Below are 461,373 nucleotides of genomic sequence, written 5' to 3'. Positions count from 1 at the left end.
GGTGGCGTCGGACGGTGACCTCATGGAGGGGGTCACTGCCGAGGCGGCATCCCTCGCCGGCCATCAGGAACTCGGAAACCTGATCGCCTTCTACGACTCCAACAGCATCTCGATCGAGGACGACACCGACATCTCCTTCAGCGAGGATGTCGCCGCCCGCTACGCCGCGTACGGATGGCAGGTGCACACGGTCGACTTCACCCGGACCGGCGCCTACGTCGAGGACGTGGACGGCGTCCTGGAGGCGGTCCGCGACGCCCAGCGGGACACGACGCGCCCCTCCTTGATCATCCTGCGTACGGTCATCGGCTGGCCGGCTCCCACCAAGCAGAACACCGGCAAGGCGCACGGCTCGGCGCTCGGCGACGAGGAGGTCGCGGGAATCAAGAGGGTGCTCGGCTTCGATCCCGGACAGACCTTCGCCGTGCAGGGCGAAGTCCTCGCGCACGCTCGCGAGGTCGGCGGCCGAGGCGCCGCGGCCCGCCGGGCCTGGGAGCCCGGCTACGAGAAGTGGCGGGCGGCCCATCCAGAGCGGGCGGAACTGCTCGACCGGCTGCGGGAGCAGCGCCTGCCGGAGGGCTGGGCCGGCCACCTGCCGGTGTTCCCCGCCGATTCCGGCCCGATGGCCACGCGCAAGGCCTCCGGCGAGGTGCTCACCGCGCTGGCGCCCGTCCTTCCGGAACTGTGGGGCGGCTCCGCCGACCTCGCGGAGAGCAACAACACGACGATGGAGGGCGAGCCCTCCTTCGTGCCGGCCGCCAAGCAGACCGAGATGTGGCCGGGCGGCCCCTATGGGCGCACGCTCCACTTCGGCATCCGGGAACACGCGATGGGGGCCGTGCTGAACGGCATCGCACTGCAGAGCCTCACCCGCCCCTACGGCGGCACCTTCCTGACCTTCAGCGACTACATGCGCCCGGCGGTGCGGCTGGCCGCCCTGATGCAGCTGCCCGCCATCTACGTGTGGACCCACGACTCCATCGGCCTGGGCGAGGACGGGCCCACCCATCAGCCCGTCGAGCATCTGGCCGCTCTCCGCGCGATCCCCGGCCTGGACGTCGTGCGTCCCGCCGACGCGAACGAGACAGCTGTCTGCTGGCGCACCGTGCTGGAGCACCGCGACCGGCCCGCCGGTTTCGCTCTCACCCGCCAGAAGCTGCCCGTCCTCGAAAGGGGGCCGGACGCCTGTGCCCCGGCGGAGGGTGCGTCACGCGGCGGGTACGTACTGGCCGACACGGCGCAGGACCGGGTGGACGTCATCCTCGTCGCCACCGGTTCGGAAGTGCCCATCGCGCTGGAGGCACGTGCACGGCTGGCGGCGCAGGGACATGCCGCACGCGTGGTCTCCATGCCGTGCCGTGAATGGTTCGCCGCGCAGCCGGCCGAGTACCAGGACACGGTGCTGCCGCCCGGGGTGCGAGCGCGGGTGAGCGTCGAGGCCGCGGTGGGACAGGGCTGGCGGGACGTGGTGGGTGACGCGGGCCGCATCGTCAGCCTTGAGCACTACGGCGCGTCGGCCGACTACGAGCGCCTCTACGAGGAGTTCGGACTGACGCCGGACGCTGTCGTGTCCGCCGCGCTGGCAAGCATGGAGACGGCACGCGGGAACGCCAGGCCGGGCGGCGAGCGGCCCGACGCCGCACCCACAGCCGGCGGCACGGGGGACGCGCCCGCCTGAGACGACAGGCTCCGGCTCGCGTGCGGCGGTGGGTGCCCGCAGGCTCGACCCGACAGGGGCGTTCACCGGGCGGCCGTGGCCCCGACACGGAGGACCCGCCCACCCGGTGACGCTCTGTTCGCACTGCCCTCCTCCTTGGTCGAGTCCGTGGTCGAGTCTCTGCGCGACAGCCTGATGAGCTGGTGCAATCGGTTGGCGGTGGCTTACTTCGTTTCCGGGCCCGGTGACTGCCGGCGCCGCCCGCAAGGGTCCGCGCCGTGGCTCCACGTCAGACCACCCGTATCCGGTCCCGTACCGCCGGCTGCGCCTCGAACCCGGCCGCCTTGTACGTGGCGATGCCGGCGACGTTGGAACTGTGCGTGCAGACGCGCACGCTCGACGAGCCCATCTCCCGCAGGGCGGCCGCCCCGGCCATGGTGATCGCGCGGCCGTAGCCGCGACCGCGGTGGTCCTCGTGTACGCCCATGGGCTCGACCAGCCCCGGCTTCCCCGGGCCGGCCGACCACACCGTCACCACCCCCGCCAGGTTGCCCCGGTCGTCATAGGCGCCCAAACAGCGGGCGTCGGCGTAGAACGGTCCCTCCGACATCGCGGGCCAGTAAGAGCGCCTGGGGCCGGAGGTGTTGAACGCCGACCGCAGGACGTCGGCGAAATCGTGCGCCTGCTCCGGACCGATCGCCCCGATCCGCACGCCGGGGTCCGCCACCGGCTCCGCGAGGCTGCGGAAGAGAGGCGTCCACGGCTCGTCGAGGCCCCAGCCCTCCCTGGTCAACAGCTCGTGAAGCAGCAGGCCCGGCGGCGCCTCGATCGACACCGCTCCATCCGGCAGCACGCCGCGCTCAGGCAGCGAGAAGTCTTCGACGAGCCGCCGCGCCAAGCCCTCGTCCCGGAAGGCGTCCGGAGCGACCGTCATCCGCACCACCGTCGGCGAGTCCAGCATCCCGACCGCGAGGATCCGTCCTTCCCGGCTCCAGGTCCGTACCGCCGCGGCCGTCTCGGCCGTCCCCAAGCGGTAGTTCCAGCCGATGTCCCCCGAGTGCAGTTGCATCGGCGCCCTGTCGTACTGCCATGCCCGCAGCGAGGCCATGGCCTCGCGCACCCCGCTGACCGCCGGCGACCGCAGCACAATCGTCATAGCCGGGATCAGATACCCCATCCCGAAGGGGCCGCAACCGATTAACCGGCCCATGAGCGCTGCCCCGACCGACCAGACCGAGACCCTCGCCCGGCCGAGTGGGCGCGCACAGGGTCTTGTCATGGCACTGCGACCTGTTCAGGTGAACATAAAGGCCGTTGACGACTCGGCCATCGGCCGATTCTGGGCGGACGCGCCCGGCTGGGAGCTGTCCAGTGAGGGACCGGGGGTGAGCAACGTCGAACCCGGCGGCGGCTTCGTCTGGCCGGACGCGTCCGCCGTCTGCATCGACGTCGTCATCGTCCCGGAACCCAAGACGGCCACGAAGAACCGTCTGCACCTCGATCTCGCCACGACATCCGCCGAGCACCAGGCGGAGCCGGCGACCCGCCTCAGGTCCCTCGGCGCGACCCCCGCCGACGTGGGACAGGGCGAGGTGCCGTGGATGGTCCTCGCGGATCCCTAGGGCCACGGGTTCTGCGTTCTGGGCCGGTCCTCCTGACGCGGAGCCGGTGGCCACGCACGGCCTCGAGCCCCGGCGGACGCAGGGGCGGCGCCGGGACGTATCGTCTCCCGGCGTGACCGACGCCGACGCCAACGCGCCCCGCACAGCCCGCGAGCAGCTCATGGGGGCGTGGGTTCTCGCGATCCCGGCGACCGGCGGATTCCTGCTCGCTCTCGGGCTGATGCTCTTCCCGCCGTCCTTCGACAACGACGGGAGCTTCCCGGAGCCGGTGTCGTGCGGTGCGCCCGCGCTCTTCGACCGGGAGGCGTTCACGAAGCGGGAGTACGGCTCCGACGCCGGGCCCGACGAACTCGCCACGACCGGCTGCGCCGAGGCCGTCGCCGTCCGGCAGCGCAGGGCCGTCGGCGCACTGGCCGCCGCCACCCCGCTCGGCCTGCTCGCCCTGGCTCTGCACCTGCACCGCCGGACCGCCCGGGGGCGCGATGCCGTGCCCGTACGGGAGAAGTGACCGCCCCGAAGCCCGCCGCACCGCCTCGGGCCGACGCGTTGCCGCGCGGGTCAGGCAGGGGAAGGCGCCGATTTCCGCACGACCGGGCGATCCGCGTCCAAAGTTGGGTGGGGCGTCCTCCGAGCTTGCCCTGCCGGCCGACACCCGGGTTGTACGGCGCCGCGGCCGGCAGCCCGCGGCCTGGCCGGTTCGGCGTCGCCCGGCCAACACATATCGGCCCGTGTCCGACCCGCCGGCAGCCGTATCCGTGAACCGATGCGTACTGCCGGCTCAGGGAGCGGTGCTCGTCCTGCTGCGCAGCAGGAGCGCTCCGCACAGACCGCCGAGCACGAACATGATGAGCAGTGCCAGGTACAGCGGCATGGTGACGACCGGGACGAGGAGGCGGATCGTCACCTCGCGGGTGTTCTCCGCGATGACGACGATCGCGGCGGCGGCCAGGACCAGCACCCCGATCCGGGCCGGGGACAGCCTCGGGCCCCGCCCGGTGTTCTTCGCCCCACCACTGCGACCTGACGGCTTGCGGGCTTCCTCTGGGCTCATGGCTCCAGGGTCGGTGAGCGCGTGGCGTAACGCCTCGACAGGCGCGGCCAGGCGGGTGAGCGGGGCCGGGCGGCGCGGTTCCCCCGGACGGCCTACACCCACTCGTGCGGCCATGCACGCCGGGTGAGGGTGGCACTGGCCGCGTCCCACGGGACACCGGCTCTCCGGTCCACCGCGTTGAGGGAGTTCGAGATGCCCCGGAACACCGACACGAAGCCCGCCGAGCGGGCCGTCGCACAGGCGAACGAGGCGGTCAGGCAGAACTACCCCTTCGGCGACACGCAGGACCTCCAGGACGCGCGGCGCGGATTCATGGGCACGGCAGAGGACCACGTGATCCGCGATGGTGAGGGCAGCGCGGTGTGGGACCTGGAGGCTTACGGGTTCCTCGGCCAGGAGTGCCCGGACACGGCCAACCCCAGCCTGTGGCGGCAGAGCCGGCTCTGTTCCGACCATGGGCTCTTCGAGGTGACCGACGGCATCTACCAGATCCGCGGCTTCGACCTGTCGAACATGACGATCGTCGAGGGCGAGCGCGGTGTCCTGATCATCGACCCCCTGGTGTGCGCCGCGACGGCCGCCGCCGGCCTCGCGCTGTACCGCAGTCACCGGGGTGAGCGGCCGGTGACCGGGATGCTGTACACGCACAGCCACGTCGACCACTTCGGCGGGGTGCGCGGCGTCCTGACCGACGAGGAGGTCGCGGGCGGGGTACCGGTGTTCGCCCCGCACGGCTTCGTGGAGCACGCCGTCAGCGAGAACGTGTACGCGGGTACGGCGATGGGCCGTCGCGCGGCCTACATGTACGGTGCCGCCCTGCCGAAGGGGCCACGCGGACAGATCGGCGCCGGGCTCGGGCAGACCGTCTCGACCGGTGAGGTCGGCCTGATCCCCCCGACGGTGGACATCACCCGCACCGGGCAGACGGAGACCGTCGACGGCATCCGCATGGTCTTCCAGCTCACCCCCGGCACCGAGGCACCGGCGGAACTGAACATCCACTTCCCCGACCGCTCGGCCCTGTGCATGGCGGAGAACGCGACCCACAACCTGCACAATCTGCTCACCCTGCGCGGCGCCGAGGTCCGCGACCCGCACGTCTGGTCCCGGTACCTCACAGAAGCCATCGACCTCTTCGGTGACTCCTCGGACCTGGCCTTCGCCTCCCACCACTGGCCCGTCTGGGGCCGCGAGCGTGTGGTCACCTTCCTGTCCGAGCAGCGGGACCTGTACGGGTACCTCCACGACCAGGTGGTGCGCATGCTCAACCTGGGCCTCACCTCGGCGGAGATCGCCGAGGAGATGGTGATGCCCCCGGCCCTCGAAAGGGCCTGGCACACGCACGGGTACTACGGCTCGGTCAGCCACAACAGCAAGGCCGTCTACCAGCGCTACCTCGGCTGGTTCGACGGCAACCCGGCCCATCTGTGGCAGCACCCGCCGACCGAGGCCGCCCGGCGGTACGTGGATTTCATGGGCGGCGCCGACGAGGTGCTGCGCCGCGCCCGCGAGTCCTTCGGTGAGGGAGACCTGCGCTGGGTCGTGGAGGTCGTCAACCACGTGCTGTTCGCGGACCCGGACAACGAGCAGGCGCGCGAACTGCAGGCCGACGCGCTGGAGCAGCTCGGATACGGCAGTGAGAACGGCACCTGGCGCAACTTCTACCTCATGGGCGCCCTGGAACTGCGGCACGGCTCGGTCGGCACGCCCACCAACACCGTCGCGCCCGACCTGCTCGCGGCCCTGACCCTGGACCAGCTGTGCGACGCCCTCGCCATCCGGGTGGACGGGCCGCGCAGCTGGGACGCGGACATCGCCGTGCGCTGGAAGCCGGTCGGCGGCGATGTCCTCACACTGCGGCTGCGCAACGGAGTCCTCACGCACGTCAAGGGCACCGGGCCGTCCGCGGCCGGCCCGGACGTCGAGATCTCGCTGACCGAGGCCGAGGTGCGGGCCGTCCTGCTCGGCGTCGTGTCCCCGGCCGACCTCGCGGCCCGCCCCGGAGTCGAGATCACCGGCGACATCGGCCGGCTGACCGAACTGCTCGGCCACCTCAGCGACCCGGACCCGGACTTCGCCATCGTCACCCCCTGACCCGGACGGCCGGAGGCCCGAGCCCCGCAGGCCGCAGCTGCCGCGCGACCTCGGCGGTCTGCAGCTTGTGGTTCACCGGCACCGGCGTGGCGCCCGCGTACCAGGCCCCGAACGCCGCGGACAGGAAGGCCGGGGCGTTGTACGTCATCACCGCCGGCCGGTCTCCCGGCCGCAGCCCGGCCTCCCGCAGCACGGACGCGGCACGGCGCGCGGCGTCGGTGGACTCGCGACAGGCCCAGTGCCGCTCACGGTAGACGACCGCTTCGCAGTCGCCGGCCGAAGGGACGGCGCTGTCCAGCAGGGTACTGAGGTGCATCACGTTCTCCTGACGGGCCGGGCCGGTGTAACCGATCGTGGCGGGAAACTCTGAATGGTGGTTCACTTCTTTTATGGCCTACCGCAAGACCCCAGCCGAACTCAGTCGCCTCGAAGCCGCCAGAGAGCACCTGATCACCTGCGCCACCTCGGTGATCACGGAAGTGGGCTGGTCACAGGCGTCCGTGACCGCCGTCGCCGACTCGGCGGGCATCGCGGCCGGGTCGGTGTACCAGCACTTCGCGTCCAAGACGGCCCTGGCCGTCGAGGTGTTCCGGCGCGCCGCCGGACGCGAGGCGGACGTACTGGGCGAAGTGCTCCAGGGGCCGGGAGACCCCGCCGGGCGCATCGGGCGCGGCGTCGAGGTCTTCGCCCGCCGCGCCCTGGAGAACCGCGGGCTGGCGTACGCGCTGCTCGCCGCCCCCGCCGAACCCGCTGTCGGCGCAGAACGCCTGGAGTTCCGCCGCCGCTACCGGGCCCTGTTCGCCGAGGTCGTCCACGAGGGCATCGAGTCCGGCCTGCTGCCCGCCCAGAACGGCGAGATCACCGCCGCCGCGCTCACCGGGGCGATCGGTGAAGTGCTCGTCGACCCGCTCGCCGCCCGCGACGAGAACGCCACCGAGGCACTCCTCGCCGAACTCGTCGCCATGGCACTGCGCTGCGCCGGCGCCGCGCCCGCACCCCAGCAGCCCTGACCGGCCCGAGCCGACTCCGGTCTCCCGCCCGCGCCCCGCCCGTCCCACTCGGAGGAAACCGTGCCCACGACCGACGCCCCCCGCAGCCACCCCACCGCACTGACCCACGAAGTGACTAACCAGGCACCGCCGTTGACCGGCCATGACGTCGCGGACGACGCCGTCCTGCTGGAGGGCGTGCGCCGTGAGGGCGCCCAGTGGCACATCGGGGAACTGCACCGCATCGGCCGTCTCGTCGGCGGCGAGGAGGCACAGGGCTGGGCCGACCAGGCCAATGACCACGAACCCGTACTGCGTACCCACGACCGCTACGGACACCGCGTCGACGAGGTCGAGTTCCACCCCGCCTACCACCACCTGATGGACACCTCCGTGGGCGCGGGCCTGGCCGGCGCGGCCTGGGCCGACGAGCGTCCGGGCGCCCACGTGGCCCGCGCCGCCGGCTTCATGCTGATGACCACGCTGGAGCCGGGGCACCTGTGCCCGGTCTCCATGACGTACGCGGTCGTCCCGGCGCTGCGCCACGCACCCGACCTGGCCAAGACGTACGAGCCGCTGCTCACGAGCCGGGTCTACGAGTCCGGCCTGCGCACCCCGGCCGAGAAGCCCGGCCTGCTCGCCGGGATGGGCATGACGGAGAAGCAGGGCGGCACCGACGTACGGGCCAACACCACGGCGGCCACCGAAGCGCCCGACGGGACCTGGCGGCTGCGCGGACACAAGTGGTTCACCAGCGCGCCGATGAACGACCTCTTCCTCGTGCTCGCCCAGTCGCCCGGCGGGCTCTCCTGCTTCCTGGTGCCACGCGTACTGCCGGACGGCAGCCGCAACACCTTCCGCATCCAGCGGCTCAAGGACAAGCTCGGCAACCGCGCCAACGCCAGCAGCGAGCCCGAGTTCGACGACACGGTGGCCTGGCTCGTCGGCGCCGAGGGCAAGGGCGTACGCACCATCATCGACATGGTCACCATGACGCGCCTGGACTGCGTCCTGGGCTCCGCCGCCGGCACCCGCGCCGCCCTCGCCCAGGCCGCCCACCACGCCCGCCACCGCTCGGTGTTCGGCGCGAAGCTGATCGACCAGCCCCTGATGCGCAACGTCCTCGGTGACCTCTCCGTGGAGTCCGAGGCCGCCACCACCCTGGCGCTGCGCCTGGCCGGCGCCGCCGACCGGGCGCAGCGGGGCGACAGCGGGGAGCGCGCGTTCCTGCGGCTCGCCACCGCCGTGGCCAAGTACTGGGTGTGCAAGCGCCAGCCCGTCGCGGTGGCCGAGGCGCTGGAATGCCTCGGCGGCAACGGATACGTCGAGGAGTCCGGGATGCCGCGCCTGTACCGGGAGGCCCCGCTCAACGGCATCTGGGAGGGCTCCGGCAACGTCAACGCCCTCGACCTGCTGCGGGCGCTGGCGCGGGAGCCCGAGTCCTTCGAGGCCTTCCACACCGAGATCGACGCCGCTGCCGGCGCCGACCGGCGACTGGACGCCGCCTGGCGGGAACTGCGCGGCGAGCTCGTCCTCACCGAGGACGCCCCGCTGCGCGCCCGCCGCCTCATCGAACGCGCCGCGCTCGTGCTCCAGGGCTCCCTCCTCGTCCGGCACGCACCGGCGCCGGTGGCGGACGCCTTCTGCGCGTCCAGGCTGGACGGGGACCGGGGCCTGGCGTTCGGCACCCTCGCGCCGGGCACGGACTTCGCCGCCCTGCTGGAGCGGCTCCCCGCCTGAGGCCGCCAGGGGTGAGCGCCGGGGCTCCCGGCTTCAGGCGGCCCTGTCCATCAGCCGCCGCGCGTCGGCCGCGTGACGGATCCCGGCCGGGTACGGCAGCGCCCGCACCAGTTCCTCGGCCCGGTCCAGGGCCTCGCGCGCGGCCTCGTGCTCCGCGAGCCGGAACAGGGCCACCGCGAGGGCGATCCGGGCGTCCGCCTCGGCGATCCGCTCACCGGTCCGTGCCGCGCGTTCGACCTCGGCGTGCGCGATCCGGCGCGCCGGACCGGGCTGCCCCGCCCGGAGCCGCCCCCAGGCGACCAGCACGGGCGCATCCTGCGCGAAGCCGTCCACCGCGTGGAGCGCGTCGCCCGGAAGGCCGGCGCGCAGGGCCAGTTCGGCGCGGGCCGTGCGGACCTCGTGGCCCGCCTGACGGTCCACCATCCCCACGGCGGAGCGCTCGGCCCGGTCCAGCAGCGCCGCCGCGTCCGAGGGCTCACCCGTGCGTATCCGGACCAGGGCCAGCGTCGCCAGGGTGTACGGCAGGCACCAGGCGTCGTCCGGTTCGGCGCCGGCCACCGCCGCTTCGGCGAGCTTCCGGGCGGCGGTGAACTCTTCGAGCAGCAGGAACAGTTCGGCGAGGTTGGCCCGCTCGAAGGCGGCCGCGATCGGATCGCCGGACTGTTCCGCGAGGTCGAGCGCGCGCTCGCCCATCGCGACGGCCTCGCGCAGTTGCCCGCCCCGCCGCCGGTTCTCCCGGAGCGTCGACAGGACCGAACCGAGCAGGGTCGGATCCCCGTACTCCTCGGCCGGAGCCAGCGCCCTCCCGGCGGCCGTACGCGCCTCGTCCAGCCTCCCGTTGAGGCCGAGGTTGCTGGCCTGCAGGGCGTGCGAGCGGGCCATGAGGCCCTGTCCCTGCTTTCCCGACACCCGCGACGCGACCGCGAGGGCCTGCTGGGCGGCGAGGAACCCCTCCTCGTACCGCCCCTGGATCTTGCAGATCATGGACAGGGCGAGGAAGTGCGCGGCGGCCGGTTCAGGGACGGTTTCCCCGGTCACCGGATGCTCGCCCAGCACCTGCCTGCCGGCCTCCGGGCCACCGGCCCGCGCCAGCGCGTCGGCGAGCCAGGCGGCGGTGAGCACCACGTCCTCGTGGTCGCCCCGGCGGGCGAACTCGTCCAGCGCCAGCCGCAGCACCTCGGCCGCCTCGCCGAAGTTGCCCATCCGGCTCAGCACCTGGCTGTGCGCGAGACGGGCACGGGCCGCGTCCACGTCGAGCCGCGCGACCAGGTCCCGGTAGTAGCGGTCCGCGGTGTCGTTGGCGAAGAGGGCCGCGGCCCGTGCGGCGGCCCTGCGCAGGTACTCGGCGGCGCGCGGGTCGTCGGCGTGCGCGAAATGGGAGGCGAGTGTGTCGACGGCGTCCGGGCGTCGGCGCAGCACCGCCTGGGCGAACGCGCCGTGCAGCTGCCTGCGCCGGACGGCGGAGAGCTCCTCGTAGCAGGTGAGACGCACCAGCGGGTGACGGAAGATCAGCCCGGCCTCGTGCTGCCCCGCCAGTACGATCTCGCGCTCCTCGACGAGGGATGCGCCGATGGCGTGCTCCAGCGCGTCGGTGGCGGCGCCGCCGGAGACCGGCGGGTGCAGTCCGTGCGCGGCGACGTCGAGCAGTTCGGACAGGGCCGTCTCGGGACCGGCGACGGAGAGTGCCTCGACGATGCGCCGCGTGTCGTGGTCGAGCCGTCCGAGCCGTTCCGCGACCAGCTGCCGGATTCCGTCCGGCGCCGGCACACCGGGCACGCCCTCGGCCGCCCCGCGGGCCAGTTCGACGGCGAACAGCGGGTTGCCGAGGGAGAGTTCCCACACCCGGTTCAGCCGTTGGTCCTGCGCGCCGGCACCGGCCGGGCCGACGGGTTCCGGGGCCGGGTGCCGTGCGGCGGGCAGCAGCACCGTGTCGCGCACCACCGCGAGGCAGGCCTCCTGGCTCAGGCGCCCCACCTCCTCGCGGGTGGCAAGGCCCTGACGCAGCAGCGAGGTCAGTCCGGAGCGGCGCGGGTCGCCCTCGGGTATCTCCTCCTCGCGGCACGTCACCAGGAACCGGGGGCCGCCCGTCTGCGCCGCTCTCCTGGCCAGATGGCTCAGCAGCTGGAACGAGCCCTCGTCTGCGGCGTGCAGGTCGTCGAGCACGATCAGCACCGGCTGCACCGACGACAGTTCGCCGAGCAGCCCGGCGGTGGCGCGGAACAGCCGGTCCCGCTCCTCCTCCGGGGACCGTTCCTCGTCCGCCCGCACCCGGCCGAGCGCCGGCAGGAACGCGGCCAGTTCCGGGTACTCCGCGCCGACCCCGGCCCGCTGGTCCGGGTCGCGTTCGGCCAGCCATCCGTCGAGCGCCTCCGCGAACGCGCCGTACGGCGTGTGCCCCTCCGCGTCGTGCCCGCCGCCCCACAGCACCGCGGTGCCGGACGCGGCGGCCCGACGCGCGACCTCGCCCACCAGCCGGGTCTTGCCCACCCCGGCCTCCCCGGTCAGCAGCCTGACGACGGCGGGTCCGTCCGCCGTGAGCAGCCGTTCGAGGACGGCCCCGCGCCCGCGCAACGGAGTCGCCACCGGGATGCGCAGGGCGGCCGGCAGCGACGGCGCGGACGGCACGAGCGGGAGCTCCGCCGCCAGCGCGACCCTGTGCAGGCGCTCGGTCTCCGCGCCCGGCCGCACCCCCAGCTCCGCGTCCAGCGCGGCCCGGCACACGTGGTACTGGCGCACCGCGCGCCGCCGCAGCCCCTGCCGGGTGTACACGTCGATGAGGATCCGGTGCGCCAGTTCCTCGGCGGGGCTGGATTCGAGGACCCGCCCGGCGGTGTCCGCCGCCTCCTGCGCCGCGCCCGCCGCCAGGTGCGCCGATGCGAGCCCGATGAGCACCCGCTCCTTCAGCTCCGCGAGCCGGACCCGGCGGCCCTCGGCCCAGCCGGCGTAACGGTCCTCCGGCAGCAGTTCGCCGGAGAACCACTCCAGGGCCCGTGCGAGCTCCGCCACGCCGCCGCTCGCCAGCGCGTCCCGTGCGTCGTGTTCGGCCTGGTCCGCGTCGATCCACACCGTCGCCGGGTCCAGGAACAGCAGCGCCCCCTCCGAGACCAGGTACGAGGACGTTGCGCGCGAGGCGAGTTCGGGTTCCAGGATCCGGCGGGCGGAGTGCAGCGCGACGCGCAGGCTGCCCTGCGCCGCGTGCGGATCGGCGCCGGGCCAGCAGATGTCGATGACCTGCTCGCGGTGCAGCCGGTGCTCGGGTACCACGGCGAGCAGTTTCACCAGGGCCTGTGCGGTCATTCTCGGCCAGCGCTCGGCAAGTGGAGCGCCGGATTCCCGGGTAACCCGAAAACCGCCGAAAAGGTGCAGGTTCAGGCGTGGCGCCATGGGATCGGTGCCGGTGGTACGTCGTGCGTTCATGAGGGCGCAACTGTAACCGAGCATGCTGAGGACCCCCGGCCGCCGCCGGGGGTCCTCAGTGGTCAGGCGCTTGCGGGCCGTCTCGGCATGGTGCCGCACGAACCCTGTGGAGCCGTCAGGACAGGGTGTACACCGCCAGTCGGCGGGCGGCGTCGTTCAGGGACAGCACCCCGCCGCCCAGTTCCTCCGCCATCCGGTTGTTGCCGTGGTCGTCGAAGTTCAGCGAGACCATGTCGTCCACGCCGTCGCCGTCGAGGTCGGCCGCGAGGTAGTTGCGGCCGCCCATCAGGGACGCGCTGCCGACACCGGACTGGAAGGACGCGTCCGAGGTGAGGACCGAGGGGTCCCACACGCCCACGCCGCCCTCCATGCCGCCGGCCACCAGCTTCCGGCCGCCGGGCCCGGTGATGAACTGGGCGGTTCGCAGCGGCGCCAGGATCGAGGCGCTGGTGTCCTGGCCGCCGGCGCCGTAGCCGCGGATGGTGGCGAAGCTGATGGCGTACAGCGGGTCGCCCTTGCCGTCGATGAAGAAGTTGCCGTGCGACCACGGGCTGCCGTTCACGGCGCTGTGCAGCAGCTCGCCGGTGCGCCCGTCACGGATCTCCGTGACGACGTGCGGGGTGGCGGTGGAGATGTCGCCCGACGTGGTGGGATCGGTCAGCGCCATCCAGGTGTAGACGACCGCGTGCCCGTCCGCGTAGGGGATCTTCGGCGATGCGAAGACGGCGTGGTCCAGGAGCGCGCCGTGCAGCTTCCCGTCGACGGCCTTGGCAGGGGCCTTCGGGTCGGCGGTCCAGCGCACGGTGCCCTTCGCGCCGTCGAGCGCGACACCGTTCTCGGCGGCGTCGGGCAGGGCCAGGGCGTTCTCGGAGGTGTACTGCGTGTACACCTGGCCGTCACCGGTCGTGGTGTCGGAGAAGTACACGTCGCCCGCGTCCGCGGGGCCGAGTACGTCCACAGCGCCTTGCCGTTGCCGTTGTAGACACGCAGCGCGTCGGTCGGCACCAGGATTTCGGCCTTGCCCTTGCCGTCGGTGTCCGCGACCGTGACGGAGCGTACGTACTGCCCGCCGCCGTCGATGGTCGTGAGGATCTTGCCGGTGGTGCCGTCGAGCACGACCACCGCCGTCTCCGCGGCGACGATGACCTCGGGCGTCTTGTCGCCGGTCACGTCACCGGTCTGGACGCTGAGCACGGCGCCCGGCACCGTGGTCTTCCAGAGCTGCTTGGGCGCGCCCTTGACCAGCGACGGGCCCGACCACGCCCACACACCGTCCGAGGTGCCGCCCGCGACCACGTCCGGCTTCTTGTCGCCGTCCAGGTCGGCGGCCTGGGCGTAGTTCAGGTCTGCCTGGAGCGGTGTCAGACTCTGCTGCTTGCCGTTGCCCACCTTGTACTCGTGGATGTTCTGCTGCGGGTCGATGGTCCGCACGTAGTCGGCGCCACCGGAGCGGTACGGCTGCTGGAACATCGGCGAGGCGTTCAGCCCTGCCTGCCGCCAGGCGATCTTCCCCTTGGCGTCGAACGCCGTCAGCGAGCCGTATCGCAGGCTGCCGATGTTCTCGGCCCGTTCGCTGTCCGTGTCGTCCTGCGCAGCGGCGATCAGTCTGCCGCCGACGACGTCCAGGTGCCAGGTGGCCGGCGCGTTCCTCGAGTTGCCGGGCGCCCGCTTGGTGGTGTGCGTCCACCGGACCGTGGCCCCGTCCGAGCCGCTCAGGACGCGGATGGTGCCGGCGTTCAGGAACAGGTCGTAGTCGAGGGTCGACTCGCTGACCGCGTACTCGGTGCCGCCGCCCGAGGTCACGTCACCGATGGCCATGGCGGTCGGGAACGCGTTGATCCGGGTGTCCAGGGTGATGCGCTTGCCGCTGACCAGGTCGTACGAGGCGATCTGGTACCGCACGGCGTCCGTGCTGTCCGCCTGCTCCAGGGCCACGATCCGTCCCCGGGCGGCGTCCAGGTGCAGCTGACGCCCGTACAGCTCGCTGTCCTTCTGCCAGACGACGGATCCGTCGGCGGTGTCCAGGACCAGGGTGCGGCCCCGGGCCGCGGCCGTGTCGCTCTTGTGCAGGTTCCAGGAGGCCGCGACCTCACCGTTGCCGGCGTCCTCGAGCGCGCCCCACGTGGCCTCCACTGTCTCCTTCGTGTCGTACGTCCACGTCGAGGACGGAGTCAGAGCGCCGTCGGCGTACGAGAAGCGGGTGCCGGACAGGGTGCCCGTCGCGCCGGCTGGCGGCCTGACGTTCAGCTGCGGGGAGTCCGCGACCAGCAGTGTCCCGTCGACGACCTTGATCTGACCGGCGTAGGCGTACACCTTCGACCAGAGCGTGTTCCCGGAGGCGCCGTCCAGGATGGTCACCACCGTGCCGGAGGTCAAGGTGGAGCCCGGGATGGTGACGCCGGTCGACGGGTTCATGCCCACGCTCGCCGAGAAGACGAGGTCCGGGACGCCGTCGCCGGTGAAGTCGCCGGTGTCGTAGCCCTGGTCGGAGTAGGGCGAGAACGGGCTGACCGCGTCGTAGCCCATCTGGACCCGGGCCGGGTAGAACTCGGTCTGCCAGGGCCGGAGGTTCTTGATCTTCCAGTCCGCGTACAGCGAGTCGCTGTTGCGGGACCAGGCGGTGGAGCCGTCGGCCTTGTGGAGCTGGATGGAGGCGAGGCTGTGCACGGTGAAGTAGCCGTGCGAGCCGGCCGGCACGGTGGCGCCCAGTCCGCGTACCCCGTCCAGCGCGGACTTCTTGGTGAAGGTGACGGGGGTGTCCGTGGCATCGGTGCCGCTCGCCGCCTTCGGCGCGGCCTTCGCGGGCGCGCCCTGGAGGGAGCTGCCGTGGCCCGTGGCGGCGTCGTCCGGTGTACTGTCCTGGGCCGCCGTCCCGTCGCCGTACACGTCGACGTTGGCGTGCGCGGCCAGCTGCTTCGCCTGGGCGGCGGTGAGGCGCATCGCCGGGGAGGAGCTGTCGGAGGCCAGCGCGTGCGGGGCCGCGGTCAGTGCGAGACCGGCCGCGACGAGGGTGGAGGCGAGCCGCAGGGCCCGCCGCGGGGCGTGGGTTCTCATTACTTGCCTTCCGGCGCGATACGAACGGCGGAACCGGCGGTCAGCACCGGCTGGTTGTACGAGTACTGGAGCGCGTCGACGCCGGTCTGGTTCTCGATGCCGACCGTCGCGCCGACGCCCCGGTCGTCGACCGTCTTGTACTGGAGCGTGATGGCGCCGGTGGTCTCGTCGAAGACGGCCTCGAAGGTGGCGCGGTCGCCCGAACCGTCCGCGTAGGCGGCGTTGTTCCACACGACGGCGAACGTACGGCGGCCCACATCGCCCTTGGTGGCGGTCTGAACGCTGGACTTCTTGTCCAGGATCAGGTCGTCCCAGAGGGCGGCGACGGTGCCGTTGGGCTTGGCGACGGACGGCAGCGCGACGTTGCTGTAATCACCGAGGCGCGGCTCCATGAAGTTGACCAGGCCGTTCGTGGTGACGGAGGCGCTGGTGTACGGAACGCCGTACAGCTCCACCGGGAACGGCAGCGAGATCGTCGTGGCGTCCTCGTCACCGCTGAGCGTCACGTTCTTGGTGCCCTTGACCCAGGAGTACGTGGCCGGGGTGCAGGTGTGGCCGTAGGCGTCGGTGCGGACGGGGAGCTTGATCTTCTCCGTCGTGTCGCCGGCCACCTCGACGGACTCGGCGTACACACCGTTGCAGAGCACCGGGGCGGCGGGCGTCACGGTCAGCGTGTAGCGGCCGACGGCGACCGCCGGCAGGGTGAACGTGCCGTCGGTGCCGGTGGTGACGGGCTTCACCGGCGTACCGGAGACCTCGACGGTGGCCTTGACCAGCGGGCGGCCCTGGACGTCCTTGACCGTGCCGGAGACCTGGTGCGAGGCGACGGCGTCGAGCCCGAAGTCCTGGGTGAGGTCCTCGCTCTCGGTGACCTCGACACCGGAGACGGTGGAGGTCGCGAAGCCGTAGCCGCTCACCGTGAAGGAGTACGTGCCGGCCGACAGGGTCAGGCGGTAGTCACCGCTCGTGGTGGTCTGCGTGGTGCGCGTGGTGCCCGCGGCGTCGGTGGCCTGGACGGAGAGGCCGGACAGAGCGGTGCCGGCGGCCTTGTCGGTGACCTTGCCGGTCACGGTGCCGGCGCTGTGCGGCGCCTTCTCGACGGAGGAGTAGATGTCGAGCTTGCCCTCGCCCCAGACGTTGTTGGCGCCGGCGGTGCCGCCGCAGTGCGTGTCGTCGACGTCGCTCGCACCCTCGTTGAGCAGGGCACGGGTGGCATCGATGTCACCGATGAGCGACGGGGCCGCCGACCACAGCAGCGCCACCGCCCCGGAGACGTGCGGAGTCGCCATCGACGTACCGGAGATGGTGTTGTACGTGCTGCCCGGCCAGGTGGAGCGGACGTCGACGCCCGGGGCCGAGATGTTCGGCTTCATGGAGCCGTCGACGAGCGAGGGGCCGAAGCCGGAGAACTTCGCGATCTTCCCGGCCGAGTCGTACGCGCCGACGCCGTAGGACGGAGCCTGCGCACCGGGTGCCTCCGAGGTCGAGCAGGTGGAGCCGTCACCGGCGTTGCCGGCCGCGAACGCCTCGAAGATGCCCGCCGCGTTCCACGCCTCGATTGTGTCCTGGTAGAACGTGGTGTTTCCGCCGCCCCAGGAGTTGTTGACGATGTTCGGGGCGAGGTCCGGGCGCGGGTTCTTGCCGTTGTGGTCGGTCGGCGCGAGGATCCACTGACCGGCCGCGAGCAGCGAGGCGTCCGAGCAGGAGTCGGTCTCGCAGCCCTTCGTGGCGATCCAGGTCGCGCCGGGGGCGACGCCGACGCCGCCCTTGCCGACCATCGTGCCCATGGTGTGCGTGCCGTGCCCGTTGTTGTCGCACGGGGCGCTCGTGGGGCACTGACCGCTGGCGTCGAACCAGTTGTAGTCGTGCGTGAAGGAGCCGTCGCCGTTGTTGCCCCGGTAGTTGCCTACCAGGTCCGGGTGGTCGTACTGAACGCCGGAGTCGAGGTCGGCGATGACTATGCCCTCGCCGCGGTCCTGGTACTCGTCCCAGACCTGGTCGGCCTTGATGTCCTTGACGCCCCACTCGGGCGCGCCGTCCTCGTCGGTGGCGGCGGCCTTCGAGGCCGCCTTGACGGCCGCGTTCGTCTCGGCCTCGGAGGGCCGGTTCTCGATGTCGTCGAGCTTGTAGTGCTGTTCCTTGACGATCTGCGCGACGTCGGAGCGCTTCGAGAGCTCCTCGACGAGGTTCTCGTCACCGGTGACCCTGACGGTGTTGGCGATCCAGAAGTCCTGGTGGCCGGCCTTCTTCTTGTCGAGGAAGGAGTTGAGCGAGCGCTGGCTGGTCTGCGCCTTCGCCTTCAGCTCGGTGAACGCCGACTTCGCCTTCGCCGCGTGGGCGCGCTTGCCCTTGGCGGGCGACAGGTCGGCCTTGTCCTTGAGGACGACGAAGAACGACGCCTCGCCGCCCCCGTCCACGGCGTTGAGCAGGGCGGCGTCGACCGGGGCGGTGGCCCCGGTGGCCGCGGCCGCGGACGGTGGACCGATCAGCAGGCCCGTGACGGTGAGCGCTGCGGCCGCCCATGCGGCGGTTCTGCGCCGGGGCGATCGGGACAGGTGCATCGGGATGCTCCTCCAGGAACGGTACGGGGGAGTCCGGACGCTAGAAGGGCGCCGTTACTTGGGCATTACAAGGTCCCGGGAAGGCGATCGGGAGCGGGTGCGCCGGGTGGCTCAGGGGCCGTCCGGCGAACCTTCGCCCGAGTGGCGGCCCGCCCAGCCGGGACACCGCCCGCGCGAACACGGCACGCATCGGCCTCACGACGCCGGACCGCTTCCCGCGTCCCCCACGTACCTGACGCCCGGAACGACCGGCGGTGTCGTCATGACGGCTGCGTTGTGAAGTGCCGTTGCCCCGAATGGTCCAGTCCCGCTCGCGCCCGCCGGTCGCAGACCGTTCCCTGACAGACAGACAGACAGACAGACAGACAGAGGGCGAGCCCGGCCGGGCAGGGGACTGGGACTGGGACGGGGGCAGGGTGGAGGACGGAAGCGCACGTGGCGACGACGGCTCCGGAGAGCCGGAGCGGTCGCAGCAGGCGGAACTCGAAGGCCTGCGTACGAGGGTGGCCGCACTCGAACGCGAGCGTGCCGGGCCGCCCCGGCACCGCGGCCGGTCCTTCCTCGCCGCGGTGCTCATCACGGTGGGATGTCTCCTCGCCCCACTGTCCGTCGTCGCAGCCTGGGCCGCCGACCAAGTGGGCGACACCGGCCGTTACGTGGACACGGTCGCGCCCCTGGCCGCCGACGCCGACGTCCAGGACGCCGTGGCCGGGCGGGTCACCGACGCGCTCATGACCAGGATCGACCTCTCGGCCCTCCTCGCGGACGTGGCACCCGCGGACCGGCCCCGCCTGGAAAAGGCGCTCGGACCGCTCGGCGACTCGCTGGAGGGCGCACTCCGCAGCTTCGTGCACGACAAGGCGCGGGCGGTCGTGGCCTCGGACGCCTTCGAGACGGTCTGGACCGAGGCCAACCGCCGGGCCCACAGCGCCGTGAACAAGGCGCTGACCGGCAAGGGCGGCGGAGCCGTCGAGCTGACCAACGACGCGGTCACGCTCGATCTCGCCCCCGTGGTCGACCGGGTCGAGCAACGCCTGGTCGACGCGGGTCTGACGGCGGCCGGACGGATCCCCGAGATCCACACCGACATCACGCTCATCAGGTCCGAGGACATCGGCAAGGTCAAGACGTATGTGCGGGTCCTGCAGTTCCTCGGCAACTGGCTCCCGGTGATCGCGGTCCTCCTCATCGCCGCCGGGGTACTGCTCGCGGTACGGCGCCGCCGGGCCCTGGTCGCGGGATGCCTCGGCGCCGCTGTCGCCGCCGGACTCCTCGGCATCGGCCTGCGGGTCTTCCGGGTGGTCTACCTGGACGCCCTGCCCGCCGACGTCTCGCAGGGCGCGGCGGGCGCCGTCTACGACGCCATGACCCACTTCCTGCAGACCACCGTCCGGATGGCCGTCGCCGTCGCCGTCGGCGTCGTCATCGCCCTGGCCGCCTGGCTCACGGGTCCGGGCCGGCGCGCCGGTCTTGTACGCGGACTGTGGGTCAACGGCATCACGGCCGTCCGCTCCACCGCCGACGGTGCGGGACTGCGCACCGGGCCCGTGGGCCCCTTCGTACGTCGCCGGCGCACCTGGATCACCTGGGTGCTGGTGGCCGCCTCGCTGCTCGTGTACCTGCTGTGGTCGCACCCCACCGGCTGGGTGGTCCTCGCCATCGCGTTGTGCCTGCTGTTCCTCCTGGCCGTGGTGGAGTTCCTGGCGGCCCGGCCGGCCACGGGGGACCGCGAACCGGTGGCGCCCCCTGCCTGACCGGACGCGGTCACCCGACAGAAAGGACCTCTGCCATGGCGGGAGTCGACGCGGACGCGGTCCGGCGGATGACCGGAACCCTGTTCATCGAGCGCGGAGTCCGCAGCCCCGGCTCGACCCGGTTCTGGGGCCTGCTCGTGCTCTCCGCCGCCATCGCCGGCGCCGGTGTGGTCGGGGACTCCACCGCCACCGTGATCGGCGCGATGATCGTCGCCCCGCTGATGACACCGATCCTCGGCTGCGCCCTGGCCCTCGTCCTGGCACGCCGCCGGCAGGTGACACGCTGCCTGCTGCTGATGCTGGGCGGCGCCCTCGCCGTGGTCGCGATCGGCATGCTGCTCGGCTGGATCGTCTCCCCGCCCGACGCCTACGCCTCCAACAGCCAGGTCGCCTCACGCATCAGCCCCCGCCTCATCGACCTGCTCGCGGCCCTGGCCACCGGCACCGTCGGCGCGTTCGCCCTCGTGCGCGCCGACATCTCCGACACCCTGCCCGGCGTCGCGATCGCCATCTCGCTGGTGCCGCCGCTCGCCGTCACCGGGCTGCTGCTCACCGCGCACCGCTACCACGACGCCGGGCAGTCGGCGCTGCTGTTCGCCACCAACGTCGCCGCCATCGTCGCCACCGGCACCGTGGTCTTCCTGGTCTACGGAGTCCGGGCGGGAGCCGAGCGGGCGGACATGCGTGTGGGGGAGTTCCGAGGCAGGACGCTCGCCGCCGTGGTGTGTGTGGTCGTGCTCGTCGCGGCCCCGCTCACCGCGGGCACCGTCACCGTCGCCCGGGACCGCTCGCTGGCCGCCGACGCCCGGCCGGTCGCGGAGAAGTGGGCCGCCACCGGGAAATGGCAGATCGCGTCCGTCGAGGCCCGCAACGGCATCGTCGTGATCGGCGTGCTCGGACTCCCGCCGCAGCCCGCGCCGACCGCGCTCCGTGCCGCCCTCGATGACCACGGCATGCGCGACGCCGACCTCGAACTCCATCTGGTCGGCGGGCGGACGCACTGGTGCCCGGCGGACACGGACACCTGCACGGTGCGCGAGGGCGGGCGCAGCTGACCGTCCCCGGCGGAACCGACTCAGTCCTCGTCCTCCTCCATGCTCTCGTACCCGGAGCGCATCAACGCGCAGAAGCTGGGGTACTTCGTCGGGTTGCCGTACTTCGGTGCGAACTCGTAGGCGGCCCACTCGCCGTCCGGCCCGACGTCGCTCGGATCGAGCAACCAGAAGTCCTCTCCCCGGGCGATCTCGATGGACCGGCGGAACAACTGAACATCGTCCTCGTTGCCGGGTATCGAGTCGTAGGTATCGGTCACGCGTCCGCCGGCCTCGCTGTCCCGCATCCACAAGACGCGACCGCAGGAATGAACACCGTCCACGTAGTCTTCGATGTGCGTCCACCCGTCGCTCGTCAGGAAGAATCCCCGCAGGCTGGGTGGGAACCTCACTCCGAGCCGCTCCTCGGATGCCACCAGAGCATCCTCCCGGGCAGGGGCTTCACCCAGCCACAGCTCGAGGCGCCCCCCTCGGTCCAGAACCTCCAGCTGATCGTCATCCAGCAGATCGGCCAGCTCGTCGTCGTCGGCACGGACCTTCACGTACAGCTCGCCGTACCGCTTCAGAAAGACACGCCACTCCTCCGGTGTGGTCAGAGCACCGGCAACTTCATTCTCTTCAGGCCCAGTTGTTTCGCTCATGCCGATCATGGTGCCAGGCGGCTCTGACAATGCCGATGGCCGGCGCCCGTATCCGGTGCGAGGACCAGCTCGTGATCAGTACACCCGTGCCGGACACCGCGAGCCCGGCCTGATCCAAACGAGAGGCCCTAGCTCTGCGGGACGTCCTTGACGAACACGAGCCCGTCGATCCGGTCCAGGTGGGCCGGGTCGAGCGGTGAGTAGCCGTAGTACGGGGAAACCCGAGGGGCGGGCCGTGTCCCACCGAGTGCGGCGGCCAGCCCGGCCGCGTCGACGACGCGGCTGTCGTCCGGGAGCGCGTACAGGAGCCCTTCGAGGCTGTCCGGCGGCGGGGTGCTCACCCCGTGGTGCGGCATCGTGCCCAGGACCGTGGCCAGGAAGGCGTACTCCTCGCCCAGGCGGGTGTCCACGAGCGCGCCGGCGCTCCACCACTCAAGCGGCCGGCCGCTCATCCGCGTCGTGCTCCGGTCCCGCTGGAGGTGCCCGTTGTGGGCGTTGACGAGCGCCGGTCCCTGTTCGGCGAGGGCGAGCAGGTTGGCGGCCATCATGGAGTCCCGCAGGCTCATCAGCCAGGGCAGGCGGCTCGGTGACGTGTCGGCCATCCAGAAGTGGTAGCGGAGCAGCCCGACGGCGGTACGCCCGTACAGGCGCGCCAGGTGCAGACCCTCATGCGAGTCCGATGCGATCAGCTGCGGTGTCCGGGCATCGAGCAGCGCCACGAGATCGTCGGTGAGCAGCCGCAGCTCCCTGGCCTCCGCCGACCGCCCGAAGGAGCGGGCCGGGTCCATCATCGCGGCGGGCTCGGCCCACTGCTCGTCGGAGCCGAGCAGCCGGTCGAGCGTGCCGGCGGCGCAGGGGAGCAGGTCCGTGTCCGTATGGGCCGAGAGATAGGCGTGCAGCGAGGTGAGGGCCTGCCGGGGGCTCGCGGCGCCGGTGATCTCCAACGGCCCGTCGAAACCGGAGAAGCGGACACGCTCGGACGCGGGCCGGTCCTCGTTGTGAGCCCGCATCCAGCGCACGAGCTCGCGGTTGCCCGCGAAGGCGCCCCACTCGTGGCTGAATCCGTGCTCCATGACCTCGTCGAGAGTGCCGGTGCCCGAGGTGACGTAGGCGTCCACGAGCAGGCCCATCAGACAGTCGCTCTCGATGGCGATCGTCCGGTAGCCCTCCTGCTCGACGAGCTGACGGAAGAGCTTGTTGCGTGCGTCGAGCACCGTGCCGGCGCCGTGGGTGGGCTCGCCCAGAGCGAGCAGCCGAGGCCGGCGGGGAAGCAGCTTCATGACCGCGCAGGCCTCGACGGCGTGCGTGGTGCCCTTGATGTCAGTAGCCATGCCTTCAACGGTATCGTTGAACCAACGGTGGAGACTTTCTCGGAAACGCGGCGGAGAAATGCCAGAGAAATGGCAGGGAAATGGCAGACCGGTGAAGCAAAACCTTCAAAGTGGTGAGCGGCTCAGGCCGGTCGATCTGGCACGCGGGCACGGTCTGTCCACGCAGGCGGTGCGGAACTACGAGGAGGCCGGCATCCTTCCGGCGGCCGACCGCACACCCAGCGGGTACCGCACCTACACGCCACTGCACGCGGGCGCGCTGCGCGCGTTTCTCGCCCTGGTGCCCGGCCACGGTCACCCGAGGGCGACGCTGATCATGCGGGCGGTCAACGAGGGCGCGGCCGAGCACGCGTTCCGCCTCATCGACGAGAGCCACGCCCAGCTCCTCGACGACCGCCGGACCCTCCGGGACGTGGAGAGCGCCCTGCGCGACCTGGAGCCCGGCACGGCGTCCGAGCCCCATCCCCCGGCCGGGGCGGGTGACGCCGGCGCGTTCATCGGGCCGCTCGCCGGGAAGCTGGGCATCCGGCCGGCGACGCTGCGGAAGTGGGAGGGTGCCGGACTGGTGAACCCGGGCCGTGACCCGCTGACGGGGTACCGCGTCTACGACGAGGCCGATGTCCGGGACGCCCGGCTGACCCATCAACTGCGGCGGGGCGGATACCTCCTGGAGCAGATCGCCCCGCTGATCGCCCAGGTGCGCTCGGCTGGCGGGCTCGAACCGATGGAGGCCGCACTGGACGACTGGCGCGGCCGGCTGTCCGCCCGCGGCCGGGCGATGCTGACCGGGGCCGCGGAGCTGGACGCCTACCTCCGCCGACGCGGCTGAGCCTCCGGGGCCGGTGCACCGTCCCCGGGGCCGGGGTCAGGAGAGCACGGCCGTGTCCTCCTCCTCGCCGCGGACGGGCCGTGGCACAGGCCCGTTGCCGGGCGGCGGGGGGTAGAACCGCCGGGCCCAGCGCCGGAACGGGCCGATCGGTCCGTCGCCCGAGGCCAGCCGGGGCGGCTGCTGGTACTGCTTGTGGTGCCAGATCGGGAAGTCGGCCGCCGTGAACTCGCAACTCGACCGGAAGATGGCGCGGTCCAGGAGCCGGGCGGCGGCGCGGCTGACCGCTCGCGCGAGCGGAGGCGGCAGCCGGCCCGGTTCGGTGAAGGCGATCCGGTTCAACTGCCGGAACTGCATCCGGTTGGGGCCGATCGCCGTCGGCATCACCATCGTGCACATCCGCAGCCCGAAACGCGGCGTGTACACATCGGCGTGCAGGCAGCCGAGCCCGTATCCGTCCACCTCGACGTCGACCGTGAAGCTGCCCACCAGCGGTGCCGTCTCGTGGGCCCGCATGGACACGTGGAACGCGGCGTCCTCGTACACCACCGGCCCGCCGATCTCGGCCCTGGCCCAGCCGTGCAGGGTGGCGAAGTGCCCGAGGTCCACCGAGTTCTCGATGACCTCCTGGACGTTTCCGGCCAGCTCCCAGGCGGCCGTGCGCGCGGGCCGGTGGCCGATCTCGTGCCAGCGGGGGACCGTCCAGTCCGGAGCGCGGCCGTCGTGGTGCCGCCAGACGAAGACGGCGCCGTTGACCTCGTGCACGGGCAGTTGCGTCAGCGCGGACCGCGGCGGCGGCGTGCCGTACCCCGTGCGCACACATGTGCCGTCCGGGCCGAACGCGAAGAAGTGGAAGGGACACGTGAGCTCGTCCCCGTCGACCTTCGCCAGCCCGAGATGGGCACCGAGGTGGGGACAGTACGGATGGACGGCCCGTAGCTCCCCGCTGCCCAGCCGGTACAGCACCACGTCCTGGCCCGCCAGCGGCCGGGTCAGTACGGTACCGGGCCGCAGTTCGCGGGAGAACGCCAGCGCGGACCAGCCGCTCGGGTAGGGCAGGGCGGGCGCACCGGCGGCGTCCGCCGGGGTCGGACCCTCGCTGATGGTGCGCCCGTACTCGGGTGACACTTCCAAGACTTCCCCTTCGACGGCTTTCCCTTCAGGATCTTTCGCCGGGAGGCTGCCCAGACCTACGCGCGATTCCCTCAACAGATCGCGTGCCACCCGAACGGGGTTCGTTGCGTGATGAGTTGACGACGAGGGGGCGGAGCGGCCAGGGAACGGGTGGCGGGCCGGGGCGCCCGCCGGCGCTCACCCTGCGGGTGCCCCGGCCCTCTCATCGCTTCCCGGTCAGGTGGCGGGAAGTTCGTCCCGGACGGTCCGGGCCGCGGTGACGAGGTTCTCCAGGGAGGCCCTGGTCTCGGTCCAGCCTCGGGTCTTCAGGCCGCAGTCGGGGTTGACCCACAGCCGTTCGGCGGGGATGGCCTCAAGTCCCGTGCGGAGCAGGGCGGCGGCCTCGTCGGTGCTGGGGATGCGGGGTGAGTGGATGTCGTAGACGCCGGGCCCGGCCTCGCGGGGGTAGCCGTGTCGGGCCAGTTCCCGGGCGATCTGCATGTGGGAGCGGGCGGCCTCCAGGCTGATGACATCGGCGTCGAGGTCGTCGATCGCCTGGACGATGTCGCCGAACTCGGCGTAGCACATGTGGGTGTGGATCTGGGTGTCCGGCCGCGCCCCGCCGGTGGTGAGCCGGAACGACTCGGTCGCCCAGTCCAGGTAGGCGGCGCGGTCCGCCGTCCGCAGCGGCAGGGTCTCGCGCAGCGCGGGTTCGTCCACCTGGATAACCGAAGTGCCGCCCGCTTCGAGGTCGTTGACCTCGTCGCGCAGGGCGAGGGCGACCTGCCTGGCGGTGTCGGCGAGTGGCTGGTCGTCGCGGACGAAGGACCAGGCGAGCATGGTGACCGGGCCGGTGAGCATGCCCTTGACGGGGCGGGCGGTGAGGGACTGGGCGTACGTCGTCCAGCGCACCGTCATCGGCTCGGGGCGGGAGATGTCGCCCGCCAGGACCGGTGGGCGGACGTAGCGGGTGCCGTAGGACTGGACCCAGCCGTGCCGGGTGGCGAGGTAGCCGGTGAGCTGTTCGGCGAAGTACTGCACCATGTCGTTGCGTTCGGGCTCGCCGTGCACCAGGACGTCGATGCCGGTCTTCTCCTGGAAGGAGATGACCTCCCGGATCTCGGCCCTGATCCGCTCCTCGTAGCCGGCGGTGTCGATGCGGCCGGCGCGCAGATCGGCCCGTGCGGTGCGCAGTTCGTCCGTCTGCGGGAAGGAGCCGATGGTCGTCGTGGGCAGCAGGGGCAGCCCGAGGTGGGCGCGCTGGGCGGCGGTCCGCTCAGCGTACGGCTGGGAGCGCCGCCCGTCCGCGTCGGTGACGGCCGCGGTCCTGGCCCGTACGGCGGGGTCACGGGTGATGGGGGAGTCCCGGCGGGAGGCGAGGGCGGCGCGGTTGGCGGCGATCTCGGTGGTGACGGCCCCGGTGCCCCGGGTCAGTGCCCTGGCCAGCGTGACGACCTCGGCGGTCTTCTGCCCGGCGAAGGCGAGCCAGCGCAGGATCCGGGGGTCGATGTCCTTCTCGGGCGCCGTGTCGAGCGGGACGTGCAGCAGGGAGCAGGACGCGGCCACGTCGACACTGTCGGCCAGGCCCAGGAGGGTGGCGAGGGTGGAGAGGGACTTCTCGTAGTCGTTGATCCAGATATTGCGGCCGTTGACGACGCCGGCGACGAGCCGCTTGCCCGGCAGTCCGCCCGCGGCGGCGAGGTCGCCGAGGTTGGCGGCCGCCGCGCCGGTGAAGTCCAGGGCCAGACCCTCCACCGGGGCCTTAGCCAGAACGGGCAGGGCCTCACCGAGCCGGTCGAAGTAGGAGGCGACGAGCAGCTTGGGGCGGTCGGTGAGGCTGCCGAGCTCACGGCAGGCGCGGGCCACCGCGTTCAGCTCGGCGGGGGAGCGGTCCTGGACGAGCGCGGGTTCGTCCAGTTGCACCCACTCCGCGCCGGCGGCACGCAGATCGGCGAGTACCTCCGCGTAGACCGGAAGCAGCCGGTCGAGCAGGGTGAGCGGCTCGAAGCCGTCCGGCACCCCAGGGGCCGGCTTGGCCAGCAGGAGATAGGTGACGGGGCCGACGAGCACCGGCCGGGCGGTGAGGCCGAGCGCGATGGCCTCCCCCAACTCCGTTACCTGCTTGGCGGAATCGGCGCTGAACACGGTGTCCGGGCCGAGTTCGGGGACGAGGTAGTGGTAGTTGGTGTCGAACCACTTGGTCATTTCCAGCGGCGCCACGTCCTGGGTGCCGCGGGCCATCGCGAAGTAGCCGCCCAGCGCGTCGGCATCGACGGCCGCTCGGTGGCGCTCGGGGATCGCGCCGACCATGACGCTGGTGTCCAGGACGTGGTCGTAGTACGAGAAGTCGCCGGTGGGCACCTCGTGGACGCCGGCGTCAGCCAGCCGCGTCCAGTTGGCGCGGCGCAGGCCGGCCGCGGTCTCCCGGAGGGCGCCGGCGGCGACACGGCCCTTCCAGTAGCCCTCGACGGCCTTCTTCAGTTCCCGGTCCGGGCCCTGGCGGGGGTAGCCGTACACGGTGGCTCGTGCTGCCGCGGCTGCGGGCTTGGCTGTCACGGAAATCTCCTTCGCGAGATGACTCCTGAACATCCCGGGGACGGGACGCGGACGCGAAGGGATGACGAACCGGACGAAGCGCACCGGCGATGTGCCGTGTGTGCTGTCCGATATATACGCCGACCCGCCCACGAGGTCACCGGAACAGCCGCACGCGAGGGTTCGCGTGCGGGCAACGGGCAGGTCTTCGGACTCGCGGGCACATCCGCCGAGGCGGACACCTACTGGCCGTCGCTTCCCAGATCCAACCGGACCCAGTGCGTATGACGGCGGTCGTTCCCACTCACCGCTGCGGGGCAGTCCCGGAATTCCACCGGGTTCCCTCTTGCGACGCGCCTGTCTGGCGGACAGGGCGAACCAGCTGCACGGACCACACTAGTCCGTCGTCCGGCGCCCCGGGCCAAGCCGTTCACATTGCGGAACGTCTGTCACCGGGTGGTGCGCACAGGCGCTCCGTCCCCGGGAGCCGGTCGTCAGAAGCGGCTCATCTCGTAGGTCTTCTGTCCCGTGGACGACTGGACGACGGCGCGGGCATCGTTGCGGAGTCGACCCGGTAGGTCGCCGTGTTCGGGCTCTGCGTCACGACGAACGCGTAGCGGCCGTCCTCGTCCCGTGGTGCTGGAGATGGAGCCGGTCATCGGGCCGCCGATGTCGAGCGGGGCGCCGATGTCGCAGCAGAAGCCCGAGCAGGTGCCGTCCTGGCCGAAGACCATGGGGTCGGCGGACCCGGAGGCCTTCCAGGTGCCGGCCAGCGCGGAGGGGCCCGGTGCCTCTTCGCCGCTGCCGGAAGGCGGGATCATCGCCCGTATGCCGAAGAAGGTCGCGACGAGCGCCCGCCTGGCCTTGCCCGCCGCCCACGTGATCAGCATGCCGGCCGCGACGTCCGCGCCCATGTGCTGCCCTTCCGTGGATGGCCCGTGCCGTGCTCCGTACCGTCCTTCGTGATGCTGCAAATCAGCACCTGAGCAACGCGGTTGAGGAGGGTTCGGAAGGGTCCACCAGGAACCTGCGGGCCCGCCATTGCGGTCCGGGTTCCGCCCGCCGCTGCCCGGCGGCGCCGGAGGGCTCGCGACCGCGCGGAGAACGGCCGCTCCGCTTCCCGCTCCCGCGTCCTCGGTGAGCGTGATGCCCGCTCCTGTGGGACGAATGGAGTGCCCACCCGGAGCGGGCCGTGCGTCGCCGGGTCCGGGCGCTGGCCGAAGACGTCCGGTGCCGAGGCTGCCATGCATCGTCGCCGGTCACCCGGGTACCCGCACCGGTGGACGCCTACGGGAGGAAGTGAGCACACCGTGAACGACGGTCACCCGAAAGACCAGGGGAGCAGCGCGGCCCCGATACCCCGCGACCCGCCCGATCAGCAGGCCAGGGCCGACGAGGACCCCCTGGACGTGGTCGGCGGTGCCAAGCGGCGGACGGCCGGCGAGCGGCCCGACCTGGAGATCCCCGATACCGACGAGGCGGGCACCGGCCGACGAGGCGCTCCGCACGCCGGTCATCACCCTCATCCCGAGCACCCCGTGCCCGACGAACCGTCCGGCTGAGCCCCGGCCCGGTACGGGGGCCGTCGGCAGGGGCGGCGAACGCGGTGCGGGCGCCGGGCCCGGAGCGTGCGGCCCGGCGGGCCCGCTCTTCTCAGACCGCTCCGAGGTCCGTGCCGAGCCAGCGCTGCGGCCTCATGTGGACGGCCACCTGCTCGCCGTGCTCCTTCCAGGCGAAGTCGACGTAACCCTCGACCTTCTCTGCGGGGAGGTAGCGCGACGACATCTCGACCAGCTGTTCGCGGGTGGCCGGGACGGTCGAGACGACGGGACCCTCGACCGAGACGTAGCGCACGGTCGGTGAGACGCGGTCGACCATCAGGCAGAACCGGCCCGCCTCCGCGATCGCCTTGCCCTTGCGGGAGTTGAGCCCCGTCATGATCCAGATGTCGCCGCCCGGCCGGTACTGGTACCAGATCGGGACCGTCAGCGGTGACCGGTCCGGCTCGGTGGCGTGCACGGCCAGTGCCGCGACGTGCGGCTCCGCCAGAAACTGCTCGCGCTCTTCACGGGTCAAAGCCACGGGGACTCCTTCGTGGTGGGTGTCGTGAGCTTCCGGTGCTGAATTATGCAACGTTCGTACCGTGTCGTCCTGGCATCCGCGGCGGCACGTCAGGGCGTCAGGACAATGCGCTGGCCGGGGGAGGTCTGCGTGTTCCACGCCTCCTCCACCTGGCTCAGCGGGATGAGCAGCGGGTCCACGGCCAGGGCTCCGGAAACGATCCGCTCGGCCAGGGACGGCAGCTCGGCGACGATACCGTCGGTGGTCACCGAGCCCTGGCCGCTGCCGATGACGTTCAGGTTCGCCGCGCGCAGCAGGGACGAGGGCAGGTCGATGTGCTGCCCGGCCATGGAACCGATCTGGATCCAGGTCAGCGGCTTCGCGCGGTCGGCACGGGCCGTCAGCAGTGCGGGCATGGCCTGCTGGGTGACGTGGCCCCAGAGGTAGTCGATGACCACGTCGACGTCCGCTGCCGCCTGCCCGAGCCGCTCGGCCACGGTCTCGTCGTCGCCGGTCAGGCTCACCGTCTCGTCGGCTCCGATGGCTTCCAGCAGCCTCAGCCGTTCGGGGGCCCGGCCCGCGCCGATCACCCGGCCGGCCCCCAGGTGCCCGGCGATCTGGACGGCCAGCTGTCCGGCGTTGCCCGTGGCGCCGAGGACGAGCACGGAACTGCCGGGCCGGAAGGAGATGCGCGAGCGCAGCGCCACCCACGAGGACATGCCGGGGTTCATGGCCGCGGCCACGTCGGCCGGGTCCGTCCCGGGCGGCAGGGCGATGGCCCGGCGGCGGTCGGCCACCGCCTTCTCCGCCATGGTGCCCGGGGCCGTGTCCGTGGCGACGAAGTAGAGCAGTTCGCCCTCCTCGGTGCGGCCGACCGCGTCGAAGCCGGGAATCAGGGGCAGCGTGCCGTCGGAGGTGTAGTGGCTGCCGTTCGCCGCCGAGCGGACCCGGGGGTGCAGGCCGGCGGCCAGGACGTCGACCAGGACCTCGTGTTCCCCGTTGGCGCGGGGAGTCGGGAAGCTCTCGAACCGGGGCGGCGAGCCGAAGGACCGTACGACTGCGGCGTGCATGGGATTCTCCCGTTCCGAGGGGACTGCCGCGAACATTTGGTTTGCGACACGTACTAAATCTGAAAATAGTTTGTGCCGCGTACTACGTCAAATAGGCTGGGCCCATGACCCTCGAATCCGACCCGTCCGGCCTTGCCGACGACGGGCCCCTGAACACGGTGGACGCGCTGGTGCAGCTGTCCTTCCTGATCCACCGCATCGTCTCCGCCGCCGGCGCGGAGCACGAGCTGTCGGTCATCCAGATCCGGCTGCTCGGCATCCTGCGCGACCGGCGGGCGGGCATGGTCGAGCTCGGACGCCACCTCGGCCTGGACAAGTCCTCGATGACCGGTCTGGTCGGCCGCGCGGAGAAGCGCGGCCTGGTCGAGCGCACACCCTCCCCGTACGACGGCCGCGCCGTCCTCGTCACCCTGACCCCCGGCGGGAGGCGGCTCGCCGGACAGTGCGCGGACGAGATCGGCCGCCGGGTGGGCGCGCTCACCGACGAGCTGCCCGCCGCCCGGCGTGCCCAGCTCACCGAGCTCGCCGCCTCCCTCCTGCGGGCGCGCCGGCCGGGGCCCGGTGCCGGGGAGCAGAGCCTGTGACGAGGGCGCGAAACCACGGGAGCGTCCGCACCTGCGGAGGTACCCTCGTCGCATGGACGACCAGCGCCTCGCCAACCTCGCGCACCTGCGCCGGGCCCGGGATCTCGTCGACCGGGAGTACGCGCGGCCGCTGGACGTGACGGCCATGGCGAGCCGCGCGCTGATGTCACCGGGCCACTTCTCCCGGGCATTCCGGGAGGCCTACGGCGAGACGCCGTACAGCTACCTCATGACCCGGCGGGTCGAGCGGGCGATGGCCCTGCTGCGCACGGGCATGAGCGTGACCGACGCGTGCATGACGGTCGGCTGTACCTCCCTCGGCTCGTTCAGCTCCCGGTTCACCGAACTCGTGGGGATGACGCCGAGCGCGTACCGGGCCGGCGACCACAGCGCCGTGCTGGCGTTGCCCGCGTGCCTGGCCAGGGCGCACACCCGGCCGGTCAGGGACCAGCCGGCCAGGATCGGCGAGCCGTCGGCCTGACGCACACGGGGCGCCGGGCCCCGGGCGTGGTCTTCGTCGCGACGGCGGTGCATGTGCGGGCCATCCTCCGTACCCACCGTGTTCATCCCGAACGATCATGATGCGAGCGCCCGACCGACGCATCCCGATCCGAACCGGTGAACCCATGCAGAAACGAACCGTCGCCGTCGCTCTGACGCTCACCGCATCCGCCCTGCTGTCGACGGCGGCGCCGGCCCAGGCGAGCCCCTCTCCCGGCCGCTACTACGGCACGAAGGCCCCGTACGCACCCCAACAGAACGTGCGGGCCTACCAGCAGGCCCCCGAGGGGTTCGTCCCGGTGTTCACCGAGAGCGTCTCCCGCCACGGATCCCGCGCGGCGTCCGACAGCGAGGACGGCGACCTGATCCTCGCGCTGTGGTCGAAGGCCGCGAGCGAGGGGCAACTCACCCGCGCGGGCGAGCGCTTCGGCGGCGAGGTGCGGTCTCTGCTCGCGGCCATGGACGAGGTCGGATACGGACAGCTCAGCGGCCGGGGTGAGCGCGAGCTCGTGGATACCGCGGCCCGGCTGGAGAAGCGGCTCCCCACGCTCTTCGGGCGGATCGTCAGGAACTCCGAGCGGATCGACATCGTCAACTCCGGCAAGGACCGCGCCGTCGACAGCGGCAATCTGTTCGCGACGGCCCTGGCTGACAACGACCCCGCCCTCGAGCCGCTCATCACGCCGGCCAGGACCGACGCCGACCTGCTCTACTTCCACAAGTCGGCCGGCGGCGAGGAGTACCGGGACTACGTCGACAACGACAAGCGACTGGCCGCCACGCTCAAGCGGATCACCGATCAGCCGGCCACCCGGACCGCCGCCCGCAACGTCCTGGAGAAGATCTTCAAGCCGGCCTTCGTCAAGCGGGTCTCGGCCGGTGAGTTCTCCGGGATCGGCACCGGCACGCAAGCCGCGCAGGCGGTCTACGCCCTCTACAGCATCGCTCCGGCCATGTCCGACGAGGGCAGTTGGAACATGGAGCGCTACATCGCGCCGCGTGACGCCCGGTGGTTCGCCTACCTGGGCGATGCCGAGGACTTCTACGAGAAGGGCCCGGGATTCTCCGACAGCGACATCACCTACAGGATGGCGAACGTCCTGCTCGATGACTTCTTCGAGAAGATCGACGCCAAGCGGGCCGGGACCGCGAACGTGGGCGCCGAGCTGCGCTTCACCCACGCGGAGGAGATCATCCCGCTGGCCGCGCTCATGGGTCTGCCCGGCAGCACGGAGCCGGCATCGCCGGCGAAGCCGTACACGTACGCCGACAACGCCTGGCGAGGCGCGTCGGTGGCGCCCATGGCCGCGAACATCCAGTGGGACCTGTACCGGAAGACGGGAAAGGGGAGCGGGGGAAGCCGGGGGAGCAGGTACCTGGTGCGGATGCTCTACAACGAGAGGCAGACCGCTTTCAAGCAGGGCTGTGAGCCGGTGTCGAAGGGGAGTTACTTCTACGACGCCGACGAGCTGAAGCGCTGCTTCGGCCGCGCCGCGTCCTGACAGCCCGCCAACCGAGCGGAACCGGGGGCGGCGACCGTGACAACGGCGCCTACCGCCGCCCGGGACATCTCCGGCGGCGGCACCGCCCGTCCCGGCCGCCGCGAGCATGGCGATCGGCCCGCGCACCTGCTCCCGGGTGTCGGGGGGTGCCGGGCCGGCCGGTCATCAGGAGGCGACGGGCGGGCGCGACGGAGGCGAGTGCCGCGGCGGTGCCGGTGCCCGCGCGAACGTGTCTGCGGCACCGGGTCCGGCCGTGCCTCGCTTGCGGGCGGGAGGCGGGGGCGGCAGGGTTCGGGGGTGTGGCCACTTTGCTGATCGTCCATCACACACCATCGCCGAACTGCCAGGCGCTGTTCGAAGCCGTCGTCTCCGGCGCGACGACGGAGGGGATCGAGGGCGTCCGGGTCGTGCGGCGCGCGGCACTCGCCGCCACGGCGTCCGACGTGCTCGCCGCCGACGGCCTGCTGCTGGGGACCCCGGCCAACCTCGGCTACATGTCCGGCGCCCTCAAGCACTTCTTCGACCAGGTGTACTACCCGTGCCTGGACGCGACGCGCGGCCGGCCCTTCGGGTACTACGTGCACGGCGGCAACGACGTCACCGGTGCCGTCCGGGCCATCGAGTCGATCACCACGGGCCTGGGATGGCGGCGGGCGGCCGACGCCGTGACGGTGACGGGCGAACCGGGCAAGGCCGACACGCAGGCGTGCTGGGAGCTGGGGGCGACGCTCGCAAGCGGCCTGATGGACTGACTCCTCGAGGCGCCCGCCTGCGACGACGTCACCCGCTTGCCGGTCCGGAGGTTGCCGCTAATGTCGATATGTAGGCCAAAAGCGCATTTTCGTCTCCGCGTCTCCCGGTTCGGAGGGACGGCGCCGTACGAGAAGGAGCCTCCCCATGACCCGTACATTGCGGGGCGCGATAGCCCTGGCCGGAGCGGCGGCCCTGTCCCTGGGCGCGGTGGCGACCAGCGGCGCGGCGCAGCCGGGAGCGGGCCGAGCGGCAGCGGACGACGTGAAGATCGGTCTGCTGCTGCCGGAGAGCAAGACCACGCGGTACGAGAAGTTCGACAAGCCGTACATCGAGAACAAGATCAAGGAACTGGCACCGGGCGCGCAGATCGACTACTACAACGCCGCCGAGAGTGCCACCACCCAGCAGCAGCAGGTGAACACCGCCCTCGCCAAGGGCGACAAGGTGCTCATCCTGGACGCCGTGGACTCCAAGTCGATCCAGTCGTCCGTGCAGAAGGCGCGGGCCGCAGGCGTGAAGGTCGTCGCGTACGACCGCCTCGCCCAGGGCCCCGTCGACAGCTACGTCTCGTACGACAACCGCAAGGTCGGTGAGTTGCAGGGCAAGGCGCTGCTCGCCGCCCTCGGGAGCAAGGCCGGCAGCGGCGAGATCGTGATGCAGAACGGTTCGCCGACCGACCCGAACGCCGCCGAGTTCAAGGCGGGTGCCCACTCCGTCCTCGACGGCAAGGTGAAGATCGGCAAGGAGTACGACACCCCGAACTGGGACCCGAACAACGCCAACCAGCAGATGGCGGGCGCCATCAGCGCCCTGGGCAAGAACAACATCATCGGCGTCTACTCGGCCAACGACGGCCTGGCCGCCGGTATCGCCACCGCTCTCAAGGCGGCCGGTATGAACGTGCCGTTGACCGGCCAGGACGCCCAGCTCGACGCGATCCAGCGGATCCTGCTCGGTACCCAGACCATCACCGTGGAGAAGCCGTACAAGCCGGAGGCGGACATCGCCGCCGAGATGGCGGTCGCGCTCGCCCAGGGCAAGGACATCCCCAAGTCCCTGACGCCCACCACGGTCACCAGCGGCAGCGGTGAGAAGGTCCCGGCCAGGCTGCTGACGCCGGTCGTGGTCGACAAGGACAACATCAAGGGCACCGTCGTCAAGGACGGCCTGTACACGGTCAAGGACATCTGCACTCCCGCCTACGCCGCCGCGTGCGCGAAGGCGGGCCTCCAGTAGTCCCGAGGCCTCAGTAGTCCCGAGGCCTCAAGCAGTTCCGGGCCTCCAGCAGTCCGGAGGCCGCGACCAGTTCCGAGTCCGCGAGTCCGGACGGGCCGCGCCGCGCGGCCCGTCCGGCGGGGCGCCAGACGGCCCGTGCGTGCGGGCGGAGGAGGCGGTTCCGTTGCCGGAAGCACCTGTGCTCACACTGCGGGGGATCTCCAAACGCTTCGGTGCCGTCCAGGCGCTGTCGGGCTTCGATCTGGACGTCCGCCCAGGCGAGGTCGTCGCGCTCGTCGGTGACAACGGCGCCGGGAAGTCCACCGCGGTCAAGACGATCGCGGGGGTCAACCGACCGGACGAGGGCGTCATCGAATGGCAGGGCCGCCGGGTGACCATCGACCGGCCGCACGACGCCCAGCACCTCGGTATCGCGACCGTCTACCAGGACCTGGCCCTGTGCGACAACCTCGACGTGGTCGGCAACCTCTTCCTCGGCCGCGAACTGCGCCGTTTCGGCGTGCTCGACGAGGTCCGCATGGACCGGCGCAGCAGAGAGCTGCTCGACACCCTGTCCATCCGCATCCCCAGTGTCCGCATCCCGGTCGCCTCCCTGTCCGGCGGGCAGCGCCAGACGGTGGCGATCGCCCGTTCCCTCATCGGTGAACCGAAGGTCGTTATCCTCGACGAGCCCACCGCGGCCCTGGGTGTGGAGCAGACGGCCGAGGTCCTCGACCTGGTCGAGCGGCTCCGGGACCGGGGCCTCGGGACCATTCTGGTCAGCCACAACATGGTGGACGTGATGGCGGTCGCGGACCGGATCGCGGTCATGCGGCTGGGACGCAACAACGGTTTCTTCGACCGGCGTTCCACCACCACCGAGGAGATCATCTCCGCCATCACGGGTGCTACCGACAGCGCCGTGACCCGCCGTCAGGCCCGTAAGGCGGAGGAGGAGCGATGACCAGGAACCGCTCCCGCGGCGACGACGCACAGGAACCGGCACGGGCCGCCACCCCCGCCGTCGACACCCGGCTGCTCGTGCGCGAGGAGGGACTCCGAGGCTACCTGCGGGAGTTCTGGCGAAAGCTGCGGAGCGGCGAGCTGGGTTCCCTGCCCGTCGTCCTTGCCGTGATCATCATCTGGACCGTGTTCGGCAGCCTCAACAGCACGTTCCTCTCGGCACAGAACCTCTCCGACCTCAGCCAGCAGATCGTCGGCACCGGCATGATCGCCGTCGGGATCGTCTTCGTCCTGCTCCTCGGCGAGATCGACCTCTCCGTCGGCTCCGTCAGCGGCCTGTGCGCCGCGATCTTCGCCGTACTGAACGTCCTGAACGGCATGAACGAGTGGCTGGCGCTCCTGATCGCCGTCCTCGGCGGAGCGGCTGTGGGCCTCATCCACGGCTTCTTCTTCGCGAAGGTCGGCGTGCCCGCGTTCGTCGTCACCCTGGCCGGCAACCTCGCCTGGAACGGGCTGATGCTCCAGGTGCTCGGCTCCAGCGGAACGGTCAACATCCCGAGCGACAGCATCGTCGCGGAGCTCTACTCGACCATCTACGGCAGCCCGGTCGCCGCCTACGCTGCGGCGGCCGCGGGGGTCGGGCTGTTCCTGGCGGCATCGCTCCTGGACGCCGGTCGCCGCAGGGCGGCCAAGGTACCGTCGCGGCCGGTCACCGAGATCGTGCTGCGTGCGGCTGTCCTCGCCGCGATCGCCTTCGCCACCGCGTACATCCTCAACCGGTACGAGGGCCTGCCGCTGGCTCTGCTGATCTTCCTGATCCTGCTGGTGCTACTGGACTTCGTGCTGCGCCGCACCACGTACGGGCGGAAGATCTTCGCCGTCGGCGGCAACGTCGAGGGCGCGCGGCGGGCCGGAATCGGCGTGGCGTCCATCCGGATGTCCGTCTTCTCGATCGCCGGCACCATGGCGGGGGTCGGCGGCATCTTCCTGGCCGGGCAGATCCAGTCCGCGAGCCAGACCTCGGGCGGCGGCAACCTGCTGATGAACGTCATCGCCGCGGCCGTCATCGGGGGTACGAGTCTCTTCGGCGGGCGGGGTTCGGTCTGGTCGGCCCTGCTCGGCGCCCTGGTGATCGGGTCCATCCAGTCGGGGATGAACATCATGGGGGTCAGCAACGCCGTCCAGTTCATGATCACGGGGGCCGTGCTGCTGGCGGCCGTGGTCGTCGACTCCCTCTCGCGCAGGAGCCAGAAGGCGGCGGGACGAGCCTGAGGGGCGGCCGCTCCGCGCCGGTCACCGAGCCGTCACCGGCTGCGGATCTTGGCCGGCAGCCGCCTGAGGAAGGGGATCCGGCCGCTGTCGGCGGGCAGGCGGCGAGGCAGTCGTCCAGCTCCTCGGACTGTCGGCCGGCTACAGGGCCACGACCGTCGTCTCGGTCGCCTTGACGCTGGTCCACACCGGGACGCCGTCGGCGAGGCCGAGTTCGGCCGCGGCCTGGGGGGTGATCTCCGCGACGAGATCCGGTGCCTGCGACGACGTGATGAGGACGCGCAGCCGGCTGCCGCTGGTGGTGATCTCCCGGACGGTGCCCGCCCAGATGTTGCGCGGGCTGCCACCCGGCTCGGCGCGGTGCACGGAGACCGCTTCGGGGGCGATGACCGCGAGCGCCGCGGTCCCGGCCGGCAGCGGGTCCGCGACGACCAGGAGGCCGCCGCCGACGAGCCGGAGGCCCTCGGCGGTCGCGGTGCCCGGCCAGGCGTTGCGGCCGAGCATGCGGGCGACCCAGGGGGAGTGGGGGTGCCGGGTCACCTCGCCGGGCGGGGCGTCCTGGAGCACGCGGCCGTCCTCCAGGACGAGGACGCGGTCCGCGAGGGACACGGCCTCCACCGGGTCATGGGTGACCATCAGGCAGACGCCGCCGAAGCCGTCGAGGTGGGTGCGCAGGGTGTGCCGGACATGTGCCCGGGTGGTCTGGTCGAGCGCTGCCAGGGGCTCGTCGAGCAGCAGCAGCCGGGGCCGGGTGGCGAGCGCCCTGGCCAGGGCGATGCGCTGGGCCTGTCCGCCGGAGACCTGGGACGGCCTGCGGCCGGCCAGGTGGCCCACGCCGAGGCGGTCCAGCCATTCCTGGGCCCTGCGGCGGGCCTCGGCGCGCGCCACGCCCTGGGCGCGCAGCCCGTAGGCGGTGTTCGCGAGCGCGCTGAGGTGCGGGAACAGCGCGCCGTCCTGCGGTACCCAGGCGACGCCCCGGCGGTGCGTGGGCAGGGTGCTGACGTCCATCTCCCCGAGCCGCAGGGCTGCGTGGGCGCGCGGGGTGAGACCGAGCAGGGCGCGCAGCAGGGTCGTCTTGCCCGCGCCGTTGGGCCCGACGACGGCGATGGTGGTCCCGGCGTCGGCGTCGAGCGTGAGCTGGTTGAAGCCGGTGACCTCGGCGTGCAGCGGCCAGCTGTCCTGGACGGCCGAGGCCGCGGATTCGGCTCCGGTCCCGGCGTGTTCCGGCACGGCCGGCCGGGCGTCCGGCACCGGGACGGCGGCCGGCTCGTCGGCCTGGGCGCGCGGCCCGGCGGTCGCCGCGCTCGGGGTGCCGGTCCACCGCCCGCGCAGCCCGATGAGGACGAGCATCGCGATCGCGAGCAGGAGCAGGGAGACCGAGGTGGCGGCCTCCGGGTTGTCCTGGAGGAGCAGGTAGACCTGGAGCGGCAGGGTCTGGGTGGTCCCGGGGAGGTTTCCGGCGAAGGTGATGGTGGCGCCGAACTCACCCAGTGCCCGCGCCCAGGTGAGCGCGGCTCCGGCGGCGAGGCCGGGGGCGACCATGGGCAGGGTGACGGTGAAGAACACCCGTACCGGCGAGGCCCCGAGGGAGGACGCCGTCTCCTCGTAACGGGGTCGCAGCCCGCCGAGCGCACCTTCGAGGCTGATGACCAGGAAGGGCATCGCGACGAACGTCGCCGCCAGGACGGCGCCGGAGGTGTGGAAGGGCAGCGTGATGCCGAAGGAGTCCTCGAGCCACGGCCCGAGCAGACCGCGCCGGCCGAAGGCGAGCAGCAGGGCCACGCCGCCCACCGTGGGCGGCAGCACCATCGGCAGGAGCACGAGGGAACGGACGAAGGTCTTGCCGGGGAACTCGGTACGGGCCAGCAGCCAGGCCAGCGGCACACCGAGTACGAGCGAGAGGCCGAGCGCCCAGAACGAGACGAGCAGCGACAGCTTCAGCGCCTGGGTGGTCTCGGGGCCGGTGAGATGGCCGCCCAGGTCGCCCCAGGAGGTGCGGGCGAGGATTCCGATCAGCGGCAGCAGCAGGAAGGCGATGGCCAGCAGCGCGGGGACCGCCAGGGCGATCGGTGCGCGGGGGCCGGTGGTGCGGCTGCGAAGGCGTCTCATCGAAAGTCCCTGGAGCTGGAAGTCCCTGAAGCTGGAAATGCCGTGCGGGCGGCCGGACCGGGGTGCGGCCGCCCGCACGGGGTGGTTACCCTACGGCTGCTGGAAGCCCGCGGCGGCGAGGATCTTCTGGGCCTCCGGGGTGGAGAGCCACGCGACGAACGCGTCAGCGGCCTCGCTGCTCTTCGTGGTCTTCAGTGTCGCGGCCGGGTACGAGGCGACGGCGTTCTGGGCATCGGGGATGTCGATGGCCTCGACCTTGTCCGTGGCGGTGGCGGCGTCCGTCTTGTAGACGAGACCGGCGTCCGCCTCACCGAGCTCGACCTTGCTGAGGACGGCGCGGACGTTGGGCTCCTGGGAGACCGGCTTCACGGAGATCTTCTGGGCGTCCAGGATCTGCTTGCTGTAGCGGCCCACCGGCACCTCGGGGGCGGCGAGCACCACCTTGAGCTCGGTGTCGGAGAGGTCCTTCAGGCTGTCGATCTTCTCCGGGTTGCCCTTGCCGGTGGCGATGACCAGACGGTTCTTCGCGATGACGGTCGGCGTGCCGGTGTCGGACCTGAGGCCGTCCATCGTCTTGGTGTCGGCGGTGACCAGGGCGTCGGCGGGCGCCCCCTGCTTGACCTGGGCGGCGAGCTCCTGCGAACCGGCGAAGGAGAACTTCACCTTGGTTCCGGGGTGCTCCTTCTCGTACGCGGCGCCGGCCGTCTTGAACACGTCGGTGAGGGACGAGGCGGCCAGCACCGTCAGGTCCGCCTTCGGCACCCCGGTCGAGGAGGCGGTCGCGTCGGCGCCCGAGTCCTTCTTGTCGTTGTCGCTGCCACAGGCTGCCAGCGGGACGAGGAGAGCCGCCGTGAGGATCGTGGCTGCGGTACGGCGTCTGGTGAAGGCGAGGGACATGAGGGTCGGGACTCCTTGGGAACGCGGCCGGCTGGTGCCGCCCGAGCGGGTGGTGGTGAGCCGCGCCGGGGACGGGCGACGCCGCTTGTGGAGCTGTGGGGATCGTGGGGTCGTGGGGCTCAGGTGCGGTCGGTGCGCACGCCGGGCGACGTGTGGCGGGTGGTGGTCACCCGGGCTGCGACATCACCCACGGCGGGGGACTGCATGTGCCACACGATAGGTCTTTTCGGTTTGCATTTACAACGCGTAATGCGAAGCTCCATAGCAGATGCGGTGTCGTTAGGAGGAAACTCCGAAGCGGCAGGCGCATGGATGTGCCCAGGTGAGGGGCGGTCCCTGAAGCTGTCTTCTCTCCTTTGCCGGGCAAGGTCGCGCGGCGCCCTCGGGCCTGCGGCGGCCCGTCTGCCGACCGTGCCGGAGATGTTGGGAGTGAGGAACGCAGACCGGGAAATACCTGGCATTTCACTCTGAATTCGAGGCGCCTCTCCATGAGTCTGAGCATGCGTAACCAGATCGCCGGCACCGTCACCGCCGTCACCGCGGGCGAAGTGACGGCCACCGTCGAGGCCCGCCTGGTGGGCGGGCAGGAGATCACGGCCGCGATCACGCTCGAAGCGGTGAAGGAGCTCGGACTCACCGACGGGAGCCCGGTCCGGACGCTGATCAAGTCCACCGAGGTCTCCCTCGCCGCGGCCTGAGCCACCGGCCGGGCGGGCGGCACAGACCGGCAGGAGGCGCGGACCGGGCCGGTTCGCCGACGAGCCGGTGTGCGGACGGGGGCGGTGAGGCGGAGGCCGGTTATACGGAGACCGGCCACGCTCCGACCCACACATGCGTGATGGCGCTGATGTAGCGCGCACCGCACCGGTCGGCGGGCACCACCAGCTGGCTTCCCGCAGCGTCCAGCCCCCGGCCGTCCATCCGCGTGGCCAGGAGGACCGGGACATCGCCGAAATCCGCGTCCAGCTCCGCCCATGACAGCACGGTGTGATGCCCGTCCCCGCCCGTGACCGCCACGAGGTAGCGGGACCGGTCCTTGCGCCTGCGGGCGTCGAACACCGGATGGGCGTCGAGAACCACCTCGCGGAGCAGGGGCCCCTCGAAGCTGTGGTGCTGCGGGCCGTTGGTGGCGCAGTCGAAGACCACGTCCGCCCGGTGCTGCTCCCACCCGCTGCGCAGGTCCTCCACGGTCAGCGCGGCCGGGCACTCCACGTCCCCGCGCAGCGCGAAGGGCGTGAAGGGCGGGGCGGGTGTACGGGGTTGCGCGCTGAGTCGGCTCATGGGGATCCCCACATCGGACGGCCCGCAGGGCGGCTGTCAGAAGGTATGCCCAGCAGTCGCCCCGCGAAATCGCGCGTACGAGGCAATCTCCGCCAAAAGCCTGGCGTTTGTGAACCGATACCGGAGATCCCACGTGTTTCTGCCGCATTCCCGGATCACTGGCCGCCCTGCCGGCCTGACCGGGCGCGGGCCTGTTCGTCCAGAGCCACCCAGACCCGGTCCCTGGTGAGGGGCAGTTCGGTGAACCGGACCCCGGTGGCGTCCCGCAGGGCGTTCGCGAACGCTGGCGCGACCGGGTTGAACGGGCTCTCACTCATCGACTTCGCGCCCAGCGGGCCGATCGAGTCGACGGTCTCCATGAAGTGGACCTCCGTGCGGGGGATGTCGGAGTACTGCGGCAGCCGGTACTGGCGGAACGCGGCGGTGGTGACCTTGCCCCACTCGTCCAGCCGGACGTTCTCGAAGAGCGTGGCGCCCAGGGCCTGGGCGATTCCGCCCTCCACCTGGCCCCGGCACTGCATCGGGTTCATGACCTTGCCCGCGTCCGCCGCGTGCACGCTGCGCAGGATCCTGATCTCGCCCGTGCCCGGATCGACGGCGAGCCTGAACCACTGGGCGTTGAAGGCGACGGAACGCGGCGTCCCGCCGAAGTGACCGTCCGCCGCGAGTTCCCGGCCCGCCGACTGCGCCGCGGCGTGCAGCTCCTTCAGCAGGATCCGCGTGTTCCGGTGCTCGACCGCGTCCTCCAGGAGGCGGCACTCGTCGCGGTGCACCCCGAGGTGCTGGGCCGCGAACGTGAGGAGGGTCTCCGCCAGGGCCTGGGAGGCTCGGAGGGTGGCCTTCCCGGCCACCACGGTCCCGGTCGATCCGAAGGCCCCGGTGTCGTGCTTCACGACGTCGGTGTCCGACTGGCGCACGGCGATCCGGTCGACGGTGGTGCCCAGCTCGCCCGCCGCGATCTGCCGGTGGACGGTGGTGGTGCCGTTGCCGAACTCCGCCGTCCCCACCGCCAGATCGAGGGTCCCGTCGGCCAGCAGGCTGATCCGGGCGTCGGCGATGTGCCCGCCGGGCGGCCCGGTCGCGATCATGGACAGCGCGGAGCCCTCGCCCACGAGCCACCCCTCGGGCGCCGCGTCCGGCGGCTCGGCCCGCGCGGTCCGGACAATGCCGAGGCACTGGTCGAGACCGTAGCTGGCGATGTGCAGGTCCTCCTCCTCGCCGCCAGGACTGATCATGGGCTCACCCGGGCCGATGATGTTGCGTTCGCGGAACTCCAGGGGATCCATGGAGAGCAGCCGGGCCAGCTCGTCCATGACCGACTCCATGGCGAAGACGACCTGCCCGAGCCCGTAGCCCCGGAACGCGCCCGCGGGCACGGCGTGGGTGTAGACGGCGTAGGCGTCCGCCTTCTTGTGCGGGGCGCGGTAGACGGCCATCGACTCACCGACGCTGTGGAACATCACGGCCGGCCCGTGGTTGCCGTACGCCCCGGTGTTGGACACCACCCGCAGCTGAAGCGCGGTCAGGATCCCGTCACGACTGGCCCCGGCCTTGACCCGTACGGTGAACGGGTGCCGGGTGGTCGCCCCGAAGAACTGCTCGGCGCGGGTGTACTCGAGTTTCACCGGACGGTGCAGACGCATCGCGGCGAGAACGACGATGTCCTCGACGATCATCTCCTGCTTGCCGCCGAAACCGCCGCCCACCCGCCCCGCCAGGACCCGCACCTTCTCCAGCGGCAGGTCGAACAGGGCGCAGAGCGCCCGCCGGGTGAGGAAGGGGGTCTGCGTGCTGGAGCGCACCACGACGCGCTCAGGCCCCTCCTCCGGCTGTTCGAACCAGGCGACCGCGCCGTGCGTCTCCAGGCTCGCGTGCTGGACCCGCTGGGTACGGAACGTTTCCTCGTACACCACGTCGGCCGAGGCGAAACCCTCCTCGACCGAGCCGATCTCACCGTGCGACTCGCCCACGACGTTGTCCAGCGGCCGGGCGATCCGGGCCTCCGCGGCGTCCTTGGCGTGCACGACCGGCGCCCCCGGCAGCATCGCCGCCTCCGGGTCCAGGACTGCCGGCAGCACCTCGTACGTCACCTCGACACGCCGGCAGCCCTCCTCGGCCGCCGCCTCGCTGTCGGCGACGACCGCGGCCACCCGCTGGCCGATGTAGCGCACGGTGTCGTCCAGCACCCGGGTGTCGTCGGGGTCCTCGGTGGGGTGCTCGTGCCGGGCGGTGGAGTAGTGCCGTTCGGGGGCGTCGTGGTGGGTGAGAACAAGGCGCACCCCCGGGACGCGCAGCGCGGCCGAGGTGTCGATCGCGGTGATCCTGGCGTGCGCGTGCGGGGAGCGCAGCAGCTTCATGTGCAGGAGGCCGGGAACGTCGATGTCGAAGGTGTACCGGGCGGTCCCGGTCACCACCTGGGGGCCCGCCGGGGCGGGCAGGTTGCGGCCGACCGCAGCGCCCGCGCACGGGGCCTCGACGTGCTTCACACCGCGTACCGCGTCCTCGATGGCGCGATAGCCGGTACAGCGGCACAGGTTTCCCTTGAACGCGCGGGGCAGGTCGGTGAGCTGGTCTTCGTCGAGGGCCGCGGTGGTCATCAGGTATCCGGCGGTGCAGAACCCGCACTGGAATCCCTGCGCGTCCAGGAACTTCTGCTGCACGGGGTGCAGTTCGCCGTCCGTCGCCAGACCCTCCACGGTGGTCACCGACCGGCCGCGTGCCCGCAGGGCCGGGTAGATGCAGCTGTGCACCGGCTCCCCGTCGACGTGGACGGTACAGGCCCCGCAGTCACCGGCGTCGCAGCCCTTCTTCACCCCGAACCAGCCCCGGTCGCGCAGATAGGTGCGCAGGCACTGTCCGGGCCGAGGCTCGGTGTCGAAGGGCTGCTCGTTGACATGGATACCGAAACTCATCGCACACCTTCCGTGGTCAGCTCGCGCCGGACCTCCTCGGCCAGGCGGAAGGCCATGTGCCGCCGCCAGGCGGGCAGTCCGTGGATGTCGTCGAACCAGTCGTCGTCGCCGATGGCCGCCTCCAGGGCGCCGCGCAGCCCCTTGCGGTCCGGTGGCAGCGGGAACCAGAACCGGAAGGGGCGCACGGTCGCCGCGGTGACCGTCACGGCCAGCGAACCGTCCTGCTCGTCGAGCACCCCGATGACCAGGGCGCCCGACCTGCCCAGTCCGTAGAGCGAGGCCTGCCGGAAGGCGGTGCGGGCGGCCAGCGTCCGGGCGGGCAGCGTGACGGAGCGCAGCAGTTCGCCCTCGCCCAGGTCCTTGCGCCCCGCGCCGGTGACGAAATCGGCCACCCGTACCCGGCGCAGGGAGCCGTCCTGGGCCTGGAGGAGACACACCCCGTCGAGGGCCGAGGTGAGGGAGATCATCGGCCCGGCCGGCAGGGCGTTGCAGAGGTTGCCGCCGACGGTGGCCATGTTCCAGATCTTGAAAGAGGCGAGGAAAGCCCGGCAGCACTGCTCGAACAGCGGCGCCGCCCGGACGCGGCTGCGCTTCCCGTGGCGGGACAGCTGGGCGATGGTGCAGGTCGCTGCGAACTCCACGGAACCGTCCGGGTGGTGGGTGACCGGCTCCCAGCCCATCCTGCTCAGATCCACCAGCCGCCGCAGCTGGGGCTGGGGCTCGGAGAACAGGTAGGTGCCCCCGCCCAGCCAGGCGTCACCGGGCCGCCAGGGCTCGTGGGAACGGGCGTCCCGCATGTCCCGCACGGTGTTGAGATCCATGTCGTTCTCCACTCCGGCCGCTGCGTCGTCGGCCATCGAGAACCTCAGTGAAGCAACGCCGCCGCCTCGCGCACGACTGGTGCACCACACGGAAAAACACCAGGCCCCGCGTCATGTCCTGGAGGATCCACCAAGAGGTGTATCTCTCACTTCACCTGGCATTTACGATGTCGGGACTCGCAGTCGCCTCGTGAATGTGAGATGTCGGGGCCCGGACCCGGCAGTCGCGCAAGGAGCCACACCATGCACGTCGAACACCTTCTCCAGCTCGAATCGCTCGGCCTCACCCTGCTGTGGGGCGAGGAACCCCTGCCGGTCCGGGAGATCAGCGGGGTCACCGCCACCGACCTGGAGGACCCGGCCCGCTTCCTCCAGCGGGGGGAGATCGTGCTCAGCGGCCTGGTGTGGTGGCGCCCCACCGACGAGCCCGAGAAGGCGGAACGGTTCGTCACCGCACTCCGGACGGCCGGAGCCGTAGCCCTGCTCGCGGGCGAGGAGACACACGGCACGGTGCCCGAGATCCTGGTCGACGCCTGCCGGACCCACGGCGTCACCCTCGTCGCCGTCCCGGCGCGCACCAGCTTCCGGTCCATCACCGAGGCGGTCTACCTGCGGCAGTGGGGCGATCTCAGCCGCCGCCCGACCCACCACTACGCGACCCCGGAGAACGTACGCAACGAACTCAGTGCCCTGCTCGCGGCCGGCGCGGACCCCGACACGCTGCTCGACCGGGCCTTCGCTCACCTGGGCACCCCGCCCGCCTACCTCCTCAGCGCGACCGGACGCACCCTCGCACGCACCCCGTCGGCCCCGCCGCTGACCGCGCGGCGCGGCGCGGAACGCCTGCACGGGCCCACCGGGGTGACCCTGCGCATCGAGTCGGACGGGTCCCCCTACGACGTCTGGTACCTCTACGTCCCCGACACGGCAGGGGCGCCGCCCCGCGTGCTGCACGAGATAGCCGACGTGCTCGCCCAGCACCGGCACCGCGCCGCCCCCGGCGAGAACGCGGCACGCCGTAGGGGCGACGAGCTCGTCTCGCTCGTCGAGGCCCCGCACACCGACGGGACGTCACTGCGCGTCGCGCTCCACGGCTGCGGCCTCTCCGGCACGGGGCCCTACCGGGTGATCGCCGCCCGGCCGGCCCCCGAGGACGACGCGGGCGCGGCGGCGGACGCCCTGGCCGAGGCCCTGCGCCACGACCCCGGCCGGCCCTTCGCCGTGGGCCGGCTCACGGGAGGGGTGGCCGTGGCCGTCGTCCAGGGCGAACCGGGAGACACCGAGGGCCGGTTGCGCGAGCTGTGGCCCGTCCTGGACGGCTGCCACCCCGGCGGGGCGCTCCACGGCGGGGTGGGCGCGGTGGCCGCCGGTCCCGAGGAACTGCACGGAAGTCTCGTACAGGCCCGCTACGCCCTCACGGCGTCCCGCGCCACCGGGCCCGCGGCGGCCGGGCTGACCTCGGTGGACGACCTCACCACCCTGCGCACCCTGCTCGCGGGACTCCCCGGGGAGGTGCGCGAGGTCTTCAGCGCCCGGACCCTGGGCCCGTTGATCGACGGGGACGGCGCCTCGCAGCGCATGATGCTGCACACCCTCGAAGTCTTCCTCGCCCACAACTGCTCCTGGGCCCGCGCCGCGGAAGCCCTGCACCTGCACGTCAACACCGTCCACTACCGGGTCCGGCGCATCGAGCAGCTCACCGGCCGCGATCTGTCGCGCCTCGATCACCGGCTCGATCTGCAGGCCGCCCTGATGTGCCGCTGACCGGGAGAGCGGGGGAAGGGGTCAGTCCCGGGTGCCCGGCCGGTCGATGTGCACGTTCGTCGACTTCACCCGGGCCGTGGCCATGACCCCGACCGCCAGGCCGAGTTCGTCCACCGACTCGCGGCTGATCAGGGACACCAGCCGGTGCGGCCCCGACTGGATCTCGACCTGCGCCACCACGTCGTCGGCCGTCACCGCGACGACGATTCCGGCGAAGGAGTTCCGGACCGACGTCAGCACCTCCCCGGGTACCGGATGCAGCCCGGCGGCACGCTCCATGGCGAAACCCGCGAGGCTCACACCGTCGATCACCCGGTTTCCCGAGCCGCCCCGGTCCATGGCGAGGTGGCCGCCGTCGGCCCAGCGGCGGACGGTCTCGGGACTGACGGCCAGCAGCTCCGCGGCCTGGCCAATGCTGTACGAGGGCACTTGCGCACTCTAGGGCCTCTCGGTTGGATCATGCTGGGCTCGCGACTGATCCAGACGAAAGGCCTTACGCCTCTGCGTTCGGATCACGCGCCGGGCGGCTCCCGCCGGACGCACCGGCCCGCAGCCCGTCCATCACGAGGTCCAGCAGCCGGCCGGCGCGCGGCTGCCAGTCGCTGTGCGGGTCGATCTGCCAGAGCCCGGCGATGGCGAGCAGGAAGTCCTCGGCGGTCAGCCCCGGACGGATGGTGCCTGCCCTCTCGTTGGCGTCCAGCAGGAGCGTGACCGCCCCGGTCACCGGGCCGTGGCCCAGCCTGGCCAGGCCGCCCTGCCGGCTGACCGTCATGCGCAGCGCCTCGGCCAGACCGGCCTTGGCCATGGCGAACTGCGCGAGCCGGTCCATCCACTCGCGCAGGGCCCGGTCGGGATCGTGGGTGAGGAGCAACTGGGCCGCGGAGCCGGCCACCTGCTGCATCTCGTAGCGGTAGACCTCCAGGACGAGCGCCTCCCGGTTGGGGAAGTTGCGGTAGAACGTCCCCTGCCCGACGCCGGCCTTCTTGGCGATCACGCTCACCGGTGCGTCCGCGGCCAGTGTCAGCTCGGCCAGCGCGACTTCCAGGATGCGTTCGCGATTGCGCTGTGCGTCCGGACGCAGCGGGGCGCTCTTACCGTCCTGCACACGTCCTCCTTCCGGGCCTGCGGCCGTGGCCGCCCTTGATAACCGGACAGCTGTCCACTAGGTTTGATCACTGGCGGACAGCTGTCCGCTTAGCCTTACCTTAGCGCCAATTCAAGCCAGTTCGGCCGACCGGTGTCCCGTCCTCACCTGCGCGATCGGCCCCGTATCTCCGCCCTCTCCCCCTCCCGGACCGTCCGCCGGGACACGTCTCGTTCGACGACGCGCATCAGCAACGCGAAAGAAGGCTGATCATGGCCCCATCGACGTCCAGTGCGATCACCCTGAACATCAATGGCGAAAAGTACACGCTGCCTGTCGACCATCGCACCACCCTGCTCGACGCCCTGCGCGAGCGTCTCGATCTGACCGGCACCAAGAAGGGCTGCGACCAGGGGCAGTGCGGTGCCTGCACGGTGCTGCTCGACGGACGCAGAGCCGTGTCCTGCCTGCAACTCGCGGTCGCGGCCGAGGGGCGCGAGATCACCACCATCGAAGGCGTCGCCGACGGGGACCGGCTGCACCCGGTCCAGCAGGCCTTCCTCGACCTCGACGGCTACCAGTGCGGCTACTGCACCCCGGGCCAGATCTGCTCCGCCCTCGCGGTGATCGAGGAACACGCGGCGGGCTGGCCGAGCGCCGTCACCGACGACGTCCGGCCGGAAGCGGGAGTGCCCGCGCTCACCGCCGAGGAGATCCGCGAGCGGATGAGCGGCAACCTCTGCCGCTGCGGCGCCTACGTGTCGATCGTACGAGCGGTCGCGAGCGCCGCGGCGGCCTCCGCCGACGGGGTCAAGGAGCCGGTCGCATGAGGGAATTCGGCTACGAGCGCGTCTTCGACGTCTCCGGGGCAATCGCGGTGCTCGGCACCGACCCGCAGGCTCGCTTTCTCGGCGGCGGCACCAACCTGGTGGACCTGATGAAGGCCGGTGTGGAGCGCCCGGCGCTCCTCGTCGACGTCCAGGAACTGCCGCTGGACACGATCGAGTTCACCCCGGAGGGCGGCCTGCGCATCGGTGCGACCGTCACCAACAGCGACCTCGCCGCCCACCCCGAGGTGCGGCGGCACTACCCGGCGCTGGCGCAGGCGCTCCTGGCCGGCGCCTCCGGACAGCTGCGCAACATGGCCACCGTCGGCGGGAACCTGCTCCAGCGGACCCGCTGCGGCTACTTCACCGACCTCGCCAAGCCGTGCAACAAGCGGGTTCCGGGCAGCGGTTGCCCGGCCGTCGCGGGCGAGCACCACAACCACGCGATCCTCGGCGCGTCCGAACACTGCGTGGCCACCCACCCCTCGGACATGGCCGTCGCGCTCGCCGCGTTCGACGCCGTCGTCTCCTACGAGACGGCCGACGGGCCCGGCGAACTGCCGATCGCCCGGTTCTACCTGCCGGTGGGCGGCACCCCGCACATCGAGACCGCCCTGCCGCCGGGCGCCCTCGTCACCGGAGTCACTCTGCCGCCGGCCGCCGTCGCCGCGCACTCCCGGTACCGCAAGGTGCGCGAACGCGCCTCTTACGCCTTCGCGGTCGGCTCCGTCGCCGCCGCGCTCGACGTCCGGGACGGCGTCGTGGCCGAGGTGCGCCTCGCGTTCGGGGCGGTCGCGTCCCGGCCGTGGCGGGCCCGCGCCGCCGAGCGGGCGCTGACCGGCGGACCGGCGAGCGCCGAGGCGTTCGCCTCGGCCGCGGACGCCGAGCTGGCAGCGGCCGAGGTGCTCCCGGAGAACGGGTACAAGGTGACACTGATCCGCAACCTGGTGGTGGCCGTGCTGAGCGAACTCGCCGAGGAGGCAGCCCGATGACCACGACGACCGACAGCGCGGCGTTCACCGGGGCCGTCGGCTCGGGCCGAACCCGGGTGGAGGGCCACGACAAGGTCACCGGAGCCGCCCGCTACGCGGGTGAGATCCCCTTCGCGGACCTCGCCCACGGCTGGCTGGTGCTCTCGACGGTGGCCCGCGGCCGGATCCGCGAGGTGCGGGACGCCGAGGTACTGGCCATGCCCGGAGTCCTCACGGTCCTGCACCACGGGAACGCGCCGCGCGTCGACACCGACTACGTCGGCATGCTGGGACGGCCCAACCCGGTCGTCGGCCTCTTCCAGCACGACCGGGTGCCCTTCGTGGGCTGGCCGGTGGCGATGGTCGTGGCCGAGACGTCCGAACAGGCCCGGGAGGCGGCAGAGGCGCTGGTCGTCCGCTACGACGAGGAGGAGCCGCACGACGTGGCGTTCTTCGCCGGACACTCCGGTGCCTACGTCCCGCCGAGCGGCGTGATGGCCGAGGCCGAGACGTCCAAGGGCGATCTGGAGGCCGAGCTGGCAGCGGCCGCCTTCGTCGTGGACGAGGACTACACCACGCCCGAGGAACACCACAGCTCGATGGAGCCGCACGCGGCGACGGCCCGCTGGGACGACGGCCGGCTCGACGTCGTCGACTCCAACCAGGGCAGCTCCTGGGTGGCCGCCGAGCTCGCACTGGTCTTCTCCCTCGACCCGTCAGCCGTCCGGGTGCGCTCCGAGCACATCGGAGGGGCCTTCGGCTCGAAGGGCCTGAGTCCCCATCAGGTGGCTGCGGTGATGGGCGCGACCGTCCTCCAGCGTCCCGTACGCGTCGTGCTGACCCGGCGCCAGATGTTCTCGCTGGTGGGGTTCCGCAGCCCCACGGCGCAGCGCGTCAGGCTCGGCGCCGACGCGGACGGCCGGCTGCGCGCGTTCGACCACCGGGCACAGAGCCTGACGTCGACCGTGCACGAGTTCGTCGAGACGAGCGCCGTGCTGGGGCGGGTCCTGTACGACGCCGACGCGCACCGTACCGGGCACACGCTGGTACGGCTCGACGTGCCGTCCCCGACGTGGATGCGCGCACCGGGCGAGGCGCCGGGGTCCTTCGCCGTCGAATCGGCGCTCGACGAACTGGCCGAGAAGTGCGGCGTGGACCCGGTCGCGCTGCGCATCCGCAACGACACCGCGGTGGGGCCCGTGTCGGGGCTGCCGTTCAGCAGCCGCAACCTGGTGGCCTGTTTCGAGGAGGGCGCCCGCAGGTTCGGCTGGGCGGACCGCGACCCGCGACCCGGTGTGCGCCGCGAGGGCCGCTGGCTGCTCGGGACCGGAACAGCCGCGGCCACCTACCCCTCGGGGGTCAGCCCCTCCACCGCCGCCGTGACCGCGGAGCAGGACGGCGGCTTCACCGTGCGGATCAACGCGGCGGACATCGGGACGGGTGCCAGGACCGCGATGACGCTGGTCGCCGCGGACGCCCTGGAGGTGTCCCCGGACCGGGTCCTGGTGCGGATCGGCGACAGCGATCTGGGCTCGGCGATGATCGCCGGCGGCTCGATGGGCACCCGCTCCTGGGCCTGGGCGGTCATGCTGGCGGCCCGCGAACTGCGGGAGCGGCTGGCCCTGGGCGGGGGTATTCCGCCGGAGGGGATCACCGCGAGGTCGAACACCGCCGAGGTCATCGGCACCCTCCCGCAGCTGGAACGGCACTCCTTCGGTGCGCAGTTCGCCGAGGCGGCCGTGGACGTCACCACCGGCGAGGTGCGGGTGCGCAGGCTGCTCGGCATCTACGCCGCGGGCACCATCGTCAATCCGCTGACCGCCCGCAGCCAGTTCATCGGCGGAATGACCTGGGGGCTGTCGATGGCCCTGCACGAGGAGGCGATCAGGGACCAGGCCTCCGGCGGCCACGTCGGGGCTGACCTCGCCGGCTACCACTTCGCCTCGCACGCCGATGTGCCGGTCATCGAGGCGGACTGGGTGGACGACCAGGTGCCCGGCGACCCCATCGGGATCAAGGGCATCGGCGAGATCGGAGTCGTCGGCGTCGCCGCGGCGATCGCCAACGCGGTGTGGCACGCCACCGGCGTCCGCCACCGGGAACTGCCGATCCGGCCCGACCGCGTCCTGCGCGCGGCGCAGGAGGCCCCGCGCGTCTGACCCGGCGGACCCCGGGGGCGGCGTGACCCGACAGGGCCCACGCCGCCCCCGGCCGTACCGGCTGCCGCGCCGGGGTCAGAACTTCCGCAGGGTGACCGAGCCGCCGGGCCGCAGTTCCACCCGCCGGGTCACGCCCTGCCAGCTCACCTCGGTGGTGCGGCCGCCGACACTGCGGATCCGCGCCTCGCGCACCTTCCCGTCGCGCCAGCTCAGGTCCACCACGAAGCCGCCGCGCGCGCCCAGTCCGGTGACCGAGCCCGAACCCGCCCACGCCGCCGGCAGGGCGGGCAGCAGCTCGATGTGGCCGGGCCGCGAGTAGAGGAGCATCTCGATCATGGCCGTCGGCGTACCGAAGTTGGCGTCGATCTGGAAGATCCCCCGGTCCGGCTCGGCCTGGTAGATGTCGAACAGGTTCATCGCGGAGCCGTTGCTGCTGCTGACCGAGGGCCGCAGGTTGTTGACGACGAGCTGGTAGGCGTTGTCGGCGTTCTTCAGCCGTGCCCAGCACATCGCACGCCAGGCATTGGCCCAGCCGAAGTTCTCCATGCCGCGGGCCTCCAGCAGCGCGGTGGCCCCCGCCAGCAGCTCGTCGGAGACCGCGCCCGGCCGGATCCGGTCCCCGGGGAAGAGGCTGATCAGCGGCGACAGATGGCGGTGTGTCGTCTCGCCCAGGTTGTCCGGGGACATCCACTCCTGGAGCCAGCCGGTCTTGGGGCTGACCTCGGGCAGGTACAGCCGCTCGCGCATCCTCGCCACCGCCGCGCCGTACCGCGCGTCGCGGCCGAGCAGCGCGCACGCCTCCTCGAAGTGCAGGAAGAGGTCCCGGACCACCTCCTGGGCGTAGGTGTTGCCCTTCGCGTCCTGCGGCCCGTGCTCCGGGGACCAGTCGCTGTCCGCGATCAGGACCTCCCGCCGTTCGCCCGTCGCGGCATCGGTGACGGTCGTGGTCAGCAGCCGCGCCTCCCAGAACTCGCAGGCACCCTTCAGCATCGGGAAGATGCGCGCCACGTGCGACCGGTCCTGGGTGAACTCGTAGTGCTCCCAGAGGGAGTTGCACAGCCAGGCGTTGCCCGCCGGGTGCCACCACCAGCCGAGACCGCCGTGGATGTTCGTGGAGAACGCCACGGTCCAGCCGGCGACCTTGCCACTGGAGTTGCGGAAGCGGTTGGCCGGGTCCTGGAAGTGACTGCCGGTCACCTCGGTCCAGGACGGGAGCTGCGCGAGACAGTAGTCCGTTAGCGCGTCGAAGCAGGGGGACAGCCCCGCGCGGTCGGCCATCCAGTAGTTCATCTGGATGTTGATGTCGGTGTGGTAATCACCCATCCAGTCGGGGTCGTTGCCGTCCAGCCAGAGGCCCTGGAGGGCGACCGGCAGCCCGCCCCGTGACCCGGAGATCATGAGGTACCGGCCGAACTGGAGGTACAGGGCCTCCAGTTCCGGATCGGGATCGCCCTGTGCGGTACGGGCCCGCAGCCGCTCCCAGGTGTCCAGGGAACGCTGCTGCGGCGTCGAGGCCCCCAGATCCAGGGCCATGCGGTCGAACAGGCCCCGGTGGTCGGCCACATGGGTGTGCAGCAGATCGGTGGCGGAGACGGCGGCCGCGTTGCGGGCCTTGGTGCGTGCGAGGGCGAGCGGGTCGAGCCCCGGGTCGCGGTAGCCCTCGGCCGCGTCGGGGGCGTAGTCGGTCCCGCCGCTGATCACCACGGTGAGGTCGGCGCACCGGGTGAAGGTGATCCGGCCGCCGTCCGTGGACACCTTGCCGCTGCGGCTCTGCGCCAGGACGACCGCCCCGTAGCGCAGCCCGTTGTCGAACGAGTCCGCCAGGGACAGCTCCGCACCGCGCCCGTCCGCCGAGGTGGTCTCGCCGTGCGTGCCCTCCAGCGCGAGCGTGCCGGTGTAGTGGCCGCCGCCGCGCTGGGTGAACCGGATGACCACGACGTCGTCCGGCCTGCTGGCGAAGACGCTGCGCTCGTACGTCACACCGGAGCGGGTGTAGTGGGAGGTGATGACGCCCTGGGCCAGGTCGAGGCCCCGGCGGTAGCCGGACACCGCGGACAGCTCGTGGTCCGGGATGTCGACCGTCACGTTGCCCAGCAGCGTGAAGCTTCCGAAGTCCGCACGTCCGTAAGGGAACTGGCCGTCCGCGTCCAGCTCGTCGTTGATCCCGCCGGTCCACAGGGTGGCGTCGGTGATGTGCAGCAGCTCGCGGGCGGGGTCGTTGCCGACGAGCGCGCCGAGCCGGCCGTTGCCCACCGGGAGGGCCTGCCCGATCATCGAGTCGGCGGATGCGGGGGCCCGGTACCACAGCTCGGTGGCCCGGCCGGGTGAGCGCGGCGGGGCCGCGGCGGGCCGCTCGGGGGCCGGCGCGGCGGCGAAGGCGGGCAGCGCGCCCAGGGCGGTGGCCGAACCGACGGCGGCTGCGAGCGTGAGCAGACGGCGGCGGCTGGGGTGTTCGGGACCGGGCTGCGCGGGCAGCTGCGGGTGCGGGTGCTGGTCGTTCACGGTGACTCCATTCCGGTGCGGATGACGGGCGGGGAGAAGCGCTGGGGCGGCTCGGGGCAGCGCCGGGCGTCAGCTCCGCTTGGGTACGTCGATCCGGTCGATGTCGGGCGAGTAGCCCGAGGCGCCGCTGTCGAAGGTGACGGTGTTGCGGCCGGCCCTGAGCGTGACGGGGACGCTGATGGTCCCGGCCGCGCCCCAGCCCCCGCTGGACGGGAAGATCCTCTTCGTGGCCGGCTTCCCGTTGGCCGAGACCTCGACGGACCGCTCGTCACCGGAGGTGTAGGCCACGTTGACGTAGTACGTTCCGGCCCGCGCCGCCTCGATGTTCCCGAAGCCCAGCGAGCCGCCCTCGTAGAGGTTGCCGACCTTCTTGCCGCCGGAGCAGTCGTCGCAGTCGGCGACCTCGGCGTGGCCGGAGAGCGTGTTGGCCGGGGACTCCGCCTCGTACGCCGTGGTCCGCAGCCCGGAGCCGTGCGGGGTGACGGTGAACAGCCGCGAACCGTGTGCGGGCAGGGCCTCGGTGATGGCGTCCTTGTGCTGTCCCAGGTTCTCCTTGTTCCACAGGTCGCGCACGGAGGCCTTGCCGCTGAAGCCGAGGGCCGACCAGCGGGCCGTCACCGGGGCGGGCGACGAGCCGAGGTTGAACAGCGCCACGGTGTAGCTGCCGTCGGTGTTCCTGGCCGCCCAGACCTGCTCGTCGCCCGCCGTCGTGACGGGGTGGGCCGGGGCGCCCGGCTGCTGGTTGACCCGGAGCACTTCGCGGTTGGTCAGCAGCGAGATGCCGTACGCGTCCAGCTTCGTCAGGTCGTCACCCGAGTAGAGCGGCGACTTGGCGATGGACCACAGCGTCATGTAGCTCTGCCGCTCGGCCTTCGTCAGTCCGTCCATCTCGCCGTTGCCGACGTCGATCGCGTCCAGGTCGTTCCAGCCGCCCGGACCCGCGTGCCGGGTCCAGGCGGGGGTGTCGCGCCAGCGGGCCTTGACCGAGCTGTCCCACGTCACCAGCGTCTCGCAGTAGCACTCCACGTCGGTGTCCACCCGCCAGCCGTCGGAGTTCTCCTTCCAGCTGTCGGCGTAGTCGACATCCAGCGACCAGGAGATCTCCAGGTGGACGGGGCGTCCGGCGCGCGCGATGGCCTTCTTCCAGGCGGCGACGTCCGCCCGGTTGTCGTAGTTGTCACCGCTCTTGAAGGAACCCGGGCCGACACCGTCGAGCTTGAGGAAGTCGTATCCCCAGTCGGCGATCAACTGGGCCTGGGAGTCGATGTACTTCTGGGCGCACGGCCGCGAGAAGTCGATCTTGTAGGAGCTGTCCCAGCCGTTCGTCGTGCGCAGATCGCTGTGGACGATGTCCCCGGTGGTGCAGCCCGGTGCGTTCCAGACCGGCAGCTTGCCGTCGCCGTACCCCTCCTTCTCCAGGCCGACCGGCAGGTAGATGCCGGCCTTGAGGCCCTTGCGGTGGAGATCGTCGGCGACCGGCTTCATTCCGCGCGGGAAACGTTCCGGGTCGGCCTGCTGGCGCCCGTGGCCGTCGAACTCCGGCGTCCAGTCCTGGTCGCGCCACCAGCCCGCGTCGATGTTGATGTACTCGTAGCCGAACCGCTTCAGCTTGGCGGCCATGGCGTCGGCCTGCTTGAGGACGTTCGCCTCGGTGAGGTAGCTGTACTGGCCGGTGGGGTTGAGGCCGGGGTACGAGCTGGTCTGCATCGACCAGCTGCTCCACCCCATGAACGGCTTTCGGGCCTGGCCCTGTTGGGCGGCGGGCGCCGGCGCGGCGGCCGCCGCCGTGGCCGGGGCGGTGTCGGGAGCGGCCTGCGCCGGAGGTACGGCGACGGCGACGGCGGCCGTGACGGCGAGGACCATCGCGGCGCGCGCGGCTCGTCTCGTGGTGCGGGCGGGGGAGGGCATGCGGGTGGTCTCCTGCTCTGGTCGGAGGGGGCGGTGAGGGAGAGGGGACAGGTCGGTGTTGGGTGCGGTGGCCGCGTACCGGAGGGCTCGTGGCCGGTCCGCCGTGCGCCCTTCAGCGCCGGCGGCCCCGGGAGGCGCCGCTCCTGGACGGTCCCGGTGTGCGGGCCTGCTCGGTCATCGCTGCTCCTGGAAGGTGTCGGGTCCGATGAAGGTCTGGATGGCGGTGGCCGCTGCGCCGCGCGCCCACTCCTCGAACGGCAGCGGGCGGGTGATCACCTCGCACCGCGCGGCCGTACTGAAAACGGTGGCGGCGAACGCGTCCCGGATCTGTGAGGCGAACTGGTCGTACGCGGCCAGCCCCTCGCCGGAGATGATCACGCGCTCGGGACCGAGCAGATTGGCGACCGCCCCGATGGCCCTGCCGATCGCGGCCCCGGCGCGGGCGAAGGCCTCGCGGGCCACCGGGTCCCCGGCCCTGGCCAGTTCCAGCGCGTGCGCCGGTCCGCCGACGGGCCGCCCCGTCCGCTCCTGGATGCTGCGCGCGATGGCGGAGTCCGAGGCGATCGCCTCGACACAGCCCCGGTTGCCGCAGTGGCAGAGCGGCCCGTCCGGGTCGATGGACAGATGGCCGATCTCACCGGCCACCCCGTGCGCCCCGGCCACCACCCGGCCGTGGACCACCAGTCCGCAGCCGATCCCGGCCCCCACCGTGACCAGCGCGAATCCGGAGCGCCCGGCCCCCGCGCCGAACCACTGCTCCGCCACGGTCAGGGCCCGGACGTCGTTGTCCACGGTGACGGGCAGACCGGTCGCCGCCCGCGCCGCCCCGGCCAGGCCGACCTCGCGCCAGCCCAGGAACGGGGAGTAGCGGACCACGCCCGCGGCCCGGTCCACATCGCCGGAGACCGCCACGGCCAGTCCGCGCACTCCGACGCCGAACCGCCTTGCCTCGATGAGCAGTTCGCCGGTGAGGGCTGCGATGACCGAGATCACCGAGGCGGGCGAGCGCTCGGACAGCGGCACATGGCGGGCCACCCTGATCCGGCAGCAGAGGTCCGTGAGCACCGCGATGACCTCGTCAGCGGTCACCTTGACCCCGATGAACAGGGCGCGCCCGCCGTTGACCCGGACCGGGTTGGCCGGCCGCCCGACCGTCGCGGGCGCGGCGCCGTCGCTCTCCTCGACGAAGTATCCGGTCGCCATCAACGGGCGTACGGCCTTGGTCACGGCCGCCGACGACAGCCCGGTCCTGCGCGCGATCTCCACCCGGGAGAGCGGCCCCTGGGACAGGGCTGTGGTGAACACCAGAGAGGCAGCCGGCGTGGGTGCCGGGAACGTCTCGACGAGGTTGGTCGATGACATGGCCGGAAACGTAGGGGAGTTAATTTCCTCTGTCAAGAAAAAAAGTCAACCTCGACAAGGTGCTGCGGCGGCGCCCCTGGCCGGCTGCGCCCGGTGCGCCGCCGGGCAGTTGGCCGAGTAGTCATCGCCGCGAAATCCCCCGTACCCGGCAGGACTTCAGGGTTCCCCGAGTATCGCCATGGGCATGACATCGCTTGGTTCGGCCCGACCCTTTCGACCAGGAGGAACCAGTGAAGAACAGACGACGGATCCGCAACGTGCCCCTCGTGCTGGCCGCGGCGGGGGTGTTGGTCCTGGCGTCGCCGGGCAGCGCCTTCGCCGACGTGCCGGGCGCGCTGCCGGCCAACGCGGACGGGCTGGAACAGACCTTCCAGCCGGCGTACGACTACGACGGCGACGGCTGCTATCCGACCCCCGCCATCGGCCCGGACGGCACCATAGCCCCCGGGCTGAAGACCACCGGAGCCGTCAACGGCAGCTGTCACGACTCCTGGGACCTGGACAACACCAACGGCTACGCGCGCTCCAAGTGCAACAACGGCTGGTGCGCCATCATTTACGGCCTCTACTTCGAGAAGGACCAGGCCGTGGCCGGAAGCGGCCTCGGCGGGCACCGCCACGACTGGGAGCACGTCGTGGTCTGGGTGCGGGACAACGAGGCGAAGTACGTCTCCACCTCGGCGCACGGCGGGTTCAGTGTCTACAGCCGGGACCAGATCCAGTGGGACGGCACCCACCCCAAGGCCGTCTACCACAAGGACGGGATCGGGACGCACTGCTTCCGTCCCGCGACCTCGGGCGACGAGCCGCCCGAGAACCACTACCACCAGTGGCAGTTCCCCGACCTCGTCGGCTGGAACGGATATCCCGAGGGCCTGCGGGACAAGCTGGTTCAGGCCGACTTCGGCAGCGCCGTCTTCGGCCTGAAGGACGGGAACCTCGCCGGGCACCTGCAGAAGGCGATGCCCGCCGGAATCCCCTTCGACCCCAACGCCTGACGGGGCCGGGCGTGAGCGGTCCGGCGGGGCGCGGCGGCGCAGGTCAGCGCCGCCCCGTCCCGCCGGACCGGCCGGGCAGCGGTGCGAAGAGGCGGTGGGCCGCCATCGCCGCGCCACCGCGCGCCCAGGTCTCGAACGGCAGCGGCCGCACCAGGAGTTCGCACCCGGCTGCGGCGCCGAAGGCCTGGGCGCCGAACGCCCGCCGGATCTCGTCGGAGAACAGGTCGTAGGCCGCCACGCCCTCGCCGGAGATGATGATGCGCTCCGGGCCGATGAGGTTGGCCACCGAGGCGATCGCCAGCCCCAGCGCCCGCCCCGCCCGGGTGAAGACGTCGCGCGCGGCGGCGTCCCCGGACCGGGCCAGGCGCACGGCGCCGGTGAGCGAGAGGGCCGCGTCGCCCGTCTGCTCCCGCACCTGGTCGACGATGGCCTGGGTGGACGCGACGGCCTCGACGCAGCCGGTGTTGCCGCAGGTGCAGACCCGGTCCGTGCCGCCGACGGGCAGATGTCCCAGTTCGCCGGAGACCCCGAACGCGCCCGAGACCACCCGCCCGTGGACGGACATCCCGCATCCCACCCCGGCGCCGACGGTGACCAGGGCGAACGAGGAGAGCCCGACCCCGGCGCCGAACCACTGCTCGGCGACCGTGAGCGCCCGTACGTCGTTGTCGATCACCGTCGCGATGCCGGTGGCCTCCTCGACCAGGGCGGCGAGCCGGACGCCGTGCCAGTCGAGGAAGGGCGAGTAGCGCACCGTGCCGCCGGGGCCGTCCACATCGCCGGAGACCGTCACGCCGACGCTGTGCACCGCAGGGCCGGCCCCGCCCGCCCCCTTTCCGGCCCGTCCGGAGAGCGAGCCGGCCAGCCGGGCGACGGCCGCGACCACCGTGCCGACGTCCCGCGAGCGCAGCGGGATCCGCTGGGTGGCAAGGGGGGTGGCCGTGAGGTCGACGAGCATGCCGATGAGCTCGTCCGAGGTGATCTTGATGCCGATGAACCCGGCCCGCTCGGGACGCACCGCCACCAGCGTGGCCGGGCGGCCGGGCTGCCGTTCGCCGGCCGGCCCGAGCTCGGTGATCCAGCCGTCGTCGAGTAGGGGCGCCGAGACCTTGGTGACGGCCCCCGAGGAGAGGCCGGTACGGCGTCCGAGCTCCGCCCGGGTCAACGGCCCCTGGGTCAGCAGGGCCTGGAGGACGAGGGCAGCGGACGGCGGCTGCCGGGAGAGGTTCACCCCGTGGAGATTACCTTCTGCCCGAAAGCAAGGGAGGCGGGACCGGGGGCGTGAAACGCCCAGGAACAGGGAAATGACCTTGGGCCTATGCAGAATATATTGACGATGGAAGGAAACTCTCGTTACTGTCGCCGCGCTCTCGAGAGGACATGCCATGACCCGCACCACCACCCGGATCGCGCACCTGCGGGCGGCCGGGGTGAGCTTCGTCGTCGAACTCCGCGCTCCGCTGCCCCGTGTCCTGCACTGGGGCGAGGATCTCGGTGAGCTGTCCGGCGAGGGTCTCGCGGCCCTCGGGCTGACCGCCGACGCCGCCGCGCTCAACAACTCGCTCGACGAACCCAGGCAGTTCACCGTGTGGCCCACCGAGGCCGACGGCTGGCTCGGCACCCCGGCCCAGCAGGGCCACCGCGCCGGCACGGCCACCGCGCCCAGGGTCGTGATGACCGGAGCCGAGGAACGCCCCGGCGAACTGCTCATCGCCCTCCACGACACGGACGCCGCCCTCGACATCACCCTCACCTACCGGCTGGACCCCTCCGGTGTCCTGGGCGTGCGCACCAGCCTCTCGTGCCCGGCCGGACCCGCACCCGGCCCCGCCGCAGGGCCGGGCGCGGACCCCGTTGCCGACGCCGTCCCGTACGACCTCGCCGCCACCACCGCGCTGCTCCCGCTGCCGAACCGCGCCCAGGAGATCCTGGACTTCACCGGGAAGTGGTGCCGCGAACGCACCCCGCAGCGCGGCCGGCTGGCGTTCGCCGGACATGTCCGTGAGGTGCGCCGGGGCAAGCCGGGGCTGGACGCCCCGCACCTCCTGACCGTGGGGGTGCCCGGATTCGGGTTCCGCACCGGTGAGGTCTGGGCCCTGCACGTGGGCTGGAGCGGCAACCAGCGCTGGCTCGCCGAGCGACTGCCCGAGGGCGCGGGGGTGCACGGGGGAGTCCTCGGCGGCGGCGAACTGCTGGTGCCCGGCGAGATCCGGCTGGCCCCGGGCGACCGGTACACCTCGCCCGAATGCTTCTTCGCCTGGTCCGGGGAGGGCCTGGACGGGCTGGCCGGCCGCTTCCACACGATGCTCCGCGCCCGGCCGGGCCATCCGTCCACACCTCGGCCGCTGACCCTGAACACCTGGGAGGCGGTGTACTTCGACCACCGCCCCGAGCGGCTGCTCGCGCTGGCCGACGACGCCGCAGCCGTCGGGGTGGAGCGCCTGGTCCTGGACGACGGCTGGTTCCTCGGCCGCCGGGACGACACGGCGGGGCTCGGTGACTGGACGGTGGACCCGCAGGTGTGGCCCGAGGGGCTGACGCCGCTGGCGGACCGGGTGCACGCGCACGGGATGCAGTTCGGGCTCTGGGTCGAACCGGAGATGGTGAACCTCGACTCGCGGATGGCCCGCGAGCACCCCGAGTGGATTCTCGGTCCGTCCGCCGGTGTGGGCCCGAGCTCCCGGCACCAGTACGTGGTCAACGTCGCCGACGAGCACGCCTTCGCCCACCTGCTGGAGCGGCTGGACGCCCTCGTGAACGAGTACGGCATCGACTACCTCAAGTGGGACCACAACCGGGAGCTGCACGAAGCGGTGCGGCGCGGCGCGCACGGCGCCGACCGGCCCGGCGTGCACGCCCAGACGGCGGCCCTGTACCGGCTGATGGACGCGCTCAGGGCGCGCCACCCCGCGCTGGAGATCGAGTCGTGCTCCAGCGGCGGCGGCCGCGTGGACCTCGGCGTGCTCGCCCGGACGGACCGGGTCTGGGCGTCCGACTGCAACGACCCGGTGGAGCGCCAGGCCATCCAGCGCTGGACCGGGCAGCTGCTGCCGCCCGAGCTGGTCGGCGCCCACGTCGGGGGTCCGCGCAGCCATACGACGGGGCGGGTCACCGATGACTCCTTCCGGTTGATCACCGCGTTGTTCGGCCACGCGGGCATCGAGGACGACCTGACGGCGCGCACCCCGGAGCAACGCGTGGCGCTGGGCCGGTGGGCGGCGCTCTACAAGGAGCTGCGCGGGCTCCTGCACAGCGGACGGGTGGTCAGGGCGGACCTCGACGACGAGGCGACCCAGCTGCACGGCGTGGTCGCGCCGGACGCCGGTTCCGCGCTGTACTGCTGGACGCGCACGGAGACGTCCGTGCCCGGTCAGTCCGGCCGGGTCCGGCTGCCCGGCCTCACCCCGGGCCGTCCCTACCGGGTCCGGATCCGTACGGAGGCGGGGCTGCCCGCCCTCCACCAGGTCGCCAGCCCGCCGTGGTGCACGGCGGCGCTCGACGGCTGGGTCCCGGTGCCGGGCGCCGTGCTGACCGGCGCCGGGCTGCCGATGCCGACGCTCAACCCGGGGCAGGCGCTGCTGATCGAGGTCGCGGCGCAGGTGTCCGGGGGCTGACCGGTGGCGCACCGGTCCGGCGCGCGCAGGACCGGTGCACCACCGGGTGGGGTCACGGGCTCGCGGCGTCGTAGCCGTAGCGCAGCGGCCCCTCGCCCGGGGGCAGGCCGAGCCGGTACACGTACAGGGCCTCGGCCCGGACGCCGCCCGGTGCGGCCTCCACCTCGCAGGGGCGGGTGATCTGCAGGATCGTCGGCCGGTCGGTGACGCGCAGGCGCAGGCCGTGGGCGGGGCCCCCGACGAGCACCGCGTGCTCCTCGCGTGTCGTGCAATCGGTATCCATGCCCATACTTTAACGGTTGCGCAATGGAAGGAGTCTTTACCTTCGCTCCTTCCGGTCCCCGGCCGCTGCCGCCGGGTCCGCCGAGGCCCCGGACGCGATGCCGAAGGCCGGCTCGGGTACCTCCGTCGGGCTGATGAGGGTGGAGGGCCTGCCGTCCGTGCCGACCGGGACGTCTCCGTCGACGGTCACGCGGCGCAGCTTGCGCTCGTGGGTGTCCGAGTCGTCCACTCCGTAGTGCTGGGTGGCGCGGTTGTCCCAGATGGCCACGTCACCGGCCTGCCACTGCCAGCGCACGGTGTTCTCCGGGCGCTCGATGTGGGACTGGAACAGCTCGACGAGAGCCCGCGAGTCGCGGCCGGTCAGTCCGCTGATGCGCTGGACGAAGTTGCCCAGGAGCAGCACCCGTTCGCCCGTCTCGGGGTGGACGCGGACCACCGGGTGCTCGGTGAGGAACTTCGTCGAGGTGAACACCTTCTGGTACTGGGCGAGCGCCTCGGGCAGCGCGTCCGGGCGCACCGAGATGTAGTCGTAGTCGTTGGAGTGGACGGCCCGCAGGCTGTCGGCCAGGGTGCGCAGCTGCTCGGGCAGCCCGGCGTACGCGGCGGCGGTGTTGGACCACAGCGTGTTGCCGCCGTAGGGCGGGACGGTGACCGCGCGCAGGATGGAGAAGGCCGGATAGGCGGGTACGAAGGTGACGTCGGTGTGCCACTGGTTGGCCCGGCCGCCGTGGTCGGAGTCGATGCCGAGCGAGTAGCGGCCGTCGGCCGAGGGGACGGTCGGGTGGGCGACCGGGGTGCCGAGCAGCCTGCCGAACGCCTCGTGGCTGTCCTCGTCCAGGTGGTCCTGGCCCCGGAAGAAGACGACCTTGTTGGCCAGGAGCGCGGCCCGCACGGCCGTGACCGTGCCCGGGTCCAGATCGCCCCCGAGGCGTACCCCGGAGATGACGGCGCCGATGCGGCCGCCGACCTTCTGGACCGTGACGGTGGTGGGGGCGGGAGCTGTGGTTGCCGAGGACATCGCGGGATTCCTTTCGATGGGCACGCCCGTCCGGGCGGGGAGACGCCCGCTGTCGGACGCGGCGGGGCCGGGTGCGGATACGTGGGAGGCGTGGAGCCGCAGGAAGCGGGGCTCCGTGCGACGGGGGTCGCTCAGGCAGCGCTACAGCGGCCCGGACACCCGGGCCGCGGTGCGGTGCGGCCGACGCGCGGGGCGGGCCGCGTATCGGCAGTGACCGTCGCGAACATGTTCCGGAGACTCGCAGCGCCCGCCGGGTACGTCAACCACGCACCGGCTCCCCGCAGGGTGCCCGCGCGCGGCCCGCCACCCAGCCGGGCGGACGCCGTCAAACCGCGTCTGACCTGCGGTTCACGGCCCGCTCCCGACCACCCGCTCCCGACCACCCGCGACCGGGTGCGAGGGCCCGCGCGATTTCACGCCGCCGTAATGTCGCGCCCGCCCCGCGCCGCCCGCCCCGGGCTTCCATCGATTGGCGGGGGCCGACGGGCAGGGCTAATCTCGTGTGAGTGAACGTATGCGTTCACTCAACGGCTTGAGTCTGCAAGCGATCCCATGACGGAATCCCACGCGACACCCCGGCACGCTGCCGAATCCCCGAAGGGGGCACACGGCAGCGGGATCGCCCTACTCGTCATCTGCTCCTGCCAGTTGATGGTGGTCCTCGACATCACCATCGTGAACATCGCCCTTCCGCACATCCAGACCGCGCTGGGCTTCTCCACCGAGAACCTCTCCTGGGTGGTCAACGCCTACACGCTGACGTTCGGCGGACTGCTGCTGCTGGGCGGGCGGCTCGGTGACATCCTCGGCCGCCGCAGAGTCTTCATGTTCGGCGTCGTGCTCTTCGCCTTCGCCTCGCTGCTCGGCGGTCTCTCTCAGGAATCCTGGCAGTTGCTCGCGGCGCGTTCGCTCCAGGGCGTCGGCGGCGCCATCGCCTCGCCGACCGCGCTCTCACTGATCACCACCACCTTCCGCGAGGGGCCCGACCGCAACCGGGCGTTCGGTGTCTTCGCCGCCGTCTCGGCAGGCGGCAGCGCCATCGGGCTGCTGGCCGGCGGACTGCTGGTGGAGTGGCTCGACTGGCGGTGGATCTTCTTCGTCAACGTCCCCATCGGGCTGCTGATCGTGCTCGCCACACCCCGCTTCATCCGGGAGTCCGAACGACACCCGGGCCACTTCGACGTCGTGGGCGCGCTGACGGCCACGGTGGGCATGGTGCTGCTCGTCTACGGCTTCATCCGCGCGTCCGAGGAGGGCTGGAGCGACAGCCTGACCCTGGGAGCCTTCGCCGCCGCCGTCGTACTGCTCGCCCTGTTCATCGCCATCGAGGGACGGTCGAGGCAGCCCATCACGCCGCTGTGGATGTTCCGCGACCGCAACCGCGCGGGTGTGTACGGGATGATGCTGTGCCTGTCCGCCGCGATGTTCGGAATGTTCTTCTTCCTGACCCTCTTCGTGCAGAACATCCTGAGTTTCAGCCCGCTCCGGGCCGGCCTGGCCTTCCTGCCGGTCAGCGCGATCATCGCCGTGGGAGCCGGCTTCACCTCCAGACTGCTGCCCAGATGGGGGCCGAAACCCTTCATGGTGACGGGATCCCTCCTGTGCGCCGCGGGGCTCGGCTGGCTGACGCAGGCGGACGCGGACAGTACGTACCTGGGCAGTCTGCTCGGACCGGTGCTCGTGTTCGGGCTCGGCATGGGGCTGCAGTTCGTGTCGCTGACGCTGATGGCCGTGTCCGGTGTGGAGTCGCGGGAGGCGGGCGCGGCGTCCGGCATCCTCAACACCATGCAGCAGGTGGGCGGTTCGCTCGGCCTGTCCATCCTGGTCACGGTCTTCGGTACGGCCAGCCGCGACGAGGCCACCCATCAGGTCCCGCGCTTCCTGTCGCAGGCGACCCCCGCCGAGGCGGCCCAGTTCCGCAGGACCGGTCAGCTGCCCGGCCCCTGGGGCGAGCAGGTGCTGGTGACGGGCATCTCCAGGGCCTTCGTCACCGCCGTCGTGTTCGCCGTCGTGGCCGCGCTGATCGCCCTGATCATCGTCAAGGTGCGCCCCTCGGACATCGAGCGCCTGCGAGGCGGCGGAGCGGCGATGCCCGGAGCGGCGGATGCCGGTGACGCCCCGCAGGAAGCGGTCGCCCCGGGCCGTCCGGACCCCGCGCGGCAGCCGCCGCGGCCGGGCGGCCAGGATCCCCCCGATCCAGGATGACGCCTCCCGTCCCCTGACGCACGCGCGCACTTCGCCGCGCCACTACGCCTCACGCGCCGCCGAATCCGCCTCGTGCCCCGCCGAACCGTCCTCGCGGGTCCAGGAAGAGCGAGGTGACCAGCACCGAGCCTCCTCGCGGATCCGCGTCGACAGGAAGACGTTGTAGTCGATGCCGAGGGCCACCAGGAACACGAAGACGAACAGTGGGAGGTCCGTCGGCTCGCCCGCGTAGCCGAAGACGAAGCGGAAGGCCGGCGCGCCGATGCCGAGCGCCGCCGCGAACGACAGCACCACCGTCGTGATCAGCGGCAACGGGGCTGTCCGGCGGCGCGGCGGGTGCCGGGCCCCGGGCGCCCGGCGGTGTACCGGGCGCCCGGGCGGCGCAGCCGTCAGCTCTTTACGGTGAACCCCGCGCGCAGCAGTGCCTCGTCGCGCGAGGACGGGCCGACGAGCAGTTCGAACGCGCCGGGCTCGACGACGCGGTTGCCCGCGGCGTCCACCAGGCTGCACTCCGCGACCGGCAGCTCGATGGCCACCTCGCGCGACTCGCCGGGTCCGAGGGTGATCTGGCGGTAGGCCTTGAGCTCCTTCTCGGCCCACGTCACCGACGTGACGGTGTCGCTCACGTACGCCTGCACGGTCTCCCGCACCGGCCGGTCGCCGGTGTTGCTGACCAGGACCCGGGCCCGCAGGATGTCGTCCGCGCCGAGGGCCTCGGTCAGCACCGTCAGACCGCTGTACTCGACACTCGTGTAGCTCAGGCCCTCACCGAACACGAACGCCGGACTCTGCGTCAGGTCGGCGTAGCGGGAGCCGTGCTGGCCGCGCACCTGGTTGTAGTACGTCGGCTGCTGGCCCGAGTGCCGGGCGAAGGAGACGGGCAGCCGGCCGGAGGGCTCGATGAGGCCGAGCGCCAGCTCCGCCACGGCCCGGCCGCCGAGCATGCCCGGGTTGAAGGCGTGCACGATCGCCGCCGCGCTGTGCGCGGAGGGCGGCAGCACGAGCGGCTTGGAGCTGATGACGACCACCACGAGCGGCTTGCCCGTCGCGGCCAGCGCGTCGAGCAGCGCGACCTGGCCGCCGATCAGCTCCAGGGTCGCGGTCGAGCGACCCTCACCGATCAGCTCGATGCGGTCGCCGACGACCGCGACGACGTAGTCGGCGGCCTCCGCCGCGGCGACGGCCTCGCTGATCAGCGCCTCGGAGGGCTCCGAGGGGACGACGACCTCCGGCCGGGGCTGCCCGTCGGGGAAGAACGCGCCCAGCGGGTCCGGTCCCACCGTGAGGATGTCGGCCCCGCGCGCGTGGGTGACGGTCCAGCCGTCCGGCACGTGCTCCCGGAATCCGTCCAGGACGGTGCGGATCATGTCGCGCGGATGGCCGTCCGGCAGCCAGTCCGCCTGGCCGGAGGAACCCGCCCAGTCGCCGAGCTGGGTCTGGGCGTCGTCGGCGTTGGGCCCGATGACCGCGACCGTGCGGGGCCCGGCGCCGGCCGGCGCGAGCGCGCGTCCGTCCGCCCCGGCCGTGAGACCGCCGGCCAGCGGCAGCGTGCCGTCGTTGGTGAGGAGCACCAGCGTGCGGCGGGCCGCTTCGAGGTTCACGTCCGCGTGCCCGGCGCTCCCGATGACCGCGGTCTGCTGAGCGCGGTCCGGGTGGCGCGGGTTCTCGAACAGGCCCAGCTCGAACTTGAGCGTGAGGATCCGGCGGACCGCCGCGTCGATCTCCGCCTCGTCGAGCGTGCCGCCCGCGACCGCCTCCTGCGCACCCTCGAAGAAGTCCGGCGTCGTCATCACCATGTCGTTGCCCGCGCGGACCGCCGCGGCGGCCGCCTGCGCGTGATCGGCGTAGACCCGCTGCTCCCACACCATGCGGCCGACGTTGTCCCAGTCGGTCACCAGCGTTCCGGTGTAGCCCCACTCACCGCGCAGCACCTCGTTCAGCAGCCAGTTGTTGACCGTGATCGGGACGCCGTCCATCGACTGGTACCCGAGCATGAACGTCCGGCAGCCCTCCTTGGCGACCCGCTCGAACGGCGGCAGGAACCACGAACGGAGCTTGCGCCGCGAGATGTCGGCCTCGCTCGCGTCCCGGCCGCCCTGGGTCTCGGAGTAGCCGGCGAAGTGCTTGGCGCACGCCAGGATCGCCGTCGGGTCGTCGAGACCGTCCCCCTGGTACCCGCGCACCATCGCGGAGGCGAGCTCACCGATGAGGAAGGGGTCCTCGCCGAACGTCTCGCTCACCCGGCCCCAGCGCAGGTCCCGGGTGATGCACAGGACCGGCGAGAACGTCCAGTGCACGCCGGTCGCGGCGACCTCGACGGCCGTCGCCCGCGCGATCCGCTCGACGAGTTCCGGGTCCCAGCTCGCGGCCATGCCGAGCTGGGTGGGGAAGATCGTGGCGCCTTCCCAGAACGAGTGACCGTGGATGCAGTCCTCGGCGACGAGCAGCGGAATGCGCAGCCGGGTCCGCTCGGTGAGGGCGGCGGCCTCCAGGACGCGTTCGGGGGAGGCGTGCAGGATCGAGCCCGCGTGCATGTCCTCGATGAGGTGGCGGACGCCTTCCTTCGCGTTCAACTGGAGCATCTGGCCGACCTTCTCGGGCAGCGTCATCCGCCCGGCCAGATCGGCGACGCGCTCGGAGACGGACAGCGCGGGGTCGAGATAGGGCAGTGAGGAGCCCACAGGAGTTCCTTTCACAACGTCGGTGACGTTCTCGTCGGGCGGATGCCCCGGGTGGCGGAAGGACCGGCCGGCCCAACTCGGCCACCCGGTCCCACCGTACGCCGAATCCCGACCGGGTGGTAAGTATGTGGGTATGCAACTGTACTCATTGACGCCGTCACGGACGGCCGGGGAGAGTGGCACATGACCGCCGACACACGTCGTGGCTACGCCAAGGGCCGGGCCAAACGCGTGGAGATCCTTGACCAGGCCATGGCCATGTTCGGTGAGGTCGGTTACCGGGGCGCGTCGTTGCGGGTGATCGCCACCCGCTGCGGGATCTCGCATCCCGGACTGCTGCACCACTTCCCGACCAAGCAGTCGCTGCTGCTCGCGGTGCTGGAACACCGCGACGAGGTGGACGCCGAATGGCTGGCCGTCGGCAGCCCGAAGGGCGTGGGCCGGCTGCGGCGGCTCGCCGACCTCGCCACGCTGAACGCCGAACGCCGGGGCATCGTCGAGCTGTTCTCCGTACTCGCGGCCGAGGCGACCTCCGCCGACCACCCGGCGCACGCCTACTTCGTGGAGCGCTACCGCACCTCGGTGCTCTCCACGGCCGTCTCCTACCGGGAGGCACAGGAAGAGGGCGCGCTGCGTCCCGGGATCGAGCCCGACGAGGCGGCGCAGCAGCTGATCGCGATGATGGACGGACTCCAGGTGCAGTGGCTCATCAGCGGCTGCGTGACGGACATGGCGGGCGTGCTGCGCGCCCATGTGCAGGCGCAGTTGACCGTGGCGCTGTGAAACAGGGAGCCCGTGCCGCCCGGAGGCGGCACGGGCGGGATCAGGCTTCCGGCGAACCGCTGCGGCCGGCCGCGAGCAGGGCGTCGCGGCCGATGAGGGCGGTCGAGCCGGGTGCCGTGCAGGCGTGGGCCCCCGCCACCGCACCCAGCCGGGCGCATGCGCGGTCGTCCCGGCCGTCGAGCCTCCCGAACAGGAAGCCGGTGACGAACGCGTCGCCGGCCCCGTTGGTGTCCACGACCGGTGCGGACGGCACGGTGGCCGGTACGTGGTACGGGTCCGGCCCGCCGTCGCGGGTGAGCAGATAGGAGCCCTCGGCGCCCGCCGTGGCCACCACCGTGCTCGCACGGCCCTCGCGCAGGATCCGCCGCATCAGCTCGGGGGCGCGGTCGCCCGTCGTCGCCGCGCTGAAGAAGACCAGATCGGAGCGGAGGGCGAACTCCCGCTGGTGCTCGGCGAGTCCGTCCCAGTCGTGCAGATCCGTGGAGACGGGGACCCCGAGGGCCTCGATGTCGTCGTACAGGAACCGGGTGAAGTGCATGATGGACAGGTGGACATGGCGGGCCCGCCGCAGCCGGGGCAGGTAGAAGTCCCTCGGCATCCGCAGGTCCTCCGGGTCCCGGGCGTCGTAGAACGACATCCGCCGGCCCTTCGCGTCCACCAGGTTCACCGCGCGCCGGGTGCCCGCCGGGGAGATCACCGGATGGAACTCCACGTCCCCCTCGGCCAGCCGCTCGCGCACCAGGGCGCCGACCGGATCGTCACCGATGCAGTCGAGCAGGGCCACGTCCAGACCGAGCGCCCGCGCACCGAGCGCCACATTGCCCCCGGTCTGCCCGGCCCACTCCTCGATCGGGCCGACCATGACGGAATCGGCGAGCGGGACCGGCAGGGCGTCGACGCGGACGATCGTGTCCACCCCGCTGCCGCCCACCACCACAACGTCGTATCCGGGCTGTTGTCGTATCACTGTGCCGCCTCTCTCATCCCGCCGAGGTCAGTATGGCGAACCGGCCGGGGGCGCCGGGGCCGTTCTCTGCGAGCGGTCCGCCGGCCCGCTGCCTATGATCGACCGGGGGCCCTGGACCTGATCTGTGGAGGCTTTTCGATGCTGTCGGTGCTCGAACCGCGAGACATTCCTCCGCGCCTGGCCACTGGCGCGTTCATCCTGAACTCCGGCCTGGGCAAGCTCAAGGCCGACGAGGAGACCGCGCAGAACCTGCACGGCATGGCCTGCACCGCCTACCCCTTCCTCGACCGGATCGAGGCCGGGCGGTTCACCCGACTGCTCGCCTGGTCCGAGATCACGGTCGGCAGCGCGCTGCTGGTCCCCGTCGTGCCGACCCGGCTCGCCGGACTGGCGCTGACCGGGTTCTCCGGCGGGCTGCTCGGCCTGTATCTGCGGGTCCCCGGAATGCGGGAGCAGGGCAGCCTGCGCCCCAGCCAGGCCGGCGTGCCGCTGGCCAAGGACGCCTGGATGTTCGGCATCGGTCTCGGCTTCCTCGGCGCGGGAGCGCGCCGGTGCGCCACTCCGGGCCGCCGTTGCCGCCGGCACCGCAGGTGCGGCCGCTGAACCACCCGGCAGCGGAAGGTGGCACGCATCCGGTGCCACCGCCCGTGTCAGTCGCGCACCCGGGCCATCAGCAACGCCACGTCGTCGTGGTGACTGGGGTCCCGCAGCTTGCGCAGCAGCCGGTCGCAGGACTCCTCCAGCGACGGATCGGGCTCGCGGAGCAACTCCCGCAGGGCGTCGAGGCGGGTGTCTATGTCCTGGTCACGGGTCTCCACCAGGCCGTCCGTGTACAGGACGAGCCGGTCACCCGGCCCGAGGTCGAACGTGACGTCGCTGAACGGCACACCGCCCACCCCGAGCGGCGCCCCGGCAGGCAGTTCGAGCAGCCGGGGCAGGCCCCCGGCCGGGATCAGCACCGGCGGGAGATGCCCGGCGGTGCTCACCCGGCAGATGTTGCGGTCCGGGTCGTACACGCCGTAGACGCAGGTGGCGAACCACGGGTCGAGGTCTGCGGTGATCTCGTCGAGGTGCGCGAGCACCTCGGCGGGCCGCAGGCCGATCCTGGACAGGGTCTGGGTGGCCGTCCGCAGCCGCCCCATCGTGGTGGCCGCGTTGATGCCGCTGCCCATGACATCACCGACCACCAGGGCGGTTCCGCCCTCCCGCAGCGGGATGACGTCGAACCAGTCCCCGCCGACCTCGTACCGCGAGGCGGCCGGCCGGTAGCGGGACGCCACCTCAAGGCCGGCCGGGGCGTGGTGGTTGTGAGGCAGCATGCTGCGCTGGAGGGTGAGCGCGGTCTCCCGCTGCTGCCGGAACAGCCGGGCGTTGTCGATGCAGACCGCCGCGCGGGCCGCCAGCTCGCAGGCCAGCACCTCGTCCTCCTCGGTGAACGGCAGCGGATTGTCCGTCCGGATGAGGTCGATGGCGCCCAGCACCTCGCCCCGGGCGATCAGCGGCACCGCCAGGTAGGAGTGCGCACCGGCCTCGGCCAGCAGCCCCGCCGAACGGCTGTCGCGGGCGACCTGCGCCAGTGACCGCGCGTCCAGGTACGCCACCCGGACCGGCTCGGCCGTACGCACACAGCGGGTGATCAGCCGGTCCGCTCCGTAGTGGGCCGCGTGGCCCGGTGGATCCGCCGCCTCCACGACCGGCGTCGGCCGGGCCGCGACGACGGCCAGCGCCTGGATCAGGGCCGGGCCCTCGGTCCGGCTGGGGCGTCCCTTCAGCACACTGTCCAGGACGTCGACCGCCGCGACGTCGGCCAGCTCCGGAACCGTGACCTCGGCCAGCTCCCGCGCGGTCTGCTCCAGGTCCAAGGTGGTCCCGATGCGCACCGATGCGTCCGCGACCAGTGCCAGCCGGTGCCTGGCCCGCTCCGCCTCGGCCTCCGCGCGGTGGTGGTCGGTCATGTCGATCAGCGAGACGGCGAGCCCCAGCACCTGACCGCCGGAGTCCTCCAGCCGGTACAGCGACATCGACCAGGCACGGTCGGTCTCCGGATCGGCCCCGGTACGGCCCTCCACCTGATGGCCCACCTGCGGCACACCGCTCTTGAGGACCTCACGCATCGCCGCCTCCACCGCTTCGGCGTCCAGGAAGGGCAGCGCCTCCCCGGCCCGGCGGCCCAGGTGCTCGGCCGCGCTCAGACCGTTCATCCGCTCCAGCGCGGGGTTGGCCGCCAGATACCGCAGATCGCTGCCCAGGACGGCCAGGCCGATCGGGGACTGGTCGACCAGGCGGACGGACAGCGCCAGATCGCGCTCCACCTGCCGCAGCGTCGCCCCGTCCGTGGCCAGGCCCAGCGCGTAGAAGCCGCCGCGGTCGTCCTGGAGCCGCATGTTGCGGAACTCCAGCAGCCGGGACGTGCCGTCCTTGCACCGTACGGGGAAGGTCCCCGCCCAGGTCTCACCGCTGCCCATCACCTCGGAGAACAGCCTCAGCACCAGCTCGAAGTGTTCGTCGTCGACCAGGAGACGGGCGGCGAACCGGCCCAGCGCCTCCTGCGGCGTGTACCCCAGCAGCCGCTCGGCCTGCGGGCTCCACAGCGCGATGCGGCCCTCGGTGTCCAGCACCATCGCGGCCGTCCCGAGGACGTCCACCAGACCGCCCTCGGGGGAGCGGCGCACCGCCGCCGCCCGGCGGGCGGCGCCCAAGCCGGTCCGCATGTCGCCAGTGCCGTCCACGGACCATCCTTCCCAAGCCGTCGCCGTGCCCGGACGCAAGGTTCGCTGTCTCCCATGGTCGCCCCGGACCCGCCGCCACCGCAGCTCCGGCGGTTCCGCGGATCTTGCCGAGGCGGCTCTCGGCGGTGCCGCAGCGGTCACTCGCAGCGTACTGACCCGAACAGCCGAGCACGACCGTCAGGAACGGGATCTGTCGCGACGAGCGCACCGTCACACCACCGGCGGACCCTCCGCGTGGTGATTCGCCGTCTGCCGGGTACACGATGAGGCATGGACACCACGGCCTGGCTCATCATCGGTGCGGCCCTCGCGCTGCTCACCATGGTTGTCGCCGGCGTCCTCCTGGTGCGGGTGTTCCGCGCCAGGAAACTGCTGGTCGACGCCGGAATCCCGCTGCGCAACAAGGCGCTGGTCTGGGCTGCGGTGATCTACACCGTGTCGCCCGTCGACCTGCTGCCCGACCCCGTGTACCTCGACGACATCGGCTTCCTCATGCTGGCGCTGCGCTCGCTGCACGCCGCCGCGCGGGCCGCAGGGGCGGGCGGCCGGGACGGGCGGGCCACCGAGACCCGGCACCTCGTGCCGTAGGCCGCGTACCCGGCCCCGCCGGGGTGTGTCGATGGCGGGGACGGGGCAGGGGAGCAGCCATGGTAAGGACATGAACGTCGCAGACATCCTGGTGGATGGATTCACCCGCATCCGGGAGACGGTGCACTCGGCCGTCGAGGGCCTCGGACCCGACGATCTCCACGCACGCCTCGACGGGGGCGCGAACTCGATCGCGTGGCTCGTCTGGCACCTGACCCGGGTCCAGGACGACCACATCGCGGACGCGGCAGGCGTCCAGCAGATCTGGACGGCCCAGGACTGGTCCGCCCGCTTCGATCTGCCGTTCGCCGAGGCGGCCACCGGTTACGGGCAGAGCAGCAAGCAGGTCGCGGCCGTGCGCGTCGGCTCGGCGGAGCTGCTGATCGGCTACTACGACGCCGTGCACCTGCAGACCGTCAGCTTCCTCCAGAGCCTCGACGGCCATGCGCTGGACCGCGTCGTGGACGAGGCCTGGTCGCCGCCGGTCACCCTGGGCGTACGGCTGATCAGCGTGCTGTCGGACGATCTCCAGCATGCCGGGCAGGCCGCCTTCGTCCGGGGCTCGCTGGAGCGCCGGTAGCCCGCCTCAGCCGGCCGGCGGGGCGAGCGGTCCGCGGGTGCGGGCGTAGTGCCCGGGGCTGGTGCCCACGACGCGCTTGAAGTGGCGGGCCAGATGGGACTGGTCGTAGAAACCCGCGGACGTCGCCACGTCGGGCCCCGGCAGCCCCTGGAGGAGCAGCCGGCGTGCGAGGTCGACCCGGCGCCCCGTCACGTACTGGTGCGGCGCCATCCCGAACTCCCGGCTGAAGGCACGCACCAGATGCGTGTGATGGGCGTGCAGGCGCAGCGCCGCCTCCTGGAGCGTGATGCCCGCCACGAACCGTTCGTCCAGCAGGTCGCGCAGCCGGTGGGCGATCCTGCGGTCGTGCACGTACCGGACGGGTTCCAGCCGGTCGCGCAGATGCCGGTCGAGCCGTTCGGCGACCAGGGCGAGCCGGCTCGCCGCCTCCAGTTCGTCGCCCGGCGTCGAGAGCGTCGTGTGCAGCCGGGCGATCCGGTTCCGCAGCGCGGGATCGTGCAGCACGGGCCGGTCGACGGCCATGCCGATCAGCCGCTCGTCGACCTGCGCGGTGTTGAGGTACAGCACGCGTTTGCGGAAGCCCCCGGCGGTCGCGGCGCCGCCGTTGTGCGGAACGTGCGGCGGCAGCAGCGTCACCACATGGGTGAGCACCCCGTGCTCGTGGCGGTCCAGGTCGTAGCGGACCATGCCCTCGTCCACGATGAGCAGGGTCCACGCGTCGTGCGTGTGCATCGGGTAGGAGTGGTCGATGAAGTGGGCGTGGAAGACCTCTTCGATCCCCTCCACCGGCGGACACCACGCGGTGATGTCCGGACGAGCTGCCATGCCCCGATCGTACGCCCGGCCGCGGGTCCGCCGGCTCCGGGCAGGCGGGCGGCCGCCGCCGGCATGCAAAGTTCGTACAAGACGCGCCGGGGGAGTGCCGGGCAGGCTCGGTGCCATGACAGACGAAACAGCCCCCGTCCGCTTCGACACCAAGATCGCCGTCCTGCTCAGGGACGACCTGCAGACCTGGCAGCGGCTGAACGTCACCGCGTTCCTGGTCAGCGGCCTCGGCACGGCGGTGCCCGAACTCGTCGGCGAACCGTACGCCGACGCCGACGGCACCCCCTACCTGCCGATGTTCCGGCAGCCGGTCCTGGTCCTCGAAGGAGGGAAGGAGGTGCTCACGACGGCCCACACCCGTGCGGTCGGCCGTGGCGTGACCCTGTCGGTGTTCACCTCCGACCTCTTCACGACGGGCAACGACCGGGACAACCGGGCCGCCGTGCGGGCGGTGCCCCGGGCCGCGATGGACCTGGTCGGGCTGGCCGTGCACGGTCCCCGCAACGCCGTGGACAAGATCCTCAAGGGCGCGTCCATGCACTCCTGAACGGGTCCGCCGCCGGCCGCACGCGCGGCGGGCCGGCGGCGGTGCGGACGGTGGCCGTCACACGGTGCGCTCGACGAAGTAGGGCAGCAGCGCGAGGAGTTCGCCGACCGCCTCCGTCTCCAGCGCGACGCTCTCCAGACAGGCGCGGGCGCTCTCCAGGTGACGGTGGGCCTCGGCCACGGCGGCCGAGCGCCCGCCGGCCTCCTCGACCAGACCGGCGGCCCGCGCGGCCGCCCCCTCGTCGAGCGGCTCGCCGGTACGCAACAGGGCGCCCAGCTCCAGGGCTGCCCGGTCGCCCGCCGCGAGGGCGGTGAGGACGGGGTAGGTCTTCTTCTGCCGGCGCAGATCGCCGTGCACCGGCTTGCCCGTCACCTCCGGGTCGCCCCAGATGCCGAGCACGTCGTCCATGACCTGGAAGGCGACTCCCAGATGGCGTCCCGCAGAGGTCAGCGCGTCGGCGGCCGTCCGTCCGGCCCCGCCGAGCACGGCGCCCAGACCCGCTGCGCAGCCCAGCAGCGAACCCGTCTTGTACTCGGCCATCAGCCGGTACTCGTGCGGCCGCACCGCATCGGGCCCGGTCCAGGGCCGGGACTCGAAGAGCAGGTCGTCGGCCTGGCCGCGGACCAGGTCGTTCAGGGTCGAGGACAGCAGCCGGACCGCCGGCACGCAGTGCGGGCCGGGGGCGTCCGCCAGGGTCTGCACGGCCAGCGCGAAGAGCGCGTCGCCCGCCAGGACGGCGGGCCCGGTCCCGTAGGCCTTCCAGGCGGTGGCGCGCTGCCTGCGGGTCTCGTCGCCGTCCATGATGTCGTCGTGGAGCAGGGAGAAGGTGTGGATCAGCTCGGCCGCGACGGCGCCCCGGACCGCGCTCTGCGCCTTCGCGCCGACGGCCTCGGCGCCGAGCACCGCGAGGGCCTGCCGGATCCCCTTGCCCTGCCCGCCGGGGACGGCCCGGCCGCCGGGCCAGTCCCAGCCGAGCGAGAACGCGGTGATCTCGGCATGCCACGGGTGCAGCTGCCGCACGGCGAGCTCCAGGCCGGGCCGGACGAGGGCGCGGCAGCGGGCGAGTACCTCCGACGCCGTGGCCTGCTGGGTCACGGGGGGTGTCATCGGCGGCCGGCTTCCCCGGCCACCGCGTCACCGGCCGGTGATACGCCGAGTTCCGCGTAGGCCTTGTCGACCATGTCGCGCGCGTTGAGCAGTCCTATCCGGTCGAGCGTGACGCGCAGCCCGTCCAGCTCCGCAGCGGTCTGCGTGCGGTCCCGGCCCAGCCGGGCGAGCGACTTCACCAGACCGAGGCGGGCCAGCGCCTCGCCCCGGGGCTCGGTCATTGCCCGGAACTCGCCGAGCGCCTCTTCGTACACCTCGCGGGCCTCCTCGTACCGACCGGCGCGGTAGAGCACGTTGGCGCGCATCTTGTGGTTGTAGGCGAGGGCGCTGGACAAGTTCATCTCACGGCAGGTCAGTTCGGCCTCCGCCAGCAGGGCGAGCGCGCGCTCCGGGTCGTTGTCCCGTACGGAGATGATGTCCGCCATACCGCGCAGCGCCCAGGCCCGGCCGCGCCGGTCGTCCGCGTTCCCGGCCAGCTGCGCCGCCTCCTCGAACATCTCCAGGGCGGTGTCGAACGAGCCGGTGTTGCGGTGGATCTGAGCGATGCCCTCCAGGGCCCAGACGGTGTGCCGTGCCTCGCCCCGGGCGCGTGCCTCGGCGAGCAGTTGCTCGTGCAGGGCGGCGACGGTCCGGTAGTCGCCCTGGATGCGCCCGGTCTCCGCGAGACCCGCGAGCGAGTAGCCCCGGGCGACCACGTCGCCGCCCTTCTTGCCCAGGTCGGCGGCCAGGCCCAGCAGGCGGAAGGCGAGGCGCAGTGCGCCCCGCTGGCGGGCGAGCGTGCCGCCGCTCCACAGCGCCCAGGCCATCGCCCCGGTGTCCTCGGCGGACCGGGCCGCGCGGTAGCTGGCCTTCCAGGCGCGGTCGGCGTCCTGTACGTGGCCCAGCCTGCGGTGCGCCTCGGCCACCGCGAGTCCGGCGCGGGCCACCTCCTGCTGGGAGCCGGCCAGTTGGGCCGCCCTCAAGTGGCTTTCTCCCTCGGCCAGTACGTCGGTGAGGGAGGCGTTCACGGACATCTTGGTGAGGGCGCCCTGGTACTCGGGCGCCAGTGCTTTGCTGTGCATGGGAGCCTTTCGCGCGCGGACGGGCCGGCCGTCGACTATGCATGCAATGTATACATTCAGTGCATAGCCGCTCGGTGCTCTGACCTGTGCGCTCATGGGGGGTCGGAGAGCTTGTCATGTGCGGCGTACCGCCTTGTTGTGGATCAAGACGGCTGATCGGCGTCCACGGTTGCTTCCCGACCGCGCAATCCGCACGGACATTCGCTCGACGGTGCCCGCCGGGCCTGCCGGCCCGGTCTCTCAGATGGCCGCCGAGCCGCTCCCGGGCCCCGTGAGGTGCTCGCGGAACCACTCCCGGGCTAGCCCGGCCACCTCGTCCAGCGCACCCGGCTCCTCGAAGAGGTGCGTCGCGCCGGCGACGACCTCCAGCCGGCTCTCGCAGCGCAGCTCCCGGCGCGCCTGCCGGTTCAGTTCCAGTACCCGGGGGTCGCGGCCGCCCACGACGAGGAGGGTCGGAGACCGGACATCACCGAGGCGGGCGCCCGCCAGGTCGGGCCGGCCGCCGCGCGAGACGACCGCGCCGATCCCCGTGTCGCGCCCGGCTCCGAGTGCGGCCGCCGCCCGCAGTGCGGCCGCTGCCCCGGTGCTGGCCCCGAAGACACCGACGGGAAGGGACTCGCGACGCCGCAGCCAGCCGGTGGCGCCGATCAGCCGTTCCGCCAGGGTCGCGATGTCGAAGACGGCCGAGCGGTCCGCCGCCTCGGCCGGTGTGAGCAGGTCGAACAGCAGGGTGCCGAGCCCCGCCCGGTGCAGGGCCGCCGCCACCGAGCGGTTGCGCGGGCTGTGCCGGCTGCTGCCGGATCCGTGGGCGAACACCACGAGGGCGCGGGCGGACCCGGCCGAGGTGAGCTCACCCGGCAGCACCACACCGCCCGCCTCCACGGCCACGTCGACGGGCGTGGGCGCGGACGGCCGGTCCGCGGCCCGCGCCAGCAGCGCGACGACCTCCTCGTCCGGGGTCTGGCCGAAGTCCCGGTACCACTCACCCACCGCGGCGAACCGGAGCGGCGTGGACAGGCACACCAGCTCGTCCACCCGGCCCCGGACCCGCTCGGCGGCGTCCGGCGGCGCCACCGGCACGGCCAGCACCACCCGTGCCGCTCCCTGCGCACGGGCCACCTCGCACGCGGCGAGAGCGGTCGCGCCGGTCGCGATGCCGTCGTCCACGACGATCACGCAGCGCCCTTCGAAGCGGATGCGCGGCCGGTCGCCTCGGAAGGTCCGGGCCCGGCGCAGCAGTTCGGCGCCCTCGGTGTGCTCCACGGCGGCGAGGTCCTCCGGGGACGCCCCGCTGCGGCGCAGGATGTCCTCGCTGATGACCCGCACCCCGCCCTCACCGATGGCGCCGAAGCCCAGTTCCGGGTGGCGCGGGACGCCGAGCTTGCGGACCACGATCACGTCGAGCGGCGCACCGAGCGCCTGGGCGACGCGGAAGGCGACCGGGACTCCGCCGCGCGGCAGGCCCAGTACGACGGGATCGCTTGCGGCCAGCGGGCGGAGAGCCTCCGCGAGCCGTTGTCCCGCGTCGGCGCGATCGGAGAACAGCACGGGGATTCACCCCAGACCGGGAGAGGGGAGGCGGCCATCTGCGCATCTGCTTCGAGTCGACACCGTGCACCACGGGTCCGCAAGCCGGCGACGGAGCTGCCACCGCCGGGAACGAGCGGCGCAGCGGCCTGCCGCGCCTTCGGGGCATCGCGCGACGTCACAGCACGGAACGTGCCACCCGGAACCCGGTGTCGTCGATCCGGAACGTCGGGTGGCTGCGGCGGCGCACCGAGGCCCGGCAGCTCCAGTGCTCGTCGAACCAGCCGCCGCCGCGCAGCACCCGGTAGCTGCCGTACACCTCGGCGTCGTAGACGTCCCAGCACCATTCCCAGACGTTGCCCAGCGTGTCGTACAGGCCCCAGGCGTTCGGCTCCCGGCCGCCCACCTCGTGCATCCGCTCCCGGGAGTTGCCCCGGTGCCAGGCGATGTCGTCGAGTTCTCCGTAGCGGGCGCCCGTCGTGCCGGCCCGGCAGGCGTGCTCCCACTCGGCCTCGGTGGGCAGCCGGAACCCGTCGGCGGCAGTGTCCAGGGCGACGCCTTCGGCGCTCTGCGTACCGTCGGGGCCGGCGGGCAGGCGGTAGACGGGGGTCAGGCCGGCTCGCAGTGACAGGGCGTTGCAGAACCGGACCGCGTCCAGCCAGGAAACGCTCTCCACGGGGAGCCGGCCGCCCTGGGCGGAGGCCGGGCGCTCGCCGGTGACCTGTGCGTACAGGTCCTGGGTGACCACGGACGCGCCGAGCAGGAAGGGGGTCAGGTCGACCGCCCAACTGCGTTGCGTACGACGGTCCGACAGGGTGACCCGGCCCGCCGGGACGGTGATCAGCTGGATCTCGGTGACTGCGTCCATGGAACGCCGAGCGTATCAACACCGCTGAGGACGGGGCCCGGTTCACGCCCCGGCCGGGTCAGCCCGCCGACGCCTCGCGGGCGATCGCCTCGAACCGCGCGCCCATGGCCTCCGCCAGTGCCTGCGCCCCGGACAGCGGCCGGACCATCACCATCATGTCGTCGATCTCGCCCGCCTCGTTCATGTGCAGGAAGTCGCAGCCGCTGATCTCCCGGTCGCCCACCTTCGCGACGAAGGCGAGCGCGTGGTCGCGCCCGTCCTCGCTCGACATCTCCCGGACGTACCGGAAGTCCGAGAACACCTCGATGACGGCACGCAGGATCGCGGCGGTGAGGGGCTTGCCGGGGTACGGCTTGAACGCCACCGGGCTGGTGAAGACGACGTCCTCGGCCAGCAGCGCCTCGACGGCGTCGAGATCGTGTGCCTCGACGGCCTCTCGGAAGGGGTGCATGCGCCACTCCATAGTCAATTTGTTGAATAGGTGTGAAAGAGGTTAATCACATCGGTGCTAGCGTGTCCAGATGTCTCTCAAGTACGCGGTCCTGGCCGCCCTGCTGGAAGGCGAGGCCTCCGGCTACGACCTGGCCAAGATCTTCGACGTCTCGGTGGCGGACTTCTGGTCCACCACCCCGCAGCAGCTCTACCGGGAGCTGGACCGGCTGGCGGGGAGCGGCCTGATCGAGGCACGGGTCGTCGAGCAGCAGCGCAGGCCGAACAAGCGGGTGTTCACGCTCACGGAGCCGGGCCGCGCCTCGCTCGCGGCGTTCACCGCCGAACCGCCCCGCCCCATCGCCATCAGGGACGAGCTCCTGGTCATGACCCAGGCGGTGGACGCCGGCGACCACGAAGCGGTGCGTGCCTCGGTCGCGGAACGCGTGGAGTGGGCGCGTGCCAAGCTCGCCCGCTACGAACGGCTCCGGGAACGTCTGCTGGACGGCCGCGACGAGGAGACCTTCATCGAGGAAACCGACCGCATCGGCCCCTACCTGACCCTGATGCGCGGACGGTCCTTCGAGGCGGAGAACCTGCGCTGGGGCGAGCAGGTGCTGCGCATCCTGGACCGGAGAGCGGCTCAACGGCGTTGTCAGACCCCTCGGTTAGGGTCTGCGCATGACTGAATTCGTACTGGTGGCAGGTGCCTGGCTGGGAGCGTCGGCATGGGACGAGGTGGTGCCGGGGCTGCGTGCGGCGGGACACGGCGCACACCCGGTGACCCTGAGCGGCGTCGGGGAGAAGCGGGAACTGCCGGCCGGCCCGCAGAGCCATGTGACCGACATCGTCGACGAGGTGGAGCGCCTCGGCCTGCGTGATGTCGTGCTGGTCGGCCACAGCTACTCGGGCATCCCGGTCGGCCAGGCCGCCGGCCGCATCGGTGACCGGCTCGCCCGCGTGGTCTACGTGGACGCCAGTGTTCCGGCCGAGGGCCAGTCCTTCGTCTCCACCTGGTGGCAGGGGCCGGCCGCGCTGGAGGCCGAGCTCGCGGGCAACGGCGGCTCCTGGGCGCCGCCGGCCCCGGCCGAGTTCGAGGGCCAGGGGCTCACCGACGAGCAGACCGCGCGCCTCCTGGCCGGCGCGACGCCGCACCCGGGCGCCTCGCTGAGCGACCCCGCCGTACTGAGCGCCCCGCTCGACGGCCTCCCGGTCACCTACGTCAAGTGCCTGCTCGACGGTCCCGAACCCAGCGACGACGTTGCCGCGTTGCTCACCGGGGACAGCTGGGACCTGGTCACGACGGACACCGGACACTGGCCGATGTACTCCCGGCCCGCAGAGCTCGTCCGGATCCTCACCGAGGCGGCCGCCAAGTAGGTCCGAGCGGGGGCCGGCCGCGCCACGGGTCCGAGCGGGGCCGGCCGCTCGCGCCCGGCGCCGTCCACCGGCCCCGCGCCGTCCCGCTCCACGAACAGTCGATCAGGACGCGCGCTCCCGCCCTGTTCCGGGCTGCAATGGACGGGTGACCGCGCCTCCGGACGACTGCCTCGCGCGCAACGAATGGATCTGCGGCGCCTACCTGAGCAGCCGCCGGCACATCCTGTGGGAGGCCGTGCTCCAGCACCTCCAGCTGACCGTGATCGCCGTACTGATCGGCCTGGCGCTCGCCCTGCCCCTCGCCCTCGCCGCCCGCCGCTGGCGCTGGGCGGCAGGACCGGTGCTCGGGGTGACCACCGTCCTGTACACCGTGCCCTCCCTCGCGATGTTCTCGCTGCTGCTGCCGGTGTACGGGCTCTCCGCCGCGCTCGTCGTCGCGGGGCTCGTCCTGTACTCCCTGACCCTGCTCGTACGGAACATCCTGGCCGGACTCCGAGCCGTACCTGAGGAGACCCGCCAGGCGGCTCGGGGCATGGGATACGGGCCCGTACGGCTGCTCGTCGCGGTGGAACTCCCACTCGCCCTGCCCGCCGCCATGGCGGGTCTGCGCATCGCCACCGTCTCCGCGGTCTCCCTGGTCACCATCGGCGCCATCGTCGGCTACGGCGGACTCGGCAACCTCATCTACTCCGGCATGAACACCTACTTCAAGGCGCAGGTGCTCACCGCGTCCGTGCTCTGCGTCGTCATCGCCGTCGCCGCCGACCTGCTCCTCCTCCTGATGCAACGCCTGCTGACGCCCTGGACCCGGAGGCAGTCGTGAACACCCTCACCAAGGCCTGGTCCTGGCTCACCACCTCCGCGCACTGGTACGGCGACGACGGCATCTGGACCAGGCTCGGCCAGCACCTCTACCTCACCGTCGTCTGCCTGCTGATCAGCTGCCTCATCGCGCTGCCGGTGGCGCTGGTCCTCGGCCACCTCGGCAAGGGTGGCGCCCTCGCCGTCAACATCTCCAACGTCGGTCGGGCCGTCCCCACCTTCGCCGTCCTGGTGCTGCTCCTGCTCACCCCGGTCGGCCGCTTCGGAGAGGGACCGACCATCGTCGCCCTCGTCCTGTTCGCCGTACCCCCGCTCCTCACCAACGCCTACGTCGGCATGCGCGAGGTCGATCAGGACGTCGTGCGGGCGGCCCGGGGCATGGGGATGACCGGCAGACAGCTGCTGTTCCAGGTCGAGGTGCCACTCGCCCTGCCGCTCATCCTCACCGGGGTAAGGGTCGCGGCCGTGCAGCTCGTCGCCACCGCCACCATCGCCGCCCTGGCGGGCGGCGGCGGCCTGGGCCGGATCATCACCGCCGGATTCAACCTCGCCTCGACCGCCCAGGTGGTCGCCGGAGCGGTCCTGGTCGCCGTGTTCGCCCTGATCGTCGAAGGGCTCTTCGAGCTGGCGCAGCGGCTCGCGCCGGACTGGGTCCGCGACGGGAACACCGGATGAGGGCCCGTCGCGCGCTCCCCGCGATCCTGCTGTTCGCACTGGCGGCGACCGCCTGCACCACCGGACCGGCGCTGGAGAACCAGGGCGAGGTCACCGCGCCGCCCGGCGACAGCAAGCACCTCACCATCGGCTCGGCGGGCTTCACCGAGAGCGATCTGCTCGCCCAGATGTACGCTCTGCTGCTCGACCGGGCCGGATACTCCACGAAGATCATCTCCGTCACCAACCGGGAGATCTACGAACCGGCACTGGAGAGCGGCCAGATCGACGTCGTACCGGAGTACGCCGCCACCTTTGCCGACTGGCTGAACGCCAAGAAGAACGGTGCCGACGCCGCACCCGTCGGCTCCCCGGATCTGTCCGCGACCATGAAGGCCCTGCGCGCCCTGGCCGCGCCACGCGGCCTCACCGTCCTGGACCCCGGCCGGGCCGTCGACCAGAACGCCTTCGCCGTCACCTCCGCGTACGCGAGGAAGCACCACCTGAAGTCGCTCAGCGACCTCGGCGGATCAGGGCTGCCCGTCCGGCTGGCGGCAGGTGACGAATGCGTGCAGCGCCCGTACTGCGCACCCGGCCTGAAGAAGACGTACGGCATCGACATCACCGCCGTCGACCCCAAGGGCGTCGGTACCACCCAGGCCAAGCAGGCGGTCCAGAGCGGCCGGGACCAGATGGTGCTGACCACCACCACCGACGCCACCCTGGACGAATTCGGGCTCGTGCTGCTCGCGGACGACAAGCACCTGCAGAACGCCGACTACCTCGTCCCCGTCGTCAACCGTGCCAGGGCGGGCAGCGCGGGCGTGCGCACGGCGCTGGGCAAGCTGAACACCGTACTGACCACGGCGGACCTGGCCCGGCTGAACGAACAGGTGGACAGCTGGCGGCGGCTCCCCGAGGACGTGGCCCGCGCCTATCTGCGGTCCGAGCACCTCATCCCGGCCGGCTGAGCGCACCGCGGGGCGGCGGGCGCGGCCCGATGAGTTCTGAGCACCGGTGGAGTCATCCTGTCGAACCCCACACCTGAGAAGGCGGAGCGATGAGCACCCTGCGCGAAGTACTGGAAACGCACGTACGTCACGGGTCGGTGCCGGGAGCGGTGGGACTGGTTGCCCGCGGCGAACGCATCGAGGTGGCGGCGGTCGGCTCCGCCTTCACGGACGGCGGCGTGCCGATGGCCCGGGACTCGGTCTTCCGGATCGCCTCGATCACCAAGCCGGTCACCGCGGCGGCGGCCATGATGCTGATCGACGACGGCCGGATGGCGGCGTCCGACCCGGTCGGGCCATGGCTGCCCGAACTGGCCGCGCCGATGGTCGTACGCACCCCGCAGAGTCCGGTCGACGACGTGGTCCCGGCCGCGCGGCCGATCACCGTGCTCGATCTGCTCACCTTCCGCGCCGGATACGGATTCCCGTCCGACTTCTCGCTGCCCGCGCTCGCGCCCCTGTTCAGTGAGCTGAACCAGGGCCCGCCGGAGCCGCAGGCCGTCGCCGCCCCGGACGAGTGGATGGCGGCGCTGGCCCGGGTCCCGATGCTCCACCAGCCGGGGGAGGCGTGGCTGTACAACACCTGCGCCGACATCCTGGGCGTGCTGATCGCCCGGGTTTCGGGCCAGCCGCTGCCGGAGTTCATGGCGGAGCGGCTGTTCGAGCCGCTCGGGATGACCGACACCGGATTCGCCGTCCCCCCGGACCGGCTCGACCGACTCACCGGTTACTACCGGGCGGACGCGGAGGGGGCCCTGGAACTGGTGGACGCACCCGACGGGCAGTGGAGCAGCCCGCCGGACTTCCCGTCCGGTGGCGGCGGGCTCGTCTCGACCGTCGACGACTGGTTCGCCTTCGCCCGGATGCTGCTCGACGACGGGTCCGTGGGCAGCCGCAGCCTCCTGACGCCCGAATCGGTGCGGCAGATGACGACCGACCACCTGACACCGGCTCAGCGCGCGGCCAGCGGGCTGTTCACCGAGGGACAGGGCTGGGGGTTCGGCGGCTCGGTCGACGTCGAGACGCTCGATCCCTGGAACGTGCCGGGGCGCTACGGCTGGGTCGGAGGCACCGGCACGACGGCGCACATCATCCCGGCCACCGGCACGGTCGCCGTCATGCTCAGCCAGGTCGCGATGGCCGGCCCCACCCCGCCGGTGCTGATGCGGGACTTCTGGCGGTACGCCGCGAGCGTCTGACCTCTGAGGACCGCCACGACGGGGAGAGGCTCTAGAGTCGCCCGCATGCCTGAGCTCTCCTACCTCGCCGCTGTCCGGGAGTCGTACGACACCGTCGCCGCCGACTATGTCGAACGGGTCAGGACCCCGGCGGAGCTGGACCCGCTGTCCCGGGGGATGCTGGACGTCTTCGCGGAGGTGGCACGGACGGCCGGCCTCGGACCGGTCGCAGACCTGGGGTGCGGGCCCGGCAGGGTCACGGCCCACCTCGCGGCGCGGCAGGTGGACGTGTTCGGGCTGGACCTGTCGCCCGCCATGGTCGAACTGGCCCGTGGCGCCCACCCGGAACTGCGCTTCGGTGTCGGCTCGATGACCGACCTCCCGATCGAGGACGCCGGACTCGGTGGCATCCTCGCGTACTACTCCACCCACCACACCCCGCCGGAGCTGCTGCCCGTGGTGTTCGGCGAGTTCCACCGCACTCTCGCGCCGGGCGGCTGTCTGATGCTGGCCGGCCACGTGGGGGCCGGCCAGCACCTGCGTCCCACACAGGCGTACGGCGGGCATCCGGTGTCCTACGAGTCCTACCTGCTGCCGCCCGACCGGATCGCCGGGCTCCTGAAGCAGGCCGGGTTCGCCCTCACCGCGCGCCTGGTGGAGGAACCCGGCGAAGGGGCCGAGCGGACCTACGCCACCTTCCTCGCCCTCAAGCCCGAACGGCCCTGAGAGCCGCGATCCGTGACGGCCGGCCTCGGCAGCGATGTGTCAGAGGGGCCTGGCAGGATCACGGGCATGAACGACATGGACGATCTCGTGCGAAGCGTCGCCGTCCGGGCCGCATCGGACAACGCGAGCCTGCCCGCGCCGCTCGACGATGCCCGGATCGCGGAGGCCGAGGCCGAACTGGGCTTCGCGCTGCACCCGCTGCTCGTCCGTCTGTACCGCGAGGTCGCCGACGGCGGCTTCGGCCCCGACTACCGACTGCTTCCGCTGTCCGGTCCGGACTGCGGCGTGACCGGCGAATACCTGACGCTGCGTGCGGCAGCCGCCGCGGCGGAGCACTCGGACTGGCCCGAAGGCGTCGTACCGATCCTGACCTGGGGCTGCGGCATGTACGCGGGTGTCGACTGCCGCAGTGAAGACGGCCAGGTCCTGCTCTTCGACCCGAACCCGTACGGCGGCGGATCGTGGGAGCGGTGCTGGTTCCTGGATTCCGCCGGCCTCGCGGGGTGGCTGGAGACCTGGCTCGCGGGGGCGGGCTGGTTCGAGGAGGACGCCCACGAGAGGGACGACGTCGCCGAACCCGAGCCGTGGGACGAGGCCGGAAGCCGGCTGTCCGCCGGCGTGTAGGCCGACACGAGGGGCACGCGCCCCCTCAGGCGTCCGCCACCGAATCGAACTCGACCTCGTCACGTCCCACGCCCTGCGCGTCCGCGTCCACCGACCGGCGAAGCGCCTCGTGCAGCTTCGCCGGGGTCAGGACGCCGAGGAACCGCGCTCCGTCGAGGACCGCCACCCACCCGGCGTCGTGCTGGAGCATCTCGCTGAACGCCTGCTTCAGGGGCGCGCCGACCGGCACCCACGCGTCCATCCGGCGGGCGAGTTCGCCCACCGTGCCGGACTCCCCGGCGATCCGCAACGCGTCCGCCGACACCCAGCCGTGCAGCTCGCCCGCACCGCTCAGGACGACCGCCCACCGTGAGCCCGCGGCGCCGAGCCGGGCCGCCGCCACCCGGACCGGCTCGTCCAGCCGGGCCACCGGGGGCTCCTCCAGGTCCTCGGGTTCGATCGTGGTGACCGAGAGCCGCTTGAGGCCCCGGTCGGCGCCGACGAACCGGGCCACGTACGGGGTGGCGGGGGAGCCGAGCACCGCCCCCGGACTGTCGAACTGCTCGATGCGGCCCTCCCCGTACACCGCGATCCGGTCGCCCATCCGCACCGCCTCCTCGATGTCGTGGGTGACCATCAGGACCGTCTTCCTGACCGTGGCCTGCAGGCTCAGGAACTCGTTCTGCAGCCGCTCCCGCACCACCGGGTCCACCGCGCCGAACGGTTCGTCCATCAGGAGCACCGGCGGATCGGCGGCCAGTGCCCGTGCCACGCCGACCCGCTGGCGCTGGCCGCCGGAGAGCTGCGCGGGGTAGCGGGAGCCGTACGTCGCCGGATCCAGGCCCACCAGATCCAGCAGTTCGGCCGCCCGCTCCCGGGCCCTGGACCGCTTCCAGCCGATCAGCGCCGGGACGGTGGCGGTGTTGTCGAGGACCGTGCGGTGCGGGAAGAGCCCGACCTGCTGGATGACGTAGCCGATACCCCGGCGCAGCTTCACGGGGTCGACCTTCGAGATGTCCTCGCCGTTCACCAGGATCCGTCCCGAGGTCGGCTCGATCAGCCGGTTGACCATCATCATCGTGGTGGTCTTGCCGCAGCCGGACGGGCCGACCAGGGTGACGAGCTCACCCTCGGCGACCTCGAAGGACAGTTCGTGGACGGCCTTCGTACCGTCCGGGTACACCTTGCCGACCTGCTCGAACCGGATCATGACTGCACGTTAGGAGGCGGCCGGTTCCACCGCACACGGGCCGGGACCGTCCGGGGCACACGGGTGTGCTGAACTGTCCGGGAAACATCGGATTCAGGAGCACCCTTGAACAGCTACCGGCAGCCCGGTCTCGTCCTCACCGACCGTCACTTCACCGTGCCGCTCGATCACACCGACCCGGGCGGTGAGCAGATCGAGATCTTCGGCCGGGAGGTGGTGGCCGCTTCCAGGGCCGCAGACGAGCTGCCGTGGCTGTTGTACCTGGAGGGCGGACCCGGCTTCGGCGCCCGCCGCTTCACCGGCACGGAGGCCTGGCTGGGCCGTGCCGTGCGGGAGTTCCGGGTGCTGCTCCTGGACCAGCGCGGCACCGGCCTGTCCACCCCGGCCAACCGGCAGACGCTGCCGCTGCGCGGCGGCCCCCGCGAGCAGGCCGACTACCTCACGCACTTCCGGTCCGACAGCATCGTGCGGGACTGCGAGCTGATCCGGCCGGCGCTGACCGGCGGCGCGCCCTGGACGGTGCTCGGCCAGTCCTTCGGCGGCTTCTGCGCCGTGCGCTACCTCTGCGCCGCGCCCGAGGGGCTCAGCACCGTCCTGATCACCGGCGGCCTGCCCTCGCTCGACGCCCACGCGGACGACATCTACCGGGCCGCGTACCCGAGGATCGAGCGGAAGGTCGCAGCGCACTACGCCCGCTACCCGCAGGATGTCGAGCGCGCCCGCGAGATCACCGCTCACCTCGCGGAGCACCGTCCCGAGAGCGCCGGACACCGGCTGACACCCGAGGGCTTCCAGTCGCTCGGCATCATGCTCGGCGGCGGCAGCGGCAGCCACCAGCTCCACTACCTGCTGGAGAACGCCTTCGTCCGCACCCCGCACGGCACCGAACTCTCCGACACCTTCCAGGAGGCCATGCGTACGGCCTGTTCGTTCGCCGGGCATCCGCTGTACGCGCTCCTGCACGAGGCGATCTACGGCCAGGGCGAACGCCCCACCGGCTGGGCGGCCGAGCGGGTGCGCGCCGAGTTCCCGCAGTTCGACGCGGCGGCGGCGCTCCGGGGCGAGGGCCCGGTCCTGTTCACCGGCGAGAGCATCCACCCCTGGCACTTCGACGTGGACCCGGTCCTGCGCCCGCTGCGCGAGACGGCCGAACTCCTCGCTGCCCGAGGCGGCTGGGAGCCGCTGTACGACACGGAGCGCCTGGCCGCCAACGAGGTACCGGTGGCCGCCGCCGTCTACCACGACGACATGTACGTGGACACGGCGCACGCGCTGCGCACGGCCGCCGCGATCCGGGGGCTGCGCACCTGGGTGACCGACGAGTACGAGCACGACGGCCTGCGCGCGGGCGGCCCGAAGGTACTGGACCGGCTGCTCGCCCTGGCCCGCGACGAGGCCTGAGGCGGCGACGGGGGGCCGAGGCCGCGACGGGGTCCGAGGCGGCGACGGGGTCCGAAACCGCCTCGGCGCCCGGATCCCGCTGTGCCGGCCGGCGGTCAGCCCTGGAGGGCGTCCAGCGTCGCGTTCAGGCTGGTCGCCGCCCGGGGGTCACGGTTGTGGGGGAGCCTGGACAGGGCGGCTGTGATGCCGCACCTGCCGGTCACCGCCGAGTACACGAGACCGGAGCCGATTCCGGCGGACAGCCAGCGCGCGGCCGGGTACCTGACCCCCGCCAGCAGACCGGCCACCACCAGCGAACCGGCGGCGAGCCGCATCTGCCGCTCCAGTGCCCAGCCGCCCCGGGAGCCGGCGGGGCGGTCCAGATCGCGGCCCTCGCCCTCCCAGGCGGAGGTGCCGCCGGACAGTGTGGCGGCGTCGATGTCGGCGGCCGAGAGGATGTCGCAGGCCCGGGTGGAGCGGACCCCGGAGGCGCAGACCACGAGCAGGGCGCCGCGTGCCGAGGCGGACTTGAGCGCGGGGACGGCCTCGGAGAGCCGGTCGAGCGGGATGTTGAGGGCGCCGGGAACATGCCCGGAGGCGTACTCGCCCGGGGCCCGCACATCGATGACGGTGAACTCCGTGAGGCGGGCCGCGGCCTGGGCTGGTGAGAGCGATACGGGGCTGGTCACGAGCGGTGTTTCCTTTCGTTCACCGGGCGGGGCGGGTTCTGGGTCTCTCCTGCCCCGGACCGGCCAGGGTACCCGTCGGGGTATCCGAAGCCGCGGTGAACCAAGTCCCGGGCGGGCCGCGCTCCGCCCGGCCGGGATCTCACCGAAGCATCCCGGCCGGGCGGATCCGTACGTCCCGGATCAGTCGGTGCCGAACTCCATGGCGGCGCGGTCGAGCATCTCGTCGGCGTCGCTCTCGGCCCGGTCGCGGGAGGCGATGACCTCGGCGCCGCCCTGCGGCATCGCACCGATCAGCCCGGTCGAGGCCGCCTGCGCGGCACCGATGAGGGTGGCGTGCGTGTTGCCGACGATGCCGAGATCGGCGTACTGCTCCAGCTTGGCGCGGGAGTCGGCGATGTCCAGGTTGCGCATGGTGAGCTGGCCGATCCGGTCCACCGGGCCGAACGCGGAGTTGTCGGTGCGCTCCATGGACAGCTTGTCCGGGTGGTAGCTGAACGCCGGACCGGAGGTGTTCATGATCGAGTAGTCCTCGCCGCGCCGCAGCCGCAGCGTCACCTCGCCGGTGACGGCGGCGCCGACCCAGCGCTGGAGGGACTCGCGGATCATCAGCGCCTGCGGGTCGAGCCAGCGGCCCTCGTACATGAGACGGCCCAGCCGGCGGCCCTCGTTGTGGTACTGCGCGACGGTGTCCTCATTGTGGATCGCGTTGACCAGCCGCTCGTAGGCGGCGTGCAGCAGGGCCAGGGCCGGGGCCTCGTAGATGCCTCGGCTCTTGGCCTCGATCACCCGGTTCTCGATCTGGTCGGACATGCCCATGCCGTGGCGGCCGCCGATGGCGTTGGCCTCCATCACCAGGTCGACGGCGGAGGCGAACTCCTTGCCGTTGATCGTCACCGGGCGGCCCTGGTCGAAGCCGATCGTGACGTCCTCGGTGGCGATCTCGACCGCCGGGTCCCAGAACCGCACACCCATGATCGGGTCGACGGTCTCGACGCCGGTGTCGAGGTGCTCCAGGGTCTTGGCCTCGTGGGTGGCGCCCCAGATGTTGGCGTCGGTGGAGTACGCCTTCTCGGTGCTGTCGCGGTAGGGGAGGTCGTGGGCGACCAGCCACTCCGACATCTCCTTGCGGCCGCCCAGCTCGTGGACGAAGTCCGCGTCGAGCCAGGGCTTGTAGATCCGCAGGTGGGGGTTGGCCAGCAGACCGTAGCGGTAGAACCGCTCGATGTCATTGCCCTTGAACGTCGAGCCGTCGCCCCAGATCTGTACGTTGTCCTCGAGCATCGCCCGGACCAGCAGGGTGCCGGTGACGGCGCGGCCGAGGGGCGTGGTGTTGAAGTAGGCACGCCCGCCCGAGCGGATGTGGAACGCTCCGCAGGTGAGCGCCGCCAGACCTTCCTCGACCAGCGCCGCGCGGCAGTCGACCAGGCGCGCGATCTCGGCGCCGTAGGCCGACGCGCGACCGGGCACCGACGCGATGTCGGGCTCGTCGTACTGGCCGATGTCGGCGGTGTAGGTGCACGGGACGGCACCCTTGTCGCGCATCCAGGCGACCGCGACGGAGGTGTCGAGGCCACCGGAGAAGGCGATGCCGACGCGCTCGCCGGCGGGCAGGGAGGTAAGAACCTTAGACATAGGAAGAGTATGCGCTATTACGCATGATCATGCAATGTGGGGGTTGTGGGCGTGCCGCCGGCGCGGTCCGGGGAGGGGCCGGAGAAAGCGCGCGAGGGCCCCGGGTATGTGCCGGCCGGCCGGGGCCGCCCGGTCCGGCTAGTGCGCTGACCGCGTTGGTTCGCCGGGTCGGTCGTGTGACTGAGCGGGTTCGTTGACTGCTGGGCGCTGTAGTTGGCCCGCAGCGTGGTCGGTGAGCGTGTGGCTGGAGCTGTCCCTGTGAAGCCCTGGTCGGGCGAATCGCCACCGCGAGGCGGCGGCCGGGATCTGGGGCGGGCCGGGAGTTCTCGTCCGGCGGTGGCATCGGCCCGGAAGGGCGCTGTGGGCTGGATCACGGTTGAGGTTGACCTTGGGGCAGGGTGCAGGCTCATCGCAACGGCGCGGCGCCGACCCGGGCGCAACCGATGTGAAGGAGCAGCATGTCCACCAGCCTTTCGGTCCAGGGGCAGGGTCGTCCGGATCTGCAGAAGGTGATCGAGGAGTTGGTCGAGTCCGGCTTCGTCGGGGTCCAGCTCCGGGTGAACGACGAGCAGGGCGAGTGGGTTGGCAGCGCCGGTGTGAGCAGGCTGGGTCAGAGCGCCGAGCCGTTGACGAACGGGCACTTCCGGATCGGCAGCAGCACCAAGAACTTCGTCGCCACGTCGGTGCTCCTGCTGGTGGCCGAGGGCAGGATCGGTCTGGACGCCCCGGCCGATGACTTCCTGCCCGAGTTCGGTCTCGACCGGCGGATCACTGTGCGGATGCTGCTGCAGCACACCAGCGGGATCTTCAATCACACCGGCGAGCTCTACGAGGACGGGACGATCGTGCTGGGGGTCCCCTGGCAGGGCAAGGAGTGGGTGGACAACCGGTTCAAGTCCTACCCGCCCGAAGAGCTGGTGCGGCTGTCGTTGTCCAAGCCGGCGCGGTTCGCGCCGGGTACGGGGTGGAGCTACGCGAACACCAACTACGTGCTGGCCCGGCTGGTGGTCGAGAAGGTCACCGGCCGTTCGTTCGCCGAGGAGTTGCAGCGGCTGATCCTGGGACCCCTGGGGATGACAGGCACCGTGGCGCCCGGCGCCTCGCCGGAGATCCCCGAGCCGCACAACCACGGCTACTACCGCTACGAGGACACCGGGCAGGAGCGGACGGTCGATGTCACCCGTCAGAACCCGTCCTGGGTCGGAGCAGGTGGTGACATGATCTCGACCACGCGGGACCTGCACATGTACTTCTCCGCGCTGATGGGCGGCAAGCTCCTGCCGGCCGAGCTGCTGGCCGAGATGCGCACCCCGGAAGCGACCGTCGGCTACGGCCTGGGGGTGTTCGCGCAGGAAACAGACGGTGGCACCGTCTTCCACCACAACGGCGCCACCATGGGCTCGGCGGCGATGATGTACGGCACACCCGACGGCAGCAGGACCCTGACCGCCGGGCTGACCTGGGTGGACGACGCCGGCATGTCGATCGCACCGGCCTTCCGGAGCGCCCAACAGCGTTTCGTCGATGAGGTGTTCTGCGGCAAGCTGGGCTGATGAGCAACGGAGTGACCATCGGGCAGGCGGCGGCGTTCGTCGGCGTCACGGTGAAGGCCGTGCGGCACTACCACAAGCTCGGCCTGGTGGCGGAGCCGGAACGGGACAGCTCCGGCTACCGGCGGTACGGATCCGGAGAGCTGCTGCAGCTGGTGCAGGTACGGACGCTGGCCGCCGCGGGCGTGCCGCTGGCCGAGGTCGGGCCCATGCTCGACGCCGACGCCCACGCCGACGCCGCGCGTTTCGGGTCCGCGCTCGCCGACGTCGAGCGGCAGCTCACCGAACGCATCGATGAGCTGGTCGCCCGCCGCGACACGCTGCACCGGCTCGCCGACGGCGACAGGGCCCTGCTGCCCGACCGTGCCTGTGCGGTCCTGGACCGGATGCCCGGCCTCGGCTTCGGGTCCGACTACGTGGCCGCGCAGCGCGAGGCCCTGGTGCTGGCCCGGGTGCTGGTGCCGGAGGGCTTCGACGGTTTCCTGAACCAGCTCGAACACGGCCTCGACGACCCCGAGTACGTGTACCTGGCCAAACGCGGCCGGGAGGCGGAGACCTGGGAACCGGACGACCCGAGGATCGAAGAACTCGCAGCCGCCATGGCTGACCACTACCTCGCCGGCCCCGCGCTGCAGGGAGATCACGCCGGCCTGCAGGCATGGGCCAAGGCTTCGGCCCAGTACGAGCTGATCAACAACCACCGCGAGGACCGAGCGCCGGTCGCGGCACGGCTGACTGCGCTCACCGAGGCCAAGCTCCGCGCCGCAGGCGTACCCATGCCGCACCGATGAGGTCTCGGTGCGCTGAAAGGTGACGCCGCGGCGCGCGAGCACGCACCGTAACGCCTCGCGGCCCGTCCGGATCACGAGGCCGTGCACTCTGCGCCGGTAGGCGGCGGTTCGCGGATGGACCAGCGGGTGAGGGGCCTGCCGAGCCCGGCCGGGCGGGTGGTGGCCGCCCGCACGACGTGGTCCTCGTCGTCCGGACCGAGCAGGCGGGGACGGCCTCCCGCCCATCGAGGGTCCAAGGCAGGCCAGGCCGTTCTCGTTCAACCGGTGGGTGACATCCCGCACCGTGTCCACGTCGGCCTGGACGGATGCCGGCCCGCATCCAACCGGTTCGGGCGCCGGCACCGTCACCGCCAACCCGGCGCACGCTGTCGGTCACCGCACTAGCCTGCCGATATGACCGAGCAACTGGAACCCATGCCCGAGGACTGGACGCGCGCGCTCGCCGTCGTGGCGCACCCCGACGATCTGGAGTACGGCTGCGCGGCGGCCGTAGCCGTGTGGACGGACGGCGGCCGCGAGGTCGGCTATCTGCTGGCGTCCCGGGGTGAGGCCGGCATCGACACCGTCGAACCGGCGAAGTGCGCACCGCTGCGCGAGCGGGAGCAGCGCGCGAGCGCGGAGGTCGTCGGTGTCTGCCGGGTGGAGTTCCTGGACCATCGCGACGGGGTGATCGAGTACGGCGTGGAGCTGCGCCGCGACATCGCCGCGGCCGTCCGCCGCTACCGGCCCGAGCTCGTCATCACGCTCAACCACCTCGACACCTGGGGCGGCGTCGCCTGGAACACCCCCGACCACCGCGCGGTCGGCCGCGCGGCCCTGGACGCGGTGGCCGACGCGGGCAACCGCTGGATCTTCCCGGAGCTGACCGAGCAGGGTCTCGATCCGTGGAACGGGGTGCGCTGGGTCGCCGTCGCCGGGTCGGCGACACCGACCCACGCCCTCGACGTGACGGCCGGACTCGAACGCTCCGTGCGTTCGCTGCTCGCCCACCGCACGTACATCGAGGTGCTCACGGACCAGGACCCGGAGGAGTACTGCCGCGCTTTCCTCACCGGCAACGCCGAGGCGTCGGGCGAACGTTTCGGCGGCCGGCCCGCCGTCGCCTTCGAGCTGTTCGCGCGCTGAGCGGGCCGGACCCTGGCCGCCCCTGGCGGGGCGTCGTACCCTGTGCCGCACAGCGCGTCCTGACGATGCGTCAGTTAAGGGAGGTGGCGGCGGTGCTCGACATCCTCGATCACGGCATTCCGCACGGCGAGGAGCGGATCACGCTCCGGGTCGAGGACGGCGTGGGTGTGCTGACCCTCTGCCGGCCCGACCGGCTCAACGGCTGGAGCTGGGAGTGCAGCAGACAGCTCGGCATCATGGCGGACCGGATCAGGTTCGACGGCTCGGTCCGGGCGGTGCTGCTGCGTGGCGAGGGCCGGGCCTTCTGCGCCGGGATCGACGTCACCGCGCCCGGTGGCGCCATCACCGGGCGCTCCCCGTCCGAGCGCACCCAGAACTACTACGAGGGCATCCGCTGGGTGCACGAACGCTTTGCCGCGTTCGCCGGGCTCCCGCAGCCGGTGATCGCCGCCGTCCAGGGCTACTGCCTGGGCTTCGGCTTCGAGCTGGCCCTCATGGCCGACATCCGGATCGCCGCCGACGACGCCGTGTTCGCGCTGCCGGAGGCCGGCATCGGGGTCGCGGTGGACGCGGGCGGCGACATGCGCATCGCCCGCGAGGCCGGGGCGGGCTGGGCGAAGTACCTCGCGCTCACCGGCCGGCGGATCGACGCGGCGACGGCCGAGCGGATCGGTCTGCTGCAGGGCGTCACGCCGCTCGCCGGACTGGAGGCCACCGCACGGTCGGTGGCCGAAGCGGTGGCGGCCAACGCACCCTTGGCCGTACGGCACATCAAGCGTTCGGTCGACGCCTTCGCGGACGCCGGGATGGCGGCCGCGCTCGACCGGACGGCGCTGGCGGCCGCGCTCACCCTCACCTCGCAGGACTGCGCCGAGGGCTACGCGGCCAAGGCCGCCCGCCGGACGCCACACTTCGAGGGCGGCTGACTCACCGCACGCCGGGGCCGGGCGGCGTGAACGGACCGCGCCCCAGCTGCTCGCGCACCGGCACCACCGGCGGGGCGACCAGGGAACGGCGCTGCCAGTTCGCGCCGTCCACCACGAGCGAGTGGCCGGAGATGAACCCGGCGTACGGCGAGGCCAGGAACGTGGCCGCCCAGCCCAGTTCGCGCGGCAGTCCGACCCGGAGCGCGGGCTGGCGCGCGTCGTGCTCGTGGTGTTCATCGCGTGAGCCGTGCCCGGCGCGCGAGCCCTGCCCGTCTGTTCCGTCGTGGCCGGGGTCCGCTTCTTCTGCCCGGTCCAGTTGGCCGCGGATGTCGGCGGTCATGTCCTCGTGCGGCATCAGCCCCGGCACCAGTCCGTTGATCCGGATTCCGTACGGGCCCCACTCCACGGCGAGCGTCTCGACCAGGTTCTTCACCCCGGCCTTGGCGGCGGCCGAGTGGGCGTATCCGGGGCCGCCGGTCCAGGCGTACGACGCGCCCACGCTGACGATCGAGCCCGCGGTGCCGGCCGCGAGGTGGCGGCGCCCGAACTCCCGTGTGGTGAACCAGGTGCCGGTCAGCGTGATGTCGAGCACCGCCCGCCAGGCGTTCGGCGACAGGTCCTCGGCCGGGGAGGGGAAGTTGGCGGCCGCGTTGTTGACCAGCACCTGGGGGAGCCCCAGTCGGGCCTCGGCCGCGTCGAACACGGCGGCGATCCGGCCGGGGTCGCGGATGTCGGCCGGTGCGGTCATGACCCGGCCGCCGGTCAGCGGGGCCAACTCGTCCCGGGCGGCGGCGAGCCGTTCGGCGTTCCGGCCCACCAGCACCAGATCCGCGCCGAGCCGGGCGAATTCGGCGGCGATCGCCTTGCCGAGCCCCGAGCCGCCGCCGGTCACCAGCACGACGGCACCGTCGTACGTGCCGGGTGGTAACGCGCTGGCGCCCAGCGCGGGCGGAGCGGCGAGGCCGGGCGTGTGCATGGGCTCTGTCATGGCGCATAACTACCGCTTCCGAAGGCAAAACTCCAGGTCCACGCAGTGATGTTGTCCAGACCATTGACATGTAAGCGCCAGGATGTTGAATTCGGTGCAGTTGTGTTGCGCGACTCTGATGACTTGAGTGATCAATGGAGGATCTGTGACGCCTCGCCCACCTCGTCTCACCGCCCTGGCCGCCTCGGCGGCCCTGCTCGTCGGCGGCCTGCTGGCCGCCGGTCCCTCCGCGCAGGCGGCCGGCAGCACCGGGGCCGGCGCCCCGACGAAGGCCCGGAACAGCAGCCAGGGGACCCCCGTCATCACCCCGACGCCGCAGTCGGCCGAGAGCCGGCCCGACCGGATCACCATCACCCCCACCGTCACCGTGGTGGCCGGCGAAACGGCCGACGAGTCCTCGCTCTCCGTGGTCGGGACCGCCCTGAAACAGGCCGGTGCGCAGCGCGTCGTCCGGAGCACCCGGGCCGCCACGAGCGGGCTCACCGTGCATGTCGGTGACGCCGCCGCGCTCGCCGCCCAGAAGCTCGAAGGCACCACCGGGCTGCCCGCCGACGGCTACGTCCTCGGCATCGGGGCGGGCCGCATCGTCCTCGCGGGCAAGGACACCACCGGCACCTACTACGCGGCACAGAGCCTGCGCCAGGTACTGCCGCACCGGAAGGGGGCGGGCGCCCGTGTCGGCGGACTCGCGGTGCGCGACTGGCCGGGCACCGCGCTGCGCGGCGTCATCGAGGGGTTCTACGGCACCCCCTGGTCGCAGCAGGCGCGGCTCGACCAGCTCGACTACTACGGCGAGCACAAGATGAACATCTACGTGTACTCGCCCAAGGACGACGCCTACCTCCGCGACAAGTGGGGCGACGCCTACCCGGCCGACCAGCTGGCGCAGATCGAGGAGCTCGCCGACCGGGCAGTCCAGCGGCACGTCGAGTTCACCTACGCGCTCTCTCCCGGCCTGTCGGTCTGCTACAGCTCGGAGGCGGACACCAAGGCCCTCGTCGACAAGTTCCAGACGATCTGGGACATCGGCGTACGGACCTTCGCCGTGCCGCTGGACGACATCAGCTACACCGACTGGAACTGCGACGCCGACAAGGAGAAGTGGGGGACCGGCGGCGGGGCCGCGGGAGCCGCGCAGGCGTACCTGCTGAACCGGGTCAACAAGGAGTTCATCGCCACCCACCCCGGTGCGCAGCCACTCCAGATGGTTCCCACCGAGTACTACAACATCAGCGAATCCCCGTACAAGAAGGCACTGTCCGGGCAACTCGACCCGGACGTGCTCGTCGAGTGGACGGGCGTCGGAGTCGTCGCACCGACCATGACGAACGCCCAGGCCGACGCCGCCCGCAAGGTGTTCGGGCACCCGATCCTGACCTGGGACAACTACCCGGTGAACGACTACGCGACCGACCGGCTGCTCCTCGGCCCGTTCAACGGGCGGGAGAAGGGGCTGCCCGGCAGGCTCGCCGGGATCACCGCCAACCCGATGATCCAGCCGTACGCCTCGAAGCTCTCGCTGTACACCGTCGCGGACTACTCCTGGAACGATGCCGCGTACGACCCGCGAACCTCGTGGGGCAAGGGGCTCAAGGAGTACGCGGGCGGCGACGCCCGCACCGAGCAGGCGCTGCGCGCCTTCGCCGACGTCAACTACAGCTCGGCGCTCAACACCGACAAGGCACCGGAACTGGCGGCCGAGGTCGCCCGCTACTGGAAGTCCGGCGACTCGAAGCGGCTCGCCACCGTGCTCGGAAACCTCGGCGCAGCCCCCGCCCGGCTGCGCGCGGCACTTCCGGACCGGGGTTTCATCGACGACTCCGGCCCCTGGCTGGACGCCACCGAGGCCTGGGCTACCGCGTCCCGCACGGCCCTGCGCATGGTCGAGGCGGCCCGCGCCGGGAACGGCGCACAGGCCTGGGAGCTCCGGCAGCAGCTGCCCGCCCAGGTCGAACGGGCCACGTCCTTCGTGTACACCGGCCTCGGCGGCGGCAAGGTGCCGGTCCACGTCGGTGACGGAGTGCTGGACGGGTTCGTCGACGCGGCCACCGCCGAGCACGACCGGATCCTCGGCGTGAGCGGCCGCCCCGCCGCTTCGACGAGCCTGGGCACGTACCAGGGCAACATCGCCGCCCGGATGCTCGACGGCGACGACGCCACGTACTTCTGGAGCGACGGGGCGCCCGCCGTCGACGATCAGTTCACCGTCGACCTGGGCGGGTCCAGGGACATCGGCGACATCACGCTCGCCATGGGCAAGCCCGGCAGCACCGACGACTACCTGCACGAGGGCGTGCTGGAGTACTCGGCCGACGGCACGAGCTGGCAGCCGCTGACCGCCTTTTCAGGCAAGCCCGACGTCGCGGCGACCGCGCCCGCCGGTACGAAGGCCCGCTACGTGCGGGCGCGGGCGACTGCGGCCCAGACCAGCTGGGTCGTCGTACGTGAGTTCCACGTCGCGACGACGGACGGCGCGGTCACCGGCAACCCGCCCGCGGCCACCGGATCCGCCATGGGCTCGGCGGCCGACGGGGACCCGGGCACGGTCTACCGCGCCGCGCGGGCCCCGCAGGCAGGCGAGTTCCTCGAGGTGGGGCTCGGCAGCGCGCGTGCGGTCGGCTCGGTGACGGTCCTGCGGCCGGCCGGTGCCGAGGGTGCGGCGGACATCCAGCTGCGGAGCGCGGACGGCGAATGGCGGACCGCCGGCAGGCTCGGCGGGGCGTACACGGACATCGACACGCACGGCCGGAGCGCCGACGCGGTGCGGCTGGCCTGGCGCGGGGGTGCCGGGGCGCCGCAGATCGCGGAGGTGGTGGTGGGCGAGTAGCGGGGCGGCCCGCAGTGCGCCCGGCGCCCGCGAGCGGGCGGGGCCGGGCGCACGGTCATGCCACGGCCCGGGGCCCCGTCGTCCGTCCTTCGCGGCCCGGCATGTCACCGTCCGGCGGAAGCGGTCACCCGCAGGTTGTTCCCAGAGGGGCAAGCGACCGCTTAGTATGCGCCGGAGCAGTGGTAATGCCGACAGTGTTGTGGAGGCCCCTCATGCAGGCATGGCGAGTGCACCGGAACGGCGAGCCGAGCGAGGTGATGCGGCTGGAGGAGACGGACCGGCCCACGCCCGGCGACGGGCAGGTGCTCGTCGAGGTGCTCGCGGCAAACATCAACTTCCCCGACGCGCTGCTCTGCCGAGGGCAGTACCAGGTGCGGCCCCCGCTGCCGTTCACGCCCGGCGTGGAGATCTGCGGCAGGACGCCGGACGGCCGCCGGGTGCTCGCCACCCCCGCGCTGCCGGACGGCGGGTTCGCCCAGTACGTCGTCGCGGACGAGGCGGCCCTGCTGCCGGCCCCGGAAACCCTGGACGACGCAGAGGCCGCCGCGCTGCACATCGGCTACCAGACCGGCTGGTTCGGGCTGCACCGGCGGGCACGGCTGCAGGCCGGTGAGACGCTGCTCGTCCACGCCGCAGCCGGCGGCGTCGGCAGCGCCGCGGTCCAGCTCGGAAAGGCCGCCGGCGCGACCGTCATCGGCGTCGTCGGCGGCGCGGAGAAGACCAAGGCGGCCACCGCCCTCGGCTGCGACCTGGTCATCGACCGGCGCACCGACGACATCGTCGCGGCCGTCAAGGACGCGACCGGCGGACGCGGCGCCGACGTCGTCTACGACCCGGTCGGCGGCGACGCGTACGCCAAGTCCGTGAAGTGCATCGCCTTCGAGGGCCGGGTGATCGTCGTCGGCTTCGCCAGCGGCGTGATCCCCACCCCGGGGCTCAACCACGCCCTGGTGAAGAACTACTCGGTCCTCGGACTCCACTGGGGCCTGTACAACACCAAGGACCCGCAGGCGGTCCGCGACTGTCACCGGGAGCTGACCCGGCTCGCCGCCGAGGGCGTCGTCAAGCCGCTGATCAGTGAGCGCGTCGCGATGGACGGCGCGGCGGCCGCGGTCCAGCGCGTCGCCGACGGCACCAGCACCGGCCGCATCGTCGTCCTCCCGTCAGGAGCCGCCCGATGACCGCCCCCGACGCCGCGCGACTGCGCCGCCTCACCCGGGAACTGCTGGCCACTCACCCCCCGGCCACCACCGACCGCACCGACTTCCTCAGGGCCCGCTTCGACGCCGGACTCGCCTGGGTGCACTACCCGGCCGGACTCGGCGGCCTCGACGCGCCGCGCTCCCTGCAGACCGTCGTCGACGCCGAACTCGCCGCGGCGGACGCGCCGGACAACGACCCGCGCCGTATCGGCATCGGCCTCGGCATGGCCGCCCCGACCGTCCTCGGCTACGGGACCGACGAGCAGAAGAAGCGGTTCCTGCGCCCCCTGTGGGTCGGGGACGAGGTGTGGTGCCAGCTGTTCAGCGAGCCGGGCGCCGGCTCCGACCTGGCCGCCCTCTCCACCCGCGCCGTCCGCGACGGGGAGGACTGGGTGGTCGACGGGCAGAAGGTCTGGACGTCCAGCGCCCATCTGGCGCGCTGGGCGATCCTCATCGCCCGTACCGACCCCGACGTGCCCAAGCACCGCGGCATCAGCTACTTCATCTGCGACATGACCGACCCCGGCGTAGAGGTGCGGCCGCTGCGGCAGATCACCGGCGAGGCCGAGTTCAACGAGGTCTTCCTCACCGGCGTTCGCATCCCCGACAGCCACCGGCTCGGGCCGGTCGGTGAGGGCTGGAAGGTCGCGCAGACGACGCTCATGAACGAGCGCGTCTCCATCGGTGGAGCGCGCATCCCGCGCGAGGGCGGCATGATCGGACCGGTCGCCGCGACCTGGCGCGAGCGCCCCGAACTGCGTACCCACGATCTGCACCAGAGCCTGCTCACCCTCTGGGTGGAGGCCGAGGTCGCCCGGCTCACCGGGGCGCGCCTGCGCCAGCAGCTCGTCGCCGGACAGCCGGGCCCCGAGGGCTCCGGGATGAAGCTGGCCTTCGCCCGGCTCAACCAGGAGATCAGCGCCCTGGAAGTTGAACTCCTGGGTGATGAGGGCCTGTTGTACAGCGACTGGACGATGCGCCGGCCCGAACTCGTCGACTTCACCGGCCGCGACGCCGGTTACCGCTACCTCCGCTCGAAGGGTAACTCCATCGAGGGCGGCACGAGCGAGGTACTGCTCAACATCGTCGCCGAACGCGTGCTCGGCCTGCCCGCCGAACCGCGCAACGACAAGGACGTCGCCTGGAAGGACCTGTCCCGATGACTGTACGGACCGAAGAGAGCCAGGCGCCCGATCTGCTGTACTCGGAGGCCGAGGACGACCTGCGCGCCGCCGTCCGCTCGCTCCTGGACGCCCGGTGCGACGCGCCGGCGGTGATCGCCCGCACCGAGTCCGGCACGCCGCAGGACCCGCAGCTCTGGAAGGCGCTCGCCACCGGCATCGGCGCTGCCGGACTCCTGGTGCCCGAGAAGCTCGGCGGACAGGGCGCCGGACACCGCGAGGCCGCCGTGGTCATGGAGGAACTCGGGCGCCGCGTCGCCCCCGCGCCCTACCTGACCAGTTCCGTCGTCGCCACCGAGACGCTGCTGGCGCTCGGTGCCCAGGACGGGCCGGTGGCCGCACTCCTCGCGGACCTGGCTTCGGGCCGCAAGGTCGCGGTACTCGCGGTGCCGTTCTCCGCAGCCGCGCCCGGCCCGCCCACCGTGACCGCGCAGCTCGACGGCACGCTCGGCCCGATTGCCGACGCGGCCGCCGCCGATGTGCTGCTGGTCCCGGCCGCCGACGGGCTGTACGCCGTCCCCGCGGACGCCGAGGGCGTCGCCGTCGAGCCGCTCGTCGCGCTCGACCTGACCCGCCCGCTCGCCACCGTCACCCTGGCCGGGGCCACCGGAACCCGCCTCGCGGACGCCCCGGCAGGCCGGGAAGCGGTGCGCGCGGGGCTGCTGGCCGGAGCCGGGCTCCTCGCCTCCGAACAGCTCGGGCTCGCCGAGTGGTGCCTGACCGAGACGGTCCGGTACACCCGCGAGCGCCGCCAGTTCAACCGCCCCGTCGGCTCGTTCCAGTCGCTCAAGCACCGCATGGCCCAGCTCTGGCTGCAGGTCGTCTCGGCGCGGGCGGCGGCGCGCAACGCGGCGGACGCGCTGGCCACCGGCAGCCCCGACGCGCCGCTGGCGGTGGCCGTCGCGCAGGCGTACTGCTCCGGGGTCGCCGTCCACGCGGCGGAGGAGTGCGTTCAGCTCCACGGCGGAATCGGGATGACCTGGGAGCACCCGGCGCACCTGTACCTCAAGCGCGCCAAGGCCGACTCGATCGCGTACGGCACGGCGGGCCGCCACCGAGGGACCGTCGCGGAACTGATGGAACTGCCCGCGCCGTGACGCGGCCGGGCGGCCCCGGCAGTTCCGGCTGACCGGGAGCCGCCCGGCACCCCGCGCGTGTTCGCCCAGCCCTACCCGTTTGGCGGACACGCCAGTGCGCCGGATGGCCTCTGCGCTACGCCAAACTGGCCGCCGAATGCCGCAATTCAGGCGCGGCGGAGGAGGTTGGCCATGGCCATTTCGATCTCACTGGTACTGCTTCTGCTGATCCTGGCGGTGATCTTCCTCCGCAACGGCGGACTGAAGATCTCACACGCGCTGGTCTGCGGCCTGCTGGGGTTCTTCCTCGCGGGGACGAGCATGGCGCCCACCATCCAGGAGGGCCTCACGGCCACCGCCGACGTGGTGAGCAGCATCCGGCCCTGACCCCGTCGCCGCCCCGGTGGCTCTACCCGGCGGGGCCGGGTCACCGGGCAGCGCCCGAAGCGCCTCGGCCAGCCGGTCCCGGGCCTCGGTCTGGGCGGCGATCCGCGCGTCGAGGACCGCGAGCCGCTCGCGGGCGATCCGCAGTCCGAGCGGCGAGGGCGGGGAGGCGACGACATCGCCGTCCAGGCAGGGCAGGAAGGCCCGGACGTCGTCCAGCGTGAGCCCGGCGGCCAGCAGATGGCGGATGTTGCGGACCCGGACGACCGCGCGCGCCTCGTACACCCGGTAGCCGTTGGCCGCCCGCCGGGAGGTGATCAGCCCGGCCTGCTCGTAGTGGCGCAGCGCACGCGCGGTCGTGCCGGTGGCCCCGGCCAGCTCGCCGATCAGCACCCCCACCACCTCCCCGTTCACTCTTATCACGCGACCACGGCACCGCCGTCGACCGGGAGAACCGCACCGGTGATGAACGAGGCGTCGGGCGAGGCGAGATACGTGATCGAGCGCGCCACCTCCTCGGGGGTGCCGCGCCGCCGCATCGGAGTGTGCGCCAGCTGCCACTCCCGCAGCGCCGCCAGCTGCTCCGGCGTCAGCCCCTGGTGCTTGCCGATCGGGGTACCGATCGCACCGGGCGCGACCGCCACCACGCGGATGCCGCGCGGCGCGAGTTCGACCGCCCAGGTGCGGGTGAACAGCTCCATGGCCATCTTGGTCGCGGCGTAGACGGAGCCGTTCGGCCAGCCCCGCTGCCCGATCGACGTACTGATGTTCACGATGACGCCGGCGGAGGCCTCCAGCAGGGGCAGCGCGGCCCGGGAGAGCAGGAGGGGTGCGACCAGGTTGGTGGCCAGCTGTGGCTCGATGATCTCGGTGGTCACGGCGTCGAGGGCGGCGCTGCGGACCACCGCGGCGTTGTTGACCAGTACGTCGAGCCGCCCGTACGTCTCCTGGGCGGTGCGGACGATCCGCTCGGGCTCGCCGGGGCCGGTGATGTCGGCCACCAGTGGCACGATCCGGTCGTGCCCGGCGGCGGTCTCTCCGAGGGGGCCGGGGCGCCGCCCGATGACGAGGACCGTGGCCCCCTCGGCGGCGAAGGCGTGGGCGGTGGCACGGCCGATGCCGGTCCCCGCACCGGTGATGGCGACGACGCGGTCGGCGGAAGGCCTGGAAGGTGCTGAGCTGCTGTTCATGCGGCAATCGTTCAACCCTGCCGCCAACGGCAAGGTCAAGCAGCGGCTCGTCACCGCACACGAATGATCCGGTATACAAGGGAACTTTCCTATTTCGGTCAGTTCATTGCCTTGTGCGGCTGTACGGGGGCCTCGGGCATTCGGGTATGAAACGGTCCGGTGGGGTGCGGGACACCGCGTACCGTATCCCCGTCCGGCACGGCAACGGCTGCCGGGCGCCGCACCGAGCGAGGGACCCGGAGAGCGCAGCCATGTCATTGCCCCCACTGGGACGCGAACCGGCCGCCGTGCACCACGAGCACTGCAACAGCAGCCGCTGCTGCCGCTGCCAGCAGCGGCCCTGGACGACGGCCGTCGGCTTCGAGCGGCTCTGCGGCCTGTGCGCCTCCTGCTGCCGCGAGTGCGGCCGGGCCCCCGCCCGGCACCTGGACGGACTCGACCACGGACTGTGCGGCGACTGCCGGGGCCTGTGCAGCCGCTGCCGCACCCCACTGTCGGCGGACGGGGATTGCCAGTGCCGCAAGTGGCAGCGGGCGGGCGCGGATCCCGTCGGCTACCTCCTGCACGCGCTTCCGCAGCCCCTCATGAGGGAGTTCGGCGGCCGCTACCCCGCCGAACTCGTCGAGATGATCCAGCGGGAGCTGGGCCGGCGCACCCCGGACCAGCTCCTGGACCGGGTGGAGCGCCGGTGGAACGCACGCTGGGCCCACACCCTCCAGGAGAAGGACGAGGACGGCCGGCGCCGCTGGCCGCCCCTGGAGATCGCCGGACACCTGCTGACCTCGGCACGCTGCGAGGACTCCCGGTGCGAGGACGGCAGGCTGCTCCACAACGACACCGCCTGCCCGCGCTGCGGGCAGGCGCTGCACCGGTTCGTGCCCGCCCAGGCGGACCGCAGGGCCACCTCGGACCGGGCCAGGAGCACGGCCGCCGAGATCCGCCGCGAACTCCTCGACCGGCGGACGAGCGCGCGGCGTGGACCCGGCGGTGCGCGCGGGCCCCGGGCCTGACGCCCGGCCCACGCGCATCCGGTCAGCCGCCCACGAGCCGCGACCGGATCAGGAACCGCACCCCCTCCGGGGCCTCCAGCGAGAAGCCGCTGCCGCGGCCCTCCACCACATCCACGATCAGCCGGGTGTGCGCCCACACCTCGGACTGGCTCCTCGACATCCAGAACGGAACGGTCTCCGCCATCCCGTCGACCTCCAGGGAGGCGAGCAGTACGTCGGAGCCGCCGGTGCGGAACTCCCCGTCCTGGTAGCACATCGGCGCGCTGCCGTCGCAGCAGCCGCCCGACTGGTGGAACATCAGCGGCCCGTGCAGCTCGCGCAGCCGCCGCAGCAGATCCGCGGCCGCGGGTGTGAGCTCCACCGGCGGCGCTTGCGCGGAGCTCATGGCCGCACACCCTCGCATCGGTTCACGGATCGGTCTCCTTCCGGGCACCGCGGGGATCGCGGTGCGTGCATGGCCCCCATGCAACCCGGCCGGACGTTGCAGAGAGGTTGCGCGCTTGCGGGGGAGCGGTCCCTCAGCCGGCCACCGCCCAGGCGTAGCGGTGCTCCGGGCGGCCGGTGTCCCCGTACTTCAGGGTCAGGCTGATCCGGCCCGCACCCTCCAGGTACTTGAGGTACCGCTGGGCGGTCGACCGGCTCAGACCGGCCCGCGCGGCGACCTCGTGCGCGGACAGCGGCTCACCGGCCGCGAGCAGCACCTGGCGGATGACATCGGCGGTCGGCGCCGAGTGCCCCTTCGGGAGCCCGGCCGCGACGACGGACTCCGAGGTGCGCAGCGCCCCGAAGATCTGGTCGACCTGCTCCTGACCGGCCTCGCCGCGACGGCTCTCCACACCGTCCAGGGTGCGGCGCAGCGTCGCGTAGCTCTCCAGCTTGGAGCGCAGGCCACCAAAACTGAACGGCTTGACCAGGTACTGCAGGGCGCCGTACCGCAGCGCGGTCCGCACCGTCACCACGTCGCGGGCGGCCGTCACCATGATCACGTCGGCGGGGTGGCCGAGCTGACGCAGCTGACGTACCAGCGTGAGCCCCGTGCGGTCGGGCAGATAGTGATCGAGCAGGATCAGATCGACATGTTCGCGCTCCAGGACGGACAGCGCCTGCGCGGCCGTGTGGGCGCGGGAGACGACCCGGAAACCGGGCACCTTGGTCACGTAGGCCGCGTTGATCTCCGCCACCCGGAAGTCGTCGTCCACCACCAGAACGTCAATCACTGCCACTCTCCCGCTTCGACTCGCTGCCGGACGGCGAGCGCCTCCGGCAGGACGACCGTGAAGACCGCGCCGCCACCGGCCCTGGCCGTGACCCGGGCCGCGCCGCCGTAGCGCTCCGCCAGGCGCCGCACCAGCGCCAGCCCGAGCCCGCGCTCCCGGTGGGCCGGGGACTCCTTGGTGGACCACCCCTCGGTGAAGATCTGTTCCCGCATGCCGACGGGCACTCCGGGGCCGTCGTCGCTGACCCGCAGGACGGCGGTGGTGCCCTCGGCGAGCAGCTCCACCTCGACCAGCGTGGCGACGTCCAGGGCGTTGTCGATGAGGTTGCCCAGTACGGTCACCAGGTCGCGCGGGTCCACCACGACGTCGGGCAGCCGGGTGGCGGGGGAGACCAGCAAGGACGCGCCGCGCTCGGCGGCGACGGCGGACTTGCCCACCAGCAGTGCCGAGAGCAGCGGATCGTTCACGCGCTCCGCGACCTGCTCGGCCGAGGCACGGCGGCCGTCGGACACCTCGGTGACGAAGTCCACCGCCGCCTCGTGCCTGCCCAGCTCCAGCAGGCCCAGCAGGGTGTGCAGCCGGTTGGCGTGCTCGTGGTCCTGGGCGCGGAGCGCGTCGAGCAGTCCGTGCGTGGAGTCCAGCTCGCGGCCGAGCAGTTCGAGTTCGGTGCGGTCGCGCAGCGTCACGACGGCGCCGCCGTCGCCGGTCGGCATCCGGTTCGCGATCAGCACCCGCCCCCGGGAGACGGTGAGCAGATTCGCGCCGTCGACCCGGCCCGCCAGCACCTCCGTCGTACGCCCCGGCGGCAGCACCTCGCCCAGCGTCCGGCCGACCGCGTCCGGGGTCAGCTCCAGCAGCCGCTGCGCCTCGTCGTTGAGCAGCCGGATCCGCCCGCGCGAATCGAGGGCGAGCACCGCCTCGCGGATGCTGTGCAGCATCGCCTCGCGCTCGTCCAGGAGCGCGGAGATGTCCGCGAAGGCCAGCCCGTGCGTGTTGCGCTGGACACGGCGGGAGACGACGAGGGCCGCCAGTACCCCCGCCGCGAGCGCGGCCCCCGCGTACTGCAGGAGCACCGGAATGGTGCCGAGCAGCCCCTGCCGGACGCTCGTGTACGCGATGCCCACCGAGACGGCCCCGACCACGGTGCCGGCCCGGTCGCGCAGCGGGACCTTCGCGCGGGCGGAGCGCCCCAGGGTCCCGATGTCGATCTGCATGACCTCGCGGCCGGCCAGCGCCGTACTCGGATCGGTCGAGACGCGTTCGCTGATCCGGTCGGTCTCGGTGTGCGACCAGCGCACTCCCCGGGTGTCCATCACCACGATGTACAGCGCCCCGGTGGCCCGCCGGATCCGCTCCGCCTCCGCCTGTACGGGCCCGGCCGGATCGGGCCGGGAGCTGAGCAGCTTCTCCACCAGGCCGGGTTCGGCGGCGGTGGTCTGGGCGATGGACAGCGCCCGCCGCATCGCCTGGTCGTCGAGCTCGTGGCTGAGCGGGGCGAGGAAGAGCCCGGTGACGAGCATGACCACCCCCGTCGTGATCACCACCTGGGTGAGCAGCACCTGGGCGAAGACACGGCGGGGCCAGTGAATGCGCATGTCCGTGTCCTCTGCTCTCCCGCGGTCCTCGAATCCGGTACTCCGATCCGCTCGGTGTTAACGCAAGGTAAACGGCTCTGACCTCGCTGCCTAGCCCTCGTCTCCGCTTCGTTGTACGGCAGTGAGCACAATGAGCAGAACCCCGGGTAACGGGCAGAACCCGGAGTTGTGGGCGCAAGGCTCCCGCCGGGCCCGGAGCGCCCCTAGCGTCCCGCCCCATGAACAGCGAAACGAGCCCCGCCATCGAGCTGCGGGGGGCGAGCAAAGCGTTCCGGACTCCGTCGGGGGCGCTCCACACCGCCGTACGGGATCTGGATCTGACGATCGGCAGGGGGGAGTTCGTCGCCGTCGTCGGTCCGACCGGATGCGGCAAGTCGACCACCCTGACCCTGATCAGCGGGCTGGAGGAGCCCACCGAGGGGGAGGTGTTGGTCTCCGGCGAGCCGGTGCGCGGCATCGGTGACAAGGTCGGCTTCGTCTTCCAGCAGGACGCGGTCTTCCCCTGGCGGACGGTTCTGTCCAACGTCATGGCGGGCCCCCGCTTCCGGGGCGTGCCGAAGGCGGAGGCGAAGGAACGTGCGCGGGCCTGGCTCGACCGGGTCGGTCTGTCCTCCTTCGAGGACCGCTATCCGCACCAGCTCTCCGGGGGGCAGCGCAAGCGGGTCGCACTCGCCGCGACCTTCGTCAACGACCCGGAGATCCTGCTGATGGACGAGCCGTTCTCGGCACTCGACGTGCAGACCCGGGCCCTGATGTCCGACGAGCTGCTGGAGCTGTGGGGAGGCACGGGAGCCTCCGTCGTCTTCGTCACACACGACCTGGAGGAGTCCATCGCACTCGCCGACAAGGTCGTCGTGATGACCGCCGGACCGGCCACGGTCAAGGAGGTCTTCGAGATCGGCCTGCCGCGTCCGCGCAAGGTCGAACAGGTGCGCCTGGAGCCCCGGTTCCTGGAGATCTACCGCGAGATCTGGTCCTCGCTCGGCGAAGAGGTCCGCATCACCCGCGAGAGGGGTGCGGCCGATGCTGCCTGAGACCGTCACCAAGACCGCCGCCGCGAGCGGCACCGGCCGGACCGAGGCCAGGGCGCGGGCCGCACGCAACCGCAGGATGCTGGTACTGGCCAGCCGGATCGCCGTCCTCGTCGCGGTCGTCGGACTGTGGGAGTGGCTGGCCAGGACGGCCGTCATCGATCCGTTCAACTTCTCCATGCCGTCGAAGATCTGGGAGCAGATCCGTACCTGGGTGACCGACGGCACCGCCCAGGGCTCCCTGTGGGAGCAGATCTGGTACACGCTCTACGAGGCGCTGCTCGGCTGGGTCATCGGCGTGATCGCCGGTGTGCTGTTCGGTATCGCGCTCGGCCGGGTCCGCTTCGCCGCCGATGTCCTCGGCCCGTACATCAAGGTCCTCAACGCCCTGCCGCGCATCGTGCTCGCCCCGATCTTCCTGATCTGGTTCGGCCTGGGCCCGGCGTCCAAGGTCGCCTCCGCGGTCGTCCTGGTGTTCTTCCCGGTCTTCTTCAACGCCTTCCAGGGCGCCAGGGAGGTCGACCGCAACCTGGTCGCCAACTCCCGGATCCTGGGCGCCAGCAACCGGCAGGTCACCCTTCAGGTGGTCATTCCCTCCGCCACCTCATGGATCTTCACCAGCCTCCATGTCAGCTTCGGCTTCGCCCTGATCGGCGCCATCGTCGGTGAGTACATCGGCGCCACCAAGGGACTCGGTCTGCTGGTCGCCGCCTCGCAGGGCACCTTCAACGCGGCCGGTGTGTACGCCGCCATGGCCATCCTCGCGGTCGTCGCGCTGCTCGCCGAGGGGCTGCTCACCTTCCTGGAGAAGAAGCTCTTCCGCTGGAAACCGGCCGACGCCGACACCGCGCGCTGACCCTCGCCACCCTCCCTCCCCTCAGGGGAACCCTCTTCACAAGGACGTGAACCAGATGCGTATGTCCCCCCGGATCCCGGCACTCGCCGTCGCCGGAGCCCTCGCCGCGGCGAGCCTGACCGCCTGCGGAGGCGACTCCACCTCCGCGTCCGGCGACAAGAACGACAGCGTGAAGATCATGGTGGGCGGCCTGGACAAGGTCATCTACCTGCCCGCGATGCTCACCGAGCGGCTCGGCTACTTCAAGGACGAGGGAGTCGCCGTCCAGCTGCTGACCGAGCCCGCCGGCGTCCAGGCGGAGACCGCGCTCGTCTCCGGCGACGTACAGGGAACCGTGGGCTTCTACGACCACACGCTCGATCTCCAGGTGAAGGGCAAGCACGTCGAGTCGGTGGTCCAGCTCTCCCAGGCGCCCGGCGAGGTCGAGATGGTCTCCAACAAGGCGGCCGGCGACATCGGCTCGGCCAAGGACTTCAAGGGCAAGAAGCTGGGCGTGACGGGACTCGGTTCCTCGACCGACTTCCTGACGAAGTACCTCGCCGTGAAGAACGGGGTGCAGACCAGCGAGTTCACCCCCGTAGCGGTCGGAGCCGGCCAAACGTTCATCTCCGCGCTCCAGCAGGGCTCCATCCAGGGCGGTATGACCACCGACCCGACCGTGGCCACCATCCTGGACAAGAAGCTCGGCAGCATCCTCATCGACATGCGGACCCCGGAGGGGTCCAAGAAGGCGCTCGGCGGGCTCTACCCGTCCTCCAGCCTCTACATGCAGACCGAGTGGGTCAACGCCCACAAGGCGACCGTGCAGAAGCTGGCCAACGCCTTCGTGAAGACCCTGAAGTGGATGTCGACGCACAGCGCGGACGAGATCGCCGCGAAGATGCCCGCCGACTACGCGCAGGGCGGCGGCGCCGCGCTCTACGCACAGTCCATCAAGAACACCCTGCCGATGTTCACCACCGACGGGGTGATGCCCCCGGACGGTCCGGCCACCGTCGAGCGGGTCCTGAAGGCCTTCAACCCCAACCTCAAGAACGCGGACGTCGACCTCTCCAAGACGTACACGACGGAGTTCGTGAAGAAGGCCCACTGACCGGTGGAGCGGGTCCGCCTAACCGCACCGGTTCCCGCCGCGCGCCCGTACGCCTTCGCGTGCGGGCGCTCCGCCGGGTACCGGCTCGGACGGGCCCCGTGGTCGTGGCTTACTCGGAGGCGGTTTCGCCGGTCCGCCCGTCCCGCTCCGGGCACGCGGCCGGCACGGTGGCCGCCGCACCCCGCCGGACGGCGTTCACCACGGCCTCGTGCAGGGTCCGGCTCTCCTCCTCGGAGGAGCAGGGGACGGGGCTGCCCGACATGGTGAACCAGTCGGCCGCGTCGGTGTACTGCACGGTTATCTGTGCCGTGTCATCGGCCCATGTGGTGTGCACGGTCAGATCGCCCGACAGCGGCCCGACCTCTTCGGTGAGCACGCCGCCGTGCCCCGAATACACTCCGCGTGTCGTCCAGGACGCCCAGGTCATGCATCCAGGCTCGCACCAAAACGCCCGGATCGCGACCCGCGGGAGCCAATATCGGAAGCCGATTTCCCGTGGCACACCAGGGAACCGGTCCTCTCGCCGTCGCCCGCCCCTCGCACCGGCTCGCTGCGCCGGGGACGGGCGGGTCCGGGCCGGAACACGGTTGATCGGGTGACTCCGACCCGTCACCCCACATGCCGGGGCCGCACGGCGGTTAGGCATGCCGGCATGACCTATCACCCCCGACCGAAGAACACCGGACTCCTCCGCGCCCACCGCCTCCGTGCGGCCGGCGCCGCCTGCGTCGTCCTGACCGCGGCCCTGCTCACCGGCTGCGGCCAGGACAGCGGCAGCGCGTCGACGGGGACGGAGACCTCCGAAGCCGCGCGCGCCGTCCCGGAAGGGACGACCAGCCCCACGCCCAGCCCGAGCGCCTCGCTGACCAAGGACCAGGAGAAGCGCAAGAAGCTGCTGGCCTCCACCAAGATCACCTTCGACAAGGCCCTCACCACGGCCGAGGGAGCCGTCGCGGGAAGCAAGGTGATCGAACTCGACCTGAAGGGCCCGGGGAAGTCCGACGACGACACCGACGCGTCCGCGAGTGCGAGCGCGACCGCCGGCGCGTCCGAGTCCGCGAGTGCGAGCGCCTCCCCGTCCGGTGCCAGTTCCTCACCGAGCGGTGCCGGCGCATCGCCCTCCGGAGCGAGCGCCTCCCCGTCCGCCAGCCCCGCCGCCAAGGGCCCGGAGTGGGTGGCGGCCGTCGTGGCGAAGGACGGCACCGAGCACACCGTGCGCATCGACGCCGTCTCCGGCAAGGTGCTCCAGTCCGTCGAGGACCCGGACCAGGACGCGCAGGAGAAGTCCCGCACCGCCGAGCGCATCGCCAAGGCCACGCAGACGCCGCAGCAGGCGGCCAAGGCCGCGACCGCCAAGGCCAAGGGCACCGTCACCTCCCTCGACCTGGACGACAACGACAAGAACGTCCTCGTCTGGTCCGTCGACGTCGTCGCCAAGGACTTCAAGGAGACGACGGTCGACATCGACGCGGCCAGTGGCTCCGTCACCGGCGAGCACGTCGACAACGACTGACCCGGCCACCCCACGGCCCCGCACACGAGGCGCCCCCCGGTCCGCACGGACCGGGGGGCGCCTCCCTCGTCATTCGGCCGGGACGGACTCCGGGCGCGCGCCGTTCGCCGCCGGCGACTCGAACTGCGTCCGGTACAGCTCCTCGTACCGCCCACCCGCGGCCAGCAGCTCGCTGTGCGTGCCGCGCTCGGCCACCCGGCCCTCCTCGATGACCAGGATCAGGTCGGCCGCCCGCACCGTCGAGAGCCGGTGGGCGATCACCACGGCGGTGCGTCCCTCCAGCGCCTCCGCCAGCGCCTCCTGCACGGCCGCCTCCGACGTCGAGTCGAGGTGCGCGGTCGCCTCGTCGAGGATCACGACGCGCTGCTGGGCCAGGAGCAGCCTGGCGATCGTCAGCCGCTGCCGTTCACCGCCCGAGAGCCGGTAGCCGCGCTCGCCCACGACCGTGTCGAGGCCGTCGGGCAGCGAGGCCACCAGCCCGTCGAGGCGGGAGCGGCGCAGGGCGTCCCAGATCTCCTCCTCGCTCGCTCCGGGCCTGGCCAGCGTGAGGTTGGCGCGGACCGACTCATGGAAGAGGTGCCCGTCCTGGGTGACCATGCCGAGGGTCTCGCGGATCGAGTCGGCGCTCAGATCGCGTACGTCGACGCCGTTCAGCCGCACCGCGCCGGCATCGGTGTCGTACAGCCGGGGCAGCAGCTGCGCGATCGTCGACTTGCCCGCGCCCGAGGAGCCGACCAGGGCGACCATCCGGCCGGGCTCGGCACGGAAGGAGACATCGTGCAGGACCTCCGTACCGCCCCGGGAATCGAGCGTCGCGACCTCTTCGAGAGAGGCGAGGGAGACCTTGTCGGCGGACGGGTAGCCGAAGGACACCCCGTCGAACTCCACCGACACCGGGCCGTCCGGCACCTTGCGGGCATCCGGCTTCTCGGCGATCAGCGGCTTCAGGTCCAGGATCTCGAAGACCCGCTCGAAGCTCACCAGGGCGCTCATCACCTCGACCCGGGCACCGGCAAGCGCGGTCAGCGGGGCGTAGAGCCGGGTCAGCAGCAGCGCGAGCGCCACGACCGCACCCGGCTCCAGGCTCCCGCGCAGCGCGTAGTAGCCGCCGAGCCCGTAGACCAGCGCGAGAGCCAGCGCGGACACCAGGGTGAGCGCCGTGATGAACGTCGACTGCGCCATGGCCGTACGGATCCCGATGTCCCGGACCCGGCCGGCGCGAGCGGCGAACTCGGCGGACTCGTCGGCCGGACGGCCGAACAGCTTGACCAGAGTCGCGCCGGGAGCCGAGAAACGCTCGGTCATCTGGGTGCCCATGGCGGCGTTGTGACCGGCCGCCTCACGCTGCATCCGGGCCATCCTGGAGCCCATCCGCCGCGCGGGCACGACGAACACCGGCAGCAGGACGAGCGCGAGCAGGGTGATCTGCCAGGAGATGGTGAGCATCACCGTGAGGGTCAGCAACAGGGTCACCAGGTTGGACACCACGCCGGACAGGGTGTTGCTGAACGCCCGCTGAGCCCCGATGACGTCGTTGTTGAGCCGGCTCACCAGGGCCCCGGTGCGGGTCCGGGTGAAGAAGGCGACCGGCATCCGCTGCACGTGGTCGAAGACCGCTGTGCGCAGATCCAGGATCAGACCCTCGCCCAGGGTGGCCGACAGCAGGCGGGTCAGCAGGCCGAGCCCCGCCTCGGCCACGGCGATCAGGGCGATCACCAGCGCCAGCCGGGTCACCGTGCCGTTCTCCTTGCCCTGCACGATCGCGTTGACCACCCGGCCGGCCAGTACCGGCGTGGCCACCGCCAGCAGGGCGGTGACCACGCTCAGCACGAGGAAGCGGTAGAGCTCACGGCGGCGCGGCCGGGCGAAGGCGGCGATCCGACGCACGGTGGCCCGGGAGAACGGCCGGCGGTCCTGCTGGGCGCTCATCGCACTGTGCAGCGATGACCAAGCCGTGACTTCCATACTCATGCGTGCCTCCGGGGCGAATCGATGCTCCCGTCGACCGGACACGGCCCGGGGCGCAGACAGAACGCTAAGATCTCAAGTTGACTTGAGGTCAACCGTTTTCTCCGCGCCCGGCGCAGGATCTCATGCCCCGTCCGGCCCCCGGGACGGCAAACACAGCCGAAACCGGGTATCGCCCGCAACGTCCACTCCCCGGTGCCGCCCGCGGCCCCGACGGCGGACCACGTAGAATCGGCCCCTGTTTCCGGCCGAACGATGGCATACCCAACCGATTGAGGCAGTTCGACGTGAGTTTCACAGACAGTTCCGAGGCACCGATCTACGCCGGTCTCGTGGAGGAACACGGGGACGTTCTGGCGGAGGTGCGCCGAGTGGCTGAGGAGACTCTGCGCGAGGCCGGCCAGGCCGTCGACTTCAGCGACGTACGCAGGTCTGCCGCGTACCGCTGACGGGCCGGCCCGCCCCGTTCGGGCGTCGGCCCACCGCCCTTTCCGTCCCTTCGGATTCCCGCGCCCCGGCGCCCCGCACGGCTCCGTGCACCGCGCCGTCACGCCCCCTCGCACTGCGGACCCGGCTCCACCGTCGGAGCATGGTACGAACAGTCGGCGACGGACATCGGACGAAGGGATGCCGGATGGGTGGTGAACGGCATGAACCGCCGCCGGAGGAGTTCGAGGCCGAGCTGGACCAGATCGCCGAGCTGAACCGGATGGACGCCCCGTCCCCGGCGCCGCGGGACGGCCGGGGGAGCCGGCCCGCCGCCGAGGGCGTCCCGCCCGGTGATGCGGTCAGACGCCGCGACTCGCTCCTGCTCTCGGCCGGTCACGCGATCGGCGAGTCCGACTCGCTCGACGAGGCGCTGAGACTGGTGGCCGGGCTGTACGCGCCGGACTTCCCGCTCGACGGCCAGTGCGTGTTCGGAATCGGCGACGGGCACCTCAGCGCGCTGGCCCAGCACGGATTCCGGCCCGGAGGCATGGTCGACCAGGGCTTCCGGATGCCGATGACGACCGAATACCCGGCCGCCGAGGTCGCCAGGACCGGCCGGGCGGTGTTCCTGGCCTCGACGCGGGAGTACCGCGCCGCGTTCCCGGCCACCTGGCACATGTCGGCCCGCAAGGGCCGCAACGCCTGGGCCTTCCTGCCGCTGGTGACCGCCGGGCGGGTCGTCGGAGTATGGCTCGCCGCCTTCCGCTCACCCGTCCCCTTCAGTACGAGCGAGCGCGCCCTGCTGACCGTCACCGGCCGGATGGTCGGCCAGGTCCTCGAACGCGCACGGGCCGGCAAGGCGGAACTGGCCCTCTCCCGCGGCCTGCGCCGGAGCATGCGCGCCGCAGGTCCCGCTATGACCGGCCTGAGCGTCGCCACCCGCTACGTGCCGACCGGGGGAGGGCTCATGGTCGGCGGGGACTGGTACGACAGCATCGACCTGCCCAGCGGCCGACTCGCCCTGGTCATCGGAGACGTACAGGGCCACGATGTGCACGCGGCGGGGCTGATGGCCCAGCTGCGCACGGCCGTGCACGCGTACGCCGCCGAGGGGCACGGCCCGGACGCCGTACTGGCACGGGCCTCCCGCTTCCTGACCACCCTGGACGAGGACCGGTTCGCCACCTGCCTCTACATCGAGGCCGACCCGTCCACCGGCAACCTGCACATCGCACGCGCAGGCCACCCGCACCCCGTCCTGCGGACTCCGGACGGCACCTGCCTGATCAAGCACATCAGCGGCGGACTGCCGCTCGGCCTGATGCCCGGCGAGGAGGACTACCCCGTCGACACCCTGCGCCTGCACGACGGCGAGGTCCTGATGCTGTGCACGGACGGCCTGATCGAGAACGGCGGCCACGACATGTACAGCGGCTGGGTGCGGGTGCGCGACGCGTTCTCGCCCGGCCCCGTCGAGGACCTCGAAGCGATGGCGGACCGGCTGATGTCGGCCGTCCTCAGCCCCGAACCCGGCGCCCGGGAGGGCGCCGCCCGCGACGGCGACGACATCGCGCTCCTGCTGGTGCGCCGCGACTCCGTGAAGCCGCGCGCCGAGGTCGACAAGCGCCGCCTGGTACTCACCATCGGCCAGGACCAGGGCGAGGGCCTGGCCGAGGCACGCGCCGAGCTGAAGGCGCTGCTGTACGACTGGGCGCGGCCCGACCAGGTGGACACCGCGGTCCTCCTGGCGACGGAACTGCTCGGCAACGTACTCGTGCACACCGACCAGGACGGCTCACTCACCGCCTACGTCACCGGGGAGACCGGCCGGCGCAGACTGCTCGTCGAGGTCATGGACCGGGGCGACGAACTGCCCCACCAGCGGACCCCGGTCGAACTCGCCTCGTCGGGACGGGGGCTGCTGCTCCTTGACATCCTGGCCGACCAATGGGGCGTACGGCCCGAACCCGAGGGCAAGACCGCCTGGTTCGCCCTCACCGAGGCGTCCCCGCCCGATGCCGCGGACGGCACCGCGGTCTGAGAACGGCATGGTGTCGAGCCCCACGGTGACCGTGCGGCTACCCTTTGTCACCTCACTGGTAGATCATCAGTACTTGAGGGGACACCCGAATGCACCGCATGCGCACGGTACTTGCCGCGCTGGGCATCACCGCCGGACTGATCGCGGCGCCCGCCGCGAGCGCCGCGGCGAAGCCGGAGAACCGGCCGGCCGGCAGCATCGCCCGGCACGAGCCCTGCACCGGCGAGTTCCACGACGACGCCCGGCTCGGCCCGCAGTGGCTGCCGAACAGGAACCGCGCCCCGGTGGGCCCGCTCCTGAAGGGCTACGAGCGGACCGGGGGCCTCTCGCCGCAGGCCTTCCTGAAGAAGTACTGGGAGGGGCCCGCCGACTCCGGCAGCTGGAAGTACCCGCCCAACGACGGCTTCGGCGTGGTCAACGGCCAGGTCGACAAGGAGCCCTCGAAGCTGCGCCCCGGTCAGCGCCTGGACCGGTTCGGATCCGAGTACGGCGGGTTCCTGGCCCCGGCCGGTGACTCGTACGCGGAGCGGGCACTGCCGCCGCAGAACCTCAACACCCGTGAAGCGGCCTTCCCCTGCGACTACCGGGTGTACAAGGTCGCCAAGCCCTTCTGGGTGTGGCAGGGGAGCATCGCCCCCTGGTTCGAGCAGTCCGGCGGAGGCCAGCAGATCAAGCTCGACGCGGTCTTCCTCGACCCGGGCGAGGGCCAGCGGCTGAACGTCAAGTGGCTGCTGGAACACGGCTACCTCGCTCCCGCCGCCTAGCACCGGCATGGACCGCCGGGAACTGCGGGCCGCGCTGGACGCCGCCGGAGTGGCCGACGGCTACTACCGCATCGAGGGAGTCCACGAACCGGCCCCCACCCCCACCGACTTCCTGTTCCTGCGGCGGGCCCCCGACGGGGCGTGGGAGACCGGGGCGTACGAACGCGGTACGTACGAGGTGATCGCCCGGCACCCGAGCGAATCGGCCGGCTGCGCCCACCTGCTCCGCCTGCTCGTTCCGTAGCGAGCGAGCGAGCGGGCAGGCGAGCACGGCGGACGGGCGGGCCGTCCGGACGGGGACCCGTCCGGCCGGCCCGCTGCGTCAGCGGGGGATCCAGGCCCGCCACGTCCGCTCGTTCTCGTCGGCCCACTTCTTCGCCGCGTCCTCGGGCGACAGCTTCTGATCGGCGATCATCAGGGCGACCTCGTTCTGGTCCTCGGTGCTCCAGGAGAAGTTCCTCAGGAACCGGGCGGCCTTCCCGCCGCTGCCCGAGAAGCGGGCGTTGAGGTACTTCTTCAGCGGTGTCTGCGGGTAGGCGCACTCGACCTTCTTGGCGTCGGCGTCGCAGCCGTCCTTGTACGGCGGCAGCTTCACCTCCGTCATCGGCACCTTCTCGAACAGCCACTGCGGCTTGTACCAGTAGGAGAGGAAGGGCTTCTTCTCCTTGGCGAACTGCTTGATCTGGGTGATCTGCGCGGCCTCCGACCCGGAGAACACGACCTGGTAGTCCAGGCCGAGATTCCGCACGAGTGCCTTGTCGTTGGTCACGTAGGACGGGGAGCCGTCCAGCAGCTGGCCCTTGCCACCGCTCTCCGGCGTGCGGAACTGTGCGGCGTACTTGTTGAGGTTGTGCCAGTCCGTGACGTCGGGATGCTCCTTGGCGAAGTACGTCGGTACGAACCAGCCGATGTGCCCGGTGACACCGAGCTCGCCGCCCGGACTGATCGTCTTCTTGTCCTTGACGTACCTGGCCTCCTGGTCGGGATGGCCCCAGTCCTCCAGGATGGCGTCCACCCGGCCCTGGCTGAGGGCGTCCCAGGCGGGCACCTCGTCGATCTGGACGGTGTCGACGCGGTAGCCCAGCTCGTGTTCGAGGAGGTACTGGGCGACCGCCACGTTCGCCTGGGCGCCGACCCACGACTGCACGGACAGGGTCACGGTCTTCGCGCCCTGCGCGTTGGCGAACGGCGAGGACTGCTGGGTCATGTCGGCCGCGCCGCAGCCGGCCACGGCGACCAGGGCCGTGGCGGAGAGGAGCGCGACGAGCGGGGTACGCGGGCGAGCCATCTCAGGCCCCCTTTCCGAAGCGGCGTGCGGTCGGCTGGGTGACCCGGTCGAGCATCAGCCCGAGCAGGACGATCGCCGCTCCGGCGACCAGCCCGGTCGCCAGGTCGCCCTGGGCGAGGCCGAACACCGCGGAGTAGCCGAGCGCCCCGCCACCGACGAGACCGCCGATGACCACGACGGCGAGCACCAGGACGACGCCCTGGTTGACGGCGAGCAGCAGCGCCGGCCGGGCCAGCGGAAGCTGCACCTTCAGCAGCTGCTGGACGCCGGTCGCGCCGAGCGAACGCGAGGACTCCATCGTGACCGGGTCGACGCCCTTCAGGGCCTGGGTGGTGATGCGGACGACGGCGGGCAGCGCGTAGATGACGGCGGCGGCCACCGCCGGCGCGCGGCCGACGCCGAACAGGGCGACGACGGGGATGAGGTAGACGAACTGCGGCATCGTCTGGAACACGTCGAGGACCGGGCGCAGCAGCCGCTCCACCCGTCCGCTGCGCGAGGCGGCGATCCCGACGGCGAAGCCGGTCACCAGGGTCACCGCGACGCCGGCCAGCACCTGGGAGAGCGTGTCCAGCGCCGGGTCCCAGACGCCGAGCACCCCGATGGCGGCCATCGCGAGGACCGCGGTCACCGTGGTGCGCCAGGTGCCGATCAGCATGGCGAGCACGGCGATCAGCAGCAGCACCGCCCACCAGGGCAGCCACTGCAGTCCGTCGCGCACCGGGTCCAGCACCCAGGTGGTGAAACGTCCGGCCCAGTCCGCCGTGCCGCCGACGACCGGGACACCTGAGTACAGGTGGTCGGTCATCCAGCCGACGGCCCGGTTGACGGGCTCGGCCACCGCGACCGTCCAGCCGTCCGGCCAGCCCGTCCCGGCGACGAGGCGGGCCCCGACGGCGACGGCCACGGTGCCGGCCGCGGCGACGGCCCAGCCCAGCCGGGCCGATCCGGCGCGGGGTGCGGTGTCGAGCCCGTTGCCGGCCGCGCCGGTGACCCGGTCGAGGATCACGGCGAGCAGCACGATCGGGATTCCGGCCGCCAGGGCGGCGCCGACGTCCACGGAGGCCAGGGCCTGGTAGACGCGGTCACCGAGACCGCCGGCGCCGATCACGGAGGCGATGACCGCCATCGAGAGGGCCATCATGATCGTCTGGTTGAGGCCGAGCAGCAGTTCCCTGCGGGCGAGCGGCAGCCGGGCCGTCAGCAGCCGCTGCCGTCCGGTGGCGCCGAGCGAAGCGGCCGCCTCCATGACGCCCGCGTCCGCGTCGCGCAGCCCGAGGGCGGTCAGCCGGGCCATCGGCGGCGCAGCGTAGACGACGGTCGCCAGCACGGCGGCCGGCACTCCGATGCCGAAGACGAGGACCACCGGCAGCAGATACGCGAAGGCCGGCATCACCTGCATGGTGTCGAGCACCGGCCGCAGCACGCGGAAGAACCGGTCCGACAGTCCCGCGGCCAGGCCGAGCAGCGCGCCGAGCGCCACGGACACCAGGACCGCGACCACCATCAGCGCCAGGGTCTGCATGGTCGGCACCCACATGCCGAGCAGCCCGCAGCAAAGCAGCGCCGCCACGGCGGACAGGGCGAGCCGCACACCCGCCACCCGCCACGCGATCAGCCCGACCGCCGCGGTGACCCCGGCCCAGCCGGCCGCGAGCAGCACCAGGTAGACGGCGCGCACCGAGAGGACGACGCCGTTGCTGATGTGCCCGAAGAAGTAGAGGAACAGCGGGTGCGTGTCGCGGTTGTCGATGATCCAGTCGCTGACGCTGCCGAGCGGACCGGTGAGGTCGACGGTGAGGTCTCCGGGCCAGGCGCCCCGGCCCGCCAGGACGGTGCCCAGCGCCAGCAGTACGACCGTCGCGGCCAGCACAAGTGCGGTGCGGTGCCGCGCGAGGGCGGCGGCGGCCCCGGACGAGCCGAGGCCGGTGGGGCGCGCGGGGGTGGCGGTCGCGGTCATCGCGGACACCTCCGGCTCGTGGGGGAGGGCGTCCCGTGCCCGGGGCGGCGGGCGCCGGTGCGGCCCGGTGGGGCCGTCGGACGGTTCGTCCGCATCACGCGGCCTCCCTCACGGCCGGAATCCCGGCCACGACGCCGAGCAGACACGCGTGGTCGACCACGCCCAGGCAGCGTCCCCCGTCGACCACACGTGCGGTCTCCCCGGTGCGGACGACCGCCTCGATCGCCTCCGAGACGGTGGTTTCCGGTGCCAGCGCCGGACCCGAGACACTCTCGGCGCCGTCCGCCGGACGCATCGCCGCCCGGACGGTCAGCACCTGTTCGCGCGGGACATCGCGCACGAAGTCCCGGACGTAGTCGTCGGCCGGCGACCCCACGATCTCCTCGGGGGTGCCCAGTTGCACGATCCGGCCGTCCCGCATCAGCGCGATCCGGTCACCGAGCTTCAGTGCCTCGTTCAGGTCGTGGGTGATGAAGACCATCGTGCGGCCCTCCTCGCGGTGCAGGCGCACGACCTCCTCCTGCATGTCCCGCCGGATGAGCGGGTCCAGGGCACTGAACGGCTCGTCGAACAGCAGCACTTCGGGGTCGACGGCCAGGGCCCGCGCCAGCCCGACGCGCTGCTGCTGCCCGCCGGAGAGCTCCCCGGGGCGCCGGTCCTCCAGGCCTTCGAGTCCGACCTTGGCGATGAACTCCGCAGCGCGGGAGCGCCGTTCGGCCCGGCCCATGCCCTGGATCTCCAGCCCGTAGGCGATGTTGTCGACGACCGAGCGGTGCGGCAGCAGACCGAAGTGCTGGAAGACCGTGGCGGCGCGGTGGCGGCGCAGTTCCCGCAGCCGTCCCGCGTTCATCGACAGCACGTCCTCGCCGTCCATGACGATCTCGCCGGACGTCGGTTCGACGAGCCGGGTGAGGCAGCGCACGAGGGTGGACTTGCCGGAACCGGACAGGCCCATCACGACGAACACCTCGCCCTTGCGGACATCGAAGGAGACGTCGCGCACGGCGGCGGTGCAGCCGGTCCGCTCACGCAGTCCGGCGCCGTCGAGCTCGGCGAGCTCGGGGTCGCCGGGCACCCGGTCGGCCTTCGGCCCGAAGACCTTCCAGAGGTTGTTCACGGAGAAGACGTGCGGTGGTGTGCTCATCGGACATGACCCCCATCAGTGGCGCCGAGCAGCTCGGCGCACTTCTCCCCGACCATCAGGACCCCGATCATCGGGTTGACGGCCGGCATCGTCGGGAAGACCGACGCGTCGGCTATCCGGACCGCGTCCAGACCGCGGATGCGCAGATCGGGTGCGACCACGGCGAGCGCGTCGTCGGCCGCGCCCATCCGGCACGTTCCCGCCGGGTGGTAGACGGTGTGCGCGACCCGGCGCGCGTACTCGCTCAGATCCTCGTCCGAGGTGACCTCGGGCCCCGGGCAGACCTCCCGCTTCAGCCAGCCCGCCAGCGGCTCCCGCGCGGCGATCTCGCGGGCGATCCTGATCCCGTCGACGAGCGTCCGGCCGTCGTAGTCCTCCGGATCGGTGAAGTAGCGGAAGTCCAGGGCGGGTTTGACCTCCGGGTCGGGGCTGGTCAGATAGAGCCGGCCGCGGCTCCTCGGCTTCGGGATGTTCGGCGTCATGGACACCCCGTGCTCGGGGCGCTCGTAGCCGAGCCGTTCCGGATTGTCCGTGAACGGGATCTGGTAGAAGTGGAACATCAGGTCGGGCCCCGGGCTCTGCGGGTCCCGGCGGACGAACAGCCCGGCGTCGCTGTCCATCGCGGAGTTCTCGGGTATCGGCCCGTGCGTCTCCCAGACGATGACCGACTCGGGGTGGTCGAGCAGGTTCTCACCCACGCCCGGCAGGTCGTGCACCACCGGTATGCCGAGCTTCTCCAGCTCCGCGCGATGGCCTATCCCGGAGTGCATCAGCAGCCGAGGGGTGTCCACCGCGCCCGCGCACAGCACCACTTCGCGCCGGGCGCGCACGAGCCGCTCGGCGCCGTCCGCGGTCCGCACCCGGACCCCGGTCGCCCGGTTGCCGTCGAGCTCCAGCCTGAACGCCCAGGTCTCCAGGGCGATATGGAGGTTGGGCCGGTCGAGGAAGGGGTGCAGATACGCCACCGAGGCCGAGGAGCGCTTGTTGTTCTCGGGGTGGTAGGCGAGGTCGAAGAACCCCACACCGTCCTGGAAGGCGGCCTTGTTGAACCCCTCGATGCGCGGCACCTCGAGCGTCGTCCGCGCCGTGTCGACGAAGTCACGGGCGATGGCGTTGCGGTCGGCCTCGCCGACGGGGACGATGTTGTTGCGCAGCCGGTCGAAGTACGGGGCCATCGACGGGGCGTCCCAGCCCTGCGCGCCGGCCGCCGCCCATTCGTCCCAGTCGGACGGCAGCGGCTTGAACGCGATCAGGGTGTTGTGGGACGAGCAGCCGCCGAGCACCCTGGCCCTGCTGTGCCGGATGTTGGAGTTGCCGCGGGGCTGCTCGGTCGTCGGGTAGTCGTAGTCCAGCTCACCGCCCAGGAGTCCCATCCAGCGGCGCAGGGTCAGGACGTCGTCGCGTCCCACGTCGCTGGGGCCGCCCTCGATGAGGGCGACGGTGATGCCGGGGTCCTCGGTCAGCCGGGAAGCGATCACCGAACCGGCCGTGCCGCCGCCGACGATGACGTAGTCGTAGTGGGTCAGGTTCTCCATCGCCTCTGCTCCTGTCAGCCCGCGAACCAGCGCACCGGGCGCGGGGCGAGGTTCTGGTAGATGTGCTTGGACTCGCGGTACTCGGCGAGACCCGTCGGACCCAGCTCCCGGCCGATGCCGGACTTGCCGAAGCCGCCCCACTCGGCCTGCGGCAGGTAGGGGTGGAAGTCGTTGATCCAGACGGTGCCGTGGCGCAGCCGGGCGGCGACCCGGCGGCCCCGGCCCGGATCGGCGGTCCACACGCCGCCGGCCAGCCCGTACTCCGTGTCGTTGGCGAGGGTCACGGCCTCGTCCTCGGTACGGAACGTCTCGACGGTCAGGACCGGTCCGAACACCTCCTCGCGCACCACGCGCATGGAGCGGTCGCAGTGGTCCAGCACCGTGGGCCGGTAGAAGTACCCGGGGCCCTCGGGGCGTTCGCCGCCGGCCTTCAGCACCGCGCCCTCGTGGAGCGCGGAGGCCACGAACTCCTCGGTCCTGGCGAGCTGTTGTGCGGAGACGAGCGGGCCGCACTCGACGCCCTCGTCGGTGCCCCGGCCGATCCTGATCAGTTCCGCGCGCCGGGCGAGCTCGGTGACGAACCGCTCGCGCACGGACTCCTCGACGATCAGCCGCGATCCGGCGGAGCAGACCTGACCGCTGTGGATGAACGCGGCGTTGAGCGCCTGGTCGACCGCGGTGTCGAAACCCTCCTCGGTGGCGCAGGCATCCGCGAACACCACGTTGGGGTTCTTGCCGCCGAGCTCGAGCGCGACCTTCTTGACCGAGTCGGCGGCGGCCCGCATCACCTTCGTCCCGCTGGTGAGCCCACCCGTGAAGGACACGAGATCGACCCCGGGGTGCTCCGCGAGCCGCGCGCCGACGGTGGCGCCGGGGCCCGTGACGATGTTGGCCACGCCGGCCGGCAGCCCGGCCTCGGCGAGCAGCGCGATCAGCGCGACCGTGGTCAGCGGTGTGATCTCGCTCGGCTTGATCACGAAGGTGTTGCCGGCGGCGAGGGCCGGGGCGATCTTCCAACTCGCCTGGAGGAGAGGATAGTTCCACGGGGTGATGAGCCCGCAGACACCGACGGGTTCGTGCACCACGACGCTGTGGATCTCCTCGGAGCCCGCGTCGACGACCCGCCCGCCGCTCTCGTTCATGACGAGGTCGGCGAAGTAACGGAAGGCGTCCCGGACGCAGTCGACGTCGACCCGGCCCTCTTCGAGCGTCTTCCCGGCGTCCCGGCACTCCAGAGCGCCGATCCGTTCCCGGTCGCGCTCCAGCAGACCGGCCACCCGCCTGAGCAGTGCGGCGCGCTCCGCGACCGGCGTGTGCGGCCAGGGACCCGCGTCGAATGCGGCCCTGGCCGCGGCGACGGCCGCGTCCGCGTCCGCCGCGTCGCCCTCGGAGACGACGGCGAAGGCGGTCGCGTCCACGGGATCGAGAACCTCGCGCGTGGCGCCGGATGCGGCGGCTCGCCACTCTCCCGCTACCTGGATCGTGTGTTGTGCCGACACGTCGTGTGCTGCCCTTTCGGTGGCCGTACGGATGGGACCGGGCGAACCCCGGCGGTCTGGCCCTCTTCCCCGGAAGCCCGAAGCCATGCGCGGCGGCCCTCGCTAAGTGACCCGGCTCACGGGATTCGCACGTCAGGGCGGGGGTGGCCGGTTCCGGCAGCCCCGGGAGCGCGGGACGCGGCAACCGCCGGTCCGTCCCGTCGTGGCGCCCGCCCCCGCGACCCATGCGTGGTCCGGGGTAAATAGCTGGAAAGTAGGAGTATGTAACTATTTGGGTAGCGTAAAAATGGCTCCGCCCGGCCGGGCGCCGACCTCAGGGAGTGGGAAAGCCATGGCGGACCAGCGGTACGAAGTGCCGGACAACACCGCGGTGCGGGTCGCGCTCTGGCGGGCGATGCACGTACAGATCGACGCCGCGCCACACGTGTTCGAGGACGAGATCGGCCTGCGGCTGGTGGCGCCCGACGAGGGATGGCGCAGCCGTCCGGACATGGACCCGGACGCCACCGCCGGCTTCCGCGCCTCCACCGTCTCCCGCGCCCGCTTCGTCGAGGACCTGGTGGCCGAGGAGGTCAGCCAGGGCATCGACCAGTACGTCATCCTCGGCGCCGGTCTGGACACCTACGCGCAGCGCCGGCCCGACACCGCCTCCCGGCTCCGGGTCTTCGAGATCGACCGGCCGGACACCCAGGCCTGGAAGCGCCGGCGGCTGATCGAGCTCGGCTACGGGATTCCCGACCGGCTCCGGCTGGTGCCGGTCGACTTCGAGGCGGGCGGGGACTGGCTGCCACGGCTGGTGGACGCCGGCTTCGACGCGCACAGGCCGGCACTCGTCGTCTGTGCCGGTGTCACGGTGTACCTCACGGCGCCGGCCATCGCGGCGACCCTGCGTACGCTCGGCGGGCTCGCCCCCGGCTCGACGCTCGCCATGACGTTCATGTTGCCGGCCGAACTCGTCGACGACGTGGACCGCGACCGGCTGGAGGAGACCAAGCCGAGGGCGCTCGCGTCCGGAACGCCCTTCATCAGCTTCCACACGCCGCAGGAGATGCTCGCACTGGCCCAAGCCGCCGGGTTCGGGGGCGCCCGGCACGTGTCGGGACCTCAGCTGGCCGGACGCTACTTCGCGAACCGGACCGACGGTCTTCGCCCGTCGAGCGGCGAGGACCTGCTGATCGCGACCGTCTGAGGCCCCGCCCGCCACACTGCCGGGGCACGGGGCGGAGAAAAACACGTGCACGTGGTCCTCGGTGCTGTCAGGCTGCGCCGGTGAACCGAGAAGAGATCTCCGGAATCGCCCATGCCCACCACCCCATCAAGTCCCCGCTGGACGACGATTCGGTCCGCGGGCTGCTGGACCACGGCACCCCGCGCGGCGACGAGCGCGTGCTCGACCTCGGCTGCGGCGCCGGGGAGTGGCTCCTGCGCGCACTGTCCGCCCGCCCGGAGCTGCGGGCCGAGGGCGTCGACATCTCCGAGGGCGCGTTGGCGGACGCCCGCACGCGTGCCGTCGCGCTCGGAGTGGGGGACCGCCTGACCCTGCACCAGGTGCCCGCCGCCGATTTCGTCTCGCCGCACGGGTTCGACCTGGTGCTGAGCGTCGGGGCCGCCCATGCCTTCGGCGGACTGCTGCCCACCCTGGCCGCGGCCCGCGAACACCTGGCTCCCGGCGGGCGGGTGCTGATCGGTGACGGGTTCTGGGAGCGGGAGCCGTCGCCGGAGGCCATCGAGATGCTCGGGGACTTCGCCGACCTGGCGACGACCGTGGACCGGGTCATGGCCGCCGGCTGGACGCCCGTCCACGGGCACGTGAGCACCCGGCAGGAGCTGGACGACTACGAATGGGCCTGCTGGGGGACGATGGCCGACTGGGCGCTGGACCACCCCGGCCACCCGGACGGCGCGGAGCTGCTCGCCCTGTCCGCCACCCGCCGCACCGAATGGCTGCGCGGCTACCGCGACACCTGGGGCTTCGTCAGCCTGGTCCTGCGCCGCACCACCGACTGAGCCCCGGGCCGGGAGCACCTGGCCGCGGCCGTCCCGCCCGGCGGTCAGGTCCCCGGCGGCGGCCTGAGCGCGGCGTACGTTCCCGCCCCCGCCGCCAGCAGCAGCACGCAGCCCGTGAAGACGAGCCCGGCCTCGCGCAGCCCGAGCCAGGTGGCGATGGCGCCGACCCCGACGACCGGTACCGAGATCCCGGTGTACGCGACGACGAAGAACGCCGAGATCGTCCCGCCGCGGTGCTCGGCCGGGGCCGCGCCGCTGACCAGGGTGAGCGCCGCGCGGAAGGCGAGGCCCTGGCCGGTGCCGCCGCACAGCGCTCCCAGGACCAGCAGTGGCAGGGACTCCGCGATGAGCGAGGACGCCACGAGCACCAGCCCGGCCATGAGGATGCCGCAGCCGGCCGGGAGCGCGCGGCGGGCCCCGAAACGCTGGGTCAGGGACTGTCCGAACGTCGAGGCCAGGAACACGGAGAACACCACGGCCCCGGTGACGGCCGCGTTGTGCACCCCGAGCGTCTGCGAGGCGAAGCTCGGCGCGACCGCGGTGAACAGCCCGAGCAGCGCGAAGCCGGCGAAGGCCGCGACGGAGGCGGGCACGAACACGCTCCGCACCTCGGGCGGGACCGCCATCCCCTGGGGCGCCGGGCGCGGCCACCGCTTCGGATCGGCCACGGTCTCCGGCAGGAACCAGGTGATCCCGGATGCCACGGCCACCAGCCCCAGATGGACCCAGAACGGCAGCGTCAGCGGCCAGGGCGTGTACTGCGCGAGGAGCCCCGACAGCAGCGGTCCGCAGCCCAGGCCGCCCATGTTCGCGGCGGTGGCGGCGAACCCGGCCCGCGCCTTCTGCGCGGGAGCGGCCAGCTCGATGACCGCCGCCGTCGCGGCGCCGCTCAGCAGCCCGGCGGCGAAACCGGACAGCAGCCGCCCCGTGAAGAGCAGCGGCAGTCCGCGCTCCAGGAGGAAGCATCCGGCACTCGCGGCCGACAGCCCCATCGCGCACAGGAGTACGGGTCTGCGGCCGACCTTGTCCGAGTAGTTGCCCGCCAGCAGCAGCACGGTGATGACCGCGAGGGCGTAAACGGCGAAGACGACGGTCACCATCAGCTCGGAGAAGCCGATCTGCTGCTGGTAGAGCCCGTACAGCGGCGTGGGCAGGGTGGTGCCGGCCATACCGATGGCGAACACCACCGCCGCAGCCAGATAGCCCGGGTGTCGGTCACTTGTGTTCAGCGCGCGCTCACGAACGATCACACTCGTCACCATATGATCGCCCGCCCGGCGGGACGGCGTTCGGCGCGAGGGTGCGATACCGGGACAAGAGCGCTGTACCCCTACCGGCCGCGTCTGTCTGCGTTTCAGGAATTTTTCTCCTGATCGAGTGATCGACCAATCCGCCGGGCGGTCGGCACCGAACCAGCTGCGTGACGATCCTCCGGAGCACCTCGATACCTGCCGCGCCAGACGGCCGAGCCGTCGGCCGGGCCGGTGGTGTCCGGACCGGACGCGCATCAAGACCTTTCCCGACCGTGCGAGCGATCAGCACCAGGCCGTCCTGACCGGCCGCTGCCGCCCGCACCCGTCGCAGACGCAGCCGCCGGCTGCGACTTCTGTCCCCCCGTATTTCCATCAAGGAGAACAACATGAACGCCCTTCGCTACCGTCGTGCAGCCGTCGCCGTCGCCGCAGCCGCCGTCCTTCCGCTGGCGCTGACCGCGTGCTCGGACGACAGCTCCGACAAGGCGTCGGACAGCAAGTCCAGTGCCGCAGCGGCCGCTCCGGACGCCTCGGACCCGGCCACGGCCGACTCCGCCTCGATGGACAAGCCGTTCGGCCCGGCCTGTGCCGGTGTCCCGAAGGAAGGCGCGGGCAGCTTCGACGGCATGTCCAAGGACCCGGTCGCCACGGCCGCCTCCAACAACCCGGACCTGTCGACCCTGGTGACCGCTGTCAAGAAGGCCGGTCTGGTGGACACGCTCAACAACGCCAAGAACATCACGGTGTTCGCGCCCACCAACGAGGCCTTCGCAAAGATCCCGAAGGCCGACCTGGACAAGGTCCTGAGCGACAAGGCGACGCTCACCAAGATCCTCACCTACCACGTGGTCGGGCAGAAGCTCACCCCGAAGCAGCTGGAGAACGGCAGCTTCGACACCCTCCAGAAGTCCAAGCTCACCACCTCCGGCTCCGGTGAGTCCTACAAGGTCAACGACAGCGCCAGTGTGGTGTGCGGCAACGTGCCCACCGCCAACGCCACGGTCTACATCATCGACACGGTCCTGATGCCCAAGTAGTCACGGCCGACGCCGGACAGCAGAGCCGCCCCGCCGCGTGCCCGACCGGAATCAGCCCCCCGGTCCGGGCTCGCGGCGGGGCTTTTTCTGCGCGTCCCGGGGGTCGCGGGCGCCGTGCGCCGCGCGCTCAGCGGAGCGTGCGGCGCCGCAGCCGCACGGCCGCCCGCCGGCCCATGTCGCTCATCCGCAGCCGCCACGGCGGCTGCCGGGGCGTGGCGCGGACGATGTCGAGCACGCGCCCCTTCAGGGCCGCGGGCGGAATCGTCGTCGACGCCATCCCCAGCCGGGCGGCGGTCGCCCTGAACTCCTCGCACTCGCGAAGGCAAGGGGGACATCCGGCGCAGTGGGCCTCCACCGCTGTGCGTTCCCGCTCCTGCAGTGCGTCCAGCGCGTACGCGCCTGTCAGCATATGAACGTCGGACACCAATTTCTCCTGTGTTTACGGGACGGGTGATTCCCGGGTTCATCGATTTCATGTGCGGACCGGAAGTCCTGGGCCGGAGCGGAATAGAAAAAGGCAACGCCGAACTGCGGCACCAGTCCTTCGGTCACCCGAATTACCGATCGCCGGATACGCGTTGACGGGCAATAAGGTATCTCTGTCCGAATTCCTCTCCGAAGCTGCCGCGAGTGACATCTGTCCGGCCGTTCTTGAGTGATCCGTAGCCGAGTCGGTCACGGATTGCCGTCCGGGCGCAATTAGTGAAGATGCACCAAAAATCTGCGGCGTTGAGGTGATTCAAGGGCTTCGGTGGAGGTCCGTACGGGTGAATGATCGTACTTCTGGCGCGCGTAAATGGCGGCGGCTTGATGCGAATGGTTCGCAATAAGTGGGTGGTGGCACTTATGGCCTACATCCGGAGTGTGTTCCCCGTTCATTTCGCGCAGTTCCGGCAGGGCTCAGTGGTGCGTTCATCTGCGGTTATGTCAGAAGTGGGGTCCACCGCCAGAATTCTTGCCGGGAAATACGTGAATCCTTGGCGGAGAAATGTGGTTCGCTGTCGCCCCGACGATCGGCGGCGGGCGCAGCCCCCGCGACAGGCGCACGGAATTCTTCCCGTGCGCGGGATCGTCGGCCCGTTCCGCCCATCCCACGTATCGCCCCGCACCCGCGCCTGCGCCCCGGCCAGGCGGTGCGGCGGTGATCCGTTGCCGAGAGGACCAGTCTTGACGTCCCCCACTCCGAGGCCGCGCAGCCGGCGCGTCCTCGACCACTCCCTCCTCGTCCTCGGCGCCGGTGCGCTGGCCACGGGGCTCGGCGTTCTCACGCTCGCACCCGGAATCAGTGCGGCCTCCAGCCACCGCGAGGCCCCGCTGATCGCCGGTGACCCGCGCGCGGACAACACCGACGTGTACGCCTTCACCAGCCCCGACCGCTCCGACACGGTGACGCTCGCCGCCAACTGGATCCCGTTCGAGGAGCCCAACGGGGGCCCGAACTTCTACCAGTTCGCCGACGACGCCCGGTACAACATCAAGATCGACAACACCGGCGACGGCAACGCGGACGTCACCTACACCTGGCGCTTTCGCACCCTCACCCGGGACGCGGGCGGACAGTTCCTCTACAACACCGGTCCGGTCACCTCGCTCAACGACCCGGACCTGAACATCCGGCAGGTCTACGACCTCACGGTGACCACCTCCCGCGGCACCTCCACGGTGCTGCGCGGGGCCCCCGTGGCGCCGTCGAACGTCGGCAAGGCGTCCATGCCGAACTACGCCACCCTGCGCGCCCAGGCGGTCCGCAACGCCCCGGGCGGCGGCAAGGCGTTCGCCGGCCAGGCGGAGGACCCGTTCTTCGCCGACCTGCGCGTCTTCGACCTGCTCTACGGCGGGAACCTCGGCGAACGCGGCCAGGACACCCTCGCCGGGTACAACGTCAACTCGGTCGCACTCCAGATCCCCAAGAAGGACCTGGCACTGCGGGGCAACGCCACCCGCAACCCGGTGGTCGGGATCTGGTCGACCACCGAGCGCCGCGGCGTCCAGGTCACCGACTCCCGTACCGCGAGCGCCCACACCGGGTGGAAGCAGGTCTCCCGCCTCGGCAACCCGCTCGTCAACGAGGTCGTCGTACCCCTCAAGTACAAGGACGCCTTCAACACCCTCAACCCCAGCCAGGACCGCACCGTCCAGCCGGTCGTGGACAAGGTGCTGGACCCGATCCTGCCGAAGCTGATCCAGAAGGTGTACGGCGTGCCGGCACCGAAGGCCCCGCGCAAGGACCTCGCGGAGATCTACCTCACCGGCATCTGCAAGGCCTGCGGGCCGGTCAAGGCCGATCTGAACGCCCACCGGCTGAACAAGGACGCCTCGCTCAAGAAGATCGTCCCGGCCGAGGAGCTGCGGCTGAACATGGCCGTGCCGCCGACCGCGAAGCCCAACAGGCTCGGCGTCCTCGCCGGGGACCTGGCCGGCTTCCCGAACGGCCGCCGCCTCACCGACGACGTCATCGACATCTCCCTCCAGGCCGTCGAAGGAGCCGCCCAGACCGGCAAGCTCGTCCCCGCGCTCGCGGACGGCGACAAGGTCGATGCCAATGAGGTGCCCTTCGGTACGCGCTTCCCGTACCTCGCGCTCCCGCACACCAAGAGCGTCAACAGCGGCCCGTCCGGCCGCGCCGGGAAGCCGGCGATGACGCCGTCGAACGCGGCCGCGATCGGCACCGCGGGCGTCGCCCTGCTGGGTGTCGGAGGACTGCGCCTGCGCCGGCGCCGCGCCACGAGCTGACCTGCCACCCCTGATCCAGGGGTGATCCCGGGTCACACCGGTGTCCGGGCCGGTCGGCCGGTCCGGACACCGCCGCCTCCCCCCGCCCGTCCCACACCACCGGGAGAACCAGTGCCAGCCGCGACCGACCGAGTCCCCGCGCCCCCCGCCCGAGCCGGCAGACGACGACTGCGCAGTACCGCGGTCACCATCGCCCTGGGAGGCACGCTGTTCACGGTCGGGGCGCTGGGCCTGGCCCCCCAGCAGGCGCCCACGCCCACGGCCGCCCCCGGCCAGGACGCGCCCCGGGGCAAGGACGCCACCGAAGCCCTGCGGACGCACGTACGCGAACTGCCCGCCGACCCCGGCGGCTGGTCCTCCCTCGGCATGGCCTACGTACAACAGGCCCGGAGCACGGCGGACGCGGCCACCTACGACCGGGCCCAGGCCGCCCTGCGCAAGTCCCTCGCCCTCCAGCCGGCCGGCAACTTCGCGGCGGAGACCGGGATGGGCGCCCTCGAATCCGCCCGCCACGACTTCGCCGGAGCCCTGACCTGGGCGCAGCGCGCCACCACCGACAACCCCTACAGTGCGCCCGCCCAGGGGGTCCTGGCCGACGCGCTCACCCAGCTCGGCCGCTACGAGGACTCCTACGCGGCGGTCCAGCGCATGACCGACCTCAGGCCCGACAGCAGCGCCCTCGCGCGCGCCTCGTACAGCTGGGAACTCCGTGGCGACACGGCGCGGGCCCGCGACCTGATGAACAAGTCCCTCCAGGCGGCCGGCACCCCGGCCGACAAGGCGTTCGCCCTCACCCACCTCGCCACCCTCGCCCTGGAGACCGGGGATCCGCGCACCGCCCTGGAACTGGCCGGCGCCGGACTTGCCGTACTCCCGGGCGACGCCGCCCTCCTGGAGGCACGGGCCCGCGCCCACACCGCGCTCGGCCACTCCGGGCAGGCCGTCACCGACTTCACCGCTGCCGTCGCCGCCGCGCCCCTGCCCCAGTACCTTCTCGGGCTCGGCGACCTCCAGCGGCTCCTCGGACACCGGGAGGCGGCCGAGGAGCAGTACGACGTACTCAGGGCGCAGGAAACCCTGCGGAAGGCGAGCGGCGGGGCGCCGGACGCGGACGCGGTGCTCTTCGAGGCCGACCACGGCAACCCGGAGACCGCTGTCGAGATGGGACGCGCCGCACTGCGCCGACGGCCCTTCATCGCGGTCCACGACGCGTACGCCTGGGCCCTGCACCGGGCCGGACGCGACACCGAGGCGATCGAACAGGCCGACCTCGCACTCGCACTGGGCACCGTGAGCGCACCGTTCCACTACCACCGGGCGCTGATCAACCAGGCGCTCGGCCGGACCGGGGCCGCCCGCACCGACCTCCGTCGCGCCCTGGACACCGACCCCCACTTCCATCCGGTGGACGCCCCACGGGCACGCACCGCGCTCAGCAGAATCGAAGCCGCCCGATGAACCGCACGCCCTCGCGCCTCCTCGCCTCCCTGACCCTCACGGGAACACTCACGGTCCTCCTGGCCGGCCTCGCCACCGCGGCGCACGCACACCCGCTGGGCAACTTCACGGTCAACCACCACACCGGGCTGACCTTCCGCGAGGACGCCGTCGACGCGCTCGTCGTGGTCGACCGCGCGGAGATCGCCACCGCACAGGAACGCCCGCGCGTCGACCGGGACCACAACGGCGACGTGGACGCGGCCGAGACACGGTCCTTCGCCGCCGGGGACTGCGCGCAGCTCACCCGGCAGCTGCGGCTGGACATCGCCGGCACACCGGTGCGCTGGAGGGCCGTGAGCAGCACGTTCGAGTTCCGGCCCGGCGAAGGGGGCCTGCGGACCAGCAGGCTCAGCTGTACCCTCGCCGCCCGTGCGGACCTGGGCGGGCCCGCGGACATCGACGTGCGCACGGAGTACGACGAACGGCGCGTCGGCTGGCAGGAGATGACCGCGCGCGGCCTCGGCGTCACGCTCACCCGGTCGGCGCTGCCCGCCACCTCGCCCACCGACGAGCTCCGGCACTACCCCAAGGATCCGCTGGCCACCACCCTGGACCAGCGCTCGGCCCGGCTGCACACCGAACCCGGCGAGGGCCGGCCCGCAGCCGTGGCGCGGACGATGCTGCCGGGGGCCGGCCCGGTCACCGCGGCGCTCGACAGGGTGTCCGGAGTCTTCGACGCACTGGTGGGGCGGCGCGAACTGACCGTTCCCGCAGGACTTCTGGCCCTGCTGCTCTCCCTCGTACTCGGCGCCTCGCACGCGGCCCTCCCGGGTCACGGAAAGACGATCATGGCCGCGTACCTGGCGGGCCGCCGCGGCTCCCCGAGGGACGCGGTCACGGTCGGAGTCACCGTCACCTTCACCCATACCGCAGGGGTGCTGGCGCTCGGTCTCGCCCTGCCGCTCGCCACGTCGCTGGCGGGAGAGACCGTGCTGACCTGGCTCGGGCTCATCAGCGGGCTGATGGTCACCGGGATCGGCATGTGGCTCCTGCGTGCAGCACTGACGAAACGCCCGGCCCACGGCCACCACCACGGTCATCACCACGGCCACGGTCATCACCACGGCCACGGTCATCACCACGACCAGGGTCACGACCACGACCACAGCGACGATCAGGGTCACCATCACGACCACGCCCCGGAACCGGCGCTCCCGTCCGGCCCGCCAGGCCCGCCCGTTCCGGCACGGTTCGTACCGAGGCGGCGCGGGGCGCAGCCGGTCGCGACCGAGCGGAGCGGCGCGGTCCTCGCCCCGGCCAGGGACCTTGACCACAGCCACGTTCCCCGTCCGGCCCCGGACCTCGCCCCGCACCGGGCCGGAACGTCACGCACCGGGCTGATCGGGATGGGGATCGCCGGAGGTCTCGTCCCCAGCCCCTCCGCCCTGGTCGTCCTGCTCGGTGCGATCGCTCTCGGGCGCACCGCCTTCGGGGTGCTGCTCGTCGTCGGATACGGCCTGGGAATGGCCGCGACGCTGACCCTCGCGGGCCTGCTGCTGGTGCGGCTGCGGGACAGGTTCGAGGCGCGGGCGGACAACTACGCCCGCCTGCGCGCCCCGTTCGCGCGGTTCGCGGGGGCCGGTCCGGCCGCCTCGGCCGTGCTCGTGCTGGCTGTCGGAGCGCTCCTGACCCTGCGGGCGGCGGCCGGCCCCTGGTAGGTCAGCCGAGCGTGATCCGCCGGAAGCGGGCGAGCGGGGCGGCCATGAACACTGCTGGCGCTCTGCACCGTACGGCCCTGACCCCGTGCCGGTGGCCCGGGAGGCCCGTGGACCTCCCGGGCCGCCGGTCCCCGTCGCGCCGCGCCCGGCCGGTCCCCGTCGTGCTCGCGGCACGGCGTCACGGGGCCGGGTGGCGCGTCACGGGCGAGCCGGCTGGAGCCCCGCGTACACGCCGTCCCTGTCCAGCAGTTCGCGGTGCGAGCCCATCTCCGCGATCCGGCCGCCCTCCATCGCCACGATGCGGTCCGCGTTCCGGATCGTCGAGAGACGGTGGGCGACGACGAACACGGTCCGGCCGTTCACCAGACGGGACAGGGCCTCCTGGACGAGGGCCTCCGAGTGGTTGTCGAGTGCGGAGGTGGCCTCGTCGAGCACCAGCACCCGGGGGTCGCGGATCAGCGCCCTGGCGATCGCGAGCCGCTGCCGCTGCCCGCCCGAGAGCCGCGCGCCGCGCTGGCCGACGACCGTGTCCAGGCCGAGCGGCAGATCCCGTACGAACTCCAGCGCGTTGGCGTCCTCCAGCGCGCGCGTCAGCGTGGCCTCGTCCGTGTCGCCCATCCCGTACGTCACGTTGTCGCGGATGCTCCCCTCGAACAGGATCGACTCCTGCGGCACCACCGAGAGGAAGCGCCGGTAGCTGCGCAGGTCGAGCCCGGCCATGTCGGTGCCATCCAGCATGATGCGGCCCGAGGTGGGCCGGATGAAGCCGATGAGCAGGTTGAGGACGGTCGACTTGCCCGCGCCCGAGGCGCCGACCAGGGCGATCGTCTCGCCCGGCCGTGCGGAGAGGGTGAACCCGTCGACCGCCGGGGCCGCGTCGTCGTAGGCGAATCCCACGTCCTCGAAGTCGATGCGGCCGGTGACCCGCTCCACCTGTGCCTTGCCGGCGTTCTGCTCCAGGTCCGGGGCCTGCAGCACCTCGCCCGCCGAACGCACGGACTCCAGGCCCTTGGTGAGGACGGGGGCCAGGCCGAGCAGCGTGGTCACGGAGCCGGTCAGTACGGTGAAGAAGGAGCTGAGCATCACCACGTCGCCCGCGGTGATCGGCATCCACCCGTGATAGGCGACCAGGGCCGAACCCGTCAGGCACAGCACACCGAGCGAGTTGAGGATCACCCACGCCAGCGAGCCGAAGCGGCCGTTCACGGTGTCCAGGCGGAGCCCGGCCGCGAACACCTGGCGCAGCGAGCCGTCGACCCGGCCGAGCGCCGTCCGCTCCAGGCCGTGGGCTCGGGTGATGGGGATGAGTGTGGTCATCTCGCCCACCCGCGAGGAGAGCTGCTCGACCTCGCGGCGGAAGGACTCGTTGTGGCTGCGCAGCCGTGCGCGCAGCTTCATCACCAGGAACCCGGCGGCCGGCACCACGACGAGGAAGACGGGCAGGAACGCAGGTACGCGGAGGCCGATGACGACCAGGCCGCCGACCAGGGTCACCACGGCGCCGAGACCCATGTCCGCGCTCTGCTGCATCATCTGTTCCACGGACTCCACGTCGCGGACCACCTTGGCCTGCAGCACGCTCGAACTGACCCGGGCGTGGTAGCCGATGGACAGCTGCTGCATCCGGCGGCACAGCGCGGAGCGCAGAGTGATGCCCATCCGGCGGATGCTGCCGCCGAGGAGCCGTACGTACCACTGGTGGAGCGGATAGTTGATGACGAGGATGAACAGCAGGATGCCGGTGGACTCCCAGATTCCGGACTCCGGGCCGTGCTGGACGACCACGTCGAGGACGGTCGCGGTGATCAGTGGGAGCAGCCAGATCGGGCTGTGCTTCACGACGAAGACGAGGACCGCCAGCGCCAGCCGGCCGCGGTCCGGGTGGAACAGATGGCCGAGGGTGCGTACCGGGTTCTCACCGCGGTAGCGGTGGTCCAGGTGGTCGAAGGGGGTGAGCGGTCCGGCGGGGACGGGCGCAAGCGCTTTCGGCATGGAGTCCATCCCACCGTGCTCGCGCCGTGCGCGGCAACCCAGTTCCACGGACAGGACAGCCGGCTGCCGCGCACCCGGCCGGCCCGCCGGGCAGGGCCCCGGCCGCTGTTACGGGACGCGCAGTTCGCGCGGCGATGCCTCGGGTCCGGGGGCCGGGGCGGGGGCATCGCGGCCAGGCCGCCCCAAGGAGGCGATCGCGCCGGTGATCAGGCCAGCCAGCAGCCCCCAGAACGCGGATCCGATGCCGAGGAGCGTCACCCCGGAGGCCGTGGCGAGGAAGGTCACGACGGCCGCCTCCCGGGAGGACTTGTCGGCCAGAGCCGTGGACAGGGAGGACTCGATGGTGGCGAGCAGGCCGATTCCGGCGATCGCCAGGACCAGCGCGTGCGGCATCGCGGTCAGGAGCGAGGCGACGGTCGCGCCGAGCAGGCCCACGCAGAGGTAGAAGACGCCTGCCCAGACCGCCGCCAGATAGCGCCTGTCGCGGTCGGGGTGGGCCTCCTCGCCCGTACAGATGGCGGCCGTGATGGCGGCGAGGTTGAGGCCGAACGCGCCGAACGGTGCCAGTACGGCGTTGGCCGCCCCGGTCCAGGTCATCAGCGGGGACACCGGTACGTCGTAGCCGGCGCCCCGGATCACGGCCACCCCGGGCAGGTTCTGGGAGGCCATCGTGACCACGAACAGCGGGGCGCCGACGCTGACGAGCACCTTCCAGTCGAACTCCGGGGTGACGAAGACCGGGGTGGCCAGCGCGAAGCGGACCTTGTCCGGCTGCCAGCCGCCGGTGAACACCGTGGCCACCACGCCCGCGCCGAGCGCCAGCAGCACCGCGTACCGGGGGAGCAGGCGCCGCCCCAGCAGATAGAGCACGAACATCGGGAAGGCGACGGCGAAGCTGCCGTGCATCGTGCTGAACAGCCCCGTGCCGAACCGCAGCAGGACCCCGGCCAGCAGCGCGGCCGCCAGCGGAACCGGGATCCGGCCCATGACACGGCTGAACCAGCCCGTCACCCCGCTGAGGAGGATGAGCAGCCCGGAGAAGACGAACGCGCCGACCGCCTGGGGCATGGACACACCACTCAGGCCGGTCGTGAGGAGCGCCGCTCCAGGCGTCGACCACGCGGTGACGACGGGGGCCCGGTAGCGCAGCGACAGCCCGACGCAGGTGCAGGCCAGGCCCACACCGAGCGCGAGCATCCAGGAGGAGATCTCGCGCGAGTCGGCCCCCGCCGCCCTCGCGGCCGTGAAGACCAGGGCCGCCGAACTGGTGACCCCGACCATGACGGCGATCAGTCCTGCGGCCACGGCCGAGAGCGGCGCGGCCGAGCGAATGCGGGCGAGCACGAACATGGTGAGCCACTTCCCCCGTGCGGTGCGGACGCCTTCGATCAGCACCGGGACCGGCGCACCGCGAGCATGTTCCGTATACGGAACGTTCTGTTTATGGAACACTAGAGAGGCGGGCTGACACCCGTCAACCGGGAATGCGGGGTGGCTGGACGCCGATGGGACCGAATGAGGACGTCGGGCGCCGACTGCGGGCGCTGCGGCACCAACAGGACCTGTCCCTCTCGGAGTTGTCCCGGCGCTCACGGGTGGGAAAGGGCACGCTCTCCGAGCTGGAGAGCGGCCGGCGCAACCCCACCCTGGAGACCCTCTACGCCCTCGCCACCGCCCTCGGCCGGCCACTCAGCGCCCTCCTCGGCGACCCGGCGCAGCAGGGCGGACCGGGTTCCGCCCCCGGCTGGACCGAAGGCCTTCCCGGGGTCTCGGGCAGCGCCGTCACCGCGGTCCTGCTGGAGCGGTACGAGGACGACGCGGCGGTCACCGATGTGTTCCGCGTGACGATCCGCGCCGGCGCCACCCAGGAATCCGAGGCGCACGTCCCGGGCACGGGGGAGAGCCTGATGGTGCTGTCGGGCACCGCCGTCGTCGGCCCGCCCCACGACACCCGGACGGTCGGCCCCGGTGCGTCCGCGCGGTGGCGGGCCGACGAGCCCCACATCTACAGCGCACCGGACGCCGACGTGCACGGCGTCCTCTTCGTCCGCTATCCGACGGCCCCCGGCTCCGGGTGAAGCCGGATGCCTCGGCCCTGCCACCGCTCGCGCAGCCAGCGGTCGTGGCTGGCCACCACGACGGCGCCGGGCCCCGGTCCGAGCGCCTCCTCCAGCTCGTCGCAGAGCCGGGGGGACAGGTGGTTGGTGGGCTCGTCGAGCAGCAGGAGCTGCGGAGGCCGGGCCGTCAGCAGGGCCAGCGCGAGCCTGCGCCGCTGGCCGGCCGACAGCCGCCCCACCTGCTTGTCCAGGTCTGCCTCGTGCATCAGGCCGAGTGAGGTCAGCGGCACCGCCTCGGCCCGGTCGGCACCCAGCGCGCGCTCGTAGGTGTCACGGACGGTACGGTCCGGCCGCGCGAACCGGGTGTCCTGCGCGAGCAGCCCGACCGTCAGCCCCGGGCGCCTGGTCACCTCGCCCTCCGGGGCAAGACGCCCCGCGAGCACGGCGAGCAGCGTCGACTTCCCCGCGCCGTTGCCGCCCGTGACCAGGAGCCGTTCGGCCGCCGCCACGTCGAGCCGGCCGACGGCCAGGCGTCCCGGCACGCGCACCCCGCGCAGGGACACGAGGGTGCCCTCGGGCGACGCTCCCGCGAGCCCCGAGTGCCCCGAGTGCCGGAACCGCAACGGCTGCGGAGGTTCGCCGGTCCGCCGCCGCTCCAGCTCCGCCAGCCGGCGCGAGGCGTTGCGGACCCGGCGGGCGATCTGGCTCTGCACCCGGCCCGCCCGCAGGCCGTACCCCATCTTCTCGCTGTCGCGCGGACCCCGGTCCGGCGCGACCTGCCGCGCCGTCACATCGGCCGAGCGGCGCAGCGCCTCGGCCTCCTCCCGCTCCTCGGCGTACTGCCGTTCCCAGCGCACCCGCTCCGCCCGCTTCACTGCCAGGTAGGCGCTGTAGCCACCGCCGTAGCGCACGGGGCCCTCGACGGCCGGATCCAGGTCGATCAGGTCGGTGCAGACCGCGTCGAGGAAGGCCCGGTCGTGACTGGCGATCACGACCGGGCCCGGCATCCCGCGCAGCTGCTCCTCGACGAAGGCGGCGGCCTCGTCGTCGAGGTGGTTGGTCGGCTCGTCCAGCAGGAGGGCCGAGGGCCGCCGCACCAGCAGCGCGGCCAGTGACAGCCGGCCGCGCTGCCCGCCGGAGAGCGAGCCGAGCGTCCGCCCGTACGGCAGGGCCGCGAGTCCGAGCCCGGTGAGCAGGACGGCGGCGCGCCGGTCGGCGTCCCAGGTCTGGCGCTCCTCGGCCAGTTCGAGCCGGTGGCCGTACGCCGCCAGCAGTCCGGCGTAACCGGGGGAGTCCTGCGGGGTGCGGGCCAGCTCCTCGGTGAGCCGGTCGATGGCCGCGAGGTCCTCCCGGGCCTCGCGCAGCGCGTCGTCCAGCACGTCGGCGATTGTCGCCGCGGCGTCGAACACCATCTCCTGGTGCAGGAAGCCCACGTCGGCGGGCCTGGTGACGCTGCCGCCGTCGGGCTCGTCCGTACCGGCGAGCAGGCGCAGCAGAGTCGACTTGCCGACACCGTTCTCACCGATCAGGCCGATGCGGTGGCCGGGCGCGGCGGTGAGGGACACCCCGTCGAGTACGCGCTTGGTGCCGAGGGTGCGGACGATGTCGTGTGCGAGCAGTGCGGTTGCGGGCATGGTGGCCTCTCCCACGTGATCGGTTCGCGGCCCGCCGGGCGTCCTGCCTCGGGCGCGGGCCAGGACGGCACGTCAGCGGTTCACATCTGCGGAGCCCCGGTCTCCACCAGCTCGCCGTCCGCCAGCCTCAGCCACCGGTCCACGCCGATCCTGCCGAGGAAGGACTCGTCGTGACTGACGACCACGAACGCTCCCCGGTACGAGCTCAGCGCGCCCTCCAGCTGATCCGCGCTCGTCAGGTCGAGGTTGTTGGTCGGCTCGTCCAGGAGCAGCAGCTGCGGGGCCGGTTCGGCGCACAGCACGCAGGCCAGGGTCGCCCGCAGGCGCTCGCCACCGGACAGCAGCCCGACCGGCAGGTGGGCGCTGTCGCCCCGGAAGAGGAAGCGCGCGAGCAGGTTCATCCGCTCCGCCTCCGGCCGGTGCGGGGCGGACTCGGCGAAGTTCTCCGCCACCGTACGGTCGAGGTCGAGCAGGTCGAGCCGCTGCGACAGATAGGCGATCCGCCCGTCCAGCCGCCTGATCTCGCCGCCCTCCGGCCGGAGTTCGCCGTTGATCAGCCGCAACAGGGTGCTCTTCCCTGCACCGTTGGCGCCCGTGAGCGCGATGCGCTCGGGGCCGCGGATCGTCAGACCGACGCCCTCACCGGCGAACTGCTCCCTACCACCGAGGCGTACCCGTACCCGCTCGGCGAGCAGGACGGTACGTCCGGCGGGGACGACGGTGTCCGGGAGTTCGAGGGTGATGCGCTGCTCGTCGCGCACCGCCCGGCCGGCCTCGTCCAGCCGGGCCCTGGCCTCACCCACCCGGGCGGCATGGGTCTGACCGGCCCGGCCCGCGGACTCCTGGGCGCCCCGCTTCATGTTCCCGGCGAAGATGCGCGGAAGGCCGGCGCTCTTGAGATTGCGCGCGGCGTTGCTCGCCCGGCGCTCGGCGCGCTCGCGGGCCTGCTGCAACTCCCGCTTCTCCCGCTTCAGTTCCTGTTCGGCGTTGCGCACGTTCTTCTCGGCAACCTCCTGCTCGGCCCGGACGGCTTCCTCATAGGCGGCGAAGTTCCCTCCGTAGAGGCGCAGTTCGTCGCTGCCGAGTTCGGCGATACGGTCCATGCGGCCGAGGAGCGCACGGTCGTGGCTGACGAGCAGCAGGGTGCCGCCCCACGCGTCGAGCGCGTCATGGAGCGAGTGCCGGGCTGCCAGGTCCAGGTTGTTGGTCGGCTCGTCGAGCAGCAGCACATCGGGCCGCTTCAGCAACTGGGCCGCCAGACCGAGCGAGACGACCTGTCCGCCGCTGAGCGTGCCGGTGCTCCGGTCGAGGGCGATGCCGGTCAGGCCGAGCCGGTCCAGTTGCGCGCGGGTGCGCTCCTCGATGTCCCAGTCGTCACCGATGACCGCGAAGTGGTCCTCGCCGACATCGCCGGACTCGACGGCGTCCAGGGCGCGGATCACCGCGTCGACCCCCAGGACCTCGGCCACCGTCAGGTCGCCGGTCAGCGGAAGGCTCTGCGGCAGATAGCCCAGCGTGCCGCCAACCGAGACGGTGCCCGAGGCGGGCCGGAGCTCACCGGCGATCAGCTTGAGCAGAGTGCTCTTGCCTGACCCGTTGGGGGCGACGAGACCCGTACGGCCGCTCCCCATGGCGAAGGACAGGTCATGGAAGACGGGGGTGTCGTCGGGCCAGGAGAAGGACAGGCCGGAGCAGATGACGGATGCGTCGGACATGCGGGGGACCTCGCGTGTGATCCGGGACGGCACGCAGTGCGGCCCCGGGGATATGGACAGAGGGAACAACGACATGGCCACATCGGCTGCGCTCCTGGGCGCCCGCCGGTGGCCGGTCAGCTCCGGGTATCACCCGGAGATGTCGTCGTCACCCGCCATGTCTGATCTCCTCCGTACACGCTGAACAGCGTCTCCACATTAGCAGGCGGGCCGCCCCGGGCCCTGCGGGCAACGCCGGACGGGCCCACCGGACAGGCCCCAGGACCTGTCTTCGAACTGCCGTCTGCCGGGCGACGACGGCAGTTCGAAGACAGGCCCTACCCGCAGGACGAGCCGATCTCGACCGTGCGCGCCCACGCGGGCGGCGAGTCCGGCACGTAGTCGGGATCGTCCTCGCTCCACGACCCGCGCGAGTGGCGCCGGGGAAACAGGCCCACCACCGTCCTGCATGCCGGCCGCGCCGCGGGCCACGGCGTCTGCCCGTCCGTGAGGACCACCACGACGTCAGGACGGGGCCGGGCCCGCAGCGCCCTGGCGAAACCCGAACGCAGGTCCGTACCCCCACCGCCGATCAGGGCAATGCCCTCGGCGCGGCACAGCGGGTGCGCGACTCCGGCCGCCGCGTCGCACGACAGGACGCTGACGAGGTCCCGGCGGCCGCCGACGGAGCGGGAGATGGCGGCGACCTCCAGGAGCGCGCTGCCCAGTTCGGCGTCACTGACCGAACCGGAGGTGTCGATGATCACGGTGACCCGGGGCGGCCGGCGGCGGAGGCTCGGCAGCACGGCGCCGGGCACCCCGGCCGAACGGCGGGACGGCCGGCCGTAGGTGTAGTCCTGGCCGGTCCCGGGGCCCGAGGCCGCCGAGCGCACGGCCGCCCCCAGCAACTCCCGCCACGCCTGCGGCGGGTGGAACGCCTCCTCCGCCCACCGCTGCCACCCCTGCGGAGCGTCTCCCGGGCGGCCGGTGATGCCCTGGGCCACCCGGAACCGGACCGCGTCCTGTTGCTGGGCACTCAGGCCGTGAGCGCCCTCCGGCCCCAGGTCCCACTCCCTCTCCAGCCCGTCGGCCCCGCTGCCGCAGTCCAGCCAGGCGAGGTCCTGCGTACGCGGCCCCAGGCGGAACTGCCGCAGGTAGTCCTCCATCAGCTCCCCCTCGGGGAGCCCGAGGCCGCGCGGGTCGACGGCCCCCTCCGGCCGGGCCAGCCCCTCGCCGAACACGTCGTCGTTGATCTCGCAGTCCGCGGCGATGTTCATCCGCAGACGTTCACCCGGGCCGGTCAGCCCGCGCTCCCGCGCGACCCGGTCACCGCGTCCGTGATGGTCGCGCAGCAGGTGCGAGATCTCGTGCACCCACACCCCGGCCAGTTCCTCCACCGGGGTGGCCGCCACGAACGCCGGGGAGACGTAGCACCGCCAGTGCCGGTCGACGGCCATCGTCGGCACCCGCCGCGATTCGACGGTGTGCAGCGCGAACAGCGCCGTCGCCAGGTAGGGGCGGACCCGGGCGGCGTGCAGCCGGGCGGCGAAGAGCTTGTCGACGTCCAGCGGCAGCGGCGCGGCCGGTGTCCGGCGCGATTCCTGCGTCCCGGCCGTCATCGGCGGGCCTGTGCGGCGGCTGCCGTACGGGCCGCCGCCCGGTCCGCGCGGCGGGACAGTGATACGACCCCGGCCAGCTGCTCGATGGCGGCGGGCACGTCCCAGTCCTCCTGGCGCAGCGAGGCGAGTGTGGTCGCGGGGACGACCACCAGATCGGGGGCCCCGGTCTCCAGCGCCCGGACCAGAAGCTCCCACGCGGCGTCCCAGCGGGGCCTTTCGGGGCGGTTGCGGACAGCGGCCACCACGCCGTCCAGCGCTGCCTGACGCAGGTCCCCGCGCTCGGGCAGGACGGCCGAGGCCGGGTCGGCCAGCAGGAGTTCGGGGTCGGGCAGGTCCATCCGGTCCAGGCTCGCCAGCAGCTCCAGCCCCGGGCCGTCCCCCACCGTGCCCCGGACCAGCGCGGAGAGCACTTCACGGGAGGAACCGGCCGCGGTCGCGAAGGCGGTCAGTGACAGCGTCATGTCCCAGGTCCGAGGCGAGGGCCAAGGGCCGCCCCGGCGGGCCTCGTTGCTGGGCAGCCGGTGCACGAGCGCGGGGCGCGCGGACAGCAGCCCGCACACCGCGCGGCGGGCGAACTCCACCGCCTGCGGCAGTGCGTCGGGGGAGAGCCGGGGCAGCGTCGCACGGGGCCAGGTCCCGCCGAGCCCGCGCACCACGACCTCGTGGTCGTGGGCCCACTGGAGGTGGACGAACCGGTTGGCCAGGGGCGGGCTCAGCTCCCAGCCGTCGGCGGCCGAGGACCGGGGATTGGCGGCCGCCACGATCCGTACCTCGGGTGGCAGCCGAAGGGAGCCGATCCGCCGTTCGAGCACGAGGCGGAGCAGGGCGGCCTGCACGGCCGGGGCCGCGGTGGACAGTTCGTCCAGGAACAGCAGCCCCCGGCCGGCCCGTACGAGCCGCACGGCCCAGTCCGGCGGGGCCATCGGCACCCCCTGTTCCGCAGGGTCGTCGCCGACGATGGGCAGCCCGGAGAAGTCGGACGGCTCGTGCACGCTGGCGATGACGGTGGTCAGCGGCAGCTCCAGGGACGCGGCGAGCTGGGTCAGGGCGGCGGTCTTGCCGATTCCGGGCTCGCCCCAGAGGATCACCGGCAGGTCGGCGGCCACGGCCAGGGTCAGCGCCTCCAGCTGTGTGTCGGGGCGCGGTTCGGTGCCGGTGTCGCGCAGCAGGGCGAGCAGCTCACCTGCGACGTCGAGCTGAGGGACATGGGCGGTGGCCGGTTCGGCCGGTCGGGCAGGGGCGTCGTGGGTCGCGAACGGTGCGTATGAGGGCATGTTTGATCACCTGTCGGTTGTGGGTTCGTGATGTGCGGATCGTGGCGCGCGGTTCTCGGCACGGCGGTCCTGACGCGCGCACGAGGCACGCGAGACGGGCGGGGCCCTCAGGTCAGCGGAAGGTCGCCAGGCGTGGGCGGGGGGTACGGTCACCGGAACGGGGACGGGGCAGGGAACGGGGACGAGCCGGGAAGAACCGGCCGGGCGCGGACCCCGGTCCGCCGCCGGTCAGGCCGGCCCTGAACAGGCCGTGGGTGAAACGCCGTTGGGCGGCGGCCTCCAGCTCGTCCCGCAGGGCGCCGCCCCGCAGCACCGCGTCGGGGCCGAGCAGACCCTCGACGACGGCCAGGGCGCCGCTGATGTCGCCGTGCAGGAGCCGTTCCCGTACCCCGCTGAGGCAGTGCGGGCGGCGGTGTGCCTCGTCGATGGCCCGCAGACAGGGGAGCGGATTGCCGGTCAGGGCGACCAGCAACTCCTCGCGGCGGATCTCGGCCGGATCGTGGTCGAGCGGCGCCAGCACCCCGTCGACCAGCCCGATCCGGTGCCGGGCGCCCCGGCACTCCACGAGGCGCGGTCCGCCCGGTGGGTCCGGATCACGGTGGTCGCTCGACGGCGCGTGCTCCGGTGCCAGGGCCGAGGCGACCAGCGGGTGCAGCCGTCCGGCCTCGATCGCACCGGCCCGGAGCAGCTCCAGGTCGGGCGGCATCCAGGCCGCCGCGTCGGGCAGGACCGGCAGCGCGGTGGCGCCCCCCTCGGCGGGCGCCGCCGAGATCCGCAGCGCGGGCGGCCCGGGGCCGTCCCCGTCCACGGCCGGGTCCAGAAGCAGCCGGTGCCCGGCCCCGCACCGCACGGTGACGGGACCGGCGGGCAGCCCCTCGGCCCGGAGCAGGATCCCGGCCTCGTCCGCCCACCGGTCGACGGCGAAACGGTACAGCCGCAGCGCCGGCACAGGACCCGGGAGCGGCAGGTCCGGTACGGGGCGCGGGCCGGCGGCCGGCCGGCCGGCCCCGGAGCGGCTCCGCAGCTCGCCGGCCCTGCGCGCGTCCCAGAGGTGGCGGTGCAGATCGAGCCGGAACCGCCGGCTGGGGTGGGGATGCGGGTGCCGTCGTGCAGCGGCGTCGCAGAGGGAACCGGCCCACAGCGCGAGGCTGATGCGCTGACCGCCGTCCGCCCAGGCCGGCGGCGTCCGGATCACGAGCTGCACCGGGTACGGGCCGTCCCGGCCCCCGGCCTGGTACCGGGCCAGTGCCATGGTCAGACCCGGGCGCAGCAGCCCGTCGGGAGCCGTTCGAGGCAGGTGCCAGCGCAGCAGGTCGGGCGCCAGATGCCGCAGATCGGCCCGGACACGGGCCGCGAGCTCGCGGCCGTGGGCGTCCGCCACGGAATGCAGGTTCAGATCGACGTCTACGCCGGCGGCGGCGCACGCGCCTGCCCAGTCCCCGGAGGAACGGCGGCCGGTCGCGGTCTCGATCATGGAGGGCGGCACGGCGAACTCGCGCACGCGCAGCCAGTAGGAAATACGGGAATCCCGGTTCGCGGTCTCGGTGAGCATCAGCACTCACCTTGCGCGGACGGGTCCCCCAATCTGTGAACAGAGTGAGTCATCATCGCGACGACCGTATCGCTCGCGACACCGGACCGCCACGGATTTTCTCGAACTGCCGGGAAACGGGGCGTGGTCGGGGACCGGCCCGGCCCATCCCGGGTCCTGCCGAGGCCCGGCGTGCGTCAGTCGGGCAGCGAGAGGCCCATGGTCACGCGCATCGCCGAGGACAGCAGTCCGGCCCGGACCCGGGTGGTCCGGTACATCCGGTCCGACCGGAAGGAGATGCCGAGCGAACCGATCTGGTCACCGCTGTACACGGGCACGGCTATGCAGGTCGTCCCGCGCGCGTACTCCTCCCGGTCCATGACGACCGGCGCCGCCGGCGTGGAGTCGAGCTGCCGCAGCAGCTCCTCCCGCCGTGTGATGGTGCGGGGGGTGAGATCGGTCAGCGGATGCCGGGAGAAGTACTCGGCGCGCGCCTGCTCGTCGAGCTCTCGCAGCACGCTCTTGCCGAGAGCCGTGGCGTGTCCGGCGTCCTGGAAACCGACCCAGAGATCCACCCGAGGGGCTCGGGCGCTGTCGACGATCTCCAGGACCCGGATCTCGCCCTCCTCGTACAGGGTCAGGTAGACCGCGGCCGAGAGGTCGTCGCGCAACGACTTCAGAACGGGCCTTACACGGGCCGGCAGCCCACGCCCGTCGCCCGCGGCGCCCGGCGACGAGCGCTCGGGGGAGAGGGCGAACGCGCCGTCGGCCGCCTCGGTCAGATAGCCGTCCCGTGCGAGCGCCCTCAGGAGCCGTTCGACGGTGGCCACGGGCAGACCCGCCTCCCGGGCCAGCTGCCGCACGGGGACATCCGCCGAGTGCGATCCTGCCGCCTCCATCACGCGGAGGGCACGCTCGACGTACGCGATGAGCTCGGGGCCGCCCTCGTCACCCATGCTCCCAAGCATGGACCCGGTGCCGGACGGCAGCAATACGACCGGTACACGGCCCTGACCTGGGGTGCGTGCCGAGGCGAAGGGGCGCAGCGCGTTCCGGGACCCCTGCGGGGACCGGTCAGGAATGGAGAAGCGCGGTCACCGGGCCGCAGCTAGCGTGATGGCCAGACACCGAGCGCCCGGACATCGGGCGCCGACCGCGACCGCCGGCTCCGTACCTCCGGGCCGGCCCGGCGCGACCGTCCGCATGGGGCCCCGCGCCTCACGAACCACAGGAGCGACCATGACCGGCTCTGCCGCCAAGGGAATCAAGACCGTCCTGCACCCCGTGTCCGACCTGACCGCCGCCAAGGCGGTGTACACGGCTCTGCTCGGCGTGGAGCCGCAGGCGGACGCGCCCTACTACGTCGGCTACGAGGCCGGTGGCCAGCACATCGGTCTCGTGCCGGACGGGGGAGGGCAGGGCGTGGCCTCGCCCGTGACCTACTGGGAGGTACCCGACATCGAGGCGAAGCTGGCCGAGGTGACGGCGGCGGGCGCCACCGTGAAGGAGCCCGCGCACGACGTCGGCGGCGGACGCCTGGTGGCCACCTTCACGGACCCGGACGGCAATGTGCTCGGGATCCTGCAGGACACCTGAGCAAGGCCGCTGAGCCGTCCCGCGCGCCCGGCACAGCGGGCGCGGGGACCAGCGGGGACGGCCGTCGCGCATCCCGGCCGGCACCGCCCGCCGGGATGCGTTGCCACGGACACGTCGGCCAAGTAGAACCATGCCCACAGTCCTCAGCCCGGCCGACGGAAGACAGCCGGCCGACGGAAGACAGTCGCCCGACGGAAGACAGCCGGCCGACAGCAGACAGATGGAGAACCGATAAGCATGGCCACGAGTAAGGACGCGCGGTCGTCGGCGCCGCACGCCGCCGACATCCACGATGTGATCCGCGTGCACGGCGCGCGCGTGAACAACCTCAAGGACGTCAGCATCGAGATCCCGAAGCGGCGGCTCACGGTCTTCACCGGTGTCTCGGGCTCGGGGAAGACCTCGCTGGTGTTCAACACGATCGCGGCGGAGTCGCAGCGGCTGATCAACGAGACCTACAGCGCCTTCGTGCAGGGCTTCATGCCCACGCTGTCGCGGCCCGAGGTCGACGTCCTGGACGGGCTGACCACCGCGATCATCGTGGACCAGCAGAAACTGGGCGCCGATCCGCGCTCCACGGTCGGCACGGCCACCGACGCGAACGCGATGCTGCGGATCCTCTTCAGCCGCCTCGGCAAGCCGCACATCGGCCCGCCGGGCGCGTACGCCTTCAACGTCCCCTCGGTCCGGGCCAGTGGTGCCATCACGGTGGAGCGCGGCGCCAAGAAGGCGGTGAAGGCGACCTTCAACCGCACCGGCGGCATGTGCACGCGCTGCGAGGGGCGGGGCACCGTCTCCGACATCGACCTCACCCAGCTCTACGACGACTCCAAGTCCCTCGCCGAGGGCGCCTTCACCATCCCCGGGTGGAAGTCCGACAGCTTCTGGACCGTCCGGGTCTACGCCGAATCGGGACTCCTCGACCCGCACAAGCCGATCCGCAAGTTCACCAAGAAGGAGATGCAGGACTTCCTCCACCGGGAGCCGACCAAGGTCAAGGTCGAGGGCGTGAACCTCACCTACGAGGGTCTGATCCCCAAGATCCAGAAGTCCTTCCTGTCCAAGGACAAGGAGGCCCTGCAGCCCCACATCCGCGCGTTCGTGGAGCGGGCCGTCACCTTCACCACCTGCCCCGAGTGCGACGGCACCCGCCTCAGCGAGGGCGCCCGGTCCTCGAAGATCAAGCGGATCAACATCGCCGAGGCCTGCGCGATGCAGACCAGCGACCTGGCCGACTGGGTCCGGGGTCGCGACGACTCCTCGGTCGCACCCCTGCTCACCGCGCTGGGGCAGACGCTCGACTCGTTCGTGGAGATCGGACTCGGCTACCTCTCGCTCGACCGGCCGACGGGCACGCTGTCGGGCGGCGAGGCCCAGCGCGTCAAGATGATCCGCCACCTCGGCTCCTCGCTCACCGACGTCACCTATGTCTTCGACGAGCCGACCGCCGGGCTGCACCCCCACGACATCCAGCGGATGAACCGGCTGCTGCTGCGCCTGCGCGACAAGGGCAACACGGTGCTCGTCGTGGAGCACAAGCCGGAGACGATCGCGATCGCGGACCATGTCGTCGACCTGGGCCCCGGGGCCGGTACGGCGGGCGGCACCGTCTGCTTCGAGGGCTCCGTCGAGGGTCTGCGGGCCGGCGACACCGTCACGGGGCGCCACTTCGACGACCGGGCCACTCTCAAGGAAGCGCCGCGCAAGCCCAGCGGCGCGCTGGAGGTCCGGGGAGCGGACGCGAACAACCTGCGCGGCGTCGACGTCGACATCCCGCTCGGGGTCCTCGCCGTGGTCACGGGCGTCGCCGGCTCCGGCAAGAGCTCACTGATCCACGGCTCGGTCTCCGGACTGGACGGGGTGGTGTCGATCGACCAGGGCGCGATCCGGGGCTCGCGACGGAGCAACCCCGCCACGTACACCGGGCTGCTCGACCCGATCCGCAAGGCGTTCGCCAAGGCCAACGACGTGAAGCCGGCCCTGTTCAGCGCCAACTCCGAGGGTGCCTGCCCCGGTTGCAACGGCGTCGGGGTCGTCTACACCGACCTGGCGATGATGGCCGGCGTCGCCACCGTCTGCGAGGAGTGCGAGGGGAAGCGGTTCCTGGCCTCGGTGCTCGAATACCGTCTCGGCGGCCGCGACATCAGCGAGGTGCTCGCGATGTCGGTGACCGAGGCCGAGGAGTTCTTCGGCGCCGGCGAGGCGCACACACCCGCCGCCCACCGCGTTCTCGGCAGGCTAGCCGACGTCGGGCTCGGCTACCTCAGCCTGGGCCAGCCGCTCACCACCCTGTCCGGCGGTGAGCGGCAACGGCTCAAGCTGGCCACGCACATGGGCGAGAAGGGCGGCGTCTACGTCCTCGACGAGCCGACCACCGGCCTGCACCTCGCGGACGTCGAGCAACTGCTCGGCCTGCTCGACCGGCTCGTGGACTCCGGGAAGTCCGTCATCGTGATCGAGCACCACCAAGCGGTCATGGCGCACGCCGACTGGATCATCGACCTCGGCCCCGGCGCCGGTCACGACGGCGGATCGCTCGTCTTCGAGGGCACCCCCGCCGATCTGGTCGAGGACCGCTCCACGCTCACCGGCGAACACCTCGCGGCCTACGTCGGAGCCTGAGGGGGAACGCCGAGGGCGGCCGCCCCGGCCGCCCCGGCCGACGCCGCCGGTGCGTTCAGCGCTCCGGCGGCTTCGGGAAGGCGGGGTGGCCGCCGAGGCGCTCCACGTACTCCTGGAGCCGGGGACGGGCGCCAAGAGTGCCGGCCGGGCCGAGATGGACGAGCGCCACCCACAGGTCCACATCCGCAGCGGTCAGTTCCTCGCCCAGCGCGTAGGGCCGCGGGGCGAGCGACCGCTCCAGCAGGTCCAGGGCCGCCGACCGCTGCGTACGACCCGCCCGGGGCGTGACATCCCGGTCCAGCAGCTCGCGAAGGGCCTCGATGTCCGCCGCCAGCTCCGGCGGCCGCAGCGCCGACGGACGGGCCTCGTCATGGCCCGAGAGCAGGCCCGCGAGATCGCGGAGGATGTCGGGCGTGTGGTTGCTGACGATGCGTCCGCTCCACCGGTCGCACAGCGCGGGCGCCGTCAGCGGACCGTCGTAGTGGTGCAACGTGGCCTCGTACGCGCTGCGCAGCGAGGCGAGCGCCTCGGGCGCCCCGGCGGGGTGCCCCAGGAAGGTGGTGGCGACCGAGTCCTGGAGACCGAGCAGGGCGAGAGTGATCGAGATACGCATCGACCGCGGACAACTCGCCGACAGGAAGAGCTCGTAGCGGTGCGGGGCCGGGTAGAAGCCGCCGGCCAGGCCGACCCCGATGCGGCTGTGGATGCGGGAGGACGGCACGGTCACCTTGGGACGGGGGTGCGGAACGCACGGACCCGGTCCGGACGGGATCGAGCCGCACGTGATCGAGTTGGCTGTGCTGGAACTGCGCGAAGCTGTCTCGGGCATGACTCTCCCTGTGGAGATCCCTGTGGGAACGAGGAAGCCACCGCCGCCTTGTGGGCACCGGCGACCGGATGGGGAACGACTGCGCTTCGGAAACCCGGCCCGAAAACGCGACAGCGCGGACCTGCCGTGCGGAGTGTCAGGTCCTAGTACGCGCTGGAGACACGCAACAGATCGATGTGCAGGCGCCTCGTCAAGCCGTTCCTGGACAAATCCCGCCCGTCCTGACTCCGGGGCTCGCGAGACGCGAGACCACGCTTGCCCCGCCACGCCGGCGGGACCCGGTCGTCACCCGGGGCACCCCGTCGCGGTGGAAGGGTTGCCTGCCAGCGGGCCGGGGCCGATGACCCCGTGAGCAGGACTGATCCCGCACGGGGGCGCTGACAATCGTGACCGTCCAGGCCAGTTTCCGTGCGCCACGTGACGCCGTCAAGGAGGCCACGGGGGGCATCTCGCCTGTTGGTCACCGGCGTTGACACTCCCCTTGACGCATGCATAACTTGCGGTGCGCAACGGCTCCGGTGCCGGCGAGAAGCCCGGATCATCCGGCCGGTGATACCCGCGCTGCGGGATGCCGCAGGAGATGACCGGACGGTGTCCGGCAGCCGCGAGGCCCCACGGGGCGGAATGGTGACGGTGAGAGCGATGCACGCAGCTGAAGGGATGGCTGCCTGGCGGTCCCGGGGCCGCGTCCTGCTCTGCGCGGACCGCGCCGTCGACCTGCAGCGTGTCAGCAGCGCGCTGTGTACCGCCGCCCGTCGCGTCCGCTGCCGAGGCTGACCGCCTTCCGGCGCTCTGACGCTCTGATGCTCTGACGCCCACCGCTGCCGCGGTGCGTCGTCCTCCCCTCCCTGGCCCCGCACCGTGCTGTGCGCCCGCGCTCCGTCGTGTCGTTCCCGACCGGCTCGTCGGCGCCCGGGGTCCGGGCCGGCTTCCGCCGTACGGTCGATCAGGAAGGCACCACCTCCGTGTCCTCGTCACCCTCTCCCCTGCATCTCGCCGTGGCCCTGGACGGCGCGGGCTGGCACCCCGCCGCCTGGCGCGAACCCACGGCCCGGCCCGGCGAACTGTTCACCGCCGCCTACTGGAGCGACCTGGTCACCGAGGCCGAACGCGGACTGCTCGACTTCGTGACCATCGAGGACGGACTCGGCCTCCAGTCCTCGTCCCGCACCGAGCCCGACGGGCGCACCGACCAGGTCCGGGGCCGGCTGGACGCCGTCCTCATCGCGGCGCGGATCGCCCCGCTGACCCGGCACATCGGTATCGTCCCGACGGTGGTGGCCACCCACACGGAGCCCTTCCACATATCCAAGGCCATCGCCACCCTCGACTACGTGAGCACCGGACGTGCGGGCCTGCGCCTGCAGGTCACGGCCCGGAGGCACGAGGCCGCGCACTTCGGCCGCCGCACCCTCCCCCCGTTCGGCGCCGGGGACTACTCCACCCCCGCCGGGCAGGAGCTGCTGAGCAGCCTGTTCGACGAGGCCGCCGACCACATCGAGGTGGTGCGACGGCTCTGGGACAGCTGGGAGGACGACGCCGAGATCCGGGACGTCGCCACCGGACGCTTCATCGACCGTACGAAGCTGCACTACATCGACTTCGAGGGCACGCACTTCCGGGTGAAGGGCCCCTCGGTCACGCCCCGGCCGCCCCAGGGCCAGCCCGTCGTCAGCGCCCTGGCGCACGCGACCGTCCCGTACCGTCTGGTGGCCCGCTCCGCCGACATCGGATACGTCACCCCGCACGACGCCGGCGAGGCCCGAGGCGTCGTGGAGGAGATCCGCACCGAACAGGCGGCGGCGGGCCGCGCCGAGGAGACCCTGCACGTCTTCGGCGACCTGGTGGTCTTCCTGGACGACGACCCCGCCGCGGCCGCCGCCCGCCGGGAACGGCTGGAGGACCTCGCGGGCGAGCCGTACACCAGCGACGCCCCGGTCTTCACCGGAACGCCCGCCGCACTCGCCGATCTCCTCCAGGACCTGGCGACGGCCGGACTGACCGGATTCCGGCTGCGCCCCGCCGTCGCGGGGCACGACCTCCCGGCGATCACCCGGGGCCTGGTCCCCGAACTGCGGCGCCGGGGCGTCTTCCGCCGGGAGTACGAGGCCGGCACCCTGCGCGGACTGCTTGGGCTCACCCGTCCGGCGAACCGCTACGCCGCCACCGCGACCTCGACCGCCTGAGCCGGAAGGACCCCCAGATCATGAGCAAGCCGCTCAAGCAGATCCATCTCGCGGCCCACTTCCCCGGAGTCAACAACACCACCGTGTGGAGTGACCCGAAGGCCGGCAGCCATATCGAGTTCAGTTCCTTCGCACACTTTGCCCGGACCTCCGAGCGCGCGAAGTTCGACTTCCTCTTCCTCGCCGAAGGCCTGCGGCTGCGCGAACAGGGAGGCGAGATATACGACCTGGACGTGGTCGGGCGGCCCGACACCTTCACCGTCCTCGCCGCGCTCGCCGCCGTCACCGAACACCTCGGCCTGACCGGCACGATCAACTCGACCTTCAACGAGCCGTACGAGGTGGCCCGCCAGTTCGCCAGCCTCGACCACCTCTCGGGCGGGCGCGCCGCCTGGAACGTGGTCACCTCCTGGGACGCCTTCACCGGGGAGAACTTCCGCCGAGGCGGCTTCCTCCCGCAGGACGAGCGCTACTCCAGGGCCAAGGAGTTCCTGTCCACCACGAACGAACTCTTCGACTCCTGGCACGGGGACGAGATCGTCGCGGACCGGCGGACGGGCACGTTCCTGAGCGACGCGAAGGCCGGAGCCTTCGTGCACAAGGGGCAGCACTTCGACATCGAGGGCCAGTTCAATGTCCCCCGCTCCCCGCAGGGACGGCCCGTCATCTTCCAGGCGGGTGACTCCGACGAAGGCCGTGAATTCGCCGCGTCGAGCGCGGACGCGATCTTCAGCCGCTACGCCACCCTGCAGGAAGGGCGGGCCTTCTACACGGACGTCAAGAGCCGCCTCGCCAGGTACGGCCGCCGCCCCGACCAGCTCCTGATCCTCCCGGCGGCCACCTTCGTCCTCGGCGACACCGACGCCGAGGCGGAGGAACAGGCCCGCGAGGTGCGCCGCCTGCAGGTCAGCGGCGCGACCGCGATCAAGCACCTGGAGTTCGTCTGGAACCGGGACCTGTCCGGCTACGACCCGGACGGTCCCCTCCCCGACATCGACCCCGACCCCGGCGAGCACACCGTCGCCCGAGGCCGCGCCCAGGTACGGATGTACCGCGACCCACTGGCCACCGCCCGCGAGTGGAGGGAGCGCGCGGCCGCCAACAAGTGGTCCATCCGCGACCTGGTCATCGAGACCGGAAACCGCCAGGCCTTCGTCGGATCCCCGGCCACCGTCGCCACCACGATCAACGAGTTCGTCCAGACCGACGCCGCCGACGGGATCATCCTCGCCCCGCACATCACCCCGGGCGGCCTCGACGAGTTCACCGACCGGGTCATCCCGCTGCTCCAGGAACGGGGCGTGTACCGGACGGAGTACGAGGGCGCCACCCTGCGCGACCACCTCGGCCTGGACCACCCCGACGACGCGCGCGGCGAGCGTGAGGCCTCATGAGGTTCCTCGCCGTCACCCTGATCGTGCACGGTCCGCACCCCGTGACAGGTGTGCGGAAGCCGACCACCGAGCGCTTCCGCGAGGTACTCGACAACGCGCTCCTCGCCGAGGAACTGGGCTTCGACGGCTTCGGCGTGGGGGAGCGGCACGAGCGGCCGTTCATCTCCTCCTCGCCACCGGTCGTACTCAGCCATATCGCCGCGCTCACCTCCCGGATCCGGCTGTTCACGGCCGTCACCACGCTCAGCCTCCTGGACCCGGTGCGCGCCTACGAGGACTACGCCACGCTGGACCACCTCTCCGGCGGCCGCCTCGAACTGATCATCGGCAAGGGCAACGGCGCCGCTCAGCGGGAGCTGTTCCGGGTCACCCCCGAGGACCAGTGGGACCGCAACGCCGAGAGCTACCAGGTGTTCCGGCAGCTCTGGCGCCAGGACAGGGTCACCGCCGCCACCCGCTTCCGTCCGGAGCTCAAGGACGCGCAGGTGTGGCCCCGGCCCCTCCAGCAGCCGGTCCGGGTCTGGCACGGCAGCGCGACCAGCAGGGAGTCGGTCGATCTCGCCGCCCGCTACGGCGATCCGCTCTTCTCCGCCAACGTCACCAACACCATCGAGCCCTACGCCGAGCTGATCCGCTACTACCGCGAACGCTGGGAGCACCACGGCCACGATCCGGCGGACATCGCGGTGGGCGCCGGAACAGCCGGCCTCTACGCGGCCCGGACCTCGCAGGAGGCGCTCGCCGCCTACCGGCCGGTGTTCGAAGGGAACCTCGCCTTCCAGGAACAGCTGGGCCTGGAACCGGTGTTCACCACCCTGGAGGACTTCGTGGAGCGCAGCTCGGCGCTGATCGGCAGTCCGCAGCAGATCATCGAGAAGGTGCACCGCTACCACGAGCGGTTCGGGCACACCGTCCTCCACCTCGGCGCGGACGCGGGCGGACTGTCGGACCGCCAACACCGGGACTCGCTCGCGCTCTTCCAGTCGGACGTCGCGCCCGTGCTGCGCCGGGAGATCCCCGATCCGCCGTTCGCCTGGGGCCCGGTCCTGGCCGGGGCGCCGGCCACAGCCGCACCCTCAGCCGCATCCGCGCCCCAGTCGGCTCTCGCGGCCCGTCAGGTGTCCGGCTCTCCGTCGTCTCCGTCGTGCCCGTGAAGCAGCGGCGGGCCGCCTCGCACGTCGGCCATGCTCCGCAGGAAGGCGGCGCTGTCGGCGTCCGCCGGGTAGTACGACTCGATCGAGAGCTCGTCGAGCGTGATGTCGTGCGGGGTACCGAACGTGGTGATCGTCGAGAACAGCCTCAGCTCACGTCCCCGGAACCGGAAGGTCATCGCAATCGCCACCTCCGACCCAGCTGCGGGGACCGGCTCGTCCGGCTCGTCCGGCTCACGCTCCGCGAAGAACTCGTCGTACAGTGCGCCGATCACCGGATCGCCGGTGCGGGCGAGCTGACGCGACAAGCGTGCGCGGAAGAACGAGCCGACTTCGGTGAGGTTGACGATCCGGGAGGCGAGCCCTCGCGGATCGAGCCCGAGCCGCACCATGTTGACCGGAGCGGCGAGCAGCGCGGGATCGACGCCTTCGAGGAAGAGCCCGACCGGTGCGTTGGCCAGCACGATGTTCCAATGCCGGTCGACGACCAGCGCCGGGTACGGTTCGTGCGCGTGCAGCACCTGGTTCAGGGCGTCCCGGACGGCTGACATGTCCGGCTCGTCGAGCGGCCGCTCGCCGTACCGGGGCGCGAACCCGGCTGCCACCAGCAGACGGTTGCGGTGCCGCAGCGGCACCTCCAGCTGCGCCGCGAGGCGGAGCACCATCCCGGCGCTCGGCCGGGACCTGCCGGTCTCCACGAGACTGACGTAGCGGGGTGAGACATCGGCGGCCAGCGCGAGATCGAGCTGGCTCAGCCGTCGGCTGTGACGCCACTCGCGCAACAGGGCGCCTACCGTCTCCACAACGCTGAGAGTACCGGCCGCGCCGGAGACGTTCCATGAACCGGGAGTTCATCGACACCGCCCGAACGCGGCGCGAAACTCGGCGGCATGAGCACTGACAACAGCGAACTGATCCTGAAATGCCTGGAGTTCTACGGCAGGGGCGACCTCGATGCCGTATCGCCGCTGCTGTGCGACGACTACGCCGATCACGGGCTGCCGTTCCGGACCTCCACGAAAGCCGAATGGATCGAGGCGGCGGGGAAGCTGCCCCACGCGGAGCTGCGCATCGACATCCGGAGCGTGGTGGCGCAGGGCGCCTTCGTGACGCTGTTCTCCCACCGGTGGCTGCCCGGAGGCGCGCTCGACATCGCGGTGGCCGACATCTTCCGCATCCAGGACGGCCTGATCGCGGAGCGCTGGGAGGTCGTCGAACAGATCCCGGTGGACGCTCCGAATCCTCTGGAGACCCTCTGACCGCGGCGGCGGGGCCGGCCGGGTGCCGGCGTCCTCGACGGTGAGGGGGGAACCGGCCCGGGTCAGGTGTCCTGGTTCCCCCGCAGCTCCTCCACCGCGGCCCGCGCCGCTGCCCCGATCACGGCGTCGGCGCGCGGCAGCCTGCTGTCGGCCCTGGCCGCCTGGGTGAACACCACCGCGGTGTAGATGCTGCCGTCCGCGAGTTCGACGACCCCGGCCTCGTGCCGGAGCGAACCGAAGGTGCCGGTCTTCCCGTAGACGGTGACGTCGTCGTAGGGAAACCCCGAGGCGAGGCGGTGCGTCCACGGCTGCCTGCGCATCACCTCCCGCATGAACGCGCAGCCCTCCGCCGAGGCGGCCTCGTCCGTCCAGACCGCCCGCAGCAGCCGTGCCAGGTCCGCCGGGGTGCCGGACGCCTTGAAGGCCGGGTCGTACACGCCCGCCGGTACGACGGTGTCGTTGTCGGCGACATGGGCCAGGGCCGCGTCCAGCGACGGCGCTCCCGTCTCCGCGACCAGCCGGCTGAACGTGCTGACGACACCGCCGCGGACATGGGTGTCGGGCATTCCCAGCAGGCGGCAGACGGCATCCACCGCATCGGCGCCGACGGCCCGCAGGACGGCGGCGGCCGCGGTGTTGTCGGAGACGGTCATCATCAGCGTCACCAGATCGCGCAGGGACATGGTGACGGGGTCCTGGAGGATGGAGACGCCCGTCGGGCCTGGGACCCGGTCGGCGGCATCCAGGGTCACCCGGTGGCAAGGGTCCAGCCGCCCCGCGTCCGCGAGGCGGCAGAAGGCGGCCATGAGCGGCAGCTTGTAGACCGAACCCAGGGGAAGCTCTTCGCCGGGATCGATGACCACGCGGGCGGCCGGGCGGCGCAGATCCGCCACGTGCAGCCAGCCCCGGACGCCCGCGTCGTCGAACATGTCGCGGATGGCGCGCTCCACACCGCCGCCCCGGCGCGACCGGCTCACGGTGCCACCTTCCGGGCCAGGGCGTCCTCCAGCAGCTGCGCCGTCCCGGCGGTCTCCAGCGCACCGGGACGGCGCGGGTCCCAGGCGACCCGCAGACGCAGGGGCAGCGGCGGGTCCGTCGCCGTCCGGCGCTCCACCCCGGACGCCGTCAGCGCCTCGTCCGCCGTGACGAGCACCGCCTGACCCGCCGCCACGAGGGCGAGGGCGGCGCGCTCGTCGGAGACCACCACGGTCTCCACGCGACGGCCCCGGCTGGCCAGGGTGTCGACGAACAGGTCGTGCGCGGCGGGCGCCTCGGCACGCGGACGCACCGCGACGGGCAGGCGTGGCGCGGCTCTGCCACCGCCCGCGTCGACCCCGGCGGGGGACAGCACCCAGGTCGGCAGCAGGATCACCCGGCCCGCGGCGAGACCGTGCAGCACGGACGGATGCCGGATCACGGCGATGTCGACCCGTCCGGCCGCGACGTCGGCGAGCAGTGTGGCCGTCGACGCCGTCACCATGGCGATCCTGGCACGCTCACCCGCCCGGACCGGGGCCGCCGCCGCCTCGGCGGCCAGCGGCGCCGGCACCTCCGGGGCAAGCCCGATCCGCAGCCGCCGGCCGTCGGCCTGCTCCCGGGCCCCGGTCTCGCGGAGCTCCGCGAGGGCGGCCAGGGCGCGGCGGGCGTGCGGAAGCAGCAGCGCCCCCTCCTCGGTGAGGAACACCCCCCGCTCACGGTCGAACAGACGCACCCCGAGCAGTGCCTCCAGTCTCCGCAGGCCCTGCGACAACGGCGGCTGGGTCATACCCACACGCTGGGCGGCCGCACCGAAGTGTTCCTCGTCCGCCAGGGCGACGAAGATTTCCAGGTGTCGTTCGGTGAGCAATCCGTACCTCCTGGCATGCGGTGATATGGCTTGTGAATGAGGGAGATGCCGAGATGGTATTCGACATGTGGCCCGGCGTCCGACTTGACTTCGGACAGCCACGTCCCCGGAACAGAAAGCCCGTATGCCATGCACACTCGAACTTCGCTGTCCCGTCGTGCCGTACTGGCCGGACTCGCCGCCCTGCCCCTCGCCGGATGCGCGGGCGCCCCGGACGACGCCTCGCCCGCCTCCTTCAGCTCGCCGGCCCCTTCGGGCCCGGCCTCCGCCGACCCCCGTACCGAACGGGCATTCCGTGACCTGGAGCGGAAGTTCGACGCCCGGCTCGGGGTCCACGCGCTCGACACCGGCAGCGGCCGGACCGTCACCCACCGGCCGGACGAGCGTTTCGCCTTCGCCTCCACCTGCAAGGCGCTGCTCGTCGGCGCCGTACTGGACAAGAACTCGCTGCGGCAGATGGACCGGCTCGTACGCTACGGCCGAGACGACCTCGTGAGCGCCTCGCCCATCACCGAGCGGCACGTCGACACCGGCATGACGTTGCGCGAGCTGTCCGACGCCGCCATCCGTTACAGCGACAACACCGCCGCCAACCTCCTCTTCCACGAACTCGGTTCCCCCTACGCCCTGCAGAAGGCCTTGCGCTCACTCGGTGACGAAGTCACCCGCTGCGACCGCTACGAGACCGCGCTCAGCGATGCCACCCCCGGCGACCCCCGCGACACCAGCACCCCCCGCGCCCTGGCCACCGACCTGCGCGCGTACGTCCTGGGCAGCACGCTTCCCGCCGACAAACGGGCCGTGCTGACCGACCTGCTCAGGCGCAACACCACCGGTGACCACACCATCCGCGCGGGAGTTCCCGACCACTGGCAGGTGGGCGACAAGACGGGCACGGGCGGCTACGGCACCCGGAACGACATCGCCGTCATCTGGCCCCCCGGCGCCGCCCCGATCACCCTGGCCGTCCTCTCGCGACGCTCCACCAAGGACGCCGAACGGGACGACGCCCTCATCGCCGGAGCCGCGAAGGTCGCCATCGGCGCGATCGGAGCGCTTGGTTAGCCGCCCGCAGGGCGGCCGGCCCCTGCTCGGCATGGGGCTAGGGCCTGTCTTCAAACTGCCGTCTGCCGTGCGACGCCATGCACGCACTCCCGCCGCACCGGCCCCGGACCCCGGTACGTCCAGTACAGGGGCCTGGGGCCCGCACGCCGAGAGCACGCACCTGACGCCGCCCGGCCGCCCTTCGGGCGACGACGGCAGTTTGAAGACAGGCCCTAGCATTGGCGCTTTCACCGACCGCTGGAGCAAGCCCCATGCCATTGCCACGCCTCGGAGTCGTCATCGTCACGATGGGCACCCGCCCCGTCGAGCTGGCCGCACTGCTCGCCTCGGTGGAGAAGCAGGACGTGCCGGCGGCGAGAGTGGTCCTGGTCGGCAACGCGGCGCCCCTCACCGACATCACGGCGGACGTGACCAGGATCCCGCTGGCGGAGAACCTGGGCTGCCCCGGTGGCCGCAACGTCGGACTCAGGGCGCTGAGCGAGTCGGGGGAGGTGGATGTCGTCGTCGAACTGGACGACGACGGCCTGCTCATCGCCGAAGACGTGTTCCGCCGGGTCCAGCGGCTGTTCGCCGACGACCCCGGGCTCGGCATCGTCGGGTTCCGGGTCGCTGACGAGCACGGGGTGACGGAGCGGCGCTGGGTGCCCCGGCTGCGCGCCGGGGACCCGATGCGGGGAGGCGCGGTGACCGCCTTCCTCGGCGGCGGACACGCCTTCTCGATGGCGATGCTCGACGGGATCGGCCGGTGGCCGGCGGAGTTCTTCTTCGGACACGAGGAGTCCGACCTGGCCTGGCGTGCGCTCGACGCGGGCTGGACGATCCGCTACGAACCCGAACTCGTGCTCCAGCACCCGAGGACGTCCCCGGCCCGGCACGCGACCCATTACCGCTTCACCGCCCGCAACCGGGTGTGGCTGGCCCGCCGGCGCCTCCCGGCCGCTCTGATCCCGGTCTACCTCGGGGTCTGGATCTCCCTGACCATGGCGCGGATGCGCTCGGCCGCCGGTCTGCGGGCCTGGTGGGGCGGGTTCGCCGAGGGACTGCGGACGCCGTGCGGGCCGCGCCGGCCGATGAAGTGGCGCACCGTGTGGCGCATGACCCGGCTCGGCCGCCCTCCGGTCCTCTGAACGGGCAGCGTCACGCGGTTCCGGCGGGGGAGTGCCGACCGCTGCGGGCGCCGTTCGGGCGCTCCCTCGGCCTTGATCGGGCAGGAGTCCGGGCGGACGCGACCCGTCCGTGCGGCTTGACCAGCCGATACGGCCTCGGCGAAACGGGCACGAACGGGCACAGGTGACGTTGTGAAGAGCCTGGTCGCAGCGGGTCCCTTGCTTGTACAAACGACCCATGAGCCCGAACGGGGCCTGAGTCGCAGCGAACGCAGGGAAGTGTGTCGTGGACACCGACGAGCGCCGACGAGAGATCCTCAAGATTGCCCGACGCGAAGGATCGGTGGACGTAACCGCACTGGCCGGGACGCTCCAGGTGGCCAAGGAAACCGTCCGGCGTGATCTGCACATCCTGGAGGAGCACGGACTGGTGCGCCGCACCCACGGCGGCGCCTATCCCGTGGAGAGCGCGGGCTTCGAGACGACGCTGGCTGCCCGCACCAGCCGTCTCGTCCCCCAGAAGTCCAGGATCGCGGCGGCCGCGGCCGACCTCCTCGGCGACGCGGAGACGGTCTTCGTCGACGAGGGCTACACGCCCATGCTCGTCGCGGAGGCACTGCCCAGGGACCGGCCCCTGACCGTGGTCACCGCCTCCCTCGCCGTCGCGACCGCTCTCGCCGACGCGGAGAAGACCACCGTGCTGCTCCTCGGCGGCAGGCTGCGGGGTTCCACGATGGCCACCGTCGACCACTGGACGACCCGGATGCTCGCCGGATTCGTCATCGACCTGGCCTACGTCGGGGCGAACGGCATCTCCCGCGAGTACGGGCTGACCACGCCCGACCCGGCCGTGAGCGAAGTGAAGGCCCAGGCCATGCGCAGCAGCCGGCGCCGGGTCTTCGCCGGCATCCACACCAAGTTCGGCGCCGTGAGCTTCTGCCGCTTCGCCGAGGTCGGTGACTTCGAGTCGATCGTCACCGATACGGGTCTGGCCTCCGCCGAGGCCCAGCGCTACTCACGTCTGGGCCCACAGGTCATCCGCGCCTGACGCACCCCCGCACGGTCGCGCACCGCCTCCGCCGGCCGGGCAGCCTGACATGTCTAGTACAACACGCAAGCAGTCCCTCGATGACGAGTGATCAGGAGAACCACATGCTCCACCTTCAGCAACGCCGAAGCAGGCTGAGTGTGCGACTGGGCACCGGAGCCGCCCTCACGGCCCTGCTCGCCGGGTGCAGCGGCGCGGGCGGCGGCAGTGCGTCCGGCGACAAAGACTCGATCAACGTACTCATGGTGAACAACCCGCAGATGGTGCAGCTGCAGAAGCTCACCGCGGCCAACTTCACCAAGGAGACCGGCATCGAGGTGCACTTCACGGTGCTGCCGGAGAACGACGTGCGCGACAAGATCACCCAGGACTTCTCCAACCAGGCGGGCCAGTACGACGTCGCCACCATCAGCAACTTCGAGGTGCCGTTCTACGCGAAGAACGGCTGGCTGCACCCGCTCGACGAGTACACGGCGAAGGACAAGGCCTTCGACCAGAAGGACATCCTGAAGCCGCTCCAGGAATCCCTCACCGCGCAGGACGGCAAGCTCTACGCCGAGCCGTTCTACGGAGAGTCCTCCTTCCTCATGTACCGCAAGGACGTCTTCGCCGAGAAGAACCTGAAGATGCCGGCCAAGCCCACCTGGCAGCAGGTCGCCGACCTGGCGGCCAAGGCGGATGGCGCCAAGAGCGGCATGAAGGGCATCTGCCTGCGCGGCCTGCCCGGCTGGGGCGAGGTCATCGCACCGCTGACCACCGTCGTCAACACCATGGGCGGCACCTGGTTCGACAAGGACTGGAACGCCAGGCTCGACTCTCCCGAGTTCAAGAAGGCCGTCCAGTTCTACGTCGACCTGGTGAAGAAGCACGGCGAAGCGGGCGCTCCCCAGTCCGGCTACGCCGAGTGCCTCAACAACATGACGCAGGGCAAGACGGCCATGTGGTACGACGCCACCGCAGGCGCCGGATCGCTGGAGGCCGCCGGCTCCCCGGTCAGGGGCAAGGTCGGATACGTCGCCGCGCCCGTCGAGAAGACCGACACCTCCGGCTGGCTCTACACCTGGGCCTGGGGCATGCAGAAGGCCTCCAAGAAGACCGACAGCGCCTGGAAGTTCATCTCCTGGGCCTCCGGCAAGGACTACGAGAACCTCGTCGGCAAGAAGGTCGGCTGGCCCGACGTCCCCGCGGGCAAGCGCGCCTCGACGTACTCCAACAAGGACTACCTGAAGGACGCCTCCGCGTTCGCGAGCGTCACCCAGCAGGCCATCGCCGGCGCGAACCCGCGTGACCCCGGAACCCAGCCCCGGCCGACCGTCGGCATCCAGTTCGTCGACATCCCGGAGTTCACCGATCTGGGCACCAAGGTCTCGCAGGAGATCAGCTCCGCGATCGCCGGCCGCCAGTCGGTGTCCGACGCCCTGAAGGCCTCGCAGGCACTCGCCGAAAAGGTCGGCAAGGAGCAGAAGTGAGTACCTCCGTATCCACCCCGGAAGTCTCGCCCGCCGGAGCACCCGCTGACGCCGCCGCACCCCGCAAGGCCCGAAAGGGCCCCGGCCGGGCCCGGGTCTGGGCCACCCGCGCCCCGCTGCTCCCCGCCCTGATCTTCCTGATCGCCGTGACCCAGCTGCCGTTCGTGGCAACGGTCGTGATCTCGTTCTTCGACTGGAACTCGCTCTCGCCCGACTCGCGCAGCTTCAACGCGTTCGCCAACTACGGCGAAGTGTTCAGCGACCCGAGCCTGCGCGACTCGGTGTTCACCACGGTCTGGCTCACGGCGGGCGTCGTGATCGTGAGCGTCGTGCTCGGGCTCCTCCTCGCCCTGCTGCTCGACCGCGCGTTCATCGGCCGGGGATTCGTGCGCACCCTGCTGATCACCCCGTTCCTCCTGGTGCCCGTCTCGGCGGCGCTGATGTGGAAGCACCTGCTGTACAACCCCGAGTACGGCCTGCTGAACGGGGGCTGGGCCTGGTTCACCGGACTGTTCGGCGTCGACACCCCCGCTCAGCCCGACTGGATCTCCGACATGCCGCTGGCCGCGGTCGCGGCCGCGCTGATCTGGCAGTGGACCCCGTTCATGATGCTCATCCTGCTCGCCGGACTGCAGAGCCGGTCCGCCGAGCAGATGGAGGCCGCACGGCTGGACGGTGCGAACGCCTGGCAGATGTTCTGCTACCTGACACTGCCGCACCTGCGCCGCTACCTGGAACTGGGCGTACTGCTCGGCTCCATCTACATCGTGCAGAACTTCGACGCCGTGTTCACCATCACCGCCGGCGGACTCGGCACCGCGAACCTCCCCTACACGATCTACCAGACCTTCTACCAAGCTCACGAATACGGACTGGCGTCCGCCGCAGGCGTGGTCGTGGTGATCGGCACCATCGTCGTCGCGACCTTCGCCCTGCGCGTGGTCTCGTCCCTCTTCAGTGAGGAGGCGAACCGCGCATGACTGCCCTGACCGCTCCGCAGGCCGCCCCGACCGTCCGCGCCGAGCACGCACGCACGGTACGCAGGGGCAGGCGACGCTCCACCGTCCTCGGGCTGGTCGCCTGGATCGTCGGCATCGCCTTCTGCGCCCCCGCACTCTGGATGCTGCTCACCTCGTTCCACTCGGAGGCCGACGCCGCGACCAACCCCCCGTCGCTCGGCGCGCCCCTCACCCTCGACGGCTACCGGGTCTTCTTCGGCGCCGGCGGAGGCGCCAGCCCCTGGCCGCCGCTGATCAACTCCGTGACCGCGTCGGTCTTCTCCACGCTCTTCGTGCTCGTACTCGCGCTCCCCGCCGCGTACGCGCTCTCCATCAGGCGGGTGGAGAAGTGGACGGACGTGATGTTCTTCTTCCTGTCCACGAAGATGCTGCCGGTCGTCGCGGGTCTGCTGCCGGTGTACCTGTTCGCCAAGAACACCGGGATGCTGGACAACATCTGGTTCCTCGTCATCCTCTACACGTCGATGAACCTGCCGATCGCGGTCTGGATGATGCAGTCGTTCCTGGCCGATGTGCCGGTGTCCATCATCGAGGCCGCACAGGTCGACGGGGCCCGGCTGCCCACCGTGCTGGCCAGGGTGGTGGCGCCGGTCGCGGCACCCGGCATCGCGGCCACCTCGCTCATCTGCTTCATCTTCAGCTGGAACGAACTGCTCTTCGCCCGGGTGCTCACCGGGGTGACGGCCCAGACCGCCCCCGTCTTCCTGACGAGCGTCGTCACCAGCCAGGGACTCTTCCTCGCCCAGCTGTGCGCCGCGTCCGTCGTCGTGTCCCTGCCGGTGCTCGCCGCCGGCTTCGCCGCCCAGGACAAACTCGTCCAGGGCCTTTCTCTTGGAGCTGTCAAATGAGGGCTGCGATCATCGAATCCGTCGGCAAGGTGTCGGTCGAGACCGTCCCCGACCCCACCCCCGGCCCCCGGGACGTCGTCGTCGCGGTCAAGGCCTGCGGACTCTGCGGCACCGATCTGCACATCCTCCAGGGCGAGTTCGCACCCGCGCTGCCGATCATTCCGGGGCACGAGTTCGCCGGTGAGATCGTGGAGACCGGCTCGGAGGTGACCGAGCTGGCCATCGGTGACAAGGTCGCCGTCGATCCGTCGCTGCACTGCCACGAGTGCCACTACTGCCGCAGCGGACGCGGGAACCTCTGCGACAACTGGAACGCGATCGGGGTCAGTAAGCCCGGCGGGGCCGCCGAGTTCGCCGTCGCCCCGGTGGCGAACTGCGTCAAGCTCCCCGACCACGTGGACGTGCGCACCGCGGCGCTGATCGAGCCGCTCTCCTGCGCGGTGCGCGGCTACGACGTGCTCAGCTCCACGCTGGGCGCCAAGGTGCTCATCTACGGTTCCGGCACCATGGGGCTGATGATGCTGGAGCTGGCCAAGCGCACCGGCGCCGCGTCCGTCGACATCCTGGACGTCAACCCGGACCGGCTGACCACCGCCGTCAAGCTCGGCGTCTCGCGTTCGGCCGCCTCGGCGGACGAGCTGGAGACGGTACGGGGCTGGGACGTCGTCGTCGACGCCACCGGTAACGCGGGCGCCATCCAGGACGGTCTCGGCCGGGTCGCCAAGGGCGGCACGTTCCTGCAGTTCGGCGTCGCGGACTACGCGACGACCGCCGTCATCGAGCCCTACCGGATCTACAACCAGGAGATCACGATCACCGGCTCGATGGCCGTGCTGCACAGCTACGAGCGGGCCGCCGCGCTGTTCGCCGGGGGAGTCATCGACCCCGCGGTCTTCATCAGCGACCGGCTGCCGCTGGAGCAGTACCCGGCAGCCCTGGAGCGGTTCAAGGCCGGCCAGGGCCGCAAGATCGTGGTCGAGCCGTGAGCGGTGGGCCCGATGCCGTCCTCGTGATGGGCGAGGCGCTCATCGACCTGGTGCCGTCCCCGGACGATCCGGGGACCCACCGGGCCCAGCCCGGCGGCGCACCCGCCAACGTCGCCGCCGGGCTGGCTCGGCTGGGCACTCCCAGCTGGTTCGCGGGAGGGCTCGGCGGTGACGGGTTCGCCCGCCTGATCGAGGAGCGGCTGGTCTCCGCGGGAACTCGGCTGGATCTGTGCGCCCGTTCGGAGCTGCCCACCGCACTCGCGGTCGCCGACCCGGGCCCGGACGGCACCGGCTACCACTTCCACCTGCAGGACACCGCCACCTTCCGGCTGCCGGAGCGCACGGCCGACGTGGGCCGCTTCGGCGCCGTGTACGCGGGCGGGCTCGCCGCGGTCGTCGCTCCCGCCGCCGAGGCCGTGGCCGCGACCGCGCGCGCCTCGGCCGGGCACGGCGTCCTGGTGGTCGACCCGAACGTGCGCGAGGACCGCACCCTGGACAGCGGCTCCGCCGTACGCCGGCTGCGGGAGCTGTGCGCACTGGCCGGGATCCTCAAGGTCAGCGACGAGGACGTGAGCGCGCTCTGGCCGGGCGCGGCCCCGGAGGACACCTGTGAGCGGCTTGCCGCGGAGAACCGGCTGGTGGTCCTCACCCGGGGCCCGGCGGGCAGTACCGCCTTCGGCCGGGAGTTCGGGCGGGTCTCGGTGCCCGCGGTGCGGGTGGAGGTGGTCAACACGATCGGGGCCGGCGACGCGTTCATGGCCGGGACGCTCAACTGGCTCGGCGATGCCAAGGCGTTCGGCGGCGGCGCGGTGCGGCTGTCGCGCGAGGGCGCCGCGGAGATGCTGACGTTCGCGTCGCGCGTGGCGGCCTCCGTCGTCGCGCGGTCGGGCACCGAGCCGTCGCGCCCCGGGGCCGGCCCCGGCCGCTGAGCCCGCACAGCACGTTCGGCGGGCGCGCGACTGCCGTCGCACACCCGCCGGTCACTCCCCGGACCTGCCGGAACGGCCCGAATGCCCGCTCCGGATCCCCGCCGTGGGGCTGAAGGCCGTCCTCGTACCGGAGGAACTCGACCGTGACGGGCAACTGCCGCTGCCCCGGGGCAAGGACCGGGCGAGCTGGGTCGGTTCCTCCGCCACACCGGGGGAGCGCGGGACCGCCGTCCTCGCGGGACACGTCGACACCACCTCCGGCCCCGCGGCGTTCTCCAACCGGGGCCCCGCCAAGCCCGGCATGGCGGTGTCCGTGGCCCGCCGTGACGGGACCACCGCGCACTTCACGATCGACGAGGTGGCCGTCTACCCGAAGGACGAGTTCCCTGACTCCGCCGTCTAGGGCCCCACCCCCGGCCCGAGCCTGCGCCTGCTGGCCTGCACCGGCTGGGACCCCGACGCGCGCGAGTACCGGGAGAACGTGGTCGTCTACGCCACCCCACGTCGAAAGCCCGCCCCCGAGTGACGTTCCGGACGGGGGCGGGCCTGGGGTGGTGGGTGTCGCTGCTCCGACGAGGACGGAGGCCGGGCGGTGGGGCGCGGTGCTGCCCACGGGCCGCGGATCAGCGCCTGCGCGACCTGCCGGCCCCCCATCCGGTGCCGACCCCGCCCACGTGCAACGCCAGGGCCGTCAGGCCGAGCAGCATCACGTTCACGGACGAGAAGACGTCGTTGGTCGCGATGTCGGCGGCATTGATCAGGAAGGCGATGAAGAAGAGGACGGCTGCGACTATTCCGAGCATCGGTGGAACTCCTGTTCTCGAGTGGTGAACCCCGTGTGCCCCCGTTCCCGGCTCCCATACGACAGATGTCGTGCTCAGACCAATCCGCTGTGCCGACGGCACCGAATAGACGACATCAGCGACCGAACGCGGTTCCGGTTCTGTGACCGGAAACGCCGGAAGGGGATGCGTCTTCGTGAATGCCCGCCGTTCAACCCGTCTCACCGCTCTGCTGGTTGTGCCCGCCGCGCTCACGCTCTGCGCGGCCGTGCCCGCCATGGCGCACGACGGCCATGTCGCAGGCAGCACGGCGAAAGCCGCCGACGGCGACACGTACCAGATCGACCTGAACCAGTTGAACAGCTCCGGCGCCGGCGGCACGGCCCTGGTGAGCGTGGAGGGCGACAGGCTCACGGTGAAGATCGAGGCCGAGGGACTGGTCCCCGGCCAGCCGCACGCGCAGCACATCCACGGCTCGACCGACGGCCATGACTTCCGCTGCCCGGACATGAGCGCCGACAAGGACGGTGACGGCATCGTCAGCACGGCCGAGGGTCTGCCGGTGTACGGGGACATCAACATCTCCCTCACGACCAAGGGCGACACGTCCAAGAACAGCGGCCTCGCCGTCGACCGGATGCCCGTCGCGGACAAGGACGGGAAGCTGAGCTACTCCCGGACGATTCCCGTCTCGCAGGCCGTGGCCGAGCACATCAAGGATCTGCACGTCGTCCAGCACGGCATCGACCCGAACAACAACGCCAAGTACGACTTCGGCAAGGGCAAGAGCGAACTCGACCCGAAGCTGCCGCAGGAGGCCACCGCCCCGGCGAGCTGCGGCATGGTCAAGGGCGCCGCGGTCGGCTCCATGCCCGTGGGCGGCGTCGAGACGGGGGGCGGGAGCACCGCGGGTGTGGAGTCGCCCGGTCTGTTCGCGGCAGGCGGTGCGGCACTCCTCGCGGCAGGCGGGCTGTTCGTCGTACGGCGCCGGACGCGCACGGCGGACGCCCGGCACGACGGCTGAGGCGCTCCGCACCGACGGAGGCGCCGTGCGATGCCCGTAACGGCCGGACGCAGGGACAGGTGAAGCGATGAATGGGACACCCGACGAAGGCGCGCACCGCACGAGGGCCCGGCGGCGCAACGTCACGCTCATCGCCCTCACCGCCGCCCTGCTCCTGACCGGTGGGCTGCTGCTGGCTCTGGGAACGAGCCGGCAGCAGCCCGCTCCGCCCCCCGCCGCAGACAGGGGCAGTCCGGCCGCCACCGGCCAGCCCCCGGTGCGGCAGGGGGCCGAGCCCGCGACGCCGTCCGGGAAACCGGACACCGCCCCGGCCTCCGAGGAGCCGTACACCGCGGCGCTGCCCGCGTCCCGGCCCGTCCGCATCACGATTCCCTCGCTCAAGGTGGCCTCCACCCTGGAGGAGCTCGGGCTCGGCAAGGACCGCGCCATGGAGACCCCTCGGGACCCGGACAAGGCGGGCTGGTACCGACCCGGGGCCACGCCCGGAGCGGTCGGCCCCGCCGTGATCGCGGGTCATGTCACCTGGAACGGCGCGCCCGGGGTGTTCTTCGGGCTCGGCAAGCTCCGTCCCGGTGACCGGATCAGCGTCCGGCGCGCGGACGGGCGGAGCGCCGACTTCACCGTCGACCGGACCGCCGTCTACCCCAAGGACCGGTTCCCCACCGTCGAGGTCTACCGCAACCTCGACCACGCCGGGCTCCGCCTGATCACCTGTGGCGGCGACTACTCCAGGAACGACAGCCGCTACGCCGACAACGTCGTCGTGTACGCCACCCTCACCGGCAGCCACGGTCCCGCCTAGGCGGGCACGGCATCGCGGCCGGGTGAGTGCGGCAGCCGGGCCCGTGCCGGTGCGGGCCCGGCTGCGGGCGGCTGCGGGCGGCGCTTCACCCGGACAGGTGATGCCGGCACCGAATCCGCTCCGGCTCCAATCCGCAGGCGCCCCGTCTCCGAATGACTGACGGAGCGGGGCTCACGGCGAGAGGTCCGCCTCAGCCGCCCGGGGCCCGGCCGGAAACCCGGCATGGCCCCGGGCGGGCGTCGCCCCACATACGCGCACCGGACCCGTCGACGGGGACGAAGCCACCGCACAGGACCGGGGTCCCGAGCCGACCCGGTCGGACCCGGACCCCGGGCCGAGGAGCCGGAACTCCTTCGGTGGCCCCGCGGTCCGGTGCGCAGGTCCCGTGCCGGCTCGACAACCTCCACTCGTGAGCCGGAGCGGGACAGGCGGTCCGCCGGTGCCTGCAGCCGGCGGACCGCACCCGCCCGTGAGGCCGGCGCCGATGAGGACGGCGGCGCCGATGTCCTCGTCCAGCACCCGCAGGACCGCGGCGGCCGAAGCGGCGTACAGCCGCACCTGCGGATCACCGGCCGGGCGCCCGATGCGGTCGTCGCTGATCACGCACATCTCCCGTTCCGTCCAGCACAGGCCACCAGCCAGGCGGTGCGGAGCGCCGGTTCGGTGTCGGCGAGCCGGATCATCCTCATCGCGAGCATCCCGTCCGCGATGTCGACGGGCGACCTCCCGTGACGGAGCCGGGTCAGTTCGGCGGCCAGATGGTCTTCGAGCGATCTCTCTCCCGGGGCCAGTCGCACAGCACGCTCAGCAGAGTGGCGACGCCCTGCGTGACGCCCGGCTCGGCGCAGTTCCTTGCTCCGGAAGTGCCGCCAGAGAGTGCGTGTGGAGAGGCCCACCGCCTCGGCCATCTGATCGCCGCTCCTCGCGGCCACTCCCTCTTCCCAAAAACAGGCGGGCCGCCTCCTGCGAGATCTCCAGGCGCAGCCGCAGCCGCAGCCGACGCCGCTCGCTCATCCCTCCCGTGCCGCCCGTCTTCGCCGGCATGGCAACGCAACACCCTCCCGCACCGCACTGGCGCGCTGTCCTCAAGAGACAGCGTGTCACTTAGTGACAGGAGCGGAAGGGTGCCGTGTCGAAGCGCTTGCGTCCGCGGTCCCGAACTGCCGCCCGGGACACGCGCGCTGTCACGGCGAAAGTCGGCCACTTTGCGATCCGCGCGGGTCGTTCGCGCCGCGTGAGTCGTGGGCGCCGTCATCGACGCGTGTGGGCCGGATCATCGGCCGTGGCACGGGGGGCGGTGGCGGATCACCGCTGGATGCGACACCCCGCTGCCCCGCCGCTGCCCCTCCGCCGGCCCGCGATCCTCGGCCGCGTGCGGTGTCGATTTTCAGACGAAACGATAAATCTCACGTTTCGGACGGCCCCGCGCTGGTCGATATTGTCCCGGAAGGCCTGGTTCATTGCTTGACGGGGCTGAGCACACCACTCACGTTCAGGACTTCGTGGCACTCCTGCGCCCGACGCCCGGTGGCCGGTGTACCCGGCTTCGCACAGGTCACGTTGACGGTCACGGTCTCGTTCTCGGTGATCTTGATAGGGGTGACCCAGTGGTAGTCCTGGTTGCGGAAGGTCTCCAGCGCGATCGTGGTGATCTTCCGCTTGCCGAACGTGATCGTGAGTACCCCCTCGTCGCCCTGGAAGTTGGCGACGACGATGTCCGTGATCCCGAAGGCGTGGTCCTCGGGCACCTTGTACGTACCCGCCGCGCTCCTCCCGCCGGACGTCTTCAGGTCGATGGTGGCCGAACTCTGCTGACCGCCGCCCGCCGAGGTGCCGTCGCCGCCCGTGCCCGGCGTCGCCCCGGGGCTCGCTCCGGGCTGCGCGCCCTTGTCCCCGCCGGACGGGTTGTCCTTGCCGCCGCCCGAACCGGTGCCCGGCGACTGGCTGTCCTGCGCCCCGCCCGGATTGGGGCGCGCCTGGACCTCCTTCGTGGCGGCCTCCTTCGCCGCGCTGCGCACGGCGGGACGCACCAGGGTGAACCAGGCCAGGAGCAGTGCGAGCAGCGCCGCGAGCACCGCGAGCAGCCACTTCGGGAAGATCGGGATCTGGACGAACTCGGCGTTCAGCGGCGGCCGTACGACGGACTCGTCACGCCGTGCCTCCTCCTGGGCGGCGGGCTCGACGGTCTCGGCGGCGTCCACGGTGAACGGCCACACCACCGGGGAGCCGAACCACACCGGCTTGCCGGTGCGGACCCGCAGCCGGACCTCCGCCGACTCGCCGGGCTCCAGCTTCGGCTTCGCCGGGCTGAAGGCGAACCGCAGCTCCTCACCCGCCTGACCGGGGGCGAAGCCCACCAGCGCCGAGGTGTTGCCGAGGTTGCGCACCGCGAGGCGGTAGCGGCCGCGCAGCCAGCCGCGCCGGCGACGCGGCGCCAGCTCGGTGTGCAGCTCGCGGAACTCCTCGACGGTCACGACGGTTTCGGGAACCCGTACCGACTCGGGGTGCTCGGCCGGCAGGACGCGCACGCCCAGCGGTGTGTCACCGGGGCGGATGTCCGGCGAACGCGGTGGGTCCAGACGGATCGTCACCGTCTCGGACGTGCCCGGATAGAGGGAGACCCGAGGGGGTTCCACGGTGGCCCAGGGCGCGCAGTCCCCGACGACCTCCAGGCTGTACGCCTCGACGATGTCGCTGTCGTTGTGGACGGTCAGGCTGGTGGTGGCGGTGCTGCCCGGTGCAACGGTCACCGCCGGGATGTCGAGGCCGGGCGCGCTGGGGCCGGAGGGGGATGCGGAAGGCGTCACACCGTCACGGTAGAAGCGCGCCGCGCCCGCCACGAGGAGCGCAAGGGCAAGACCCGGGCAGTCGCGGTGCCCGGGGAGTCAAGACCAACTCCGCCATTCCGGTGAGCTGTTGACCGGGCCGCCAGGTCCCGCAGCCGGCCGTCCGCGCCCTGACGGCCGTTGCCCGCCCCTCAGGTCACCCGCCCGTACGCCCTCGTGCCCACGACCCTCTGCTCACGAACCCTCCACACTCCCTCCGTTCACGAACCTCCTGCCCGCGAACTCTCACCTCATGACCGTCTTCTCACGCACCGTCTCCGCGCAAGCCCCCAGCTCACGAACCCTCAGCCCACGGACTCATGAAACAGGAACTGCACCCATGACCTGCCCAGAGCAGTACAGTCCGGCCGCGTCCGTCACCACACCACGTCTGTCCACCCAGGCACCGGCCGCGCACCGGACCTCCCAGACCGACCGCCCGGACCAGGTGACAGTCGCCGTGTACGCCGCCGATCCGGTCCTGCACGTCGGTGTCGTCCAGCAGTTACGCCGGCGGCCCGAGATAAGTCTGCTCGACGACGCCGATGCGGAACAGGCCCAGGCCTCGCTGGTCGTCGTCGACACCGTCGACGACGACGTGGCAGCCCTGTTGCACCGGCTGCGGCACAACACCGCCACCCGCACCGGCCTGGTGGTCGGCACCCTCGGCGCGGGCGCGCTGCAACGCGTCATAGAGTGCGGCGTCTCGGCGGTGCTGCGGCGTGCCGACGCCGACCAGGACCAGCTGCTCCACCTCGTCCTGGCGATGGCCAACGGCGAGGGCGTACTCCCCGGTGACCTGCTCGGCAAGCTGCTCACCCACGTGGGCAGCCTCCAGCGGTCGGCCCTCGACCCGCGGAGCCTGTCGCTGTCCACACTGACCACGCGCGAGGCGGACATGCTGCGCCTGGTGTCGGAAGGCCTGGACACCGTGGAGATCGCCCGCAAGACCGCGTACTCCGAACGGACCGTGAAGAACGTCCTGCACGAGATCATCACGCGGCTGCAACTGCGCAACCGGGCCCACGCGGTCGGCTACGCACTGCGCAACGGGCTCATCTGACGGCGGCCGGTACGCCGGCGCTGCCCGAAAGCGCACCGAACGTTTCCCCCGGGTACGTCTCCGCCGCCCTGCCGCACCGTACGCGGACCCGGCAGGGTGGCGGGGGACAGCCCGATACCGCACCAGACAGCGAGGTGGACCGTGATGCGCACCGCCGGCCCCGGTGGGCGGTTCCGCCCGGGAAGACTCGGGGCGTCGTTGCTGCTCCTGATCCCCCTGCTCGCGGTGACAACGGCCTCGGGGGAGGGCAGCGCCGAGCCCCGGGTGCAGGCGGCCGACGCCGCCGCCACCCGGATCGCCTACGCCGGCACCCGCCACCGCAGCCTCGGGCAGGTGGAGAGCGACACCCACAGCGCACCGCTGTTCGGCGAGGGCCCCGCACACTTCGACCTCCAGCCGTCCGCCCTCGGGGACCAGTTGGTCTTCGCGAGCCGCCGCGACGAGAAGGCGCCGCAGATCTACCTGCGGACCGCCGACGGTTCGGTGCGCAAGCTGACCAGCGGCCGTTACGCCGGGCACCCCCAGCTGACGCCCGACGGCAGGTCCGTCGTGTTCGACTCGGCCGAACCCGGTGGCGCGGACGGCCGCAAGCAGCGCGATCTGTGGACGGTGCGCACCGACGGCACCGGCCTCACCCGGCTCACCGACACACCCTGGGACGAGGAGTGCCCGACGGTCTCCCCGGACGGCCGGCGCCTGGCGTACTCCGGCGGCGACGACGCGGCGGCCGGCATGCAGATCTACGTACGGCCCCTGACGGGCGGCGCCGCGACCCGGGTCACCGACCCCGCCAACGGCGCGGCCACCGAACCGGCCTGGAACCCGCTCGACGATGCCGCGCACCGCGACCTGATCGCCTACACCTCGGCCGGGCCGCCCGGACCCCGGCTGCGGGTGACCGACGGGCGCACCGACGGGCCGCTGCTGGGGGGCGTACAGGCCGACTGGCGTACCCATGGGGCAGCGTGGCTGCCCGACGGGAACGACGTGCTGTTCCTGAGCCCCGACCGCACCTGCGACTGCGAGGGCGACTGGGACCATGTGTTCCGGGTGACGACGCATTCCGCCGGCACACCGGTGCTGAAGCTCAGCGAGGACCGCGAGGTCGAATCGCCCACCTGGACCGGCACGGTCGACGACGGCGGTGTGGTGGTCGAGCGCGTCTCGGCCGCCGGACCGCACGAGGTGACGCTCCAGGACGCCCGTTCGGACGGCTCCGACCCCCGCGACCTGGGGGTGACCATCCTCAACGAGGACCCGGCCGCCGACACCGACACCGATCCCACGCACGACCCGCTCTTCCGGCCCACCACCGGGGACCCGTGGACCGAGCGGCAGAACTACACGCCCGACGGCCGCAGGATCGTGGTGACCCGCTTCGAGGGCGAAGCCGGCAACCGTGTCGAGCGGATCTGGATGGTGGACGCAGACGGCTCCAACAAGGCGTACATGAAGCTCGACGAGCGCGGACCGAACGACTGGGACACCGACCCGACGTTCTCCCCGGACGGCAAGTACCTCGCCTTCACCCGTACGTCGCCCGGCGGCGTCGGCGACGCGGCGGGCCCCAGCAGCATCCTGATCGCGGACGTCGCGACCGGAGCCATCCGCGACCGGGTCACCGCGCCGGCCGGGCAGCCGCAGGGCGGTGACGCCCAGCCCACCTGGTCCTCCGACGGCACCACCCTGGCCTTCACCCGCAACCAGGTGATCGGCGGGGGCGGCGGCAACAAGCACATCTGGACCGTGCCGGTCAACGACCTGAACGCGCAGCGGGACCTCAGCGCCACGGCGTGCCCCGGCGACTGCGAGGTCATCGACGACAGCCCGGCGTTCTCGCCGGACGGGCTCAGCATCGCGTTCAACCGCAAGAACGGCGGCGGCCGGAGCGACCAGCGCAACGGCATCCTGCTGGCGACCCTGGCGGACGGCGGCTGCCAGGTGCTGCTGCCCGAGGCCGCCCACAACCTCCCCGACGGCTGCCGCCAAGAGCTGCCGGACACCTCGCTCACCGGCCCCTTCCAGCCGCGCGACGCCGCCTGGACGGCCGACGGCACGGGCCTGGTCATCAGCTCCCGCGAGGCCCTCCCGGCCAACAGCCCCGAGAAGCTCTACCTCCTGGACGTCGCGACCTGCGCCCTCAGCCCGCTGACCACCGGCCTGCCGGGAAGGCAGAAGGAACCCAGCGTCCAGCAGTCCGTGGACCTCGCGGTCCACGCACCCGGCAACATCCCGGCGGTGGCCGTCGGCCGCTCCAGGACGATCACCGTCGACGTGGTGAACAGCGGCCCCGCCGCGTCCCCCGGCACCCGGCTGACCATCGCCCCGCCGCCCGGCGCCCGGATCAGCAGGCTGACCTGGCCCGGAGGCACCTGCGACGCCGCCTCCCTCCAGTGCGACGTCGGAGTGGTGCGCCCCGGAGACACGGTGCCGGTGAGCGTCACCCTCGTCGGGGTCACCCCGGGCGACGCACCGTTCGACTGGTCGGTCACCGGCTCCGTAATCGATCCGCAGCCCACCGACAACACCGGCCGGACCGTGGTCCCGGTGCGCGAGGACACCCCGCCCCCGACGACGCCACCGCAACCGCCGACACCCACCCGGGCGCCTCCCACCACCGAGCCGCCCCCCACCACCGCACCGCCCACCGTGCCCCCGGCCCCGCCCGAGCCCGCAGCCGGACCCGGGGTAGGCGTCACGGCGCAGCCCAACCCCGGCTACGTCGGCGGCCGCGTCGTGGTGACGTACACCGTGCGCAACGGCCGCGAAGCACTGGCGACCGGGCTGCGCCTCAAGATCGGCCTGCCCCGGTCCGTCCCGGACAGCGGGCCCCCGGCGGGCTGCGACAGCTCCTGGGTGTGCGCGCTGCCCGACCTGGCCCCGGGCGCGAGCACGGTCGTCCGTGTCGTCCTCAGCCCCGACAAGGCGCTGACCGGCAGCGTCACCGGCCTGCTCACCACCACCGGCACCGACGCGGACAAGAGCGACAACACCGCCCGGCAGCCGCTGCGCATCCTCCAGCCGCGCATCGTCGCGGTCCCGCCGATCGGCAAGCCCGGCTTCGTCACCTCGGTGCGCGGCAAGGACTTCCCGCCGGGAGCGCCGGTGCGGTTCACCTGGAAGCCCGGCATCACCGCGGCGGCCGCGCCGACCGTCCCGAAGCCCGACGGCACCTTCATCGGTCAGCTCCTCATCCTCGCCAAGGACGAAACGGGGCCGCGCGTCATCACGGCCAGGGGCCCCGGCTTCTCGGCGGTGAAGACCGACTTCCTGGTGGTCATCGGCAACTGGCAGCCGCCCGGCGAGATGACCCGCCGGTGATCCACGAAGTCGACGAGGCGATGCGCCGGCTGCTCGGTGAGTCCGGACTGGAGGCATCGGGCGTCGAGGTGGTCTTCGACGCCCCCACCAAGGACTGGGCGGCCCGCCGCAACGCCCCCACGGTCTGCGTCTTCCTGTACGACATCCGGGAGGACGCCACCCGGCGCGGCAGCGGCGCGGGAGAGGTGTACGACGCGGAAGGACACCTGGTCGCGCGCCGCACCCCGCCGCGCTGGTTCGAGCTGACCTACCTGGTCACGGCGTGGGCGAGCCGCCCGCAGGACGAGCACCGGCTGCTCTCCCAGGTGCTCGCCTGCCTGGTGGCCACCGACACGCTGCCGGCCCGGCTGCTCACCGGCACCCTCGCCGAACTCGGCCTGACCGTGAGCCTGGACACCGCCGGGGGCAGGCTCGACGCACCGTCCGCGTCGGACGTCTGGTCGGCGCTCGGCGGAGAGCTGAAGGCCTCCCTCGGGGTACTGGTGCGGGCACCACTGGCCGGAGTGAGCACCGTCCTCGCACCCCCGGTCACCGAAGGGCTCGTCGTGCGCTCCGCCGCCCGCAGCCAGGAGGGGGAGGCCGTGCCGGGACGGCGGCTGCGCTATACGGGGACGAGCGAGGCGGGCCCGGACGGCTTCGCCGGACCGCGCGAGCGGCGCCCCGCCCCCGCGCGCCGCCGCAGGGGAGACCGCCAGCCGTGACCCGCAGCGCCGAACCCGCAGTCCTCGCCGAGCCTTCGAGCAGGCGCGGCACCGAGCCCCCCGCCCCCGCCGGAGAGGCCCACCTCTGGGCCCGGCTCCGCCTGGTCGAACAGCGGGTACGGCAGGCGGTGGAGGACCGCCGGGCCGTCGACCCCGACCCCGACGACCCCTACCGGGGCCAGTACTTCACCCCCGAGGCGATCACCCGCATCCTGGACGAACCGGGCGGCCTCGGCGTACCGGCGAAGGAGCCTTGGCAGCCGCCTCCCGGCTCCGTGCTCGAAGGCCTCGCCGTGCGGTTCGGCCTCTCGCCGCTGGACCTGGACCTGCTCCTGATCGCGGTGGCGCCCGACCTGGACGCGCGGTTCGAACGGTTCTACGGGTACCTCAACGACGACCTGACGCGCCGCCGCCCCACGGTCGGGCTCGCCCTGGAGCTGTGCGGGCTGGCCGGCGCGGCCGCCGCCCGCTTCCGGCTCGCCCCCGGAGCACCGCTCGTCGACGGCGGTCTGGTGCGGGTCACCGAGCCGGAACGGCCGCCGCTCTCCCGCGTCCTGGCGGTCCCCGACCGGGTGTCCGGGCACCTTCTGGGCAACGCACACCCCGACGTCGTGCTCGCCTCAGTGCTCGGCGAGACCGGTGAGGACCCGACCGCCGACGCGGCGGAGACCCGGCGGGCCGCGGCCGCCGCCCGCACCGGCTCCGGCCTCGTGCACCTGCGCAGCAGGGGCGGCGACGCCGAGGGCCTGGCCACCGCAGCCCTGCGCGCGGCCGGGCTGCGGCCGCTCGTCCTGGACGCGGTGGCGCTGGCCCGGCGCTCCGGCGAACTGCCGGAACTCGCCCGGGTCGCGGCCCGCGAAGCCCGGCTGACCGGCTCGGGGGTCGTACTCGGCCCGGTGGAGGCGCTGCCCGCCGAACCCGTCGAACGGGCCAGGACGCTGGGCGTGCTGTGCGCGGCGCTGCGGGGAATCCCGCTGCTCACGCACGGCACCACCGGCTGGGACCCGGCGTGGGCCGCCGACGCCCCCGTCGTCCTGACCGTGGCGGCGCCGTCTCCCGAACGGCAGGCGGCGCGCTGGCGGCACGCCCTGGACCGGGCTGCCGGTGAGGGCTCCATGACCGGCGACGCCGATGCGCTCGCCAGGGCCGTCTCCGCGCACCGTCTGGACTCCGGCCAGTTGCGCCGCGCCGCCGACGCCGCGGTGCGCACGGCCGCCCTGACCGGCGGGCCGGTCGGCCCCGACGATCTGCAGAGCGCCGTGCGGGCCCAGAACGGCGCCGGGCTCGAACGGCTCGCCCGCCGGGTGGAGCCGGGCGTCGGCTGGGACGACCTGGTGCTCCCGCCGCCCACCCACCGGCGGCTGCGCGAACTCGCCCTGCGGGCCCGCCACCGCGAACAGGTGCTGGGGCAGTGGGGGATGCGGCCCGGCGGCGGCCGGGGACGTGGCGTGATCGCCCTGTTCGCCGGCGAGTCCGGCACCGGCAAGACCATGTCCGCCGAGGTCGTCGCCGCCGACCTGGGCATGGACCTGTACGTGGTGGACCTGTCCACGGTCGTCGACAAGTACGTCGGGGAGACCGAGAAGAACCTGGAGCGGATCTTCACCGAGGCGTCCGCGGTCAACGCGGTCCTGCTCTTCGACGAGGCCGACGCGATCTTCGGAAAGCGTTCGGAGGTGAAGGACGCGCACGACCGGCACGCCAACATCGAGTCGGCGTACCTGCTCCAGCGCATGGAGTCCTTCGACGGGATCGCCGTCCTGACCACCAATCTGCGGGCCAACCTGGACGAGGCCTTCACCCGCCGCCTCGACGTGGTGGCGGACTTCCCGGTGCCCGACCCGGGCCAGCGCCTCGCCCTCTGGGACCGGTGCCTGGGCGGCCGGCTGCCCCGCGCCGACGACCTCGACCTCGCCTTCTGCGCCGACCGCTTCGAACTCGCCGGCGGCTCGATCCGGGCCTGCGCGGTGACCGCGGCGTACCTGGCGGCGGAGTCCGGCACGCCGCTCACCATGCGCCAGGTGGTGACCTCGGTCGTGCAGGAGTACCGCAAGCTCGGGCGGCTGGTCCTGGAGGGCGAGTTCGGCCCGTACATGACCGAGGCCGCCGGCGCCTGAGGCGCGCGTACCGCCTGGCCCGGACGGTACGCGCGGGGCGTCCCGGAAAGGCAGCGGCCTTGCCCCCGGCCAGGTCCGCGAGTCCCTGTCGCCGGGACGGGCCGGCAGCGAAGACTCGGCCTGGACACAGGTGACCCGTAAGGACGCGAAGGAGCGAGTATGCCGACGTACCTCACCCCGGGTGTGTACGTGGAGGAGGTGCAGTCCGGTGCCCGACCGATCGAAGGGGTCGGCACCGCCGTCGCCGCGTTCGTGGGGTTCGCCCGGAACGGGCCGTTCCACGCACCGACACTGGTCACCTCATGGGACCAGTACACCCAGCTTTTCGGCGGATTCGCCGAGGGCACCTACCTGCCCCACGCGGTCTACGGATACTTCGCCAACGGCGGGGGCGCGGCCTACGTGGTCCGGATCGGCGGACCCGCCGAGGGCGCATCGCCGGACGACGGCGCCCAGGGGGTGCAGGCCAGGGCGGCGGAGCCGGTCGAGCTCGGCGGCTTCCTGATCGCGGCCAGGCCCGGGATCACCGGGGTGTCGGTGGAGATCGCCGACGCGGACGGCGAGAACCCGCCCGAGGACCGCTTCAAGGTCCTGGTCCGCCAGGGCGACAAGGTCGTGGAGACCTACGAGGCCTCGACCCGCAAGAACGTCAAGGGATACCTGGTCACCCAGGCACGTTCCTCCAGCCTGATCGCGGTCACCGAGCAGCGCAACGCCACCCAGAGCCGGCCCGCGGGCCAGACCGTGGCAGTGCCCGACGCCCCGGCCGCGCCCGCCACGTCCGGCTCCGGCGAGGTCGAGCGCCTCGACGCGTCCGAATACGTCGGCGACGTCGCCGCCCGTACGGGGTTCGGCGGCCTGGAGGCCATCGACGAGATCACCATGGTCTCGGTCCCCGACCTGATGAGCGCCCACCAGCGCGGTGACATCGACGCGGAGGGCGTACGAACGGTGCAGCTCGCCGTGATCGCGCACTGCGAGCAGATGGGCGACCGGGTGGCCATCCTGGACAGCCCGCCCGGACTCTCCGCCCAGCAGGTGCGCGCCTGGCGCAACGACGAGGCGGGCTACGACTCCCGCTACGCCACCCTCTACTACCCGTGGGTGCGGGTCTTCGACCCGGCGGCCGGACGCAACACCACCGTCCCGCCCAGCGGTCACATCGCGGGCGTGTGGGCGCGCAGCGACGCCGAGCGGGGCGTGCACAAGGCGCCCGCCAACGAGGTGATCCGCGGCGCCGTGGATCTGGAACTCCGGCTCAGCAAGGGCGAGCAGGACCTGCTCAACCCGATCGGCGTGAACTGCGTGCGCGCCTTCTCCGGCCGGGGCGTCCGGGTGTGGGGCGCCCGCACCCTCTCCTCGGACCCGGCGTGGCGCTACCTGAACGTGCGCCGGCTGTTCAACTACCTGGAGGAGTCGATCCTCCTGGGCACCCAGTGGGTGGTCTTCGAGCCGAACGACGACCGCCTGTGGTCGAGCATCCGGCGCAACGTCACCGCGTTCCTCACCGAGGAGTGGCGCAGGGGCGCGCTGTTCGGCCGCACCGCCGAAGAGGCGTTCTACGTGCGGTGCGACCGCGACAACAACCCGCAGGAGTCCATCGACCAGGGCCGGGTCATCTGCGAGATCGGCGTCTCGCCGGTCAAGCCCGCGGAGTTCGTGGTGTTCCGGCTGGCTCAGTTCTCCGACACCACCAGCCTCATCGACGAGTGACCCGCGGGTCAGCAAAGAAAGGTGACAGACAGCCATGGCAGAGGGCGATGCTCTTTCCACCCACGTCTTCGGCGTGCAGCTCGGCGGCTACCTGGTCGAGTCGATTCAGGAGATCAGCGGGCTGACCGTCGAGGAGGAGGTCGTCGAGGTCCGTCAGGTCAGCGCGGAGGGCAAGCAGATCATCCGCAAGCAGCCCGGCGCCCGGCAGGCCGGTGAGGTCACGATCACCCGGGGACTCGACCAGAGCAGCGAGTTCACCTCGTGGATCAAGGAGACCCTGAACAAGGGCGCCGTGGACGCCGCACGGCAGAACCTCACGATCGAGATCAAGGACTCCGAGGGCAGCACGGTCCGTCGCATCCAGCTGATGCAGGGCTGGGCCTCGAAGTGGGAGGGCCCTTCGCTCAAGGCGGGCGAGTCCGCCGCGGCCACCGAGTCCGTCACGATCGTCTTCGAGGAGATCGTCGTCGAATGAGGCGTCGTACGGTGTCCGCGGGCAACCTGGAGGAGATCCTCCAGGCGACGGAGCCCGCCCCGGTGCCGGAGCAGGCGGCGGCCGCCCCCGCCGCCGCCCCGGCCCCCCGGGAGGACCACAGGCTGCGCACCGAGTTCGAGTTCGAGCTCCCGCGCGGATACGTGGACGAGGCGGGCACGGTGCACCGGCACGGCTCGATGCGCCTGGCGACCGCCCGTGACGAGCTGCGGCCCCAGATCGACCTGCGGGTCAAGGAGAACCCGGCGTACCTGAGCGTGGTCCTGCTCAGCCAGGTGATCACCCGGCTCGGCGCGATCACCGATGTGCACGCCGGGGTGGTGGAACGGATGTACGCCACCGATGTGGCGTTCCTCCAGGACTTCTACCGCCGCGTCAACAGCGAGGGCCACACCCGGGCGGCGGTGACCTGCCCGCACTGCGAGGGCGGCTTCGAGGTCGACCTCTCGGGTGGGCGCCTGGGGGAATCGTGACGTACGCCCTTCCCCGGCTCCGGGAGGAGATCGCGTACATCGCCTACCACTTCCACTGGCAACGCGAGGAGATCCTCGACCTGACGCACGGCGAGCGCCAGGAGTGGGTATCCGAGATAGCCCGAATCAACACCCGTGTGAACGAAGGCGGTTGAGCGCATGGCATGGCGCGACAGGCTGCGCCGCCGGACTGCCGGACCCGACACCGCGGCCCGCCCCCGGCCCGCGAAGCCCGCTGCGGCGGCCGGCCCCTCCGGCGACGGCCCGTACCGGGGCGCACCGGCCGGTCCGGCTGCCTCCGTGCCGGGCGACTGGGACGGCGGCTGGCGCAGCACCCCGCCGCAACAGCTGACGGTGGCCCGCGCCCCGCTCGGCGTCAGCGACGGCCTCGCCTTCCGCGACGGCCTCGCGGCCTGGCAGAACCCGTCGTTCGACGCCGGCCTCGGCCATGCCGTGCTGCCCACCGCCCCGACCGGCCTGGTGCGCGGCGTCACGCCCCCTGCCGCCCCGCAGCCCACCCGCACCGGCCGGGGCCCCCTGCTGCTCCGGGCCCTGCGCACGGAGCAGCCGAACGCGGCCGAAGGCAGCCCACCCGGGTCCGGTGCCCCGGACGCGGTGAGCGCGACCGGCGGTACGCGGGCCCCGGCCGCCCGGACACCGCAGATCTCGCGCCGGACCCGTCCGGGGGCGGCGACGAGATCAGCGAAGGCGACGGGAACCGCGACGTCAGGAACGGGCCCCGGCCCGGCGCCCGCAGCGGCGGCCCGTCCCGACGGCAGCATCCCTGCGGGGGACCGCCGTTCGGCTGAGCCGTCTCGCACCCGTGGCCTCACATCGATGGATTCCCCCGCCACACTCCTTCCGCCGCATCCACCTGGCCGGAGGGTGGCGGACCCGGCGGCCAGTCCGGTCGTGACGCCCACGGACACGGGTGCCACCCCGAGCCAGGCCGCTCCCCGCATCCCGCTGGTACGACGCGTGTCGGTGGTTCCGGGCGCGGTCGCGGATGCCGCCGCGGCCCGGCCCGCTTCCGGCGCACGCGCCTCGCGGACACCACCGGCAGTGTCCGGACCGGCTCCGGAGCGCGCGTCCCGGCCGACCGCCGGTTCCGGCAGCCGTACGTCACCGGGCCCGGCCGTCCAGCGCGCGGCACAGGGGACACCGGAGTCACCGGCCACGCGGCGAGGCGGACAGCCGCAGCCGTCCCGTGCCCCGGGGAGCGAGGTGTCCCACGAGGCCGTACGGCCCCGCCCGGTCGGGCCGCTGCCGACCGTCGCCCGGCGTCCGGCCGGGCCCGTGCGCCGGCTCCCGGCCCTGCGACCGGCCACCGTGCTGACTCCCGGGAACCGGGCCACCCCGCAGGCACCCGGGCCCGATGTCACCGCAGGCCCGCCCGCCGGGGCCGGGACGCACGCGGCGGACCCCGTACAGCGAGCCGTCGTTCGCGCACCACTCGGCGCACCGATGAGCGAACTGCCTGCCACGTCGAAGCCGTTGGCGGCGGACGCCGTGGCGGTTCCCCCGACCGGACCCACCCGGCCCACCGCACCCGCACCCACGGGCCCCACCGCACCCACGCCCGGTCCGGCGCTCCCCGTGGTCCAGCACCACTCGGAGACCACGCCCGGCAGCCCGGCCCCCGGCACACCGAGCGCCCCCGCGATGAAGGCCGATGCCACTGCCCGGACCCAGGCCCGTCGCCCCGGGGCACGAGCGCGCGGCGGCCTGGGCGCGCCGTTGTCCGAGCTGCCCCCCAGCGCGGGCCTGCCGGGCGCCACCGCGTCCGGTACGCGCCCTCCCCGTACGGCACCCGTTCCGGACGTTCAGCGTGCTCCGGCCCGACAGGACCGGGCGTCCGGGGCAACTCCGGCGCCGCCCACGACGGATCGGAACCGGTCCAACGCCGCTCAGGCGCCGCTGCTGGGTACAGGGGACGCTGCGCGGGCAGGTACACACGGCGGCGCTGCGGGAGCGGCGGGCTACGCAGGGAACACGCGCCGTCAGGAATCAGCCTCGGGCGGTTCCGGTTCCGGTTCTGGCCCCGGCTCCGCCTCTCGCCCCGACTCTGTCCCTGACCCCGCCTCCGGCCCCGGCCCCGGCCCTGTCGTCTCCCGTGCCCTCGCGGCAGAGGGCGTAAGCGCGACAAGCAACGCAGGCACCACAAGCAACCCAGGCACCACGAGTACCGCGAGTACTCCAAGTACCGCGAGCACTCCAAGCACCAGAAGTACCGACGGCACCACGAATAACGCCGCCTTCGCAGCTACCGGGCCCCTGACCACGGTCAGCCCGCGCCCCGTCACCGTGACCCGCACCGGAGCACACGCCACCCCGGTGGCCGCGCCCCGCACCCTCTCGCTGCTCGCCGCCCGCCCGCTCAGCCTGAACACCCGGGCCCCGCAAGGCGTGGCAGCCCCCGCCACCCCCCGCGTCGGCGGCCCTCCGGTGGTGGCGGCGCGCTGGCCCGGCGCACCGGCTCCGCAACGCAGCGGCCCCGGACAGCCGTCACCGGGTCCGTCCGCGACGACCCGTGCCACGCCGCACATCCAGCGGGCGGCCACCGGACGCTCCGGTGCGCGGCCGGCAGAAGAGGGGCGCGGCGTACGGAGCAGCGGCACTCCGGAGTCCGCCCGGCGCATCCCGGTCGTCCGTCCCGCGCCGTCCCTCCGGGGCCCGGCCGGGGGAGGGACACCGGCAGGCCCGGTTGCGGCAAGTGCCGCACCAGCGGGGCCCGTACCCGTACGCCCCCTGCCGGTGACCGCCCCCCAGGCGCAGGCGCTCGCCGGCCGCCCCCCGGTCGCACCGGCCCCGGCGCGGGCGTCCTCGGGCACCGTCCCCGTCGTCCGGCCCCGGGCCGCCACGCCGACGAGCCCGAGGCCTGCGACGGGCGGGCCCGGCCGGGCCGGGCCCCGGATCCAGCGCGACGTCGCCGGAGCGGGCGACGGCTTACCGCCCAACGGCTCCGTATCCCACAGCCCGGCGTCCAACAGTCCCGCACCCGGCAGCCCCGCGTCCAGCGGCCCCGTCTCCAACGGCACACCGGCCGGCCCGGAGCCGGAGCGGTCGGGCAAGGCACCGGCCGCCGTTGGCAGGGACGCGGCCGGGCACGCCGGGTTACCGCAGGGCTCCGGCGCCGAACTGGACGAGCTGGCGCGCCGCCTGCTCGACCCGCTGGCCCGGCTGCTGCGCACCGAACTGCGGCGTGGCCGGGACCGCACGGGACGCCCCTACGACGGACGCCGCTGAGACCCGAGAGCACCGAACGGATGACGGAGCAATGACAGACAGCATCTTCGCGACCAGCGTGTTCTTCCGGCTCGCGATCGCCGGGAACGACCTCGGGGCCTTCCACACCTGCTCCGGCATGGGCGCCGAGGTGGAGATGGAGAGCTATGCCGAAGGCGGCAACAACGGCTTCACCTGGCAACTGCCCGGACGCGTGACCTGGTCGAACATCACGCTCACCAGGCCGGTCACCGCCGACACGGCGAAGATCGGCCGCTGGCTCGACGAGACGCTGCGGCGGGTGGAGCCCAAGGACGGCGAGATCGTGGCGCTGAAACCTGACCTGACCAGGATCATCAGCTGGCAGGTGTTCGGGATCGTCCCGGTCCGCTGGCAAGGCCCGTCCTTCGATCCCGCCCGGTCGGAGGCCGCGGTGGAGACCCTGGAGATCGCCCATCAGGGGCTGCGTCCCTCCTGACCCGGCCCCCTTCCCCGCCAGCCCCCGTACCCGCACCGGAAAGGAACTCCAGGCATGTCGCCAGCGGTGCGCTCCAGCAGGGCCAGAGCTCAGTTGATCCTCAAGGAGCCCCCGGCCTCGGTCGGCGCGAAGCCCGGCGGGACGGTCGCGCAGCTCGACCTGCAGTTCAACCCCTCCACCCTGGAACTGCGCAAGACCGCCGAGTGGCGGCGCTCCCCGTCCCGGATGGCCGGGCAGTCGGCGCTGCCCGAGTTCGTCGGCAGCGGACCCCGCACGCTGAGCCTCGAAGTGTTCCTGGACGCCACCGCCACCCACGACAACTCCGTGGAGCAGGCGGTGGAGAAGCTGATGAAGGCGTGCGTGCCGACACCGGCCAGCCTGGGCCGCAAGAAGCCGGCCAGCCCGTGGGTCAGGTTCGAATGGGGCACGGCGCGGACGACCGCGTTCGACGGGGTTCTGTCGAGCCTGTCGGTGAGTTACACGCTGTTCGACGTGGACGGCAAGCCGCTGCGGGCCACCTGCGGGCTGTCCATCGAGGAGGCGAGCGTCGACACGGCGGGCCAGAACCCGACGTCCGGCGCCCGCACCGCCCGCAGTACGCACACGGTCGTGGCGGGCGACAGCCTCGCCATGCTGGCCTGGCGGGAGTACGGCGACCCGACGGCCTGGCGGGTCATCGCGGAGGCGAACGCGATCGACGACCCGATGGCTCTCGCGCCCGGCACCGAACTGGTGGTGCCGGCACTGCTGGACACGGACAGCCTGGAGGAACGGTGAGCACAACCGAGGCACAGGGCAGCCGGTCGTTCGCGGCGGACCCCGTCGTGGAGACGCCCGCCGAGCTCCCCAGGGTCTGGGCCGCCCAGCTGGTGAGCTGCGTGGTGGACGAGAACGTGGGCCTGCCCGACGCGGCGGTGCTCACCTTCCGCGACCCCGATCACGAGTTCCTCCAGGCGACCGGCATCACCATCGGCACCCCGCTGCGGGTCTCGGTGGTGACCGCCTCGGGGCAGGCGCGTGAGCGGCTGTTCGACGGCGAGGTGACGGCCCTGGAGCTGGACGGGGACCGCACCGGCTCGTTCACGGTGGTGCGCGGGTACTCCAAGGCGCACCGGCTCCAGCGGGGCCGCAAGGTGGTCGCGTACCGCAACATGACGGCGGCCGCGATCGTCCGCAAGGTGGCTGCCGGGGCCGGTCTGGCCTGCGGAACCGTGCAGGCCGCACCGGTCACCTACCAGCAGCTCTCGCAGGCGAACGTGTCCGACTGGGACTTCCTGCAGTACCTGGCCGGCGAGAGCGGCGCGCAGGTCCGCGTGGACGACAAGGGACTGCTCCAGTTCACCAGGCCGCAGAAGGCGTCCGGCGCGCCCGCGCCGTCGACCTCGGCCACCAAGAACCCGATGGTGCTCGAGTACGGCCGCAACCTCCTCGCGCTGCGGGCCTCGCTGTCGGCGGCGGACAGCGCTGCGTCGGTGGAGGTGCGCGGCTGGGACGTCACGACCAAGCGGCCCCTGGTGGCCCGGAACCCGTCGGTGGTCAGTGACACGGCGGTGCCCGGTCTGAGCCCGTCGGCGAACGCCCGCTTCGGCAAGGCCAAGGTGACCGTCACGGACACCCCGTACCGCACTCAGGCCGAGACGGCGGCGGTCGCGGATGCGACGGCCGCCCAGGTCAGCGCGGGCTTCGGGGAACTGGAGGCGCTGGCCGAGGGCAACCCCCGGCTGCGCGCAGGCAAACCGGTGGCTCTCGGTAACGTCGGGCAGGCGTTCTCGGGCCGGTACACGGCGACGGCCGTACAGCACGTACTGGAGCCGCACGAGGGCTACCGCACCACCGTCTGGGTCGGCGCGGGCCCGGACCGCTCGCTGACCGGCCTGGTGACCGGCGGGGCGGGCCGTGGTCCCCGGATGCCGGGTCTGGCGATCGGCGTGGTGACGGACGTACGCGAGCCGGCCGGGGCCGAGCGGGGGGCGGTACGGCTGAAGTTCCCCTGGCTGGACGACAGTTACGTGACCGACTGGGTGCGCACCGTGCAGTGGGGCGGCGTCGGAGGAGGAGGGATGGTGAGCGCGGAGGTCAACGACGAGGTCCTGGTCGGGTTCGAGCAGGGACTGCTGGACAGCCCGTACGTCATCGGGGGGCTGTACAACGGAGTGGACCAGCCCTCGCCCCACGACGTCCCGCTGATCGACCGGACCAGCGGCAAGGTCAACCGCCGTTCGGTGGTGTCGCGTTCGGGGCACCGGGTGGAACTCCTGGACGCGCGGGCACCCGGCCCGTCCGGACTGCGGCTGATGACCGCCGACGAGCGCCTCGAAGTACGCCTCGACGACCGCCGGGACCGGATCGAGCTGACCGTGTACGCGGGGCGCGGCCGCCCCCTCACCTCCGTCGTGCTCGACAAGGACGGCATCACCCTGGACGCCAAGCTGGGCAAGGTGAACGTGCGGGGCAGACAGGTGGACATCGACGGCACCGACGGAGTGCGGATCGGGGGCCGTTCCGTGCGGGTCAACGGCACTACGGACGTCACCGTCGACGGCGGACTGCTGGGCGTCCTCAAGGCCCGGCTCATCCGGATCAACTGAGACGCCGCCACCTGTACGGACCCACCGCAGCACCCGAAGCGCCGCCGGCACCCTCAGTACCCGGCCCGCCCGACCCGCCCCACTCACCTGACCGAATCCGCGACCGGCCTCCGGGCCCAGGACCTTCCGCAAGGAGTGCCGCATGCCAGCCGCAGCCCGTACCGGCGACCCCACCAGCCACGGCGGTGTGATCGCCACCGCGCCGCCCGGCGCCGCCGCCGCGGTGATGCGTGTACTGATCGGCGGCCGCCCCGCCGCCGTCGTGGGCAGCCTCCACACCTGTCCGATCCCCCCGCACGCACTGCTGGGGCCGGCCAACGTGATCCTGCCCGACCCGGCCGCGCTCGCCAACGGCACGGTACTGATCGGCGGGCTGCCGGCCGCGCGGGCCGGCGACCGTACGGCGTGCTCCGGGAACATCCTGACCGGCGCCCAGAACGTCCGCATCGGGGGCATGTGATGAGCGAGCGGTTCATCGGGCGCGGCTGGGCGTTCCCGCTGCGCGTCGGACCGACCGGCGGGATCGCCATGGTCGAACGCGAGCGGGAGATCGAGGAGGCGATCCGCCTGGTGCTCGGAACCGCGCCAGGCGAGCGCCCCATGCGCCCCGAGTTCGGCTGCGGCATCCACGACTACGTCTTCGCCCCCGGCAACGGCGCCACCGCCGGCCGCATCGCGCAGCAGACCCGCGAGGCCCTGGAGCGGTGGGAGCCGCGCATCGCGGTGGACGACGTGGTGGTCGCCTTCGACGCCGTCGAGGACGGCACCCTCTACATCGACGTGCACTACACCGTGCGCTCCACCAACGACCGGCGCAACCTGGTCTTCCCCTTCTACACGATCCCCTCCGAGGAGGAGACCGAGGAATTGGTGGCGGACTGATGGCTCTGGACTTCCCCAACCTGGACGACCGGCGGTTCCAGCAACTCGTCGACGAGGCGAAGCGGTACGTGCAGCAGCGCGCCCCGGAGTGGACCGACCACAACGTCTCCGACCCGGGCGTCACCCTCATCGAGACGTTCGCCTACCTCGTGGACCAGCTGCTCTACCGGCTGAACCGGGTCCCGGACAAGAACTACACAGCGTTCCTGGACCTGTTGGGCATCTGCCTGTTCCCGCCGGCCGCCGCCGGTGCCGACGTCGACTTCTGGCTGTCGGCCCCCCAGCCCGAGACGGTGACGCTCCCGGCAGGCACCGAGGTGACCACCGTGCGCGGCGAGACCGAGGAAGCCGTCGTCTTCACGACCACGGACGAACTCCACATCGTACCCAGCGAGTTGACCAAACTCGTCACCGCGCCCCGGACCGGTGAGCAGAGCGACCGGACCAGGACGCTCGCCGAGGGGCTCGACGTGCCCTGTTTCCAGGCGACCCCCGAGCCTGGCGACGCGCTCCTGTTCGGTCTGCCGGCGCCGGTGCCGCGCTGCGTGGTCGCGGTGCGCATGGACAGCCGGGTGGAGGGCATCGGCGTGGACCCGCGCCAGCCCCCGCTGGTCTGGGAGGCGTGGGACGGCGGCGGCTGGCGCGAGTGCGAGACCGGCGCGGACACCACCGGCGGACTGAACCGCCCCGGCGAGGTCATCGTCCACGTACCGGCCGGGCACACCGCCTCGGTGATCGGCGGGACCAGGGCCGGGTGGCTGCGCTGCCGCGTCACCGAGCCCGAACCGGGCCAGCCGTTCTACTCGGAGTCCCCGACGGTGCGCGAGGCGGCCGTGTTCACGGTCGGCGGCACCATGTACGTCGAACACGCGGAGACGGTGACCGACGTGCCGCTCGGCACCTCGGAGGGCGTCGCCGGCCAGACCTTCCGGCTCGGCCGCCCACCGGTCCTCCTCGACGGCGAGCCCCCGGTGGTGGAGGTGTCCTCGGGCCAGGGGTGGCGCCGCTGGGAGGTGGTGGAGCACTTCGGCCGCTCCGGCCCCGCCGACCAGCACGTCCGGGTGGATGCCACCACCGGCGAGTTCACCTTCCCCCCGGTGCTGCGCGAGCCGGACGGCACGCTGCGCCAGTGCGGCGCCGTACCGCCCAAGGGTGCCCAGCTGCGAGTGGCCCGCTACCGCACGGGTGGCGGCCCTGCCGGCAACGTCGCACGAGGCGTGATCTCCGTGCTGCGCAGCTCCGTGCCGTACGTGGCGCGGGTCGACAACAGGGAGGCGGCGCGCGGCGGCGTCGCCGGTGAGACCATCGCCAACGCCAAGCTCCGGGCGCCGGACGCGCTGCGGATGCAGGAGCGCGCGGTGACCGCCGAGGACTACGAGATCATCAGCCGCCGCGCCGCGCCCTCGGTGCGCCGGGTGCGCTGCATCCCCGCCGGGGACGGTGCGGGCGCGGTGCGGGTCCTGGTCGTTCCGGACGCGGTGGCCGACGACGGCGACCGGCTCCGCTTCGAGCAGCTCATCCCGTCGGACCAGGTACTGCGGGCGATCACCGAGGCCCTGGACGAGCGACGCCTGATCGGCACCCGCCTCGTGGTGGAGCCGCCCGTCTACCAGGGCGTCACCGTCGTGGCGAGGCTCGCGGCGGCGCCCGGGGACACGGACCGGGTGCGCGAGGCGGCGCTCGACGCGCTGTTCCGGCTCCTGAACCCGCTGCACGGCGGCCCGGACGGCACGGGGTGGCCGTTCGGGCGGCCGGTGCAGTACGGCGAGGTGTTCGGCGTACTGCAACGCGCCACCGGCAACGCGCTCGTGGAGGAGATCCGGCTGTTCGCCGCCGACCCGACGACAGGGCGCCGGGGCGCGCCTGCGGACCGCATCGACGTGGCCGCGGGCGCGCTGGTCTTCTCGTACCAGCACCAGGTGGTCGTCACCGCCATCGAACCGGAGGTACGGGGATGAGCCGCGCGGCCGTACCAGGTCTGCCCAGCAGGTACCCGATCGGCGAACAGCTCCCCGCCATGTACGCCGACGACGACTTCGCGCAGCGGTTCACCGGGGGGCTCGACACCGTGCTCGCCCCGGTGTTCGCGACCCTCGACAACCTGCCCTCGTACTTCGACCCCCGGGTGGCCCCGGCCGACTTCCTGGCCTGGCTGGCGTCGTGGGTGGGCGCGGTCGACGATCCGCGGTGGCCCGTGGAGCTGCGCCGTGAGGCGGTGGCCCACGCGGTCGAGCTGCACCGTCGGCGCGGTACCGGACGCGGCCTGGTGGACGGGCTGCGGCTCGGCCTCGGCGTGAACGCCGTGATCGCCGGGGACGGCGGTGCGGTGTGGTCGCGTACCGCCGGAGCCGAACTGCCGCCGGAACCGTCCGGCGAGATCGTGGTCCGGGTGTGGCCGGGCCGCGAGGCGGCGGTGGACGTGGACCGGGTCAACGAGATCGTCCGGGCGATGTGCCCGGTGCACACCGTCTGCCGGGTGGAGGTCCTGCCCGGCCCGCCCGCCGATGAAGGGAGGTGACGCCGTGCGCGCGTGTCCCACCTGCGGGGCGTCCAACGGTTCAGCGGACGACTTCTGCGGCAACTGCGGCGCCTACCTGGGCTGGTCGGAGACCGAACCGGCCCCGAGCACGCCGCCCGCGAACACCCAGGCCCCACCGGAACCCACCCCCGAGGAGACCACCGCCCCACCGAGCAACCCCACCCCACCCCCACCGAGCCCCACTGCCTCATCCACCACCCCACCACGCACCACGGTTCCACCCGCGCCCACGCCCGGACCAGGTCCGGCCCCGGCCGCACCCGCCCCCGAGGCGCCGGCGCGGGAACCCGTGCTGCCCGTGCTCCCCGCGAAGCCGGTCGCGCCACGCCCCGTCGTACGGCCCGTGGCGGCGCCGGAAGAGGCGGCCGGGGTGCCCTGTCCGGCCTGCGCCACGCCCAACCTGCCCGGCCGGCGGTTCTGCCGGCGCTGCGCCGCTCCGCTGAACCCCGCCGCGAAGCCCGCACCGCTGCCGTGGTGGCGGACCGTGTGGCCGTTCCGCCGCCGCCGGGCGCGGGCGAGTTCCGGCCGGGTGGTCCGGGGCCTGGTGATTCTCGCGGTGCTGCTGGCCCTGTGCGCGGGAGGGCTCCTGCTGCTGCCTGCCGGGCGCGCCCTCATCGAGGACACCAAGGACAAGATGGGCAAGGCCAAGGCGGTGACCCCGGTCGGCATCGCCGCGAGCGCGGAGATACCCCGGCACCCGGCGAAGAACACCACCGACGGACTGAACAACCGCTACTGGGGCGCACCCGGGCCGCGGGCCTCGGTGACGTACACCTTCGGCAAGCCGTTCCGGCTGGTCGACGTGCTCATCACCAACGGGGCGTCCAAGTCCGCGGAGGAGTACGCCCGCCAGGGGCGCGCACTCCGGATGGACCTGGAGGTGACCACGCAGGACGGCGACAAGCACACCAAGCAGATCACCCTCAGCGACAAGCCGGGGTCGCAGCCGGTGCCCACCGGGATCAGCGACGTGAAGACGGTGCGCCTGGTCCTGTCCTCGCCGGCCGGTCTGACGAAGGGCCGTCACCTGGCCCTGGCGGAGGTGGAGTTCTTCCAGCGGGGCTGAACCGGAGCCGGAGAGCGCCGCCCCGTACGCACCGGCGGCGGGGCGGCGCTCAGCCGACGCCGAGCTGTTCCGCCAGGTCGGCCAGGCTCTCGGCGTACAGGTCGAACCGGTCCGATCCGGCGGGCGGATCACCGACGGGACGGGCGACATAGGCGGTGCGCAGCCCCAGCGCCTGCGCACCGCGCAGGTCCCACGCATGGGCGGCGACCATCAGCAGCCGCTCCGGCGGCCGGCCGGACACGGTGACGGCCAGCCGGTAGACCTCGGGGTCCGGTTTGTAGCTCCGGGCGTCCTCGGCGGACAGGGCCTGGTGCCAGCGCAGTCCGGCGTGGGCGTTGAGCCCGAACAGGGCCGTCCGGCCGGCGTTCGACAGCCCGATCAGCGGGTACCGCCTCGCGAACCGGGCGAGGCCGGCCGCGGAGTCGGGCCAGGGCGGCACCCGGGTGCCCGACAGCGCCAGCTCCGCCACGGCGTCCGGATCGTCGCAACCGGCCGCGCCGGCGACCGCCTCGGCGGCCTCCCGGTCCAGGGCGTCGCTGGGCAGATAGGGCCGGCTGCCGTCGAGGACGCGGCGCTGTTCGCGCTCGATGTGCCGCTGCCACAGGGACAGGAGCCGCTCGACCCCGGAGTCGTCCAGCGACGGGTCCAGCCGGCGGATGCCCGCGCGGATCCCGGCGGGTTCGTCGACGAGTGTCCCGAGCACGTCGAAGACGAGGGCATCGATCTCTGGCACTGACATGAGGGGTCGTCTCCTGGAGGAAGTGGATGCGTGCGAGCGGCTGTTGGCCGAACAAGGCACGATGTCCCCTGATTCCCGGCCGGGACGATGGAGGCCTCACCGCTCCGGGGCGGCCTCGGGCAGCTCGGGCTCCAGGCCTTCGGCCATCCCGCTCCGGCGACGGCCGGAGTCGGCGCGCCAGGCTTCGAAGGCCCAGGCGGTCGACGCCACCACGGCGAGGCCGAGCAGCCAGCCGCCGACCACATCGCTGAACCAGTGGACACCGAGTGCGACCCGGGTGAAGCCCACTCCCAGCACCGAGAGCACCGCCACGCTCCAGCAGACGACCCGCCAGCCGCGCGGCACCAGCGGCAGCAGCACGAGCAGCAGGACGGCGAACGAGGTGGTCGCGGTCATCGCGTGGCCCGAGGGGAAGGAGAAGCCCGGCGCCTGGGCCACCGGGTCGGCCAGGGAGGGCCTGGCCCGTTCGACGACCGTCTTGACGAGCAGCCCCGTGAGCCCGCCGGCCACGGCTGTCACGGCGGACCAGGCGGCCAGCCGCCAGGCACGTCGCCGGAGCAGCCAGATCGTCAGCAGTGCGACCGCGCAGCGCAGCGTCGCGGGGTCCCAGACCCGGTCGGACAGGAAGCGAAGGGTGCTCGTCCACGCGGGGTGGGCGAGCGCCGTGCTGTGCAGCCGCCTGGCCGCGCCCGAGTCCACGGCGTGCAACGGGCTCCAGCGGCTCTCGACGAGCACGAGGAGAAGGGCGAAGGGGACTGCGGACACCGCGGCGACGGCGGCGGCGGCGAGCAGACGTACGCCGAACCTGCGGTCTGCGGCACGGCGCGGGTGTTCACGGAGCCGCACGGTACTGGCGCGCATCACATTCACGCTCCCGGATCGGATTTGACAGGGCCGGGCTGCCTGGCGCGGGCCGCCTCCAGCTGCGCGGCGAAGGACAGCCCGAGGAACAGGGCGATGGAGGTCAGATAGGCCCACAGGAGCAGCGACATGAAGGCACTCAGCGGGCCGTAGACGGTGTCGAAGGATCCGCTGAGCGAGAGGTAGAGGCTCAGCAGCCAGGTCAGCGTCGTCCACAGCACCAGGTAGAGGGCCGCCCCGAACGCCAGCCATGTGTAGCCGGGTTGCCGGCGACGCGGGGAGCGACGGAAGATCGCGCTCGCCGAGATGAGGGCGAGCAGCAGCCCGCACGGCCAGCGCAGCAGGTCCCAGGCGTGCCTGGCCCCGTCGCCGAGACCGTAGACGCTCACGGCGGCCGCGACGAGGTCGCCGCCGACCACCATCAGGACGAAGCCGAAACCGAGGGGGATACCGGCGGTCAGGGCCATCAACAGACCCCGGGAGTACTTCTGGTGGAAGGGGCGGTCGCGTTCGTTTCCGTAGATCCGGTTGGCCCCGCGTTCTATCTGGCACATCGCCGTCGTGACGTTCACCAGCGAGAAGGCCAGGCCGAGCCAGAGAGTGAGCTGGGAGCCGTCCCCGGCATGGCGCCGGCTCCGCTCAAGCGCGTCGTCGACCACTTCGGCACTCGGCCCGGCGGCGATGCGGTGAATGGTCAGTTCCGCCAGCTGGCCCACGTTCTCCGTGTGCAGTGAGGCGGACAGCCCGACGAAGGCGATGACGAGGGGAATCACGGAGAGGACGGTCTGCAGGGCGAGCGCGCGGGAGTGGCTGAAGCCGTCGGCGTAACGGAAGCGGATGAAGGAGTCCCGGACCAGCGGCCAGCGGCCGTAGCGGCGCAGGGCCGCCAGTGCCTCGTCGGCGGAGAGCTCGTCGCCCGTCATGTCGCGGGTCTGCGGGACCCGGGTCGCGGTGCCCATTCACTCGCTCCTCGTCGGCAGAAGCGCGCTCAGGGCTCCGGGCCTGACCTCGGCGATGAGCAGCCGGCCCGGTCGCACCGGGTCGCCGTCGAACTCGCGCGGCTGCGCCGACGCGAAGCGGAGTTCGGCACGGCGGAAGGTGAAGTACTCCACCGGGGTGCCGTGGCCCGTGCTGTCGGCGGCGGGGAAGCTGCCTTCCCCGGACGGGCGGGGCGGCTTCGACCGGCCGCGCAGCAGTATGCCGCCGGCGCGCAGCCAGCCGCCGGGGCCGCGCGGGTCGAAGACGGCGAGATCCAGCAGTCCGTCGTCGGGTTCGGCGGCCGGGACGAGGGCGGCGCCGCCCTGGACCCTGCCGATGTTGGCGAGGAGGACCATCCGGGCGGTGCGGTGCAGGACCGGTCCGTTGTCGAGCCGGATCGACACGGACATCCGGGGCGCTCGCAGGCTCCTGACACCGGCCACCACGTAGGCGGGCCAGCCGATGGCGGACTTGGCGGCGTCCCCGGTGTTCTCCAGCATCGCGGCGTCCAGGCCGGCGCCGGACATGGCGGTGAAGTGGGTGGCCGGGAGGGAGTCGCCCTCGATCCTTCCGAGGTCGACCGGGCGGACGCTGCCCGACAGCGCGGCGTCCAGGGCGGCCGCCGGAGTCAGGGGGAGGCCCAGGTTCCGGGCCAGCAGGTTGCCGGTGCCGCACGGCACCACGGCCAGCGGAACGCCGGTGCCGGCCAGCGCGTCCGCCGCCGCCCTGATGGTCCCGTCCCCGCCGCAGACCACGACCAGCGACGCGCCGTCCCGGACGGCGGCAGCGGCCTGCCCGCCGCCCGGGTCGGCCGCGGTCGTGGAGACGAACTCCACGCAGTGATGGCCGTGTTGCTCCAGGACCAGCCGCAGGGTCTCGCGCTGCGTGTCGTCGGTCACCGTCGGGTTGACGACCACGACGGTGTGGCCCGCGACGTGCTCCGTGCGTTCGGCGGTGGCCCGCAGTGCGATCTCGGCGGCGTTCGACGGCGGGGGAGTGGGAGCGCCGCCGCCGCTCATGAGGGTGCGCCCGACGATCAGCAGCGACAGCGTTCCGTTCAGCAGCCCGCCGAGTACGTCGGTGGGATGGTGCATCCCCCGGTAGAGGCGTGCGACCGCGACCACCAAGGGTATGAGCAGGAGCAGCCCGCCGACGGCCTTCCGCCAGGGGGCCCGCACCCGGGAGAGCACCAGCACGGCGAGACCGGCGTAGAGCGCGGTGGCGGCGCCCGTGTGCCCCGAGGTGTAACTGGACGTCGGCGGCGAGGAGTCGAGGCGCTCCACCTCCGGCCGCTCGCGGTCCACGGACACGCTGATGACCAGGAACACCAGTGCCTGGAGCGAGACGGAGACAGCGAGGAAGACCGCCTCGCGCCACCTCGGCAGCCGGGGCAGGAGGATCAGGCCCAGACAGGTGAGCGCGGTGAGAACGACCACCGTGGCGGTGTTGCCGGCCTCCGAAGCGATGAACGACACGTCGTTGAGGGGGCCGGTGCGCAGCCGCTCGAACCCCTCGTTGACCCGGTCCTCGGCGGTCAGGGGCCAGATCCCACTGGCGGGGCCGGTGATCAGGAGTCCCAGTCCGACCATCAGCGCGGCCTGGCAGACGGTCAGCGCGCCGATCCGGGCGGCGGCCTGGCCGCTGCCGCTGGTGAGAGCCGGTGAGTGTCCGGGCCGGGAGGGTGTGGGCGGTCTCGTGGTCCGGTCGACCGGTCTCTGCGGCAGGTTCGCAGGCATGGCACTCCCAGCGCTCGGCGTAGTGGGTCGGTGGTGACGGCGTCGGTGCCGGCCGGGGGCCCGGCCCTCCGCCGTCTGCCCAGAAATCCGTCGGTCAGCCATGCGTGCGGATTCCGCGCTCCGGGCGGTCGCCGTGCGGGCCGGTGCGCCGGGGCGGCGGATCGCGAGTGCGGCGGAGTCCGGGTGTGCGGCTCTTCGCAGGGGGTACCCGGGACGACGTACCGGAGACCCGATGCCGGTGGACAGGAGGACGGCCATGGCGGTCGCGAAGACGAGTGTGCTGGTGCTGGACTGCGCGGAGCCGAACGAACTCGCCGAGTTCTACGCCGCGTTGCTCAACGCTGAGGTCCAGGTCGGGCAGGAGTTCGACATCGTCGAGATCGTGGGGAACGACGGGGTGCGTCTAGCGATCCGCCGAGACCACGGCTATGCGCCTCCCAGCTGGCCGAGGCCCGACGACTCCCAGCAGGCTCATCTGCGCATCCTGGTGGCGCGCGAGGACATGGACGAGGCGGAGCGCGAGGCGGTCGGCCTCGGTGCGCGTCCCCTGGACACGAAGGACAACGGGGGCACCCGCGACACCCGCCTCTATTCCGATCCCGCCGGGCACCCCTTCACACTGGCCACCCGGAACACCTGAGGTCCGCCCCGCGCACCCGGCGTCCGTCCGTGTGACCGCGTCCCGGTCCTCGCGCCGTGCGGGACCGGACCCCGTGATCCCACCGGGGCCCGCGACCGGCCACCGGCGCCGTGCACACACGAACCCACCCGCTCACCAAGGAGTACGCATGTCTTCCTCGATCGTCGAGACCGTCGATATCAAGGCCTCGGTGGCCATCAGCTGGGCGCTCTGGAGCGATGTGGAGCGGTGGCCCAGGTTCCTGAGCCATGTGCAGCGTGTCGATCCCCTGGACGAGCGCCGCTTCGCCTGGCAGCTCGCACTGCCGGGGGTCGACAAGGTCTTCGTCGCCGAGCTCACCGAGGTCGTGCCGGAGGACCGGATCGCCTGGAGGACGACGGAGGGCGTCCATCACGCCGGCGTCGTCACCTTCCACCGGCTGGATCACGAGTCGAGCCGGGTGGCCCTGCAGATCGAGTACGACCCCAAGGGATTTGTGGAGCACCTGGGGGCTCTCACCAACCTCGACTCGGTCCTGGCCAACTACGACCTCGGCGAGTTCCAGAAGCTGGCCGAGCGGACCGCCTCCGGAGACTTCGAGTGAACGTCCCCTGACCGGCCGGAGTGAGGATGCGCGGGGGCGGCGGCGCGGTGGGAGATCTTCCCGGTGTCTGCCCGCAGGGCATGAATATCTGCGGCATGATGTGACGTGCACAGAACAATCGCGTACTCGTGTGGTACGTCCCGACGAAGGGTGCCGCCGTCATGAACAGATCCACCTCCCGGGGTCTCGTCCGGGTGAGTCTCGCGCTGGCTGCCGCGGTGGCGTCGACCGTGCTGGTCGCGCCCGCGAGCACAGCTGTGCCGGGGACCGCCGCGGAGGCCGGGCGGACGTCCGCCGCCGCCCCGGCCGGTACCGAACGCCGTTGCGCCGTCGTGTACTTCGACTTGGGGGAGACCCTGGTGCATACGGCCGACGACGGCAGCACGAGCTACCTGCCCGACGCGTCCGCCTACCTGCGCGCGCTGCGCGAACGCCACATCGAGGTGGGCCTGATCACGAACGTGCCGTCCTCCTGGGGCGAGAGCGACGCCGAGCGCGCGGCCAGGCTCAAGAAGGAGGTCGACGCGGGCTGGACGGGCTCCGCGCCCTTCGCCTGGGACGATTTCGGCGACCGGATCCTCACCCCGCGCACCGAGGCGGAGCGCAAACCGGCGCCCGTTCTCTGGGAGCGCGCCGGTGCCGGCTCGGACGGCTGCCGCCTCGTCTACGAGGCCGAGACCGGCGAGGAGACCGATGTCGCAGCCTCGCTCGGCTACCTGGCCTACCAGGTCGGGCGCCCCCACCGGCCCGCCTTCCTGCCGGTCCGGCTGATCGAGCTCCTCGCACACCTGCCCCGCTGACCTCCGCGGCCGCTGCCGCCCCCGCTCAGGCAGGCGGGTCCATCCTGCCCGCCGCTGCGGGCGTTCGGGTGCCGGGGGCGGCCCCGCCCGGGTCGGCGGGATCAGCCGCTTCCGTGCGGCCGGGGCTTCGCCCGACCGCCCCGCTGCGCAGGACGAGTTGGAACGCCCCGAGCAGCACCGCCGTCGCCAGGGCGCTGTGCCACAGCAGTGCGTCCAGATGCCCTGCGGAGAGATAGGCGCCGGCGGCAACGGCAGCCAGCGCGCACACCGCACGGTCCACGATGCTCTCGATCGACAGCAGCGTGGCTCGCGGGGCGTGGGCGGGCACCGCGTCGTTCATCAGTTTGCGCTGGACCGGATAGGCGAAGCCGGTGGCGGCGGCGAACAGACAGAGCAGGGCGACGACGAGCCACGGGCCGCCCAGGGTGAGGCCCGCCAGGCCGGCTGCGAGCACCAGGCTGAGAACCGACACCCAGGCCACCGGTGTCAGCCGGCGGCTCAGCCACTGGGGGCGGGCCGAGGCGACCGCCTCCGCCACCGTCATGGCGGCCAGCACTCCGCCGTGCGAGGCCTCTCCGATGCCGTGATCCAGCAGGATGGGCTGGAAGAGGTTGACCTGGCAGATCCGGGAGAGGGTGAACACGGCCACGCCCTGCACCATCACCAGGGCGAGCCATGGCGAGGAAGCGACGCAGCGCAGCGCGGAGCCCGCGTCACGCAGGGACGCCCCGCCCCTGCCCCGGCGCCCCCTCCCGGCCGCGGCCGCCTTCCCCGCGCCGCCGGTGCGCGACGGGGCGGCGAGCCGGGGGAGCGCCACCGCGCAGACCAGGGAGCCCGCGGCGCTCACCGCGCTCAGGACGTACGGGGCCGTGTGGGCGAGAGCCATCAGGGGGCCGACCAGCGGCCAGCACACCACCTTGGCCGCCAGCCCCAGGGCCCGTGCCGTGCCCTCCGCCCGCAGATAGTGCTCGTCGCACTTCTCGGCGCGCAGCCCGTCGTACAGGTAGGCGCTCGCCGCTCCCGAGGTGAGCGAGCGGCCCGCCGCGATGGCGAGGAAGTGGACGAGGAAGCCGGTGTACGAGGGGCTGAACACCGGGGCCAGGTTCGCCGCCGTCATCACGACGGCCCCGGCCCGCAGGCAGTTACGGGTGCCGATCCGGTCGGCGATCAGCCCGGTTGGGATCTCGAACAGGCAGAAGGCCACGTAGTAGATGCTCTGGATGCCGAAGATCTGCCCGTCCGAGAGCCCGGCCTCCTTCTGGAAGGCGTAGAACACCGGCATCCACCACAGCAGGTTGAACAGCAGCTGGAAGCCCTGGTTGAGCCTGATGACGCGGCGGGCGGTGGCTGTCAGACCGTTGGCCGCCGCGCCCGCGCCCGTCCCGGGCTGCCACGGGAGACGGGGCCTCACAGCGCGTAGGGGCGGATCTGGACCAGGCGGAGTTCGTCCCGGTCGGTCATCAGCCACTCGATGTCCAGGGGCCTGTCCACGTCGGACGCGCAGAAGTGGGACTGCAGAAGCCGTCCGGTCAGGGACAGATCGGCGAGCCGGGCGCGGGTGGCGGCGGGCAGCCCCTCGCTCCAGGAGCCGAGGGCGACGGTGCGGCCCCCTCCCTCCACCGTGTTGTACAGGTACTGCTGGGGCAGGACCGAGCCCTCGACGACCTGCTCGGGCGAGCCGGGGGAGCAGTTGAGGTAGACATTGCGGAAGTCCTCGCGCCGCGTCGGGTTGCAGGTCACGAGCACACCGCCGAGGGAGGCGGGTACGTACTCCTGAATGATCACGCCCATGTACGTGTCGTCGAGCGAGATGCCGGCCTGGTGGCGCAGCCGCACACTGCGTGGCGACACGAGGGAGGCCCAGACCTGGCGTACCGCGTCGAGGAGTTCGCCGGGACCGCGCACGGTGGTCACCGAGTCGTAGACGCCTGCTGCGGAGAAGCCCGGCAGGTCCTCGGCGTTGGAGGAGGAGCGCACCACCAGACGGCGGCCCGCAGTGGGGGGTGCAGAGAGGGCCTGCTCGATCTGGCGGGTGACGGAGTCGGGCATGGGCGCGTGGCGGATCAGGTGCTGGAGCTGAAGGCAGAGCGGGTCCAGCATGTCGCCCGCGTCGAGTTCGAGCGCCATCTTCAGTTTGCCGATGCCCTGTTGGAGCGCGGGCGACGAGGTGAGGAAGCGGTGCTGCAGTGCGAAGGGCAGGGCGACACCGTCCGGCGCCTCGACCGTGCCGGCCACGAAGGCGCCGGCTGCCGAGCGGAGTTCGGCGGCCGAGGGCGCGTCCAGCCCGAGCCGGGCCGCGAGGTGCCCGTAGAGGTCCTCGCGCGGCGGGCGGGGACGCCCGTAGAAGGCGGTGAGGTCGGCTGTGCGGCTGTCGAGTACGTGGTGCAGTTCGCCGAGGTTGGCGGCCTTGGTGCCGTACCGGTCGCGGTCGGCGCTGCGCAGCCGGTACAGGGACATGACGGGCGCGTCCTGGAGGAACGGTGGTTCGAGGCGGATGCGCTGCTGGTGCCAGGCCGGGGCCTGCAGCACCGGCTCCCCGTCCTGCCGTTCCAGGGTGATCTCGTCCTCGCGGACCCGGTAGCGGACCCAGGCGCCGTCCAGGCCGTCCCGCTCGACGAGCTGTTCCAGGTCGCGCACGACGGCGTTGGGTATGCCCCAGCCCGCGGCGAGGACGTTGGTGTGCGAGAGCGGCGTGATCGGCGCGGTGTTGAGGAATCCGGCGGTGCGGGGCACGTCGTCCGGGACGCAGGGCATGGCGACGATGTCCGCCCAGCCGAGCCCGGCCGCCGAGGCCGCGTACTCCTCGGTGGAGCGGAAGAAGCGCAGCCGCCCGGTGGCGTCGCCCGGGTTGAGGGGAGTCCGGGTCCTGTTGCCGAAGAGTTCGTGGCTGAGGATGCGGGGCACCCGGGTCGCGCTGATCGCCGTGAGCTCCTCCTCCTGGCCGTGGTTCGCGGGCTTGAGCAGGAGCGGCAGGCTGCTGTCGAGGCGCGCCCGGACGAACACGTAGAAGGATTCGAGCAGCGCGCCGTGCATGGTGTCGGCCTCGGTCGTCTCCAGGACGAGGAAGGTGCGCTCGTTGCCCTCCGTCTCCTGCTCGGTGTGCAGGGACAGCACCCCGAGCAGGAAGCGGCGCTCGGGGTCCATGTAGACGGAGGCGTTGAACTCGTCGAGAGAGGAGTCGAGTTCGGCCAGTTCCATGCCGAGGATGCGGGTGGCCGTGTAGTTGACGTGGAACGGGTGCGCGGCCGTGTCGAGCAGGTGCCAGGTGTTCTCGGCCAGGTCGACGACGACCTTGAGGTACGGGTGACCGGCCAGGACTCCGGAGAGCGTGCGGAACAGTGGCAGCGAGAGGTTCCCGCCGACGACCGTCCGGTCCGTGGCGGGTTCCGGGGCTCCGGTGGTGAGGAGGGCGCTCATGCGGAGACTTCCTCGGCCAGCGCTGCGGGCAGGACCTGGGGCAGGGCGTCCACCAGTGTCTCGAAGTCGCGGAGCACGGTCTGCGGGTCGCCGGCGGACAGGAGGCACAGCGCCGCCATGGTGTTGGCGCCTGCGGCCGGGTCGTAGACGGGCACCGCGCTGCCGTCGGGGAGCGAACACTCCGCCACCACCGACAGTGCGCTGCCCCTGTCGAGCGGCGCGCCCGCCAGGACGGCCGGGAAGTCCCAGACCCGCCGGTCCGGCCAGGCCGCGCCGTCGCCGTCGACGGCGAGGACGACGAGGGACCCGGCGGCGCCGCGCGCCCGGTCAGGGGTACGGGCGTCGGCGGGCCAGTCCACCGGGCGGCCCAGGAGGTGGTCGACCAGCATGCCGACGAGGTCCAGACCGAAGACCTCCTCGATCTGCGGGACAGTCATCGCGCCGCCGAACCGGGCGGCTGTCTCGATCAGCCACATACGCCCCCCGGCGCCTAGCTTGATCTCGGTGTGCGTCCCGCAGTTCTTCAGACCGAGGGCGTCCACGGCCTGCCGGGCGAGGGCCACGACGCGGTCCTGGAGGTCCTGCGGCAGGGGAGCGGGCGTGATCCCCGCGCGCTCGGTGAACGGCTCGACCGTCGGCATCCGGCCGCTGAGACAGACCGGGTGGAAGACGCCGTCCGCCACGACGCCCTCGACGCTGACGTAGTCGCCCCAGCCGGGCTCCGCGAACCAGTCCGAGGCGGTGCCGCTCACTATCTCCTCGACGACGAAGTCGGCCTCGGCCTCGGCCACATGGAGTTCCGAGTAGCCCAACCGGGCTGATGCGGACATCACTTCACGCGAACGGCGCCAGGCGGCGGACACCTCGTGCGGGGAGCGGATGATCTGGTGCGCGGTGGAGCCGGCGCTCCAGGCCGCCTTGAGTAGCAGCGGGAAGGACAGGGCGCCGGTGGCCTCGCGCAGACCGGCCTCGGTGGCGACCGGGCGGAACTCGGGCTGGGAGAGACCGTGTTCCTGCCAGGTGCGCCGCATGAGCCGCTTGTCGCGAGCCAGGGCGGAGGCGCCCCCGGCTCCGGCGAGACCGAGTTCCTCGCAGGCCTCGGCGACGGCGACGACCGCGTACTCGGAGAAGGTGAGCACCGCGTCGGCGCCCACGGCCCGCGCATGCGAGGCGATCAGGGAGACCAGGTCGGTGCGATCCGCGTCGGCGGGTGTCACGACCGAGGCGCACAGGCTCGCCGCGGCGTCGGCCGCCGAGGCAGGAAGATCGCTGAGCGCCAGCAGGTGTACGTGCGACTTCGCGGCCGCCCGGGACAGGACGTAGCCGAGCGGTGGACCACCCTTGGCATGCACCAACAGCACCGTGCTCACTGAAGTTCGTCTCCATTCGTTCGTGTCGTCAGAATTGCGCGGGCCGGACAGCGTGTCCGGAACCCGGCTGGGGCTCGCCCCGGCGGCCGACCGGGCGGGAATGCCGGCCCCGCCCGTGACATGGTGTGTTCGCCCGTACACACAAGGGAATCAGGCGGCGGAGGGCCGCAACGCCCCCGGGAGCACCTTCCGCTCAGGCAAATGCCAGAGTTGCGGGCCGCCTCGCACCGCCGTCCGGCCTCGCACGCACCGATCGGTCTCCCGCAGGGGCGGGCCCACCGTTTCCAGGTCGGCCGAGAACCGGGCATGCTCGCGCTCCGCACGGGATACGCATGGCGATGGCACCCCGCTTCAGTCGGACGACCAAGAACGGAAGGCCCCTGTGGACGATTCAGGTCTGAAGGAAATGCTTGAGCATCTACGCGTGTCCTGGTGGGAGGCTGACGGACAGTGGCGCGTTCTGGCACGGGGAGGAGGCGCCTTCGCCGACTTACCCACAGCACAGCGATTTCTCGACCGGATGCGCCAGGAACTGCCGGCCCCGGGGCGCACACCCGCGAACGGCTGCCGCCAGGCCCTGTTCGACGGCCGCACCTTCGACGTGAGCTGGCACCTGGACGAGAACCGCGGCCGGGGCCGCACACGCGGACTCGCGGTGGAGGTCGGCGCCCGGACCGAGGGCCCGCGCCGGTACGCCGCGTTCGCCGACTTCGCCGATCTCGCCCCGGCCGCCGCCTTCATCCGGGACCGCGACGGGCGCTACCTCTGGGCCAACCACGCCTACGCCCACCTGTACGGCACCACTCCGGAGCAAGTCGTCGGCAAGTACATCGAGGACTTCGACGCCCAGGGCGACGCCGTTCAGTTCCGCGCGCTCGACCAGGAGATCCTGGCCCGCGGCAGGCCGGTGCGCCACACGCTCGGCTACCAGCGCTCGGACGGCACCACCGGCCAGGCGGCGGGCCACCGCTTCCCCGTGCAGGAGAACGGCCAGACCTGCATCGCGGGCATCTACGTGGACATCACCGAACACACCCGGGCGATGGCGCAGCGCCGGGAGGCGGAGGAGAACCTGCAGGCGCTGCGCGACCACAGCGGCCTGCCCTGCGCCCTCCTGTCGGCGAACGGCCGCGTCGTACAGGCGAGCGCGGCGGCCGCCGAACTGCTGGAGACCCGCAGCTCCGACCTCGTCGGCCGGCGCGCGCACACCCTGCTCGCCCCGACGCCCGACCTCGCTCAGCTGCACCGGAGATGGAACGGCCTGATAGCCCGCCGTATCAGGCGGGTGGAGACGTCCGCCGTGCTCGTCGACGTCCGGGGGCGGCAGCGCCGCGCGCAGCTGCATCTGACGACGGTCGGCCGGTCCGCCGCCCGTGCCCGTAACGTCTGGGCCGTCGTCACGCACCAGAGCCTCGTCCACGAAGCCCATGCGCCGCTCACCGCCGCGCAGATCCGGATACTCGCCCTCCTCGCGGAGGGCAGCAGCAACGGTGAGATAGCCACCTCGATGAGGCTGTCCCGGCAGACGGTCGACTACCACCTCAGCCGGCTGCGGGAACTGCTCGGTGCCGCGACCAGACCCGCCCTCGTCGCCCGTGCCTACGTCCTCGGCATCCTGGCACCCCGCGCCTGGCCCCCGCGCTCCGCCACGGCCACCCATCCGCTCAGCCCCACCTGAGGCGCGGCCCGGCCCGGTGCCCGGGGGAGCCCGGTCAGTGGTGTGCGGTCCGGGTGTCCGTGTCGAGGCCCCAGCTGGCGAGCAGCCGCATCGACTCCTCGGACGCCGAACCGGGCGCGGGATGGAACGTGATCAGGGACATGTCCTGATCGGCGGGCAGCTTCAGCGTCTCGTAGGACAGGGTGAGGTCGCCCACCAGCGGATGGTGCAGCCGTTTGGTGCCGTACCCCTTCTCCTGGACCGTGTGCGCTGCCCACAGCTTCCTGAACTCCTCGCTCTTCACGGAGAGCTCCCCCACCAGTGCGGACAGCTGCTGATCGTCGGGCCAGCAGCCCGCGCACAGCCGCAGGGCGCTCACCAGCTCGATGGCCTTGCACTCCCAGTCCACGTACAGGTCACGGGAGTTCGGATCGAGGAAGACGATCCGCGCCATGTTCCGCTCCTCGGGCGGCAGCGCCGTCTCGTCACCGAGCAGCGCCCGTGCCATCCGGTTCGACGCGAGGATCTCCATCCGCCGGCCCAGGACATACGCGGGCACCGACTCCATGGCGTCGATCAGATGCTGGAGCTCCGCCCGCAGCCGCTGCGGGCGAGCGGCGGCCGCCCGCTTCTTCTTCGTCTTCGGGTTCGCCAGGTGGGTGAGGTGGGCGTGCTCGGTGTCCGACAGCCGCAGCGCCCGCGCGATCGCGTCCAGCACCTCGCCGGAGACGTTCCCGCTGTTCCCCTGCTCCAGACGTGTGTAGTACGCCACGGACACCCCGGCGAGCTGCGCCAGCTCCTCGCGGCGGAGCCCCGGCACCCGGCGGGCCCGCCCGAGGTTCGGCAGGCCCACGTCCTCGGGCTTGAGCCGGCCCCGGCGGATGCGGAGGAATTCGCTGAGTTCGGCGCGCTGGTCCATGTCCTCCAGTATCCGGGTACGGCGCAGTGCTCAGCATGACCCTGCCGGTAGTACGCACAGCAGGCGTAGGCACAGCAGTGACCTGGGTGTTTGCCGGGGCAGGAGGCAGACTGGAACGGCAACCCCCCACTTCTGAGGAGATCGCTTCCGGATGACTGTCACCACCGTCGCCGCATACGCCGCACCCGCTCCCAAGGCTCCGCTGGAGCGCACGACCGTGCCGCGCCGGCCGGTCGGCGAGCACGACGTCCTCATCGACATCAAGTACGCCGGGATCTGCCACTCGGACATCCACCAGGCCCGTGACGGCTGGGGCAAGGGCATCTTCCCGATGGTTCCCGGCCACGAGATCGCCGGCGTCGTCGCCGAGGTCGGTCCCGGAGTCACGAAGTTCGCGGTCGGCGACCGGGTCGGTGTCGGCTGCATGGTCGACTCGTGCCGTACGTGCGACAACTGCAAGGCCGGCCTGGAGCAGTACTGCTCCGAGGGCAACGTCGGCACGTACAACGCCGTGGGCAAGGACGGCGAGCCCACCTACGGCGGGTACTCCACGCACGTGGTCGTCGACGAGAACTACACGCTGCGCATACCCGAGGGCATCGCGCTGGACGAGGCCGCCCCGCTGCTCTGCGCCGGCATCACGACCTATTCGCCGCTCGCCCACTGGAACGCCGGCCCCGGCAAGAAGGTCGCCATCGTCGGCCTGGGCGGCCTCGGGCACATGGGTGTCAAGATCGCCCACGCGCTCGGCGCCGAGGTGACCGTGCTCAGCCAGTCGCTGCGCAAGGAGGCGGACGGACTGAAACTGGGCGCCGACCACTACTTCGCCACCAGCGACCCGGCGACGTTCGAGCAGCTCAAGGGCTCGTTCGACCTGATCATCTCCACGGTCTCGGCGCCGCTCCCGCTGGACGCGTATCTCGCGCTGCTGCGGACGGACGGCGCGATGGTCAACGTGGGCGCACCGGAGGAGCCGGTGTCGCTGAACCTGTTCTCCGTCATCGGCGGCCGGAAGACCCTGGCGGGCTCCGGGATCGGCGGGATCCGTGAGACGCAGGAGATGCTCGACTTCTGCGCGGAGCACTCCCTCGGCGCCGAGATCGAACTGATCAGCGCGGACCGGATCAACGAGGCGTACGAGCGGGTGCTCGCCAGTGACGTGCGCTACCGCTTCGTGATCGACACCGCCACCATCTGACGCCCGGCCCGCCCCCGAGCCCTGCCCGGCCCGCAGGCGCGGGACACGGGGGCGGGCGGATGCCGCCGGGCCGAGGGCCGGGCTGGCAAGCAGCCGGTCAGGGCTCGTGTACGGGCCGCGACCGGCCTGTACGCTGCGATCATGCAGCCGTCCGCCCCTTCCTCCCCGTCAGGTTCCGAATGGCCGGGCCCGGTCGCGGACCCCGCCCGGCGCGGGCTCCTCACCGAGAGCATCGCCCGTCAGCTGGAGCACGACATCAGGTCCGGAGAGATCGCCGTCGGGACCAAGCTCCCCTCGGAGCGCGAGCTCGCCGCCCACTTCGGCTCCAGCCGCAACGTCGTGCGCGAGGTGCTGCGGCGGCTCGAGGCCCAGCACCTGATCGAAGTCGCCCCGGGGCGGGGCTCCTTCGTCCGGGAGCAGTCATCCGGGCAGGCCAGGGGGTACGACGCGCTGTACCGGGCCGGCCGGCCCACCGTGCGTCAGCTCATCGAGGCCCGGATCCCGCTGGAGGTGGAGATGGTCCGGCTGGCGACCGAGCGGGCGACGGACGAGGACATCGCGGCCATGCGGTCCGCGCGGGACGCCCTGGAGGCGGCCACCGACGTCGTCGTCAAGGCCCAGGCGGACATGGACTTCCACGACGCCATCGCCGTGGCGAGCAAGAACCCCGTCCTGCGGATCATGCTGTCCTCGATCAGCGGGATGATGTTCGAGATGATGCTCCGCTCGAACTCCGACCCGTCGATCGCCGAGGCCGGCGTGCCGCACCATCCGGAGATCTTCGAAGCGGTCGAGGCGCGGGACGTCGACCTCGCCTGCGTACGGATGCGGGAGCACCTGACGCTGGGGCTGCGCACCTACGGGGCGGATCTCGACCTGCGGGTCGACACCATGGCCCGCAACCACATCGAGACGCTGCTCGACCAGGCGGAGGGCCGCCGGGGCGGCGGATCCGGCGAGTAGCCGCCCACCGGTTCACCAGGGCTTCCCCGCACCGGCAGTTCTCCCGTTCCCCCACGGACAATTCCCCTCAGGGGCTGGTCGGCACGGCTCTTCTGCTGTTACGGTCCCGTCTGAAACAACTGGTCCTACCAGTTGGACCAGACGGTCGGGGTGGTGCGGACCGGGACGCGACACGCAGTCCCCGGCACCACGAGACCCGGCACCACACCGCACAGAGACGAGGACAAGGATGTCCACGAGCAGCCAGCTCCTGAGCCGGCGCGCCTTCGGGAGGCTGGCGGCAGGAGTCGCGGGCGCCGCCGGGGCGGGGGCGCTGAGCGCCTGTTCGGCCGGTGGCGGGAAGCCCACGGCCGGTACGCCGCTGCGGATCATGGCCATCAACCACGTGTGGTCCCAGGCGATCAAGCGCCGCATCAAGGAGTTCGAGGACCGGATCGGACGGCGGGTCTCCATGACCCTGCTCACCGCCGACCAGTTGTCGAGCAGCTACAACGTCAAGCTGAACGCCTCGGGCACCGACGTCGACGTCATGATGGTCCGCGCACTCCAGGAACAGCTGGTCTTCGGCCACAACGGCTGGCTCGCCGACCTCAGCGACCGGGTCGAGGACGACGCGGAGTTCGACTGGCCGGACTTCCAGAAGGCCCCGCGCGAGGCGTCCGTGACCGCCGGAAAGGTGCTGAGCGTCCCGGTGGTGACCGAACGCCCCGCGCTCTACTACCGCAAGGACCTGGTCGAGGACCTCGGCGGGCCGCCGCGCACCCTGGACGCGCTGATGGACGCCGCCCGGGAGCTGACCCGGCGCGACAAAGGCTTCTACGGATACGTCGGCCGGGGCCAGCGCAGCGGCGCCGTCTCCCAGTGGTCGAGCTTCCTCTACTCGCACGGCGGGGACTTCGTCATCGACGGGAAGTCCGGCATCGGCAGCCCCGAGGCCCTGGCCGCGTACGAGTACTACGGCAGCCTGCTGGCCAAGGCCGGCCCGCCCGGCGCGACCAACATGAGCCTCGAACAGGCGATGCCGATCTTCGCCCAGGGCAAGGCGGCGTTCTACATCGACGCCGACGCGATCTACAGCAGCTTCCTCGACCCCAAGGTGTCCAAGGTGCGCGAGAGCGTCGGCTTCGCGCCCTTCCCGGCCGGACCGGCAGGCGCCAGACCCCACAACATCCCGTCCTGGAGCCTCGGCATCAACACCTTCTCCCTTCTGCGCGACGACGCCTGGGAGTTCATCAGGTGGGCCGCGGGGCCCGGGATGTCGGCCGCCCTGCAGTCCGACGGCATACCCGGCGCCCGCTCCTCGGTGTGGTCCGACCCGAAGACGCTGGCCTCCTTCCCGCCGGACCTCGCCGAAGCCATGCGGCTCAACGCCGAACGCGGTCGCGGCTACGACCGGCCCCGGGTCCTCCAGGTCGGCCGGGCCCGCGACATCGTCGGCCGTCCACTGGTCGCGGGCATACTCGGCGAGTCCGTACCGCCGGTCGCACGCGACGCGGACGCGGAGTTCGCCGAGTTCCTCGTACGCGACAACCGCCACAAGGAGTCCTGATGTCCACCACCGAGGTCTCCGCGGCCCGCGCCACCCCCCGCCCGCCGCAGACGACGGCGCCCCGCGCACGCCGGCCCCGCACCTTCGACCAGGCCAACCGGCGGCTGAAGTGGATGATGCTCGCCCCGGCACTGCTCTTCGTCGGCCTGATGATCGTCTTCCCGCTGGCCTTCACCCTCGACCTCAGCCTCACCGACGCCTTCGGCGCCGTGAACGCGGGCAAGAGCCACATCGGCCTGCGCAACTTCGCCGACGCACTGGAGGACACCCGCAGGTTCTGGCCGGCCGCCCGCCGCACCCTGGTCTTCACCGTCGGCGCCGTGGTCCTGGAGACGGTGCTCGGGCTCGCCCTGGCCATGCTGATGCGCAAGCCGTTCCGGGGAATGCGCTGGGTGCGCACCGTCCTGATCATCCCGCTGCTCGCCACACCGGTCGCGATCGGCATCCTGTGGCTGCTGATCCTGGATCCCACCAACGGGATCGCCAACCACCTGCTCGCCGCCGTCGGCCTGCCCCGGCAGGAGTTCCTCGGCTCCGTCAGCCAGTCGCTGCCGACGCTGATGCTCATCGACGTATGGCAGTGGACGCCGATGATGACGCTGCTGCTGCTCGCAGGGCTCACCACACTGCCCGAGGAACCCGAGGAGGCCGCGCTGGTCGACGGAGCCAATGGCTGGCAGCGGTTCCGCCACGTCATCCTCCCGATGCTCGGGCCCACGCTCGCCACCGCCCTCGTACTGCGCGCCGTCGACGCGCTGAAGACATTCGACATCCTCTACGCCACCAAGGGCGCCGGCGGCGGATCGGACTTCGAGGTGGAAACCCTCAACGTCTACGCCTACGGGCTGACCTTCGACTACCAGGAGTACGGGCTCGCTGCCGCCGTCCTGGTCCTGTTCACGCTCTTCATCATCGGCGTCGTGGTCCTGCTGCGCCGCCGTGGCGGAAGGAAGAACGCATGAGTGCCACCGTCTCCCGCGCCACCCGGCCCTCCGGCGCCCCGCACACCGCTCCGCGGGCCCGCAGGCGCCGGGGCGGGGCGTGGCTGCGCGGCACCGCCATCACGATCGTCACGCTCGTCTTCGCGCTGCCCCTCGTGTGGATGTTCGCCGCCGCCTTCAAAACCAACGTGCAGGTCACCGACCCGTCCGTCGGGCTGTGGTTCAGGCCCACCCTGGACAACTTCCGCAGCATCGTGGAAGCCGGCCAGATCGTCCGGTCGATGGGCAACTCACTGCTGGTCGGGGTGGTGTCGACGGTCCTCTCCGCCGTCATCGCCGTACCGGCGGCCTGGGCGGTGGGCCGGTTCAACATGCACCGCACCGGCTCCCTGATCCTCGTCGCGCGCATCGTCCCGGCGATCTCGCTCCTCGTCCCCTGGTACTACCTGTTCGCCCGGATGGGACTCGTCGGCTCCTACACCGTGCTGGTGCTGAGCCACATGTTCGTCTCCGTCCCGCTGATCATGTGGATCATGATCAGTTTCTTCGCCGGGCTGCCGGTCGAACTGGAGGAAGCCGCCCGCACCGACGGACTGAGCGCCTTCGGCGCCTTCTGGCGCATCTCGCTGCCGCTCGCGGCGCCGGGCACCGCGACCGCCTCGCTGCTGGCCTTCGTCTTCAGCTGGAACAACTTCATGTTCGCGCTGGTCTTCGCCGACGACCGCACCCAGACCGTGCCGGTGACGCTGTTCAACTTCATCTCCTACGCGAGCACCGACTGGGGCGGGCTGATGGCGGCCGCCACCCTCATCACCGTGCCCGTCGTACTGGCCGCCGTCCTCGGACAGAAATACCTGGTCGCCGGGCTGACCTCCGGCGCCACCAAGGGCTGAGAGCCCACCGCCCGGCCCAGGGCCGACCCGCACGCCCTCCGACATCCGGAAAGAGAACACACGCATGAAGATCGTCGACGCCAAGGTCGTCGTCACCAGCCCCGGCCGCAACTTCGTCACCCTGAAGCTGACGACCGACGAGGGGCTCACCGGCCTCGGGGACGCCACCTTGAACGGCAGGGAACTCGCCGTCGTCAGCTACCTCACCGACCACGTCGTACCCCTGCTCACAGGCCTCGACCCGCACCGGATCGAGGACACCTGGCAGTCCCTGTACCGGGGCGCGTACTGGCGGCGGGGACCGGTGACGATGGCCGCCATCGCAGCCGTCGACGTCGCGCTGTGGGACATCAAGGCCAAGGCCGCGGGGCTCCCGCTCTACCAGCTGCTCGGCGGCGCCAGCCGCGAACGCGTCCGCACCTACGGCCACGCCAACGGCCGGGACATCCCCGAACTCCTCGACTCCGTACGGGCCAGGCTCGCCGAGGGCTACCCCGCCGTCCGCATCCAGTCCGGCATACCCGGCCTCAAGGCCGTCTACGGGGTGTCCGACACCGACGGCGACGGCGCCCAGATCCTCCACCAGCAGGCGCGCCCCCTGGTGGAGGACTGGGACACCGAGGCGTACCTCCGCCACATGCCCGCCGTCTTCGACGCGGTACGCGCCGAGTTCGGCGCCGAACTGCCGCTCCTGCACGACGCCCACCACCGGCTCACCCCGGTCCAGGCCGCCCGGCTCGGCAAGGACCTGGAGCCCTACCGGCCGTTCTGGCTGGAGGACTGCACCCCCGCCGAGAACCAGGAGGCGCTGCGCCTGGTGCGCCGCAGCACCACCACGCCACTGGCCATCGGCGAGGTCTTCAACACGGTCCACGACTACCAGTCACTGATCACCGAGCAGCTGATCGACTACGTGCGGTCCGCCGTCACCCACTTCGGCGGTGTCACACCGCTGCGCAAGCTCTTCGACTTCGCCGCCCAGTACCAGATCCGGAGCGCCGTGCACGGGCCGGAGGACATCTCCCCGGTCGGCATGGCCGCCGCCGTCCACCTCGACCTGGCCGTCCACAACTTCGGCATCCAGGAGTACTCGGGCCACACCGCCCGCACCCACGAGGTGTTCCGGCACTCCTACACCTTCACGGACGGGTACCTGCACCCGGGCGAGGCCCCCGGCATCGGGGTCGAGCTGGACGAGGAGCTGGCGGCCGCCCACCCGTACGCCCAGGCGTACCTTCCGGTCAACCGGCTCCACGACGGGACCGTCCACGACTGGTGATCCGCCGGGCATCGGGGGATGTGGTCCCGCCGCGCGTCCCGGGCCTGCACAATTCGGGGTGTGATCGAAAACGACCCGTACCTGTGGCTGGAAGACATCGAGGGTGAGGCCGCGCTCGCGTGGGTGGCCGAACGGAACGCCGAGACGGCGGCCGCTCTGGCCACCGACGCCGGGTTCGCCTCCCTGAAGAAGGGGCTGCGCGAGGTGCTGGACGCCTCGGACCGCATCCCGTACACCGTCCGGCGCGGAGAGCACCTCTACAACTTCTGGCGCGACGCCGGGCACGTGCGCGGCCTCTGGCGGCGTACGACGATGGAGCAGTACCGCAAGGACGACCCCGAGTGGGAGGCCGTCCTCGACATCGACGCGCTCGCCGCCGCGGAGGACGAGAAGTGGGTGTGGGCCGGTGCACGGGTCCGGCACCCCGAGTACGACCGCGCCCTGGTGTCCCTGTCGCGCGACGGCGGTGACGCCGTCGTGATCCGCGAGTTCGACCTCGCCACCCGGACCTTCGTCGAGGACGGCTTCCGGGTGGCGGAGGCGAAGACGCGGATCGGGTGGATCGACGCCGACACCGTCTTCATCGGCACTGACTTCGGTCCCGGCTCACTGACCGACTCCGGCTACCCGCGCACGGTACGCAGATGGCGGCGCGGCACACCCGTCGAGGACGCCGTCGAGGTGTTCGAGGCCCGGACACAGGACGTCGCGGCCGGCGGCCGGCACGACAGCACCCCCGGCTTCGAACGCGACTTCGTCCACCGGGCGCTGGACTTCCACCACAGCGAGACGCACCTCCTGGCCGCCGACGGCACACTCGTCAGGATCGACGTTCCGGACGACGCCGACGCCTACGCCCACCGCGAGTATCTGATCGTGAGCCCGAAATCCGCCTGGCTCGGGCACCCGGCGGGCTCCCTGCTCGCGTTCGGCTTCGACGCCTTCCTCTCGGGCGACCGCACCGCGCAGGTGCTGTTCACCCCGGACGAACGGACGGCCCTGGCCGGCCACTCCTGGACCCGGCACCACCTGATCCTGGAGACGATGCGCGACGTCAGCACCCGTATAGAGGTGCTGACCCCGGGCCCCGGCGGCTGGACCCGCAGCCCGCTCGCGGACGTCCCGGCGCTGTCCGCCGTCAGCGTCGTCGACACCGACCCGGACGTCTCCGACGAGTACTTCCTGGACGTGTCGGGATTCCTGCAGCCGTCCACCCTCTACCACGGGGAGATCGGCGCCGGATCGGAGATCCTCAAGCAGGCCCCGGCCCGCTTCGACACGGCGGGCCTCTCCGCGCAGCAGCACTTCGCGACCTCCCAGGACGGTACGCGGGTGCCGTACTTCGTGATCGGCCCCGACCGCTCCGCCCCCGGGCCCGCCCTGCTCTACGGGTACGGGGGCTTCGAGGTCTCCCTCACCCCGTACTACGCGGCCTCCACCGGCCGTGCCTGGCTGGAGCGCGGCGGCACCTACGTGATCGCGAACATCCGGGGCGGCGGCGAGTACGGACCGCGCTGGCACCGGGCGGCGCTCGGCGCGCAGCGGCCACGGGCCTTCGAGGACTTCGCGGCGGTCGCCGAGGACCTCGTCGCCCGGGGCATCACCACCCCGGCCATGCTGGGCGCGGCGGGGGGCAGCAACGGCGGCCTGCTCATGGGCGCGATGCTCACCCGCTACCCGCAGCTGTTCGGCGCGATCGTCGCCCAGGTACCGCTCCTGGACATGCTCCGCTTCCACGAGCTGCTCGCCGGCGCGTCGTGGATCGCCGAGTACGGCGACCCGGACGACGAGGGAGACCGCCCCCACCTGCGCACGCTGTCCCCGTACCACCGGCTCGGCGCGGATCAGGACTACCCGCCGGTGCTCCTGACGACCTCGACCCGCGACGACCGGGTCCACCCCGGCCACGCCCGCAAGGCGGCGGCGCGGCTGCGGGAACTGGGCCACCGCGTCCTGCTCCACGAGAACACCGGCGGCGGCCACGCGGGCGCCGGCGACAACGAGCAGGCCGCCCACAACAACGCGCTGATGCACACCTTCCTGTGGCAGCACCTCACTCCACGGGTTCGGCCGGCCTCCGGCTGACCGAACGGGCGTCCGCGGCCACCGCCGCGGGCGCCGCCCGGCCGCTGTCCGGCTCCACGTCCGCGAGGTCCCGGTGCCGGGTCTCCTCGGCGCAGACGACCGCCAGTACGGTGATGAGCGCCGCGGCGATGACGTACAGGGCGATGGGCGTCGAGCTGTCGTAGTCCGCGAGCAGGGCGGTGGCGATGAGCGGGGCCGGGGCACCGGCCGCGACGGACGAGAACTGGGCGCCCATCGAAGCGCCCGAGTACCGCATCCGGGTCGCGAACATCTCGGAGAAGAACGCCGCCTGCGGCGCGTACATCGCCCCGTGGAAGATCAGTCCGACCGTGACGGCGAGCAGCAGGCTCCCGAAGCTCCGGGTGTCGATCAGCGCGAAGAAGGGGAACATCCACACCCCGACCCCGACCGCGCCGAACAGGTAGACCGGCCTGCGGCCGACCCGGTCGGAGAGCGCGCCCCACATCGGGATGACGGCGAAGTGGACGGCCGAGGCGATGAGTACGGCGTTGAGAGCCGTCTGCTTGCTGAGGTCCGCCGAGGTCGTCGCGTAGACGAGGATGAACGCCGTGATGACGTAGTAGCTGATGTTCTCCGCCATCCTGGCGCCCATGGCGATCAGCACATCGCGCCAATGGTGCCGCAGGACGGCCACCACAGGCATCCTCTCCGCCGCCCCGGCCGCGGCCTCGCGCTCAGCTGCCCGTACGAGCGCCGCCTTGAACAGGGGCGATTCATCGACGGAGAGACGAATCCACAGACCGATGACGACCAGCACACCCGAGAGCAGGAACGGGATGCGCCAGCCCCAGGACTCGAAGGCCGTGTCCGACAGCACGGCGGTGAGCGCGGAGAGCACCCCGGTGGCGAGCAACTGCCCGGCGGGCGCCCCGGTCTGCGGCCACGAGGCCCAGAAACCGCGCCGCCTCGCATCGCCGTGCTCCGACACCAGCAGCACGGCGCCGCCCCACTCACCGCCGAGGGCGAACCCCTGCACCAGCCGGAGCACCGTGAGCAGCACCGGGGCCGCGGCCCCGACGGTGGCATGGGTCGGCAGCAGCCCGATCGCGAAGGTCGCGCCGCCCATCATCAACAGGCTGAGCACCAGCAGCTTCTTGCGCCCGAGCCGGTCGCCGTAGTGCCCGAAGACCAGCGCGCCGATCGGCCGTGCGGCGAACCCGACGGCATACGTGAGGAAGGACAGCAGGGTTCCGACGAGCGGGTCGGAGTCGGGGAAGAACAGCTTGTTGAAGACGAGGGCGGCCGCTGAGCCGTAGAGGAAGAAGTCGTACCACTCGATGGTCGTGCCGATGAGGCTGGCGGCGACGATGCGGCGGAGATTGGAGGCGGGTGGGGGAGCGGTTGCTGCGGAGGTCATCGGTACCACTTCCGGAACGGTCGGCGGGGACGGAGACGTGTCGCCACACCGTAGGAAGGGGCAGGTCAGGGGCGTATGTGGTGGGACACCATACTTCGCGTGGGCGGTGTGCGGGCGGGCGCTACGGGGGCGTGATCGGGAGCCGGGTCCGTCGCTTCCAGCGGGCCCGGACGGGGCTGTCGGCACGCTGACATCAGCTCCGCCTGGGAAACGGCGACCCGGAGCGAAGGTGAGACGGACCCGTCGCTGGACCTGTCGTTCACGGCCGGGACGAACGTGCTCGTCGGCGAGAACGACGGCGGAGAGGCGGCGATCATCTGCTGGGGTGCGTGCTGGACGCTTGGACTTTCCCGTACGACCTGTTGGAGGTTCACCGCGACGCCGTACGAAATCCTTCCCCGCGACACCCGGCTTGATTAGTTTCCCGGCTGTACGACAGGACTCGGGAGGCTCAACTTGACCACGGACATTTCACGGCGACGGCTCTTCGCGTTCGGCGGTGGTGTGCTCGGCGCTGCGGCGGCGGGGTCGCTGCTGCCGCCTTCGCTGCAGGCCGCGATAGCCGCCGAGCCTGCGCATTCGGTCGGGCCCGGAGGCGGTGACGGGCTCGGAGCCATCAAGCACGTGGTGATCCTGATGCAGGAGAACCGTTCTTTCGACCACTACTTCGGGACGCTCCGGGGCGTACGCGGCTTCGGTGACCGCAACGCCGTCGAGCTGCCCTCCGGCAAGCCGGTCTTCGAGCAGCCCGCACCGCTGGGCGCCTCCGTTCTGCCGTTCCCGGTGCGCGGTGCCGCCGAGACGCAGAAGAAGGACCTCCAGTACATCGGTGCGCTCGACCACTCCTGGAGCGGCGGCGGCAAAGCGTGGGCCGGCGGGTGGATGAACGGCTGGGTGACCACGAAGACGGCCGCCACCATGGCGTACTACGACCGCCGTGACATCCCCCTGCACTACGAGCTGGCCGACACCTTCACGGTCTGCGACGCCTACCACTCCTCCATCCACTCCTCGACCAGCCCCAACCGCAACCACCTGTGGAGCGGGAAGACAGGCAACGAGCCGAACGGCAAGCGGGCCGTCGGGAATGACGCGTACGACGAGGGCACCCACCCCGGATACGACTGGGGCACCTATGCGGAACGACTGGAGAAGGCCGGGCGCAGCTGGCGCACGTACACCGAGTGGGAGAACTTCACCGACAACCAGATCGAGTTCTTCGCCACCTTCAAGGCCATCGCCCGCAAGGCGCTGGCGAAGACCGGCGGGCACACGTACATGGAGTCGTTCTACTCCGCCGTGCGGGACGCGGACGCAGCCGGGCGGGAACGGCTGTTCGGCCTGCTGGAGGAGGGCGTCGCCACCCTGGACAAGGCCGAACGCCGCCTCTTCGAGAGGGCGTTGCGCCGGGTGGAGACCGGAACACTGGCCGACGAGTTCGCCAAGGACGTGGCGGCCGGCACCCTGCCCGAGGTCTCCTATCTGGTGCCTTCCGCCGTCGACTCGGAGCACCCGAGCGTCTCCTCGCCGATCCACAGCGCGACGATCGTCTACAAGGTCCTGGACGCGCTGGGCAAGCACCCCGACGTGTGGCGGCACACCGCCGTCATCATCAACTACGACGAGAACGACGGCTTCTTCGACCACGTGCCGCCGCCGGTCGCCTCGCCCGAGGTGACCGAGGAGCAGTGGGAGGGCAAGCCCACCGGCCTTGGCATGCGGGTGCCGATGCTCGTCGTGTCGCCATGGACCATCGGCGGCTACGTCTGCTCCGAGGTCTTCGACCACACCTCTGTGATCCGCTTCCTGGAGCGCTGGACGGGGGTGAGGGAACCGAACATCGGCGACTGGCGGCGCACCGTCACCGGCGACCTGACCTCGGCTTTCGACTTCTCGCGAGGACGCCGGCGACCCGAGGTGGAGCAGCCGGGCGCAATCCCGCCGTTCAGCGGCCGCTGGTCGCCCAGGCCGCCACTCGTGCAGCACATGCCCGTGCAGGAGCGGGGGGCCCGTCCGGCCCGTGCACTGCCGTACCAGCCGGACGCGCAGGCGAAGGTGGTGGATGGTGCGGTGCGGCTGGCCCTCAGCAACACGGGTCGTTCGTCGGCGCACTTCGCGTTGTATCCGTACGCGGGCGAGTTCCCCGTGCCGCAGCACCGGGACGTGAAGGGCACGGCACAGTGGGTGGTGCCCGTCACCGGCGCGGCGTACCGGTTCACGGTGACAGGGCCGAACGGCTTCCGCCGCGAGTTCGCCGGGTCCACGAAGGACGGTGCTCCGGCCGAGGTTGCGTCGCGGATCGACGCCCGTGAGCGCGATCTGCATCTCACGCTGCGCAACACGGGCCGGACGACGCTCACTTTCACGGTGCGGCCGCGGGGATACGTCGACGAGGCGGATCTGAGCGACTGGACCAGGACCGTCAAGGTCAAGCCGGGGCGCAGCCGCACGATGGTGCACTCGGCTGCCGACGCGCATGGCTGGTACGACTTGGACGTCACGGTCGGCGGGGACGACGCCTTCCGGCGTCGGCTGATGGGGCACATCGAGAACGGCCGCGCGAGCGTCTCGGGCTGACCCGGTCCGGGCGGTGGGCGTCCATGGTCCGGCGACCCGCCGTTCCGGCGTTCGGCCGGCCTTGTGGGTTGCCCCAGCAGACGCTTCGTCTGCTGGGGCAACGACAGGACGGGATGGCGTCGATCAAGGGACCGGAGCCTGGGTGCTGAGGTATTCGCTGACCGCGCGACGGTTGGTTCCCGTCATTCGCGATCTTGTCTCAGCCGTCGGTCAAGGCTGCGGAGTGCGGACCGCCGAGGAGCATGCGGTCCACGACCCGTGCTGTCGCGAGACCGTCCCCGGGCTCGCAGAAGTCCCTCTTGAACTGGGCGTACTTCTCCCGGAACTGCGCTTTGACGGCATCGACGTCGCGCAGGGCCTTGACCAGTTCTTCGGAGGTCTCCACCAGCGGGCCGGGCGCCCGGGTGGTGAAGTCGAAGTACAAGCCGCGCAGCGTGTCCCGGTAGTGCTCCAGGTCGTAGGTGAAGAACAGCATCGGCTTGTCCGAGTGCGCGAAGTCGAAGAGCGCCGAGGAGTAGTCGGTGATCAGCACATCGGCGACGAGGTACAGATCGGCGATGTCCGGGTAGCGGGTGACATCCCACACGAAGCCCCGGCCGACACCCGGCACGCTGCCGTGGACCTTCGGGTGCTTGCGGAAGAGCAGCACATGATCGTGACCGAGTTCGGCCTGCGCCGCGGCCAGGTCGATCCGCAGGTCGAGTTTGTACAGCTTGCTCGCGTGCCGCTGGTCTTCCCGCCAGGTAGGAGCGTAGAGCACCACCTTCTTGCCCTCGGGCAGGCCGAGCCGCTCCCTGACCCGCGCGGCGCGCGCGTCGCGGTCGGGGGTGTAGAAGACGTCGTTGCGCGGATACCCGCTCTCGAGCAGGTCGCCTTCGATGGAGTACGCCCTGCGCATGATTTCCGTGGTGTACGCGTTCGGCGACACCACGAAGTCGAACTGCCGGTAGCTGTGCGGCAGGCCGGCGATATAGGAGGGGCTCGACTGGGGAGAGCCGAGCAGGTCCTTGCCGATCTTCTTCAGCGGTGTGCCGTGCCAGGTCTGCACGACTCGCTGCCCGGGGCGGGTGACGAACCAGTCGCCCACCGCGGTGTTGGTGACGACGTAGCGGCTGCGCGCCAGTGCCTCGTACCACTCGCGGCTGCCCGCGGCCACCACGCGCGCCTCCGGCGGCATCTCGGGCAGCCCGCCGTCCTGGGTCCAGATGTGCTCGACCTCGGCCCCCCGGCGCACCAGCTCCTCGTAGACCGACCGGGGCGAGTCCGAGAACTGCTTGCCCCCGAGGCTCAGGTAGACGACCGCATCGCGCAAGGGGAGCTTGCGCTGCTCGTGGAAGTACGCCTCGCGCAGTATGCGCTGCCGGTAGGCGCCGTGCTCGTCGGGGCCGAGCAGCCGCTCCGGCTCGATGAAGATGCGGTCGAAGTAGCGGCGGTCCACGGTGTAGGCACGCTGCGGGCCGCTGAAGCGCATGGGCAGTTCCCCGACCTGCTCCGGGCGCAAGGTCACCGGGACGTCTCCGGACTTGTCCCAGGCGTCCACGTCGCGGAAGAACACGTACCAGCGACCGGGGCACAGGGGAAGGTCGGGACCGTTCACCTGAGGGGCTTGCTCGGGCTCGATCCGGAAGGTGAACCGCCCGTCGGCCAGATGGACCGGCAGTTCCTTCTCCTCGAAGCGGACGCCGTGCCGCAGGATGACCTTCTTCCGGGCCGCCTCCTCGCTGGGATACGTACCCTCGAGCACCAGCTCTCCCGACCCCGTCTCGGTCATCGTGTCGACCACGGGTCGGACGGCTCGGGTCGCCAGCATCAGTTTGCCGGGTCCGTCGCGGTGGACGGCCAGTTCACGGCCGGGGGCAAGCCAGTGCCTGCTGGTCGTGAAGCCCTCGGCGAGGAGGGCGTCCTGGCCGAGGCCGTCGGCTCCCCGCAGGGTCACCTTGAACTGGAGGGTCTTGATTCCCGGCTGGTCGTTCGCGACCAGCCGGTCGAGTCTGAAGACCGATTGGTAGCGCCGGAACGTGTCGGCGGAACCGGACAGGGGAGTGAGGGGGCTGTCGACTTTGGTGTCGCCTTCGACGATGCGCACGGCGGTGGGGACCTCGGCGCCGGCGCGCGCCCTGGCGACCAGGAGCAGTTCGCCGTCCGTGACGGTGCAGGACTCGATCTCGACAGGGGGCTGCTGCACCGTGATGCTCACGGCATTCTTGGTGAAGCCGACCACGAGACGTGAGCCGTCCGCCAGGTGACGGACGTGGTTGTGCCCAGCGGTGCCGGCGTCGCGCTGGCGCACCCGTGCGCCGTAGACCCCGCCCGGTCCCGGTATCCCGACATAGAGGAACCACTGGCCGGGACCGCGCCCGGCGAGCTCGCGCAGCCGGCGAGCGGAGACGACGACTTCGAAACCCGTGTCGTCGTAGCAGTGGAGCGCCTGTCCGGAGGCGACGGTTGCCTGCTCGTTCCTGGTGCGGCGCAGGCGCAGCTTTATGCGGTCGCCGGTCTCCCCGTGCTCCAGCACCGCGAACCGGCCCATGATGCGACCCGACGGTCGTGACAGGTTCGCGACAAACGCGTATCCTTCCCACACCAGATCGTCGCCGCGCCAGTCGACCGAGGTGAGCTGCGCCGTCACCGGCAGGTCGCGGCTCTTGAGCGCGGCTATCCGGTCGGGCAGTGCGAGGTTCCGCAGCCCCGGCAGCGCCAGCCGGGGGCGCCGGGTTCCTGTCACGAGGAAGGCGCCCGGGTCCCTGCGCCGGCTCCGGACCACCTTGACGAGATCCTCGGCACGCCCCTCGGAAGCGAGATGCCACATGACGCGCTCGCCCGGAGGCAGGCCGGTGAGGGCTCCCTCGCCGTGGGTGTCGAGCAGGTTCCGCGCCGCGGCACGCAACTCCTCGCGCTCGGCCTGTGAGCTCTCGGGAAAGAATCGCAAGGTCCTCCGCACTCCTGCCGATGCGAGATCGGCGAGAGACTGCGCCATGAGTAACACCCTTCTTCAACCCTGACCATTCAACGGAATTGGTCGTGTGGGTGGACCGGTAGCAGAAAGGTGCCGCTGACCTGCAAGGATGCGAGTGTCTAGGTCGTATCCGTTGCGAGAGCCGGGGCACCTTTCCGGTGAGCGAGCGTACAGGGTGGCCTCGTCGGCTGCGTGTACGGGCCGACGATAAAGGGTTGTTCGGGTACGCCGGGGCATTTCTGCCGCATCGGCGCGCGAACCGGGTGGAGTTGACCAGGGTCACGGCTGGTGCGCTGCGGGTCGGCGGGCGGGCGCCGACACGGGGAGGCGGCCAGGAGGCGGGCGTCCCGGTGCGATGCGGACGGTTCGGTCCAGGCCGGTCATTTTGCCCGCACATGGTTCCGGTCCCACTCTTGACATATATATAATTGGTATATGCATCAATCGTCGTCCCCGCCAGGCCCCACCGACGAGCAGCGCATCGAGAGCGCTGCCAGGGGCCTCCTCAGAGGCATCGGACGACTCGCGCAGACGCTCTTCCGCGCCGGCGACTTCGGGCTCACCCGCAGCCAGACGGCCGTACTCGACGCACTGGAGGACGCCCCACGGAGGGTGACCGCACTCGCGGCGTACACGGGTATGGCCCAGCCGCGCGTGACCGTGGTCCTGCAGAGCCTCGAAGAGCGCGGCCTCGCATCGCGCGAACGCCGCGCAGCCGACCGCCGCGTCGTGGAGGCGTCCCTCACACCGGCCGGCAGGGAACTGCTCTGCGAGGGCCGCCGCCGGATGGCCGCGGCACTCCTGCGCGGCCTCGACGCCGGCGTCGAGGATTCCGAGCGCGCCGTGAGCGATGCCCGCGACGCACTCACCACCCTGCTGAACGCGATCGAACCGGAGACCAGTTGATCAGCCCAGACACCGCCTCGTCGGACACGACGGCGCAGCGCGCACCGTCCGCACCCCCCACCGGCGCCCCCGCACCAGCGGCAGGCGTTCCGCGCGCCGTCGCACCCCGCCGGGTGGGCGGACCCCGACGGCGCTGGGACTGGGTGCTCGCGGCAGACCCCGGCCTCGGCCAGCTGCAGGCGGGATGGCGCACGCTCGTCGCCATGGTGACCGCCCTCGCCGTCGGCTACGGGATGGCGCGGGCCCTCGACATCCCCGCCATGATCGGCATGATGGTCGGCGGGATGATGGGCCTGATGAGCGCCTTCGCCGTGGCCGAGAACACCTGGCAGCGACTTACCCGCGCCATCCTGTGGATGCCGTTCCCCTACGCCGCCGTCCTGTGGCTCGCCGCCGAACTGCACGACGACCGCGGCCTGGAGATCAGCCTGATGGTCGGCGCCCTCGCGCTGACCTTCTTCCTCGCCCGGTTCGGACAGCTCTACCTGCTCACGGGCATGATGCTGTTCAACGGCCTGATGGTCGGCATGATGGCGAACATCCCGGCGGACATGTCGGGCAAGGCGTTCGCCGTCGCCCTGGTGTCCGCCGTCGCGGTGCTCGTGACCCGGCTGCTGCTCTGCTACCCGATGCCCCGCGAGGACCTGCTGCGCACCCAGCGGGCCTTCGTCGTGGAAGCCCGCCGGGTGGCGGACGCGGCCATCGACGCACTGGACCCCGACGCCGACCAGCAGCGGGCCGTACGCCGCATGTCACGCTCCCTGCGCCGTCTCAACATCACCACCGTCACCATCGACGGCCGGCTCGCCCAGCCGGAGGTCGCAGCCGACCCCGACATGGCCGAGCTGCTGCACCGCCACCTCTTCGACGCGGAGCTGGCCCTGCGGGGGATCGGCCGGGCCGTCCAGGACCTGGCCGGACTCGATGTGCCCAGCCGCCTGCGCGAGGCGATGACGGTCGGTCTCGTCGTCGCCCGGGACACCCCGCTCGGCAGCGCCCAGGGGCTGCGCCCCGCGGCCGGGATCATCCGTCAGCAGGCCGCTCAGGTGCTCCGTGACGCCGAGGAGGCCGGCCGCCGGTCGGAGAGCGTCGAACCGGCCTACCGCGTGGCCCAGCTGCTGGACTCCCTGGCCGGCTCGCTCTCCAGGTGGCTCGCGCTGGGCTGGAGCTCCCCGCAGTCCCCGGCGAAGGTCCCCTTCCTGCCGACCGTGGCCCTGGAACGCAATCGCCCCGCCGGGTCGGGAGCCGCCGCACAGCGGGTGCTCGCGGCGGGCACGGAGACCAGCTGGCGCCGGGCCATCCCCTTCGCACGCGTACCGCTGCACGCCGGGGTCGCCGCCGCCATCGTCTGCCCGATCACCGACGCCATCGACCCGCACCGCTTCTACTGGGGTCTGGTCGGCGTGATGATCACCCTCTTCGGTACGAACACGACCCATGAGCGGCTGCGCAAGTTCGGCCACCGCATGGCGGGCACCGTGATCGGCGCTGTGATCGGCATCGCGCTCCTCCACCTGGTGGGCCACGGCCACGTCTACGTGATGCTCACCGTCATCGTGGCGGGCCTCTCGCTCGGTGCCTGGGGGATGCAGCGCGCGTACGCCTTCTGGGTCGCCGGACTCGTCGTCGCGCTGGTGCAGCTGTACGGGCTGACGACGCCCTACGGCGGCATGGACCACCTCCTCGGTGAGCGGCTGCTGGACAACGGCCTCGGCATACTCGTCGCGACCGCGTGTGCGGCGGTGATCTTCCCGCTCTCCGGCCGCAGGGTCACCCGGGAGGCGGAGCGCGGCTATGTGTCCGCCGTCGACGACCTCGTCTCGCAGCTCGCCCTTCGCTGGGAGGACCCCGAGGCGCCTGTCCGCCTGCGCGGCGCCGCACGCGCGGTGGACTCCGCGCTGCTCCAGGTCGTGAGCCTGGCCCGGCCGCTGGTCAGGATGCCGATCGGGGTACGGGGGCGTGCGGCGGAGCATCGCACCGCCCTGCTCTCCACGGCCACCGGCCACGCCCGCGCCCTCGCGGCGGCGGCCGACATCGACATCGACCTGGCGCCCCGGCAGGCCGAACGGTTCGCGCGCATCACCGCGACGCTGACCCGTTCGCTGCAGGCGCTGGACCGCTCGCTCGCCGCCGGCGAACCCGAGGACTGCTGGGAGCGGGCGAGCCCGCTGGTACGGGAACTGAAGGCGGAGCTGGACACGGCGCCCCCGGGCCCCCGGGCATCGCGCATCCGCACGGCGCTGCGGGAGCTGTCCGCGCTCGACGAGTCGCTCGCCGGGTACGCGGAGCGGTGCGGGCTCACCGTGCGCAGCACCCCGCCGGAGCACGGGACGAGCTCACCGATGGAACGCCGCACGCAGGCACTGGTGGCGCAGTGGTCCACGCACAGGTCGCCACGGGACAACGCCGTTCAGGGGGACCCGGCCGGTCACAGGGACCCCGCCGTTCACGGGGATACCGCGCGCACCGGCCCGGCCGCCGCCGAACCCCGTACGGAGCCGGCCCCGGCGGACCGTGCCGCGCCGCACGACGGGGTCACCGTCGCCGGCTCCGTCCGGTGTGCCCGGCACCCGGCCGGCTGCGCCGGATGGGTCACCGTGATCAACGCGAAGGGGAAGCGGGTCGCGGCAGGGCGGGTGCAGTCGGGCCGCTACCGCGTCGGCGGGCTGCGGCCGGGCCCTCACACGCTCGTCGTGTCGGCGGCCGCCCACGCCCCGCACGCGGAATTCCTGTCCGTGCCGCGCGCGGAGCGGACCGGCGCGGTCGGGCACGACATGCACCTGTAGCGGGTGCTGCCGCGGGTCCGGAGCACGGCACGACGCCGGGGACCGGACCCGCGGTGGACCGGAGGCGTCGTCCTCACGACAGCAGGGGCGCGTACCGGTCCCGCCAGGGGCACGCCTCCTCGAGCTGGGCACTGAGCGCGATCAGCGTGGCCTCGTCGGCGGGACGGCCCACGAGCTGGACGCCGACCGGAATCCGGCCCCCGTCGGCCCAGTACAGCGGAAGGCTGACGGCCGGCTGGCCCGTCATGTTGCAGGGGCTGGTGAACGCGCTGAACGCGCCCTGCCGGTGCAGGTTCACCAGCGGGTCGCCGGACTCGTCGAAGTGCTCGACGCTCTGCGGGAGCGTCGCGAGGGTCGGAGTCAGCACGACGTCGTACCGCTGTGTCGCCCGGATCGCCCGCCGCGCCGCAGCGTGCATCCCGGTGACGGCGGAGGCGAACCGCTCGCCCGACACCGCGCGCCCGTACTCCCGCCAGGCCCGGGTCACCGGCCGCAGCAGCGCCTCCCGTCCGGCGTCCAGCGGACGCCCGAGCGACTGCACACCCCACGCGGTCACGAAGTGCTCGGAGATCTCCGGGCCGAAGGGCGTGGGTATGTCCTCCACGGTGTGTCCGAGGCTCTCCAGCAGGCGGGAGGCGTGCTCCCAGGCGGCCAGGCACGCCGGGTCGACCGCGACGCCCTCGGCGGCCGGGGTGGCGTACCGGCCGACGCGCAGCCGCCCCGGTGACCGCCCGGCGTGGCCGAGGAACGTCTCGCCGTCCGGCAGTGGCGGCGCCCAGTACGGATCGCCGGGCTCGGGCCCGGCCGGCACATCGAGCAGGGCCGCCGCATCGCGTACCGACCGCGCCAGCGGACCCTGCACCGCGAGGCCGGTGACGTCGGCGCCGGACGGTCCCGAACTCACGCGCCCCCGCGAGGGCTTGATGCCGACCAGACCGCAGACGCTCGCCGGGACCCGCCACGGCCTCCTCGTGCACGCGCAGGTCACGGCGGCCATCCACGGCGAGTAGGCGATGCCGCTGGTCACACCGATGCCGGCCACGATCACGGCGAACGTGTAGTACCCGGTGTGCGGCTCGGTGGCGCGCAGGGTGAACCACAGGGTGCACCCGATGGACCCGAGTCCGCTCAGCAGCATGAACGGTTTGCGCAGGCGCAGCCGGTCCGAGACCAGCCCCGCCACGACGAGCGCGACGGAGAAGGGGTCGAGCGCGACTTTCCGCATCGCGGCCCACGCGGAAGGGGCCGTCCACGGCGTCCGCGTGGCCGCCGTGGAACGTCACCGTCCGTGTCGCTGTCTGCGGTCCGCCCGGCGTGGGCGCGGTTGCGCGGACATCCGCTGTCCGCGCAACCGCGCCAGGTGCGCGAGGCCTACTCGGGGAGAATCGACAGTGCCCTGAGCTGTGCGTGCCCGTGGCTCCAGCCCGACACGTCGAGGGCCACATAGCGAGCCGTGGCGCGGGTGGAGAGACTTCCGGTGGCGGCACGGACCCGCAGCGCCCCGCCCGACCGGTAGGTGACGCCGTCGGTGCTGAACTCGACCGCCGAACGGGGAATCCTGCCCGGGGTCCACTCCGCGAGGACGCGTGTGACGAGGAGCGGTGCCCCGAGGTCCACCACCATCCGTGCGCGGTCCGACCCCGGGGTCCACGAGGTCCGCGAGCTGCCGTCGACCGCGGCCGCGGGGTCCGACATGCCGGTGGGGAACGGGCCGTTGGGGAAGGTGTCGCAGCCGAGCGCGGCATCGGCGAGCGGATGGGCGACGGTGCCCGGCACCGACAGCCTGACGGTCCTGCCCCGGCGCAGCCGCACCTTCGCACGCCGGCCGTTGCTCGCGGTGACGACCAGCTCGCACGAGGGCCCGGTCAGCCGCAGCGTCGAGCCGTCGATCACCTCCGCCCGGATACCCGCCGGGACCGCCCTTCCCGCCGCCGGCCGCAGGGTGAAGCGGGCCGGGACTACCGCCGCCGTCGCGCTGTCCAGTTCGGCGGCGAAGTCCGAACCGGTGGCGGTCACGGTCTGTGTACCGGCGTAGAGCTGCACGCCGCTGCCCTGCCGGGGAATGGCGACCACGGTGGTCACGGGATCCGCCGAGAGGTTGAACAGACTCAGGTGGCCGCCGGCGGTGCTGGCACGGACGGCGGGATTCGCGGCGTGCGGTGCGTCCAGGGACGCCGCCGCCCGCACCTCGACGGGATCGCCGGACGGATGGCCCTCCACGGTCAGGGCCTCGGCCGGACCGTCCGACAGCACGACCACGTCGCCGTAGACGGCCAGCGGATTGCCGGCATCCCTGACCACCAGCCCGGCCCTCCCGTCCACGGAGAGCCAGCCGCCGCGGCTGGTGAGGTCGGCCTCGGGGAACCGGATCAGGTCGGTCCAGTTCTCGCCGTCGTCGGAGCCCTGCACCCGGTAGGCGGAGGCGGCTGCGGACTCCCAGACCAGGGTGACGTGATCGAACGCGGTGGCGGTGCCGAGGTCCACGCTCAGCCAGCTGTCCTGGCGGCTTCGTTCGCCGACCGCTACGGCCCAGCGGCTCGCCCCGTCGCCGTCCACCGTACGTTCCGCCCCGCTGCCCGGCGCCGCCGACGAAGCGGTGGCGACACGGCCGAGGGCGAGGTCGGTGCCGTCGGCGCCGTCCCGGACGGCGAAGGTGTAGAGGGAGTATCCGTACTGCGGATGGCCGAGGATCCCCTGCATCCGGACGTGCCGGAAGGAGGCCCGGGGGAGTGCCAGCGTGTCGACGCGCGGCCCCGGTCCGGCCGTGGTGTTGCCGCTGTCCGCGGAATCGACCCGCGCCGATCCCTCGGCCGCGGTGTACGTGCGGCTGCCCTCCAGGCCCGCCAGCCCCGGCATGGTCAGGTTGTGGATCCGCAGCTGCCCCTCACCGGCGGCCGTGCCACTGGTGGCGTAGACGACGGCGCCGGAGGGCAGGGTGGTGAACCCTGCGAAACCGGAGTCGAGCCTGAGCAGCGTGGCCGTCGCGTCGAGGCCGTCGCGTATCTTCCGGTACGTCGTCACCGAACGACCCTGGACCTTCGCGCCGGTGGAGGGCAGGAACATCGGGGTGTTCCCACTGAGGGCGAACAGCCAGTCGTCGTGCGCCGGTTGCCACGCGAACTTCACGAACCCCGGCTTGCTGACCGAAGCCGCCCAGGCGGCCGAGGTCTGCTGGACCACCAGGCCCGGCCCCTCGGCGAAGTCCTTCACTCCTTCGGCCCGCGCGAAGAACTCCCGGCCGGACAGCGGCGCGACGACGCCCCCGTGTGCCGCGCGCCACCTGTGCAGCAGATAGCTGATGGCGATCTCGGCCCGTGCCTCCGGTTCGTACTTCGCCTCGCCCGAGAACTTGGCGAGGCGGTTGGCCGGGGCATAGGCCTGGTAGGGCAATAGCCGCTCCGCCATGGCCGCTTCCGCCCAGGCGGCGGCACGGTCACCGGTCACCTGCGCCAGGAAGGCCAGCGGAATCACATCGCGCCCGTAGAGGTGTTCGCGGTCCGCCACCATCGGCATCAGAGGTTCGCCCGAGTCGCTCATGACCATCTGGAGCGTGCGCCACAGCGGTGCCGCGTTCGGCTGTGCGGTCAGCACCTGAGGCATGGGCTGCCCCGCGGTGATGAAGTGCGCGGCATTGCGGCCGGACGTACGCCACAACTCCGCCTGGTAGTGCGGCCCGAAGGAGTTGTGGTTCTCGACGATGAAGGAGTCGTACAGGTTCGTAGCGGTATTGGCGCTCACGGCCACACCGTCGACCAGGGCCGGATTGGCCAGGTCCGCCGCGGGCAGCCCCGCCTCGTTCCTGGTCCACCGGCCGAACGCCGCCGCCCAGTCGGCATGGCGGGGATCGGCGGTGGCCCAGGCGAGGCCAGGAGCCAGGGACTGGGCGTAGACGCCCATCTCCTCCAGCTTCGTGTCACCGACATGCCCGCCCTTGAGGCCGTTGGGCGTCCAGTCGCCGGAGGCGGGGTCGTCATCGGTGCCCAGCGAAGCGGTGTACTGGGCCTGTCCCGCGACGATCGTGTCGACGTTCTTACGTGTTGCGGAGTCCAGCTGTTCCCAGAGCAGCCTGGCCGCGAGCACGAAGTACAGCTGGAACGTCGTGTCGAAGAACAGGGTCCGCCCCCATTCCGTGCCGCCTGTCAGGCGGTTGGACGCGGCGAAGTGCTTGAGGGTGGCCAGCGTGCGGGCAAGGAGGACGTCCTTGGAGACGCCGGCGCGCTCGGAGTCGTATGTCCCATGGGTCAGCAGTACGGCGTTGCCGAGCACCACCGCGAAACCGAAGTCCTTGGCCGTGTAGTGGCCGAGGGCGGAGTCCCACTGCGTCTCCGCCCAGCGGGTGTGTGTCAGCAGAACCTGGAAGTAGGTGTCCGCGACGCTGCCGGGGTGCGTGTCGACGGGGTGGTGGCCGGTGGTGGCAGCGGGTGTTCCGGAGGCTGCCGCCACACCTGCGAAGGGCAGCGGGCTTGCGGCCAGGAGGCTGGTGACACCGGCAAGCTGGAGGAACCTGCGCCTGTCGTAGCGGGTCGGATTGCTTGGCATGGGTGGTCTCCGCGTGTGACAACGTTGTCAAAGATTGTGAGCCATCCTGTCTCCCGGCTCGATGGCAGTCAAGGGTTCTCGCGCCCCGCCCCGTTCACGGCGCCGGACGCGCCCCGCCCCGTTCACGGCGCCGGACGCGTCCGGCGCCGTGAACGGGGCGGGATCGGGCAGGACAAGGGCCGAGTGGGCCGGTCGGGCCGGCGCGGAAGGCAGGGTGGCGAGGCCGCGCAGCATGGTGTCGCGCTGCTCCAGGGCCCGCGCCGTGACGGGGAAGAGCGTGGCCGCGCCGTTGTCGGCCATGGCCTGATTCATGGCCACGAACCCGCGTAGGCCGCGCTCGTAGGCGGCGAGGGACGCCGAGTGGTCGCGGTCGGCCGCCAGGGCGTGGGAGAGCATGTAGGCCCCGACCAGTGCGAGGCTCGTGCCCTGCCCGGTGAGGAACGAGGGCGCGTACGCGGCGTCGCCGACCAGCGCGACGCGCCCGCTCGACCAGTGCGGCATACGGATCTGACCGGCCGTGTCGAAGAACAGGTCATCGGCGTCGCGCATGGCGTCGACCATGCCCGGCACTTCCCATCCCGCACCTGCGAACGCCTCGGCGACCAGGTCCCGTTGGGCGTCGGGATTCCGGATCACGTCGAGCGGCGGTTCCGGCCGGTGGAAATTCAGGAAGGCGTGCAGTTCGTCTTCGTCCCCGACGGCGTACAGGGCTGCCGCTCTCCCCGGGGAATTCCACATCATGAGCTCGCGGGAAAGCCCGAAGGTGTTCGGCACGGTGAATATGGCGAAGCAGTACCCCAGGTAGCGGTGGAACCGTTCTTCGGGGCCGAACAAGGACTCCCGGGTGTTCGAGTGCATGCCGTCGGCGCCGACCACCAGGTCGAACGTGCGCTGACGCCCACTGCGGAAAGTGATGTCGGCCGCCCGTCCCGCCTGGTCGATGGTGTCGATGGAATCGCCGAAGACGAATTCCACGTCGTCACGGACTTTCGCGTGGAGGAGGCCGGTCAGATCCCCGCGCCGCACTTCCAGATCCTGTCCATCCGCACCTCCGGCAATGGAATGCGGCTTGACCGAGGCCACTTCGCCGCCGTCGGCTGCGAGGAAAGTGCAACGGCGTGATCCGATGTGCGCCTCCCGTAATTGCGGAAGTATTCCCATCCGCCGGACAGCCTCCACGGCGGTGCCGCGGATATCGATCGGATATCCGCCGCCGCGCGGCGCCTCTGCCTTCTCCACCACGGTGACCTCGAATCCTGACCGGTGCAGCCAGTACGCCAGCGCGGGTCCGGAGATGCCGGCCCCGGAGATCAGGACGCCGCGCCTCGCGGTGCTGTTCACGTCGGTGGGCAGACCGTTGGGTGTCACGCCTGGGCTCCGTTCTTCGTCATGCGGACAACGAGCAGTGACAGTGCGGCTACGAAGCCGGCGACGGCGAAACCCGTGACGAACGCCGATTCGGCCGGCCGGCCCGTCATCGGGTCGGCTCCGGCGGCGAGTACCGCGCCGCCCGCCTGCGCCCCCACAGCGACGCCGATCACACGCGTCACCACGAGCAGCCCGGTGGCGATGCCGGTGTCGCCGCTGTCGACGGCGGTGGCGGCCCCCGCGAGCAACGCCGTGGTCCCGATGCCCGCGGCGAACGCGGTCAGCACCTTCGCGAGGACGAGCTGCCACACCGCCGTGTGCAGCGACGCCAGGGTGATCATGGTGGCAGCCGTGACGAGGGCGCCCACGACGACGACGGCACGCGAACCGAAGCGCCGCGCCGCGAGCCCGCCCACGGAATCGCTCACCGCCCCGGCGATGGCGCCGGGCATCAGGAACAGCCCGATCTCGGTGGTGCCGGCCCCGAATCCGTAGCCCTCGGACGGCTGCGAGAACAACTGCGGGAGCAGCAGGAGCACGATCCCGGAACCGGCGGCGACGACGAAGGTGAGCACGCACGAGCTCCACATGGCGGGCTTCGCCAGCATGCGCAGATCCACCATCGGTGCGGCCGCCCGGCGCTCGACGGCCACCCATCCGGTCGCGAGGGCGGCCACGACGACGGTCGTCGCGCCGACCGCGAGGGGCGGCAGGCCGGCGCTCGTCATCGTCACGAGCCCGAGCATGAACGCGAGGAGCGTGGCGCTCAGCAGCACCACCCCGGGCCAGTCGATCCCGTGCTCCGGGCGGACCGGCGGATCGTGCGGCATCAGCCGGGCCACGGCCAGGGTGGCCGCGATGATCACGGCCGTCGGCAGCGCGAACATCCACTGCCAGGACAGGCTTTCCGCGATCGGACCGGCCGCCGGCGTTCCCAGCATGCCGCCGCCGGTGAACAGAGCGACGACCAGCCCGATCGCCACCTGGGACCGGCCCGCCGGGAGGCGCTCGCGCACCAGGACGAACGACAGGGGCAGCGCGCCCACCATGACTCCCTGCAGTACCTGACCGAGCAGCAGGACCGGCAGATTCGGCGCCAGGCTCGCCAGCAGACCCCCGGCCGCCACCACGGCCATCAGCCGGACCAGTACCCGCTTTCCGCCGTAGCGGTCACCGAGCCGGCCCGCGACGGGCGTGATGACCGCGCCGGTGACGAGTAACGTATTGGCGACCAACGCCCCCTCGGCCGGGCTGACTTGCAACTCCCGTTGCAGCAGCGGGAGTGCGGGCTCCACCACGGACTGCAGGGCGCCGAGGGCGAGTGCCAGGACACCGAGCGCGCCTGTCGGCCGCCTTCCGATACGGGCCGGGGCAACCAGGATTTCGGACATGGGCATCCTCTTCGTCAGTGGTTTCGGGACATGGGCGAACCACCTGCCGGACCGCGTGCTGGTGACACTTCACTCCTGCCTCGTCGCGGAGCGTGGTCACCGTGGGCCGCGACGAGCGGCTGAGCGGGCACGCCGAAGGCGCGCCACTCGGCAAGGGCCAAGGGGGCGGGTTACGGGAGGCTGTCGGGGCCGGGAGAGGCGTGGGCCAGGCCGGTCCGGTAGGCGATGACGACGAGCTGCGCCCGGTCGCGGGCCTCCAGCTTCGTCATGGCGCGCTGCACATGGGCGCGGACGGTGAAGGGGCTGAGGAAAGTCCGCTCCGCGATCTCCTGATTGGACAGGCCGGTCGCCACCAGGGCCACCATCTCGCGTTCGCGCGGGGTGAGCGCGGCGAGCTGTTCGGGGTGGTGCGGCTCGGGTTCGTCCGGGGTCGCCAGGAACCGGGCGACCAGGGAACGGGTCGCGGCGGGGGACAGGAGCGTGTCGCCCGAGGCGATCGTACGCACGGCGTCCAGCAGGTCATCGGCACCGATGCCCTTGCCTATGAAGCCACCCGCCCCCGCGCGCAGCGCCTGGGCGACGTACTCGTCGGTCTCGTACGTGGTGAGGACCAGGATGCGGCTGGCCCGCAGTTCCGGGTCCGCGCAGATCTCCGACGTGGCGGTGAGACCGTCCACCTCGGGCATCCGGATGTCCATGACCATCACGTCCGGGCGCAGTTCCCGGGTGAGCCGCACGGCCTCCCGGCCGTCGGCGGCCTCGCCGACCACGGTGATGTCGTCGGCACTGTCGAGCAGCAGCCGGAAGGCCTCGCGCAGCAGGGCCTGATCGTCGGCGAGCAGCACTCGGAGCGTCACGGTGTGTCCCAGGCCCTTCCGTCGTCCGTCCGTCCGTCGTCCATCGCTCCGTCAGCCGTTCGCCCCTCGCCGCTGCTCGCCCCGTCGGCCGGCCGCGTCGCGCCCCTGCCGGACGCGATGGGCAGCTGGGCGCAGACGGTGAAGCCGCCCTCCGGGCGCCCGCCCGCGGAGAGGTGTCCGCCGACAGCGGTGACACGTTCACGCATCCCGATCAGACCGTATCCGGGCGGTCGCCGGTCCGGCGGATCCGGTGGGCCCGCCGCTGCGGACCGGCCGGGCCGGGCGGCCGGCGCCGTGCGGGCGTCCCCTCCGTCGTCGGCGACGGTGATGGTCACGCGTTCGCGGCTCCAGTCGAGGCGTACCCGGGCGCGGCCGGTCCCGGCGTGTTTGGTCACGTTGGTCAGGGCCTCCTGGACGATGCGGAACGCGGTGAGGCCGACACCGGGCGGCAGCGGCCGGGCCCGGCCCTCCTGGTGCACCGACACCTCCAGACCGGCGCGGCGGAAGGACTCCAGGAGGGCGGGCAGCCGGGACAGTCCGGGCGCGGGTTCGGCGGGCGCGGCCGCGTCCCCGGACTGGCGCAGCAGACCGACCGTGGCCCGTAGCTCGTCAAGGGCCTGGCCGGTGGTCCCGACGAGTTCCCCCAGGCTCTTGCGGGTCTGTTCCGGGCGGGTGTCGAAGAGGTGGGCGGCGACCGTGGCCTGCGCGTTGGCCAGGGTGATCTGGTGCGCCACCAGGTCGTGCAGCTCCCGGGCGATGCGCACCCGCTCCTCGGCCACGCGCCGGCGCGCCTCGCTGTCCCGGCTCTCCTCGGCCCGCAGCGCCCGCTCCTCCACGGCGGCCAGGTAGGCCCGCCGGTTCCGCACCGAGTGGCCGAGCACGCCGGCCACCGACACGGACACCGCCACCGAGGCCATCCTGCTCGCGTCCTGCCACGAGAGCCCGCCGGACAAGGGGGTGGCGGCGGCCAGCAGCACCAGCGAGGCGAGTGACACCGCGCCCACCGCGCGCCGTTCGGAGCGCGCGGTGAGCGAGTAGGAGTACGCGGTGATCACCGCGGGGGCCACGATCGGCGGACTGAGCAGCAGACCCAGGAGCGGGACCAGTACGCCGCTCGCGGTGGTGGCTGCCAGCGCCGCGAGCGGCGCCCGGTGCCGTACCGCCAGCGCCGCACAGGACACCGCGGCGATCACATAGGCGGCGGCAGGCGGCGCCGCGAACGTGTCGTCGACCCGCACCACGCCACCGAGCAGACAGAGCGTGAACGCGGTCGCCGCGATCGCCCCCTCCCGCCACCACGCGCCGCGCGGTCGCGGGCCATCGCCACCCGTACCCGTCATGGCCGCCTCAACCCCGGCCGACGGGAAGCCGCCGCCCCATCGGCGCGTCCCCGGATGCCGGTGCGTGCCCGTTCAGTGCCTCACCCTCGATGTCCACATTCGGCAGCACGCGGCTCAGGATACGGGGCAGCCACCAGGCCCGGTGGCCGAGCAGGGCCAGCACGGCGGGCACGATCGCCAGCCGCACCACGAAGGCGTCGAACAGAACGGCGGCGGCCAGGCCGACCCCCATGGTCTGGATGGTCGGGCTGCTCATTCCGATGAATCCGGCGAACACGCTGATCATGATGACCGCCGCGGCGGCCACCACACGCCCGCTGTGCCGGAAGCCGTTGACGATCGCCTCGCCGGGGGACGCGCCGTGGACGTGGGCCTCGCGCATCCGGCTGAGGAGGAAGACCTCGTAGTCCATGGCGAGGCCGAACACGATCCCGATGACCAGGATCGGCATCAGGGACATGACCGGACCGGTCTGCTCGATGCCGATCAGGTCCGCGCCCCAGCCCCACTGGAAGACGGCGACGAGCACACCGAGCGCGGCGCCCACCGACAGCAGGAATCCGAGCGCGGCCTTGACCGGAACCAGGACGGAGCGGAAGACGACGAGGAGCAGGAGCACCGCCAGGCCGATCACCACGGCGAGGTAGGGGACGAGGGCGTCGGACATGGCTTCGGAGATGTCGATGTTCAGCGCGGTGGCGCCCGTCACCAGGACGCGGGCGTCCGTATCGGCCCCGGCGCCGGAGACCGCGCCCCGGATCGCGTGCACCAGGTCCTTGGTCTCGTCGCTGTTGGGCGCGGTCCGGGGTACGACGGTGAGGACGGCCGTGTCCGCGTTCTCGCTGAGGACCGGATCACCGACCGACGCGACTTCGTCCACCGCCCTTACGGTCCTGATCACCCGGTCCGTGGTGGCCCGGGTGTCCTGGGACCCGGAGGTGTCCACGACCACGGTCAGCGGGCCGTTGAAGCCTGGGCCGAAGCCTTCCGACAGCAGGTCGTAGGCGCGGCGCTCGGTGGTTCGCACCGACTTCGACTCGTCCCCGGGCAGCCCGAGTTCGAGGCCCAGCACCGGCAGGGCGACGGCGCCGAGACCGAGTCCGGCGACCACCAGTACGGGGACCGGCCGGCGCAGCACGAACCGCGCCCAGCGGGTGCCGAGCCCCGGCTTCCCGGCCGCGTCGGCCACCGGGCGGCGGCCGCCTCCTGGCCGCAGCGCCCTGCGGCCGGCGCGCGGCAGCACGCGCCGGCCGAGGAAACCGAACAGCGCGGGCACCAGGGTCAGTGCGACGAGCACGGCGAGGGCCACGGCGCCCGCGCCGCCCATCCCCATCCTGGTCAGCTCGGGGATCCCGACGACCCCCAGTCCGGCCAGGGCGATGAAGACGGTCGCCCCGGCGAAGACGACGGCGGATCCGGCCGTGCCCACCGCCAGGCCCGCGGCTTCCTCCGGCTCGGCGCCACGGGCGCGTTCGTCGCGGAATCGGGAGGTGATGAAGAGCGCGTAGTCGATGCCGACCGCCAGCCCCAGCATCAGCGCCAGGATCGCGACGGTGGAGGTCAGGCCCAGCGGCACGGCCAGCGCGGAGACCAGGCCGAAGGCGATGGCCACGCCCACGAAGGCGGTCAGCAGCGACAGCCCGGCCGTGGCGAGTGACCCGAGGGCGAGGGCCAGTACCACCGCGGCCACCGCCACGCCGATGATCTCCGTCGTGCCGCCCGGCTCCTCCTCCGAGTCCAGGGCCGAGCCGCCGGTCTCCACGGTCAGCCCCGCCTCGCGTGCCTGGCCGACGGCGTCCCGCAGGGCGCCCTTCGCGGCGGCGGTCAGGTCGGCGGCGTCCGCGGTATAGGCGACCGTGGAGTACGCGATGGCGTTGTCCTCGCTGACGGCGCCGCTCTCGAAGGGGTCGGTGGCCGACGCGATCTGACCGCCGCCGTCCAGGGAGCCGAGCGCGGCCTCGACGGCTGCCCTGTTCTCCCCGGCCGTCACCCGCTGCCCGTCCGGGGCCCGGAAGACCAGACGGGCCTCGGCACCCTGGGAACTGTTCTGCGGAAAGCGCTCGTCCAGCAGGTCGAACGCCTTCTGTGACTCGGTCCCGGGCATGGAGAGGTCCTCCTCCTGCCCGGCCGGCGCCACGGCGGCCGCGACCCCGGCCAGCACCAGGGCGCTCAGCCAGAGCCCGGCCACGAGCCGGCGCCGCCGGAAGGCCCACCGTCCGATCCTGTAAAGGGTTGTTGCCACCTGTTGATCACTCCAGACACCGAGAGGCAAGGGGAATGCGCGTGATGTGCGCGCTTCCCACACTTCCCTCCGGCGCCCCGCCGGTCATCGTGCCGCGACCCTGTCCTGTTCTGGTGCAACCGGAGCGGTCGCTCGCGCGTCCTAGTACGTGCGCACCACAGGCCCGCCGGGTTCGACGGGGCTTCGCACGGAGTGACGGACGGGCTTGCCGGCGCTCGGGCCCCGTCCGGGCCATGCCCTGCGGGAGGCCCCGACGGGCACACTCGACCGCAGCACCGCATGACGGGCCCAACTTGGGGCTCGTGTGACTCGGTAAGCTATGCTCCGGCAATCGTCTCACCTGGCGCTGGCAGGCTCTGTGGCCGTCGCACATGCCTCGTAGAAGGCGTAACGGTTCACAAATTGGAAGGACGACGATGGCGCGTTGCTCAATAGCGACGATTTCCTGGGAGCGTGTGCACCTCAGTCTCGTTGTGGAGGTCTCGGACTTTACTGGGGATGCTAGTGCTCTCAGCTTCCTGATTGTTGACAACGGGCGCGAATTCCCGGTTAACTCTCGGCAAATCGACGCCGAACAGCACCGCTTGGATATCAACGTCACCAACTTTCAGGATCGGCGTCAAGTGCCCAACGGCACATGGCGGATCGTTCCGGTCCTCGGTGACGAGCGTCTGCCGGGGGCCACTTTCGACCTCAAGGCGACGGACCGGCTCGACGTCAGTTCCCGGGTCTTCCTCTACGACCGCAACCGCTCGGTGTACGTCATTTCGTTCGGTCTTTCGGACGACGACGAGAGTCCCGAGTTCCTCATGCGGACATACCAGTTGTTCCGCGGAGGCGGCGGGGGCAAGAGCAAGACGAAGAAGCCCATACGCAAGCGAATAGCACTGAAGGTGCTTCCGCGAGCCCGGCGACGCAAGCTCGCCAACCGCTTCTACTGGGCCGCCCGCCGGCTGAACCCGCCGCGTGGGAACAAGATTCTCTTCGCCTCGGAAATGCGCACCGGCCTCGGTGGCAACCTGGCGCGGGTCCACGACCGGATGATCGAGCGGGATCTCGACAAGAAGTACAAGTTCAACCACTCGTTCCGAATACCGTCGACGGCGAACAAGTGGAGCACGCTCCGCCTCATCTATCTGCTCGCCACGTCGGACACCGTGCTGATGGACGACTACTTCGGGCTTCTCGGCAACCTGACCATTTCGCCGGAAACCAAGATAATTCAGCTCTGGCACGCCGGAAGCGGTTTCAAGGCGGTCGGCTACAGCAGGTTCGGAAAGTACGGCTCGCCGAAGCTGTCCAACGCCCACCGCAAGTACACCTACGTCATCACCGGGTCCAAGCACCTGGTGCCGGTGTACGCCGAGGCGTTCGGTGTCGAGGAGACGGCAGTCGTGCCGACCGGCCTTCCGCGTATCGACACCTTCCTCAACGAGGAGCACTCCCAGAAGGTCACGGACGACTTCTTCGCGTCCTACCCGCAGTTCCGGGGCAAGAAGATCGTGCTGTTCGCGCCGACCTTCCGCGGGAAGAGCATCAGCGACGCGCACTACGACTACGACCGCATCGACTTCGAGAAGCTCCACGAGGTCTGCGGCGAGAAGTACGTCGTGCTCTTCCGGATGCACCACTTCATCTCGGAGCCCCCGCCGATCCCCGCCGAGTACTCGGACCGGCTGATCGACTTCGCGTCGTTCCCCGACACGAACGACCTGCTGCACGTGACCGACGTGCTCGTCACCGACTACTCGTCGGTCATCTACGAGTACACGCTGCTCGACAAGCCGATCCTGTTCTACGCGTACGACAAGGACACGTACTCGGTGATCCGCGGGTTCCACCGCGACTACGACAGCGTCGCCCCCGGCAAGATCTGCGTGACCTTCGACGACCTGCTCAAGGCCCTGCAGGACGAGGACTTCGACCTCTCCAAGGTCGAGGAGTTCCGGCGGGAGAACTTCGACTACGTCGACACCAACTCGGCGGACCGCGTGATCGACTGGCTGGTCGTCGGAGATCACGGAGGCCGTGAAACAGGTGGTCAGCACCAGTGGCTGGACACCGTCCCGGACAACACCGCGGTGGGCGACCAGCCGCTCAGCGACCAGTCGGAGGAATGACCTGTGAACGTTGCCCTGCTTTTCGCCGGCGGCATTGGTTCGAGGATGAACAGCCGTGCTCTCCCCAAGCAGTTCCTGGAGATCCACGGCAAGCCGATCATCATCCACACCCTTGAGCACTTCGAGGCGCACCCCGAGATAGACGGCATAGCCATCGCGATACTCCCCGAGTACCGCGAACTGATGGAGAAGCTCCTCAAGCGGTACGAGATCCAGAAGGTCAAGTGGATCATCGACGGCGGGAAGACCGGTCAGGAGTCGCGGCACAACGCGCTCAGGACGGTCGCCGAGGAGTGCCCCGACGACACCGTCGTGCTCGTGCACGACGGCGTACGGCCGCTGATCGACGCCAAGCTGATCACCGCCAACATCGAGACGGTCCGCGAGCACGGCTCGGCCATCACCTGCACCAAGTTCAACGAGACCGTGGTGTCGAGTGAGTACGAGCACATCGACGACGTGATCCCGCGCGACCACATCTACGCCGCGCAGGCCCCGCAGAGCTTCCGGCTCGGCGAGATCCTCTCCCTGTACGACCGGGCGGTCGAGGAGGGCGAGCACGACACCATCGACTCCTGCTCCCTCATGCACCGCTACGGGCGCAAGATCTACCGGGTGGTCGGCCCCCGCTCGAACATCAAGATCACGACGTCCGAGGACTTCTACCTGTGCCGGACGTTCTTCGAGATTCTCGAAAACCAGCAGATCGTGGGTACGTGATTCCATTGACCACCGTTTCCAGTCCCGTCGTGGCGCACGACCTCGACGAGATCCTCGACCGTGACCTGCCGTGGGGCGAGCTCTCCGGCCGCACCGTGCTGGTCACCGGTGCGAGCGGCATGCTGCCGTCGTACGTCGTCTACACGCTGCTCGCACTGAACGACCGGCACGGCGCGGGCATCACCGTGCACGGCCTGGTGCGCAACGAGGAGAAGGCCCGGCTGCTGCTGGCGGACGTCCTGGACCGCCCGGACTTCAACCTGGTCGTCCAGGACGTCTCGGCCCCGCTCGAACTGCCGGGCCCCGTCGACTACGTGATCCACGGGGCGAGCGCGGCACGGCCCGCCCTGCACGGCAGCCAGCCCGTCATGACGATCAAGGCGAACCTGCTGGGCACCTTCAACCTTCTCGACCTCTGTGTCGAGAAGGCCAGCCGGGGATTCGTGCTGATGTCCTCGGCGGAGGTCTACGGGGCCCAGCCCCCGGAGACCGAACTGATCGACGAGCAGAGCTACGGCGGCTTCGACATCCTCAACCCCCGGGCCTGCTACGCCGAGGGCAAGCGCGCCGCCGAGACGATCTGCGCGACCTACCAGGCGCAGTACGGCATCGACAGCCGCGCCGTCAGGTTCGGTCACGTCTACGGGCCGGGGATGGCCCTCGACGACGGACGCGTGCAGGCCGACTTCGCGGCGAACGTCGTGGCCGGCAAGGACATCGTGCTGAACAGCGACGGTTCCGGCGTACGGACCTACACCTACGTGGCCGACGCCATCGCGGGACTGTTCTACGCCCTGCTCCGTGGCGACCAGGTGGCCTACAACGTCGCGGACCCGGCCGGGCTGGTCTCGATCCGGCGGCTGGCCGAGCTGTTCACCCAGGTACGCCCGGAGCGCGGGCAGCAGCTCCGCTTCACCAACGAGTCCGACGCACGCGCCTACAGCCTGACCAAGAAGCAGGGGCTGGACAGCGCACGGCTCGCCGCACTCGGCTGGAGCGCGGTCGTCGATCTGCCGACCGGGCTCAACCGCATGGTGACGCACCTCGAGACGAGCGCCCCGGCGCTCTAGCGAATCCGTACACCGCGCGTACGCGAAACGGCCTCGGCCCCGGACTTCCGTCCGGGGCCGAGGCCGTTTCGCGCGATGTCACCGAAGCGCGGCGGGTGTGCGCGTCAGGCGGATCGGAACTTCTTGGCCATCCGCCGCACCGGAGCCGGCAGTACCCGGGTCAGCAACCGCCGCTGAGCCTTCGGCTGCTGACGGATGACCGGCTTCCCCGCGACGTCCTCCCCGGAGGTGGGGTTCCAGTACTGCGCGGACTTCTCGCCCTTGCGCGGATACAGCTCGTTGGGGCTGCGGGAAACGACCTCGGGACGCTCCCAGGCGATGTCCCGCCGCACCACCCGCGCAGGCGCTCCCACCGCGATGCAGTTGTTGGGTATGGACGAGGTGACGATGGAGCGGAAGCCGATCACCGAGCCGTTGCCGATGGTGACACCGCCCATCACGACCGCGTGCTTGGCGATCCAGACGTGCTCGCCCACCACGATCGACTGCGACGGGTTCACCCGCTTCTCGGTGTGCACGTCGAAGATCGGGTGGGTGTCGTCGCCGCGCACCTCGATGTTCTTGGCGAACATCACATCGGCACCGATCGTCACCGACACGCCCTCGACGGCGGAGAGGAAGGTGCGGCCGGCACAGCCCACGTTCTCGCCGATCCGGATCCGGGACTCGTGCCCGCAGCGCAGTTCGAAGCGGAGACCTGCGCGCTTCTTCGTGGTCTGCTCGATGTCGATCTGACCGTTGTCCCCGGTGAAGGTGACAAGCAGATCCTTGACGTCAGCCTTGGGGCTGATGACAAGTCTGTTGTTCGATCCCTTGAACCGGATATCGATCTTGGCGTCACGGATCTCGCCGTCATAGACGATCTCGTTTCCCTGATCGTCCTTGTAGCGCTCAAGCTTGTGTACTTGCAGCATCGTGATCTGAGGGGTGTCCTTGCCCGGGTCAGGGTCGGACCTGCCCCTCGTACCTCCGTTCCGGCCTGCGATTCGGCCTAAGCTATCAGGTGACTCTATTACCGGTCCTTGGCCGGACCTTGGCGTGATCGAACCGATAGCGGCCGCGAGATCGGCCGCCGGGCCGGGACTCAGGCCAGGCCGTTCCGGAGCGCCCTGACACGCCCCGCACCCGCGTCGAAAGCGGCTCCGTCGAGAGTGCCCGCCGTCAGCGCCTCGCCCAGCGCGGTCACCGCCGCATCCCCCTGAGCGGCGTCCCGGGCCGAGCACAGGACCAGGTCCATACCGGCCGCCGCGGCCAGGACGGCACGCTGCGCCGTGGAGCCGTAGGCCTTGAGGGCACCGGCCTCCAGGGCGTCGGTGACGGTCACGCCCCGGAAGCCGAGCCGGTCGCGCAGCTCGCCGATCACGGTGGGGGACAGACCGGCGGGCCGGTTCGCGTCCAGTGCCCGGTAGACGGCCCAGGACAGCATGACGAGCTCGGTCCCGGCGGAGATCGCCGCCCGGTACGGCGCCTCGTCGACGCTGCGGAGCGTCGAGGCGGAAGTGGTGAGCGTTACGGGGCCCAGGTCGGTGTTCTGGCTCGCGGAGGCGGGACCGAGGCCGGGGAAGTGCTTGGCGGTGGCCGCGACCCCGGCACCCTGCTGCGCGGTGATGAACGCCGAGCCGCAGGACGCCACCGCGTCCGGGTCCTCGCTGTAGGACCGCTCGTACTGGTCGGTGAAGTCGCCCGCCGTGCGGTACACGTCCAGGACCGGTGCCAGATTGACGTTCATGCCGACGCCCGCGAGGTTCATGCCGGCCCCGGCTCCGGTGAACTCCGCCTGCCCCTCCGGATCCGCAGAGGCACCCACGTCCTTCGCGGACAGCACCGGCTCACCGGGCAGACGGCGCACCATGCCGCCTTCCTGGTCGGTCATCAGGAGCAGCGGGGCGCCCAGGGGGGCATCGGCGTTCGCCGCGTTCATCTCCTGGATGACTCCCTCGATCTGGCTCAGGCTCCTGATGTTCTCCGTGAAGAAGATCACCCCGGCGCTGCGGCCCTCGCTGATCGCGTCCATCAGCCGGGCCGGCGGCGTGAGCCCGGGGTAGGAGTGGATGACACACTGACCGGCGCGCTGCGCCGGGGTCAGGGCGGTGAAGGGGAGGCGCGCGCTCTCCGGCAGGCGCACGGCCGCTTCCGTACGGCCTGCCAATCCCAGTCCTCCCGCCAGGGCAGCGGTTCCGGCGAACAGGGCGCCGCGCCTGCTGATCGGCCGTGGTGTCGAGCTCATGCGTCTCTCCTTCGCGAGATCTCGCCCGGCCGGGCCCGGCCGGGCCACCTGCCTGAGCCGGCCCCGGGGGGGCGGTCACCGCGCCCGCGGTCACCGCACCCCGGGGTCCGCCCTCACGGCGTGTTGTTGGCGAGGGCCAGCAGGCGGGAGCGGTCACCGCTGAACCGGTCGCGGTCGACGTTCCCGGAGATGCCGCTGACCGAGCCGGTCGACGTGTACTGCCAGACCGTCCAGAAGGGGAAGCCCGTCGGGATGCTGGGGCTGCCGGCGGAGGTCCAGTGGGCCACCCACAGCGGACTCCTGGCGGACATCCCGCTCCAGCCGCCGGTGCACGAGTTCCACCAGCTGGGGCTGGTGTAGATGACGACGTCACGGCCGGTGCGCGCCTTGTACGTGTTGTAGAAGTCGAGGATCCAGGACTGCATCGCGGCGGGCGTCTTGCCGTAGCAGGTGCCCTCGATGTCCAGTACGCCGGGGAGCGTCAGGTTGTCGCGGGACCAGGCGCCGCCGTTGTCGGCGAAGAAGTTCGCCTGCGCCGCGCCGCCGGACACGTCGGGACGCCCGTAGTGGTACGCGCCCCGGATCACCCCGGCGTTGTAGGCGCCCAGGTAGTTGGTGCTGAAGGTCGGGTCCTTGTACGTGGTGCCCTCGGTCGCCTTCATCCAGGCGAACTCGATGCCCGCGCCGCGCACCGAGGTCCAGTTGATGCTGCCCTGGTAGCTGGAGACGTCCATCCCCACGGGGTTCGCCAGGAGGTTTGCGTCCGGCTCCGAGCCGAGGCCCAGCTGCCGGGTGTCCGGCTTGAAGTCCTTGCTGTCCTGGACGTATCCCACGCCCATGTAGCCCTTGCCCAGCGGCACGGTGCTGTCGGAGGGCAGCGGCGCCGAGGCGGCGGTGCCCGACATCAGACTGAGCGTCAGCGCCGCGCTCATGCCGAGGACACCGGCCACGGTGAGTCTTGGCTGCGCGGACTTGAGGGAGAGGCGGTGGGGAAGCATGGATTCCTCCTGCTCGGTGGGGGGGAGAGGTGCAGAGGATCTACGCGCGTCCACATGACGCGAACACGACACAGTGAGCCACAGGGGGGTGCGGATGGTAAATAGTTTTCCGATTCATTAGTGGTCTAGACCTTTATCCGCTCCGGTGAGCTGCGGAAACGGACCGGTCCCGGCGGAACTTTCTCCGAGTGGTGTCGAACGCCAGTGCTTCGGCATCTGCGGGTGGATCCGGCACAACCATCCTTGTCGTTCGAGGGTCACATCAAGTGGGAGTAATCCGCTCTCGGAACCACAAGGGGGATATATGCGAAGCGTACGTAATGTCGCGACTGTCGGGGCGTTGGCCACGCTGGTACTGGGCACCACCGCTGTGCTCAGCACGACCGCGTCGGCCGCACCCAACGTCACACCGCAGGGGGTCTGCGGCAGCGCCTACAAGACTGTGAACTCGGCACCCGTCGGCTCGCAGGGCACCGTCTACCTGACCTACAACTCCGTGAACGGCAAGAACTGCGTCGCGACCATCCGTGCCAACCCCGGCACGGCCAAGAGCATGTCCACGTCCGTCTACGTCCCCGACACCGACGAGTGGGCCGGAGACTCCGGCAACTACACGTCCTACGCGGGGCCCGGCTACGTCTACGGCCGTGGCCACTGCGTGAGCTGGGGCGGCAGCATCGGCAACGTGTACGTGTCGGTGGAGAACTCCAACTGCGCGAAGTTGAAGGAGCACCGGGTCACCGAGGTCCGCTGATCCGGTCAGCGGCAGTCCGGTGAAGCGCCCTCGGCACGGGCGACCTTGCGGGCCCACATGACCAGGGGAATCTGCAGGGGCAACCGGCCGAGGGTCGCGGCCCTCGACAGGGCGGGGCGGTTCCGCGCGTCGAGGGCCATCTGCACGTTGGCGGGAAAGACGGCGACGAAGAATCCGGCGGTCGCGCGGGCCGCGACGCGCCGCGTCCGGGGGTGGACGAGCCCGGCGGCGAGCGCGAACTCGACCACCCCGCTCCCGTACGTCCACGCACGCGCCGGACCGGGCAGCGCCCTCGGCACGGTCCCGTCGAACACCTTCGGCGCCGCCAGGTGGAGAGCCCCGGCCCCGGCCATCAGCCCGGCGAGGAGGAAGGGGGAGCGGTTCGTCCGGGACATGGATCTCCTTCGATGGCAGGTTCGCTGTACGCCGCCCTGCCGTCGTCGACGGGGACGCCCATCCGGCCGGCCACAGCGGTGAGCGCGTCTCCCAGCGGGAGCGCGACACGGGTGACGGCGTGCCGGTCGCCCCTGGTGGGGTCCCGGTTGACGATCAGTACCGGCGTACCGGCCTGGTCCGCCTGGCGGACGAACCGGAGCCCGGACATCACCGTCAGCGAGGAGCCCAGGACCAGCAGCGAGGAGGCCTCGCGGACCAGTTCGCGGCAGTGCTCGACCCGCCGGGGCGGCACGGCCTCGCCGAAGAACACCACGTCCGGTTTGAGGACCCCGTCGCAGACCGTGCACGGCACCACCCGGAAGTCCCCGACCTGTTCGTCGGTGAGGTCGGCGTCGCCGTCCGGGTTGATCGCGGCGGCCACCGGCCCGAAGCCCGGGTTGGCCTCCTCCAGCCGGCGGGCGAGGTCGCGGCGAGAGCTGATCGTGCCGCAGGAGAGGCAGACGACCCGGTCCAGGCTTCCGTGGAGTTCCACCACGCCCTCGCTGCCGGCTGACTGGTGCAGGCCGTCGACGTTCTGGGTGATCAGCCCGGACAGCAGGCCCTGCCGCCCGAACGCGGCCACCGCCCGGTGTCCCGCGTTGGGCCGGGCCCGGCCGAAGGTGCGCCAGCCGAGGTGGCTGCGCGCCCAGTACCTGCGCCTGGCCTGGGCGCTCGCGGTGAAGTCCTGATACGTCATCGGGGTGTGCCGGCTCAGGCTCCCGCCCTCGCCCCGGTAGTCGGGGATGCCCGACTCCGTGGAGATCCCGGCCCCGCTGAGCACCAGCACACCGCCTGCGCCCAGCGCATCGGTGATCGGCTCCAGGGCGGTGGTGGCGGGCGGCAGGTCCCCGGTGGGGGCCCAGCTCAGAGTGGGGCGCATGCGCATGCCTCAAGAGTACGTAACGGGCCTCGGCCACCCGCCCGCGCCGTCGAGCCAAGGCGAGCCCGGGTAGAAACCGGTCACGCCTGTCGCACCACGGGCACCGAAGCGCAGCCGCGGAGCCGCGCGTCCCTACGTGCCAGGCCCGGCGACGCACCGGCTCCCACCACCCGGCCGTCCAGGACCGCGAGCCAGCCACCCTCCGGCAGGCCGGCGCCCACCCCATCGGCATCGGCCGGTTCGAGGGCCTTGAGCAACTCCGGGTCGGGGTCCGTCGGAGCGGCGGCGGCCGCAGCCACCGGGGTTCCCGCGCGCCACTCGGCGACGGTCCGCTCGGCTCCACGGGCCCGCACCCACAGCACGTGCTGGAGCACGATCAGCGGACCGAGTGCCGTGAGCAGCGGAAACGCCCCGCTCAGCGCCCCGAGGGCGAACAGCGCACTGACCGCGGCGGACACCGCCAGACCGATTCCGGCCGCGAGGAGACCGGCGGCCCGTCCGAAGGCCTTCACCGCCACCAGCGGGAAGAGCACCAGGAGCAGCAGGTCACCCAGGCCGAGTGCCACCGGCGGATCGCCCCGCGTGACGGCCAGCAACGGGGCGAACGGCAGCCCCATGACCTGGGCGGCGAACCGGTCCATGACCGAGGTGAGCCCCGTCGCCACCAGGTCGTAGCAGGCGAGCGCGCCCGCGAACCACGCGGTATGGGCCGAGCGCATACCGCTCTGCGCCCACATGTTGGCCACCCCCACGACGGCGATCGCGAGCAGCACGTCGGTGAGCACCATCACGGCGAGCGTCCGGCCGGCGAACGCGCACCCGGCCGTGGCCGCGACCGAGCCCAGCGCCACCGCCCAGGCCCGGCCCCCGCCGGACAGGGGCGCGAGGGTGAACTGGAGCGCCGAGCACAGGACCAGCCCGAACGCGACGGCCACCGCGGCGCGAGGCAGTTCCAGATAGACCAGGGGGGCGGCCACGACCACGACGGACACCACGGCGACATCGGGCAGCTCGTAGCGGCCGACCGGCGGGCGCGGCATCCGGATCCGGCCGAAGTAGGCGGCGCCCGCCGCCGTGATCGCGGCGACGCAGACGTTGAGGCCCACCAGGGCGACGGCGCTCACGCCGGGCTCACGACGCGTACCTCGGCGGGGCGGACCGCCTCGAAGGTGCGCTCGCGCAGATCGGCGCGGACCGGGCCGGTCGGTGGCATGGAGCCCGGGTCGTCATGGAGCACGACGGCGTCCAGCGCGAGACCTGCGGCGGTGGCCCGTTCCTCCAGCCGTCCCAGCAGACCGGCGGCGGGCAGCCGGCGGACCAGGACGTGCAGGCGCGGGCCGGGGGAGCCGTCCACCAGGGCGTAGCGCGCGGGCAGCGGGATGTCCGGCTCCGCCTCCAGCAGGTTCAGCACCGACCAGGTGGTGATCTCGCGGCTCAGCGGACCCGTCCAGCGGCCGAGTACCGGCGAGGTCGCGGGCAGGTGGGCCAGTTCGCACTCCGGCGCGCTCAGGGGGAGCCGCACGAGGTCGCCCGTCGCATAGCGCAGGAGCAGGGTGCAGTCCCGGTAGGGGACGTACGGGGTCTGCACGATGATGCCGACGGCGCCCGGGGGCGTCGCCGCGTGGGTCACGGGGTCGAGTATCTCCAGATGCCCGAACTCGGTGGTGTGGTGCAGATGCCCCTCGGTGCACGGCGTCCCGCCCGACGGCACGGTCTCGGTCATCATGTACGAGGTGGAGACCTTCGCGCCGAGCGCCGCCGACGCCCGCTCCCTCAGCGGATCGGAGAGCACCTCGCCGCCGACGCCGATGGACTCCAGCCCGAAGTCCGCCGGCTGCCGGCCGCCCCGTTCCGCCTCCTCGACGAGAGCCGAGAGGTAGGAGGCGGAGACGGTCAGGTGAGTGATCTGCGGTGCCTTGCCGCGCAGCCCGAGCGGGGTGGCCAGCCGGTCGAGCGCGACCGCAGGGTCCACGGTGCCGATCTGGACGAACGAAGCGCCGATCCGGGTCACCGACTCCGCCACGTTGAGCAGGGGCAGCGTCGCCCGCGAGCACCCCGCGTACGCGACGGTGTGACGGGGGCGCAGGCCCAGGCCGAGGACGACGGAGACCGTGCTCATGGCCACCGCGATCTCCACCTCGGCCCGGGAGTACCAGACGGTGGTGGGGGTGCCGCTCGTCCCTGTGGTGAGCGCCATCAGCGCGGGAGTGGAGGCGGCGGAGACGAAGGCCGCGGGCAGGCCGCGCAGGGCGGCCTTCGGTGTGACCGGCACCTGGTCCCAGGTGCCCGGGGTGAGGGCGCCGGGGTCGAGCGCCAGGCTGTCGAACGTCCGGCGGTAGTACGCCGTGTGCCGGGCCGCGGCCCGCGCTGTCGCCCGCAGGCTGCGCTCGGTCACGGTCCGCCGTACGTCGGGGTCGACGGCCCCGGCCCGGCCGGGCAGCAGCGCCGAGTCGGCGCCCGGCTCGCCGAACTCCGCGAGGGTTGCGACCAGGTCCCGGGCGATGCGCTCCAGGTCCTGCGGGCGGATACGGCGGTTGCGCAGGATCGCCGCGCCGTACCGGAGCTGGCTGAGCGCGGTTGCGAACAAGGGAGCCTCCTGACGCCTGGACCGGGCTGAACTCCCGGTCCAGGCCGGGGCTGATCCGTCAGACCATGCTGGCGAACATCGCCGCCGTGAGAGTGCTGAAGGCGTACTTGATGTAGTGCTTGACCATGGTGGATCTCCCTTCTCGGGGCCGCCCCTCAGGGCAGCTGGGCTCCATGTGGCGCACTCCCGGCCGAGGGCGGCCGATCGATGAACGAGACATTAGAGGAGGTGAGTTGATGACTCAACAGATCCTTCCGACTTGGCTGTCCCACAGCGGAAATTCCCCGCCCCCACCCGGAGATCACCCCTGAACCGTCCCGTTCGAGGGCCCGTTCCCCGGCGGGTTTCCCTATCGGGCATCAGGGCGGCGGCGCGCGAGGAGGAGACCGCCCAGCCTGCTCTCGGCCGAGGTGAGTGTCCGCTGCGTCCCGACGTCGAACCCGGCGTCGTCGAGCCGGGCGGCCAGCCGGTCCGGCAGGCGGCGATGGACGTAGACGTTCATCGGGTGTCCGCCGTACCCCTCGGTCTTCAGCTTCCGCTCGTCCCCGACGTGGAAGCTGAGCAGCAGCGGCCCACCGGGCCGCAGTACGCGATGGAAGTGCGCCAGGACCGAACCGATCTCCTCGTCGGGGACGTGGATGAGCGAGTACCAGGCGACCAGGCCGGCCACTGAGGCGTCGGTGAGAGCGAGTTCCGTCATGGACCCGGGTTCGAACCGCAGGCCGGGATGGTCACGCCGGGCCACCGCGATCATCCCGGGGGAGAGGTCGATGCCGAACGCGTCCACGCCCAGTCCGTGCAGGTGGGCCGTGATCCTTCCGGGCCCGCACCCCACGTCCGCGACCGGACCCCCGCCGTTCTCGCGGACCAGACCGGCGAACAGCGCCAGCACGGCGCGTTCCTCGGGTGTGTCGTCCAGCAGGTTCCGCACCTGGTCCGCGTAGCTGTCGGCCACGGTGTCGTAGGACGCCCGGGTGTCCGCCAGCCAGTTGCCGGTGTTCAGTTCGATTTCCACGGGCGCAGGCTAACCAAGCGCGCCGGCAGGGACCGAGCGGCCCCGCATCCGCAGTGGCCTCCGGTGAGCTCCGCCCCGTCCGAGGGGCGGAACTCACCCGGCGGTTCACCGACTCAGACCGGTTCGGGCAGTGGTTCCGGCTGCCGCACCGGGGCGGTCTTCGGTTCCCACTGCTCGGTCGTCCGTACGTAGCCGTGGATCACCGAGGCCATCGCCAGGAGGAGAAGCGGGCCGAACACCCAGGGATGGTGGGCCATCTGCATCGACAGGAAGCGGTAGGAGAGCAGGAGCGCGGTGAACACGCCGACTCCGTAGGCGACGAGCTTGACGCCCGCCCGGTCCCATCCTCGGTCGAACGTGCGCAGACCCGCCTCGATCGTGAGGGTGAACACCACACCGGCGATGATGTCCGCGCCGTAGTGGTAGCCGAAGCCCAGGGTCGCGCAGAGTGTGGCCAACAGCCAGAAGGCGCCCGCGTACTGAAGTGTCCGGGGTCCCTTGCGGGAGTGGATGAAGATGCAGGTCGCCCATGCGGTGTGCAGGCTGGGCATGCAGTTGCGCGGGGTGATCTCGTCGAACGACATGTGGTGCGGGGCCATGATCTGCGGCGTCGTGTTCGGCCACAGATTGGACACCGCCCAGTGTCCGCCGTCGGCACCGTAGGCGAAGATCGGTCCGACCACCGGGAAGAGCACGTATATGCCGGGCCCGAGGAGGCCTATGACCAGGAAGGTGCGCACCAGGTGGTGGCCGGGGAAGCGGCGGTCGGCCGCCACGTTGCGCAGCTGGTACAGCGCGACGACGACGGCGGCGACCGCGAGCTGGGTGTAAACGGAGTCGAGGAAGCGGTCCCCGACCGGGCCGGTCGCCTGGACCATCCTGCCCACCAGCCACGACGGGTTGCCCAGCGCGTGATCGGCGGTCGCGACGTACTGGTCGAGCACCGCCGGGCGGGTCTTGGAGGTGATGAGCAGCCAGGTGTCACCTGTCTTGCGGCCGGTCACCAGCAGGAGGCCGAGGCCAACGCCCTTCAGCAGCAGGATTCGTTCCTGGCCCGTGCGGCGTGTGACGGCGATGATCCCGCAGCCCAGAATCACCCACAACGCGCCGTTTCCGAAGGGATGTCCATGGGTCACCCTGGTATCGGTCGCCCAGCGCACCAGCAGAATGATGACGTCGATACCTATCGCGGTGCCCACCGCGATGAACCGCTCCCGCCAGGTGAGCACCACCATCATCAACGCCATACTGGCGTAGAGCAGGAAGCCCGACTGGGGCGCGACTATCACCTCTTGCGCCTGGGTGGTCATCGGCCCCGGCAGGCCGTAACGCCTAGCGGCGATCTCCAGGGCGATGAGGAATCCGAGGGTCACCACCGCTGCCGTGCCCCACAGTATCGCCCTGGACCGACGCCACTGGGCGAACGAGGTTCTGCTATTTATTCGCGAAAACACCCGCGATACTATAGGTATCAATTGTTTGGCCGATTTGTTAGATGTTGGTTGAGTACGTCACTCTTCGTCCCGGAAAGCCCGACTTTCCGGTGAATGGCGGGCGATGGGGACGCTCGTCGCGAGTTCGAACATGCTAGCGGAGGCGTGGGGGTGCGTTCGCTGGTCACGGGTGGTGCGCGAGTCGCCGCAGGCATCGGGGCCGGGTGGAGCGCCAACTGTGCGGCCGGGGGCAGGTGTCCGGCCGCGACTTCGGTGGTGAATGCGTGCGGACCCCGGCGGGCCGGAGCGGCCACCGCAAGGAGCCGGCCCCCGCCGGGGGAGGCGGGGGCCGGAAGAGACGGTGGGAGCGAGTGGCCCGGAGGGGTCAGGCGCCGCGCTGGACCGGACCGACGACGGTGCCGGTCGTCACCTTGATCTTGCCCTCGGCGACGGACGTTCCCGGGATCTCCCCGCCCGGAGCCCGCAGCGTGAAGGACGCCTCGTCCGCGACGACGCCGCAGCCGTTGTCGGGAACCTGGATGTCGAAGTGCACCGGGTGCCCCGGCCCGAAGGTCACGGCCGTGCGCTGGTCGCCGTAGTGGCCGGCCCTGACCCTGTTCTGCGCGCCGTGGTCCGAGAACCGCACATCGGTGGGCGAACCGGCGAGGCGGCACGGGTCGTAGCCGCGTGGGGCGGTGAGGGTCACGCGGTAGTGGCGGTGCCCCGCGCTGGCGGGCGCGTTGGTGATCTTCGCGAGGTGGTTGGCCGGACGGCATGCGGAGGGTGCGGCTCCGACGGCCGTCACGGACGCGGCCTGCGCGGTTGCCCCGCCCGTGGCGCCCAACAGCGCGGTGGCGGCGATGGCGACGGCGATCTTCCGGGTGGTACGCATCATGAACCTTCTCTGCTGTACTCGGCGGCCTGCGGGGGCTGCGGGTGATTGCCCGTCAGAAGCGTGGTCACCGGGGCTCCTGACCCGCGCCCTCACGGGGTGGTCCCAGGGCTATCACGGCGGTGCCACCGGTACGTGTAACCCGCACGGGCCGCCGTCCTTCAACCACGCGCGCGGGGGAACGGGGAATTCCCGCACGGTCTCTCGGGGCCCCGCGTCGCCGCTGTTGTCGTGCCCCGCATCGTGGCTATGACCTTGCGCCGTATCGCGGCTATGGTCGTGCTCCGCGAGATCCGTCCCGTGATCTCGGTTCCCGATCTCACCACGACATTTCTGCCGGCGCTGGAGCCGACGCCGACGCGGACCGTGATTCCGTCCCGTCCGCGTCACCATGGACGGCTCCTGGCGGCGGGGGCCGGCTCCCCAGGGTGCCGCTTCCCCGGACCGCCCCACCGTGCAGCGGAAGGTTCGCCGTGACACCGCGGCACTGGTTCCGTCGTCACACCGCACGTCTCCGTCTTGCAGGACGGGGGCTTCGCCATCCGCGACCTGCCGGGACGGGCACCTCCTCCCGCCGCCCGGCCGGTGCGGGGGACTCCTCCTACAGATCGGCCCTGCGGACCCCCGGTGCGGTCGCCTTCTTCCTGGCCGCGGCCCCCGCCCGGGTCGGCGTTGCCATGGCGGGTCTCGGCATCGTCTGGCTGGTCCATGCCGAGACCGGGTCCTTCGGAGCGGCCGGCCTGGTCACCGGCTCGTTCGCCGTGGCGGAGACCCTGGTGGGCCCGCAGACGGCCCGTCTCATGGACCGGTTCGGACAGCCGCGCGTCCTCGTCCCCCTCCTGTGCGCACACGCCGCAGCGATCAGCGCCCTGGTCGCGCTGGCCCTGACGGCGGCGTCCGTGGTGCCGCTCATGGCGGCTGGTCTCGCCGCCGGGGCGACCGTCCCGCAGATCGGCGCGCTCTCCGCGGCCCGCTGGTCGGCCCTGCTGCACGGCCGAGCCGAACTCGCCCCGGCCTTCGCCCTCGAAACGATGAGCAACGATCTCGCCTTCCTCCTCGGGCCCGCCCTCGCGGTACTGACGGCGACCCGGCTGCATCCGGCCGCGGGCACAGTGCTGGCGGGGGTGCTCGTCGTCGGGGCCGGACTCGTTTTCGCGGCGCTGCGCCGTACGGCCCCGTCGCCGGCCGCGAGGACCGCCCCGGGCCGCAAGACCGTCCGGGGCCGCAAGACCGTCCGGGGCCGCGAGGCCGTCCGGGGCCCGAAGCGTCTGTGGACCCGGAGCTTCGTCACGCTGCTGACGGTCAACCTCGCTCTGGGCATCTTCTTCGGCTCGATGCAGGTCTCGGTGAGCGCCTTCGCCGACGCCCACCACGCCGCCCCGGCAGCCGGGTTGCTCTACGGCCTGATGAGCGCGGCCGGTCTGCTGGCCGGTCTGGTCCACGGGCGTCGCCACGGGCGCACCCGTCCCGAGCACCGGCTGCCCCTGATCCTGGCCTTTCTCGCCTGCGCGTCACTGCTGCCGATGCTGGCCGGTTCCCCCTGGCAGCTCGGACTCGCCCTCCTGCTGCCCGGCGCCGGAGTCGCGCCGTGCATCATCGTCGCCTCGACGCTCGTCGAGGCGACGATGGACCGGTCGGTCCTCACCCAGGCCTTCACCTGGACGAACTCCGCGTGCGCGGCGGGCATCGCCGTCTCCGCCGCGCTGGTGGGCCGGCTCGTCGACGGTCCGGGCGGCGCGCGAGCCGGCTTCGCCGTTCCGCTCCTGGCCCTGACCGCAACAGCAGCCCTGACCTGGTCCGCCCGTATCGCGCTCACTGCGGCCGGCACGCCCGGCACGGGCACTGCGGCCGGCACGGCCACCACGGCGACCGGGCAGTTGCCGGCGGGGGCGGATTCGACAGGCGCCGCTCCCTGACCCCCGCGACGCGCGGCACCCGGGCCGACCGCCGTTCGACCTGAGTGGCGCGAACAGGACACCGCGGCCTCCTGGTCGTTGACATGTCTCCTACCGAACCCTCAGGCTCGCTCGTGACAACGTTGTCCACCGAGAAGAGGCGAGCCGTGCGGGTGTTCAGCAGACGTGGCAGGGACGCGGGCAGCGGTGCCGTCGTCGCCGTGCTCGTAGCGGCGTCGCTCATGGCGGGGCCGGGCCCGGCCGCGTCCGCCGCCCCGTCCGGCGCGGCGGACGCGGCCGTGGCGGCGGGCGGGTACTGGGCCACCTCGTACGAGCCCGGGACGCCCGTGCCCGCAGGATTCCCGGCCCGCGGGCAGACCCGGAACCTGCGCGGCGAGACAACCCGCGTCACCACCACCGTGCGCGACGTGCGTTCGGGCCACCCCAACGACGCGAGCGCGCGGGAAGGCGTGACCAGCCTCGCGGATCAGGACTCCGGCACCAAGTGGTACGCCCGTGACAGCGGACGGCCCACCGGGGACGAGCCCGTCTACGCGATCTACACCCTGCGCACCCCGGCGGCCGTCACCGGCTACTCCCTCACCTCCGCGAACGACGCGCCGCCGCGCGACCCGGCCGCGTGGACCGTCCTCGGCAGCGACAGCGAATCCGCCGCCACGGATGCGGACGACACCTCGTGGCACGTCCTGGACCAGGAGAAGGAACAGCTCTTCGGCGCCCGGGGGCAGAGCAACTTCTATCCGGTCGGCGCCACGCACGCGTACCGCCACTACCAGCTCCGCATCACCGACAACTGCGCCGACCGGTGCGAGGGTTCGGCCGGTGACCGTTCGAAGCTCCAGCTGGCCGACTGGACCCTGCGCAGTTCCGCGGGGTCCGCTCCCTCGGCCCTCGGGGCCCGGGTCGAGAACGCCGACTCCGTCGGTGCGGCGGACGGTTCGGCCGCGCTGCGGTACGCGGGCCGGGTCCTCGCCCCCGGACCGGCCTCCGCCACGGTGGTCCTGCGCTCCGGCCTCGACGTCCCGCTCGTGCGCGGGTCGCGGCTGAGCTACGCGGTCCGCCCGGACGACGCCGACTCCGCCCACGTCGCGCTCGACGTCCTCTACACCGACCCCGACGGCCGCCATCCCCGTACCCACGAGGTGCGGACGGCGAACGGGACGCTCACCCCGGGGAAGTGGAACACCGTCTCGGCCGGTCTCGACGCCCTCGCCGGGAAGCACGTCAGCGAGATCCTGCTGCGCTACGACGACGCGCACGCCAAGTCCGGCTCCGTGACCGCAGGGTGGCTCGACGATCTCCGTGTCGGCAAGCCCGTCGTCGACGCCTCGGCCACCTGGAGCTACCTCGACACCCCGGGCGTCGACCCGGCGCGCGGGGACGAGGACCGCACGGCCTGGACGAGGACCGGCTTCGACGCGGGGGACGTCCCCTGGAAGACGGCCTCCGGCCCCTTCGGGGCGAAGAACGACGGCACGGATCTCGGGACCGGCTTCCCCGTCCGGACCAAGCTGAGGCTCCGCAAGGACGGCGGCGACAGTACCGAGGCGTACTTCTTCCGGACCTCGTTCTCGATGGACCGCGACTCCCTCGACGCGACCGGCGGGCTGCTCGGCACGGTCGTCTACGACGACACCGTGACCGTCTATCTCAACGGCCGGCGCATCGCCGGCCACGGCGACGGAAAGATCACGAAGAACCTCCAGTACGAGACCCCGGACGGGACCTCCGGCGAGGGCGACCCGGTCACCGCCCGCTTCGGCGTTCCGGCGTCGGCCCTGCGCGTGGGGACCAACACCCTGGCCGTCGAGGTCCACCAGTGCAACAGCACCAGCTCGGACGTCTACTTCGGGCCCGGCCACCTCGCGCAGACCACCGGCTCCCTGCCCTTCAGCGACGAGCAGCTGGGCACCTCGTACGCCTCCGACACCCAGCCCGTCGCGCCCGGCGGCGGCGACTACTTCACCTGGCTGCTGCGCTCGTTCGACGCCGCCCGGGACGAGCCGTCGATCATGGGGGCCAACGAGGTCCTGCCGAAGGGGACGACGTACGAGGAGCTGGCCGCGCTCGACGACCGGACGGTCGTCGACATCAACAACGCCCCCTCCGGGCCCGCCGACCCCCAGGTCCACAAGGCACTCGTGGACGGCGCGAACAGTCCCTACCGCACCATGGCGGACGGACTGGGCACCACCCTCGGCCGGCTCTACGGCCAGGCGCTGAAGAACGGTGAACTCCCCAAGACCCAGGCGCTGCTGTCCGGCCGCGTCGAACACACCGCGACCTCGTCGGCCGACTGGTACCAGACCGCCAAGAACAACTACCAGTACAAGCGGCCCTTCGTCCGGATGGGGTTCACCGACGACAAGGGACTCATCGAGCCGTGGGACAGCCCCGGCGGCTACGCCGGTCTCGCGGGCGACGGCTCCTTCCCGAGCGGCCACACCAGTCACGGCTACGCGCAGGGCATCGTCCTCGCCACCCTGCTGCCCGAACTGGCACCGCAGATCCTGGCGCGCGCCTCCGAGTACGGGAACAACCGCATCCTGCTGTCCTTCCACTACCCGACCGACATCATGGGCGGCCGGATCGTCGGCGAGAAGACAGCCCAGCTGCGCTGGTCCGACCCGGAGTTCCGCACACTCCTGGAAGAGGCCGGGACGGAGCTGCGTTCGGTCCTCGGGCAGAAGTGCCGTGAGGCCGGAGCGGGCGGTTCGCTCGCACGGTGCGCGGCCCGGGGGACGCCGTACCTCCCGACGGCCGAGGCGCTCAAGGTGTACAAGGAGCGGCTGACCTACGGCTTCCCGCACATCGCCGCCGAGGGCCGGCCGCCCGCCGTTCCGGACGGGGCGCAGGACCTGCTGCGCACCTCGCACCCGAAGCTCACCGGAGCCCAGCGGCGTGCCGTGCTGGCCGCCACCCAGATCCCCTCCGGCTCGGTGCTGGACGAGCAGGGCGACGGGGGGAGCTGGCAGCGGCTGGATCTCGCGGGTGCGATGACCGCGAAGGTCACCGCACACCACGACGGGACGCTCACCGTGAACGGGGTGCGGGTGAACGCCGAGGGGGTCCGGACCGGCGAGTAGCCGCCTGTCGCGCGCGGGGCGGCGGAACGCGGACGCGAGGGCTGCGGCGCTACCGCTCGTCCCGCCGACGGGCGAGATGGACGACGATGTCCGCGGCGATCTCGACCGTCCCGGGCAGCACCCGCAGGATCTGACCGAGAACCCGCGCCTGCTGCGGCTGCGGCAGCATCAGGTAGGCCGAGACGGTCGAGAGATAACCGACGTAGTCGCCCGCGCTCATCGTCAGGTTCCGTTCGATCACCGACTGCCGGACTCCGGTGAACCACTCGGACCGCTGGAGTTCGGTACCCGGCCACTGCATGGGGTGCCCGGCCGCAGTCCCGTCCGGGGAGGGGACATCGTCGCTTTCCAGGAAGGGCGCCCGTGCCGCGCGGACAGCCTCCTCCACGGCCGGGTCGACCAGTCCCATCGGCCCGGCGAAGGAGGCGAAGACGCCACCCGGCTCCAGCAGTCCGGCCACGCGGGACCACCGGCCCGCCGGGTTCGTCCAGTGCAGCGCCGCCGCCGCGTAGACCAGTCCGTGGCTCTCGCCCGGCCGGAGGTCCTCGAAGGCGGCGCATACCGTCCTGACGCCCGGCGGCACATGCTTGCGCAGTTCGGCGAGCATGGCCGCGTCGGGATCGGTCGCCGTGACCGAGACCCCGCGCCGGGCGAGCAGGCGGGTCGCCTTGCCCGTCCCGGCGCCGATCTCGAGCGCGGTGGTCACCGGCCGGCCGGCGTAACCCGTCACCACGTCGAACAGCTCGACGGGATATCCCGGCCGGAACCGCTCGTACGCCTGCGCTATTGCTCCGAAGCTCAGTGCACGGTCAGACATGCCGTGCATCCTGACACGGTGCGTGTCCTCAGTGCCTGGTCGTTTCGGGCGACCCGGCCTCCCCCTGCCGGGCGGCGGGAGCCTTGTCGAGCAGCGGCCGCTCCGCAGGGACCTCGGAGTCGGGGGCTGCCTCGGCCGCGAGGCGCTCCATGCCGCTGGTCGTCTTGAGGGGCTTCTCCCTGACGAAGAGCACCGCCAGCAGGCCGAGGAACGCGAAGGGCGTGGCGATCAGGAAGAGATCGCCGGTGGCGACTCCGTAGGCGTGCTCGACGATGTTCTTCATCGGCTCGGGCAGCGTGGTCATGTCGGGCACGGCGCTGCCGTGGCCGCCGGACGGTGCCGGGATGCCGTTCTCCGCGAGGCCCTTGCTCATCTCGCTCGCGACCCGGTTGGCGAGCACCGCGCCGAGCACGCTGGTCCCGATGGTGCCGCCGAGGCTGCGGAAGAAGGACAGTACGGAGGTGGCCGCGCCCAGTTCGTGCGCGGGTACGTCGTTCTGGGCGGCGAGTACCAGGTTCTGCATCAGCATGCCGACGCCGATGCCCATGAACGCCATGTAGACGCTGAGCAGTCCGAAGTGGGTGTCGGCGTCGATGGTCGACAGCATGCCGAGCCCGGCCGTCATGATCACGGCACCGGCGACGAGGTACCGCTTCCACTTGCCGGTCGCGGCGATGATCTGCCCGGCGACGGTCGAGGACACCAGCAGACCACCGATCAGCGGGAGGCTCATGAGGCCCGCGACGGTCGGCGACTTGCCCAGGGAGATCTGGAAGTACTGCGAGAGGAAGACGGTTCCCGCGAACATCGCGATGCCGACGAAGAAGCTGCCCAGGGTGGTCAGCGTGACCGTGCGGTTGCGGAAGATGTCCAGCGGGATGATCGGCTCGGCCGCCCGCGACTCGACGAAGACCGCGGCGGTCAGCAGGACCACGCCGGTCAGCACGAGGGCGGCGGTCTGCCAGGAGGCCCAGTCGAAGTTGTTGCCGGCGAGTGAGGTCCAGATCAGCAGCGCGCAGACACCCGCGACGATCAGGAAGGCGCCCAGCCAGTCGATCCTGACCTGCCGGCGTACGGTCGGCAGCTTCAGGGTGCGCTGGAGCAGCAGGATTCCGGCCAGTGCGAACGGCACACCGACGAAGAAGCACCAACGCCAGCCGAGCCACGAGGTGTCCACGAGGACGCCCCCGATGAGCGGACCGGCGACCGTGCCGACGGCGAAGACCGCGCCGAAGATCCCCGCGTACTTGCCGAGCCTGCGCGGCGGGATGATCGCGGCCATCACGATCTGGGCGAGCGCGGTGAGGCCACCGGCGCCGATGCCCTGGATGACCCGGCTGACGATCAGTGTGTTGACGTCCTGCGAGAAGCCCGCCACCAGGGACCCGACGACGAACAGGCCGAGCGAGAGCTGGAGCAGCAGCTTCTGGTTGAACAGGTCCGCGAGCTTGCCCCAGAGCGGCACGGTCGCCGTCATCGCGAGGAGTTCGGACGTCACGACCCAGGTGTACGCGGACTGGCTGGCGCCGAGGTCGGCGATGATGCGCGGCAGCGCGTTGGCGACGACGGTACCGGCGAGGATGGCGACGAACATGCCGGCCATCAGGCCGGACATCGCCTGGAGTATCTGCCGGTTGGACATGGAGGAAGGCGCCTCTTCGGGCGCCTCGATTGTGGTCACGGAGTCCTTCTTCGGTGCTGGGGCAGAACAGAGGTCGGCGGTGAGGAGGCGGGCGGCACGGGGGCGGCCGGGCCCGCAGGAAGCGGTGGGGCCGCAGAACCGGGGCTACCCGGGCGGCCGTGGCAGGCCTTGGGCGAGCTGGGCGAACACCTCCTGGAAGGTGGCCGCGAGCTGCACTTCTCCGGGGTGGTCGCACCAGTGCTCGATGGCGACCCGGACAGCGGTCTGGGCGATAGCGGCGAGCAGTTGGGGGAAGAGGCTGTCGCCCGCGGTGCGGGACGGCGCCCCTGTGTCCCCCGAAGTCACGTCCGTGGCGGGCGCCCCGGCGGCGAGCCAGTCGGCGATCGCGGCGGCGAGGGCCCGTTGGTCCGCCACCTGGGCCTGGAGGCCGCGTTGGATGAGGTGGGGGGAGCGCTGGAAGACCTTGGCCTGCAGCGCCCAGAACTCCTTGCGCTGTTCGAACCCGTCGAGTTCGTCGGTGAGGGCGTCGCGGATCACGTCGAGTGGCGGACGGTCGGCCGGGGCGAGGCGCACGGACTCCCGTACCCGCTCGCCCACTTCCTCGTCTATCAGCACGAAGGCGTCGTCGTGGCTGGGGAAGTAGTTGAAGAACGTCCGGGGCGAGACTCCGGCGGCCTCACTGATGGCCTCGACCGTGACGTTCTCCACGCCGTGCACGGCTGCCAGGCGGACGGCGGCTTCCGCGAGGGCGTTGCGGGTCGCACGCTTCTTGCGCTCCCGAAGCCCTGGCGAGGACGGCTTCCTGCGCTCCGGCGGCCCGGATGCGGAGGGGTTCTTGGTCGGCACATCTTGCATAGTAGGCAAAAATGCAGGGCCTGCAAAATTATTATGCGCCCTGCTGCTTGCCGCTCTCGGTCGCCGGTCGCCGGTCGCTTTGGGCCGGGGTTACTTCGGGTCGCGGTTGAAGGTGGTGGTCGACCAGCGGTAGCCGAGTGCGATGAGGGCGAGGGACCAGGCGATGGTGAGCCAGCCGTTGTTGCCGATTTCGGTGCCGAGGAGGAGTCCGCGCAGGGTTTCGATGGCGGGGGTGAAGGGCTGGTACTCGGCGATGGGGCGGAACCAGGCGGGCATGGTGTCCAGGGGGATGAAGGCGCTGGAGAGCAGGGGGAGCAGGATCATGGGCATGGCGTTGTTGCCGGCTGCTTCGGCGTTGGGGCTGATGAGGCCCATGCCGACGGCGATCCAGGTGAGTGCGGTGGCGAAGAGGACGAGGAGGCCGAGGGCGGCGAGCCATTCCAGGGGGGTGGCGTCGGTGGAGCGGAAGCCGATGGCGACGCCGACGGCGCCGACCAGGATGACGCTCATGACCGCTTGCAGGACGCTCCCGACGACGTGTCCGACCAGGACGGAGCCGCGGTGGATGGCCATGGTCCGGAAGCGGGCGATGATTCCCTCGGTCATGTCGGTGGAGACGGACACGGCGGTTCCCACGACGGTGCTGCCGACGGTCATGAGGAGGATGCCGGGGACGATGTAGGCGATGTACTGGGAGCGGTCGCCGCCCCCGCCGCCGATGCCGGCGCTCATGACGCCGCCGAAGATGTAGACGAAGAGGAGCAGGAGCATGACGGGGGTGAGCAGGAGGTTGAGGGTGAGGGAGGGGTAGCGGCGGGCGTGCAGGAGGTTGCGGCGGAGCATGGTGGTGCAGTCGCGTGCGGCGAGGGGCAGGGTGCTCATCGTGCGGTCTCCTTCGGCTGGCCGGGGATGTCCGGGGTGTTGGGGGTGTTGGGGGTGTTGGGGTGTTGGGGGTGGTGGTGAGGGCGAAGAACACGTCGTCGAGGTCGGGGGTGTGGACGGTCAGTTCGTCGGCGTGGATATCGGCGGCGTCCAGGCGGTCCAGGATGGTGCGCAGTTCCTGCTGGCTGCCGTCGCTGGGGATCTGCAGGGAGAGTGCCTCGTCGTCGTGGGTGGTGTCGGGCAGGGCGGTGGTGGCGTGGCGGTAGGCGGTGGGGTCGGTGAAGCGCAGGCGTACGTGGCCGCCGGGGATGAGGCGCTTGAGTTCCTTGGCGGTGCCCAGGGCGGCGATCGTGCCGTTGTTCAGTACCGCGATGCGGTCGGCGAGTTCGTCGGCCTCCTCGAGGTACTGGGTGGTGAGGAAGACGGTGACGCCGTCGGCCAGGAGCTCGCGGATGATCTGCCACATGTTGTGGCGGCTGCGGGGGTCCAGGCCGGTGGTGGGCTCGTCGAGGAAGATGATCCGCGGGTTCCCGACCAGGGTCATCGCGATGTCGAGACGGCGCTTCATGCCGCCTGAGTAGGTCGAGGCGGGCTTCTTCGCCGCATCCGTGAGATCGAAGCGTTGAAGGAGCTCGGCGGCGGTGCGCCGGCCCTCGGCGCGGGAGAGGTGGTGGAGGTCGGCCATCAGGAGCATGTTCTCCTCGCCGGTGATCAGGCCGTCGACCGCGGAGAACTGACCGGTGACCCCGATCGCGGCGCGTACGGCCTGCCGGTCGGTGGCCAGGTCGTGCCCGGCGACCCGGATCTCCCCCGAGCCCGGACCCGCCGAGACCAGCGTGGAGAGGATCTTCACCGCGGTGGTCTTGCCCGCACCGTTCGGGCCCAGCAACGCGAAGACCGTACCCGCCGGAACCACCAGATCGATCCCGTCCAGGACCACCTTGTCCCCGTACGACTTGCACAACCCACGCGCCTCAATGGCGGGGGGCCGGTCCTCGCCGAGACGGCGTTTGGATGTGGGCATGACAGATGAAGGCATGGAGCTCTCCCTTGGAGGAGTGAGGTGACCGGCGAGTCGAAAGGGTGGAGAAGCGGGGGAGGGGGAGTGGGTGGAAGGCCTGCGGGCCTGACGCTCAGGCCTTGGCGCGGAGCACGTCGATGTTGCCGTTGCGGGTCCGGGCGCGAACCTCGACGGTGTCCTCGGCCTTCCCCGGCGTCTCGGACGAGGTGAGCGTGTTACGCACCTGCCCGGATCCGGAACTGGCGTCGAGCCAGGCGGCCGTGCCCTCACGGATGCCGACCTCGATGGCGCCGTAGGAGGTCTCCAGATGCACGGTGCCCCGGGCGACATCAGCGACACGCAGGGTGCCATGGGCGGTGGTGGCGGCGACGGAGGCCTCGGCGCGGGCGATGTCGACGTCGCCATGGGCGGCCTTCACCCGCAGGTCGCCGGTCGCGGCGCCGACGGTCGTGGTGCCGTGCGAGTTCTTCAGGACGCCGGGCCCGTCGATGAGGCCGACGCGCAGGCTGCCGGAGCTGGTGGTGATCTCGGCCGTGCCCTCGATCCGGTCGACGGTGATCGAGCCGTGCGAAGCGGTCAGCCGGAGCGGGCCGGTCGTGTCCAGGCGGACGTCACCGGACGAGGTCTTCACGCGGACCTCGCCGAGCCGTCCCTCGCCGAGCACCTGGAGCCAGGCACCGGTGAGCTCGACGCCCGAGCCGGTGGGCAACTCGACCGTGACATCGACGGCGCCGGTGCGCCCGACGAGGTAACGCGGCTTCGGGGTCCTGATGACCAGGACCCCACTCGTGTACGTCACCTCGGCCTGGTCGGCCGCCCTCATGTCCTGGTCCTTCTGCGGGTCGCGTGGCCGAACCTCGACGACCGTGTCGAGGCGGTCGGCCGCGGCGAACTGGATGGAACCGGCGTACACATGGGCGTCGACCGAGATCGGTTCGGGCGTGTCGAAAGAAGGCATGGCTGTCCCGTCCTCTTGGCTCGTCTTGGGTGTTCGTGGCATCCCCGCCGGCGGGGCGTGGTGTCGGTGCGGCCGTCTCCGGGGCGGCTGGGGCCTGTCTTCAAACTGCCGTCGCCTCCCGGCAGACGGCAGTTTGCAGACAGGCTCAGCGCACCCAGCCCGTGAAGCTCTGGCTGACGGACCTGGTCTTCCCCTGGGTGCGCGGAGTGCCGGCTCCGGCCGTGTCGACCGCGCCCGACACGACTCGTACGAGCCACGCGTTCACCGACAGGCCCTCGCTGACCGCCGCTTCCTCGGCCCGGGTCTTGAGGTGGGCGGGCAGGCGCAGATTGACGCGGGCGGTGCCGCCCTCGTCCATGTCCGCTCTGGCCGGGGCCGGGGCCGGGGCCGGGGCCGGGGCCGGGGCCGCGGCGGGGGTGGGAGTCGGTGCATCGAGCGGCTCGGTCGGCTCGGCGCGCTGCGGCAGCACCACCACGAAGTCGGGGTCGAGGCCGCGAAGCCGTACGTCGACCGAGCCGGGGGCGAGTTCCCGGGTGATCTCGTCCATGGCAGCGGACAGCACGTTGAGCAGGGTCAGACGCGTGGCCGATTCCAGCGGCGCCGTCAGCCGCTCGGCGAGTTCGCGGGCTTCGTCACCCCCGGCTTCGGCGGCCACCGCCAGTTCCCTGTGGAGTGTTTCGACATACGGCGTGAGGTCCATGGCTCCACTATGGCGCCAATGTGGCGCCATTGGCAAGCGGGTGGACGTCACGCGTGATGCGGCGTGGGGTGCCGGCTATCGCCTCGGCACGCATCTGTGCAGTTCAGGGGCGGTATGTATGAGTGTGGTGCGACGATGGCGCCTGGTGGCGTCACATGTTCATCAGTAGCCGTGCGCTCGGCCTCGATGGAAAGCGGCGTCCCGTCCGCGAGGGTCCCGGCCGGAAGTCGGAAGCCAGCCAGCGGGGAGCTCCGTCGGCCGAGACCGACGAATGGGGCCGATGCCCGGTGGCCCGGAGCGGGCGATGTGGCACAGCAGGGGCGGCCGGCCCACTGGCGTCGACAGAGAGATCCGCCGAGCCCACCCTGCTATGGTCCGCTTCCGACTCAGCCGTTGACGGCCCGCGCGATCCGCTGGGCGGCCTGGGCGGGCGTGAGCCGCGTGGTGTCGACGACCTCGGCCTCGCTGTGGAGCCATGCGCGGGCCGCCTCGGCATAGGGCTCCAGGTACTTGAGGCGGAAGGGAGAGGGGCCGAGCAGCGTGTCGCCCTCGATGCGACCGCGAAGGGTCTCCTGATCGGCATGGAGGACGAAGTGCCGCACCGGAATGCCATGGTCGGCGAGACCGGTGCTGATCTCGCGCCAGTACGGCTCGACCAGGACGGTCATGGGCATCACCAGGGTGCCGCCGGCGTAGTCGAGCACTCGGCGGGCGGTCTCGACCACGAGCGGCCGCCACGGCGGCCAGTGCTGGAAGTTGTCCGTCTCGGGGAGTCCCGGCGTGATGTCCATGAGCGTCTCGCCGACCTTCTCGGCGTCGAACACCCGAGAATCCGGGATCAACTGCTGTACGAGTGCACTGGTCGTCGTCTTGCCCGCGCCGTGGGTTCCGTTGAGCCATACGATCATGGGATCCGATGCTAAGGGCTGTCCCGTAATCCCTGGTGGATCAGCGCTCGGCGTCAGATGCGGTGCATCGCAAGGCGGAGGAGCGTCCGCATACTGGATGTATTCGGGCGTTTCGACAACGCAGCGAGGTGCCGTAGCTGTCGTCGAGTGCCCGCCAGGGATTACGGGACAGCCCTTAGGGGCTGCACGGCCCGTGGTCGCGGCCGGTAAGGCGTCGAGGAGTCTCGGCCACGCCACACGGTGGCCGGCCCGGACGCTTCTGGCAACATGAAGCATGCGCCCGGACAGCTGGCACCTCACCGAGGACCTCGACGACTTCCTTGCGCGGGCCGGAGACTTCCTCCGCTCCCGTCCCGCTCTCCACAACACGCCGTTGACGGTGATCGAGGAACTGCGCACCCGCGAGCGACGCAACCGGGAACTGCGTCCCCGCAGGGCCGGTGGATACAGTGCCGATGGCACGGTCTTCGGTCTGCTTGAGGCAGCGGGCGAGGTGCGCGCGGCGTGTTATCGGCCGCCGTCCCAGCGGCTGACCCTCACGCCCCTGCTTCCTGAGCAGGCCGACAGCCTCGCCGCTCACCTGGCCGCCGTCGGGGGGCCGCTCACTGGTGTCCTCGCGGATTTCCACACCGTCACCGCGTTCGCCGGTGCGTGGCAGCGGCGTACAGGCGCGGAGTCAGTGCCGGGGTGGCGGGCCTGTCTCCACCGGCTCGGCACGCTGACGCCGCCCGAGCCGCCCCCGGAGGGCCGGGGGCGGCTCGTCGGCGAGCAGGACCGCGATCAACTCATCCGTCTGTGCGGGGAGTTCTCCGCCAGTGTCGGAGAAGTCCCCGCCGTGGACGCCGGAACCTGGGCGGGCTCGCGCTTCGCCGGCCGACGCTTCACGTTCTGGGAGACCCCGGACGGTGCTCCCGTCTCCATGGCGGCCGTCACCTCGATGATCGCGGGCATGGTCCGGGTGGACCCGGTCTACACCCCGGCCCATCTGCGGGGCCGGGGCTACGCGGGCGCCCTGGTGGCCGAGGTGAGCAGGGCGGCGCAGGCCGAGGGTGCGACAGACGTCGTCCTGTTCGCGGACCCGGCCAACCCCACCAGCACCGCCCTCTACCGGCGCATCGGATACGTCCCGGTCGCCGACTTCGCCGCGTGCGCCTTCTCCTTCTCCCGCGCCGCGGACCGGACAGCGACCGGTTGAGGACCGGGCTCAGCGCACTTGGTGCGTTGGGTGCGCTGGGTACCGTATTCCGGGCCCTGCTGACGGAGGCTCAGGCCGCGTAGATCTTGAGTCCGGAGATCTGGGCGGCAGGCCAGCCGGTGTTGGCGGTGAAGGTCAGCCGTACGTACCGGACGGGGGAGGCCGTCGGCAGGGTGAGGGTGGCGGTGTTGCCGTGCGCCGGGTCGAATCCGTGGCCCGCCGCGGCGAGCAGCTGACCGGAGACGCCGCTGTCGATGCCGCCCTGGACCGAGACCGTCTGGGTGCGGGCGCCCCAGGCGCTGGACGGCGGCAGGGTGAGCACGATCCGGCGGACGGTGGTCGCCGCGCCGAGATCGACCTGGATCCACTGGGGGAATGCGCCGTTCGTGGACTCCCAGTAGCTGTTCGGGTCATCGTCCACCGCGTTGCCGGAGCCGTAGCCCTGGGTGTGGCCGCTCTCCGCGGTCGGCCGGCCCAGGGCCAGGTCGGTGGTGCTGCCGGCCGTTGCGGTCGTGGCGGTGACCTGATTCGACGGGAGCGAGACGCCACCGGCCGCGTCGAGCGCGACCACGTGGAAGACGTAGTCGGTGGACGGGGCGAGGCCGGTGACGCTGAACGACGTGCCGGTCGCGGTGCCCACCTGCATGCTCGTCTGGCCGTTCACCCGCAGCACGCGGTAGCCGGTGACACCGACGTTGTCCGTCGACGCGTCCCAGGCCAGCGATACCGAGTTGCTGGTGCGGTCGGTGACCCGCAGCTGCGTCGGGGCGGTGGGCGGGGTGGTGTCGGCTCCGCCCTGGGCCTTCGGAGGGGTGGGGCGGACGGCGGTGAGGCCGATCTCGCCCTTGAGCATCCGGCCGCCGTCGCCGGTCAGTCTCAGGTAGTAGTCGGAGGAGCAGGCGGTGCCGTCCTCGTCCAGTGCCAGGAATCCCGACCCCGTCGGTACCGAGGCCTGGGTCTCGGCGGTCTTGGCGATCTGGTTGCCCTCGTTGTACTCGTCGAACATCGAGATGTAGATGCCCTGCACTCCGGCCCGGCACATGTTGTAGAACTGCCGCCACATGAAGTCGCCGTGCGCGCGCTGGCGCCCTGACACGTCGCCGGGCAGCACGCACGGCTGGTAGTCGATGCCGTGCGCGGTGCAGTCCGCCTCGTCGCCGACCGTGTAGGTGGAGTAGGCGTTGTCGGAGTCGCCCGCGTTACCGATCGCGCCGACCATCCAGGGGGAGATCATGTGGAAGGCGTGGTAGACGTCCCCGTACCCGGTGCGCGTCCCCGCGCCGCCCGTGCGCCATTCGCGCGGTACCCCGCCGATGACGTAACAGCCCTGCTCCTTGAACCAGTTGATGACGTCCAGGCAGGCCTCGGTGGAGAACGGGTGGTTCTCGTCGTTGAAGCCGAAGCCCCAGATGCAGACCACCGGCTTCCCGTTCTGGGTGGCGTACTGAGATGAGGCCGTGTGCGCCTTCATCTTGTTCGTCCAGTCGCTCTTGATCTCCGACCGCATGCCGGTCCAGCCGGTGACGTCGTACATCACGTAGAACTTCACGTCGTGCGACTCGGCTGCGGACCGCACCTTGACGGCCATCGCGTCCCGCGTCGGACCCTCGCCGCCGGTCGGGTTGAAGCGCTGCAGGGCGGCCGTGTCGATGCCGTACTGCCGCATCCACAGGAAGTGGGTATCGACGGTCTGCTGGTCGTAGGACGAGAACAGCGCCGCGGGCTGCCCGTTGCCGAGGTTGTCGTAGGCCGTGGGGTAACTGTGCGTGTACTCCCGCATGTCGGGCCAGCACTTGGTGCCGGTGTTGGACGGCGACGGCGGCCGGCCCCAGTCCTGGGTCCAGTGCCACCAGCCGTTGATCGGGGCGCCGTCCCCGGCGCAGGCGAACCACCCCTGATAGCCGACGGTGACCTTCCCCACCACATCGCCGGGCGGACTGCCCGCGGCAACCGCGGCCCCTGCCAGGGCGGTCTGCGTACCCCCTGCCGCACCCACGGCCGTGACCGCGATCACCGCTTGCATGAATGTCCGGCGCGTGACGCCCATCAGGAGACTCCTCGACTAGGTCAACTCCGGTCATCCCAGGGCTGGTTGGGCAACCGGTGGGTCAGGATTCCGTTTCGGGGATCGTAACGACGAGGTTACGCATCGGCAATAGTGTGCGCACATTGCGAAAATATTGACGGAGATGACGCAAAAAATGCTTCTTGCTTGTGGGTGGGTGTGAGTATGCGCGATCACGACGGGATGGACGCATGATTCATCGGGATGCCGAGGTGGCCGAAGCTCCGTCCGTGGCAGTCGTCGTGGACGTCATGCGTGCCTTCACGGTGGCTGCCTGGGCCTTCGCGCGAGGGGCTGAGAAGATCGTCCTCGCCGAAGCGCTGGACGAGGCGCTGGTGCTCAGGGCCCGCCATCCGGACTGGGTGACGCTCAAGGACGGCGCGACGGCCCCCGGGTTCGACATGGTCCATTCACCGGGTCTGCTGAGGTCTGCCGATCTCGGCGAACGGACCGTTGTGCAGAGGACCACGGCGGGCACGGCCGGCGCGCTCGCGGTCAGGGAGGCCTCGCTGGTGCTGTGCGCCGGCTTCGTGGTCGCGGAGGCGACGGCGCGTCTTCTGCAGGCCTGCGAGTGTCCCGGTGCCACCTTCGTGGTCACTGGCGAGGACGGACGCGCCGAGGAGGACCTGGCTTGTGCCCAGTACATCGCCCGGAGGGCAACCGGAGCCGCGACGGGGGCCGCTGAGCACCTCCGCCGCGCCGGTGAGTCACGCGCCGCCGCCGAGCTGGCGGCGGGGGCGCGTCAGGGGGCCCATCCCGATGACGTCGCGCTCTGTCTGGAGCTCGACCGGTTTCCCTTCGCCATGGTGGCGACTTGGCAGAACTCGCTCATGACCCTCCGCCCTCGCGCCGTGCCTCGGCTGGACGCCGGGCGTTCGGTCTGACGGAGGCGGCGCTGCGTGCGCGTGCTCCGGGCCGGGCCGGGGCAAGCACGTGGAACGTACGTCACAAAACGACTGAAGGCCTGGCGCATCCTCCCGAGCTCCGCACTGACCCCGCGCGCGCCACCAGCCTTCTGCGCGCTCTCCTGGTCCTCTCGAACCTCGACCTCTCACCCTGACAGATGATCAGTCATATCCGGCGCGGTACGGCTCCGTCCTGCCAGCGGTAGAGGTCGCGCAGCAGGGAAATCTCGGCGCCGTGATGGATCAGCTCCCTGTTGACGTGCAGGACCCTGTTCTCCATGGGAAACCGCTCGGGGCCCACCGTGGGCGGATTGTCCAGATCGGCGTCCGAGAGCTCGCGGACCCCCGCGTTCCATCTCCCGTACATCTCATCGAGCTGTTGCAGCGCCTCGTCAGCGGTCCCCGCGTAGGCGAATGCCTGGGACTCGAGGTCTTGGCCGCCGAAGTGCCATCCGACCCGATAGCCCAGGCAGGAGACGATGATGTGCGCCAGCCGCCAGGCAATCGTGGTCACCGGCGCAGGCACCGGGGCAGGGGACGCGAAGTCCATCGTCCATTCCCCCGGACCTTCCGACATCGGCGCGGCTGACGTGCCACGTGGGCGGATGCTCCAGCAGCCGCGCACCGGCTCCCAGAAGTACTCCTCGTCGGTAAGACCCTCCAGCCGTGGCCGCAGGTTCTTGCTCCAGTACCAGTCCAACTGGTCCGCGAGTCGCTCGCTTCTTGCCATTTCCGCACACTACATACAACGGAGACCTGGCTGCGCCCCTCGCGGACGCCGTCGCCGCCGGTGGGCCGCGAGACGCACCGCACCAGGAGATGACACTGGGGCCTGATGTGCCCTTCGGGCCGCGTCGCCGCGAGCGGCTCAGCCTTGATCGATGACATGACGGGCGATCAAGACCGCAGACTGCCGCCCGCAATCAGCATGAGCATCCCGAGCGAGCGCCACGCCAGAGCTGCCGACCTGCGCGTTCGAAGATGGCGAAGACTCATTGATCATCTACGGGGCGATGATCACCTCGTACGACTCCCTCTCGAGGATGCGGTCCGCGACGACGGCCCGGCCGAGTTCACCTCCCGCCCCGTGTTCTCGGTCAGGGGCACATGGGCCCGGATGCAGGGCGCGTATGCGCCGTGGGGGCTGTCCCGTACGACATCGACGTGCCACGCCCCTGCCGTCTTCGTGGGGATGATTTCCGTGCACTCGGAACCGTTCGTGCCGCCCTCCACGGAGCCGGCGAAGGGAAACTCGTCGCAGGGGTCGTCCGTGACGCCGGGATCCTTCTTGAACGGGTCCGGGCCCGCCGTGCACGACTGCCTGCGCTTCTTGGCCGCCGCCTGCCCACCGGAATTACGCCTCAGCGGATGGGGCAGTTCTGGGCCGGTGCGGCGGTCGCCGGTGAGGTGCCCGGGGTGAGGAGGGCCGCGGACAGGCTCTGGTGCGGCCATGGCCGCGAGCAGGTGTCTGACGCATTTCAAGGGTGATTCCCCTCGATCGGTGGTGTTCGGTTCCACCAGGGATCGAACCGGCCCGGCGCCCGCGCGCACAGGGCGGAACAGGCCCCTCCTTGGTCGGTTTTGGCCCGTTGCGGGCTCACACCGCCGTCTCCGTGGCCGCTACATTCACCCCTTGACCGAACACACACAAGCAGGGGGAAAAGCAACGATGCGCCCCACAAGAACCGTCAGCCGCACGAGCAGAACGCTCATGGCCTGTGCCGTCTCGGCTGCTGCAGCCACCGTGGGACTTGCCGTCTCACCGGCCACCGCCGCGCCCGCCGCCGCACCCGTCGCCGCCTCGCAGGCCGAGTCCGGCAGCGCCTGCACGGCGACCGACCTCGGCACACGGCACCCGTACATCAGGACCTCCGAAGTGGTCCCGACGATCACCCACTTCACAGGCTGGTACGTCACCGACGGCTCGACCGGTACGCAGACCGTCAACACCAGTGTCCAGACGACGATCTCGGTGTCCGTCGGCCTCACCGGTAACGTCGAAGGCAGCTTCGCCGTCGAGACCCTCGGCACGGTCGGTGCGAGCCTGGGCCTGAACGTTCAGGTGAACTACACCTCCACCAGCAGCGCGTCGACGTCCGTCACGTGGAACTTCGGCAATCCCGGCTATTACGGCCTCTACAAGGGCACCAAAAAGGTCACCGGTACGTACGGCAGCCTCAACTGCAACCGCGTCCAACAGGACGACGGCAGTTGGGCGCTGAAGTGGATCGAAGGGTCCGACACCGGCAGCTACACCACCTACACCGCCCTCGAAGAGGGTGCGGTGCGCTGCGAGGACAGCGTCCCCGCCAACAGCATCATGCGCAAGGCGCAGGACCTCCTCGACTGCGGCTCCGCCACCGCCACCGCGATCCACGCGGCGGGTCCCGTCTCCTCGGCGAAGGCCACCAAGGCCAGGCACGAAGCCGAGCAGGCCACCAGGACCGACGAGAGCGCGGAGGCCATCGGAAGCCCGGCCCCCGCCACCCGTACCCCGGCCCCCGCCACCCGTACCCCGGCCCCCGCCACCCGCGCCGCCCTGAACTGCCAGCCCGCCGTCTACAGGATCGACGTCCCCGGCAAGCCGCTGAACTGGAGTGCGCCGCTCCTGGCCAACGACGGCGTCCGCCTGCGCGAATCCAACTTCCTCAGTGCCCACCTGGACAACTGGCGGCTGTGCAATGTGACGGAGGACAACGGCGTCATCGAGGCGTCCCTGTGGAACTGGGGCAACGGCGGATGCGCCACCATCCCGGCGAACACCGCCCACCAGGAGCAGGTCAACCTGACGACGGCAACCTGCGTGGAGGACGACCTCCAGCGGTTCTACATCTACCGCGACGTACCCGGCAGTTCGAAGATCGGTGTGCAGAACAAGTACAGCGGCTCCATGATGGGCCACGACCGGTACGCGGACGGTGAGTTGATCCGCCAGTACTCCAGCGGCAGACAGGACGGTACGGGTACGTACGCCCTGACCGGAGTCTGACGGCCGCCGCTCCGAGGGACGCGGCCCCGCACACGAACCGCCGGCCTTCCGGTTCCGTGCGGGGCCTTCCGGCTCTGTGTTCCGGAGCTGGGTCCGCGTCTCGCCCCGTGTCGCGATGGTCTCGGTGTGGGGCGCAGCGCGGACCGGTGTGCCATGGCGGGATCTGTCGCCGAGTACGGTCCGTGGCGGACGGTCCACGGGGCGTATTCACGCAGCCCCCGATGAGCACGCGCCTGCCGCACCCTTTCCCGGCCGGGTCCGGCAGGTGCCCGTGACATCAGAACGGGTGACCGGAAGTCCCGTCGCCCTCGACATTGGCCACCATCTTGCGCAGTACCTTGAGCGCGGCCACGTACTCCTCGTCGCTGATGCCCTGGTGAACTACGGCGCGTACCTCGGTCGCCAGCGCACGGAGCCGCGCTCTGGCGGCCTCCCCGGCATCCGTGAGGTGCAGGCGCTGCCCGTCATCGATCCGGAGCCATTGGCGGCAGAGCAACTGGTCGACGGCCCTGGCGATCTCGTGCGGCCCGTCGGCAAGGTGTGTCAGCTGATCAACGACCTCCGCACGGTCCGGCGCCGTGGGGTCGCCGTTCACGCGGTTGAGTACCCAGTACTGCGGCTGCGTGGCGTCGATCCTGGCCATGGCGTCACGCAGCCGCCGGGTGAGGTCGTATGGGTCAGCCCGCACCAGTAACCGACCGGCTGAGTGGCCAGCATGTCCTCGGTCGCGGCCGGGTTCGCCGGCGCCTGGTCAGGGGTGGTTCCGATCGGCGATTCCATGATCACGACGCTACATTCCGCCCTGCGCACTGAACCCTCGGAATGCGCCATTCCCTGCAACTCGTCCTGGATGAGTACCGGAACCGCCGACCGTCGTCATTCTCGGGGCGCGGCCGCCGCGCAGGCCGCCGTGCCGCGATCCTGCGCGGCAACCTTGGAGATCATCTCCTGTGGCTCGTACATCGGGGCTCGGAACTCGGCGGAGCTCGGCGCTCGGTGTGATGTGGTGCGGAGTCCGATGGTGCGGCACAGCTCCGGCGTCAAGAATCACCAGATGCATGAAGTGAAGCTGTCCGACGGGATCGTCGCTCTGTCCCCCTTGCGGCTTTCGACTGGTACATCCGGGACCTGCGCGCCGCCGCCCGGTGACACCGACCAGTTACGGGGCAGCCCTCAGGCCGCTCCACTCCTCGATCGGTCCGCGTTCCGAGAGGCCGAACGCCTCCGTGCCGCCGCAGGAATCGGGCAATGTCCGCCCAGCGCTGCATCCGCCCGTTCCGGCGTCGCAGCCCGGATCCGCCCAGCGGAATCAACCACCGGAGCGGTTGCTGAGCGCTATGTGGCTGTCTGACCGGCGTGCTGCACGTGGACACGGGCGTCCAGCGCGCCGGGCACCTCGATCTGCTTGCTGAGCCGCACCGGCTTCCACTCCGGCTGTGACCTGGTTCCCGCTTGGTCTTGCCACATCACCGGCGGTGAAGCTACCGTTTTCCTGATCATGTAAGCGCATACAGGGGCGGCGGAACCCCTCGCCGCACAGCACGGACGCGGCACGAGCACAGCACGGAAGGCAGCACAGTGACGGACACCGGGCACGGACTGCGGGTCATGACGTTCAACCTGCAGGTCGACTGGGACGGTGCCCCGCACCCCTGGTCCCGGCGACGCGGTGCGGCCGTGGAACTGCTGCGCCGTGCGGCCCCACCTGATCGGCACGCAGGAGGGGCTCCACGCTCAGGTGAAGGACCTGGAGGCCGGGCTGGGGCCCGACTACGGCTGGACCGGTCAGGGGCGCGAGGGCGGCGCCCGAGGCGAGTACATGGCCGTGTTCCACGACCGGCGAAGGCTGGAACCCCTCGCCCACGGACACTTCTGGCTCTCCGACACCCCGAAGGTAGTCGGCTCCAACACCTGGGGCGGCGGCTGCCCCCGCATGGTCACCTGGGTCCGCTTCCGCGACCGGGTCGCGGGCGGCGAACTGTGCTTCGCCAACACCCACTTCGACCACCTCGCCGAAGACGCCCGCAGGCGCTCCGCCCGCCTGCTCGCCACATGGCTGTCCGGCCGGCCCGCGAACGTCCCCCTCCTGGTCACCGGCGACTTCAACGCACCGGCGGAACGCAGCGTCGCGTACGACACCCTGCTCTCCGGGGCGGGCCTGGCCGACACCTGGGTCGCCGCCGAGGAGCGCGGTAAGGCCCGCGGCACGTTCCACGACCACGGGCCGGCCCTCCCGGACGGCGACCGGATCGACTGGATCCTCGCCTCGCGCGGCACCCGCGTCCGCTCGGCGAGCGTCAACACCTATGCCGAACACGGGCGTTGCCCCAGTGATCACTTCCCCGTCCAAGCGCTCGTGCACCTCGCGCGGGCCGTCCCGGAGGTTCCCGCCCATGACCTCGTCCCGTCCCGCCCTTGAGTGGCTGGCCGACGCCGTCCTCTACCAGATCTACCCGCAGAGCTTCGCCGACTCCGACGGCGACGGCATCGGCGACTTCGCCGGAATCGAGGCAAGGCTCGACCATCTCTCCTGGCTGGGCGTCAACACCGTCTGGTTCAACCCGTGTTTCGCCTCGCCCTTCGACGACGCGGGGTACGACGTGAGCGACTACTTCTCGGTCGCCCCGCGTTACGGCACCAACGACGACCTCGCCCGGCTGGTCGACGCGGCCGGCCGGCGCGGCATCCGGGTGCTCCTCGACCTGGTGGCCGGACACACCTCGGACCGGCACCCCTGGTTCACCGCCTCGGCGGACGATCCCGGTGACCACCGCTACATCTGGGCCGGCCCGGACCGGCGGCCGGAGGGGTTCGTCGCGTCGCCGGGCGCCCGCTCCGGCTTCTACCTGCCGAACTTCTTCGAGTCGCAGCCCGCTCTCAACTTCGGCTACGGACGCACGGACCCGGCCGAGCCCTGGCGGCAGTCCGTGGACGCCGAGGGCCCACGCGCCAACCGGGAGGCCCTGCACGAGATCATGGGCCACTGGCTGTCGCTGGGCCTGTCCGGCTTCCGCGTGGACATGGCGGCCTCGCTCGTCAAGGACGACCCGGGCCACGCCGAGACGGTCAAGCTCTGGCGTGAGCTGCGCGCCCGCCTCGACGCCGAGCACCCCCACGCGGCGCTGCTGTCGGAGTGGGGCGACCCGGCGGTCTCCGTACCGGCCGGATTCCACGCGGACTTCTTCCTGCAGTTCGGAGCCGAGAACGACGGCCTGATGCTGCGCTCCCTGTGGAACAACTTCGAGGGCACCGTCAGCGAACAGTGGGAGCCGCGCGCCCCCTACTTCGACGCCGGGGGGCTGGGCTCCCCGCAGACCTTCCTGGACGGCTGGCGCCGGGCGACGGAGATCATCGGTGATGCCGGACTCATCTCCCTGCCGACCGCCAACCACGACTTCTCCCGGCTCGCCTGCGGGCCGCGTACCGCCGAACAGCTCCCGGCCGCACTCGCGTTCCAGCTCACCTGGCCGACGTTGCCGGCGATCTACTACGGTGACGAGATCGGCATGCGGTACGTACCAGGGCTGCCCGAGCGCGAGGGCAGCCGGCTCGGCCCCCGCTACAACCGGGCCGGCTCCCGCACCCCCATGCAGTGGGACGACTCGCCCAACGCGGGCTTCTCCACCGCCCCCGCCGAGGCTCTCTACCTGCCCCTCGACCCCGACCCGGACCGCCCCACCGTCGCCGGGCAGCGCGCCGACACCGGATCCCTGCTGCACCTGGTCCGGCGCCTCATCGCGCTGCGCAAGGAGACCCCGGAGCTCGGCACGGCGGGGAGCACGGAGGTCCTGCATGCCGGCTACCCCCTGGTCCACGTGCGCGGCGGCCGCTACCTGGTGGTGATCAACCCCCGCAGCGAACCGGCTGATTCGGCCGCTCCGGCGGACACCGCGATCCCGCTGGAGGCCATGGGGGTCACGGTGCGCGGCGGCCGTATCCACGCGGACGGCTTCGGGTATGGCATCTTCCGGCTCTGACGACCTGCCAGGACACGCGAACCGGGCACACGATCGGGCATGTGATCGGGCATGTGATCGGGCATGTGATCGGGCATGTGAACCGGCCACGTGGACCAGGCGCGTGACCCAGTCGCATGAACCGGGACGTGGATCGGGCGTATGAAGGGGCCCCTCCCGCACAATGCGCGGGAGGGGCCCCTTCATACGCCCGATCCACGTCCCGTTGCCGTGCTCAGTCCACCAGGCCCTCGGTGTCCTTCTGGAGCTTCGCGGCGGCCTCGGCAGGGTCCGCCCCGGCCGAGACCTTCTCCAGGGCGCTGTCCATCTGCGCGGCGAACTCCTCCCACTTCGAGAGCGGCGGGATGTCCTTCGCGGTGGCGAGCGACTCCTTGAAGACGGCCAGCGAGGCACCGCCGTTCTTCAGCGCGGGCAGGTCCCAGGCGGCCTTGCTGGCGGGGAGCGCCTTGGAGGCCTCGTACCAGTGAGCCTGCATGTCGGGCGTGGTCAGGAACTTGGTGAGCTCCTGGGCCGCCGCCTTGTGCCCGCTGTCCTTGAAGGTCACCAGTGAGGCGCCGCCCACCCAGGAGCTGGAGCTCTTGCCGGCCGGGACCGGCGCGACCTTCCACTTGCCCTTCAGCTGGGGTTGCTGCTCCGCGAGGTTCTGGACGATCCAGGGGCCGGACACGAACATCGGCATCCGGTCGGCGGCGAAGTCTTTTACGACGTCCTGGCCGGGCACGAAGTTCTTCTTCGCCAGCCCCGCGTCGAAGTAATGCTGGAACTCGGTCAGCGCCTTCACCGACTCGGGAGAGTCCAGGGCGGGCTTACCGTCCTTGCCGAGCAGCGAACCGCCGGTGGAGAAGAGGAAGGGGGCCCAGCCCTGCCAGGCGCCGGCGCCGCCGGGCTGGAGGGACAGCCCCCAGTCGGTCCCGGCCTTGTCCTTGTACGCGGCGGCGAGGGCCCGCATGTCCTTCCAGGTGGCAGGCGCCTTGTCGATGCCCGCCTTCTCGGCGAGGTCGGTGCGGTAGTAGAGGGCCCGCGTGTCGGCGTACCAGGGGACGCCGTAGGCGGTGCCGTCCACCACATTGCCCTTCCAGGTGGCAGGGAAGAAGTCGTTCTCGTCGAAGACCTTGGTGTCCACGGGCTCAAGCGAGCCGAGTTCGATGAACTCGCCCATCATCGTGGAGCCCATCTGGGCCATGTCCGGCAGCGTCCCGGCAGCCGCGGCGGAGAGCAGCTTCTGGTGTACGACGTCCCAGCCGACGGGCGTCACCTTGACGGTGATGTTGGGGTGCTTCGCGGTGAACTCCTTGGCGACCGTCTGGATCCGGTTGCCTTCCTCGCCCATGGCCCACACGGTGAGGGTCTGCTTCGCGTCGGCCTTCGCCTGGTCGGAACCGCTGCCTCCGCAGCCGGTCAGAGCGAGCGCCGTCACCAGCGTGGCAGCGGTGACGGCGGACCGGACAGTCCTGGCGGTGCGGGTCATGCGGCTCCTCCGACACATCATGTATGCGCATTCCGTAAGCGCATACATGACTGTGCGGCACGTCCCGGAGTGACTCAAGAGGTGTGTGGATAACGCTTTGGCAAACCCGCAGACGGGTCGCCTGCCCTGGGCGAGTGACGGATTCCGGTGGATTCCCGTGGTCTGGGAACCGTCCCGATTCCCGGTCAGGCCTTGGCCGGACCCGAGGGGGAAGATCCCCCCGATCTCCGGCGGCACTTCACCGTGCCGTTCCTGAGGGCTGATCAGGTGGTGGCCGGGCTTGCCGGCGCACGGGGAGCCGGGGCGTTCGAACGCCTCCGTATGCTGGTCGGCGAGCTGGACCGCCCAAGGCGGCGGTCCTCCAGGTGTGGGACCTGGAGGACCGAGGGGCCGGCCGGGCGTCCAGTTCGCCGAAGCGGTACGCGACCTCCTGGTCGGGGCGGACGACGAGGCGCTGCTGCGGGAGCACGTAGCCGCGGAGCGGGCCGATCGTTCCGGACGGATCGGCGGGCACCGCACCGGCGAGCAGTCCGGGGGAGCGGTCCCTGACGGGTTGTCGCGGTCCGACGCGGTGGGCAATGTGTCGAGGTGCTCGGCAACGAAGGCGTGATCCGCCGAACCCCCGCCGCTGGAAGCGAGCGAAGTCACCAGCGGATACCGCAGAGCCCCGGTGCGGTGCACGGGCATACCTCGTGGGCCGACGTGTCAGCCCCGAGGGTTAAACCGTGAGCCGCACGGCCTCGAACCAGTGGTCGTTTTCGGTGGTGCCGACGAACATGTACTCGGGGCGCTTGTTCTTGCAGATCTGCGGGCCCCAGCCACCACCGCCCATCTTGGCCGTGTGGCAGACGGAGCCGTTGCCGATGTTCATGGCGAAGCCCGTCAGGAACGGGGCGCCCTTCGACGAGCTGCCGATGTAGTTGTTCTTGCCGTCCGCGACGATGGCCGTCCAGTTCGGGGCCCATTTGGCGTTGCCGCTCGTCGAACCCGAGTCGTGCAGCAAGGCGTTGGCGGAGGAGCCTTCGACGTTCCACACCGCGATGTTGAGGGCCGTGATCTTCTTGCCCTGGTCCGTCGTGCCGGTGATGGTGCCGTCGCACACGGGCTGCTGCCAGCCGTGTTCTGCCACGAAGGCCCGGTAGCAGATGTGTCGCCCGTGGGGGTCGTTCTTCGCGAGGCTGTTCATCGCGCTGGCGGCCGTCCCCGGCGGTGCTTTCGCCGTCACCGTGGCCGTGGGCCGGGTCGCGGGCGCCTTCGGCGGCGGTGGCGGGGCGATCGCCACCTTGAGGGTCGGCGTGGCGGACGGCCTCACCGTCTCCTTCTTCTTCTCCTTCTCCTTCTTCTCGCTCGGCTTCACGGAGGGCTTCGGCGACTCGCTGGTGTAGGTCTCCGGGGCCACAGGGCGTTCGCTGTCCAGAACCGTGCCGGCCGCGTTCTGCGTCTGCTCCTTCTCGGGCTTGCGGTCGTCCTGGCCCGCCACGAGGAACGGCACCGAGATCAGCACCGCACCGGCGATCGCCGCCGCGGCCAGCATCGGCTTCTTCAGCCGCCCGTTGGGCGGTACGTCGTCCGCGTGCGTACCCGCGCCGCCGCCGCCGTCTCCCGCCGCTGCCGCAGTGGCGACGGGCGGGGATCCCCCGACGGTGCGGGTGGTGGCGGGCGCTGCGGCCGGGCCAGGGTCCGGGTCAGAGGACGCGGACGATGCCGACGTCGCCCGTGCCTCTGCTGTGGTGGACGACGTCGCCTCGGAGGGTTCCTCCGTCGCCGGCTCCGGAGTGCCGCCGGCCCGTGCGGCACCGATGGCCGAAGCCGCACCGCCGACGCCCTCGCCACCCGCCTGTTCCCCGGTCCCCGTCTGGCTGCCCGCGGCCTCGGGGGCCTCGTCTCCGGAGCGCTCGCTCTCCTTGCTCCCGCTCTCCCCGCTCTCGCTCGACGGGCTGTGGGCGCCCGCGTCAGGGCCGGCCGTCGGGGAGGAGGCGTCCTTGCCGCTGCGCGACCCGCCCGGCATCAGGGCGTCGCCGGGGTCCCCGGCCGTACCTCGCATCGGAACCGCCCGGCGGACGGAGACGGGGGAACTCGCGGGCGGGCCTGCTGCCCCCGAGGCGCCTGCGGATGCGTCCGGCCGCGACGGTATATGGCTGGAAGGATCATGCTCGCGTGCCATGCGGTTCCTTACTCAAGTCTCGGTTGGGGCTCATGTCGCGACCCGGCACCCACGGCACCCGCCCATGACCGGACTTCATCCGATGCGGCCGTTCAGGTGAGCGAAGTGCCGGGCGGAGCAAACGACTTCGCAGGAGGCAAAACCCATCGACAGGCGATCGACAGGGCAGTGCACCGGGCGCGCGCCGGCGTGCGGTCGCGCGAGGCGCGCCCGAACGGCCCGGTTCCGGAACGACCGTACAGGAACTGCGTAGACCATGGTCGGCCGATCGGGCTCATGGGCGTCCAACGATATCGGTGTCGCCCCAGCTTCACGTTTGCGGCGGAAGACCGCTCCGATCCGAACCGGCACGGCACGCCCAACTCGCGGTTCGGCAGAGCCGGCTTGGAAACGATCAGTGAGCCTTTTCCAACCTCAGGTTGAGGCGTCGTGAAGGACGAGAACGGTCTTCACGATGTCGGTGATTCGGTTGGTGCTGCAGCGGAGCCTTCGCAGGAAGCGCGTACTGGCCGGCGGCCGCGCCCGTGCGGAGACGACGGGGCTGTTCCCGGTGACGTGCACCGGGAACACCCCCCTCGCCCGTTCGTTCAGGAAGCCCGGATCACCCGGTCGATCTCCGCGCCAGTACGGGCCACGACGACGGGCCACTCGTCCCTGAGGGCAGCGGGCAGAAGCTCGCGGTCCTCATCCCGCTGGATCATGGTCGGCCCGCCCGGAACCACGAGTACGGCATCCAGCCGTCGGAGTAGGACGGCCAAGAGGTCCATGATCCCATCCCCTCCGAAGCGGTTGAAGGTGATGCCGGTCGGATCGTTGAAGTACACACCCGCCTCTTCCCCATCCGCCGCCCTGACCAGCAGGAGGTCCGTCTCGGGGTCCCGCACCACCGCATAGGGGCCGAGGACTTCGTGCGCGGCACTCATGTCCAGCGTCGCTGGCTCACCGTTCTGGAACCGGCACACGAAGATGTCAAAACTCATGGAGTCCTTTCTAACCTCTGGTTGAGGCGTGGTGAAGTACGACCACGGCCTTCACGATGTCGGTGATCCGTGCGCTGCGGGGCATGGCGTGGTGGGCGCCGTCGCCTTTGAGGCGGCAGTCGCGGAGGATCTTCCAGGTCTTCATGGGGGCGAAGGCGCGCTCGGCGCTTGCGCGGGCATGCTTGTGGGATTTGTTGTGGGCCTGTTTCCAGTCGGGCAGTCCCTCGCCCTTTCGGTGGCGGTGGGGCATCACGAGCCCGGTGCCCGGACAGCCGCCATCGGCAATGGTCATGGTCGTGCCGACAGGGGCCTTCGCACCTGATTCCTCCCATGCCTCGCAGTCGTTGCGGTTGCCGGGCAGGGGACTGCCGACCACCACGACGAGCCGGGTGCCGGCCGTCGATGACCGCCTGGTGGTTCGTGGAATACGGGTAGTTCTTCGACCGCTCGCCGACGGTGTGGTCGTGGGTTGGCACCAGGTCCCGCCCACGATCAGCACGGTGTCCTTCGCGAACCGCTCGCGGCGCTGAGGGCGAGCATCGGCCCGAGGTAACCGATGATCCGGTCCGCCGCCGACACGAAAAACCCGAACAGCGGCGCCAACTGGCGCATGGTCAGGTTCGTCCGCCAGTACGCCGCGACCGGCAGCGCCCGGTCCTCCAGCGGCAGCCTCCACGGCCGGCCCCTGCGGACCGCGTCCGCGCCCTCACGCCGCGGAACCGTCACCAACTTCCCGAACGGACCGGGGCTCAGCCCGGTGAACGGGGCTGTCCAGGACGGCTCCGACGCCGTGATCACACCGGACACCACGAAAATCGCTTCATGGTGCCCGTCACGGCGTCGAAAATGCTCCTATGACTGAAAATCCAGTGACGTTCATTGAGAGGCGGCTGGATGAGGAGGCCGACTCGGCCCGGCGCCGCGACGGTGACGGATGCGGAACGTGGATGCCCACGGACACACGGTTGCCCAGGTCAGGCGCCTCTCCCTGTGCTCCTAGAAGAAGCCCAGCTTCTTCGGTGAGTACGACACCAGCAGGTTCTTCGTCTGCTGGTAGTGCTCCAGCATCATCCGGTGGTTCTCCCGGCCGATCCCCGACTGCTTGTACCCGCCGAACGCCGCGTGGGCCGGGTACGCGTGATAGCAGTTCGTCCATACCCGGCCCGCCTGGATGGCCCGGCCCGCCCGGTACGCGGTGTTCGTGTCGCGGGTCCACACGCCCGCCCCGAGCCCGTAGAGGGTGTCGTTCGCCGTGCGGATCGCGTCGTCGAAGTCCGAGAACGACGTGACGGCGACGACCGGGCCGAAGATCTCCTCCTGGAAGACCCGCATGCGGTTGTCGCCCTCGAAGATCGTCGGCTGTACGTAGTAGCCGCCCGCCAGCTCACCGTCGTACTCGATCCGCTCGCCGCCCGTAAGGACCTTGGCGCCCTCCTGCCGGCCGATGTCCAGGTAGGAAAGGATCTTCTGGAGCTGGTCGTTGGAGGCCTGGGCGCCGACCATCGTGTCCGTGTCCAGCGGATGGCCCGGCACGATCTGTTCGGTGCGGGCGATGCCCGCCTCCAGGAACTCGCTGTAGTGGCCGCGCTGGATCAGGGCGCGCGAGGGACAGGTGCAGACCTCGCCCTGGTTGAGGGCGAACATGGTGAAGCCCTCGAGCGCCTTGTCGCGGAAGTCGTCGTCGGCCGACCAGACGTCGTCGAAGAAGATGTTCGGGGACTTGCCGCCCAGTTCCAGTGTCACCGGCTTGATGTTCTCGGAGGCGTACTGCATGATCAGCCGCCCCGTCGTGGTCTCCCCGGTGAACGCGATCTTCGCGACGCGCGGGCTGGACGCCAGCGGCTTCCCGGCCTCCGCGCCGAAGCCGTTGACGACGTTCACGACACCCGGCGGAAGCAGGTCGGCCACCAGGCTCAGCCATACATGGATGGACGCCGGGGTCTGCTCGGCGGGCTTCAGGACCACCGCGTTGCCCGCCGCGAGGGCCGGGGCCAGTTTCCAGGTGGCCATCAGGATGGGGAAGTTCCACGGAATGATCTGCGCGACGACGCCGAGCGGCTCGTGGAAGTGGTACGCGACGGTGTCCTCGTCGAGCTGGCTGAGCGAACCCTCCTGGGCCCGCAGCGCGCCCGCGAAGTAGCGGAAGTGGTCGATGGCCAGCGGGATGTCGGCCGCCAGTGTCTCCCGTACCGGCTTGCCGTTCTCCCAGCTCTCCGCCACCGCGAGCTCCTCCAGATGAGCCTCCATCCGGTCGGCGATCCGGTTCAGGACCGAGGCGCGGTCACCCGCCGAGGTGGCACCCCAGGCCGGAGCTGCGGCGTGTGCCGCGTCCAGGGCGTGCTCGACGTCCTCGGCGGTGCCTCGGGCGATCTCGGTGAACGGGCGGCCGTTGACGGGGCTCGGGTTCTCGAAGTACTGGCCACGGGCGGGCGGTACGTACCCGCCGCCGATCCAGTGGTCGTAGCGCGACTCGTACGAGACGATCGCGCCCTCGGTGCCCGGCGCAGCGTAACGGGTCATCTCTGTGGCCTCCCGGATCCGGTGCCGCCCGCCGTTGGGCGGCCCTCGGCGCGAGGCTAGGGAGCGCGACGTTGCAACCCCGTTGCGTGCCGCGGCGGGCCGGTGGCTATCGCAGCTCCGCGTCCAGTGTCCGGGCCCGAGCCAGCAGCGCCGGACGCTGAGCAGCGGGCGCTGCTGCGGCCAGCGCCCGCCACGCGGGGAGGTCGTCCTCGCCCCACGGGCTGGACGCCCAGTCCGCCAGCAGCCCCGGATCTCCGCGAGCGATCAGCGCGGCCCGCAGCGAATCGTCGAGCCGGCGCCGCAGCCGCACGACCGACGGAGCCTGCGAACCGGGCAGCAGGGGACCCGCGTAGGCGCTCAGGGCCGAGGCGACCGCGCCCGAGGCCAGCCGGCGCGCGACCGTGTCGAAGTCCGCGTCGACCGGGGAGGCGAGACGGTAGGGGCGGGAGAGCAGCAGATCCGGGCCGAGCAGACGGCGCAGCCGGGACAGTTCGGCCCGCAGCGTCACCGGGGTGACCGACTCGTCCTCGTACAGCTCGACCAGGAGCTCGTCACCGCCGATGCCCTCGGGCCGCCTGGCCAGGGCGACCAGGATCTCGCTGTGCCGGCGGCTGAGGCGGAGCGACCGGCCGGCCACGGTCAGCAGCGCCTCGTTCCTGCCGAGCGCGCTCAGCCGTACGGTCCCGGCGGACGGGGGCGGGGCGAGCAGGGCCAGCTGGGACTCGGCGGCGCGGGCGACGGCCTGCACGAACGCCAGGCTGTGCGGATGGGCGAGCCCGTTCCCGCCGGTGATGTCGACCGCGCCCAGCACCCGTCCGGTGTGCGGGTCGTGCAGTGGCGCGGCCGCGCACGTCCACTGCTGCACCGGACGCAGGAAGTGCTCGGCCGCGAACACCTGGACGGGGCGGTCCACGGCGATGGCGGTCCCCGGCGCGTTGGTACCGGCGACGGACTCCGCCCAGCGGGCTCCCTCCACGAAGTTCATCCGCCCGGCACGCCGTCTGGTCACCGGATGCCCCTCGACCCACAGCAGCCTGCCGTGCGCGTCGCACACCGCCAGGAGGTGCTCCCCGTCCGTGGCGTAGGCGCTCATCAGTTCCCGGATCACCGGCATGGCGCGGGCGAGCGGATGGGCCTCCCGGTACGGCCCGACCTCGTCGGCGTCCAGATCGACCAGTGCGGCGCCGTCCGGGCAGACGCGGGCCCGCGCCGAGCGGCGCCAGGACTCACCCACCACCGGGCGTACCGGCCGCTCCAGGCGGCCAGCTGCGGTGAACACCTCGTGCGCGTGGCGCAGTTCGCCGAGCCGTTCACCGGGGTCCGCGTCGGCTGCCAGGGCCAACCAGGGGTCCGTCAACTCACCCTCCCGTCCAGGGGCGCCGTGCACCCCCATCGTCGTCGCAGCGGACGCCCGCGACAACCGTGGTGCGGAGAGCAATCGGAAGGGCCGGACCGGTGCCTGGCCCGGGACCGGACCCCGGCAGCCGGTCAGCCCGTGCCGAGCAGGTTGACGAGGCGGATGTAGCGGACCCAGTCCCAGTTCGGGCCCGGATCGGTGTGGTCGGTGCCCGGGACCTGCACATGGCCGAGAATGTGCGCGCGGTCCTTGGGGATGCCGTAGCGGTCGCACACCGAGGCGGTCAGCAGCGCCGACTTCTCGTACATGGCGTCGGTGAAGTATTCGGGCTGGTCCACATAGCCCTCGTGCTCGATGCCGATGCTCCGGGTGTTGTAGTCCCAGTTGCCCGCGTGCCAGGCGATGTTCCGCTCCCTGACGCACTGGTCGATGTAGCCGTCCGCCGACCGGACCACGTAGTGCGCGGAGACCTGCTTCGCCGGGTTCTGGAAGATCGCGACCGCGTCCGAGAACGTCTCCTGGGTGACATGGATGATCACGTACTGCACGGGATACGCCGAAGGCCTCGTCGAGACCGTGTAGTTGGACGTGGACGCGGGCACCCAGTGGGCCGAGGGATAGTCCGTGTCGCCCGCTGCCGCCGCGGTGGCCCGTGCGGAGGCGGGGAGCAGCGTGGCCGCGGCAGTGGCGGCCGCGCCCTGAAGGATCCTTCTCCGGTGCATGTGTACTCCAGCTGTGTGGGGGAGCGGTCGTAGCTGAGGTGGGAGGAGGGCCGGTCCGGGGATTCCGGGGAGGGATCCGACTGTCCGAGGTAGCGGAACAGCGTTCGTCCGAGGTGGCGGTTCACCGTGGGAGGCCGCCGTCCGCCGATTTCGCGGGCAGCTGGTCACTCCCTCTTGTCCGCTGACCGGAATGCGTTGTCCGATGTACGGCCGAGTATCTCGCGGGCCCCCACCGTACGGGGGTCGAGCGGGCGGCGGAAGACGGCAGGGGGCCGGAATCGCCCTCGGCCGGGGGAGAGCACGCGCAGTCCTTTTCGCGCGGCGGCCGGGAGCGAAACACGCGCCCCCGGCCGTCAGTGAGGCTCCGTCAGGCACCCGGCGCCGGTGAGGCTCCGTCAGGTCCCCGTCCGACCGGCGTCGGTCCGGTCTGCGCCCGTCCGTCCCGCATCCGTCCGGCCGGCTTCCGGCTGGTCCGCGTCCGTCTGGCTCGCGTCGGCCAGAGCTGCCGCCGGATCGTCGTCGCAGGGGCCGGCCTGCGCCCAACGCCCGCTCTCCTTGCGGTACGGATACCAGCGCCCCTCCCGTCCGTAGCGCAGCTGGAGCGTGCCGTCCGCCGATGTCCAGCGGTTGTGCTCGGCCCGCAGCCGGGGAGCCTCGTCCTCCTCCCATGCGGTGGCCAGCTGGGCCCGGGCGTGGGCCAGTGATGCCGCGTCCGGTGTCCACTGCTCGTCCAGGACCAGGAGCGCCGCGGCGCCGCCGTACCGCCAGGCGTCTGCCGCGACCCGCAGACCGGCCGGTCCACGTCCCGACCCGGCTGCCAGCCGGGTCGCGATCCACGGCTCGGGGCGTGCGTCGGCGGCCAGCCGTACCGCGTCCTGTTCCGGCGTCAGCGCGGCGGGCACGGGCTGGAGTTCATGGCCGGGCGCCAGCGCGTCCGCGAGCATCCGGTGAGCGCGTGCGGCGCTGTCCGTCGCCAGCATCTCCAGCGCCGTCGGGTCCACGCCGGGTTCCGGATCGGTCTCCGTGTCCAGCGAGGGCGAGACACCGGCCTGGGCGGGAAGCGGCGGGGGAGGGGGCAGCGGTGGGAGGGTGCCGGCCGCCGCGTGGGCCTCGGCCGCCGGGACCCCGCGTACACCCCGGCCGGTGGGTTCCGCCGCCGGTGCGTTGGCGGGCCCGGACGGTTCGTGCCCCGTGGCGCGGGCGGTGATGCGCACCTGGAGCTCGTCGAGCAGCCGGCGCTCGCCGCGTCCGCGCATCAGCAGCAGCACGAACGGGTCCTGGTCGAGCAGCCGTGCTACCTGGTAGCAGAGTGCGGCGGTGTGCGGGCAGTGGTCCCAGGCCTCGCAGGTGCATTCCGGATCGAGGTCGCCGATGGCCGGGAGCAGTTCCACGCCCGCCGCTGCCGCGTCCTCGACCAGGTGCGGCGGCATCTCGCGGTCGAGCAGGGCCGCGATGTGCCCGGCCCGGTCGACCGCCACGTCCAGGAACCGGTCCCACTCCTCCTCGCTCAACTCCTGGAGCAGCACATCGCTGCGGTACGCGCTCGCGTCCCGGTCCTGCACCACGGCGGTGATCCGGCCGGGCCGCACGGACACCACACCGACCCCGCCGTCACGGGCGAGCCGCCGCCCCTTCTTGAGCTGCTGGCCGTCCAGTGCGGTGTCCTCCAGCGCCTTGAGCCAGGCCAGGCCCCACCAGGACTCCGCGAAACCGCGGCCGTGCGCGGGCGGCAGCGCGGCGAAGGTGCGTTCCTGCGCGGACGCGGAGGGAGCCCCTTCGTCCCGCTCGTCGGTGTCGGTGTCGGCGTCGTCCCCGTCATAGGTGTCGTACGTGTCGGCGTATTCATCGGCGGCGTACCCGTCCGACTCGTATCTGTCCGGCTCGTATGCGCCGGGCTCGTATCCCTTGCTCATCGTGCGCCCCCTCGCAGCTCGACCAGGTCGGCCAGTTCCGCATCGCCGAGTTCGGTCAGGGCGCTCTCGCCGGAACCGAGGACCGCGTCCGCGAGCCCCTGCTTACGGGCCAGCATCCCGGCGATCCGGTCCTCGATGGTGCCCTCGGCGATCAGCCGGTGGACCTGCACCGGCTGGGTCTGGCCGATGCGGTACGCGCGGTCGGTCGCCTGGGCCTCGACCGCCGGGTTCCACCAGCGGTCGAAGTGCACCACATGGCCCGCCCGGGTGAGGTTGAGGCCGGTCCCGGCCGCCTTGAGCGACAGCAGGAAGACGGGGGCCTCGCCCGCCTGGAAACGGTTCACCATCGCCTCGCGGGCGGCGACCGGAGTGCCGCCGTGCAGGAACTGGGTGCGGACCCCGCGCGCCGCCAGGTGCAGTTCGAGGAGCCGGGCCATCTGCACGTACTGGGTGAACACCAGGACGGCCGCGCCCTCCGCGAGAATGGTGTCCAGGAGCTCGTCGAGCAGCTCCAGCTTTCCCGAACGGCCGGCGATCTGCGGCTCGTCCTCCTTGAGGTACTGCGCCGGATGGTTGCAGATCTGTTTGAGCGCGGTCAGCAGCTTCACCACCAGGCCCCGCCGCGCCATGCCATCGGCGGCGGAGATCGCCGCCAGGGTCTCGCGCACCACTGCCTCGTACAGGCCCGCCTGCTCGGCCGTCAGGGAGACCGCGCGGTCCGTCTCGGTCTTCGGCGGCAGCTCAGGAGCGATGCCCGGGTCGGACTTTCGCCGGCGCAGCAGGAACGGACGCACCAGCGCGCCGAGGCGCTCGGCCGCCGCCGGGTCGCTGCCCTCCTCGGCCGCTCGCGCGTAGCGGGTACGGAACGTGCCGAGCCGGCCGAGCAGGCCGGGGGTCGTCCAGTCGAGGATCGCCCACAGCTCGGAGAGGTTGTTCTCCACCGGGGTGCCGGTGAGGGCCACCCGGGCCTGCGCGCCGATCGTGCGCAGCTGTCTGGCCGTCGCCGAGTAGGGGTTCTTCACGTGCTGCGCCTCGTCGGCGACGACCATGCCCCACCGGGTGGCTGCGAGCTTCGGAGTGTCCAGCCGCATCGTCCCGTACGTGGTGAGGACGAACTCGCCGTCCGCCAGGTCCTCCAGGCTCCGTGAGCCGCCGTGGAAGCGGCGGACCGGGGTGCCGGGCGCGAACTTCTCGATCTCCCGCTGCCAGTTGCCCATCAGCGAGGTCGGGCAGACCACCAGGGTGGGGCCTGCGGCCGATTCGATGGTCTGCCGGTGCAGATGCAGTGCGATCAGGGTGATGGTCTTGCCGAGCCCCATGTCGTCCGCGAGGCAGCCGCCGAGGCCGAGCGAGGTCATCGTGTGCAGCCAGTTCAGGCCACGGAGCTGGTAGTCGCGCAAGGTCGCGGTGAGGGCGGCGGGCTGGCCGAGCGCCGGCTGCCCCTCCTGCGCCTGCCGGGACTCCGGATCGGCGAGCCGTTGGCGCAGCGCCTCCAGCCAGCCGGTCGCCCGGACCTCGACCCGTCGTCCGTCGAGCTCCGTTGAGCCGGTCAGTACCACCCCGAGCGCGTCGATCGGGGTGACCTTGCGGTCCTGGGTCTCCCGGGCGCGACGCGCTTCGTCGGGATCGATCAGCACCCACTGGTCGCGCAGCCGCACCAGCGGCCGGCCCGCCTCGGCCAGCCGGTCGAGCTCGGCGCGGCTGAGCTCCAGGCCGCCGAGCGCGAACCGCCAGTCGAACGCGAGCAGGGCGTCCGCCGACAGGAGCGGTGCAGGGTCGGAACCGGTACGGGCGGCTGGCTGGAAACCGTCTGATCCGGCCCCGCCGTACTCGTCGTCGGAGGGACCGATCACCGCACGCGCCGTGAGCTTGCGGGCCAGCTCCCTTGGCCAGTGCACCTGCACGCCCGTCGCGGCGAGCGCGCGTGAGGCGGGGCCGAGCAGTTCCGCGATCTCCTCGTCCGCCGGTTCCACGGCGTCCGGCACGGCCGCCGACAGCAGCGGGGTCAGGGGCGGCCAGGCGCGGGCGGCCCGGCGCAGCATCAGCAGGGCGTCCATCCGGGCCCTCGGCCCGAGGGCCGCGGCGGCCGGTCCGCTGCCGGTCCAGATCAGGGCGGCATCGGTGACCAGTGTGGGGTCGCTGACGCTGTGGATCTGCGGGACCACCCGGAAGGAGGGGCCGGACAGCTGCCCCTCGGGCCCGTCGCCGGCCCGGTCGAGCCCGGACACCTCCACGCGCAGCGAGAGCCGGACGCCCGCGTCGTGCCCGGCCGCGACGTCGGCGGCCCAGGCCCGCTGGTCCGCCAGCCGCTGCGGAGCGTCCGCGGTGAATGCCGGACCACCGTTGGCGAGGGCCGCGGCGGGTGTGCGCGGCAGGCCGTCGGCCACCGCGTCGAGGAACGCCCGCACCAGCCACTCCGGTTCGGGCAGCAACAGCGGTTCCGCCGTCGCATCGAGCGGTACCGCATGGGCACTTGGCGGCATGGAGGCGGCCAGGCCGCGGATGCGGTCCTGGTCATCGGCCGTGAGTGGTCCGGCCCGCCACGCGTCCTGGTCCGTGGTGCTCAGCCCCGGCAACAGCAGCCCGCGCGCGGTGAACTGAAGGGCCAGCAGCCCGGCAGCACCCCAGAAGGAGGCCGACGCCGAGGCGCCGGCCGAGGCCCGTGCGCGGGTCAGCACCGGCAGCGCGTCCCGCACGGGGAGCAGCCGCGCCGCCACTTCGTACAACTCGGCGCCGGGGCCGGTCACGGTCAGCCCCTCGACGGTCCCCGGGGCATCGGGCGGGCTGCTACCGTCTGGGCACCAGAAGGCGACGCGTCCGGTCCGGGAGGGATCCGCGGGCAGGAACACCACGGAACAGCCGATGAGTGCGGAGATCTCGGAGAGCGTTGCTGCGGGGAGGCTGTGCACAGCGATGTCAGATTCCTCAAATTTGACTAGTGGGCCGAGGTCGCCGAGGGTACTCCATCGCATCCGGCGGCGGGGCTAGTCGTCACATGTTTTAGATCACACGCCTGTGTCCGGTATGTCGGCCAGGTGTAGTCAGCCCCCCATCGCAATGAGGGGGTTGGCACCAGGAAACCTCGGGTGGTGGCTCCATGGCTGCCTTATATCTGCGACCCGTACGTTTCATCAGGTCAGCGCACCCCTTAAGACCGGAGACATCATGCCTCAGGCCGCAACCACCGTCGCGGAACGAACCCGTGACGGTGCCGGAAGTGCCGGAAGTGTCGGAAGTGCAGGAAGCGACTTCGCGCCACTGCTGCGGGCCGTCAAGGGGCAAGGACTCCTCGAACGCCGCACCGGTTGGTACGCGGCCGGCATCGCCGCCAACCTGCTCGCCCTGGGAGCCGTGCTCACGGGCATGTTCCTTCTCGGCAACACGTGGTGGACGCTGCTGCTCGCACTGCCCCTCGCCGTCTTCTGGTCCCGCACCGCGTTCGTCGGGCACGACGCCGGACACGCCCAGATATCCGGTGACCGCCGGGCGAGCCGGGCCATCGGCCTGGTGCACGCCAACCTGCTGCTCGGCATGAACGAAGCCTGGTGGAACGACAAGCACGTACGCCATCACGCCAACCCCAACCACGTGGACAAGGACCCGGACGTCGGTGTCGGCGCCCTCGTCTGGACCCAGAAGCAGGCCGCACAGCGCGAGGGCTTCGCCCGCTGGCTCACCCGTAACCAGGCCCGCCTGTTCTTCCCGATGCTGCTCCTGGAGGGCATCGCGCTGAAGATCTCCGGCTTCCAGTACCTGCGACAGCAGCCCGCCCGTGAGCGTGTCCTCTCCGCCCTGCTGCTCGTCGCCCACCTCGGTCTCTACGCCGCGCTGCTGCTCACGGTCATGTCTCCCGGCAAGGCGGTCGTCTTCGCCCTCGTGCACCACGCGCTCTTCGGGCTGCACCTGGGCATGGCCTTCGCCCCGAACCACAAGGGCATGGAGATGCCGGACCCGGACGGGGACCGTTGGGGACACCTGCAGCGTCAGGTCCTCACCTCACGCAACGTGCGGGGCGCCGTCCTCACCGACTGGTTCCTCGGCGGGCTCAACTACCAGATCGAGCACCACCTCTTCCCGAGCATGCCGCGCCCGCATCTGCGGCTGGCGCAGCCCCTGGTCAGGGCGCACTGCGAGGCTCTCGGCATGCCGTACGCGGAGACCGGACTCATCGAGTCCTACCGGCAGGCACTCGACCACATGCACGAGGTCGGCGCACCGCTCAGGTAACCGTTCCCGACGGGTTCGGGGCAGGCTGGAACCGATGGGCACGCACAGGCGTTCTCACAGCAGGAGCGGCTACTGGCCGCGAAGGAGGCGTGGACGATGTCGAACAGAGCGAAGATCGCCATCGGGGGAGTCGTCGTCGCAGTCGTCCTGATGCCGTTCATCGGGTTCTGGCTGTCACTGCTGGTGCTCATCGGAATCCCCGCGATCGCCTACCTGGCACTGGACCCCGGTCAGCGGCGCAGGCTCCGCAGGATCAGCCGCAAGGAGATCGGCCGCTGAGCGGTGCCGGGCCCTGACCACACGGGCCCGGCACCCGGCAGCGCCCGGTCGGCGGTGCCGATGTCCGAGGCGGCTCAGGAGGGCCGCACGGCCAGCGCGTCCAGGGCCTTGAGCAGGCCGGGAAGGTCCTTCCCGCGCTGGACCGGCATTATCTCGCCCGGTATCTCGTCCAGCAGGAGAAACGCCATGTCGTCGGTCCTGGCCACCATGGACCAGCCGGGGCCGTCGGCCCGGATCGTCCTGGCGTCCCCCGGGGCGAAGGAGGACCGGATCCGGCCGGGCGGCGGCGGGGCCCCCACATAGGCTTGCGCTTCGGCGAGAGCCCGCCGGACACCGGGATGGGCGCCGGACTGGGCGCTGCGCTCGGCGGCATCCTCGCCCGCACGGCCCGCGTCCGTACCGCCGGCACCGGCCGTGTCCGCATCGCCCGTATCCGCATCGCCCGGGACGCTGCTGTCCGCCGCGGCGCCGGATGCGGGGTCGGAGCTGGTGCCGAGCTCGGAGCCGAGGTCGGAACCGGAATCCGCATCCGGCTCCGCGTCCGCGTCGGGACCGTCCGTACGGGACGAGTGGTCGCCCTGATAGGTAGCCTCCTCGCTGCCGTCGCCTGCCGGTCCGGGCTCGGCGGAGTCGTCGATCTGCTCGCGCCAGGCCGCCCACTGCGAGGCGATCGCGTCCGCACCGAGGCGGCGCTGCGCCGGGCCCCACACATTGGTGTCGGGTGGAGCGAGCGGAGGCGGATGCCCGCCGTCCGCGTCGGGATCGGGGGCCGGGTCGTGCGGAGCGGCCACGCCCGGCGCGGCGACCGCCACGGCGAGCGGCCAGCCGGGGAGAGCGCAGACCACCGAGCTTTCGTCGGGCGACAGGTCGTACTCCATGCCGCAGTCCCAGGACGCTATCGCCACGGCCACCAGAGAGACGTCGTCGACGACGACGGTCCACCTGGCCCCGTCGCCGTCCTGACCCATGACCAGTCCGTACCCCGTGGCGTACGGGCCGAGCCCGAGCGCCGCGCAGGCCTCCGGGTAGTCGTCGCCCAGCACACTCGGAAACTGTGCTGGGGTCAGCAGGACCGCAGTCAGTACGTACAGTGCGTCGTCGTCGGCGACTGCGTTGTCCGTCCCGGTCACTGCACCCTCCTCATCCGTCATGGTTGTCCGTCGGCGCACCTTAACCAGTGGGTAACCCACTCGTCGAGGCCCTGACAAGGCAGAACGTGACGCCTGGCTTCGGTGTGCCGTGGACGGGACGCCTACTCGTCGGCCAGGCCGAGCAGGGTGCGAGCCACCGTTTCGGGTGATTCATCGCGCTCGCGGGCGAGCGCGATGACCGCCCGGCAGGCGAGTTCCCCGACGCCGAAGGAGAGCGCTTCCGGCGACACCCAGCCGCTCGCCTCGTCCATCCGCTCCTGGTCTTCCTCCACCGATGCCGCGACGAACGTTGCGGCCGCATCGAACAGATTGTGCTGCCGACGCTCCGGCGCCTTGGCGGGGGCGTCGGGCCGGCCGCCCTTGCGGCCGGGATTCACGGCTCTGCGGAGTATGCCGAGCATGTCGGTCATGGAGACCGCCTTTCCTGGACATGTATCTGGCGGACACGGAACACGTGCACGTGAGGAGACGTGCCGCGCGGGTAAGGCGTTGCTGTCTCGTGCGCGTACTCACGGTCCTGCCCGCAGACGTAGGGTCGGACACTCGGCCCGGACTACGAGAGGGACGTGCGGTGAAGCGCTACGACCGGCTGAGGGACATTCAACGCCTGGATCCGGAGAAGGACTTCCTGGAGATCTACCGGATCACGGCCACCTACGAATTCCCCTGGGACATCACCCGCGCCCTTGAACTCGCTCTGTACCGAACGTATGCCGTCCCCAGCATCGGCCGACTGCTGGCCGATACGGCGGAACTGACGAGCCGTTCACAGAAGCGGTACGACGACACCGCGCTCCTCCTGGACGCCGTGGTCGAGCACGGCTTCGACAGCGGTCCGGGGCGTACGGCCATCCGTCGGATCAACCAGATGCACCGCAGCTACGACATCAGCAACGACGACATGCGCTATGTGCTGTGCACCTTCGTCGTCACCCCGAAGCGGTGGCTCGACAGCTATGGCTGGCGCCGGTTGTCCAGGCACGAGAGGTCGGCGTGCGCCGCCTACTACCGGACCCTGGGCGCGCACATGGGCATCAGGGAGCTGCCGCACACGTACGAGGACTTCGAGCGCACCCTCGACGCCTACGAGAAGGAGCACTTCGGCTGGGACGAGGGGGCGCGCGAGGTGTCGGACGCCACGCTGGCGCTGATGGCGTCCTGGTACCCGCGCCCCCTGGCCCGGGTGGCGCGCGGCGCGAGCCTCGCGCTCCTCGACGACTCGCTGCTGCGGGCCTTCCGCTACCAGCGTCCGGGACCGGTGACGCGTGGACTCACCCGGGGCGCCCTGCGATTGAGGGCCCGAGCGGTACGGCTGCTGCCGCCTCGCACCGCCCCGCACCACGCCCGCCAGAATCCCGAGATCAAGGGCTATCCGGATGGCTACGAGGTGTCCGCACTCGGCACGTACCCCACGCCGGGCCTGGGCGGCTGCCCGGTCCGGCACCTGCGTAGTCCGGACGCCCCAGCCGGGTGAGCCGCCCTGCCTCGCCGACCGGAGCGCGGCAAGGGGATCACCCCATCTGTTCGGCCAGTACCAGAAAGCGGTCCGTCTCGTCGGTGTACGTGTCCAGCCGCCAGCCGGAACGGGTCAGCAGCGGGGCGAGATTGGGCTCTGCCCTCAGATCGTCGTCGGTGAGCGTTCGACGGTGCCGTGCGGCCAGTGCCGCCCTGCCGATGGGATGGAACAGTGCCAGCAGCCCGCCCGGCCGCACCACCCGCGCGAGTTCGGCAAGGTTTTGTTCCGGTTGCGGCAGATGTGCGATCAGCCCGGCCGCGAACACGGCGTCGAGCGCATGCGTCCGCAACGGCAGCCGGGCGGCGTCGGCCTGGCACAGCAGCCCGTCACTGTCGCGGCCCGCGCGAGCAGCGGCCTCCAGCATGGCCGCGGTGAGATCAGCACCCAGCACGGTGCCTTCGGGACCGACCGCGGACCGCAGTGCGGGCAGCGCCCGTCCCGTACCGCAGCCCGCGTCGAGTACGGCATCGCCCGTACGCAGGTCCATGGCGGAGACCGCCGCGGCGTAGGCCGGCCCGTCGTCGGGAAAGCGGGTGTCCCAGTCCGCGGCGCGAGCGGTGAAGAAGTCCTGGACGTGCGTGCGGTCATCAGCCATACGGACATGATCGTGGAAGAACCACTCCAGCGAAACGACACGAACCGGGTGCACGCACCGGACTCCGCTCTCTGATCCGACCTGATCCAAACGAAAGGCCGCGAGCGTGCGTGCCAGACGCCGCCGGGCAGACGGGACCTTCAAAACACGCCCTAGGTCAGGGCTGCCGCCCGTCCTTGCGCAACTGGGCGAGTTCGTCGTTCATGGCGTCCAGGAAGCGGGCCACGACCGTCAGCTCGGCCTCGTCGAACTGACGCCTGGCCGTGTCCGTGCTGTCGGCCAGCGGCATGAAGAAGTCGCGGGCCACCGCCTTCGCCGCGGCCGCGTAGTGCAGATGCACCACCCGGCGGTCGCTGTTGTCGCGGACCCGCTGGATGTGTCCCGCGCGCTCCAGCCGGTCCAGACACGCCGTCACCGCTCCCGAGGTGAGGTCGAGCTGTTCGCGCAGCCTCCCCGGAGTCATAGCCGCCCCCGTCCCGGTGCGCTCGGCGTCGAGGATCGCGATGAGCGCCTGCACATCCGTGGGATGCAGCCCCTGGGACTGGGCGAACTCGTGAGCGATGCGATTGAACTCGCTGTTCATCCGGCGCAACAGCACTGCGAACGTCTGGAGCCCGGTGGGCCCGTCGTCCATGCCTCGGTCCGGGACTCTGCCTGCGGTGCGCATACCACCAGAGTAATATCTCTCAATGGTTGAGATAATTAATGATCGAGATAAAATGACCGTACGCCGAACTCTGGGGAAGTCATGAAGCCCGCACCGCGGCACCGCATCGTCCGCTGGCTGGTACCTCTGGCCCTGCTCGTCGTCTGGCTCGGCATCGGCGCGACGCTGGGCCCGTTCGCCGGGAAGCTGGGCGAGGTGTCCACGAACGATCAGGCCGCGTTCCTGCCGCGCAGCGCGGAGTCGACGAAGGTGTCCGAGGCGCAGAAGGAGTTCCAGCGGTCCGGGACCGTACCCGCGATCGTCGTCTGGACGAGCAGCAGGGGCCCGCTCCCGGCCGATGCGCGGGCCGCGTCCACCCGGGCTCTGGCCTCGCTGGCCGGCGTGCCGGGAGTCGTCGGAAAGCCGTCGCCCGCACTGCCCGCCGAGGACGGCCAGGCGCTCTCCGGCGTCGTGCAACTCGGCTCCGACCTCGGTGACGCACTGCCCGGCACGCTCGACCGAGTGCGTGAAGCGGCTGATTCGGTGCCGGGCACCGAGGCCGGGATCGCCGGACCCGCAGCAAGCCAGGCCGATCTGAAGGACGCCTTCGCCGGGATCGACGGGCTGCTGCTGGGCGTCGCGCTCGCCGCCGTCCTGGTGATCCTGCTTCTCGTCTACCGAAGCCTGCTGCTGCCGTTCCTGATCATCATCAGTTCGGTCCTCGCCCTCGGGCTCGCCTGCGCGATCGTCTACGCCCTCGCGGACCACGGTGTCGTGCGGGTGGACGGCCAGGTCCAGGGGATCCTGTCGATTCTGGTGATCGGCGCGGCCACCGACTACGCCCTGCTGCTTACCGCACGCTTCCGTGAGGAGCTCACCCGGCACGGCGACCGCACGGCAGCGGCCGTCGCCGCGCTGCGCCGCTCCTTCGGGGCCATCACCGCGAGCGCCGCAACCGTGGCTCTCGGCCTGCTGGCCCTGCTGTTGAGTGATCTGACGAACAACCGGGCGCTCGGCCCGGTGGGGGCGATCGGCATCGTCTGCGCGGTGCTGAGCACGCTGACCTTCCTGCCGGCCGTGCTGGTCCTGTGCGGCCGGGCCGCCTACTGGCCGGCGAAACCGCGCCCGGCAGACGAGGCGGCAGGGGGGCACGGCATCTGGCGACGGGTCGCGGCCCGGGTCGACCGCACCCCGCGCAAAGTCTGGATCTCCACCTGCCTGGTCCTCGTCGCCTGTGCGGCGTTCGCGCCCACGCTGAAGGCGCAGGGTGTGCCGCTGGACGAGATTTTCGTGAACGACGCCCCGTCCGTGTCCGCGCAAGCCACCTTGGGCAAGCACTTCCCGGGCGGATCGGGCAACCCGGCCGTGGTCGTCGCGAACAGCGTCCGCGCCGCCGAGGTGACCGCGGCGGCACGGGGGACGCGAGGCGTCGCCCGCGCCGCACCCGTGACCGCCTCCGGACGACCGGACACGGGACCGCCCGTCGTGGTCGACGGACGTGTCCGTGTCGACGTGACGCTGAAGGACGCCGCGGACAGTGATGCGGCCAAGGCGACGATCCAGCGTCTGCGCACGGCCGTGCACGCTGTCCCGGGCGCCGAGGCGCTCGTCGGGGGCTACACCGCGCAGCAGTACGACACCCAGCGGACGGCCGAGCGCGACCGCGGCATCATCGTGCCCGTGGTGCTGGTGATCATTCTGGTGATCCTGATGGGGCTGTTGCGATCCGTGCTGATCCCGGTCCTGCTCGTGGCCACGGTCGGTCTCAACTTCCTTGCGACCCTGGGCGTTTCGGCGCTGGTCTTCAAGCACGCCTTCGGGTTCAGCGGCACGGATGCCTCTGTACCGCTGTACGGGTTCGTCTTCCTGGTAGCCCTCGGGGTGGACTACAACATCTTCCTGATGTCACGTGTCCGGGAGGAGGCGCTGGTGCACGGGGCCCGGCAGGGTGTGCTCCGGGGGCTGGTCAGCACCGGCGGAGTGATCACATCGGCGGGAGTGGTGCTGGCCGCCACCTTCGCCGCGCTGATCGTCATTCCGCTGGCCTTCCTGGCGCAGATCGCGTTCATCGTGGCCTTCGGAGTGCTCCTGGACACCCTGGTGGTGCGTTCGCTTCTCGCGCCCGCACTGGTCGTTGACATCGGCCCGAAGGCCTGGTGGCCCAGTGCTGTCAGCCGCCCCGCTGCGAAGGCGCGGGGAGCCGCCGGCGTCCGGTGAGACAGTACGGGTCCCGGTCCGCACTCCGTGGGAGCTAGTGCGGACCGGGACCCGTACGCGTGCGGTCACCGCGCCGAAGAGGTCAGACGTTGACGCCGTAGTCGGACGCGATTCCGGCCAGGCCGGAGGCGTACCCCTGGCCGACCGCGCGGAACTTCCACTCCGCCCCGTGCCGGTACAGCTCGCCGAACACCATCGCTGTCTCCGTCGACGCGTCCTCGCTCAGGTCGTAGCGGGCGAGCTCCGCCCCGCCTGCCTGGTTCACCACCCGGATGAACGCGTTGCGCACCTGGCCGAAACTCTGCCCCCGGCTCTGCGCGTCGTGGATGGAGACGGGGAAGACGATCTTCGCGACATCCGCCGGGACGCCCGCCAGGTCCACGTTGATGGACTCGTCGTCGCCCTCGCCCTCACCCGTCAGGTTGTCACCGGTGTGCTGGACCGAACCGTCCGGGCTGTTGAGGTTGTTGTAGAAGACGAAGTGGAGGTCGGAGAGGACCTTGCCCGCGTCCGAGCACAGCAGCGCGCTGGCGTCTAGGTCGTGATCGGCGCCGGTCGTCGTCCGTACGTCCCAGCCCAGGCCGACCGTCACCGCGGTCAGGCCGGGCGCCTCCTTCGACAAGGAGACGTTGCCGCCCTTGGCCAGGGTCACACCCATGAACTTCCTCCAATGATCCAGTGATCCGTTGATCGTTGATCACTACTTCTACGGCCGTCACCGAGTTGAACGACGGCCCGTCCCCTGCGGTTCCCCGATTGCGCAAGCAGTGAAGTGAGATGGCGGCCCGGAGCCTGTGGCCGCGACGCTCACTGAGGCGATTCCTCCTTCATGGCCTTCGCCTCACTCTTCAGGATCCGCATGGATTTGCCCAGGGCGCGGGCGGTGTCCGGCAGCTTCTTCGCGCCGAACAGCATCACTACGACGATCGCGACGATCAGCAGGTGCCAGGGTTCGAGGCCGTTGCGCAGCATGCGCTTCACGCCCTTTCTTCGGGTGTCTTCCGGTCAATGTTTCCAGCAGGTATTTGTGGAGACGGGATCGGGTCGACCATGGGCAGGTCCGGTGATCCATCCGGATGCAAACACTTGCTACATTGCGCAACTGTACAACCATGTGTGCGCGGTGCGAGTCCGACTCCATGGAAGCCGGACGAACTGGGGTGGGCACATGGCAGGCAGTCACAAAGGGGCGAAGGCGGGCGGGCGTGGGAGCCGTCTGCGACGGACGGGCCTGTTCGGGCTCTCGCTCCTCGTGCTGCTGGTCGCCGGAGTCGGCTGGGGATACCTCAAGCTGAACGGGAGCATCGACACGTTCAGCGCCGACGGCGTCTCCGGCGACCGTCCGCCGGACACGTCCGAGGGACAGAACGTCCTGGTCATCGGATCGGACTCCCGATCGGGTGCCAACAGCGGGCTCGGTGGCGGGACGGGTGACGTCGGGCGCTCCGACACCGCGTTCCTGCTCCATGTGTACGCCGACCACAAGCACGCCGTCGCCGTGTCCATCCCGCGCGACACCCTGGTCGACATCCCGGCCTGCAAGAAGCCCGACGGCAGCTGGACAGCCCCGCAGCGCAACACCATGTTCAACAGCGCGTTCTCGGTGGGGGAGACGGCCGAGGGCAACCCCGCCTGCACTCAGAACACGGTGGAGCACCTCACCGGTCTGCGCGTCGACCACACCATTGTGGTCGACTTCGCCGGCTTCTCCTCGCTGACCTCCGCCGTCGGAGGGGTACCCGTCTGTCTGCCGCAGGACATCTACCAGCGCGACCTGAACCCCAAGCGAGCCACCCGGGGCTCCCTGGTGTTCGCCAAGGGTCCTCAGTCGGTCTCCGGACAGCGGGCTCTCGACTACGTACGGATCAGGCACGGCATCGGTGACGGATCCGACATAGGGCGCATCAAGCGGCAGCAGGCCTTCGTCGGCTCCCTCGTGAAGAAGGTCAAGTCCCGCGGGCTGAACCCGACCACCCTGCTGCCCCTCGCCAACGCGGCGACCGACGCGATGACCGTGGACCCGGGGCTCGGTTCGGCCGACCGGCTGCTGTCCTTCGCCATGTCGATGAAGAACGTCGACCTGCACAACACGAAGTTCATCACCGTCCCCTGGCGCTACCAGGGAGCCCGGGTCGCGATCGTGGAACCGGACGCCGACGCGCTGTGGGCCTCGCTCAAGGCCGACCGCACACTCGACGGGCAGAACGCCGCCGGCAAGAAAGGGACCGGCGGCTCGGCGGCGCCCGGCGGGGCGTCGGCCTCTCCCACAACTCCGGTCTCCGGTGTGGGCGTCGACGTGGCCGTCTACAACGGCACCACGGTGACCGGGCTCGCGGCCAAGGCGGCGGAGCTGTTGCGCTCGCACGGTTTCACCGTCACGGGCACGGCCACCGCGAACTCCCAGGACCAGACCCGGACCCTGATCAGCTACGGCCCCGGCCTCAAGGACGAGGCAGAGAACACGGCCCGGCTATTCGCGGGAGCGCACACAGCGGAGTCTGCGGACGCCGGGATCCAGGTGATCGTCGGCAGCGACTACGCCCAGAACCCCTCAGCGACGCCGGTGGCACCGAAGCCCGACGCCGTACCGTCCGCCGTCGCAGGCCAAGCCCGCTCGGCCGACGACGACCTGTGCAGCGACCTCTCATACGGCTGATGCCGCCGGTGACGGCTCAGGCCGGCGCCCCGGCCGTCCGCCGCGGACTCGGCGCGTGCGCGGCGCACGCGCCGACGGCGCACGCCACCACGCCCACAACTCGGGGTCGTCGACCAGGAACGCGGCGAACTCGTCCGACAGTGCCATCCGGTCGGTGAAACCACTGGCCGAGGCGGCGCGCCAGAGTGCATGGTCGTCACCGGTGTCGGTGCCCATGCCGGACAGCATCAGTGCGCACATGCGGACTAGTGCCGAAACGTCGTCGGGCACGGCGCGGCGAACCCGCACCTGACGGCCGTGAGCGGCAGCGGTTGCCGAAACGCGTTCCAGGCCGGATTCCGCATCGCGTCCAGCACTGCTTTCCGCGTCGTCGTCCACACCGGCTTCGCCACGGGCTCCGGCGCCGCCGGTGTCTGCCGGGGTCATGAGAGCCCGCGCTTGCGCTCGTAGCGGTTGCGCGCTGCGGCGAGGCCGTACGCGTAGAGCGCGAGGACGCTGGCGAGCAGGAGGTAGTAGAGCGGCGGCAGGGCGCTCATGCCCAGTGGCCGGCCGAGCGGGGTGAGCGGCAGCAGGACGCCGACGACCGCCAGGCTTGCCGCGGCGGCCCGCAGCGGCCCGCCCGTGCGGCCTTCCGCAGCCCGGCGGCCGGTGCGCAGCAGCAGCATCACCAGAGCCTGGGTGAGGAGGTTCTCGGTGAACCAGCCGGAGTGGAACGCGGCCTGGTCGTCCGTCCGTGAGTCGTGCAGGGCGAGGGCCAGAACGGCGAAGGTCGCCAGGTCGGCGGCGGCGTTCAGCAGTCCGAACCGGGTGATGAACCGGAGGAAGTCCCGGGGGCGCAGCACCGTCGGCCGCCGCAGCACCGAGGACGCCGGGCGGTCGAAGGCGAACGCGAGCTGCGCGGCGTCGAAACACAGGTTCTGGACCAGGACCTGCGCGGGCAGCATCGGCAGGAAGGGCAGCAGCAGACCCGCCGCCAGCATCGCGATCACGTTTCCGAGGTTCGAGGAGAGCGTGATGCGCAGATACGTCGCGATGTTGCCGCTGCTGCGCCGGCCCGCCGTGATCGCGTGATCGATGGCACCGAGATCCTTCTCGGCGAGGACCACATCAGCGGTCTCCCGCGCCACGTCGACCGCGTTGCGCGGGCAGATGCCCACATCGGCGGCGTGCAGGGCGGGCAGATCGTTGACGCCGTCACCGAGGAATCCCGTGGTGTGCCCGGAGGTGCGCAGCGCCGCCACGATCCGGGCCTTGTGCCCGGGGGTGCAGCGGGCGAAGACGGTCGCCCGGTCGGCCGTGCGGGCGAGCTCGTCCCCGGACAGGGCGTCGATCTCCTCCGCCGAGACGACCTGCCCCGGGTCCAGTCCCAGGTCCCGGCAGGCGCGGGCGGCGGTGCCCGGGTGGTCCCCGGTGAGCACCTTCACGGCGACACCGCGGCGGGCCAGTACGTCCAGCGCGTCGGCAGCGCTGGGCGTGAGCGCGTCCCGCAGGGCGACGAAGCCAAGAAAGGCGAGGCCGTGTTCGTCCGCCGGTGTGTAGGCCCCCAGCCGTGCGGGCCGCTCGGTACGGGCGACGGCGAGCAGCCGCAGTCCTTCGGCGGCCTCGCGCGCCGCCACGCCGGCCAGCCGCTCCCGCTCCGCCGGGTCGAGATCGCACCGCTCCAGGACGGCCTCCACGGCCCCCTTGGTCACCAGCACATGCGTCCCGAGCCCGCCGGGGAGCCGGACGACGGCCGTGGAAAGACGCCGCACCGGATCGAAGGGCAGGGCGGCCACCGCGTCGTACGACCCGACGGCGGTGCGGGGGCCGCCGTCCTGCGTACCGGACAGCGAGCCCTCCTGCTGTTCCGAGGCGTCCAGCACCGCCTCGTCGAGTGCGTCGGGCGCCGGCAGGTCGGCGAGCTGCAACGTCCACAGCGCGTTGACCGCCGCCCAGTGCAGGGCGTCGGGATCGGGACGTCCCGTCGGGTCCAGCGAACAGTCGACGACCGGGCGGTCCTGGGTGAGGGTGCCCGTCTTGTCCAGGCAGAGCACATCGATCGCGCCCAGGTCGTGCAGTGCGGGCAGTCGCTTGACGATCACCCCACTGTTCCGGGCGAGCTGCGAGGCCCCCCGTGCCAGTGCCGTGGTGACGATGACGGGCAGCATCTCGGGCGTCAGCCCCACCGCCACCGCCACGGCGAACGGCAGCGTCTCCAGCCCTCGGCCGCGCAGGGCGGCATTGGCCATCAGCACCAGCGGTGGAGTGAGCAGCATGAAGCGGATCAGGGTCCAGGAGATCCCCTGCACGGACCGGTCGAACGCGCTGGCGCCTCGCAGATGCGCCGAGCGGTCGTACGCGGCGGCGAACCGGGTGTCCCCACCGGTCGCGACCACCACCGCCGTTCCGCTCCCGGACGCGACGCTGCTGCCCTGGAAACACAGCTGACGCTGGGCGAAGACACCTCCCGCTCCCTCGGGCACGCTGTGCAGCGCGGGAGCGGCCTCCTGCCGCCGCCGGTCGTCCGCGGGATGCTTCCCAACGGGCGCGGACTCCCCGGTGAGCGCGGACTGGTGCACGGTGAGGCCGCTCGCGCGCAGCAGCTGCACGTCGGCCGGTACGAGGTCTCCGGGCCCCAGCCTGATCACGTCGCCGGGGACGAGCTCACCGACCGGCACGTCGCGGGCCTGCGGCGCCGCCTCGGGCCCGCTGCGGCGCAGCACCGTCGCCGTGGTCGCGACCAGTTCGCGCAGCGCGGCCGTCGCCCGGTCGGCGCGGTGCTCCTCGGCCGACCGCAGCAGACAGCTGACCACCACCAGCACGAGCGTCACGGACGCCGTGCCCCAGGCGTTCACCGCTGCCGAGACGAGCCCGAGGCACAACAGCACGGACGTGAAGGGGTCACGCAAGGTACGCACGAAGCGCAGTGGCCAGGGGACCGGGCGCCATGCGGGGAGGATGTTCTCGCCGAACCGGGCGAGCCGCTCCTCCGCCTCCGCCTCGGCCAGCCCGCGCGGTCCGCTGTCCAGCGAACGCAGGACCTGGAGCGACGTCGGTACCGCGCCCTGTCGTGGAACCGCAGTGGGGCCGGCGGCGGCGCCGGGCATCGGCACGACGACAGCCGGCCGCTCGCCCGTCCCCGCCTCGGCAGCGTTCTCAGGCACCGAGCTCATGGAGCCGTACCGTTTGCGGGGCCGGGTACCCGGCACGCTCCGCGAGCTGGCCGACCATGAGCCGTACGACGGTCACCACATCGGGATCATCGACCAGGTACACCTGCCGACGGCCCTCGCGCCGGGAGCGTACGAGACCGGCCAGCTTCAGTTTCGTCAGGTGCTGGCTCACGGACGGCAGGGTGCCGCCCACCCGCTCCGCGAGCCCCGTCACATCGCTCTCGCCCTGGGCCAGTGCCCACACGATGTGCAGGCGGGCGGGCGTTGCCAGCAGACCGAAGGCGGCAGCCGCCTGGGCCAGCACCTCTGCGGGCGGATCCTGGAAACCGCCGCCGGCACCTGTCGACACTCTTGACACTCCCGTCCGCGTGGGCCGACTCCTCGCACCCGAGGGCACCAGTGTAGGCGCCGGACGCGAAGGGCCCGGGGGAGTGCTCCTCGGCGCAGCGTGAGCTCCGCAGACTTGGCCCGATTTCGACCCGTCCGATCCGCAGAGAGGAGCTTGCCCGGACGTGACCCGTGCGCAAGGCTTACACGTAAGTGGGGCACGGGGAACGTATGAACGGGGAGGAACGGAATGGCACTGGACAGGGGACTCGACTGGCTCCTTGACGATCTCACCAGCCGGGTGGAACAGATACGGCACGCACTGGTGCTGTCGAACGACGGCCTGGTGACCGGAGCCAGTACGGGCCTGGCACGTGAGGACGCGGAACATCTGGCGGCTGTCTCGTCCGGCCTGCACAGCCTTGCCCGTGGTTCGGGGCGGCACTTCCGCGCCGGGCGGGCCAGGCAGACCATGGTGGAGTTCGATGAGGCACTGCTCTTCGTGACGGCCGCCGGGGACGGCAGCTGTCTGTGCGTGCTGAGCGAGGCCGAGGCCGACGTGGGGCAGGTGGCGTACGAGATGACGCTGCTGGTCAACAAGGTCGGAGAACACCTCGGCGTGGCGGCGCGGCAGGACGGAATCGACCGGATCTGACAGGCCGACCGGTGAGCGCAGCCCGCCCGGCCCCGAGGGTCTTCCGAGGTTATCCACAGGCCGGGCGGCCGTCGTTCTCCCCGGGCTACCGTGGTCACAGAGAGTATTCGAGTCTCACGGGGGAGAATCGTCATGCCGGTGACGGATGCGGTAGGCACGAACGGTGCCCACATGATGGCCGCGAGCCGCGCTGCTGCGGAACTAGTCCTGAAGCGCGGAGAGTTCGAGCTGGCGGTGCACCTGGGCATCGTCCGGGTGCAGGCGCAGCGCGGTGGGGGGCGGCCCAGGGTCCGCCAGGAGGAGATCGACCGGCTCAGGTCGGAGGACGGCTTCCCCGGGACGCTGCGGGAGCGGGTGCGCACGGTGGGGACGGCGGAGGGCGCGCGGCTGCTCGGAATCAGTCCCGTCCGCTTCACCCGGCTGGCCCGCGCCGGCTGCGTCACACCGGTCGCGTTCTACCTCAACCGCTACCGGGCTGTGGTGTGGCTCTATCTCGCTCAGGAAGTGGGCGCGCTGGCCGCCCGCTCGCCCGAACTGCTGGTGGGCAGGAGCCCGGCCTGGATGCGTGACCGGCTGGATGCCGGCACGGACTGCCGTCCGCGCAACTGGCGCTCGCGACGGATCGAACGGCTGCTGACCCTCACCGAGGATCCCTGGTCACGTGCGGCGGTCGCGGCCCTGGCGCTCGATCCGGCCCAGCTGGCCGAAGTGGTGGACGACCCGTACGAGCGGGCCTACTTGGCCAGGGTCCTGCCCGAACCGGTCTTCGGGCAGCGGGGGGCATCGGTCACCCGGGAAGCGAGGGGGCGCCTGATGCTCGCGGACGAGCCGGACGAGATCCTCTGGCGCCGGGTCAACCTCATCATGGAGCTTGATGGTGCCCGCGAGCTCCGTCAGGCGCCGCGCCCCGGCGACGAACGGGGAACGCAGGCGGCGGCGTTCGACCGGTTCCCTGTGGCGGCCGGGCTGTTCGAGCGCGCTGAGCCGCTCGGGCCGGCTGAACCGGCCGGGCTGCCTGGACTCCCCGGGCTGCCTGGACTGTCCGGACCGCTAGAGGCGGCGAACCCGAGCGAAGCCGCTGAGACCCCAGCGCCCGCCGACCCGTCCGACTCGCTTGAACTGGCCGAACCGGCAGCGCGGTTCGAGCCGGGCGAACCAGGTGGCCCGGCCGGCGTCCCGGTCAGGCCCGCAGAACCGGGCGGCGACGGATTCGGGCCTGCCGAACCGGCCTCGCGGGGAAAGACCGTTGGCCTGCTGGCCCGGATCCGGCTGCGCCGCACGCGTGGAGGGCGCAGCCGCCAGGTGCGTGCTGCCCGCCCCGTTGACCGCCCTGCCGCGCACCGTCCGTACGGCGGGCGCAGGCGCCGTCCTCTCGCCCGTCCGACGGGAGGCCTGCAGGTAGATCCGCAGGGAGATTCGCTGCGGGAGGGTGCTTCGGCCAGGCATTACTGGCTCGCCAACGGGGACCGGAGCTGGCAGTCTTCGCCCAATGTTGATCAGGGAAGCAACCAACGTGGACTGGCCCGCCATTTGGCCGTTCTTTCACGAAATCGTCTCCGCCGGTGAGACCTTCACCTACCCCCTCGACCTGGGGGAGGAGGAAGCCAGTGAGTGGTGGCTCCTCAAGTCGCCCGCCCGCACGGTCGTCGCGGTGGCCGACGACGGAACCGTTCTGGGTACGGCGAAGATGAACAGGAACCACATGGGTAACGGCTCGCACATCGCGAGCGCCAGCTACATGGTCGACCCCCGGCACGCCGGACGCGGTGTGGGGCGGGCCCTGTGCGAGTACACGATCGACTGGGCCCGCACGGCGGGATACCGCGCCATGCAGTTCAACGCGGTGGTGGAGTCGAACGCCGCCGCGGTCGGGCTCTACCGCTCGCTCGGCTTCGAAGTCCTGGGCACGCTGCCCGAGGGGTTCGACCACCCGAAGCACGGATACGTCGGCGTGCACATCATGCACCGGCCGCTCTGACGGCACCCGGGCGACACCGTCCGGTGTCGGGCGCTCACTTCACGCCACCGCAGACCGGGCGGCGAGCGGTCCGCGGTGTCCGTCATGTCCCAAGCAGCGACGATGTGCTGTCAGTTGTGACGTCGGATGGTGTGTGGGGCGGGTGCACATACGGGAGGCAGGGGCAGTACTGTGCGCCCCACCGCCATTCGGGCGATGAAACATTTGCGGAGGAACAATCCATGACCATACCCAGGAGATCGCTGCGCGCTGCGGGAACCCTCGCCGCCGCTGCGGTTGTCGGTCTGACCGGCGTGGTTCTCACCGCCGGCCCGGCCGCAGCTCACACCCCCACCTGGGACGTGACCTGTACCGAGGTGAACCTTCACCTGAGCGCGTACAACGACAAGGTCACCAACCAGGTGACCGTGACCGTTGACGGCAAGGAGCTGCTGGCGACCGAGAACTTCGGCAGCAAGCTCGACAAGACGATCGACCTGCCTGAGCACGACAAGGCTCTGACGGTGCACCTGTCCGTCAAGGCCGGTGACGGCGACCGGTACTCGAAGGAAGACGAGAAGCAGGCGCCGGTGTGCGAGGGTCAGACCTCGACGCCCACGCCTTCCGAGTCGAAGCCGTCCGAGCCGTCCGAGCCGTCCACGCCGTCTCAGACGCCCACGACCTCGGCGCCGAGCCCGGCCGACACGCCCAGCGAGACCGCTTCGTCGTCTGCGCCCGCCGCAGCCACGCCGAGCCCCAGCTCGCCGGACCTGGCCGAGACCGGTTCGTCGTCCGCCACCCCCATCATCGGTGGTGCGGCTGTCGCCGTGCTGCTGGCCGGTGGCGGCATCATGTGGTCCGTGCGCAAGCGTCGCACCGCTCAGCACTGACGTAGTCCGGCGGTCCGGGCGCCTGGCGCCCGGGAGTCCGGTCGAGGGGCGTGCCGCACGCGTTCGGCGTGGCGGCACGCCCCTCAACGCTGTCCGTCCGCGCCGGTGCCTGTGTCGGTGACCGTGCCTGAGGCTGTGTCGGTACTGGTGTCTGCACCTGTACCTGTCCGTGCACCTGTACCCGTACCTGTACCTGTACCTGTACCTGTACCTGTACCTGTACCTGTACCTGTACCTGCACTTGTACCTGCACCTGTGCCTCTGCGGACCGGTGGGGACGTGGGTGGGGCAGCGGGACCGATCTCGCACCAGACCGCCTTCCCCTCGCCGCGGGGCTCGATGCCCCACCGCGTGGCGACGGCGTCCAGCAGGAGCAGCCCCCGCCCGGAAGTGGCTGTCTCACCCGGTGTCCGGCGCCTGGGCCATGCGCTGGAGCGGTCCTGCACCGACAGCCGTACCCGCCGCACCGGTTCCGGCAGCACCTCCAGGGTCAGCACCGCTCCGCCCTCCGTGTGGAGCAGCACGTTCACCAGCAGTTCCCCGGTCACCATCTCGGCGTCGTCGGCGAGTTCGGGCATGCCCCAGTCGGTCAGGGCCTGGCGCACGATCGTCCGTGCGTCGGACAGTCCCTCCGGGTCCGCCTGATGGATGTACTGATGCAGCCTGGGCGCCCGGGGCGAACCCGGGTCCGGGCTGCGGCGCAACACCAGCAGCGCGACGTCGTCGCCCGAGCCCCAGCGTTCCCACAGCCGGTCCGACAGGTGATCGGCAAGCGCCTCCGCCCCGGCCGGGCCCGCGCTCACCTCGGTGACGAGCGTGCGCACGCCTGCGTCGATGTCGGCGCCGGGCTCCTCGACCAGCCCGTCCGTGTAAAGGACCAGCGTCTCGCCCGGAACCAGGTCGAGCCGGGTCTCGGGGTACTCCTCGTCCTCGAAGTCGGTCGAGATGCCCAGCGGCAGGCCGCCGCGCACCTGCGGGCTGCCCACCCGGCCGTCCGTGTGCCGGATGAGCGGACCGAAATGGCCGGCGCGCACCACGCGCACCGTTCCGGTGCCGAGATCGACCTGGGCGTACGTGCAGGTGGCGAACCGGTCCGTGTCCAGTTCGGCGAGGAACCGCGAAGCGCGGGCCAGTACCGTCGACGGCGGATGCCCCTCCCCGGCGTACGCACGCAACGCGATCCGCAGCTGTCCCATGATCGCGGCCGCATGTGTGTCATGGCCCTGCACGTCGCCCACCACGATGCCGAAGCGGTCCTTGGGCAGTGGGATGACGTCGTACCAGTCGCCGCCGACCTGGCGGCCGCTCCACGCCGCGTGGTAGCGGACCGCGATCTCACCGCCCTCGATGTCATGGATCCGCCGGGGCAGCATCGTGGACTGGAGACCGGTGGCGAACTCCCGCTCCTCGTCGAAGAGCGTGGCCCGCTGGAGGGACTGGGCGACGATGGCGGCAAGCCCGAGACACAGATTGCGCTCGTCGGCGTTGAAGGCTGTGCGCTCACGGTAGAAGAGCGCCAGCCCGCCGAGTGAACGCGCTTGCGCCACGAGCGGCAGGTAGGCCGCGGCCTGGAACTTCAGCTGCCCCACATACGGCTCCAGCACCGGATAGCGCCGGGTGAGCGCACCCAGCGAGCTCACGAAGCGTGGCCGCCCGCTGAGGACGGTGTCGGCCAGCGGGAAGCTCGGGTCGAGCCGGCCCTGCCCCAGCTCGTCGATGACCTCCAGGGAGTCGCCGCTCAACGCGATGACGTTCATCGTGGCGTTGTCCAGGAGTCCGAGCGCGAGCCCGTCGGCGCCCAGCCGGGCCAGGCCGCCCGGTCCCGTCAGAGCGGCGGTCACATCGTCCACGGTCACCGCCCGTGACAACGCGCTCGTCGTACGTTCAACAATGTCGGTCTGGCGCTGGCGGCGTTTTTCCAGTTCCAGCACGAAGGCCGAATGGGTGACTTCCGCCGTCGCGTCCCGCACCACGCCGATCACCCGGTGTGCCCGCCCGTCCTCGCCGCGCAGGATGCGCGCCTGGATATGGGTCCACTGATCGCCGCTCTCGTCCGTGGGGACCCGGAAATGGAGGCTGTACGAGGTGCGCCCGCCCTTGACGGCCTCGTCGATCGCCGTGTCGAGACGGATCCGCTCCTCGGGCTCCAGCCGCTCCACCAGGGACTCCGGCCGTGAGTCGTACGTGGCCGGGTCCAGGCCGAACACCAGCAGCCCCGCCTCGTCGATGTCCAGCGTCCGGGCATCGAGATCCCACTCGAAGCTGCCCGTCCGGTTCATGGCAAGCCGCTCCGCCGTCCCGGTGTCGCCGCTGCGGGCCTTCTCGGCCGAGGGGCGGGGCCGGACGGGGATGATCGGTGGCCGGTCGTGATCGGTCATTCCTGCTCCGAAGATCGTCCGGCGGGGCTGCCGTACTGACTGACCCGATTATCTGGCCGGTCGGGACTGACTGACCCAATTGTCTGGCCGGTCGGGTACGGCTGCCACAGCGGAATCCCGCTCCGAAGGGCTCCGGCGCAGTTCCGCACGGCCGCTGCCACCCCTCGTGCCAGGCCTCCGGGGCCGCCGCGCACAATGGCACCGTAAGGCCGCCCGTGACCGGCGGAGCGGCACGTACTGGGGCTGACCGGAGCGCACGCATGAACCACGAGGATCCCGTCCTGCTGCACACCGAGGGACGCATCCGCCACATCACGCTCAACCGCCCCCGAGCCCTGAACGCGCTGAACCACACCATGGTGCTGCGCATGGCGGAAGCGCTGGACGCGGCGGAACAGGACGACTCGGTCGCCGCCGTGCTGCTCACCGGGGCGGGGGAGCGGGGGCTGTGCGCCGGCGGCGACATCCGCGCCATCCGCGACGACGCCCTGGCCGGCGGCGGGAGCGCGCTGGACTTCTGGCGTGACGAGTACCGGCTCAACGCCCGTATCGCCCGGTTCCCCAAGCCGTACGTCGCGATCATGGACGGCATCGTCATGGGCGGCGGCGTCGGTGTCTCGGCCCATGGCTCGATCCGGATCGTCACCGAGCGTTCGCGCATCGCGATGCCCGAGACCGGAATCGGATTTGTCCCGGATGTGGGCGGTACCTACCTCCTGGGCAGGGCGCCGGGCGAACTCGGCACCCACCTGGCGCTCACCGGGGCAGCCGTCGGCGCGGCGGACGCGCTGCTGTGCGGCCTCGCCGGCCACTTCGTGCCCTCGCGCGAGCTACCCGCCCTGATCTCGGCCCTGGAACTCTGCGCCACACCCGAGGAAGTCGTCGAGACGGTGCGGAGCCGCGCCGGCACGGCCACCGGAGGCGAGCTGGCCGCACAGCGCGACTGGATCGACTCCTGCTACGGCGCCGCCACCGTCGAGGCGATCGTCGAGCGCCTCGGCGACTGCGGTGAGCCCGCCGCCAAGGAGACCGCCGCCACGATCCTGGCGAAGTCGCCCACCGCGCTCAAGGTGACCCTCGAAGCCGTTCGCAGGACCCGTCGCCTCGACGGCCTGGAAGCGGTGCTGAACCAGGAGTACCGCGTCTCGTCCACCGCCTTCACCCGGCCCGACCTGGTCGAGGGCGTACGCGCCCAGATCGTGGACAAGGACCGCAACCCGCGGTGGAGCCCCGCCGGGCTCACCGAGGTCACCGACGCCGACGTGGAGCGGTTCTTCGCCTCCCTCGGCGACGGTGAACTCGGCCTGGGCGCCCCGGCAGCTTCCTGACGGGCCCCGTCAGAGAGGGTTGGGCCCGGTCACCGTACGGAACGGCAGACCCAGCAGGTCCGCGGCGGCCCGGAAGTCCTTGGCGCGGTGACCCGTGCACAGCGCCCAGTGGTGACCGATGCCCGTGGCGGACCAGGCATCGGTCCACTCACCGGGATCGAAGCCGAAGTCGACCCGGGAGGTCGTATTGCCGATCTCCAGCAGGGGACCGGGCACGACCTCCCCCTCGGACGCGATCAGCACGAACGAACCGTCGGCCTCCTGACCGATGCCGAACGTGGTGACCGGCCCGTGGGTGACGTCGAACTCGACGCTGACCCCCCAGCCGCGCTTGCCGTGGTACACGCCCAGACCGCGCAGCAGCGGGTCCCTCGCGCTGATCGCCAGATGGGCGGGGCCGTCGTGCCCCATCTCCACGACCCGGTCCCGGAAGTTGAGGGCCTGCAGTTCGGTGAACGAACCGCCCGCCCCCATGGTGTCGGCGATCAGCATCGCCAGGCTGGTGCGCAGCTCGTACTCACCGGCCATCGGTACCCCGCGGGCGGTCAGGAGCGAGGCGCCGAGGATCATGCCGGCCCCCAGCCGCTCATGGATCTCGCCCTCCAGCCCCCGGTGGTAGTAGGCGAGGCTGTCGAGCGCGAAGTCGGCCACCAGCCGGTCGAGGCCGACCGAGACCCGGGCCGCCCAGGCGAGATCACCCTCGTCGACCGAATCGTCCAGGGTGAAGACCTTGCGGGCCAGCGCGACCCGTTCCGCGGTCTCCTCGTCCGTGACGGCCGAGACCCTGACCCGCAGGTCGTCGAACTCCAGAACCTCCACATGGCCGCCCAGCTGCGAGGAGACCAGCGTCATGTCGGTGGAGACGTCGAGCATGCCCGGGTACAGATGCCCCATCAGCCCGTGCCGCCCGTGGCGCAGCGCACCGCGCACCCCGGCGGCCGAGATCCAGCGCCGGATCCGGCCCCAGGCGTTCTCGTCACGCAGATGGCCGGAGACCGAGCGGAACGGGATGCCGCTGCGCCGGAACACGTTGGCGACCTCAGGTAGCGGGCACTGACCGCAGTACGCCAGCCACTGGCCCGTGCCCGTCTTCGCGTGGTCCATCGCCTCGGTCGGCTGGAGGTCGATGACCAGCACCGGTGTCCGGGTGCGCTGGGCGACCGGCAGCACCATCGAGGCGGTGAGGTACGTCGTCAGGAAGGTCACCACCAGATCGCAGTCGGCCCGGCGCAACTGCTCGGCCGCCCCGGCCGACTCCTGCGGATCGGAGACGAAGCCCGCGTCGACCACCTCGCAGCCCATCTCCTCCATCCGCTCGGTCACGAACCGGGCCGACTCCCGCAGTTGATCGAGCAGCCCGGGGAACTGCGGCCAGTACGCGCCGAGCCCGCCGGAGACCAGGCCCACCCGGGTCCGGCGGCGCAACGTCCGCGCAAGGGCACCGCCGGGCTCGGCGGCATGGTCGTCAGACATCAGGTGCTTCCCTTCCTCGCAGGTGACTTCCCGGTGAGCCGGGCCTCCGCGCGGTCCCAGTCCCGCCGGTCCCCCCGTGGTTCGTAGTGCCGCAGCTCCTGGGTACGGGCGACCAGCCGGCGCACCCCGGCGAGGTCGCCCACCAGACCGTGGGCGCGGGCCTGCAGCAGGATGTTCCCGAGGGCGGTGGCCTCGGCGGGACCCGCGGTCACCGGCAGTCCGCTCGCGTCCGCCGTCCATTGGCAGAGCAGCTCGTTGCGCGAGCCGCCGCCGACCAGGTGGATGCGCGCCGGCGCGCGGCCCGCCAGCTCCGCGGCCCGTCGCAACGTCCTGCGGTGGGCCAGCGCCAGGCTCTCCAGCACGCACCGCACGTAGCCCCCGCGGCCCGCAGGGGGCTGCTGCCCCGTCCGCAGCAGACGGGCGTCGATCCGGGACGGCATGTCACCCGGCGTGAGGAACGCCTCGTCATCTGGATCGATCACCGCGGCGAATGGCTCCGCCTCGGCCGCCTCGCCCAGCAGCCCGGCCAGACCGAGGGGCGGGCCCTCGCGGTCCCACACCCTGCGGCACTCCTCCAGCAGCCACATGCCCATGATGTTGCGGAGGTAGCGGACGGTGCCGTCGACCCCGCGTTCGTTGGTGAAGTTCGCCGCCCGCGACTCCTCCGACAACACCGGGGAGTCCAGTTCCAGACCGGCCAGCGACCAGGTGCCGCACGACACGTACGCGAAGTCCGGCTCCGTCGCCGGTACCGCCACGACCGCGGAGGCCGTGTCGTGCGAGGCGACGGTGGTCACCGGGGTCCCGGCCGGCAGGCCGGTGGCCCCGGCGACGTGGGCCAGCAGGGTCCCCGCCGGATCACCCGGCTCACGCAACGGCGGAAAGAGCGAACGCGCCAGCCCCAGCCGTCCGATCAGCGCATCCGACCAGTCACCGGCGCGCGCGTCGAACAGACCGGTCGTCGACGCGTTCGTGATCTCCGCACCCACCGATCCCGTCAGCCAGTGCACCAGCAGATCGGGCATCAGCAGCAGCGTCCGTGCCGCCTCCCACTGGGCCGTGGCCCGGTGCGCCAGCAACTGGAACACCGTGTTGAACGGCAGGTGCTGCAACCCGCTGACGGCATACAGCTCCGCCGGGCCGCAGCCGTCCGGCAGCCGCCGTGCCATCCCGTTGTTGCGCGAGTCCCGGTAGTGGAACGGCACCCCGAGCAGCGCCCCGTCGGCGTCCAGCAGTCCGTAGTCCACCGCCCAGGTGTCGATGCCGATCGAGACGACCGGGCCGCCGCGCCCGGCCGCCCGCAAACCGTCCAGCACCCCCTGGTACAGGGCCAGTACGTCCCAGTGCAGCCCGTCGGGAAGCCGCACCGGTGTGTTGGCGAACCGATGCGCCTCGGTCAGTTCCAGGGTGCCGGGACCGACCCGGCCCGTCATCACCCGGCCACTGGTGGCGCCGAGGTCCACGGCGGCGAAGACGGCCTCGCCGGCCGCGCGGTCGTATGGGTTCACAGCCATGAGAATCGTGTCCGCGTCGTCGCAGTCGCCGCGGTCATCGCAGGAAGGCGGCTGCCACACCGGCGTCGACAGGGATGTGCAGACCGGTGGTGTGCGTGAGGTCGCCACCGGTCAGCGCGAACACGGCATTGGCGACGTGCTCGGGCAGTACCTCGCGCTTGAGCAGGGTCCGCTGGGCGTAGAACTCCCCGAGCTTCTCCTCCTCGATGCCGTACGTCGCCGCGCGCTGGGCGCCCCAGCCGGCGGCGAAGATCCCCGAACCGCGCACCACCCCGTCCGGGTTGACGCCGTTCACCCGGATCCCGTGCTCGCCGAGCTCCGCCGCCAGCAACCGCACCTGGTGCGCCTGGTCGGCCTTGGCCGCGGAGTACGCGATGTTGTTCGGTCCCGCGAACACGGCGTTCTTGGAGGCGATGTAGACGATGTCGCCGCCGATGCCCTGAGCCCGCATCACCCGGGCGGCCTCCCGCGACACGAGGAACGAACCGCGCGCCATGATGTCGTGCTGCAGGTCCCAGTCGCGCGCCGTCGTCTCCAGCAGCGGCTTGGAGATGGAGATCCCCGCGTTGTTGACGACGAGGTCCACACCGCCGAAGGCGAGCACGGCGGCCTCGAACGCCGCGGCGATCTGCTCCTCACTGGTGACGTCGACCGTCACCGCGACCGCCCGGTCGGCCCCGCCGAGGTCCTCGGCGACCGCGGCGGCGTTCTCCGCGTTCAGATCCGCGACGACCACGCACGCGCCCTCGGCTGCCAGCCGGTGCGCGATGGCCTTCCCGATCCCCGAGCCCGCACCGGTCACCAGCGCCACCCGGGTGGCCAGCGGCTTCGGTTCGGGCATCCGGCGCAGCTTGGCCTCCTCCAGCTCCCAGTACTCGATCCGGAACTTCTCGGACTCCTCGATCGGCGCGTACGAGGAGACGGCCTCGGCGCCGCGCATCACATTGACGGCGTTGAGGTAGAACTCCCCGGCCACCCGGGCGGTCTGCTTGTCCTTCCCGAAGGAGAACATGCCCACCCCGGGCACCAGCACGATCGCCGGATCCGCGCCGCGCATGGCCGGCGAGCCGGGAGCGGCATGCCGCTCGTAGTAGGCGCGGTACGTCGCGCGGTACTCCCCGTGCAGCTCCCGCAGCCTCGACTCCGCCTCGGCCAGTGAGGCGTCCGCCGGAAGGTCCAGGACCAGCGGGCTGACCTTCGTACGCAGGAAGTGGTCCGGGCACGAGGTGCCGAGCGCGGCGAGGCGCGGGTGCTCCGCGCGGGAGAGAAAGTCCAGCACCGGGGCGGCGTCGCTGAAGTGCCCCACCTGGGGCCGGTCCGTGGACGCCAGACCCCGGATCAACGGGGCCAGCGCGGCGGCTCGTTCGCGGCGCTCGGGCTCGGTCAGGGGCAGCCGGTCCGACAGGACGGGCCCGAACGGCTCGGCCCTGCCGTGTTCCCGCAGGAACGTCTCGGCGGTCCGGATCATCCACAGGGCGTTGCGTTCGCACTCCTCGGAGGTGTCGCCCCAGGCGGTGATTCCGTGACCGCCCAGAACCACCCCGACCGCCTGCGGGCTGGCCTCCTTGACGGCCGCGATGTCGAGGCCGAGCTGAAATCCCGGCCGGCGCCAGCCCACCCAGGCCACCTTGTCACCGAAACACTCGGCGGTCAGCTCCTCGCCATCGGCCGCGCACGCCAGGGCGATCCCCGAATCCGGATGCAGGTGATCGACGTGGGCCGCCTCGACCAGGGCGTGCATGGCGGTGTCGATGGAGGGCGCGGCGCCGCCCTTGCCGTGCAGGCAGTAGTCGAAGGCCGCCACCATCTCGTCCTCGCGCTCGACGCCCGGATACACCTCCTTGAGCGCGCGGACCCGGTCGAGCCGGAGGACGGCGAGCCCTGCCTCCGTCAGCGTGCCGAGGTCACCCCCGGACCCCTTGACCCAGAGCAGCTCGGTCCCGCCCCCGGTGACCGGATCGGCGCCGGACGCCTTCACCGAGGTGTTGCCACCGGCGTAGTTGGTGTTGCGGGGATCGGAGCCGAGCCGGTGCGCGCGCTCCAGGAGCGCTGCGACCTCGGCATGCGTCGCGGACGTCATAGGGGTTCCTTCGGGGGTGAGAAGAGCGTTGGCGGCAGGTGACGTATGGGTGCCGTGGGGCGCACGGAGGCTGTGGGGCGTACGGGAGCGTTCAGGCGCCCCAGCCGGCCTGCGTGCCGCCCACCCGGGCGGCCGCGATGTGTTCCTGGTTGCCGGAGGCGAGGTAGGCCGCGAACGGGTCACGGGCCAGCCCCTGCTCCTCGCGCACCTCAGCGAGCAGCGGCCGCACATCGGTGTTGTATGCATCCATCAGGACGGCGTTCGACGCGAGCACATCGCCCGAGCGCTGTGCGGCACCGAGTGCGTCCCTGTCCACCAGCAGCGCCTTCGCGGTCGCCTCCTGGACGTTGGCGACCGAGCGGATCACCGCCGGGATCTTCGCCTCGATGTTGTGGCACTGGTCGAGCATGAAGTTGACGTTGGTCTCGGACCTGAGGCCGCCGTTCTTGACCACCTCGTGCATGATCCGGAACAGCTGGAAGGGATCGGCCGCGCCCACCATGAGGTCGTCGTCCGCGTAGAAACGGGAGTTGAAGTCGAACGCGCCGAGCCTGCCCTCCCGCAGCAGGATCGCCACGATGAACTCGATGTTCGTTCCCGGGGCGTGGTGGCCGGTGTCCACGACCACCTGGGCCTTCGCCCCCAGCTTCAGGCAGTGTGCGTAGGCCGTGCCCCAGTCGGGCACGTCCGTGGTGTAGAACGCGGGCTCGAAGAGCTTGTACTCCAGCAGCATCCGCTGGTCGTCGCCCAGTCGCTCGTACACCTCCGCCAGCGCTTCCGACAGCCTGTCCTGGCGGGCGGCGATGTCGTCCTGCCCGGGGTAGTTGGTGCCGTCGGAGAACCACAGCTTGAGATCGGGCGAGCCGGTCTCGTCCATGACGTCGACGCACTCCAGGAGGTGATCGGTGGCCTTGCGCCGCACCGCCGCGTCGGGGTGGGTGACCGAGCCCAGCTTGTAGTCGTCGTCCTGGAAGACGTTCGAGTTGATCGCGCCGATCCGCAGCCCGAGCCCCTCGGCGTGCCGGGTCAGTGCCGCGTAGTCCGCCACCTTGTCCCAGGGGATGTGCAACGACACCTTCGGCGCGACCCCGGTGAACGCGTGTACCTGCGCCGCGTCCTCCATCTTCTCGAACGGGTCGCGCGGCACCCCCGGCTGCGCGAACACCTTGAAACGTGTCCCGGAGTTGCCGTAACCCCACGAAGGAGTCTCGATCACCTGAGACTTCAGGGCTGCCTTGACGGCCGACACATCAGACATGAGCACCTCGTAAGCAGAGTCATCCGGCGACCGAGGCCGTCAGGGACGATGTGAATCGTTTCAGCTGGAACGTACGCTAGGTTTGGCGACAACGACTAGTCAAGCTGCTAGCCAGTCTTCTTCGGAGTTTGAATCAATTCACCACGGATCGGGGCGACCCGGCCGAAGACGGACCCGGCCCGGCTCCGGCACGGGAAGCCGGAGCCGCAAGCCGGACAAACGGAGTCAGAGGACGGTGCGGTCGTCGCTGCGGGCGTCCTGGACCAGGTACCCGTTGTAGAGGCCTGCGCGCGCTCTGCGCCGCCAGGGCCTGGCCAGGGCGCCCGCCGGGTCCTGCGGGCCCAGTTCGGCAACGGCGAGTGCAGGTGCCCCGTCTCCCGGGCAGCGGGCGACCCACTCGCCGTCCGGGCTGACGATCCCCGCCGGGGCGCCACCGTCGAGCCGCGCGGGGGCGGCGAAAGCGCCCCAATACCGGTTGGTCGCCGCGTGCGCCCGCATCTCCGTGGCGAAGGCCTTCCCGCCTCCCGTACCCTCTCCTGTCGTCGAGAACAGCACGCAGTCGACGTCGAGCCTCTCGTACTCGCCGAAGAGTTCCGGGAAATGCGCCTCCATACCGAGCGCGCAGCCGAACCGGACGCCGCCGACCTCGAAGGTGACCGATGCCGAACCCGGTGCGTACATGTAGGAGATCTTCGTGTGCGACAGCATCCGTTCGTCGTAGCGGGTTGCCACCTCACCGCGGTCGGAGATCACATACAGGCTGTTGTGCGGCCGGTTGGGTGCGGTGAGCCGGTGCACGGAACCGAGCACGGTCCACAGTCCGAGCTCCCTCGCGAGGCGCGCGGTCAGGGCCAGTTCGTCCCGCAGCACATCCCAGCGGAACCGGCTCCGGTCCGACGGTCCCACCTCGTCGGGGCCGAGGGCGGACAGCAGTCGCTTGTGCGGGAAGCAGACCGCGCCCTCGGGGAAGTGCACGACCCTCGCACCGGCTGCCCGTGCCCGGTGCATCAGACTTCGCACCTCGGTCCCGCCGGCTCTCAGTTCGGCCTCGTTGCCGGGGTCCTCCGGACCGTGGTCTGAGCCACGGCCAGACGCAGGTGGTGCTCTTCCGGCATGACGGCTCCCCGGGGAGCCGAACGGAATTGCCGGAGGGCAGTCGAATAGGACTGGCCGGTCTTGGCGGCGCGGGCGCGCACCCGGCGCTCGAGATTCCTGTGGGCTGTCATATGGCCTTCCACGCCACGGGCGCGAGCTCCCCCCCCCAGCGACCACACCCGAGACGATCGGACCACGACAGCGACCTGAGACAGGAAGTCCCTTTGCCTCCATGGAAGACCGAGCTGGGGACGGCCGGAGGAGGTGAGGCGTAGGCCACGCCGGGAGCATGCTCACCGTCCTGGGCGGATCGTGTCGAGCCCCGGGCGGGTGAGCCGCGGAGGTGACCCGGGCGCCTCGGGCCCGGATCACCTCCGTGATCGGCCGGCGAGGCTCAGTGCCCGCTGCCCGACATGCTCGGCTGGAGCGACCGGACGAGATCGAAGAACCGCGACTCGTTGCCCGAGAGCCCGGCCCGCCGCAGCGCGCCGTCGGCCTCCTCGATCGGTGCGGCGAGCAGGGGCATGTAGAGCGGGGCGTCATCCGGGTCGGAGAGGGCCGCCCGGGTGGCTTCCAGTAAACGGACGTACGCCTGCGCCGCGGCGAGTTCGTCAGTGCGCATCTCAGCATCTCCCGGTCAGAGGTGTCGGACCCACAAGCATCCCTCATGGGTCTGACAACGCGCCGGGTCCCGGGCCTGGCATGGTCCTACGGGCTGTCAGGAGTACGCGCGACGGCCGGTGGTTCGACCTCCAGGAATCTTCGGCGGCGCGGCCCGCGGTACAGCAGCGCGACCCACCCAGAGGCCCGCAGCGCCGCCGCGCACCGGTTCAGTTCGGCTTCCTCCTCGTGCGCCGCCCCGCTGCCCGGCGGGCCCGCCCACTCGACCCGTACGGTGCCCGGCGCCGTCCCGGGCTCCACCCGGTAGCCGGTCGTCGTACGCCGCCCCAAAGCCTCGACCGCCGACGCGGGCAGCCCCGACGCCTCGAGGGCGAGGGCGACGGCGCGTACCGGCCTGTGCAGTTCCCACGGGGCCGGGACGGACTCCGGATCCGGGTGCCCGGTGTTGGTCAGCCGGCGTATCTGCGCCAACCCGGCGAACGCGGTCCGCACCGCGGCGGCACGCTTCTCCGCCGGGCCCAGGGGTGACGGGCCGTCACCGGTGGCCGGTTCGAAACCGGCCTCCTCATCGGCGTCCATCCGCCACCCCTTTCGCCCGTACGTACTTGCTGCCAGTGTGCGCCGCACCACTGACAACGGCGTCCAGGCCGCGAGGGCCACTGGTCAGGCGCCGCCTCCGAGTACCTTGCCCGGGTTGAGGATGCCGTGCGGATCGAGGGCCGCCTTCACCGCGTGGTGCATGCCGAGCACCGCCGGCCCGAGCTCCTTGTCCATGCCGCGCATCTTGAGCAGCCCCACCCCGTGCTCACCCGTGACCGTGCCGCCGAGCGCGATCGCGTCGTCCAGGATGTCCTCGAAGGCGGACTGCGCGCGGGCGCGTGCCGCCTCGTCTCCCGGCGGCGTGATGATCAGGGGGTGCAGGTTGCCGTCCCCGGCGTGGGCGATGTTGGCGATCAGGACATCGTGCCGGGAAGCCGTCCGCTCGATCCGGGCCAGCATCTCCGGAACCGCGGTGCGCGGTACGCAGACGTCCTCGGTCAGGACCGGGCCGAGCCGCTCCAGCGCCGGATAGGCCAGCCGCCGGGCCTGGAACAGGGCATCCGCCTCGTGCTGGTCGGTGGAGACCGCGGCCCAGCCGGCGCCGGCCCGCTCGAAGCAGTCCCGGATCAGTTCGGCCTCGGCGTCACCCTCCGCTCCCGGGGTGTCCACCCGGCCGAGCAGCACCACGTCCGCGTCCGCGGACAGCCCCATCTTCTTCCAGGCGTCCACGGCGGCGAGGCAGTGGCGGTCGACCAGTTCGAGCGCGGACGGGATGACGCCGGACGCGGTCACGGCGCTCACCGCCTCACCGGCGGCCACCACCGACGAGAAGTAGCCCGCGACCGTCCGCTCCTGGAGCCGTGCCGGGCGCAGCCGTACCGTGATCTCAGTGATCACCCCGAGTGTGCCCTCGGAGCCCACCATCAGCCCGGCCAGGTCGTACCCCGCCACCCCCTTCGCGGTTCGGCGTCCCAGGGAGACGACCTCACCGAGCCCGTTGACCACCTCGAGGCCCAGTACGTAGTCACGCGTCACGCCGTACTTGACGCAGCACATGCCACCGGCGTTGGTCGCGACGTTCCCGCCGATGGTGGACCACGGGGAGCTCGCCGGGTCCGGCGGATACCAGAGCCCGTGCTCCGCGCAGGCGGCCCGGAGGTCGTCGTTGACCACACCCGGCTGGACCACCGCCAGCCGCTCGGCCGTGTCGATCTCGACGATCCGGTTCATGTCCTCGAACGACAGGATGATCGCCCCGTCGACGGCGTTCGCGCCGCCCGACAGGCCGGTGCCCGCGCCGCGCGGCACCAGCGGGATGCGGTGGGTGAGACAGTGGCGCACCACGTCCCGCACCTCGGCGGTGCTCGCCGGGCGCACCACGGCCAGCGGCATCCCGTACGGAGCCCACTCGGCCTCGTCGTGCTGGTACCGGGCCAGGCCTGCCGGATCGGTGAGTACCCGCGCGGCCGGAATGCTGTCCACCGGTGCGTTCGCCACGATGATGACCACCTCCAATAAAGATGTATTACGCACCATTGTTGCGCGCGGAGCTGTCCGCCCCCGGAGGAGGCCCCCGTTCCACGGATCGGAGACCGCGCGGACAGGGCCCGCCGTGAGGCTCGGTAGGCTCGGCCGTTCATGAACCACGCACACCGGAGGACGCAGGCACCGTGCCCGACATCGACCGAGCTCCCGGCACCGACCACCCGGAAAGCGACGGCCGGGCCGGCCTGCGCGCCGACTGCGGGAACTGCTTCGGGCTGTGCTGTGTCGCACTGACCCTCACCCGGTCCGCGGACTTCGCCATCAACAAGGACGCCGGCAAACCCTGCCGCAACCTCCAGGACGACTTCCGCTGCGGCATCCACACCAGGCTGCGCTCCGAAGGCTTTCCGGGCTGCACCGTGTACGACTGCTTCGGCGCCGGACAGAAGGTGTCGGGGGAGACCTTCGGCGGACGGGACTGGCGCAGTGCCCCGGAGAGCGCCCAGCGAATGTTCGAGGTCTTCCCGGTCGTGCGACAGCTGCACGAACTGCTCTGGTACCTGACGGAGGCCGCCGGACTGGCACCGGCCCGCTCCCTCCACACCGAGATCGGCCGCACCCTCGACGAGACCGAGCGCCTCACCCGCCTCGACGCCGACGCCCTCGCGGAACTGGACGTCGCGGCGCACCGCGACGGGGTCGCCGCTCTGCTCTCGCGCACCAGCGAACTCGTACGCGCCACCGCTCCCCGCAGGAAGAAGCGCAATCACCGCGGCGCCGACCTCGTCGGGGCGCGCCTCAGGGGGGCGGACCTGCGCGGCGGGGATCTGCGCGGCGCCCTTCTCATCGCGGCGGACCTCACCGGCGCCGATCTCAGGCTCGCCGACCTCATCGGCGCGGACTTCCGGGACGCGGAACTGTCCGGCGCCGACCTGACCGGAGCCCTCTTCCTGACGCAGTCACAGGTGAACGCCGCCCGGGGAAACGGTGCCACCCGGCTCCCCGATTCGCTCAGCCGCCCCTCGCACTGGGAGCGCTGACGCAGCGGGAGGTCACGCGCCGGGTGCGTCCCCGTCCGGCGCGGCCTCCAGCGCGGCCCTCAGCCGCTGGAGCGTGGTGCGGATGTTGCCGCGCTGGAAGTGCGCGAAGGTGTGCCCGCGAGTGGCCGCCCGGTCGAAGGCGTTGGCCAGGAAGTCCGGCCACCGGCGCCGGTCGTCGGTCCAGGTCTCGGTGACCAGGGTGCCGTCGTCCACGGCCTCGAACCGGTACTCCCAGGTGGCGATCGCGCCGGGGAGCCGAGGCCGCCGGACGCCGATCGCGTGGACCCGGAAGGCGAACCGCTCGCCCGGATCGGCAGCGGTCACCGTGCACCGAGTCGTCCAGTTCATCCGGCCGCGCTTGTTGCGGCCCTCGAAGACCATGCCGACGTACGTGTCCCGGCGCTCTCCGAGCACCCTCGCGCCCCGGTTCTCCGGACTCCAGCGCCCCATCGCGGTCGGGTCGCTGACCTGCGCGTACACGGCCGAAGGTGCGGCGGAGACCACCGTGCTGTCCGACACTGACATGGTGCGGGGCATGAGCACTCCGATCCGCGGCCGGCTCCGGCAGGCACCGGGCGTCGGGCCGACCGCACGGCCGACGGGCTCCCGGGCACCACACCCTACTCACCGGTCACATAGGACGCGGCGGCGGGCGGCATCCCACGGACAACGCGACCCTGCCTCCGCATCCGGGCGCGAGATCGAGAACGCTTCCGCTGCGCTGTTCGTTGCACAGGGTGGCGTATCCGGAACACCACCGACAACCGGACCGAGGAGCCCGCACATGCCCAGCCGCACAGACCCCAGCCGTACCGAGCCCGGCAGCACCGAAGCGAGCCGCACCCGCCTGGTCGAACGGCTCATGGAGCAGTTCCCGCACGTGCCGCGGGAGGCCGTGATCAAGGAGGACCTGCTGCGCGGCGGCCTGGCCTTCGACGAGTCCGCCCTCAGCGACAACGAGGACGGCGACGTCAAGCCGAAGTCGTACTTCATCTTCTCCTTCGACCACGGCACCCTGCCCGAGCTGGGGGCCGCCGCCCTGCGCCGGCCGCCGGAGGAGATCGTCCTCACCGGCGGACCGTACGAGCTGCGGCGCACCGTGGTCTCCGTGCGGGTCAATCCCGCATCGCCCTACCGGGTCGCGGCCGATGCCGACGGAGTGCTCGGGCTCTACCTCGACGGCAGGCGGATCTCCGACGTCGGGCTTCCCCCCATGCCGGACTACTACCGGCACACCTTGGAGAACGGCAAGTCCGTGATGGAGGTCGCGCCCACCATCCAGTGGGGCTACCTCGTCTACCTGACGGTCTTCCGGGTCTGCCAGTACTTCGGCGCCAAGGAGGAGTGCCAGTACTGCGACATCAACCACAACTGGCGCCAGCACAAGGCCGCGGGCCGTCCGTACACCGGAGTGAAGCCGGTCGAGGAGGTCCTTGAGGCACTCGCCATCATCGACCGCTACGACACCGCGAAGACGTCCACGGCCTACACACTCACCGGCGGTGCCATCACCTCCCACATCGGGGGCCGGGACGAGGCCGACTTCTACGGGCAGTACGCGAAGGCCATCGAGGAGCGGTTCCCCGGCCGCTGGATCGGCAAGGTCGTCGCCCAGGCCCTGCCCAAGGCCGACGTACAGCGCTTCCACGACTACGGCGTGCAGATCTACCACCCCAACTACGAGGTGTGGGACCCCAGGCTGTTCGAGCTGTACTGCCCCGGCAAGGAGCGCTACGTCGGCCGCGACGAATGGCACCGCCGCATCCTGGACTCCGCCGAGGTCTTCGGCGCCCGCAACGTCATTCCCAACTTCGTCGCAGGCGTGGAGATGGCCGAGCCGTTCGGGTTCACCACGGTGAAGGAGGCCATCGAATCCACCACCGAGGGCCTGCGCTTCTTCATGTCGCACGGCATCACACCCCGCTTCACCACCTGGTGTCCCGAGCCCACGACGCCCCTGGGGAAGACCAACCCGGACGGTGCGCCGCTGGAGTACCACATCCGGCTGCTGGACGCCTACCGCTCGACGATGGAGGAGTACGGACTCACCTCGCCCCCCGGCTACGGTCTGCCGGGCGCCGGACGCGCGGTGTTCTCCGTCAGCTCCTTCATGGACAGCCTGCCGGCCCGCCCCGAGGACGAGCAGCCCTGACCGGCGGTCAGCCGGCCGGCGTATCCGCGCAGGCGGCGAGCTCCCGCACGACCTGGGCGAACCCCCGCACCAGTGCCGTGTCCCGGCCGTCCGCCCAGGCGAGCACCACCCGCAGCGGTTCCACGTCGGTCAGCGGGACCCAGGCGAGGTCCGGCCGTGCGTAGTACCGGGCCATGCTCAGGGGAGCGAAGCAGACCGAGGAACCCTCCGCGACCTGCTCCAGCATCTCCTCGACGTTGTCGTTGGTCGGCCCCCACTTCGGACTCGAGCCGTCCGGACGGGGGTTGACCGCCCACCAGTCCACCCACTCCCGAGGCGCGCGCTGGGTCCACATCAGTGGCTCGTCGCCCACTTCGAGCACCGAGATGCCCGAACGGCCGGCCAGCGCGTGCCCGCAGGGCAGCCCCACGACACGCGGCTCCGTGTGCACCAGCTCGCTGCGCAGCCCGCTCAGGTCGTTGGGCAGCCAGACGAAGGCGACATCGGCCTGGCCGTCGCGCAGCGCGTCGGCCTCCTGCCCCCAGTCGTAGCGCTTGGGCGCCACCCGCACTCCCGGGTGGCGCCGGGCGAACTCCGCGCGGGCACGGGTGGTGAGTTCGCCGGCGCCGCTCGCCTCGAAACCCACCCGCAGCACACCGGTCTCGCCGCGCGAGTGCCGTTCGGCCGCCGCCGTCACCCGCTCGGCCTGGCGAACGGTCAGCAGCGCCTCGGCGATCACGTCCTGGCCCGCCGCGGTCGCCGCAACGCCTCCGGCGTGCCGGTCGAACAGCCGCACCCCGAGCTCCGACTCCAGAGTCTTGAGGGCGTACGAGAGGGCGGGCTGGCTGACGAACAGCCTGCGGGCGGCCCGCCCCAGGTTCTCCTCCTCGGCGATCACGGTGAGGTAGTGCAGTTGACGCAGCTCCATCCAGGCATCATAAGTCGTCTTTATCGCTACGACGGGTCTCTGTCTTGGACCGGTGGGAGGGAGCGATGACATAACTGAGTCACCGCAACAAACCCGAGAACAAATGGAGTTGACCATGAACGCCGAGCACCGTACGAGCGCCGGACACGTCACCACCGGCGACGGGACGACGCCGAACCGGGTCTGGCTGATCACCGGCGCCTCGTCCGGATTCGGCCGCGCCATAGCCTCGGCCGCACTCGCCGCCGGGGACACGGTCGTCGCCACGGCCCGCAGGCCCGAGGCGCTCGAGGACCTCGTCGCCGCACACCCCGACCGCGCCGTCGCGGTCCAGCTGGACGTCACCGACACGGCGCGCATCGCGGACGTCGTCGCGGACACCGTGCTCTGGCACGGGCGCATCGACGTGGTGGTCAACAACGCCGGGATGGGGCTGATCGGTGCCGTCGAGGAGACCGGCGACCGCGAGCTGCGTGACCTGATGGACCTGCACTTCTTCGGGCCGGCCGCGCTGGTGCGAGCCGTGCTGCCGCACATGCGCCGCAACGGCTCGGGCGCCGTGGTCCAGATGAGCAGCATGGGCGGCCGCTTCACCTTCCCCGGTGTCGGCGCCTATTCGGCGACGAAGTTCGCCCTGGAGGGCCTGTCGGAGGCGCTTGCCGCCGAGGTGGCACCGCACGGGATCAAGGTGCTGATCGTCGAGCCCGGATCGTTCCGGACCGGCTTCGCCGGGGGCGGCGCCCTGCGTCAGTCCGCCGCACTCCCCGCGTACGAGGAGACCGTGGGCCCGGTCCGTGCCGGTCTCCCCGGCTCCGACGGCAAGCAGGAGGGGGACCCGGCCAAGGCGGCCCAGGCGATCCTCACCGCGCTGGACGCGCAGGACACCCCGCTCCGGCTGCCGCTCGGGAACGACGCCACGGACGCGGTGCTCGCCGCCCTCGACGCCTCCCGCGCGGAGACGGTGCGCTGGGAGAAGCTCAGCCGCAGCACCGCCTTCGAGGACTGAGGGGCCGGGCCCCGGGACAGGCCCGTGGGCCCGGCGTCAGCCGGCTCCCGTCGCGCCCGGTGTCAGGCGCGCCACTCGGCGGTCCGCTCGGGGGACGCCGAGTCCAGGGCCTTCTCGATGGCAGCCGCGTCACCCCGGTTGCCGTACACCGGAGTCCCCGGCTGCTGGCGCCACGAGGTGTCGAGCCCTCCGGCGTCGACGGTGTCGAACCCCAGCTCGTCGATCAGTTCACGGACCGTCGCCTTGGCGGCCGCGTCGTCACCGGCCACCGGCAGGGCCTGCCGGCCGGCGGTGCCGGCGGGCCGGCCCTCGGTGAGGATGTCCTGCGCGTACGTCCCGTTGAACGCCTTGATGACGGGGTGGGCGATCTGGGCCTCCGTCCAGCGGCTCTCCGGCAGCCCCTCCTCGACGGCGGCGATGCGGCCGTCCCGCTGCGGGTAGTAGTTGCCGGTGTCGATGACCGCGACGCCCTCCGCAGCGCCGTCCAGGAATCCGGCGGGCAGCGCCGGAACGGCCTTGAGCGGAACGGTGACGACCACGACCCGGGCGCCCCGGGCGGCCTCGGCCGCGGTGACCGCGGTGGCGCCGGTCTCCTCGGCCAGTGCCGCGAGCGTCTCGGGACCGCGTGAGTTGGCGACGGACACCTCATGGCCCAGTGCGGCGAGACGCCTGGTGAGGTTGCCGCCGATGTTCCCTGCTCCGATGATGCCGATCTTCATGGGTCCGACCTCCGATGGTGCCTGCGCTGCCTGAAAAGGGGCCTGCGTGAAGTGAAACGTCCCCTGCGGCTTCACCAACCCGGTCCTGCCCGGAGCTATTCCGGGTGACGGCGAAACGATTCCTCTACCCCTTGCGCGGATGGGACCCGTAAGTCCAGGGCACTTAACGGATGAGAAAGCGGAATCACCCGGACCACTTGAAGGCGGTGCCCATGCTCCACGGTGTCGACGTCAGTTCGCATCAGTCGTCCCTCGACCCGGACGGTCTGGACTTTGTCTTCATCAAGGCCACCGAGGGACGCTCGTACGTCAACCCGCATCTGGCCGAGCAGACCAAGCGCGCAAGGGACGCGGACTGCGTCGTCGGCTTCTACCACTTCCTGTGGCCCGGGAACATCGCGGCACAGGCGGCGTACTTCCTGAGCAAGGCGCCGGAGAAGGCCGGGGAACTGCTGGCCGTCGACTGGGAGGAGAACGGCGAGGGCACCCGCGCCAGCAATGCCGAGAAGGACCGGTTCATCCGCGAGGTGAAACGGCTGCGGCCGCACCACCGGGTCCTGCTGTACTGCAACCGCTACTTCTGGCTGAACCACGACACCACGTCGTACGCCGGGGACGGCCTGTGGATCGCCGACTACGTCACTGCGGGCAAACCGCGGATCAAGGCCTCCTGGCGCATCCACCAGTACACCGACCATCCCCTCGACAAGGATGTCGCGGACTTCTCCTCGCGGGCCGCGATGCACACCTGGGCCAAGGGGTAGCAGCCGGGCAGTGCCATGAGGGGCGAGATCCGGCCATCCGAAATACTCTATTCCGAGGCTTGTGTGCCGGCCCGGCGTGCCCCGTGCGGGCGGGCCGGACACACCCGCATCGAAGCGGAGGAGTACTCATGAGGGCCGCCGTCGTCCGCAGCTTCACCGAGCCTCTCGTCGTCGAGGACAGGCAGGTGCCCGACCCGGCCGGGCACCAGGTCCTGGTGCGTATGGAGGCGTCGGGGCTCTGCCACACCGACATCCACGCGGCCCGGGGAGACTGGCCGGTCAGACCGAGTCCGCCGTTCGTTCCCGGGCATGAGGGGATCGGCATCGTGGAGGCGGCAGGCGACCAGGTCACCCATCTCGCGGTGGGGGACCGGGTGGCCATTCCCTGGCTCGGCGAGGCGTGCGGGCACTGCGATCACTGCGTGAGCGGGTGGGAGACGCTCTGTCTGGCGCAGGAGAACAGCGGCTACTCGGTCGACGGCAGCCACGCCGAGTACGCCCTCGCCCACGGCGACTACGTGGTGCCCGTGCCCGACGGCATCGACCCGCTGGACGCGGCGCCCCTGACCTGCGCCGGCGTCACCACGTACAAGGCGGTGAAGCTCTCCGGTGCCCGCCCCGGCACCCGCGCCCTCGTCTCCGGCATCGGCGGGCTGGGGCACCTCGCTCTGCAGTACGCGCGGATCTTCGGCGCCGAGACCATCGCCGTCGACGTCACGGACGAAAAGCTGGCCCTGGCCCGGGAGCTGGGCGCCGATCACGTCATCGACGCCCGCGTCCAGGACGTCGTGGAGGAGACCCGCCGGCTCGGCGGCGCCGACGCGGCGATCTCGCTCGCCGTGAGCAACGAGTCTTTCGGCGCGGCCTACGGTGCGCTGCGCCGGGGCGGCACCCTGGTTCTCGTGGCCCTTCCCGCAGAGGGCAGGCTCGAACTCCCTGTCTTCGACACGGTGCTGAACGGGACGAAGGTCATCGGCTCGATCGTCGGAACCCGCCAGGACCTGGCCGAGGTCTTCCAACTGCACCGGCTCGGCCGCACCCGGGTGGTCCGCGAGAGCCGGGATCTGGCCGACATCAACTCCGCGATCGGCGAAGTCCTGGAGGGCAGGGTGTTGGGACGCCTCGTCTTCGATCTCGGCGCCGCGCGGGCCTGATCGGCGCACCGACACGAGGGGGGCGGCCGCGTCCGGAGCGGCGGCGGAGTGCGGCGGCCAGGTCGCTGACGCATTCCGGCCGCCCGGTGCGGCAGACTTCTGCGGTGACCACAGCCGCGGCTCAGCCGCCTCGTGACCGTGCGCTCGGGCGCGGTATCTCCACACTCATCCCGCAGGCCGCTACCGCCACACCGGCCGAACAGGCAGCGGCGGTCCTGACGGCGATGCAGAGCGTCCCGGTACGCGTCGGAGTGCTCCAGGCGGCGGTGGTGCTCCTGGAGGAGCGGGTCCGCGCGACAAACGACGACGCCGAACGCGCGGCGGCCGCGACCACCGTGGCGATGCTCCGCGCCGCGATCAGCCAGGCCCGCTGACCCGGCCGGCCCCGTGGGCAGACCGGCTACGCGGCGGACCGGCTCATTCCGGCCAGGGCGAGTCGAGGATCGTACGGACGAAGTCGCCGCGTTCGAAACCCGGTACGCAGTGCTCCAGCACATCCGCCTTGACGTTGCCGAACGTCGTCTCCGGCTTCTGCCGGATGCCCTCGGTGAACGCGCCGAGGATGCGTCGCTTGAAGTCCGGCCGAGGGTGCAGGGCGATTATCGCGGACCGGCCCTCCTCGGAGACGTCCCGGTAGCCGATGCCCAGCACGTCGTACTCGACCCCGGCGGTCACGAGCGCCACCTCGGGCTCCATGTGCTCGGGTATGCCCGGCGTGGTGTGCAGCGCGATGGCGGTCCAGACCCTGCGCACGCTGTCCTCGGGGACGTGGTGCCCCTGGAGGAACCGCCGCGCCTCGTCCGCGCTGTCCACCTCGAACCTTCGCCCGCTCGTACGGAAGCGCTCGCCGAGCCCCAGGTCGTGGAACATCGCGCCGACGTAGAGGAGCTCGGGGTCGTAGCCGAGATCGCGGTTGCGGCCCTGGAGGGCGCCGAACCAGTAGACGCGGCGCGAGTGATGGAAGACGAGATCGCTCGTGGTGTCCCGGACCAGTTCGGTGGCCTCGCGCGCGAGCGCCGTGTCCGGCGCCCGTATGCCGGCGACGGAAGAGGGGGCGTGGCTCACCGCGATCACCTGAGCTTTCCGGGGCGTGGGCCGGGCGGACGGGCACGAAGGCTCCGTCGCCCGGCGAACGGCGTGACGAACCGCCCGCACCTCCACCATCCGCGCCCGACCCAGGAGCCACAACCCGGGGCGGGGCCGGGCGGGCCGCAGGTCAGCGCAGCAGGTCCAGTGCCGCGGAGCACGCATCCGGATACCGTCCCCAGTAGAGCCAGGCGTCCGCCCGGACCAGCACAGCGGCGAGCGCGTCCTCCAGGCTCGTTCGCTCCCGTCCGGCGAGCTCCCGTACGACGACCACCGCCGCCGCGAGTCCGGCGTGTCCGCCTGCGGCGAGGTGCCCCAGCGCGGTCGGGGGATCGCACGCGGGGTCGGCCACTGTCTTCTCGCGCGTCGCCTCCACCAGCGGTTCCAGCCAGCGTGCCCAGCGGCTGTAGGAGTCCTCGCCGGGCGGCTCCGCAGCCGCCAGCAGCGGTTCCAGGGCCCGGCCCAGCCGCTCGGTGAGGCCCGCCGGCCCGGCGTCCGCCCAGGGGTACTCGGCCGTGAAGTGGTGCCAGCCCGTGTACGGGGCCAGGGTGTCGGTCCACCACCGTCCGGCCGGGCGCAGCCCGTCGGCCCCGCCGAGAGTGAAGGCCGCCCGCACCGTCTCGTAGTCCGGGGCCGTGTGCTCGGACAGCAGCACCGCGTCGTAGAGGTCCTTGCCCTGCGGGTAGGCGTCGCTGATCAGCCAGAGCAGTTTCCAGGCCAGCGACAGCGCGTGGGATGCGGCCATGACCCGGCTGCCGGGGCCGTCCCCGAGCGGCCGCAGATCGGTGAGTACGGCCGGTTCCGGCAGCTGCTCGTTGAACACCACGTCCAGTTGGACGGTGCCGCCGGGGACGCCAGGAGCCGTCCAGGGCAGCAGCATGCGCAGGCCGGGCACCCGGTCGTAGGTCCAGATGTCCTCCATCACCGCGCCGGAGGCGTCGATCCGTACTCCGCCCTGGGATGCGGCCTCGGCGTCCTGGGCGACGGTCTCGAACAGCGCTGCCGTGCGAGGGGAGTCCATGGCCCAGTCGTGCGGTACGAACACGAAGTCCAGATCGCCCGGATCGCGCGCCGCCTCCCCGAACCAGGTGGACATCAGCACGCTTCCGCGCAGTACCAGATGCTCCGCCCACGGGCCGTTCGCGACCGCCGCGAGGACGAGGTCCAGAGCGGTGCGCCGTGCCCGGTACCAGGCCTTCCCGCTCTCGGCGTCGTCGAAGCGGGGGTCGCCTGCCCGGTAGGCGTAGGGGAACTGCTTCAGCGCGGGATCGAAGACGACCGGCTGGTGGAGCCCGGACGGTGCGGGCAGCAGTGTGCGCGGCAGGCCCCGGGTGCCCGGCGCCTGCTCGTCGAGGGGGGCGTGCGGCACATGGGGAGACCGGTGCGACAGGCGGTCCCAGCCGGCGTCGTCGGAGGCAGACGTCAAGGTGAGGGCTCCTGAGCGGAGAGCGGGCGGAGTGCCCGTGCCGGTGTCGGGCGGTGGTACCGGACGGCCGTGGGTACGGGGGCCGAGCATACGTTTCGCTCGCGCGGCGGGCGCGAACGGGTCCTCCGTACCTGCTGGTTGGCCCTCCCGGACCGGGCGGCCGAAAGTCGTCCCCGAGTCCGGGCGGTGACGACTGGGCCTGCGCGAACCATTGACACCCGTCCCGGCCCCTCATTACCGTCACGCCAGCATTTCGAACGAACGACGAAATATCGAACACCCAGCGATGCGGTCGTCCGGCCGGTCCGTACGGATGCCGGAGACGGCTGCCTGCTGAGCCGGGTGCTCTCCGACCGCCCAGTATCCGAACCATGTCCGATATACCGAACAGCGATGAGGGGCATCCTCGGCCCGCCCAGCCGTCTGCCTCGCACCCGGAGGATCGATATGCGCACCTCACCCACCGCGTCCGTCCCGCGCGCCGCACGGACCGCCACGGTCCTCACCGCCCTCGCACTCTCCGTCACGCTCGCCGCCTGCGGACAGAGCGGCGAGGGCGGAAGCAAGGAGAAGAAGGCGGGCGGCAAGGGCTCCACCATCGGGATCGCCATGCCGACCAAGTCGTCCGAACGCTGGATAGCCGACGGCAAGAACATGGCCGCCGAGTTCAAGAAGCTCGGCTACAAGACGAATCTGCAGTACGGCGAGGACGACGTCGACCAGCAGGTCTCGCAGATCGAGAACATGATCACCAAGGGGGTGGACGTCCTCGTCGTCGCCGCCATCGACGGCCGCGCACTCAGCGACGTACTGCACCAGGCGGGGGAGCAGGGCATCAAGGTCATCTCCTACGACCGGCTCATCCTGGGCACCCCGGACGTCGACTACTACGCCTCCTTCGACAACGAGAAGGTCGGGGAACTCCAGGCCGGCTACATCCTCGACAAGCTCGGCCTGAAGTCCGGCAGCGAGAAGGGCCCGTTCAACATCGAACTGTTCGCCGGATCCCCGGACGACAACAACACGCGCTACTTCTTCCAGGGCGCCTGGAAGAGCCTCAAGCCCTACATCGACAAGAAGCAGCTGGTCGTCCGCAGCAAGCAGACGAAGCTGGACCAGATCACCACGCTGCGCTGGGACGGCGGCACGGCTCAGAAGCGCATGGACGACCTGCTGACCAGCGCCTATTCCTCCGCCCAGGTCGATGCCGTGCTGTCCCCCTACGACGGCATCTCGATCGGCGTCATCTCCTCCCTGAAGTCGGACGGGTACGGCACCGGCTCCAAGCCCTACCCCGTCGTCACCGGCCAGGACGCCGAGGTCGCCTCCGTGAAGTCGATCATCGCGGGGCAGCAGACGCAGACCGTCTACAAGGGCACCCGCGCACTGGCCAAGCAGGCGGTGCAGATGGCCGACGCCGTACTCAACGACAAGAAGCCCGAGGTCAACGACACCAAGACGTACGACAACGAGAAGAAGGTCGTGCCGGCCTTCCTGCTCGACCCGGTGAGCGTCGACAAGAGCAACTACCGCGCTCAGCTGGTCGATTCCGGCTACATCAAGGCGAGCGACCTCCGATGACGGATCCGGCGGCAGACTCGGTGGAGGACCCGGCGGCGGGTTCGACGGCGGGCCCGGTGAAGCCCCCGGCCGCCGGGCCCGCACCGGTTCTGGAGATGCGGTCCATCGTCAAGACGTTCCCCGGTGTCAAGGCACTCTCCGACGTCTCCCTGACCGTGGACGAGGGCGAGGTGCACGCCATCTGCGGGGAGAACGGCGCCGGGAAGTCGACCCTGATGAAGGTCCTCAGTGGCGTGCATCCGCACGGCAGTTACGAGGGCGAGATCCGGTTCCGGGGCGAGGACTGCGCGTTCAGGGACATCCGGGCCAGCGAGGCCCGAGGCATCGTGATCATCCACCAGGAACTCGCCCTGGTGCCGTATCTCTCCATCGCCGAGAACATCTTCCTCGGCAACGAACACGCCCCACACGGATTCATCAGCTGGAACGAGACGCTCCGCCACGCGGCGGCCCTCCTGGACCGGGTCGGGCTGCGCGAGAACCCGCAGACCAGGGTCGCGGACATCGGCGTCGGCAAACAACAGCTCGTCGAGATCGCCAAGGCCCTGTCCAAGAAGGTCGAGCTGCTGATCCTGGACGAGCCGACCGCCGCGCTGAACGACGAGGACAGCGCCCAGCTCATCAGCCTCATCAAGGAGCTGAAGGGCCAGGGCATCTCGTCGATCATCATCTCGCACAAGCTCGGCGAGATCGCCTCGGTCGCCGACTCCGTCACCGTCCTGCGTGACGGCCGGACCGTCGAAACCCTCGACGTCCACGCCGAATCGACGACCGAGGCCCGCATCATCCGGGGCATGGTCGGCCGGAACCTGGACAGCCGCTTCCCCGAACGCACCGCGTACGAAGGGGAACCGGGGGCCCACCCAGCCCTGGAGATCCGCGACTGGACCGTCCACCATCCGATCGACCAGCACCGCAAGGTCGTCGACCGGGTCTCGCTGCGGGCCCGGCGCGGTGAGATCGTCGGGCTCGCCGGACTGATGGGCGCCGGCCGCACCGAACTGGCCATGAGTGTCTTCGGCCGCAGCTACGGCACCGACATCAGCGGCACGGTCCTCAAGGACGGCCGGGAGATCCGGACCCGCACCGTCTCCGAAGCGGTCCGCCACAAGATCGCCTACGTCACCGAGGACCGCAAGCAGTACGGCCTCAACCTCATCGACACCATCGGCCGCAACATCAGCCTCGCCGCCCTGGACCAGGTGTCGCGGCGCGGGATCGTCGACGAGCACGAGGAGACCCGGGTCGCCGAGTCGTACCGCGCCTCCATGAACATCAAGGCGCCCACCGTCTTCGAGCAGGCGGGCCGGCTCTCCGGCGGCAACCAGCAGAAGGTCGTCCTCAGCAAATGGATCTTCGCAGGTCCGGACGTCCTCATCCTCGACGAACCCACCCGCGGGATCGACGTCGGCGCGAAGTACGAGATCTACACCGTCATCGACCGGCTCGCCGCCCAGGGCAAGGCCGTCGTGCTCATCTCCTCCGAACTGCCCGAACTCCTCGGCATGTGCGACCGCATCTACACCATGTCGGCCGGCCGGCTCACCGGCGAAGTCCCGCGCGCGCAGGCCACCCAGGAGGTCCTCATGCGCCATATGACCAGCGACAAGAGGTAGCAGGAAATGGCCCAGACCCCCACCGTCACCCCGCAGCGCACCGGCAGGGCGGCCACCGCCCCACCCGCGACGACCGGCACGGTCCTCCTGGACGCGGCCCGCCGAAACATGCGCCAGTACGGGATGCTCATCGCCCTCGGGCTGATCGTCGTGCTCTTCGGGATATGGACCGACGGCGTCCTGCTCAAGCCGAACAACGTCACCAACCTCGTCCTCCAGAACAGCTACATCCTGGTCCTCGCCATCGGCATGATGATCGTCATCATCGCCGGGCACATCGACCTCTCGGTCGGCTCGCTCGCCGCCTTCGTCTCCGCCGCCTGCGCCGTGATGATGGTCGAGCACGACGTGCCCTGGGTGCTCGCCCTCGTACTCGGCCTGCTCCTCGGGGCGGTCGCGGGCGCCTGGCAGGGCTTCTGGATCGCGTACGTCGGCATCCCCTCGTTCATCGTGACGCTGGCCGGGATGCTGCTGTTCCGCGGCGGCACGCAGATCCTGCTCGGCAGCCGCTCGCTCGGCCCGATCCCCGACGGCTTCCAGAAGATCTCCACCGGATACCTCCCGGAGGTCGGACCCCACACCAACTACCACAACCTCACCCTGCTCCTGGGACTCATGCTGCTGGGCTTCGCCCTGCTCCAGGAGATCCGCGACCGGCGCCGGCAGATGCGGTACGACCTCGACGTCCTGCCCCGGAACCTCTTCCTCGCCAAGTGCGCCGCCATGGCCGCGGCCGTACTCGCGTTTACCATGACCCTGGCCAGCTACCGAGGCGTGCCGGTCGTGCTCCTCCTGCTCGCCGTGCTGCTGATCGGGTTCGGGTACGTGATGCGCAACGCGGTGATCGGCCGTCATGTGTACGCACTGGGCGGCAACCGCGCCGCCGCGAAGCTGTCCGGCGTCAAGGACCAGCGCGTCACGTTCCTCGTGTTCGTGAACATGGGCGTGCTCGCCGCGCTGGCCGGAGCCGTCTACGCGGCACGGCTCGGCGCCGGCGTGCCCCAGGCCGGAACCAACTTCGAACTGGAGGCCATCGCCGCCGCGTTCATCGGAGGGGCCTCCATGAGCGGCGGCGTCGGCACGGTCTTCGGCGCCGTCATCGGCGGCCTCGTGCTCGGCGTGCTGAACAACGGCATGTCGCTCGTGGGCATCGGCACCGACTACCAGCAGGTCATCAAGGGCTTCGTACTGCTGGCCGCCGTCGGTTTCGACGTCTACAACAAACGCAAGGTCGGCTCATGACGGAGCCCTCGGGCCGAGTGCGCGACGGCGGTCGTCTCCGTCCCGCGGCGGCGGTCAATTCGATCGCGCCGCGACCGGCGGCACTGTCATCCTGATCCCCGCGCCCGAGAGCGGGCGGGGAGTGAAGGGCGGCAGAGCAGTCTTGATGAGTGTCTTCGAAACCACCTGTGGCCGGGTACGGGGAAACGACCCGGACCGGGGCGTCGTCGCGGTCCTCGGCATTCCGTACGCCGAGCCGCCGTTCGGGGCCGACCGGTTCCGGGCACCCCGCCCGCGCAAACCGTGGGAGGGCATCCGCGACTGCGTGGCCTTCGGACCCGTGCCGCCGCAGTCCGCACAGCTGCCGGGCGCACCGGGCTGGTCGCCCGGTGACGAAGACGTCCTCAGCCTCAACGTCTGGACCCCGGCCGCCGACGGCGCCGCCCCCGGCGGGGCGCGGCCGGTGCTCGTCTGGATCCACGGAGGCGCCTACACCTTCGGATCCGGCGCCCAGCCGGACTTCGACGGCGCCGCGCTCGCCCGCGCCGGTCTGGTCGTGGTCACCCTCAACTACCGCCTCGGATTCGAGGGCTTCGGCCACGTCCCGGCCGACGGCGCGGACCCGTGCCCGCCCAACCGAGGACTGCTCGACCAGATCGCCGCCCTGACCTGGGTGCGCGAGAACATCGCGGCCTTCGGCGGGGACCCGGGAAACGTCACGGCGGCCGGACAGTCCTCCGGAGCTACAGCGGTGGCCTGCCTCATGGTCATGGACAGCGCCCGGGGCCTGTTCCGGCGCGCGATAGCGCACAGCGCGGTCGGCCCCTGCTACTCACCCGAACTCGCCGGACACCTTATGGAGAAGGTGGCCGCCGAGGCGGGGGTGCCCGCGACAGCCGCCGCACTGGCGGCCGCCTCGCCCGAGGCGCTGGTCAAGGCGTCCGACGCCGTCGTGGACGGATACCGGCAGGACCCGTACTCCGGCCGGCACCACTGGGACCCGGTCATCTACGGTCCGGTCGCCGACGGCGTACAGCTCCCCGCCGACCCGGTCTCCCTCATCGCCGCCGGTACGGCCCCCGGCATCGACCTGCTCGTCTGCCACGCCACCCAGGAGTACTGGCTGCTGGACGCCGTCGGCAGCTGTGCGAAGGTCACCACGGAGGAACAGCTGAACCGCTTCGCCGCGGACTACGGGCTCCCGGACTCCGTGACGCGTGGCTACCGCGGACTCATGCCCGGAGTCCCCGTCGGTGACGTCCATCTCGCCCTGTACGGGGACCTGATGTTCGGCGAGTACAGCAGCCGGCTCGCCGACGCCCACGCACGAGCGGGCGGGCGCACGTTCCTGTCACGCTTCGCGCGGCAGCGGGGCGGATCGCAGCCGGTGGCGTACGCCTGGCACTGCGCGGACATCCCGTTCGCCTTCGGGAACCTCGGCGAGGAGAGCATCCGGTTCCTGATCGGAGGCGCGCCCACGGCCGCCGACCACCACCTCTCGAACCGGATGGCCGCCGCCTGGGCCGGATTCGCCGCCGCCGGCGAACCGGGCTGGGAGCCGCTCACTGCCACCGGCGGTCCGCTCCGGACCTGGGAGACAACGGACACCACCAGGGCGCCGGCCCCCGGCCACTGGTCGGACAGCGGGACGGTCCGGGCTTTGTGGCGGAGCTTCGGCTACCGGCCCCTGCTGCCCTGACGCGATGTGCCCGGCTCCGGCGGCACACAGTGCGTCGGGGCCGGGGCCCGCTCTCACGGGGGTGGCAGCCGCAAAGCTCCCCGGCCCTCACGCACCTTGCCGATCTCCCGTAGCACGCCCACCGGCTCGCCGCGCACGTCGGTGCTCGCCACCGCGGCCCGGTCGCCCAGGCACCGCTTCTCGCCGTCCGGCCGCTCGCAGTACAGGACGTACCCGGTGAGCCGGTCGACCGTTCCCGGCTCCAGCCGCCACACCCCGTGGAACTCGCTCACCACCACATCCGGGTGCGACGCGCGCAGCCGCGCCCGCACCGCCATCGGCGCCGGCTTCCGGCCGGCCGGGCGGTGCCGGGCGACCGAGGGGGAGGCCATGTTCACCGAGGCGTCCCGGGCGTGCGCGGTCCCACCGCTGCGAGCGTCGGCCTCCGTCCAGCACCGGACACAGGTGCCGATGTCGCGGAGCACCCGTGTCACCGTGGCGTTGGACGGCGAGGCGACGATCCACGGCGCTCCGGACGAGGGCTCCACGCCGATCACCTCGTGGCCGCAGTCGTCGAACGCTCGCCGTAGGGGGAGTTGGGGCCTGCGGGATGAGTACGCCTATTCACCGGGCGGGCCCGGCCGACTCGCGCATTGGCATGGACCTGTAAACGACTCTGGGCTACAGTCCGGAACGGCACAATCTGAGAGCGCTCTCAGACGAGACGCCTCCCGGACGCCTGCTGTTCCTCCCCCACTTCACCGGAACAACAGAAGGGCCAATGCCTTGAGACGCACCACAGCTCTGAGAACCGCACTGTCCGCCGTACTCCTCGCCGGAGCCTGGGCGGGCGCCGGTTTCCCCTCCGCCTCCGCCTCCGACACCCCGGTCGCCGCCGCCCGCACCGGTTCCGACGCAGCCCCGGCGTCCGACGGGCTGCTGACCGCCATGCAGAAGGACTTCGGCCTGACGGAAAGCCAGGCGAAGGCAAGGCTCTCCGCGGAGAAGACGGCGACCGCCATCCAGGGAAAGGCGAAGCGCGCCGCCGGAGACGCCTACGGCGGCTCCTGGTTCGACCCGTCGACGGGTGACCTCACGGTGGCCGTCACCAGCGAGAAGCAGAAGGCGGCCGTACGGGCGACCGGCGCCGCCGTGCGCACCGTCACCCACACCGCGCGCAGCCTCGACGCGGTCAAGGCGCGGATCGACAAGTTCGACGCCCCCGCCGGCGTCAGCAGCTGGCACGTCGACCCCAGGGCAAACAAGGTCGTCGTCAACGTCGTCGCCTCCGCGCGTGATGACAACGATGTCCGCACGTTCGTCGAGCGGGCCCGCGAGGCCGGACCGGTCGTGGTCGAACAGACCGCCCAGGCCCCGCAGACCTTCGCCGCCGGGACGGTGGGCGGCGACCCGTACTACACGGGCAACGTACGGTGCTCGATCGGATTCTCCGTATCCGGCGGGTTCGTCACCGCCGGACACTGCGGACAGGCGGGTGCTGCCGTCAGCGGATGGGACGGATCGGCCATCGGCAACTTCCAGGGGTCGTCGTTCCCCGGCGACGACTACGCCTGGGTGAGCGTGGGCAACGGCTGGTGGACCGTTCCCGTGGTCATCGGCTGGGGCACCGTCTCGGACCAGCTCGTACGCGGCTCCGCCGTGGCTCCCATCGGTGCCTCGATATGCCGCTCCGGGTCCACCTCGCACTGGCACTGCGGCAACGTACTGGCCACCAACGAGACGGTGAACTACAGCCAGGGCGCGGTCTACCAGATGACCAAGACCAGCGTGTGCGCCGAGCCTGGCGACTCGGGCGGCTCCTTCATCAGCGGCGACCAGGCCCAGGGAGTCACCTCGGGCGGCTGGGGCAACTGCAGCTCGGGCGGCGAGACCTGGCACCAGCCGATCAACGAGATCCTGAACAGGTACGGGCTGACGCTCCACACGGCCTGACCCACCACCAGCACCAGCCGCACCACAGCGCCAAAAGCACCACAGCGGCACGGCACCCCAGGCACCACGGCACCTGACACACCGGGCAACCGGATGCACCAGGCAGTCCGCCGCACCACGCACCACGCACCCTGAGTGCCGCAGCGCCCGAGCAGCGCTCCGGGTCCCGAGGGTCTGTGGCGCGGAGCACCCCGCTCCTCGCCACAGACCTTTCGCGCGTGCCGCAGACCCTCCGGCGGGGCCGGCGGGCCGCGAACGTTCCCGCACGGACCGGTCCGCCCCCACTCGCACCCACCGGGACACCCCTGCTCCCGGCTGCCACGACGACGGGGATCCGGCACCGCTCCCGGGACGTACACTCCACTCATGGGTCACATGGATGCGGTGAGGGAGTGCCTGCGACAGGCACCTCACCTGCTGTGCCCCGCCGCCACCCAGGCGCGTTGCAGCGCCCTGCACGGGCACGGCTGACCAGGACCCACCGCAGCCGGCCGGGCCGCGACATCATCCGGACCCGGCCCCGCTCACCCGCTCCGCCACCGGAGTTCTCCAACCGCATTCGCTGCACACACAGCAGCACCCCACACCATGCGCGGCCCCCGCCCGCCGCCGTCGGCAACCCCACGGCGGCGGCCGGCGGGGGCCCGGCCGCATCTTCGAGAGGACCCCGCATGAATCTGAGGGAGTTGCTGTCCGGGCACGATCACGAGGTCCTTCTCGGTGATCCGGAGACCCCGATCACCGCCGGAGCATGCTTCGACGCCCATCGCGTGACACCGGGTTCGCTCTACATCGCCGTGCCCGGCCACCTCGAAGGGGGGCCCGGAGCCGTCGGCCCGGCACTCGCGCGGGGAGCCGTCGCCGTGCTGGTGGACAGCGCGGCACCGGACATCCTGGCGGCGGTGCGGGCATCGGCCGGCGGCGCCTGCGTGGTGAGGGTGACGGACACCCGTACGGCGGCCGCGGTCGTCACCTCCCGCTACTACGGAGAGCCCGGCCGGACCATGGACATGGTGGCCGTCACCGGCACCAACGGGAAGACCTCGGTCTCGTACATGGTCGAATCCGTGCTCAGGATCGCCGAGGGCGCCCGGGTCGGTGTGATCGGCACAGCCGGCAGCCGGATCGGTGACGAACTCATCCCGATGCCCCGCTCCGCGCTGAGCACACCGGAGTCACCTGACTTCCAGTACCTGCTGGGGCACATGCGCGACCACGAGGTCGGCACGGTCGTCCTGGAGGCCACCTCGATGGGCCTGCTGCACCACCGGGTGGACCGGGCCTTCCTCGACGTCGGCATCTTCACCAACCTCACCCAGGACCACCTGGACGACCACGGCACCATGGAGAACTACCGCGACGCCAAGCTCCGCCTCTTCCAGGGGCTGTGCAGAAGCGCCGTCGTCAACGCGGACGACCCGGTGGGCGCGGCCATCGCCCCGACGATGCCGGGCAGGGTCACCACGTACGGCATCGACAACGAGGCCGACTACCGGGCCACGGACCTGAGCATGAACGCCTTCGGTACCCGCTTCACCCTCCACCACGAGGGCGGCAAGTACCCAGCGGCGATCCCGGTCCCCGGACGCTTCTCCGTGTCCAACGCGCTGGCCTCCGTGGCCGCCTGCCACCTCCTGGGCCACGACCTCGCCGGACTGGTGGCCGCACTCGACCGGATGCCTCCGGTCCCCGGCCGGCTGGAGCGCTTCGAGACGCCGCGCGGCACCGCGGTGATCGTGGACTACGCCCACTCACCGGACTCCCTGGACAAGGTCCTCGCCACCGTCCGCGACTTCGCGCGGGGAGGCCGGGTCGTGACCGTCTTCGGCTGCGGCGGAGACCGCGACGTCACCAAGCGGGCCCGCATGGGCGAGATCGCCGGGACCCGCTCCGACCTCTGCGTCCTGACCTCGGACAACCCCAGGAACGAGGACCCCGAAGCGATCATGGACCAGATCGCACCGGGCCTGGAGGCCACCGGAACCAGGTTCGAACGCCGCGCGGACCGGCGCGCCGCGATCGCCTTCGCCCTGGAGAACGCCGGACCCGACGACATCGTGCTGGTGGCGGGCAAGGGCAGCGAGCCGTTCCAGATCGTCGGCGAACAACTGATCCCGTTCAGCGACATGGCGACCGTGCGCGAACTCGCCGCTCTCCAGGACTGACAACGAGCGCCCTGCCCCCGGCGGGCGGGGCACCCAGGCCTACAGAGGCCGCTGGACCAGCCCGAGATCGATGAACGGCACGCTGTCGCCCGGGAGCAGGTACCTCTCGGTCTCGACGAATCCGAGGCCGAGCGCGAACCGCAGTCCCTCGGGGTTGGTCTCCAGCACGCAGGTCTCGATCACGTCGGCGCCGAGCCTTCGGGCTTCGGCCAGCCCGTGCGCGTACAGCTGTCCGCCGAACCCCCGGCCGCGGTGGGCGGGCAGCACCCGCGCGATCACGGTGGCCGCCGACGAGGCCGCCGCGGCGGGCGGCCGTACGGTGGAGCAGCCCACCACGACGTCACTCAGATACGCGACGGCAAGCCGGTTGCGGCGGGACCGCTCCTCGATCTCCGGGAGCGAGAGGGCTGCGGTGGGAACGATCGTGTTGTGTACGTGCTGCCACGCCACGAGCATGGCCTCGACCTCGGCCCACTCGATACGGAGGCCGGTTGTCGCGGTCGTCGCACTCATCGCAGCAGGAAACCGCGCGGACGGTGACGCGTCAACCCGATTTGGCCGGACGCCCGCTGACTGCCCGGCACCGGACCACCGTCCGGGCCGGGATCAGGCGCCGAACCCGTGTGCGGTGAAGCCTGCCCGGCCCGCGAGCAGGGTCAGCTCCTCCACCCTCGCGGCTCGCTCTCCTCGGAGTCCTCCTTCCAGTCCAGCTCCGCAAGGCAGCCAGTGCTCGGCGAGCGCGTCGACGAGCGCTATCGGCGACAGCCTCATGAGCCGGAGCGAGCAGGGCCGCGACAGCGGCCAGGGAGGTGCGGGCTTCGTCGGCGGGGGACATGGCGAGCGCTCCTTCGGCAGCCGTGCGGCCGCGTCCGACAGAGTGAGGAGGCGCCGGGTCCGGCGCTACGTGAAAACCCTGCCACAGGGGTAGGACAACGGGCCCCGCACACCGGTCACACCGCCTGCCCGGGGCGGCCGTTCCGTCCCGGGCGGGCAGGCGGGGCTCAGACTCCCGCGGCGCGCGCCGCCTCGTACACCTCGGTCGCCACGTCGATGAACTCCGTGGCGTCACGACACGTGCCCTGGAGGTCCAGCATCATCTCCGGAACCCCGGTCTCGGCATGTGCCACCAGGTCCTCGACGATCTGCGCCACGCTTCCGTGGAACGGCTGGCGGCCGTCGCCCTCCACCGGCTTGGCGCTGTACCGCGCGTTGGCACGGACACAGACCCCGAGCGGCCGCTCACGCCCCCGCTCGGCGGCGACGTCCCGGACCCGCTGCCACTGCTCGGCCAGCCGCGACGCCCCCGACGCGACGGGCATCCAGCCGTCGGCCCGGTCGACCAGCCGCCGAACGGCCCGGGGGCCGTTCGCCGCGAGGAGGACCGGGATGGGGCGAGCGGGTTTGGGCCCCACCTCGGACGGGGCGATCGTGGTGAGAGCCCCCTCGTACGAGACGGGGTCGGGCCCCCAGACAGCCGCGCACACGTCGAGCAGCTCGTCCAGCACCGCGCCGCGCTGCTCGAAGGGAGCGACGGACGCGGCAGCGTACTCGTCCAGGGACCAGCCCGTGCCAAGACCCGCGACCACCCGCCCACCGCTGGCCGCGTCGAGTGAGGCGAGGGAACGGGCCAGCTGGAAGGGGACGTGGAGCGGCGCGACGAGAACGCTGGTGCCGAGCCGGGCGCGGTCGGTGGCCGCGGCGGCCAGCGTCAGGGTGATCAACGGGTCCGCGATGCTCCGGTACTGGTCCGGCCAGGCCAGCCCAGGGACCCCGTACAGCCCCTGGGTGGCCGGTTCGGGAAACAGGATCCGCTCGAAGACCCACAGGCTCTCGTACCCGGCCGCTTCCGCGGCCCGTGCCACGTCGGGGACGTCGCGGCCGATGTCGTACTGCCTCATCTGCGGAAGGCCAAGACCGAGCGGGATCGGCATACGGGTGACTCCCTCTAAGAGATGTATGAGGCAACTACCTTACGGCGGACGCATAGTGACGGCACGTCCGCAGCGCGTCCTGTGCGGAGAACAGACCTCCTGCACGAAGAGCAGACGTCCCGTACGGAGAACCGGCGTCCTATGCCGAGAAGCGGTGGCTCCCCGAACCGACCCGGTACACCGCGCACCCGTCCTCCTCGCGCAGGAGCACCGCACGGGTGCCGTGAACGGACTTCGGGGCATCGGCGGGGACCCACACCTCGGCAGTCGTGTTGGGAGGCACGGTGCACCTGAGATCGATGCCGCCCGAACGCAGACTCCAGTCCGTGGAGACGGGACCGTAGACCGAGGCGAACGTGGCGCGGGCCGATGTGACGGAGCCGCCCGGCCGGGGACGAATGACGATCTCGCGGTAGCCGGGGCGGCCCGCCGCGATGCCGGCGATGTTCGCGTACATCCATTCACCGACCGATCCGTACGCGTAGTGGTTGAAGGAGTTCATGTCCGGTGTCTGGAAGCCGCCGTCGGGCTGGATGGAGTCCCAGCGCTCCCACATGGTGGTGGAGCCCTTGTCGATCTGGTAGCCCCAGCTGGGGAATGACCGCTGCTGGAGCAGACGGTAGGCGACATCGGTGTGCCCGGTGTCGGTCAGGACCGGCAGCAGCCTGGGCGTCCCCAGGAAGCCCGTCGACAGATGCCAGTCCTTGGCCCGGATCAGCGCGACGAGCCGGTCGGCCGCCGCCGTGCGCAGCGTGTCCGGCAGCAGGTCCATCGACAGGGAGAGGACGTAGGCCGTCTGCGTGTCTCCCTTTACTCTCCCCTCGTCCGTGACGTACGCGGCCCGGTACGCGGCGCGTATGCGGGAGAAGAGGTCGAGGAACGGCGCCGGGTCCTCGCCCAGTTCCTTGGCCGTACGGGCCGCGAGGTCGGCGCTGTGCGCGAAGTACGCGGTCGCGATGACGTCCTTCGGCGTCTCGTCGGAGACGTTCAGCCAGTCGCCGTATCCACTGGCAGGCCGCAGCAGGCCGTCGCTGTTCTTCTCCAGGTACGTCAGCCAGGACCGGATGGACGGCCAGGCGTCCTTGAGGACCTGCCGGTCCCCGTACGCCTGGTACAGCGACCAGGGGACCGTGACGCCCGCGTCGCCCCAGCCGGCCGCGCCGTTGCCGACGTTGCCGACGATGGGCGCCACGTCCGTGAAGGCGCCGTCGGCGGTCTGGGCGTCGCGCAGGTCCACCAGCCACTTGGTGAGGAAGCGGGCCGACTCCATCGTGTACGCCGCCGTCGGCGCGAAGACGTTGATGTCACCCGTCCACCCGAGACGCTCGTCGCGTGCGGGCGTGTCCGTCGGGATGGAGAGGAAGTTGCCGCGCTGGCCCCAGGTGATGTTGCTGTGCAGCTTGTTGAGCATGGGGACGTCGGTCTCGAACTCGAAGGTGAACGGGGCGGACGTGTGCATGACGCGGCCGGTCAGCGCACCGGCCGGGGGAGCGCCGGGCAGGCCGGTCACCTCGACGTAGCGGAACCCGTGGAAGGTGAAGCGCGGTTCGTACGTCTCGGCGCCGCCGCCCTTGAGGATGTAGGTGTCGGTCGCCGCGGCGCTCCGTAGATTCGCGGTGTAGACGGTGCCGTCGGGGTTCAGGACCTCGGCATGCCTCAGCCGAACCGTCGTGCCCGCCTTGCCCGCCAGGCGCAGCCGCACCGAACCGACCATGTTCTGGCCCAGATCGAAGACGAAGACGCCCGGGGAGGGCTCGGTCACCTTCCTGGCGGGCAGCTCCTTCGCCACCCGGACCGGACCGTCCACCTGCGCGACGACCAGCCGGGGTGCACTCCCGGCCGCGCGGGCGACCCCGGACCAGCTCCGGTCGTCGAAGCCGGGCGAGGTCCAGCCGGCGGTCTCCTTGCGCGCGTCGTACGTCTCTCCGCCCAGCAGGTCGGCGGAGAGGATCGGCCCCGAGGCGGCCCGCCAGTCCGTGTCCGACGTGATGCGCCGGCTCGTCCCGTCCGTGAACTCGATCTCCAACTGGGCCAGCAGCGAAGGGCGCTCACCGTACTGATGGGGCCCGAACATGCCGACACTGCCCGCGTACCACCCCGGCGCCACATAGGCGCCGATGGCGTTCGCGCCGGACCGCAGGAGCGCGGTGACGTCGTACGTCTGGTACTGGACGCGCTCGCGGTAGTCCGTCCAGCCGGGAGCGAGCTGATCGCGTCCCACGCGGTGCCCGTTGAGATGGGCCTCGTACAGACCGAGAGCCGTGGCGTACAGGCGAGCCCGTGCGATCTTCTTGCGCGGCAGCTCGAACGCGCGGCGCAGCTGGTTGGCCGCGAACACGGCCGGCACGACCTTGCCCCAAGGCCCGCCACCCCACGCGGCCGCCTCCTTGGCCGCCGGCCAGCCGCTGTCGTCGAAGCCGGTCCCGCGCCAGCCGTCGGCGGGTTCTTCGTCCGCCGCCTTCCAGGAGGCGTCGGTGACGACGCTCTGTTCGCCCGATGCCGTGCGCAGGCTGAGGGCGGCGATCAGACCGGCGGCCCCCTCGCTCGCGTTGGCCGCCGACACCGCGAGGACGTTCGGCCCCGAACGAAGCTGCGCGAGCACATCGACCACCGCAGGGCGGCGCCAGCCGTCGTGGTCGGTCGCCAGGTCCGTACGCGCGACCTCGGTGCCGTTCACGGAGACCGTGTACACGTTGTCCGCGCTGATGGCGAGGGTCGCCGCGGTCATCCCGTCCGCGACATCGAAGGTGTGCCGGAACCAACGGGTGCCCTCCGGCACGCTGTTGGCCGGATCCCCCTCGGGGAACCAGATCCAGGAGCTGTGCTCCAGCGACGGTGCGTCGGTGAGGGCCGGGGGAGCGGACACCCATGCGGCGGACCATTCGGCGGGATCCATCAGACCGGTCTCCCACCACGAAGGCGCGCTCCAGCCGGACTCACCACCGGCCGTGTCCCACACCCGAACGGACCAGTGGTAGCGCGTACGGGGCTTGAGCCGGGGCCCCGCGTACGGGACGAGGACGGACTCGCCGGACATCACCTTCCCGCTGTCCCAGACATCCGGGCGCGACAGACCGGACTCGCTGGACGCGACCCGGACCTGATAGGCGCTCTGCTGGACGTCCGGCGCCTGCGAGGCGATCGGCCAGCTCAGCCGGGGGTGTTGCGCGTCGAGGCCCAGCGGATGCGACACGTACTCGACGGTCGGCGTGGTCACGCGTGGCGCACCGCGCCGTACCGGCGTCCGGTCGGGCACCGGCGCCGGTGCCGCCACGGCCGGTGCGACTCCGGCTGCCACGGCGCCCACCGTGGCAGCAGCGCTCGTCAGGATGTTCCGCCTGCTGATCAATGCGGCCCCTCACACAGAAGTGATGAATCGATTCATTGAATGGTCGTAGCTGAAGGTAGGGGTGTGGGGGGTGCGGGTCAATGAGTGTGCAGCGAGTTTCTTGCCGGAGCTGCGCCGGGACGCGTGTGCCTCTTGTGCGTTGCCGTGTAGATGGGTGAGATGATTGAACGGTTTCAATGGCTGGAAGTGATGTGTGCGGGAGATTGCGCCGCGAACCCTGCGGGAATTCCTGTCCGTTCACCGGAACAGGGTGATCCATATCCGGTGTGCAAGAGACCGGCCCCGGGGCGCGGCCGGCGGCCCTGGCGGGTCAGGTCTCAGTCGCCAAGGACCCTCTGCACCGGCACGGAGGCGTGGCCGCGCGAACCGACGGTCATCGACGGTGCGCCGCCCTGTGTGCGGGAGACGGGTCGAGCAGGACGCTCCTTCGGCATCTGTCGGTCAGGCTGCCGCCGTCGATCAGCGGCCGGGCTGCCCGGGTGTACGACGCAGCAGCTCCGACAGCTTCCGCCGAGGAGGCCGGGCGGTGAGGTCGCCGCCGCGGGACTGTCCGGCCACGACCACGCGCAGGGCGGTGGGGACCCCGGTCTCCGGCGCCGGGCGAATCCTGATGTCGCCGCTGCTGCGTTCCAGGCCGTCGGCGTCGACCACGATTCCGGGCCTGGTGACCAGGATCAGATTCCCCCCGATTCGCAGGTCCACCTCGATGTGCAGGGTGCTGTGGGTGATCAGCGCGTCGGTGAAGTCGAGCTTCGCGTCGCAGAACATCAGGCGGATCTCCATGCGGCGCGGAACCAGCCACCGTCCGGTGCGTGAGACATCACCGAAACGCTGGTCGATCCGGACCAGATCCTTGGCCTGTGAGGGCATTCCCTCGGAGGGCAGGTCGGCGGTCAGCCGGGCCAGCTCGCCCGCGGTGCGGGCGGACAGTGCCGCGTCCAGGCGCTCGTCCAACTCGCCGGCGGTGAGCCGGCCGTCGCCTGCGGCCACCTGGAGGATCTCCACGACCTGGTCCCGGTCCCGGTCCGATGCCCGCATGTCGGGCCTTGCGCTGGGCTCGGAGGAGTCGCCGGTCGCACTGAGTTCACCCGTCATACCGACATTCTGGTGCACCGTCCCCGGGCGTCGCAACGTTGACGATCACCCTCCTCGCAACTGGAGAACAGCCGTACGGTGCGGGCCGGTTGGGATAGCTCCGCCGTGCGGGGCGGTATGACTGTCGTGCCCCGCCCGTTGCCGTACGTGCGGCTGTCGCTCAGTTGCGGAACCCGGCTCCCGCAGTGCGAAGTTGGATGCCAATGGACGCCATCCCACCCCGGGGGCACGGCCGTTGAGGCCTCTTCGGTTCGGCGCAGGTACTCCTGCGACCCGGCTTCGGCTGGGCAAAGGTAGGAGCTGCCGGCGCAATGCGTGCATCCAGGTGCGTCAAGGAATGTTCGAAGTTGTGAGGTGTCGAACGCCTTCGGTGCGGACCGGGCGCAGTCACGTACTAGCTGTTCTGTCCCGTGAGGTTGGGGACGCGGCTGGCGGGTGGTTGGCCCTTGAGCGCGGTGTGTCCGCGGTGGTGATTGTAGGTGTGGAGCCAGGCGGGGTAGGCGGCGCGTCGTTCGGCCTCGCTGCGGTAGGGCTTGGCGTAGGCCCATTCGTCCAGGAGGGTGCGGTTGAAGCGCTCGACCTTCCCGTTGGTCTGGGGCCGGTAGGGGCGGGTGCGTTTGTGTGAAATGCCTTCCTCCGCAAGGGAGGTGCGCCAGAGGTGGGATTTGTAGCAGGCGCCGTTGTCGGTGAGGACACGTTCGACGGTGATCCCGGCCCGGGTGAAGAACGCGTGGGCCCGCGTCCAGAAGCCGACGGCGGTTTCCTTCTTCTCGTCGGGGTGGATCTCGCTGTAGGCGAGGCGGGAGTGGTCGTCGACGGCGTTGTGGAGGTAGCTGTTGCCGGCGCCGGAGCGGGTCTTGCGGCCGGATGGGCGTCCGAGGGTCTTGTGGCCGCCGCCGTCGGGGATGTTGCCGAGCTTCTTGATATCGACGTGTACCAGCTCGCCGGGCCGGTCACGCTCGTAGCGTCGGATCACCCGGCCGGTGGCCCGGTCCAGGTGGGTGAGCCGGGCGAGGCGGTAGCGGGTCAGGACGCGGTGGACGGTGGCGGGGTTCAGGCCGAGGAGGTAGGCGATGCGGGCCGGCCCCCAGCGGCGCAGGACGCGGACCTTGATGATCCGGCATTCGGTGCGGGTCGGGGTCCGGGACGGGCTGTGGTGGGGCCGGGACGAGCGGTCGGCCATCCCGGCCTCGCCCTGCTCGCGGTAGCGGACAGCCCATCGCTGGGCGGTGGTCGGGGAGACCTGGAAGCGTTCGGCGGCCCGACGCAGAGGCCAGCCGTCGTCCACGACGCAGCGGGCCAGACGCAGACGTCCGGTCTCGGTCAGGGGTGCATTACGGTGGGGCACGAGGGCCTTTCTGGTCGGTGTAGACGTCGCAATCCACACCGAACCCGGAAGGCCCTCACTCGTTCAAGATCACCCCACCGTGAAACCTGTCACCAACCTCCGTGGACAGAACAACTAGCTGCTCTTTTGTGCGTGAGGTGTGACTGATCCGCCCATCTCCGATCGGCGGTCCGGCCGACTGGCGCACCGTCTTCGACGACCGAGGTGATGGGTGATTGTGTGTGTGTTCGTCGTGCTGAGATCCGATGTATGGACCTGCCGGCGGAGTGGTGGTGGGGGTGTCCGCTCGCGTGCGGCAACTGCGGTCGGTGCGCGGACCGTTGACAAAAGTGTGACCTGCTAGAAACCTGTCACCTCAACGCCGCAAAAAATTGACCAGATCACTCAAAATACTAGGCAATGAGTGTGAGTTTTCCGGCAGGTGGCTCGCTCTCCTTCCTGCCGGCGTACCTGATCGCCCCCATCGGTGCACCGGCAGCCCCCACCCCGGCCCTGAGCGACCGCATGACGCACACGCGTCACGCGGTCGGTGACGCGTCGTCGTGCCCTCCCGGTCCCGCAGCCCCCACGGAACAGAGGACAGCATGAGAGGGAAGCAGTTCAGATGGCGGTTCCTCATCGGCGCGGTCACAGCCGCGTTGATGACGGTCGGGATCCTGCCGGTCACCGCGTCAGCGGCCGTTCAGGGCCCCGACCTCGCTCTCGGTAAGCAGGCGACGGCCAGCGCTTCGAACGGCGCCTACGCGGCGTCGAACGTCACCGACGGCAGTCAGCAGACGTACTGGGAGAGCCCGGGTACGTTCCCGCAGTGGGTACGGGTCGACCTCGGGGCCCGGTTCGACGTCGACCAGGTGGTGCTGAAGCTGCCGAACACCTGGGAGGCGCGGACGCAGACGCTCTCCGTCCAGGGCAGCGCGGACGGGAGCGCCTTCAGTACCCTCTCCGCGTCGGCGGCACGGGTGTTCACGCCGTCGGCCGGCAACACCGTGACCATCGGCCTCACCGCGAAGCAGACGCGGTACATCCGGGTACAGGTGACGGCCAACACCGGCTGGAACGCCGCACAGCTCTCCCAGGTGGAGGTCTACGGACAGGACGGCGGCGGCGACCCCGGCCCGGGGACGGGGGTCGGATCCAACCTGGCGCTGAACAAGCCGATCGAAGCCTCCTCGTACACGCAGAACTTCGTCGCGGCCAACGCCAATGACGACAAGACCGGCACGTACTGGGAGTCGAACGGATACCCCTCGACGCTCACGGTGAAGCTCGGCGCCGACGCCGACCTCGAAGCCGTCGTCGTCAAGCTCTCCCCGGACCAGGCCTGGGCGGCCCGGACCCAAGGGCTGCAGGTGCTCGGCCGCTCCCAGTCCGCCACCGGCTTCACCTCGCTGAAGGACAGGGCCGACTACTCGTTCAGCCCCACCGGCAACGAGAACACGGTGACCATCCCGGTGACCGGGCGGTACGCGGACGTCCAGCTCAAGTTCTTCTCCAACACCGGTGCTCCCGGTGCCCAGGTCGCCGAGGTCCAGGTCGTCGGCACCGCCGCACCCAACCCGGACCTGACCGTCTCCGCACTGACATGGTCGCCGGCCTCGCCGTCCGAGGCGGACGACGTCACCGTGACCGCCACCGTCCGCAACACGGGTACGGCCCCGGCCGCCGCGACGACGGTCGATGTCAGTCTCGAAGGAGCGGTGGCCGGCAGCGCCCCGGTGGGCGCCCTCGCCGCCGGCGCCTCGGACACCGTTTCGGTCAAGGTCGGCAAGCGGCCGATGGGCAGCTACAGCGTCTCGGCGGTGGTCGACCCGACCGACACGGTCATCGAGCAGGACAACACCAACAACAGCCGCACCGCGGCGTCGAAGCTCGTCGTCTCGCAGAGCCCCGGCCCCGACCTGGAGGTCCTCGGCATCACCTCCAGCCCGTCGAACCCCGCGGTGGGCTCCGCAGTCACCTTCACCGTGTCCGTGCACAACCGGGGGACCTCGGCTGTGAGCGCGTCGACGGTCACCCGTCTCCTCGTGGAGAGCACCACGCTGAACGGCACGACCGGCGCGATCCCCGCCGGAGGAACGGTCACGGTCCCGATCAGCGGGAGCTGGACCGCGAAGAGCGGTGGCGCGAACCTGACCGCCACCGCCGACGCGACGGGCACTGTCGCCGAGACGAACGAGAACAACAACGTCTACTCGCGCTCCATCGTCGTCGGCCGGGGGGCCGCGGTCCCGTACACCGAGTACGAGGCGGAGAAGGGCGACTACCAGGGCACGCTGCTGACCTCGGACAAGGAGCGCACCTTCGGCCACACCAACTTCGCCACCGAGTCCTCGGGCCGCCAGTCGGTGCGGCTCAACTCCACCGGCCAGTACGTCGAGATCACCTCGACCGTCCCGTCCAACTCGATCGTCGTCCGCAACTCCGTCCCCGACTCCGCCGCAGGGGGCGGGGCAGAGGCCACGCTCAGCCTGTACGTCAACGGCACCTTCGCCCGCAAGCTGACCCTCTCCTCCAAGCACAGCTGGCTCTACGGCGACACGGACAGTCCCGAGGGCCTGACCAACCGGCCGGGCGGTGACGCCCGCAGGCTGTTCGACGAGTCCAACGCACTGCTGGGCCAGAACTACCCCGCCGGTACGAAATTCCGGCTCCAGCGCGACGCGGGCGACTCGGCGTCCTTCTACATCATCGACCTCGTCGACCTGGAGCAGGTTGCTCCGGCGGCCGCCCAGCCGGCCGGATGCACCTCGATCACCAACTACGGAGCCGTCCCGAACGACGGGATCGACGACACGGACGCCATTCAGCGGGCGGTGACGGCGAACCAGAACGGTGACATCAGCTGCGTGTGGATTCCGACCGGGCAGTGGCGGCAGGAGCAGAAGATCCTCACCGACGATCCACTGAACCGGGGCCAGTACAACCAGGTCGGCATCCGTGACGTCACGATCCGGGGTGCCGGTATGTGGCACTCGCAGCTGTACACGCTGACCCCGCCGCAGAACGCGGGTGGCATCAACCACCCGCACGAGGGCAACTTCGGCTTCGACATCGACGACAACACCAAGATCTCCGACATCGCGATCTTCGGCTCCGGCACCATCCGGGGCGGTGACGGCAACGCCGAGGGCGGCGTCGGTCTCAACGGCCGCTTCGGCAAGGACACCAAGATCACCAACGTGTGGCTGGAGCACGCGAACGTCGGCGTGTGGGTCGGCCGCGACTACGACAACATCCCGGACCTCTGGGGACCGGGCGACGGCGTCGAGTTCAGCGGGATGCGCATCCGCAACACCTACGCGGACGGCATCAACTTCGCCAACGGCACCCGCAACTCATCGGTCTTCAACTCCTCCTTCAGGAACACCGGAGACGACTCGCTGGCCGTCTGGTCGAGCAAGTACGTGAAGAACCCGTCGGTGGACATCGGTCACGACAACCACTTCCGCAACAACACGATCCAGATGCCGTGGCGGGCCAACGGCATCGCGGTCTACGGCGGTTACGGCAACACGATCGAGAACAACATCGTCTCCGACACCATGAACTACCCGGGCATCATGCTGGCGACGGACCACGATCCGCTGCCGTTCTCCGGGGAGACGCTGATCGCCAACAACGAGCTGTTCCGTACCGGCGGCGCGTTCTGGGGCGAGGCCCAGGAGTTCGGTGCCATCACGCTGTTCGCGTCCGGACAGGACATCCCGGGGGTCACGATCCGGGACACCGACATCCATGACTCGACCTACGACGGGATCCAGTTCAAATCGGGCGGCGGTTCCGTGCCCGGAGCGAAGATCTCGAACGTCCATATCGACAATTCCGTCAACGGCTCGGGAATCCTGGCCATGGGAGGCGCCAGGGGCAGCGCGACCCTGAGCAATGTGACCATCAGCGGCTCGGCCGAGGGCGACGTCGTGGTCGAACCCGGTTCACAGTTCGTCATCAACGGCAGCGCCGGCAAGGCGTCCGTCACGAAGTAACTCCGGTCCTCGCACCGGACACCACCGGCCTCCGGCCGGCACGCCATGGGGACGTGCCGGCCGGAGGTACGTCCGCCCGTCGCGGCGGCCGCGATCACGCTCCGGCGCTGCCTCGGGTCTCAGGTGCGGAGGGCCTCGCGGAGGTGTCCGGCGAATCCGGCGGGATGCGTGCTCAGCCCGGTGTGCCCACCGGGGAAGTGCCGCAGTCCCGTGCCCAGTCGCTCGGCCAGGAGGGCGGCCGGGCGGTAGGGCAGCTCACCGCGTGAGTCCTGCCCGCACGCGAGCACGAGCCGGTCCGACAGCGCCTCCAGCCGGCTGACGTCCGGCGTGTAGGACATGAAGGCCGGGACGATACGTTCGACGAAGTAGGGCAGGTCGGCCATCGTCCGCTCGGCCCGCGCCGCCACTTGCGGCGGCAGCCGGACTTCGGCCGCCGGGCCGGTGGTGTCACCGTCCTTCCGCAGCCCCGCGGCGAATGCCGCCATCGCCGGACCGAGCCCCTCCACGCGGAACGTCTCGGTGACACGTGCGACGAGCGCGCGATGCGCGGGGGCGTCCGGAAGGACCTCCACCATCGGCGGCTCGTGTGCCACGACGCGTTCGACGCCTTCGGCGTGGGCGGTCAGCAGGTGCACGGCGACGATCGCGCCCGAACTGGAGCCGAAGACGCGAGCGGGCTCACCTGGCGAGAGCAGCCGCAGCAACCGGAAGGCGTCATCGGCGTGCTGGGCCACCCGCTGTTCGGCCCCGGGGTCGTCGAGCCCGCTGCGGGACATGCCCCGCGGGTCGAAGGTCGCGACGGTGTACTCGGTGGCCAGCTCGCCGGCGATCGGGTCGAAAGACGCCGCGCCGCCGGTACCGCCGGGAATCAGCAGCAGAAGCGGACCGCTGCCGCGTACCTCGTAGTGCAGGCTCGCGCCGTCCACGCGAAGGCTGCCGGTGGCCGGTTCCGTCATGCGGGCTCCCCTTCCCGGGCCGGGGGCCAGTGTTCCAGCAGGGTGTGCAGGGCATCGAGCGCCCGCACCCAGGAGTCCTGGGGGGAACGCGCGTGCCCGAACCCGCCCGCGGCCTCCAGGGCGACGAACCCGTGGAAGGTGCTGCGCAGCAACCGCACCGCGTCGGTCAGGTCGGGCTCCGCGAGTCCGTAGCCGCGCAGCATGCCGTAGGTCAGCTCGACCGCGCGCCGCGGTCCGGGCGCCTTCGCGGCCAGTTCGGGATCGATCTCCATGGGGGTCTGCGTCGCTGTGTACCGGCCCGGATGTTCGTGGGCGTACTCGCGCCAGGCATCCGCGAACGCGACCAGCGCGTCCCGTCCCGCCCGCCCGGCGGTCGCCTCCGCGATACGCATCGTCTTCTCGTCCGCCGCGAGCAGCGCGATCCGCCCACGCAGATCGTCAAGACCGCGGACGTGCGTGTAGAGGCTCGCGTCCTTCACCCCGAGCCGCCTCGCCACCTGAGACATGGTCACCCGATCGAGCCCGGCCTCGTCCGCCAGCTCGGCACCCGCGATCGTCACCCGCTCGACTGTCAGTCCGGCCCGAACCATGTGCCCTCCCCAAGATCCTAAGGGCCCTAGGTATAACCTAGAACCCCTAGGTTCGGCAACCCGGGTTCCCCGTCGGAGGGGCTCATGGCGAGTCCGCCGGTGAGCGGGAAAGAAACGAAAAGAATACTAAGTAACCCACATCGGGGACAGCGGGGCTTCTTCCTATTTCCCCCGGACCGAACGTCCGGTTCAATGATCTCGAAGATAAGTCGAGGCGCTCGGGGGAAAACTCATCAAGTCACCGGTCGAGGATTGAAGCCGCTGAGAGCGGAAAAGAATGTATCGGGCTGCAGCGGGACGCCTCGTACGAGGCCATCGCATCGAATCAGCCCGAATCCTCGGCTACCCACATTCACCCTCCGGGGTCCGTGGGTGCTTGCCATCCATTTTCCGTACGCCCTTGGGGACTTCGGCTCGCGCGTGAAGTCGATGCCCCCCGGTTCCCCTTGTGCCGTCGCGGGCGGCGCAGTCGGTCAGCATGTCCACGGGAGGTGTTTCGGGTGTACGAATACGAAGGGCGCGCCGACGGCTGTATTCGCCCCGCGCGACGATTATCGAACGGGTTCCGTCAACAGCGAATTCTCCGTTCCCTCGCTTATCCCCTGCTCCTCGCGGCCACCCTCGGAGTGGCTTCCGGTTCGCTGATACTGCACTGGGAACCCGGCCGGGTAAGCCCGCTCTTCCTGGTGGGCACTCTCATCTACCTGGCGATCCTCGAAAGGCTGATCCCGCACCGGCGGGACTGGCATCCCAGCGGGGCGGAATGGCGTTGGTACGGCGTCTATTTTCTCCTCACCATGGCCGGCAGCGCACTGGCGCAGCTCGGGGTGACGACCGCGGTCGGGAGGCTCGCACCGGCCGATCCGGCACTCCCGCTGTGTGCCGAGATCCCGGCCGCCCTGCTGAGCGGTTCGCTGGCCAGCTACCTGGTACACCGGCTGGGGCACGCCAACCCGCTGCTGTGGCGGCTGCACGGTGTGCACCACGTGCCGCAGAAGGTCAACGTCGCGAACAACGGCGTCAACCACGTGCTGGACATCGCCCTCGCCCAGGGCGCGGTCCAGCTCACCCTGGCACTGGCCGGGTTCTCCCAGGAGTCCGTGCTCGCCACGGGCCTGTTCGTGGCCGCACAGGGCTATTTCGTCCACGCCAACATCGACGTGCGCATCGGCAGGCTCAACCACTTCCTGGCCAGCCCCGAGCAGCATCGTCTGCACCACAGCACGGATCTTTCCGAAGCGGGCCATTACGGCTCCGACCTGTCGTGCTGGGACCACCTCTTCGGAAGTTTCACCTGGCGGTCCGGCCGTGAGCCGGCCGAGGTCGGACTCTGCGACCCCACCTCCTTTCCCGGAACCGGCGAGATTCTCGGGAGCCTTCTCCATCCGTGGCGCCGTGCGAAGACGCCCGGAGGCGAGACCGTCTGACCCCGGGGCCCTGGCCCGCACCACAGACTTCGGCGCTGCCTCCCGGCAGCGTGACCACCTGATGAGGAGTGTGCGAACTTGGCTGACGCGATCACTGACGCTTCAACGGGCAAAGTGGCGATCATTGGAATCGGCTGCCGCTTCCCCGGCGAGGCATCGGACCACCGGACCTTCTGGCAGAACCTGCTGGACGGCAGGGACTGCGTCATCCCGACACCCGCGGACCGCTACGACGTCACCACACTCAGGAGCGGATACCGGGACAAGCCCGGCCGCCTCGTGGGCGGCAGGGGCGGATACATCGAGGGCTTCGACGAGTTCGAGCCGTCCTTCTTCGGCATCAGCCCGCGCGAGGCCGACCACATGGACCCCCAGCAGCGCAAGCTCCTGGAAGTGGCTTGGGAAGCCCTGGAGGACGGCGGTCAGCGGCCCGCAGACCTGGCGGGCAGTGACACGGCCGTCTATGTGGGCGCGTTCACACTCGACTACAAGATCCTGCAGTTCGCCGATCTGGGCTTCGGGACACTCGCCGCCCACACCGCCACCGGCACGATGATGACGATGGTGTCGAACCGGATCTCGCACTCCTTCGACTTCCGGGGCCCCAGCCTCTCGGTCGACACCGCGTGCAGCTCCTCCCTGGTCGCCGTACACCTGGCGTGCCAGAGTTTGAACAGAAGAGAGAGCGGACTCGCGCTCGCGGGCGGAGTGCTGCTGCACATGGCACCGCAGTACACCATCGCGGAGACGAAGGGCGGATTCCTGTCGCCGGGCGGTCACTCCCGCACCTTCGACGCCTCGGCCGACGGGTACGTCCGCGCCGAGGGCGTCGGCCTCGTCGCGCTCAAGCGGCTGGAGGACGCGCTGCGGGACGGGGACCCGATCCACGCCGTGATCGCCGGCAGCGGGGTCAACCAGGACGGCCGGACCAACGGCATAACGGTTCCCAACGGCGAGGCCCAGGTCTCACTCGTGCGTCAGGTCTGCGCCGAAGCCGGTATCACCCCCGGCGATCTGCAGTACATGGAGGCGCACGGCACCTCGACGCCCGTGGGCGACCCGATCGAGGCCAACGCCCTGTCCCGGGCACTCGCCATCGGGCGCACCCCGGGAGCCGCCTGCTACGTCGGCTCGGTGAAGGCCAACATCGGGCACACGGAGTCCGCTGCCGGGATCGCCGGACTGATCAAGACCGCCCTCGCCCTCGAGCACCGCCGCATCCCGCCCCACATCAACCTCGAAAGGATCAACCCCGCCATCGACCGCGGTTCCTCCCCGTACGACATCCCGACCAGGGTGACGGACTGGCCCGAGCACGAGGGACCCGCACGGGCCGGAGTGAACGCCTTCGGCTTCGGCGGGACCAACGCGCACGCGGTCCTGGAGGAGGCACCCGCGCACACGGCGCGCGCCGGGGACGCCCGGCGCCCCGGGACGTCACCGTCTGCCGCCCGGCCGCAGGAGCGCAGCTGGAGCATTCTGCCCCTGACCACACGTCACCCGGACGCCCTCCCGCAGCTGGCGCGCGGGATCAGCCGCGAGCTCGCCGGAGGCCACGGCGCCGCCGTCGCACTCGACGACCTCGGCCACACACTCGCCCACCGGCGCCAGCACCTCGAATCGCGGCTCTCCGTCGTCTACTCCTCCAAGGAGTCCCTGGACGAGGCGCTGGAGACATACCTGCGGGGCGAACCGCATCCACGGGTAGTACAGGGGCGACAACTCGACGCCCCTGACCGGCGCCTGGTCTGGGTGTTCACCGGCATGGGCCCGCAGTGGTGGGCCATGGGCCGAGGACTGCTGGCGAGCGAGCCGGTGTTCCGGGACGCGGTCACCGCGTGCGACCGGGAGATCCGCAAGATCGCCGGGTGGTCCCTGATGGACGAGATGGCCGCCGACGAGAGCCGGTCGCGGATGGCGGAGACCTGGCTCGCACAGCCCGCCAACTTCGCCGTACAGATCGGCCTCGCGGCCCTGTGGCGCTCGTACGGCATTCAGCCGGACGCCGTGGTCGGGCACAGCACCGGCGAGATCGCGGCCTTCTACGAGGCGGGCGTCTACTCCCTGGAGGACGCGGTCAGGATCGCCGTCCACCGCAGCCGGCTCCAGCACACCCTTTCCGGGACGGGCACCATGCTCGCCGTCGGACTGCCCGAGGCCGAGGCCGACCGCCGGGTGCGTCCCTACGGGGACCGGATCTCCGTGGCCGCCGTCAACAGCCCCGGCTCGGTCACCCTGGCCGGGGACGGGACGGCGCTGGCAGCGCTGGCCGACGAGCTGCGCACCGAACAGGTCTTCACCAAGTTCCTCGCGGTGGAGGTCCCTTACCACAGCGCCGCGATGGACCGGATCAAGGAGGAGCTCCTCACCGCGCTCGCCGGCATCGAGCCCCGCCCCGCCACGGTCCCGGTTCACCTCACCGGCCAGGAGGGTGTCGCGGAGCACGTCGAGCTCGATGCCGCCTACTGGTGGAAGAACGTCCGCGACCGGGTGCGCTTCCACGCCGCAGTGGACCGGCTGGCCGACGACGGCCACCGGCTGTTCCTCGAGATCGGCCCCCACCCGGTCCTCGGGCACGCCATCCGCGAATGCCTGGAGGCCAAGGGCCGCACCGGCGTCTCGGTGCCGTCGGTGCGCCGCGCGGAGGACGAACCCGAGCGCTTCGCCCTGTCCCTGGCGACGCTGCACAACCTCGGGCTCGACATCGCGTGGGACGAACTCCAGCCCGCAGGGCGGACGGTCCCGCTGCCCCGCTACCCCTGGCGCCGCGACCGCCACTGGACCGAGCCCGAATCCGTCGCACAGGTCCGCCTCGGCCTGCTCGACCACCCCCTGCTGGGCCGCCGCACGGACCACACCGACCCGACCTGGCAGGCCCGGCTGGACACCGAGAGGCTGCCGTACCTCGCCGATCACCGCATTCAGGAGTCCGTGGTCTTCCCCGCGGCCGGCTACCTGGAGATGGCCGCCCAGGCCGTACGGGAACTGACCGGGGGCACGGACGTCGGACTGTCCGACATCGACCTGCGCAAGGCGCTCTTCCTGGCCGAGGACGACGCCCGCACGGTCCACCTCTCCGTCTCGCTGGAGGACGGCGCCTTCATCGTCGCTTCGGCAGCGGCGGGGCCCGACGCGGACCGGGTGGTGCACGCGAGCGGAGTGGTCCGCACCGCGCAGCGCCGCTCGGCCGGGCCGCCGCTGCAGGCCGGCCCGATCAGGGAACGGTGCCCGCGCCGGCTGGACAACCAGGAGTGCTACACGGCGCTGGCCGCGCTGGGCTACCAGTACGGGCCCGCCTTCCAGGCCATCGAGGAGGTCTGGATCGGCACCGACGAGGTACTGGCGCGGATCGCTCCGCCCGCGGCGATCGGAGGCGGAGCGGCGGACCACCATATCCACCCGGTTCTGCTGGACGCCTGCTTCCAGGCCCTGCTGACGCCGCAGCTCCTGGCCGGGACGACACCGCCGCCGGGCACCGGCATCCGGTTACCCCTGTCGCTCGACGAGATGAGCGTGTCACCCGTCGGTGACCAGCCCCTGTGGGTGCACGGCACGGTGCGCCGCCAGGACGGGGACGCACTGGTCGGTGACCTCGCGCTGTACGCCGAGGACGGGACGGCGCTGGGCCGCATGCGGGGATTCCGCGCGGCCGACGTGGAGAAGGCCTCGGGGGCCGTCTCCCGGAGCACCGTCGACTCCTGGCTGGCGGAACCCGTCTGGACCGACCGCCCCTGGGCGGCGGCCTCCGGGCCGGTGGCCCAGGGGCCCGGCCAGGACGAGCCGCAGGACTGGCTGGTCCTGGCCGACAACGGGGGAGTGGGGGACGCCTTCGCGGAACTGGTGACCGCGCGGGGTGATCGCTGCCGCACGGTACGGCTGGACGACTTCGACGACCGGCCCGCCGGCGCCGGCGAATCACCCGGTGCACCGGACTGCGCCGCGAGGCTGGAACAGCTCTTCGCCGGACTGGACCGCGACGGCACGGCCTTCCGAGGCACGGTCGTGCATCTGTGGAACCTGGATCTGCCCGCCGTCGCCGACTCCGAGCGCCAGGATCTGGCACGGGCCGCGGACACAGGGGCCTACTCCCTGGTCGCGCTCGCCCGGATCCTGCTGGCCCGGCAGACCGGCGGACGGCTGCACGTGGTCACCCGCGGCGCCCAGCCCGTGACACCCGGGGAGGCGCCCGAACCGCTCGGCGCGCCCGCCTGGGGCGTCACGCGGGTGCTCCGGCACCAGGAGCTGGCCGGCCACCGGGGCAAGCTGGTCGACCTCGACCCCGAACGGGAAGCCGGCGCACCCGGCGTCCGGGCTGAGGCCGAAGCACTGCTGCGTGAGTTCCTCAGCGACGACGAGGAGGAGATCGGGCTGCGCGGCGACCGCCGGGCGACCAGCCGCATCAGGCCCGCCGACGGGCTGACGAGGCCACTGCCGCTGCGCCTGCGGGCGGACGGAAGCTATCTCGTCACCGGAGCCTTCGGGGCGCTGGGACGGCTGCTGTGCCGGACCCTGGTCAAGCGCGGCGCCCGACGCCTCATCCTCATGAGCCGGACGCCCGTACCCGAGCGCGACACATGGCGGGAGACCGATCCGGCGACGGCGCAGGGCAAGGCCGTGGCCCTCCTGCGGGAACTGGAGGCCGCCGGCGCGCAGACGGTCCTGGCACCGGTCGACGTGACCGACGAACAGGCCCTGACCGGCTGGCTCGACGAGCACCGGCGGGCCGGGGCGCCGCCCGTGCGCGGCGTGTTCCACCTGGCAGGACAGGTGCGGGACAGGCTCGTCGCCGACATGGACCGCGCCACGTTCGACGCGGTCCTCGACCCCAAGGCCGTCGGCGCGTACCTGCTGGACAAGCACCTGCGGGACGAGCCGCTCGAACACTTCGTGCTCTTCGCCTCGATCGCCTCGCTGCTGACGACCGCGGGCCAGACCAACTACGCGGCGGGCAACGCCTTCCTGGACGCGCTGGCCCATCGGCGCCGGGCGCAAGGCCTGCCCGCACTGAGCCTCGACTGGGGCCCCTGGGCCACGGGCATGATCGAGGAACTGGGCCTGGTCGACCACTACCTCCACAGCCGGGGCATGAGTTCGCTGTCCCCGGAAGCCGGGATGAGCGTCCTGGAACGCGTCATCGGACAGGACCGCGCGCAGCTGCTCGTCGCCACGGTCGTCGACTGGCAGACCTTCCTGGCCTGGTACGACTCACCGCCCCCGCTGGTCACCGAACTGGCCGAGGCCGCCCGGGAACACGCCGTGGAGGAGGGCGGCGGATTCCTCGACGCCTTCCGCGATGCCGGGGAGGCGGAGCGCCGCCGCCTGGTCGTCGACCGCTTCACGACGCTGACCGCCACGGTCCTGCGCACCGCCGCGCACGAGATCGACCCCGCCGCCGGGCTCACGGGACTGGGACTCGACTCGCTCCTCGCGATGGAGCTCCGCGCCAGGACGCAGGCCGATCTCGGCATCGCCCTGCCGGTCGTCGCCCTGCTGAGCGGCACCTCCGTCGGGGAACTGGCCGCGCGGCTCTACGACGGCCTGGCCGAACGGGTCGCGGCCGGCGGCGCCGGGGAGAGCGGGGGGGCCGACGTCGAGGTGTTCACCGACGAGCTGAACCACCCCCTGACCCAGAACCAGAAAGCCCTCTGGTTCCTCAAGCAGCTCAACCCCGACGGCTACGCCTACAACATCGGCGGCGCCGTCGAGGTGCGCGCCGAGCTCGAACCGGAGCTGATGTTCGAGGCAGTGCGCAGGCTCGTCGCCCGCCATCCGGCGCTGCGCGCCAACTTCCATCTGGAGGACGGGCTGCCGGTGCAGCGCACGACCTCCGGCACCGAGCCCGACCTGGGCCTGTTCGACGTCCAGGGCCAGGGCTGGGAGGACATCCGGCGCACCATCATCCGCGAGTACCGCAAGCCGTACGACCTCGAACACGACCGGCTGGTGCGGTTCCGGCTGTTCAAGCGCGGGCCGAGCCGCTGGGTCATCATGAAGGCCGTCCACCACATCGTCTCGGACGCGATCTCGACGTTCACCTTCATCGAGGAACTGCTCGCCGTGTACGAGGCGCTGAAGCAGGGCCGCGAACCCTCCCTGCCGCCGGTGGGCGCCCGGTACCTGGACTTCCTCAACCAGCAGAACCGGTTCCTGGCAGGGCCCGAGGCCGGCGGAATGCTCGAGTACTGGCGCTCCCACCTGCCCGCCGAGGTCCCGCTCCTGGACCTGCCGGTGGACCGGCCCCGCCCTGCCGTGCAGACGCACAACGGCGCCTCCGAGTTCTTCGTGCTCGACGCCGATCTGAGTGCCCGGGTGCACGTGCTGGCCCAGGAGCACGGCGTGACGCCGTTCATGGTGCTGCTCAGCGCCTACTACATCCTGCTGCACCGCTACTCCGGCCAGGACCACGTCGTCGTCGGCAGCCCGGTGACCGGCCGCACCCACCAGGAGTTCGCCTCGGTCTACGGCTACTTCGTGAACCCGCTGCCGCTGCACGCGGACCTGTCGGCGGGGCCCACGGTCACGGAGCTGCTGGAGCAGGTCCGCAGGACGGTCCTCAACGGCCTGGACAACCAGGAGTACCCGTTCGTCCTGCTGGTCGACGAGCTGGGCCTCCAGCACGACCCCAGCCGCTCGGCCGTGTTCCAGGCGATGTTCATCCTGCTCACCCACAAGGTGGCCACCGAGCAGTACGGCTACCGGCTGGAGTACATCGAACTCCCCGAAGAGGAAGGACAGTTCGACATCACCCTGTCGGTCTACGAGGACGAGGCGGAGGGCCGCTTCCACTGCGTCCTCAAATACAACACCGACCTCTTCCTGCCCCGGACCGTCCGCCGCATGGCCGCGCACTACGTCCAGCTGCTCGACAGCATGACGCGAGCACCCGCGGAACTGCCCACCCCGAGGCTGGAGATGCTCGGCTCCCAGGAGCGCGAGCAGCTGGTCACCGAGTGGAGCGGCGCCTCCCGGCTGCCGGCCGTCGCCGGACGGGACCCGGGCCCGGACCGGGCCGTCCACCAGCTGATCGGAGATATCGCCGCCGCACACCCCGAGGCCGTCGCCGTCTCCGTGCCCGCCCTGCGCGGCGCCACGGAACACCTCACGTACGGCGAGCTCCACCGCAGGGCCGACGCCAGGGCCCGGCGGCTGCGCGAGCTGGGAGTGACGGAGGGCTCCGTCGTGGCACTGTGCCTCGACAAGTCACCGGAACTGGTCATCACCCTCCTCGCCGTACTCAGGGCGGGCGGCGCCTATCTGCCCGTCCACCCCGACCAGCCCGCCGACCGCGTCGCCCACGTACTGGGCATCGCGCAGGCCACCCTCATCGTCGTCGACGACTCGCGCACCGCGTGGGCCCAGCGGCTGCCCGCCACCGTGCTGACGCCGGCGGAGCTGCGCCCGGCGGACACCGGGGGACCCGCCCCGCAGGGGGCCACCGACCTCGACTCACCCGCCTACGTCATCAACACCTCCGGATCCACCGGCCGGCCCAAGGCGGTACGGGTCAGCCACCGCAGCCTCGCCTCGGCGTACGCGGCATGGGCCCAGGAGTACCGGCTGACGGACGGGGCGCGCGTCCATCTCCAGATGGCCGAGCCCTCGTTCGACGTGTTCACCGGCGACCTGGTCCGCGCCCTGTGCTCGGGCGGCCGGCTGGTACTGGCCGACCGGGACCTGATCTTCGACACATCCCGGCTGTACCGCACGATGCGGACGGAACGGGTCGACTGCGCCGAGTTCGTCCCTGCCGTCGTGCGGGGCCTGATGGACCACTGCGAGCGAACCGGCGAACGGCTCGACTTCATGAACCTCCTGGTGGTCGGCTCCGATGCCTGGAAGGTGGCGGAGTACGAGCGGCTGCGCGGTCTGTGCGGTCCCGGGACCAGGGTGATCAACTCCTACGGCGTCACCGAGGCCACCATCGACAGCGCTTTCTTCGAGGGGCCCGCCGACGGGCTCGAGCCCGGTCTCATGGTGCCGATCGGCCGCCCCCTGGCGAACAGCACACTCCATGTCCTGGACGACCACGGCGAACCCGTCCCGCCCGGCGTGCCGGGCGAACTGTGGATCGGCGGCGAGGGCGTCGCGACCGGGTACGCCGGGGACCCGGAGCAGACGGCGCGACGCTTCGTGACGCGGAACCTGAGCCGCGAGCCGGGCGCCGCACCGGTACGGCTCTACCGGACGGGCGACCTGGCGCGCTGGGACACACACGGCCGGATGCACCTGCTCGGACGCAGCGACCACCAGGTCAAGCTGCGCGGCCACCGGATCGAGGTCGCGGAGATCGAGGCGCATCTGGCGGGCTGGCCCGGCCTCGCCCGCGTGGTGGTGGCCGTCCGCCCCGATGCCGCGGGGGACGCGACCCTCTGCGCGTACTGCGTCCCGGAGCCGGGGGCAAGGCTCGACCGGCGGGCCGTGCGCCGCCATCTCGCCGGCTCGGTCCCGGCGTTCATGGTGCCCTCCCATGTCGTCGAGCTTGAGCGGCTGCCGCTCACCGCGCACGGAAAGGTCGATGTCGCAGCGCTGCCGGTGCCGGCCGGTGCGGACCGGCAGGAGTCCTACGAAGCACCGGTGACCCTCTACGAGATCAGCATGGCCCGGCACTGGGAGGCGCTGCTCGGGATGGAACGGGCGGGGCTCGGGGACGACTTCTTCGAATCCGGCGGCAGCTCGATCAAGCTGATCGAGCTCCTGCACCACCTGCGCACGGAGTTCGGCATCGGCGTCCCCGTCAGCCGCCTCTACCAGGCCACGACCCTGCACGGCATGGCCGCGGCCGTGGCGGACCTCGTCAACAACACGACCTCCGAGGAGCTGCCGTACCTGACCTTCAACCCAGGGCCCGGACAGCCCGTCTTCTGCTTCCCCCCGGCGGGTGGCCACGCGCTCGTCTACCGAGGGTTCGCGGCGCAGCTCGACCCCTACCGGATCGTCGCGTTCAACTATGTGCCCGGTGACGACAAGGTCGCCCGCTACGCGGACCTGGTGGAGTCCGTCGGCCCCGACGGCCCCTGCCGGCTGCTCGGCTACTCGCTGGGCGGCAACCTGGCCTTCGAGGTGGCCAAGGAGCTCGAAGCACGCGGCCGCGAGGTCTCCCACGTGGTGGTGCTGGACTCCCGCCGCATCCTGGAGACGTACGAGCCGGGTGAGGACGGCGTGCGGATCTTCGAGGCGGAGCTGGGCCGGCATCTGTACCAGCACACCGGCTCCGAGATCGTCGCCAAGACCGTCCTGGAGCACGCGGCCGAGTACGTCGGCTTCTGCGGCAGGACCCCCAACACCGGGACGGTCGCGGCCTCGGTCGGCGTCGTGACCGACGAGGAGAAGGCGGGCCTGTACGCCGTCGGCGCCCCCGGCACCTGGCACGGCAGTTCCACCGGAGCCACGCATGTCCTGCGGGGCTCCGGGACCCACGCCGACATGCTCGACCCCAAGCACCTCCCGCGCAACGCCGCCCTGGTACGCGCCCTTCTCACGGGGGACGCCGACCATGCCGGATGAGGACGACTGGGAGAGCCCGCACCGCACGCCCGGCAGCGCCCCGCGCGTCATCGTCATCGGCGCGGGTGTGGCAGGGCTGTCCACCGGCTGCTACGCGCAGATGAGCGGGATGCGGACCCGCATCTTCGAGAAACACGTGCTGCCCGGCGGATGCTGCACGGCCTGGTCCCGCGACGGCTACCTCTTCGACTACTGCATCGAATGGCTGATCGGCACCGCCGCGGGCAACGACGCCAACCAGGTCTGGCGCGAGCTCGGCGCGCTCGACGGCAAGACGGTCAGGAACTTCGACCTGTTCAACAAGGTCGTCGACGACGACGGCAGGTCCGTGACCTTCTGGAACGATCCGGCCCGCCTGGAGGCGCACCTGCTGCACGTCTCACCCCCCGACGCACGGCTGATCCGCTCCTTCTGCCGCGACCTGCGGAGGTTCACGGAGATCGAGCTCTACCCGTTCCTGACCGCGCCCGCCCTGCGGACCGTACGGGAGAGGGCGGCGACGCTGCGCACCGTACTGCCGGCGTTCCGCCTCTTCTGGCGCACCGCCGCCACCCCGATGCACCGGTTCGCGGACCGGTTCGAGGACCCGCTGCTGCGCAGAGCCTTCCGGAACATCTTCTTCCAGGACCCGGAGGGCTTCCCGCTGCTGCCGTACCTGTTCAACATGGCCAGCGCCTACCACGGCAACGCGGGCTTCCCACAGGGCGGTTCGCTCGGCCTCGCCCGGTCGGTCGAGGAGCGCTACACCGGACTCGGCGGGACGGTGACCTACCGCGCCCGTACCGAGAGGGTGCTGGTGGACCACGACCGGGCCGTCGGAATCGAGCTCCGCAACGGCAGGAGGTACTACGCCGACCACGTCGTGTCGGCCTGCGACGGGCACACCACGGTCTACGACCTGCTGGGGGGCCGGTACACCGGAGCCAGGATCGACAAGCTCTACACCGAACTCCTGGATCGTCCCGGAACACTGTTCCCCGCCGTGGTCTCCGCGTTCGTCGGCGTCCACGGAGACCTCCCCGCCGGGGACGCCCACAGCACCACGTACCTGCTCCCGCCCGAGGAGGCCGCCGAACTGCCCGGCGCGCTCCAGAGCAGCCTGGTCGTCCAGCTGCGCTCGCGCTACTCGGACGGCTTCGCTCCGCCCGGGAAGTCGGTGGTCCACTGCACCTACTTCAGTGACTACGCCTACTGGAAGGCGCTGCGCCAGAGCGACCGCAAGGCCTATTGGGCGCAGAAGCGCAAGGTGGCCGACTTCGTACGGCGGTTCCTGGGGCGGCTCTGGCCGGGCACGGCCGAGCGGATCGACCTGGTGGACGTGGCCTCACCGGCGACGACCCGGCGCTACACCGGGAACCACAACGGCTCGATCCTGGCCTGGAAGGCGTTCTCCGACGCCGACGACGTCTCCGCCGGCCTGGTCGGCAAGGACCGGATGCGGCTGCCCGGACTCAGCGGGTTCTCCATGGCCGGCCAGTGGGTCGGCATGGGCGGCCTGATCCGTGCCGCCTCCACCGGCCGCTTCGCCACCCAGTACCTGTGCGAGGAGCTGGGCCTCCCGTTCAGGGCCTGGGAGAGCGGCGGCACCGACCCCTGGCACCCGGACAGGCTGGGCAAGCTCCCCCAGCTCGACCGGTGGTCGGCCAGGGAGGGAACGGGCTCGTGAACACGGACAGGACAGTGACGAACAGGCCTTCGGCGCGGGCGCCGCACGACAGACAGACCATGATCATCATTGGTGCGGGGCTCGGCGGCCTCTCCACCGGCTGCTACGCGCAGATGAACGGCTACCGCTCCCAGGTGCTGGAGATGCACGAGATCCCGGGAGGCTGCTGCACCGCCTGGGAACGCGGCGACTTCACGCTCGACGCCTGCGTCAGCTGGATGCTCGGCAGCGGCCCCGGCAACGAGATGCACCAGATCTGGCTGGAGCTGGGCGCACTGCAGGGCAAGGAGGTACGCCATTTCGACGTGTTCAACATCGTGCGGGGCCAGGACGGCAGAGCGGTCTACTTCTACTCCGACCCGGACCGGCTGCAGGACCACCTCACCGAGCTCTCACCCGCCGACGCGAAACAGATCAGGGAGTTCTGCCGGCAGCTGCGCTCCTTCCGCAAGGCGCTCGCCGTCTACCCGTTCCTCAAACCGGTGGGACTGATGGGGCGGGTGGAGCGATGGCGCATGCTGGCGTCGTTCGTCCCGTACTTCAACGCCGTCCGCAAGTCGATCTCGGTGCTGATGTCGGAGTACTCGGCCGGGTTCAAGGACCCGCTCCTGAGAGAGGCGTTCAACTTCGTCCTGTACGAGAAGCACCCGGCCTTCCCCGTACTGCCGACCCACTTCCAGCTCGCCTCGCACGCCAACCTCTCGGCGGGCGTTCCCGAGGGCGGATCGCTCGGCCTGGCCGAGTCGATCGAGCAGCGCTACCGGAGGCTCGGCGGCCGGGTCACGTACAACACCAAGGTCGAGGAGGTGATCGTCGAGGACGACCGGGCGGTCGGTGTCCGCCTCAGCGACGGCCGGGAGCTGCGCGCGGACATCATCGTGTCCGCCTGTGACGGGCCCACCACCATGATGAAACTACTGGGAGGCCGCTATCTGAACGACGCCTACCGGCGCCTCTACACCGAAACGCTCAACGAACCGGGCATGGTGTTCCCCGGCTACTTCACCCTCTTCCTGGGCCTCAAACGGCCCTTCCCCGAGGGTGATCCATGCACCACATACCTGCTGGACGAGACACAGGCGGCCGAACTGACCGGCATCCGCCACCGCAGTATCAACGTCCAGTTCCGCAGCCGCCACTACCCCGAGCTCTCGCCGGCCGGCACGAGCGTCGTCTACGCCACCTACTTCTGTGACATCGCCCCCTGGCGCGCCCTGGACGAAGGGCCGGAGCAGATCACCCGGAGCCGGGGCGGCCAGGAGCTCCACACGCTCCCCGTGCGCCACGGCCGCGGCTACTACGCGGCCAAACGGCGGGCACGCACGGCGCTCGTGAAGTTCCTGGAGGAGCGCTACCCCGGCATCGGGGACGCCATCGCCGTACGCGACGTGTCCAGCCCGCTCACCCAGGTCAGATACACGGGCAACCACGACGGGACCGTCCTTGGATGGCAGCCCTTCGTGGAGAGCGGCGAAACCCTGGAGGAACTCGTCAAGAAGCACGGCCCCGGGCTCCCGGGCCTGGAGAACTTCTACCTGTCCGGCGTGTGGGCGACGACGGGCGGACTGATCCGCGCGGCGGCGGCGGGCCGGCACGTCATGCAGTTCGTCTGCCGTGACGACGGACGTGCGTTCACCGCGTCCCTCGACGAACACGGGCCGCCGCCGACCCATCTCGTCATTCCGGTCGGAGGCCGCCCCGAGCGCCCCGCCCCGACCGTCCTCGTCCCCACCGGTGCGGAACAGGAGCAGAAGTGAAGATCAAGGAGTGGGTCGTCCGCGAACACGTCGAGGGCACCCCCGACGTCGACCGGATCTACGAGAAGACCGTCCGCGACATCGACGTGGACCTCGCACCCGACGAGATGCTGCTCAAGACCCTGTACGTCTCGGTCGACCCCTACCTCCAGGGCATCGCGCTGGACACCCCGCTGGGCCGGCACATGGGCGCCGACTCGATCATGGAAGTGCTGGACGCGGGCCCGAGGGCCGCGCACCGGCCGGGAGATCTCGTGCAGGGCTTCGGCGGCTGGCGGTCCCACCTGGTCAGCACCGGAGTGGAATCCCTGTGGCAGACGGGCACCTTCCCGATGGTGTTCCCCGCCTTCCGCCGTCTCGACCCGAGCTGGTACGACGACGCGCTGCCCCTGGCGACGGCACTGAGCGCGATGGGCGGACCGGGCATGACCGCCTGGGGCACGCTCGCCACCTTCCTCGACGCCGGACCGGGGGACACCCTGGTGATCAGCGGCGCGTCGGGCGCGGTGGGGACCCTGGTCGGCCAACTGGCCCGGCTCGCAGGAGCACGTGTGGTCGGCACGACGTCGAGCCCGCACAAGGCGCGGTACCTGTCGGCGCTGGGGTTCGACGAGGTCGTGGTCTACCGGCAGGGGGACAGCGCCGACTGCGTGCGCGACGCGCTCGCCCGCGCGGCTCCCGACGGCGTGGACCGCTACTTCGACAACCTCGGCGGAGCCGTCACCGACGTGGTCTTCTCCATGCTCAACGTCGGCAGCCAGGTGGCGGTGTGCTGGCAGTGGGCGACCCAGGTCGGCCAGGACGCGGTCGGCCCCCGGCTCCTTCCGTACATCATGTTCCCTCGGACCACCGTGCGCGGGATCTTCTCCCTGGAGTGGTTCACCGACGAGAACTGGCAGGCGCTCCACGCCGAGCTGGGCGGCAGGATCCGGCGGGGTGAGGTGGTCTGTGACCACACCCTCCACCAGGGCTTCGACCGCATCCCCGCGGCCTACGGGAGCCTGTACCACGACCGGGGAGCCAACCACGGCAAGGTGCTGGTCGAGTTGTGACGCCGAAGCGTGCCCCTCCGCGCCTTTCCGGCCCGGCCCTCCGCCGGACCTCCGTACCCGTACCGCCAGGAGATAATTTGTCCACCGCAGTCGGCACAGGCAACAGTGCCGGTCCCCAACCGCTGTTGGCCCCGCTCCATCGCATGGAGTTCGCCACCCCGGGCCCGCCCCGGCTCACCGAGCTCACGGACGGCTCACCGGCCTGGCTCGTCAGCCGGTACCCCGACGTCCGGCAGGTGCTCAGCGACAGCCGGTTCGGCCGCGCCGAGCTGTACGCGCCGGACGGGCCGTCCGTCACCCAGACGCCTGGGCTGGTCAACGACCCGGACCTGATGTTCAACCAGGACGGCCCCGAGCACCTGCGGCTGCGCCGCACCCTGCGTCGTGCGTTCACGCCGAGAGCCGTCGCCCGGTGGCAGCCCTGGATCGCGGCGATCGTGGAGGAGCTGCTGGACGGACTGGACCGGGGCGAAGGCCCGGTGGACATCGTCGCGGAGTTCACGCTGCCGTTGCCGGTGGCGGTGATCAGCCGGCTGATGGGACTCGACGAGTCCGCGCGCGAGCGGATGCGCCACTGGAGCGATCACGCCTTCACGGACGGCTCCCGCTGCGGCGACGAGGTGGGCGCCGCCATGGCCGAGTTCTCCGAGTTCGGCGCACAGCTCCTCGGGGCACGGCGGCGCGAGCCCGGGGACGATCTGGTGAGCGGCCTGGTCCGGGCCGCCGACGAGGAAGGGGGCATCCCCGAGGCGCAACTGGTCAGCCTCGTCTGCGGGCTGGTGGTCGGCGGACACGACAGCACGATGACCATGCTCGGCAACTCGCTCCTCTACCTGCTCACCGAGAGGGCGGATGCCTGGCCGCTCCTCGCGGTCGCGGGGGAGGAGTCCGGCGCGCTGGCCGATCGGCTGCTCCACCTGATCCCCCTGGGCGACGACCGCGGAAGCACCCGCCGGGCGACCGAGGGCGTCGACGTCGGGGGCGTGCTGATCCCGGCCGGAGCGGTGGTCCTGGCGGACTGCGGCATGGCCAACCGCGACCCCGCCGTCTTCCCGCCGAGCACGGCGGACGACCTGTTCGCGCCCCTGGAGGCCCCCACCCTGTCCTTCGGCGCCGGACCGCACTACTGTCTGGGCGCCTGGCTGGCCCGGACGGAACTCCAGCTGGCCCTGCACCGCCTGGCGGCCAGGTTCCCCGGGCTCCGGCTCGCGCAGCCGCCGGACTCCGTCAACTGGCGGGTGGGGACCACCTCACGCAGCCCGGAGCGTCTTCTGGTGACCTGGCCGCGGACGGAGCCGGCCCAGCTGCCGCCCACCCCAGGCGCGTGAGCCGCTCAGGAGGCGCGAACGAGGCCGGTGACCGGGAACGAAAGGGCGTCCCGGGCGGGACGGGAGAGATGGGCGGCGGTGTGGAAATGGCCGTCCGTCTCCTTCCCCCGGGGGTCGTCGCCGGTCGCGGTCACCGCCTCGACGGCGAAGTCCTGCTCCTTTGGGCCGGTGAAGCGCCGCTGCACGAAGGTGTGGGGGACAGCCTTCTCCGTGACCAGCCCGAAGGAATCCAGACACTCCGCGATGGGCCGGTAGGAGCCGGTACGCAGCACCAGCGAGGCCACCCAGACCGGGGCCTCGGCCGCCTCCAGAAGTGGCCGGAAGGTGCGCGACGACAGGAAGCTGGCGCCGCCCGTGACCGTGATCAGACGTACGCGCCGGGCCGCCCGCAACAGGGCGTCGGAGGGCGGCGCGAGTTCCAGGTTCTCCCCGAAGGCCTCGTCCAGGAGACCCACCTCGCGTGCGTAGGCGACGGCGTTGGACGCCGCGTCGAGCCCGAACACGGGGACCGCGTCCGGGCGCCGCCTGGAACGGTAGAACTCACGGTCCCAGGAGGCCAGTTCCCCGGTCGTCATCGCCGCGGCCCTGGGCGATGTGTAGTGGTCGTACAGCTCATCCAGCGTCAGATCATGGTTCAGCAGAGCCGCGTTGATGCCGTACGAGCAGCAGATGTCCAGGACCGCCCCGGCCCCTGCCCCGCACACGCCGGTCGCGATCAGCCGGCGGTGGATCTGCTGGGCATGGTGCGGGGTCCGGTAGCCCAGCGGCCGGAAGGCGCCGAAGAAGGCCCGGGGATCGGGCCGGTCGTAGATCTCGTCGAAGGGCGTCATCGCCTCCTGAGCCCCGGCCGCCGCCACCTCGTCGACCGCCCCTGCTCCCGCCCGCTTCTCGTGACCGCTGTCCGCTCCGTCCGATGCCCTGACCGTCACACGCGCTCCTCTGCCTGCCCGCCCCACCCGTATGCGTCCCGGCCAGCATCGGTCCGAACCGCGAGAAACGGAACAGGCACCGGACATCCACGGACGGGAACGAGCCAACCATCGGACGGTCAGGATCTCCGCGGCCCGCCAACACGCCTGGTTCGAGCATGTGACGGGCTCAACCGCCTGCCGATCCATACTTGCGCCCACATCAACTACCGCCCGATGAGGATGTGTTCGTCCCGGTGACATCACACGCAGCCCAGATCCGGCCACTGCCCGAGCTGCTCAAGGAACATGCGCGCGGCATCGGCCCCAAGGTCGCGTTCCAGGACTCCCGGTCCCGGGTGACCTACGAGGAGCTGAAGTCGCGGACGGGCCGGCTGGCCGGCCATCTGGCCGGGCTGGGGCTGCTGCACGGCGAGCGGGCGGCGATCCTCCTCGGTAATCGTGTCGAGGCCGTGGAGAGCGTTCTCGCCGTCACCAGAGCGGGCGCGGTGGGTGTGCCGATGGACGCGCGCAGCACCCCGGCCGAGCTCGCCCACATGCTGGACGACAGCGGAGCGAAGGTCGTCATCACCGACCGGCCCCATCTGGGCCCGCTGCGCCAACTCCTGCCGGAACGCCCGCACCTGAGCGTGGTACTCGTCCATGCGGGCGGTGGCGGTGGTGATGCCGCAGCCGGGACGACGGGCATGCTCTGCTACGAGGACCTGGCCGCCACCGAACCCCCCGCCCCCGCTCCGGACGACCTCGGGCCCGACGAGGTGGCATGGCTGCTCTACACCTCCGGCTCGACCGGTGCGCCCAAGGGCGTGCTGTCCACGCAGCGCAACCGCCTGTCCAGCGTGGCGTCCGGCCTCGTCGACGTCCTCGGCCTGTCCCGGGACGACCGGCTGCTCTGGCCGCTGCCCCTCCACCACGCCATGGGCCAGATCCTCTGCGTCATCGGCGTGACGGCGACGGGCGCCTCCGCCGTGATCCTGCCGAGGTTCTCCGTGACCGGCGTACTGGGTGAACTGCGCCGGACGGAGGACCCGTTCACACTGCTGGCCGGTGTGCCGACGACGTACGGCAAGCTCATGGACGCCGTGGGCGGCGAAGGGTTGCGGGCCCCCGCGCTCCGGGGCTGCGTCAGTGGAGGCGTAGCGGCGGCGCCCTCCTTCGGGCGCGCCTTCGAGGAGGCCTGCGGGGTCCCGTTCATCGAGCACTACGGGAGCACCGAGGCGGGGCCCGTCACCATGCCGGTCCCGGGCGCCGCCCGTCCGGCCGGCTCGTGCGGCCGGGTCCTGCCGGGCACCCGGGCACGCCTCGGCGACGGAACCGACGCAACCGTCGGAAACCACGGAACCAACCGGACGAACGGAACCGACGGCGGCGCGAGCAGCGGCGCAGCCCCGGGTGAGGGCGAGTTGTGGGTCTCCGGGCCCGGCGTCATGGCCGGGTACCACGGCCGGCCCGACGACACCGCAGACGTCCTGCGCGAGGGCTGGTACCGCACCGGCGACCTCGCCCGCATCGATGACGACGGCCAAGTCACCATCACGGGCCGGGTCAGCGAACTGATCATCCGCGCCGGCGAGAACGTCCACCCCTCGGAGATGGAGGCGTTACTCCTGTCGCTGCCTGAGGTCGAGGACGCCGCGGTGGCAGGCCGCCCCGACGACGTACTCGGTGAGGTGCCGGTCGCCTACCTCGTGCCGCAGACACCGGGCACCCTCGACGGACGAGCGGTCCTGGCCGCCTGCCGCGAGCACCTGTCACCGTTCAAGGTCCCCGCCGCTTTCCACGAGGTCGCCGCGATCCCGCGCACCGCCTCGGGGAAGCCCAGGAGGTACGCCCTCGCCGGTCTGCCGTCGAGGCCACTGGAGGCCGGCACCGCCTCGCCCGCAGGGACGGGACCGCTGGATCTGGCGGCTCTGGTACGGAGTGAGGTCGCCGCCGTACTGGGCTGCGCCGTCGAAGAGGTGGAGCCGGGCACCGCGTTCCGCGACCTGGGCCTCGACTCGCTGACGTCGACCGCGCTGGCCGGCCGCCTCTCGGCGGCGACCGGCCTCTCGCTGTCCGAGGCCGCCGCCTTCGACTTCCCCACCACGGCGGAGATGACCGCCCACCTCCGGGCACGGCTCACCACCGGCGAACCGGCCGGCTCCGCGACCACCCGCGCGCACGGGACCGGCACCGACGACGACCCCGTGGTGATCGTCGGGATGGCGTGCCGCTTCCCGGGCGGCGTGGAGTCCCCGCAGGACCTGTGGCGGCTCGTCGACGACGGGGTCGACGCCATCACACCGTTCCCCACCGACCGGGGGTGGGACATCGAGGGGTTGTTCGACCCCGACCCCGGGCGGGCCGGCCGGACGTACGTGCGCGAGGGCGGGTTCCTGTCCGGCGTGGACCGCTTTGACCCGGCGTTCTTCGGCATCTCCCCCCGCGAGGCGCTGGCGATGGACCCCCAGCACCGGCTGCTGCTCGAAGTCGCCTGGGAGGCCTTCGAGCATGCCGGAATCGACCCCGGCACCGTGCGCGGGACGTCCACGGGTGTGTACGCCGGGCTCATGTACAGCGACTACGCCGACCGGTTCGCCCGCGCACCCGAGCAGGTGGAGGGCCACCTCGGAATCGGGAACGCGGGCAGCGTCGCCTCCGGCCGCATCTCCTACACCCTCGGCCTGGAAGGGCCGGCGATCACCGTGGACACGGCGTGCTCGTCGTCGTTGGTGGCCCTGCACCTGGCAGGCCAGGCGCTGCGCAGGGGCGAGTGCTCACTCGCCCTGGCGGGCGGCGTCACCATCATGTCCGGCCCCAACTCCTTCGTGGAGTTCAGCAGACAGCGCGCGCTGGCCGCGGACGGCCGATGCAAGGCGTTCGCCGCGTCGGCGGACGGCACCGGATGGGCCGAGGGTGCCGGAATGCTGCTGCTGACCCGGCTGTCCGAGGCGCGACGTGCCGGATACCGGGTACTGGCCGTGGTGCGCGGCTCCGCGGTGAACCAGGACGGTGCGAGCAACGGCCTGACCGCACCGCACGGACCGGCCCAGCAACGGGTGATCCGCCAGGCCCTGGCCGACGCGCGGCTTCAGCCCGCCGAGATCGACGCGGTGGAGGCGCACGGCACCGGCACCCGGCTGGGCGACGTCATCGAGGCGGAGGCCTTCCTCGCCGCCTACGGGCAGGCCGGGGCGCGGGAGAACCCGCTGTGGCTGGGCTCGGTCAAGTCGAACCTCGGCCACACCCAGGCCGCGGCGGGCATGGCCGCGGTGATGAAGATGGTCAAGGCGATGGAGCACGGCGTGCTGCCCCGCACACTGCACGCCGACGAGCCGACACCCCGGGTGGACTGGGCGTCGGGAGCGGTGTCGCTGCTCACCGGGCCGGTGCCGTGGCCCCGGACCGGCCGGCCCAGGCGGGCCGGCGTGTCCTCCTTCGGGATCAGCGGGACCAACGCCCACGTGGTGCTCGAACAGCCGCCCGAAGCGGACCGCCGCCCTCCGGACAACAGCACCCCGGCCGTGCGGGGCAGCGCCCCCGTGCCGGTCCCGCTGTCGTCGAGGAGCGCCGACGGACTCCGGGCGCAGGCCCGGCGGCTGCACGACGACGTGAGCGCCCGCCCCGGCACGAGCCTGCTGGACCTCGGCTTCTCCCAGGCCACGACCCGCGCCGCCTTCGAGCACCGCGCGGTGGCGGTGGCCGCCGACCGGAACGGGCTGCTCGCCGCCCTCGACGCGGTCGCCGAAGGCCGGCAGCGGCCGGACGTGAGCAGTAGTGGCCCCCGCGCGGCGGGCCCGGTCGTCTTCCTCTTCACCGGCCAGGGCAGCCAGCGCGCCGGCATGGGCCGGGAACTGTACGAGACCCATCCCGCCTACGCCCGCTTCTTCGACGAGACCTGCGCGCTGCTGGATCCACTGCTTCCCGGGCCGCTGCGGGAGGTGGTGTTCGCGGGCCCCGGGACACCGGAGGCAGAAGGGCTCCTGCACACGACGCGGTACGCGCAGCCCGCGCTGTTCGCCCTGGAAGTGGCCCTGTTCCGGCTGCTGGAGTCCTGGGGCGTACGTCCCGGCCTCGTGGCGGGGCACTCCGTCGGAGAGCTGGCGGCCGCACACGCCGCCGGGGTGCTCTCCCTCTCCGACGCCTGCACGCTGGTGGCGGCACGGGGCCGTCTGATGGACGAACTCCCCACGGGCGGGGCGATGGCCGCCGTCCAGGCCGGCGAGAACGAGATCGCCGCCTTCCTCGCCGGCCGGGAGCGGGAGATGTCCGTCGCGGCCCTGAACGGCCGCTCGGTGGTCCTCTCCGGCGACGAGTCCGCCGTAGTGGAGGCGATGACCCACTGGCGCGGACAGGGCCGTGACACCACGCGGCTACGGGTGAGCCACGCCTTCCACTCCGCCCGCATGGAACCCATGCTGGACGACTTCGCCGCGGTGGCCCGTGGGATCACCTACTCCCCGCCGGTGGTCCCCCTGGTGACGGCCGTGACCGACCGGCCCGCCACGGACGCGGAACTGTGCTCGCCCGGCCACTGGGTCGGCCACGTACGCCGTCCGGTCCGGTTCGCGGACTCGGTCCGGTTCCTGCGGGAGCGCGGCGCCACCCACTACGTGGAGCTCGGCCCGGACGGCGTGCTCTCGGGCATGGTGCGCGACTGCCTCACCGACAACACCCGCGCCCCCGCGCGGCCGGGGGACGCCGCCGTGCCCGAGCCGCTGGTCGTCCCGACGCTGCGCGGGCGCCGGCCGGAGCCCGAAGCGCTGCTCACCACCGTCGCCGCACTGCACGCCCACGGGGTGGGCATCGACTGGCACGCCGTCTTCGCCGGAAGCGGCGCACGCCGTACGGAACTCCCCAGGTACGCCTTCCAGCGCGGGCGGTACTGGCTGGAGGCCGACCGGCCGGAAGCCACGGTGGAGCCGGGTACCGGGACCCACCCGTTCCTGCGGTCCGCCACCTCGACGGCGGACGACGGCGGCCTGCTGCTGAGCGGCCCGCTCTCCCTGGGCGACCACCCCTGGCTGGCCGGCCACATGGTGCTGGGCGCCGTGCTGCTGCCCGCGACGGCGTTCGTCGACATGGCGGTCCACGCGGGCGACCGGGTGGGAACCCCGGTACTGGAGGAACTCACCCTGACGGCGGCCCTGTCGCTGCCCCGGGACGCGACGGTCGAGCTGCAGGTGAAGGTGGCGCGTCCGGACGAACGCGGCCGGCGGGCCGTGGTCTTCCACGCCCGGCCGCACACTTCCGGGTACGACGCACCCTGGCGCCACCACGCCTCCGGGACCCTCGCGCCCCAGGAACTGCCGGAGCCCGACCCCGCACCCGGCCCGTGGCCACCCGCGGGCGCCGTCCCGCTGTCGCTCGACGCCGGTCCCGGCGAAGGCTTCTACGACCGGCTCGCCCACGGCGGGCTCCACTACGGCCCCGCCTTCCAGGGCCTGCGGGCCGCCTGGCGGCTGGGTGACGACCTCCTCGCCGAGGTCGCGCTCCCGCCCGGGGAACACGGCGACGCCGGCCGGTTCACACTGCATCCGGCCCTGCTGGACTCGGCGCTGCACACCATGACGCTCGGACAAGCCGCGCCGCAGGACGGCGAGGTGTCGCTGCCGTTCGCCTGGAGCGGTGTGCGGCTCCACGCGTCCGGGGCGCGCCGGCTGCGGGTGCGGGTCTCCCCGAAGGCGGAGAACGGGGCACGGATCGAGCTGACCGACGCATCCGGAGCCCCGGTGGCCACGGTGCGGTCGCTGGTCCTGCGCCCCGTTCCCCGCGAGCAGCTGAACGCGGTCCGGGCGCACGACGACTGCTTGTTCCGCCTGGACTGGACGCGCCTGCCCGGCTCCACCGCCTTGTCCACGGCGCCGGGTACGTGGGGCGTCCTGGGCGAGCCCGGCCCCCGACTGCGCGACACGCTCCGCAGGTCGGGCGTCCGGCCGAAGGCGTACGCGGACCCCGCGTCGGCGGGCGCCGACGCACCGGCCGTCGTCGTCGCCCGCCCGCCGCTCACCGCGGCGGACGGCGCGGACCGCGCGTCGGCGGCACACCGTACCGCCGCATGGGCGCTGGCGCTGGTGCGGGACTGGCTCGCCGACGAACGCCTGGCCGACTCCCGCCTGGTCATCCTGACTTCGGGCGCCGTCGTCACCGGAGCGGAGCCGGACGACCGCATCGCGAAGGGCGACACCGCCCTCGTCTGCGCGCCGGTATGGGGCCTGCTCCGCTCGGCACAGACGGAGAACCCCGGCCGTTTCGCACTGGTCGACACCGACGACAGCCCGGCGTCCGAACCAGCCCTGGTGCGGGCCCTGGCGAGTCCGGAACCACAGACGGCCGTGCGGGACGCAATCGCGTACGTACCGAGGCTGGTACGAGCCTCCCGCACGGCGACCGACGTGGCGCCGCCGCGCCGGCTGGATCCCGAGGGAACCGTCCTGATCACCGGGGGAGCGGGCTCCCTCGGCGTCTCCTTCGCCCGCCACCTCGTGACCGGGCACGGCGTACGCCACCTGCTGCTCGTCGGCCGGCGCGGCGCCGACGCGCCCGGCACCGCCGAACTGAGCGCGGAACTGACCGATCTGGGCGCCGAGGTGACGGTGGCCGCGTGCGACGTCGCCGACCGCACCGCGCTCGCCGCACTCCTCGCGCAGGTGCCGGACAAGCACCCGCTGACCGGCGTGGTGCACACCGCGGGCGTGCTCGACGACGGCGTGATCGCGGCGCTCACACCGCAGCGCCTGGACCGCGTACTGAGGCCGAAGGTGGACGCGGCGCTCGCGCTGCACGAGCTGACCCGGGACAGCGACCTGGCGGTCTTCGCCCTGTTCTCGTCGGTGGCGGGGGTGTTCGGATCCGGTGGACAGGGCAACTACGCGGCGGCCAACTCGTTCCTGGACGCTCTGGCGCGGCACCGCAGGAGCACCGGTCTGCCCGCTACCTCCCTCGTCTGGGGGCCCTGGCAGCAGAGCGGCGGTATGACCGCCGAACTGCGAAGCGCCGACCTGCGCCGGATGGCCCGGTCCGGCCTCGTCCCGCTGCGGACCGAGGAGGGCCTCGCGCTCTTCGACACGGCAGTCGGAAGCCGGGACGCGGTCCTGGTCGCCGCCCGCCTGAACCCGGAGGCGAGCGCGCCGCCCGGGGCGCCGCTCTCCCGCATGCCGGGCCAGGGGCCCGTCCGCCGGGCGCTCCCGGAACCCGAGGGCGCTGCGTCGCTGCCGCATCGGCTGGCCGCCGCGCCCGCCGGCGAACACGGCGCACTGCTCCTGTCGGCAGTACGCGAGGAAGCCGCCGCGGCGCTCGGCTACACCGAAGGAGGATCCGCGGTCGACGCGGACCGGCCACTGGCGGAGCTGGGCCTCGACTCACTGGCCGCGGTCGAACTGCGCAACCGCCTCGCCACGGTGACCGGTCTCGCCCTGCCGGTCACGCTCCTGTTCGACCGCCCCACACCGCGTGCGGTCGCGGCCCACCTGGCGGAACAGTTCTCCAGGAACGCTCCGAACACCCTCGCCACCAGGCCCGTGACACCGGCCGGAGCGACGGACGCAGCCCCGGAAGGGGGCGCGGCGACCGGCGGTTCTGCCGCCGACTCGCTGTCCGCCCTCTTCCGTACGGCGTGCGCGCGGGGCAAGGCATGGGACGGCATGGCACTCCTGACGATCGCCTCCCGCTTCCGCGAGGTCTTCGACAGCGCGGAAGCCCTCGGCACCCCGCCCGCAGCCATCACCGTCGCCACCGGACCCGCCCTTCCCCGGCTGCTCTGCTTCCCGGCACTCAGCGCGCTCTCGGGCCCGCACGAGTACGCCCGCTTCGGGATGACCCTCCAGGGCCTGCGGCCTGCCGAGGTGTTGCCGAATCCGGGATTCCTGCCGGACGAGGCCCTGCCCGCCACACTGGACGCCTTCGTGTCGGCGCAGGCAGCCGCCGTCCTCGCCTGCTCGAACGGCGAGCCGTTCGCGCTGCTGGGGCGTTCGGCCGGGGGCTGGGCGGCGCACGCCGTAGCCGAGCACCTGGAGGCCATGGGGGCGGGCCCGTCCGCCGTCGTCCTGATCGACACCTTCCCCGGCGACAGCGTCGGCGGGGGCGGCGACGGGCCCGCGCTCTCCGCGATGACCGTCGGAATGCTCGACAGAGCGGCCCGGTTCGCCCCGGCGGAATCCGTCCGGCTCACGGCGATGGCCGGCTACCTGGAACGGTTCTCCGGCTGGGAGCCCGCTGAGCTGTCGGCTCCCACGCTCTTCGTCCGCGCCCGGGACCCGCTGCCCGGGATCGAGGCGGCGGACACCTGGAGCCTGCCGCACTCGGAAGTCACCGTGCCGGGCGACCACTTCACCATGCTGGAGGAGCATGCCGGTACGACCGCTCTCGCCGTCCACGAGTGGCTGTCCACCCGTCGCGGCAACCCGCCCGGCCCGGACCCGGCCGGGCCCCCGGTGCCGGAGCGCGACTCGTAGGAGTACCCGCCCGGTCAGCCCGGCCGGAGCGCGAGGGCCCGGACGGCGGCGTAGAGGGCGGCTACGTCCGCCGGCCTGAGCAGGGAACGCCCGGTGAGGCGGCTGACACGGTCGAGCCGGTTGCGCACGGTGTTGCGGTGGCAGTAGAGGACCTCCGCGATCTCGGACGTGGACCCGCTGCCGGACTCCAGCCAGGCGGTGAGCGTCTCCATGAGGTCCTTGCGGTCGGGTGCGGCCAGGACCGGATCCAGCAGGGTGACGGCCATCCGCAACGCCAGCTCGTGCCCCGCCGCGACCAGGGCCGCGGCGGGGTCGTGATCGAGGGTGACCGCCCCGCGCACGCCGGCGGGCAGCGAGGACAGCGCCAGCGTGGCCAGGCGCAGGGCGTCGGCGCTCTCCCGCAGCCGGGTGTAGACGGGGCTCAGCCCGGCCCGTCCGGCGGCCGCGCCGGCGACGGCTTCGAGTACCGACGCCGCTCCGTTCGCCCGCGTACGCGCGGGATGGACGGCGTGGGCCGGGTCGGGCACGGCGACGATCCCGGCGAGGCCGTCGGGCCGGGGCCGCCACGCCGAGCGCAGCCCACTGCGCAGCAGGGCCTGTTCCATCGTGGTGACGTCGCTGTGCTCGGCGACGACACAGAGGTACGGCCCCTGCTCGGGCAGGCCGAGCGAGGCGGCGGTCCCGCCGAGCATCGCCCAGTCGGCGTTCTTGCCGGTGAGGAGCGCGTCGAGGAGGAGCAGCCGCTGCAGCTCATCGGCGCGGGCCAGGCCGACGAGGGTCTCCCGGTAGACATCGTTGACCGTCTGCGAGGCGGCGTCCAGCAGCGACCAGGTCGCCATGGAGGCCTGCGCGATGTCGTCCATCGTCGCGGCGGGCTGCTCCTTGGCACGTTCGATCAGGGCGTTCGCCAGCAGCCGGAAGCCGATGCGGAAGGCGTGCAGGACCGCGTCGAGCGGAATGCCCTGCGTGGCACGGCGGCGCACGCACTGCCGGGTGCTGTCCATGCACACCGGACGGCGGCGTGCCATGAAGGTCAGCTGCTCGCGCAGATTGCGCTCGTTGAAGTCCCGTACTTCGGCGGCGAGTTCAGTGCCCAGCCGTGCGTACGGAGCGATCTCGGCGGTGATCGTACGGAACAGGTCGTCGGCGAGGGCGCCGACCCGGTCCAGCAGGTCCGCGGCGCACACCGACAACAGTGGAGGGACGGTGACGCCGCCGTCGGCATGCTGCTCTGGCATGCCGGTCAGCATACGGTTCGCCTTCCCGCCCGCGGTTGTGCCGTCGCACAAGGCAGCCGCCGTATCCGGGGTCGTCCGCCCAACACCGGACCGCCCGGTTGTGCCCCAGCATTTCCTCACGAGCCGCTGAGGAGAACCGATGCTGAACCTGTCGTCCCTGCTGGAACACAGCGCCCAGGAACACCCCGAGCGGACCGCCGTGGTCCTCGGCGACACCCGTCTGACCTACGCCGAGCTGCTGGCACGGTCCCAGGACGTCGCCGCGCGGCTGCGGCACCACGGCATCGGCAGGGGCGACAAGGTGGCGCTGTCCTGTCCGAACGTGCCGGACTTCCCGGCCGCGTACTTCGGCATCCTGCGTACCGGGGCGGTCGTGGTGCCCCTGAACGTGCTGCTGCGCCCGCAGGAGGTCGCCTACCACCTCACCGACTCCCGCGCCAAGGCCTTCCTCTGCTTCGAGGGCACCCCCGAGCTGCCCCTGGCCCGGGTGGGCCGGGAGGGCTTCGACCAAGTGGCCGGCTGCGAGCACTTCCTGCTGCTGGAGGGCGCGGCCGGCGCACGGCCCGGTGCCGCGCCATCCGCCGAAGCGGTGGCCACGGCCGCCGAGGACACGGCCGTGATCCTCTACACCAGCGGCACGACGGGCCGGCCCAAGGGAGCCGAACTCACCCACCGCAGCCTGGCGATGAACGCGATGGTCGCCGACCGGCTGTTCGCGACCGCTCAGGACGAGGTGATGCTGGCCTCGCTGCCGCTGTTCCACGCCTTCGGCCAGAGCGCGGTGATGAACATGGGCCTGCTCAGGGGCGCCACGCTCGTCCTGCAGCCCCGCTTCGACGCAGGCGAGGCCCTGGCGCTGATGCGCCGTGAAGGCGTGACGTTCTTCGCCGGCGTCCCGACGATGTACTGGGCCCTGCTCGGCGCACTCGGGGACCAGGCACCGCCGGACCGGCTGCGCACCGCCGTCTCAGGGGGCGCCGCCCTGCCCGTCGAGGTGCTCCAGCGGTTCGGGAAGGCGTTCGGCGTGGACGTGCAGGAGGGGTACGGCCTCTCGGAGACCTCTCCGGTGGCCTGCTTCAACCCGCCCGGACTGCCACCGAGGCCCGGGTCCATCGGCCGGCCCGTGTGGGGCGTGCGGATGAGGCTCATCGACGACTCCTGGCGGAGCGTTCCGGGCGACGGCCCCGGCGAACTCGCCATCCGGGGGCACAACGTCATGAAGGGCTACTACCTGCGGCCCGACGACACGGACTCGGTGATCCGGGACGGCTGGTTCCGTACCGGCGACATCGCCCGGCGTGACGCGGACGGCTACTACTACATCGTCGACCGGGTCAAGGACCTGATCATCCGCGGCGGCTTCAACGTCTACCCGCGCGAGATCGAAGAGGTGCTGATCACCCACCCGGCCGTGAGTATGGCCGCCGTGGTCGGAGTGCCCCACCCCACGCACGGCGAGGACGTCAGGGCCTTCGTCATCCCCGTGCCCGGCACGGACCTCACCGAGGCGCAGCTGATCGCCTGGTGCCGCGAGCGCATGGCGGCCTACAAATACCCCCGCAGCGTGGAGTTTCGCGCGAGCCTGCCCCTGACCTCCACCGGCAAGATCCTCAAGCGGGAACTCGCCGTCGAGGCCAACGGCGAAACCTTTTCCGCCTGACACGTCCCGGGGCGTGCCGGAGCCGGGACCGGGCCGGCATCCGCCGCCGCAGGCAGCGCAGTCCAACACCGAAGTGATCCGGATGAACCATCCGGTCCGCCCCCACCCAGGAGTCGCCATGTCATGGAAAAGGAACCTGCTCGCCCCGCTGGCCGTACTCACCCTCGCCCTGTCGGTGCCGGCCGGATCGGGCGCCGCTTCGGCATCCGCCCCGGCCCGTGCCGCCACGGCCGCCGACGCCGTCTCCGCAGTGGACTACGCTGCCCCCGGCCCGTACGCCACCGCGGTGGAGGTCGGAGCGGTCACCACGCTGTACTACCCGCGTGACATCGCGAACAGCGGCCGCCGCTTCCCGGTGATCGTGTGGGGCAACGGCACGGGCGCCGTTCCGCTCGTCTACCGGGACCTGCTCCTGCACTGGGCGAGCCAGGGGTTCATCGTCGCCGCCGCCAACACCACGCAGTCCAACCTCGGCATCTCCATGCGGGCGGGCATCGACATGCTGACCCGACGGAACTCCGACCCGGACAGCGGCTTCCTCAACCACGTCGACCTGGAGCACATCGGCGCCTCGGGGCACTCGCAGGGCGGTGCGGCAGCCATCGTCGTGGGCGCGGATCCCCGCATCGACGCCATCCTGCCGATCCAGCCCGGACCGCTCGCCGACATCCACGCGGTGCACGTCCCGGCGCTCCTGCTGGCCGGCGAGAAGGACAGCATCGTCCTCCCCTTCCTCGTCAAGGCCTTCTACAACGCCGCGGACCACATCCCGGCCCTCTACGCCGAGGTGCGCGGGGCCGACCACTTCACCGTCGTGGGTGACCCCGGCCCGTTCGCCGCACCGACCACGGCGTGGTTCCGGGCCCAGCTCATGGGCGACCAGGCGGCCCGCGCCCAGTTCTTCGGCCCCGGCTGCGGCATCTGCACCGACAGCGCCACCTGGTCCGACGTCCGCCGCAACGACCTGGCGCTGGACGTCCCGGTCACGACCCCGTAAGCCGCCCGGCCCGGTTAACGGGGCACCGCGCCGCCCGCGGTGCCCCGGCCCCGGCCGGACCCGCCTCCCGAATGGACCCACATGGACATCATCGCGACCACACGCCAGGGCAGGGTCCGCGGCCGCGTCCGGGAATCAGTCGCCGCCTTCCTCGGCATTCCCTACGCCGCCGCGCCGTTCGGCCCCCACTGGTTTCGCGCCCCCGCGCCCGCCGAGCCCTGGGAAGGGGTGCGCGACGCGCTGGAGTACGGGCCGACCGCGCCGCAACGCCCCTACCGGCCACCCCTCGACGAGCTGATCCCGGAAGTGACCGTCCCGGGCGACGCATGCCTCAACCTCAACATCTGGACGCCGGAATCCACCGGCGGGGCACTGCCGGTGATGGTGTGGATCCACGGGGGTTCGCTGCGCAACGGCTCGTCCGCCATGCCGCTGTACGACGGGCGGGCCTTCGCCCGGGACGGCGTGGTCCTGGTCTCCGTCAACTACCGGCTCGGCGTCGAGGGGTTCGGCGTCTTCCCCGACGCTCCCGACAACCGGGGCCTGCTGGACCAGATCGCGGCGCTGGCCTGGGTGCGGGACAACATCGCGGCGTTCGGCGGCGACCCCGGCCGCGTCACGCTGTGCGGCGAGTCCGCCGGGGCCGTCAGCATCTCCGCCCTGCTGGCCGCCCCGCGCGCCGCCGGTCTCTTCCACCGGGCGATCCTGCAGAGCGGCGCGCCGCACACAGTGGCCCGGGGCCGGGGCGCCAGGACCGTACGCGCGATGGCCAAGGCACTGCGGGTACCCGCCACGGCAGAGGCGTTCGCGGCGGTGGACCGCGAGCGGTTGCTGGACGCGCAGGCCGAAGTCGTCGGCGGGGCCGATCCGATCAGCGGCGGACCGGGCTTCGCCGTCGTGGCCGACGACGACATGATCCCGGCCGGCCCGCCGTCGCCCACGGTCGATCTGCTGCTGGGCTGCAACCGTGAGGAGTACCGCCTGTGGTTCGTGCCGAACGGGACGGTGGACCGGATCAACCGGCTCACGCTGCGGCTCGCCCTGCTGAGGTTCCGGATCCCGGCAGGAGCGGCACGGCTGTACCGGGCGTCCCGGCCCGGCGCGCGGCCGGGCGAGATCCTCGGCGAGATGGCCACGGACCTGCTACTGCGGGGCCCGCTCAACCGCCTCGCCGACTCCCGGCCGGCCCGCACGTTCCTGTACGAGTTCGCCTGGCGCTCGCCCGTGCGGGACCTGGGCGCGTGCCATGCCCTGGAGATCGGGTTCGTCTTCGACAACCTGCGCCACGGTGAGTCGCTCAGCGGGCCGGGCGCCCCTCAGCCGCTGGCCGACACCATGCACCGGGCCTGGACCGCCTTCGCGGCCACGGGCGATCCGGGCTGGCCGGGCTGGGACGCACGCCGCCCGGTCATGGTCTTCGACCATCCCTGCACGGGCCTGACACTCGCCCCGCGCCAGGAGGAGCTGAGCATCTGGCTCAAGCACGCTCGCTCGGCCCGGACCGGACCGGGCGGGGGGCGGGACTGACCGGGCAGTCCGGACGCACCAGAATCCATGGCTCCGCCGCTCAGTGCGCCCCGCCGTATGCCTTGAACGCGCTCACGTGCGCACGCGGCGCGCCGTGTGTCGCGTCGACCACCAGGCGCAGGGCGCGGGTGTGCACCGGCCCGGCGAGCCGGTGCACGCGGTGGCGGCGCCGGTTGTCCGTCTCCGAGACCAGCGTGTGCCAGGTTCCGTCCGGTCCCGGCATCTGTATGCGATAGGCACGGACGAGTTCCGGCATCACCTCGAACGGGGTGCGGTGGCGGTGCAGGTTGTTGAGGTACTCGTCGACGTCGTCGTCGAAGACCACACGCAACTCGCTGAGTTCCTGCTCCTGCTCCCAGTCCAGCCGCAGCCAGGTGCCGTCCTCGCCCGAGACCGAGCCGCCCGAGCCCGTGCCGTCCCGTCCCGGGCCGGGCAGTGCGTCGGACGACCACATGCGCGGGCCGCCGTAGGGGCGTTGGAAGCCGCCGACCGCCTGCTCGGGGCGGAAGGCGTGGGTGTCGGGGGAGAGCCGGAAGCAGAACGTGTGCCGGCGCAGGCCGCGCGCCTGCCACTCCAGTACCGCCTGGCCCTCCTCCTCCGGGATGTCGTGGTCGACCGCCGCGTCCCCCTCGGCCCGGCGGCGCAGCGCGAGCACTCCGTCCGTGCGGCGCGGGACGAGGACGAGAGCGGCCCCGGGGTGGGCGCGCACGATGACGACGACGTTGTGCGCGGCCGGCGGACGGTGGCCGAAACGCGCGGTGACCCAGTGCGGGCCACCGGGCGGCACCGTCACCCCGGTCGTCATGAGGTGACCCAGCGGAACGCCGTTCTCCGGTCGTCCGGTGTCCCACAGCTCGACGGTGAGTTCCGCCGGTGCTCCGCCCCCGTGGACGAGCAGACCGACGGACTCCACCGCGGGATCGGCGGGCAGGAGCAGCGCGAGGTCGCTTCCGAGCGGATACCGCTCACCGGGTTCGGCGGCGGTCGGCTCCGCCGCGATCCCGGACAGGTGGGAGGAGGCCGTCGCCACGGCGCCGAGCGCCAGATTCCCGGGGTCGTCGTCGGCGACCCCGATGACGGAAGCGTCCTGCCGCAGCAGCGTCCGCCGCACGGACTCGGGCTGTTTCAGGGCCAGTTCGCGCGGGGTCAGCCCTTCGGAGACGCACAGTGCCGCAGCCGTTCCCGCGGCCTCGCCGAGCGTGGCGCAGGTCGCCATCACCCGGGTCGCGCCGAACGCTATGTGGGTCGCGGAGATGTTCCTCCCGGCGAACAGCAGGTTCGACACGTTCACCGAGTACAGACAGCGCAGCGGTGGAAGACGCCGTCCGCGTACCGCTGGCGCGCGCCGGGCCCGTCCGCGTACATGCCCTCCACCGGATGCAGATCGACCGACCAGCCGCCGAACGCGACCCGGTCCTCGAACGGCCGCTGCTCCAGGATGTCCTGCTGCGTCAGGACGTGGTCGCCGACGAAGCGCCGGTACTCGCGCTTGCCGGGGAGACTGCCGACCCACTCCAGGGTGAGGTTCTCGGCGTCGGGGAACTCGCCGGAGTTCTTGATGTGGTCCCAGATCCCGAGCACGACGGCCTGGAGCTCGTCGCGGATGCGCTCGTTGTCGTGGACGGTGTCGAGCTCGCCGCCCCACTCGATCCACCAGTAGTCGCAGCCGTTGTCGCCCGTGCGCAGCACCCGGTTGCGCAGGATCGGCGTGCCGGCGAGGTCGCGGGCGTACGCGGGTGCCACGAACTTGACCGGGCGGCCGGCGTCCTTGGTGTGGAAGAGGATCGTGGAACCGAGCAGAGCCCCGTCGGCCTCCTCCGGCGCCCAGGGCTCACCGTGTTCGGCACGCGCCTCACGGCCGATGCGGTAGCGGGCCCCGGCCAGGTGGCCCAGGAGCCCGTCGCCGGTGCAGTCGAGGAACTGCTCCGCGCGGAAGGTGATCCGACGCTCCGAGCCCATCATCCAGCCCGTGCAGCCGCGCACGCTCCGGGCGTCGGCCGGACCCACCGCCTCGACCTCGCGGACATCGGTATGGAGATACAGGTCGAGCAGGGGCTCGGCGAGCACCGCGTCCAGGACGACCTGGTCCCAGTAGTACGGGTTGCCCTCGGGGTTGCGGTACTGGTTCTCGGTGTACAGCTCGCCCATGATGCCGCTCTCGCGGGCCCAGCGGTTCACCCCGTGCGCGGTCGCCCCGCACACCCAGACACGCACCTCGCTGCTGGAGTTGCCGCCGAGGACCGGGCGGTTGTGGATCAGGGCCACGCGCCGGCCGAGCCGGGCGGCGGCGATCGCCGCGCACACGCCCGCCAGCCCGCCACCGACGACGACGATGTCGTGCCGGGTCTCTTCTTCGCGCACGGTCGGGGCTCCTCTGTGTGACGCGACGGGATACGGGCGGAGCGCGGCGGTCCACCGCGGTCCCGCTGCTACGGGACCAGCTCCGGCGGTACGAAGCCCTCATCGGCCAGACTCCACCACAGCTCACCGGGTACGGGGAAGCGCGTGGCGGCCACGTTCGCTGTGACCTCGGCGGCGGACCGGCAGCCCAGGACGACCGAGGTGACCGCCGGGTGCAGGGCGGGGAACTGCACGGCGGCCGCCGTCAGCGGAACGCCGTGGGCGGCGCACAGCTCGTGGCAGCGGCGCGCCCGCGCGAGGGCCTGTTCGGGCACCGGCCGGTAGTTGAACATGGCGCCGGGGGAGGGGTCGGCGAGCAGCCCCGTGTTGAACACGCCGCCCACGACCACCGCGGTGCCGGTCCTGGCGCACAGCGGCAGCAGCGTGCCCAGCGCCTCGTGGTCGAGGAGGGTGAACCGGCCCGCGATCAGCACCACGTCGACGTCGAACTCCGCGACGTGGGCGGCCATCGGGGCGCTGTGGTTCATGCCGAAGCCGATGGCCCGCACCAGCCCCTCCTCGCGCAGCCGCCGCACCGCCGGGTACGCGGTACGACGCACCTCGTCGGGGAAGTCGTCCGGGTCGTGCAGATAGAGGATGTCGATGTGGGAGCGGCCGAGCCGGGTCAGGCTCGACTCCACGGAGGCGCGGATGCCGCGCTCCGACCAGTCGGGGACGACCTCGCCCGGGGAGCCGTCGGGCCGGGGCCGCAGCAGCCATCCGGTCTTGGTCGAGATCACCGGCTCGCGTACCCCGGCGGGTCCGAGGAGCCGGCCGAGCCGTGCCTCCGCGAGGCCGTGGCCGTAGCGGGGCGCGGTGTCGAAGTAGCTGATCCCGGCGTCGCCCGCCGCGCGCAGCGTCCGCGCGGCCTCGTCCTCGCTCACCTCCGTGAACAGACCGCCGAGCGGTGCGGTGCCGATGCCGAGCCGGGGCAGTTCGAAGGACAGCCGGGTCGCACTCCGGTCGCCCGTGAAGAACGTTCCGCTCACGCTGTCTGTGTCGCTCACACCGTCTCCCAGGGGGACGCGCAGGCCGCACGGGCGCCGCGCACGGACATCGTCAGGGTCAGCCGGACGCGAGTCGCGGCCGGGAGTTCGACGCGGCAGTACGGCCCGTCGACCGGCACCGGGGCCGCCTCGTCCACGCGCGCCGTCTCGATCAGGTGCTCGGCGAAGGCGCCCGCCTGCATGAGCACCGACCGCGCCGACGTGCCCGTGTTCACCAGCTCGACCACCGTGTTCCCGGGCCGGATGTCCGTCACCAGGGCGGCCGTGTCCGACGGCAGGCCCGGACGGCGCTCGACGGCGTCGTGGTAGCGCAGGTGCAGATGGGTGAGGCCGCCGTTGTAGAGGATCTGCGGCGAGCCGGTCGTCAGCTGGAGCAGCGCCTCCGTGACCACGGGGTTGAGGTGCTGCCAGTGGTGGATGCCCAGGGCGTCCGGACCGACGGCCGGATCCAGCGGATCGCTCTCGATCGCCGCGACCCGCTCGGCGCTGGACGCCAGGGCGGAGCTCAGCATCCGCTCGGGGAAGCCCGGATTGCGGCCGTGCAGGAACTCGTACCAGGGCTCCTCGTGTCCCGCCTCGTCCTTGATGCGCTGCGTGTGCACGGCCGACCAGTCCCAGCCGGAGCCCGCCCGCAGCAGCTCCAGCCGCTCCCGGTCGGACTCCTCGCGGCTGAAGTGCCAGAGAGCCATGGGGAGCTGGGTGGGCATGACGGTGTGGTCGAACCAGCCGGAGTCGTTGTGCCGCTGCGGCACCATCAGGGTCCGCTCGGCGGTCATGGCCCGCAGATGCGGGTTCCAGCGCTCACCCAGCGTCCCCCGCTCCTCCGGACGGCGCTGCTCGGCCTGGCGCAGCACCGCGTCCAGCGGGTTGCGGGCCAGGTCCAGATAGCCGCGCTCGCCGGTCAGGAACGTCGCGTTGGTGGCGCCGACGAGGGCGCCGGAGGCCACCGAGGACAGGCCGTGCGGCCAGGACCAGCCGTAGTGGCCGCCGTACCAGCGCCCCTCCAGGTGCCCGCCGACGGTCCCGTCGAGCCCCACGTTGTCGGGAAGCACGTCCCGCCCGGCCAGCCGCTCCTGCCAGGCGCCGGTGTACGCGGCGACCCAGTCGGCGTAGCGGCTGTCCCCGGTCAGCAGGGACGCGTGGGTGGCCAGCCCGGTGGCGGCCAGGTTCACGAGGGTGTCGCCGCGCCCCATCCGCTCCCACATCGTCCGGCCGTAGGCGCGCGCCCGCTCCGGGTCGGCGGCCAGGTCGTCGAAGTGCGTGACACCCTCGATGCCGTCCAGCGGCAGGCCGTACGGGCGAAGCGCCAGGCTCCACGGGAAGAACGCGTCCTCGTCCGCGAAGCCCCAGCGCGGGCCCGCGGCGCCGTTGTGCGGGGCGCGCACGATGCGGTGGGCGGGGTCGTAGTTCGGTCCGTCCGGGAGGTACAGGTCGGCGAACCGCGCGGCCAGTTCGCGCAATTCGGGGTCGGCCGGGTCGGCCAGGCACAGACCGTAGAAGAGCAGCAGGCCCTCGCCCTGGTGGAACCAGTCGTAGCCGCGCTCGTACCCGTCGACCAGCATGTTCATCTCGGTGAGCTGCGCGGTCACCCCGCGCCAGTGCCGGCGTGCCGCGGGCAGCAGGTCGGCGCTGCCGCCGAGGAGGTACAGCGTCGGCCAGTTGAAGAACGGCTCGTAGAAGTCGTCCACACCGTCCCGGCCGTCGAGCCCGACCCCGAGCCGGTCCCGGAAGACGAGCCGCCCGTCGCCCTCGGTGTAGCGGTCGGAGAACAGCCGCCACGCCTTGTCCAGGGCGGTGAACAACTCCCGTTCGAGCAGCGCCCACCGGGGAACCTCGGTCACCGGCCGGACCGCGTGCAGTACCGGTCCGTGTGCCGGCGGCGCCCCGTTCGACCTGTCGACCCCGCGCATCCACGACTCCCGCCCTCGAAACGACATCAGGACCATCGGGCTCAGATAATCGCCCATCGATAGCCGATGGCTAGACTCACCGGCACACGGCCGAGGTGTCAAGACGCCGGACGCGGCCGATGCGAGGAGGAGGACGATCGTGATCGACTGCCATGTCCATGTGTGGGACCCGGCCGAGGGGTTCCCGTGGATCCGTCCCGGGACGCCACTGCACCGGCCCTGCACCGAAGCCGATCTGGAGGCGTCCGGGGCCGAACTCGGCCTGGCCGGCGCGATTCTCGTGGAGGCCTCCCGAGGCGACGCGGCGGAGACGTACGCCCTGCGGGAACTGCGCCTCGGGCGGCCCGACCTGGTCGCCGGCTACGTGGGCAACCTCCATGTCCACGGCGGCGCCGGGCCCGGCGCGTTCCGGGCACTGCTGGACGAGTTCGGCGACACCCGGCCCAACGCGATGCGCATCGGCGGCCAGGACTGGGCGAGCACTCCCGAGCCGGCCCGGAACCTGGTCCCGGTGCTGGCCGATGCCGGAATGGCCCTCGAACTGAACCTGTACCGCGGCGCGTTGCGAACCGCTGCGGAGGTGGCCGAACAGCACCCGGAACTCGCGGTGGTCGTCGACCACCTGGGCAACCCGCCGCATCTTTCCGCCGGTGACCCGGGGGAGTGGTACGCGGATCTCGAACGGGCTGCCGGGGTCGGCAACGTCGTTGTGAAGATCTCCGGCCTGCTCACCCAGCAGCACGGTGTGCCCGAACGTCAACTGGCCCACCTGGTACGGCATGTGGTGGACACGCTCGGTCCGCAACGCTGTCTGCTGGGATCCGACTGGCCCATCTGCCTGACGCGCGGCAGCCGCGCCGACTCGCTCGCCGCCGCCCGCACGGGCCTCGGCCATCTCACCCCCGCCCAGACCCGCCACCTCTCGCAGACCACCGCGGAGCGCGTGTACCGGCTGCGCGGTTGACAGCCTTTACGGCACCCTGATTCGATTCTCTCGATGATCGATAGGCGATGAAAGTGGCCCGCAGCCGGCCCGACCGACGCGGAGATTTCGACATGGCTCACTTCGACCTGCCCCTCGACGACCTGGAGAAATACCGACCCGAGCTGCCCGAACCCGCGGACTTCGACGCGTTCTGGCAGGAGACACTCGACCAGCAGGACCCGTACGACCTGGCCGTCACCTGGACCCCCGTGCACAACGGTCTGGCCACCATCGGCACGTTCGACGTCACCTTCGCCGGATACGGCGGGCATCCCGTACGCGGCTGGCTGCAGTTGCCGGTGACCCGTAGCGGACCGCTGCCCGCAGTCGTGGAGTACCTCGGCTACAACAGCGGCCGTGGCGCCCCGCACGAGAAGCGGCTGTGGGCGGACGCCGGGTACGCGCACTTCGTCATGGACACCCGGGGCCAGGGCGCCGAGACCCCCGACGCGGACCCCGCCTCCGGCGACATCGCCGCACCGGGCTTCCTCACCCGCGGTGTGCTCGACCCGCGCCGTTACTTCTACCGCCGCCTCTACACCGACGCCGTACGCGCCGTCGCGGCCGTCCGCAGCCACCCGGAGGTCGACCCCGGCCGCGTCGTGGTCACCGGCACCAGCCAGGGAGGCGGCATCGCGCTCGCGGCCGCGGGGCTGGTCCCCGGCCTGGTCGCAGCCATGCCCGACGTGCCGTTCCTGTGCCACTTCGGGCGCGCCACGACACTCACCGACAGGCCGCCGTACGACGAGGTCGCCCGGTTCGTGAAGTCGCACCGGGAACACGCGGCGACCGTCAGTCGCACTCTGGCCTATTTCGATGCGGTGAGCCTCGCACGCCGGCCGGACGCCCCTACCCTGTTCTCGGTGGGGCTCATGGACCACATCTGCCCGCCCTCCACCGTGTACGCCGCGTTCAACCACTACGGCGCGCTGCGGAATGTGGATCAGGCCGACAAGGAGATACGGGCGTACCCGTTCAATGATCATGAGGGCGGCGGTCACGCCCACGAAGTCGTCAAACTGGAATGGCTGGGGAAGCAGTGGGGAAAGGCGCGCGCATTCCATCGATAGGCGATGAGCGCGTATAGTGTCCCAACTGGCCTCCCCCAACGCAGGAATGGGAATTCATGGCAGCGAACGCGTCGGCGGGATTCGACTCCACACTGGCCACCAACAAGGACCGGTTCCGAAAGGCCCTGATCTCCGACCAGGTGTACGAGCTGCTCCGGCAGGCAGTCGTCGACGGTGACCTCGCCCCGGGCGACCGCGTGGTCGAGTCCGAGATCGCGCGGCGGCTCGGGGTCAGCCAGGCCCCCGTCCGGGAGGCCGTGAAGCAGCTGGCCCGGGAGGGACTGCTGATGCACGTGCCGCGCCGGGGGCATTTCGTGGTCGAAATCTCGGAACAGGACGCGGAATACGCGCGCCAGGTGCGCGAGCCGCTCGAACGGCTCGCGGCGCAACTGGCCGCGCAGCACATCACGAAGGATCAGCTGACGGAACTCGACGCGCTGGTCGAGCGGATGCGCAAAGCCGTGACCGTCAAAGACGTGGGTGTCTTCAGGGACGCCGACATCGAGTTCCACACACTGGTCAGCCAGGCCGCCGGAAATCCGTTCCTGGAGCGGATGTGGGAGGTCATCGAGCCCAGCCTGCGCACCTTGCGGGCCATTTCCGACCCGCTGTTCGCCGGCGACTGGTCCGCGATGGCCGACGAGCACGGCCGCCTGGTCGGTCTGCTGCGTGACGGGGACGGCGAGGGTGCGGCCGTCGCGTTCGCCGACCACGCGGCGGGCCGGGGTCCGGTTCCGGACGCTCGCGCCACGAAGAAGCCGCGCGGGAAGGCTGCCGCCCGCGACTGACGCTGTGGGCACCGGGAAGGCCCGGTCGTCGCTGCGACACGCTGGTGGTGTGGCGCTGCTTGCGGGTCTTGCTTCACTTCCCGTCGGTGTCGGCGGGAAGTGAACCGTGTCCGCGTTCCCGGTCCCGGGGTGGTGTGCGGTAGCGGCCCATACTGCCCATGACCAGAACGGCTCCGGCCGGGGCTGCGAGCCCGTAGGCCGGGGGAAAGCTGTCCTTCACCAGATTGAACAGGATGAGCACGCCGACGAGGCCGGCGATGAGCAGGGGGCGTCGGATGATGTGCCGTGCGGCGATCTTCAAGCGCCGGCCTGCGCGGGCTCGGGTGAGGTGTTCCCATTCCGGCGTTGCCATGCCATCACCTTAGGCCCGGTGGCCGTGTCCGGTGCCCGGATCGGCCCCGTTCGGGCCGGATGTTCAGAGGTGTGGACGCAGGCGGCCGGCGGGGGCTTCGCCGCCGGGCGTTCGCGTGGGCGGCCGATGGACTCGGGCGCGACGGCGACGAGGTGCTCAGGGCATTCCGGGGTTCGCGTTCGTCCGTCTGGAAGACAGCTACGTCCTGGGCATCACGACCCACCCAGGTGTCCTGACCTTCCAGCTCGATCTGCTCCTGCTGCCTGGTCACCCGGAACACGGGGCGCCTTCGCCCGGGATCACCTAGCGGCGACGGGATCACCGGTACGCGGCGGGACCTGCCAGAACGGGCTACTGCTGGCGGACGGGGCGATCATGCGCGCAGAGGGTCTCGCGGTGTCCCGACAACGCCGGCCGGGAGGGGCGGCGGCCCAGCTCGGCCTGCGATCGTGCGGACCGACGCCTGCTCCCGCAGCCTGTCGGCGATGCGGATCGAGTCCGCCTGGTTCAGGTACCGGAACGTGCCGGAAGGCGGCACCCCCGCCGGGGTGCCGCCTTCCGGCTGTTGTCTGCACTGAGACCGTTGCGCCACTGGCGCCCGGTCCCCGCGTCGGTGCCGGTCGTCCGGCACGCGCGCTCGCCGCTGAGGCGACGTGTGAGCCGGAAGCATGGCTCCCACTCGAGCCCTCCTCGATCGGGCGAACGTCAGCGCCGCGCGCCCGCCGTCCACTTCGGGGCGCCGTACTGGTAGGCGCCCAGGCTCGGCGCCGGGTCGGTGGAGCCGTCGTTGATGCCGGGCAGCGCGATCGCCGCGTTCCTGGCCGGGGAGCCCGCGGCCAGGCGGTAGTCATGGGCACTCGCGTCGACGAAGAGGGGGTCGGTCTCCGCCGGGAGGTTGTTCGACATGACGAGGCCGCCGTCGGTGGCGCCGTCCATGCCGGCGATCTTCCCGATGTTGTTGTAGATCTTCGTCCCGGTCGACTGGCCGGGCCCCTTCACGTAGAACAGCGTCATGCCGCCCGTGTTGTTGTAGACGCCGTTGTCGTGCGAGCCGGTGCCCAGGCCGTTGAGCATCACCGTGCCCTCCCGGTTGCCCCAGCCCACGTTGTTCGCGATCACGAGGTCGCTCTGGCCGTTGTCCGCGTAGACGCCGGAGATGCCGAACGTGGAGGAGGTCGTCTTCGGCGCCGGGTCGTGCAGCACGTTGTGGTCGATGGAGGTGCCCATCATGTCCGCGCTGCAGCAGGTGTAGACCGCGGCGACGTCCAGGCTCAGGCGGGCGTAGGCCGAGATGTCGTTGTACGCGATGACGTCCTTGCCCGGGGTGAGACCCGCCACGCTGTTCCACTGGAGGTTGATCCCGCTGCGTCCGACCCGGGAGATCGTGTTGTGGGTCACCGTCTGGCTGTTGCCCTGGACGGCGATGCCGGCCGCGTAGGTGCCCATGTAGTCGACGTCGTGGATGACGTTGTCGGTCGCCGTGTTGTTCTGTCCGCGCAGCGCGATGCCGTTGCCCGCGCTCAGCGACAGATCGCTGTTGACGACCTTGTTGCCGGTGCCGTCGACGATGATGCCGCTGTCACCGACGCCGCGCGTCACCGTGGAGCCGCAGTCGGTCGCACCCCGGGTGATGTCGGTGTAGTGCGACAGGTAGGTGCCCTTGATTCCGTCGAGCGTGACGCCGGTGGTGGTGGCGCCCGTCTTGACCGTCGTGGCGAACAGGCCGAGGCCGGTCACCGTGGTGTGGCTGGTGTTCGTCAGGTCGAAGCCCAGGGTGCGGCGCTTGGCCTCCACGGTGTGGGTGTCGGGGTCGTCGGTGCTGTACACGTACAGGCGATGGGCGGTGGGGTCGTAGAACCACGTTCCGGGGTGGGCCAGTTCGCCGATCTTCCCGGCGAGCGCGTACCGCGTCTCCTGCGGCACCACCTTGTGCACGCACGGCGGCGCCGCGTCGAGGGTCACCGAGCCGGCCGTCGAGCCGGTCACCTTGGCGGTGGCGGAGACGTACCAGTAGCCGGTGAGGGCCCGCGCGCCGGTCCAGTAGCCCGCCGGGCGGGTCTGGGCCGGGTCCGCGATCGTGGCGTCGGCGCTGCCGGCGCCCGCGTACTGGAGCACGGGGTCCATGGGGTCCAGGCCCGGGTAGGGCCACTGGGCCTCGATGTCCATCGCCTTGTCGGTGAACACCTGCACCGTGCTCACGTCGCTGCCGAGGTCCGCGTCCGTGGCGTAGACGTGTCCGGCCGCGACGGCGTCGGCGAAGTCCGAGTCCGGCGCGTACGGATCGCTCTGCCCGATCGCGGTGACGTCCGCAGCGGTGACGGCGTCCCAGCCGGTCAGCCGCGACGCGCCGCTCACCGTCACCTGCGCGCCGGGCGCGGCCCGGTAGGTGATGGGCGCCTGCGCCGTGCCGGAGCGGGCGGGCACGACCGTCTCCTCGTACGTCCCCGAGGTGATCAGGCACGTGTCGCCCGGCTGCATCAGATCGGCGCAGCGCTGGATGTGGCGGAACGGGGAGGCCGAGGTGCCGGCCGCTGTGTCCTGACCGTTCGTCGCCACGTAGTACGTCTGCCCGTCCTGGGCCGCGGCCGGATGGGCGCCGGCCATGACCATGCACAGGGCCGCGAACACGGCGGCGGCCTGCCACGGTCGGGTACGGGGGCGCGAGCCGCGTGTCTTCCCCGGCGTGGGCGGGAGCGGTGGTTCCGGTGCTGCTGGGGGAATCTGCATTCCAGGGTCCTCTTCTCGGTCCTTCAGGGGGAGGGGGATGTGCCCGGCCGGGTCAGCCCTTCACGGCGCCCACGGTGAGGCCGCTGATGATGTGGCGCTGCATGTAGATGAAGAAGATGACCACCGGGGCGATGGCGAGCAGCAGGTTGGGGAAGACCTTCGTCAGGTCCGTCGAGTACTGGCTGATGCCCGCGTAGATCGCCGTGGTCACGGTGTAGTGCCCGGACGACGGGCTGAGCAGGATCTGCGGGCTCACGAAGTCGTTCCAGATCCCGATGGAGTTGAGGATCAGTACGGTGACGACCGCGGGCCGCATGAGCGGGAAGATGATGGTCCAGAACGTCCGGTACCTGCCCGCGCCGTCGATCGTCGCCGCGTGGTCGATGTCCACCGGGATGGTGCGGATGAAGCCGACGAACAGGAAGATGCTCACGGGCAGCGTCGAGGCGACGTCGTGCGCCACGAGACCGGTCACCGTGTTCGCCAGGCCGATCTCCCGCAGTACGTAGATCACGGGGATGATCACGGCGGCGCCCGGAATGAACGTCCCCGCCAGGAAGTACAGCATCACCAGTTGCGTGCGCCGCTTCAGGCTGCGGGCGATCGCGTACGCCGCAGGGCCCGCGAGCACGATGCACAGCACGTCCACCATCACGACGAGGAAGAGCGTGAAGCCGTAGCCCCCGATGACGTTGAACTGCGGGCTGGTCACCGCGGCGGACAGGTGCTTGAGCGTCAGCCCGCTGAGCGGGATGCCGAACGGGTTGTCCAGGATGTCCTGCTGCGACTTGAACGCGTTCACGAGGAGCAGGTACACCGGCACCATCATGACGACGAGCAGCCCGCCGAGCATGATCCAGCGCAGGGGCGAACGGCCCTCACCCTGGTCTGTGCGGCCCGGCAACCCGTCGGGGGCCGCCGGTGGCCTCGTCCTGGTCTCGCGGGGCTTTGCCTCCATTACGACCACCAGTGGCTCCTAACCTGTCGCAGCTTGGTCTTGGCGGTTGCGCAGCGCCGTCACGACGAGGGCGAGCACGGCGGACACGATCATGAGAAAGACCGCCTGGGACGTCGCGTAGCCGACTTTCGTGCCCTCGAAGGACCGGGCGAGAATGAGGTACGTGAACGTCTGCGTGGAGCCGGCCGGACCGCCGCCGGTGAGGCTGACGATGATGTCGTAGGCACGGATGAGGCCCACCAGGTTCAGGATGGTCGCCACGGTCACCACCGGAGCGATCATGGGGACGACGATCCGCAGGTTCGTCTGCCGCTTCGTCGCACCGTCGATGGCCGCCGCCTCCAGGAGCTCGGCGGGCACCGTCTGCAGGGCCGCGACGAACAGCACCACGTTGAATCCGAACCCGGCCCACACGATGACGGCGATCAGGGAGATCAGCGCCATCTTCTCGTCGAACAGGAAGCCGACCGGCTCGATGTCGAACTTGGCGAGGGTGTTGTTGATGGCCCCGTTGGTGCCGAGGATGGCCGCCCACAGATAGCCCAGAACCAGCGCGCTGATCACGTGCGGGAAGTAACCCACGGCCCGGAAGAAGGAGTTGGACCGCGAACGGCCCTTGAGGATCAGGGCGTAGACCAGACCGAGACCGACCATGAACACGGTGCCGGACACGGCGATGACCGCCGTCACGTACCAGGCCTGCGAGGAGCTGGGATCGTCGAACAGATGCCGGTAGTTGTCCAGCCCGATGAACGAGACCGAGGAGAAGCCGTCCCAGTCGGTGAGGCTGAGATAGACCGCGACACCGACCGGGACGACCGTCAGCACCGTGTACAGCAGGACGGCCGGCCCCATCAGGCCGAGCGAGACCGCCGCCGCGCGCACGCGTGCGCTGCGCCGGCCCGCCTGCGAGGGGGGAGCGGGCGGGGGCGGGGCGGCCTCGGTGAGCGGCCCCGGCCGCTTCAGCGCTGCGAGTTCCACCACTTGTCCAATCCGCCGGCGACATCCTCGGGGGAGGTGCCCGTGTACAGGGACTGGACCTGCTTGTTCAGCTCGTCACTGAACCCGGCGATGGGCTGGTTCGCGCCGGACTTCACGATCACCGACGGGGCCTTGTCGAGGACCTTCTGTACGGAGGTGCCGAGGCTCGACATCGTGTAGCTGAATCCGGCGCGCAGGTTGCCGTCGGCGGCCAGCTGGCTCTTGATCGCCTCCGGGTCGGTCACGGCCCACTTGACCAGGTCCGTCGCCGCGGCCTTGTGGCGCGACTTGTCGATCACGACGTACGGGTTGGAGATGTTGCCGAACTGGCCGGACGGGTATGCGCCGTCGGTCGGCATGCTGAAGACGCCGATCTCGTCGCTCTTCTTGGCGGCGTCCGCGGCCGGTACGAAGTACGAACCCATGATGTACATGGCGGACTTCCCCTTGAGGAAGGCCGTCTGTCCGTCTGCGTAGGTGAGACCGAGTGCGCTCTTCTTCAGGTATCCGGCGTCGATCCACTTCTTGTACTGCGCGAAGTAGTCGACGTAGCCGCTGTCCGCGAAGGAGTTCCTGCCCGCGATGCGCTGGGCCGTCCACTTCGGCTCGGCGGTGAGCACGCCGGCGTCGGCCATCATGGAGAACTGGCTGCCGGTCACCCACTGCCCGGCCGTCTGCAGCGGGTCGTAGCCGGCCTTCTTCAACTTGCCCATCACGGCGGTGAACTGGTCCAGGGTGCGGATCCCGCTCGCATCGATCCCGGCCTTGGTGAAGGCCTGCTTGTTGTAGAAGACGAGCGACTGGATCTGCTCGCCGACACCCACCACGTAACGCTTGCCGCCGAGTGCGTACTCGTCGGCAAGCGGCGTCCTGGCCGTCCACGGCTGGTCCGACAGATCGGCGAAGAGGGACTCGGTCTCGGCGGTGGGGGTGATCTGCTGGGCGACGTCCGGAGGGTCGCCGGCCGCCAGGTCCTGGGTCAGCTTCGCGTTCGCCGAGATCGTGCCGGTCAGCTCGAGATCGACCTTCACCTCGGGATGGGTGCGCTCGTAGCGGGCGAAGAGGTCGTTCCAGTACTTCTCCGTCAGGTTCGGCGTGATGTTCACGATGACGCGGAGGGTGGTGGTGCCACCCGCGCCCTCGTCGGAGGTACCGCCGCCGCAGGCGACGGCCGAAGCCATCACCAGGGGAGCGGCGGCGAAGGCGCAGACACGGCGCCAGACTGCTTTCATCGGACACGCTCCGTTGCGTAGTCGTGAATAATCGATAGCTACTGCTGATCGGTGAGTGCGGGTCGAAAGTGGTGCACGGTGGAGTGGGGGTGCCGTGTCACGCCGGGCAGGAAGGCCGGCGGGCGTCGGCGGGCGCCCGGCGGCCACGTATCCCGCTGGTACGGGATCCGGGCGCCGTCGCCATTCGCTAATCGTCTATCGATTGCTGATGCTATGGCTGGCATCCCACAATGTTCAAGAGTGTTGCCGCAACCTGTTGTTCAGCCGGCCGCCTCCCAGCGCACAGCGACCCCTCCCGCGCTGCCCGGATCCCGGACGGTCAGGGTGAGGCGTGTCAGAAACCCTCCCCAACTCGCGCTGAGCAGCGGGTCGTCGAGTTCCACGCGCTCGGCCGAGGCGTCGCAGAGAGCCGGATCCCACCGCATGACGACCCCCGAACCCTCAGCCGTCACCCGCGCCACGCCGTCCCCCAACTCGACGTGACCGGACAGCAGGTGCCGGAGCCGCACATACGGGAGCCGCCCCCGCCAGTTGTCCTGGACGTCGATGTACGCAGCAGCCGCCCCGGTCGGACGCACCAGGTCCACCGACCGCTTCCAGCTGGTCAGCGGACCGGCCGGATAGGCGCCCCTCAACTCCGCGCTCAGGCCGCTCCGCTCGCCGTCGAGGCACACGGTCACCTCGCCGGCGGTGAACTCCCGCCCGGGGGACTGCGTGTCACCCGGTTCGGGGACGTTGTGCCACGCGCTCTGGAAGGGCCAGGCGGCATAGCGGTCGGGACCGAAGGTCTGCGTCGTGTACCGCGGGCGGCCCGCGTCGACGACCAGAGGCCTGCCGTCGACCGCCACCCAGTACGAACCGACGTCGAGGTGATTGTGGTGCTCGCCGTTGTGGCCCGCCTTCACGGCAACCGTCAGACCCCGCGTGGAGACAGCCTCCTGACGTGCCACCAGTATCTCCAGGCGTGGCAGCCACACCTGCCCGGCCAGCCACGGGGCGCCGTCATCGGGTGCGGCCCGCGCGGTGACCGCGCTGCACCACCGCGCGTCGGCGAGCGCCGTCAGCGCACGGCCCAGACCCGCCCTGGCCGGCGCGGGATCGCCCTCCTGCCTGGCCCCCGCCACCGCGTGCGCCGAGGTCTCCGGAAGGCCGAGACGCGCACCCCACCGGTACGGCACGTGCCAGGGCCGGTCACCGGACAGCCGAGGCGGCGCGTCGCCCACGTTCACGTACCAGCTCCCGCCCAGATGCATCCGCTGCGGGTAGCGCAACAACTCGCCCAGGAGCGGCAGCTCACGGGCGTCGAGGGCGGGGCCGCCGACCCCGGCGAGGAGATCGAGAACCTCCAGGACCCGGCAGGCCCCCGCCCACCAGTACGCGATGCCCTCGTCCACGCCCCCGTCGTCCGGCAGAGCGGCTATGTAGTGGTCGAGACCCCCGACCACGAGACGCACCAGCCGGGCCCGCCGCACGTCGTCATCGCACAGCAGCAACGCGCACGCCAGTACCGCACTGTGAATCCACGGATTCCAGTTGTTGGCGCCTCCGTCGGCGCCGATCCACCGCCAGTCCCGCACCTGCTCGAAGGGGACGAGGACCCGCCGGTCCACTTCCCGCCGCAGCCGCCGGCGAAGTCCGGGCGCCCGACGCTCCAGATGCGGCCCCAGCACATGGTCCGCCCACGCGAACAGCGCCGCCACCTCGGCCGCCCCCAGATCCAGGTACGGCTCGTCCGCATCGGGCACCACCTCGCCGCGCGCCGCCGTGAACCGGTCGTGCGGGGCCCAGCACCAGGTGCTCGCCTCCGCGAACCGCACGAGTCCGTCCACCGCGGCGTCCAGATGCGGGCACACCTCGCCGGCAGCGGTCGCGTCGGCCACCTCGCCGCTCAGCACGGCCGCCAGGACCAGCCGGGATACCCGCTCCTGCAGCTCCCAGGCCCGGTCCTCGTACGCGCCCCGGTCCCCGTCACGTGCCGCCCGCGCCCAGTCCCCCGCGGTCAGCCGAGGCTCGGGGCGTGCCAGCTCGGCCCGCGCTTCGGCGGTCAGCCGCTCGCGCACGGGGAGCGGCACCGCGTCCCAGACCTCCCGGCACGTCACGTCCGGTACGCCGACCCGGCCCGCCGGATCTGCCAGCAGCCGTGCCAGCTCGGGGCCCAGCGCCGACCGGAACGACGCCCCCAGGATTCCCGTCGTCACGTGCCTACGCCTCCCCGGTTCCGGAGGCGTCCGGATCCTCCGCCAGCTCCAGCTCGATCACCGGAAGCAGGACGTCGGGCCGGGCCGTCGGCAGGGTCAGGGTCAGGGTGCCCGCCGGCTCGCCCGGCGGCGTCATATTGGTGTGCTCGTGCCCGGCGCCGTCCACCTCGTGGAAGCCGATCTCCGAGCCGTCGTGCAGAAACTGCGCGTACCGGACCCGGCCCGCCAGTCCCGGCAGATGCACGTGTCTGAGGGGCCAGGCGAGCAGATGCAAATACAGATGACGGCCGCGCCGGGTGTACAGGGCGTTCGCCGGGGCGGTCAGACCGCTCGGCCCCGCGCCGTGCACGGAGCGCGAGTGCGGTGCCGTCCAGGAACCGATCGCCGCCAGGGTCTCCCGGGCGCGCGGGTCGAGGGCGCCCCGGCCGGTCGGTCCGACGTTCAGCAGGAGGTTCCCGCCGCAGGCCACCGACTGCACCAGCATCCGCACCAGCAGGGCGGGATCCTTGTAGTCGTGGTTGTCACGGTCGTACCCCCACGAACCGTTCAGCGTGTGGCAGGCCTCCCACCGCACCGGCGCGCCGTTCCGCTCCAGCGGCCGCTCGGGCTGGTACTGCTCCGGGGTCACGTAGTCGCCGGGTATCCCGAGCCGGTCATTGACCAGGATGCCGGGCTGCAGCGCGCGGACCGTGGCCATCAGCTCCCGCGCGCCCCAGTCCTCGGCCGTCTTCGAGGGGTACGTGAAGTCGAAGAAGAGCAGATCGATCTGTCCGTATCCGGTCAGCAACTCCCGTACCTGGCCATGCAGATAAGCGCGATAGGCATCCATGTCCCGCGGCTCGTCCTCGGCATCGGTGCCGCGCAGCGGATGGTGCTCGTCCACGGTGAAGCCGGGGTGATGCCAGTCCAGCAGCGAGTAGTACAGCCCCACGCGGATCCCCTCCTCCCGCATCGCCGTCACGAACTCCCGCACCAGGTCGCGTCCGTTCACCCGCACCGAGGTGTAGTCGGTCAACTCCGAGCCGAAGAGGCAGAATCCGTCATGGTGCTTGGCCGTGAGCACCGCGTACCGCATGCCCGCGTCCTTGGCGGCACGTGCGAGCGCCCGCGCGTCGAAGAGATCCGGATCGAAGCGGTCCAGGTAGCGGTCGTACTGCTTCTGGTCCATCAACTCCCGGCTGAGCACCCATTCATGACGTGCCGCCAGGCTGTACAGACCGAAGTGGACAAAGAGCCCGAAGCGATCGGCTTCGAACCAGCCAGGTGACGTGGTGGTCACGAAAAAACTCCTGACACATTGACAGCGCTAATCGATTAACTGTTATCTACCATCGATAGGCGATGATGTCACTGGCGCTGTGTACGGAGGCAAGAGAATGAACTCGACCCGGGATCACGGAGCACCGTCGGCAGAGGAGATCCGGACGTACGCGTCGATGCGGGCACCGATCCACACCTCGCAGTACGTGCGGCCCACTGAACGCATGGTGGAGGCCCTCGGCGAGGTCAGCGCGGCCACCGCCTGCGCGAAGCTCCACCAGATGGGCATCACAAGGACCTTCATCGACGGCCCGGTGCCCCTGCACCGTGAGCCCGACGTACAGATCACCGGAGGTGCCGTCACCCTCCAGTTCCTGCCGCGGCGCGAGGACGTCTTCAACGGCGCGGAGCAGGAGGACGCCGAGCGCGAGACGGCGCTGTGGAAGGTGCTCGAATCGATCCGCCCCGGCGACGTGCTCGTGGTGTCGGCCCAGGGCAGCCACTACACCGGCTGCCTGGGCGACATGCTGGTGCGCTACTTCAAGCTGAAGGGCGGTGCGGGGATCGTCGTGGACGGACGGATCCGCGACGCCGCCCGGGTACGCGCGCTGGGCGTCCCCATCTGGTGCACGGGTGTCACCCCGCACTACGCCTCGCAGACCGAGCTCTTCCCGTCCGCGTTCAACGTCCCGGTGGGGGTCGGCGGCGTCCTGGTGGCCCCCGGCGACCTGATCGTGGCCGACGAGGACGGGGCTGTCGTGGTGCCGCAGCACAGCGCCGTGCCCCTGGCCGAGGACTCGCTGCGGCATCAGGACCGGGAGGAGTTCGCGCGGCGCCGCCTCGACGAGGGGGCCCGGCTGTCCGACTACTACCCGCTCACCGAGGAGACGCTGCCCGAGTTCCTGGCCGCCCACCCCGCTACGTGAGCCGGCCGGGGACCGCCGCCACCGTACCTATCTCACCAAGGATGGTCTCTCCCGTTGCCGACGAGAGGGCCGGCCCGACGGCTCCGTAGCGTCATGCTTGTGCCGTTTCGTGGCGGGAACGTCGCGGCGTGCGAGAGAGAGCAGTGCTACGAGGCACCTCGGCCCGGCCCGGCGTGATCGCGATCCTCGTGGACTGCGGTCCGAGCGAACGGGGCTGCACGAGGCGGTGCGCTCAGTGGCGGCGGCCCGGACAGGCCGGATCGTCGGTGATCCGCACCTTCTGGGGCGCGTGCCGGGGGAAGGCCCAGACCCGGCCGGAGGTGCTGCGCGCGGTCAGCGCGGTGCGGTCCAGGCTGACTTCGTGGAACGGGTTGGACCGAGCGGAGACGGCGAGCCATTGAAGGGTGCTCTCGTCGTCGTCCCTGGTCAGTGCGACCCAGCCGATGGACCCGTGGCTGGCGGACTCTCCGGCCCAGGCGCGGCTTCCGTCGTGGGTCTGCGTGGCGAGGACGGAGCCGACCTCCACCCAGCTGTCGGTACTCCACTGCGTGGCACGCAAGACCTCGGCCCAGTGCCAGCTCTCGGCCTGCGGGTCATCGGGCCGGTCGGGCCGCTGCATGCACAGCAGATCCATCACGGTGAGGGAGCCGTCGGCAAACACGATCAAGTCCCCGTCGGGTGCCTCCCGGTCGCGCCATCGCCGACGCACCAGCCGCGCCATGGCCGTCGTGGCCGAATCGTTCATGCGCGGCATTGTGGCACGGGGGATCGGGCGACCGGACTCGGACACCTTCACGCTCGGCGGCGGCACCTGTCCGGCACTTCGGGCAGTCCGGCACGTCGAGCAGCACGTCACTTCGCGAAGCCCGTACCCACGCTCGGGCCCAGGAGCAAGGTCGTGGCCGACGCCGGGGCATATGTGACCGCCAGGGAATCGCCGTACCCCCGTGCCCCCGCCCGGTCGACAGAAAATGCAACAAGCATCCACGCGCTCGACCGAGCTGGTGAATCCAGGACGCGGGTGCGCCGTTGCCGTCAGGATGAAGACATGAGCGAAGAAGGTGCGAAGCCGGCCGAGCGGCCAGTGGTGGTGAGGGTTCCGGTGGAACCGGTGGAGGCCGCGATGGAGGCCGATGCTCTGGACGCGGCGCTGCGCAGCACCTTGGCCGTACGAGGGCCGCTGTTCGGGGTGGCCGCGCAGAGCGAGGGGGAGGGGCGCCGATGGCGCGTGGTCGTCGCGGTCACCCACGGCTGCCCGCAGCAGGCCCGGGACGCGCTGAACTCGCAGCTCTGGTTCCGGGCGAAGGACGACGCCAAGGACAAGGCGGAACGGCGGGCGCTGCTCGCGGCGGTCGCCCGGCTGGAGCGCGAACGCGTCGACGACCTCACCGTGCTCGACACCCGCTACCGCGTGGTGAGAGCTGAGGAGTACGCGGGCATGGACGCCCACGGCGACATCGAAACGCCGAGGCCGACCGACCCCGAGCCCCTCACCCCCGACTGGAGCGTCGGCGCCCGGCGCCCGAGGGTTGACGAGGCCCTGGTCCTGGACCCGGACGCACCGCTTTCCCCCGTCCAGGCGGCCGAGAGGCTGTCCCTGCGCTCCCTCGTCTACACCGGAAGCAGGTTCCCCGACTCGGTGCTGCACGACTCCGCTCGGGCCGTGGAGACCCACCCCGATGTCCTGCTCATGCCGGCGGCCTTCCAGATCGTGGAACGGACCGACAGCGGGCGCTGGACGCCGGGCAGCGCCCTGCACACCACCGCCCAGGCCGCCCGCACCACACTGCACTACTCCCTTATCTGGTTCGAACCACGCCTGCGCGGCCTCATCTCGCACGATGCCGCGCGAGACGTCGACGCTCACACCGCCGCCCCCGAGGGACCCGCCGACGTGGCTGAGGCGCTGGCGGAATTCGCCGAGGCCGCAGACCGGCTCCGCGCGGGCCGGCTCAACCAGATCGAAGCCCACGGCACCGTCTCCCGGATCGTCCGCACCCGCCGCCTGCTGCGCTGGGGCCCCGACGGGCCCGAAGGCCCACGGCCTTCCGACACCAACACCCAGGCCCCCGAAACCCTCCACCCACACCTCGACGAGAACGGCACCGTCCACTTCGACGGACCCACGAAAGAGGAAGCTTCGTGACCGCGTGACGAAGCGGGTCAGCGCGACAGCTGACGGACAGGAGGCCGGCGGCCCCGTTGGTCGCGTGCCGTCAGTGATCGGGGCGCATGCGGACGCTGCCAGGGCGCTGATCGCGCCGGCGGCGGGCATGGGAGAACGCCCGGAGCCGTTTGCCGCCCCGCTGCGGGGCCGGCGTACACGGCCGCCCGGACGATATTCCGGATCCGCCACTGCGCAGGGACGACTGACCTGGAACCGACGCAGATCCTCGCCCGTCCCGGGCTCGCCGTCACAGCACGGGACCCCGTCCACACCGAACTGGTGACCCACGCGCGCGGGGACCCGACTCCTGGCCTCGGCCACCCCGCGCTCCGGGCGGCAGGCCATCCAGGGAGGCAACCCACCACCGACCACTGACAGGGAACTCTGCTGCCCATCATCAGCACCGCGCAGTGTCCCTCCAATGCCCTGACCAGCCACGTCAAGACGGCGCAGACTCAAGTCAGCGATCCATAAAGGGGGTTATCCCCCCGCCGTTTCGGATGATCGCCCCATCGCATCGGCCGGCACCGCTCCGGCATCGTAAGCGTGCGACATGAGGGCGACGGGTGAAGGGCCCTCCGCAGCAACGGACTTGCTACGACGACGGAGGATGGACACGTGATCAAGTACAAGCGCGCACTGGGTGGGGCACTCACGCTGGCCGTGGCAGTTACTGTGACGGGAGGAAGCCTGCCGGGTAGCGCTGCCACCGCGGCGACCACGGCCAACACGACGACCGCACAGTCCACCCACACTGCCGACAATGCTCAGCTGCGTGCGATCATGCACCGGTTGACCACCGAAGACGGCGCGCCCGGAGCACTCGTCGCGACGCGGGACAGACGCGGCAGCTCGGTACTGACCAGCGGTGTCGCGGACGTGGACAGCCAGGCGTCGGTGCGCGGCGACAGCAGATTCCGGATCGGCAGCATGACCAAGCCCTTCGTGGCCACGGTCGTGCTCCAGCTGGTGGGAGAGCGCCGTGTCGATCTCGACGCTCCGGTGGAGCGCTACCTCCCCGGCGTCGTCCGCGGCCACGGGAACGACGGCCGGACGATCACGGTCCGCATGCTCCTCCAGCACACCAGCGGCCTGCCGGACTACCTCGACTACCTCAACCCGCAGGACATCCTCGAGAATCCGCTGGCCCACCACGACACCCGCGACCTGGTGAAGCTGGCGCTCGCCCACCCGCCGACCGCCGAGGAGCCCGGTGAGAAGCCCGGCTTCGTGTGGAACTACTCCAACACCAACTACCTGCTGGCGGGCATGCTCATCGAGGTGGTGACCGGACACCCGTACGGCGAGGAGATCCGTCGGCGCGTCATCGAGCCGCTCGGCCTGCACGACACTTCCGTGCCCGGCGATGACACGTCGATCCCCGGACCGCACCCGCGCGGGTACGCCCGTCCGGGCGAGGACGCGCCGCTCATGGACATCACCGCGTTCAACCCCTCCATCGCGAGCGCGTCCGGCGAGATGATCTCCAGCGGCACCGACCTCAACCGCTTCCTGGACGCCCTCGTCCGAGGCAAGCTGCTGCACCCGGCCCAGCTCAAGGAAATGATGAAGACCCGCTCGACCGGCGGTGACGACGGCCGGGCGTACGGCCTGGGCCTGGAGAGCCGGACGCTGCCCTGCGGCGGCGGCCTCTACTGGGGCCACGGCGGCGACATCTTCGGCTACCAGACAGCCGGCGGCGCCACAGCCGACGGCAGGCAGGCAACGGTCATGACGAACGTCGACCCGGGTGGAACGGACGCGCAGGACGACGACATGGAAGCCGCCGTCCAGACGGGGCTGTGTGAGGGGCGGAGCGCACACTCCAAGTAGCGGTTCGCGCTCAGTCGGCTCGGCGGTGACGACTGCCAGGCAGGGGAGGGGCATCCGACACGAAGGCCGCCGTCGGCGGAGTCACGACCTCGCCGGCGGCGGCCGTCCGGGCACCGAACCGGTGATGGCGTACGCGTCCCGTAGCAACCACGCCTCCAGCGCAGGCGCGGCACCCGCTGCACGATCTCCGACCGAGCCGCCCAGGGCACAACCGCACGATGCGAGGCTCCCGAAGCGGCTGGCCTCCCGCATTAGCCTCGGTCGACTACCGCCGGCGCCAGTCAGTCGCGGGCGACACCAACCGGCTCACGGGGCACCGGTCCTTATGTACGTCGCGGGAAGTTCACCGAGCGGCCGCGCCGGCAGGGCAGGCTCGGTCAGCGTTGCGCCAGGGCGCGGCGTAGAGCCATGCATGAGGCGTGCGATCTGCTCATCGGTGAGACCCTCGCCGTCGAAGTGAGCTGCGGGCACGAGTGGCCAGAACCCTTCATTCCCGGCGATCGATGCCTTCACGCCTGCCCCGCCGTCCGGCCGGGCGGAGACAAACGACTCGCCGTCAGTCGGAACACTGGAGCCGACGAAAACCACGCGATCCAGCCGTTCACCGAGCTGCTCCGCGGCCTGACCGACCGGGATGCCCGAGTAGCTGTGACCGACCAGGACGACGTCCCGCAAATCCCGGCGTTCGACCTCGGCAACGATGCCCTGGACGTGGGTCTGCTGCCTCGCCGGCACGCCCCGCTTGTCAGCGAGACCGGACAGCGTCAGCGGCCAAGCGCTGTGGCCGGCCGCGTGTAGATGCGCACCACCTCGTCCCACGCCCACGCCCCGAGCCGGCACCTGCAACCAGCACGAAATTCACCATGCCCGCACCGTACCCATCAGGTCGTATCGATGGCCCCACCCCATCGAGAGCCGGGGCCGGGATCAAGAACGCGCTGACCCACCTCGGATGACCAATTGGGGCGGAAGCGTGCAACGAAGTCTGCGAAGTCGCCCCGAAGATACCGAGAATCAGACGGCTTCAGCCGGATTTGGTGGCTGCTTCCCGCCCACCAGATCTCGAAATCCGCAACTGTTCCCTCCGCCGGCCAGCCATCGCTTTGTTCCGGAAGTAACAGGACGTCGACGAAGCCCCCGACGCTCAGGCCGATGTCCACGAAAATCCCGATCGCACCGGGCCGGGGAACCTTCACGACGGTGCCTTCAAAAACCTGCCCAAAGCGCAGCCCGCTTCGAATCCGAGTCCACTCGGCATCTGTCACCACGAACGCATCTTCGCACCGCGTGGCGGTCGTGGTGGGCAGCCTCACGAGAACGCAGACGATCGCTCTGAGTGACGGCGACGAGCTTGCGCTCGCCGTCCACCCAGGTGCTGCCCAGGAATCTGCTGCCTGATACCGCGGCCGGGCTACCACCTAGCCACCGTCTTCGACCTGCTCGCGGTTGAAGCTCAGGCCCGCTGAAATCCGTCCTGGTAGAATTTTCTGGCGTTCACCAGGCCGTATGCCCTCACTGTGCCGTGGAGGCGACAAGCGATGTCGGCGGTACAGATGTGCTGAGCTTCCCGCGCGGGGAAGGAAGCGGCGGACTCCGGAGGCTGCCATCGGCCCGGCCGAAGCCGGGCGTGCGAGAGACTGGTGCGCGGGGCTGACGGAACCGGGTAACGTCTTGGGCATGTTCTTCCAGACGCCGATTTACGAGTGAGCGCGTGACGGGCTGCTGCTGGCGTCCAGCGACGCCGCCGGGCCCGTCCCCAAGATGAATCCGTAGATCACTTCACATCATTCCGGGAGAACCCGTGACCGTGAGCAAGAACATCAACAACCCCGTGGGCATGGGCGGCGGCCAGCGTAAGAGGCTGTCCCGCGCCGAGCGGCAGAACAATGGTCCGCACCGCAACCTCGACCGCCAGGGTGCCGCCGACCGTAAGGCGGAGCTGGTGCGCAAGATGCGCGAGAAGGCAGGCGCAGCTGACGACGAAGCCGGGCAGGCGGGCGACGACACCGCACAGCGCTGACCACAGCCGCGCTGCAGCACCACAGGGCAGGGTCCGGAACGCGGCGCGCGTTGCGGACCCTGCTGTCGTACCGGGCGCGGGCGGTTCCGCTCAGCGCTCGTCCGACCACCGGCACCTCGCGATTCACCGGCGAAGCCACAGAAGCTCACCAGCAGGAGCGCAACAAGCACCTGCTCGGGCGACAAGGTTGGCCCTCGTTCACCGCGAGCAGCAGCGCTCGTCCCGTGCTTCAGCTCCGACGCTCCCGTGTCCACCAGACACACAGGGCACTGAGCCCCATGGCAAGGGTGAGGTAGACACCGGTCTCGGCCCATTGCAGGGGCCTCGCCGCCCACCCGTAGCCGCGGGCCACGTTCAGAGAGTGACTCAAATGACCAGCCAGCAGGCAACGACGACGCTGTGGCGCCCCACCGGTCCCAAGGAACTGGATCTGGTTCGGGAACTGAACTGGCGTGCTTGGCCGCCTCGGCTGCCCGAACAGCCGATCTTCTACCCCGTCCTCAACGAGGACTACGCGGTCAGAATCGCTCGGGACTGGAACGTCAAGCACGATGGCGCAGGTTTCGTGACTCGTTTTCAGGTCGAGTCGGAGTTCTTGAGCCGGTACCCCATCCAACAGGCCGGCGGGCGGACGATCCTCGAGCTCTGGGTTCCGGCCGAAGAACTGGATGACTTCAACGCCCACATCGTCGGCGCGATCCAGGTGGTCCACGAGTTTCAACCAGGCCTTCCACTGGGAACCGGTCATTGATCACTGGCCGACGAGGTCGCCAATTCCTGCCCTGGCCGAGGGCGTAGGACCCTTCAGGATCCACAGGGGCGAGACGATCGGAATGGCTGCCGAACGCGAACTCGTCTCAGGAGGCCGCGATGAGGCCACGCGTAGCTCTGCGTAGCGCTCTGAAGCGTTGCCGTATGGCTACCGAGTGCTCACAAGAACTCGTTGGCCAATCACGGCAAGCGTTGCTAGTCTTCCGGAGGCCGTGCGAGAGAAAGAGGAGGTGGTACCCGTGAACGTATCGACATGGGTGCTCTCCTCCGGGGTCACGGTCGGGCGATAGGTCGTCCGGGAGCGCCGCTCTGAGCACTCCCGAAAGGCACGACCGTGCATTTCACTTCTGAACATCATCTCGACGACGGCGTCCTCGAGCGCGAATTCACCCTTGGCGAGATCCCCGGCATCCTCTGGACACCCGGATCGAAATCCGCATCCGCACCCGCGCCGCTGATTCTGCTGGGCCACCCCCCGCTCGGACTTCACAAGATGCACTCCCGACTGGCAGGTCGAGCCCGGGACGCTGCGGCGGATGGTTTCGCCGCAGCCACCATCGAGCTTCCGGGGAGCGGTGACCGGCCCCGTTGGCCCGCCGTCGAGCAGGCTCGCGCAGACCTCCGCAGAGCGATGGCTGCCGACGAGCCGGTTGGCGAGGAAATCATCGAGGCCCTCATCCTCCCGCTGGTCGAAAAGGCGGTCCCGGAATGGCAGGCCGCCCTCGACGCGCTCCTCGCTCTGCCCGAAATCGGCGGGCCGGTCGGCTACTCAGGGGGAGTGATCTCCATTGGGACCCGACTGGCTGCGGTCGAGCCACGCATCTCGGCAGCCGTCCTGTTCGCCGGGAGTTTCGTTCCTCGCGTCATATTCGAGGATGCCCGCCGGGTCACCATTCCCCTGCATGTCCTGCTGCAGTGGGACGACGAGGGGAACGACCGGCAGGTAGCTCTGGACCTGTTCGACGCCTTCGGTTCCAAGGAGAAGACGCTGCACGCCAACATGGGCGGGCACACCGGCGTCCCGCAGTTCGCGGGGGACTCCGCAGCGCGGTTCTTTTCTCGCCACCTGAGCTAGGGCCTGTCGTCGAACTGCCGTCTGCCGCGCGGCGCCATGCACGCACTCTCGCCGCACCGGCCCCGGGCCCCGGTACGTCCAGTACAGGGGTCTGGGGCCGGCACGCCGAGAGCACGCACCTGACGGCCCCCGGCCGCCCTTCGGGCGACGACGGCAGTTCGAAAACAGGCCATAGCGCCGTGACCACGTAGGTCTGCCGGGTTGCCTGTTGGGACGGGCAGCCCGGTGCGCTCTCGCCGCGGCTAGGGGACGTTGACCAGCCTGGCCGCGACTGAGAGCGATCTGCTCCTGTGACCGAGGTGTGCTGTCCGAGCGCCAGGTGGTAAGTGGAGGGGCCAGCCGATTCGGCGCGACGGGTGGCCCACAACAAGGTACGGGGGACGAGACCTGGGATGGCATCATCACCGACCTGGATTCCGGCTCCGCTTAAGTCGGTTCCATTGGAATCGGCGCATAATAGCCCCCCAGCAGCCCCACATGAGCCGCGTGAGTTCTCAGGGATATGGGGGCACACAGAACCTGTGGGCCACGTGGAAATTTGAAGCCGCGTCAGACGGAGCGATCTCCGAATCGGATCACGAGTGCGTAGCTGGGACCAAAGAGCAACTGGACGCCTTGCAGCACATCCCTGTGACGTCTGCCGGTCAGAGGCAGGGGCCCTGAGGGCTGTCCCGCAATGATCTTGGCTCCGAGTCGGAACAGCCTGGGAAGAGCTGGTGAGGCGCTCAGCCGGTGCTTCGCGAGATGTTCAGGGACCGGGCGAAGTCGGCGAGCGTGCGGAAGTCGTCCTTCCGTAGGCCGATCCGCGGGTTGACGTGATGGAGGAGTCCGGGCGCTTGGTGGTGGGCGGTCACGTAGGTGTGATCCAGCTCGCTCTGCTCGTCGTCCACCCAAGCGAAGGGACGGCCGCCTGCGTAGTCCACCAGCGGTCCGGTCTTCCAGTGAACTCCGTCAGGGCGTTCCTGGAGTAGAACGTTGCCAAAGTCCACGAAGGGAAGTTCCGGAAGGCCGAGGACCGGTGCGATCCACCGGTTGGCGGTGTCCATCCATGTGGTCGCCCAGCACAGTTCGAAGCCGAGCTGGAGCAGGATTCGTCCGTGCTCTGGGTTGAGCCAGACCCGTAGGGGGCGCCGTCGGGACGAGAGGCCCCTGTCGTCCTCATGGGCGTCGTTCCGGGGGACTCTGAGTGTGGTGTAGCCGTCGGGACGCCTCTCCGGCTGGGCTGCAAAGGGGTTGAGTGGCCCGTCCACGTCGAGGAACAGCAGCGGTCGGTTCACGGTTCCCCCGGTCTAGCGCCCTGTGGACTGCCCCGATCAGCGTAGCTGTGGGATCGTCTCGGCACGAGGCGGGCCTGAGTGATGATCATGATGTGGCGAGTGTGATCACGGCATCGGAGCCGTCCTGGATAACCCCGTTCGCAGGGCTGAGCCCGCGCTGCTTCGGCAAACTGCTGACCACGCTGCGGCGTGGTGGAGCTGATGTGGTCCACCGTGGCCGGCCGTGGCGCCTGCCGCTCGAGGATCGGGTGTTGCTGGTCACTGCGTACTGGCGCACCAATCTGACGTTGCGGCAGCTCGCCCCGCTGTTCGGTGTCTCGGAGTCAACGGCCGGCCGAGTCATCAACCACCGCGGCCCCCTGCTCGCGCTTCGGCCCCGCAAGCGGTTTGCAAAGGACACCGTGCTCATCGTGGACGGGACTGGAAGCAGGCCCACAACAAGTCCCACAACCAGGTCCGCGCCCGGGTCGAGCACGCCTTCGCCCCTTCGCCCGCATGAAGACCTGGAAGATCCTCCGCGACTGCCGCCTCAAAGGCGACGGGCGTCCACCACGCCATGCTCGGCATTGCCCGGGTGCACAACCTCCACCTCGCGCCGGATAGGCGAGCGGTCGGACTGGTCACTGACCACGGCCGCACCGGTCAGAGATCATTTACGGGACAAGTCTTAGGGTGGCTTCGAAGCGAACGGCTCCGGTATGGCGCAAGGGTTTTTGCTGTTGGCTCCGAAACCCGCGACGATCGCCGAGATGATGAGCGCGAGCATGCTCAGGAACAGGCCGCCGGCCATCACCACGGCCAAACCGCTGCACTGGTCCAATTGGCGCCGACACCATCAGTCAGCACCTCGGCGCAGTCATTACCGGCGACGATCTCTCAAGGAACCCACCAGATGGACAGGAAGCCGCACTGGGGTAAGGCCGTTTCCGGGACATCCGGTTCCACGCTCACCTGCGAGGCATGTTTGCGGCCGGCTCAGCGGATCGTTGGAGCCGGCGTCGCGACCACTTCGCGCAGCTCGGCGGCGGCCTGAGCCATGAGCTGAGCGAGGGTGGTGTCCGGCTCGGCCAGCCAGCGGGGCATGGCGCGCCGGTGGATCGCCAGTACCACATCGATGATGAAGCGTGCTTTTCCAGGCGTGACGCCGCGGCGCTCGAGCGCCGGCGCCAGCGCGTCGGCGATGTCGGCGAGCTTGATCAGATCACGCTCGGCCAGTGCCGGGTTGGCGGCGATCACTCTTCCCCGGCGCAGCAGGTACTCGCGCGGGCGGAAGATCTCCTCTGCGGTTCCCAGCGCGGTCAGCAGCGCCTCGATGGGAGTGAGGCCCGGGTCGGCCGCCTCGACCTGCGCGACGAGGTGGGCCTCGAGTTCGTCACCGGCGAAGAGGACTTCCCGCTTGTCGGGGAAGTAGCGGTAGAAGGACCGCTCCTTCAGACCGGCGGCGCCTGCGATCTGCGCGACCGAGGTGCGCTCGAACCCATGCGTCTCGAACAGCTCGAGCGCCGCGCGTTCGAGCCGGCCCTGTGCGTCAGATTCCCATCGCGGCATACCCACCAGTGTACGACAACAGGGGCTGTCATCAGCTGGTACGGTCAATGACAACAGATGCTGTCATCAGTCGGGAGATCGTCATGAAGGCTCTACAGTTCGACCGGTTCGGTTCCCCGGACGTGATCGTGCTCCGCGACGTCCAACAGCCGGAGCCGGGCCCCGGCCAGATCCGGATCGCTGTGCGGGCGTGCGGCCTGACACCAGCCGACTGGCACGTCGTCGACGGTCTCCTCGCCGACCATCTGCCGCCGTTGCCGCGCGGGCTCGGCCTAGAGGTCGCGGGCACCGTCGACGCGCTCGGCGAGGGCGTCACCGGCGTCCAGACAGGCGACCGCGTGTTCGGTCCGGCCACCTTGGACGGCCCGACGGCCGGCGCCGCCGAGTACGCGCTGATGCCGGCCTGGGCACGCATTCCCGAAGGCATAACCGCCGAGCAGGCCGCCGCGCTGCCGATGGCGGCCGAGACGGCGTGGCGCGCGCTCGACGACCTCGGCGTTCAGCCAGGTGAGCTGCTGCTCGTCCACGGCGCGGGCACCACCGTGGGTGAGACGGCGGTGCGCTTCGCGCTGCACCGGGGTATACGGGTGATCGCCACAGCCGGGCCGACTCGGGCCACCGCCCTGGAAGAGATCGGCGCCCAGGTGACCGCCTACGGCGAGGGCATGGCCGAACGCGTCAGCGCCCTGACCCCAGGCTCCGTGGACCGCGCTCTGGACACCACGCCGGCCGGGGGCCGGATCGACCGCGCCGACCAGCCCAGCCCGGCCGGCGGCTCGCTACCGACCCTGATCGGGCTGACCGGGGATCCCGACCGTGTCCTCACTGTCTCGGACTTCGCTGCCGCAGCCGAGCTGGGCGTCCGGATCACCACCGAGATCCGCTACGACCGGATGAACGAGTTCGCCAGGCTCGCAGGCGAAGGCATCCTGGCCGTACCGGTCGCCCGCACCTACACCCTCGACCAGATCCGGGACGCGGCCAAGCTCAGCCAGTCCCGCCGCCCCGGCGGCAAGCTCATGCTCGTCCTGTGATCACCTTGCCGGCCCGGTCAGGCGAAAGGAGCCCACACACCCCGATGATCACGCGGTGACCGCACCCGTTACCGACCAGGGTCCCTACAAGATCACGAAAGCACACTGGAGTACTGGGCCGTGTTCTGAAAATGGCGGCACGATGGGGTCGACCGCGTTCCGATCGAAAGAAGCGTCGTGGTTGACCCCGTGCTGAAGCACTCCTTGCGCCATCTCCGCTCTGTGAAGTCGCATCCGCCGCCCACAGCGAACTCCGTCGAGTTTGCCGGCTGGAGGGAGGAAGTCGCCGGCGCCTTGGAAGCGTTGGCCTGCGTGCTGGTCTTCGAGGCTGATCGCGCCAGGGCCAGAGCGGAGGCGGCCGCTGCGCGGGAGCAATCCGCAGAGATTCGACGCCGGTGCGGGTTCGGGGCTACTGGGCGCTGATGTTCCGGACGGCCATCCAGACGGTGAGGTCGCCGTTCTCGCTGTCGGCGCCGTAGTACCGAGCACCAATCTGCTTGGTTCCCTCGCTCTGGTCGCGGCCAGCATGGCGTACGGGAGCGACAGCTCCGCCGGTCACAGCCATTCGCTGCTGACGGCGATCAGGGCGGTGGCCTCGAAGCGGACCGCTAGTTTGCCGAACCTGGTGGCCACCGCCCGCCGACCCGGGTTCGTGGGCAACGTGGTGGGCACGAGGGTTCCTCCTTGAAGGACGGGCGGTCGGTTCAGGTGCGGGAGAACGGCGCCCAGTTGGTCAGCTCGAAGCCGGAACCCCGGCGGCGCATTTCAAAGGCACCGTGTCCGGGCAAGTGCGCCGGGAGCACGAGGGTGTTGTTGTCCGCGGCGTGCGCGAACATGCGTGCACGGCTGGCGCGAGCGCCGTCCTCGTCCTCCTCGAAGCAGCTGTTGATGTGCGGCTCGTGCACCTGGATCGCGCCATGCAGGAGGTCGCCGGCGAAGATCGCGCGATCGCCCCTGGACTCCAGGTGGATGATCGAGGTGCCGGGGGTGTGGCCCGGGGCCAGTTCGAGGCGGAGGTGGGAGTCGATGGTGTACGACTCGTCCCAGGTCTCCACCAGACCGGCGTCGACGACCGGGGTGATGCTGTCCTCGTAGACGTTCTGGTTGCCCCGTCCGAAAACCGTGTTTTGGAGGTTCTCGGGCCTCCAGTACTCGAAGTCACGCTGCGGCATGAGGTACGTCGCGTTGGGGAACGTGGGAACCCAGTCGCGGCCTTCGAGCCGGGTGTTCCAGCCGACGTGGTCGTCGTGCAGGTGGGTGTTGACGACGATGTCGACGTCTTCGGGCCGCACGCCGACAGCGGCGAGGTTCGCCAGGTAGCCGGTGTTCAGATAGGACCAGATCGGTTGCAGCGGGCGGTACTTGTCGTTGCCCGCGCCGGTGTCGACAAGGATGATCCTGCCCTCACTGCGCAGCACCCAGGACTGGGTGGCGGCACGAGTGAGATCGGTATCCGGCTCCCAGTGGTGGGGCGCCAGCATCGCGGTGTGCCGGTGCCACTCCTCGGGCCTGCTGCTGGGAAAGAAGACATCCGTCGTCATCGGGGTGGTGTCGGAGAACTCCATGACGCGGTGGATCCGCACATCACCGAGTTCGATGGTGTTCACCGTCGGACTCCCGGTCTCGGAGGACGGGGAAGCAAGAGGGGACATTGTTCTCCTTAGAAGGTTCGGACGTTTCCCAGCCTGCGAGCAAGCGGCGCCTCGGCGGTATCGGACACGTGACTGCAGTTCCCCGTGGAGCGGGCCCGGGGCCGTCCGCGGCGCGGACGGGCAGCCGGCACACCGTGCGGATGGGGGCCGGAACCGTGGGCGCGGAGCGGCGACGGCCCGGCTTCGGCGCCCGGCGTCCACTTGCGCCGGGCGCGTGGTGAGCGAGGCGGCGGGGAACAGGAGGCCACATGGGTTTCATGCCCACGGCGGGCCGCAGGGTCCGGGGCGCCGACCGCAGGCGTCGTCCGTCATGTGACGGCACCTGGGGTGCTGTCCGGGATGTGCCGAGGACGCCCTGGTAGCGTCGATGCGCAGGATGCGGTGATCGGAGACGTTGAGCCGTGGAAGCGTCCGCCACGTCTGGAGAACCGGTGGACGAGTACACAGTGACAACCGCCCGCCGCAGCAGCGGTACCCCCGTGGTCAGGGAAGCCGAGCTGGACAGGCTGGTCGCAGCGGTGACCGCACCACGTGCGGCGGAGCCCGGGACGAGGCCGGTGGACGCTCTGCTGACCGTGGCGGGAGGGGCCGGAGAGGGCAAGACCACCCTGGTGGAAGCGGTCGTGGCGTCCTTCACCGCAGACGGCGGCCGGGTACTCAGGGCCGACAGCAGCCAGTCCGAGACCCACCTGGCGTTCTCGGGACTGCACCAGCTGCTACGTCCGGTCCGCGGGCGGATCGACGCACTGCCCCCCGGGCAGCGCGGGGCGCTGCACGTTGTCTTCGGAATGGCGGAGCGAAGCGAGGCGCCGGGCCCGATGCTCATCAGGACTGCGGTCCTCACCGTGCTGTCGGACCTCGCCGCCGAGCGCCCGCTGCTGGTGGTCGTGGACGATGCCCAGTGGGCAGACCGCGCCTCACTGGACGCTCTCTCCTTCGCCGCCCGGCGTCTGGCCGACGAACCGGTGACTCTGCTGGTCGCCACCAGAGATCCCACGCTGAGCGGGCTCGCCCATCAGGAACCGATCCTCACCCTGGAGCCCCTCGACCGCGGCGCGGCGGAACGCCTGCTGGACTTCCAGCCGTGGGTGCCCGCCGGGCCCACTCGGGTGTCCATCCTCGACCAGGCAGAGGGCAACCCCCTCGCCTTGGTGGAACTGGCTCGGGCCGCCGGCGAACACGACTGCACATCCCGCACGGCCCACAGCCCGCTTCCGGTCACCGAACGGCTGGGGCGGGTCTACGCCGACCGTCTTGCCGCACTGCCCGCCGAGACGCGCCGCGCGGTGGTGCGCCTGGCCACCGTCGACAACGAGGACCCGCCGCACACCGTACTGTCCTGGCTGCCCGACATCGGCGATCCGGTGTGGGGGCCCGCGGAGGAGGCCGGAATCGTCCGGCGAAGCGGGGGACGACTGCGCTGCGCACACCCGCTCACTCGCCTCGCGATCTACCACGCGGCCCCTGCCGAGGAGCGGCGCGCGGCGCATCTGGGGCTGGCCGAGCTGTTCGGCGACCAGGATCCCGACCGGCACGCCTGGCACCTTGCCGCCGCTACCTCCGGGCTGAGCGCGGCGGTCTCGGCCCGACTCGAGGACAGCGCGAACCGAGCACGTCACCGCAGTGGCTACGCGGCTGCCGCCCACATGCTGGAACGGGCCGCGGATCTGCACCCAGACCGGGGCGAGAGCACCCGGCTGCTGGCCGCCGCGACCAGTGCGGCGGTCCTGACCGGCCGGCTCGACTCCGTCGAACGGCTGGCCGCACGCACCCGCGCCGGCACCGACGACCCGACTGCCGTGGCCCTCGCCGCCCTCCAGGTCGGCCGGCTCATGACGCTGACCAGCTCGCACAACGCTGCTTTCGGACAACTGATGCGCCCCGCCGCCGTCTTGGCCGACACCGACCCCGCGGCGGTGTTGGAGGCCCTGGCCGCCGCCGCTGTGGTGCGCTTCTACTCCGGTGACGCGGCCCAGTTGCACGAGATCGAACGCCTGCTGCCCCTGGCCTCGGCGCTCCCCGGCCACCGGCTCGGAGAGCGGGAGACGCTCCTGGCCGGCTGGACCGCGGTCGTCGCGCATCCGGAAGCCGCCGAGGTGTGCTTCACCCTGCAGCTGCCCGCCCTGGTCGCGGTCGCGCGAGAGGAACCGCAGACACTGATCCTGCTCGCCGTCGCGGCCTGGCTGTTGGACGAGACGGAATTGGCCGCGCGTACCTACGACTCGGCCTTCGCCTCATGGACCTCGCAGGGGCCGCTGCCGGACGGCCTTGGCGGGGTAGCTGCCCTCGCCTACCTGGAACAGGGCCGGTGGGCCCGTGCGCAGACGGCCTGCGCCGAACTCGCAGCTGTCGCTTCGTCGGTCGGCCTCGATCATGCCGTGGCCTGTGCCGCCGCGACGGAGGCGTTGCTGTGCGCGCTGCGCGGTGACGTGGCCGGGGCCCGCGCCCAGGCGCAGCGCGCCCTCTCGCTCGTCGACCCGCAGGAGAGCCGTTCTGTCCTCGCTCTCGCCCACCGTGCCCTGGGCACCGCCGCCACCGTGGAAGGCGATCACGAGGCCGCCCACCAGCACTACCGTGTGCTCTTCGACGACCGGGGCAACTCCACGCACTACCACCTCTCCTACCCGGCGTTGCCCGAGCTGGCGGCTGCCGCGGCCCGGGTCGGCCGTCGCGAGGAGGCCACCCGGATCGTGGACGGAGTCGAGCGGTCCCTGGCGTACGCGGGCGTGCTGGCGCCGCGCAGGGCCGCGCTGGTCCATCTGAGCCGGGCGGCACTCGTCCCCGCCGAGCAGGCCGAGCACCACTTCACGGCGGCTCTGGAGGCTCCCGCGCTCGCCCGTCGGCCTTTCGAGCGTGCCCAGGCGCTGCTGGCGTACGGGGAGTGGCTGCGCCGCCGCCGCCGTATCTCCGATGCCCGTCCGCCGCTGGTTGCCGCGGAGGCCGTGTTCCGGCGGCTGGCCGCGCAGCCCTGGGTGGCGCGGGCCCAGTCCGAACTCAGGGCCGCTGGTGCCCGGAGCGGCATTGCCGAACCGGACGCCTTCGCCGGCCTCACCCCGCAGCAGCAGCAGATCGTGCGGCTGGCGGCGCTCGGACTGACCAACCGTGAGGTGGCCGAGAAGCTGTATCTGTCCCCGCGTACCGTCAGCTCGCACCTCTACCGGTCCTTTCCCAAGCTGGGCGTCACCGTGCGCTCCCAGTTGAGGGATGTGGTCGATGCCATGACCGCTGACAGAGACGCGGGTCGAGACACCGATGCGCGGGGTGGGGCTTGATCGCCGCGCACGCCGAACGTCGGTTCCCGATCCGGGGCGCTGATAGGGGTGGGGCCCTCCTGCCCGGAGCCGAAGCGCAGGGGTCACGGACGACTGGCCGGGACGTCGCTCTGCCGTGACGCTCGTTTGACGCTCCAGCCACCTACACGCAGGAAGGAGAGCTGAGAAATATGCTCTGACCTGGGTTCTTCCGTGACGTGCTCAGTCCGGCATCTTTCCGATGACGCACCATGTGGAGTGCGTGGCGATCCTGGAGCCGGAGAGGAAAAACGACTGACCTGCGGGTTCGGGTGGTGTGCCTTATGTGCGCTGAGGGTCGTGCCCGGCCGCGCTCGACCCGTATCGCCGGCGACTTCACCCGCTACGACGCACACGCCGTGCGCGAGCACCGGCGCGGCATCGAGCTGGTCCGCTGCAGGCTCTTCGGCACCGGACCTGCTCACTGCGGGGCGCCCGCCCCGCGACCGAGAAGATTCCGTGCCGTGAACCCGAGCAGCCTGCGCGCGGCCGAGGTGTCGACCGGCGCCGCGCGGCCCGGCAGCGGGCGCCGCAGCACGGTGGTGGGATGGTAGCGGCGCAGCAGTTCCTCCGTCGGGTAGGGCACGATGATCTCGGGGGCGCAGAGGTGTACCGCGTGCGCCGCACGGCCGGGTACGTCCAAGGCCAGCAGTGCGGCTCTCGCCGCGTCATGGACCTCCAGGTACGTCCACAGGTCCCTTGCCCCCGCGGCCGGATCGGCCGTGAGCCGGGCGGCGTGCGCGAGCAGGCGTTCCTCGAATCCGCCCACGTACGGATAGCGCAGGCACACCACGCTCATCCCGTGCCGCCGCGCCATCATCCGCGCTGTCAGTTCGTCGACCTGTTTGGAGAGGCCGTAGGGGTCGGACACCTGGGAGGTCATCGCCTCATCGACCGGTGCGTACGGTGGATGCGGATCCTCGACGTCCGTCCAGGGCAGGCCCGTGACACCCCAGGAGCTCGCCACCGCGGCATGCCGGATCCCGGCCCGGCCGGCCTCCTCCAGGACCGTGAAGGTGGAGAGGGTGTTGCCCGCGAAGACCTCAAGCGCGGTGTTGCGCTCGGGAGTCGGGATCGCCGCCAGGTGGATGACCGCGTCGGCGCCCTCCAGAGCCGCCTGCACGGTCCTCGCGTCGGCGGCGTCACCGGTCACGACCCGGCGCGCCACGAGATCGCCGGGATCATCGAGGACCAGGGCGTTCGCCTCGATCCCGCGCTCGGCGAGCAGCGCGAGGACCGCTCGCCCGATCCGCCCGGCGGCCCCGGTGACCATCACTCTGCCAACCATCCAGTCACTCTCCCGCGTCGGTGCTTCTACTTGTAGGCGCGCACGGCGACGACGTGCGCCGACGCCGCCCCGTTGGTGGCTTCGACGACGACCCGGATCGCCGATGTGGTGACCGGCTCCGTCGGCCTGTGCGTCTCGCGGCGCCGGCGATTTTCCGCCGCACGGGCGATGACGCGCCAGGTGCCATCGGTGTCCAGTGCCTCGACACGGTAGTCGCGAAGGAGGGTGGGGAGGGTGTCGAAGGGCGTGCGGTGGTGGTGCAGGTTGATCAGGTCCTCGTTGACGTCGTCGTCGGCGATGACCTCGATCCGGCCCAGGGCGACCGGTTCGGGCCAGGCCAGCTCGAGCCAGGGGGACGGAGAGTCCGCCAGGGGGGCGGAGACCCACATGTGCGGTCCCGCGTACGGGCGGGCATAGCCGTCGGTGGCCTTGGCGGGGGAGTAGGCCGCGGTTTCGCCCGTACGGAAGCAGAAGGTACGGCGCAGCAGACCCGCGTCCGTCCACTCGCGCAGCGGCTGCGGCGATTCGTCCGACGGGCGCAGCGGGACGCGCGTGAAGCACAGGACGCCGGGGGTCGGGCGGTCGGAGCGGTGCAGAGCGAGGGCGTCGTTGGCGCGGACGACAAGGAAGGCGTTGCGCGGGGTTTCGGGAGACCAGTCCAGGCCCGTCTTGAGCCACTGCCCGGCACCGGCGGCGACGGGCAGGGTGGTGGAGGTGACCAGGCGGCGCGGGACGTAGTTCTGGCCGAGTTCGGGGTCGTACAGATCGATCACGATCTCGGTGTCGCGGTCGGCGTCGACGAGCAGTTCCACTCCGGAGAGGTCCGGGTCCGCGGGGAGGACGAGTCCGGCGTCCGCCGCGAGCGGCCACCGCTCGTCGGAGTCCTCGACCGCCAGGCTGCTCAAAGTGGCTGAGGCCCTGGCCGTCGCCCGCAGGGCCAGGTCCTCCTGGTCCGTCGAGGCGAGGCCGATGAGCGAGGCGTCCTGGCGCAGCAGCGTCCGGTGCAGCTCGGGCACGGGGAGTTCGCGCGGGGTGACATCTCCGGTGACGCAGAGCGCCGCCGCCGTGCCGGCCGCCTGGCCGATCGTGGCGCAGGTCGCCATGACGCGGGTCGAGCCGAAGGCGACATGGCTGGCGGAGATATTGCGCCCGGCGAAGAGCAGGTTCTCGGTGTTCACCGAGTAGAGGCTGCGGTAAGGAATGTGGTAGATGCCGTCCGCGTAGAGCTGCCTGGCGCCTGCCTCGGTGGCGTACATGCCCTGCGGCGGATGCAGGTCGATCGACCAGCCGCCGAAAGCGACCCGGTCGGCGAACTCGGTCTGGCCGAGGATGTCGCCCTGGTGCAGGACGTAGTCGCCGAGGAAGCGCCGGTACTCCCGTTTGCCGGGGATCGAGCCCACCCATTCCAGGGTCATGTTCGCCGCGTCGAACTCGCCGGAGTTCTTGATGTGGTCCCAGATGCCGTGGATCACCGACCACAGCTCGTCGCGGATGCGTTCGTTGTCGTGGACGGTGTCGAGCTCGCCGCCGAACTCGATCCACCAGTACGCGCAGCCGTTGTCGCCCGCCTTGATGATGCGGCGCTGCGGGATGGCGGTCTGCGTGATGTCCTTGGCGAAGTTCGGCGGCACGAACTTGACGGGGTGACCGGCATCCTTCGTATAGAAGAGGAGAGTCGAGCCCAGGGTGATGTCGTCGGCGGTCTCCGGAGCCCATGCCTCGTCGTACTCGGCGCGCGATTCCCGGCCGATGCGGTGGTGGGCGCCCGCCAGGTGGCCGATCAGGCCGTCTCCCGTGCAGTCGAGGAAGAGGGAGCTCTCGAAACGTATCCGTCGTTCCGAGCCCATCATCCAGCCGGTGACCGAGGTGATCCGCCGGGCCTCGTCCGGGCCTTCGGCGTCGACCTCGCGCACGTCGGTGTTGAGGTAGAGGGTGATGCCGGGCTCGGCGCGCACGGCGTCCAGGACCACGGCATCCCAGTAGTAGGGGTTCCCGTCCGGGTTGCGGAACTGGTTCTCCACAAGCAACTCGCCCATGATGCCGCCCTCACGGGCATGGTGATTCCTGCCGTGGCCGGTCGCGCCGCACACCCAGACCCGGACCTCGCTGCTCGCGTTGCCGCCGAGCACCGGCCTGTTGTTGATCAGCGCGACGCTCCGGCCGAGCCGGGCCGCGGCGATCGCTGCGCAGACCCCGGCCAGGCCGCCCCCGACGACGGTGATGTCGTGCCGTGCGGTTTCATTCCTCATGTCGTAAGTCACTTACTTCCAGTCGGGATTGGCGGACAGGCCGTAGTAGACGCGCGGGGCGCCGTCGAGGGTGAGGCTGATCTTGCCGCCGGAGGCTTTGAGAGAGCGTTCCTGGCCGATGCAGTTCAGCTCCCGCACCGTGCCGTCGACCGTCCCCGAGTGGGCCACGACCGCGGTCCTGGTCGTCCAGGTGTCGACCCAGGGCTCCGGCGATGCATACCAAGGATCATCGCCGTGATCGGAGTTGAGGATGTAGCCGTCCTTGCGGCTCCAGATGATCGACACCGGTCCGCCGGGGGTGGTGAAGAGGAGTCCCTTGATGTCCTTGTCCGTGAAGGCGAGATGCCGGACGAACTCGGCCTGGTCCAGGACCCGGGCGGCGGTCGCGAAGGCGAGGAGCGAGGGCTTGGCGCTGGTGTCGCGGTTCATCAGTCCGTAGTGGAACTCGGGGTTGGCCGGGTCGGCTTCCTGAGGGTGGTAGAGCGTCGAGTCGTGCAGCTGGTACCAGTTGACGGCGCGCACCTTCTCGGCCTTGGCGAGAGCGAGCGTGAGCAGCGTGTTCTCGGCGGCGTGCCGGTAGGTGTCGCTCCACCACGCGTTGGGCCGGGTCGGTGCGTACGCCTCGGTGAGCCAGAGCTCCTTGTTACCGCCGTACTCCTCCAGGACCTGGTTCGCCTTGCGCAGCGCGCCGAGGAAGTTCCAGTACGAGCCGGACGGCCCTTGCGTCCACTCCTCGGGCGGCGGCGCGAAGTCGGGCGTGAAGTTGCCGCGACCGGGGTGGAAGGCGAAGGCGTCGATGAGATCCCAGCCGCCCGCGTCGTGGAAGTTCTCGGTCCATACGTAGTCCATGCCGCCCAGGCCGGCGTTCATGACCTTCATCTGCGAGCCCGCCGCGTCGAGGCGTGTGGTGACCTGTCGCAGACCGTCCCGGACGTAGGCGTCGGCGCCGCGCCCCGACATCCAGGGCTGGTTGACCTCGTTGCTCACCTCGAAGTACGCGGCCTCGGCGTCCAGGGCCTTGGCGACATTCGTGTCGGCCCAGGCCGCGATCTGCTCCTGACTGCCGCCCACGGGGATGCCGCTCAGCTCCACGTTGTGTCCGATGCCGTGCGCGTCCAGAGTCGCGGTGTCGATGCCCGGGGCGCCCGCGTAGGCGATGCGGATCCACTTGATGCCGAGCGTCCTGACCAGATCGAGTACGGCGTCCTTGCCGGGCTTGAGCAGCCAGGGGTAGTTGGCGAGACCGAACATCGACTCCTTGCCCGCCTTGTACGCGAACTCCGGGAGCACGCTCAGATTCGTGCGGGCCAGCGCCCTGTCACTGCCGCTGACCGCCTCCACCTCGGTGAACACGATGTTCTGCGAGGGTGAGGTCAGGGGAAAGGAGGCGTTCCAGACGGCGCCCGCCGCGAGGCTCCTGGAGAGCGTTCCACCGGCGATCTCCTTGCCGCCGAAGTCCCGCGCCCACCAGGTGAGCCGCACCGTCCTGGCCGCGGCGGAGCCGTTGACGACCTGCGACTTGAGCGTCATCGTCTGCCCGGCCGCCTTGTAGAGGTTGAACGGCTGGTCGGTCCACACCTCCACACCGAGGGGCCTCTTGGCAGCGAGTGCTCCCGCCCCGCGCGGCCGCAGATCGCCGAGGACCAGATCAGCCTCGGTGACCGCGGTGGTCGCGCCGGTCGAGGTACCGGGGGAGTGGACCCATGTGGCGTTCGTGTTCGCGGGGTTGGTGGACGAGAGGCAGAAGAAGCCCTTCGAGCCCGGCCACGTCTCCACGTACGCGCCGCCCGCGTTCACCTCGTACGGAATGCCACCTCGGGTGTCCCGCTCCCAGACGGTCAGCGCCTCGTACGACTCCGCCGCGCTCGCCCCGTACACCGTGCGGGAGAACATGAAGCCGGCCGGTGTGAGCGTGCCGGGGCCGCCGACCTCCCACTTCAGGTGTGCCTTGCGCGGAGTGACGTCGAAGGTGCCGCGCACGGTGACTCCGGACGTGCCGCTCGCCATCGTGTACGTGACCTGAATCGCGGGCCGCCCGTCGGGGAGCGTGATCCGGGCGGGCGTACCGCCGAAGGTGCGCTGCTGGCCCAGCGCCGTGTCCTTGATCATGAAGTGGCTGAGCAGGATGCGGTCGGCGCCCGCACCGTCCTGCACGAGGACGCTGCCGTCGCTACGGCCGACCAGGGTGATGCCGTCGGCCTCGATGGTGACGGGGTCCGCGGCGTACGCGGGAACGGTCGGCAGCAGTGCGGCGCCGGTGGCGACGGCCGTGCCCTGGATGAATCTGCGGCGGGCGACTGACATGGAGGTGCCCTTCTCTTGGTCGGGGTGTTCGGGATGCTCCGAGGTTCCGAAGCCGAAGGTGCGGTGCGGAAGTCGGTGGCTCGGCCGTTGACTCCGGCGGACCCAGGGGGTGTGTTGAAAGTCCCGTCTGCCCGGCGGTCCGCCCTCCGGGCGGACGACGCTACTTCCAGAACACGCCCTAGCTGTACTGACCCGTGAGGTTGGGGACGCGGCTGGCGGGTGGCTGGCCCTTGAGTGCGGTGTGTCCGCGGTGGTGATTGTAGGTGTGGAGCCATCGCGGGTAGGCGTCGCGTCGCTCGGTCTCGGTCCGGTAGGTCTGGGCGTAGGCCCATTCGTCCAGAAGGGTGCGGTTGAACCGCTCTACCTTCCCGTTGGTCTGGGGCCGGTAGGGACGGGTCCGCTTGTGTGAAATCCCCTGTCCGGCAAGGGAGTTGCGCCAGAGGTATGACTTGTAGCAGGAACCGTTGTCGGTCAGGACCCGCTGGACGGTGATGCCGGCAGCGGCGAAGTAGGCGTGGGCCCGTTGCCAGAATCCGACGGCGGTTTCCTTCTTCTCGTCGGTGAGGATCTCGCTGTAGGCCAGGCGGGAATGGTCGTCGACAGCGTTGTGCAGGAAGCTCATGCCGGCCTTCGCCCGGTTTTTGCGGCCCGCTTGCCGGCCGAGGACCTTGTGGCCTCCGCCGTCGGGGATGTTGCCGAGCTTTTTGATGTCGACGTGGACGAGGTCGCCGGGGGCGGCGTGCTCGTAGCGGCGGATCACCCGGCCGGTGGCCCGGTCGAGGTGAGCCAGGCGGGCGAGTTTGTAGCGGGTCAGGACACGGTGGACGGTCGCCGGGTTCAGCCCGAGGAGATACGCGATGCGGGCCGGGCCCCAGCGCCGCAGGACGCGGACCCTGATGATCCGCCGCTCGGTCCGCGTCGGTGTCCGGCCTGGGCTGTGGTGGGGCCGGGAGGAGCGGTCGGCCATCCCGGCCTCGCCCTGCTCGCGGTAGCGGACTGCCCACCGCTGAGCGGTGGTCGTCGAGACCTGGAAGCGCTCGGCGGCCCGGCGCAGCGGCCAGCCGTCGTCCACGACGCAGCGGGCCAGACGCAGACGTCCGGTCTCGGTCAGGGGTGCATTACGGTGGGACATGAGGGCCTTCTGGTCGTTCGTGTAGATGTCGCAATCCACACCGAACCCGGAAGGCCCTCACTCGTTCAAGATCCCCAAGCCGTGGAATCCGTCACCAACCTCCGTGGACAGAACACCTAGCCCTTGACTCCGGTGAAGCCGAGTCCGGCGACGATGTACTTCTGGCAGACGACGAAGACGAGCACCGGCGGGGCGACGGCGAGCACCATCGCGGCGATCAGCTGGTCCTGCGGGGCCTGTGTGGCGAGCTGGGCGAGAGCGACGCTGATCGGCTGCTTCTCCGGGTCGGTGATGGCCACCAGCGGCCAGATGAAGTCCTTCCAGGAGTGCATCACCGCGAGCAGGCTGATCACGGCGAGCACCGGCTTGCTCATGGGCAGCACGATCTTGGTGAGCAGCTGCCAGGTACTCGCCCCGTCGACCCGTGCCGCGTCGAACAGCTCCTTCGGCAGGGAGTCGAAGAACTGCTTGGCGAGCAGCACCGTGAAGGCGTTCGTGCCGGCCGGCAGCCAGATCGCCCAGTAGGTGTCACCCAGGTTGAGGTGGAGGAACGGCACGTCGATCACCGTCATGAAGAGGCTGACCATGTTCACCGTGTACGGCACGAACATCGTGGCGAGGATCGCCCCGTAGACGGCCCTGCCGAACCTCGGCCTGAGCACCGAAAGGGCGAAGCCCGCCGTGGCCGAGACGAAGAGCTGCACGAACCACGATCCGCCGACCACCAGGAGGGTGTTCATCAGATAGCGGCCGACACTCAGATCGGTGTACGCCGTCGAGAAGTTGCCCAGGGCCGGCCGGTCCGGCCAGAGGGCCAGGGGAGCGGTCGTGAGCTCGGTGGGCGGTGAGACCGCGCCCTTGACCATCCAGTACAGCGGTCCGATGCCGATGAGCAGCAGCAGGATCAGGGAGAACACCTGGATGGAGCGCACCGCGGCGCGTACGCCGGGGCGTTGGCGGTCGTTGGTGGATACGAAAGTGGTGAGCGTGGTCATGACGTGCTCCAGCTGCGCGTGGCACGCAGGTAGACCGCGGAGAGCAGGGCGAGGGCGAGGACCATCAGGAAGGAGAGCGCGGCGGCCTGGCCGTACTCGCCGTCCTGGAAGGCGTACCGGAAGATCAACAGCAGGACCGTGAGGGTGGAGTTCTCGGGTCCGCCGCCGGTGAAGACGTACGGCTCGGTGAAGACCTGCACCGTGTTGATCAGCTGAACGAGCAGCAGCAGTCCGATGACAGACCGGAGCTGGGGCAGCATCACATGCCAGATCCGCCGCCAGATGCCGGCGCCGTCCACCTCGGCGGCCTCATAGAGTTCGCCGGGGATGCCGACCATCGCCGCGAGGTAGATCAGGACGGCGCCGCCCATGCCCGCCCAGGTGGCCTCCAGGACCAGCGAGAGCATGGCGCTGTCGGACGACTCCAGCCACGCGTACGGGCCGAGCCCCACCTTGCCGAGGACGTTGTTGAAGAGCCCGCTCCCGGGATCGTAGAACCACTTCCAGAGCAGGATCGCCACGACGGGCGGGATGACCACCGGCAGATACACCAGGAAGCGGTAGACGCCCGCGCCGCGCCGCACCGTCGACATGATCGCGGCCAGGATCAGCGGCGCCGGGAAGCCGATCAGCAGGCCGAGGACCACGAAGAACAGGGTGTTCCCGACGGCGGTGCCGAGCAGCGGATCGTCGAAGAGCGTACGGAAGTTGTCCAGGCCGACCCAGACCGCGGGCTCGACGAGGTTGGTCCGCTGGAAGCTGAGCAGCAGACTGCGCACGATCGGCCACCAGGCGAAGAGCCCGAAGACCAGCAGCGTGGGGACGAGGAACAGCCAGGCCGTGAACTGTTTGCGGGCGCCGCTGCCACGCCGCGACTTCGGCATGGGTCGCGGAACGGGCTGCTTGGACACAGCGGCCGGGCGCCGGGACGGAGTGAGCAGGGCCATGGGCCGGCTACTTCTGGTCTGCGGCGAGCTTGGCATTGACGTCCTTCTCGGCCGAGGCCAGCAGGGAGTCGATGTCGGCGTCGCGCTTGGTGAGCACAGCCTGGACCACCGGGTCGAGCGCGGTGTACAGCTTCTGCGCCTGGTACGGCGGCTCCGGCCTCAGCTTCAGGGTCGAGAGGCCGTCGATGTACGGCTTGAAGTTCCGCAGCTTCACATTGATGTACGGCTTGATCGCGGCGTCGATCTCGGTCTGCCGCTTCTTGTCGAAGACCGGCAGTGTCGGCACGCCCACCGCGGACTTCGGGTCGGCGGAGAGCGCCTTGGCCTGCTCGGCGGCGATCTCGGTGCTGTACTGCGGCTTGGCGTAGGCGAAGGTCAGCCACTCGACGGCCGCTGCCGCGTGCTTCTTGTCGGCGGACTTCGGGACCATGTAGATGTCGCCGCCGGTGAGTGTCGCGTCGCCGCCGGACTGCGGCATCGGTGCCGCTCCGAAGGCGTCGGTGTTCTCCATGCCGAACTGCATCTTCGCCAGTCGGTACGTCCCCGGGCTGCCCATGAACATGCCGACCTGCCCGGCCGCGAACTGCTTGATCACGTCGTTCTGGTTGTTGAGGAGGGTTCTGCCGAGCGAATCGTCCTTCCAGCGCATGTCCTTGAGCAGCCGGAGGCCCTTCTTCGTCGGCTCCCCGGTGAGCGTGGCGGTGTACGTGCCACCCTGCTCCTTCTCCAGCTCGCCACCGAAGGCGTACGACAGCATCGTCAGCTGCCAGCCGCCCTGGTTGTCCTTGGACTCGTGGACGAAGCCCGCCTTGCCTGTGCTGTCGCTGATCCTCTTGGCGGCGGTGCGGACCTCCGCCCAGCTGGTCGGCGGTCTGTCGGGGTCGAGGCCTGCCTTCTCGAAGAGCTCGCGGTTGTAGACCAGGCCCTGGGCGTAAGGATTCTGCGGTACGCCGTACACGTCGTCGGCGCTGTCGGTGAGCGGCTGGAGGACCTGGGGGCTGAACTCCTTGAAGTGCTTCCACTCCTTGAGCTGCGCGGTGATCGGCTGCACCTGCTTCTGCTGGATGAGCCGTTGCGGCTCGGTCAGCGGCACCTTGATGACGTCCTCGACATTGCCGCCGGACAGCTTCGCGGAGAACGTCAGCGGGTCGAAGACCGTGGTTGAACCCTTGACCTTGATGCCCGGATGGGCTTTCTCGAAGTCGGCCACCTGCTTCTTGAACAGGGCGACTCCCGGCTTGTCGGTGGCCGGCGGCATGCCCTGCACCCGCAGCACGAGATCGCCGTCCCCGCCGGCGCTGCTCGGGGTGAGGGAGGAACAGCCCGCGAGGGTCGCGGTCAGCGCCATGCAGCCAAGTATGGCCGCATAGCGGGAGTTTCTGGGCATAACGGCTCCAAGAAGGGCAGGAGTGGGCTCGGTGCGGTGGAGTGCGGGGTTTTGTTCGTTGTGGCGGTGTGCTGCGCCGTGGGTCAGTGGGCGGGCGCGGGGCCCGTCGAGGCGCGGGGGATGAGGCGGGAGCCGATCTCCACGAAGGGGGATGCGACCTCAAGCCCTTGTCCGGTTCGGCCTGTTGCTCCCGCGATCGTCTCGATCAGGAGGTCCCCCGCGCGCGTGGCGATCTCTTCGGGGTCGATCCTGATCGTGGTGAGGCTGGGGGTGGACACGGAGGCGAGCAGCGTGTCGTCGATGCCGATGACGCTGACGTCGCGTGGCACGCTCACGCCGAGGTTGGCCATCTGGTGCAGCACGCCGAGAGCGACCAGGTCGTTGTGGGCGATCACGGCCGTCGCGTCGTGGGCGGCGACGAGGGTGGCGGCGTGCACGCCCGTCTCGAACCGCGGCTCGTACGGTCCGAGCTCGGACAGGGAGAGGTCGAGCGCCTCGAAGGACTCCTGGATGGACTTGCCGCGGCTCAGCTCGGCGCGGGACGCGTTGATGAAGACGCAGCGTCGATGGCCGTACGCCTTCAACTGCTCGGCGGCCTGCGCGATGCCGGCGGACAGCGAGATCCGGACCTCGGGGATGCCCGGCACATGACGGTTCACCACCACCAGTGGCATCCGGCCGGCGAGTTCATGTAGCCGGTCCTCGGTGAGGGTGGAGGCCCACAGGATCAGGCCGTCGACCCGCTTCGAGACGGCCGCGATGGCGGCCAGCTCGTCCGCCTCGCGCTCGTCGCTGTCGGCGACCAGGACCGTGTAGCCCAGCTGCCGGGCGCGGGCCTGCATCGCTTTGATGATCGGCGGGAAGAACGGGTTGGCGATGTCCGGGACGATCAGGCCGAGCGTTCCGGTGCCCCCGCCGCGCAGTGAACGGGCCGCCGGGTTGGGGGAGTAGCCGAGCTTGGTCGCGGCGTCGAGGATGCGCTGCCGCGTCGTCGGCTGCACCTGGTCGGGTGCGGTGAACGCGCGGGACACCGTCGACACCGAGACTCCCGCGGCGCTCGCCACCTCCCGGATCGTGACTGCCACGAACGGCCTCCTCGTCGTCATGAGCCGGGGGACCCCGGTCGTCTCGCATCTGAATCCTGCGAATGACGTTGATGTTTGCGAACGTTCCCATGCGTGTCAAGACGTGTGTCAGGAGTATTTCATCGAGGAAAACCTTCTGGACGCACGGGTCTTGCGCTTCGGCTCGACTGCTGTTGATGATGTGCTCTCAAGAACGGCACTGAAATTGCGGGAACGTTTTCATAGAGGAGCGGAATGAAGATCACCGGCCTGGAAGTGCTGACTCTCCCCGACCACGGCGACAGCATGATGCTGGTCGTGGTCGACACCGACGAGGGCATCCACGGCCTGGGCGAGGTCGGCATAAGGTCGCGCCAACGGGCGGTAGCGGGCGGGCTGGAGCACCTCGCGGAGCTGATCGTCGGCGAGGACCCGCGACGGATCGAACACCTCTGGCAGGTGATGTTCCGGCGCGGGTTCTTCCCCGCGGACCGCATACTCGGCGCCGCCATCGCAGCGGTGGACGTGGCCCTTTGGGACATCCGCGGCAAGGCGCTCGGCGTACCGGTGCATGAGCTCCTCGGCGGCCGGGTGCGTGATCACGTGCCCGCCTATGTGCATGTCGGCGATGGCTACCACGACCGCGCGTGGTTCCTGGACCGCTGCCGCGACCTGGTCGCCGAGGGCTGGCGCCATCTGCGGTTCGCCTCGCCGCACGACGCCGATGGCACGCTCGACGCCCGCCGTTGTCTGCGCGACTCGGTCGACCTCTTCCATCAGGTGCGGGATGCGGTCGGCGACGAGGTGGAGCTGATCCTCGACGTCCATACGCGCCTGGATCCGCCGGAGGCGGTGACCCTGTGCCGGGAGATCGAGGCGGCCCGCCCGTACTTCGTCGAGGACCCACTGCGCTGCGAGAACCCGGACAGCTACCGCATGCTGCGGGCCCGCACCGGCGTTCCGCTGGCCGTAGGTGAGCAGTACGGTTCCAAATGGGAGTTCAGGACGCTCATCGAGGGCGACCTCATCGATTACGCGCGCGTGGATGTCGGGGTGGCCGCGGGCCTGACCGAGGCGAAGAAGATCGCGGCGATGGCGGAGACCCACCACATCAAGCTCGCCACCCACAACCCGCTCGGCCCGGTCACCGCCGCCTCCTCGCTCCAACTCAACCTGGCCTGCCCGAATGTGGCGGTCCAGGAGCACCAGACCGACCCCGATCCGGCCATCGCCGCCCTCTTCACCGCCCGGCCGACGATCCTGCCGGGGCGGGTGGAGCCGAGCGAACTGCCCGGCATCGGCGTCGACATCGACCGGGAGGCGGCGCGCCGGTACCAGGCCGCGGCGGCCGAGCGCCCGCACTTGCGCACGGCGGACGGGGCGTTCACCAACTGGTAGCCGCACAGGGCCGGCCCGCCGCGCGGGCCGGCCCCTGCGGGATCAAGGCCACGTACAACCCTTGCCCCATCCGGTACAGCACAGGACGCCGGATAGCAGCGGGCCCCTTCCGGCCACTGGCCGGGAAGCCGCACACCATGACAACGGGACATACGCATCGCCGTCCCGGCGGGCCCCCGGCCCGCGTCCGCACACCGAGTACGAATTCCGACTCCAGGAAGTGGGGCGAGTCCCGTCGTGTCGTTCACAGGAGCCGCGAGGCCGGTCGAACTGGGCCTTGTCGGCATAGCGTTCATGGCCGTGCTGATAGGCGCGTCGGCGACGCCGGCCGACAGCCAGGAACGCGAGAAGCTGCAGCTGACGGCCGTGTCGTCGCGGCCCGGCACGGTGTCGGGAGACGACGCCCTGATACGTGTCGCGGTGCCCGCGTCCATCGCGGCCGACAAGGTCCGGGTCGAGGTCGGGGGCCGGGATGTGACCTCGAGCTTCCGGCCCTCCGGCGACAACGCGCTGATGGGCGTGGTGAAGGAGCTGTCCCAGGGCGACAACACGCTCACGGCCAGGGCTCAGGGCGCGGACGCCGGGCAACTGACCGTGAAGAACCACCCCATCACGGGGCCGGTGTTCGCCGGGCCGCACGAACAGCCGTTCGTCTGTGACACCGCCGAGTTCAAGACGGTCACCGGCACCACCCTCGGGCAGCCGGTCGACCAGGACTGCTCGGTCAGGACCCGCGTCGACTACATGTATCGCACCACGGCCGGCACGTTCGTTCCGTTGCCCGACCAGAACGTCCGTCCCGCCGACCTGGCTACCGCCACGACCAGCGAGGGCAAGGAGGTGCCGTACATCGTCCGCGTCGAGACCGGCACCATCAACCGAGGCATCTACGAGACGGCCGTGCTGCACGACCCGAAGTCCGGCACCCCCGACCCGCTGGAGCGTGGGCAGGGCTGGAACGGGCGCCTCGTGTACGGCTTCGGCGGGGGCTGCAACGGCGGCTGGTACGTCCAGGGCCGCAACACCGTCGGCATCATGAACGACACGTATCTGAGCAAGGGCTACGGCGTCGCATCGTCCACGCTGAACGTCTTCGGCAACAACTGCAACGACCTGCTGGCCGCCGAGACCATGAGCATGGTCAAGGAACGCTTCGTGGAGACGTACGGCGACCCGGCCTTCACCATCGGGAACGGCTGCTCAGGCGGCTCGTACCAGACCCACCAGATCGCCGACAACTACCCGGGTCTGCTGGACGGCCTTCTCTCCGGCTGCAGCTTCCCCGACGTCGGCTTCGGGACGATTCAGACCCTCAGCGACGCCCAGCTCCTGAACCACTACTTCAGGGAAGTCGCGCCGGACGCGTTCACCAAGGAGCAGCAGAGGGCGGTCTCCGGGTTCGGCAAGTGGGAGAGCATCGGCAGCCTGGCCAGGGCCGGCGGCCGTATCGACCCTACGGTGTTCTGCCCGCCCCAGCTGCCCGCGGAACAGCGCTACGACCCCGCAACCAACCCGGGCGGTGCCCGCTGTGACGTCTACAGCCACGCCATGAACGTCTACGGCGAGGTACCGGGGACCGGGAAGACGCGCAGGCCGCTCGACAACACGGGTATCCAGTACGGACTTGAGGCCCTGAACAAGGGGACCATCGACATCGACCAGTTCATCGACCTGAACCGGCGTATCGGCGGCCTCGACGACGACGCCAAGCCCGCCGCGCAGCGTACCGTCGCCGATCTCAAGGCGGTACGGACGGCCTACCGGACGGGTCGCATGCTGAACGGCGGTGGCGGCCTCGCCGACGTCCCGATCATCGACTACCGCGACTACACGGACGACGCGGCGGCCGGCGACATGCACATGCGCTTCCAGTCCTTCTCCACCCGGGCGCGCCTGGACAAGGCCAACGGCACCCACGCCAACCAGGTCATGCTCACCCGCTCCAACGGGCACGGATTCACTCTCGCCGGGATGCTGTCCGACATGGACCATTGGCTCACCGGCATCGAGGCGGACTCCGGCAACGACGCCCCCATCGAGAAGATCGTCCGCCACCGGCCGCAGGGTCTCACGGATGCCTGCTGGACCCGTGGCGTCGGTGCGAAGAAGATCGCGGAGCCCCAGATCGAGGGCATCGACAACACCGAATGCAACACCCTTTACCCGGTGTGGACTTCGCCGCGGATGGTTGCCGGAGCCGATGTGGCCAACGACATCGTCAAGTGCCGCAAGCGCCCCGTGGTCCGCTCCGACTACCTGGTGCCGGTGACCGACAGCCAGTTCACGGAGCTGAAGGCGATCTTCCGGGACGGTGTCTGCGACTGGTCCCAGCCCGGGGCGGGTCAGCAGGGCCTCGCCGGTACGTGGCTCTCCTTCGACCCGAAGTGACAGGACCGCGGCAGGTGAGCCGGAACGGGGACAGGTGCGTCCTCCCGCTTCGCGAAGCTGTCGGGCGACGACGCTTCTCCCCGCACCCCGCCTCGGCAACGACACGGTCCACCAACTCAGGCGGACACGACCGAGTCAAGATCCCCAACCCCAGGCGCTCCAGACGCGAGACAGACACGAATGGCCCAACGCGCTGCCTGCCCCAAAAGCAACGGCATTGTCGTGGTCAACAAGGGGGGAAGTCATGCCGGGCCCGAAGGCCGGGAGCCCCATTGCGGAGCCAACGAAGACGGTAATGGGAGGACAGTAGAGGGGCGCGTCTCCGGGTGGGACGCGCCCCTGACGTCACAGTCTCGAAGGACGTCGATTGTGCATCAGCTGGTGAACATGAAGTACTTCCAGCTCCCGTGCGTCGTCGAGTTGACGGTGTCTCCGGATGCGGAGTTGACGTACGAGGAGCGCACGCGGGCGCGGACGCCGGACTTGCCGGAGTGGCCCAGGCTGACGGCCGACTTTCCGTTGGTGCCGAGCTTGAAGTACTCGGTGGCCCCGTCGTACCACTTGCCCTGGTAGTACACCTGGATCTCGAGCCGCTGCTTGCGGCCCTTGTAGTAGCTCATCGTCGTCGTGGAGATGACGTTGGTGTTCTTGTGGAAGTAGCGGTACGTCGTGGAGCCGATCTTGCCGGTCTTGTAGTACTTGGACAGCGCCGTCGAGACCTTCACCCGGGCGTACGCGGTGGACTTGACCGATTTCGGGGCGTAGCGGGCGTCGCCCTTGAATACGACGCTGACCGCGGTGTCCCGGGTCATGGCCAGGGTGACCGACAGGTTGCCCTTGGAGTTGACCTTGCCGGTCTTGACCCGCTTCTTCGGCTTGTCCGCCCCGAACGGGTCGGCCCAGATCTCGACCGTGCGGTTCTTGTACGTCGTGCCGAGGTGCGCCGTGAACGCGACTTTCCTGGCGTAGCTGTACACCTTGCCGTTGTTGTTCAGCGTCAGTGTGGGCGTGGCGCGGGAGACGTTGACGGTGTCCGAGGCGGTGGCCGAGGTGTGCGTGGCGTCACCGGCGTACCTCACCGTGTACGTGACCTTGCTGCCGGCCGGCGGGGTGTCCGTGAAGGAGAACTTGCCACCCGTGCCGAGCCGCTTGGTGCCGAGCGACTTCCCGTTCGGCGACTCCATGTCGGTGCGGGTGACGGCCAGCGGGGTCCCGGCGGGCAGCGCGAGGGCGGCGGTGAGCGAGCCCTTGACGGTGAGCGACTTCGCGCGGGGGGCGGTGGCGGGGGCATCGACCTTGAGCGCGCCGACGTACTTGCGGGGCTCGTCGATGGCGTGGAACTGGGTGAACTCGGAGGACCCGGTCAGCACGAACAGCTTCCGGCCATCGGCCGACCAATTCATCGAGTGTCCGAACCAGGGCATCCATTTAGGCGACAGGTTGCGGACGCTGGCGGGCTTGCCGCTGCCGCCGGCGAACACGTACGTGTCCCCGAGGTCGTCGGTGTCGAGGACGGTCGCGGCGACCGTGCCGTCCGGAGCGACGCTGACCGTCTCCGGCTCGTCGGGGACGGGGTAGCTGCGCACCTGTTTCAGGTCCGAGAGCCGGTACTCGGTGAGCGCCCGATTCCCGGGCCCCGCCACGACGACGTTCTGGCCGTCCGGCGTGAGAGCCGCGTCCTTGTAGAAACCCCCCTTCTCGGCAGAGACGCGGATGACCGGGGCACCGGAGGAGATGTCATAGACGACGATCGGGGCGGAGCTGATGTGCGAGTCGAGGGCAAGCAGCGTGCCCGGGTTGGCGGGGCTCGCGTAGAGCTCGGGAGGGCTTGCGAAGTCGTGTCCGGCCGCCAGGTCCAGCGTCACCGTGGGAGTCTCGGCCGCCAGGTCGACGGAGCCGAGCCCGGAGTCCCACTGGTCCCCGTATCCGAACCACAGCTTGCCGTCGGCAAAGGCGAGCCGGGAGGGGATGGTCTTGTCGCCGGTCGGGTACTCGGCGGTCTGCGTGAGGGTCACGGTGTCAATGGCGACGATCTTGTCGGCGCCGTAGACCGCCGCGTACAGCGTGCCCGAGTCCGGGCTCAGTTCGAGGTCACGGACCTCGGGCAGGCCGGTGAGCGTGGCGACGGCCTTGCCGCTGTAGTCAGTGACGACGATCTTGCTCTGGTACCGGTCGCTGAAGTACAGCCGCTGGTGGACGCCGTCGACGACCGTGTCGTCGGCGTCCGAGACCGCGATGGGTCTAGTGGTGTCGGCGGACGCCGGTGCGGCGGTGAGTACCGCCGAGCTGAAGAGGGCCGCCAGTGCGGTGGCGGCCGGGAGAGTGCGTATACGCACGATGGTTCGAACCCCCCGGAACGAGTATGGGGCCACTGCATGCAGCTATCAGGTGGCAGTCGATGTGTGCGACATGTGCTGCACGTGTGACGGATGAGCGAAGAATAGGTCATGCCACCGACAACATAAGCAGGGGCCCGCCCCAAGAGTCCGTGATCCACTGGGCCGCACTCACCGGGAGCGCAGCGCCCTGGGGCGGGCGGTCGCACAGCCCCCGCGCCAGGGAGATCCGACATCCTGCGGCAGACGACCAGTCTGCTGCCGGGGAGGTGCACCCCGCGGGGCCGGTGCGAGAAGACCGCGGCCATCTACCTGGCCGGACTCCACATCGCGGGCATCTCGCCGGCCGCCTCCCAGCCGGCCAGCGGCCCGGCCGACGACGGAAGTGCCCCCGTGCCGCGGGGACCGACGGCCGAGGAGGCGAACCATCGGTGCTCAGTGAGCGTTTCGTTCTCCGATGTCTGTTTCATTTGGTCTAGGTGTCGCGCCAGTTGAGGGTGGTCTCGTGGGTGAGGCGGCGGGTCATGAGGTTGATGGCGGCCAGCTGGATCATGGCTGCTGATCGGTGGGGGTGGGTTTCGTAGTCGCGGGCGAGGCGGCGGTGGTGCATGAGCCAGCCGAGGGTGCGTTCGATGACCCATCGGCGTGGCTGGACGTGGAAGCCTCTGGTGGTGGGGTCGCGTTGGACGATCTCGAGGTCGATGCCGAGGTGGGCGGCGTGTTCGACGGCTTTGGTCTTGTAGCCGTTGTCGGCCCAGGCTTTGCTGATCGTTGGGTGGAGTGCGGCGACCTTGGTCATGAGCTGGGTGCCGGCCGCGGAGTCGTGGACGCTCGCGGCGGTGACGGCGACGGCCAGGAGGAGGCCGAGGGTGTCGGTGACGATGTGCCGTTTGCGTCCGATGATCTTCTTGGCCGGGTCGATACCTTGGCTGGTCAGGGGGACGGTGGCGGAAGTCTTGATGCTCTGGCTGTCGATCAGGCAGGCGCTGGGCTGGCTCGCGCGGCCTTCGGCCTTGCGGACCTTGCCGCGGAGGATGTTGGTGAGCTGGTCGAAGATGCCGTCGGCTTCCCAGCGGGCGAAGTAGCCGTAGACGGTCTGGTGGGGTGGGAAGTCGTGGGGGAGGTAGCGCCAGGGAATGCCGGTGCGGTCGACGTAGAGGATGGCGTTCATCAGGGTGCGTAGGTCGTGGGTGGGCTTGCGGATGCCGGCGCGGGCCTGGCGCCAGGCTTCCAGCGTGGGGCGGATGAGTTCCCAGCGGGCGTCGGACAGGTCGCTGGGGTAGGACTGTGAGGGCTGCATGATGCCTGGGTACGCGGCGGCAGCCGACCTGGGCAGGGCGTGCGGCGAGGCATCCGGGGCACCAGGGCGCGAGTGCGCAGACCCGCATGAACCAGGTTGCTTCTGAATGAGACGGGATCTCTCATCAGAAACCCGGTGCATTACTGGTCCACGGATTGCCGTATAAGCCACTTCCCCGGCGAATCACCGCTCAGGGGACTTCGCTTGACCGCTCAGAATCGCAGCCAAACACCTGATATGCGAACCAAACGCTCACTCAGAGGTCATCTCATTTGGGTGACTCGGCATTCTGTGAGGCATGGTGGGGATCGTTGAACGGCTGGTGCCGGACGAGTTGTGGGGGCTGGTGCAGCGGGTCGTGCCGGAGGCGCCGTCGCGGCCGCAGGGCGGTGGTCGGCGTCGGCACGGTGACCGGGAAGTACTGGCCGCGATCGTCGTCGTGGCCACGTCAGATTGCACCTGGGAGCAGCTGCCGTCGGCGCCGTTCGGTCCGTCCGGAGCGACGGCCCACCGGCGGTTCTCGGAGTGGTCGAAGGGCGGAGTGTGGGCCAAGCTCCACCGCCTGGTCCTCCACGAACTCGGTGTCCGCGGCGAGCCGGACTGGTCGCGGTGCGCGATCGACTCGGTGAACATGCGAGCCCTGAAAAGGGGACCTGACAGGTCCGAATCCTGTCGACCGGGGCAAGTACGGCTCGAAGATCCACCTGATCACGGAACGGTCAACGACATCGGCATCGACGAAGAGGAGATCACCATCGCGCGGGCCCCGCGCCGGGGTGATCGCTGGGTTCTGATGTTCGGTGACGGCAGTGGTGCTGAGCGCCAGGTGATGGCATCTGCGCACGACCGGCTGGCCGAGTGTGTCGAAACGATCGTCGAATGGGTAACGGACCCTCTGCACACGGCGGGATCCAAGCTACTTGCCGCCCTCTCGGAACAGGGCATGGCGACGCACGACGGCCATGTCAGCATCAGCTACGAGATTTCGCTCCGGCCTACTAGCGCTCCCCTGGAGGTCTAGAACTCCGTCTTCCTGCCTATTGGTTCGGGCCGCAGCCTGTTCATCGAAGGGGGCCCGGGGGCCCGGGGTGGCTGGACGGTGTTCCTGTACGACGAGCTCGGCGCGCCTGGATGCGATCCGTTCGTCACCGTCGGAACCGGTGACCCGGCCGACGGCCCCGCGACGGATGCCTCGCTCATTGCCCAGTGGCTCGCTGCATACCAGCGCTGATCCTTCTCGGCAAGCCGGCCGGGCGGGCGCTCGGAGGGAGGGGTGAGGCGGGAGTCCCGCTCCCCCTCCGAACCCCGGTTAGCCAGTGGTCGTGAGGTGTCGCCTCACGGCCACCGAGCCGACGGGACGCCGGCCGGAGACGCAACGCGGCCGACGGGGCGCAATAGCGTGGGAATCCCGTCGGCCGCAACGGTCCGGCCACCGAAGGGCCCTCAACGACGAAGCCCTACAACCGAACACGTCAGCGTAGTAGACGCGTCCCGCACACCACCGAGGAGCAGCACTCGTGCAGACCATCGACGGGCGGCTGTACGCCACCCGCGCCGAACTGTCCGAACGCGCCGGCTACAAGGGCGAGGCCACCCTGCGCAACCTGTGGGCGGACCGCGAGAGCAACGGCCACCCGCCCGCCCGGCGGATCGACCGCGCCCTCTACTGGGACCTGGAGGCCTGGGAGCGCTGGCACACCGAGTACCGGCGGAAGCGGAACGGCGTCGATTACAGCGGCAACGCCGACGAGGAGCTCCTTCCGGCGGCCCAGGCCAAGGTCCTCGGGATCAGCGTCAGCGCGGTCAGCCACTATCGCGACAACCCGCCGCCCGGGTGGCCCGCGCCCGCGCGCGAGGAGAAACTGGAGAGCGGCCGCATGCGCGAGTACCGCACCCGGCGCCAGTTGTGGGAGTACGCCGACTCCGGTCCCCGGGCCGGAGTGGCCGGCCGGACGCCGGCGACGGGCCCGGACCCCAAGGTCGCCCTGGCGGCCGAGGCCCTGGCCGCCGAGCCCGGCCGGAAGGCGGGGGAGACCGCGGCCGCCCTCGCCGAGCAGCATGGCGGGGGGCTGAGCACCTGGAAGCGTGCCGTCACCGAGGCCCGCAGGCAGGGCTGACCGCCGACGGCAAAGCACCCGGTCGGCGCTGCGTCCAGGCTCTACAGCTTGGCCATCTTCGGTACTTCCTGTCGCAATCGGTTGTCCCAAGGTACCGAGGCCGGCCACCACCGTACTGGCGGATCAGAGATCAATGGTGGTGGGGCGGGGGCGGGACGGCGTCACACGGTGAAGACGCGTTCGACTTCGTCGCGCTGCGTGTGCAGGTCCCAGTAGAGGGGGGCGACCTCCTCGGCCGAGGCCGCCGGTACTCCGGGTGGGCCGTCCGTGCCGATCCACACGCCGATGGCGACGTGCGCTGCCTGGACGCCGGTGTCGGCCAGTTCCTTGTGCAGGCCGAGTACCCAGTTGCGCAGCGCGGCCTGGGCGGCGTTGAGGTTGCCGAGCATCGGAGTGGGGTCGGCCGAGCCGGCGCCGTTGGTGTAGAGCAGGGTGCCGGCGCCGGCCTCGCGCATTAGGGGCAGCACGGCCCGTGTGGCGGCAATGGCCCCGTAGAGCAGGATGTCCATCGCCCACTGCACATCGGACGGGTTGGTCTCGGACGGAGCGGTGAGCGGCGTGGATTCGAGGCTCCCGCCTGGGGAGTACTCCAGGACGTCGATGCCGCCGAAGCGGGTGGCGGCGTCCTTGAGCGCCTGGGTGAGTGCCTCATGGTCGAGTACGTCCGCGGGGAACGCGGCGGCGGTGATGCCTTCGGCGTCGAGCCGGTCGGCCAGGTCGTTGAGCTTGTCGCGGTTGCGGGCGATGAGAGCGACGTCGAAGCCGTGGGAGCCGAAGGTACGGGCGATGGCCAGGCCCATACCGGGGCCGGCTCCGACGATGGCGATGCTGGGCACAGTGAATTCCTTTGCTGGGAAGCCGTTGGAAAAGGGGTGGAGCAGGCGACGGTGAGCGCGGTCTTGCCGAGGGTGCTGACGCCAAACGCGGTGAAGGCCTCGCCAGCCCGCACCAGGTCGTAGGCAGAGATCACCAACACCTTGAGGACCACTGCGGACGAAGTCGGTCTCCGGACCCGGCTCGGCAGTGGCGCTCGCGCGCGGGAGCACTTCTACGACCGCATGACAGGTAGTGGGGTGGGCCGGGAGCTGGGGCACATGCCGTTGCCGGTGCCCTCACCGTCCGTAGTCGTCGACGAAATGGTTGTCGTGGGCTTCGTGAAGCCGGTTCAGGTCACGCTCGTTCACAGTGGCGAGCTGTGCGAAGTACTCCTCCCGCGGTACACCTGGCGAGAGTGCCATCAGGAGGGTGGCAGGTTCGGCGCCCTCCTTCCGGAGGGCGTGGACGTCGCCCGCCGCGGCATGCGCGGTGTCGCCGGGCAGCAGTGTTCGCCAGGCCTGCCCGTCGAAGTAGTCGACTTCACCTTCTTCAACGATGAAGGTCTCGCTGAAGGTCGTGTGAAAGTGCGGGGCAGGTCCCCGACTGGAGGGCGACATGTGCCACCGGTAGATGCTCACGATCCCGCTGGTCTCCGCCGGACCCGCGAGGACTTCGATGGTCGATCCGCTGGCGCCCAGCCGGATCTTTCGCGTCTGTTGGGCTCGCTCGGGCTCCTTGGAACACCGGGCAATCGACTCTGTGTCGGTCATGACCCGAGTCTCGGTGCTTCGCCGTTCTACTCGCGCTCACTTCGGCGGTGGCCTAACAATGGTGGAGTGATCCGCTACCGATTGGGCGTTGGTGCTGCGAGCGTGCGGTGGGCGATGTCGCCGATACACGAAGTGGTCAGTCTCGCCCAGCTCTTGACCGAACCGCAGCGTCACCCGATGTTCCACCCGTGGCTTCGGCGTCGCCGCCACCGTCTCTCGCTCCCGGACCTGAGGGCGCTCACGGTCTTCATGGCCGATGGCGCGTACCGACCCGACTTCCTTGACCCATCGCCGATGTCCAGTGAGCCAACGTTCGAGGAAGGCGTGGATGCCCTCCTCGCCGCGCCGGCGGACCTGACGTACGCCGAACTGGTCGACGCTACGAGGGGACGCGAGGCAGAAACAAGCCGCCGATTGCTCGATGACCCCGACCGGGCCAGGTCCGAGGCCGCCGATGCGCTGCGCCGCCTCTGGAAGGCAGTTATCGAACCGGAATGGCCGTCCATGCGGGAGGCGCTGCGTGCCGAGATGCTGGATCGGGCCATCCAGGTCAACCGCGAGGGATTGCGCGCAGTCCTTCCGCGCCTGCACCCTTCCGCTGCGTGCGAGGGTGACGTCATCACCGTCGAAAAGACAGTCGACATCGACGTCGACTGCCCTGAGGGACTCATTTTCGTTCCGTCGCTGTTCATCACCGACCGGATGCAGTGCACCACCTCGGACCACTGGACACCGGCGATCTATTACCCGGCATCCGGGCGGTACCTATGGGCGGCACCTCCCACTCCGAGGTCGCTTGACCGTCTTCTGGGGACGACCCGATCGAGGATCCTGGCCGCGCTCGCCACTCCGCTGCAGACGACCGTTGTGGCCAGGCTGGTGAGCGTCACTCCCCCGACGGCCAGCGAACACCTGGGAATTCTGCGGGACGCCGGGTTGATCGACAGCAGCCGGGCCGGTCGCACGGCCACGCACGAGCTCACTAAGGCTGGACGTGCCCTCCTTGACGCAGCCTCGCCGCGATCGTGACAGGTCCGGGAGCTGCTGATGGGCAGTCAAGCGCGGCGCCCACCGCAACCCAGCCCTCCGGGCGGCCCGCGTGACGCCGTCGCCGACTGCAAGCCGCTGCCCTCCTGCCGGGCCGAACCCGGCTCACCGTGCCGCTCGCGCTCCGGCGCGGTCGCTGGCACCTGCCATACCGGCCGCTTCACCAAGGTGCCCCGGCTCGCCAAGCTCCTGCGCGTGCCCACCCCCGGCCGACCGCGGGCCCGGCCAGCCCCGGCGGCCCGGCACCCCCGCCCCGCTCGCCCTCGCCCCCGACGCTCCGACCGCCGACATCCGCATCGGGTACGCCCGGTGCTCGACGCTCACCCAGGAACTCCAGTCGCAGCTCGACGCGCTCGCCAAGCACGGCACCCCGCGCGAAAAGGTGTTCTCCGAGAAGGTCAGCACCCGGGTCCGCGTCCACCCGCAGTTCGAGGCCCCGCTTGCACTCGCCCGCTGCCCGGGATGTACGACCCCAGCGGACCGGGCCGCCTCGTATTCGCGTTCTTCGCGGCGATGGCGGACACCGAGCGGGAGAACATCCGCGAGTTGACCCTCGAAGGACTCGACGCGGCCGCCCGCAAGGGCAAGCGCGGCGGCCGGCCACCTGTCATCACCGAGGACATGCTGCACACCGTGCTGCGGCGCCGGGCGAGCGGCGAGTCGGTCGAGCAGATCCAGCCCGACCTAATCATCCTCCGACTCCGCCGGCGGCCGCGCCCGTGCGCACCGACCAGTTTTTGTTGCGACGCCTGTTCGCCCCGTGCTCCGCCCGCGAGCAACGGCCCCGCGTGCGACGTCCGTACGGTCATCCGGCGCCCCCAGCGCATCCTCACCCCGAAGGAGTGCGAGCGGGTGCAGGACATGCCGCTACTCAATCTGCGGGGCGCACTGATTATGGGCATCACCGAGCGGGGCAACTGGCTCCAGCCGAGGGAAGTGATTCGGCAAGGCGCGTCCCGCAGTTCGCCCGCTCGCCCGCCACTGGCGGTGCGATGAGCGAGGTACGTCTGGAACAGGCGTCGAACTCCGCGCCGCGGATAGTCGGCGGGTGGGAGTGGCGCGCGGGAAACGCGGCAGAGTGCGACGGAGCTGACGCCACCGAATGGTCCAGGAAACAGGCAGCCGACCGCGACTGAAACGAGCGGTGTCCCGACACCGCATCTTGGCGTGGAACCCATCCGTGATGGGCCACGTCTTCTCTGCTGAAGATCATGGTCATAGGAGAGGACACAAGGTGAGTGACCGCGAGCGAGGCCAGGACACCGAACCTCCGCCCACCGGAGACGCACCCTGGTGGGCCGGGCTGAGGCTGACCGGAGGAGTGGTCCTCGCCTTGAGCGGGATAGGGCTGCTGCTGTGGCTGATCCTGCGCGGAGGCGCGGCTGACAACGATTGGTCCGGCTACTACGGGGCCGGCAAGGTCCTGGCCACCGGATGCGTCATTGTCGGCACGACGCTCCTGGCCCGCCGCCGCGGCTAAGGCGGTGTCGGAAAGGCGGACGAGTGCGCCATCAAACTCCTGCGCGCTCTGCTCGTCCTGACGGACCTCGAAATTAACCGCTGACGGATGATCTTGGCTATGGGCTCCCGCTAATGACCAGCACGAGCACCTCGAGGATCGGTCACACCAGCCCGTTTGACCTGGAGCGCCAAGTTGGCGAGGACTCACTCTCTCCTTGGATGCCAGGCATCGTGCTGGGGTGCCGGGCATCGCCGCCAGCACCGCGCACCGGATGCGCGCCCGGTGGGTGCCGCAAGCAGAAGGCCGGCGCCGCCGTCGTCAGCCCAGCGGCTGACACCCAGGAGTGCCAGGAGCCGCTCCACGGCGAGGCAGGGCCGGACGACTTCTGGCCCGACCCCCAGTGCCCCGTCTGCACAGAATGCGGTGCCGCGTTTACCGACGAACGATGGAAGGCGACCGCGCGCGTGGCTGGAGCCGTTCCCCAGCGAAGTGCCCGTCGTTGTGCGGGGACTGAGACCAGCGGTTCGAGTCCGACTTGGAGCAGACCTGGGGTGTGAGTCACCGGCAGGAGGAGCGCGACCAGGAGCAGGACCGGGCCGTGCCCAAGCAGAAGGCCACCGGTTGGTTCTCCCGTCTGCGCGGCTGAAGCGGGCAAGCCGTCGGAGGCTGGGGGCAGACCCAAGGCCACCTTGGGCAAGCCTGCACGGTCGGCGAGCGGATGAGTCGCTACTGACGACAGCGGGGCCGGACAGGATCGCTCTGCCCGACCCCGCGCTCATTCATGGCCGCATCACCGGCTGAGGCGGATGCGTGGCCGCCACGTGAACTCGAGGTCGTTCCAGGAAGACGGTATCCAGTTCCTCCTCCCACCGGCCGCGCAGGAGGAACGGAACGGCCTCCATCCGCTCCAGGACGACCAGGGTCTCAGCCTGACCGACCAGCGCGTACCGGCCGTGCGAGGTGGGCCTGCCGCCCGGCCCGTACGCGCGCAGCAACTCCTCCAGGCGGGCGCGGTGCTCCTCCACGAACGTTTCCGGGCGCTCGATGTGCCCCGCGCGTTCCTTGTTGGCCACCGCGCTCAGTGCGACGTCCAGGAAGTCCGACCCGTCCGGCCAGTGGCGCGTCCCCGGCGCGGTCACGGCCTACAGGAAGCGTTCCGCCGCCGCCAGGACGTCCTTCGCCTCCAGTCGTCCTACACCGTGGCGGTCACCACCACGCCCTCCGGGGCACCGGGCCTCCACGGATGGAACCACCTGCTCACCGACCCGCCCGGCGACCTGGATCCCGACTTACATGGCCGGCTGCACGAACTCGCCGAACTTGAGGCAGCCTGGCCCGCCCTTGTCCACGGTGACCGGATCGTCCGTGGCGACCTGCGCGCGGACAACATGGTCCGCGATCACGACCGCGGCGTGACCTTCGTGGACTGGGCCGACGCCGTTCGGCAGGCGCCTTGGGCTGGGGCGCCCGCGGTGGTCAGGCTGCTCGGTCGTACGTGGGGCCGCTCTCGGGGGATGGGGTGCCGGTGTCGTCGGACTGTGCGATCTGGTGGAGGCGTTGCTTCTGTGCGGTGCGCAGGAGGGCCCAGGCGATGAGTAGTGCGCCGGTCAGTGTCCACGTGGCTATCCGGGCGGCGGCCCAGCGGCTGGTCGATGGTTGGAGCAGGAGCTCGGTGGCGGTGAGGGCCATGGCGGTTGCGTGTGTCCAGCAGAGCAGGGTGCCGGTCAAGCGGGTGGCGCGGTTGATTCTGCGGAAGCTGGGTTTCGCCCGCGGCCCGTCCTGTTCCATGATCCCCCGTTACGTCGTGCGCGTCTTTGCCTGACCTTGACTGTTCATGCCGGCGAGCGCGAGGACCGACGTCTTGCGAGGTTGGTTTCAAGCCCCGATCTGTTGATGGCGAAACAGTTGTCACCAGGAAAGAGAAAGACCTCTTGAAGGTCAATTCGGGAGGAATCGTTTGCGAAAGTCGGCTTGTTCTTGCTCATTTGTGTGTTTCTAGTCGTGAATCTGTTCGCATCACGTGAAGGAGTCGTGGCAGCGTGTGGGCTTCCGGCGGTCGCCTCTGCGGTCACCGTGTCTACGTGTCCCGTGGGGGGATTGCATGGTTTCGCGTGCTTCCGGCACGCCGTTTCGGCGTGCCCGTACGTCCAGCAGAAGTTCACTGACCGCCGCGCTGGTCGTGGTTGCGCTCGGTGCTTCCGCGCTGCCCGCCCTGGCCGCCCCGGCGCCTGATCCGACGCCTGTTTCTGCGTGGGGGCCGGGTGGACCGAAGGCGCAGATGCCTGAGGTGAAGGTCGGCTCCAACACCCCGGTTCCGGCTGAGGCCGAGGCGCCCGTGTCGGCGGAGGTCGCGGCCTGGCGTGCTGCCCAGAAGGAACGGGCCGAGACCGGTACCGGCGGGGGTGACGCGGCTCGTTCGTCGGCTGTGGTGCAGACGTACGTCCCCGAGGGGCAGGGGGCGGTGCCGTGGCATCAGATCTCCGACTTCCGGATCACCGACTCGCTGGTGGCCCGCGTCAACTACTCCAACGGCAACCTGATGCTCGCCGCCACCGACTTCGATGTCGCCGGCGTGGGCCAGAAGCTACGCCTGGCGCGGACGTACAACTCGCTGGACACGCCGTGGGGCAAGGTGTCCCAGCGGTGGTGGCAGGAGTACGAGCGCTACGCGCAGATCTTCACCTCCGAGGTCGTCATCTACGACGCGAGCGGTGCGGCCCTCCGCTTCACGAAGGAGACGGACGGCGCCTTCACCACTCCGAAGGGTTACTCGAAGGACCTGAAGCAGAACACCGACGGCACGTACACGCTGACGGACCGCAAGTCGGGATCCAAGGACATCTACGACGCCAACGGCACGCTGACGAAGGTCACCGACAAGAACCACGGCACGATCACGGTCACGCAGCACGACGAGGGCGGTGAGCAGAAGGGCTTCAAGGTCACCGAGACCCGCTCGGGCCGCTGGGTGGATCTGCTGAAGACGAACGCCTCACAGTGGCAGGCCAAAGACCACACCGGCCGCACCGCCGTCTACGACCTCAACCCGTCCGGCGACGTGGCCAAGACAACGGACACGGAGGGCAAAGCCACCCAGTTCGGCTACGACTCCTCACGCCGTCTGACGAAGATCACCACCCCCGAGGGGCGGGTCACGGTCTTCACCTACGACGACCAGAACCGTGTCACCTCCATGCTCCGCGCCACAGCCCTCAACGGATCCGGCCACACCGGCCCGACCTGGACCTACACCTACTCGGCGTCCTCGCCCTCGGCGGCCGGCACGACCACGGTCACCGACCCCGAGCAGCACACCACCAAGTACGAGCATGACGGCGACGGCCAGGTGAAGAAGGTCACCGACGCGCTGAACCACTCCCGGTCCAAGACGTTCGACGCGAACCACAACGTCGATACCTCGTCGGATGCCATGGGCGTGGGCGGTACGGGCGCGAACGTCACCACCTACGGCTGGGACAGCCGCAACAACCCCACCTCCTCGAAGCTGCCCACCGGTGCGACCGCCACGGCCAGCTATCAGACGGTCGCGGGCACGGATCTGCCGGGCACGATGACGACGGCGGACGACGAGAAGACGAACTACACCTACGACACGGTGGGCAACACCAAGTCCGTAGCCGTCGAAGGCACCGGTGGGGGCAACCAGAGTTTCGACTACAACTCCGCCAGCCCCACCTGCCAGGGCTTCGAGGGGCAGGTCTGCAAGGTGACCATGGAGATGACGTCGGCGAAGTCGGTATCCACCGCCTTCACCTACGACACCCAGGGCAACCTGAAGACGGTCAAGGCGCCGGCCCCACTGGGCAACACGACCTACACATACGACGACCTCGGCCGCACCGAGAGCGTCAAGGACGCCCGCGGTGTCACCGTCCTCTACACCTACGACAACCGTGACCGGGTCATCAAGGTCGACTCCTCGAACTACCTAGCCGTCACGTACTCCTATGACGGTGATGGGAACCTGAAACAGCGCTCGGACGGCGCGGGGGTGATCGAATACGACTTCGACCCGCTGTCCCGCGAAACGGTCCGCACTCTGCAGGACGGGTCGCAGACCATCCTGACCTACACCCCGGCCGGCAACGTCGACACCTACCAGGACCCGGCCGGCCTGACCGACTACACGTGGAACAAGGCCAACAAGCTGGAATCCCTCAAGGACCCCCAGAACAAGGTCACCACGTATGCGTACAACAACAACGACGTCCGCACGAAGACGAGCTACCCCGGCAGCACGGTCCACGAAGTCACCCCGGACAAGTCGGGCCGCCCCGAGCACATCAAGGCCACCAGCCCCAAGGGCACACTGGTCGACCTTTCCTATACCTACGCCAAGGACGACGGCAAGGACGGCGGCAAGATCCGCACCAGCAACGACACGGTCACCGGGTACAAGACCTCGTACAAGTACGACAGTGCCGGACGCTTTTCCTACGCCAAGGAGGAGAAGGCCGGTGTGGTGAGGAGCTCGTGGCAGTACTGCTACGACCTGGCCGGCAACCTCACCTCCCAGGGCGTCGCTCCGGGCTGCCCCGGCGGTACCACGTACGCGGTCAACGACGCGCAGCAGATCACGGCGAAGAACGGCTCGGCGACGAACTGGTCCTACGACAAGATCGGCAACGAGACCGCCGGCGCCTCCACACCCGAAGGCACCCGCACCGGCGAGAAGTGGACGGACTACTCCCAGTTGACGTCCATCACCACGGGCGGCAAGACCTACGCCGGACAGTACGGCTCCACCGACCAGTCCGAGCGGATCAAGCTCGGTGAGACGTTCTTCCACAACGGCCCGATCGGCCTTGCCGCCACGTCAACTGCCGGGGTCGACACAGGATTCAACCGGGAGCCCGGGGGCACTCTGAACTCCATGACCCGCGGGGGGAAGAACTACTACTACCTGACCGACGCGCTCGGCAGCGTGGTCGCCGTGGCCGACGAGGCCGGCACGAAGGTCAACAGCTACGGCTATAGCCCCCGCGGTGTTCCGCGCAGCATCACCAGCGAGACGGTTCCCCAGCCCTACCGTTTCGCCGGCGGCTACCAGGACCCCACCGGCCTTTACCACTTCGCGGCCCGCTACTACGACCCCAACATCGGCCGCTTCACCAACCCCGACCCCTCCGGCCAGGAACAGAACCCCTACCTCTACGCCGAAGGCGACCCCGTCAACCGCATCGACCCCACCGGACTCTTCAGTCTCAGTGGTGTCGCGGACGCACTAGGACCTGTCGGCGACGTCGCCACTGGAGCCGTCCACTTGGCCCAAGGAGACACCGAGGCTCTGTGGGGCGATGTTGCAGGTGTGGTCGCCGGTGGCATCGCAGGAGGATTGTGCGGAGCGGCAGTAGCTGCCAGCGCTGGTCCCACTCTGGGTGGATCCCTTGGAGCTACAGCCGGTTGCTACGCAATCGCCTGGAGCGCAGGGCAGATAGCGTCTAACGCGGGCAGCGGATAAACGACATTGGGCGGGAGAGGAATTACGTCCTCTCCCGCCCAGGATGCAGAAAGGGATTCAGCATGTCAGAGCCACACGTCGGATGGACGATGGAACAGCGGGCCGCCGTTAAGCGGTATGTACAGTTCGCTGCCGTCTTTGCAGTCCTAGGTATAGCCTTCTCGCTTTTTCTGATTATTTCCGGTAATGGTGGAGGGTGGGCGCTTCTTGGGATTATCGGTTTCATTTCTGTGGTGGGCTACTTTTTCATTCAGAGAGGGAAGAATGGGCGAGCCTGAAAATAGAGCTCGCTGACTCCACGCAGCTGCGCTGGATCACGCCGAAGCTGAGCACGGTGTGCGCCGCGTCCGCTCGCCGCGCCTGAATCGGCGAAGGCGACTTTCCGAAGGGCCACCAAGCGCAGCTGGTGGCCCTTCGGCCGTTTTTGGGCGCTGTCACGTTGGCTGGCGGGGTGGGATGATCTTTGGGTTGATCATGTTGGAGGGGGGTGTCCGTGGGCGGTGTGTCACCGTCGTACAAGGGGCACCGGTACCCGGTCGAGGTCATCTTCCAGTGCGTGTGGCTCTACCACCGTTTCCCCCTCAGCTTCCGCGAGTTCGAGGAGCTCATGCTCGAACGCGGTGTCGTCGTCTCCCACGAGACCGTCCGCCGCTGGTGTGGGAAGTTCGGCCAGGCCGACGCCGCCGCGCTGCGTCGTCGGCAGCCCAGGTCTGGTGACAAGTGGTATTTGAACGAGGTCTTCATCAAAATCAACGGGGAGCAGAAATACTGTGGCGGGCCGTCGACCAGGACGGCAACGTGCTGGACATCCTCACCGACGCGCTCGGCCGCGTGGTCGCCATGGCCGACGAGGCTGGCACAAAGGTCAACAGCTACGGCTTCAGCCCCCGCGGCGTCCCACGCTCCACCACCAGCGAGACGGTGACCCAGCCCTACCGGCTCGCCGACGGCTACCAGGACCCCACCGGCCTTTACCGCTTCGCGGCCCGCTACTACGACCCCAACATCGGCCGCTTCACCAACCCCGACCCCTCCGGCCAGGAACAGAACCCCTACCTCTACGCCGAAGGCGACCCCGTCAACCGCATCGACCCCACCGGACTTTTCGGATGGCCCGAGGTTGGAGCATTGGTTCTTGGGGCAGCGATAGGAGTGGTTGCGCCATGGGCGCCGCTGCCGAAGGCTTCAACGGCAATGGCGCTGGGGACATGGGAATGGCTTGCGTCGGTGGAGGCGTGGCCGGTGGCCTCCTTGGAGGTTCTTCATATCTGCTCCCTGAGTAGATAGACCGCGAGTCCGGCGACAGCGTGACCAGTCCTGTCGCCGGACTTCCCCCATCGTCAGCACCCGCTAATCCAGGGGGAATTAACGAGAACCGAACTTATTATCTTGATGGCTGCATTTTTCTCCGTCGGCGCCGTATGTGCGACCATGCCGCGCCTTCTGATTGAGCTGGCGCGATCGAGGAGTGGGTACATTCCCGACGCGAAACTCGTATTTACCCTGCGCTTTCTGGTGATCTGCATTATGAGCTCGTAACACGATCTTGCTGAATCGTCCTGGTAGGCCGTTACCGGTGTGATGATTCGGCCGTTCGTGAGGGTGTGGGTACCCGACCGTGGATCGTGGACGATGAGTTGTGGGCTCTGGTCGAGCCGTTGCTGCCGGCGTGGCCGGAGCGGTCTCCGGGGCCCAGGCCAGTGTCGGAGCGGCTCTGCCTCCAAGGCATCCTGTTTGTCCTCTACAACGGCGTAGCATGGCAACTCCTGCCCCTGGAGCTGGGGTTCGGCTCGGGGCAGACGTGCTGGCGCCGGCTGGACCGGTGGCAGAAGGCAGGAGTCTTCGGCGCGTTACATCGGGTCCTGCTCGCGGAGCTGAACGCGGCCGGCGAACTCGACTGGTCACGTGCATGTGTGGACGGTTCCCACATCCGCGCGAAAAAGGGGCGCCGACACCGGCCCGTCACCGGTCGACCGGCGGAAAACGGGCAGCAAACACCACCTGATCTGCGACGGACGCGGCACCCCGCTCAAGGTCATCACGACCGCGGCCAACGTCAACGACGTCATCCAGACCCTCGCCCTGGTCGACGGCATCCCATCCGTCGCAGGCCGCCCCGGACGACCCCGCCGAAGGCCCGAAGCTCTGCTCGGCGACAAAGGCTACGACTCCAACCCCAACCGCGACGAGCTCCGCCGCCGACGAATCCTGCCCGTCATCTCCCGCAAGGGAGCACCCAACATCAAGGGCATCGGCAAGCTGCGATACGTCGTCGAGCAGACCTTCGCCCTGCTCCACCACTTCAAACGACTCGCTGTCCGCTGGGAACGCCGCACCGAACTCCACGACGCCTTGGTCTCCCTCGCCTGCAGCCTCATCTGCTACCGACGCCTCAAGAAGACCCGACCATGATCGTGTTACGAGTCCTAAGCGCGTCCGCCTCGTTGGCGTACCGAACATCGGAGACGACGACGGGCAGGGACCACCGGTCAGCGGTCGCCACCTTGTCCAGCGCCATGCGTAGCCAGAAATCCGCATCGTCCGCGCGGACGGTCTCGCCGAGGTTCTGCAACGTCCGCCGAACCACGGGATAGCTGTTCTTCGCGCGGTCCCACCCGTACCGCTTCACCACGTCGGACAGACGGTTCGGAAGCGCCCCGTGGGACGTGCCCTCGGCCCCAACGATGGGGTCGAGCCGCAGCGCGCTTTCCTTGAGCGGGTCTGCGAATGCCACCCGCACGAACTGATACCGGCTGACAAGCCGAGCGGCTGCCGAGTCCTTCCCAGACCCCGCTCGGCCCATCAGGGCGACGTGCCGAAAGCTCACGCGGACAGCTCGTCGGCTTCGGCCCGGTCGTCGCCCTGGCGCTCGTCCTCGCCGGTTCCCGTGGTCTCGGCGGTCTTACGGTCCTCGGCTCGCTGGACAACCTCACCGGTAGCGAGCACCGCGGCGACCAGGCCGAGGACGAGCGCGCTCGGCAGATCGGGCACGTAATGCGCCACCAAGGCGAGGACGGCAACGGCTACGGCGTAGATGCGGGCCGGATGCTGTTTGATTAGGCGCATAGGTTCCTTCATTTATAGGTGAGAATTTCAGGCATGAATGGCTGGATATCCCTCTATCCTCGCGCCGTTGACGCGCCCTAGCCTGACCGGCAGGACTAAACCAAATGGAAAAGGGGAGCGAGTAGCCAGATGGGGATCATTCAAAGAATCAAGCGGGGCCCCTCAAGTCGTGTTGGCCGTCGCGTCGCAACAACTGTCGCCATGACAGGCGTAATTTCAGGGTCGATTCTCGCTATGCCCGGAGTTGCTAGCGCTGCCGCCGTCGGATACAACGGGGTGTGCGGTAGCGGCTACATTGTGAAAGCGTCGGCTGACCTTCACGATCAGGGTGTCGCAGTCGGCACGGTCTATCTGACCTACTCCAGCAGTACGGGTAATAACTGCGTCGTCACCATCAAGAGATATGTCGGAGTGGGGCCGAATGTGTCGACTTTCATAGAGAGAGACGACAACTCGAACTCCTATACAAGCGAGTTCGGCCCATTTAGTAAATACGCAGGACCCGTCTACCTCTACGCAAAAGGAACTTGCGTAAGTTGGGGAGGAGAGATCGGGGATGCGATAGCCACCCGGGAACACACCAACTGCGGTTAGTGGAGAATGCGCGAGAGCTACTGGGCTGTTTCCAACCTGACGGGTGGTTGGACGGGCGACCCCGGCAGCGGATGAAGAAAGCTCCTGGTAGACGGGTTCACGACCAAGATCACCAGTCCGCCAGGAGCTTTCGCGTGCTTGCCTACCCGTCCGGTATCGATCTGTCCAGCCGCGCCCTGCGGCACCTCTCGGGTCTCCTCGCAGGTCACCGCCGTCGGATCGGTTCCTGGTGGCGTCGCCTCACCTGCGGTCGGCAGGCTCTCCTCGTCTTGGCCCATCTGCGCTGCGGTGACACCTACGCCCGCCTTCTGCGGAAGCTCCGCTGCAGCACCACCCGGATCACCGCCGTCGTCCGTGCCATCGTCGCCCTCGAACTCGCCACCTGATCAAGATGGAAAAGGCTCACTGTCTGCCACCGGGACGCGCGTTAACCGGTGTTGATCGGGCTGGCCGCGCTGATCGGCGCGGCCGTCCTCGCGGTCTACGTCCTGCTGATTGTTCAGAGTTTGAGGGCCCCGTCCTTTGGGATGAGGCCCTCCCGCATGTCGACGCCAGGCACTCGAATTCCAACCAAGTCAACTCGCCCTGAGGTACGCGAAATCCATGTATTCTGAGCTCGTGTCCACTATCGGATAGAGCGCCGCGAACCGTGAAATCAGGCGCCCGATTGGATTTGTGAACCTGTGGCTGAAAACGCATAAAGCATGCACGTCGGGACTGACGGTAATTCAAATGCCGGGCACGAACTACACGCCTCGGGAAACTGGCAATCCGAATTCTCGGAAGGCCGCAACCATTCTCAGGTCAAGGCGAAAACCATCTACTGGGGCGAATAGCAGAAGTACGGTGTCCAGGGGATGAGCGGTGCGCAGGCGCTCGCCAGCGAGCTGCACCGCATCGCACGCGAAGGCGGCATCGCCTCACCCGTCACCACCAACCGCGGGCTCTCCGCCCGCCTGAACTACCTCAACAGCCGGCCCGGCCGCGAAGCCCTCGCCGACCACGGCATCAGTGCGCGGCTGCTGCGTTCCTGGGAGCGTGGGGTGCGTCCCAGCCGCTCGAAGCTGGAGGCGGTCGACAGGGCCTATCAGGAGCGTCGTCGGGACAACCTGGTGCGTTCGGGTGCGTTGAAGCGGTTGCTCGACAACGCCGGCCGGGGCCGGCGGATCGAGATCTATCCGGTGGACCAGTCGGCCGTGGACGAGCAGCGTCGCCGGCCGGAAATCTCCGAACGTTCCGTGCAGGCCCGCTATGTCTGGGACGACATGGTTGAGGCCTGGGGTGCGGGTGATCTGGACACCCTGGACGAGATCTGGGACGACATCATTACCGACCTGGACTCCGACTACGCCGCGTATGCCTACGTCGGATCCATCGGGATCGGCGCCTGACAGTCACTCCTCCCAGCAGTCCCAGGTGAGCGGTGTCCGCTTTCGGGGTTACGGGGGCCTGCGGAACCTGTAGCGGGCGGGGCGCCGGGATGTGACGCCGTGCCCGGCAGAGCGATTTCCCGGGGCTTTCGTGGCGGCGTTCATTTTGTAGGTGCAGATGTCTTTCTCGGGGAGGGCTTTTTTGTGTTTTGTCTTTGTGGACCTGACGAGTTGCCAGGTGCGGTCTCGGTTCTTCCTGGGAACTAAATTGGAGTAGACCAATTAACGCTCAGTCAGGGGCACCCGGGACGTACCAGGAGTTGAGGTCGGTACCCGATGGAC

At 71.2% G+C, this 461,373-nt stretch carries 355 protein-coding genes, 14 pseudogenes and 2 riboswitches (1 of these 371 only partly in view); of the genes and pseudogenes, 184 read left to right on the top strand and 185 right to left on the bottom strand.

The genetic code is table 11. The features are described from left to right. Window positions 1-1,678, top strand: the 3' portion of a protein-coding gene (tkt, locus tag EDD93_RS34495; protein ID WP_123530106.1) for a transketolase. The gene continues 545 nt to the left of window position 1, outside the view; 1,678 of the gene's 2,223 nt are visible here — the last part of the coding sequence; the start codon falls outside the window, past its left edge; its stop codon occupies window positions 1,676-1,678. A gap of 268 nt (window positions 1,679-1,946) precedes the next feature. Here the strand turns inward: tkt and EDD93_RS34490 are convergent, their stop codons facing one another. After that, window positions 1,947-2,813: a GNAT family N-acetyltransferase gene (locus EDD93_RS34490; RefSeq protein WP_123531595.1), complete on the bottom strand. Its 867-nt coding sequence runs from the start codon at window positions 2,811-2,813 to the stop codon at window positions 1,947-1,949. Window positions 2,814-2,934: 121 nt separating this feature from the next. Here EDD93_RS34490 and EDD93_RS34485 point away from each other — a divergent pair. Beyond that, window positions 2,935-3,276, top strand: a pseudogene (locus EDD93_RS34485) (VOC family protein); the annotation flags it as partial. Between the two features lie 115 nt (window positions 3,277-3,391). Then, window positions 3,392-3,787: a hypothetical protein gene (locus EDD93_RS34480; protein ID WP_123530103.1), complete on the top strand. Its 396-nt coding sequence runs from the start codon at window positions 3,392-3,394 to the stop codon at window positions 3,785-3,787. A 270-nt stretch (window positions 3,788-4,057) separates the two neighbouring features. Here the strand turns inward: EDD93_RS34480 and EDD93_RS34475 are convergent, their stop codons facing one another. Next, window positions 4,058-4,330: a LapA family protein gene (locus EDD93_RS34475; protein WP_123530101.1), complete on the bottom strand. Its 273-nt coding sequence runs from the start codon at window positions 4,328-4,330 to the stop codon at window positions 4,058-4,060. Between the two features lie 192 nt (window positions 4,331-4,522). Here EDD93_RS34475 and EDD93_RS34470 point away from each other — a divergent pair, with 192 nt between their 5' ends. Further along, window positions 4,523-6,424: an alkyl/aryl-sulfatase gene (locus EDD93_RS34470; RefSeq protein WP_123530099.1), complete on the top strand. Its 1,902-nt coding sequence runs from the start codon at window positions 4,523-4,525 to the stop codon at window positions 6,422-6,424. Here EDD93_RS34470 and EDD93_RS34465 read toward each other — a convergent pair. Further along, a complete protein-coding gene (locus EDD93_RS34465) occupies window positions 6,414-6,740 on the bottom strand; it encodes an AMP-binding protein (protein ID WP_398906115.1) in 327 nt (108 codons plus the stop codon). The genes EDD93_RS34470 and EDD93_RS34465 overlap by 11 nt on opposite strands. A 73-nt stretch (window positions 6,741-6,813) precedes the next feature. On the opposite strand from EDD93_RS34465, the gene EDD93_RS34460 reads away from it, so the two are divergent. Next, a complete protein-coding gene (locus tag EDD93_RS34460) occupies window positions 6,814-7,434 on the top strand; it encodes a TetR/AcrR family transcriptional regulator (RefSeq protein WP_123530097.1) in 621 nt (206 codons plus the stop codon). Window positions 7,435-7,494: 60 nt separating this feature from the next. Beyond that, window positions 7,495-9,153: an acyl-CoA dehydrogenase family protein gene (locus EDD93_RS34455; protein WP_123530095.1), complete on the top strand. Its 1,659-nt coding sequence runs from the start codon at window positions 7,495-7,497 to the stop codon at window positions 9,151-9,153. A 33-nt stretch (window positions 9,154-9,186) separates the two neighbouring features. Here the strand turns inward: EDD93_RS34455 and EDD93_RS34450 are convergent, their stop codons facing one another. The 3 genes from EDD93_RS34450 to EDD93_RS34440 all read right to left on the bottom strand — a co-directional run bounded on the left by EDD93_RS34450 (window position 9,187) and on the right by EDD93_RS34440 (window position 18,185). Then, the gene (locus EDD93_RS34450) at window positions 9,187-12,450 is read right to left on the bottom strand and encodes an AAA family ATPase (RefSeq protein WP_260256086.1); all 3,264 of its coding nucleotides are present in this window, start codon (window positions 12,448-12,450) and stop codon (window positions 9,187-9,189) included. 777 nt (window positions 12,451-13,227) lie between these two features. Next, entirely contained in the window at window positions 13,228-15,624 is a 2,397-nt protein-coding gene (locus EDD93_RS34445) for a VCBS repeat-containing protein (RefSeq protein WP_260256085.1), read from the bottom strand. Next, window positions 15,624-18,185, bottom strand: coding sequence for a S8 family serine peptidase (locus EDD93_RS34440; RefSeq protein ID WP_123530093.1), 2,562 nt, complete (start codon window positions 18,183-18,185; stop codon window positions 15,624-15,626). Before EDD93_RS34440 ends, EDD93_RS34445 begins: the two co-directional genes overlap by 1 nt. Before the next feature lie 416 nt (window positions 18,186-18,601). On the opposite strand from EDD93_RS34440, the gene EDD93_RS34435 reads away from it, so the two are divergent. Next, entirely contained in the window at window positions 18,602-19,939 is a 1,338-nt protein-coding gene (locus EDD93_RS34435) for a hypothetical protein (RefSeq protein ID WP_123530091.1), read from the top strand. 35 nt (window positions 19,940-19,974) lie between these two features. Beyond that, window positions 19,975-20,994 (top strand): DUF389 domain-containing protein, encoded by a 1,020-nt coding sequence (locus EDD93_RS34430; RefSeq protein ID WP_123530089.1) that lies wholly within the window; start codon window positions 19,975-19,977, stop codon window positions 20,992-20,994. Window positions 20,995-21,014: 20 nt separating this feature from the next. On the opposite strand, the gene EDD93_RS34425 is transcribed toward EDD93_RS34430, so the two are convergent. Together EDD93_RS34425 and EDD93_RS34420 are read right to left on the bottom strand one after the other, a co-directional pair. Then, entirely contained in the window at window positions 21,015-21,641 is a 627-nt protein-coding gene (locus EDD93_RS34425; RefSeq protein WP_123530088.1) for an SMI1/KNR4 family protein, read from the bottom strand. A gap of 119 nt (window positions 21,642-21,760) precedes the next feature. Next, the gene (locus EDD93_RS34420) at window positions 21,761-22,963 is read right to left on the bottom strand and encodes an erythromycin esterase family protein (protein WP_123530086.1); all 1,203 of its coding nucleotides are present in this window, start codon (window positions 22,961-22,963) and stop codon (window positions 21,761-21,763) included. Window positions 22,964-23,054: 91 nt separating this feature from the next. On the opposite strand from EDD93_RS34420, the gene EDD93_RS34415 reads away from it, so the two are divergent. Further along, on the top strand, window positions 23,055-23,792 hold the full coding sequence (locus EDD93_RS34415) for a TioE family transcriptional regulator (protein WP_123530084.1): 738 nt from the start codon (window positions 23,055-23,057) through the stop codon (window positions 23,790-23,792). Between the two features lie 36 nt (window positions 23,793-23,828). Here EDD93_RS34415 and EDD93_RS34410 read toward each other — a convergent pair whose 3' ends face one another. From EDD93_RS34410 to EDD93_RS34400, 3 genes are all read right to left on the bottom strand, one after another. After that, a complete protein-coding gene (locus EDD93_RS34410; protein WP_123530082.1) occupies window positions 23,829-24,923 on the bottom strand; it encodes a Rieske 2Fe-2S domain-containing protein in 1,095 nt (364 codons plus the stop codon). A 216-nt stretch (window positions 24,924-25,139) separates the two neighbouring features. Further along, window positions 25,140-27,458 carry a 5-methyltetrahydropteroyltriglutamate--homocysteine S-methyltransferase gene (gene metE / locus EDD93_RS34405; RefSeq protein ID WP_123530080.1) on the bottom strand — a complete coding sequence of 773 codons (2,319 nt, stop codon included), beginning with the start codon at window positions 27,456-27,458 and terminating at the stop codon, window positions 25,140-25,142. A gap of 160 nt (window positions 27,459-27,618) precedes the next feature. Next, window positions 27,619-27,835, bottom strand: a riboswitch (cobalamin riboswitch). 96 nt (window positions 27,836-27,931) lie between these two features. Then, the gene (locus EDD93_RS34400; RefSeq protein ID WP_123530078.1) at window positions 27,932-28,351 is read right to left on the bottom strand and encodes a hypothetical protein; all 420 of its coding nucleotides are present in this window, start codon (window positions 28,349-28,351) and stop codon (window positions 27,932-27,934) included. A gap of 396 nt (window positions 28,352-28,747) precedes the next feature. On the opposite strand from EDD93_RS34400, the gene EDD93_RS34395 reads away from it, so the two are divergent. Then, window positions 28,748-28,999, top strand: coding sequence for a hypothetical protein (locus EDD93_RS34395; RefSeq protein ID WP_123530076.1), 252 nt, complete (start codon window positions 28,748-28,750; stop codon window positions 28,997-28,999). A gap of 91 nt (window positions 29,000-29,090) precedes the next feature. Here EDD93_RS34395 and EDD93_RS34390 read toward each other — a convergent pair whose 3' ends face one another. Together EDD93_RS34390 and EDD93_RS34385 are read right to left on the bottom strand one after the other, a co-directional pair. Beyond that, on the bottom strand, window positions 29,091-29,519 hold the full coding sequence (locus tag EDD93_RS34390; protein ID WP_123530074.1) for a pyridoxamine 5'-phosphate oxidase family protein: 429 nt from the start codon (window positions 29,517-29,519) through the stop codon (window positions 29,091-29,093). A gap of 89 nt (window positions 29,520-29,608) precedes the next feature. Then, the gene (locus EDD93_RS34385; protein ID WP_123530072.1) at window positions 29,609-30,568 is read right to left on the bottom strand and encodes a zinc-binding alcohol dehydrogenase family protein; all 960 of its coding nucleotides are present in this window, start codon (window positions 30,566-30,568) and stop codon (window positions 29,609-29,611) included. 104 nt (window positions 30,569-30,672) lie between these two features. Between EDD93_RS34385 and EDD93_RS34380 the strand changes: the two genes are divergently transcribed. The 7 genes from EDD93_RS34380 (at window position 30,673) to EDD93_RS34350 (ending at window position 37,358) form a co-directional block, all read left to right on the top strand. Next, window positions 30,673-31,152: a MarR family winged helix-turn-helix transcriptional regulator gene (locus EDD93_RS34380; RefSeq protein ID WP_123530070.1), complete on the top strand. Its 480-nt coding sequence runs from the start codon at window positions 30,673-30,675 to the stop codon at window positions 31,150-31,152. Between the two features lie 52 nt (window positions 31,153-31,204). Then, window positions 31,205-31,633, top strand: a complete 429-nt coding sequence (locus EDD93_RS34375) for a helix-turn-helix transcriptional regulator (protein WP_123530068.1) — start codon at window positions 31,205-31,207, stop codon at window positions 31,631-31,633. A gap of 145 nt (window positions 31,634-31,778) precedes the next feature. Further along, a complete protein-coding gene (locus tag EDD93_RS34370) occupies window positions 31,779-33,155 on the top strand; it encodes a histidine-type phosphatase (RefSeq protein ID WP_123530066.1) in 1,377 nt (458 codons plus the stop codon). Window positions 33,156-33,454: 299 nt separating this feature from the next. After that, window positions 33,455-33,907: a flavodoxin family protein gene (locus EDD93_RS34365; RefSeq protein ID WP_123530064.1), complete on the top strand. Its 453-nt coding sequence runs from the start codon at window positions 33,455-33,457 to the stop codon at window positions 33,905-33,907. A 145-nt stretch (window positions 33,908-34,052) separates the two neighbouring features. Further along, the gene (locus EDD93_RS34360) at window positions 34,053-35,144 is read left to right on the top strand and encodes a sugar ABC transporter substrate-binding protein (RefSeq protein WP_123530062.1); all 1,092 of its coding nucleotides are present in this window, start codon (window positions 34,053-34,055) and stop codon (window positions 35,142-35,144) included. Window positions 35,145-35,307: 163 nt separating this feature from the next. Beyond that, window positions 35,308-36,087 carry an ATP-binding cassette domain-containing protein gene (locus EDD93_RS34355; RefSeq protein WP_123530060.1) on the top strand — a complete coding sequence of 260 codons (780 nt, stop codon included), beginning with the start codon at window positions 35,308-35,310 and terminating at the stop codon, window positions 36,085-36,087. Further along, window positions 36,084-37,358 carry a sugar ABC transporter permease gene (locus tag EDD93_RS34350; protein WP_123530058.1) on the top strand — a complete coding sequence of 425 codons (1,275 nt, stop codon included), beginning with the start codon at window positions 36,084-36,086 and terminating at the stop codon, window positions 37,356-37,358. Before EDD93_RS34355 ends, EDD93_RS34350 begins: the two co-directional genes overlap by 4 nt. Window positions 37,359-37,496: 138 nt before the next feature. On the opposite strand, the gene EDD93_RS34345 is transcribed toward EDD93_RS34350, so the two are convergent. Both EDD93_RS34345 and modA read right to left on the bottom strand, forming a co-directional pair. Beyond that, window positions 37,497-39,464, bottom strand: a complete 1,968-nt coding sequence (locus EDD93_RS34345; RefSeq protein WP_123530056.1) for an ABC transporter permease — start codon at window positions 39,462-39,464, stop codon at window positions 37,497-37,499. A 90-nt stretch (window positions 39,465-39,554) separates the two neighbouring features. Next, on the bottom strand, window positions 39,555-40,361 hold the full coding sequence (gene modA / locus EDD93_RS34340; protein WP_123530054.1) for a molybdate ABC transporter substrate-binding protein: 807 nt from the start codon (window positions 40,359-40,361) through the stop codon (window positions 39,555-39,557). 488 nt (window positions 40,362-40,849) lie between these two features. Here modA and EDD93_RS34335 point away from each other — a divergent pair. Then, window positions 40,850-41,050: pseudogene (locus EDD93_RS34335) on the top strand (molybdopterin-binding protein); the annotation flags it as partial. 109 nt (window positions 41,051-41,159) lie between these two features. Here EDD93_RS34335 and EDD93_RS34330 read toward each other — a convergent pair. The 3 genes from EDD93_RS34330 to EDD93_RS34320 form a co-directional block, all read right to left on the bottom strand. Then, entirely contained in the window at window positions 41,160-41,642 is a 483-nt protein-coding gene (locus EDD93_RS34330; RefSeq protein ID WP_123530050.1) for a molybdopterin-dependent oxidoreductase, read from the bottom strand. Window positions 41,643-41,797: 155 nt separating this feature from the next. Beyond that, a complete protein-coding gene (locus EDD93_RS34325; protein WP_123530048.1) occupies window positions 41,798-44,554 on the bottom strand; it encodes a molybdopterin-dependent oxidoreductase in 2,757 nt (918 codons plus the stop codon). Then, entirely contained in the window at window positions 44,551-45,375 is an 825-nt protein-coding gene (locus tag EDD93_RS34320; protein ID WP_123531591.1) for a xanthine dehydrogenase family protein subunit M, read from the bottom strand. Before EDD93_RS34320 ends, EDD93_RS34325 begins: the two co-directional genes overlap by 4 nt. 243 nt (window positions 45,376-45,618) lie before the next feature. Here EDD93_RS34320 and EDD93_RS34315 point away from each other — a divergent pair, with 243 nt between their 5' ends. Continuing rightward, window positions 45,619-47,139: a PucR family transcriptional regulator gene (locus tag EDD93_RS34315; RefSeq protein ID WP_123530046.1), complete on the top strand. Its 1,521-nt coding sequence runs from the start codon at window positions 45,619-45,621 to the stop codon at window positions 47,137-47,139. 21 nt (window positions 47,140-47,160) lie between these two features. Here the strand turns inward: EDD93_RS34315 and EDD93_RS34310 are convergent, their stop codons facing one another. Together EDD93_RS34310 and EDD93_RS34305 are read right to left on the bottom strand one after the other, a co-directional pair. Further along, complete coding sequence (locus EDD93_RS34310) at window positions 47,161-47,568, bottom strand: molybdopterin-binding protein (RefSeq protein ID WP_123530044.1); 408 nt, start codon at window positions 47,566-47,568, stop codon at window positions 47,161-47,163. A 64-nt stretch (window positions 47,569-47,632) separates the two neighbouring features. Beyond that, the gene (locus tag EDD93_RS34305; RefSeq protein WP_123530042.1) at window positions 47,633-48,244 is read right to left on the bottom strand and encodes a TetR/AcrR family transcriptional regulator; all 612 of its coding nucleotides are present in this window, start codon (window positions 48,242-48,244) and stop codon (window positions 47,633-47,635) included. 251 nt (window positions 48,245-48,495) lie between these two features. On the opposite strand from EDD93_RS34305, the gene EDD93_RS34300 reads away from it, so the two are divergent. The 3 genes from EDD93_RS34300 to EDD93_RS34290 are packed head-to-tail and all read left to right on the top strand — an operon-like array spanning window position 48,496 to window position 52,180. Continuing rightward, window positions 48,496-49,053, top strand: coding sequence for a (2Fe-2S)-binding protein (locus EDD93_RS34300; RefSeq protein ID WP_123530040.1), 558 nt, complete (start codon window positions 48,496-48,498; stop codon window positions 49,051-49,053). Beyond that, a complete protein-coding gene (locus EDD93_RS34295; RefSeq protein WP_123530038.1) occupies window positions 49,050-50,042 on the top strand; it encodes a xanthine dehydrogenase family protein subunit M in 993 nt (330 codons plus the stop codon). The genes EDD93_RS34300 and EDD93_RS34295 overlap by 4 nt, the downstream gene beginning before the upstream one ends. Continuing rightward, on the top strand, window positions 50,039-52,180 hold the full coding sequence (locus EDD93_RS34290) for a xanthine dehydrogenase family protein molybdopterin-binding subunit (RefSeq protein WP_123530036.1): 2,142 nt from the start codon (window positions 50,039-50,041) through the stop codon (window positions 52,178-52,180). The genes EDD93_RS34295 and EDD93_RS34290 overlap by 4 nt, the downstream gene beginning before the upstream one ends. Before the next feature lie 75 nt (window positions 52,181-52,255). On the opposite strand, the gene EDD93_RS34285 is transcribed toward EDD93_RS34290, so the two are convergent. The 3 genes from EDD93_RS34285 to EDD93_RS34275 form a co-directional block, all read right to left on the bottom strand. Further along, window positions 52,256-54,682 carry a glycoside hydrolase family 95 protein gene (locus EDD93_RS34285; RefSeq protein ID WP_260256084.1) on the bottom strand — a complete coding sequence of 809 codons (2,427 nt, stop codon included), beginning with the start codon at window positions 54,680-54,682 and terminating at the stop codon, window positions 52,256-52,258. Between the two features lie 69 nt (window positions 54,683-54,751). Next, a complete protein-coding gene (locus EDD93_RS34280) occupies window positions 54,752-56,590 on the bottom strand; it encodes a carbohydrate-binding protein (protein ID WP_123530034.1) in 1,839 nt (612 codons plus the stop codon). Between the two features lie 174 nt (window positions 56,591-56,764). Next, window positions 56,765-57,952, bottom strand: coding sequence for an ROK family transcriptional regulator (locus EDD93_RS34275; protein WP_123530032.1), 1,188 nt, complete (start codon window positions 57,950-57,952; stop codon window positions 56,765-56,767). Window positions 57,953-58,182: 230 nt separating this feature from the next. Between EDD93_RS34275 and EDD93_RS34270 the strand changes: the two genes are divergently transcribed. Continuing rightward, a complete protein-coding gene (locus EDD93_RS34270) occupies window positions 58,183-58,950 on the top strand; it encodes an NPP1 family protein (protein WP_123530030.1) in 768 nt (255 codons plus the stop codon). Window positions 58,951-58,993: 43 nt separating this feature from the next. Here EDD93_RS34270 and EDD93_RS34265 read toward each other — a convergent pair whose 3' ends face one another. After that, window positions 58,994-60,181, bottom strand: a complete 1,188-nt coding sequence (locus EDD93_RS34265; RefSeq protein ID WP_123530028.1) for an ROK family transcriptional regulator — start codon at window positions 60,179-60,181, stop codon at window positions 58,994-58,996. A gap of 154 nt (window positions 60,182-60,335) precedes the next feature. Here EDD93_RS34265 and EDD93_RS34260 point away from each other — a divergent pair, with 154 nt between their 5' ends. Beyond that, entirely contained in the window at window positions 60,336-62,564 is a 2,229-nt protein-coding gene (locus EDD93_RS34260; RefSeq protein ID WP_123530026.1) for an alpha-galactosidase, read from the top strand. Window positions 62,565-62,616: 52 nt separating this feature from the next. Here the strand turns inward: EDD93_RS34260 and EDD93_RS34255 are convergent, their stop codons facing one another. Together EDD93_RS34255 and EDD93_RS34250 are read right to left on the bottom strand one after the other, a co-directional pair. Then, window positions 62,617-62,847 carry a hypothetical protein gene (locus EDD93_RS34255; protein WP_123531588.1) on the bottom strand — a complete coding sequence of 77 codons (231 nt, stop codon included), beginning with the start codon at window positions 62,845-62,847 and terminating at the stop codon, window positions 62,617-62,619. A 36-nt stretch (window positions 62,848-62,883) separates the two neighbouring features. Then, entirely contained in the window at window positions 62,884-63,864 is a 981-nt protein-coding gene (locus tag EDD93_RS34250; RefSeq protein ID WP_123530024.1) for a TauD/TfdA family dioxygenase, read from the bottom strand. A gap of 552 nt (window positions 63,865-64,416) precedes the next feature. On the opposite strand from EDD93_RS34250, the gene EDD93_RS34245 reads away from it, so the two are divergent. Next, window positions 64,417-66,069: an MFS transporter gene (locus EDD93_RS34245; protein ID WP_123530022.1), complete on the top strand. Its 1,653-nt coding sequence runs from the start codon at window positions 64,417-64,419 to the stop codon at window positions 66,067-66,069. 126 nt (window positions 66,070-66,195) lie between these two features. On the opposite strand, the pseudogene EDD93_RS34240 reads toward EDD93_RS34245, so the two are convergent. Together EDD93_RS34240 and EDD93_RS34235 are read right to left on the bottom strand one after the other, a co-directional pair. After that, window positions 66,196-66,399 (bottom strand): annotated as a pseudogene (locus EDD93_RS34240) (MMPL family transporter); the annotation flags it as partial. 59 nt (window positions 66,400-66,458) lie between these two features. Beyond that, window positions 66,459-68,750: a glycoside hydrolase family 3 N-terminal domain-containing protein gene (locus tag EDD93_RS34235; protein ID WP_123530020.1), complete on the bottom strand. Its 2,292-nt coding sequence runs from the start codon at window positions 68,748-68,750 to the stop codon at window positions 66,459-66,461. Window positions 68,751-68,933: 183 nt separating this feature from the next. Here EDD93_RS34235 and EDD93_RS34230 point away from each other — a divergent pair, with 183 nt between their 5' ends. Next, entirely contained in the window at window positions 68,934-69,533 is a 600-nt protein-coding gene (locus tag EDD93_RS34230; RefSeq protein WP_123530018.1) for a TetR/AcrR family transcriptional regulator, read from the top strand. Between the two features lie 40 nt (window positions 69,534-69,573). Here EDD93_RS34230 and EDD93_RS34225 read toward each other — a convergent pair whose 3' ends face one another. Then, a complete protein-coding gene (locus tag EDD93_RS34225) occupies window positions 69,574-70,470 on the bottom strand; it encodes a carbohydrate kinase family protein (RefSeq protein WP_185092654.1) in 897 nt (298 codons plus the stop codon). 168 nt (window positions 70,471-70,638) lie between these two features. Between EDD93_RS34225 and EDD93_RS34220 the strand changes: the two genes are divergently transcribed. Beyond that, entirely contained in the window at window positions 70,639-71,103 is a 465-nt protein-coding gene (locus tag EDD93_RS34220; RefSeq protein WP_123530014.1) for a hypothetical protein, read from the top strand. Window positions 71,104-71,150: 47 nt separating this feature from the next. On the opposite strand, the gene EDD93_RS34215 is transcribed toward EDD93_RS34220, so the two are convergent. After that, window positions 71,151-73,211: a SpoIIE family protein phosphatase gene (locus EDD93_RS34215; RefSeq protein WP_123530013.1), complete on the bottom strand. Its 2,061-nt coding sequence runs from the start codon at window positions 73,209-73,211 to the stop codon at window positions 71,151-71,153. 288 nt (window positions 73,212-73,499) lie between these two features. Between EDD93_RS34215 and EDD93_RS34210 the strand changes: the two genes are divergently transcribed. Together EDD93_RS34210 and EDD93_RS34205 are read left to right on the top strand one after the other, a co-directional pair. Continuing rightward, window positions 73,500-73,817, top strand: a complete 318-nt coding sequence (locus EDD93_RS34210) for a YkvA family protein (protein ID WP_123530011.1) — start codon at window positions 73,500-73,502, stop codon at window positions 73,815-73,817. Between the two features lie 70 nt (window positions 73,818-73,887). Beyond that, window positions 73,888-74,397, top strand: coding sequence for a mycothiol transferase (locus EDD93_RS34205; protein ID WP_123530009.1), 510 nt, complete (start codon window positions 73,888-73,890; stop codon window positions 74,395-74,397). Between the two features lie 6 nt (window positions 74,398-74,403). Here EDD93_RS34205 and EDD93_RS34200 read toward each other — a convergent pair whose 3' ends face one another. Continuing rightward, window positions 74,404-75,222, bottom strand: a complete 819-nt coding sequence (locus EDD93_RS34200; RefSeq protein WP_123530007.1) for an AraC family transcriptional regulator — start codon at window positions 75,220-75,222, stop codon at window positions 74,404-74,406. Window positions 75,223-75,337: 115 nt separating this feature from the next. Here EDD93_RS34200 and EDD93_RS34195 point away from each other — a divergent pair, with 115 nt between their 5' ends. Further along, a complete protein-coding gene (locus EDD93_RS34195; RefSeq protein WP_123530005.1) occupies window positions 75,338-75,769 on the top strand; it encodes a DUF2000 domain-containing protein in 432 nt (143 codons plus the stop codon). 57 nt (window positions 75,770-75,826) lie between these two features. On the opposite strand, the gene EDD93_RS34190 is transcribed toward EDD93_RS34195, so the two are convergent. The 5 genes from EDD93_RS34190 to EDD93_RS34170 form a co-directional block, all read right to left on the bottom strand. Next, complete coding sequence (locus EDD93_RS34190; RefSeq protein ID WP_123530003.1) at window positions 75,827-76,876, bottom strand: polyprenyl synthetase family protein; 1,050 nt, start codon at window positions 76,874-76,876, stop codon at window positions 75,827-75,829. Continuing rightward, a complete protein-coding gene (locus EDD93_RS34185; protein ID WP_123530001.1) occupies window positions 76,873-77,937 on the bottom strand; it encodes a tetratricopeptide repeat protein in 1,065 nt (354 codons plus the stop codon). Before EDD93_RS34185 ends, EDD93_RS34190 begins: the two co-directional genes overlap by 4 nt. 240 nt (window positions 77,938-78,177) lie before the next feature. Next, window positions 78,178-79,485 carry a phosphoribosyltransferase gene (locus EDD93_RS34180; RefSeq protein ID WP_123529999.1) on the bottom strand — a complete coding sequence of 436 codons (1,308 nt, stop codon included), beginning with the start codon at window positions 79,483-79,485 and terminating at the stop codon, window positions 78,178-78,180. A 157-nt stretch (window positions 79,486-79,642) separates the two neighbouring features. After that, entirely contained in the window at window positions 79,643-80,332 is a 690-nt protein-coding gene (locus EDD93_RS34175) for an SUMF1/EgtB/PvdO family nonheme iron enzyme (RefSeq protein WP_123529997.1), read from the bottom strand. A gap of 58 nt (window positions 80,333-80,390) precedes the next feature. Then, complete coding sequence (locus EDD93_RS34170; protein WP_123529995.1) at window positions 80,391-80,783, bottom strand: nuclear transport factor 2 family protein; 393 nt, start codon at window positions 80,781-80,783, stop codon at window positions 80,391-80,393. A 70-nt stretch (window positions 80,784-80,853) separates the two neighbouring features. Between EDD93_RS34170 and EDD93_RS34165 the strand changes: the two genes are divergently transcribed. The 8 genes from EDD93_RS34165 to EDD93_RS34130 all read left to right on the top strand — a co-directional run bounded on the left by EDD93_RS34165 (window position 80,854) and on the right by EDD93_RS34130 (window position 87,155). After that, the gene (locus EDD93_RS34165) at window positions 80,854-81,450 is read left to right on the top strand and encodes a PadR family transcriptional regulator (RefSeq protein WP_123529993.1); all 597 of its coding nucleotides are present in this window, start codon (window positions 80,854-80,856) and stop codon (window positions 81,448-81,450) included. Further along, window positions 81,443-82,141 (top strand): alpha/beta fold hydrolase, encoded by a 699-nt coding sequence (locus tag EDD93_RS34160; RefSeq protein WP_123529991.1) that lies wholly within the window; start codon window positions 81,443-81,445, stop codon window positions 82,139-82,141. The genes EDD93_RS34165 and EDD93_RS34160 overlap by 8 nt, the downstream gene beginning before the upstream one ends. 145 nt (window positions 82,142-82,286) lie before the next feature. Continuing rightward, window positions 82,287-82,964 (top strand): ABC transporter permease, encoded by a 678-nt coding sequence (locus EDD93_RS34155; RefSeq protein ID WP_123529989.1) that lies wholly within the window; start codon window positions 82,287-82,289, stop codon window positions 82,962-82,964. Next, entirely contained in the window at window positions 82,961-83,638 is a 678-nt protein-coding gene (locus EDD93_RS34150; protein ID WP_123529987.1) for an ABC transporter permease, read from the top strand. Before EDD93_RS34155 ends, EDD93_RS34150 begins: the two co-directional genes overlap by 4 nt. Next, a complete protein-coding gene (locus tag EDD93_RS34145; protein ID WP_123529985.1) occupies window positions 83,635-84,588 on the top strand; it encodes an ABC transporter substrate-binding protein in 954 nt (317 codons plus the stop codon). The genes EDD93_RS34150 and EDD93_RS34145 overlap by 4 nt, the downstream gene beginning before the upstream one ends. Before the next feature lie 89 nt (window positions 84,589-84,677). Continuing rightward, the gene (locus EDD93_RS34140) at window positions 84,678-85,826 is read left to right on the top strand and encodes a serine hydrolase (RefSeq protein ID WP_123529983.1); all 1,149 of its coding nucleotides are present in this window, start codon (window positions 84,678-84,680) and stop codon (window positions 85,824-85,826) included. A gap of 45 nt (window positions 85,827-85,871) precedes the next feature. Continuing rightward, window positions 85,872-86,531, top strand: a complete 660-nt coding sequence (locus EDD93_RS34135; RefSeq protein ID WP_123529981.1) for a class I SAM-dependent methyltransferase — start codon at window positions 85,872-85,874, stop codon at window positions 86,529-86,531. A gap of 66 nt (window positions 86,532-86,597) precedes the next feature. Next, on the top strand, window positions 86,598-87,155 hold the full coding sequence (locus EDD93_RS34130; RefSeq protein ID WP_123529979.1) for an SMI1/KNR4 family protein: 558 nt from the start codon (window positions 86,598-86,600) through the stop codon (window positions 87,153-87,155). 25 nt (window positions 87,156-87,180) lie between these two features. Here EDD93_RS34130 and EDD93_RS34125 read toward each other — a convergent pair whose 3' ends face one another. Continuing rightward, a complete protein-coding gene (locus EDD93_RS34125) occupies window positions 87,181-88,344 on the bottom strand; it encodes an ABC transporter ATP-binding protein (protein WP_123529977.1) in 1,164 nt (387 codons plus the stop codon). Window positions 88,345-88,449: 105 nt separating this feature from the next. On the opposite strand from EDD93_RS34125, the gene EDD93_RS34120 reads away from it, so the two are divergent. Next, window positions 88,450-89,745, top strand: coding sequence for an alpha/beta fold hydrolase (locus EDD93_RS34120; RefSeq protein WP_123529975.1), 1,296 nt, complete (start codon window positions 88,450-88,452; stop codon window positions 89,743-89,745). Between the two features lie 95 nt (window positions 89,746-89,840). On the opposite strand, the gene EDD93_RS34115 is transcribed toward EDD93_RS34120, so the two are convergent. Both EDD93_RS34115 and argG read right to left on the bottom strand, forming a co-directional pair. After that, window positions 89,841-90,413: a rhodanese-like domain-containing protein gene (locus EDD93_RS34115; RefSeq protein ID WP_123529973.1), complete on the bottom strand. Its 573-nt coding sequence runs from the start codon at window positions 90,411-90,413 to the stop codon at window positions 89,841-89,843. 180 nt (window positions 90,414-90,593) lie between these two features. Next, on the bottom strand, window positions 90,594-92,045 hold the full coding sequence (gene argG, locus EDD93_RS34110; protein WP_123529971.1) for an argininosuccinate synthase: 1,452 nt from the start codon (window positions 92,043-92,045) through the stop codon (window positions 90,594-90,596). Window positions 92,046-92,503: 458 nt separating this feature from the next. Here argG and EDD93_RS34105 point away from each other — a divergent pair, with 458 nt between their 5' ends. Beyond that, window positions 92,504-93,598, top strand: coding sequence for a serine hydrolase (locus EDD93_RS34105; RefSeq protein ID WP_123529969.1), 1,095 nt, complete (start codon window positions 92,504-92,506; stop codon window positions 93,596-93,598). Next, a complete protein-coding gene (locus EDD93_RS34100) occupies window positions 93,598-94,386 on the top strand; it encodes a MerR family transcriptional regulator (protein ID WP_123529967.1) in 789 nt (262 codons plus the stop codon). Before EDD93_RS34105 ends, EDD93_RS34100 begins: the two co-directional genes overlap by 1 nt. On the opposite strand, the pseudogene EDD93_RS40570 reads toward EDD93_RS34100, so the two are convergent. Continuing rightward, a pseudogene (locus EDD93_RS40570) lies at window positions 94,387-94,740 on the bottom strand (helix-turn-helix domain-containing protein); the annotation flags it as partial. A 39-nt stretch (window positions 94,741-94,779) separates the two neighbouring features. Here EDD93_RS40570 and EDD93_RS34090 point away from each other — a divergent pair. Continuing rightward, entirely contained in the window at window positions 94,780-95,511 is a 732-nt protein-coding gene (locus EDD93_RS34090) for a PIG-L deacetylase family protein (RefSeq protein ID WP_123529965.1), read from the top strand. A 65-nt stretch (window positions 95,512-95,576) separates the two neighbouring features. Next, window positions 95,577-96,437, top strand: coding sequence for an enoyl-CoA hydratase/isomerase family protein (locus tag EDD93_RS34085; protein ID WP_260256083.1), 861 nt, complete (start codon window positions 95,577-95,579; stop codon window positions 96,435-96,437). Window position 96,438: 1 nt separating this feature from the next. Here the strand turns inward: EDD93_RS34085 and EDD93_RS34080 are convergent, their stop codons facing one another. Then, window positions 96,439-97,425, bottom strand: a complete 987-nt coding sequence (locus tag EDD93_RS34080) for an SDR family oxidoreductase (protein ID WP_123529963.1) — start codon at window positions 97,423-97,425, stop codon at window positions 96,439-96,441. Window positions 97,426-97,570: 145 nt separating this feature from the next. On the opposite strand from EDD93_RS34080, the gene EDD93_RS34075 reads away from it, so the two are divergent. The 5 genes from EDD93_RS34075 (at window position 97,571) to EDD93_RS40565 (ending at window position 104,098) form a co-directional block, all read left to right on the top strand. Continuing rightward, entirely contained in the window at window positions 97,571-100,252 is a 2,682-nt protein-coding gene (locus tag EDD93_RS34075; protein WP_123529961.1) for a beta-N-acetylglucosaminidase domain-containing protein, read from the top strand. Between the two features lie 212 nt (window positions 100,253-100,464). Further along, complete coding sequence (locus EDD93_RS34070) at window positions 100,465-101,433, top strand: NADPH:quinone oxidoreductase family protein (protein ID WP_123529959.1); 969 nt, start codon at window positions 100,465-100,467, stop codon at window positions 101,431-101,433. Beyond that, window positions 101,430-102,617 (top strand): acyl-CoA dehydrogenase family protein, encoded by a 1,188-nt coding sequence (locus EDD93_RS34065; protein WP_123529957.1) that lies wholly within the window; start codon window positions 101,430-101,432, stop codon window positions 102,615-102,617. The genes EDD93_RS34070 and EDD93_RS34065 overlap by 4 nt, the downstream gene beginning before the upstream one ends. Further along, complete coding sequence (locus EDD93_RS34060) at window positions 102,614-103,732, top strand: acyl-CoA dehydrogenase family protein (RefSeq protein ID WP_123529955.1); 1,119 nt, start codon at window positions 102,614-102,616, stop codon at window positions 103,730-103,732. The genes EDD93_RS34065 and EDD93_RS34060 overlap by 4 nt, the downstream gene beginning before the upstream one ends. A gap of 171 nt (window positions 103,733-103,903) precedes the next feature. Further along, entirely contained in the window at window positions 103,904-104,098 is a 195-nt protein-coding gene (locus EDD93_RS40565; protein WP_024489726.1) for a hypothetical protein, read from the top strand. A gap of 30 nt (window positions 104,099-104,128) precedes the next feature. Here the strand turns inward: EDD93_RS40565 and EDD93_RS34050 are convergent. Together EDD93_RS34050 and EDD93_RS34045 are read right to left on the bottom strand one after the other, a co-directional pair. Continuing rightward, window positions 104,129-104,488: pseudogene (locus EDD93_RS34050) on the bottom strand (MerR family transcriptional regulator); the annotation flags it as partial. Between the two features lie 26 nt (window positions 104,489-104,514). Continuing rightward, window positions 104,515-105,285, bottom strand: coding sequence for an SDR family NAD(P)-dependent oxidoreductase (locus EDD93_RS34045; RefSeq protein ID WP_123529953.1), 771 nt, complete (start codon window positions 105,283-105,285; stop codon window positions 104,515-104,517). 251 nt (window positions 105,286-105,536) lie between these two features. Between EDD93_RS34045 and EDD93_RS34040 the strand changes: the two genes are divergently transcribed. Next, entirely contained in the window at window positions 105,537-106,295 is a 759-nt protein-coding gene (locus tag EDD93_RS34040) for a hypothetical protein (protein ID WP_123529951.1), read from the top strand. Between the two features lie 22 nt (window positions 106,296-106,317). On the opposite strand, the gene EDD93_RS34035 is transcribed toward EDD93_RS34040, so the two are convergent. The 3 genes from EDD93_RS34035 to EDD93_RS34025 all read right to left on the bottom strand — a co-directional run bounded on the left by EDD93_RS34035 (window position 106,318) and on the right by EDD93_RS34025 (window position 109,107). Further along, entirely contained in the window at window positions 106,318-106,680 is a 363-nt protein-coding gene (locus tag EDD93_RS34035) for a DUF779 domain-containing protein (RefSeq protein WP_123529949.1), read from the bottom strand. 133 nt (window positions 106,681-106,813) lie between these two features. Then, complete coding sequence (locus EDD93_RS34030) at window positions 106,814-107,512, bottom strand: response regulator (RefSeq protein WP_123529947.1); 699 nt, start codon at window positions 107,510-107,512, stop codon at window positions 106,814-106,816. After that, window positions 107,509-109,107 carry a sensor histidine kinase gene (locus EDD93_RS34025; protein WP_123529945.1) on the bottom strand — a complete coding sequence of 533 codons (1,599 nt, stop codon included), beginning with the start codon at window positions 109,105-109,107 and terminating at the stop codon, window positions 107,509-107,511. Before EDD93_RS34025 ends, EDD93_RS34030 begins: the two co-directional genes overlap by 4 nt. Window positions 109,108-109,325: 218 nt before the next feature. Here EDD93_RS34025 and EDD93_RS34020 point away from each other — a divergent pair, with 218 nt between their 5' ends. The 3 genes from EDD93_RS34020 to EDD93_RS34010 are packed head-to-tail and all read left to right on the top strand — an operon-like array spanning window position 109,326 to window position 112,087. Beyond that, complete coding sequence (locus EDD93_RS34020; protein ID WP_123529943.1) at window positions 109,326-110,141, top strand: ABC transporter ATP-binding protein; 816 nt, start codon at window positions 109,326-109,328, stop codon at window positions 110,139-110,141. Then, window positions 110,131-110,994, top strand: coding sequence for an ABC transporter permease (locus tag EDD93_RS34015; protein ID WP_123531582.1), 864 nt, complete (start codon window positions 110,131-110,133; stop codon window positions 110,992-110,994). The genes EDD93_RS34020 and EDD93_RS34015 overlap by 11 nt, the downstream gene beginning before the upstream one ends. A 55-nt stretch (window positions 110,995-111,049) precedes the next feature. After that, complete coding sequence (locus EDD93_RS34010; protein WP_123529941.1) at window positions 111,050-112,087, top strand: ABC transporter substrate-binding protein; 1,038 nt, start codon at window positions 111,050-111,052, stop codon at window positions 112,085-112,087. Between the two features lie 109 nt (window positions 112,088-112,196). Here EDD93_RS34010 and EDD93_RS34005 read toward each other — a convergent pair whose 3' ends face one another. Next, the gene (locus EDD93_RS34005; protein ID WP_123529939.1) at window positions 112,197-112,514 is read right to left on the bottom strand and encodes a hypothetical protein; all 318 of its coding nucleotides are present in this window, start codon (window positions 112,512-112,514) and stop codon (window positions 112,197-112,199) included. Window positions 112,515-112,739: 225 nt separating this feature from the next. Here EDD93_RS34005 and EDD93_RS34000 point away from each other — a divergent pair, with 225 nt between their 5' ends. Continuing rightward, entirely contained in the window at window positions 112,740-113,600 is an 861-nt protein-coding gene (locus EDD93_RS34000; protein ID WP_123529938.1) for a PepSY domain-containing protein, read from the top strand. A 69-nt stretch (window positions 113,601-113,669) separates the two neighbouring features. Here EDD93_RS34000 and EDD93_RS33995 read toward each other — a convergent pair whose 3' ends face one another. Next, window positions 113,670-115,571: an ABC transporter ATP-binding protein gene (locus EDD93_RS33995; protein ID WP_123529936.1), complete on the bottom strand. Its 1,902-nt coding sequence runs from the start codon at window positions 115,569-115,571 to the stop codon at window positions 113,670-113,672. A gap of 284 nt (window positions 115,572-115,855) precedes the next feature. Here EDD93_RS33995 and EDD93_RS39805 point away from each other — a divergent pair, with 284 nt between their 5' ends. The 4 genes from EDD93_RS39805 (at window position 115,856) to EDD93_RS33980 (ending at window position 119,046) form a co-directional block, all read left to right on the top strand. Then, window positions 115,856-116,017: a hypothetical protein gene (locus tag EDD93_RS39805; protein ID WP_185092667.1), complete on the top strand. Its 162-nt coding sequence runs from the start codon at window positions 115,856-115,858 to the stop codon at window positions 116,015-116,017. Between the two features lie 185 nt (window positions 116,018-116,202). Beyond that, the gene (locus EDD93_RS33990) at window positions 116,203-118,038 is read left to right on the top strand and encodes a SpoIIE family protein phosphatase (RefSeq protein WP_123529934.1); all 1,836 of its coding nucleotides are present in this window, start codon (window positions 116,203-116,205) and stop codon (window positions 118,036-118,038) included. An 89-nt stretch (window positions 118,039-118,127) separates the two neighbouring features. Next, a complete protein-coding gene (locus tag EDD93_RS33985; RefSeq protein ID WP_123529932.1) occupies window positions 118,128-118,802 on the top strand; it encodes a TNT domain-containing protein in 675 nt (224 codons plus the stop codon). Window positions 118,803-118,809: 7 nt separating this feature from the next. Further along, window positions 118,810-119,046, top strand: coding sequence for a hypothetical protein (locus EDD93_RS33980; protein ID WP_123529930.1), 237 nt, complete (start codon window positions 118,810-118,812; stop codon window positions 119,044-119,046). Between the two features lie 78 nt (window positions 119,047-119,124). On the opposite strand, the gene EDD93_RS33975 is transcribed toward EDD93_RS33980, so the two are convergent. The 5 genes from EDD93_RS33975 to EDD93_RS33955 all read right to left on the bottom strand — a co-directional run bounded on the left by EDD93_RS33975 (window position 119,125) and on the right by EDD93_RS33955 (window position 126,228). Next, the gene (locus tag EDD93_RS33975; protein ID WP_123529928.1) at window positions 119,125-120,090 is read right to left on the bottom strand and encodes an ABC transporter substrate-binding protein; all 966 of its coding nucleotides are present in this window, start codon (window positions 120,088-120,090) and stop codon (window positions 119,125-119,127) included. Between the two features lies 1 nt (window position 120,091). Further along, the gene (locus EDD93_RS33970) at window positions 120,092-122,050 is read right to left on the bottom strand and encodes a proline/glycine betaine ABC transporter permease (protein ID WP_123529926.1); all 1,959 of its coding nucleotides are present in this window, start codon (window positions 122,048-122,050) and stop codon (window positions 120,092-120,094) included. 94 nt (window positions 122,051-122,144) lie between these two features. Beyond that, window positions 122,145-123,194 carry a glycine betaine/L-proline ABC transporter ATP-binding protein gene (locus EDD93_RS33965; RefSeq protein ID WP_123529924.1) on the bottom strand — a complete coding sequence of 350 codons (1,050 nt, stop codon included), beginning with the start codon at window positions 123,192-123,194 and terminating at the stop codon, window positions 122,145-122,147. Next, the gene (locus EDD93_RS33960) at window positions 123,191-124,729 is read right to left on the bottom strand and encodes a GMC family oxidoreductase (RefSeq protein WP_123529922.1); all 1,539 of its coding nucleotides are present in this window, start codon (window positions 124,727-124,729) and stop codon (window positions 123,191-123,193) included. Before EDD93_RS33960 ends, EDD93_RS33965 begins: the two co-directional genes overlap by 4 nt. Before the next feature lie 14 nt (window positions 124,730-124,743). Beyond that, a complete protein-coding gene (locus EDD93_RS33955; RefSeq protein ID WP_260256082.1) occupies window positions 124,744-126,228 on the bottom strand; it encodes an aldehyde dehydrogenase family protein in 1,485 nt (494 codons plus the stop codon). Window positions 126,229-126,559: 331 nt separating this feature from the next. Here EDD93_RS33955 and EDD93_RS33950 point away from each other — a divergent pair, with 331 nt between their 5' ends. Both EDD93_RS33950 and EDD93_RS33945 read left to right on the top strand, forming a co-directional pair. Then, a complete protein-coding gene (locus EDD93_RS33950; RefSeq protein ID WP_123529918.1) occupies window positions 126,560-127,417 on the top strand; it encodes a class I SAM-dependent methyltransferase in 858 nt (285 codons plus the stop codon). Window positions 127,418-127,497: 80 nt separating this feature from the next. Further along, entirely contained in the window at window positions 127,498-128,235 is a 738-nt protein-coding gene (locus EDD93_RS33945) for a cyclopropane-fatty-acyl-phospholipid synthase family protein (protein WP_123529916.1), read from the top strand. Window positions 128,236-128,279: 44 nt separating this feature from the next. Here EDD93_RS33945 and EDD93_RS33940 read toward each other — a convergent pair whose 3' ends face one another. Beyond that, complete coding sequence (locus tag EDD93_RS33940) at window positions 128,280-129,497, bottom strand: MFS transporter (protein WP_123529914.1); 1,218 nt, start codon at window positions 129,495-129,497, stop codon at window positions 128,280-128,282. 377 nt (window positions 129,498-129,874) lie between these two features. Between EDD93_RS33940 and EDD93_RS33935 the strand changes: the two genes are divergently transcribed. Next, on the top strand, window positions 129,875-130,525 hold the full coding sequence (locus EDD93_RS33935) for a fasciclin domain-containing protein (RefSeq protein ID WP_123529912.1): 651 nt from the start codon (window positions 129,875-129,877) through the stop codon (window positions 130,523-130,525). A gap of 127 nt (window positions 130,526-130,652) precedes the next feature. Here EDD93_RS33935 and EDD93_RS33930 read toward each other — a convergent pair whose 3' ends face one another. Beyond that, window positions 130,653-130,949, bottom strand: coding sequence for an RskA family anti-sigma factor (locus tag EDD93_RS33930; protein WP_260256081.1), 297 nt, complete (start codon window positions 130,947-130,949; stop codon window positions 130,653-130,655). A 743-nt stretch (window positions 130,950-131,692) separates the two neighbouring features. On the opposite strand from EDD93_RS33930, the gene EDD93_RS33925 reads away from it, so the two are divergent. The 3 genes from EDD93_RS33925 to EDD93_RS33915 all read left to right on the top strand — a co-directional run bounded on the left by EDD93_RS33925 (window position 131,693) and on the right by EDD93_RS33915 (window position 136,416). Next, on the top strand, window positions 131,693-133,258 hold the full coding sequence (locus EDD93_RS33925; protein WP_123529907.1) for a DUF4331 domain-containing protein: 1,566 nt from the start codon (window positions 131,693-131,695) through the stop codon (window positions 133,256-133,258). Between the two features lie 111 nt (window positions 133,259-133,369). Next, window positions 133,370-134,716 carry a lipopolysaccharide assembly protein LapB gene (locus EDD93_RS33920; protein WP_260256080.1) on the top strand — a complete coding sequence of 449 codons (1,347 nt, stop codon included), beginning with the start codon at window positions 133,370-133,372 and terminating at the stop codon, window positions 134,714-134,716. Further along, window positions 134,713-136,416 carry a nickel transporter gene (locus EDD93_RS33915; protein ID WP_123529906.1) on the top strand — a complete coding sequence of 568 codons (1,704 nt, stop codon included), beginning with the start codon at window positions 134,713-134,715 and terminating at the stop codon, window positions 136,414-136,416. Before EDD93_RS33920 ends, EDD93_RS33915 begins: the two co-directional genes overlap by 4 nt. Window positions 136,417-136,614: 198 nt before the next feature. Here the strand turns inward: EDD93_RS33915 and EDD93_RS33910 are convergent, their stop codons facing one another. Next, window positions 136,615-138,408: an ABC transporter ATP-binding protein gene (locus tag EDD93_RS33910; protein ID WP_123531578.1), complete on the bottom strand. Its 1,794-nt coding sequence runs from the start codon at window positions 138,406-138,408 to the stop codon at window positions 136,615-136,617. A 108-nt stretch (window positions 138,409-138,516) separates the two neighbouring features. Then, entirely contained in the window at window positions 138,517-139,758 is a 1,242-nt protein-coding gene (locus EDD93_RS33905; protein ID WP_123531576.1) for a benzoate/H(+) symporter BenE family transporter, read from the bottom strand. Between the two features lie 155 nt (window positions 139,759-139,913). On the opposite strand from EDD93_RS33905, the gene EDD93_RS33900 reads away from it, so the two are divergent. After that, on the top strand, window positions 139,914-140,486 hold the full coding sequence (locus EDD93_RS33900; RefSeq protein ID WP_123529904.1) for a helix-turn-helix domain-containing protein: 573 nt from the start codon (window positions 139,914-139,916) through the stop codon (window positions 140,484-140,486). Here the strand turns inward: EDD93_RS33900 and EDD93_RS33895 are convergent. The 6 genes from EDD93_RS33895 to EDD93_RS33870 all read right to left on the bottom strand — a co-directional run bounded on the left by EDD93_RS33895 (window position 140,459) and on the right by EDD93_RS33870 (window position 149,173). Further along, complete coding sequence (locus EDD93_RS33895) at window positions 140,459-142,099, bottom strand: ABC-F family ATP-binding cassette domain-containing protein (protein ID WP_123531574.1); 1,641 nt, start codon at window positions 142,097-142,099, stop codon at window positions 140,459-140,461. The two genes, EDD93_RS33900 and EDD93_RS33895, sit on opposite strands and share 28 nt — an antisense overlap. Window positions 142,100-142,179: 80 nt before the next feature. Beyond that, window positions 142,180-143,814 carry an ABC-F family ATP-binding cassette domain-containing protein gene (locus EDD93_RS33890; RefSeq protein WP_123529902.1) on the bottom strand — a complete coding sequence of 545 codons (1,635 nt, stop codon included), beginning with the start codon at window positions 143,812-143,814 and terminating at the stop codon, window positions 142,180-142,182. 317 nt (window positions 143,815-144,131) lie between these two features. Then, window positions 144,132-145,412 (bottom strand): DUF2201 family putative metallopeptidase, encoded by a 1,281-nt coding sequence (locus EDD93_RS33885; protein WP_123529900.1) that lies wholly within the window; start codon window positions 145,410-145,412, stop codon window positions 144,132-144,134. Then, window positions 145,409-146,686, bottom strand: a complete 1,278-nt coding sequence (locus EDD93_RS33880; RefSeq protein WP_123529898.1) for a MoxR family ATPase — start codon at window positions 146,684-146,686, stop codon at window positions 145,409-145,411. The genes EDD93_RS33885 and EDD93_RS33880 overlap by 4 nt, the downstream gene beginning before the upstream one ends. A gap of 112 nt (window positions 146,687-146,798) precedes the next feature. After that, a complete protein-coding gene (locus tag EDD93_RS33875; RefSeq protein WP_123529896.1) occupies window positions 146,799-148,238 on the bottom strand; it encodes a hypothetical protein in 1,440 nt (479 codons plus the stop codon). Window positions 148,239-148,414: 176 nt separating this feature from the next. Then, entirely contained in the window at window positions 148,415-149,173 is a 759-nt protein-coding gene (locus EDD93_RS33870) for an IclR family transcriptional regulator (protein WP_123529886.1), read from the bottom strand. 283 nt (window positions 149,174-149,456) lie between these two features. Here EDD93_RS33870 and EDD93_RS33865 point away from each other — a divergent pair, with 283 nt between their 5' ends. Both EDD93_RS33865 and EDD93_RS33860 read left to right on the top strand, forming a co-directional pair. Further along, window positions 149,457-149,813, top strand: coding sequence for a VOC family protein (locus EDD93_RS33865; protein WP_123529884.1), 357 nt, complete (start codon window positions 149,457-149,459; stop codon window positions 149,811-149,813). Between the two features lie 237 nt (window positions 149,814-150,050). Beyond that, window positions 150,051-152,435 (top strand): excinuclease ABC subunit UvrA, encoded by a 2,385-nt coding sequence (locus tag EDD93_RS33860; RefSeq protein WP_123529882.1) that lies wholly within the window; start codon window positions 150,051-150,053, stop codon window positions 152,433-152,435. Between the two features lie 55 nt (window positions 152,436-152,490). On the opposite strand, the gene EDD93_RS33855 is transcribed toward EDD93_RS33860, so the two are convergent. Continuing rightward, entirely contained in the window at window positions 152,491-153,264 is a 774-nt protein-coding gene (locus EDD93_RS33855) for a glutathione S-transferase C-terminal domain-containing protein (protein ID WP_123529880.1), read from the bottom strand. Between the two features lie 246 nt (window positions 153,265-153,510). Beyond that, window positions 153,511-153,656: riboswitch (SAM riboswitch) on the bottom strand. Window positions 153,657-154,229: 573 nt separating this feature from the next. On the opposite strand from EDD93_RS33855, the gene EDD93_RS33850 reads away from it, so the two are divergent. Genes EDD93_RS33850 through EDD93_RS33840 form a run of 3 tightly spaced genes read left to right on the top strand, consistent with a single transcriptional unit; the run spans window position 154,230 to window position 157,998 of the window. Continuing rightward, entirely contained in the window at window positions 154,230-155,450 is a 1,221-nt protein-coding gene (locus tag EDD93_RS33850; RefSeq protein WP_123531572.1) for an LLM class flavin-dependent oxidoreductase, read from the top strand. Window positions 155,451-155,470: 20 nt separating this feature from the next. Next, on the top strand, window positions 155,471-156,844 hold the full coding sequence (locus EDD93_RS33845; RefSeq protein ID WP_123529879.1) for an NtaA/DmoA family FMN-dependent monooxygenase: 1,374 nt from the start codon (window positions 155,471-155,473) through the stop codon (window positions 156,842-156,844). Continuing rightward, a complete protein-coding gene (locus EDD93_RS33840) occupies window positions 156,841-157,998 on the top strand; it encodes an LLM class flavin-dependent oxidoreductase (protein WP_123529877.1) in 1,158 nt (385 codons plus the stop codon). Before EDD93_RS33845 ends, EDD93_RS33840 begins: the two co-directional genes overlap by 4 nt. On the opposite strand, the gene EDD93_RS33835 is transcribed toward EDD93_RS33840, so the two are convergent. Further along, window positions 157,959-158,798 carry a helix-turn-helix domain-containing protein gene (locus tag EDD93_RS33835; protein ID WP_123529875.1) on the bottom strand — a complete coding sequence of 280 codons (840 nt, stop codon included), beginning with the start codon at window positions 158,796-158,798 and terminating at the stop codon, window positions 157,959-157,961. The genes EDD93_RS33840 and EDD93_RS33835 overlap by 40 nt on opposite strands. Before the next feature lie 87 nt (window positions 158,799-158,885). Here EDD93_RS33835 and EDD93_RS33830 point away from each other — a divergent pair, with 87 nt between their 5' ends. Further along, window positions 158,886-159,254, top strand: a complete 369-nt coding sequence (locus tag EDD93_RS33830) for a nuclear transport factor 2 family protein (RefSeq protein WP_123529873.1) — start codon at window positions 158,886-158,888, stop codon at window positions 159,252-159,254. A gap of 62 nt (window positions 159,255-159,316) precedes the next feature. Here the strand turns inward: EDD93_RS33830 and EDD93_RS33825 are convergent, their stop codons facing one another. Then, complete coding sequence (locus EDD93_RS33825; protein ID WP_260256078.1) at window positions 159,317-160,231, bottom strand: serine hydrolase; 915 nt, start codon at window positions 160,229-160,231, stop codon at window positions 159,317-159,319. Then, window positions 160,228-161,100 (bottom strand): LysR family transcriptional regulator, encoded by an 873-nt coding sequence (locus EDD93_RS33820; protein WP_123529871.1) that lies wholly within the window; start codon window positions 161,098-161,100, stop codon window positions 160,228-160,230. Before EDD93_RS33820 ends, EDD93_RS33825 begins: the two co-directional genes overlap by 4 nt. 129 nt (window positions 161,101-161,229) lie before the next feature. On the opposite strand from EDD93_RS33820, the gene bla reads away from it, so the two are divergent. The 9 genes from bla to EDD93_RS33770 all read left to right on the top strand — a co-directional run bounded on the left by bla (window position 161,230) and on the right by EDD93_RS33770 (window position 169,973). Continuing rightward, window positions 161,230-162,165: a class A beta-lactamase gene (gene bla, locus EDD93_RS33815; RefSeq protein ID WP_123529869.1), complete on the top strand. Its 936-nt coding sequence runs from the start codon at window positions 161,230-161,232 to the stop codon at window positions 162,163-162,165. Between the two features lie 251 nt (window positions 162,166-162,416). Next, complete coding sequence (locus tag EDD93_RS33805; RefSeq protein WP_123529867.1) at window positions 162,417-163,292, top strand: glycosyltransferase family 2 protein; 876 nt, start codon at window positions 162,417-162,419, stop codon at window positions 163,290-163,292. Window positions 163,293-163,557: 265 nt separating this feature from the next. Beyond that, a complete protein-coding gene (locus EDD93_RS33800; RefSeq protein ID WP_073733958.1) occupies window positions 163,558-164,319 on the top strand; it encodes a DeoR/GlpR family DNA-binding transcription regulator in 762 nt (253 codons plus the stop codon). 104 nt (window positions 164,320-164,423) lie between these two features. After that, complete coding sequence (locus EDD93_RS33795) at window positions 164,424-165,788, top strand: sugar ABC transporter substrate-binding protein (protein WP_123529865.1); 1,365 nt, start codon at window positions 164,424-164,426, stop codon at window positions 165,786-165,788. Further along, a complete protein-coding gene (locus tag EDD93_RS33790) occupies window positions 165,785-166,768 on the top strand; it encodes a carbohydrate ABC transporter permease (protein WP_123529863.1) in 984 nt (327 codons plus the stop codon). Before EDD93_RS33795 ends, EDD93_RS33790 begins: the two co-directional genes overlap by 4 nt. Beyond that, window positions 166,765-167,655, top strand: a complete 891-nt coding sequence (locus tag EDD93_RS33785) for a carbohydrate ABC transporter permease (RefSeq protein WP_123529861.1) — start codon at window positions 166,765-166,767, stop codon at window positions 167,653-167,655. The genes EDD93_RS33790 and EDD93_RS33785 overlap by 4 nt, the downstream gene beginning before the upstream one ends. Then, entirely contained in the window at window positions 167,652-168,641 is a 990-nt protein-coding gene (locus tag EDD93_RS33780; RefSeq protein ID WP_123529859.1) for a zinc-dependent alcohol dehydrogenase family protein, read from the top strand. The genes EDD93_RS33785 and EDD93_RS33780 overlap by 4 nt, the downstream gene beginning before the upstream one ends. After that, on the top strand, window positions 168,638-169,570 hold the full coding sequence (locus EDD93_RS33775) for a PfkB family carbohydrate kinase (protein ID WP_123529857.1): 933 nt from the start codon (window positions 168,638-168,640) through the stop codon (window positions 169,568-169,570). Before EDD93_RS33780 ends, EDD93_RS33775 begins: the two co-directional genes overlap by 4 nt. Before the next feature lie 64 nt (window positions 169,571-169,634). After that, complete coding sequence (locus EDD93_RS33770; protein WP_123529855.1) at window positions 169,635-169,973, top strand: sortase domain-bontaining protein; 339 nt, start codon at window positions 169,635-169,637, stop codon at window positions 169,971-169,973. Between the two features lie 220 nt (window positions 169,974-170,193). Here EDD93_RS33770 and EDD93_RS33765 read toward each other — a convergent pair whose 3' ends face one another. After that, window positions 170,194-170,373: a hypothetical protein gene (locus EDD93_RS33765; RefSeq protein WP_123529853.1), complete on the bottom strand. Its 180-nt coding sequence runs from the start codon at window positions 170,371-170,373 to the stop codon at window positions 170,194-170,196. A gap of 175 nt (window positions 170,374-170,548) precedes the next feature. Here EDD93_RS33765 and EDD93_RS33760 point away from each other — a divergent pair, with 175 nt between their 5' ends. From EDD93_RS33760 to EDD93_RS40560, 3 genes are all read left to right on the top strand, one after another. Continuing rightward, window positions 170,549-171,376, top strand: a complete 828-nt coding sequence (locus EDD93_RS33760; RefSeq protein WP_123529851.1) for an LPXTG cell wall anchor domain-containing protein — start codon at window positions 170,549-170,551, stop codon at window positions 171,374-171,376. A 67-nt stretch (window positions 171,377-171,443) separates the two neighbouring features. Continuing rightward, on the top strand, window positions 171,444-172,178 hold the full coding sequence (locus EDD93_RS33755; RefSeq protein ID WP_123529849.1) for a class F sortase: 735 nt from the start codon (window positions 171,444-171,446) through the stop codon (window positions 172,176-172,178). A 372-nt stretch (window positions 172,179-172,550) separates the two neighbouring features. Continuing rightward, entirely contained in the window at window positions 172,551-172,910 is a 360-nt protein-coding gene (locus tag EDD93_RS40560) for a hypothetical protein (RefSeq protein WP_260256077.1), read from the top strand. 725 nt (window positions 172,911-173,635) lie between these two features. Here the strand turns inward: EDD93_RS40560 and EDD93_RS33745 are convergent. Next, on the bottom strand, window positions 173,636-174,985 hold the full coding sequence (locus EDD93_RS33745; protein ID WP_260256075.1) for a hydrolytic protein: 1,350 nt from the start codon (window positions 174,983-174,985) through the stop codon (window positions 173,636-173,638). A 358-nt stretch (window positions 174,986-175,343) separates the two neighbouring features. On the opposite strand from EDD93_RS33745, the gene EDD93_RS33740 reads away from it, so the two are divergent. The 17 genes from EDD93_RS33740 (at window position 175,344) to EDD93_RS33665 (ending at window position 195,662) form a co-directional block, all read left to right on the top strand. Further along, entirely contained in the window at window positions 175,344-176,066 is a 723-nt protein-coding gene (locus EDD93_RS33740; protein ID WP_123529847.1) for a LuxR C-terminal-related transcriptional regulator, read from the top strand. 144 nt (window positions 176,067-176,210) lie between these two features. Continuing rightward, complete coding sequence (locus EDD93_RS33735) at window positions 176,211-179,387, top strand: DUF11 domain-containing protein (RefSeq protein WP_123529845.1); 3,177 nt, start codon at window positions 176,211-176,213, stop codon at window positions 179,385-179,387. After that, on the top strand, window positions 179,384-180,088 hold the full coding sequence (locus EDD93_RS33730) for a DUF4255 domain-containing protein (RefSeq protein WP_123529843.1): 705 nt from the start codon (window positions 179,384-179,386) through the stop codon (window positions 180,086-180,088). Before EDD93_RS33735 ends, EDD93_RS33730 begins: the two co-directional genes overlap by 4 nt. 101 nt (window positions 180,089-180,189) lie before the next feature. After that, a complete protein-coding gene (locus tag EDD93_RS33725) occupies window positions 180,190-182,205 on the top strand; it encodes an ATP-binding protein (protein WP_260256145.1) in 2,016 nt (671 codons plus the stop codon). A 159-nt stretch (window positions 182,206-182,364) separates the two neighbouring features. Further along, entirely contained in the window at window positions 182,365-183,918 is a 1,554-nt protein-coding gene (locus tag EDD93_RS33720) for a phage tail sheath family protein (RefSeq protein WP_123529839.1), read from the top strand. A gap of 34 nt (window positions 183,919-183,952) precedes the next feature. Then, window positions 183,953-184,393, top strand: coding sequence for a phage tail protein (locus EDD93_RS33715; RefSeq protein ID WP_024494932.1), 441 nt, complete (start codon window positions 183,953-183,955; stop codon window positions 184,391-184,393). Then, window positions 184,390-184,884: a zinc-ribbon domain-containing protein gene (locus tag EDD93_RS33710; protein WP_123529838.1), complete on the top strand. Its 495-nt coding sequence runs from the start codon at window positions 184,390-184,392 to the stop codon at window positions 184,882-184,884. Before EDD93_RS33715 ends, EDD93_RS33710 begins: the two co-directional genes overlap by 4 nt. Further along, on the top strand, window positions 184,881-185,039 hold the full coding sequence (locus tag EDD93_RS39800) for a DUF6760 family protein (RefSeq protein ID WP_185092612.1): 159 nt from the start codon (window positions 184,881-184,883) through the stop codon (window positions 185,037-185,039). Before EDD93_RS33710 ends, EDD93_RS39800 begins: the two co-directional genes overlap by 4 nt. Window positions 185,040-187,638: 2,599 nt before the next feature. Then, entirely contained in the window at window positions 187,639-188,130 is a 492-nt protein-coding gene (locus tag EDD93_RS33705) for a hypothetical protein (protein ID WP_123529836.1), read from the top strand. Window positions 188,131-188,161: 31 nt separating this feature from the next. Next, entirely contained in the window at window positions 188,162-188,587 is a 426-nt protein-coding gene (locus tag EDD93_RS33700; RefSeq protein WP_123465434.1) for a phage tail protein, read from the top strand. Between the two features lie 54 nt (window positions 188,588-188,641). After that, the gene (locus EDD93_RS33695) at window positions 188,642-189,364 is read left to right on the top strand and encodes a LysM peptidoglycan-binding domain-containing protein (RefSeq protein ID WP_123529834.1); all 723 of its coding nucleotides are present in this window, start codon (window positions 188,642-188,644) and stop codon (window positions 189,362-189,364) included. Beyond that, entirely contained in the window at window positions 189,361-191,175 is a 1,815-nt protein-coding gene (locus EDD93_RS33690) for a VgrG-related protein (RefSeq protein ID WP_123529833.1), read from the top strand. Before EDD93_RS33695 ends, EDD93_RS33690 begins: the two co-directional genes overlap by 4 nt. A 142-nt stretch (window positions 191,176-191,317) precedes the next feature. Then, window positions 191,318-191,635 carry a PAAR domain-containing protein gene (locus EDD93_RS33685; RefSeq protein WP_123529831.1) on the top strand — a complete coding sequence of 106 codons (318 nt, stop codon included), beginning with the start codon at window positions 191,318-191,320 and terminating at the stop codon, window positions 191,633-191,635. After that, the gene (locus EDD93_RS33680) at window positions 191,635-192,057 is read left to right on the top strand and encodes a GPW/gp25 family protein (protein ID WP_123529829.1); all 423 of its coding nucleotides are present in this window, start codon (window positions 191,635-191,637) and stop codon (window positions 192,055-192,057) included. The genes EDD93_RS33685 and EDD93_RS33680 overlap by 1 nt, the downstream gene beginning before the upstream one ends. Next, window positions 192,057-194,015, top strand: coding sequence for a putative baseplate assembly protein (locus tag EDD93_RS33675; protein ID WP_123529827.1), 1,959 nt, complete (start codon window positions 192,057-192,059; stop codon window positions 194,013-194,015). The genes EDD93_RS33680 and EDD93_RS33675 overlap by 1 nt, the downstream gene beginning before the upstream one ends. Beyond that, window positions 194,012-194,575, top strand: a complete 564-nt coding sequence (locus EDD93_RS33670; RefSeq protein ID WP_123529825.1) for a phage tail protein — start codon at window positions 194,012-194,014, stop codon at window positions 194,573-194,575. The genes EDD93_RS33675 and EDD93_RS33670 overlap by 4 nt, the downstream gene beginning before the upstream one ends. Before the next feature lie 310 nt (window positions 194,576-194,885). Beyond that, entirely contained in the window at window positions 194,886-195,662 is a 777-nt protein-coding gene (locus EDD93_RS33665; RefSeq protein ID WP_260256074.1) for a zinc ribbon domain-containing protein, read from the top strand. A gap of 49 nt (window positions 195,663-195,711) precedes the next feature. Here the strand turns inward: EDD93_RS33665 and EDD93_RS33660 are convergent, their stop codons facing one another. The 4 genes from EDD93_RS33660 to EDD93_RS33645 form a co-directional block, all read right to left on the bottom strand. Beyond that, window positions 195,712-196,401, bottom strand: coding sequence for a haloacid dehalogenase type II (locus EDD93_RS33660; protein WP_123529821.1), 690 nt, complete (start codon window positions 196,399-196,401; stop codon window positions 195,712-195,714). A 96-nt stretch (window positions 196,402-196,497) separates the two neighbouring features. Next, complete coding sequence (locus EDD93_RS33655; RefSeq protein WP_123531565.1) at window positions 196,498-197,262, bottom strand: phosphatase PAP2 family protein; 765 nt, start codon at window positions 197,260-197,262, stop codon at window positions 196,498-196,500. A 5-nt stretch (window positions 197,263-197,267) separates the two neighbouring features. Further along, complete coding sequence (locus EDD93_RS33650; RefSeq protein WP_123529819.1) at window positions 197,268-198,221, bottom strand: YihY/virulence factor BrkB family protein; 954 nt, start codon at window positions 198,219-198,221, stop codon at window positions 197,268-197,270. Further along, window positions 198,222-199,976, bottom strand: a complete 1,755-nt coding sequence (locus tag EDD93_RS33645; RefSeq protein ID WP_123529817.1) for a diacylglycerol kinase family protein — start codon at window positions 199,974-199,976, stop codon at window positions 198,222-198,224. A gap of 256 nt (window positions 199,977-200,232) precedes the next feature. Here EDD93_RS33645 and EDD93_RS33640 point away from each other — a divergent pair, with 256 nt between their 5' ends. The 3 genes from EDD93_RS33640 to EDD93_RS33630 all read left to right on the top strand — a co-directional run bounded on the left by EDD93_RS33640 (window position 200,233) and on the right by EDD93_RS33630 (window position 201,999). After that, on the top strand, window positions 200,233-200,616 hold the full coding sequence (locus tag EDD93_RS33640; protein ID WP_123529815.1) for a VOC family protein: 384 nt from the start codon (window positions 200,233-200,235) through the stop codon (window positions 200,614-200,616). A gap of 148 nt (window positions 200,617-200,764) precedes the next feature. Continuing rightward, the gene (locus EDD93_RS33635) at window positions 200,765-201,199 is read left to right on the top strand and encodes an SRPBCC family protein (protein ID WP_123529813.1); all 435 of its coding nucleotides are present in this window, start codon (window positions 200,765-200,767) and stop codon (window positions 201,197-201,199) included. 161 nt (window positions 201,200-201,360) lie between these two features. After that, window positions 201,361-201,999: a hypothetical protein gene (locus EDD93_RS33630; RefSeq protein ID WP_123531563.1), complete on the top strand. Its 639-nt coding sequence runs from the start codon at window positions 201,361-201,363 to the stop codon at window positions 201,997-201,999. A 25-nt stretch (window positions 202,000-202,024) separates the two neighbouring features. On the opposite strand, the gene EDD93_RS33625 is transcribed toward EDD93_RS33630, so the two are convergent. Genes EDD93_RS33625 through EDD93_RS33615 form a run of 3 tightly spaced genes read right to left on the bottom strand, consistent with a single transcriptional unit; the run spans window position 202,025 to window position 206,786 of the window. Further along, a complete protein-coding gene (locus EDD93_RS33625; RefSeq protein WP_398906016.1) occupies window positions 202,025-203,410 on the bottom strand; it encodes an MFS transporter in 1,386 nt (461 codons plus the stop codon). After that, on the bottom strand, window positions 203,407-205,416 hold the full coding sequence (locus EDD93_RS33620) for a PEP/pyruvate-binding domain-containing protein (protein WP_123529811.1): 2,010 nt from the start codon (window positions 205,414-205,416) through the stop codon (window positions 203,407-203,409). Before EDD93_RS33620 ends, EDD93_RS33625 begins: the two co-directional genes overlap by 4 nt. After that, window positions 205,413-206,786 (bottom strand): acetyl-CoA carboxylase biotin carboxylase subunit family protein, encoded by a 1,374-nt coding sequence (locus tag EDD93_RS33615; RefSeq protein ID WP_123529809.1) that lies wholly within the window; start codon window positions 206,784-206,786, stop codon window positions 205,413-205,415. Before EDD93_RS33615 ends, EDD93_RS33620 begins: the two co-directional genes overlap by 4 nt. Window positions 206,787-207,306: 520 nt before the next feature. On the opposite strand from EDD93_RS33615, the gene EDD93_RS33610 reads away from it, so the two are divergent. Beyond that, window positions 207,307-208,464 carry a PAS domain S-box protein gene (locus EDD93_RS33610; RefSeq protein WP_260256073.1) on the top strand — a complete coding sequence of 386 codons (1,158 nt, stop codon included), beginning with the start codon at window positions 207,307-207,309 and terminating at the stop codon, window positions 208,462-208,464. A 34-nt stretch (window positions 208,465-208,498) separates the two neighbouring features. Here the strand turns inward: EDD93_RS33610 and EDD93_RS33605 are convergent, their stop codons facing one another. Next, entirely contained in the window at window positions 208,499-209,362 is an 864-nt protein-coding gene (locus tag EDD93_RS33605) for a helix-turn-helix domain-containing protein (protein WP_123529805.1), read from the bottom strand. Between the two features lie 151 nt (window positions 209,363-209,513). On the opposite strand from EDD93_RS33605, the gene EDD93_RS33600 reads away from it, so the two are divergent. From EDD93_RS33600 to EDD93_RS33570, 7 genes are all read left to right on the top strand, one after another. Next, window positions 209,514-210,560, top strand: coding sequence for an NAD(P)-dependent alcohol dehydrogenase (locus EDD93_RS33600; RefSeq protein WP_123529803.1), 1,047 nt, complete (start codon window positions 209,514-209,516; stop codon window positions 210,558-210,560). A gap of 141 nt (window positions 210,561-210,701) precedes the next feature. Then, window positions 210,702-211,523: a FadR/GntR family transcriptional regulator gene (locus EDD93_RS33595; protein ID WP_123529801.1), complete on the top strand. Its 822-nt coding sequence runs from the start codon at window positions 210,702-210,704 to the stop codon at window positions 211,521-211,523. A 229-nt stretch (window positions 211,524-211,752) separates the two neighbouring features. Beyond that, window positions 211,753-213,072, top strand: a complete 1,320-nt coding sequence (locus EDD93_RS33590; protein ID WP_123529799.1) for a sugar ABC transporter substrate-binding protein — start codon at window positions 211,753-211,755, stop codon at window positions 213,070-213,072. Beyond that, window positions 213,072-214,034, top strand: a complete 963-nt coding sequence (locus tag EDD93_RS33585; protein ID WP_123529797.1) for a carbohydrate ABC transporter permease — start codon at window positions 213,072-213,074, stop codon at window positions 214,032-214,034. The genes EDD93_RS33590 and EDD93_RS33585 overlap by 1 nt, the downstream gene beginning before the upstream one ends. Continuing rightward, window positions 214,031-214,906, top strand: a complete 876-nt coding sequence (locus EDD93_RS33580; RefSeq protein ID WP_123529795.1) for a carbohydrate ABC transporter permease — start codon at window positions 214,031-214,033, stop codon at window positions 214,904-214,906. The genes EDD93_RS33585 and EDD93_RS33580 overlap by 4 nt, the downstream gene beginning before the upstream one ends. A 64-nt stretch (window positions 214,907-214,970) precedes the next feature. Continuing rightward, window positions 214,971-216,185: a D-mannonate dehydratase ManD gene (manD, locus tag EDD93_RS33575; RefSeq protein WP_123529793.1), complete on the top strand. Its 1,215-nt coding sequence runs from the start codon at window positions 214,971-214,973 to the stop codon at window positions 216,183-216,185. 18 nt (window positions 216,186-216,203) lie between these two features. Next, window positions 216,204-218,270, top strand: coding sequence for a prolyl oligopeptidase family protein (locus tag EDD93_RS33570; protein WP_398906005.1), 2,067 nt, complete (start codon window positions 216,204-216,206; stop codon window positions 218,268-218,270). On the opposite strand, the gene EDD93_RS33565 is transcribed toward EDD93_RS33570, so the two are convergent. Beyond that, entirely contained in the window at window positions 218,239-219,648 is a 1,410-nt protein-coding gene (locus EDD93_RS33565; RefSeq protein WP_123529791.1) for an MFS transporter, read from the bottom strand. The two genes, EDD93_RS33570 and EDD93_RS33565, sit on opposite strands and share 32 nt — an antisense overlap. A 456-nt stretch (window positions 219,649-220,104) precedes the next feature. Here EDD93_RS33565 and EDD93_RS33560 point away from each other — a divergent pair, with 456 nt between their 5' ends. Then, window positions 220,105-222,225 (top strand): phosphocholine-specific phospholipase C, encoded by a 2,121-nt coding sequence (locus EDD93_RS33560; protein WP_123529789.1) that lies wholly within the window; start codon window positions 220,105-220,107, stop codon window positions 222,223-222,225. A 199-nt stretch (window positions 222,226-222,424) separates the two neighbouring features. On the opposite strand, the gene EDD93_RS33555 is transcribed toward EDD93_RS33560, so the two are convergent. Continuing rightward, window positions 222,425-225,202 carry a CDP-glycerol glycerophosphotransferase family protein gene (locus tag EDD93_RS33555; protein WP_123529787.1) on the bottom strand — a complete coding sequence of 926 codons (2,778 nt, stop codon included), beginning with the start codon at window positions 225,200-225,202 and terminating at the stop codon, window positions 222,425-222,427. A 414-nt stretch (window positions 225,203-225,616) separates the two neighbouring features. Between EDD93_RS33555 and EDD93_RS33550 the strand changes: the two genes are divergently transcribed. Both EDD93_RS33550 and EDD93_RS33545 read left to right on the top strand, forming a co-directional pair. Continuing rightward, window positions 225,617-226,087, top strand: a complete 471-nt coding sequence (locus tag EDD93_RS33550) for a MarR family winged helix-turn-helix transcriptional regulator (RefSeq protein ID WP_123529785.1) — start codon at window positions 225,617-225,619, stop codon at window positions 226,085-226,087. Next, window positions 226,084-228,873, top strand: coding sequence for an FUSC family protein (locus EDD93_RS33545; protein WP_123529784.1), 2,790 nt, complete (start codon window positions 226,084-226,086; stop codon window positions 228,871-228,873). The genes EDD93_RS33550 and EDD93_RS33545 overlap by 4 nt, the downstream gene beginning before the upstream one ends. Window positions 228,874-228,946: 73 nt before the next feature. Here EDD93_RS33545 and EDD93_RS33540 read toward each other — a convergent pair whose 3' ends face one another. The 7 genes from EDD93_RS33540 to EDD93_RS33515 form a co-directional block, all read right to left on the bottom strand. After that, the gene (locus EDD93_RS33540; protein ID WP_123529782.1) at window positions 228,947-230,098 is read right to left on the bottom strand and encodes an amidase; all 1,152 of its coding nucleotides are present in this window, start codon (window positions 230,096-230,098) and stop codon (window positions 228,947-228,949) included. Between the two features lie 146 nt (window positions 230,099-230,244). Further along, window positions 230,245-233,412: a discoidin domain-containing protein gene (locus EDD93_RS33535; protein ID WP_123529780.1), complete on the bottom strand. Its 3,168-nt coding sequence runs from the start codon at window positions 233,410-233,412 to the stop codon at window positions 230,245-230,247. A gap of 27 nt (window positions 233,413-233,439) precedes the next feature. After that, on the bottom strand, window positions 233,440-234,780 hold the full coding sequence (locus EDD93_RS33530) for an FAD-dependent monooxygenase (RefSeq protein WP_260256071.1): 1,341 nt from the start codon (window positions 234,778-234,780) through the stop codon (window positions 233,440-233,442). Continuing rightward, window positions 234,777-236,171 (bottom strand): MFS transporter, encoded by a 1,395-nt coding sequence (locus EDD93_RS40555; RefSeq protein WP_260256070.1) that lies wholly within the window; start codon window positions 236,169-236,171, stop codon window positions 234,777-234,779. The genes EDD93_RS33530 and EDD93_RS40555 overlap by 4 nt, the downstream gene beginning before the upstream one ends. Window positions 236,172-236,341: 170 nt before the next feature. Next, a complete protein-coding gene (locus tag EDD93_RS33525) occupies window positions 236,342-237,028 on the bottom strand; it encodes a response regulator transcription factor (protein WP_123529778.1) in 687 nt (228 codons plus the stop codon). Further along, the gene (locus tag EDD93_RS33520) at window positions 237,025-238,368 is read right to left on the bottom strand and encodes a sensor histidine kinase (protein WP_123529776.1); all 1,344 of its coding nucleotides are present in this window, start codon (window positions 238,366-238,368) and stop codon (window positions 237,025-237,027) included. Before EDD93_RS33520 ends, EDD93_RS33525 begins: the two co-directional genes overlap by 4 nt. A 7-nt stretch (window positions 238,369-238,375) precedes the next feature. Further along, window positions 238,376-240,610, bottom strand: coding sequence for an MMPL family transporter (locus EDD93_RS33515; protein ID WP_123529774.1), 2,235 nt, complete (start codon window positions 240,608-240,610; stop codon window positions 238,376-238,378). 623 nt (window positions 240,611-241,233) lie between these two features. Here EDD93_RS33515 and EDD93_RS33510 point away from each other — a divergent pair. From EDD93_RS33510 to EDD93_RS33500, 3 genes are read left to right on the top strand one after another with little or no spacing between them, the layout of a single operon-like run. Beyond that, window positions 241,234-242,730, top strand: coding sequence for a CDP-glycerol glycerophosphotransferase family protein (locus tag EDD93_RS33510; protein ID WP_260256069.1), 1,497 nt, complete (start codon window positions 241,234-241,236; stop codon window positions 242,728-242,730). A gap of 3 nt (window positions 242,731-242,733) precedes the next feature. Beyond that, window positions 242,734-243,450, top strand: coding sequence for a 2-C-methyl-D-erythritol 4-phosphate cytidylyltransferase (locus EDD93_RS33505; protein ID WP_123529770.1), 717 nt, complete (start codon window positions 242,734-242,736; stop codon window positions 243,448-243,450). 29 nt (window positions 243,451-243,479) lie between these two features. Beyond that, complete coding sequence (locus EDD93_RS33500) at window positions 243,480-244,520, top strand: NAD-dependent epimerase/dehydratase family protein (RefSeq protein ID WP_260256068.1); 1,041 nt, start codon at window positions 243,480-243,482, stop codon at window positions 244,518-244,520. Window positions 244,521-244,624: 104 nt separating this feature from the next. On the opposite strand, the gene EDD93_RS33495 is transcribed toward EDD93_RS33500, so the two are convergent. From EDD93_RS33495 to EDD93_RS33485, 3 genes are all read right to left on the bottom strand, one after another. Further along, window positions 244,625-245,434 (bottom strand): acyltransferase, encoded by an 810-nt coding sequence (locus tag EDD93_RS33495; protein WP_123529766.1) that lies wholly within the window; start codon window positions 245,432-245,434, stop codon window positions 244,625-244,627. A gap of 170 nt (window positions 245,435-245,604) precedes the next feature. Further along, entirely contained in the window at window positions 245,605-246,747 is a 1,143-nt protein-coding gene (locus EDD93_RS33490) for a glycoside hydrolase family 3 N-terminal domain-containing protein (RefSeq protein ID WP_123529764.1), read from the bottom strand. Window positions 246,748-246,860: 113 nt separating this feature from the next. Then, window positions 246,861-247,745 (bottom strand): GH25 family lysozyme, encoded by an 885-nt coding sequence (locus EDD93_RS33485; RefSeq protein WP_123529762.1) that lies wholly within the window; start codon window positions 247,743-247,745, stop codon window positions 246,861-246,863. A gap of 304 nt (window positions 247,746-248,049) precedes the next feature. Between EDD93_RS33485 and EDD93_RS33480 the strand changes: the two genes are divergently transcribed. After that, a complete protein-coding gene (locus tag EDD93_RS33480) occupies window positions 248,050-248,499 on the top strand; it encodes a spore-associated protein (RefSeq protein WP_123529760.1) in 450 nt (149 codons plus the stop codon). A gap of 5 nt (window positions 248,500-248,504) precedes the next feature. Here the strand turns inward: EDD93_RS33480 and EDD93_RS33475 are convergent, their stop codons facing one another. The 7 genes from EDD93_RS33475 to EDD93_RS33445 all read right to left on the bottom strand — a co-directional run bounded on the left by EDD93_RS33475 (window position 248,505) and on the right by EDD93_RS33445 (window position 255,744). Next, window positions 248,505-248,894, bottom strand: coding sequence for a hypothetical protein (locus EDD93_RS33475; RefSeq protein ID WP_123529758.1), 390 nt, complete (start codon window positions 248,892-248,894; stop codon window positions 248,505-248,507). Continuing rightward, window positions 248,852-249,820, bottom strand: a complete 969-nt coding sequence (locus EDD93_RS33470; RefSeq protein ID WP_123529757.1) for an NAD-dependent protein deacetylase — start codon at window positions 249,818-249,820, stop codon at window positions 248,852-248,854. The genes EDD93_RS33475 and EDD93_RS33470 overlap by 43 nt, the downstream gene beginning before the upstream one ends. 74 nt (window positions 249,821-249,894) lie before the next feature. After that, a complete protein-coding gene (locus EDD93_RS33465; protein ID WP_123529755.1) occupies window positions 249,895-250,938 on the bottom strand; it encodes a hypothetical protein in 1,044 nt (347 codons plus the stop codon). After that, window positions 250,935-252,401, bottom strand: a complete 1,467-nt coding sequence (locus EDD93_RS33460) for an AMP-binding protein (RefSeq protein ID WP_123529753.1) — start codon at window positions 252,399-252,401, stop codon at window positions 250,935-250,937. The genes EDD93_RS33465 and EDD93_RS33460 overlap by 4 nt, the downstream gene beginning before the upstream one ends. A 349-nt stretch (window positions 252,402-252,750) precedes the next feature. Next, window positions 252,751-253,404, bottom strand: a complete 654-nt coding sequence (locus tag EDD93_RS33455) for a class I SAM-dependent methyltransferase (RefSeq protein WP_123531556.1) — start codon at window positions 253,402-253,404, stop codon at window positions 252,751-252,753. A 125-nt stretch (window positions 253,405-253,529) separates the two neighbouring features. Beyond that, window positions 253,530-254,792, bottom strand: a complete 1,263-nt coding sequence (locus tag EDD93_RS33450) for a phosphatase PAP2 family protein (RefSeq protein ID WP_123529752.1) — start codon at window positions 254,790-254,792, stop codon at window positions 253,530-253,532. Window positions 254,793-255,234: 442 nt separating this feature from the next. Continuing rightward, entirely contained in the window at window positions 255,235-255,744 is a 510-nt protein-coding gene (locus tag EDD93_RS33445) for a DUF4232 domain-containing protein (RefSeq protein WP_123529750.1), read from the bottom strand. A gap of 611 nt (window positions 255,745-256,355) precedes the next feature. Here EDD93_RS33445 and EDD93_RS33440 point away from each other — a divergent pair. Together EDD93_RS33440 and EDD93_RS33435 are read left to right on the top strand one after the other, a co-directional pair. Beyond that, window positions 256,356-257,657 carry an MFS transporter gene (locus EDD93_RS33440; RefSeq protein WP_398906588.1) on the top strand — a complete coding sequence of 434 codons (1,302 nt, stop codon included), beginning with the start codon at window positions 256,356-256,358 and terminating at the stop codon, window positions 257,655-257,657. 221 nt (window positions 257,658-257,878) lie between these two features. Next, on the top strand, window positions 257,879-260,743 hold the full coding sequence (locus EDD93_RS33435) for a phosphatase PAP2 family protein (protein WP_123531554.1): 2,865 nt from the start codon (window positions 257,879-257,881) through the stop codon (window positions 260,741-260,743). A gap of 49 nt (window positions 260,744-260,792) precedes the next feature. On the opposite strand, the gene EDD93_RS33430 is transcribed toward EDD93_RS33435, so the two are convergent. From EDD93_RS33430 to EDD93_RS33395, 8 genes and pseudogenes are all read right to left on the bottom strand, one after another. Continuing rightward, window positions 260,793-261,560 (bottom strand): trans-aconitate 2-methyltransferase, encoded by a 768-nt coding sequence (locus tag EDD93_RS33430; RefSeq protein WP_123529746.1) that lies wholly within the window; start codon window positions 261,558-261,560, stop codon window positions 260,793-260,795. A 28-nt stretch (window positions 261,561-261,588) separates the two neighbouring features. Then, on the bottom strand, window positions 261,589-263,202 hold the full coding sequence (locus EDD93_RS33425; RefSeq protein WP_260256143.1) for an MDR family MFS transporter: 1,614 nt from the start codon (window positions 263,200-263,202) through the stop codon (window positions 261,589-261,591). A 144-nt stretch (window positions 263,203-263,346) separates the two neighbouring features. Next, complete coding sequence (locus EDD93_RS33420; RefSeq protein ID WP_260256066.1) at window positions 263,347-264,048, bottom strand: TetR family transcriptional regulator; 702 nt, start codon at window positions 264,046-264,048, stop codon at window positions 263,347-263,349. A 99-nt stretch (window positions 264,049-264,147) separates the two neighbouring features. Further along, window positions 264,148-264,939 (bottom strand): ABC transporter permease, encoded by a 792-nt coding sequence (locus tag EDD93_RS33415; RefSeq protein WP_123525167.1) that lies wholly within the window; start codon window positions 264,937-264,939, stop codon window positions 264,148-264,150. 40 nt (window positions 264,940-264,979) lie between these two features. Then, window positions 264,980-265,978 (bottom strand): annotated as a pseudogene (locus EDD93_RS33410) (ATP-binding cassette domain-containing protein); the annotation flags it as partial. Window positions 265,979-266,072: 94 nt separating this feature from the next. Continuing rightward, window positions 266,073-266,918, bottom strand: coding sequence for a DUF4097 family beta strand repeat-containing protein (locus tag EDD93_RS33405; RefSeq protein WP_123529742.1), 846 nt, complete (start codon window positions 266,916-266,918; stop codon window positions 266,073-266,075). A 145-nt stretch (window positions 266,919-267,063) separates the two neighbouring features. Further along, window positions 267,064-267,618, bottom strand: a complete 555-nt coding sequence (locus EDD93_RS33400; protein ID WP_123529741.1) for a hypothetical protein — start codon at window positions 267,616-267,618, stop codon at window positions 267,064-267,066. Between the two features lie 386 nt (window positions 267,619-268,004). Continuing rightward, window positions 268,005-268,526 (bottom strand): AAA family ATPase, encoded by a 522-nt coding sequence (locus tag EDD93_RS33395; RefSeq protein WP_123529739.1) that lies wholly within the window; start codon window positions 268,524-268,526, stop codon window positions 268,005-268,007. A 274-nt stretch (window positions 268,527-268,800) separates the two neighbouring features. On the opposite strand from EDD93_RS33395, the gene EDD93_RS33390 reads away from it, so the two are divergent. Next, window positions 268,801-269,721 (top strand): GNAT family N-acetyltransferase, encoded by a 921-nt coding sequence (locus EDD93_RS33390; RefSeq protein ID WP_123529737.1) that lies wholly within the window; start codon window positions 268,801-268,803, stop codon window positions 269,719-269,721. Between the two features lie 70 nt (window positions 269,722-269,791). On the opposite strand, the gene EDD93_RS33385 is transcribed toward EDD93_RS33390, so the two are convergent. Next, window positions 269,792-271,768, bottom strand: coding sequence for a discoidin domain-containing protein (locus EDD93_RS33385; RefSeq protein WP_123529735.1), 1,977 nt, complete (start codon window positions 271,766-271,768; stop codon window positions 269,792-269,794). Between the two features lie 209 nt (window positions 271,769-271,977). Here EDD93_RS33385 and EDD93_RS33380 point away from each other — a divergent pair, with 209 nt between their 5' ends. Beyond that, complete coding sequence (locus EDD93_RS33380) at window positions 271,978-272,670, top strand: 2-phosphosulfolactate phosphatase (protein ID WP_123529733.1); 693 nt, start codon at window positions 271,978-271,980, stop codon at window positions 272,668-272,670. Window positions 272,671-272,857: 187 nt separating this feature from the next. On the opposite strand, the gene EDD93_RS33375 is transcribed toward EDD93_RS33380, so the two are convergent. After that, entirely contained in the window at window positions 272,858-273,421 is a 564-nt protein-coding gene (locus tag EDD93_RS33375; RefSeq protein ID WP_123529731.1) for a DinB family protein, read from the bottom strand. Window positions 273,422-274,360: 939 nt separating this feature from the next. Here EDD93_RS33375 and EDD93_RS33370 point away from each other — a divergent pair. Continuing rightward, on the top strand, window positions 274,361-275,680 hold the full coding sequence (locus tag EDD93_RS33370) for a hypothetical protein (RefSeq protein WP_221217376.1): 1,320 nt from the start codon (window positions 274,361-274,363) through the stop codon (window positions 275,678-275,680). 277 nt (window positions 275,681-275,957) lie between these two features. On the opposite strand, the pseudogene EDD93_RS33365 reads toward EDD93_RS33370, so the two are convergent. Next, window positions 275,958-276,460 (bottom strand): annotated as a pseudogene (locus tag EDD93_RS33365) (MarR family transcriptional regulator). Between the two features lie 859 nt (window positions 276,461-277,319). Between EDD93_RS33365 and EDD93_RS33355 the strand changes: the two are divergent. After that, window positions 277,320-278,099, top strand: a complete 780-nt coding sequence (locus EDD93_RS33355; RefSeq protein ID WP_260256065.1) for an endonuclease/exonuclease/phosphatase family protein — start codon at window positions 277,320-277,322, stop codon at window positions 278,097-278,099. Continuing rightward, window positions 278,074-279,657, top strand: a complete 1,584-nt coding sequence (locus EDD93_RS33350) for an alpha-amylase family glycosyl hydrolase (RefSeq protein WP_123529727.1) — start codon at window positions 278,074-278,076, stop codon at window positions 279,655-279,657. Before EDD93_RS33355 ends, EDD93_RS33350 begins: the two co-directional genes overlap by 26 nt. A gap of 214 nt (window positions 279,658-279,871) precedes the next feature. Here the strand turns inward: EDD93_RS33350 and EDD93_RS33345 are convergent, their stop codons facing one another. After that, window positions 279,872-281,125 (bottom strand): sugar ABC transporter substrate-binding protein, encoded by a 1,254-nt coding sequence (locus EDD93_RS33345; RefSeq protein ID WP_123529725.1) that lies wholly within the window; start codon window positions 281,123-281,125, stop codon window positions 279,872-279,874. A 367-nt stretch (window positions 281,126-281,492) separates the two neighbouring features. On the opposite strand from EDD93_RS33345, the gene EDD93_RS39475 reads away from it, so the two are divergent. Further along, window positions 281,493-281,735: a hypothetical protein gene (locus EDD93_RS39475; protein WP_148083923.1), complete on the top strand. Its 243-nt coding sequence runs from the start codon at window positions 281,493-281,495 to the stop codon at window positions 281,733-281,735. A 108-nt stretch (window positions 281,736-281,843) separates the two neighbouring features. Here EDD93_RS39475 and EDD93_RS33340 read toward each other — a convergent pair whose 3' ends face one another. From EDD93_RS33340 to EDD93_RS33300, 9 genes and pseudogenes are all read right to left on the bottom strand, one after another. After that, the gene (locus tag EDD93_RS33340; RefSeq protein WP_260256064.1) at window positions 281,844-283,169 is read right to left on the bottom strand and encodes a hydrogenase expression protein HypA; all 1,326 of its coding nucleotides are present in this window, start codon (window positions 283,167-283,169) and stop codon (window positions 281,844-281,846) included. Between the two features lie 534 nt (window positions 283,170-283,703). Beyond that, window positions 283,704-283,796, bottom strand: a pseudogene (locus EDD93_RS33335) (IS5/IS1182 family transposase); the annotation flags it as partial. A gap of 80 nt (window positions 283,797-283,876) precedes the next feature. Continuing rightward, on the bottom strand, window positions 283,877-284,269 hold the full coding sequence (locus EDD93_RS33330) for a hypothetical protein (RefSeq protein WP_123529721.1): 393 nt from the start codon (window positions 284,267-284,269) through the stop codon (window positions 283,877-283,879). A gap of 10 nt (window positions 284,270-284,279) precedes the next feature. Beyond that, window positions 284,280-285,076, bottom strand: a pseudogene (locus EDD93_RS33325) (transposase family protein). A gap of 189 nt (window positions 285,077-285,265) precedes the next feature. Beyond that, entirely contained in the window at window positions 285,266-286,789 is a 1,524-nt protein-coding gene (locus EDD93_RS33320; RefSeq protein ID WP_123529719.1) for an aldehyde dehydrogenase family protein, read from the bottom strand. Window positions 286,790-286,895: 106 nt separating this feature from the next. After that, window positions 286,896-288,146, bottom strand: a complete 1,251-nt coding sequence (locus EDD93_RS33315; RefSeq protein ID WP_260256063.1) for a GAF domain-containing protein — start codon at window positions 288,144-288,146, stop codon at window positions 286,896-286,898. A gap of 131 nt (window positions 288,147-288,277) precedes the next feature. After that, window positions 288,278-288,868, bottom strand: coding sequence for an N-acetylmuramoyl-L-alanine amidase (locus EDD93_RS33310; RefSeq protein ID WP_123529715.1), 591 nt, complete (start codon window positions 288,866-288,868; stop codon window positions 288,278-288,280). A gap of 395 nt (window positions 288,869-289,263) precedes the next feature. Continuing rightward, window positions 289,264-290,781 carry an SWF or SNF family helicase gene (locus tag EDD93_RS33305; protein ID WP_260256062.1) on the bottom strand — a complete coding sequence of 506 codons (1,518 nt, stop codon included), beginning with the start codon at window positions 290,779-290,781 and terminating at the stop codon, window positions 289,264-289,266. Next, on the bottom strand, window positions 290,778-293,690 hold the full coding sequence (locus EDD93_RS33300) for a DEAD/DEAH box helicase (protein ID WP_123529713.1): 2,913 nt from the start codon (window positions 293,688-293,690) through the stop codon (window positions 290,778-290,780). The genes EDD93_RS33305 and EDD93_RS33300 overlap by 4 nt, the downstream gene beginning before the upstream one ends. 256 nt (window positions 293,691-293,946) lie before the next feature. Between EDD93_RS33300 and EDD93_RS33295 the strand changes: the two genes are divergently transcribed. After that, entirely contained in the window at window positions 293,947-295,008 is a 1,062-nt protein-coding gene (locus tag EDD93_RS33295) for an acyl-CoA desaturase (protein WP_123529711.1), read from the top strand. Between the two features lie 96 nt (window positions 295,009-295,104). Next, on the top strand, window positions 295,105-295,287 hold the full coding sequence (locus EDD93_RS33290; protein ID WP_123529709.1) for a hypothetical protein: 183 nt from the start codon (window positions 295,105-295,107) through the stop codon (window positions 295,285-295,287). A 74-nt stretch (window positions 295,288-295,361) separates the two neighbouring features. Here the strand turns inward: EDD93_RS33290 and EDD93_RS33285 are convergent, their stop codons facing one another. Together EDD93_RS33285 and EDD93_RS33280 are read right to left on the bottom strand one after the other, a co-directional pair. Beyond that, window positions 295,362-296,438, bottom strand: a complete 1,077-nt coding sequence (locus EDD93_RS33285) for a hypothetical protein (RefSeq protein WP_123529707.1) — start codon at window positions 296,436-296,438, stop codon at window positions 295,362-295,364. Between the two features lie 101 nt (window positions 296,439-296,539). Next, window positions 296,540-296,839 (bottom strand): hypothetical protein, encoded by a 300-nt coding sequence (locus EDD93_RS33280; RefSeq protein ID WP_398906584.1) that lies wholly within the window; start codon window positions 296,837-296,839, stop codon window positions 296,540-296,542. 170 nt (window positions 296,840-297,009) lie between these two features. Between EDD93_RS33280 and EDD93_RS33275 the strand changes: the two genes are divergently transcribed. Then, a complete protein-coding gene (locus EDD93_RS33275; RefSeq protein ID WP_123529703.1) occupies window positions 297,010-297,912 on the top strand; it encodes an oxygenase MpaB family protein in 903 nt (300 codons plus the stop codon). Between the two features lie 37 nt (window positions 297,913-297,949). On the opposite strand, the gene EDD93_RS33270 is transcribed toward EDD93_RS33275, so the two are convergent. After that, entirely contained in the window at window positions 297,950-298,549 is a 600-nt protein-coding gene (locus EDD93_RS33270; RefSeq protein WP_123529701.1) for a class I SAM-dependent methyltransferase, read from the bottom strand. A 157-nt stretch (window positions 298,550-298,706) separates the two neighbouring features. Then, window positions 298,707-299,216, bottom strand: coding sequence for a MarR family winged helix-turn-helix transcriptional regulator (locus tag EDD93_RS33265; RefSeq protein WP_123529699.1), 510 nt, complete (start codon window positions 299,214-299,216; stop codon window positions 298,707-298,709). An 81-nt stretch (window positions 299,217-299,297) separates the two neighbouring features. Here EDD93_RS33265 and EDD93_RS33260 point away from each other — a divergent pair, with 81 nt between their 5' ends. After that, window positions 299,298-301,412 carry an MMPL family transporter gene (locus EDD93_RS33260; protein WP_123529697.1) on the top strand — a complete coding sequence of 705 codons (2,115 nt, stop codon included), beginning with the start codon at window positions 299,298-299,300 and terminating at the stop codon, window positions 301,410-301,412. Window positions 301,413-301,494: 82 nt separating this feature from the next. Here the strand turns inward: EDD93_RS33260 and EDD93_RS33255 are convergent, their stop codons facing one another. Together EDD93_RS33255 and tatA are read right to left on the bottom strand one after the other, a co-directional pair. Continuing rightward, window positions 301,495-302,070: a TerD family protein gene (locus EDD93_RS33255; RefSeq protein WP_123529695.1), complete on the bottom strand. Its 576-nt coding sequence runs from the start codon at window positions 302,068-302,070 to the stop codon at window positions 301,495-301,497. Window positions 302,071-302,219: 149 nt separating this feature from the next. Continuing rightward, entirely contained in the window at window positions 302,220-302,384 is a 165-nt protein-coding gene (gene tatA, locus EDD93_RS33250; protein ID WP_123531552.1) for a Sec-independent protein translocase subunit TatA, read from the bottom strand. 259 nt (window positions 302,385-302,643) lie between these two features. Between tatA and EDD93_RS33245 the strand changes: the two genes are divergently transcribed. Next, window positions 302,644-304,068, top strand: coding sequence for an LCP family protein (locus EDD93_RS33245; protein ID WP_123531549.1), 1,425 nt, complete (start codon window positions 302,644-302,646; stop codon window positions 304,066-304,068). On the opposite strand, the gene EDD93_RS39470 is transcribed toward EDD93_RS33245, so the two are convergent. From EDD93_RS39470 to EDD93_RS33230, 3 genes are read right to left on the bottom strand one after another with little or no spacing between them, the layout of a single operon-like run. After that, a complete protein-coding gene (locus tag EDD93_RS39470) occupies window positions 304,057-304,446 on the bottom strand; it encodes a hypothetical protein (RefSeq protein WP_148083922.1) in 390 nt (129 codons plus the stop codon). The two genes, EDD93_RS33245 and EDD93_RS39470, sit on opposite strands and share 12 nt — an antisense overlap. A 44-nt stretch (window positions 304,447-304,490) precedes the next feature. Continuing rightward, complete coding sequence (mgtA, locus tag EDD93_RS33235; protein ID WP_123529691.1) at window positions 304,491-307,220, bottom strand: magnesium-translocating P-type ATPase; 2,730 nt, start codon at window positions 307,218-307,220, stop codon at window positions 304,491-304,493. Then, window positions 307,204-307,569, bottom strand: coding sequence for a metalloregulator ArsR/SmtB family transcription factor (locus tag EDD93_RS33230; RefSeq protein ID WP_123529690.1), 366 nt, complete (start codon window positions 307,567-307,569; stop codon window positions 307,204-307,206). The genes mgtA and EDD93_RS33230 overlap by 17 nt, the downstream gene beginning before the upstream one ends. A gap of 228 nt (window positions 307,570-307,797) precedes the next feature. Here EDD93_RS33230 and EDD93_RS33225 point away from each other — a divergent pair, with 228 nt between their 5' ends. The 4 genes from EDD93_RS33225 (at window position 307,798) to EDD93_RS33210 (ending at window position 311,049) form a co-directional block, all read left to right on the top strand. Beyond that, complete coding sequence (locus tag EDD93_RS33225; protein ID WP_123529688.1) at window positions 307,798-308,202, top strand: roadblock/LC7 domain-containing protein; 405 nt, start codon at window positions 307,798-307,800, stop codon at window positions 308,200-308,202. Between the two features lie 132 nt (window positions 308,203-308,334). Then, window positions 308,335-309,768, top strand: coding sequence for a DUF6397 family protein (locus EDD93_RS40875; RefSeq protein WP_221217375.1), 1,434 nt, complete (start codon window positions 308,335-308,337; stop codon window positions 309,766-309,768). Further along, window positions 309,692-310,180 (top strand): GNAT family N-acetyltransferase, encoded by a 489-nt coding sequence (locus EDD93_RS33215; RefSeq protein WP_123529686.1) that lies wholly within the window; start codon window positions 309,692-309,694, stop codon window positions 310,178-310,180. Before EDD93_RS40875 ends, EDD93_RS33215 begins: the two co-directional genes overlap by 77 nt. 221 nt (window positions 310,181-310,401) lie before the next feature. Further along, complete coding sequence (locus EDD93_RS33210; RefSeq protein ID WP_123529684.1) at window positions 310,402-311,049, top strand: LAETG motif-containing sortase-dependent surface protein; 648 nt, start codon at window positions 310,402-310,404, stop codon at window positions 311,047-311,049. An 83-nt stretch (window positions 311,050-311,132) separates the two neighbouring features. Here the strand turns inward: EDD93_RS33210 and EDD93_RS33205 are convergent, their stop codons facing one another. Next, window positions 311,133-313,427 carry a SpoIIE family protein phosphatase gene (locus tag EDD93_RS33205; protein ID WP_123529682.1) on the bottom strand — a complete coding sequence of 765 codons (2,295 nt, stop codon included), beginning with the start codon at window positions 313,425-313,427 and terminating at the stop codon, window positions 311,133-311,135. 260 nt (window positions 313,428-313,687) lie between these two features. Between EDD93_RS33205 and EDD93_RS33200 the strand changes: the two genes are divergently transcribed. Further along, window positions 313,688-314,755 (top strand): enoyl-CoA hydratase/isomerase family protein, encoded by a 1,068-nt coding sequence (locus tag EDD93_RS33200; protein ID WP_123529680.1) that lies wholly within the window; start codon window positions 313,688-313,690, stop codon window positions 314,753-314,755. Window positions 314,756-314,764: 9 nt separating this feature from the next. On the opposite strand, the gene EDD93_RS33195 is transcribed toward EDD93_RS33200, so the two are convergent. From EDD93_RS33195 to EDD93_RS33160, 8 genes are all read right to left on the bottom strand, one after another. Beyond that, window positions 314,765-316,228, bottom strand: coding sequence for an L-fucose/L-arabinose isomerase family protein (locus tag EDD93_RS33195; protein ID WP_123529678.1), 1,464 nt, complete (start codon window positions 316,226-316,228; stop codon window positions 314,765-314,767). Continuing rightward, window positions 316,228-317,742: a rhamnulokinase family protein gene (locus EDD93_RS33190; protein ID WP_123529676.1), complete on the bottom strand. Its 1,515-nt coding sequence runs from the start codon at window positions 317,740-317,742 to the stop codon at window positions 316,228-316,230. Before EDD93_RS33190 ends, EDD93_RS33195 begins: the two co-directional genes overlap by 1 nt. Before the next feature lie 34 nt (window positions 317,743-317,776). Beyond that, complete coding sequence (locus EDD93_RS33185) at window positions 317,777-319,822, bottom strand: bifunctional aldolase/short-chain dehydrogenase (RefSeq protein ID WP_123529674.1); 2,046 nt, start codon at window positions 319,820-319,822, stop codon at window positions 317,777-317,779. A 91-nt stretch (window positions 319,823-319,913) separates the two neighbouring features. Further along, on the bottom strand, window positions 319,914-321,080 hold the full coding sequence (gene rhaI / locus EDD93_RS33180; protein ID WP_123529671.1) for an L-rhamnose isomerase: 1,167 nt from the start codon (window positions 321,078-321,080) through the stop codon (window positions 319,914-319,916). A gap of 225 nt (window positions 321,081-321,305) precedes the next feature. Beyond that, complete coding sequence (locus tag EDD93_RS33175; protein ID WP_260256061.1) at window positions 321,306-322,088, bottom strand: carbon-nitrogen hydrolase family protein; 783 nt, start codon at window positions 322,086-322,088, stop codon at window positions 321,306-321,308. Between the two features lie 481 nt (window positions 322,089-322,569). Further along, complete coding sequence (locus EDD93_RS33170; protein ID WP_123529669.1) at window positions 322,570-322,797, bottom strand: hypothetical protein; 228 nt, start codon at window positions 322,795-322,797, stop codon at window positions 322,570-322,572. Window positions 322,798-322,883: 86 nt separating this feature from the next. Then, on the bottom strand, window positions 322,884-323,375 hold the full coding sequence (locus EDD93_RS33165) for a hypothetical protein (protein WP_123529667.1): 492 nt from the start codon (window positions 323,373-323,375) through the stop codon (window positions 322,884-322,886). Between the two features lie 84 nt (window positions 323,376-323,459). Next, window positions 323,460-324,833, bottom strand: coding sequence for an FAD-binding oxidoreductase (locus EDD93_RS33160; RefSeq protein ID WP_123531547.1), 1,374 nt, complete (start codon window positions 324,831-324,833; stop codon window positions 323,460-323,462). A gap of 173 nt (window positions 324,834-325,006) precedes the next feature. Here EDD93_RS33160 and EDD93_RS33155 point away from each other — a divergent pair, with 173 nt between their 5' ends. After that, entirely contained in the window at window positions 325,007-325,861 is an 855-nt protein-coding gene (locus EDD93_RS33155) for a pentapeptide repeat-containing protein (RefSeq protein ID WP_123529665.1), read from the top strand. A 12-nt stretch (window positions 325,862-325,873) separates the two neighbouring features. On the opposite strand, the gene EDD93_RS33150 is transcribed toward EDD93_RS33155, so the two are convergent. Beyond that, window positions 325,874-326,398 carry an SRPBCC family protein gene (locus EDD93_RS33150; protein ID WP_123531546.1) on the bottom strand — a complete coding sequence of 175 codons (525 nt, stop codon included), beginning with the start codon at window positions 326,396-326,398 and terminating at the stop codon, window positions 325,874-325,876. 247 nt (window positions 326,399-326,645) lie between these two features. Between EDD93_RS33150 and EDD93_RS33145 the strand changes: the two genes are divergently transcribed. After that, window positions 326,646-328,013, top strand: coding sequence for a radical SAM protein (locus EDD93_RS33145; RefSeq protein WP_123529663.1), 1,368 nt, complete (start codon window positions 326,646-326,648; stop codon window positions 328,011-328,013). Between the two features lie 7 nt (window positions 328,014-328,020). Here EDD93_RS33145 and EDD93_RS33140 read toward each other — a convergent pair whose 3' ends face one another. After that, complete coding sequence (locus EDD93_RS33140) at window positions 328,021-328,920, bottom strand: LysR family transcriptional regulator (RefSeq protein WP_123529661.1); 900 nt, start codon at window positions 328,918-328,920, stop codon at window positions 328,021-328,023. 115 nt (window positions 328,921-329,035) lie between these two features. Between EDD93_RS33140 and EDD93_RS33135 the strand changes: the two genes are divergently transcribed. Beyond that, window positions 329,036-329,926, top strand: coding sequence for an oxidoreductase (locus EDD93_RS33135; RefSeq protein ID WP_123529659.1), 891 nt, complete (start codon window positions 329,036-329,038; stop codon window positions 329,924-329,926). Window positions 329,927-329,988: 62 nt separating this feature from the next. On the opposite strand, the gene EDD93_RS33130 is transcribed toward EDD93_RS33135, so the two are convergent. After that, window positions 329,989-330,720, bottom strand: coding sequence for an NADPH-dependent F420 reductase (locus EDD93_RS33130; RefSeq protein WP_260256060.1), 732 nt, complete (start codon window positions 330,718-330,720; stop codon window positions 329,989-329,991). Window positions 330,721-330,857: 137 nt separating this feature from the next. Here EDD93_RS33130 and EDD93_RS33125 point away from each other — a divergent pair, with 137 nt between their 5' ends. From EDD93_RS33125 to EDD93_RS33115, 3 genes are all read left to right on the top strand, one after another. Next, window positions 330,858-331,409 carry a glycoside hydrolase family 25 protein gene (locus tag EDD93_RS33125; RefSeq protein ID WP_123529656.1) on the top strand — a complete coding sequence of 184 codons (552 nt, stop codon included), beginning with the start codon at window positions 330,858-330,860 and terminating at the stop codon, window positions 331,407-331,409. A gap of 128 nt (window positions 331,410-331,537) precedes the next feature. Continuing rightward, window positions 331,538-332,563, top strand: a complete 1,026-nt coding sequence (gene adhP / locus EDD93_RS33120; protein WP_123529654.1) for an alcohol dehydrogenase AdhP — start codon at window positions 331,538-331,540, stop codon at window positions 332,561-332,563. Window positions 332,564-332,667: 104 nt separating this feature from the next. Beyond that, complete coding sequence (locus tag EDD93_RS33115) at window positions 332,668-332,937, top strand: hypothetical protein (protein WP_123529651.1); 270 nt, start codon at window positions 332,668-332,670, stop codon at window positions 332,935-332,937. A gap of 43 nt (window positions 332,938-332,980) precedes the next feature. Here the strand turns inward: EDD93_RS33115 and EDD93_RS33110 are convergent, their stop codons facing one another. Together EDD93_RS33110 and EDD93_RS33105 are read right to left on the bottom strand one after the other, a co-directional pair. Next, window positions 332,981-333,727, bottom strand: coding sequence for an HD domain-containing protein (locus tag EDD93_RS33110; protein ID WP_123529649.1), 747 nt, complete (start codon window positions 333,725-333,727; stop codon window positions 332,981-332,983). Between the two features lie 52 nt (window positions 333,728-333,779). After that, entirely contained in the window at window positions 333,780-335,075 is a 1,296-nt protein-coding gene (locus tag EDD93_RS33105; RefSeq protein WP_260256058.1) for a nucleotidyl transferase AbiEii/AbiGii toxin family protein, read from the bottom strand. Between the two features lie 447 nt (window positions 335,076-335,522). Between EDD93_RS33105 and chvE the strand changes: the two genes are divergently transcribed. The 4 genes from chvE (at window position 335,523) to EDD93_RS33085 (ending at window position 341,192) form a co-directional block, all read left to right on the top strand. Further along, window positions 335,523-336,656: a multiple monosaccharide ABC transporter substrate-binding protein gene (chvE, locus tag EDD93_RS33100; protein ID WP_123529645.1), complete on the top strand. Its 1,134-nt coding sequence runs from the start codon at window positions 335,523-335,525 to the stop codon at window positions 336,654-336,656. Window positions 336,657-336,751: 95 nt separating this feature from the next. Beyond that, window positions 336,752-338,272, top strand: a complete 1,521-nt coding sequence (gene mmsA / locus EDD93_RS33095) for a multiple monosaccharide ABC transporter ATP-binding protein (RefSeq protein WP_185092651.1) — start codon at window positions 336,752-336,754, stop codon at window positions 338,270-338,272. A 6-nt stretch (window positions 338,273-338,278) separates the two neighbouring features. Continuing rightward, entirely contained in the window at window positions 338,279-339,514 is a 1,236-nt protein-coding gene (gene mmsB / locus EDD93_RS33090; RefSeq protein WP_185092608.1) for a multiple monosaccharide ABC transporter permease, read from the top strand. Window positions 339,515-339,659: 145 nt separating this feature from the next. Next, on the top strand, window positions 339,660-341,192 hold the full coding sequence (locus tag EDD93_RS33085; protein ID WP_123529641.1) for a carboxylesterase/lipase family protein: 1,533 nt from the start codon (window positions 339,660-339,662) through the stop codon (window positions 341,190-341,192). Between the two features lie 53 nt (window positions 341,193-341,245). Here EDD93_RS33085 and EDD93_RS33080 read toward each other — a convergent pair whose 3' ends face one another. Beyond that, the gene (locus EDD93_RS33080; RefSeq protein WP_148083921.1) at window positions 341,246-341,719 is read right to left on the bottom strand and encodes a hypothetical protein; all 474 of its coding nucleotides are present in this window, start codon (window positions 341,717-341,719) and stop codon (window positions 341,246-341,248) included. A 256-nt stretch (window positions 341,720-341,975) separates the two neighbouring features. On the opposite strand from EDD93_RS33080, the gene EDD93_RS33075 reads away from it, so the two are divergent. Both EDD93_RS33075 and EDD93_RS33070 read left to right on the top strand, forming a co-directional pair. Then, window positions 341,976-343,124, top strand: coding sequence for a S1 family peptidase (locus EDD93_RS33075; protein ID WP_123531542.1), 1,149 nt, complete (start codon window positions 341,976-341,978; stop codon window positions 343,122-343,124). Between the two features lie 671 nt (window positions 343,125-343,795). Continuing rightward, window positions 343,796-345,289, top strand: coding sequence for a UDP-N-acetylmuramoyl-L-alanyl-D-glutamate--2,6-diaminopimelate ligase (locus tag EDD93_RS33070; protein ID WP_123529637.1), 1,494 nt, complete (start codon window positions 343,796-343,798; stop codon window positions 345,287-345,289). 39 nt (window positions 345,290-345,328) lie between these two features. On the opposite strand, the gene EDD93_RS33065 is transcribed toward EDD93_RS33070, so the two are convergent. The 6 genes from EDD93_RS33065 to EDD93_RS33045 form a co-directional block, all read right to left on the bottom strand. Beyond that, entirely contained in the window at window positions 345,329-345,802 is a 474-nt protein-coding gene (locus EDD93_RS33065; protein WP_123529635.1) for a GNAT family N-acetyltransferase, read from the bottom strand. A gap of 93 nt (window positions 345,803-345,895) precedes the next feature. Beyond that, on the bottom strand, window positions 345,896-346,060 hold the full coding sequence (locus tag EDD93_RS39795; RefSeq protein ID WP_185092607.1) for a hypothetical protein: 165 nt from the start codon (window positions 346,058-346,060) through the stop codon (window positions 345,896-345,898). Between the two features lie 230 nt (window positions 346,061-346,290). Beyond that, window positions 346,291-347,220, bottom strand: coding sequence for an LLM class F420-dependent oxidoreductase (locus EDD93_RS33060; protein ID WP_123529633.1), 930 nt, complete (start codon window positions 347,218-347,220; stop codon window positions 346,291-346,293). A gap of 139 nt (window positions 347,221-347,359) precedes the next feature. After that, window positions 347,360-350,569 carry an alpha-L-rhamnosidase gene (locus EDD93_RS33055; RefSeq protein ID WP_123529631.1) on the bottom strand — a complete coding sequence of 1,070 codons (3,210 nt, stop codon included), beginning with the start codon at window positions 350,567-350,569 and terminating at the stop codon, window positions 347,360-347,362. Between the two features lie 459 nt (window positions 350,570-351,028). Next, the gene (locus tag EDD93_RS33050) at window positions 351,029-351,664 is read right to left on the bottom strand and encodes a DUF1707 domain-containing protein (RefSeq protein WP_221217374.1); all 636 of its coding nucleotides are present in this window, start codon (window positions 351,662-351,664) and stop codon (window positions 351,029-351,031) included. A gap of 394 nt (window positions 351,665-352,058) precedes the next feature. Further along, the gene (locus EDD93_RS33045; RefSeq protein WP_123529629.1) at window positions 352,059-353,012 is read right to left on the bottom strand and encodes an IS481 family transposase; all 954 of its coding nucleotides are present in this window, start codon (window positions 353,010-353,012) and stop codon (window positions 352,059-352,061) included. 584 nt (window positions 353,013-353,596) lie between these two features. On the opposite strand from EDD93_RS33045, the gene EDD93_RS33040 reads away from it, so the two are divergent. Next, the gene (locus EDD93_RS33040) at window positions 353,597-356,995 is read left to right on the top strand and encodes a CARDB domain-containing protein (protein ID WP_123529627.1); all 3,399 of its coding nucleotides are present in this window, start codon (window positions 353,597-353,599) and stop codon (window positions 356,993-356,995) included. Between the two features lie 119 nt (window positions 356,996-357,114). Here the strand turns inward: EDD93_RS33040 and EDD93_RS33035 are convergent, their stop codons facing one another. Together EDD93_RS33035 and EDD93_RS33030 are read right to left on the bottom strand one after the other, a co-directional pair. Next, window positions 357,115-357,951: an alpha/beta fold hydrolase gene (locus EDD93_RS33035; RefSeq protein ID WP_123529625.1), complete on the bottom strand. Its 837-nt coding sequence runs from the start codon at window positions 357,949-357,951 to the stop codon at window positions 357,115-357,117. Continuing rightward, entirely contained in the window at window positions 357,948-358,541 is a 594-nt protein-coding gene (locus EDD93_RS33030; protein ID WP_123529623.1) for a TetR/AcrR family transcriptional regulator, read from the bottom strand. Before EDD93_RS33030 ends, EDD93_RS33035 begins: the two co-directional genes overlap by 4 nt. 578 nt (window positions 358,542-359,119) lie before the next feature. On the opposite strand from EDD93_RS33030, the gene EDD93_RS33025 reads away from it, so the two are divergent. The 6 genes from EDD93_RS33025 (at window position 359,120) to EDD93_RS33000 (ending at window position 375,275) form a co-directional block, all read left to right on the top strand. Beyond that, the gene (locus EDD93_RS33025) at window positions 359,120-359,968 is read left to right on the top strand and encodes a sterol desaturase family protein (protein ID WP_123531538.1); all 849 of its coding nucleotides are present in this window, start codon (window positions 359,120-359,122) and stop codon (window positions 359,966-359,968) included. Between the two features lie 78 nt (window positions 359,969-360,046). Next, window positions 360,047-369,472, top strand: coding sequence for a non-ribosomal peptide synthetase/type I polyketide synthase (locus EDD93_RS33020; protein WP_123529620.1), 9,426 nt, complete (start codon window positions 360,047-360,049; stop codon window positions 369,470-369,472). Continuing rightward, on the top strand, window positions 369,462-371,138 hold the full coding sequence (locus EDD93_RS33015) for an NAD(P)/FAD-dependent oxidoreductase (RefSeq protein WP_123529618.1): 1,677 nt from the start codon (window positions 369,462-369,464) through the stop codon (window positions 371,136-371,138). The genes EDD93_RS33020 and EDD93_RS33015 overlap by 11 nt, the downstream gene beginning before the upstream one ends. A gap of 59 nt (window positions 371,139-371,197) precedes the next feature. Then, window positions 371,198-372,895, top strand: coding sequence for an NAD(P)/FAD-dependent oxidoreductase (locus tag EDD93_RS33010; protein WP_123529616.1), 1,698 nt, complete (start codon window positions 371,198-371,200; stop codon window positions 372,893-372,895). Further along, window positions 372,892-373,947, top strand: coding sequence for an NADP-dependent oxidoreductase (locus tag EDD93_RS33005; RefSeq protein ID WP_123529614.1), 1,056 nt, complete (start codon window positions 372,892-372,894; stop codon window positions 373,945-373,947). Before EDD93_RS33010 ends, EDD93_RS33005 begins: the two co-directional genes overlap by 4 nt. A gap of 143 nt (window positions 373,948-374,090) precedes the next feature. Then, window positions 374,091-375,275 (top strand): cytochrome P450, encoded by a 1,185-nt coding sequence (locus EDD93_RS33000; RefSeq protein WP_123531535.1) that lies wholly within the window; start codon window positions 374,091-374,093, stop codon window positions 375,273-375,275. A 5-nt stretch (window positions 375,276-375,280) separates the two neighbouring features. Here the strand turns inward: EDD93_RS33000 and EDD93_RS32995 are convergent, their stop codons facing one another. Next, complete coding sequence (locus EDD93_RS32995; protein ID WP_260256057.1) at window positions 375,281-376,204, bottom strand: hypothetical protein; 924 nt, start codon at window positions 376,202-376,204, stop codon at window positions 375,281-375,283. A 236-nt stretch (window positions 376,205-376,440) separates the two neighbouring features. On the opposite strand from EDD93_RS32995, the gene EDD93_RS32990 reads away from it, so the two are divergent. Continuing rightward, window positions 376,441-384,636 (top strand): type I polyketide synthase, encoded by an 8,196-nt coding sequence (locus tag EDD93_RS32990; RefSeq protein WP_311318349.1) that lies wholly within the window; start codon window positions 376,441-376,443, stop codon window positions 384,634-384,636. A gap of 14 nt (window positions 384,637-384,650) precedes the next feature. Here the strand turns inward: EDD93_RS32990 and EDD93_RS32985 are convergent, their stop codons facing one another. Then, window positions 384,651-385,874, bottom strand: coding sequence for a CdaR family transcriptional regulator (locus tag EDD93_RS32985; RefSeq protein WP_148083920.1), 1,224 nt, complete (start codon window positions 385,872-385,874; stop codon window positions 384,651-384,653). Window positions 385,875-386,013: 139 nt separating this feature from the next. Here EDD93_RS32985 and EDD93_RS32980 point away from each other — a divergent pair, with 139 nt between their 5' ends. From EDD93_RS32980 to EDD93_RS32970, 3 genes are all read left to right on the top strand, one after another. After that, window positions 386,014-387,534 carry a long-chain fatty acid--CoA ligase gene (locus EDD93_RS32980; RefSeq protein ID WP_123529611.1) on the top strand — a complete coding sequence of 507 codons (1,521 nt, stop codon included), beginning with the start codon at window positions 386,014-386,016 and terminating at the stop codon, window positions 387,532-387,534. A gap of 118 nt (window positions 387,535-387,652) precedes the next feature. After that, window positions 387,653-388,531 carry an acetylxylan esterase gene (locus tag EDD93_RS32975; RefSeq protein ID WP_123529609.1) on the top strand — a complete coding sequence of 293 codons (879 nt, stop codon included), beginning with the start codon at window positions 387,653-387,655 and terminating at the stop codon, window positions 388,529-388,531. A gap of 81 nt (window positions 388,532-388,612) precedes the next feature. Next, complete coding sequence (locus EDD93_RS32970; RefSeq protein ID WP_123529607.1) at window positions 388,613-390,058, top strand: carboxylesterase/lipase family protein; 1,446 nt, start codon at window positions 388,613-388,615, stop codon at window positions 390,056-390,058. Window positions 390,059-390,098: 40 nt separating this feature from the next. On the opposite strand, the gene EDD93_RS40870 is transcribed toward EDD93_RS32970, so the two are convergent. From EDD93_RS40870 to EDD93_RS32955, 4 genes are all read right to left on the bottom strand, one after another. Next, window positions 390,099-391,343: an FAD-dependent oxidoreductase gene (locus EDD93_RS40870; RefSeq protein ID WP_260256056.1), complete on the bottom strand. Its 1,245-nt coding sequence runs from the start codon at window positions 391,341-391,343 to the stop codon at window positions 390,099-390,101. Between the two features lie 2 nt (window positions 391,344-391,345). Further along, window positions 391,346-392,419: an FAD-dependent oxidoreductase gene (locus EDD93_RS40865; RefSeq protein ID WP_260256055.1), complete on the bottom strand. Its 1,074-nt coding sequence runs from the start codon at window positions 392,417-392,419 to the stop codon at window positions 391,346-391,348. A 68-nt stretch (window positions 392,420-392,487) separates the two neighbouring features. Further along, a complete protein-coding gene (locus EDD93_RS32960; protein ID WP_260256054.1) occupies window positions 392,488-393,465 on the bottom strand; it encodes an aldo/keto reductase in 978 nt (325 codons plus the stop codon). After that, a complete protein-coding gene (locus EDD93_RS32955; RefSeq protein ID WP_123529605.1) occupies window positions 393,462-395,375 on the bottom strand; it encodes a hypothetical protein in 1,914 nt (637 codons plus the stop codon). Before EDD93_RS32955 ends, EDD93_RS32960 begins: the two co-directional genes overlap by 4 nt. Before the next feature lie 139 nt (window positions 395,376-395,514). On the opposite strand from EDD93_RS32955, the gene EDD93_RS32950 reads away from it, so the two are divergent. From EDD93_RS32950 to EDD93_RS32940, 3 genes are all read left to right on the top strand, one after another. After that, the gene (locus EDD93_RS32950; protein ID WP_185092606.1) at window positions 395,515-396,339 is read left to right on the top strand and encodes an amidohydrolase; all 825 of its coding nucleotides are present in this window, start codon (window positions 395,515-395,517) and stop codon (window positions 396,337-396,339) included. Window positions 396,340-396,431: 92 nt separating this feature from the next. Continuing rightward, a complete protein-coding gene (locus tag EDD93_RS32945; RefSeq protein WP_123529601.1) occupies window positions 396,432-397,430 on the top strand; it encodes an acetylxylan esterase in 999 nt (332 codons plus the stop codon). A gap of 56 nt (window positions 397,431-397,486) precedes the next feature. Then, window positions 397,487-398,218 (top strand): GntR family transcriptional regulator, encoded by a 732-nt coding sequence (locus EDD93_RS32940; RefSeq protein WP_123529599.1) that lies wholly within the window; start codon window positions 397,487-397,489, stop codon window positions 398,216-398,218. Between the two features lie 73 nt (window positions 398,219-398,291). Here EDD93_RS32940 and EDD93_RS32935 read toward each other — a convergent pair whose 3' ends face one another. From EDD93_RS32935 to EDD93_RS32900, 7 genes are all read right to left on the bottom strand, one after another. Next, window positions 398,292-398,570, bottom strand: coding sequence for a hypothetical protein (locus tag EDD93_RS32935; RefSeq protein ID WP_260256053.1), 279 nt, complete (start codon window positions 398,568-398,570; stop codon window positions 398,292-398,294). A gap of 705 nt (window positions 398,571-399,275) precedes the next feature. Continuing rightward, entirely contained in the window at window positions 399,276-401,297 is a 2,022-nt protein-coding gene (locus EDD93_RS32930) for a right-handed parallel beta-helix repeat-containing protein (protein ID WP_260256052.1), read from the bottom strand. A gap of 52 nt (window positions 401,298-401,349) precedes the next feature. Continuing rightward, window positions 401,350-402,255, bottom strand: a complete 906-nt coding sequence (locus EDD93_RS32925; protein WP_260256051.1) for a carbohydrate ABC transporter permease — start codon at window positions 402,253-402,255, stop codon at window positions 401,350-401,352. Window positions 402,256-402,273: 18 nt separating this feature from the next. Further along, the gene (locus EDD93_RS32920) at window positions 402,274-403,239 is read right to left on the bottom strand and encodes a carbohydrate ABC transporter permease (protein WP_260256050.1); all 966 of its coding nucleotides are present in this window, start codon (window positions 403,237-403,239) and stop codon (window positions 402,274-402,276) included. Further along, entirely contained in the window at window positions 403,218-404,468 is a 1,251-nt protein-coding gene (locus EDD93_RS32910) for an ABC transporter substrate-binding protein (protein WP_123529595.1), read from the bottom strand. The genes EDD93_RS32920 and EDD93_RS32910 overlap by 22 nt, the downstream gene beginning before the upstream one ends. A 260-nt stretch (window positions 404,469-404,728) precedes the next feature. Continuing rightward, window positions 404,729-406,666, bottom strand: coding sequence for a heparinase II/III family protein (locus tag EDD93_RS32905; RefSeq protein WP_221217373.1), 1,938 nt, complete (start codon window positions 406,664-406,666; stop codon window positions 404,729-404,731). Window positions 406,667-406,670: 4 nt separating this feature from the next. Then, window positions 406,671-407,945 (bottom strand): alpha-L-fucosidase, encoded by a 1,275-nt coding sequence (locus tag EDD93_RS32900; protein WP_123529593.1) that lies wholly within the window; start codon window positions 407,943-407,945, stop codon window positions 406,671-406,673. Window positions 407,946-408,042: 97 nt separating this feature from the next. Here EDD93_RS32900 and EDD93_RS32895 point away from each other — a divergent pair, with 97 nt between their 5' ends. Next, window positions 408,043-408,852 (top strand): ribonuclease activity regulator RraA, encoded by an 810-nt coding sequence (locus EDD93_RS32895; RefSeq protein WP_185092605.1) that lies wholly within the window; start codon window positions 408,043-408,045, stop codon window positions 408,850-408,852. A gap of 232 nt (window positions 408,853-409,084) precedes the next feature. On the opposite strand, the gene EDD93_RS32890 is transcribed toward EDD93_RS32895, so the two are convergent. Then, the gene (locus EDD93_RS32890) at window positions 409,085-409,597 is read right to left on the bottom strand and encodes a hypothetical protein (protein WP_123531518.1); all 513 of its coding nucleotides are present in this window, start codon (window positions 409,595-409,597) and stop codon (window positions 409,085-409,087) included. A gap of 303 nt (window positions 409,598-409,900) precedes the next feature. Between EDD93_RS32890 and EDD93_RS32885 the strand changes: the two genes are divergently transcribed. Both EDD93_RS32885 and EDD93_RS32880 read left to right on the top strand, forming a co-directional pair. After that, entirely contained in the window at window positions 409,901-410,998 is a 1,098-nt protein-coding gene (locus tag EDD93_RS32885; protein WP_185092604.1) for a DUF5954 family protein, read from the top strand. 639 nt (window positions 410,999-411,637) lie between these two features. Beyond that, complete coding sequence (locus tag EDD93_RS32880; RefSeq protein ID WP_123529591.1) at window positions 411,638-412,852, top strand: serine hydrolase; 1,215 nt, start codon at window positions 411,638-411,640, stop codon at window positions 412,850-412,852. A gap of 321 nt (window positions 412,853-413,173) precedes the next feature. On the opposite strand, the pseudogene EDD93_RS32875 reads toward EDD93_RS32880, so the two are convergent. Together EDD93_RS32875 and EDD93_RS32870 are read right to left on the bottom strand one after the other, a co-directional pair. Continuing rightward, window positions 413,174-413,717, bottom strand: a pseudogene (locus tag EDD93_RS32875) (alpha/beta fold hydrolase); the annotation flags it as partial. A 16-nt stretch (window positions 413,718-413,733) separates the two neighbouring features. Next, on the bottom strand, window positions 413,734-414,120 hold the full coding sequence (locus EDD93_RS32870; protein WP_123531514.1) for a hypothetical protein: 387 nt from the start codon (window positions 414,118-414,120) through the stop codon (window positions 413,734-413,736). A gap of 533 nt (window positions 414,121-414,653) precedes the next feature. Here EDD93_RS32870 and EDD93_RS32865 point away from each other — a divergent pair. The 3 genes from EDD93_RS32865 to EDD93_RS32855 all read left to right on the top strand — a co-directional run bounded on the left by EDD93_RS32865 (window position 414,654) and on the right by EDD93_RS32855 (window position 416,718). Then, window positions 414,654-414,872, top strand: a complete 219-nt coding sequence (locus EDD93_RS32865; RefSeq protein WP_185092603.1) for a DUF6243 family protein — start codon at window positions 414,654-414,656, stop codon at window positions 414,870-414,872. Between the two features lie 370 nt (window positions 414,873-415,242). Further along, entirely contained in the window at window positions 415,243-415,623 is a 381-nt protein-coding gene (locus tag EDD93_RS32860; RefSeq protein WP_123529590.1) for a hypothetical protein, read from the top strand. Window positions 415,624-415,977: 354 nt separating this feature from the next. Then, entirely contained in the window at window positions 415,978-416,718 is a 741-nt protein-coding gene (locus tag EDD93_RS32855) for an alpha/beta hydrolase (protein ID WP_123529588.1), read from the top strand. Window positions 416,719-417,443: 725 nt separating this feature from the next. Here the strand turns inward: EDD93_RS32855 and EDD93_RS32845 are convergent. After that, entirely contained in the window at window positions 417,444-417,995 is a 552-nt protein-coding gene (locus EDD93_RS32845; RefSeq protein WP_123529586.1) for a hypothetical protein, read from the bottom strand. Window positions 417,996-418,087: 92 nt separating this feature from the next. On the opposite strand from EDD93_RS32845, the pseudogene EDD93_RS32840 reads away from it, so the two are divergent. Further along, a pseudogene (locus EDD93_RS32840) lies at window positions 418,088-418,590 on the top strand (transposase family protein); the annotation flags it as partial. 380 nt (window positions 418,591-418,970) lie between these two features. Here EDD93_RS32840 and EDD93_RS32835 read toward each other — a convergent pair. Beyond that, window positions 418,971-419,543, bottom strand: coding sequence for a TetR/AcrR family transcriptional regulator (locus EDD93_RS32835; RefSeq protein WP_123529584.1), 573 nt, complete (start codon window positions 419,541-419,543; stop codon window positions 418,971-418,973). 83 nt (window positions 419,544-419,626) lie between these two features. Here EDD93_RS32835 and EDD93_RS32830 point away from each other — a divergent pair, with 83 nt between their 5' ends. After that, complete coding sequence (locus EDD93_RS32830; RefSeq protein WP_123529582.1) at window positions 419,627-420,577, top strand: NADP-dependent oxidoreductase; 951 nt, start codon at window positions 419,627-419,629, stop codon at window positions 420,575-420,577. A gap of 409 nt (window positions 420,578-420,986) precedes the next feature. On the opposite strand, the gene EDD93_RS39790 is transcribed toward EDD93_RS32830, so the two are convergent. Both EDD93_RS39790 and EDD93_RS32815 read right to left on the bottom strand, forming a co-directional pair. Next, a complete protein-coding gene (locus EDD93_RS39790) occupies window positions 420,987-421,136 on the bottom strand; it encodes a hypothetical protein (RefSeq protein ID WP_185092602.1) in 150 nt (49 codons plus the stop codon). A 145-nt stretch (window positions 421,137-421,281) separates the two neighbouring features. Next, a complete protein-coding gene (locus tag EDD93_RS32815) occupies window positions 421,282-422,229 on the bottom strand; it encodes an MBL fold metallo-hydrolase (protein ID WP_123529578.1) in 948 nt (315 codons plus the stop codon). 431 nt (window positions 422,230-422,660) lie between these two features. Here EDD93_RS32815 and EDD93_RS32810 point away from each other — a divergent pair, with 431 nt between their 5' ends. Beyond that, a complete protein-coding gene (locus EDD93_RS32810) occupies window positions 422,661-425,501 on the top strand; it encodes an AAA family ATPase (RefSeq protein ID WP_123529576.1) in 2,841 nt (946 codons plus the stop codon). Window positions 425,502-425,940: 439 nt separating this feature from the next. On the opposite strand, the gene EDD93_RS32805 is transcribed toward EDD93_RS32810, so the two are convergent. The 8 genes from EDD93_RS32805 to EDD93_RS32770 form a co-directional block, all read right to left on the bottom strand. After that, window positions 425,941-426,807 carry an NAD(P)-dependent oxidoreductase gene (locus tag EDD93_RS32805; protein ID WP_260256049.1) on the bottom strand — a complete coding sequence of 289 codons (867 nt, stop codon included), beginning with the start codon at window positions 426,805-426,807 and terminating at the stop codon, window positions 425,941-425,943. A gap of 26 nt (window positions 426,808-426,833) precedes the next feature. Next, window positions 426,834-429,056 carry an FAD-dependent oxidoreductase gene (locus EDD93_RS32800; RefSeq protein ID WP_123531510.1) on the bottom strand — a complete coding sequence of 741 codons (2,223 nt, stop codon included), beginning with the start codon at window positions 429,054-429,056 and terminating at the stop codon, window positions 426,834-426,836. Between the two features lie 12 nt (window positions 429,057-429,068). After that, window positions 429,069-431,360, bottom strand: a complete 2,292-nt coding sequence (locus tag EDD93_RS32795; RefSeq protein WP_123529572.1) for a hypothetical protein — start codon at window positions 431,358-431,360, stop codon at window positions 429,069-429,071. Window positions 431,361-431,538: 178 nt separating this feature from the next. Next, on the bottom strand, window positions 431,539-432,492 hold the full coding sequence (locus EDD93_RS32790) for an IS481 family transposase (protein ID WP_123531508.1): 954 nt from the start codon (window positions 432,490-432,492) through the stop codon (window positions 431,539-431,541). Window positions 432,493-432,608: 116 nt separating this feature from the next. Beyond that, window positions 432,609-433,487 (bottom strand): carbohydrate ABC transporter permease, encoded by an 879-nt coding sequence (locus EDD93_RS32785; protein WP_123529570.1) that lies wholly within the window; start codon window positions 433,485-433,487, stop codon window positions 432,609-432,611. Next, window positions 433,484-434,434, bottom strand: coding sequence for a carbohydrate ABC transporter permease (locus EDD93_RS32780; protein ID WP_185092601.1), 951 nt, complete (start codon window positions 434,432-434,434; stop codon window positions 433,484-433,486). Before EDD93_RS32780 ends, EDD93_RS32785 begins: the two co-directional genes overlap by 4 nt. A 7-nt stretch (window positions 434,435-434,441) precedes the next feature. After that, on the bottom strand, window positions 434,442-435,782 hold the full coding sequence (locus EDD93_RS32775) for an ABC transporter substrate-binding protein (RefSeq protein ID WP_185092600.1): 1,341 nt from the start codon (window positions 435,780-435,782) through the stop codon (window positions 434,442-434,444). A 122-nt stretch (window positions 435,783-435,904) separates the two neighbouring features. Next, window positions 435,905-436,906 (bottom strand): LacI family DNA-binding transcriptional regulator, encoded by a 1,002-nt coding sequence (locus EDD93_RS32770; RefSeq protein ID WP_123529566.1) that lies wholly within the window; start codon window positions 436,904-436,906, stop codon window positions 435,905-435,907. 234 nt (window positions 436,907-437,140) lie between these two features. On the opposite strand from EDD93_RS32770, the gene EDD93_RS32765 reads away from it, so the two are divergent. Continuing rightward, complete coding sequence (locus EDD93_RS32765) at window positions 437,141-438,283, top strand: mandelate racemase/muconate lactonizing enzyme family protein (protein WP_123529564.1); 1,143 nt, start codon at window positions 437,141-437,143, stop codon at window positions 438,281-438,283. Window positions 438,284-438,520: 237 nt separating this feature from the next. Next, window positions 438,521-440,671, top strand: a complete 2,151-nt coding sequence (locus EDD93_RS32760; RefSeq protein ID WP_260256048.1) for a DUF6351 family protein — start codon at window positions 438,521-438,523, stop codon at window positions 440,669-440,671. A 374-nt stretch (window positions 440,672-441,045) separates the two neighbouring features. Here EDD93_RS32760 and EDD93_RS32750 read toward each other — a convergent pair whose 3' ends face one another. Both EDD93_RS32750 and EDD93_RS32745 read right to left on the bottom strand, forming a co-directional pair. Continuing rightward, window positions 441,046-443,007 (bottom strand): YncE family protein, encoded by a 1,962-nt coding sequence (locus tag EDD93_RS32750; RefSeq protein ID WP_123529562.1) that lies wholly within the window; start codon window positions 443,005-443,007, stop codon window positions 441,046-441,048. 475 nt (window positions 443,008-443,482) lie between these two features. Beyond that, entirely contained in the window at window positions 443,483-444,307 is an 825-nt protein-coding gene (locus EDD93_RS32745; RefSeq protein ID WP_123523990.1) for an IS5 family transposase, read from the bottom strand. Window positions 444,308-444,605: 298 nt separating this feature from the next. Between EDD93_RS32745 and EDD93_RS32740 the strand changes: the two are divergent. Both EDD93_RS32740 and EDD93_RS32730 read left to right on the top strand, forming a co-directional pair. After that, window positions 444,606-445,026 (top strand): annotated as a pseudogene (locus tag EDD93_RS32740) (transposase); the annotation flags it as partial. Between the two features lie 798 nt (window positions 445,027-445,824). Continuing rightward, window positions 445,825-446,424: a hypothetical protein gene (locus EDD93_RS32730; RefSeq protein ID WP_123529557.1), complete on the top strand. Its 600-nt coding sequence runs from the start codon at window positions 445,825-445,827 to the stop codon at window positions 446,422-446,424. 161 nt (window positions 446,425-446,585) lie between these two features. On the opposite strand, the gene EDD93_RS32725 is transcribed toward EDD93_RS32730, so the two are convergent. Together EDD93_RS32725 and EDD93_RS32720 are read right to left on the bottom strand one after the other, a co-directional pair. Further along, complete coding sequence (locus EDD93_RS32725) at window positions 446,586-447,260, bottom strand: SDR family oxidoreductase (protein WP_123529555.1); 675 nt, start codon at window positions 447,258-447,260, stop codon at window positions 446,586-446,588. A gap of 276 nt (window positions 447,261-447,536) precedes the next feature. Then, entirely contained in the window at window positions 447,537-448,010 is a 474-nt protein-coding gene (locus EDD93_RS32720) for a cupin domain-containing protein (RefSeq protein ID WP_123529553.1), read from the bottom strand. A 66-nt stretch (window positions 448,011-448,076) separates the two neighbouring features. Between EDD93_RS32720 and EDD93_RS32715 the strand changes: the two genes are divergently transcribed. The 4 genes from EDD93_RS32715 to EDD93_RS32705 all read left to right on the top strand — a co-directional run bounded on the left by EDD93_RS32715 (window position 448,077) and on the right by EDD93_RS32705 (window position 450,537). Then, window positions 448,077-449,039, top strand: a complete 963-nt coding sequence (locus EDD93_RS32715; RefSeq protein WP_123529551.1) for a DUF5937 family protein — start codon at window positions 448,077-448,079, stop codon at window positions 449,037-449,039. Window positions 449,040-449,109: 70 nt separating this feature from the next. Beyond that, complete coding sequence (locus EDD93_RS40520; protein WP_260256046.1) at window positions 449,110-449,607, top strand: recombinase family protein; 498 nt, start codon at window positions 449,110-449,112, stop codon at window positions 449,605-449,607. After that, window positions 449,520-450,053 carry a recombinase family protein gene (locus tag EDD93_RS40515; protein ID WP_260256045.1) on the top strand — a complete coding sequence of 178 codons (534 nt, stop codon included), beginning with the start codon at window positions 449,520-449,522 and terminating at the stop codon, window positions 450,051-450,053. The genes EDD93_RS40520 and EDD93_RS40515 overlap by 88 nt, the downstream gene beginning before the upstream one ends. Window positions 450,054-450,291: 238 nt before the next feature. Next, complete coding sequence (locus tag EDD93_RS32705; RefSeq protein ID WP_123529549.1) at window positions 450,292-450,537, top strand: hypothetical protein; 246 nt, start codon at window positions 450,292-450,294, stop codon at window positions 450,535-450,537. A gap of 761 nt (window positions 450,538-451,298) precedes the next feature. Here EDD93_RS32705 and EDD93_RS32700 read toward each other — a convergent pair. Together EDD93_RS32700 and EDD93_RS39780 are read right to left on the bottom strand one after the other, a co-directional pair. After that, entirely contained in the window at window positions 451,299-451,658 is a 360-nt protein-coding gene (locus EDD93_RS32700) for a hypothetical protein (RefSeq protein WP_123529547.1), read from the bottom strand. Window positions 451,659-451,995: 337 nt separating this feature from the next. Further along, window positions 451,996-452,208, bottom strand: coding sequence for a hypothetical protein (locus EDD93_RS39780; protein ID WP_185092599.1), 213 nt, complete (start codon window positions 452,206-452,208; stop codon window positions 451,996-451,998). Window positions 452,209-452,797: 589 nt separating this feature from the next. Here EDD93_RS39780 and EDD93_RS32685 point away from each other — a divergent pair. The 4 genes and pseudogenes from EDD93_RS32685 to EDD93_RS32665 all read left to right on the top strand — a co-directional run bounded on the left by EDD93_RS32685 (window position 452,798) and on the right by EDD93_RS32665 (window position 458,413). Beyond that, a complete protein-coding gene (locus EDD93_RS32685; RefSeq protein WP_260256044.1) occupies window positions 452,798-456,001 on the top strand; it encodes an RHS repeat-associated core domain-containing protein in 3,204 nt (1,067 codons plus the stop codon). Between the two features lie 493 nt (window positions 456,002-456,494). Continuing rightward, window positions 456,495-456,814 (top strand): annotated as a pseudogene (locus EDD93_RS32675) (transposase); the annotation flags it as partial. 27 nt (window positions 456,815-456,841) lie between these two features. Then, window positions 456,842-457,288 (top strand): RHS repeat-associated core domain-containing protein, encoded by a 447-nt coding sequence (locus tag EDD93_RS39775; protein ID WP_311318360.1) that lies wholly within the window; start codon window positions 456,842-456,844, stop codon window positions 457,286-457,288. 335 nt (window positions 457,289-457,623) lie between these two features. Next, window positions 457,624-458,413 (top strand): IS5 family transposase gene (locus EDD93_RS32665; protein WP_398906579.1). Its coding sequence is split into 2 segments (ribosomal slippage): window positions 457,624-457,955 and window positions 457,954-458,413, totalling 792 coding nucleotides; the frame shifts between segments, so codons are not numbered across the junction. Here the strand turns inward: EDD93_RS32665 and EDD93_RS32660 are convergent. Next, window positions 458,394-458,735, bottom strand: a complete 342-nt coding sequence (locus EDD93_RS32660; protein ID WP_148083919.1) for a hypothetical protein — start codon at window positions 458,733-458,735, stop codon at window positions 458,394-458,396. The genes EDD93_RS32665 and EDD93_RS32660 overlap by 20 nt on opposite strands. A gap of 89 nt (window positions 458,736-458,824) precedes the next feature. Then, a complete protein-coding gene (locus tag EDD93_RS32655) occupies window positions 458,825-459,067 on the bottom strand; it encodes a hypothetical protein (protein ID WP_123529535.1) in 243 nt (80 codons plus the stop codon). Between the two features lie 728 nt (window positions 459,068-459,795). Here EDD93_RS32655 and EDD93_RS32645 point away from each other — a divergent pair. After that, window positions 459,796-459,969: pseudogene (locus tag EDD93_RS32645) on the top strand (IS5/IS1182 family transposase); the annotation flags it as partial. A gap of 549 nt (window positions 459,970-460,518) precedes the next feature. Further along, the gene (locus tag EDD93_RS32635; protein WP_123529531.1) at window positions 460,519-461,052 is read left to right on the top strand and encodes a hypothetical protein; all 534 of its coding nucleotides are present in this window, start codon (window positions 460,519-460,521) and stop codon (window positions 461,050-461,052) included. Window positions 461,053-461,373: the final 321 nt, after the last annotated feature.

The sequence above is a fragment of the Streptomyces sp. 840.1 genome, from assembly GCF_003751445.1.
GTDB lineage: Bacteria > Actinomycetota > Actinomycetes > Streptomycetales > Streptomycetaceae > Streptomyces.
This window is presented reverse-complemented; position numbering and strand designations above follow the sequence as displayed.

What these genes read in the sequence shown, in the direction of transcription:
- EDD93_RS34215 (WP_123530013.1), bottom strand. Translation starts at nt 73,211, where the DNA reads ATGCGGACCGGCTTGGGCGCCGCCCGCCGGGCGGCGGCGGTGCGCCGC.
- EDD93_RS33640 (WP_123529815.1), top strand. Translation starts at nt 200,233, where the DNA reads ATGGCGGTCGCGAAGACGAGTGTGCTGGTGCTGGACTGCGCGGAGCCG.
- EDD93_RS33565 (WP_123529791.1), bottom strand. Translation starts at nt 219,648, where the DNA reads ATGACCTCCGCAGCAACCGCTCCCCCACCCGCCTCCAATCTCCGCCGC.
- EDD93_RS39775 (WP_311318360.1), top strand. Translation starts at nt 456,842, where the DNA reads ATGGCCGACGAGGCTGGCACAAAGGTCAACAGCTACGGCTTCAGCCCC.
- mgtA (WP_123529691.1), bottom strand. Translation starts at nt 307,220, where the DNA reads ATGAGCTCGGTGCCTGAGAACGCTGCCGAGGCGGGGACGGGCGAGCGG.
- EDD93_RS34100 (WP_123529967.1), top strand. Translation starts at nt 93,598, where the DNA reads ATGAGCAACGGAGTGACCATCGGGCAGGCGGCGGCGTTCGTCGGCGTC.
- EDD93_RS33660 (WP_123529821.1), bottom strand. Translation starts at nt 196,401, where the DNA reads ATGTCAGTGCCAGAGATCGATGCCCTCGTCTTCGACGTGCTCGGGACA.
- EDD93_RS33540 (WP_123529782.1), bottom strand. Translation starts at nt 230,098, where the DNA reads ATGCGGAAAGTCGCGCTCGACCCCTTCTCCGTCGCGCTCGTCGTGGCG.
- EDD93_RS34185 (WP_123530001.1), bottom strand. Translation starts at nt 77,937, where the DNA reads ATGCACAGCAAAGCACTGGCGCCCGAGTACCAGGGCGCCCTCACCAAG.
- EDD93_RS33960 (WP_123529922.1), bottom strand. Translation starts at nt 124,729, where the DNA reads ATGGAGAACCTGACCCACTACGACTACGTCATCGTCGGCGGCGGCACG.
- EDD93_RS33675 (WP_123529827.1), top strand. Translation starts at nt 192,057, where the DNA reads ATGGCTCTGGACTTCCCCAACCTGGACGACCGGCGGTTCCAGCAACTC.
- EDD93_RS33580 (WP_123529795.1), top strand. Translation starts at nt 214,031, where the DNA reads ATGAGTGCCACCGTCTCCCGCGCCACCCGGCCCTCCGGCGCCCCGCAC.
- EDD93_RS33895 (WP_123531574.1), bottom strand. Translation starts at nt 142,099, where the DNA reads ATGCCCGCAACCGCACTGCTCGCACACGACATCGTCCGCACCCTCGGC.
- EDD93_RS34300 (WP_123530040.1), top strand. Translation starts at nt 48,496, where the DNA reads ATGGCCCCATCGACGTCCAGTGCGATCACCCTGAACATCAATGGCGAA.
- EDD93_RS33485 (WP_123529762.1), bottom strand. Translation starts at nt 247,745, where the DNA reads ATGCTTCCCCACCGCCTCTCCCTCAAGTCCGCGCAGCCAAGACTCACC.
- EDD93_RS39795 (WP_185092607.1), bottom strand. Translation starts at nt 346,060, where the DNA reads ATGAGGCTGTCGCCGATAGCGCTCGTCGACGCGCTCGCCGAGCACTGG.
- EDD93_RS32800 (WP_123531510.1), bottom strand. Translation starts at nt 429,056, where the DNA reads ATGAGGAATGAAACCGCACGGCACGACATCACCGTCGTCGGGGGCGGC.
- EDD93_RS33320 (WP_123529719.1), bottom strand. Translation starts at nt 286,789, where the DNA reads ATGACCCGTTACGCTGCGCCGGGCACCGAGGGCGCGATCGTCTCGTAC.
- EDD93_RS32930 (WP_260256052.1), bottom strand. Translation starts at nt 401,297, where the DNA reads ATGCAGATTCCCCCAGCAGCACCGGAACCACCGCTCCCGCCCACGCCG.
- bla (WP_123529869.1), top strand. Translation starts at nt 161,230, where the DNA reads ATGCACACTCGAACTTCGCTGTCCCGTCGTGCCGTACTGGCCGGACTC.
- EDD93_RS34160 (WP_123529991.1), top strand. Translation starts at nt 81,443, where the DNA reads ATGACTGAATTCGTACTGGTGGCAGGTGCCTGGCTGGGAGCGTCGGCA.
- EDD93_RS34005 (WP_123529939.1), bottom strand. Translation starts at nt 112,514, where the DNA reads ATGACCTGGGCGTCCTGGACGACACGCGGAGTGTATTCGGGGCACGGC.
- EDD93_RS32745 (WP_123523990.1), bottom strand. Translation starts at nt 444,307, where the DNA reads ATGCAGCCCTCACAGTCCTACCCCAGCGACCTGTCCGACGCCCGCTGG.
- EDD93_RS34330 (WP_123530050.1), bottom strand. Translation starts at nt 41,642, where the DNA reads ATGAGCCGACTCAGCGCGCAACCCCGTACACCCGCCCCGCCCTTCACG.
- EDD93_RS33170 (WP_123529669.1), bottom strand. Translation starts at nt 322,797, where the DNA reads ATGCGCACTGACGAACTCGCCGCGGCGCAGGCGTACGTCCGTTTACTG.
- EDD93_RS33340 (WP_260256064.1), bottom strand. Translation starts at nt 283,169, where the DNA reads ATGCGAGGTACGGCCGGGGACCCCGGCGACGCCCTGATGCCGGGCGGG.
- rhaI (WP_123529671.1), bottom strand. Translation starts at nt 321,080, where the DNA reads ATGTCTGATGTGTCGGCCGTCAAGGCAGCCCTGAAGTCTCAGGTGATC.
- EDD93_RS40565 (WP_024489726.1), top strand. Translation starts at nt 103,904, where the DNA reads ATGGCCATTTCGATCTCACTGGTACTGCTTCTGCTGATCCTGGCGGTG.
- EDD93_RS33880 (WP_123529898.1), bottom strand. Translation starts at nt 146,686, where the DNA reads ATGCCCTCATACGCACCGTTCGCGACCCACGACGCCCCTGCCCGACCG.
- EDD93_RS33975 (WP_123529928.1), bottom strand. Translation starts at nt 120,090, where the DNA reads ATGGCTCGCCCGCGTACCCCGCTCGTCGCGCTCCTCTCCGCCACGGCC.
- EDD93_RS33715 (WP_024494932.1), top strand. Translation starts at nt 183,953, where the DNA reads ATGGCAGAGGGCGATGCTCTTTCCACCCACGTCTTCGGCGTGCAGCTC.
- EDD93_RS34140 (WP_123529983.1), top strand. Translation starts at nt 84,678, where the DNA reads ATGAGCACCCTGCGCGAAGTACTGGAAACGCACGTACGTCACGGGTCG.
- EDD93_RS32975 (WP_123529609.1), top strand. Translation starts at nt 387,653, where the DNA reads ATGTCATGGAAAAGGAACCTGCTCGCCCCGCTGGCCGTACTCACCCTC.
- EDD93_RS33535 (WP_123529780.1), bottom strand. Translation starts at nt 233,412, where the DNA reads ATGCCAAGCAATCCGACCCGCTACGACAGGCGCAGGTTCCTCCAGCTT.
- EDD93_RS33905 (WP_123531576.1), bottom strand. Translation starts at nt 139,758, where the DNA reads ATGTTCGTGCTCGCCCGCATTCGCTCGGCCGCGCCGCTCTCGGCCGTG.
- EDD93_RS34280 (WP_123530034.1), bottom strand. Translation starts at nt 56,590, where the DNA reads ATGCCCTCCCCCGCCCGCACCACGAGACGAGCCGCGCGCGCCGCGATG.
- EDD93_RS33310 (WP_123529715.1), bottom strand. Translation starts at nt 288,868, where the DNA reads ATGCACCGGAGAAGGATCCTTCAGGGCGCGGCCGCCACTGCCGCGGCC.
- EDD93_RS40555 (WP_260256070.1), bottom strand. Translation starts at nt 236,171, where the DNA reads ATGTCCGAAATCCTGGTTGCCCCGGCCCGTATCGGAAGGCGGCCGACA.
- manD (WP_123529793.1), top strand. Translation starts at nt 214,971, where the DNA reads ATGAAGATCGTCGACGCCAAGGTCGTCGTCACCAGCCCCGGCCGCAAC.
- EDD93_RS34035 (WP_123529949.1), bottom strand. Translation starts at nt 106,680, where the DNA reads ATGAGCTCCGCGCAAGCGCCGCCGGTGGAGCTCACACCCGCGGCCGCG.
- EDD93_RS33010 (WP_123529616.1), top strand. Translation starts at nt 371,198, where the DNA reads ATGATCATCATTGGTGCGGGGCTCGGCGGCCTCTCCACCGGCTGCTAC.
- EDD93_RS33480 (WP_123529760.1), top strand. Translation starts at nt 248,050, where the DNA reads ATGCGAAGCGTACGTAATGTCGCGACTGTCGGGGCGTTGGCCACGCTG.
- EDD93_RS33215 (WP_123529686.1), top strand. Translation starts at nt 309,692, where the DNA reads ATGTTGATCAGGGAAGCAACCAACGTGGACTGGCCCGCCATTTGGCCG.
- EDD93_RS33185 (WP_123529674.1), bottom strand. Translation starts at nt 319,822, where the DNA reads ATGACGTCCGCGACGCATGCCGAGGTCGCAGCGCTCCTGGAGCGCGCG.
- EDD93_RS33375 (WP_123529731.1), bottom strand. Translation starts at nt 273,421, where the DNA reads ATGGCAAGAAGCGAGCGACTCGCGGACCAGTTGGACTGGTACTGGAGC.
- EDD93_RS33330 (WP_123529721.1), bottom strand. Translation starts at nt 284,269, where the DNA reads ATGAGTTTTGACATCTTCGTGTGCCGGTTCCAGAACGGTGAGCCAGCG.
- EDD93_RS32685 (WP_260256044.1), top strand. Translation starts at nt 452,798, where the DNA reads ATGCCTGAGGTGAAGGTCGGCTCCAACACCCCGGTTCCGGCTGAGGCC.
- EDD93_RS33165 (WP_123529667.1), bottom strand. Translation starts at nt 323,375, where the DNA reads ATGGACGCCGATGAGGAGGCCGGTTTCGAACCGGCCACCGGTGACGGC.
- EDD93_RS32970 (WP_123529607.1), top strand. Translation starts at nt 388,613, where the DNA reads ATGGACATCATCGCGACCACACGCCAGGGCAGGGTCCGCGGCCGCGTC.
- EDD93_RS34015 (WP_123531582.1), top strand. Translation starts at nt 110,131, where the DNA reads ATGCTGCCTGAGACCGTCACCAAGACCGCCGCCGCGAGCGGCACCGGC.
- EDD93_RS33605 (WP_123529805.1), bottom strand. Translation starts at nt 209,362, where the DNA reads ATGGACCAGCGCGCCGAACTCAGCGAATTCCTCCGCATCCGCCGGGGC.
- EDD93_RS34105 (WP_123529969.1), top strand. Translation starts at nt 92,504, where the DNA reads ATGTCCACCAGCCTTTCGGTCCAGGGGCAGGGTCGTCCGGATCTGCAG.
- EDD93_RS34045 (WP_123529953.1), bottom strand. Translation starts at nt 105,285, where the DNA reads ATGAACAGCAGCTCAGCACCTTCCAGGCCTTCCGCCGACCGCGTCGTC.
- EDD93_RS34025 (WP_123529945.1), bottom strand. Translation starts at nt 109,107, where the DNA reads ATGCGCATTCACTGGCCCCGCCGTGTCTTCGCCCAGGTGCTGCTCACC.
- EDD93_RS33875 (WP_123529896.1), bottom strand. Translation starts at nt 148,238, where the DNA reads ATGCTCACCGAGACCGCGAACCGGGATTCCCGTATTTCCTACTGGCTG.
- EDD93_RS32835 (WP_123529584.1), bottom strand. Translation starts at nt 419,543, where the DNA reads ATGCCGCGATGGGAATCTGACGCACAGGGCCGGCTCGAACGCGCGGCG.
- EDD93_RS34250 (WP_123530024.1), bottom strand. Translation starts at nt 63,864, where the DNA reads ATGTCCTCGGCAACCACAGCTCCCGCCCCCACCACCGTCACGGTCCAG.
- EDD93_RS34020 (WP_123529943.1), top strand. Translation starts at nt 109,326, where the DNA reads ATGAACAGCGAAACGAGCCCCGCCATCGAGCTGCGGGGGGCGAGCAAA.
- mmsB (WP_185092608.1), top strand. Translation starts at nt 338,279, where the DNA reads ATGGCCCAGACCCCCACCGTCACCCCGCAGCGCACCGGCAGGGCGGCC.
- EDD93_RS34205 (WP_123530009.1), top strand. Translation starts at nt 73,888, where the DNA reads ATGAACGTCGCAGACATCCTGGTGGATGGATTCACCCGCATCCGGGAG.
- EDD93_RS34360 (WP_123530062.1), top strand. Translation starts at nt 34,053, where the DNA reads ATGACCCGTACATTGCGGGGCGCGATAGCCCTGGCCGGAGCGGCGGCC.
- EDD93_RS33970 (WP_123529926.1), bottom strand. Translation starts at nt 122,050, where the DNA reads ATGACCGCGACCGCCACCCCCGCGCGCCCCACCGGCCTCGGCTCGTCC.
- EDD93_RS33000 (WP_123531535.1), top strand. Translation starts at nt 374,091, where the DNA reads ATGGAGTTCGCCACCCCGGGCCCGCCCCGGCTCACCGAGCTCACGGAC.
- EDD93_RS33370 (WP_221217376.1), top strand. Translation starts at nt 274,361, where the DNA reads ATGCGCCCCACAAGAACCGTCAGCCGCACGAGCAGAACGCTCATGGCC.
- EDD93_RS32940 (WP_123529599.1), top strand. Translation starts at nt 397,487, where the DNA reads ATGGCAGCGAACGCGTCGGCGGGATTCGACTCCACACTGGCCACCAAC.
- EDD93_RS34060 (WP_123529955.1), top strand. Translation starts at nt 102,614, where the DNA reads ATGACTGTACGGACCGAAGAGAGCCAGGCGCCCGATCTGCTGTACTCG.
- EDD93_RS34275 (WP_123530032.1), bottom strand. Translation starts at nt 57,952, where the DNA reads ATGTCATCGACCAACCTCGTCGAGACGTTCCCGGCACCCACGCCGGCT.
- EDD93_RS33985 (WP_123529932.1), top strand. Translation starts at nt 118,128, where the DNA reads ATGCACCGCATGCGCACGGTACTTGCCGCGCTGGGCATCACCGCCGGA.
- EDD93_RS32945 (WP_123529601.1), top strand. Translation starts at nt 396,432, where the DNA reads ATGGCTCACTTCGACCTGCCCCTCGACGACCTGGAGAAATACCGACCC.
- EDD93_RS32780 (WP_185092601.1), bottom strand. Translation starts at nt 434,434, where the DNA reads ATGGCCCTGCTCACTCCGTCCCGGCGCCCGGCCGCTGTGTCCAAGCAG.
- EDD93_RS33780 (WP_123529859.1), top strand. Translation starts at nt 167,652, where the DNA reads ATGAGGGCTGCGATCATCGAATCCGTCGGCAAGGTGTCGGTCGAGACC.
- EDD93_RS33295 (WP_123529711.1), top strand. Translation starts at nt 293,947, where the DNA reads ATGCCTCAGGCCGCAACCACCGTCGCGGAACGAACCCGTGACGGTGCC.
- EDD93_RS32765 (WP_123529564.1), top strand. Translation starts at nt 437,141, where the DNA reads ATGAAGATCACCGGCCTGGAAGTGCTGACTCTCCCCGACCACGGCGAC.
- EDD93_RS33015 (WP_123529618.1), top strand. Translation starts at nt 369,462, where the DNA reads ATGCCGGATGAGGACGACTGGGAGAGCCCGCACCGCACGCCCGGCAGC.
- EDD93_RS33655 (WP_123531565.1), bottom strand. Translation starts at nt 197,262, where the DNA reads ATGCGCGCCAGTACCGTGCGGCTCCGTGAACACCCGCGCCGTGCCGCA.
- EDD93_RS34085 (WP_260256083.1), top strand. Translation starts at nt 95,577, where the DNA reads ATGCGTCAGTTAAGGGAGGTGGCGGCGGTGCTCGACATCCTCGATCAC.
- EDD93_RS33695 (WP_123529834.1), top strand. Translation starts at nt 188,642, where the DNA reads ATGTCGCCAGCGGTGCGCTCCAGCAGGGCCAGAGCTCAGTTGATCCTC.
- EDD93_RS33845 (WP_123529879.1), top strand. Translation starts at nt 155,471, where the DNA reads ATGAGCAAGCCGCTCAAGCAGATCCATCTCGCGGCCCACTTCCCCGGA.
- EDD93_RS34380 (WP_123530070.1), top strand. Translation starts at nt 30,673, where the DNA reads ATGACCCTCGAATCCGACCCGTCCGGCCTTGCCGACGACGGGCCCCTG.
- EDD93_RS33570 (WP_398906005.1), top strand. Translation starts at nt 216,204, where the DNA reads ATGTGGTCCCGCCGCGCGTCCCGGGCCTGCACAATTCGGGGTGTGATC.
- EDD93_RS33805 (WP_123529867.1), top strand. Translation starts at nt 162,417, where the DNA reads ATGCCATTGCCACGCCTCGGAGTCGTCATCGTCACGATGGGCACCCGC.
- EDD93_RS33940 (WP_123529914.1), bottom strand. Translation starts at nt 129,497, where the DNA reads ATGGTGACGAGTGTGATCGTTCGTGAGCGCGCGCTGAACACAAGTGAC.
- EDD93_RS33720 (WP_123529839.1), top strand. Translation starts at nt 182,365, where the DNA reads ATGCCGACGTACCTCACCCCGGGTGTGTACGTGGAGGAGGTGCAGTCC.
- EDD93_RS34125 (WP_123529977.1), bottom strand. Translation starts at nt 88,344, where the DNA reads ATGATCCGGTTCGAGCAGGTCGGCAAGGTGTACCCGGACGGTACGAAG.
- EDD93_RS33425 (WP_260256143.1), bottom strand. Translation starts at nt 263,202, where the DNA reads ATGTCCAACCGGCAGATACTCCAGGCGATGTCCGGCCTGATGGCCGGC.
- EDD93_RS32720 (WP_123529553.1), bottom strand. Translation starts at nt 448,010, where the DNA reads ATGACCGACACAGAGTCGATTGCCCGGTGTTCCAAGGAGCCCGAGCGA.
- EDD93_RS32795 (WP_123529572.1), bottom strand. Translation starts at nt 431,360, where the DNA reads ATGTCAGTCGCCCGCCGCAGATTCATCCAGGGCACGGCCGTCGCCACC.
- EDD93_RS33400 (WP_123529741.1), bottom strand. Translation starts at nt 267,618, where the DNA reads ATGGACCTCACGCCGTATGTCGAAACACTCCACAGGGAACTGGCGGTG.
- EDD93_RS32830 (WP_123529582.1), top strand. Translation starts at nt 419,627, where the DNA reads ATGAAGGCTCTACAGTTCGACCGGTTCGGTTCCCCGGACGTGATCGTG.
- EDD93_RS32980 (WP_123529611.1), top strand. Translation starts at nt 386,014, where the DNA reads ATGCTGAACCTGTCGTCCCTGCTGGAACACAGCGCCCAGGAACACCCC.
- EDD93_RS34470 (WP_123530099.1), top strand. Translation starts at nt 4,523, where the DNA reads ATGCCCCGGAACACCGACACGAAGCCCGCCGAGCGGGCCGTCGCACAG.
- EDD93_RS32885 (WP_185092604.1), top strand. Translation starts at nt 409,901, where the DNA reads ATGAGCGAAGAAGGTGCGAAGCCGGCCGAGCGGCCAGTGGTGGTGAGG.
- EDD93_RS33380 (WP_123529733.1), top strand. Translation starts at nt 271,978, where the DNA reads ATGATTCATCGGGATGCCGAGGTGGCCGAAGCTCCGTCCGTGGCAGTC.
- EDD93_RS34325 (WP_123530048.1), bottom strand. Translation starts at nt 44,554, where the DNA reads ATGAGTTTCGGTATCCATGTCAACGAGCAGCCCTTCGACACCGAGCCT.
- EDD93_RS34245 (WP_123530022.1), top strand. Translation starts at nt 64,417, where the DNA reads ATGACGGAATCCCACGCGACACCCCGGCACGCTGCCGAATCCCCGAAG.
- EDD93_RS34145 (WP_123529985.1), top strand. Translation starts at nt 83,635, where the DNA reads ATGAGGGCCCGTCGCGCGCTCCCCGCGATCCTGCTGTTCGCACTGGCG.
- EDD93_RS33555 (WP_123529787.1), bottom strand. Translation starts at nt 225,202, where the DNA reads ATGGCGCAGTCTCTCGCCGATCTCGCATCGGCAGGAGTGCGGAGGACC.
- EDD93_RS33200 (WP_123529680.1), top strand. Translation starts at nt 313,688, where the DNA reads ATGAACCACGAGGATCCCGTCCTGCTGCACACCGAGGGACGCATCCGC.
- EDD93_RS33290 (WP_123529709.1), top strand. Translation starts at nt 295,105, where the DNA reads ATGTCGAACAGAGCGAAGATCGCCATCGGGGGAGTCGTCGTCGCAGTC.
- EDD93_RS33035 (WP_123529625.1), bottom strand. Translation starts at nt 357,951, where the DNA reads ATGACGGAACCGGCCACCGGCAGCCTTCGCGTGGACGGCGCGAGCCTG.
- EDD93_RS33225 (WP_123529688.1), top strand. Translation starts at nt 307,798, where the DNA reads ATGGCACTGGACAGGGGACTCGACTGGCTCCTTGACGATCTCACCAGC.
- EDD93_RS34175 (WP_123529997.1), bottom strand. Translation starts at nt 80,332, where the DNA reads ATGGACGCAGTCACCGAGATCCAGCTGATCACCGTCCCGGCGGGCCGG.
- EDD93_RS32775 (WP_185092600.1), bottom strand. Translation starts at nt 435,782, where the DNA reads ATGGCGCTGACCGCGACCCTCGCGGGCTGTTCCTCCCTCACCCCGAGC.
- EDD93_RS33520 (WP_123529776.1), bottom strand. Translation starts at nt 238,368, where the DNA reads ATGACGGGTACGGGTGGCGATGGCCCGCGACCGCGCGGCGCGTGGTGG.
- EDD93_RS33125 (WP_123529656.1), top strand. Translation starts at nt 330,858, where the DNA reads ATGCTCCACGGTGTCGACGTCAGTTCGCATCAGTCGTCCCTCGACCCG.
- EDD93_RS34425 (WP_123530088.1), bottom strand. Translation starts at nt 21,641, where the DNA reads ATGATCGGCATGAGCGAAACAACTGGGCCTGAAGAGAATGAAGTTGCC.
- EDD93_RS33345 (WP_123529725.1), bottom strand. Translation starts at nt 281,125, where the DNA reads ATGACCCGCACCGCCAGGACTGTCCGGTCCGCCGTCACCGCTGCCACG.
- EDD93_RS33765 (WP_123529853.1), bottom strand. Translation starts at nt 170,373, where the DNA reads ATGCTCGGAATAGTCGCAGCCGTCCTCTTCTTCATCGCCTTCCTGATC.
- EDD93_RS34420 (WP_123530086.1), bottom strand. Translation starts at nt 22,963, where the DNA reads ATGGCTACTGACATCAAGGGCACCACGCACGCCGTCGAGGCCTGCGCG.
- EDD93_RS33935 (WP_123529912.1), top strand. Translation starts at nt 129,875, where the DNA reads ATGAACGCCCTTCGCTACCGTCGTGCAGCCGTCGCCGTCGCCGCAGCC.
- adhP (WP_123529654.1), top strand. Translation starts at nt 331,538, where the DNA reads ATGAGGGCCGCCGTCGTCCGCAGCTTCACCGAGCCTCTCGTCGTCGAG.
- EDD93_RS34195 (WP_123530005.1), top strand. Translation starts at nt 75,338, where the DNA reads ATGACAGACGAAACAGCCCCCGTCCGCTTCGACACCAAGATCGCCGTC.
- EDD93_RS33900 (WP_123529904.1), top strand. Translation starts at nt 139,914, where the DNA reads ATGGGACCGAATGAGGACGTCGGGCGCCGACTGCGGGCGCTGCGGCAC.
- EDD93_RS33910 (WP_123531578.1), bottom strand. Translation starts at nt 138,408, where the DNA reads ATGCCGAAAGCGCTTGCGCCCGTCCCCGCCGGACCGCTCACCCCCTTC.
- EDD93_RS33150 (WP_123531546.1), bottom strand. Translation starts at nt 326,398, where the DNA reads ATGCCCCGCACCATGTCAGTGTCGGACAGCACGGTGGTCTCCGCCGCA.
- EDD93_RS33650 (WP_123529819.1), bottom strand. Translation starts at nt 198,221, where the DNA reads ATGGGCACCGCGACCCGGGTCCCGCAGACCCGCGACATGACGGGCGAC.
- EDD93_RS33870 (WP_123529886.1), bottom strand. Translation starts at nt 149,173, where the DNA reads ATGGGTGACGAGGGCGGCCCCGAGCTCATCGCGTACGTCGAGCGTGCC.
- EDD93_RS33135 (WP_123529659.1), top strand. Translation starts at nt 329,036, where the DNA reads ATGAACGCCGAGCACCGTACGAGCGCCGGACACGTCACCACCGGCGAC.
- EDD93_RS34080 (WP_123529963.1), bottom strand. Translation starts at nt 97,425, where the DNA reads ATGACAGAGCCCATGCACACGCCCGGCCTCGCCGCTCCGCCCGCGCTG.
- tatA (WP_123531552.1), bottom strand. Translation starts at nt 302,384, where the DNA reads ATGCTGCGCAACGGCCTCGAACCCTGGCACCTGCTGATCGTCGCGATC.
- EDD93_RS34375 (WP_123530068.1), top strand. Translation starts at nt 31,205, where the DNA reads ATGGACGACCAGCGCCTCGCCAACCTCGCGCACCTGCGCCGGGCCCGG.
- EDD93_RS33630 (WP_123531563.1), top strand. Translation starts at nt 201,361, where the DNA reads ATGAACAGATCCACCTCCCGGGGTCTCGTCCGGGTGAGTCTCGCGCTG.
- EDD93_RS34430 (WP_123530089.1), top strand. Translation starts at nt 19,975, where the DNA reads ATGGCGGGAGTCGACGCGGACGCGGTCCGGCGGATGACCGGAACCCTG.
- EDD93_RS32955 (WP_123529605.1), bottom strand. Translation starts at nt 395,375, where the DNA reads ATGCGCGGGGTCGACAGGTCGAACGGGGCGCCGCCGGCACACGGACCG.
- EDD93_RS33865 (WP_123529884.1), top strand. Translation starts at nt 149,457, where the DNA reads ATGACCGGCTCTGCCGCCAAGGGAATCAAGACCGTCCTGCACCCCGTG.
- EDD93_RS34000 (WP_123529938.1), top strand. Translation starts at nt 112,740, where the DNA reads ATGACCTATCACCCCCGACCGAAGAACACCGGACTCCTCCGCGCCCAC.
- EDD93_RS32815 (WP_123529578.1), bottom strand. Translation starts at nt 422,229, where the DNA reads ATGTCCCCTCTTGCTTCCCCGTCCTCCGAGACCGGGAGTCCGACGGTG.
- EDD93_RS34190 (WP_123530003.1), bottom strand. Translation starts at nt 76,876, where the DNA reads ATGACACCCCCCGTGACCCAGCAGGCCACGGCGTCGGAGGTACTCGCC.
- EDD93_RS33475 (WP_123529758.1), bottom strand. Translation starts at nt 248,894, where the DNA reads ATGTCCCGGACGAACCGCTCCCCCTTCCTCCTCGCCGGGCTGATGGCC.
- EDD93_RS34170 (WP_123529995.1), bottom strand. Translation starts at nt 80,783, where the DNA reads ATGCACCCCTTCCGAGAGGCCGTCGAGGCACACGATCTCGACGCCGTC.
- EDD93_RS34135 (WP_123529981.1), top strand. Translation starts at nt 85,872, where the DNA reads ATGCCTGAGCTCTCCTACCTCGCCGCTGTCCGGGAGTCGTACGACACC.
- EDD93_RS34490 (WP_123531595.1), bottom strand. Translation starts at nt 2,813, where the DNA reads ATGACGATTGTGCTGCGGTCGCCGGCGGTCAGCGGGGTGCGCGAGGCC.
- EDD93_RS33060 (WP_123529633.1), bottom strand. Translation starts at nt 347,220, where the DNA reads ATGCCGATCCCGCTCGGTCTTGGCCTTCCGCAGATGAGGCAGTACGAC.
- EDD93_RS34230 (WP_123530018.1), top strand. Translation starts at nt 68,934, where the DNA reads ATGACCGCCGACACACGTCGTGGCTACGCCAAGGGCCGGGCCAAACGC.
- EDD93_RS33735 (WP_123529845.1), top strand. Translation starts at nt 176,211, where the DNA reads ATGCGCACCGCCGGCCCCGGTGGGCGGTTCCGCCCGGGAAGACTCGGG.
- EDD93_RS33495 (WP_123529766.1), bottom strand. Translation starts at nt 245,434, where the DNA reads ATGCTGCAAGTACACAAGCTTGAGCGCTACAAGGACGATCAGGGAAAC.
- EDD93_RS33755 (WP_123529849.1), top strand. Translation starts at nt 171,444, where the DNA reads ATGAATGGGACACCCGACGAAGGCGCGCACCGCACGAGGGCCCGGCGG.
- EDD93_RS34290 (WP_123530036.1), top strand. Translation starts at nt 50,039, where the DNA reads ATGACCACGACGACCGACAGCGCGGCGTTCACCGGGGCCGTCGGCTCG.
- EDD93_RS33700 (WP_123465434.1), top strand. Translation starts at nt 188,162, where the DNA reads ATGACAGACAGCATCTTCGCGACCAGCGTGTTCTTCCGGCTCGCGATC.
- EDD93_RS33070 (WP_123529637.1), top strand. Translation starts at nt 343,796, where the DNA reads ATGAATCTGAGGGAGTTGCTGTCCGGGCACGATCACGAGGTCCTTCTC.
- EDD93_RS33645 (WP_123529817.1), bottom strand. Translation starts at nt 199,976, where the DNA reads ATGCCTGCGAACCTGCCGCAGAGACCGGTCGACCGGACCACGAGACCG.
- EDD93_RS32910 (WP_123529595.1), bottom strand. Translation starts at nt 404,468, where the DNA reads ATGAAAGCAGTCTGGCGCCGTGTCTGCGCCTTCGCCGCCGCTCCCCTG.
- EDD93_RS33590 (WP_123529799.1), top strand. Translation starts at nt 211,753, where the DNA reads ATGTCCACGAGCAGCCAGCTCCTGAGCCGGCGCGCCTTCGGGAGGCTG.
- EDD93_RS33670 (WP_123529825.1), top strand. Translation starts at nt 194,012, where the DNA reads ATGAGCCGCGCGGCCGTACCAGGTCTGCCCAGCAGGTACCCGATCGGC.
- EDD93_RS33890 (WP_123529902.1), bottom strand. Translation starts at nt 143,814, where the DNA reads ATGTCCGACGCATCCGTCATCTGCTCCGGCCTGTCCTTCTCCTGGCCC.
- EDD93_RS33285 (WP_123529707.1), bottom strand. Translation starts at nt 296,438, where the DNA reads ATGACGGATGAGGAGGGTGCAGTGACCGGGACGGACAACGCAGTCGCC.
- EDD93_RS33795 (WP_123529865.1), top strand. Translation starts at nt 164,424, where the DNA reads ATGCTCCACCTTCAGCAACGCCGAAGCAGGCTGAGTGTGCGACTGGGC.
- EDD93_RS32925 (WP_260256051.1), bottom strand. Translation starts at nt 402,255, where the DNA reads ATGGAGGCAAAGCCCCGCGAGACCAGGACGAGGCCACCGGCGGCCCCC.
- chvE (WP_123529645.1), top strand. Translation starts at nt 335,523, where the DNA reads ATGCGCACCTCACCCACCGCGTCCGTCCCGCGCGCCGCACGGACCGCC.
- EDD93_RS34345 (WP_123530056.1), bottom strand. Translation starts at nt 39,464, where the DNA reads ATGAGACGCCTTCGCAGCCGCACCACCGGCCCCCGCGCACCGATCGCC.
- EDD93_RS33965 (WP_123529924.1), bottom strand. Translation starts at nt 123,194, where the DNA reads ATGAGCACACCACCGCACGTCTTCTCCGTGAACAACCTCTGGAAGGTC.
- EDD93_RS33195 (WP_123529678.1), bottom strand. Translation starts at nt 316,228, where the DNA reads ATGTCTGACGACCATGCCGCCGAGCCCGGCGGTGCCCTTGCGCGGACG.
- EDD93_RS33435 (WP_123531554.1), top strand. Translation starts at nt 257,879, where the DNA reads ATGGCGGGGCCGGGCCCGGCCGCGTCCGCCGCCCCGTCCGGCGCGGCG.
- EDD93_RS32785 (WP_123529570.1), bottom strand. Translation starts at nt 433,487, where the DNA reads ATGACCACGCTCACCACTTTCGTATCCACCAACGACCGCCAACGCCCC.
- EDD93_RS32895 (WP_185092605.1), top strand. Translation starts at nt 408,043, where the DNA reads ATGAACTCGACCCGGGATCACGGAGCACCGTCGGCAGAGGAGATCCGG.
- EDD93_RS33280 (WP_398906584.1), bottom strand. Translation starts at nt 296,839, where the DNA reads ATGCTCGGCATACTCCGCAGAGCCGTGAATCCCGGCCGCAAGGGCGGC.
- EDD93_RS33145 (WP_123529663.1), top strand. Translation starts at nt 326,646, where the DNA reads ATGCCCAGCCGCACAGACCCCAGCCGTACCGAGCCCGGCAGCACCGAA.
- EDD93_RS33140 (WP_123529661.1), bottom strand. Translation starts at nt 328,920, where the DNA reads ATGGAGCTGCGTCAACTGCACTACCTCACCGTGATCGCCGAGGAGGAG.
- EDD93_RS33915 (WP_123529906.1), top strand. Translation starts at nt 134,713, where the DNA reads ATGAACCGCACGCCCTCGCGCCTCCTCGCCTCCCTGACCCTCACGGGA.
- EDD93_RS33190 (WP_123529676.1), bottom strand. Translation starts at nt 317,742, where the DNA reads ATGGCTGTGAACCCATACGACCGCGCGGCCGGCGAGGCCGTCTTCGCC.
- EDD93_RS33175 (WP_260256061.1), bottom strand. Translation starts at nt 322,088, where the DNA reads ATGCACCGGGCACGGGCAGCCGGTGCGAGGGTCGTGCACTTCCCCGAG.
- EDD93_RS33680 (WP_123529829.1), top strand. Translation starts at nt 191,635, where the DNA reads ATGAGCGAGCGGTTCATCGGGCGCGGCTGGGCGTTCCCGCTGCGCGTC.
- EDD93_RS34370 (WP_123530066.1), top strand. Translation starts at nt 31,779, where the DNA reads ATGCAGAAACGAACCGTCGCCGTCGCTCTGACGCTCACCGCATCCGCC.
- EDD93_RS34350 (WP_123530058.1), top strand. Translation starts at nt 36,084, where the DNA reads ATGACCAGGAACCGCTCCCGCGGCGACGACGCACAGGAACCGGCACGG.
- EDD93_RS34385 (WP_123530072.1), bottom strand. Translation starts at nt 30,568, where the DNA reads ATGCACGCCGCAGTCGTACGGTCCTTCGGCTCGCCGCCCCGGTTCGAG.
- EDD93_RS32935 (WP_260256053.1), bottom strand. Translation starts at nt 398,570, where the DNA reads ATGGCAACGCCGGAATGGGAACACCTCACCCGAGCCCGCGCAGGCCGG.
- EDD93_RS33635 (WP_123529813.1), top strand. Translation starts at nt 200,765, where the DNA reads ATGTCTTCCTCGATCGTCGAGACCGTCGATATCAAGGCCTCGGTGGCC.
- EDD93_RS34065 (WP_123529957.1), top strand. Translation starts at nt 101,430, where the DNA reads ATGACCGCCCCCGACGCCGCGCGACTGCGCCGCCTCACCCGGGAACTG.
- EDD93_RS33685 (WP_123529831.1), top strand. Translation starts at nt 191,318, where the DNA reads ATGCCAGCCGCAGCCCGTACCGGCGACCCCACCAGCCACGGCGGTGTG.
- EDD93_RS33210 (WP_123529684.1), top strand. Translation starts at nt 310,402, where the DNA reads ATGACCATACCCAGGAGATCGCTGCGCGCTGCGGGAACCCTCGCCGCC.
- EDD93_RS33430 (WP_123529746.1), bottom strand. Translation starts at nt 261,560, where the DNA reads ATGTCTGACCGTGCACTGAGCTTCGGAGCAATAGCGCAGGCGTACGAG.
- EDD93_RS34040 (WP_123529951.1), top strand. Translation starts at nt 105,537, where the DNA reads ATGTCATTGCCCCCACTGGGACGCGAACCGGCCGCCGTGCACCACGAG.
- EDD93_RS33855 (WP_123529880.1), bottom strand. Translation starts at nt 153,264, where the DNA reads ATGCCCGAGACAGCTTCGCGCAGTTCCAGCACAGCCAACTCGATCACG.
- argG (WP_123529971.1), bottom strand. Translation starts at nt 92,045, where the DNA reads ATGTCTAAGGTTCTTACCTCCCTGCCCGCCGGCGAGCGCGTCGGCATC.
- EDD93_RS40515 (WP_260256045.1), top strand. Translation starts at nt 449,520, where the DNA reads ATGTACGACCCCAGCGGACCGGGCCGCCTCGTATTCGCGTTCTTCGCG.
- EDD93_RS33415 (WP_123525167.1), bottom strand. Translation starts at nt 264,939, where the DNA reads ATGAGCACCCTGCCCCTCGCCGCACGCGACTGCACCACCATGCTCCGC.
- EDD93_RS34070 (WP_123529959.1), top strand. Translation starts at nt 100,465, where the DNA reads ATGCAGGCATGGCGAGTGCACCGGAACGGCGAGCCGAGCGAGGTGATG.
- EDD93_RS33885 (WP_123529900.1), bottom strand. Translation starts at nt 145,412, where the DNA reads ATGACGGCCGGGACGCAGGAATCGCGCCGGACACCGGCCGCGCCGCTG.
- EDD93_RS33550 (WP_123529785.1), top strand. Translation starts at nt 225,617, where the DNA reads ATGCATCAATCGTCGTCCCCGCCAGGCCCCACCGACGAGCAGCGCATC.
- EDD93_RS32790 (WP_123531508.1), bottom strand. Translation starts at nt 432,492, where the DNA reads ATGTCCCACCGTAATGCACCCCTGACCGAGACCGGACGTCTGCGTCTG.
- EDD93_RS34220 (WP_123530014.1), top strand. Translation starts at nt 70,639, where the DNA reads ATGCTGTCGGTGCTCGAACCGCGAGACATTCCTCCGCGCCTGGCCACT.
- EDD93_RS33385 (WP_123529735.1), bottom strand. Translation starts at nt 271,768, where the DNA reads ATGGGCGTCACGCGCCGGACATTCATGCAAGCGGTGATCGCGGTCACG.
- EDD93_RS33205 (WP_123529682.1), bottom strand. Translation starts at nt 313,427, where the DNA reads ATGACCGATCACGACCGGCCACCGATCATCCCCGTCCGGCCCCGCCCC.
- EDD93_RS34450 (WP_260256086.1), bottom strand. Translation starts at nt 12,450, where the DNA reads ATGACCGCACAGGCCCTGGTGAAACTGCTCGCCGTGGTACCCGAGCAC.
- EDD93_RS33050 (WP_221217374.1), bottom strand. Translation starts at nt 351,664, where the DNA reads ATGACGGGTGAACTCAGTGCGACCGGCGACTCCTCCGAGCCCAGCGCA.
- EDD93_RS32635 (WP_123529531.1), top strand. Translation starts at nt 460,519, where the DNA reads ATGAGCGGTGCGCAGGCGCTCGCCAGCGAGCTGCACCGCATCGCACGC.
- EDD93_RS33710 (WP_123529838.1), top strand. Translation starts at nt 184,390, where the DNA reads ATGAGGCGTCGTACGGTGTCCGCGGGCAACCTGGAGGAGATCCTCCAG.
- EDD93_RS33270 (WP_123529701.1), bottom strand. Translation starts at nt 298,549, where the DNA reads ATGGCTGATGACCGCACGCACGTCCAGGACTTCTTCACCGCTCGCGCC.
- EDD93_RS33265 (WP_123529699.1), bottom strand. Translation starts at nt 299,216, where the DNA reads ATGCGCACCGCAGGCAGAGTCCCGGACCGAGGCATGGACGACGGGCCC.
- EDD93_RS40875 (WP_221217375.1), top strand. Translation starts at nt 308,335, where the DNA reads ATGCCGGTGACGGATGCGGTAGGCACGAACGGTGCCCACATGATGGCC.
- EDD93_RS33830 (WP_123529873.1), top strand. Translation starts at nt 158,886, where the DNA reads ATGAGCACTGACAACAGCGAACTGATCCTGAAATGCCTGGAGTTCTAC.
- EDD93_RS33260 (WP_123529697.1), top strand. Translation starts at nt 299,298, where the DNA reads ATGAAGCCCGCACCGCGGCACCGCATCGTCCGCTGGCTGGTACCTCTG.
- EDD93_RS33030 (WP_123529623.1), bottom strand. Translation starts at nt 358,541, where the DNA reads ATGGTTCGGGCCGGACTGACAGTCGAGCGGGTGACGATCGCGGGTGCC.
- EDD93_RS34260 (WP_123530026.1), top strand. Translation starts at nt 60,336, where the DNA reads ATGACCCGCACCACCACCCGGATCGCGCACCTGCGGGCGGCCGGGGTG.
- EDD93_RS32860 (WP_123529590.1), top strand. Translation starts at nt 415,243, where the DNA reads ATGACCAGCCAGCAGGCAACGACGACGCTGTGGCGCCCCACCGGTCCC.
- EDD93_RS33405 (WP_123529742.1), bottom strand. Translation starts at nt 266,918, where the DNA reads ATGCCTTCTTTCGACACGCCCGAACCGATCTCGGTCGACGCCCATGTG.
- EDD93_RS33395 (WP_123529739.1), bottom strand. Translation starts at nt 268,526, where the DNA reads ATGATCGTATGGCTCAACGGAACCCACGGCGCGGGCAAGACGACGACC.
- EDD93_RS34090 (WP_123529965.1), top strand. Translation starts at nt 94,780, where the DNA reads ATGACCGAGCAACTGGAACCCATGCCCGAGGACTGGACGCGCGCGCTC.
- EDD93_RS34295 (WP_123530038.1), top strand. Translation starts at nt 49,050, where the DNA reads ATGAGGGAATTCGGCTACGAGCGCGTCTTCGACGTCTCCGGGGCAATC.
- EDD93_RS33610 (WP_260256073.1), top strand. Translation starts at nt 207,307, where the DNA reads ATGCGCCAGGAACTGCCGGCCCCGGGGCGCACACCCGCGAACGGCTGC.
- modA (WP_123530054.1), bottom strand. Translation starts at nt 40,361, where the DNA reads ATGTCCCTCGCCTTCACCAGACGCCGTACCGCAGCCACGATCCTCACG.
- EDD93_RS34460 (WP_123530097.1), top strand. Translation starts at nt 6,814, where the DNA reads ATGGCCTACCGCAAGACCCCAGCCGAACTCAGTCGCCTCGAAGCCGCC.
- EDD93_RS33600 (WP_123529803.1), top strand. Translation starts at nt 209,514, where the DNA reads ATGACTGTCACCACCGTCGCCGCATACGCCGCACCCGCTCCCAAGGCT.
- EDD93_RS34315 (WP_123530046.1), top strand. Translation starts at nt 45,619, where the DNA reads ATGCACGTCGAACACCTTCTCCAGCTCGAATCGCTCGGCCTCACCCTG.
- EDD93_RS32655 (WP_123529535.1), bottom strand. Translation starts at nt 459,067, where the DNA reads ATGCGCCTAATCAAACAGCATCCGGCCCGCATCTACGCCGTAGCCGTT.
- EDD93_RS34320 (WP_123531591.1), bottom strand. Translation starts at nt 45,375, where the DNA reads ATGGATCTCAACACCGTGCGGGACATGCGGGACGCCCGTTCCCACGAG.
- EDD93_RS33840 (WP_123529877.1), top strand. Translation starts at nt 156,841, where the DNA reads ATGAGGTTCCTCGCCGTCACCCTGATCGTGCACGGTCCGCACCCCGTG.
- EDD93_RS34165 (WP_123529993.1), top strand. Translation starts at nt 80,854, where the DNA reads ATGTCTCTCAAGTACGCGGTCCTGGCCGCCCTGCTGGAAGGCGAGGCC.
- EDD93_RS34465 (WP_398906115.1), bottom strand. Translation starts at nt 6,740, where the DNA reads ATGCACCTCAGTACCCTGCTGGACAGCGCCGTCCCTTCGGCCGGCGAC.
- EDD93_RS33740 (WP_123529847.1), top strand. Translation starts at nt 175,344, where the DNA reads ATGACCTGCCCAGAGCAGTACAGTCCGGCCGCGTCCGTCACCACACCA.
- EDD93_RS33490 (WP_123529764.1), bottom strand. Translation starts at nt 246,747, where the DNA reads ATGAGCTCGACACCACGGCCGATCAGCAGGCGCGGCGCCCTGTTCGCC.
- EDD93_RS32805 (WP_260256049.1), bottom strand. Translation starts at nt 426,807, where the DNA reads ATGGTTGGCAGAGTGATGGTCACCGGGGCCGCCGGGCGGATCGGGCGA.
- EDD93_RS33255 (WP_123529695.1), bottom strand. Translation starts at nt 302,070, where the DNA reads ATGGGTGTGACCCTGGCCAAGGGCGGCAACGTCTCCTTGTCGAAGGAG.
- EDD93_RS33390 (WP_123529737.1), top strand. Translation starts at nt 268,801, where the DNA reads ATGCGCCCGGACAGCTGGCACCTCACCGAGGACCTCGACGACTTCCTT.
- EDD93_RS33470 (WP_123529757.1), bottom strand. Translation starts at nt 249,820, where the DNA reads ATGCGCATGCGCCCCACTCTGAGCTGGGCCCCCACCGGGGACCTGCCG.
- EDD93_RS34200 (WP_123530007.1), bottom strand. Translation starts at nt 75,222, where the DNA reads ATGGCAGCTCGTCCGGACATCACCGCGTGGTGTCCGCCGGTGGAGGGG.
- EDD93_RS39780 (WP_185092599.1), bottom strand. Translation starts at nt 452,208, where the DNA reads ATGGCCCTCACCGCCACCGAGCTCCTGCTCCAACCATCGACCAGCCGC.
- EDD93_RS34010 (WP_123529941.1), top strand. Translation starts at nt 111,050, where the DNA reads ATGCGTATGTCCCCCCGGATCCCGGCACTCGCCGTCGCCGGAGCCCTC.
- EDD93_RS33350 (WP_123529727.1), top strand. Translation starts at nt 278,074, where the DNA reads ATGACCTCGTCCCGTCCCGCCCTTGAGTGGCTGGCCGACGCCGTCCTC.
- EDD93_RS33085 (WP_123529641.1), top strand. Translation starts at nt 339,660, where the DNA reads ATGAGTGTCTTCGAAACCACCTGTGGCCGGGTACGGGGAAACGACCCG.
- EDD93_RS34400 (WP_123530078.1), bottom strand. Translation starts at nt 28,351, where the DNA reads ATGGGCGCGGACGTCGCGGCCGGCATGCTGATCACGTGGGCGGCGGGC.
- EDD93_RS33110 (WP_123529649.1), bottom strand. Translation starts at nt 333,727, where the DNA reads ATGGTGGAGGTGCGGGCGGTTCGTCACGCCGTTCGCCGGGCGACGGAG.
- EDD93_RS33585 (WP_123529797.1), top strand. Translation starts at nt 213,072, where the DNA reads ATGTCCACCACCGAGGTCTCCGCGGCCCGCGCCACCCCCCGCCCGCCG.
- EDD93_RS33445 (WP_123529750.1), bottom strand. Translation starts at nt 255,744, where the DNA reads ATGATGCGTACCACCCGGAAGATCGCCGTCGCCATCGCCGCCACCGCG.
- EDD93_RS33305 (WP_260256062.1), bottom strand. Translation starts at nt 290,781, where the DNA reads ATGAGCAAGGGATACGAGCCCGGCGCATACGAGCCGGACAGATACGAG.
- EDD93_RS32890 (WP_123531518.1), bottom strand. Translation starts at nt 409,597, where the DNA reads ATGAACGATTCGGCCACGACGGCCATGGCGCGGCTGGTGCGTCGGCGA.
- EDD93_RS33040 (WP_123529627.1), top strand. Translation starts at nt 353,597, where the DNA reads ATGAGAGGGAAGCAGTTCAGATGGCGGTTCCTCATCGGCGCGGTCACA.
- EDD93_RS33620 (WP_123529811.1), bottom strand. Translation starts at nt 205,416, where the DNA reads ATGAGCGCCCTCCTCACCACCGGAGCCCCGGAACCCGCCACGGACCGG.
- EDD93_RS32985 (WP_148083920.1), bottom strand. Translation starts at nt 385,874, where the DNA reads ATGCCAGAGCAGCATGCCGACGGCGGCGTCACCGTCCCTCCACTGTTG.
- EDD93_RS33065 (WP_123529635.1), bottom strand. Translation starts at nt 345,802, where the DNA reads ATGAGTGCGACGACCGCGACAACCGGCCTCCGTATCGAGTGGGCCGAG.
- EDD93_RS33995 (WP_123529936.1), bottom strand. Translation starts at nt 115,571, where the DNA reads ATGAGTATGGAAGTCACGGCTTGGTCATCGCTGCACAGTGCGATGAGC.
- EDD93_RS34255 (WP_123531588.1), bottom strand. Translation starts at nt 62,847, where the DNA reads ATGGATACCGATTGCACGACACGCGAGGAGCACGCGGTGCTCGTCGGG.
- EDD93_RS33950 (WP_123529918.1), top strand. Translation starts at nt 126,560, where the DNA reads ATGGCGGACCAGCGGTACGAAGTGCCGGACAACACCGCGGTGCGGGTC.
- EDD93_RS34440 (WP_123530093.1), bottom strand. Translation starts at nt 18,185, where the DNA reads ATGCACCTGTCCCGATCGCCCCGGCGCAGAACCGCCGCATGGGCGGCC.
- EDD93_RS33990 (WP_123529934.1), top strand. Translation starts at nt 116,203, where the DNA reads ATGGGTGGTGAACGGCATGAACCGCCGCCGGAGGAGTTCGAGGCCGAG.
- EDD93_RS34210 (WP_123530011.1), top strand. Translation starts at nt 73,500, where the DNA reads ATGGACACCACGGCCTGGCTCATCATCGGTGCGGCCCTCGCGCTGCTC.
- EDD93_RS34475 (WP_123530101.1), bottom strand. Translation starts at nt 4,330, where the DNA reads ATGAGCCCAGAGGAAGCCCGCAAGCCGTCAGGTCGCAGTGGTGGGGCG.
- EDD93_RS33860 (WP_123529882.1), top strand. Translation starts at nt 150,051, where the DNA reads ATGGCCACGAGTAAGGACGCGCGGTCGTCGGCGCCGCACGCCGCCGAC.
- EDD93_RS33595 (WP_123529801.1), top strand. Translation starts at nt 210,702, where the DNA reads ATGCAGCCGTCCGCCCCTTCCTCCCCGTCAGGTTCCGAATGGCCGGGC.
- mmsA (WP_185092651.1), top strand. Translation starts at nt 336,752, where the DNA reads ATGCGGTCCATCGTCAAGACGTTCCCCGGTGTCAAGGCACTCTCCGAC.
- EDD93_RS34445 (WP_260256085.1), bottom strand. Translation starts at nt 15,624, where the DNA reads ATGAGAACCCACGCCCCGCGGCGGGCCCTGCGGCTCGCCTCCACCCTC.
- EDD93_RS33980 (WP_123529930.1), top strand. Translation starts at nt 118,810, where the DNA reads ATGGACCGCCGGGAACTGCGGGCCGCGCTGGACGCCGCCGGAGTGGCC.
- EDD93_RS34130 (WP_123529979.1), top strand. Translation starts at nt 86,598, where the DNA reads ATGAACGACATGGACGATCTCGTGCGAAGCGTCGCCGTCCGGGCCGCA.
- EDD93_RS33785 (WP_123529861.1), top strand. Translation starts at nt 166,765, where the DNA reads ATGACTGCCCTGACCGCTCCGCAGGCCGCCCCGACCGTCCGCGCCGAG.